Raw genomic sequence first — 461,373 nt, 5'->3', positions numbered from 1 at the left:
TGCATGATTGCTTAAAATCTTTTCTGCTATCGTCTTACCCATCATTCGCCCTCAGAAAATTTTTCAGCGAATGATCCCGAGCTGCCATAAACATAACTCTTATGCAGCGAGGGATCTTTTATAGCTGATTCACCCACTCTTCAATCCTATCCAGACCTGTCTTGATTTTCTCCATACTCGTCGCAAAGCTGATCCGGACATAATCATTACAGCCAAACGGTCCTCCGGGAATCAAAGCCACATATTTTTCCTCAAGTAGACGCTTGGCAAACGCAAACGAATCCATTCCTGTCTTCTTGATATTCACAAAGATATAAAAAGCCCCTTCCGGCTTCTTGTAAGAAAGAACTGTGTTCATCTTATCGAGTCTCGAAACGATATAATCCCTGCGTTCCTGAAATTTCCTGCGGGCATCGTCAAAAAATGCCGGGCCCAGCGAAAAGGCCGCAAGGGCGGCCTTCTGGACGAACGACGTCGGGTTGGACGTCGAATGGTCCTGGATATTGGAGATGGCCTTCGCGATTCCGCTTTCGGCAACGCAATACCCCAGACGCCACCCTGTCATGGAATAAGATTTCGAAAAACCGTTCACCGTCACCGTCAGCTTCTTGATCTTTTCGGACAAAGACGCTATCGAAACATGCTCGATGCCGTCAAAAATGATCTTCTCATAGATCTCGTCGCTGATGCAGTAAATGTTATTTTCTGTACAGAAATCCGCGATGGCGCTGAGTTCCTGCCGACGGTAAACCACGCCGCAGGGATTGGATGGGCTATTCAACACAAGGGCTTTGGTCTTCTTGGAGACACAGGAACGCAGTTTCTCGGGGGTGATCTTGAAATCTTCTTTGAGATTTGTCTGGATGAAGACAGGTTTGCCGCCGGCAAGCTTGACCATTTCAGGATAGCTCACCCAGTATGGAACGGGGATCAAGACCTCATCCCCTGCGTCCACAATGACCTGGAAGATATTATAAAGGGAATGCTTGGCCCCGCAGGAAACGACAACGGCGCCGGCTTCATAGTCCAGCCCATTATCGTTCTTCAACTTTCTAACGATGGCCTCTTTAAGCTCGGGGATCCCGGAGGTGGGGGTGTATTTAGTGAAACCGGACTGGATGGCGGCGACGGCCGCCGATTTAACGACATCCGGCGTATCAAAATCAGGCTCGCCTGCTCCGAAGGCAACAACATCCTTACCCTCTTTGACCATTCTTTTGGCTGTAGCCGTGATCTGGAGAGTTGCCGAAGGACCGACCTGTGTGGCGCGCTTAGATAACATTTAGTGTCAACGTGTCAAGGCATCAATGCGTCAAAGTACAAAAACAAAGAACTTTTGGTCTTATTTCTCTGACACTCTGACACTCCGATACTTTGATACTTATAAAGAATCCCGCTCTGACTTAAAAATTTTGCCCAAGCCGCCCAACGGTTTTTTCAACGGCTTTTTTGCCTCGTGCTTGTGCTTTTCTTTTTCAGGAGGAGCCGGCTCAACATGGGCCTGCGTCTCGAGGGGTTTCTCTGCCTTAGGCTTCTCAGCCGTCGCCGGGACCGTCTTGTGCTTGAGCGTCTTCTGTTTTTCTTTAATCATCGTCAATTCCAGAATGACGATTTCGGCATTGTCTCCCCGGCGCCTTTTATAAGGAATGATGCGCGTATAACCGCCGTTCCTCTCGCGGAACATCGGAGCGATGTCGGAAAACAGCCTCTGCACCAATGCATGATCACAGAGGACGCGAAAAGCCCTCCGTCGCGCGGCAAGCGAATCTGCTTGCTTGCCCCAGGTGACGAGACGATCAACGAGCTTCTTGGCAAGCTTAGCCTTCAGTTTGGTCGTAATGATTCTCTGGTTCTTCACAACAGCCTGGGCCAAAGAGTTCAACGTGGCCTTGTAGTAAGAACTGAAGCGAGAGAGATTCTGTGTCTTGATTCTGTGTCTCATCGATTTTCTCCGATCACACTGATTTGATCCGTGTAATCTTATTTGTCATCCGTGCAATCGTTTTTACTTCTCTTTCTTCAATTTATTTTCGTCGATCTGCATCCCGAGATTCAGACCCATCGCCACAATAAGCTCTTTGACCTCCGTCAAGGACTTCTTTCCGAAATTCCTTAACCCCAGAAGTTCACTCTCCGACTTCCTGACCAAATCAGCGATGATCTTGATGTCGGCCTCGCGCAAGCAGTTGGAACTGCGGACGGACAATTCAAGCTCGGAAATCGGCAGACGCAGCTTTTCATAAAGCTGGGCCTCCTCGGGCGTCATGGCTTCTTCCTCTTCCATCTCTTCGGGGATCTGCCCCAGATTAAGGAAAACATCCAAATGACCGCGCAGGATATTGGCGGCGTATAGCATCGCATCCTTAGGATCGATGCTGCCGTTGGTGAATACCTCGATGACGAGACGATCGTAATCCGTCTTTTGGCCGACGCGGGTATTTTCGACGTGATAAGCCACTTTTTTGACGGGTGAAAAAGCCGAATCCACCGGAATGGCTCCGATCGCCTGTTCTTCTTTCTTGTTGACCTCGGCAGCCACATATCCCCGGCCCCGGCCCACTTCGATCTCAACATTGAATTTAATGTCCTTGGTCAAGGTGGCGATATGAAGGTCCGGATTCAAGACCTCAACGGTCCCGTCTGTAATGATATCACGCCCTGTCACCTCTCCGGCCTTGTCTTTCTTGATATAGACGGATTTGGGAGCCCGGGAATGCGAACTCAAGATCAGATTCTTGATATTGAGGATGATATCCGTCACGTCTTCCTGCACGCCTTCAATAGCGCTGAATTCATGAAGGACATTTTCGATCTTGACGGCCGTCACGGCGCTGCCCTCGATGGAAGACAACAAGACGCGCCTCAAGGAGTTACCCAGCGTCACGCCGAAACCGCGCTCAAAAGGCTCAGCGATAAATCTGGCATAGGTCCCCGTATGCGTCGCCTCATCTATTTCTAAAAACTTGGGTAACTGAAAATCTTTCCACTTAATCCCCATCTTGTCTCCTCCATTCCCACCGTGCTTAGACCCGCCATTATCGGATATGGCGGTCTGCTCTTTTCTGAGCTAGACCCGCCATTATCGGATATGGCGGTCTGCTCTTTTCTGAGCTAGACCCGCCGCAACTACAGACAGGCATCTTTATCTTCGAAGAAATCTTCTACTTGGAATACAACTCGACAATCAACTGTTCCTGAATAGGCATCTGGATATCATCCCGGTCAGGCAGACGCGTAACTGTGCCTTTCAGGACATCGGCATCCAGCTGAAGCCAGGGAGCGACGCCCCTGTCCTTGGAAAGTTCCATATTGGTCCTCACGGTCTTCTTGACGCCTTCTTTTCCTTTGATCTCGACAACGTCTCCGGCGCGTACGGAAAAAGACGGAATATTGACCCTCTTGCCGTTCACATAGACCGAACCATGACGGACAATCTGACGGGCCTGGGTATGAGATGTCGCAAACATCAGACGGAACAACACATTGTCCAAGCGTCTTTCCAAAAGCTGCAAAAGAACCTTGCCCGTAACCCCTTTGGACTTAGAGGCTATCCCGAAATATCTGCGGAATTGCCGCTCCATGACCCCATAGATCCTTTTGACTTTTTGCTTTTCCCTAAGCTGCAAGCCGTAATTGGAAAGCTTGGCACTCCGTCCCTGCCCATGTTGTCCAGGAGGGAATGCCCGGCGCGCTACAGCGCATTTTTCCGTATAACAGCGCGTACCCTTCAGGAATAACTTCATCATTTCCCTACGGCAGAGGCGACAGCTTGGACCCGTATATTTTGCCATTGATTTTCCCTCGTTTCTGTCTTTCTGAAGATCACCCCAAGCCGCCACCCTTATTCCCTTGGCGCGGCGAGAGGTCTTTCATCGTCTTTAAACTCTGCGTCTCTTGGGCGCCCGACAGCCATTATGCGGAACAGGCGTCACATCTTTAATCATCCTGACCATCAGACCCGCGGCCGCAATCGCCCTGATGGCGGATTCTCGCCCGGAGCCGGGTCCGTTGACATATACGTCGACTTCGACAAGACCGGCATCCTTGGCCTTTTTTGCCGCGTCTCCGGCCGCCACCTGCGCGGCAAAAGGCGTTGATTTTTTCGATCCCTTAAAACCGACGACACCCGGCGTTGACCAAGAAATAACGTTGCCCTGACGGTCGGCGATCGTAACGATCGTATTATTAAAGCTCGCCTGAATGTGGACGACACCAGCCGTTGATGTCAAAACCTTCTTGCCTTTTTTCTTTCCTCTCTGTACCATTGATACTCCTTGATTTTGCCTATATTTAGGTGCTTTCCTTGCAAAATCAACTCCGCAGCTTGCGCCGTAAATTTCCGCCGGCCTGCCCTGGCGGAAATTTACAAGCGGTTAAGCAAGGAGTAATATCTATTCTTCATTTCCCTGCCGCAGGCGCCGGCTTCTTCGCAGGAGCCTCGGCCACCCTGATGATACCGACGTTCTTGCGCGGCCCCTTCCTCGTCCTGGCGTTTGTTTTTGTCCTCTGACCGCGGACAGGCAGGGATTTTTTATGCCTCATGCCCCTGTAAGAACCTATGTCCATCAAGCGCTTGATGTTCTGCGATATCTCCCTACGCAGATCGCCTTCCACGCGATAGCTCTTCTGAAGGACCGCCGTGATATGAGAAACCTCTTCCTCGCTCAGGTCCTTGCCTCTTTTGGCGGGATCTATCCCGGCTTCTTTGAGAATATCGCGAGAATTAGATTCTCCAATTCCATAGAGATATCTCAACGACACGTCTATTCTTTTTTCCTTCGGAAGGTCGACACCTAAAATTCTTGGCATTTTTACTCCTTAATTCCGCCACTGGCGGAATTAGACCCTCCGCTTATTCGGTATTACCTGGCTCCATTGGATAAGCCAGTATGCCGCTTTCTGCGGCATGCGAAGGTCTACCCCCTTGTGGGGTTAATACATAAAGAGATTAAAAAAATTCTCTAGTTCTCTACCCCTGCTTCTGCTTATGCTTGGGATTACTGCAAATCACCCGCAGGATCCCCTGGCGCTTGATGATCTTACAGTTATTGCAAATCCTTCTGATTGAAGATTTTACTTTCACTTTCTTCTCCTCATGCCGCCCCTTCCGATCTTTTTCCGGCGGCGGAAAAATTAGGCTTTATATTATTTATTTCTAAAAGTGATTCGGCCGCGCGACAAATCGTAAGGAGACAACTCCACCCTTACTTTGTCTCCTGGAAGAATCCTAATGAAGTTCATGCGGATCTTTCCAGAAACATGGGCCAAGATCTTATGCCCATTCTCCAGCTCGACTCGGAACATCGCATTGGGCAAAGATTCAGTAATGACTCCCTCAACCTCAATCGCTTCTTCTTTAGCCATAGACCGTTGGTTGAACCCCTAAATTTGATGCTTATTGGGTTAAAACCACAGGACCTTTATCCGTCAATGCCACTGTATGCTCAAAATGAGCCGAAGGCTGTTTGTCCTTTGTAACGGCAGTCCATCCGTCATCCAGGACCTTAACTTCCCAGCTTCCGGCATTGATCATCGGCTCAATGGCGAAAACCATCCCGGTTTCAAGCAGGGGGCTCTCCCCCTTGGTCACGTAATTAGGGATCTGCGGCTCTTCATGCAATGCACGTCCGATACCATGTCCCACAAAATCCCGGACTACTGAAAACCCTCGTGTTTCGACATGAACCTGAACAACACGGGAAATATCCACCAAACGATTGCCGTGCTTGAAAACTTTAATGGCCTCTTCCAGCGCCCCTTTGGCCGTTTCGATCAAGCGGCGCCGCATCGTATCGATCCGGCCGACAGGAAACGTCTGGGCCATGTCCAGGAAGAACCCGTCATGTTTGATTCCGATGTCGATGCTGACAATATCGCCTTCCTTCAGGCGCCGCCGACCGGGAATGCCGTGCACGACCTCCTCGTTGACCGATATACAGGCATCCGCCGGATAGCCGTGATACCCCTTAAACGCAGACGCCGCACCAAAAGAACGAATCAGGTCTCCCGCTTTTTCGTCGAGCTCTTTGGTCGTCACGCCGGCTGAAACCATGGCAGCCAATTCCGCCATGATCTTCGCCAATATCTGCCCGCCCCCTTGCATCTTGTCAATTTCCTGACAAGCTTTGATAGGGATCATTTTAAAGAACTGATGATCTTCTTGATGTCCGAAAAAACATCTTTGGAATCCAGGTCTCCGGAAATGTTTTCGAGCTTGCCCTGCTTACGGTAATAGCTCAGAACGCCTTCGGATTCCTGCAGATAAACGTGCAATCTGTTTTTGACGGTCGCTTCGTTGTCGTCCGGACGCTGATACAGCTCTACCAGACACTGATCGCAAAGCATGTCTTTTTTGGGCGGCATGTTTCTCAGATGATAATTCGTGCCGCATTTCGGACAGACGCGCCTTCCCGTCAGGCGCTGTACCACAATATCTTCCGAAGTCTTAAGATAGATCGCCTTATCGACCCCGCCCGGAAGTATCTTGTCCAGGGACTTCGCCTGGGCTTCCGTCCTGGGAAAGCCGTCCAGAATGAACCCCTTGGCGATGTCAGGTGCCGACAGTCTCTTCTTGACCATCTCCGTCACCAAAGAATCCGGAACGAGCTTGCCGGCCTCCATATATGTCTTGGCTTCCCTGCCTAGTTCGGTATTATTTTTCACCTCGCTGCGCAGGATATCCCCCGTCGAGATATGCGGCAGGCGAAAGGCTTCGATCATCATCTTCGCCTGTGTCCCCTTGCCGGCGCCAGGAGGTCCGAACAAAATTAATTTCATAAAATCACCAACGATAAACTATCTGTTTATGAAAACAGAGGATCGAAAATAGACCACAATCGAAATTATTCTTTCTTTTCTATTTTCCATTTTCTATTTTCGATTGCTCCAGTGCGCTTTCAGCGCACTACCGGCGTCCTCTCAACTTGGTCGATTTCAAGAATCCTTCGTAGTTCCTCATTAACAGGTGCGACTCGATCTGCTTGATCGTATCCAGGACGACGCCGACCATAATCAACAAGCCCGTACCGCCGAAGAAGGAAGCCACCAGGTACGGGATCTTCAGCCATGCCATGAGCATATCCGGGAAAATCGCAATAAACGCCATGAAAACAGCGCCCGGCAGCGTGATGCGCGTCATGACAAAATCCAGATATTCCGACGTCGGCCGTCCCGGCCTGATCCCTGGCACAAAGCCGCCGTATTTCTTCATGTTCTCCGCGATGTCCGTCGGATTGAAAACGATCGCGGTGTAGAAATAACAGAAAAAAACGATCAAAAGGGCGTAAACAATCGTGTATAACGCGTGGCCGCGGATCAGGTTATTGGCAAAGGCTTGAAAGGCGGCGTTGGGAATGAACGATGAAATCGTCGCAGGAAACAAAATGATCGACTGCGCAAAGATGATGGCGATGATCCCCGACTGGTCGATCTTGAGGGGGATATACGTGCTCTGTCCGCCATAGACTTTACGGCCCACAACACGCCTGGCGTACTGGACGGGGATCTTTCTCACCGCCTGGATGACCATGGTGACGGCCAGGATCACGGCGATCAAAAGGACCGACATGATCACAAAAACATATGGTTCCAACGTCCTCTTGGAGGGCGAATAAGGAGAAAACAAAACCCACAACTGATAGCCCGCCGATGGGATCCTAGAGATGATGCCTGCGGTGATGATGAGCGATATGCCGTTGCCGATCCCGCGCTCCTGGATTTGTTCGCCCAGCCACATGATAAAGATCGTTCCGGTCGTCAGCGTCAAGATCGTCAAGATACGAAACCCCCAACCGGGGATCATGACGATCTGTAGGCCTTCCGAACGCCCCAGGCCTTCCACCCAGATAGCGATGAAATACGACTGGATGATGGACAAAAGGACCGTGCCGTAACGCGTATACTGCGTGATCTTCTGATAACCCGACTTGCCTTCCTTGGCCAGTTTCTCCAGGGCAGGAACAACAGCCGTCAAGAGCTGCATGATGATCGAGCAGGAAATATACGGCATGATCCCCAGAGCGAAGATCGTCATACGGCTCATGGCGCCGCCGGAAAACATGTTCATAATGCCAAAGAGCGCTCCGCCCTCCGAAGAGGTAATGCGTCTGAACAATTCCGCCAGGGCGGAACCGTTGATGCCCGGAGTCGGAATATAACAACCGACACGGTAAACGGCCAAAAGCACCAGAGCGATGAGGATCCGTTTCTTGAGCTCCGGTATCTTGAAAGAATTTAATAAAGCAGAAATCATTATGACTTCTTCAGGATCTCTACCGTGCCGGACGCGTCCTGAATCTTCTTGACAGCCGATTCGGTGGCACGATGCACTTTAAGATGCAATGCCTTATCAACCTTGCCGTCTCCCAAAAGCTTGACCAATCCTTCCTTGTCCTTAATCAGACCTTCGTCAAAAAGATTGTCCGGGGTCACGGCCGAACCTTTGGCAAACTTATTCAGGGAACCGACATTGACGATCTGGTAAGGATTGGATGAACGACTGTGGAATCCTCTCTTGGGCAGCCGACGGAAAAGCATCATCTGGCCGCCTTCATAGCCGGGACGAAAATCACGGCCGGCCCTGGAGCCCTGCCCTTTGTTCCCGCGGCCACTGGTCTTGCCGCGGCCCGATCCGACACCCCGACCGATAGCCCTGATCTTCTTGTTGGCGCCGCGAGGGGCGCGGATATCAGTTATTCGCATGTTCCTGGCCTTCCGCTGCTTCAAAGCGCTGCTTTCTCAAACTGAAGATATCCAAGTCCCTGTTCAAATCTTTCAAACCCTCGACCGTCGCCAAAATGACGTTCATGGGATTATTGCTGGTTAGACACTTTGTCAGGATATCCTTGATACCGGCGGCCTCGCAGACAGCGCGCACAGGACCCGAAGCGATGATCCCGGTCCCTTCAACGGCGGGCTTTAAAATGACACGGGCCGAACCGAACCTTCCCACCACATCATGCGGAATGGTCGTCCCCTGCAAAGGAACCTGCATCATATTCTTTTTGGCCTGGGCGATACCCTTGCGGATGGCATCCGAGACTTCATTCGCCTTTCCCAGGGAAACGCCGACCTTACCCCTCGTGTTGCCGACGACAACCAGCGCGCTGAAAGACAGCTTTTTGCCGCCCTTGGTCACTTTGGCCACACGGCTGATCCTGACGACCTTCTCTATGGCTTCCTTGCTCTCTGTCACGGAAATAGGTTCAACCATCTTAAAACTCCAATCCACCTTTCCGCGCGGCCTCGGCAAACGCCTTGATACGGCCATGATAATCACAGCCGCCCCGGTCAAACACGACGCGCGTAATGTTCTTATTTTTAGCTTCCCGTGCCACGATCTCTCCCAGAGCCGCAGCCGCCTTGACATTCCCACCGTAAGAAATCTTGCTTTTGAAATCCTTGTCTGCCGTCGAAGCAGCAAACAACGTCGTCTTCTTATCGTCATCAATGATCTGAATGAACAGGTTCTGCAGACTGCGGCGCACATTCAAACGGGGACGCTCCGCCGTACCGGCGACCTTTTCCCTGATCCTTAAATGCCGTCTTTCTCTTGCTGTTCTTTTGATTTTCATGGGTTTTTATCTGTATGACCTAGGCTTAATTTGCGCCATCACTTCGTAACGGCCTTGCCAACTTTCCTGCGGATACGCTCATCCTTGTAACGGATCCCTTTGCCTTTGTAAGGCTCTGGAGGACAAATCCGCCGGATCTCCGCGGCGACCTGGCCCACCTGTGCCTTATCGACGCCCGAGACCACAATCTCCACCTGCTTGGAAGCGTCGATCTTGATGCCTTCGGGAACAGGATAATCTACGGAATGGGTGAACCCGACATTAAGCTTCAGGCTCTTGCCCTGCGTCTGAGCCTTGTAGCCGACACCTTCAATGACAAGGGTCTTTGAAAAACCCGACGTGACACCGATAATCATGTTTTTCGCCAAGGCGCGCGTTGTGCCGAAAAGGGCCCTGACGGGCTTCGTATCCTTCAAGGCACTAAAAAAGAGTTTGTTATCCTTCTGCTCACAGGCGATATCCTCGGAAAGCTTGAATTCCATCTTTCCCTTAACCCCCTCAACCTTCAGACAATTCTCCTGCACGCTGACCTTGACGCCGGGTAAAATATCAACTGGTCTTTTTCCTATTCTAGACATGGCTCCTCACTCACCAAACGTAACAAAGGACTTCGCCGCCCACCCCTGTTTCCCTAGCCTTTGCTTCCGTCATCAGGCCTTTGGATGTCGTCATGATTGCCGTTCCCTTGCCGCGCAGAACCCTGGGCAAGTGTTTGGCATCCGCGTAGACGCGCAATCCCGGTCGGGACACTCTTTTTAAATTGATGATCACAGATTTCTTATGGATGTATCTCAGGTAGATCCTTAAAACACCCTGTTTGGTGTCCTTGATAACCCTGAAATTATCGATAAAACCTTCCTCTTTCAGGATACCGGCAATCCCCTCCAAAAGCTTGGAATACGGCACATCCGTTTTTTCCTGGCGGGCCTTCGCTGCGTTCCTGATCAACGTCAACATATTAGCGACTGGATCCGTAAAACCCATACGATATCTCCTCTTGTCTCGATGCTCAAATCCCGCTTGCTTGCGGCATCGGCGTTCTACCAACTGGCTTTCCGCACGCCTGGAATTTCCCCTTTGGACGCCAGTTCCCTGAAACAGATACGGCAAAGCTGGAATCTCCTGTAATAGCCGCCGCTGCGGCCACAGAGCCGGCAACGGTTTGTTTTACGCGTCGAAAACTTCGGCGTTCTCTTCCAGCGATTGATCTGCGATTTCTTGGCCACAGTTTATCCTTCCGTAAAAAATTTAGGAGCTCTTGTCGGTCTTGCTGAATGGAATGCCCATCAACCTCAAAAATTCGTACGATTCTTTCTGGGAGGAGGAAGCGATGACGAACGTGACGTCCATCCCCTGCACACGGGCAATCTTGTCTACGTCGACCTCAGGGAAAATCGCCTGCTCCGTAATGCCTATCGTAAAATTTCCCTGGGCGTCGAACGACTTGGGATTCACGCCCCTGAAATCCCTGATCCTCGGCAGGGCTACGCTGATCAGACGATCCATAAATTCATACATCCTCTGGCGTCTGAGCGTCACCATGCAGCCGATGGCTTGGGCTTTCTTGATCTTAAAATTGGCGATTGCCTTCTTGGAACGTGTGATGACGGGTTTCTGCCCGGTGATCATCCCAAGTTCCTCAACAGATTTTTCCAGCATCTTGATGTCCTGGATCGCCTCGCCCACGCCCATATTGATGACAATCTTTTTAAGCCGTGGGGCCTGCAAGGCATTCTTGTAGCCTATGATCTTCATCAACTCAGGAACAACTTCTTTCCTGTATTTCTCAAGCAACCGGGGAACCGTTTTATTTTCAGCCATTGCCTTTTCCTGAATGTTTCAATCTGTATAATCGGATTTTAAAAATCTGTGGAATCGCCCTTCTTAAAAGGGCTCGTTGCATTTTTTGCAAATGCGTGCCTTCGTCTGGTCCTTGAGGACGGTAAAACCGACGCGTGCCGGGACCTGACAATTCTTACAGACGACCATCAGGTTGGCGGCAGACATCGGCCTCTCCACTTGGACGATACCGGCCTCCTGCTGGTCCTGGCGCGTCTTCCGCTGGTGTTTTTTAACGAAATTGATGCCTTCCACAAGGACTTTCCCCGTCTCCGGCATCACGTGAAGCACCTTGCCCTTCTTGCCTTTATCCTTACCCTTCATGACGGCGACGGTATCGCCTTTCCTGATCTTATTCATAGCTAAATTACCTCTGGCGCTAACGAAACGATTTTCATGAAATTCTTGTCGCGAAGTTCGCGCGCCACAGGCCCGAAAACACGCGTGCCCCTCGGATTGAGGTCCTTGTCGATCATGACAACGGCATTAGAATCGAATTTCAAATAAGAACCGTCGGCCCGGCGCAACGGCGCCTTCATGCGCACGATCACGGCCTTGGCCACTTCGCCCTTCTTGATCGTCGCATCCGGGGAAGCCGACTTGATGTTGACCGTGATGATATCGCCAATAGTGGCGTCCAGTTTGCCTTTACGCCCCACAACGCCGATGCAGGAGGCGATTTTCGCGCCTGTATTGTCCGCCACCGTTAAAAGCGTCCGCTTGTAAATCATTGAATCTCTCCGGCCCTCTGGACAGCGCCCCTGGCGATGATCTCGGTCACCCTCCAGCGTTTGTCCTTAGATAGAGGGCGGGTCTCGCTGATGCGCACCTTATCGCCGATATGCGCTTCATTCTTTTCGTCATGGGCCTTGAATTTCTCCTTGGCCTTGATCGTCTTGCCGTAACGGGCATGCCGGACGAACGTCTCTACCTCAACGACAACCGTCTTCTGCATCTTGTCGCTCGTGACGATCCCGATAAATTCTTTTCTCGTTTTTGCCGTCGTTCTCTCGCTCATGGGAAATTATTCCTTTTTCGCGTTCGCCTGTGTTTCATTCAGCAAGGTCTGGATCTGCGCGATGGCCCTGCGCAGCTCCTTGAATTTATGAGGCTTGTCCACCTGGCCGATGGTCTTGCCGTAAGCAAGGCGGCCCAGCTCTTCTTTAAGCGACACCAGCTTCACGGATAAATCTTCCCTGCTTAAATTTCTCAACTCGGCTATCTTCATTACTCCCTCTTACTTATATCGCGTGAGTTCGCGTCACGAATTTGGTGCGCACAGGCAACTTGAATGCCGCCAAACGCAAAGCCGTGCGCGCCAGGGCTTCGGGGATGCCCCCGAGTTCGAAAAGGATGGCGCCGCGCCTCACCATAGCCACCCAATGGCTCAAATCCCCCTTGCCCTTTCCCATGCGGGTTTCTGCAGGTTTTTTAGTCACGGACTTGTGAGGGAAAACCCTGATCCAAACCTTTCCACTTCCTCTTAACTGCCTGGCCAAAAGCACCCGGACAGCTTCGATCTGATTGTTTTTGATCGAGCCATTATGCAAAACCTTCAGGCCGAATTCGCCGAAACTCAATTCAGAACCTTTTATGGCGATACCGCGGTTCTTTCCGCGTTGAAATTTCCTGTATTTGACCCGTCTGGGCATTAAAGCCATCTCTTTGCTCCTTGTAACATCACGCGCTCAACCCCTGCGACGGAGTTACGCCTTTGCTTCCGAACTTCCGGCCTTGTCCTCAGCCTTCCCCTGCGCCGTTTCTTCCTGTTTCTTGCGGTCTTCTTTAAGTCTCTCCAGGAGAGCGTCTCCTTTGTAGACCCAAACCTTGACGCCGATCAGGCCGTAACGCGTATGGGCTTCCGTAAATCCGTAATCGATATCCGCGCGGAACGTCTGCAAGGGGATGCTGCCCCATTTATACACCTGCGTCCTGGCGATCTCCGCCCCTCCGAGACGACCAGCCACACAAACCTTGATCCCCTTGGCCCCGGAAGACACCGCCTGGTCCATGGACCTCTTGATGGCGCGGCGGAAAGCCACGCGTTTTTCGAGCTGAAAAGCGATATTTTCCGCAATCAGCTGCGATTCAATGGAAGGGCTCTTGACTTCCTCGATATCCACGACCACTTCTTTATCCTTGACGATATCCCTAAGATCGTTTGTCAGCTTTTCTATATCCGACCCATGACGGCCTATGATCACGCCGGGCCTGGCGGAATGGATGCGGATCTTGACCTTGCCGGCAACACGGTCAATCGTCACTTTGGAAACAGCGGCAGCTTTAAGCTGGTTTTTGATGTGTTTACGTATCTTGTAATCTTCCTCAAGATAGAGCCCGAAATCGGCGTGTCGTGCAAACCACTTCGACGCTGAATCTTTGATAAAACCAAGCCTCACTGACGTCGGATTAACTTTTTGCCCCATAAAATAACCTCTTATTTCTTCGATGTTTTCGCCCGGACGACGCGGCGTTTCAAGATAGACTTTTTCGGTTTTTCCGCCGGCGCTGGCGCCGTTTGATGGGCCAGATCCAGTTCGACCTTGATATGACTGGTCTTCTTCAGGATCTCTCCGGCCCGGCCGAAGGTCGCGGCCCGATAACGTTTCCAGCGCGGACCTTCGTCCGCCGTAATCTTGGAAATCACAAGCGTCTGCGCATCCAGGCCTTTGGACTTGGCATTGGCGACAGCGGAATGCAGCACCTTGGACACATAATATGTCGGCTTCTTATTGATGAATTTAAGGACATTCATCGCCTCGACGGCGTTCATACCACGGATCATATCGATCACCTGCCTGATCTTCCTGGCTGAACCCCTGATATATCTCACTTCGGCTTTTGCGATCATTAATTTTGCCTTTTATGTCAGTTCTACGGCCTTCTTGGCTTTGACGCCGCCGTGTTTTCTGAAAGTTCTTGTGGACGCAAATTCTCCCAGCTTGTGTCCAACCATATTCTCCGTGACGAATACCGGCACATGTTTTCTTCCGTCGTGGATTGCGATCGTCAAACCCACAAAATCAGGCGTTACGGTCGAACTTCTGGACCAAGTCTTGATAGGCTGCCGGGAACCACTCCTGCGGGCAGCCTCCACTCTTTTAAGAAGCTTTTCTTCGACAAACGGTCCTTTTTTAAGCGAGCGCGCCATTAGCCATTCCTTCTCTTGACGATATATTTATTGGAATATCTTTTGCCTTTTCTTGTCTTGAGGCCCTTGGCCTTCTGGCCCCATGGCGAAACCGGATGGGGGTTCCCCTGGCCGGCTTTTCCTTCGCCGCCGCCATGCGGATGGTCGATCGGATTCATGGCCGAACCGCGGACTGTCGGACGGATACCCAGCCAGCGCTTGCGGCCGGCCTTGCCGTGCATCTCAGCCTCATGTTCGACGTTCCCCACCTGCCCGATCGTGGCCAAACAATCCAGATGGATCAACCGTACCTCGCCGGACGGAAGCTTGACGTGTGCGCTATCACCTTCCTTGGCGGTAATCTGGGCGGCATTGCCGGCGCTGCGAACCATCTGTCCGCCCTTGCCGCGCGTCAATTCAAGATTATGGATGAATGCCCCCAGGGGGATGTATCTCAAAGGCATCGTGTTGCCCGTCTTGACTTCAAGATCCGCACCCCGCGAGCTCATGATGGCATCGCCCACCTGCAACCCCAACGGTGCCAGAACATATCTCCTCTCCCCGTCCGGATACTCGACGAGCGCAATGCGGCACGTTCTGTTGGGATCATATTCAATCGACAGGACCTTTCCGGCCACGTCGAACTTATCCCTTTTAAAATCAACGATACGATAAAGCCTCTTGTGTCCGCCGCCGATATGCCGCGTCGTGATACGGCCCGCATTATTGCGGCCGCCGGACTTACGCAACGATTCGACCAGCGACTTTTCCGGACGCTTCTTGGCCACCCCTTCAAAATCAGGCAAATTGGCCCAGCGCATTCCCGGCGTTGTAGGCTTGAATCTCCTTAACCCCATCTTGACTTACCTTTCTTCTTTCCGGCAGATCACTTCAGATCGATCTTCTGGCCCTCTGCGAGGCGCACAAACGCTTTTTTCCAATCCGGCTGCTTTCCCAACTGCATGCGGATGCGCTTCATTTTGCCCCGGACGGTCATCGTATTGACGTCGCGCACCTTGACCTTATAGATCTTTTCCACCGCGTGTTTGATATCGACTTTTGATGCGGAAGAAGCGACGTAAAACTGATAGCACCCGTCGGACTCGAGGCGAGAGCCCTTTTCGGAATGAATTAAAGTTTTAATAGTATCATATGGACTATGCATGTTTCAAGCGTTTTGTTAAATTTTTTAACGAGTCTCTGGATAAAATGATCTTCTGGGTATTCATGACATCGTAGGCATTCAGCGACGAAGAATCCGCAAGCTGCAGCCCCCGGATATTGCGTGCCGAACGTTTGATGTTCTCCGTCACCGATTCCAAGACGCACAGGATGGATGCCGCCGGCAGCTTGAGCGCGTCGAGGAACTTAGCAAACTCCTTGGTCTTGGGGGCAAGAATGTGGATCTTCTCGACCAGGACGACGTCCCCGGAAGCGATCCTGGCGTTCAGGCTCGAGCGCAGGGCTTCGTTCCTGATCTGCTGCGGCATGGTATAACCAAAATCCCTCGGATGAGGCCCGAAGACGACGCCGCCGTGACGCCACAAGGGCGAACGTGTCGAACCATGGCGCGCCCGTCCAGTTCCCTTCTGACGCCAGGGTTTCTTGCCGCCGCCGGAAACTTCGCCGCGCGTTTTTGTCTCGGCCAGTCCCAAGCGACGATTAGCGCGATAACCCACGATCGCCTGATACAGGGTTTTCTTCTTTACGGAACCATCAAAGACATGGGCGTCCAGCTCGATCTCCTCGACTACCTTATTGCCCATATCCACTACCGGCATTACGATACGATTCTTTTTCTCCATGATCCCTTACCCCGTTAGAGATAACGACTGTTTTTCAAATCTTCGCGTAAAGTCCAGCCGATTATCAACGGTTTACCCGGTTAAAGACGATTGCCGCAGATGACCCACCCTGTTAGAAATCTTGATTTCTAACGGAATATCTCTAACGGGGCTTACGCTTTCTTCTGCTTCTTGATGGACTTTCTGATCTCAAGCAAACTGCTCTTGTACCCCGGCACAGCGCCTTCGACAATCAGCATATTATTGGCCAGATCGACCTTGACGACTTTAAGATTCTGGACCGTAACCTTCTGGTGCCCCATATGGCCGGCCATGGTCTTGCCTTTGAAGACACGCGACGGATCGGAACTTGCGCCGATCGAACCGACGCGGCGATGAGACATGGAGCCGTGGGTCATCGGCGTCCCCATCCAGTGCCAGCGCTTCATGCCGCCCTGGAAGCCCTTGCCGATGGAAACGCCCGAAACGTCGACGAAATCGCCTTCCTGAAAAATATCCACCTTGATCTCGTCGCCGACCTTATAGTTCCCCTTGTCGGCCACACGCAACTCGCGCACATAACGCCGGACGCCAAGATTCAGCTTCTTAAACTCCCCGACCTGGGGTTTTTTGACCTTGGATTCCTTGGTATCTCCGAAGCCGACTTTAATGTTCTTCTCATTCAGTCCCATCACGACGCAAGGACCCGCTTCGATGACGGTCACAGGCCTTACCTTGCCGTCATCGCCGAACACCTGCGTCATGCCGACCTTCTTGCCCAATATTTTTATCGTCGTGTTCAATACACCCATGGATTCACCATTTTTCTTTGCAGCCGCCGGCTTTCTTCAAAAACGTCAGCGGATTTCCACGTCCACGCCGGCAGGGAGATTCAACTTCCGCAAAGCATCGATCGTCTTGGCTGTCGGCTCATGAAGTTCCAAGAGCCTCTTATGTGTCGCCAGGAGGAACTGCTCCCTGGACTTTTTGTCAATGACGACCGAACGATTAACGGTGTAGATCTCCTTCTTGGTCGGCAAAGGAATGGGGCCTGCCACTTTCGCCCCGCTCCGCTTGGCCGTTTCAACGATCTCTTTCGTCGACTGATCCAAGAGGCGGTGATCGTACGCTTTAAGTCGTATTCGGATTTTCTGTGACATTTGATTCTGCCTATTTTAGGTTCTTACGCCTCAACATCAACTCCTGCCCGTCCTCGGCCTTCGACCACGAACGGGCAAACCTGCGCAGGTAATTTACAAGCGCTCAGGCGAGGAGTTTTGATTTATTCGATGATCTCAGAAACAACTCCAGCACCAACCGTATGGCCGCCTTCCCGGATAGCGAAGCGCAGCTCTTTCTCCATGGCGATCGGGACGATCAACTCGGCCTCAACCGTGATATTGTCGCCGGGCATGATCATTTCGACGCCCTGAGGAAGCTTGATCGTTCCCGTCACGTCCGTCGTCCTGAAATAGAACTGAGGGCGGTAGCCGGTAAAGAACGGCGTATGGCGCCCGCCTTCTTCTTTGGTCAGGATGTAGACCTGTGCTTTGAATTTCTTGTGGGGCGTAATGGAACCTGTCGCCGCCAAAACCATGCCGCGCTCCAGGGAATCCTTGTCAACACCGCGCAGGAGCAAGCCGACGTTGTCACCCGCCTGGCCGTCGTCGAGGAGCTTGCGGAACATCTCGATACCGGTCACAACTGTCTTGCCGATCTCCGGCCTCATGCCGACGATATCCACGTTATCGTTGAGTTTGATCTTGCCTCTCTCGATACGGCCCGTGCCGACAGTTCCGCGGCCCGAAATCGTGAAAACGTCTTCCACGGCCATCAAGAAGGGTTTCTCGAGTTCGCGCTTCGGCATCGGAATAAACTCGTCGACAGCCTTCATCAATTCAAAGATCGGACCGCACTTGGGGCAATCCGGTTTCGCGCACAGGCAGGATAAGGCCTCTGTCGCGCTGCCTTTGACGATCGGCGTCTTATCGCTGGGAAAGTTGTACTTTGTCAAAAGATCGCGCACTTCCATCTCGACCAAGTCAATAAGCTCTTTGTCCTGGACCATGTCGACCTTGTTCAAAAAGACGACGATGGCAGGAACGTTCACCTGACGCGCCAGAAGAATGTGCTCACGGGTCTGGGGCATCGGACCGTCCGCAGCGGACACGACCAGGATCGCGCCATCCATCTGAGCGGCGCCTGTAATCATGTTCTTGATATAGTCTGCGTGACCCGGGCAATCGATATGCGCGTAGTGACGGGTATCCGTCTGATATTCAACGTGGGCGATATTGATCGTAACGCCTCTCTCCCTCTCTTCGGGCGCGTTATCGATCGACTCATAGCTCCTGGCTTCCGCCCATCCCTTTTTCGATAAAACTGTCGTGATCGCAGCTGTCAGACTTGTCTTTCCGTGATCAACGTGGCCAATAGTTCCGATATTAACGTGGGGCTTTGTTCTGACAAACTTTTCTTTTGACATCTTTCACCTCCGTTAGAACCTTCTCCTATGCGGTGTCGGGAAGGATACCCTTTTGGGTTATTTTATCCCTAACACCTTATTGGCTATATCTTTAGGCACCTCTTGATAACAAAAGGGCTCCATTGTAAAAGACGCTCGACCCTGTGTTAACGACCGCACTATATTAGCATAATCAAAAACTTCTGCAAGCGGAACATGTCCGCGCAGGACCCTGACGTTCCCCCTCTGCCCCATGGACACAAGCTTTCCTCGACGGGAACTAAAGTCGCCGATGACCGACCCCATGAACTCTTCGGGGACAACAATTTCGATATCCATAATCGGCTCAAGCAGATAAGAGCCTCCTGAACGCAGCCCGTCCGTAAACGCAATCGAAGCCGCCATCTGAAAAGCGATCTCGGATGAATCGACTTCATGGAAGGAACCGTCTACCAGCGTCACAGCAATATCCGTTACCGGATAACTCCCAAGGACGCCGCTCTTGGCTGCCATGACGATCCCGTTCTTGACGGCAGGGATATATTCTCTCGGGATCACCCCACCCTTCAGGGTTTCCTCAAACGTGATCCCTGTCCCCGGAACCTCCTGAGGCTGCATGATCAAGACGACGTGACCATACTGGCCGCGGCCGCCGGACTGCTGAATGAACTTGCCGGTGACGGACATTTTCTTGCGGATCGATTCTCGATACGCCACCTGCGGACGCCCGACTTTTGCTTCTACATTAAATTCTCTTAATATCCGATCGACGGCGATCTCCAGATGCAATTGTCCCATCCCGGAAATGATCGTCTGCGCCGTCTCGGTATTGTAAGTGACGCGGAACGAAGGATCCTCATCCTGCAGTTTACGCAGGGCAAACGCCAGTTTCTCCTGGTCGGCCTTGGACTTTGTCTCGATCGCCAGGTCCACGACAGGCTCAGGAAATTTGATGGCTTCCAGAACGATCGGATTTTTCTCGTCGCAAAGGGTATCTCCCGTATTCGTCTCCTTGAGACCTACAAAAGCAACGATATCCCCGCAATGGGCCGACTCGATCATTTCCTGTTTATTGGCATGCATACGCACGATCTTGGAAATCCTCTCATCTTCACGCTTGACGGAATTAAAGACCGTCTCGCCGGCATTGATCTTCCCTGAATAGATGCGTACAAAATTAAGACGGCCGACATAGGGATCGCTCATGACCTTAAAACAGAAGCCGCAGAACGGCGCATCCATAGAAACCTGCCTCTCCTCGTATTCTCCGCTGTCCGGCTCAAATCCTTTGACAGCCGGAACATCCAAAGGCGAAGGCAGATAATCGCAGACCGCATCCAAGACTAGTTGGATCCCTTTGTTCTTCAGAGAAGAACCGCAGAGCACGGGGCAGAACTTATTGGCGACGGTCGCTTCGCGGATCGACCGCTTGATATCTTCCTTGGTAATGGGCTTATTATGGATATAAAGGTCCATCAGGTAATCATTGACCTCGGCGACCCTCTCGATCAGCGTATGGCGATATTCCTGGAGTTTCGCCTTATGCTCTTCCGGCACTGGCTTACGCTCAAACTTCTCACCCTTTTCATCGACAGGCATAACCAGTTCTTCTTCGACCAGGTCGATCATTCCGGAGAAATTCTCTTCCGCGCCGAGAGGCAGCTGGATCGCCGCAGCACACGCGCCAAGCTTCTGGTGTATCTCGGCCAAGACATTCGGGAAATCGGCGCCCACGCGATCCATCTTGTTGACAAAAGCGATCCGGGGAACGTGATACTTGTCCGCCTGGCGCCAGACCGTCTCGGACTGGGGCTGCACGCCGGCCACGGCGCAGAAAACAACCACGGCTCCGTCCAATACTTTCAGCGAACGCTCCACTTCAACCGTAAAATCCACGTGGCCCGGCGTATCGATGATGTTGATATGGATGTCGCGCCAGAAACACGTCGTCGAGGCCGACGTGATCGTGATGCCGCGCTCCTGCTCTTGCACCATCCAGTCCATCGTCGCCGTCCCGTCATGGACTTCGCCGATCTTGTGGATCTTCTTGGTGTAAAAAAGCATGCGCTCCGTCGTCGTCGTCTTGCCGGCGTCGATATGAGCGATAACTCCAATATTACGTATCTTTGTCAGATCTATTTTTTGCGTCATGGTCAGCATTCTTTCTGCAACTGTCACTTAAGCCGTCCTCTTTCTTCGGGGGCTCCCTACCACCGGAAGTGCGCAAAGGCCTTATTGGCCTCCGCCATCTTGTGGGTGTCGTCCCTTTTTTTGATGGCAGCGCCTTCGCCTTTGAACCCGGCCATGATCTCATCAGCCAGGCGTTCCGGCATGGGCTTGCCTTTTTTGGCACGCGAAAAGTCCTTGATCCAGCGCAAGGCAAGCGATATGCCGCGCTCCTGGGATACCTCGATAGGGACCTGATAGGTAGCGCCTCCCACGCGGCGGGGCTTGACCTCCAGCCGCGGACGGATATTCTCCAGCGCTTTGTTGAACACCTTCACAGGGTCCTCTTCTCCGGTCTTGGCTTTGATGACATCAAACGCGCCGTAGACGATCGTCTCGGCGGTGGACTTCTTGCCTTTGATCATCAAGATATTGATCATCTTGGCCACAATCCGGCTGTTATATTTCGGATCGGGTAAAATCTGCCGCTTGACTGCGCGTCTTCTTCTCATGAATCGCCCTCTGTATTTTTTCTCCTGCCTGAATGAAAGTTCTTTCGGCTATTTCTTCTTGGATACCTTTGCCCCATATTTGGAGCGGGATTTCTTTCTGTTGGCCACACCCGCCGTATCCAGCGTCCCGCGGACAATATGATAACGCACGCCGGGGAGGTCTTTAACCCTGCCGCCCCTCACCAGGACGATCGAATGTTCCTGCAGATTATGTCCTTCCCCGGGAATATAAGATGTCACTTCGATGCCCGTCGTCAGGCGGACCCTCGCGATCTTGCGAAGAGCCGAATTCGGCTTCTTCGGCGTCATGGTCTTGACCTGAAGGCATACACCCCGGCGCTGAGGACAGCCCTTGAGGGCCGGCGATTTGGACTTGATCTTCTTGGCAATCCTGCTATTCCGTATGAGCTGCTGAATTGTCGGCATTCACACCTTCCTCTTTTACAGAAATGGCCACATCTTCTTTATTGATCTTGAAATCCTGATGAATCTTGAGGCCCGTTCCGGCCGGGATCAAATGGCCGACGATAACATTCTCTTTCAAGCCGAAAAGCTCGTCCCGTTTCCCGGAAGCCGCCGCATCCGTCAGAACCTTGGTCGTCTCCTGGAAGCTCGCCGCTGAAATAAAGCTTTCCGTCGTCAGCGACGCCTTCGTAATCCCCAACAGGAGCGGGGTCGCCGAAGCCGGCTTGCCGCCTTTTTTGATGACGCGCTGGTTCTCCTTCTGGAACCTCCAGCGATCCACCTGCTGGCCGGAAAGGAATTCCGTATCTCCGGCGTCCTCGATCTTGACCTTTTTGAGCATCTGCCGGATGATAACCTCAATGTGTTTATCGTTGATCTTGACGCCCTGCAAGCGGTAGACTTCCTGCACTTCATTGACAAGATATTCCTGAAGGATTTTGTCGCCGCAGACACGCAGGATATCCTGCAAGACCACGGGGCCGTCCGTCAACTGCTGGCCTGCCGTCACGCGATCGCCGCGGTATACATTTGGATGTTTCCCGTGAGGAATCGCGTATTCGCGCTTCATGCCCGTCGAAGACGTCACGATGATCATCCTCTGACCCTTCTTGTTCTCGCTGAACTCGACGAAGCCGTCGATTTCCGAAATGATCGCCGGATCTTTGGGCCGGCGGGCCTCGAACAACTCCGCCACACGCGGCAGACCGCCCGTGATATCCCTCGTCTTTCCGGACACGCGCGGGATCTTGGCGATCAGTTCGCCGGCCTCGATCTTCTGACCGTCCTTCACGAGAATATGGGCGCCGATCGGGATCGGATAAATGCCGACGACTTGTCCGCCCGCATCGAGGATGATGATCTGCGGATGAAATTCCATCTTGTGTTCAACGATGACACGCTCGGCGATCCCGGTGGTCGGATTCATCTCTTCGCGCATCGTGATGTTTTCCTTGATATCTTCGTAGCGGACGATACCGGCGACCTCCGTCAGGATCGGCAATGTATAAGGGTCCCACCGGACGAAGATGACGCCCTTCTGGATCTCTTCCCCTTCGGCCATGGAAATCACGCTGCCCTGCGGAATGGCGTAACGCTCCAATTCGCGGCCCTGGGGATCGTTGATGGTTAAAGAGCCATTACGGTTCAGGACAATCAGGTCTTTGCCTCTGGCGACCGTCCGTAACGCGTGGAAATTCAAAACACCCTTATTTTTGGCTTTGACAAAAGACTGTTCGACGATACGGGAGGCCGTACCGCCGATATGGAACGTCCTCATTGTCAGCTGGGTACCGGGTTCGCCGATCGACTGCGCCGCGATGATCCCGACGGCCAATCCAATTTCAACCAGGCCGTCGCGTGCCAGGTCTTTACCGTAGCACTTGGCGCAGATGCCGCGGTCGGATTCACAAGTCAAGACGCTGCGGATACGGATTTTTTCGATCCCCATCTTTTCCAAGGCTTCCGCCTTTTCTGCCGTGATCATCTCGCCAGCCGCCACAACGGTTTCATCCGTGATGACATCGACGATGTTATCCAGGGTCACGCGGCCGACGATCCGTTCCTTCAAAGGAACGACAACTTCGTCGCCTTCGATGATCGAAGAAAGGGAGATGCCGTTCAGAGTGCCGCAATCCTCTTCTGTAATGATGACTTCCTGGGAGACGTCCACCAGACGACGCGTCAGATAACCCGCATCGGCGGTTTTAAGCGCCGTATCCGCCAAACCTTTGCGCGCACCGTGCGTAGAAATGAAATATTCCAACACCGTCAGGCCTTCGCGGAAACTGGCCGTGATCGGATTCTCAATGATCTCGCCGGAAGGTTTGGCCATCAAACCGCGCATGCCGGCCAGCTGCCTGACCTGCAGTCTGGAACCGCGCGCGCCGGAATCCGCCATCATGAAGATCGGATTAAAAGCATCCATCTTCTTGAAAACGAGGTCTGAGACCTTGTCCGTCGTATGTGTCCAGATATCGATGACCTTGTTGTAACGTTCGCCGTTGGTGATGATGCCTTTGCGATACTGGTCATCGACTTTCGCCACTTCCTTTTTTGCCTCCGCGATATATTCCTTTTTCTCCTCAGGGATCTCCAGGTCGTCGATAGAGATGGAGATGCCGCCGAGCGTCGCGTATTCAAAACCGAGGGCTTTGAGACGGTCCAAAAGCTTGATGGTGGAGTCGTGCCCAAACCGTTTATAACATGCCGTAACGATCTGACCGACATTTTTCTTGTTAAGCTCAAGGTTGACGAAACCAAACTCTTTCGGAAGTCTCTCATTGAAGATGATGCGGCCGACGGTCGTCTCGACCAGGGCCCTTTCGCCGGAATAAATGCCTTCGTTGAGATGATACTGATGGGGGATCCTCGTCTTGATCTTGGCGTGAAGATCGATCGTGCCGTCGTCATAGGCGGCGATCGCCTCGACCGCATCGGACAAAATCATGCCTTCGCCTTTGGTCTTGGGTTTCATTTTGGTCAGATAGCAAAGCCCCAGAATGATGTCCTGCGTCGGCGTCGTGATGGGGCGGCCGTCTGCGGGTGAAAAAATATTATTGATGGATAACATCAGGAGCCGCGCCTCCATCTGGGCCTCCAGCGACAACGGAACATGGACAGCCATCTGGTCGCCGTCGAAATCGGCGTTAAAGGCCGTACAGACCAAAGGATGGATCCTGATGGCCTTGCCTTCGACCAGGACCGGCTCAAAAGCCTGGACGGAGAGACGATGCAGCGTCGGGGCGCGATTCAACAGAACGGGATGGTCCTTGATCACTTCGTCAAGGATATCCCAGACCTCGATCTTGGCGCGCTCCACCATCCTCTTGGCGCCCTTGATCGTGTGGACAAAACCGCGCTCACGCAATTTCTTGATGATGAACGGCTCAAATAATTCCAGGGCCATGCGTTTGGGCAGGCCGCACTGATGCAGATTGAGCTCCGGCCCAACGACGATAACGGAACGGCCGGAATAATCCACGCGCTTGCCCAGAAGGTTCTGGCGGAAACGTCCCTGCTTGCCTTTGAGCATATCTGAAAGGGATTTCAACGGCCTGTTGTTCGAACCCAGGACGGGACGGCCGTGTCGGCCGTTATCCAGGAGAGCATCCACCGCCTCTTGAAGCATGCGCTTTTCGTTGCGGATGATGATCTCGGGGGCGTTAAGATCCAGGAGCTTCTTCAACCGGTTGTTGCGATTGATGACGCGCCGGTAAAGATCATTTAGATCGGACGTGGCAAAACGCCCGCCGTCGAGAGGAACCAGAGGCCTGAGGTCCGGAGGAATGACAGGCAGGACTTCCAGAACCATCCACTCCGGCTTGTTGCTGGACTTCTTGAAATCTTCGACAATCTTGAGAGTCTTCAATATCTTGCGGGCATTCGTGCCTTCCTTGGACGTCTCCAACTGTTTGTGAAGCTTCTTGGAAAGCGCATCCAGGTCGATTTCCTTGAGCAGCTCCAGCACCGCTTCGGCGCCGATCTTGGCCCTGAATCCGGAACCGTACTTCTCCTGAAGCTCCTGATGACGGTCTTCCGTCAAAAGTTCGCCCTTTTTCAAACCCGTATCGCCCGGATCAACAACGATATATTCCTCATAATAGATGATCTTTTCCAAATCCCGGAGGCCGATATCCAGCAAGGCCGAAATCCTAGACGGTACAGCCTTGAAAAACCAGATATGCGTAACAGGAGCAGCCAATTCAATATGGCCCATGCGGTCGCGGCGGACATTGGAACGCGTGACTTCCACGCCGCAGCGGTCGCAGACGATATTCCTGAATTTGTTGCCTTTGTATTTTCCGCAGTTGCACTCCCAGTCCTTGACAGGGCCGAAGATCTTCTCGCAGAAAAGACCGTCCTTTTCAGGCTTGAGGGTGCGGTAATTGATCGTCTCGGCCTTTTTGACCTCCCCCTTAGACCAGGAACGGATCGTCACAGACGAGGCGATCTTGACGGAGATCGAGTCAAACTGAGAGATTTCTTCGTTCGGATTTTTCTGATTGAGATCTCTTCTCATCCTTCGTGTCCTTTTTCTTCCCTCAGGATGGCACTGAGCGAAGTGGTTCGACTTTGCTCACCACGCTGAGCGTAGTCGAAGCGTCAAGCGTGTCATTTTTGTCTTTCCATTTTTATATCAAGCCCTAGACCCTGCAATTCTTTGACCAGAACATTGAAAGACTCCGGCGTTCCCGGACTCAACCGTTGTTCGCCTTTAACGATCGCCTCATAGATCCTCGTGCGGCCGGCGACGTCATCGCTCTTGACCGTGAGCATCTCCTGCAGGCTGAAGGCCGCGCCGTACGCCTCCAGGGCCCAGACTTCCATCTCGCCGAACCGCTGGCCGCCGAACTGGGCCTTGCCGCCGAGAGGTTGCTGTGTCACGAGAGAATAAGGACCGATGGAACGTGCATGGATCTTTTCATCGACCAGGTGGATCAGTTTCATCATATAGATATAACCCACCGTTACCTTCTGGTCGAACTTCCTTCCGGTAAAACCGTCATAGACATCGACCTTGCCGTCTTCCGGCAGGCCAGCCTTGCGAAGCATCTCTTTGACCTCGTTCTCGGAGGCGCCGTCGAAAACAGGAGTTGCAACATGCAACCCGAGAACCTTTGCCGCCCATCCTAAATGCGTCTCTAAGATCTGTCCGACGTTCATACGCGACGGCACGCCCAGAGGATTAAGCACCAACTCTACCGGTGTGCCGTCCTCCAGAAAAGGCATATCTTCTTCGGGGAGGATCTTGGCGATAACACCCTTGTTGCCATGGCGGCCGGCCATCTTATCGCCGACGGCAAGCCTGCGCTTGGTGGCGACGTAGACGACGACTTTTTTCAGAACGCCCGGCGCCAACTCATCGCCCCTCTTGATCTTCTCGATCTCCTGTTCCTCTTCCTGGGCAAGCTCCTTGATCTGTTCGTCAAAAAATTTGGCGATATGCTTGGCCTCTTCGTTATCCTCAAGGTCGGCGGTCAACGCCTTGGCCTTCGACACCCCCAGGAGAGAAGCAATCTTGTTGATCTTTTCCTCCTGGATATATTCGATCTCTTGCACATAATAGGCCTTGATTTCCTTGATCTGGCCCAATTCTTTCTTTTTGTCTTCCTTGGACTTGCGCCCTCTCTCTTTTCTCTGGAAGATCTGCACGTCGATGACCACGCCTTCGATCCCCGGAGGAACCGTCAGGGAAGTATCGCGCACGTCGCCGGCCTTTTCACCGAAGATCGCGCGCAACAGCCTCTCTTCAGGAGAAAGCTCGGATTCCGTTTTTGGCGTGACCTTGCCGACGAGGATATCTCCGGCATCGACTTCGGCGCCGATGCGCACGATGCCGTTTTCGTCGAGATTGCGCAACGCTTCCTCGGAAACATTCGGGATGTCCCGCGTGATCTCCTCATTGCCCAGACGCGTCTCCCGGGCTTCCAGCTCGAATTCCTCGATGTGGATCGACGTATATGCATCCTCCTTCACGAGTTTCTCGCTGACCAGGATCGCGTCTTCAAAGTTAAAGCCGCGCCACGGCATAAAAGCCGCCAGGAGATTCTTGCCCAGGGCCAGTTCGCCGTCCCTGGTCCCGATACCGTCGGCGATCACCTCGCCCTGACGGACCTTCTGACCCAGCTTGACGATCGGCTTCTGGTTCACGCAGGTATTCGCGTTGGAGCGCTTGAATTTCCTTAGTTCATAGACCTTATTGTTGACGGTGATGGCGTTGGCATCGACGGCCTTAACCACTCCATCTTCTTCAGTGATGACGACGGCGCCGGAATCGATCGCGGCCTTCTGCTCCATATCGGTGCCGACCAACGGGCGTTCGGTGATCATCAAGGGCACCGCCTGACGCTGCATGTTGGAACCCATCAGCGCGCGGTTGGCGTCATCGTGCTCTAAAAACGGGATCAGGGATGCCGCCAAGGACACCAGTTGTTTCGGCGATACATCCATGAAGTCGACTTTTTTGGGAGGCAATTTTGGGAAATCGCCCCTGAGGCGGCAAATAACGTCTTTCTCCTGGAAGGTTCCATCTTCATCCAGGGGGCTGTTGGCCTGCGCCATGGACTTATTGAGCTCGAGGTCCGCCGTAATATACTCGATCCTCTTTGTGACGCGGCCGTCGTCAACCTTGCGATAAGGCGTCTCAAGATATCCCAGATCATTGACTCTGGCATAGGTCGTCAATGATGCAATCAGCCCGATGTTCGGACCTTCAGGCGTCTCAATAGGACAAATACGGCCGTAATGGGACTGGTGGATATCACGGACTTCAAACCCCGCCCTTTCACGGGACAACCCGCCCGGCCCCAGCGCGCTCAAACGGCGCTTATGGGTTAGCTCTGCCAAGGGATTGACTTGGTCCATAAATTGGGACAACTGGCTCCTGGCAAAGAAATCGCGGATCTGGCTGGAGAAAAGTTTGGAATTAATCAGATGATAGATCATGACCGCGTCGGCATCCGTCAAAATCGCCAGACGCTCGCGGATGGACCTTTCCAGTCTTGCCAGGCCTATCCTCGCCTGATTCTGGATGAGTTCACCCACGGTCTTGACGCGGCGATTACCTAAATGGTCGATATCATCGATCTCGCCCTCGCCCTTCTTGAGACCCACGAGATACTGGATCACCTTGATCACCGTCTCGGCATCCAGGATGCGCTTATCGACAGAAACGCCCATGCCGAGCTTTCTGTTCAATATGAAACGGCCGGCGCGGGCGATATCGTAGCGCTTGGGATCAAAAAAAAGACGATAGAATAGCTCCTCGGCCGCTTCCGGAGTCACAGGCTCCGTCGGGCGCATCTTGCGATAAAAGTCGATAAGGGCCTCTTCCTTGTTCTTGGTGAAATCTTTCTTGAGGGTATTGGCAATCTCAGGGACATCGCCGAAAGCTTTTGTGATCTCTTCGTCTCCGGAAAACCCCATGATACGCAAGATCTGCGTCGCCGGAAAACTGCGGCGGCGGTCCACATAGGCCAGGATGACCTCGTTCAAATCATATTTGAATTCAAGCCACGCCCCACGATAGGGGATGATGCGGCCGTAGAATATCTTTTTGCCGGTAGGATGCTGCTCCTCTTCAAAGCAGACGCCCGGGGAACGCTGCAGCTGGCTCACAATAACCCGCTCGTCGCCATTGATGATGAAAGAGGCTGTCGGCGTCATCAAGGGCAGCTCCCCGAAATAGACCTCCTGGATCTTAACGTCGTTGGGTGTGATCAGACGCAGGTTCGCACGTAAAGGCGATGCGAAAGTCATTCCCCTGCGGCGGCATTCTTCAACGGAGTATTTCGGCTTGCCGAGGGTGTAGCTGACAAACTCAAGACGGAACCTTTTGTCGAAACTCTCAATCGGGAAAACTTCCTGGAATGCTTCTTGCAGCCCCAAGGATTTCCGTTCTTCGGAACGGACATCAGCCTGCAGAAACTCCTCATAAGACAGGAGTTGCAGATCCAAAAGGTTCGGCATCGGGTAAATTTCTCTTAATTTGGCAAAGCTTTTTCTTTTGCTCATTCAAGTCTCCGTATTCAACGGATGATTTAAGGCCCAGCCCTGTTTACTTCAACTCCACCGTCGCTCCGGCGGCTTCCAGCTTCTTCTTGAGCTCGTCGGCTTCAGCCTTTGGAACGCTCTCTTTGACGGGTTTCGGCGCTCCATCCACCAGATCCTTGGCTTCTTTCAGACCGAGATTGGTGATCGCGCGGACTTCCTTGATGACGGCGATCTTGTTGGCGCCTGCACTGGTGAGCACAACCGTGAATACGGTTTTCTCTTCCGCCGGAGCCGCAGCCCCTGCGCCTGCCCCCGGAGCCCCCGCTGCAACTGCCATCACGGGCGCCTGAGCCGTCACGCCAAATTTCTCTTCGATGGCCTTCACCAGGTCGCTCAATTCAAGGACGGTCATCGATTCGATTTCTTTGATCATGTCTTCGATTTTTGCCATGTGATTACCTCCCCTTTCCTAGGATATGCAAGTTAAGAGTTGAAATTATTTTTTCTGATCTTTAACGGCATTGAGCGCATACGCCAGCTTCGTCACAATCTGGTTAAGGCTCATCGCCAGCTTGCTTATGGGTGCATTCAAAGCAGATGCGACCTGCTGATAGAGACCTTGTCTGGAAGGAAGCTTGGAGATGAAATCAAGGTCTGTCTTGTTCAAGACCCTCTCGGACATGAATCCGCCGCAAAGCTTCAAGGCCTCGTGCTGCTTGGCAAAATTCACGAGGATCTTGGACGTCGCAACAGGATCATCCTTGACGAAAACCATGGCCATCGGCCCGTCAACAAGGCGGACGGCGTCCGCCGGTTTCTTGGTTTCTTCAAAAGCCTTGCGCATAAAGGAATTCTTGACGACCAGAACGCTGGCCCCCACGGTCTTCAAGTCTTTCCTCAGTTGTGTCATCTCGGCGGAAGACATCTTCTGATAATTTAAAAGGAAAATATCCTGGGCATGATCCAGCCGCCGCCTGATCTCCAAGCCGACAAGATTCCTGTAAATCTCCCCGATCCTCTTCGTCATGACGTTCATGCGTTGACCTTTAATCCAGGCCCCATGCTTGTTGAGAGCGCGATCGACCTCACGAACTCACCCTTGACTGAAGCGGGCCTTGCGTTTTTAACGGTTTCTATTAAGGTAAAGGCGTTCTCGTACAGCTGCCCTTCGCTGAAAGACATTTTACCGACCGCCACGTGGATGCCGCCCTGCTTATCGACCTTGAATTCGACTTTACCGGCCTTGAGGTCCCGGATCGCCTGGCCTACGTTCGGAGTCACGGTCCCCGTCTTGGGACTGGGCATCAATCCCCTCGGCCCCAGGATCTTGCCGAGCTTGCTTAAATCCCTCATCATGTCAGGCGTCGCCACGACACTGTCAAAATCCATCCATCCGCCGGCAACCTTGTTGATCAATTCCTGGGCGCCGACATAATCTGCACCTGCCTCCTGGGCCTGTTTTTCGGCTTCCCCTTTACAAAAGACCGCCACGCGGATCTTTTTGCCTGTCCCGTGAGGAAGAACCACTGTCCCGCGGATCATATGGTCCGATTTCTTTGTATCCACACGCAAATGAAAAGAAACTTCAAGGCTTTCATCGAACTTCGTCTTTGGGACGGATTTCAAGACAGCAATCGCATCCTTGAGCGCATACGTTTTGGTTTTGTCCACAAGGTTGGCGCCGGCTTCAAATCTTTTGCTATGCTTCTTTGACATGGATCACTCCACAATATCGATGCCCATGCTACGGGCAGTGCCTGCAACTGTTTTCTTGGCCACCTCAAGATCCGTCGTGTTCAAATCCGCCAGCTTCTGCCTGGCGATCTCCTCGACCTGCTTCTTGGTCACGCTGCCGATCTTCTCCTTGCCGGCTGTTCCCGAGGCCTTTGCGAGGTTGGCCGCACGCTTGATGAGGACCGAGCACGGCGGGGTCTTGATGATAAAATCGAATTTTTTGTCTTCGTAAACGGAGATGACAACGGGCAGGGTGATGCCGTCCTTGTCCTTTGTCTGCTCATTAAAGGATTTGCAGAACTGCATGATATTGACACCATGCTGGCCGAGGGCCGGGCCGACAGGAGGCGCTGGATTTGCTTGTCCTGCCGGAACGTGCAATTTGATCTGCGCAACGACTTTTTTTGCCATGTTTAATGAACGCCCGAATTATGGAGTCGTCGTGAAGCGACGAACGAACATAAATCGGTGCGCGAATTTAACTCAGCACCAATTTTTGAAAATCGGCCTGAGTCCTTGCTAGGGTTTAACCTCTTTGTTCTGTCCAACTCCACAATTCAACGCGGCACAAAAATTGGCGCTGGGCATGTTGGGACGCATCGCTTGCGCCGCTTCGCTTCCGCGGGCGATATCCTCCTCTATACCTTCTCTACCTGCCAGAATTCCAATTCTACCGGGGTCGAACGGCCAAAAATAGACACGCTCACCTTGATCTTTTGTTTTTCCGGGTTCACTTCTTCGATAGACCCGTTAAAATTCAAAAACGGCCCTTCGATAATACGGACCGATTCGCCTTTTTCAAAATGCACTTTGGGAGAGGGTTTGGCCTGCGTCTCGACCGTCCGCTTCATGATGTTGTCCACCTCTTCGGCAGTCAGCGAAGACGGCTGCTTCCCCATCCCGATAAATCCCGTTGCCCCGGGAGTCGTACGCACCAACAACCATGTATTCTCGTTCAGCTCCATCTCGACCAGGATATAACCGGGGAAAAATTTTCTCTGGCTGATCTTCTTTTTGCCGGAGCGAACTTCGGAAACCTGTTCTGTCGGGATCAGGACGCGGCCCATCTGGTCTTTTAGACCGCTGGAGGCGATCCGGCCTTCCAGGCTTTTTCTGACCTTGTCTTCAGATCCGGTCTGTGTATGAACAACGTACCACTTTTTCATCCCGTTAGACCTCCCACCGATGCGAACCGACAACACCAAAGGTATTCCTCACGGCAGCATGGCCCCGGAATGGAAAAATACGCTTATCGCAAGATCTGACAGGATTCATTTGAGGATGATTGCAACGGCTTTGGACAATACAAAATCCAGCGCGCCGATATATGCCGTCAGGATCGTCGTCACGATAATGACGATCCAGGTGGCGCTGATCAAATCCTGGCGCGAGGGCCAGGCCACTTTGACCATCTCCCCTTTGACTTCTCGGAAGAAAACGGGAATTTTTGCGAATGCGCTGAATACGTTGGCCATGACAAATTGTAATCTTCGGTTTAAAACCGGCGGCGCATTATCGCGTCGATGAAATTCTGGCAGGAGCGGCAGGAATCGAACCTGCAGTTCCGGTTTTGGAGACCGGTGGTTTACCACTAACCGACGCTCCTAACCTTAACCCTGCACCAAGATCCTTTCTTGGAATAAATACTGTTACTTGACTTCTTTATGGGCTTCGTGTTTGCGGCAATAGGGACAGTACTTCCTCAACTCAAGCCTTTCGGTATGCTTCTTCTTGTTCTTCGTCGAGGAATAAAGCCTGTTCTTGCAAACCGGGCATTCCAGAAGTATATGCTCTCTCATAGAGTACCGTCATTTTTCAAGCCCCCGACCGGAATTGAACCGGTGACCCCGTCCTTACCAAGGACGTGCTCTACCTACTGAGCTACAGGGGCATTAGTAAAGCAATAAGTTTATTAAAATAAAGCAATTCTGTCAAGGATTATTTTTAAAAAATCTGCTGGGGTCTGGACTTGCAGGCCGTAAGGACGTCAGTTTTTGGCCGAAATGAATTCGCACAGTGACTTATGTTCGCTGACGCTCCATAAGTCACGTGCTCATAATTCCGGCACATAACTTACGTCGTTCGAACCCCACGTAAGTTATGCCGTCATTAAAAATAAGTCAGGAACTTGATCCAGAAGCTGGGGATGCGGCAAAAGACCTGCAAGGAAGAAACGTTCCTGTCGGGGATATCCGGCCCCACAAACACGGCCTTGTAACCAGCCTCCTCCAGGACGGGCGCCGTCTCTTTGAAACCCTGGTACAACGGCAATGAAAAAAAGAGGCATTCCTCGCCGATGGCCTCTTCGATCTTGCGTTTCGATCCCAACACGCTCGTGCGCACGCCTTCCCCCGCCGAGGCCTTTCGAAAATGGCCCGATGCAAAATCAGATTTATGCTGCCGGTAATATTCCCAGAGACGATCCCTCCAGTTCTTCTTTTTGAAAAACAGAAAGCCGCCGCTGGCTTTAATGAACTCATGCATCACGTTGTCTGTTTTCTTATCCGGCACATAAACATTGGATGCCAAGGGCGCCCAAGCGCGTTCGTAAACGGGAATACCCCATATGGAATCCGGGGACGGCATCCCTCCCTCAAACCACTCGTCGAAATACACGGGCATCTCATAAACGCCGGGATGCTGAAAATCGACGATGCGCGAACCGACGGGAACGATTCGATGGCTCAGACTGTGGGAAAAGACATCGACGAGACCGCTCGAGCGCATCTGCCTTAATTCTTTCCACGTCAGATAAGGCTGTTTGCGATGGCTCAAGTAGAGATTTTCCCAGGAGACCCGGCCTCTCCAATAATCCTCAAGACTTGGATAATCCTCTTCGGAATCGCTGATCCTCGAAGGAATGACAAAGATGGACGCGTGCACCCGGTATTTTTTCAGCAAAGGAAAGATCACGCTCCAGCAATTACGGCGTCCATCGTCAAAGGTCAACACCACCTCCCGCCCTGCCTTCGATCTTTCCTGGATCCGCCCTACGAGGTCGCGCGCGCCGAGAATCCTGTATCTCTTATACATAAGGAGCTCAAGATACTCGCTGAAGACGTCTGGCAGGCAATCATGAAAAGAGAATATCTTCGGGCTGCGATGGTCGAGCCAAAGCTTCAGGAGCACCTTGAGTTTGTCCTGCAACAGCATCATGAGCGGCGGCTCCTCAAGTTTCTTGAAAAATGGCTGATGATCTCGGGTATCAAAGGAACCTCCCTGCCGAACATACGGACGCCCTTCTTGAGGATCGCCTCTTTGATCCTCTCATCTGAGGCCTCCGAAAGACTGAAGTCAAACACCGTCGCGCCGCACCCCATCTCGAAACCTTCGTGCGTATCGCTGCCGCAGACCCAGGCCAAACCCGAACGTTTTACGGCTCGCCACGCCAGATGGTTTTCCAGACGCGGCAACGGGATGTTATTCCTGGCATTAAACATCTCGATCGCATCGAACTGCCTCAAGAAATCGTCCGCACGGGCCAGATGCGGCCACTTGAAAGGATGGGCCAGGACTGCCAACCCTCCCTGAGTGTGTATCCCCTCGAGGATCCGACCGATGTCATCGTGCGCGTCAACCGCATGCCTCAAAAAAAGACCGAGGATATCCCCATACCGCGTCGAGATCTCCTGGCCCGTGATGATATAGAGATCCGGAGCCAGGCGCCGGAATTCTTCCACCCCCGCGATCGTATCATGGTCCGTAATGGCCAACCCATCAATGCGGTGGCGCCGGGCCAAATCGATGATCTTGGCTGGCTCCAAAAAACAATCAAAAGAAAACCTGGAATGGACGTGAAAATCAATGGTCATCATGCGATTTCCAAAAAAAGGAAGATGAGCTGCGGTTTAGATGTGATCTCTGAACCAGGAGACGGTGGCCGACAAACCTTCTTCGAGCCCCACTTTTGGCCCCCACTTCAAAATCTTCCTGGCCCTGGAGATATTAGGCTGTCGCTGCCTGGGATCATCTTGCGGGAACGGCTTGAATATCAACCTGCTTTTGCTGCCCGTCATTTTTTTAACCACAACGGCCATTTCTCTCAAGGTCATTTCCCTCGGATTGCCGATATTCACAGGCTGATGAAAAGCGCTCCTGCTCAACCTGTAGATACCGTCAACAAGGTCTGAGACATAGCAGAACGAACGTGTCTGCGTCCCGTCGCCGTAAATAGTTATGGGCTTCCCCTTCAATGCCTGAGAGATAAAATTAGGTATGGCGCGGCCGTCGTTCGCCCTCATCCGGGGGCCGTATGTATTAAAGATCCTGACAATCTTCGTATCGAGGCCGCGGACCCTGCGGTAGGCCATGGTCATGGCCTCGGCAAAACGCTTGGCTTCGTCATAAACGCTCCTGACGCCTATCGGATTGACATTCCCCCAGTAGTCTTCGATCTGGGGATGGACCAACGGATCGCCGTAAACTTCCGAGGTAGAAGCCAAAAGGAAAGAAGCTTTCTTCATGCACGCCAGCTCCAAGCAATGATGCGTTCCCGCAGAACCGGCCAGCATCGTCTCCAGGGGGTGCTCCTGGTAATCCACCGGGCTTGCCGGTGAAGCAAAATGCAGTACCAGATCCACCGGCCCCGGGACACGCAAACCCTTGACGATATCCTGTTTCATAAACACAAAAGCCTTACGACACAACAAAGGGGCGATATTATCTTTGTCGCCGGTCAGGAGATTGTCGATGCAGACCACGCGATAATTCTTGCGCAGGAACAACTCGCACAGATGTGACCCCAAGAAACCCGCACCACCCGTGATAACAACAGTCTTCATAGTTGGCTTCTCCCGATGCTGACGTAAGAAAACCCCATGGCCTTGAGCATGGACGGCTCAAAAACATTCCGGCCATCGATAATAATAGGTTGTTTCAGGAGTTTCTTGATACGTTTCAAATCCATCTTTTTAATCTCATCCCAGTCCGTCACGATGATCAGGCAATCGCTGCCCCGGGCCGCCTCATAAATATCCCTGCAAAACTTCGCGTCCTTCAGGAGACCGCGGGCCTTCCCGGTTGCCTGAGGATCATAGGCGCGGATCCTGGCGCCAAGTTGCTGCAGCATGGCGATGATATCGACCGAAGGAGCAAAACGCATATCGTCCGTATCCGGCTTAAAGGCCAGACCGGCCACGGCGATCGTCTTGTCCTTGATATTCCAGAGGCTGTTTTCGATCTTCCTGACGAAAAGTTCCTTTTGCGACTCATTGATCCTTTTGGCTTCCTTGAGCAGCCCAAAATCGTACCCGAGCTTCTGGGAGATACGGACAAACGCTTCCAGGTCTTTGGGCAGACAGAATCCCCCGAAGCCGATCCCGGCGTCCAGAAAAGCCCTGCCGATACGGCCGTCCATCCCCATTCCTTCGGCGACCCGTTCCACATCGGCCCCTGCGGCCTCGCAAACGCGGGCCACGGCGTTGATATAAGAAATTTTGAGCGCCAAAAACGAATTCGAGGCGTGCTTGATGAGCTCGGCGGACTTGATGTCTGTGACGATGAGGGGGGCCCGGATGCCCGCATACAGCTGGCGCAGGATCTTCTCGGCCTTGGCAGATTCAACGCCGATGACGATCCTGTCGGGATGAAGAAAATCATGGATGGCCTGTCCTTCGCGCAGGAATTCAGGGTTGGATGCGACGTCAAAGGGAACATGTTTGGCCTTACAGATCTCGATCGTCTGGCGCACGCGGCATCCCGTATCCACGGGAACCGTCGATTTCTCGACGATCAAGCGGTATGAACGCATGGATTTGGCGATCGTCCGAACGACGTTCTCAATCCCCGTCAAATCCGCCTCCCCGTTTTCTTTCGGAGGCGTGCCGATGGCGATGAAGATGACATCGCTCTTCCTGACTCCGTGGGCGATCTGGCCGGAAAAAGACAATCTGCCTTTACGGACATGACGCCGCACCATCTCTTCGAGACCAGGCTCATAAAACGGCACTTGGAGCTTTTTTAAAGCCTGAATTTTGGAGGCATCATTATCAATGCAGATAACATCATGCCCCAATTCGGCAAAACACGCTCCCGTCACCAAACCGACATAACCCGTTCCTATAATAGAGATTTTCATGAAGGACCTCTCGAGGATCACTGGCTGCTGCGAGGCGGAGTGAATGTTGTTTCCGCATTGATACCGATATCCGGGAATTCCTTGATCTTAAAAGCCAACAGGATGCTCACCCCTTCAGTTTCACGCTGATTGATGATGATTTCCATCAGCCAGCAGTGCATATCCCGCGTCAAGTGGTATTCCTGCTCGACAAGATTTCCAGTCTTGAATTCAAAACGTTCATAGATGCTGGCTGTCCAAAACGGATTCAGGGGATAATCCATGCCTACCGTCATCTGGCTGCTCTCGCTGTGGGCATAACGATAGCCGACATGTGTCCGCAATTTTCCGACGGTGTTCCAGAATTCGGTATTGATCGTATTGAAATGCTCCTGGACCGTATCATATTCTGCGTCCGAATCGATCTCAAACCATGACCAGGGCCTGAATTCCAATTCGTATTTGAAAAGCTGGAACCCTTTGCCGAGCGTATCGTTGTCTTCGATATTGTAATCCGATGACAACAAGAGCCGCAGGAGGTCCACACTGACGCCGCCGCGCTTGGTCTGCAGCTTGTTCTCAAGGCCGAGGGTGACCTTGTTCATGCTGTCCAAAGCATCTATAGAATCCATTTGCTGGATCTTGGAGGCGCTGACCGACGGATCGTGCTGATAGCGGTATTGGACCGACGGGGTGATGACATGCCTGAGCTGATGGATATCCATCTTCATGAAATTCGACTCGACGTCATAAAGCTTGAACAGCTTCGTGCTCATGTCCATGCCTGTGAAAAACATGCTGCGCATCAGGCTGTCCCGGCCGCTGACGCCGCGGCTGTAATAGGTCTCCTGCTCTCCGGCAAAAGGACTGAACTCCAGACCCGCCCAGCGGAACAGGTAGCTGACCTGGTTGGTTGTATCCACGCGCGTCGTCTCTACGTTCTGGTTGGAATTGGCCGTGGTGTTCGACAGGAAGGCGGACGTGGTCGTATTCTTAAAATAAAAGCGTGAACCGCCGATCCTCTGGTTGATGGTCTCGAGCTTGAGCTCGGGGATTTTCTGCAGGACGCTTTCGAATGCGTTGACGCGCGGCTGGCCCAAAAAGCTCAACGTGGCGCTTGGAAAAACATGGGAATAGAGGAAAAAGCTGGAAGGGTCGGTGTCGATCTCGTATTCCCGGTAGAAATAATCCTTGCGGAAGTTCACGTCGGAGGCGCGGTAATACGACAGGATCGCCTGATCGACATCCGTCATCTGCCACCTGTGCTGGACCTCGAGACGGGAACGCTCCTGGGTCCGCCGTTCGTTCTCCGGAATGCCCTTATTGGTATCCTTCTCATCGATACGGTAGTACTTAACGTTGCCGATACCGAAAAGCTTCGTATCGTAATTCAGGTCGACACCCTCCGCCCATCCCTTCTGTTGATACCAGTCAAAATGCAACAATCCCCTGGCATTGTCGTTCAGATAATATCTCCAAGATCCGAAAAGCTCCATGCCGTAATTCTTGCGGTGGCCCGGCGTGATCATGAAGCGCGGCCGCTTATCGGTCAGGCGATGCGAATAAGAAGGCACATACATAACGGGGATACCCAAAAGGGAGATCTTCGTGCCCTTGGCGCGCAGGATCTTGCCGGGTTCCGTCGTCACCTCTTTGCAGGTCAGGGCATAGTGCGGGTGCGGCAGATCGCAGGTGCTGATAACGCTGTCTTTGAGATAAATCTTGTCTTCTCCCAGCTTCTCCATGACTGCTGCGCTTCCGTAGTACGGGCTCATCCTCACGTGCGGATTGATGAGCGTCCCGGTCTTGTCGCCGAAATCGAAGATGACCATGTCCCCTTCGGCCTCTTCCGTCCCGCGCTTGAAAACCACATTGCCGTCGGCAATGACGAGTTTCTCGTCAAAAAAGACCCGCACCTTATCGGCGGTAATGTGCATATCCTGACCGATGATCTTCACATGCCCCTCGGCGACGATCTCACGGCCTTCCGAGAAGAACTCGACGACATCGCCGTCAACCGTCAACGGCTGTTTGCCCACGGCCGCAATGCCGCAAGAAACACAGCAAAAAAAGACCGGCAAAAACAGACCGGCGATCAAAAAACGCGGGTGATTCATCTTGCGCCTATCTTTTCCTTTGCCAGCAGGGCCGCCCCCAGGAAACCTGCATCGTTCCCAAGCGCCGCCCTGACAATCCTGACCTTCCCCTTGAGATGCCGCATCGCATGCTGCCTGACACGGCGCCGCAAGGGCCCCAACAAAGCAACGCCGGCCCTGGCCACGCCTCCACCGATAACAACCACCTGGGGCCCCAGAACATTGATGATCCCGGCAATACTCATGGCCAGACAAGCCGCCGCCTCCTGCCAGACTTTTTGGGCCTTGGCATGGCCGCGCCGAGCCAGACGGCTCACCTCTTCGAGAGGGACAGTCTTTCCGAAAATGCGGCGCGCGCGGCTGGCAATAGCCTGGTTGCCGACATACCTCTCCAGACAACCGATGCCTCCGCATTCACAACGAGGACCCGAAACACAAATGGGCATATGCCCAATCTCGCCGCCCAGAAAAAATGGTCCGCGATAAATATCATTGTCCAAGATCAACGCCCCACCCACCCCTGTTCCGAGAGTCAGGCACAGGGCAAAACGGGCGCCCCTGGCGGCACCGAGCCTCGATTCGGCAAGGGCCATACAATTAGCATCGTTATCCACATAAACGGGAAAAGGCAGGTACTTTTTAAGAAAACCGGCGAGATGAAAATGGTTCCAGCCCTTGATATTGGTGAGGCTCAAGATGATGCCCTGCTCCGAATCGACTGGACCCGGCAAACCGACTCCCATGGCAGAGATCTCGTCAAAAGAGACATGTGCCATGGCCGCCAGACGCAAAGATATATCATGCAGCGTCCTGGCAAAATATTGCTTCTGGCTGAAGCCGCGCGAAGATACCTGGATCCTGGAAAAGACCTTCCCTTTCTGGTCTACCAGAGCCGCCTTGGTAAAGGTCCCGCCGACATCAACACCGATAAAATATTCCTTCTTCATGGAGAAACCAACGGACGAGGCCTGCGTCTCCTGCGAGACGACAGAGAAACCGCCACGATTTATCTGACAAGAAGTCCTGAGCGCCGCTCCACATTTTGAGCAGGGCAATAAAGTGTTATTTTAACTTAAGTTATGAAAGGTTGCAAGGAACTTAAAAAAATGATGCACCCCACCCCCAAGGAGGCCGCGAGCTGAACCTGACGACCGGCATTTACAAACCCAAGAAAAACAGAACAAGCACAAACAGGTTGTTGAGCATATGGAAGCTCAAGGAGGCGACCAAAGACTCCGTTTTTTCATAAAGACAGGCCAGAGACACCCCCACAAGAAAAACGTAGAGAAAAAGGAAAAAATAGCCGTGCATGATCGCAAAAACAAAACTGCTGATCAAGACGGCGGAGAGCACATTCATGCGGCGGCGCAAGGCGCGGTAGAGGCATCCCCTGAAAAAAAGTTCCTCAAAAAAAGGACCCAGCAGGAAAATAATGATAAACCCTGACAATCCCACCTGCCCCTTGCGTGCCGCGGCGTTCTCAATCTCAGAGGCACGCAAAAAAGAACTCACCGATTCATAGGCGTGAGACCCAAAAACGGCATCCCATACCCAGGCCGCCAGGGTCACCAAGACGACACCGGACAAAAAAACAAGGATAAACTTCAAGTAACTGCGCAACCCGAAGGAAATATCCCGGCCGATATTCTCCTTTTTTACAAAATAAACAAACGGATTGAGGCGGTATCTGTCAAAAATCTTGACTTTCATCGCCGCCAGGAGACCGCCATAAAAAAGGACCACGGTAACAAAATCAGAGGCATGGCGGACAAAGTGAATGTAGAGACCCGGCGCCTGGCGGGAAAATCCAAGGACAAAGGCAGCTAGAAAATAAGATGCCGTCGCCCAAAAACTAAAAACAAAAAAGAGCACCAGGGCGTAAACGAAGACGACAAAAACATCCTTCACGCTCCAGGGACATTCATTCATGCCGCCGAACCTCCGGCCCGTCCGGTCTCCCTGCAAATCCCCATCACAGCGAGGCCCATCCCCATAAAAACCTAACGGGACTCGTGAAAGGCTGCGAACACATAGACGCGGTCCTTCCCCATTTTTTTGGCCTGATAAAGGGCCCAATCCGCCTTGCCGATAAGGTCTTCCACTTCTGCGGCGTCCTGGGGGAATGCCGCCAGGCCGATTGAAACCGTCACTTTCAGATGCTCGTCATAGGCCTGGATGACGGACTCGGCAATGCTGCGGCGGATACGTTCGGCGATCAAAAGGGCGCTCTCTTTATTCGTCCGAGGCGCAAAAACCATGAACTCCTCTCCGCCGAAACGCGCAAGCATATCGATCTCGCGGACATTGTCCCTGATGTGCCGGCTGATCTCCGTCAAGACCATATCACCCACGATATGGCCGTAACGATCATTGCACTCCTTGAAATTATCGGCATCGATCATGAAAAACGACAGGGGCATCCCCTGCGCCTGGGAACGCCTCAGTTCCTCTCCCAGACGCTCCATGGCGTAGCGCCGCGTGAAGAGACCGGTCAGGCTGTCGGTGATCGCCAATTCTTGCGTCATCCGGTAAAGCTTGGACCGTTTAAGGCCCAGGGCAAAATGTCTGGCAAGGATCCCCAGATAGGGCCTGTCGTGCCCCCGGACCCCCCGGACATAAAGATAACCAAAATGCGTATCGGAAACGGCCAGCGGCTCAAGGAAATCTTCTGCCCGGGCAGAAGACGCAGCAGCCTCCTTCTCTTCTTTCAAGAGCAGGCATTCGTCGTAATCGATCAGCTTCTTGAGGTCCTCCTTGAAACGCTCGAACAATTTCGTCTCATCCAGTGTCGCACAGATGTCGCGCGCCGCTTCGTACATCTTCAAGGTCCGCGAAAAAACCGCATTCAAGGAAACGATTTCTTTTTCTATCTCTTTCTTGGCGGTCAATATCTGCTGAAGAGAAGCCGCCAGGGACGCAAGGTCAGATTCTCTCTCGGAACCCTCTTCGACAAGCAGACGCACAAGACATGTCCATGCGCCGGCAGCTAAAACCAGAAAAATAAAAACAGCTAAGAAGGGCATACCTTGTCCCTCCCCGACCGCTTGGCCTCAAGCAGGGCTTCATCGGCGGCGCCAATGAGCTCTTTTTCTTCCGCGGCATCATCCGGGAATGCAGCGACCCCCAAAGAAACGCGGACCGCGATCTTTTCGCGCCTCAGACTGACATCCTTATCGGACAATGAACGCCGGAAACTTTCGGCCAGACGGACAGCCTCTTTCTTTTGAACACCGGGCAGGATGACGCCGAATTCTTCGCCGCCATAACGGAAGACAAGCTGCCCCGGAAGATCAAAAGAAGTTTTGAGCCACTGAGCCATCTTTTTCAGCACGGCGTCGCCTGCCATATGCCCGTAGGTATCGTTGATGGCCTTGAAATGGTCGATATCGAGCATGAGGAAAGAAATACAGGAATTCTCGCGGCGGGCCCGCAGGAATTCCTCTTTCAACCTGTCGGCGGCATAACGCCTCAGATAGATGCCTGTCAGGCCATCCGTGATGGAGAGCGCCTGCATCTGTCCGAAATAGACGGCATTTTCAATGGCGAGCTTTGCGATGTCCCCGATAACAAAGAGCAGCCGAAGGTCATCGGAAGAATATTGACGTTCCGCCCTGGCATCGATCCTCAGGATCCCCAGCGTCTGCGACTCTGTTTCCAGGGGAACGGCCATCAGGGACTCGACCGGGCGCCTCACCTCCGCCTTGAGGCGTTCCGGGTCGAAACGGAAATCATTGGACGCCGATTCGACCAGAAGAGGCTGGTTATGACGCAAAACCCATGCATCGAAAAGATCGCCTGTCTTTTCACGGATGCGGATCGACTCATCCTCTCTCTTCAAGACCCTCAATCCCAATCGATGGGTCGCCGGATTGACCAGGTATAAAAGAACGTTGCCTCGCGCTTCAAAAAGCTCAAAAAGCTCCCCGGCAACGATCCCGCAGATACGGTCCAAAGACACTTCATTGTTGAGGCTCTGGGTAAACTTCTCCAGCCGCTCGTAGCTTTTGATTTTCTTCTCGAGCGCAACCCGCAGATCGCCCAGGCGCGCAATCTCCTGTTCGGCAATGTTGAATGTCTCAAAAACCTCCTCTTTTTTCAGGGTCAGGCGTGTCAGGACAGAACGGCTGGCTTGAAACCGCAAGAGGAGAAGGAAGAACAAAAAGCAGTAACCGAGGATGATCCATACGAAAAACCTGGAGAAAAAAATCAAAAAAATAAAAAAGGTCAGCCCGAGGCCGGCGAGGAGGGAAAAAAATGCCAGAATGAAAAAAGTTCTCGAGGGTTTATACAATGGTCTTTTCGGTGTCTGCGTTAAAGAAATGGACCTTGCTCATGTCAAAAACAAGGTCCATATCTGCATTGACCGCAGGCCTGTCATGGGCACCGACGCGAGCGATGAAATTATGCTTGCCCGTGTTCAGGTAAAGATAGACTTCGGAGCCCATGGGCTCGACGACCTCGCAGATAACGCTCACGACGTTCTCTGCGGGGGCTTCGGACACGAAAAGCTTGTCATAGATGTCTTCGGCGCGGATGCCGAAAATGACATCGCGTCCGACGTAACCTGCAAGGCTCGGTTCCATTTCTTTGAGGATCCGGACGCGCAGGTTCCCTTCATCAAAATAGAAACGTCCGTCCGACTTGACCACCTTGCCTTTCATAAAATTCATCGGCGGCGACCCGATAAAACTCGCCACAAATTTATTGATGGGTTTATCGTAGATCGTGATGGGGTCGGCGATCTGCTGGACAACGCCGTCCTTCATGACCGCGATCCTGTCGCCCATCGTCATGGCTTCCGTCTGGTCGTGCGTCACATAAATCATGGTCGTCTGCAGGCGGATATGCAGCTTATGGATCTCCGTGCGCATCTGCACGCGCAGCTTGGCGTCGAGATTGCTCAAGGGTTCGTCAAAAAGAAAAACGGTTGGCTTGCGCACGATGGCCCGGCCGACGGCCACGCGCTGGCGCTCGCCGCCGGAAAGCTCCCTGGGCTTGCGCTCCAGATAATGCTTGATCCCCAGGATGTCCGCCGCTTCGTTCACGCGGCGCATGATCTCCGACTTCGGGTATTTTCTCAGCATGAGCCCGAACGCCATATTCTCAAAAACGGTCATGTGGGGATAAAGGGCGTAGTTCTGGAAAACCATCGCGATGTCGCGGTCTTTGGCGGGGATATCGTTGACCAGCCTGTCGGCGATATAGATCTGGCCTTCCGTCACTTCCTCCAACCCTGCAATCATGCGCAGGGTCGTCGACTTTCCGCAACCGGACGGACCCACCAGGACCAAAAATTCCTTGTTTTCGATCCCCAGCGTGACGCTATCAACGGCGCGGGCGCCTCCGGCATAAACCTTGCTGACGTTGCGTAAACTGACTTGGGCCATGATGTCGCTTCGCTCCAATTCCCAATTACCAATTTCCAGACCCCAAACAATCTCGTAATCTATTCCAGCATTTAAAGTTTGGAGTCAGAATTTTAAAATGTTATCACAAAAAACTTAACCGTGTCAACTACAATAATCGATCAGCTGGTGCAACGTCTCCTTCAGGGCCTTCCTGTGGACAATCATGTCCAAAAGGCCGTGCTCCAACATGAATTCGGACCGCTGGAATCCTTCCGGTAATTTTTGCCGCGTTGTCTGCTCGATCACGCGTGGACCGGCAAAACCGATCAGCGCTTTGGGCTCGGCGATGATGATATCTCCCAGGCCGGCAAAAGACGCCATGACGCCGCCCATGGTCGGATTGGTCAGAACCGAAATGAACAAGAGGCCCGCTTCGTGATGCCGCCGCAAGGCCGCGGACGTCTTGGCCATCTGCATCAGGCTGAAAATCCCTTCATACATCCTGGCGCCGCCGCCGGATCCGGAGATGATCGCCAGGGGCAGCCGTTTTTCAATGGAAAACTCGATCGCCCTGGTGATTTTTTCCCCAACGACCGCGCCCATGGATCCCATGATAAACCGGGAATCCGTAATCGCGATAACGGCCTTCTTGCCGAAGATCTCCCCCTGGCCCGTAATCACGGCCTCTGCGAGCGAGGTCGTCTTCTGGTCCTCCGCAAGCTTCTGCGTGTAAGACTTGATCCCCCTGAATTCCAAAGGGTCGGTGCTGGACATTTTTTTATCGAATTCCTTGAAGGAATCCGCGTCCACGATCATCTCCAGCCTTTCGGGCGCCGTGACGTTAAAATGAAAATGACACTTGGGGCATACTTTAAGATTTTCCTCAAGGGTCTTCTTATAGATAGGCTCGCCGCACTCCTGGCATTTCGTCCAGAGACCCTCGGGGATCTCTCTTTTGCGGATCTTGACGACCGTATATTTGGGTTTGCTGAAAAAAGCCATGGGCGCCGAGCGTTATAGTTTGTTGATGACGAGGCCGCTGAGTAGTTTCGGATAGAAATACGTGGATTTTTGCGGCATGACATGGCCGCCCAGGGCGATCGAGCGGATCTGTTCCATCTTGGTCGGGTTGAGGACAAAGACGGCGCTATAGGCGCCGCTGTCGACTTCGGCGACGGCGCGCCCCAAATCGATCTCGTAGGCGATATCCTCCAAGGCGATCTTGCAAAGATGGTCGAAAACAACCTTGTGCAGAATAACGACATCCAGGTTCTTATAATCTTTCGGCCCTTCCTGGATCATCTTGTTGCATGCACGCTTCTCAGAAAGCTTTAACAGGTAAAAATGATGGTCTTTGTAAAGACCGAAGACGCCGACATCTTCCTGCCGCTCTTTCATGGCAGCCGACAATTCCTTGGCGCCCGGCACTTCCTTAACGTCAAAACAGGACGACAAATCTTCAACGGCAAAAACGGCATTCCTGATCAGCCTGTGGGTGGGTAAAATACATAACCCCTCGTCTTCGAGGGGCGTCAGGTACGTCATGATGTAATTATAGGAATCTTTGAGGCCGGCCGGGGATTCCTTGCGCTTGAGCTCGCGAAACATCCTGGCGACCTCATGACGGTGATGGCCGTCGGCGATAAAAAGCTGCTTATCGCCCAGGAACTCCTTGAACTGGCCGATCAGCGTCTCGTCCGTGACCCGCCAGAGCCGGTGTCCGATATCTTCGTCATCGACAATATCAAAGAGGGGTTTTTGAGGAAAGACTTGTTTCTTAAAGATGCCTTCTAACGCGGCTTTGGGGTCGGAAAAAACGGTAAAGATGGGACTCAGGTTTGCCTCGACGCTCTTCAAAAGCTTCAGGCGGTCCTCTTTGGGGGCTGTATGGGTGTGCTCATGCGGATAGACCGAACGGCCCTGCCCCTCATCATCCAGCCGCATCAAAGCGATGACACCGAGGCGAGTCTTTTTTTCTCCTTCGTGCGTAAATACCTGTTCATAGAAATAGATACCGCGCTCGTTATCCTGCGTCAAAACACCCCGGCGCAGCCATTCCTCGAGATAACCGCCGGCCCGCGTATATTTGTTTTCGCGGTCATTGTCGGCGCTGAAATCCTTGCCCAAGATGAGACGGATGATGTTATAGGCGTGTCTCTGGTAAAACTGCTCCTGCCCTCCTGCATCGATGATATCATAAGGAGGACAGACGACCTTGGAAATATCCTCGACGACTTCCAGATTATAGTGCACGCCTGCAAAAGGTTCTATTTTGGCCATGGGTAGAGACCGCCTCCTGCTATTGCACCCAGGACATCCATCGCCCAATCTGCTGCATCCAGGGTGCGACCGGGAACAAAATACTGATGACATTCATCGGTCAAGGCATATAACATTACCACAAACAGCGTGATAAGTAAAGCCCGAATTCTGCGGTGGCCTCCCGCGGCGGCCAGAGCCCACATCAATAAAACCCCTAAAGGAAGATATTCCAAGAAGTGGAGAATTTTATCGGCGCCGCAGAAGAGAGGTGGAACAGCGCTTCCTGGAATAGACGAAAGGTAGAAGATCAAAAGGGCATATCCGCCCACAAAAGCCCAAGGAACGACCGAATGGTTTCTGGGCATTATTTTGCGCTGCCAGGACACGATGAACAACTGGATTTGCTTCCAGCCGAAGGACAGGACGCCGGCGCTCCCTTACGGTAATCGGTAGCATAAAACCCGGACCCCTTAAATATGATGCCGGAGCCGGAGCTGATCAGACGCACGACTTTCCGTTTGTGGCATTTCGGACAGACTTTGATCGCCTCGGCCGTGATAGAGTGGGATTTCTCGAAACGATGACCGCAGGCCTTGCATTCGTATTCATACGTAGGCATTTGCTTCTCCTGGATAATTAGTACATACTTCAGCAATAACCAATAATCAAGGTACAATCGCCAAGCATTCCGTTTGTTGTTTGGTCTTTGGTTATTATTTGGTTCTTGGAAATTGGGGTTTGGTCATTCTAGGCTTATATCTCAACATTCCTCAACCGCGCGAATTCCTCGATGAGCTTTCTCTGGGCCGCGTTCAACCCCTGAGGGATATCGACGACAATACGCACCAATTCATCCCCTTTTACGTGAGTCCTGACATCGGGGACGCCTTTATCGCGGACACGGAAGATCTTGCCGGACTGCGTTCCGGACGGGATTTTCATCTTGACATTCCCGTAGAGCGTGGGGACGTCTACCTCTGCGCCCAGGATCGCCTGGGCCGCATCAATATGGACTTCGCACAAAAGGTTGTCGTCCTGGCGTTCATAAAGATGGTGTTTCTTTACGCTGATAAGCACAAAAAGGTCCCCTTTGCCGCCTTCGCCCTCCTCGCCTTCTCCGCGGACACGCAGGTGGGACCCCGTGTCTACACCGGCGGGGACCTTGACGGATATCTTGCGGGCAACCTTCAGGCGCCCCTGGCCCGAACATTGGAGACATGGCGTTGTGATGACCCGGCCTTCGCCGCCGCACTTGGTACACGTCTGCGTCAAATGAAAGAACCCCTGGGAAACGGTCACCTGGCCGGTACCATGGCAATAGGAACACGTGACCTTTTTACTGCCGGGCTTGGCGCCCGTCCCTTTGCAAACAGGGCAAAATTCGTAACGGCTGATCTGAAATGTCTTTTCCGTTCCAAAAACCGCCTCTTCCAGCGTGATCTCCAGTTCGATCTGAAGGTCGCGGCCCTGTCTGGACCTGCGGCCGCGGCGGGAGCCTCCTCCGAAGATATCGGCGCCGCCAAAGAGCTCATCAAAAATACTCCCCTCTCCGCCGCCAAAATGGACCCCTCCGCCGCCCCGCCCTCCGAACACCTCCTCGAAGATGCTCGAAAAATCGGCGCCGCGGAAGATATCCTCGGTCGAATAACGCTGGTCGATCCCGGCATGGCCGTACTGGTCGTAAAGCCGGCGTTTGTTCTCGTCCGAAAGGACCGCGTAGGCCTCTGAGATCTCCTTGAATTTTTCTTCGGCCTCTTTTTTCTGGGAAGCCTCCACGCGATCCGGATGATACTTCATGGCCAGCATCCGGTACGCCTTCTTGATCTCGTCGATCGTCGCAGATTTGGAAACACCCAGGATCTCGTAATAATCGCGCTGTGTCGTCATAAAAACCAGTTATAGAGTTATAGTGTTATGGCGTTATAGAGCCAGGACATCAAAACCAATGCAATAACCCTATGACACAATAACGCTATAACGCATCTACTTGCCGTCTTCTTCCTTGTATTCCGCGTCGATGATATCGTCATCTTTGCCGCTGCCCGAGGGCTTGGCGCCGTCCGCTTTAGGCTCTTCGGCGGCCCCATCGGACGCAGGCCCCTTGCCTTGGGCCCCTGCCTGCTGTTGTTTCTGGGCAGCTTCCTTATAAATAGCCTCAGCCAGCTTATGCGACGCCTGGGTCAGCTCTTCCATGCCCTTCTTGATCTTGTCGGTATCCTTGCCTTTCATCGCCTCTTTCAGGGCCGCGAGCTTCTCTTCAATGGCCTTCTTCTCGGCATCAGAAACTTTGCTGCCGTATTCCTTCAAGGATTTTTCCGTCGAATAGATCAGGGTATCGGCCTGGTTACGGGCCTCAACCTCTTCTTTCTTCTTCTCGTCCTCTCCGGCGAATTTCTCGGCCTCTTTGACCATCTTGTCGATCTCTTCCTTGGAGAGCTTGTGGGGCGCCGTGATGCGGATCGACTGCTCCTTGCCCGTCCCGAGGTCTTTGGCATTGACATGGACGATGCCGTTGGCATCGATATCGAACGTCACCTCGATCTGCGGAATGCCGCGCGGCGCCGCCGGGATCCCCACCAGGTCGAAACGGCCGAGCTCCGTATTGTCGTTGGCCAGCGGCCTCTCGCCCTGCAGGACGCGGATGGTAACGGCCGTCTGGTTGTCCGCCGCCGTTGAGAACACCTGGCTCTTCTTGGTCGGGATCGTCGTATTTCTTTCGATCAACTTCGTGGAAACGCCCCCCAGGGTCTCGATGCCCAGAGACAAGGGCGTGACGTCCAAAAGAAGGACGTCCTTGATGTCCCCTTTGATGATCGCTGCCTGGACAGCCGCACCCATGGCGACGCACTCCATCGGATCGACGCCGCGCTCGATCTTCTTGCCCACAAAATCCTCGACGAACTTCTGGACGATGGGCATGCGGGTCGGGCCGCCCACCATGATGATCCTGTGGACGTCCGATGCCTTGACCTTGGCGTCTTCCAATGCTTTTTCCATAGGGACGCGGCACTTGTCGATGATCGGCCTGACCAACTCTTCGAGTTTGGCGCGCGTGATCGACATTGTCAAATGCTTGGGCCCCGTATTGTCCGCCGTGATGAACGGCAGGTTGATGTCTGTCGTTAGGGTGCTGGAAAGCTCGATCTTGGCCTTCTCCGCCGCTTCGCGGATCCTCTGGATCGCCATTCTGTCGTTACGCACGTCGATGCCGGAATCCTTCTTAAACTCGGTGGCGATATAATCGATCAGGGTATTGTCCATGTCGGTGCCGCCCAATTGCGTATCGCCGTGCGTGGACTTGACCTCAAAAACACCCTCCGCCATCTCCATGATGGTGACGTCCAGCGTCCCGCCGCCGAGGTCGAACACCATGATCTTCTGTTCCTTACCCGCCTTGTCCAGCCCGTAGGCCAGACATGCCGCCGTCGGCTCATTGACGATACGCAGGACCTTCAGGCCCGCAATCTCGCCGGCGTCCTTGGTCGCCTGCCTCTGGTTATCGTCAAAGTAGGCTGGACACGTGATGACCGCCTCGTTGACCGGCTCGCCCAGATAGGCTTCGGCGTCCTGTTTGATCTTCTGCAGGATAAACGCCGATATCTGTTGAGGCGTATACTCTTTGCCGAAAACCTTGAATTTATGGTCTGTCCCCATCTTGCGCTTGGCCGCCATGATGGTGCCTTCCGGATTGATGGCCGCCTGGCGTCTGGCCGGCTCGCCGACCAGACGCTGACCGTCCTTCGTAAACGCCACGTAAGACGGGAAGGCCTTGCCTCCGCCGACCGTCGTGCCTTCTGCCGAAGGAATGATCACGGGCCTGTTGCCTTCCATAACAGACGCCGCTGAATTCGATGTCCCTAAATCAATACCGATAATTTTTGCCATGATTGCCTCCTCGATCCCGCCTCCGGCGGCATTAAAAATCATCCTTCATTTTATTTCTGTTCTACTCTTTTAGCCACCCTCACCTTGGCGGTGCGGATGACCCTGTCGTTCAATCTGTAACCTTTTTGCATCTCCTCGATCACTTCGCCGTCTTCGTGATCGCATGATTCCGTCTGCACCAGCGCTTCATGCTGGTTGGGATCAAATTTTTGGCCCTGAGCCGAGATCGCAGAAACGCCGCGCTTTTTCAAAAGCTCATAGAGGTGCGCCAGGATCATTTCAATGCCTTTCAAGAAGGCGTCCGAATTCTCCTGCCCCTTTTCCGCAGCCTCTACCGACCTTTCGAGGTCGTCGAGGATCCCCAAAAGATCGACGATGATATCCTCGTGGGCGTATTTCTGGAATTCCTGTTTATCGCGCTCCACGCGTTTGCGCATATTGTCGAAATCCGCCTGCTGACGCAGAAGTCTGTCCCAGGTCTCTTTGGCTTTTGCGGCCTCTTCCTTCAATTTCTCATATTCTTCCCGTTTGAGCGTCACCGTATCGCCGGAACCCGCGGCCGCAGGCGGAACTTCCTTGCCGGGCTTAACAGCATCAGGATCGGAAAAAAGATGGTTCTTTTTATCGTTCGTATGACCGTTCTTATTCATAGCACCTTAAACGCTGTGTTGCCATCTCACCCAAAACAAAGCCTTGTATCGGGGCAAGCCTGCGTGTTCACAGAAGGATCAAAACCTCTCGATATTCCTGGCAAAGGCTTCAGAGACGTATTCGATAAGAGGAATGACCTGATCGTAAGCCATCCTTTTGGGGCCGATCAGGGCCAGGCGGCCCGACCGCTTCTGCTGATCCTCATAACGCGAAACGACGATCGCGCAATGCTCCATCTGCGGACAGGCGATCTCCTTGCCGATATAGACCTGCGTCCGGCCCGAGAAACTGCGGTTGATGAGATCGATCATCTCTTCCTTCTTCTCCAGGATCTCCAGGATCATCTGGACTTTATGGATATCGGAAAATTCCGGATGTTCCAAGAGATAGCGCGCCCCGCAGGCGTATGTCCTTTCCATCTCTTTCCCGCTGAAATAGACGAGACTCGTGTAATGCGTAAAATCCGACATGATCCGGCTTGTCTCCTCAAAAAGGTCGTCAAGCTCCTGCACCTTGAGCTCATAGATCTTATCGATGAAGTCGGTCTCCCGGGAGGAAAGTTTCTTCTTGTCCATCAACACATTGATATACAGCCTGTAGCCTTCATCGGTCGGGATACGGCCGGCAGAGGTATGCGGATGGGTCAAAAAACCAAGCTCTTCGAGCTCGGAAAAGACATTGCGCACACTGGCCGAACTAAGAGACAACCTCTTCTTTTTGCGCAGGGATTCCGAAGAAACAGGCGCAGCTGAATTGAGGTACATCTCAATCGAAGCCAGCAGGATCTCTTTATTTCTTGAATCGTGGTCCGTTAACCTTGGCATGCTTCCGTCTCGGAGGATTGTTTCTCTTCTATCTTATACACCCTAAGTTAGCACTCATTAAAAGAGACTGCTAAAATCAAAATGTTATCATATTTTAGCGGTTTGTCAACCCCATTAGAAACAACTCTCTGCGCTAAATGGTATTACGCTCCAGGACAGGGTTTCTGAAAAAAGGTTTCTTGCGGGGTCAACCGCTGAAATTTTGCTCCCGCCTCTTTAGCGCAACATCAAAAGAAACATGGAGTTAACGTTCTTGACGGCGTTTTTCCCTTGTGAGCTTTGCCTTGTGTTTCTCGACCTGTCTCGCCAAGTCGAGAAAGGCCGCGTTAATGGCCGCGCAATAATCTTTCCCGCGCTCACGGCAATGGATGGCGGCGGAAGGCAGGAACAAACTTAAAGATGCAAAGAATTCGTCTTTCTTGTGGGGGTTTTTGTCCAAGACGCCATGCAAAGAAGTCAGCTCGTCTTTGAACCTCTTCAGGTGCTTGGCGACCTTGGCCGCCCTCTGGTCAAAACACTCCTTGATCGTCGGGTCTTCTTCCACATGGCTCATGGTGAACGTGATATTCATTTCATCTCCCTTTCTCGCTTCGCTCGATCGATGACACAGATTCTTAAAAACGGATTGCACAGATTAAAATCTCTTTTACCGTTGGTCTTTCTTGAATTCCAATCCCCTCTTCCCCATCTTCACCACGATCCTGTCTCCAGGGCCGAAATCCCCTTTGAGAAGCCCCAGGGCGACGGGATCCTGTACCAGCTTCTGGATCAGACGTTTCAAAGGACGCGCGCCGTAGACGGGGTCAAACCCCTCCTTGGCGAGGAATATCTTAGCATCCTTGTCCACAGAAATCAAAATATGCTTCTCGTCAAGCCTTGCCTGCAATTCCCTGAGTCGGATATCGACGATATGCAGGATGTCCGCCTCATCCAACGGCTTAAAGACGACAATCTCGTCGATGCGGTTCAGGAATTCCGGCCGGAAATGGTCTTTGAGGGCCTGCTGGATCTTGTCCTTCACTTTAAGCCGGTCCTTTTCGGCGCCGATGAGCTCGGTGCCGATATTAGACGTCATGATGATCACCGTGTTCTTGAAATTGACGACCCGGCCCTGGCCGTCGGTCAGGCGGCCGTCATCCAGTATCTGCAGGAAAACGTTGAAAACCTCAGGATGCGCCTTTTCGATCTCGTCAAAAAGGACGACGCTGTAAGGCCGCCGGCGCACGCGCTCCGTCAACTGGCCCCCTTCTTCGTAACCGACGTATCCCGGCGGCGCGCCGATGAGACGCGAGACCGTATGTTTCTCGGTATATTCCGACATATCGATGCGCACGAGTGCGTTCTCGTCGTCGAACAAAAACCAGGCCAGCGATTTGGCGAGTTCGGTCTTGCCGACGCCTGTCGGCCCGATAAAAATAAACGAACCCAAAGGCCTGTTTTGATCGCTTAATCCCGTGCGCGAACGGCGTATGCAATCCGCAACCAAACCCAGTGCCTCGTCCTGGCCCACCACCCGCTCTTTGAGCCGCTCTTCCATTTCAAGAAGCTTGTGGCCTTCTGCCTCCATCAACTTGGATAAAGGGATGCCTGTCCATTTGGAAACGACCCCGGCGATATCTTCCTCATCCACTTCTTCCTTGAGCATGGCTTTTTCTTTCTGCAGGGCCGCCAGTTCTTTGTTGGCCGTATCCAGCTTTTTCTGCAAGCCGGCAAGCACGCCGTAACGGATCTGCGCCACGCGATCCAGGTCGCCGGAACGCTCCGCCCTCTTTTCATCGGCTTTCGCCTCTTCGATCTCCGTCTTGATCGCCTGGATGCCGCTGATCGCGTCTTTCTCCTTCTGCCAGTGCGCCGACAACCCTTCTTCCCGGGTTTTGAGGCCCTCCAGTTCTTTCTCGATCTTCCCAAGCCTTTCCAAAGATGGCTTGTCTTTCTCTTTCTTCATGGCCTGGCGCTCGATCTCCAGCTGCATTTTGCGGCGCTTGACCTCGTCGAGTTCCTGCGGCAGGCTGTCGATCTCGATGCGCAGGCGCGACGCCGCCTCATCGATCAGGTCAATGGCCTTGTCAGGCAGGAACCTCTCTGTGATATAGCGGTGGGACATCTCGGCCGCGGCGATCAAAGCCGCATCCTTGATGCGCACGCCGTGATGGACTTCGTATCTTTCTTTCAGGCCGCGCAGGATCGCAATGGTGTCCTCCACCGACGGTTCTCCGATGAACACCGGCTGAAACCGGCGCTCCAAGGCCTTGTCTTTTTCGATATATTTCCTGTATTCGTCCAGGGTCGTGGCGCCGATGCAACGCAACTCGCCCCTCGCCAAGGCAGGTTTAAGCATGTTGGAAGCGTCCACCGAGCCTTCAGCCGCGCCGGCGCCGACGATCGTATGCAGTTCATCGATAAAGATGATGACCTGACCTTCTTTAGACTGGATCTCTTTCAAAACGGCCTTCAGGCGGTCTTCGAATTCCCCCCGAAACTTGGAGCCGGCGACCATGGAGGCGATGTCCAGAACGATGATCCGTTTGTTCTTCAGGCCTTCCGGCACATCGCCCTGGGCAACGCGCTGGGCGAGACCTTCGACGATCGCGGTCTTGCCCACGCCGGGATCGCCGATCAAAACAGGGTTGTTCTTTGTGCGGCGGCTCAAAACCTGGACCACGCGGCGGATCTCCTCGTCTCGGCCGATGACAGGATCGAGTTTGCCGCGGTTGGCCAATTCCGTCAGATCGCGGCCGTATTTCTCAAGCGGCTGGAACTTATCTTCAGGGTTCTGATCGGTGATATGCTGGGCCCCTCTGACTTCTTTGAGGGCCTCCAGGAACCCGTCCTTGTCAACGCCCGCGCCTCTCAGGATGTCGCTCAGTTTTGCATCAACGTCAAGACAGGCCAAAAACAAGTGCTCGACAGAGATATAGCTGTCCTTGAGCATCTCCATATAGGTCTTGGCCTTGTCGAAAGCGCTGTTGGCTTCCCGCGAAAAATAGACTTCGCCCCGGGTCCCGCGCACCTGGTAATAGGTATTCAGGGCATCCTCGATCCTTTTGATCAAGGGATAAACGCCGACCCCCATCTTTTCAACGACAAGAGGCACGACGCCTTCCTTCTGGCGCAAAAGGCCGAGGGCCAGATGCAGGCAATCCACCTGCTGATGGCCGCGCTCTTTGGCTTCGGCCACGGCCTGCTCGACAGCTTCCTGGGTTTTTACGGTCAGATTCTCGGGTTTCATTCTTCCATCTCCAAAATCACTTTGACCCCGCTGATATTGACGCCTTTCTCGTCCATCAGATAATGGATGTACTCCAGTCTCTTGATGTCCTTCATGGAATAAAAGCGGATCTTCTTGAATTTGCGCTTGGGGGCGACGAGACCTTCTTTCTCGAGGGCGCGCAAGGTCCATTCCGGCATCTGCAACAGCTGGCTAACGATGCCGATGGCGTACACAGGGTCTGATTCCGAGATCTTGATTTTCGGCTTCATGGCGATTTCTTAATTAACTTACGATAAAAATTTAGCATATCTAATTAATTTTGTCAAGTAAAATAAGTCTCCCTGCGGCCCGCTATGGGGATCCGGCTAAGAAGAATAAAGTCTCTCGCTAGACCGGACAGAGGGACGACCATGCCTCTATGATGTCTCATATTCCTTCAGCTTCTCGGCAACGATCGCCGGCAACAACGCCGTGACGCGGACACCGTCCTGACCGTAGACGATGTCTTCGACATGCCCCTGCGAATAGATCAGGTCGACCAAGTCCATACGCGCGATCGGCAGTTTCAGTTTGATCTCAAGCGAATATCCTTGCAGGTCATTTTCGATGTGCCTGACAAGCTCATCCAAGTTGCGCTTCTGAAGCGCAGAGATAGCGACGGCCCCCGGATATTGTCCTTGAAAATAAACCGCCCTTTCCTCACCTTCCAGGAGATCGATCTTATTCAGCGCCAGGACGGTCCTTTTGTCCTGGGCGCCGAGTTCATCCAGCACCCGGCAGACAGACGCATAATGCTCTTTGGCATACGGCGAGCTGATGTCCAGGACATGGACCAGAAGGTCCGCCTGGACAACTTCCTCGAGGGTCGCTTTGAAGGCCTCGATCAGATGATGCGGCAGGTCGCGGATGAAACCGACGGTATCCGAAAAAACAACCTTCTGGTGATTGGGAAGCGTCAGGGCACGCGCCAAAGGATCAAGGGTCGTAAACAATCCCGCGCTCACTGTCTGGCCGCTCTGCGTCAAGGCATTGAAGAGAGTCGACTTTCCTGCGCTCGTGTAACCGACAAAGACAATGGTAGGCAGGGAGACCTCGTCCCGGCGGCTCCTGAGCGCCTTGCGCCGCATAGCCAGGGCCTTCAAGTCATCCTTGAGTTTTTTGATACGGTCACGGATACGCCTGCGGTCCTCTTCAAGCTTCTGCTCGCCCGGCCCCCTCGTCCCGATGCCTCCTCCCAGTCGCGATAATTCCGTGCCTTTGCCGCTCAGCCGCGGCAGACGATACTCCAACTGCGCCAGCTCCACCTGGGCCTTTCCTTCAGGACTACGGGCACGCCTGGCAAAAATGTCTAAGATCAACTGCGTGCGGTCAATGACTTTGACCTGCAGGACCCTCTCGAGATTCTTGTGCTGTGTGCCGCTCAGATCGTTGTTAAAAATCACCGCATGGATCTCTTCCGAAGCAACAACATCCGCCAACTGCTTGGCCTTGCCTTCGCCGATATAGAGGTTAGGCGTCGCCTCCGGCCTGCGACACGTCTCTTCCAAAACGACATCGGCGCCCGCGGTCAAGGCCAATTCTTTGAGCTCGCGCTGGGCCTCGACAATATCACGGTGCGTCTTTTGTGAATCGAATCTGACGGTCAGTAATAAAGCTCGTTCCTTCATTTTGCCTATAAGAGGTTTCTTTTTCCGTTCAAAATGAACTCCGAGCTTACGCAGGAAATTTCCCGAAGGTCGGCTTGGCCGGCCGGAGAGGAAATTTACAAGTGTTCAAGCGAGGAGTCAACGTTTATTCCTTCATTTTGCCTATAAGAGGTTTCTTTTCCCGTTCAAAATGAACTCCGCAGCCTGCCTCAAAATTATCACAGGAGAATTTTGAGGCGCTCAGGCAAGGAGCAGGTTTTCGTTCCTTCATCTTGCCTATGGTTGATATTTTCCTTACACCTGGCCCTATCGGAAGGACCACACATTGCCTCATCGGACTGACAAGTGCACCACCTTCTGTGGCGGTGCGCCGCTTCCTGCGGCGCAAAATGGGTCATTCTCTCCAGCCATGAGATGCCCTCTCCGCAATCATTCTGGCGATCTGGGCCAAATCATCGTCTGCGGCAACTTTAATCCATTCGATCCCGGGCTCCCGGCGAAACCACGTCATCTGCCTTTTGGCAAAATGTCTCGTGTTGCGCTTCATCAGCCGCACAGCCTCCTCCAATCCATATTGTCCTTTGAGGAAACCTTCTATCTCCCGTACCCCGATGCACTGTGATGCTGTTCGGCCCAGGCACCGTCTCAAGAGACGCCGGACCTCATCCAGCAGGCCGCCATGGACCATAAAATCCACCCTCTGATCAATACGGGCATACAAATCCGCTCGGTCCCTTTCCAGGCCGAAGATGCGCACGTCATAAGCCACAATCAACCCCTGCCTTTTTTGTTGGAGTTCCGAGATCGGCCGGCGCGTCATCTCAAAAACCTCAAGGGCGCGGATGAGTCTTTTGGTGTCATGGACATGGATGCGGCCGGCGGCCTGAGGATCCACCTGGCCGAGGCGCTGGTGCAGAAAAGAATTCCCTTTTTCGACAGCCAGATGCATCAGCGAAGAACGAATTTCAGCCGAAGATCTCTCTTCAAAGATCCCATGAATAAGAGAGCGGACATAAAGGCCTGTCCCTCCCACAACGACGGGGACCTTCTTTCTTTTGACGCTCTCCCTGACCTTCCGCGCGGCGGCAAGGCAGAATGCGGCAACGCTGTATTCTTTTGACGGCGGGACCACATCAAGAAGATGGTAAGGATATTTCCTGCGCAAAGACACAACCAGCTTATCCGTCACAATATCCATGCCCTTATAGATCTGCATGGAATCTGCGGAGATATATTCACAAGGCAGGTATCGGGACAGGTTCAGCCCCACCTGCGTCTTGCCTGAGCCCGTCGGGCCGACGATAAAAATGACGACCGGTTTTTTCATAAAAAAAGGATTACCGGCCCAAAACCGATAACCCCTGCTCCTTCGTTCTGTCGCTACGAGACTTCCCTTTGCAACATCAGCTCCAAGACGCTCGGTCACTCCAAAGGAAAAACCTTGGCAAGGAATCCGTCCAACTCCAATTTCCTTTTGGCTTCCTCAGCCTCTTTCTGTGTCGCATAGCGGCCGACGCGGATACGACACAGTTTTTTACCGGACAACATGCACAGGACGGAATAAACATTGTATCCCTTCGCCTTAAGCTGATTGATGCACTCCTGCGCATTATCGAAATTGGTGAATGCGCCGACCTGCACCGTATAATAAAACCCGGATCCCTGGAGGCGGCGCGCGTCTTTGGCCTCAAAAGAAAGGGGAAATTCCTTCTGGAGCTTGTCGTAATATTTCCTGAAAGACGCCTGGTCACCCTGTTTAAGGTATATCTCTGCAAGGCGGAAATAAAGGGTCGCGCGCCGCCTAGGCGACGGGTCTGTGCGCAAGAACTGTTCATAAATCTTCAAGGCTTCGGTGTAATTCTCCTGCAAAAACTCGATGTCCCCAAGCCCCATATAGGCATCCTCATAATAAGGAGACCTGCTATACTGGTCGACGATGGCCCGGAAGTTCTTCTTGGCAGTCAGGAAATCAAAGAGGTTGACATAGCTGGCACCCGTCAGATAATTGGCCTGGGAGATAACCTCCGGATTGTCAGGATGCTCTTTGACTGCTTTGGCGCATTCGTCGATCGCCTGCACATACTGCCTCTTCAAAAACAAAAGTTGCGCCTTATCCAAGACGCCCTCTGCCTGCGCCGCGGCGCAAGCCGTCACCCAAACCGACAACAGCGCCCCGAGGACCGGGGCAAAGATAATATTATGCCTTTTTCGCATGTTTCTTTAAGGATTGAGAGATGCTTTTCTGGAGCTCCAGCAGTTCTGCATGCCTGCGTTTCTTGGCGGCCTGCGGGACGTCGTCGGGGAACTCCGCGGCCTTCGTGTGCGGCCGCGTGGAATACTTAAAGATAAAAGCCGAATCAAAACGCACGCTTTTGACCAGATCGTGCGTTGCGCGGAAATCCTCCTCGCTTTCGCCCGGAAATCCCACGATAAAGTCCGAGCTCAATTCCCCATTATATACAATGGAGCGGTAGAGGTCTACAAGTTCGCGATATTTTTCAGCCGTATACCCCCGGTTCATCATGGCCAGGACCCTGTCCGACCCTGATTGGGCCGGCACGTGGAGATATTTCCTGACAACGGGGATATCCCGCATGGCCTCAAACAATTCTTTTTTTGTGTCTTTCGGATGCGAAGTGATAAACGACAAACTCTTGAGCCCTTTGACCTTGGCGACTTTCTCCAACAATTCCGGAAATCCGCAAACTCTGTCCTCCCTGCCTGTCCGGCAGGCAGGTGTACTCTGTTCTCCCTGCCTGTCCGGCAGGCAGGTGTACTCTGTGCCATAGGCGCTGACATTTTGTCCAAGGAGGGTGATGCTGGTTATGCCGGCATCAACAGCCGCCCGGGCTTCCCTGACGATCTCATCTGCCGGCCTGTGGCGCAGACGGCCCCGCACATACGGCACGACGCAATAGGAACAGAAATTGTCGCATCCCTCGGAGACGACGATATACGCATGGTCTTTTTTGTCATAAAAGCCGGTGTGATAAATCTCCTCTGCGCGCGCACGCTCCTTCACCGCTAAGACATTCTTGGTGCGCAGCGCTTCCTCAAGATATAGCGCGATGTTATCGATTTCACTCGGGCCAACGACAAGATCAACAGCCGGGACGCGTTTTTTGATATCAGCCTGATAACTCTGGGCCATGCAGCCAAGAACGCCGATCAAGGGCCGGTTTTTTTTGCGCGACAAAAGTCCGATGCCCGACCAGACCCGCTGCTCCGCATGGTCCCGCACCGAACACGTATTAAACAAGACCACATCCGCCTTCTTCGGATCATCCGTCATCTCGTAGCCTTCCGCCGACAACAGGCCCTTGACGACCTCGGAATCCCGGACGTTCATCTGACATCCGAAGGTGCGCAAAAGCACACGTAGCTTCTTCGGGCTTTTGCCTCCGGAATCGCCTGTATTGTCGTCTTTTCGTTCGTTTTCAACCATTTCATCCCCTCTTCATAGCAAGTCTTCCAAGGCTCATTCAACTCAAACTTCACGATTTCCTGATTCTGGATAGTAATCGACTTAAAGACAATCCGCATGAACGTCTTTATAAGGTAGTCCAATTGGTGATTGTCGCTTTCGGGCGTACTGCGCAACCTTAAAAGGAAATCCTGCGTCGCTTTCACCAAATTGACGGAATTGCGCTTGTCCAGAATCTTAAGATGAATGGCCTTGATATCCTGCTTTAGTTTTTTCTCCTCATTACTTAAAAGCTCGGCTCTGTCCTTATAAAGCCCCATATTTATTTTGTCTTCTGAAAATAATTCGTATATAGCCCTTTGCTTCTCCACGTTCTTTTTAAGAAGCGCTTCCTTCTCCTCCAACTGCTCCATATATACCCGCTCCGGCTCAGAAGCGTTAAGCCGAATCATGTCGCCTAATTCTTCCAGCACGTGAAGATTTTTTCTAATAACTTCAACGATATCCCAGACCTGCTTATTGATAGCATCAGCAGTCACGGATTTATTGTTGCACTTAATATACCGAATCCCTCTAGACGAACATCTATACCACGGACGCCTCATTTTGGTGCGGTGATTAACGATATGCGTCATCCCGCGATAATTACCGCCGCATTCATTGCATTTTAATATACCGGAAAGATGATAAACATTATTCCTGAATCTAACTATGCCATTAGTGCGGTTTCGCTTGAGAAGCGTGGAAGCCTCGTCAAACTCCCTTTGCGAAATAATCGGCTCGTGCGTATTCGGGACCTCGATGATCTTGGAAGGATCATTCTTGATATAGCAATATCCCTTTCCCTCGCCATTTTTAGTCTTGATCTTTGTATCGTAACGCCGCTTATTCCAGACCAGCATTCCCAAATACACTTTATTTTTAAGGATATCCGAGATGAATTTAGTATAAAACTTCCCGCCCTGCCGCGAAGGGATACCAAGCATGTAATAATGCCCGGCAATCTGCGAAGTGCTCTTGCCATTTATATACATCGAGAAAATTTCTTTGACGATTTTCGCTTCTTCAGGGTGGACTTCCAGTTTCTTGGCTTCCTTATTATAACGATAGCCATACGGCGCGTAACGCGCTCCCTGCCAATGCCCCCGCTTAACACCTACAACCATACCCGGAAAAACGCGCTCAACTAAACGATTACGCTCAAATTCCGCGCAACTGCCAAGCATTTGAATCGCCATTTTGCCCGCGCTCGATGTAGTATCAAACGGCTCAGTCGCTGATTTATAGCCAACACCCAAAGAATCAATCTCCTCAAGCAATCCTAACAGATCCTTGAGCCGACGACTTAAGCGATCTTGTTTATACACCAAGACCAAATCAAACTGCTTATTGCGGGCATCGAAGAGAAGCCTCTGTAATGCCGGTCTATCCATATTGCCGCCGGAATAGCCGTCATCCATATAAACATCCCGGCCCGACATACTGCAAAAAACATCCCAGCCGAAGTTCTTCGCATATTGCAAAAGATACGTTCTCTGCACCTCCAGCGAAAATCCTTCGCGAGCTTGATCCTCTGTGCTAACTCTTGTGTATAACGCTACCCTCATTAGTATCCTTTAGTGTCTCCCGCCATTCTTTAATCTTGGCGATACACTCGTCCGTAAACACGGGCCAGTCTTTGTAGTCGCGCTTGGGCTTAACCCAACCCTTGCGGATCCAATTGATCATGGTCTGCCGGTGAACACCCAGCTTTTTTGCCGTCTCTGTCATGGTGTAAGTTTTCATAATTGGCACCCTCTAAGATTAGTGCCCAGTATACCGTATTATACAACCCTATACAAGGGTTTTCTTCTCCGCGTCATACGAGGACAGGAACATTTTTGACAACAACTCAATGCCTTCAAAAAAGGATTTACGCGCCTCCTGAATCTCAATGCTGGATAGGCCGCGGCCTTTTAGCTTTATCTCTAAAGCATCCCAGCCCCTAAGGCTAACCGCCTGATCATTATTTGTGCGTACATCCTTGCTCATTTTCACCGCTACCCATTAGGACATTAGGACATTTTTCGTGTCGTATGATGTCCGGTTTCACTGACATACTGACATAACTCGTGTCAGTGAATGTCAGTCAAAACACCCCTCAAAACCATCGAAATACCCAAAAATTGACACTTTTTCCGCAAAAAATGCCTGTTTTGAGCCTTCCTGACCACATTTTGACGCTCTCCGGATAACCCCATATGACATGACATCACTTTTTCAAAATTTTAGATCACTGACAAACTGCGCCTCGCCCGACCCTCACCCGACACCGGCTGCCAAGGACCCGTAAACAAAATGCGTGCGGAGGAGGGCGGAAGGTGTCGCCCTCTGCCAGACGCATTTATCTGGCAAAACTTTCGCGATGGAAGAAGTTAACAAGAACATCGATCCGGTTCCTCCGCATTAGATTGTTACTCAGCAACCAACTCTACCTGCTCCACTGGCTTTGCGGGCTCAGGCCGATATTTTTTCATAAGGTTATTAATCTCCTGCTCGAGGTCGAAATGCGATACCCAGTGATCCCTGACACGGATATCCTCCTCGATATCTGCCGTTGTCGGCCTGCGAAGCTCGGCGATACCCTTTTCTTTCTCAGCATGAAAAATACTGTGCGGCTCTGTTCCTAAACTGGGGCTAAACGCGGGGTAATCTTCCAAATGCCGTCGGGTAGTCTCTGGATGACCGTAGATAGCAAATGCTAAGGCAAACAACCGGCCCTTCGCCTTCCACAGATCGAGGATCAACGTCTCCTTCTCTCTGTTCATGGCTTTACGGTCTTCGATGAGCCTTTTCATCTCTTCGTCCCGCTTCTCCGTCAACGCTTCCTCCATTTTCGTCTTGAGTTTAGCGAGGCTCTCGGCAACGACATCGAGATTGATATTGCATTCCTCCAACGCCAAATCCGCTAGCTTCACAGCCTCGGGATTAATCCTCTCGCCGCACATAACCCGGCTTCTGATTTCTTTTGCTTTCTCTTTAGCTTCAGTTTTTTCCTGCTCGCAGAGCTTCTGCTTTTCTTCAAGCGCCACAATCTGCTCGGCGATCTCTTCCGGCGTGCTTTTGCCCTTTAACACGTTTAAAAAATTCAGTTTCATTTTTCGTTCCTCCTGTATTTGTTGATTTGAATTACTATTCTTCTGCCTTGGTTTTTACGTTTGCCTACATCTTTCACCTCCCCTTTTTCTACCCTCTGAACGTTGTGAACATTGACTACCCTTATTTTTCTAACTGCCTCTAATGACCCCCTACAAGGGGCTTTCCCTCTTTCTCTTTTCTTTTTTAGAAAAGGAAAGAAACGACATTCACAATATTCATGAATCCCACATCCTCTTGTAGATTATGAGGATAATCCGTGACCAAAGCTGTGAACGTAGCCCGTCCACAGTCACAATGGTCACACCTTTAATACGGCCTTGGATCGTCTTCATCACAAAAATCCTTTCCTTGTTCACCTTCATTCACGCCTTCGTTCACACTGCCTTTAAAAAGCGAATTACCCTTTATCCTGCGTAAGATAACCAGCTTCCTGCCGGTACCGGCTTCACGCTTTTCCGGACGTAAAATATCAATGCCCACACTGCGCATAACCGGAGCGATGCGCATAAGCTCTGAACCAAGTGCCCGGGCGTTGCCGGGTAGCGTCTTATCAAAACCGGTTTCCGGCTTAATGCTCTCAAGCAGTGTGGTCGCAGAACCCGCCCACTCGCCTCCGTTTGACTCCACAAGATAGACCAACTTTTGCGCGAATGTGCTCTCTTCTGCGGTGTCCTCCCATTTATGATCAACCGATTGCTGATACCGCTTAAAAAATTCCTCCCGGGAGAATCCCAAATGCTGTGACAACGCCGCACCCCACTGCGCGAAATCCGACATCCTAAAACGCTCATGCCCGGACACACCGTCAATAACTGCCATTGCGTTTGAAATTGCCGAAAAGAAACCGCCGAGAATACCGGGAAGCGAAGCCCGCCATTCGTAAGCGATGACTTTCTCCGGCCTTGTCTCTTTTAAGATTGGTATATCGAAGATAACTGAACGGTCTAATAGATCCGGACGGCATATAGCACTGCCGATACCGTTTAAAACGAAACATCGGCGATAGGTCCTGATGAATTCCTCATCATTGGTGTAAAGCGATCGCTTCATATCTCCCTCGCCTGTTACTGCCCGGCATAAAAAATCACTGAACCACTCAGACACGCGAGAAAAATTGTCGAAATTATTCAACCAGTGTTTATCCGCGATCATCTGCGCCTGCTCTAAATCCTTAGGCACAGAAATGGACATCACCTTGGAAGGATCGCACAAACTTTTAATGAGCCGGGAGTTGTTGGACTTGCCTGTTCCCTGCTCGCCGATTTGCACCGGTATGACATGGGGAATGTCGGGAATAAAAAATGCCGCTACCACGGTCATAAAAAGGCAAGCGTCATCCTTACTGATATTGCAAAACTCCAATAGCTTTTTAGGATCGCAACCCTTGACCGGCATAACCTGCTCTGCCTGATGCGGATATCTCTTAAATATCGGCGGCAAGAAAACCACCTCCCAGCCGTCTTTGGTAATAACCACCCCGCGCCAATCTTTGGTCGTAAGGTCATAATAAATAGCCCCGTCATGCCAGCCGACACGGTTATAAAGCTCGACTTGCCTTCCACCTTCACACTTCGCCTCTATCTGGACTTTCGCCTGCTTTATGGCTTCGCTTCCCGGAGGATGGCCAAAATCCTCACGGTAACGCATAGCGCAATAATTCCTGAAACGGGAACTGCTTGTTTGACAAATCTCAAGATGTTTATCAAACGGCAGAACAACGTAAGGATTGCCCTGCTGGTCGCGCAGATATTCGCTAACCGTTTCTTCGCAATCTCGGGTGATGATTTCGCCTTGGGTGAGTTTCTTCTGTTTTGGAGATCTTGACGCGTCAAACACGTTTTCGGCATCTTGGACGGCTTTCTCAATAACGCTCTGCCCGTAAGTCCTACCGTCACCAAAATGCCTTTCATCCCACTTAGGTCTCATAAGGCCCGACTGCCGGAATAATAAATCCATACGTCCGGTGTCTTTGCCTGTCCAAAAGGCCAGTTTGTTACACAACGCCAGATCCGCTTCGCTTTGAGACGGGTAATCGTTCTGCCACTGACCTGAATATAAACGCTGAAATTTCCCTGCGTCTTGGCTCTTGGCAATTACGGCGAAAATGTCATCCGAAGGCCCTTTATCTACAAACCGGCTGAATATCGTTTTAAGTGCATCAGTGCAATCGTTAATTTCTGCCGGATAATTTTCAAGGCGATTGCCGGTAACGGTAAAAAATCTGCCCTTGGTATAAATCTCAAGGCCGATCTTTGAAATTTTGCAGGCCCGAGCGATTTCACCTTTACAAAGAATATGAATGCCGGTGCCGCTAGGCGAATACTCGGAATATGAGTTAAGCGCATTTAAAATATCCAACGCATACGGCGCGATCACGCCATCTTTCATACAGTGGTCAATATCCACACCCACATACGGCGGCTGAAACATAAAACCAATACCCGCATAATTGCGCTGAACCGCTAAGTCAACAGCGGTTTCATAATCCGCCCAAGTTGCCGAGTTATTACTTTTGGCAGGCGCGCCCGTCATAACGTTCATCGGGATCTTATCTATTCGGCCGTTGTTCTGTCTGGTGACGTAGCCCACCCACGCCTTTTGAGATCTAATCTCGGCCGGAATGATTAAAGATATCTTGTTAAAATCTAATCTTGCTGTTTGCATCGCCACATCCGTGTTTCGTTAAGTATTTTTCGTAATTTCCGGTTATTGCTGGGAACACTACAGGTAAAAAGCCAAATCTCGATCTCCGAGGCGCGAAACATGACTTCTCCGTTGGGAAGCCGAAAATGCGGAATAAGCCAATTATTCACCAGATAATCAATCTGGCTTCGCTTTAGATTGAGATGGGTCATAAGCCGTTCAACGGTCAACAAACTTTCCATGTGATATCCTCCTCGCGAATTTCTTTTCTACTTGAAGTTTATCACTGAAAAAAACACGCCTTCCCAGCTTTACCCAAAATTACCCAAATTTTTACAATGATTGTGCTTAAAAAAGAAAAAACGCCCTAAGGCGTTTTAGTGAGGATTACTGCTATTTTTTGTACGGGATTGTTACTGAGAGGAATCCTGATCGTCAGCGGTAGGAAGCTCTTCAACGGCGATCTGCCATTTACTGCCGATCTTGCGGGCTAACAACTGATTATTCTCAAGCCAGTTTTGCATGGTCTTACGGCTTATATTAAATACCTTTGCCCAATGCGTTATGGGATACGGACTTGACCAGCCGCTACGCGGGATTAATTTCGGCCTGATTTTGAACTCAGAAGACATTATCCTGTTTCTTGCGCCCATAATGCGGTGCATCATCCCAAGTTGCATATCTTTCGTCTTTTCACACCATTCAGCATAGCCTCCGGGAAGCCACGTTGGAAGCTCAGGAATAACCGGTGTTTCATTCGGTCCGAATAGATATTCTATAATGGGGATAGCCGCTTGATTGGCTTCCTGATAAAGATTTCCCAAGTCAGGCTTTTTTACTTTATGCTTCTTTAGCGTTTTCTCATACTTGTGGAATACATCATCTTTTGTCAGCCAATCATAGGAATCGATTGATGAAAGACCGAGCCTTTCAATAGTCAACACCCACTCACTGGAGGCCTTCTCATACGCTGACCACTTTTTCCAGAACTCCGTAACGCAGTCGAGTTTATTTTTTTTATCCATAACGAGTTATCCTATAGCGATAGCAAATTATAAATCCAAATTCTCCCAGTTATCATTACTGGTCGATAATTCCTTGCCGTCTTTATTAAAAGAAATCCAACGGCCCGTAAACTTACGAGGATCAGTGTTTGTGACGATCCCGCCGAATAGATTTTTGCCTTTCTTATTCTGCTCTTTGATATAGGCGTTAAGTCCATCAATCTTCGTCCCAGCCACCTGCCGAGTTAAACCCGACTTTGTATCGAAAAGGCCCGTTGAACCGTCTTTCATTTGGACAATAAAATCAACGTAGAATGGCTTCCTGTCGCCGTTTTCCTGATAAGGCACAGCGAAGTAAACCGCGTCCCGGTCGCCATTCTTAAACCACCAATGAATGCGCCCTTGCTTTTCAAGAAAACTGATAAACGCCATCTCTATGACAGAAGTCTCATTGCAAAAGAACGGTTGCATTATTGATTTCAACTTGTGATCAATCTCCGTATAGGCCGAGCTGTAACTTATACTTTCCGGAACATCCCAGCTATCGTCATAATCAAGTTCTTTTTCCCGCTTTGAGACATGATCCAGATACCTTGTCTTAGTCTGGTCGATAATATTGACGAAATGCTGAATATTATCCTCATTAAGTACCATCTCGACGATTTCTTCCTGCACGTCCTCATATTTCATGTCCAGCATCTGGTCAAAAAAATAGTAGATAGCTTCTTTCAACCTGCCGATTGATCGGTCTTCCGGATGAAACGGAGAAAGATTTTTCCGCACGAAATAGTCAAAATACTTTTGCAGATCAAATCCGGTCATCTTGATACCTTTGTCACCGGCAATTTTCTGCCCCACGAGAGCGTCAACACTTTCCGCTTTATAATCTGAGATGAAATTTACACTCAAGCCTTTAGATTTCTTTTGTATTTTCTTGGCAAGGCCGTAAGCGCTAGCTTCCTGCAAGAAGACTTTAATAAATAACGTGGATAATCTTGTCTTTTCACGATGCCTCTTTGAATGGCAGGACGGCAGGCCCAAAGGCGTATAATCCCCACGACGCCGGGACGTGTGGACGGTAATATAGTCTCTGGCGATATCCTCTTGGATTTCTATATCGTCCAGATTGGTAAAGATGTATCCGTAATTCAAAATCTCATTCGTGTAATGCCCATAATCCGGATCGGGCATACGCATGATCCTGCCGATAGTCTGGATTGAAAAAACAATGCTTTTCCAGTCACGAAACAATACCAGTATATGGGCCCGGGGACAATCCCAGCCAAGAGCGAGAGCCTGCTTAAAAATTAAGACTTCCGCTTCACTGTCTGCTTTTGAGATATTTTCTAAATTTTCATGGTCTCCTGAGAGATGAATTGCCAACTTGCCGTTTTCGGTCGTTATTTTGTGCTTGTCCTTTAGAATCGCTATAACCTTGTCTTTTACCACGTCTTCAAGACTGGTATGACGATCCGGCAACTGCACAAGCACCAGAGGGTTAATGTCTACCTTTTCCTTTTCGTAGGCTTCCTTGAGGGCTTTTCTTTTTTTTAGGGCAAGCTCGATAACCAATTCTTCGGATTGTTTGCTTAATTGGCTTTGCACCTTGGCGTCTTTTATGACGTTATTAAACTCTGGATTGAGTACGACGGCCTTTTTGATCATGCCTTCGGCCTTGACGTCTTCCAACTGGACAGAAACGATCTCATCCGGACTTTCCAAGACCGGCGTGGCCGAGACCTCAATCGTCAATTTAGGGTTAATGTCCCGGATTAAATTTTGCGATATTTCGCTTGTGGCGTGATGATGGCTTTCATCGATAATGAGAATGATCGTCCGACCTTCTTCCCGGGTGTTGGCAAGAACACTGGTCAGGTTATTGTCCTGCTCATTATCCCGGATATAAATATTGCCTTCTTTATTGATGCTCTCCCAGTTAAAGAAAAGAATTTCGTTTTGATCAATACGCTTGTCGTCCAAATCCTCAAAGAATGAGCACCTCAGGGCCCGGCTTGGCTCATAATAAGAATCCAACTTGTCCCTGCTCTGCCCGTGCAACTGACGTGGAGCTGTCCAGATAAACGAAAGCGGAGCTTTAACCTCCTTATCCTCGCATAACTGCTTTAAAAACTCAGCCACCATTACAGTTTTGCCCGAGCCGGTCGGAGCCTTAAAAATCAGCTTTTTATTATCGGAGTAAGTAAACAGCTTCTTGGATTTACCCAAAAGCTCATTGATGGCGTTAATTTGATAGTTTTTAAGTCGCATTATTTAAAAATTCTCCTGTAAACCCGTAAGATGACTTCGGGAATGGGCGACAGCTTGACCTTCTGCTTAATATCCTTAAATTCATCCTCGAAAGAATCATCCCCGAGCGAAAAGACATATACGCTGAATTTGCCCTTTAACTTGGCAATGGCTTCCTTGAAATCAGGAATCGCTATCTGGTCAAAGATTATGCCGGTGTAGTGGTTGGTATTCTTATAAATCTTAAACGCCTTTTTGCTCGTTATCTTCTCGAAGGTGCTTTCCTTGAGGCAGAGCATCTCCGTGGCCATCTCGGTCAATTTCTTTTTATTCTTATCGGTAGAATCAGCGTTAACGAAGTCCGTGCGGAAATACTTCAGGTTTCCACCAAGGCCCTCAACCTTTTCACCCTTGGAATCCTTGTAACCAGTAATGGCTTTCTTTATACGAGGATAACAAACATCGGAACAAATATTATTTTCATTATTAGTACATATTATAAACCGGCGGGAACCGGCATCATTATTATTTAACTCCAATACCGCATGTCCTGTGGTTCCAGAACCGGCGAAGAAATCCAGAACAACAGAATCTTTTTTTGTAGTTAGTTTAAGAATATCGATCAATAAATAAAGCGACTTAGGATAGTCAAATATATTTTTCCCAAGCATCCTCTTTAACAAATTAGTGCCATGAAATTCGGATTGATACTTTTGATCCAGCCAAACATTCTTCAGCACTTGTTGCTCTCGATATTTATGATAAATTGTAACTTTATCATTATCTTTTTTTGCAGTAAAATAGTCGCCATCGTTGAGCTGATCAAACGTTTCTTTTATATTCTTCCATGCCATTTCTTTGCCATTATTGGTAATAGGGTATATTTCGTGATACCCAGCAATTTTCTCAGATGTTATATGGGTTAAATCTTTACTAACGAATATAGGATACCAATTTAACGGCCTATTTTCTCTTGACCAAACGGTTCTTGCACGCATAAACGGTTCCAGCCTATATTTGCCCTGTTCATCCTCTAAATCAAAAGTGAGCTGGACTTCTTCATTTAGAGCAACCTTGTTAAAACTTACCCGGTCTATATTGCGCGCATAAATCAACATAAACTCGCTATTTTCTGAAAAGAATTTTGATTGATTACGCCCTTTAGGATTATGCAAAACCGTAACCAATCCAAGCCTATTGTTCTCTCCGAAAATTTCGTCCAGCAATAAACCTATTGTATACAATTCATTATTATCAATAGCGCAAATCAAAAAACCGTCACTTGGCAACAACTTATAAGCAAGCCTCAGTCGTTTGCTCATAAACGATAACCACTTACTGTGTCTATAAGCGTCGTCTTTCTCTACGTAATTATTGTTATATCGCCAAGTTTTAGCCCCCGTGTTATAAGGTGGATCGATATAAATAACATCAATTTTACCTGGGTGCGTGTAGTTCAAAACCGACAAGGCATGATAATTGTCACCCTCAATCAGGATATTTGTGGGATCGTGAGGCCCATCGGAAATTTCCTTGTCCTCGACATCCACCAAGACAGGCAATTTCGTCTTGCAAAGTTCTGCGACATCCTCGGGTTTATCCTCCCAAAGTAGCCCGAACTTCTTCCCTTTTTTCAGGCGCTTAATCTCGGCAATTAACTGCTCTTTAGACAAAGTGCTGTATGCGCTCATATTTTTTTCTTGCTCCCGGTCTTGCCCTTCAAAAACTTCTCAATCTGAAATTGTTGAATTTTGCTGGGCTTGGTCTTGTTGTTAAACCATCGATTGACGGTCACAAAAGACACGCCAAGCTGTTCTGCGAGGGCCTGTTGAGTGATCTTATTATCCAAGCGGTAGGAATCGAGTTCTTTGATTAAATCCATATTTAACATTTTATATCATCTTATAAATAAAGCAAGATATTTGTCAGAAATGCCGTAAATTTGTGCCGGGATGGACATTTGCGCGTCCATCCATGTCCATCAAAATGCCCTTTTTCGGCCTTCCCGGGAGTCCCTAAAACACCCCTAAAATCGCCTATTTCCCGTCGCTGGACGCTCATTTTGGCCGGGTTGACCACTTATGCCCAAACCCCAAAAGTGATGGACATGGACATCGATTTTTTTAACCACTATCACTGGCTCCTTGCGCCTCGCCCGACCCTCACCCAAGCCCCCTTCCAAGGACCCAGTGCCACTTAACAACATATTTCGTAAATACAAGAATCCTCCCGCAATAAGGCATTACGGAAGGATTCTTGTAAAAACATTACTTCTTTCTCTTTTTAGCCTTCTTCTTATTTGCGACCTTATCCCCCATCGGTTCTCACCCCCCTTCTATTTTTTAACGCTTATAATATCAAGAGAGATCTTCGCCGTTCGCTTCCGGTTGATAAATGATTTTTTCAACCTGCAGTTTCGCAACACCTGCAGGCACTTTCCATTCAATAATATCCCCAACGCTATATCCGAGTAATGCCGTACCAATCGGCGCTAAGATTGAAACTCTCCCCTGACTAGCATCGGCCTGATCGGGGAAAACCAATTGATACGTTATTTCTTCTTTTGTGTTTAAATCTCGCAAATGAACTTCCGAGCTCATCGTGATAATGTCCTGCGGAATATCTTGAGATTTTATGATTTTGCCCCTGTTCAGCTCAGCTTCTAAATCCTGCAAATACTTCTCTTCTTCTTTTTTAAATTGTCTCGCAACCATTATCAATTCCCGTAATCTTCTCATATCATTATCGGTAATATATATAGTTTTACTTGTCATTTTTACCCCCTCCCTTTTTATCCAACAACACGGTTGACATTCATTACAAAAAGAATACCTTGTCCCGGCTCTTTTAAGTTACCATGTTTTTCCAGTACTTTGATGAGTTTCTCTCTGTTAACATCCAGCGTCAGAAGAATTAAAATCTCTCTACATGAACCAATCTGTAAACCAATTGTGCGTCTACCAGCTTCTGTACACAGCCCCTTACCGGAAAGCACAGTAGCGCCAAAAATCCCAGTGTCTTTAAGGACTGGCATTATTGCCTTTATTTTTCCTTTCGGAAGAATAGCCACAATCAGTTTAAGCATCCCGAACCTCTTTCTCTTCATCATTTCATATCCCCTTTAACTTGTTTTAAATATCCAGCCAATAGATCTCATCGACCAATCTGATATGTTCTAGCATCTTCCGAAAGTTTATAAAAACCAAGGCTCAAACCGTAACATTAAATTTTATGCCAAATTATCATTCGGATTACGGTATAAGCCTGAAAATAATCGAATTCAGCAATAGGCCTCCAGTGTTTTTCTGGGATTGCAGGAGGCCCATTGATCCATGAAGGTTTATCGTCCCTTTCGTTTTTTACCTTTTTTTGATCGCCACATAATCCCCATTGCCATTCACCTCCTTTCAAGGTCAATGTCGGACAGCTTATTAAACGTTTAATACTTCTTTCACCCTTCGTTTAATATATTCCATATTAAAAGGCTGATATACCCACTCTTGCACCCCCAATTCAATTAACTTCTCTTTGCCTCTGATATCTTGTAACGATGACACCACAATAACGCAGGTCCTTAAGCTCATCTTTTTGATTTGCCGCATTATACTTTCGCAATACTCAATCGTCGTTGTAACCCCAACAATAACCATATCCACGCGCTTTTGAGCTAACAACTCAAATATTTCCGAATGGCTGGACAGAGAAACCGTATGATAGCCGGATTTTTCCAGAAGCTCTCTAAAGCCCTGGCCGGGATCATAGTATTTTTGAGCGATCAAAATGGTCAGTTTCGTTCCAATTTTATAGTCCTGCCTCTGTCTAAATAACCGGATTAAGACGCGCCACACCTCTGACATCCTCAATGGTATAAAAAGCACCTTGATCAAATTTCTTTATTATGCCTAAAACGTTATCTAACAACTTGCGCCGGACAATGACAAAAACAATCTTCACCGGCCCCGCTGTCCCCTGTCCGTCAATCGTCGTTGCGCCGTATCCTTTGGAACGAAAATATCTCAATAAACTAGCCGGATTTTTATTCGTTATAAACTGGACAGCTAAATTGCCTATGGCGATTTTTCGTTCGATTGTAATACCTACAAAAGTGCCCATACTAAAGCCGCCCGCAAAAGCGATATAGCTGATCGGGTTATTCAAATTCTGCATAATTTGCGATATGCCGATAAGCCAAACAAGCATCTCAAAAAATCCAATAATAGCAGCTAATGCCCTTATCCCTCGGCTGACAAAAATAATCCTGACAGCAGCCATACTGACGTCTGCCGCCCGCGCGAGAAAAATTAAAATAGGAATCAATATTGGAACAAAATCATTTTGCGGAATAACAAAAGACATGTCTAAAATACCTCCTTTTTAATTCTCGCTACTTAACACTGGCTAAGTTATTTTTCCCTTATGGACTCCTGGAATCCTATAGGCCACCCAGTTTTTAATTGATAAAACACACACCTTATAAAACTACCACGGCAATGTTCTTCCTGTCGTTTCTCACTGGGAGAAAAGGCATTACTCGATACTCCTTCGCAAAAATTATTCCTTTCTTTCGATATAAAATACGGACACATGATTAATTTCCTCTGCCAACATTAAGAATGCGCTCAACTTTCTCTATGAGGATGCTGACACCTTCCGTTTTATCAAAATAATCGTCCGCTTCTTTGATTAAAGACTGCTGATCATCTTTCGGAAAGACGCTGGACACTATGATTTTTGCCGGAGGAGTCCTTCTCTTGATGCTTTCATAAACTTTCATGCCGGTTTTTTTAGAAAGTGCAATATCAAGAATAACTAATCCAATACCCCGCTCTTTATCAAACAATTCCAGCCCCGATTCTCCATCTTCAGCTTCCAAGGTGCGGTATCCAAGACCCTCCAATTGACTACTGAACAACTTTCTTATTTTGAATTCATCTTCGATAATAAGTATCGTGTTTAACGGCATTAAACTGCGCGCAACTTTCTTGATTTTCTCAAGCAAAATATCGACACCTTGAGCTTTGTCATAGTACTCTGCGGCATCTTTCATTATTTCCCGCTGTTCTTCAACAGGATAAACGCTCGTTACAATCACTTTTATACTCTTATGAAATACCTGCATAAGATCAAACAATACGCTTCCATAAACATGAGGAAGGTTGATGTCCAGCAGGATAATATCAAAATGTTTTCTAAGTAAAATTTCGCTGGCTTGCACGGCGTCAGAAACGCTTACCACTGCATACCCTTCGCTTTCAAGCAATTCCGCATGTAACTTTCGCACCTTGTCCTCATCTTCAACTATCAATATCCTCATCATTTAGAATTCCCGTCTTTTATTCGTTTAATAAGCAGCAGTAAGGCTGGGAAAGCGTAAAATTGCGAATAATTCTCAAATCTTGGCAATATTCACAGTGTGCGTAGCAATATCTCTTACGCTCTGAATAATAAATAATAAAACAGTTTCGCCTCTCACCGTCGATTCTGCTGTTTTATTTGTCTCTATTAACTCATCCTGTCTACGGCTGCATATCTTTTTTAGTGTCAGGCTTGTTAAAACAGTTTTCTTCGCTAACGCCGTGTCTTGTTTTAAAAATGAAATGACCGAATCCCAAACTATATTTTGAAAAATTATAGCGAATTGAGAAATATTGATTTTATCCTTGTCAGGGATATTTGTATTCAAGCTTAATAAGCTCTCCGCAATACCGGCGGTTAAGTCCGTAATTTGTTTTAATTCGCTACTAATGTTTATGCTTGAAGAGATGAATTTCAAGACACTGTCCTCGGGGTGATATTGTCTAACGATATTAGTAAAATATTCTTCGTAAGCGACGCAAAGAACCCTTATTTTTTTGTTATTATCTATTATCTCTTGCGTATTCTCGGCATCAAAACGCATCAGAACGCCAGAAATGTTTCTTATTGCCTCCTGCGTCAAACGGCAAATTTGAAGTAAATCATCGTTTAATTTCCGAAGTTCTTTCTCAATGGCTATCATTAAAACATCCTCCGTATTCATCCAATAATTGCGCAATAACCAAACTAAAATATTCATGCCTCATCACTTTTTGATCCCCGCACGGATTTGATAATAATGGACTTCATTTGTAATTGATAGAGTGGGCAATTCATAAATTTACCGACACAATATTGTCTTTTGCGTTTGATGTTGGGGCGAAATAAACCGTCTCCGTAACATCCGCAATGACCAATCGGTCTTGTAGCAACAAAATAAGGACACATGATGCATTTCCTCTTAATAAGCAGCAACCCCTGGCCCCTGTAAAATTGAGGCTGCGAGAAAATGTTAAACAATCTCAAATCGTTGAATATTTTTTAAGCCCCTTAGCTGCTACAAATGTATCAAAAAGGGGATTAACGAAAGGTTAAATAATAATTAAAATTTTTAATGATTATTCGTGAGGATTCGGAGGGATATCGCCGGCAATTCGAGGCAGGTCTACGGTAAAAACAGTGCCTTTTCCGATTTGACTGGACACCGTTATTTCACCTTGATGAAGTTTTGCTATTGATTGTGCGATGCTTAACCCTAATCCACTGCTGGGAGCAGTATCTTTTATTTTCTCACCAATCCGAAAGAACTTATCAAAAAGTCGCGGAAGGTTTTCTTGTTCGATGCCGATACCGGTATCAGCGATGGAAATTCTGATGCGATCAGTTTCAAAATGGGCAACAATATCTATTTTCCCATCCTGCGGCGTGTATTTTATAGCATTATCAATAAGATTTAAAAATAAACGCCGAAGATTTGGTTCATCCGCATTCACCAACGCCGTTGTGTCGGGAACTTGAGCATTGACCGCTATATTCTTTCCCGTGGCTAAAATCTTGGCCTTTTCAAACAACACTATAACAAATTGACTTAAATCCAAAGGCTGTAGCTGCAAATCGTTGGAACGATAATTGACGCGAGTCAACAATAAGAGGTCTTCAATGATCTTAAACATCCGTCGCGTTTCTTCTAAGCTACCGATAATAACTTGCTTATACTCTTCTTTATCCCGTTCCTTTTTTAGGGCAACTTCCGCCTCTCCTCTCATGATTGCGAGAGGCGTTTTTAGCTCATGGGCAATATACGAACTCGATTCGGTGATATAGGCAAAGGCGGCTTCAAGGCGAGAAATCATGTCATTGAAAGCCTTAACTAAAAACTGCGTCTCTTCACCGGCATTCTCGACCTTAACTCTTCTGCTTAAATCCTCATGAGTAATGCCCTCAGCTACCTCGGCAACTTCCTTGATTGGTTTAATAATCTTTCCTATTGAAATCTGGCTCATTAAATAACCCAGCAAAAAAACCGGAGGTAAAGGCATTAAAAGATAACAAATCATTTCAATATTCCGAAAATTGGGACGAAGCAAAAAAAGAACAGTATAATAACCCCCTAAAAATACACTCAATAATATGATGTATAAAAAACTGCGTTTAAAGCTAACGGTTTTGAAACGCATTATTCCTCCCTTATCGTGTAACCTTTACCATGAATGGTATGAATAAGCGGTTTCTTAAAATCTTTATCTATCTTATTACGTAAAAAACTGATAAATACATCAATAACATTGGTGAAACTATCGAAATCCTCATGCCAGACATGCTCAGAAATCGTTGTCCGGGTAACAACATGATTGGCATTAAGCATTAGGTATTCCAGAAGCGCGAATTCCTTACTGCTGAGCTGAATTTCTTTTCCCGCTCTTTTAACGTTATGACGTAATTGGTCTAGTTCTAAATCTCCAATTTTTAAAATGCCAGTCTTATCATCCCTATTCCTTCTTAGTAATGCTCCGATCCTAGCCGAAAGCTCTTCGAAATCAAACGGCTTCGCAAGATAATCATCCGCTCCGGAATTTAATCCTAAAACCTTATCCCTCACCTGATTTTTTGCGGTAAGCATTAAAATGGGCACGTTGATCTTCTTTTTTCTTAACTCTCGGCATATAGTGATCCCGTCTATATGCGGAAGCATGACATCAAGAATAATCAAATCATACGGGTTTATTTCCGCCAGAAACATGGCTTTCTCCCCATCGGTCGCCACATCAACAACATAATTCTCTTCTTTCAGCCCGCGCTCAATAAAATTAGCTATTTTTATTTCATCTTCTACTAATAATATCCGCATTATTTGCTCCTAAGAATTTATTCTTTTAATCGTGCCAAAGCACATTGCAAAACAGAAAAATCTTCCGCATTTGCCAGCACCAATAAAACATCGCCGCCCTCGATCACGGTTGACCCGGACGGAATAACAAATTTGTCGTTGCGCGAAACAAGCATGATCAGGCATTTCACCGGAACATTCAATTCCTTGATCATCTTGCCAATAGCCTCTGAATTATACGGCACGATAACATCCGTCAGTTCCGCGTCAATGCCTTCAACTTTCTCAAATTCTATAGGGTATGCTTTCTTGTCAGGCAAAGGCACATCCAACTTTAGCAGTTTTGAAACCAGAGGAATTGACGTGCCCTGAATAAAAACAGAAGCAATGACAATGAAAAACACGATATTAAAAATTGTCTCGGCCTGAGGAATGCCTGCCGCGAGCGGAAATGTGGCCAAGATGATCGGAACCGAGCCCCTCAATCCTACCCACGAAAGCATGATCTTTTTCGGCACGGCGAATTTAAACGGAAGTAAGCAGAGAAAAACGCTCAAAGGCCGGGCAATAAACATGAGGACAATCGTAACCAGCAACCCTGTTCCAATAAGCGGAACCAAGTGAGAAGGATAAACGAGCAAACCTAAAGTCACGAACATGGCAATTTGGCTGATCCAAGCCAAACCGTCATGAAATTTCATAATGGATTTCTTATTAGGAAATTCCGCCTGCGCTAGACCGAGCCCAGCAAGATAAACCGCAAGGATCCCGTTTCCCTTTAAAAGAACTGCAATAACGTAAGTAAACAAGATCAATGAAATTGTTATAACCGGATAAAGGCCTTCATAATCTAATTTAAGCCGCTTGATAAAGAAAACGATGGCCTTCGCCATTAAATAACCGACAAGCGCCCCCATCCCCATATCCAGAACGAATCTCGGAATCAGCAAAACGAGCCCTGATCCTTTCACGGTCAAAAAACTCAAAAACCCCATTGTCAGAAAAATAGCCATCGGATCATTACTGCCGGACTCGAATTCGAGCAACGGTTTCAATGGCTTCTTCAAACTTATGCGTCTTGATCTTAGAATAGCGAATACGGCGGCGGCGTCTGTAGATGAAACGATAGATCCAAGCAACACACCTTCTAATAGAGAAAATTTGAGGACATAAACAGCAAACAACCCCGTAATAATTGCCGTAACCAATACTCCAAGAGTCGAAAGCACGATCCCCGGGAGAATAATTGGTCTTGTGTCTTTCCAGTTAGTATCAAGCCCGCCTGAAAAGATAATAAATATAAGCGCTAAAATACCGATCTGTTTTGCCAGTTGAGCATTATCAAAATTTATATTGCCGATCCCTTCCGATCCGGCAAGCATCCCAACCGCCAAAAATAACAACAACACGGGAACCGCGAACTTGTCCGATATCTTGCTCGAAACAACGCTCACGAACATTAAAACCGAAGCCCATAATAAAATAGTTTCAAATGCCATAAGTGAATTCTGTTTTTACCTTAACCAATTCAATTTTTTTGCATAACTTCTTAATCAATCTGCACCTATCAACGCCTCCGCCAGATCCGCCATGCTGTGTCTATAAGGTAGACAACGGCCAACCGATGGTTCTAATATACACACTCCCCTTTTTGGCTTTATTTTTTTCGTAACCTCTTGATTCGTCAATGTGTTGCACTCTTTTAACACCTCCTCATACATTTGCTGAAATGGCTGGTACAAGCGGACTGAAACCATCTGACCACCATTGATATGTACGGACTCGAATATCAGCTTCAACAGCTCCTTTTTATCCACAATGCCTATCTCTTCTTTGGTCTCATCAAAATTTTCGATCGCCAGCTTAAGAGTCTTTAGATAGGCTTCCGATCGTTCCTTTTCTACGAGTTTTATCTTGCATTTGGCAATCGCCATATTGATTTTTTTCTCTTCTTCCCGCAATGCGGACACCTTCTCCCTATAAAGTTCAGAACCGACAAAATTATCCATGAAGGCATCATTAAGTTTACGCTGCTTCTCCAGATTCAGCTTAAGCTGCTCACTCAACCCATCCAGGTCTTTTCTCACATCTTCGTTATTAAGATAAAGATTAGCCTTAACCAAATTCTCAAGGCGCCCCTGGACAGCATCTTTGTGCGAGAAAATCTTCTGGACTATTTCGAAAATCCTTGGTTCTATATCTTCGGCTTTCACAGGTCTGTTGGAACATCTCACGTGATAAGTGCCCATGCAAGAACATTTGTACCAGCGCTTCCTCTTCTTAAGCCGATGGTTCGACATATTAGATGTTCCTTGGTATCTATAGCCGCATTTCGCGCAATAAAGTATACCTGTCAGGGGATAATCAAGGACATTTATTCTATGCAGAACACCTCTTCGGTTGGATCTTAATTTCGCCTGGACTTCATCAAAATCATCCTGGCAGATTATGGGCTGATGCCTGCCTTGCGCGATCACGACCTTGGAAGGATCATTTCTCACGTATCGATAGCCTTTCCTCGTCAGGGTCCGCTGGTTCGTATCATAATGATTTTGATTCCAAACCAGTTTCCCAAGGTATATGGGATTCTTGAGTATCTTGCATACAAGCGCCGAATTGAACCTACCGCCGGATCTTGTTTTATATTCTTTGAGATAGAGATATTCGGCAATTTGTCCAGAGGTTCTGTTGGCCAGATACATCGTATAAATCAACTTTACAATATTCGTCTCTTCAGGAACCACTTCCAAAAGTTTCTTTTCTTTATTGTAATAATATCCATAGGGAGCATAGCGCGCGCCTTGCCAATTGCCCTGCTGGACCCCTTTGATCATCCCAGGAAAAACTCTCTCCTTGATCCTGTTCCTCTCAAACTCTGCAAAACTACCGAGCTGCTGGAACATAAGCTTCCCGGCGCTCGTAGAAGTATCAAACGGCTCAGTCGCCGACTTATATGCGACCCCGTAACCAGCCAGATCATCAACTATATTGAGCAAATCTTTCAATTTTCTGCTGAAACGGTCAAGCTTATAGGTGATAATCAGTTCAAATCTCTTTTGTCTAGCATCTTCGAGCATTTCGTTCAAGGCTGGACGGTCAATCACGTAACCGCTGACGTCATCGGTATAGACCTTATAAACCTCCCACCCCATGCGTCTGGCATGATCCAAAAGGTACTCCCGTTGGACCTCAATGGAGTAACCTTCCCGGGCCTGATCTTCTGTGCTTACTCTGGTATATATCGCAACTTTCATCTAAATATTCCCACGGGTTAGCCTGGTTATCTCAGCGTATTCCGCCATTTTTTGATATTCTCGATATCTTTCTCCGTAAATACCGGAAAATTGCGATAATCACGCTTCACCTTAACCCAGCCTTTTTTAAACCAATGATAAATGGTCATCCTATGGACGTCTAGAATTTCGGCCGTCTCTTTTATCGTAAATACTTTTTGTCCCTTTATCTTTCTCATGGTGAATGATTATATATCATTATACAAAGTTATTCAAGTAATATTTTTTAATTTCCTTGACGTTTCGGCTTTTTCATCCTGGCATAATTTTTGCAACCGCTTTAAATCGGCTTCAAGTAGAATCTCAAGGACTCTTTTAAAACGATATGCTGAATCATCCAGCCGGATCTTTTTCTCAAGAACCTCGTCCTTATTATCCATATGAGGATTGTCGGTATTTGTCATGACGTTTTGTTTTGTCCTTTTAGCAACAGCCTTGTCAGTCTAAAGAAATCTTTCATCGTTAGAATAACAAAACGTTCCTTCGACAATCTCTCGCCAAATATGATCAGCGGAATACCATTGCCGATGGTAAACCTTTCTTTAATAAAAACTGAATTTTTGTCGTATGACTTTGTCGACTTTTCCACAGAATCCACAGCCCTTTTTTTACTACTAAAAGATCTTTTTATTTCTTTCTTTTAAGTGAGGATAACCTCGCCCCTCTTTTGAGGGTCAGCCTTGTCCTCATCTGCTCCGTTGGGGGGGACATTTTTGTTCCTCGGATCTGGACTTTTCCATAACCTCCAGGATGCATAATCCTTATTGACGGAAAACAGGTTCGTCCGAAAGGAGCTTTCTTTAAAAATGACCTTGTCTTGAACGAGCAATTTCATTGACCTGCGGATGCTACGCTTGTCAACCCCCAGCTCATCTGCAAGACAGCCGTAGCTGATAAATGCACTCGCCTTATTCCATCCATAGGTCCTGCGGATAACAACAAGAATCAGCCTAAGCTCGGTTCCATTGAACGGACATTTGTAAAGAGCGGCCAAAAGATCGTTGTTGATCTTTGTATAAAATCCATCGTTATGATGATAACTTTTTCCCATGAGATATCCGTAAGGCAAATAAAAAGGGCTGGCTCCTGAGTCTCGTCTCAGAAACCAGCCCCTCGGTTTTTCCAATAGGACTGTTTGCTTGCTGAAAACCAAATTGTTAAAATCTAATATACATTATAATGCCGCCTTGTCAAGCTTTTTCATTGAATGTTTTCTTTTTAATCAAACCTTTCTTCACGCCTTCCCTGATCTCCTCTTTAAACGGTGCCGTGTCTATGGATTTCTCCTCCCTTATGGATACAGGCAATCCATCTTCAAAGCTTATCTTAACCGAACCGTAAAATCCCTCCCTGACCAACGAAATCAGGTAATTATGCAATCTAACCATTTATTTATTTGAATTTACATAACCTTTTTGATTACAAGATGTTAAGCATTAAATTGTTTGATTTTTAGGGTTGCTATTGGTCAAAAAATATGCTAAACTCTTGTTAGAGAATATGTTATGATAAAATATCCGTCAAAGAAAAGCGCTGTCCACAAATACTTTGATGCGATGATATAGAGCATAACTTTATGTATCACTTTAAGATAAAGCAATTTTTTTAATCAAAATCTGGAGAACCTTGATGAAACTTAAATACGGAGTTCTGGTGGTCGATGACGATGAAACTCTCGCCCAAGATACCAAGCATTGTCTTGAGCACTATTCAGAGATTGATCTGGAAATAGACATTTGTCTGGATAGCTCCGAAGTCATCTCTTGTCTTAGCAGAAAAAACAAATGTTATGACTTGATCCTCCTGGATATCAAGATGCCGAAATTATCAGGAACGGAGGTCCTTCAGCTTATAAAAAAAGGATTCCCGGATATTCACGTGATCATTATCTCGGCCTACCTCGATGAATACAGCCGCGATGAACTTATCCGGCTGGGAGCATATGCCGTATTTGAAAAACCCTGCGATTACCATAAGGTGAAGGAATACATCAGGCACGCCATTGATGATATCGAAATAACCAACATAAGAATTAAAGGTCTTGACTTAAGGAAGGCCTTATACCAGGTTGCCAAGGAACTGATTTTCAAAGCCTTAAGGCGCAACGATTGGCATCTTGAAAAAACATCAAAAAATCTTAACATCACGCGGTGGTGCCTGGACCGATGGATGAAAAAACTCTATATCAAAAAAACAGGATCTCAAGAACCAGGGAAAGTATAACACGAGTTTCCATCTGGGTATATTTTGCGAAGAATCGGCTCAACCGTCTATGTGCGATAATGCTACGAAGCATGGTTTTCTGGAGCAAATTCGCACGTTATCCCTTTGTCGGAGACTAAACAATGTGGCAGTTCCGCACATGAGACCTGCCTTTAAAAAAATCGGGATTGCTCTTGACAAACCGATGGAAAACCGAAGAACTAATTAGTCGGGGGAAAGCCGTGAGGTATCGCGGGGCTCATAAAATACTATATATGAGGAATCATGGGTTATCTTTAACGCGCTGCTCGATATCGGTAATTTCAGGCTTCTTGTCTTCTTCGGGCTGCCTGTGTTCGGGCCTCTCCTCTGCCAATGGCGGCTGGAAATTCTCTCTTTCGGACTTATAGTCCTCGGTGAGGTTTGAAATAGTTTTGATTTGTTTAGACCAGATGATGAAGAAAACAACCCCCAAGACGCCCAAGAATGCGACAACGGCAATGATCAGTTTCCACGTCAGTATCGGGTAGATTTGTTTGGCTTCGGTCATCAGGGTCTTGGCGGCTTGGAGATCGGCTTTGACTTGATCCAAGAGCTTAAGATTATCCCGGTAATCCGAGATGTAGCCTCCCGGATTCGGATTCACGACCTCCTGCTTATGCTCGATCTCATCGAGTTTCGTCATAATGCTTTCCCGAAGGTAGTTGGCCCGATCGGCATAATCCGTGTCCTGTAAAAGCTTGACCACCTTGTCCACTTCCGACCTGATAGAAGCAAGCTCGTCCTGCGGGATCTTCCAGACGTCTTCCAACTCTATTTCAACCAAAACGGACTCCCGGGGCGCCAAGTCGTAATCCTTATAAAGATAGTAGACGGATTCCTTAGTGTCATAGGCGATATTCAAATCCCCCATCTCCACAATGTTTTCGGGTTTGATCTCTTTGGGCAAATAGGATTTGAAGGGCACTGTCCGCCGTTCTGTCGGCGAAGGATTGACGACAGTCGCCCGCACGACGATGTTGGCTTCAGCAACGGCAGACAAGAGCCAAAAAATAGAAAACAGAACAAAAAATAAAATCTTTGGAATATTATATGTGCGCATCTTCATCCTTCCTGTCATTGTCAACCAATCGATCACTGTCTTTTTTAGCCCCCCGCCCTCTTGTTTATCATGAATACTCAAGCCATGTCTGCACCACGGGTTCTTCTTTGGCCGTATTCTCAATCATCTTCTGATTCAGGAGCATGAGGGCCTTGAGCTCCTGGGTCTTGTTGCGGATGTAGGTGATATTCTGCGACCCTTCCTCGGAAACTTGATAGAGCTTCTCGATGTTCTTCATGTCGGTGGAATTGCTCATCTGATGGACTTTGGCGCTCATGTCCTTGAGGCTGTTATGCAAGGCTTCCAGTTGTTTCGTCGCGCCCGACATATCTGTATCGCCCTTGACCGCTGCCAAGGCCTCAGAAGCCCTTTGGATATTCTGCTCGATGACGTTGAACGCGGCGGAAAATGCCGCCACCTTGTCTTTGATCTCCTGGATCGGCGAAACACTGCCCATGACCGTTGCAAGATCGCTGGATACCTTTTCGATATCCGCCGTGCCTAAACTAATGGTGATGGCGTCGATCGTGCCGTAGGTCGACTCCGAACAGACAATGGCGTAATCTCCCAGCTTCCAGGACGCCGGGAACGTCACGGTGTAGCCGTAAAGACCGGAGGAATATTCCGTCATGTTTGCCGCGACCTTGAGGGCACCCTGGGGATCATAAACGGCGATCGTCGGCGAAACGCCCGGGTATGTCCTATATTGGATGGCGATGGAATCGTTCTGCTTCACCGTCGTCTCATGGTTGAGGATCGCAGACTTCATGGCCGTTTCGACCTTCGACTGGATCTCCGTGGAGGCCGTCGAGATCTTGCTCGGGATGGTCGTCTGCGCCGCCGTCAGGATGCTGGCGGTCTCACTCTTAACTTCCGCGACCTTCGTCTTTACCGCCGACTCCGACGACGCCACCTGGGTCTTGATGTTGGACTCGGCTGTCTGGACCTGCGTCCCCACCGTCACAATCGATGTGTTGAGCGCCGTCAGCTTGCCGCTCAAGGTCTCGCCTTCGGCCAGACCCAGCTTGCTGATGATCTCCTGGGCCAGCTTTTGCGTGATCGTCACGGTGAAGGTCGTTCCGGCTTCATATGAATTGGAGCTCCCGTCGGCCCCGCCGTAATGGATGGTGCATTTGGCAAAATACGTCTTGCCTGCGACAAGCACCTGGCCGAATTCATTAGTGGCCGCCAAAACATCTGTGACGGTCTTGACATACGTTCCGTTGGTGAAATCCTCCGGATCGGGCGCATCCAAAGAAACCGTATTGAGCCACTTTTGACCCGTTTCGTCATACACCTGGACCGTTGCCGTATTGGCGCCGTAACCCAGCTTGTTCGGCGCGGTATTGTAGATGATCTTGCCCCTGCGCTCCAGCCAGAGGCGGATCGCCAAGTCCTCATTGTCTTCGTCGTAGACGAAGCTGGGCATGACGCGGTAGTCCGCCGTGGACTCGGCGATCGAAGTCATATAGACGGTCATATTGACGACGTTATCGTAGGTGCCGTCCAAGCCGTCAGCCAGGCAATCGATTTCTTTTTCGGCCGTTGTTTCCACATAGAGGTCTTTGCTGAACGTAAAATTATAGGTGCCGTAACCGAGCGACCCTTCGCCGGAGAGCGTGAACGGGCTGTTCGTCGGGGTCTCGGGGATAAGGGTGACGCCCGTGCCGGCGTTCGTAACGCTGTAGGTAAATTCCGAAAGATCGGTCGCGTTGACGGAATCCTTGAGGTTGACGACAATGGTATATTTCTCATCGACCGTGACGGTGTTGCAGGCGGAGGAATTCGACACGCCCGAGGCCGAAGCCACGAGCGTCACATAACCGGGGTAGCCGGCGCACGTCACGTAATAATTCGAGAAGGTCGCCAGGCCGTCGACGGCGGTGACCGTCGATGTCGCGCCCGTACCCGTCGTGCCGCCTGTCGGCGTCACCGAGACATCGACATTGGAAGAAGCGGTGTTGCCGTAAGCGTCGGAAACAGCCACGACAAAATCTTTCCACGGCGCATTGGCTACCGCCTTGGTCTTCGGCTGGGTGCTCCAAGCCAGGGTAGCCGCCGAGCCGCCGGCCACAATCACGGCCAGGCGGTCCTGGCCGGTTGTCGTCAGGGCCGGATCGCTGTCGTCTGTAGCTGTAATATAGGCGGTCTCCGCCTTATAAAGAACCATCGTGATAGTCGAGGTATTGACACCCCCGACGAAACGGACAGGTGTCAGCGTCCCGAATTCCGTCGGGCCGCCGCCCAGATCGGTGGCTGTCGGCACATTGCCCAGAATGGAGGTCTCGGCGCCGCTGAAGACGATATTTTTGACCTGATCGGGATGATAGTCCTTGTCGACGTTGTTATTGGTGTCCGTGGCCGCAATCGTGATCACGGCGCTTTCTCCCGCATTAACGTTGATGGACGTTTCGCCGGCGGACCCCCTGACCCTCAGCTTCGTGGCCACAACCGCCAGGGTGGCGTTGTGCGTCAGCGCGGCCGCCGAGGCAAACAGGGAAGTCGCCGGCACATTCATCGTCACGTCGTCATTGACGTCTGTGCTGAATGCGAAGATTTTACCGTCCGCGCCTTCAGGAAGAGTGGACTTGACGACGATGCTCAAGGTATATGTCTTATTCGAGCCGTTGGGCACCGAGAAGACCGTGCTGTCGCCGGAACCGAAGGTAATCGTATTGGCCGCGACCGTCCCTAGGATATTGACCGTCCCGTCGCTCAAGTAAGCGGCCGAGATATAATCCCTCCAATCGCCTGTTGTATCCGACGCTGTCACGCGATTCACGACGACTTTTTTGATATCGCCGGCGTAGCCGTCGGCGCCGGCATCCGTCGCTTTGAAGCCGAAGACCGCCACCTTTGTCGCCGAAGAGTTCGCAATGGAAGAAACCGTATCCGAGATGCCGCTTGTCACCTGCGTCGCGGTGATCTCTTCTAAGGTCGCAACGGTGATCTTAAAGGAATAGATTGTATCCACCGTGTAGCCGGAAATAGACGCCTGGGCCTCGAGATAAATCTCTTCGGGATAGCTATATTTGACGCCGGCAAACGTAGCCACGCCGTTGGTCGTCGTCAGGGTCAAGCCGGAGGTCGAGGTCAGAGAACCGTTGGCAGGAGCTGTGTAGCTTCCGGTCGTGGTGGATGCGCGCAGGGTGATCTGGCCTGTGACACTCGAACAGGCATTGCCGTACTGGTCGGAGATCGCGATCTGCGGCTGTGCCGCGAACGCCACATTGGTGGTCGCAGTGATCGACGGCTGCTGGGCAAACCTGAGCTTGTTGACCACGGCCGCGTTGACGACGAGCGAGTTGGACGCCGCGTTGGTGCCGGTCAGGGCCGCCATGGAGGCCGTGATCGTCGTCGTCTGGGCGCGGTAGAGCGTCGCCGACAGCGGCGCCGTCGTCGACTGGCCGTTGGTGAAGGAGACCAGGGTCGTGTATTCATCCACGCCCGACTCGGGGCCGTTGGCCGTGCCGCTCAAGGTGTAGGTGATCGTGCGGTTGGAGGCGGTGTAGGCGGTGGCGCCGTTGGCCCCGTCGCAGATATTGTCGTAGACGTCGACGACGTCCAAGGTCGTGTCGAAGTTAAACGAGATGCCGGCCACGACCGGGGTGGGGAGCGCCGCATGGAACTTCATGTGGTCGGCCGCGTTGTGGCGCACGACGAGATTGAGGGCCTGCTCGTCCGACGTCGCGACACTGCCCGAGGTCGCCTTGATCACGGCGGTCTGGGCACCGTAGGCCTTGAAGGTGGTTGTCGCAACACTGTTGGTGAATGCCAAAGATGTCACCGCGCCGAAAGCAATGTCTGTACCGGAGGCATTGGAACAGGTTGCCGCGGCCGTCGAAGGCGACGGTGAAGCTGCCGCACCCGAGAAAATAATATCCAGGGAGCCGGTGTATTGCGTCGGGTTGTCGTAGGCATCATAGGCAGTGATGGTGATGGCGCGGGAACCGCCCGCGGTCATGGCTGAGGTATCCGAGGCCGAGACAACGAAGTGATGCATGGAGGCCGGCACGACCGAGAAGGTCACCGAGCTCGTGCGGTAGCTGGCGTTCAAGATGGTACTCGTGGTCGTGACGGTCGCCTGGATGCCGGAGACCACCACCGTGTGCTTGTAGTAAAAGACCGCTGTTGACGCCCCTTCTGTTACGGTTGCCGTCGTGATCTCATTGCCTGCTGTGCATGCCGCGTCGCTGTAGAATGTCCCTGTGGAGGCCGGTGTTGTCGTCAAATTAAACAGGATGCTTTGGCCTGTCGAAAGCGGACTCAGGTTATCGTTCTGGTCTTTGATCGAGATTGTGAAAGCGCTTGAGGCGGCACCCGCATTGACCGAGGTCGGACCCGTCAAAATGACCTTATAGGGCACAGCCGGTTGCGCCGCTACCGTAAAGTCGGCTGTCAGAAGCGCACCTCCCAGAACCTGGTAGCTGGCGCGCACGACATAGTTGCCGGTCTTGTTGCCCAGGGTCAACGTCACAGAAGCCTGGCCGGAGCTGTTGGTCACGGCCGAAGCGGCCGAGAGCGACTGGCCTGTAGCGCCTGTCGGCGCGGATTGGATCGTGAAGTTGACCGTCTCGTTGGAAATCCCCGCGCCGGATTCATTGACAAGCTTGATGACAAAGGGATCAGCCGTCTCGCCGACATTCTTGGTCTGGCTGTCGCCTGAAACCTTCTGTAGAGCCGTCGGCGCGCTGGCGGTCGCGGTAAACGTGACAGGCGAGCCTGAGAGCGCGGCGTTGGTCGCCTGCACCTGGTAGGTGCCTGCGGCCGCACCCAAAGTCAGGATGGTTGAGGCTTCGCCCGAGCTATTGGTCACGCCCGAGGCCGCCGAGAGCGAACATCCGCCGCCACCCGTCGGATAACTTGAGATGGAAAACGCGATGTTTGCGCCGGACGCCGCATTGGTATAGGCGTCGCGCGCGGTCACGACAAAAGCCGCCAGAGCCTTATTGATGACGCCCGACTGACTATTGCCGCTCGTCAACTCTACCGAAGACGCCGAAGCCGCCGCCACGCTCGCTGTATATGGAAAATAACTCAAGCCTGTTTCAGAAACGTAAAGATCAGCTGTTTCCAACTTATAGGGTGTCACCGTCACAGGTGAAACGCCGCTGGCGAATAAGATGCTCTGCGGCACGCCGAATTCATAGCTTGTGTTGACCTTGGGGGTATTGCCGGCAACCGACGAGAGACCGTAAAAAGCCAGGCTATACACACCCGAGTGATCCTTGTCGATATTCCTGTTGGCGTCCGTTGCCCTGATCCGCAGGTTTTTGGCTGTCCCGGCTGTCGCCGTGCCGGAAGTCGCATCATCGGACTGGTTGACGATTTCCAGATATGTCGCCGTCACCGCAATCGTTCCCGTCACGAGGGACACCGCTGCGTCATTCGAAGCCTTCATTCTGGACGAAGTCCCCAGATCTACGCCGATTTTGTCGTTGTCGGTTATAAATGTATAAGTTTGCCCGTCTGTTGCCGTTAATTTAGAGTTCTTCATATAGACGGCAACGGTGTATTCCACCGAGGAGCCGTCGGGCACGATGTCGATGGTCGCGGACGAGTCCGCATTCGGAGTCGCACCGAAGGTGATGGTCGAATTGGTGATGGCTGCCCCTGTGGCCGTGACCAGAGGATCCGTGACCCCTGCCTTATACAGGCCGGCCCAGGCGATGTCGGAGGCGGCCGCCCCGCCCGTGCCTCCGATTGCAATCTGGACCTGATCAATAAGTGTCGGAGTCAGGTCTGAGCCTTTATCCGTCACCTTGAACTTGAGAACGTTGAATTTTTCGGCCAGGGTGTCATTGACAGGATCGAGGTTGAAGCTGGCGACCGGCGCAGACGAGGCTTCAACCGCAGAAGTCTGTGCCGCAGAAAAAGTAATGCCATTGGAAAAAGTAAACAATGACGAAAAAGAAGCAAAGAGATAGATCGTCCCTGTCGTGTCGTACTTGACGCCGGAGAATGTGGCCGCGCCGTTGACGGCGGCAATCGCGTTACCTGTCTGATCTGAAGAGAGCGTCCCGCTTGCCGGAAGGAAGCTCGTATTACTCGTCGAGGCATACAGGGTGATGGTATATGTATCGGCCGTCTGGTTGCCGTATGTGTCCCGGATGGACACGATAGGCTGTTGCGTCAATGCGGCATTGATAATGGCGGTACTGGAAGGTTGTTGTGAAAAAACCAGTTTGGATGAGCTTGCCGGGTTGATTATTGTAGTGAGTTTGAAATCATCCGTGATGACCGAGCCTTCGGTCGCGGCGATCATGGCCTCCGAGCCGGACAAGGCCTTGCAATAAAGGATCAGGGTGCTTGAGGCCTCGCCGCGCGTGAAGGTCAGGCTTGTGGCCGTGCCGAAGGCGATGTCGCTGCTGGAGGCGTCGCGGGCGGTCGGCGCATTGCCGTCAGGTGAGACATCGGAGCCGGCGAACGTGACGCTCTTGGAACCCGTGTAGGCCGGGGTGCGATAGCCGGAGCTGTCATAGGCCTTGAGAATAATGTCTTTGGTGCCGCCGGCGGTGACAGTCGTCGAACTCGAACCGGCGGAAGTCGTGACGTGGAACTTGGTCGCGGTGACCGTATTGGCCGTATACGTCGTCGTCTGCATGCCGGTCGAAACAGCCGTCACAGAGTTGGGTGTGGCCGCCATATCGGTGATGCCCGAGGAGGTCATGGTCAGATAGCTGTCGGATTTATCGGTCTGGCGGCAGATGCCGGCCGTGTCGGTCAGGGTATTAAAGTCCGTCGTCGAGAAGGTCACGACGATCGAGGTGCCGTTGGAGCTTGCAGTCGCAGAATCGGTCAGCGCATATGTCACAGTTGGAGAACTGGCTGTGTTCTGCAGCGTGAAGGCCGAGGCCGTGAAGCTGGAGGCCTTGACCACTTCGCTGAAGTTGAGCGTCAACTGGTGGGTGTTCAAGTTCAGCACCCAGCTACTCAACGTGGGCGCGGTCGTATCGGCGGTGTAGCTTGTGACCTGGCGGGCCGCTCCATCAGCTATTGGCGTGACGGTGTTGGCGTAAGGGTCTGCAATGGCCGATGAGGTCAGGCGCAGGTAGCTGTTGGCAGCAGACTTGCCTAACCCTGAGATGAACTTGATGGCGTTTAAGTCCGTCGTCGATAAGGTAATGACAATGTCGGCGCCGTTGGGCGACGCGGTCGTCGAGTCGGTCAGAGAATATATCGCGGTCGCGGTCGCCGCGTCCTGGAGCGTGAGCTGTGTCACGTTCAGGCTCGCGGCTGAAACGGTCGTGTCAAAGTGTAAGGTCATCGTGCCTGCGTTCATGTCTAAGTCCCAGGACGACAAGGACGGGCGCAGGACCGTATCGGCCGCCACAGCCGTATCCTGGTCGATGCGGCCGGTGGATGAACCGCTAGCAGACGCTGTCTTGATCTGATAGGTGCCGGTGGAACCTGCGGTCGTGGGCACGCGGATATACGTTAAGGTCAGGGATTCGGCGGCCGCGGCCTGCTGGGTGCCGCCGGAGCGCGTCACCGTCACCACCTGGCCGTTGATGCTGACGGCAAACGAGCCGTCCATGCTGCCGCTTGTGGCGGCGGTCGTGCCGCCGTTACTGATCACGAATCCCGACGGGAAGGTCACTTCGATCTTGCCGTCGGCAGGAATGGGATTGACGGTCGTGAAGCTCACCGTGACGTTGCCGGAGGCGCCTGCATAGAGCGAGGCGGGCTCGACATTGGTCGAGGTCAAGGTACCGCCGTTGGTGATGGTATCTGCTGAAACGGAGTTGTCCGAATCGAAAACAACACCGCTCGCATTCTGGGTTTCAATGGCGTATGTCCCCGTAGAACCCGTGTTATCGGGATTCTTTATATTCGTCAACGTGATGGATTTGGCGCCCGGCACCGATGAGGAACCGCCGCTTCTCGTCACGGTTATCGCTTGTCCGGCGACGCCGACGGAAAAAGAACCGTCGATCCCAGAGGATGAAGAAACAACGGTGGCGCCGCCGGAGCTGAAAGAAAAACCTGCGGGAAAGGTGACCTTGATTTTACCATCCGAAGAAAGAGGGTTTGCGGTGGTAAAGCTTACCGTTACAGTCCCGGTAATGCCGGCCACCAAACCCGCAGGTTCGACATTCGTCCCGGTCAAAGTCCCTCCCGGGATAGCCCAATTGATATTATTGCCGGATGAAACGGAATTATTGGCTGTGATCGTGTTGCCTCCCGAGGCATCCGAGTCCTTGACATCGACGTAATTGACGGCCGTGCTCCCCCCGACGGCCACGCCCCACTGCGTGTCCGTTGTGCCGGAACGAAGACTCAAGAGCTGTCCCGAAGCTCCGCCGAGAGTCAACGTGCCGCCGCTGGCGATCGTCTGGCTAGATGCCGCGGCAAAAGTCAACGTGTCGGCCGAAGATACGGTCTTGGTCAGATTGTAAAATGAGTTATTTCCCGAAATGGTCTGGCCTGTGCCGTCCAGCGTCACCGTGCCCGCCCGGGCCGTGAAGCTTCCTGAATCCGTCCAATTGCCGGCGACGTTCATATTGTAATTATTGGATGTCGCGTCAAGTGTGGCGGATGCGCCGATCGTCAGATTGCCGTTGACGTCGAAGTTATTTGACGGCAGATTGAACGTTGTGGCCGTTCCCGGAGAAAATGTCACATGGTGGTGTGCCTGATTCAGAAGCGTCACAGCCCCTGCAGTCTCATCAGACCTGGGCCCCGTATACACAATCGTAGACACGCTCGGCAGCGTTACCGTCCCTATGCCCGAAAAACTTTTGCCTTCCAACTTCAAGGTGGTGCCTTCACCTACCGTCAACCCTCCTGTATAGAGGGAACCTGCGCCGGTCACGAGCGTCCCGGCCGTAAGAGAAACAGGCCGGGTCGCCTCTATGCTATCCAGATAGACATAGCCGCCTGACGCTGCGATGGCGTTTCCGCTCGACGGAGAGATCCTGAAGCCCGTCCCCGTCGTGCCGGTGTTGCGGTCCGTCGAAGGAACGGTAATCTTCAAATAGTAACTTTCATTGGAAACGTTGGTCAAATCGACATTTTCGGAGAGGCCGGTGGGCCAGTCGTTGTAACACTCGGCTATCGCGGGTTCGCCGCCGAATGTCAGGTCGGTCAGCAAAGCCGCCTGCCAGGTCGTCAGCGTCGTGTAGTCGCCTCCGGCCACCGGACTGGTCCCCAATACGCCCGTCGCATCGCTGCCGAATTGTCCGTAACGGAAAATCTGCTGATTCGTGACCTGGGATATCTGGAAAACGCCGTTAAAAGAAGCCGTACCGCCCGTCCCAAGATCAATGACGATCTTCTGGCCCACCTTAAGGTTATTATTCGGATAAGCAGCGCTTAGAATGACTTCAACGACGTTATTTGTCCGCGAGATCGAGGAGATGGTCGCCCCCGCGCGTATAAAGGCAACGCCTGTTCCCCTTAAAAAGCCCACATTGGCCAAAACAACGGTACTCGACATGGCGCGATAGTCCCAGCCGTCGCCGGAGCCGCCGGCGAAAAGAGTAAATCCCAGCCCGTCGGAACAATTATCGCCGTCCCCGCGGCCGCCCTTATACTGCGCTTGAGCAGGGCTTGCTGCGAAGACGAGCACCGCCAAAAGCGTTATGGTTATAAGGTATGTTTTTCGCATCGTCAGCTCGTTGTTCGTTCCTCGTGTTTCGTGGTTCGTCTCGTGTTCGCTGTCGTTCGTGAACGAACCACGAACCCCGAACCACGCACTCCACCCGCTAACCCGTTCATCTCTCTCATCATTATTCTTTCTTGACTTCCTGAACTGCAATGATAATATTGAAACATGAAACACATCATCTTTTCGGACCACGCGCTAAAGCAGATGCTGGAACGCGGCGCTTCCAGAGAAGAAATTATTCAAACAATCCGTCATGGCGAAAGAATTCCAGCTAAACACGGCCGCATGAGTTATCGCCATAATTTTCAGCATAACGGAGACTGGGGCGGCAAGTTTTACCGCGTCAAACAAGTCATGCCCATAGTCAAAGAAGAAAAATCCGTTATTGTCGTCACAGTTTACGTTTTTTATTTTTAGGAGGCCACGATGAAAATCAGTTATGACTCCAAGGTAGATGCCGCGTATATCAGGCTCAAAAAGGGCAGGTTCCAGGTGACCACGCAGCGAATTACGGAAGACATCGCCATTAACTATGCTCCCGACGGATCTGTCGTTGGCATTGAAATACTCGACGCCAGCAAATACATTCTGGAGCATAAGCGGCCTCAGGTGAAATTGGAAAACCTTCAACCGGCCTAAAATTCTCTCCGATTCCTTCATTTCCCCCATAAAATGATGAGATGTTTTTCGCATCGTCAGCTCGTTGTTCGTTCCTCGTGTTTCGTGGTTCGGTTGCGCAAACTCTTTATTAAATTGCGAATCATGCGTGCAATATGATCAACATCTTCGCTCAAGAGATTCTTTTGGTTCTCTGTGATATACCTCAACCGATAAGAGATCTCTGTCTGCGTATCTAGTTCTCCACAAGATCCCAAGGCTATATACAAAAATTGTATCATCTCGTTCGCATGCTGCCGCAGGAACCCTTCCGCAATGTTCGATGGTATAGACACGGATGAACGCCTCAGTTGATTCGTTAACCCAAAGAGCTCTCCTTTGGGGAATTTTCCGGTTATTTGGTACGCTGTCTCAACCAGCCCCATTCCTTTTTGCCAAACGTCTAAATCCCGGTAGCTTTTTATCATCTTCGTTCCTTCTCCTGCCTCGCGTTTCGTTCCTCGTTGTTCGTAAACGAATCCCGAACAACGAACCACGAACAGCGTATTCCACGTCAGCTCGTTCCTCGTCGTTCTTGCCTCGTGGTTCGTCTCGTGTTCGCTGTTGCTCGTGAACGAACCACGAACAACGAACCACGCACTCCACCTGTTCACCGGCTTACCCGCTCGTTCTTCCCCCAAAAACCCCAAAGTGTAAAAGAACAAAAAATCAAGGGGTCCTGGCGAACCGACCTCCGTAACTGCTGCTCCGAGCCGAATCCGTGTACGCCGCGTAGTAGCGGTCTGAGACGCGGGCGTACGATGTGTCATAATACCAATCGCCGCCGCGGAAACCGCCACCAGTGGCGCCTGTTCCAGGCCAGTTTGTAACATCGGCGTTGCCGCTGGAGTCAAGGGTGCCGTTGCCGTGCAAGCCTGTGAAGGCGCGGCCTGTGGCATTGCCGATGGTGACGCACCTCTCCCAGAGGTTGCCGGACATTTCCATCAGGCCGTAATAAGAAGCGCCTGCCGTGGTGCGGCTCGATGAGCTTGTGGCAAACATGCCGCAGCGGACCGGGCCGTCGGGCGAGGCGCTGGAATAGTTGCAGTTGGCATTGGGCCGGGTCGGGCCTATGGCCTCGCTTGAGGTGCCTGCATTGGAAAGATCGGAGAAGTAATCAATGGTCGTGTTCCCCCAGGCGTATTCGTTGGCTGTCGGCGAGCCTGAACGGGCCGGGCCTCGCGAGGCCTTTTCGAATTCCAGCTCCGTCATGGGGCGCAGGCCCGCCCAGTCGGCATAGGCCATCAGGTCCGCCCAGGAGAGCCAGTTGCAGGCGATCCACTCGCCGTCATCGGATTCGTTGGGAACGGCATTGCCGTTCAGGTCGCAGTAAAAAGTGATCGGGTCCGAGGACGAGATGGTCGCGTCGCAGCGGATGCCGTTGCGATAGGATATGGTCGCCGTGTTGCTCATGACGTAGATGTTGGTGACGGATGTCGTGCCCGCAGCCAGGGAGGTTCCGGTCCTGGTGTTCTGCTGGGCACGGGTCAGGGTATTCAGGAAGTCCCGGTATTGCCCCTGAGAGACCTCGTACTTCATCACGTAGAAGCCGCTGTAGCCCTTGGGGAAGGCGGCGGGAAGAGTCCCAGCGTCACCGATGGTATTGTTGCCGGAGGTAGATGTTCCCCAAAGACTGCCTGCACTCGCGGCTATGGATAGCGCATCTTCTGAAGAAATGGTAAAGGGAATAGTTGCTCCACTCGTCCATGAGCCGTCCGTAAAGCTGCCTGATTCCGTTCCGCCGGAACCCAGGACAAAAGAACCTTGGGGGATGTAGACCATTTCGATGGCCATGACTTTGACTTGGATGCTGGAACTACTGCTGACGTTATCTCCAGTGGTGCCGAAATTCCATCTGATCGTCTGGCTGGGACCGGCCTTGCAAAACGCCCCCTTGCCGTCCGAGGTGATGCCGATGGCGGTGGATGTGGCATAGCTGCTGAGCGAACCTCCTGAGACAAGCGTGGCGTGATACCAGGCCCCTGTGCCGCCGATCTGGTATTTGACGAAGACCCAGGCCCGGTCGAAGGTGGCGTTGCCGTTTGAGTCCGTGCGGGTAAAACTGTTATCCCAGGAGACGTCGAACTTGATGTCCACCGTGCCCGCGGTAGAATCCAGGTTCTGGAGGCTGACGTCGGAGACCTTGATGTTGTTGGCGTGCGCCTGCGGCGCAGCCATCATCACCGCTAGAATCGTTAAGGTTAGAAGGGTTATTTTCTTCATATCTATTCCTTGTTACCTTACCCGGTTTGCCTATGAGCCGGTCAGCCGGTTAACCGGTTTATCGGTTCACCCGTCCGCCTTTCGACCGGTGCCTTTGTCCTTTAGGCCCCTGGTGAATCCTGCATCTTTTCTTGAAAACGCACCGCTCGCAAGATTGCGCAACAGAGACTGTCCTACGCTGGCAACTGACAATCCCCCCCCCCCCCCCCCCCCCGCGCGCGGGTCATCAGCACCCGATCGGGAACGAACCGCCTTGTGCTATTGATGCAAAGAACTGAATTCTCGCGCATCACTTCTCTCCTTCAACCTAGCCGCTTCCCGGCTTCGCTCGTCATCTCTACGACCGCCGACAGGCAGCAAAATATCCTTAAGACCTTCTCCGAAATTTGCGTCTTTTTTCATCAAATCAACGACCATCCTCGACCGCAGACCGTGCGTATTGGCGTAAAGGCTGTGCGCCGTCCAGCACCTGACCGAATCGCGGACTTTTTCCCTGCCTGTTTCGCCTTTTTCAAGCAAATAATGAAACCGCTTGAGCCGCCTTTTGAAACGCTTGACATTTCCCGTCGCCAGCCTTCTGAAATCCTTATAGATCCGGAACCCCAGAAACTTGATCCCCCTCTTGGTTGCGAAAACCTGGGATTTTCCCTCGTGAAGGGCAACGTTCAATTTATTTCTTAAAAACTCCCTGATCCGGTCCTTGATTTCTTCAAGCGCGCCCCTGTCGTTGCCGAAAACGAGAAAATCATCCATATATCTGAGGTAATAACGGCACCTCAGGGAAACCTTTACGTAATAATCCAGCTCATTGAGATAAAGGTTTGCGAAAAACTGGGACGTCAGGTTCCCGATGGGCAGCCCTGCGATCCGGTTCCCCGCAGAAACATTGGCCAAATACGCCGATGAATCAATGATGGTATCCAGGAGCGCAAGGGTTTTGGCGTCGCCGATGCAGCGCGCCAGCACCCCTTTCAATATGTTGTGGTCGATGGATTGAAAATATTTTTTGACGTCGCAATGCAGGCAGAATTTATTCAGCCTCAAGAAAGATTGCGCCCTGTCAACGGCCTTGTGGGTCCCCTTTGTCTTGCGGCAGGCGTAAGAATCGTAAACGAACGTCCTGTCCAGAAGCGGTTCAATGACGTCGTGGACGGCATGGTGGACGACCCTGTCGCGGAAGGGCGCCGCCGAGATCAGCCGTTCCTTGGGGTCGTGAATGACAAAAACACGGTAAGCCCCATGCCTGTACGTCCCGTTTTCCAACTGCTTCTTCAGGCGGTTGATCTCCGCCTCGAGACGGAAGGTAAAGTCGGCCGTCGAATCACGATACCGTCTGCCCTTGGCCGCCATGGCTGCGGCGGCATACAGGTTTTCGACGGAACAGATTTTTGTGTAGATATTCTCAATTTTCTTCATCTTTCCCTCGCCTTAGCTGAAGATCCATAAGGAGAAAGTAAGGGGTCTTGGCGAACCGACCTCCGTTATTGTTGTTCCGATTCGAATTCGTGTTCGCCGCGTTGTTGCGGTCTGATACGCGGGCGTTCGATGTGTCATTATTCCAATTGCCGCCGCGGAAACCGCCGGACAACGCTTTACGACCTCGCACCTTTTTACAACCCTCGCCGCGCCGCAAGCGTTCCGCTTTCCCGCGCGGCAGGCGAACTCTTTTTGCCTCGACCTTGTACAAAAGTCAAGGACAGGTGACGACGTCTGGACCCCTTTCTTTCGGTGACCGCTCCTTGTATCCGTGAACACAAGGACTCTGGTTTTGTTTATCCTCCTCGGATTTTCTCCAACCCCCTATCATCCTGCCTATTTCAAGAAGCGAAACGCAGAAAAAGTCATAACCTTTGATATTCACGTATTCCATGTCCTTGGCGATGCGCATCATAAATCTCATCTGCTCGACTTTCAAATTGGCGTTCTTCAGCATTTCCCTCTTCTCCGCCGAATATGTCGCCTCGATCAAGAGCAGAAGCACATCCAAAAGCAGCGTCTCGATCCTGTCGGCCAACAGGAATCTTTGGTCTTTTGGAAAGTTGGCAATTTTGGGCAATGTCCATAAAATCAGCCTGTAGTGCTTCTCCACAACTGGGGTTACCTTTCCCATACCTTCTTTTCTGGTTTATTCATTTCACCGATTCACCGGCTAACCTGTTCACCGGCTTACCCACTAATTCCCCCAAAAACCCCAAAGTGTAAAAGAACAAAAAATCAAGGGGTCCTGGCGAACCGACCTCCGTAACTGTAGTACCGAAACGAATTCGTGTACGCCGCGTAGCTGCGGTCTGACACGCGGGCGTACGATGTGTCATCATCCCAAGCGCCGCCGCGGAAACCGCCACCAGTGGCGCCTGTTCCAGGCCAGTTTGTAACATCGGCGTTGCCGCTGGAGTCAAGGGTGCCGTTGCCGTGCAAGCCTGTGAAGGCGCGGCCTGTGGCATTGCCGATGGTGACGCACCTCTCCCAGAGGTTGCCGGACATTTCCATCAGGCCGTAATAAGAAGCGCCTGCCGTGGTGCGGCTCGATGAGCTTGTGGCAAACATGCCGCAGCGGACCGGGCCGTCGGGCGAGGCGCTGGAATAGTTGCAGTTGGCATTGGGCCGGGTCGGGCCTATGGCCTCGCTTGAGGTGCCTGCATTGGAAAGATCGGAGAAGTAATCAATGGTCGTGTTCCCCCAGGCGTATTCGTTGGCTGTCGGCGAGCCTGAACGGGCCGGGCCTCGCGAGGCCTTTTCGAATTCCAGCTCCGTCATGGGGCGCAGGCCCGCCCAGTCGGCATAGGCCATCAGGTCCGCCCAGGAGAGCCAGTTGCAGGCGATCCACTCGCCGTCATCGGATTCGTTGGGAACGGCATTGCCGTTCAGGTCGCAGTAAAAAGTGATCGGGTCCGAGGACGAGATGGTCGCGTCGCAGCGGATGCCGTTGCGATAGGATATGGTCGCCGTGTTGCTCATGACGTAGATGTTGGTGACGGATGTCGTGCCCGCAGCCAGGGAGGTTCCGGTCCTGGTGTTCTGCTGGGCACGGGTCAGGGTATTCAGGAAGTCCCGGTATTGCCCCTGAGAGACCTCGTACTTCATCACGTAGAAGCCGCTGTAGCCCTTGGGGAAGGCGGCGGGAAGAGTCCCAGCGTCACCGATGGTATTGTTGCCGGAGGTAGATGTTCCCCAAAGACTGCCTGCACTCGCGGCTATGGATAGCGCATCTTCTGAAGAAATGGTAAAGGGAATAGTTGCTCCACTCGTCCATGAGCCGTCCGTAAAGCTGCCTGATTCCGTTCCGCCGGAACCCAGGACAAAAGAGCCCTGGGGGATGTAGACCATTTCGATGGCAAAAACCCTGATCCTGATGGTATCCATCGACGTTCCATAGGGGAAACTCCACCTTAGTGTTTGATTAAGACCCGGCCGGCAAAACGCCCCCTTGCCGTCCGAGGTGATGCCGATAGCGGTGGATGTGGAGTAGCTGCCCAGGGAACCTCCTGAGACAAGCGTGGCGTGATACCAGGCTCCTGTGCCGCCGATCTGGTATTTGACGAAGACCCAGGCCCGGTCAAAGGTGGCGTTGCCGTTTGCGTCCGTGCGGGTGAAGCTGTTGTCCCAGGAGACGTCGAACTTGATGTCCACCGTGCCCGCGGTAGAATCCAGGTTCTGGAGGCTGACGTCGGAGACCTTGATGTTGTTGGCGTGCGCGGGCGGAGAAAACAAACAACAGAATCCCAAAAGCAAAAAGAAACCCGAAAGACATTTCAAGCCGGGCTTAAAATGCTTGGCCCTCAAGAGCGTTGGGATTGCGTTGTTTGTTTTACACATGTCTTTCGTTCCTTGAGTTGTTTTTCGTATCTCCGGAGCTCCCTGCCGGATCACGCCTTCACCATTTCTTCCAATTTTTGACCAAGTGGAATCCCCTGGGGGTTCCCTCCCGAGGCAATACCGCATTTCTCCTCGGCTTTAAAGCCGAGGATTCCTGCCGAGGGATTGATACAGCATGATCCTTATCTCGTCGTATTTCCTGGACAACTCGCCGTATTTATCCCGCCCCAGATATCTGCACTCGAAGGAAAAATCAAGCCACGTTTTTGTCTCTTCACAAAAACCCAAAGCATCGATCACATGCCTTACAAAAATATCCCTGTAATGCGGCTTTTTTACGAGACCCTCTCTTATGCTGACCGCCACAGACCTGGAAGCCGTTCTGAGCTGATCCGCCAACGAACACAACTCTTCCTTGGGATATTCTTTAGTCAGCCAAAATACTTCCATCGCCGTATCAAATGCCGATTCATAAGCCTTGGAATTCTTCGCATTGTCGACCATTATTCTCCCTTTTTTTACATCCGGTTCATTTCTGCTCAATCGCCGAGGCGTCCACAAGAGGCGCATTGCCGCCCGCGTCATTTACCGCAGATGAAAACGCCTTTGCCGTATCGATCTTATATCGCCTGCGCTGGATGATACGGCCGCCTGCCCCTCTGCGGGTAGACATCAGGTTTTGCGCTTCCCGCGGCGTCAAATACACCTTGACGATCTGAAACTCCTCCCGCTCCCTGGCTCCCCAAGGATATCCCACCGGCTTGACCATCACAATGTCGCCGGCGCGATAGGAATTATTGTCGGCTGTCGGGTCGACGCCGATTTTAAGGGCTATCTCATACAAGTTTGTGCCTGGATTTTTTTTCAAGGAGCCCACTTGTTTTTCATCCGTTGTCGTATTCTGACCGGCGGCGCTTTCGGATGAAAGCTGGGTTGCTGCGACGGCTGTCGCTTGGCTTTCCGATCCTTGAGCCGCGCTTTCCGCAAGCTGCCCTGTGCCCCCTGTCCCCGCCTTTATGGAAAACACCCTGTCGGAAACATCGGAGACCGCGCCGTCGAAAGCATCCGAAATTTTAACCAGGGCCCTATCGGTCGTCGTCTGAGGGACGGTCCAGACATAGGACCCTGTATTGGCGGCTTTATCCGATATCGGCTGATAGGTCCTGCCCGCATCGCGCGAATATTCCAGCTTCATAGGGTAAGACGGCTCATAGTCCCATGCGGTCCATGTGACCGCCTGCGATATGCCGGCCACGAGGGCTTCGCCGCCGTTGGGTGCCAACAGGACGATATTGCCCGGCCTGCAGGAAAATGACGCGTAGGCCACATAAGGCGCTGCGTCGCCCTCCTTCCTGAGATTGATACGGCTGCGCAAAACATCTCCGGCGGAAAAATCTCCCCTGGAGGCGTAATAATAAGCATCACTGATACAGCTCTTTCGATAGCTCTTGCCGCCGTCGGCCGAGACGTCGGCACCGGCTCCTCTTCCTTCCCACGCGGGCACGATGATACGGATGGCATAATCCGACTTAAATGCCGGAAAAATGTAATAACCGGAGGTCGCAGAGGTCTCCAGGACAAGCTCCTTTTTACCGTCAAGAGTGGTATTGAAAAATACAGGTAAGTTTGCGGCTTCTTCGGCAAACCCAAGGCTTGCCGGATCTACGAGAGGTTCGGGTGTCACATACTTGCGGCAGCGGATCCAGCGGAAGATGGTCAGGCTTCTGCCTAAACCGAGACCCGTCGTGTTCAGGGCCAGGAAGCCTTCTTGCGGGCCTTCTTTGTCTTCATAAGAAACGACGGCCTCTTTTTTCAAAAAGGCCTCGTCATAACGTTCAAAAGTCAGATGATTATCCTTATCCGCAATCAGGCGAAAGCCGTAATACGTCCCGGCCGCGATGGGTCGGGGATCGTTGGCCTTGACGATGTTGTCAACGACCAAACAGTGCTGGGCGCCGTCCAAACCGGAGGCATAAGCGACAAGTGTCGCATCGGTCGCCGACGCCGGGTCGGGATCGCGCGCGACCAGCCGCGTCTCATAACCCGTCTGGGCGCTAGCCGCATATTCGATGATCCCGTCCCTGAATTCAAAAGCGCGGGCCGTCACGGTCGCGGCATCGAGCAAGAGCCCTTGCCGGGTCACCCGGGCGCTGCCGCCCGTGCCGAGGGTAACGGACCACTTCTCTGGATCAAGCGTCCCGTTGAGCTCCGTGAAATCCTCGTAGAAATCAAACGTATCCTCAGGGGAAGAAAGCGACTTGGCAATGGGATTGCCATAATACAAATAAATCGGCACCCCTCGCTGCGGGATCTGCGGCACGCGAATGAAAAAGGACGCCGTCCGGTACGGTTTCTTTCCTTCCACGCCGACCAACGTATAAGGCACCAGCGTCTCGCCGTCGGCCAGCGTAAAACGGACATCGTTGAAATCCGCCAGGATGTGGCCGTTGCAGGTCACATCCGCGGCGTTCGAAACGACGGATTCACCCACGCGCACGAGGACTTGATAATTGTAAAGCGCGCCGGCCGAAGACCCCGATATCCTGAACTGTTTCCTGTAAAGGAACCCGGAAAGCGCGGGCTCGCCGAAAGTCCCGGCGATGCCGTTGGTGGTCGTGAAGGCCAGAACAAATTTTGAGAGGACCGTCTTGGCGCCCAGGACCGCTTTCCATTTGAGCGTCTCTCCCCGGACAAACCCCGAGACGAGAGGAACGCCGTTGACGACAAGCGAATAGTGCAGACCCCCATCGGCGCTTACCCAAACGGCCGCAGGGCCTGTTGCGTCCCACGTGGCTGTCACAGACGCAATCGTGCCTTTGACGGAAACGGACGGACTGATATATGCCGTATTTTCAGCAATGTCCGGAAGGAGGAAATCACCTGTGCCATCACTGCACCAGGTATAAGGAGAGCTGAGGGTGAAGTTATCGTTGTCCGCGGCGTTGACGTTTGCAGGAAGAAAACTCAGGAAAACTAAGGCAGGGAAAATAAGAAATAACCAAAAGCCTGTTCGGCTTTTGACTTCACTTAGAGAGAGAGAGAGAGAGAGAGAGAGAGAGAGAGAGAGAGCTTGCAGCTGATTTAATGCGTTAGTCGCTCGATGGATCCTCATCGCCCATCCCCCCCCTTTTGCCGCATATTGCATGCGGCTTTGTTTTCAAAATAACACGTTGAGAAAAAAAATCAAGATTTTTTAAAAATTTTAGAACAGGTTTTTATGCATTTTCAAAACAAACTTTTACTTTTTTATGTCATGGGGCCGATTTTCTCGCCCTGTTGAGCCCTTATTTTTTGCTTTGTGCTTGACAACGCCGAGTGTTTCATTTATCAAACCAAGCCGCTGAACAAACTCACTACTTATTTATTTAGAACTATAACTTATTGTTTTTCAATACATTATAGCAACTTCGATGTTTTTCGCCTTCAACGGCTGCCTGTATCCAGCATAAATATACAACACACGAACGCCAGATAGCAATGGGTATTAATACTCGTTTGCCTTGCACATTCTACTCTATTCAAAAAATCAGAAATTGAGTTCCCCGCGTCTTCATAAAGCATGAATTTCTTTCTAAAAAAAGCAGGCCTCTGCCGATAACTCCCGCAGAGGCCTGCATTTATTCAAAATACCCAGTCTTTGTTTCCCTCAAGAACAAAAATCATTTATTTCGTCCTAAATCTTTCGGTATCTTGTGCTCCTCCCGAGTCCAATGCGCTCAACTTTTTTAAGGCGAATTAGCTTATCCAAGGCCTGGGCTACCGTGGGCTGGGCAACTTTGGCGTTCTTCGAGATATCTTTCGGCGATGCTTCAGCAACCGTCTGTAAAAATTCCCAAACAGCGATTTGTTTAGGCGACAGCAATTTTTCAATGTTTTCCTTAGACAATAGTTCAACTGCCATTTGAGACTGCTTATAAACCAGCGAAAGGAAGAAATCTAGCCAAGGGACGATATTGGGCTTGGTCTTTAAGGTTTTCTGGCTTTTTCTTAACGCCAGATAGTAGTCGGCTTTGTTGTCTTCTATTAACTTTTCGTGCGAGACATAAGGCATATACTGATAACCGGCCTGCAATAAAAGCAGATTCGTAAGGATGCGCGAAATGCGCCCGTTGCCGTCTTGGAACGGATGAATTTTTAAGAACTCAACCAAAAAATTCCCTATAATCAACAAAGGAGGATATTTATTTTCTTTAAAGGCATTTTGCGCCGCCTCGACTAACTCCTGCATTTCTTTGGGCGTAAGGTATGCCGGCGTGGTATCAAAAAGAACGGCGACAGACTTCCCTTGCGTATCAACCATATGGACTCTATTCTCGGTTTTTTTATACTCACCCCGATGAAGTCTGTCTTTTTGGACGTATTTTAAGAGCTCTTTATGGAAATGCTTGGTTGTATTTTCGGAAAAACGGATGTGCTTCCAAGAGTCAAAGACATTCTGGAGCAATTCATAGTATCCTTTTACTTCCTGCTTGTCGCGGTCGGCAAATTTCTGTATTGAGATCCCGCGCATAAGCTTTTCTATGTCTTCATCAGAAAGCCTGGATCCTTCGATACGCGTGGAAGCACCGGTTGAGGTAACCAGAACCGATCTTTTGAGGCGCCCTAGGACCTGAGGGCTTAAGCGCGCGCCTATAATCCATTGGCCTTTTAATTCTTCTATCTTGGTGATTTTTGACCAGATTTCCGGTGGGAGATTCTCCAACCTTTGGTTAAAGGCATTTGGCATAAGGACTCCCGTGATTCTCAAGTTAAACTCGTATTTCAACTATATGAGATTATATCAGATTATATACCAAATATACACCTTTCAATATATTTGTCAATGAGTCCCCACTTAAATGAACCCCCGCTTAAACCCAATGAGATTAAAAGTCTTCTTATTCACGATCGCTCCTTTGAGGCTTAAACAGAGCCGAGCTCTCCAGAGCTCGGCTCTGGAATACTGGAAGAGCTCGGCTCTGGAATACTGGAATACTCGTAGTGGGTTATGTCATACACCATCTTGGCTTTGCCTTTTTTTGCTGATCAGCAAAGCAATCAAAGAAGCTTCCAGGCTGCCGAAATTAAAAGGCTTCACCAGATAATCATCCGCCCCAAGAGACTTCGCCTGCTCAACGAGGTCAGGATTGGCGAGGCCCGTGCTCATGATCACCTTGACGTTCGCATTGACCTCCCTGATCCGCTTGAGGGTCAACAGGCCGTCCATGCCCGCCAATGAAATATCAAGAAGAACAAGATCATATGGTTTTTGTTTGATCATTTCTACGCATTCTTCGCCGCTTAAGGCGGTATCCGCGCCAAAACCCCTCCTGCGCAAGAAACCTGCCACCGTCTCCCTGCCTTCTATTTCATCATCGACAACGAGGATATTCCCGCGGATCGTCATGCCTTCAGGCTTGATATAGATTTGTTGATTGAGGACGGAGATAATTTCTTTAATGATGCGCGGATCCTGGAAATCCTTGGGAAGATAGGTGCTGATATCTGCTTCTCTTGAGACTAAACCCGGATCCCGGCCGGGGCCGGAGGCGGAATTGAATAAAACGATGATCTTTACGTCTTTATCGAATGTGCGGATCTTCTTGACAAGGGAAAAACCGCAGAACTCCCCCTCCTGCTCGGCGAGGATGATCAAGGCGGGGCGCTCGTTCTTCAGCAAATCAAGGATCACGGAGCCGGAGGCGACCGTGTGCACGCTCCAGCCCAGTTCCGAAATCAGCTCATAAAGGAAAGACCGTGTTTTGATGTCCTCATCGAAAATGAAAACTTTCTCCATGATGAGTAACGGATAACATATTTCTCCAAAGAAATCAAGGACTTATTTTTGGCCTGATTTTTTCCCGACGTTCCTAATGATCATTTTTCTCGACGGAAAAGTCCGCTTAAGATCGCCCCCTGCGCCATCATCACAAAAAAATCGACCAATTTCATGATGAGGCGCTTTTCGACACATCATCAATACCCCATGGGGCTATAGAGATATAAAACCACTTTTCCTTGGCTTTGACGGAATCCCAAGGATCAACCAAATCCCCTATCGACCACATTTCGGCTCTTCCCGTGTCTGTCTCTGGAATCCATCAAATCCGGTCCCGAACATTCCGGCTTCTATTTCCTGCATAGCAAGAAAAATCTCGCAACCATGGCAATCAGACCTTACGCATTCTTCGCACTGCATTTGCAACTCGTCATATCGAGCCTGCCGGAATAATTCCTCTTCGGGTTGCTCCGAGATCAATTCTCTCTTTTTCTCGCCGATTTTTGCCAAATCAATTTTCGGCAGATCAATGATGCCGAGCCGCACCTGGACGTAACCGAAAGAACCGCAGGGCAGCTTAAGTTTTTTTGTACAGATGCTTCCATCGGAATTAGAAAGGACTATTGAATACCGATAAAGATTGCGCGCGTGGGCGTCATCCTGGCTTGAATGAAAAGCGCCCATGTCGTGGTGGGAATGGATAATTCCGTCCCCGCCCAATTCTTCCTTGAAAGCGCACTCAACCGCATTGACCTCCTGCTTGGGAATCTTAAAGCCGGTGACGGTGTTATCCTTGACCCAAAATATCGCTCCCCACTCTTTTTTGCCCATCCTTTGGGACATAAACAGCCACTGGCTCCAGATGGACCAGGGAATATTCAAGATCTCTTCGTTGGCCTTATCCAAGCACCAGCCGCAATCCGTATAATTCTTGATACTGACATTCAAGATATTGCTGACGTTGTTTTGGATATTATTCATTTTTAGACCTCCTTTTGGCGGCTTTTAGCCATTGCTTTAAGGCTTCTTTTAACTCTTCGCTGGAGACCTTGCCTGATTTGATCTCCTCGATCGTTTCTTTCAGCCATTCTTCTTTTTCTTCGGCGATCTTTTCGTCAAGATCGGCCTGGGTATATTCCTTATCGCAATCTGAACAATGATCTTCCGGATCCACCCTGTTGCAGTCATCGCAGTGGGTGCAGTCGTCGCAATAGCCGTAACCGCTTGGAAGATAATCATCAATGTGATCCGTGATGTAATCTTCATGCTCCTGCTTGGCTTCATCCAGAATCTTCTCAGGAACAAAGGAAGAATGCTGTATGTGCAGCTTGCCCAAATCTTCCATCAAGGACAGGTGCTTATACAGGACCGAGGCAACGCCGGCCGCTGCTGCCAATACCGCAGGAACAACCCAGGAAGGTGTAAACGTATAACCCTGCCGTTCTTCCGTCTCTTCAAAAGACAAGGGAAAAGCCCTGGAAACGTTCAAAATCGTGCCGTCATAGCCTATTCTCTGGTAGATTAAATCGTTCTTTTTACAGTAAGCGCAGATGAGCTGTTGGCTTTTCAAATTGTCCGTGCAACAGAATATCTTGCCGCGCAGAACCTGACAGTCCGGAGATTTTTCGATGCGCATATCGTGGATTTCGATCCGCGTAGATTTCCTGATATCTGAAAGGACCTCTTTTAAAACCTCGATCTTTTTCTTTCCCACATGCCGCTCTTCCAAAAGCAGCCTGTTCAGATTGGATATCTCGATGATATCGCGGTCGATCAGGACTAATTCTTCAACCCCGCTCATCGCCAGAAACACCGCGGTCCAGAACCCTGTCCCGCCGCATCCTACGACTGTGGCGATTTGCGGTATGTCCAATTGGTCGATCAACTCCTGACGCGAATAAATGGCTCCTTGAGGCATTGATTCTTCTCCTATGTTAATAGAGGTTCAATTAACCCGGCGTCCAGGAGGCTCTTTGTCTTTGTGTCCGTGTCCTTGGACTTATCGGATAAGACATCTCTGAGAGCAGAATGCTCCTCCGGCAATATCACGGTGCCCAAGGACGTCAGGTTAATGAGCCTGAAAGACTTGATGACTTCAAGCGCCATGGCCTTGAGCGCTTCAAGCGAATTCAGGCTCGCATTGTTGATCTGGATATCTCCTGTGCAGATCTTGCGGCCGGCGTCCATATCGCTCATGGCTAGATAGTGGCAGCCGATTTCAGGATCCGAAACAAAATCGCGAAAGTCGCCTGTCTGGTCATACTCGCCGTAGAGCGTAAAAGGCTCATGCTTAATAGGGGTCTTGAGCAGATAGGTATTGTGGCCATCGTAGAGCTTGTCGATCACAAGAAGGCCCACGTAGGCTTCAACGTGGAAAAAGCCATCTTTAACACAACACCTGTAGTTTCCCTTAAAGGGAATCTTGAACGTCTGTTCTTTCAAGTCCTCGACAAATTGGCGCCAGGATTCGTCAATACTTTCTACGATCTTGGACGCCGGCCTTGCGTTGTGGATTAGCTTCTCATCAATCATTTTGACCTCTAAAATAGGGAAAGAGGGGAACCTCTCCCCTCTTTCCCGCGTTTTTCTCCTTTCTTTAGCCTGCCTTGACGTATCTTTGCACTTCGATTTCGTGATCCGCGAAGGTTTCAGGCAGATCACTCGTTGAGGCCACCTCAGCGCCGTCAACCAGGATCGTGAAGGAATCAATGCCCTTCTCTTCAAGGAGCCTTTTTAAGGTGTCCTTGACAGAATCAGAAGCATTGACGCTGACCTCCTCTCCTGCGACCTTGATGGTGGTTTTCCCATTTAGATCGTTTAATTGCATAGCATTCACCTCCTCCCTTTGATTTAGTGTTCGCTCGGCAGTATCAGGACGCCGTTTTCAAACCACAGCTCGATCTTCTTGAGCGGAAAATCCGTCCAGTCGATCTTTTCATCGTAGAGCTTGTGATAGTTGCCGTCTTCGCAGACAAGCTGAGCTGTATGGTCTTCGCGCACGGACAGTTTCCAGACGCCGAACTCCTGCAGCCTCGCCTTTGCCCGGGTTATGAACAGGATTTTGTCCAAAAGCCAGTAGGCGCCGCCTTGTTCAGCCACATATTGCACGCCGTCCGTATAAAGATAGCCGCTCAAGTGCCTGAACCATTGCGTCGTGCCTGTGAATTGCCGTAACCCGCTTTCCGTCAACATCTGACTCCTCCTTCTCTGCCGCCTGCCTTGTATTCCCAGTCTTCAACGTGGATCTCCTGGCCCACATGAAAGGAAATACTCACTTGCGCCATTGTCACTTCTTGCTCTAAATTCATCTCATCCACGCTGGACAAGATGATCTTCCTCAAGCTTTCGGGAAACTCCGATACCTTCATAGGACGTCCTCGGTGAACGCGTCCTCATGCGCCTGGACGAACTCTTCGAGCGTCTGTTCAGGCCTGATCTTGAAACCCATGGCCTTGAGCGTATGGACGCGGTTAAGCAGTCTTCTTTCTTCCCAGTACGCGGACTTACCGAAAGAATGCTCAGGAAAATCCTCTTCCTGCGTACGGAATTCTGCCTGACGCGACTGGTTATGCCTCATCATGCAGCCGTCAGCCCTCAACACCCCTTCGTCGAATTTTTGCTCGTTTTCTTTTTTGTTCATGTTTTTCATGGCTTGGTCTCCTTTCTGTTTTCGCTGAAAAAGTCTTGACCTAAGCTCCTGAAGCCGGTTGAGGCAGACCACAACCGGCGGTTTTGGTCAAAAAAAACAGGTATGCCCGAAGACGAACGAACGACGGATGAAGTGAGAGAGTCTTCCTGGGTCACGAAAAAAATTGAGGACTCCCCGAAGGGGCGAAGCCGCTTTTGAGGCAAACCACAAAAGCGGAGACGAATTATTTTCGTGATTTTATTGACGAAAATCAGGGCTTAAGGTTAGAAAAGCGAAAACAAACAGAAAGGAGACGAAGCCGGCGCTTGAAAAATCAGAAAAAAAACAACAAAAGAGACAGAAAGGAAGGTGTTGAGGCTGATCGGCAAACGGTGATAGCCGCGCCAGGCACAAAAAAAGATCCCCTGGCCGGGGATCGATTTTTTATTTTTGCCCGTCTAGCCGATAGCGCAGCTTTTTTTACTGCCTATTCGTTATAGGCAGCAAGAACTGCGTCCTGCAGCTCTTGATTCGCCTCTTTGGAAAGAGGCTTGACGGTAGGATAGTATTTGCCATCCTCCGCCTTCTGAGACGGCATGGCGACAAACAAGGTGTCATCCTTGGTCGCCATGACTCTCAGGCCTTTGATCAAAACGCAATCCGCGACTTTGATGTCCACAAAGGCCTTCAGAGTATCGTTTCCTTCGATACGATGGATCCTTGAGACTTCGAACATTTTGCTCACCTCCTTCCTTTCCTGATTTTGTTGCTGTTTTTTTGCTTTTGGACGCATGTGGTCCTCCTTTCTTTTACGCCAAAAAGGAGAACTCAAGGCCTTTAAAGGCGTTTGAGGCAGACCACAAGCGCCGGTTTAGTCAATAAAACAAGGATTGGCCGAAGGAGAGAGAACGACGAGGGAGAGAACGAACCTTCTTGGATTCTGAGGAAAAAATTGAGGACTCCCCGAAGGGGCGAAGCCGCTCTTGAGGCAGACCACAAGAACGGAGACGAATTATTTCCGGAATTTTGTTGACGAAATTAAAGCATTGAGTATTTTTGGCGAAGAAAAAGAAAGGAGGACTTACTTATTGCGGCCTCAAGAAAAAAACTACAAGATCAAGAAAGAAATATTCTCTAAGCAAAATCTTTCGATACTTCGAAAACGAAAAATTCTGAGCGAAGGAATCTCTGTTGTTAAAACATTTACCTTAAGCTATTGTTTTTCAACCGCTTCAATATATTCTTTTCAGCAAGCCAATCCGCAAGCCTTATCTTCCGATCACTTCTATTCTCTTTCTCTTGTACAGCCATAAAATATCTATCCTTCAACCGCTTATCGTATGCCCTATTAGCATCAATTTTTTTCTTAGACCAACGAGGTGCCCATATAATTTTATTATGTCTTATCCAGTAGTGTGACTTACAATCAAAACTCCAATTTCCAATCGATGGATCCAGTGAAATTGATTCGCCATCAAAAGTCAACTGCCAATCTGTCCGGCCAAATGGAGTTACAACCTCTTGACCACATCCACAACAGCACTTATGAATCGCCGTCGAAAATGTCATTGAAATGTAAATCACCCCTTCCTCTATATCGCGAGGGATATACTCAAGGAATCGATATGTTAATATTTTGGTTCGTTTCATGATTTGTCTTCATTAACTAGAGTATTACCGTTCACTGAATATGCACAGAAGAACTCTTTTTCAAGATCCTTATAAAATCCACACATCTTCTTCCATTTGACGACAGCGAGAGCCGCATTAAGAGCGTTCAAATCGGCGATTTGTATGTTTTGGGAATACTCATTCCCTTCGTTATCTTCTGAAAAAGAAATCCTATCTTTAATGTGCTTGCGCTGCTCAATTGTACTGGCAGTTACGGTAAGCACACCAGTCAATGATTCGTCAACGAGCTGAAGGCCCATGCCGACGTCAATAAATGGAGTACCCCATTCTTCTAACTTTTCAACGATACACTTTTTTATGCCCCCTTTATCAAGGCAAATGAATACGAACTTCATTGGCTTAAGAAGATCTACGTTTGACGCATCCACATAAACGTCATGCGAAATAATATGCCGATGCATCCTTGAGTAAATGTCCCTCAAATAAAATACCTTTTTGGGCTGCCTTCGCAATTCATCTATAGAAGGAGCACCCGGCGTTCTAAATGCGTTGTGATTCAGGAACTTATCATTGTCGAAAATGTGAATCTCACTTACCGGAGTTTTCGACACCAAATCCAAAATATACGAACCAGTCCCACCGACTCCTACGATTGCAATGCCGCCGATCTCCAACTTGCTCGTAGCCGCCCCGATCTGGGCTCTGCTAGAAGCGCTATCGATATAATTAAAGAATGATTTATCCTCTCCTGTTGTCGGCAAAGCTGGGAAGGTTGCCGCCGTTACGTTTGGATCTACCGCCTGAGCGTGACCGGAAATCATAGCAATGTATTTTTTTACCTTATCACAATTATCCTTATATTTTCCATCTGGCATAGGCTTCGCAGAAAACGTATGATCAACTTCGATAACATTATCCAGCTTATGTTTTTGGCTCGAGTTGATAATTTTTTGTAGAGGAGATCCATTCGCATCACACGGAGACCCCCCAATAAAATAAGCGACATGGGTATCAGGAGGCACAGCCATGTCCCCAGCTACAGTTAATTTTGATACCAAGGTGCCGCGCGCTATCTTCTTATCTGAATCGACGTATGGAACATCCTTGATAAAAAGATATCCTGACTTGACCTCTATATCATAGCCTTCATCGCGAAGTCGCTTAAGGTCTGGACTACGACTTATTATTTGGTGAGACATCAAATATCATCCCCTCCTTTACCTTGACTGTTTGGCCTTGGACAAGAGTCCCTTGCGTCTTATCGCCGTGGCCCCTACGGTACATAACAACAAACGAAACATTATCGCCGGTTGGCGGATTCGGAAAGGCCAAAGCGACAACCTCACTATAAGATATATCGTCTTTCGCCACCGTTTCTGGGCGAGCATTTACTATAATCGTGACTTGCTTATTGTGTCCCTGTCCTTGATTTTCCATGACTCTTTCTCCTTTCAGTTGCCCTGTGTATTAACCTGGGAAGCGCTCTGGGTCTTTGCCATATGTATATTCGGTTTGGATTTTTCCATCTCGCCCTTGAACAACCACCTGTCCTAAGGGTGCATTCTTCGCGACCTCCTTTGCTTTTGATAATGCGTCTGTTTTGTCCTCGTAATTACCGGCGGCCCGCTGGGCACCTTGCGTTTTAACATCCCATCCGCCTTTACCGTCTGGTGAAACCCATACTCGTTTTCGTTCTGCCATTTACTCCTCCTCTTATGTTAACAAGTCTCCTTAGTTTAAGGTTATTGTTCTTTTACGCTAACTGCGTAAAATTTAATCAAAAAAATTTTCCTAATTCCAGGTTCTTTTCCGGGCATCTTGGTAACTATCAATGCCGTCATTTTCCAGATTGAAATCATCTTCGCGCACAGCCACGGATCGAAACGTCTGCAGCCGAATAAGTGCCGATTGCCTAGACACATCAAAACGAGACGCTAAATCTCGCACTAACGATTCGTGATCGTGAGATATGGCGCGGATTCGCTTAACGTTTTCTTTAAAAATTGATCCTGGCATTAACAACGCCGCCGCTCCTCGGTTAGCTTGCCACTCGATGAAATCATTCGATTTTTTCTCTGGTTCAACCATATCTTCCTGAATATGATGTTCGAAACATTTCAAATGACCCTCGCTACGAAAAAGCTTATCATGAAATAAGGCATGGAACACTTCATGAGCGCACGTAAACCTGAAACGGCCTTTTAGCGCTGTTGAATTCCTTTGCCGATAAAGTTTGGCATTAACTTGAATCAATCGAGATCCATCCGGGTTAAACTTTGTAGCCCCCAAAGCATTATGTTGTAACTCAGTCGCCTCCGGTTCAAATTCAATGTTATCTTTTCTCAAATTTTCATCTATAAAGCGCTCGATGTCAAGGGCTGGATGATCAATGTCACATTTACCATTAAAAAATTCCAGATATTTTATTTCCATAGCCTCATCTATATCTATGCCTGTAGCGATGAGCCGGCGGCCATAGACACTTTGATCATCGTCAATCCATCGCATCATTTTTGATCATCCTTATTTTTATCAAGCTGTTCCTGGATTTTTGCAGCGAATCCAGGATCGCGTTCAATATGCTCAGCTATCTTCCGAAAGAGAACGCCAACTTCTGTTTTCTTGCTTACATCCTCAATAATAGGGTGAACCTTCCCCGCCAAATTCAAAAGATCTTGAGGCTCAAGTTTTAGGACTTTGGCTAGTTGAACAATTATTTTACTATCGGGGGGATTCCGATACCCCTGCTCGATATCATTAAGATATGATACAGATATCGGTTTTTTCTTGTCACTAAATACGGCTTCGCAAACTTTACGAAGGCTTAAATCAAGATGAAGCCGTTCCTGCTTTATCTTCTTCCCAAATTCGTTACTCATGTAGTTATAAGCGTACAGCGTAATACAGTATTTGTCAAGCGTTTTTTACAATCACACGGCTTTCATCCGTTAACCTGTTTATGTATGAGCGCGTTACGCACCCGGGCATACGGGAGTTTTTTTGGGGCGGTTTCTTCGCACCGCCCGAAGGCTACCGTATGCCCCCATCAACTCCAACCCCATCAATTCCACCACCACGCCCAACCCAGAGGGCGATAGAAAGGCAGGAGGTATTTTGAATCTACCGAGGTTTCCTTTCGCCTAAGGCAATTCTGCCATTTCAAAAGCTCCAAGTCATCTTTAAATCTTCCCATCAGAAATATCAAAAAATCGCTCAAAGAATCGTGTCAATTTATCCAGAACGCTCTCGCGCTTCTTGGAACGCTCTCCTCCGGGAGAAAAGCGCGATACAGGCGGTAAAACTTTTGCCAGAGCAGTGCCTGTGGTTGCGACACTGCCGTTACGAAATGCATTTCGCACAAATTTATAGGTTTCGTCGTGATCAAGGTTTTCATGTTTAATAATATCTTCCAGCTCCTCAATCTTTTTCTTCTCCACATACTTCTGCCAGTCTTCATCCACGACCGAATGAGCATCAAGCGAAGCGATAAACTGGTTGATGAGATCTTTTTTGTTGCGCAGTTCAACGCTTGAGTCGATTGCCTTGTTAATGTCGATAAGCAGTTCACGGTTCTTGATATGATCTTCATGGTACTTTTTGACAAGCCCCAAAATATAATCAATATTGATCTCAATTTGCTTAATTAACTCCATTTCAAACACGATGTCATCGTTGATATTTTCCTTTTCGCCTTCGTCTGCCTTGCGAAACTCGTTGTAAAGGTCAATGTAGACGCTGTGATAATCCTGAAGGTCCCGCTCAGTTAGAATTTCATTGCCGCTAAATTCGTCAAAAGTAATCAAGATATTTCTCACCCGTAAAATCGCGCTATACAGCCGGATAAAACTCTTTTGATTTTGTTCTCCAACAATGCGCTCGCCAACCGGAAATTTTGTTAAAAGCTCTTCAACCAGACTTTTATATCCACGGACTTCCTTGTCGCCATCTTTGTAGCCGTTGTAGTATTCGTCATACGATTTTAACAGCACAATCCCGCTGGCTTCCTTATCGCCAAAGAGGGCAATGGATTCATTGGTCGCTTTTTCCAAATTGCGAAAGCAAACAATGTTTCCGAACGTCTTGACGGTGTTTAAAATACGATTTGTGCGAGAATATGCCTGCAATAAACCATGCAAGCGCAGATTCTTATCCACCCATAAGGTATTGAGCGTAGTTGCGTCAAAGCCGGTCAAAAACATATTGACCACCAGCAGAATATCCACTTCTCGATTCTTTACGCGTTCGCTGACATCTTTATAGTAATTCTGAAATTTATCAGAAGAAGTGTCGTAGGATGTCCCAAACATGACGTTGTAGTCTTTGATGGCGTTCTCAAGAAAATCTCTTGAGCTTTTGTCCAGCCCGCTGGTGTCTTCGGAGTTTTCATCTATCACGCCGTCAATTTCTTCCTCGTTTACGCCAAAGCTGTAAATAAGCGCTATTTTCAGTTTTTTATCACTCGGCGCGTCTTTTAACTGTCGTTGAAATTCCGCGTAGTATTTCTTGGCCGCGTCGATGGAAGAAACGGCAAAAATGGAGTTGAACCCCGATAGTCTCCGGTCTTTGAGTTTGTAAAAACTGTTTCGCTTGGTTTTCTGGTCAAAATGGTCGCGGATATATTTCACAATATTTGCCAGCCGTTCCGGCGCGGCAAGCACTGCTTCCCGGTCGATGTCACGCACTTTTTTATCTTCAATATCCTCGGCTTCACGCACGGTAGAAACATAATCCACCTTAAACGGCAAAACATTTCTGTCGGCAATAGCGTCCACAATAGTGTAGGTGTGCAATTTATCGCCAAAAGCCTGCGCGGTAGTTTTAAAATCGGGACGCCCACCGGCAGAAGCATTCACGGCAAAGATCGGCGTGCCGGTAAAACCGAAAAGGTGATAGCTTTTAAACGCTTTAGTAATCTCAGCGTGCATCTCGCCAAACTGCGAGCGGTGGCATTCATCAAAAATCAGCACTATGTGGCCGTTAAAAATTGTGTGTCCCTTGTTGTGCCCTATAAACCGGTCAAGTTTTTGAATTGTGGTGATAATAATACGCGCATTTGAGTCTTCAAGCTGACGTTTTAATATCGCCGTACTGGTATTGCTGTTAGCCGCGCCTTTTTCAAACTTGTCGTATTCACGCATGGTTTGATAATCAAGGTCTTTGCGGTCAACGACAAAAAGCACTTTGTCAACATAGGGCAGCTTGCTCACCAGTTGGGCTGTCTTGAAACTGGTCAAGGTTTTACCCGATCCGGTGGTGTGCCAGATATATCCGCCAGCCTCCACAGTGCCGAGTTTTTTATAGTTGGTGCTGACTTCGATTTTGCTCAATATCCTCTCTGTCGCCACGATCTGATAAGGCCGCATCACTAAAAGCTGTTTTTCAGCGGTGAACACACAGTAGCGGGTAAGGATATTGAGAAGCACGTGTTTGGCAAAAAAAGTTTTGGCAAAATCTACGAGATCTGTAATGGGTCTGTTAGTCGCGTCTGCCCACCAGCTGGTAAACTCAAAGCTGTTGCTCGAGCGTTTCCCTTTCTTAACAGATCCTTCGATAGATTCTTTGATATGTTCGGAGCGCGTAGTATTGCTGTAGTATTTGGTATGCGTGCCATTGGAGATGACAAAAACTTGTACATATTCAAAGAGCCCGGAGCCAGCCCAAAAACTCTCACGTTGGTAACGGTTAATCTGATTGAACGCTTCCTGAATTGCCACCCCGCGCCGTTTAAGCTCAATATGCACAAGCGGTAAGCCATTGACCAGCACCGTTACATCATAGCGGTTGGATCTTTGGCCTTCTTCGGTGGTGTATTGATTGATCACCTGTAAATTGTTTTCGTGGATCTTGTCTTTGCGGAACAGATAGATATTCTTAACCGTTCCGTCATCACATTTTAGATTTTTAATGTAGTCTTCCTGAATAGTGGCTGTTTTTTCAGCAATACTTTGATTAGGGTTGGCGATCTCTTCGGCAAAAAACGCCTCCCATTCCGCATCGGAAAAGGTGAAATCATTCAGCTTTTCCAGTTGTTTGCGCAGATTAAGCACGAGATCAGTTTCAGAGGCAATGGACAAATACTCATACGCCTGTGATCCTAACTGCTCAATAAAAGCGCGCTCCAGTTCCGCCTCGCTCTGGTACGCCTTTGCGGTACGATACTGAGGTGTATATTCCGCCACCACGGTGCTTTGCGGGTTTTCCGCTACTAAATTGTATTTTTTATTGCTTGGCATATTCTTCTTCCAATGGACTAAAAGTAAGCAACTTGTCCCGGTAGTATTCGTATTGTTTGCGCCGGGCGTTCACTTCCGCCGGTAAGCCGACAGAAATATCATTTACCAGTGTGTCAAATTTATCGAGAATGGTAACAATGCGCTCTTGTTCGGCGACAGGAGGAATGGGGATACGGTAAGATTCAAACTCTTTTGCTCGAACATGCGGCACTCCACTACCTTTCTTCATGAAGTGGATAGTTTCCTGTTTTTGCTTCAATAAGTAATAAACAAATTTGGTTTTGAGCAAAGTAGACTCCACATGAACGCTGAATGCATCAGTGAGGAAGATCGGTTCATCCCAGAAACTGACTAACCCAGCATAAGCTCCAGATCTAGCAATAACGATTGTTTCTCCACTTCTGTTACTTTTACCATGAAAATAAATGGCTTTAGGCGCATTGGCAACTACCGGAATTTTTCCACCTGTCGCTTCCTTTGCTGTAATGGCAGTCCCCCTAACAATCTTCCCTATTTCTCCTAGTGTTACCCATCTTACTCTGTCTGTCTGTCTGTCTGTCTGTCTGTCTGTCTGTCTGTCTGTCTGTTTCGTTGAACGTCAGCAGTTCAGTACGATAATATTCATACTGCTTCTTCCTTGCTTCTAGTTCTGCTTCTAGTTCTGCTTCTAGTTCTGCTTCTAGTTCTGTAAACTTATCCAGAATGCGGACGATTTCTTCTTGCACCGGCAGAGGTGGGATGGGGATTTTGAATTTTGAATACTTAGAAATCCAATGACGCGCATGGTCTTGAGGTGAGTACTCAATACATTTCATCGCATAGTAAATAAATTTAAAAATAACATCGGCACTCTTTTCGGGTCGGAGCATTTTCATCGCCGAAGATTTAACCTTGAAATCAAAATCAACCCAATGAAATGATGTAGTGAAGTCATCAAAAATAATAGTGGGATTTTCTTTGCTCGCTTTATATATTCCATCATTTTCGTCTGTATAACCAAGAATAAAACTTTGGCCAGCAGTTAATACTGGCGTAACAAAATCATCGTCATATTCAGTGGATTGCACAAGATAGTTAGTGGGCTGCTCATAATCTAACACTTCACCCAACTCCTTAAACTCTATCCCCTTGGGACAAAACTTGTCGATCAATTTTTCTATTTTATTCATGGGTTTAGTCATGGCTACCCTCAATATCAGCTACAATCTCATCAATTGCCGTGCGGAGTTCGTTCTGCCGTGCAACGATGCCTTTGATCTCGGCGTTGAGTTTTTTGATATCAACAACCTCACGGGTATCTTTTTGCAACACATAACTGGAGACCGTGATGTTGTAGTCATCTTCTTCAATGGTTTTGTTGCTTACCAATTTGGCAAAATGCGCTTTGTCTGCACGCTTGGTAAACGCCTCCATTATTTTGGCGCGGTTTTCTTCAGTAAGCTTATTTTTGTTTCCACCGCGCACAAATTCGGCTGAAGCGTCAATAAACAGGGTTTTGTTATCCTTTTTGCTTTTTTTGAGCACGATAATGCAGGTAGCGATAGTCGTGCCAAAAAAAAGATCAGGTGGGAGCTGGATCACGGTATCGATGTAGTTGTTATCAACCAAATATTTGCGGATCTTCTGCTCAGCACCTCCACGATACAACACTCCGGGAAATTCAACGATTGCCGCTGTGCCGCTGGTAGAAAGCCAAGAAAGCATATGCATGGTGAAGGCAAGATCTGCCTTGCTCTTTGGCGCCAATACTCCTGCCGGTGAAAAGCGCGGGTCATTTATAAGAAGCGTATTACTGTCACCTTCCCATTTGATGGAATACGGCGGATTGGAAACGATGGCGTCGAAAGGCTCGTCATCCCAGTGCTTTGGGTCGGTCAGTGTATCGCCGTGGGCAACATCAAAATGATTGTAGTTGATGTCGTGCAAAAACATATTGATACGGCAGAGGTTGTAGGTGGTAAGGTTGATCTCCTGTCCAAAGAATCCCATTCTTACATTTTCTTTGCCGAGAATTTTGGCAAACTTCAAAAGAAGCGAACCGGAACCGCAAGCCGGGTCATAGACCTTGTTGACTTCCTTCTTTCCAACGGTCGCCAAGCAGGCCAACAGTTCACTCACTTCCTGCGGGGTAAAAAATTCTCCCCCGGATTTTCCCGCGTTGGAAGCGTACATGGTCATCAAAAACTCATAGGCGTCGCCAAAGGCGTCAATCGTGTTATCGTAATAATTTCCCAGCCGCAGGTCACCGATCGCTTCCAAAAGCTTCACCAGTTTTTGGTTTCTTTTTTCCACAGTATTGCCGAGCTTGCTGGAATTTACATCAAGATCATCAAACAAACCTTTTAGGTCATCCTCGCTGTCCGAACCCTTGGCCGATTTTTCAATATTGCGGAGTACCTTGGCCAGCGTTTCGTTAAGGTTGGCGTCTTGACGCGCCTTAGAGCAAACATTGACAAAAAGCTCGCTGGGCAAGATATAGAACCCTTTTTCTTTTACCGTATCAACGCGGCCGAACTCCGCTTTTTTATCCGTGAGCTTGGCGTAATCAAACTCTTTACTGCCACTGCGCCGCTCGTCTTCATTGATGTAGCTGGTGAGATTTTCGCTGATGAAGCGATAAAAAAGCATTCCCAAAACATATTGTTTAAAGTCCCAGCCGTCCACGCTACCGCGCAAATCGTTGGCGATCTGCCAAATAGCGCGGTGCAGTTCGGCGCGTTCCTGTTCTTTAGTCGTATTGTTATTATTTGTCATGCTTATTCTCCAAAACTGCCCGATTGCTGGCAGTTACATTTATTTTGTAAAACTATCTGCTTTTCTTAGTCCAAGTGTCTATCTTATCCTTCCGAAATCTCCACTGACCGCCGAATTTAAAAGCCGGGATTTTCTTTTCTCAGCTTAGCGTCTTATAGTATATGGATGTAGTTTTTAGGGCTTTAGCAACTTCTTCAACTGTATATGTTTCGATCAATTTAGCCATATTCTCCTTATAATAATATGTTACAAATTATAACTCATGAGGCAGCTTTGCACAACCCAAAAATGCCCTATATAAAAATGAAAAACCTTCGCACAGCAGATACTTTCTGCCACACGAAGGTTTTACTTTTTTAAAGTCCGGGATTTATTCCTTTAAACTCTGGATTGTAAGGCTTGATTATTTATATACTACAAATAGGAAGGAAACCAATGATTTTTCATGGATTTGATGAGATTTTTATTTGGATAAGAAAAGAGTCTCTGATGTGTATTATTCTTTATTTTTGGATGCGGGTAAGTATATCTCATTTTTATCCTGTTTTTCATTGCTATCGCTAAAATACGAATCCGTTCCATCGTCTTTTATGATGATATTAAGCTTCTCTTTCTCGGCTTCTGATAAAATGCCGAACAAGGTTTCATTATAATTTTTATAGATCTGCCTTTCTTCCTTAAATCTTTCGAGTTCTTCTTTTAAAGCGTTATAATCCCCCTCCAAAACTCCTCGTTGTACATCATCAAGATCCGGCGCGCGCATCGCCTCCAACAGATCATCCATGGCCTGACGGTATTTGGCGATGGTCTTAAAATAGGCTATATCAGAGGCTATTTTTGCGATGGCTATGTATTGCTTGGCCCTTGGCATAAGGACAATCTCTTTAATCTGCTCGTCAACTATGGGGTTATTCGGCAGAGATATCTCTTCTAATATATCCTCTGAAATGCTCTTTGACGTTACATATCCATCCACCAAGGACGCAAGTTTCGTCATAGCACTATTCCTGAAGTCTTCATTTACGCTATAGATCGACTTCTGTCCCTTGCGATTCTCGATCTGTGAAGAAGTGATGGTGGTCTCACCAACAACTGATTTAACGAAATCTTTCCTGTCTTGAGGTATGTTAATCTTCTTTAAGATATCGGAGATAACGTCTATCTTGCCTCCCTGCAGCAAAGGAATTCCGTCTGTGTTCTTCAGATATGCAAACGGATCGCTTTGACCTTTGCAGGCCTTAAGCGCTGAGTCAATATCAGAGCCTTGGGCCACTTTCTCCTTGACGCATGCGTCTTCGCTTGTTTTCCTTAACTTATCGATATACGTGCCTGCTGCCTTTTCAATATCCTCACACTGGGCATATCTTAAGCCCAGCCTCATATTCGTCATGGCATTGAAATGCTTGACGATATCAGCCAAGGTCGGCGACACATACTCCAAAAGCAGCATGGGCGCAGCCGCCATGGCAGCGCTGGATATACCCTTTAAATAGTCTTCTAATATCTGCTGGGAGAAAAGCGAGGTGAAACTCGAAGCAAAATCAAATCCGCTGCACCCTTTTGATCCGCTGACAATGGAATAGCCAACGCCGGGCTCCTCCGGTGCAACAGGAGGATTGTAGTCAACGCCTCCCCTGTAATAGAACCCGGACCTGTCTTCCGAAACCACACTCTCTATGGTGTAAGGTAATGAGTCGTCTTTCGTAAAAATATCGGCATAACTTACACAGGTAGCGATGAAAACAAAGATCAATACCAGGAGAGCCCTTTTCATTTGAATAATTTTAATATTTTCTCTTTGTCCACATAGCCTGAAATAAAATACTTTTCTCTTTTGCTGTTAAACAGAGCGATGGCCGGATAAGAATTGACCTTAAATAATGTGCTCATCCCTCTATCCTGCGTTGCCGGAAACATGAATTCCCTCAAGTCGTCATCACTATAACCGACAGCGAAAGCCTGGACTTTGATTTCAGGATGGGTGAGATAGATGTTTTCTACAACCCGGGCCTCTTTTTGACAAACTGGGCACCCTTTTAGCATAAAGAAAAACAGGTAATCACCCTGAGGGAGAGCATCGCCGGCAATGCTCGTCGACGAACCTGTCTTTTGCGAATCCGTATCGGTCAAATTATCTCTTCCCCTCGGCTGACCAAGTATCCTCGCCTCTTTGGCAAGCATCTCCTGTGCTCTGATGAATTTTCTGATCCTGTTTAAGTTCCATTCCAGATATGCTTTTGCATTTTCAGGATCAGGCTTATCAAGGAAATCCCTGACCTCTTTAGGCGGCAGGTAAATAGTCATCTTGCCTGAAGGGCTGATAACAGGCTCAGCCCATTCATTCTCAACGGCTTCAAAAGAATCTTGCGCTGGTTTTAAGACAGTATTTTTCTGTGCATCCGGTTCCTTAAAAAAATCAATCCTCTCATATTGAAACAGCCCCTGGCCGCAGGCCATAGGCGCATAAACAAATAAAACAATCAATACAAAGAGACATCTCATTTATTAAGTTTGGCAATGGCTTCATTAAGATCGGACAGGTCTGTAGTCTTATAATGCCTGCCTTCGTGGAAAACGACGTAGGTCGGAGTCCTATCAATACCAAACTTTCTTGCCAGGTTGCCGTTAAGATCGATATCAAACTCCATACCACTGTTGAAATAATTTCGGTTGCGAAGCAGCGTCTGCTTGAGGTTTCTGCTGCCGGGTTCGATAACAGTTTTAACCCTCCAACTTGGATTATCCTGCTTGAATCTGGCAAGAACTTCTATGGCGCCGCCTGAAAACCCGTGATCCGAATCAATGAACAAAGTTATCGAGGAACCTTGATTTTTCCCGCTGCCTTCCAGTCTGTTATAAGCCTGCCTCTCTATCGCCTCTATTTTTTCTTTCAAAGCAGGATTCAATAGAACCGCGTCTTTAGAGCATTCGCTGCAATCGCTTTGCTGGCAAAAACCCAAAGGCACAACCAGCGAGAATATAAAGAAACCAACAACTAATACACGCAGCATATTCTTCTTCTCCAGTAGACCCATAGGTACTTGCCGTTTGCGGATAATTTTCCGGATTCCCAGAGTGCCGGATTCTGGCCTATTTTGATGCATCCAGAAACAACCGGATAAATCATTTGCAGCTTGTCATTTCCAAAAGACGGCACAAACCCCGTTGTCTCTAAGACAACGTGTCCTGGGACATTGAGAGCTGAAGCAATACTCACAGCCCGGATAGCCGCGGCCGCGCTTCCTACGACCTGGCTCTGGTGCGTAAAGAAGCCTCGCCTGGGGTAAGTTGCTCCCCAATACCCCATGCACAAGTCCTCCATAAAACCGGATATTGCAGCGCAGGCCGGTCCGCTTGCAGCTGAAGCCATGCTTTTGGGATTCAGGACTTCCGTGACTCCTATGCGCCACTCCAAAGAATCGAGCTCCGAAAGATATTTAATAAAAAAGCCTGTTGGAAGCTTGTCCGGACACGTCATGCCTAAAGACATCATGATTTCATCCCCAAAAGGAAACGCATACACATGCGCCTCGTTGAACTGCAAGTTTGTCTCCTCTATCTTTGATGAGCCTGATCCGCTGGAAGCAAGTATGGATGATCCAGCGATGCTTTTGGCAAAATTCTTGACTGCCTGGGCCGTAAGATTCTGGAATTCGGGTTTGAGCGATCCGATAATCGTATCGCCGGGCTGCTTGACGGTTTCGATGAGAAGCGCCGGCTCCCAGTACATAATGACAATGCCCGGGATGCCGAAAGGCCCGACGCAGGTCCCGATGACTTTTAAATCCAGACAACTCCAATCGATCATCCCTGGGATATCGCTAAGCTCAAGCGCATATGCCCTGCCGCAAACAAAGCACAGAACCAGCAATAAAACCAAGATAATGGCCATCCTGAAGTATTTTAAATTTTGTATGGACAATGTGTGTACTATATGTTATATTTATATTGCCACAAAGAAGGAGGATAAACCAATGGCACTAGCACAAAAAAATGAACGCATTGATCTACGCATTGAAGACTCCCAAAAGGATCTCCTTGTGTACGCAGCTTCCCTTCGTCACCAGAAACTATCAGCCTTTGTTCTGGCTAGCGCTCTAAGAGAAGCGGAAGATCTGGTGGCTGACAAGGCCCACTTCCAGCTGCCTCAGGCCCAGTGGAAAGCCTTCTGCATCGCTTTGGACAGGCCAGCCAAGGAAATTCCAGCACTCAAGAAACTTTTTCAAGGACGAAGCATTTTTCATGAGTGAAGGATCTTCTCTTACTTCACCTGCCCTGCTTCAGGGGGCTCACGCCATCGATCGATTCGATTGCGGAGACGAATCTCTCAACGGCTACCTGAAAAAGTACGCGCTTATCAATAACCAAAACGGCGCTTCCAGGACCTACGTCACGACCAAAAACAATCAGGTAGTCGGCTACTACACCCTTACCCCCGGTTCGGTAAGCAAACTTGAAGCCCCACAACGCATCGGCAAAGGTTTGGCCAATTATCCCGTTCCAGTCGTTATTCTTGCACGTCTGGCGACTGACAAAACCGCACGAGGCACTGGTTTAGGCAAGGCCTTACTTTGGGATGCGCTCGTGCGCATCGTCGCTGCAGCCGACAGCATCGGCGGCCGGGCTATCCTGGTCCATGCGAAAAACGAACGAGCCAAATCTTTCTATGAACACTTCGGCTTCGAACCCTCGCCCATCGATCCGCTTCATATGTATCTATTGATAAAAGACGTAAAAAAGACTCTGGGAATATAAACCGCTGATCATAAAAATCCACTCGAACATCCTGCCTCGAACCTAAAATCAACAACCCCCTGAATCTTAAGACATCTTCATGATAAAACATAGAGCATAATAAGGCGGCAGCACATTGAAGGGCTGCCCACCGCCGACCACGCTTGTCTGGTGGTTGTCATCGTAGGTGCCTTTTGCACCCAGCTCGCTGCTTCCTGAAAAATACCATGCATTCCACCAGCGGTAAGAGTGCGAATGCGGCGGCATTTCGGCAATGGTCATGGTATGTTTGGCCTCTCCGCCTGTCTTGGTCAAAACCCCTGAAACATTAGTCTCTGGCATGTTTCCCACATCCTGGCTTGCCCCAACCACAAACCTGTCCCTTAAATCAGGCGTGCCATTGGTCCCATCACAGAGCTGCCATCCTGAAGGAATACTTGCAACAGTCCCAGACCAAATGACAATGGCACCTGCGGGAAGCGATTCATTTAACATAGCCCCGGGCACCGAAACCATGCTTGTTACAAATCCTCCAGATACCGAGCTCGTAGGCAGATTTCTTGCGACCAGACCGGTCCATTCCTGAGGCACAATAGTCGTTACGCTAAAACCTGTAGCCGTCGATGAAATGTTATAGGCATTTTGCCAGGGATTATTCGCCGTCCAGTCGGGATTGATATAGCCTGCGGCTCCTAAAACCTGGATATTGTCGGGCCATGCGTCGTTTGAAATGAAATAAGCGCAAGCTGCCTGCTGGATATTCGCCATTTCAAGCGCGGTCTTTTCCGCTGCCTTAATCTGAACCCTTTTGATAAAGACCGGCGTGATGGATGAGGCAAGAATGGCCAAAACCCCCATCGCAATGCACAGCTCGATTAAGGAAAATCCCGTTTTATTGATGAAAGATATTCTTCTTGTCATACTGCAATCCCCACGCCGTGCTTTCAACGGATCTTGTGACGCTAACCAGATCATTGGCGCCTTGATTCTGAACCACAATCTCACTGCCAAAATTTTCAGACATTATGAGCCCTTTTGGCAGCGCTGTCGAAATAGTGACGCTTGAGACGCCGCCTGTTATGGTATAGACATTGCCAAAAGGATTAATGCCCGTTGCCTCAGGACTGAGGTGGGCGGGCCGCAGGTCCGCCGCATCCTGCGGCCACGCCCCGTTCCCCAGATAATATTGAACGCTTGCATCCGCCAAGACATCCATCTCCTGGATCGTTTTTTTGGCCAAAACAGCCTGTCTCATTCTGGCAGCAGAATAAAAAGCCACCCCCAGAAGTATGACAGCTATCGCGAAAACAAGGCTCAGCTCAATTAAGCTGAAACCCTCAGTTTCTAGAATGTCGCGGTCCATGTTCCGGAAGAATAGCTTGTTGCTGTCGCGCTGTTGGCAAACAAAGCAGAAAGTCGCACCGCCCCCGACTCGCTGACCTGTGTCAAGGAGATATCCACCTTGTTGGGATCCGCATTAGGCATAACCGTATAATCCCCTCCCCACGGATTTGACCCTGTCGGCGAAAAACTCTCGGGTAAATAGCCTGCAGTTTGTAATCCGGAAATTACGATCCCTTCATACGTCATATTACCTGAAGCGATGTAGCTTTCCGCGGCCGTCCTTAAAGACTTAACGGACTCTGCGGCTGAGTGGATCTTGGCGTTTTCCCTGACGCCAGACGCCAGACCCACGGCCATAATCAAGAGCGCGATGATACTGATGACCAGAACCAGTTCGATCAACGTGAACCCTTTCTTGTTCCTCATTACCCACCTCCTTTTAGAATTTGGTTCCCACCCGCTATATTCGAAAGATTGCTGTAGACCGGTATGACGAACGCCCACACGATGAATAAGAGAAGAAGCCCGCAAAGCATCAAAAATGCCGGCTGGATAAAACCCAAGAGCGCATCGATGCGCCTCGTCACCTTCTTGAAATATGAATCCGCCAGGCTCTCGAGATATTTGTCAAGGTTGCCCATCTCCTCGCCTTTTCTGATGCTTGAGCAGACAGGCTTGGGAAAAAACGCATCGCGCTTTAAGGCTTGCCAAAGGCTTAACCCACTGATAACGGTATCCTTAACTTTGGCAATCTTTTCGGCAAAGAACTTGTCAAAAGATGTATCGCGAACCAGGGAAAGGGCCTCGATGACGCTGATGCCGTTTCTTTGCAGGATCGCAAGGTTAGAGAACAAAAAGCTGAAAGCCACGTCTTTTATCAAGGGGCCTAATACTGGAATCCTGTAATAAAAATCCCTTATACGCTCGACCTGGCTTACTTTAAGCCTCGAATAAAAGAAGGCCAAAACAACAGGCACGGCCAAATACATGAACCAATAATACCTCAGGCCATGGCTCAAAGACAAAAGCAGGCGCGTGGCAAAGCAGGCGTTTTCCTTTATCGGCAGGAGTGCCTCCAAGTGCGGAATCACCTGGAAAGAAACATAGAACATGACAACGACAAGCAGGCAGAAGACGACCGCAGGATAAACCAAGGCGCCTTTTAAGCTGCGTAAAAAGTCCGCTTCCCTGGAAAAATAGCCTGCCAGATCCCTGAATACGCGCTCAAGGCCTCCGGATTTCTCGCCGACCCGGACCATATTGAGAACCTGCCAGGGAAAGACTTCTGTCCGGCTGAAAGCCTCAGTCAAGGAAGCGCCCCTAGAAAGACTGGCATTGATCCGTGAAAGGGCCTCCTTTAAGACAGGCTCGACTGAGGATTCCTCAAGCGTCATAATAGCCTCATTCATGCTCAGGCCGGTTTCTAGGGTATTCGAAAGGTCCTCAAAAAGTTCAGCCAGAGCCTGGGCCTTGATTCGTTTTCTTTTCAGATAAAATTCGATGGACTTGATAAGATCAGGCTCCAGGGACAAAATGTGAAAATTGTTATTCTTTAGCTTGTCTCTGATCGCCTGATAAGAGCCCTGTTCGGTGCCGCTTATCTCATTGCCGGTCTGTGAAAGGACGCTATATTTGTAGTGCATCTATCCGATGATCCTTTCTGCCTCTTCAAAAGAGGTCACGCCGCAAAGAATAAGCCTGGCTGCATCCTGGCCAAGGTCAAGGCGCGACTTTTGCCTCTCTTTATCATGAAGTGACTCGAGTCGTCCTGACGCAACTATGCTTTTAATCTCCGGATCAAACTCCAGAATCTCCGCAATGACAGTGCGGCCTTTGTAACCTGCCTGGCAATGGTCGCAGCCGACGGCTTTGTAGGCGCGGATTTCGCTTTTGTCTTCCTTGAATTGTTCTTTAAAGAATGCCGGCCACTTCTCTTTCTTGACCGTGACTTTCTTCTTGCAGGATGAGCATAGCTTCCTGATCAGCCTTTGCGAGATAACAGCCAAAATGCTGTTTGAGATATAGGGCAGATCAACCCCTAAGTCATGAAGCCTGTAAATAGAATCAACGGCCGTGTTCGTGTGCAATGTCGAAAGCACCCTATGGCCTGTAATGGCTGCACGGATGGCTTCCTGGGCTGTATCCCTGTCCCTAATCTCCCCGATCAAGATGATGTTTGGATCATGCCTCAAAAAAGCTCGGGTGGCGCCTGCGAACGTGATGCCCTGCTTCTCGTTAATCTGGACCTGATTGACAAGCGGCATCTTTATCTCCACCGGGTCCTCGATCGTGATCACCTTCGTTGAGACGGACTTAAGCTCGTTTAAGATGGCATAAAGCGTCGTTGTCTTGCCTGATCCTGTGGGACCGGCCATGATGATAATGCCGTGTGGCTTCTGCGCAATGCGTCGTATGCAATCAAAATGCGTCCTGTCAAATCCCAGCTGTTCCAAAGTGATGAGCGACCTCGTGACGTCCAGGAGACGAAGCACCAGGGCCGGGCCGTGGGACGAAGGAATGCAGGAGACCCTGACATCAACCGCGTGGTTTGAATAGTTGTGCTGGAACCTGGCATCGTGGAACTTCAAAAAATCGCTGACCGTGATATCCGCCTTGCTGAATATGATGTTGACAAGATTATTGTGCACATCGGGTCGGATCGCCAGCCGAAAATAAAGCATCCCGTCGATCCTGAAACGCACCGTACTTATCTTTTCCTCAGGCTCGATGTGGATATCGCTTGCGCCCTGGATGATCGCTTCATCCAGAAGAGCGTCCGCCAATTCCTTAAGCTCATTGCCGATGAGACCCTGCTCTTTAATAAGGCCTATCTTTTTTTCTATCTCGGCCGCCTTTTTGCGGTTGGAAAGACAATCGAGGTGATAACGGACCTGGTTTTCGCTGCCAACGTAGCAGTCTTTATCACTTAAGCCGTATTTCGACAAACAATCCGTGGCAGCGACGGCAAAAGGATGCGCAAAGACAAACGCCAGGCCTTCGTCAGTCCTCACAGGAACAAAAGATTCTTGCTTGAAAAACTCAAGACCGATCCCATCGATTGTCTCAAGGTCAATCACGTATTTCTTGTCAAAATACTTCCACCCTACCTGATAGGCAAGGGCACAGGCGATCTCCTTGTCTGTTGTAAAGTTAAAATACCTGAGGATCTTACCTATCTTCTCATCCGTCTTTAGGCCCTTCTGGATCGCAAAACAATAGTCCAGCTCTTCTTTTGTGACGCTGCGGGCTTTAAGGAGGATATCGCCTATCTTCTCTATAGCCATGTTTTAATCCATGAAGTTCAGCGTAAATTCCGTTTGATCCGGCTGCTTGAGCGTAAGCGTATCCCTTGTGATCTTTGAGACAGTCAGCTTTGAGGCGACACAATCGCCTTCTTTGAACCTGTAGGGCGTGCCTTTCAAAGTAAGAATCCCTTCTTTCAGGCCTCCGGCGATCACGATCATCAAGAGCCTGACATCCGAAGGATCAACCCCGGAAACCTTGAGCCCTCCCGACAGATCACTTTTCTGAAACTCCTCTTTTTTAACCAACGGCAGACTGTTGTCGATGTCGTATATCTGCTTCTGAGCCTGTTTTTCCTTCAAGAGAAGACTCTCTTTCTCAAGATCGAGCCGGATCATCTCTACGGCATGACGCTTGTCGTTCATCGCTTCATGGAAAGCCTTTATTTTTTCCAAATCTTTGGCAAATTCATCCCTCTGCCCCGAAACAACAGACGCACTATTCTTGGGCGTTTCTTGTGTCGAAAAGACCTTGTTTTCCCGCGGAGGAATTTTTTTCTCCTGACGAGAGACATCCACAGCCAGAAGGTTATCGTCGCTGGCCCAAACAAGCCTTAAGCCCATACCGAAGACGAAGATTAGAGATAAAATCAAAAGTTTTCTCATGAGGAGATCCTCCTTTCTTAAATCCCGTAAAGACGCATGGTCAGAGTAACAATATTTTTTTCCATATCAACCCCCAGGATCTCCATCGGCCCGGCTTGGCTTAAGCCATAAAACATGCACAACAAAGAATGCCCTGTCTTTTCACTTAAAGTAAACCGGCTAAGGACGTCGAGATATCTTATCCCTTCATAGCCAGACGGCTTAGAAAACTCTTTTATAGCCACCAGCTCCTTGGCTCCGACGATCTTGACATCACAGATCTCATCGTAGTAGGCGGCTATTTCCTTGATGTCGTTGTAAACTTGCAGATAGCATTGGTCCAAAGGCAGGGCTGGCTCATCTCTATAGACGCTAAGACTGTTTTGTTTCAGAACGATCGCCCTGATCTCTTCCCGGGCTTTTTTTAGCCGGATATTAAGCAGGCTCGAGTCCTGGTCAAGGCCCCATATTTTTATGGATAAAAACAAAATTGCCGCCGCAAAAAGAAATGTGATAGTTTTCATGGCTTTGTTTTCTTAAAAACCTCCAAGCTCATCCGGCCCTAAACGCACCGGATGAGCTCTTCGACTTATCATTACGCCTGATTTTCCTCTGCCCCGGCACCTGCCTCTTCGCCGGCGCCATTTGCCTTCTCGCCCTTTGCCAGGAAATTAATCCTATCGACATCCAAAAAGATGCAGATGTCGTCTTCCTTCTTTTTTCCCCAGGCTGCCCTGACAGGGATCCCGCCTGCCCGACCCACAAAGTATTCTTTTCCCTCCTTGCCAACTTTGCGGCTGAGTTTTCCGTAATAAATCGACATTGATTCCACCTCCTTCCATTTAGAAGATATCCAACATCACACGAACTCCGGGATTGCTTTTGACCAGAATATTCTCTGTCTTGGCCTGCCTGAAATGCTGCGGCAGGACGAAAGCAGAGCAGGACCTATCATCATCTGCCAACACAACCGCCTCAAACCGAAAAACTCCGGATGATATTTTCCTCATGACAATGGACTCTATCTTGTATTCATCAGGTACCGCGTTAATAAAGGACTCGAGGTAATCGTCGAAATTGATCTTCACTCCACGTCTGACCATATCTCTGTATTTTGCCGTATAAGCCTGTTTTAACTTTTCGCTTTCGGACCGCTCTTTGAGCTGCAAATCCTTTAATGCAAGCCTCCTGTCCTTATTAATGCCAAATGAGACAGCAAACACGGCCAGAAATACGCTAAGAATTGCAGCCATAACTCCGAGGCTCAGGAAACGCTTCTTTATCTCTTTTGCCCGCCTTAGGCGGATAAATTGCTCGGGCAGGAGATAGTGCATGCTGAATTTGCCTTGCCTAAGACCTGTCAAAGCCGGATAAGGATCCTTAACCAGAGTGATATTTTCATTGGCCTCAAGGCCGCTTGCAACAATCTTATCCTTAATGTCCTTTGAATTGGTGATAATCAGAAAATCAACACCGTTTGCGTCCTTATTGAGATTCCTGTAGTTCTCCTGGCTGCGCGTGATTTCTATTGGAATGCGGTTGTTTAAGGCAAGGCGCCTGGGTGTGGTAAATGCGTCTTCGTGGAAAATCGTCAAAAGCACCGTAGGGTTCAGGTAATCCAGGAAAATGACCCTTTTTTCGACATCCAAGAGATTGTTGATCTTTAGGAATTCCCTCAAAGCCACAGCGTAAGGAACAATACGCCGGACGTTTTCAAAACCAAGACATTTGTAGATCTCGTTGACCTTGGCCTTCTCAATGGCAATGACCTGAAAGAAGTTATTCCCTATCTGTTCTGACTGCGTGACGTATTCGGAGCCAAAGCTTTCGGCTATCAATTGGTCACGGCTGAAGGTATCCTTCTGGGGTGCGGCCAGGTGTTTTTGAAGGGTCTCTACAACTGCAACCGAGACGGTCTTGTCCTCGCCGGTAAAAACCGTCCCGATATCCTGCCCGGATATCCTTCCGGACTTTTCGCCTGTCTCGTAATAAATGTCTGAATCAAGAATGAGGTAGTTCATCGCGGCAGTATTTTAGGAGTAATAAAGATGACCAGCTCGGTCCTGGTCAGGGATTTATTCTTAAACTCAAAGAGCCTCCCCACGAATGGAAGCTCGCTTAAAACGGGTATGCCTTGCTTGCTTTTGGTGTCATTGGATGTGATCAGGCCGCCGACAGCGATGGTCTGGCCGTCCTTGATCTTGACAAGCGTGTGCATGGACCGGGTGGACGTCTTAGGCGCCTCTATGGTAACACCGCTCCCCATGCTGATACTCCTGATCTGATCCAAGGTCGTCACCACGGGAGTCAGCTGCACGAGGATCTCGTCATGCCGAATACTGGCCATAAGCCTTAAAGTCACGCCTTCCTGGACCTGGTCCGTATTGGCGCTTGTCGCCACCAAGCCTGCCTGTGTGGCTGTGGTCGTCGTGTTGGAAACATAACTCGTCACGGTCCCGACCTGGACCATGGCGGACTGGTTGTTCAAAAGCATGACCTTGGGCTGCGAAATCACCTCAACCTTCCCTTGGCTTTCAAGCGCCTGGATCAAGACGCTTAAACCGTTTGATCCGGTTCCCGAATCATCCTTCGGACTGGCCGCACTCAAGGTAAAAAGACTTCCTGACGCGATGCTCTGACCCGTAAAATTAGAGCTGAGGGTCAGTTTTTTGATACCGGCCAAGTTCTTATAGATGGCATTCCAGTCTATGCCGCCGGCATTCTGTCGGGATAAGCTCACTTCCAGCACCTTGACCTCAATCAATATCTGCTTGCTGCTTTCGGCGTTGACCAGGTCAATGTATCGGCCTATTTCGTCCAGGCAGATCGGATTATCCGAAACCACGACTAAACCCGCAGGCTTGTTAAAAGAGTATTTTCCTCTTGCAGAAATCATCTTCGAAAGGTTGGTCTCCATATCCTTCCAGAAAGAGATGCTGCCCTCCTTGGTTTCCACAAAGACCTTGGCGCCTACTTTGACGCTCATATTGGAGGTGGCGCCGGACAAAGTTCCTGTGTTGTTTGAGGTATTGCCTTCCGGATTCGTCCACGACTCATTGCTCACCGTATCGCTAAAATCCTGGCTCCCCGGAGGCAAACTCAGCTTAAAGACCCGGGTTTCCCTGGCGACGATGATGAGACTTTTGTCTTTGACCTTGAAGCTGCTTGATAAGGGAAAAAGGACGTCGCTCAGCACCTGCCATATGGACGCATCTTGTACATCCAGGGCCACGACCGTATCTGAGTTGAATTCGGGGTCATAAACCACGTTCAATCCTGTCAACTCGCCTATCCTGCCTAAGATCGTCCTTATGCTGACACTGTTTGCCCTCAAGGTGATCTTTTTTGAGAAGACTGGCGGCAATCCAGCCGGTTTCGTATCTTTTTTAACCTCGTCTGCGGCCGCTGAGATTTGCTTATCCCCGGAAACGCCGGCATCTGATTTTGCCGCTTGCCACTCGCTAACGAGAATCTTTGACTTCGTTTCCTGGTTTATCGCCTGCGTAGGATTCGGGAAACACAGTAATATCCCTGCTATCAAAATCAAAATACTTGAGCGCATAATCCTCTCCTTCTGTTTTGTCCGACTTATTCTTCGCACCCCTGATCGAGTAGCCGAATCTCTTTCTCCATTGGCCCGGTTCAATCATGACCAGCTCATTGTGTTCAGGGATGAATATTCCATTTTCAATATGAGCTGGCATGACTACATTCTGGACAATGGGGCTCTGCCAGTAAAAATAAGGGAACTCATTGCCGTAGAAGCTTTGCGCAAAATCATGGATATTTTCTTTGACGCCGACTCTATAGCCTTGTTCATAATCGCTTTCCTTCTTGACTTTTGAAGCAAGACTGCAGCAGCCGGCCAATGACAGAAGAAACAATAAAATAAAAAATCTCCTAGCGTAAGCCATAAGGTTTCTCCTTGGCGCATTCTGAAAGCGCCTCCAAATACCTGCCTTCGAATTTTTTCACCTTCTCCTCCAGGTAGGCGTTGTCCTTGGCATCGCTTGTGGCCAGCCAGTAAAGAAAAGGATCGGGCACAAGACGGATGACGCCGCGGGATGAATCCGAAATCATGAGGGCCTCCGAGAACCTCCCCTTCTGGGTCTCAACGGACTTCAAGAGCTCAATTTCCTTATCGGACAACGATGCAAAGCCTCTCAGGGAGTCAATGACATTAGGCTCCTGCTTTAAAAATACCTTGTTGGCTGCGTTGGCCTGGATGGCAATACCGCATTCCTTTCCTATTAAGTCCGTGATCTCCTGCGTTATGGCGCAACAGGAACACCTGTATTTGCGATAGGTCTTAAACGAATTGGTGATGAAGTCAGCCGTGTTCTGGAGCTTGAGTAAACTCCAGGCCTCATCTATAAGCAGAAATTTGCGCTTGGGCTTCATTTCGGACTGCGAGACAAAATGCGTGATGAAATACATGATGTTCAAAAGAACCACCACCTGCAGGTCCTGATGTGAGCTTAAATTCCCCAGCTCAAAGACAGTAAACTTGGCGCCAAGGCTGAACTGATTTTTCCCGTCGAAGAACTTGCCAAAAGGACCTTCCTTGGTAAAAGACCTGAGCTTCAGGGCAAGCTTTATACCGATGCTTTCGCCAACCCCGAGTTTCCTGTTGCAGCTGTGGCTTTTAAGCTTCTCAACCACATCCGACAGGACCAGTTCCTGATCTTTGGTCTTGCCCTTATAGGCGGCCAAGATCGCCTGCTGAAGCACGCCTTCGTGTTCGCGCAACAACCTTTCCCTTTCATCGCCGCCTGAACACATCTGGGAGAGCATCGTCACCAGGAACGCCAAGTGTTCTGCGTCAGGCACTTTTAAGAAAGGATTGATGGTCACGGGATCATTGAGCTCAAACCTTATGTACTGGCCACCTAGGACCGAACAGAGCTTCTTATAGGAATCCCCCTTGTCCAAAACAAAGAAATGCGAATCCAGGCGCGCGTTCTGAAGAATGAAGTCATTCACGAAAAAACTCTTGCCTGAGCCTGAGGCGCCGATGACAATCGTGTGCGGGTTTGTGTTGGAATCAAAAAAATCCCAGAACACAGGCTCGCCTCTTCTGTTTAAGTACAGCTGGGCCGGCGCCTGGGTCCCGCGGACCGATCCGTACAATGGAAGCATGTCGGCAAGATTGTCTGAAACTATACGCCTGGTGCGCTTGATGAATTTTTCATAATGATGGTCGAAGCATAAAGGCAGGCATGATAAGAAAAGTGATCCGGCGATGATCTCTTCTTTCAAGCCCTCGGCACCCATACGAGACAAAGCGTTCAACATGTTATCGGTCAGGTTATTGCAGGACTCCTGGCTTTCGCCGGACACGATAAAATGAATCCGGGGATAGATGATTTTGTGGCCTGAGCTGAAGGTCTCTTTGACGACAGAATCCAGCTCTTCCTTTTTCTCCTGGGCCTCGATGGACTTATCTCCGAAATACGTCGAGCGTTGCAGGAAGGCAAAGGCCTTCTGCATCTTGATCCTCTTTAAGGCCTCTTCCTGCCTGGGAATATGGAAGTTGATCACCATGGTGAAATCCTTCATCATATCCAGCATGGAAAAACGCATCCCCCGGACGATCTCAGCGCTGAACATGCCCGGCTCTGTGTTTAAAGGCAGCTCTTTCAAGGTCACGACCTGAAATAATCTATCCTCAAACTCGAAGCCTTCCCCTGAAACCCTTGGCGCATTGTACAAAACCTGATCAGCCATATATCCATCTTGCCTTAAATCAGGCACTCTCATACCCTGACTGTGTTTGGGGTTCAGCATTAAATACAAGAACTCATGCAACTCTTTCTCATCCACTTTCAAATAGCTGATCTCAGAGGCCTTAAAGACCCCTTCGACGACTTCGCAGAATCTGGCAATGGTCTGGCAGTAAACCAGGAAATCCTGCTCGATCTTTCTTCCGATCGTATCTTTGCCTGTAAAATAAAAGCGGACCTTATCGCCAAAGGCCGGATATACCCACGTCGGGAAATACCTCAGGGTGAAAAAACAGCGTATCCTCTTGGAGGAGAAGGCGCCGATCGCCTGTTCAAAAAATCCATGCCTACCTTCTTCGAGGTGTTTTATTTTGCTCTCACTTGAGCTTCTGATGATCTCATTGTCGAAAACACCTGACTGGCCCTCATATGCTTTTAGCCTCTTGCCAATTCCGTTGTCGCAGACAAGGATAACCTGGCAACTGACCATATCTTCAGGAAGCCTCAAGAGAATCCCTTCCAAGGACCGGCTCAACTCCTCCAGGTGGCTTGCGGATTTAGTCTCGCTTTCGATAAGCGAAATCTCCCATATCTGGCCCAGGCTTCCGTCTTTAAGCACGAAAAAGCCGTTTTCATGGGTGTGATAAGGCAGAAGCTCTATAAAAGACCTGCCTTCTTCAAAAAAAGACTCAAGGGTCTGGGTTTTGATCATTTCGCGCTGGTTTCCTTATAAGGAACCAATAAAGGGATCTTTGCTTTATCCTGTTTTTGGGAATCGATGAACCAACCCGGTTCCCGCACTATGACGTATATCCAGTGGCCGGCCACCAGGGTATCTTTGTCCTCTTTTGACTTATGAGCAGGGATCCAGACAAGCCTGACATCCGCAGGCTTGATGACAGGCGTATAAGGCGCGACATATCCAAATGCTTTATCAATCTTCAGCTTGTCTCTTATAAAATCAGCAGAGTCGCGCCTGCCTGAACTCACTGCTGAAAGATACGCGTCCATCACCTTATCTTGGGCGCCGCTAACAACCACCTTATGGGAAGCCGCGCAGCCGGAGCTAATCAACATAATCGAAATCGTCAACAGAAGCTTTAAGGCCTTCAATTTCCACTCCTTTCTGGATGACCAAAGTCACTTTTGTGCCTGCCTCGATCTTTATGGCAGGGATCATGGCCTCCAATTGTTTTTGATAGTACGAGGCCATGCCCTGGGCGCTGTTAGCCAACCCTGAGAACATGGCGTAATTACCTGTGTTTCCTGTGACGTTCTGGCTAGTCTGGCCGTAGGCGCCCACCACGCTTGTCGTCTGGGCCTGAGAGAGCGCCTCAGCTCCTCCTGCCAAAAACCCCGAGAGGAAGCTTAAAGATAACTGCTTGCCTGTGTTGTAAATCAGCTCTCCTGGAATACCCAGGCGGCCGGTCTCGTCTGTCAGATACCCTAAGTTACCCTCATGCTCAAAAGTGTTGCCTCCAGGCAACACAATCGAAAAGCCGACAATCTGAATAATGGCCCTCTTGGAAACAACATCACCTATGGCCTTACCAATGGCAAAAGCCCCTTTTAGGGGGACCCTTGTATTATTAGGGCCGTAAAAAGCCTCGTCCACGCTGATTAAGACAGGCAAAGGATTATTGACGTTCACAGGCGCATACACGCCGGTCAAAAGAGTGCCTTTGACAAAACTCCCCAACGGCAGATAAACGTATCTTTTTTTCTCAGCATTGGCTTCTTCATTAATCTCATTGACTTTAGCCATCTCCAGGCGCATCGCGGGCTTTACGGGAGTTATCCCGGACAACGAATTACCCAGAATCCCTTCACCACTGCCCTCCTGATTCTCCTGGGAGCCCGACTTGCCTAAATTCATGCTTTCGGACAGCGCAATCGTCACCCTTTTATCAAGATCCATGACAATCTTGCTTACCTCAGACTGGTTCTTTCGCAGGATAGCTATGTCTTTTTCAAGCTGCCCCAGGTGCGCTTCGCTACTATCCTGGCGAGAGGCTATGTCATAGTATTGTTTTTCAATGCGGGAAACATATGTCTTGGTATCCACAGAGCCTACAAGGACGCCGACATCTTTATCTTCAGGGCTGTTTTTTGCCTTAGAAAGATCAGATGCTATAAGGCTTTTCTTGATGTTTTTGGTCTCTTTGACGCCTGTGAAAGCCAAGAATCCTAGAACGATAGCCAAGCAACAGGCCGCTAAAATAACCAGCCGCGGCTTATGAGCTAGCATCGATGCCATGACATTAAAGCCCGGAATGCCCTTAAACGAGATTTTGATCATGGATATTTCCTTACTGATCCTGCGGCTCAATGATCATGTAGGCCTTTGTCATGGAACTGGAACTGTTTTTAGCCTGGGTGCGGGGCCTTGGCCCTAAAACCTGGGCATCCACGCTGACTGCGACTAACCCCGGTAGCTCTATATTCTCTATAGGCAGCACAATGGGCTTATCCATTAGGTTTTCAAAACGCAACACCAGCGCTTTGGCCCCGCCTCCAAGCTCATAAACCTTATCCGTTGATATGCGGAAGACCCCGTTATTGAAGACCTCCTGGCCGCTGGACCCTGCGATAGCTGCCCCTGGCGGCTCTTCTCCCTTTAAAAGCACCTTCATCAGCTCAACCGTGTTCATAACCCCATAGCCTTGGACTTTCTCTTTGGATTGAGTTCTTTTTTTAATTTCAATACAGGTAGGCGCCTCTACGTTATCCATGATCAAATGCAAGCAATAAGAGATGTTGTCTTCTGTGACGACATGAAGATAAGAATCAAAATTTTTAAGCGGCAGCAAAAACATCCTGTTGCCCAGAGTCTCTACCTCGAGGAAATCCGAAGAAACGCTCTTAGTGACGTCCGCGATCTTTTCAGGAAACTCTGCCTGCGTCACCATGCCGGTTTTCAACCGCAAAGGTATGGCATCTTCGGCGCCGTTAACAGCCGCAGACTCTCCAAACGCATCTGTCAGGACCAATCCAAAAACGATCAACAGAGCGCAAAATATGCTAAAAGGACGAAAGGCTGCGATGGATGTTCTCATTGTTCCCCTATCTGTTCTTGTTTTACCCCTGCAATAACCAGGCCGTAAGGGTTGCTTTGAACCGGAGAAACCTTTTCCAGGGTAATCGTATAGCGAAGGCTACGGTCATCCAGTTTTTCTTTGCCCATGAAGAGCGACTTTTCTCCGGTCAATGTCACCTTGAAATCCTTGCCCGATTCCTCCAGCTGCGGATCCTTGCTTAAAGAAAATAAGGATGAGATATTGTCGCGCAGAACACGCGCGACCTCATCTTCAAGGCCGGCCTTTGTTCTTGAAAGAAGCGCCGGCGCCATGTAACGCATGGCCCTTATATAGGTATCCTTGACCGTCACGGGAGTGAAGTTATTGCGGTCCAGCAGCCAGTTTGAGGCAAAGCTACAAACAGCCTCTTTTCCTATCTGGTTGGGATAAGCGATCCCAGCCTCATGCGAGCTTGGAATATAGTAAATAGCCTGAGGCCTTGTGGATAACTTAAACACCGTGATAAGAAGAACGAGACAGAAGGCTATGCAGGCGTAAAGAGTGATCCCCAGGAAGGCGCTGCTCTGTTCAGCGCAGGCCCATTTTTCAAGGAAACCCGAGCGTTTTCCCATTCCGTTGTTTTCTTGTGAATTGAACATGTTTTTGGGCAAATAAAAAGGGGCTGGCTTCTGAGGTTTTGCCTCAGAAACCAGCCCCTTGGTTGTTCCAATAGGACTGCTTACTTCAAATTTGTTCCAACTTTTAACTTACAAAATTACTATATACTATAATTCAAGATTGTCAAGGTTTTTTACACCACTCAAAAAAGACCTTGACAGAAACCATAGGTTGTGGCATATTGTATGTGCAGGCTGGAAACAGACCTGCCTAAACACGCGGTCCCGATCCTTGTGGTCGGGATTTTCGCTTTCTAGGGCCCTCATACCACTTTCCAAAATTAATATACTTCGCGCAGGAATTCCAAAGTTCTCGCGCGACCTGTCCTCTCACCCCAAAAACATAAATATTTTTTCCTTTAAGCTTTAGCCTCGCCAACGGCTCGTGCAAATCAGAATCTCCGGAAAAAAGCAAAATACCAGACACCTTGTCTATTGCGTCAAGCATATCCAGCGCTATTTCAACATCGAAATTGCACTTTGGCTCCTCAATACTTAGTTGCTTCTCTTGCAAATAATTAATGAACTCATCTAACTTCGAATGAGCATTTTGATCAAGACGATTAAGAGTAAATGACTTCACAAAAAGGCTTTTGCCGATTTCTTTTTTTATCCATTTTACTGGTTTGGTAACGAGGATCGCTCCGCTTTCTCTCATCCGTTGATGGAACCGCTGGGATTTCTCCATCTCGCGTTCATTTAAGCCGTAATAAACCCGCACCTCTTTAATTTGTTTAATCGATAGCAATTGTTTAATAACACGATAAATGGAAAACTGCCATTTTAGCGTATCCTGCCAATGAAACATATTACTCAAATCCAGATAGGCAATGACGCTTGTCTCTTTGTTTGTATCCAGTAAGCTAATAAATTCTGAGTGTTTCATAGTTAACCTCGACCGGATTCATGGACATTTCCTGGTTACATTGGACTTGGCACATTATAACATTTAAGCTTGGATTATCAACGAATCCATTAAAGTCCTTTTGAATCAACTCCTGGCACTTATAGAATTTATTTCATCACCGACCAGACCAAAGAACCTACCCATCCCAAAACAGTCCAGCCCAAAAGAAGATTCAGCACAAAAATAGCCAGAATGTTCTTATGCTGCCTGAAGTACGCAACTAGGGTTGGCAGAAAATAAAAAACAATCATCAAAACGATCAATGCCAGTTCCAAAAGACTAAAACTCTGCATCTGCATTGCGATCACCTCCTCCAAAGACCGAATACCTCTGAACAAGCTTCGGCGGCTCGATTAAACCCTTGATCCTCACTCCGTGTTTATAGAACAGGTGCGTGAGATACCCCTGGGGTTTGCCCTGCTTGACTAACCTAAAAGCCACCCATCCCCCAAAGAAAACCGTACCTGCATAAAACGGATCAAAGAAAATGATCATGAATCCGCTGGCCAAGGCCAGGATCCCCACGTCTTCTGGTTCCAGGTCAAAAAGAAGCAAAGGCCTATCGATAGTACGGACACACTTTTTCATTATGTTTTGAACAACCCCTGGAGGATCTTGGGTATAAACATCAGGATCATGAACCCGAAACCGCAGGCGATAGCCATCCCCTGTTTTCCGTTTAAAAGCGCAACCACCCCTCCAATGAGCAGGGTCGCACTCAAGATCTTTGACACAGGCCCGGTCAGGATGTTAATGATAAAAGTGGCAAAATCACTGACAATCTGCTGTTCCTGGCTCGTATCCACCTGCGCTAAGACAAAAGGCGCAAGCATCAGGAATAAGCCCAAAACCAAACACAGGACAGCACACATCTTTAATGCACTCCTTTTTGCAATAAAATTCGTCTGCATAGCTTTTAAAACCTCCTCTCTGTTTGATAAGCCTCGTTTGGTATGTTCAAAAATTGAACATACTACCTGCTCTCCTTATTTTCGAACGGCAGGGATATGAGTCTATCCCTTTCTGCCTTGTTAAATAAAAACTCGTGGTTCGCTATGCGGGTGAGTTTCCCGCGGGAGAAGATCACGGATTTGGCAAAGGGCAGCCTCAAAAACACGTTCTCTGAAACATATTTCTTCTTGGCTGTATGGATATTGCCCTGCGCAGACCTTAAGCCGTCAAGCCTGGCGCCGTTGTTATCCGTTGCCATTGTGTCCACCTGGAAGACGCTCTTGTCCTGGTAGGTGGTTTGCCCGGTCTTTTCAGACCAGAATCTTGCATCAAGCGGGTCTTCCTGGGCAAAGATGACCTTAGTCGCGGTATTGGTAAAAATCGCGTTCTCAAATGCCCCTGAGACACTTGACAAATTCCCCCGCGACTGGTTGGACAAGACCAGGCAGAGATTGGCGCTCCTGACCTTGGAGATCACATCAACGAAGTGCGAACACGCCAGATTCTGAAATTCATCGATGAAGATAAAATAAGGCTGATCCGTCTCCTTGCGCAAAACAGCCTGGGATTTCAAATCGATAATAAGCATCCTGCCTATGGCCTCGGCAAGCCTGGTATTCACCTGGCTCTTTAAGGCAAAGAACGCCACGCCCCCCTTTTTGATCACCTCGGATAAATCCAGTTGATCGCGGTTAATGACCTCAACTTCCGCGATCCAGGAGATCGCGGCCAATAGCCCCTTGACCTCCTGGCTTCTGACGTCAACCGACATAAGGAAACGCGGATCATCCAGGTCTTCCTTAACATGAAGGAAATTTATCTCCTGTTTTTGCGCGGCCATCTTTTTCAAGAGTTCGACAAAAGTCATGGCCTGGACATTGGAATAAAAACCGGCCGGCCCCTGATAGATCAACTCAAGGGCAGTCATGATTCTGTCGACCTTGGAAAGGACATCCCCTGAAGACAGCGGGTTGTAGCCGATGGATACCTCATTAGGATCGATACTGAAGTAGTAAAACTTCTTCTTATTCTCCCAGGCTTTCTTCTGGACATATTTTTTGAAGACCTCATCTCCCTTGAAGTCTATGAAACAACACCCTCTCAGCTTATCCAGGGCCTGTCTGGCCAGCGGCAAGACGACCAGTGAGGTCTTGCCGCTGCCTGTAGAACCCAAGACATGCAGATGGTGGTTGAGGATATTCTCATCCAGGACAACATCCTCTTTCTCATCAGAGACGCCTAAAAAGTATTTGTCTGTTTTCTTGTATCGAATAAGCTTTCTTTCGATGTCGTAATGCACCTTCTTGAATTCAACGCTCTCAATAGAGAGCTCCTTTCTCTTTTGGATATCCCTATCTATCTTCAGAAAATCCTCCAGCTCCCGTTTCTTGCGCGGCAGAACGTGTTTAACCAGATACAAAAACCCCAGGATCCCAAAAAGAACGGCTGACAACCCTACGGCACAGACCAAAAAGAGTCTGCCTTCTTTTTGGATGAACCCGTGCCAGAAGCTCCAAACGATAACCTGCCAGCCTTCAGGGCTAAAAGCAAAATTCGGATTATGGAAGCCGATCCTGGCGAGCCAATAGGCAGAGACCCAGTAGAGATAATACAGCCACAACCAAATGTTCCTTGCGCTCAAGGCTATCGCCAAGACAAACAACCCCACTAAACCCAGGATGTCATAGGGAATGAGATTCTTAGAAAAGACGTTTCCCATAGTCCTGGACAAAAGCACAGTGTCAGAAAAAACCCAGGGATATTTCTCTTGGAACCTCTCAAGAACGAGGTACGGCCTCAACTTCTCCATGTCCCCGGTTCTTCCTGTGGCCCTTAAAAAATCATACAGCTGGCTGACGGACAAACTCCCTATGGAGTGACCAGGAGTTTTCAGCTCATACGCTTGGGCCCGTCCATAGCTTCCGGTCAAAAGAAAGCTTCTGCCTAGGCCGGATCCAGGGCCTTTCTCATAGCTGGGTGGAAAATCAAACACCCAGCTTTCCGGAACCTCAAAATATCCCTGTATGTTAAAATGCATCGAATCATCACTACCCATGCTGGCTCCTGGTGGCGCCAGGGTCACCAATCCAGCTGCTCCGGATATATCCTCAAGCGAAGATCCAAACAGGCTTGTTTTGACGACAACAGGGATATCCGGATAAGGTCCCAAAACAAGGCCCTTTCTGGCATAATTTAGGCCTATGGCCCAGCCAATACCCATGTAGAGGAACGGCAGCAGCAATAGCAGCCTTATAAACACGCTTTTAAAACTTAAGCCCTTATTCATGGCTTCTTCTCCCCATTTTGCCTTAATATTCCAAAGGCATCTTCCAGATGGATCAATTTGTTCTGGTAAAAACACATCCCCTGCTCAAGCATGCCCAGGTCACTCAGGAAGAACCTGCTCGCGCAAAGCTCAGGAGCTATGTTGTAAAGCCGGGTTTTCAGCCCCTCGTAATTTAACCTGCTTGCGGAAATGACCAGGACGCAGTCATACCTGGAGACCCTGGTGATGTCATAGTGGTATCTTTTAACGAAGTATCTTAAAACATCGAGCTTCTTGTACCTGGTCTCTACCTCCAGGGCTGCCCTTGTTCCATCCGGAAGGACCAGCAGGCCATCGGGTATCTTTTCGCGGGGTTCTTTTCCTACCCGCAGGGCCCATTCACAGATCCATTCCTGGATATTAAGATGGCTTTTCAACATGAAGAAGGCCTCTACTGTGGCATTCTGATGAGCAAAGGTATTGATCCCGGCATAGCTCTTCTCAAAATGGTAGTATTCGATCATGGCCTCCTGGGAGATGAGTTGCTTGCCTTTGGGACCCAGATAGTAGATTTTTGTCCTTAATAAGGGCTCATAGTAAACACTCACAAAGTCCTTTTTGAGCGAATAATCTATCAGCCAACGCGTATGAGATATATTTACGATCAGCTGAATGAATGTCTCCATCTGGGTTCTTGTGGCGTATCTAAAAGTAAATAAAAAGCCGGCCAGAAGTTTAATCCTGCGCGCTTGTTCTTCTTGAGTGATTCTACCTCTCTTCATAATCCTGCCTTTCTATTGGCCCCCTGGGTGGGGGTGGGGTGAATGGATTTTTGGGGGATTGGGCGGAAGAAACATGCGGTAGCCTTCGGCAAAGAGGTTGGGAAAATACAACCCGAAGGCTGACGCGGGAAAATGGCATAATGCGCTCATAGCTCAACAGGATGCGCGATAAAAGCCGTGCCGGAATTGTCCGCGTAAGCCTGTTAAAATAATTTAGATACCCTCCCAATTCTTCACCAATTAAAATGTGCATTAATTTGTCCTCTAAACTCCCAATTTAGAACTAACTTTTCCGGTTCCTTTGTCCGCATGAACAGTCAAGGCTGAAGCTGCCTCACCTATGCCGGTCAACACACCTTTGGTCATAAACCAGGCGATGCCTGGAGACATAACCAAAAGGACTCCTGTCACCGTATTAAAATAAGGCCTCTCGAAAAACCAAGAGCTGGTGGTGCCAGAGGCTAACTTGGCCTGTAGCGCGGCCATGTAAAGAGAGGCGTAATGGATAAGCGCCCAGATAATCACCCAGGACTTAACCCAGAAAAGATAGATGAAATACTCTTTAAGGATCTCTGGGGTCCTAAACAACAGACACAAAAGAAGCGTAAAAGGAAAAAGGCTGTAGATGATCATGACAGCATACCCTTCCAAATAAGGCAGGGCCTTGATCATAAACTCAGCCAAAGAACTTGAGAAAAACTGGCCTACCGTAGAACCTAGAAAGGCAAAGGCACCCGTCGCCTTTCTAGCAAGCAAGCTCAAGGAAATCCCTTGAGGATTTATGCCATAGCCAGCCTCGCCAGAGGCTATTTGAGCAGCTGATTTTCCAATCTCGCTGGAAAGCAACGAAATCTTTAAAGCCTTATAATCTACAAACAGATTGACAAATGTGCCTGCCAATCCCCATGTGTCGATCTGTTTTTTGATGTAGTCGTTCAGCCGAGAGTCCAGATTCTCCCATCTCTTTCGTTGAGCAGAGTCGTAATTCGCCACTACATCCTCATCCCCCGGCCACCATTTCTTGGTTATTTGCGTCTGCGCGTTGCTGTTGTTCAGCATCCTTCCCAATGCCTGCGGGTAGTCGTTCTTAAGAAAATCCTCCATGTCCTTTCGAAGGACCGGATCCTTCGTGATGCCACGAGCGCTAAAATGCCCCAAATACAAAGAGACCTTATTTACGATAAAAGGATTATTGAGATAGTTAAAATCCTGCTGCTGGGTAACCTGGGTGATGGCGCTGACCGTGCCATAAACAACGGAATCATAGACCTGGCTTATAAAAACGAGCCCTAAAGATCCAGCTTGTGTCTTTCCGGTATCGATAAAGGTGTTTTGCAGGATCTGCTGGGTGGTGCTTTCATTCCAGCCAGCCTGTTCCATGGTGGATGTAGCATTCGCAATATTCGCCATGGGCTTGATAAAAATAAACAGCAAGGCGAAGTACATGAAAACATAACCCCACAGGCATGAATAATCGGCTTCTTTGACTGCGGTCCACAGAGAAAACAATAACCCTATCAAAAAAACAGCGGCTCCTGTCTTTGTATTAATGAACAGATAGTCCATGATCGACTTGGCATTGACCAAGCCGACTACCTCGAATGCCGCTTCTGTAGGAGATATTCCCATGGGGATCATTCTCGGTACCTTTCCCTTAAATAAAAAGTCCCCAACCCATTAGGCTTGAGGACATAAAGATTCCTGCTTTCCTGATCTATGTTCTAACCAAAGATCATGCTGACATATAGAAAAACCAGATAACTTTAACCGTTTGCAGAACTTATCAGAGAATAACCTTATCTTCAACTTTGCACCTCCCGAAAATAAAAAATGACAGCCTGATTTCAGCCATCATTTTTTTTCGGGAAGTGTGGTACTAGGACCTTCGGTCTGTTTTTTCTTAGTGCTACGGGACGCCTCATCCTGAAAAAGCTCTTTGAGGAAGCGCAATGTCGTCCTGTAGACTTCCAACCATTCGTCATCCGAAGGTACGTATGTAGAGACGTCTATTATTCATTGACAATAAATAAGTTACTTTGCATTAAGGACATTCTTGATATAATCTTCGGGTAGCCCGCAATCTTTAGCTCCCTGAATAACATCACATTGATAATCCTCATGAGGAACACCCACTTCCTTGCCTGTTCTAAAATACACAATGACGCTATGACTCTTGCCTTCATCGTCCTTAACCATTATCGTTTTTTTGTCATACACCCTGCTGAAATAACCCTCATAACAATCTAAAGCTGAAAGATTATCTTCGTTAATCTCAAAAAGACAGCCCCACACTTTCTCGTTTTCTGATTTAATGATATTAGCTACAGCACCCTTTCTGCTCTGGGAATAGCCGTCATAGACAAATTCATAACCTTCAACATATGCCCGCTTGATGAATTTGCTGCTTGGACATCGTTCTTTCATTTGCTTTTTATTCATATTTGAGCCATAAGCAAAATATAGCATTTCTACCTTCCTGATTTCTCAAAGTACTCCAGGTTATCTATTCACTTGCTCATCAACTCTGCACGCTTCTTTCTTGCGCCTAACCTTTCGAGTTTTTTGCTATAAAAGGAGAAGCCATGTCTCACCTTAATATTTTGCCTCCTTACTCGCCTCCTGAACAACTTTATCTGCCTATCAGTCCATCTGGGATGGATGTAATACTCATCACTCATTTGCCTCTTTCGAGGATTATAATGTTCTGATATCTGATTTAAAGGCCTGTATCTGCAATCAGCGATTTGGACCCCCCACCTCTGGCATTGATTAAGCTTTTTGACCATCTCATGGTAATCCTGTTCAAAATTATAAATCATAAAAATGTAAATTTCTTTTCTTGGGTAGCCGGCAGCTACAAGCATATCTATCTGTTTCTTTATCATCTTTTTTTGGCTATACCCATGGTCCCAAGCTATGCGAGGGTTCAGAAAACGCGCTTGTTTGAGTAATTTAGCTACCTCGGAAGTAAGCAACCGCCCGTCGATCCCACACTGGCTTTCAGAGTAAACAACCCTTCCATTGTGTTTTGCATTTTTTAGCTCTTCAAGTATTTCTTTTATATGCGGATTAGCCAATAGGTTATTATCATAAAAGATTATCCTATTACTACAAATTTCATCTTTTATGCTTTTTTTGGAAATAAATTCCGGCTCAATCTTCCATGTTCCGCAAAACTTGCATTTTCTGAGACATCCTCTGCTCGTATGTGCAATCTGATAGTCAACATCAACTAAATCGTAAGCAGGCTTGAATTTCTCAACCCTTTCATCAACACCAACAAAAACCTCATCGCATCCTGACTGCTTGCAATGCTCAGGCATTAACGAAGCATAAATCCCCCCAACGACTATCTTTGCTTTAGGATAAGCCTCCTTGTAAAACTTAACGCTATCCCATACATAATTAGACCAATAAGTAAAAAGCGATGTTATCTTGATTTGACTGGGGTAAAAATCATCAAAATACTGGTTGCCTCTGATTAATTTTATCTCATCTCCTTTATTCCTATGAAAGCTTGCAAGCTTCAACAATCCCACAGGCAAGAAGTCCCTATGATTTTTACTTTTAGCTGGAATGGGAAAATTCGGTTCGACTAATAAAATTTTACTCATTTTTTATTTAATAAAATATCTGGTAATTTTAGTTTAATTCCATTAAATTTTATGGTATTCATTACATCTTTATATTCAGGTAATTTTCTCGCCAACTGCTCTGGATTTGCCCATTTGACCTTTACTTCAATATAATCTGTGCCAAATTCGAAACCTTCAAAGATGGCAAACTCAGGTGTTTCTTCATTAGAATTATTTCTTTTCCAATCATGAAGACTATCTAGAAAAATCAGAAGCACAGCAAAAGGGAACCTATTGATATTTATCGGGAAAATCTTTTGTTTTCTGAACTCTTTCCAAATTCTATTATCATGTAATGCTATGGAAGCCACTGCAGGGATAACATGAGTAACAATTAATGGCCTTGTTGGGCGATTATTTACAGCCTTTGATTCACGCAAAACTCTCGTAAGAAACTGAAAACAAGACGTTACCCCATGAGATTTATGTTTTATCAGATGTTCCCTTAAAATGTCTTTAATTGTTGAATCAGCATCTTCTAATATTTCAGGAGTCCAATTATTAAGGATACGTTTACAACAACAGTGTCTAAGAAAAGATTGGAGTTGTATTGCAGCCTGAAGATAATCACTTTTATCAGCAATTCTGTCCAATCCCGCCACTTCTATGTCTTCGCTATACCCATAAAGATCACCGATTAAACTACTTGCTTTTTGCGAAGGATAACCAATATCATGAAATATAGAGGTTATTAGCCACACATATTCGATTGAGAAATTTTTTTCTCTAGGAAATATATTCTTATAATATTTTTCAAATTCAACATAATATTCATCGATTATTACACACCCTAATAACATAACCTGAAAAGAATGCAAGTAGTGCTCTCTGGTTCCCTTAAGCAAAGGCTCGTAATATTTCAATCTTAAATACTGCTCAGAAGAATAATGAAATTTCTTATTATCGAATATTTTCTTTATTGTAGAGTCAACCAAATTATACTCTTCTTCCGAGATGTCCTTGCGCTTTGGAAGAGCAGAATATTTCGAAACAAACTCTTTTAAAATATTTCTATAAGAAATATGAGTAAGGCGACTGATATAGGTTAATAGTTTATTCGGGATGTGCCCATATTCTTGAGATATTTTTTTATCGACTAACTGCTTATATTTATTTCTATTTAATGTTTTTGCTTTAGGATCAAGAAGGACAGAAAAAGATAAGTTGTCCAATCGCATTATCCCGAATCCACGACTAAAACAGTGCGAAAAAATTTGGTCGTAACCATAATCATTCGGGACATAATAGTAAAATTGGAAATTCTTTATCTTTTTTGTCGCTTTAAGTATCTCGCCAGCGCCTTTAATGGGGAAATCGTTGCTAAGATTTATGTCTATTGCTATCAGGGCCGAATCGTTTCGATAAAAAAGGTCTGGATACCACTTAATATCTTTCAGCAAACGTTTTCTTTCATCTGCCGAAACTATCTTCCAATGGTATTTCTGTATTAATACCTTATCTATCTTTTCCAGAAAGGCTTCTCTTTTTGACATAGTGTTTGAGTTATCCGTTTTTAATTATCTGGTCTATTGCATCTCTTAATTTTTTTAAAAACAAAACTATACCATCTTTTTTTTTCTTATTAGATTCCTTAGACATATCGAATTCGGAAAGCTGTGAACACAATTTATTAATGTTCTTGATTAACCCGCGGCTTGTTACTTTTCCTGTTAAGGTTTGAATCTGCACTTTTTTTGCTAAATCATTCTTCAAATCCTCTACCGTATATTCAATGTCTTCTATCAGTTTTTTTGCTGAGGATGCGAATATCTCAATTTTATTTAATTTCTTGCAAGTCATAATCGCATCCGGCACCCAAAAAAAGGCACGTGTTGTCCCGAGAAGACCTTTTTCTGCTTTTTCTATTAATTTCTTTCTTATTTCATCTTTTGAATAGTCTCTAAAAAAGTTGCGAGATACATTTTTGTCTAACTGTTCCACAAAATTCTGCTCTATTTGAACCAAATAGCTATCATCGATTTTATTTTCAAGAACTTTTTCTTGAGTATCTTTGTCGAATCTCAATAAGCGAAGGCGATCCTCGACTGTTTTTTTATCCATTTTAGTTATCTCTGATATTTTATTGGTGACTTCCATATCAGCGATTGACTTATTGTCCTTTTTTATCAAATCAACATAAAACTTCAAAGCTTGAGCCTGGGCCATTGGTTCCCATTGCTCCCTTAACATATGGATTTGAAACATCCGCTTCAACCCCTCATTTTTATCTCTTTTAATGTCGAGAATATGGATTGGCACCGAACCTGTTTTCACTTTTTGAGCGGCCCTAAGTCTTCTTTCGCCATCCAGTAAAATGTAGGGTCTACCCTTCTTGTCATTCTCATAAACAATCAAGGGAACCATTACTCCATACTGCCGGATAGATTCCTCCAAAGCAATGGAATCCTTGTCCTCGTAATCTTGTCCTCGAGGATTATTAGGATTAAAATCTATGTCCTCAGGAGAAACAAGTTTAATGTTTTCTTTTTTTGACATTTTATACCTCCGTTAAGTAACCATATATTTAAAATCTTTTCTACTTATTCGTCCTCGCCCTCACAAACTCATCTAAATCCGCAGGCAAGACCCTCCATTACTTAATCTTCGTGGCGCGAATCTGCCCTTCCCGGATAAGCTGCCTCACCCTATACTCAGTCAACCCAAGATGCTCAGCAACTTGTCTTACTGTGAGATATCCCCTGAGAGTCATATTAAAAAACTATTGACTAAAAATGTTAAAAAGAAAAACTCTTACATGTACTAAACGGCCATCGTCTTCCTTAGACATGAATACAAAATCCCACTCACCATCAGAAATGGTTCCGATAGATTTCTTGATCCTTGTATGGGTTTTCAAAACCTCTGGCACTTGTGCAAGCACCTCAGAAAATCCCTTCACATGTTTATTGAAAACAATAAGTGCGGCTTTACAATCACGCCAAGTAAGATATCCCAAAAGTTGGTCAACTGCCTCAAGCAATTCTTTGGGTCCTCCCCATATTTTGCATTCAGCAACAAAAGCAGCTCGGCTCTCAGCTTCAATCTTTATATCTGTCTTCCCACTTCTCCTGAAAGTTTCTCCTGACGCCGTTCCTTTAAAGTGCCCGTTTAAATGAGCCAGTAGAATATTCCTTAGCTCCTCTTCGTCATGAACAGAATATGTCTTAGGCGTAGTCTCAAAAGTACGCCCCTCATGCCTTATTATAGAAAGAATATGTTCATATATCTCCAGAGTTATTCCGGGTTCGGGCTTGTAACCGGATTTCGGAGGAGAAGATAAAGGTTGCACAATCTGCCTAATTTCTAATGGCGTTATAGAGGGGGCTTTGCCATCCGTCTTAAGAGGAATTTCTAGCAAATCGGTCAGCTTATCTTGCTTTTTAATTCGGTCTCTCCGCGCCTCAACTTGCTTTTTCACAAGACCCGGCATGATATCATTGTGCTCTTTTATCTGCCTATCTTGGGCACTTAAATAAAATCGCAGGCTCTCTAATTCGCTTTTCAATGCCGCCTTGATTCTCTCAGGATCTTCGTCATTTGGCTGTTCAATAACTATATCTAATTGCCCAATGCCTTTACTATTGAGGGGCATAACCCGCCCATGAGGAACAACCGACTGCCAATGGTTTGGACGAAAATGCCATAAATCGGTGGTTCCAGAATAAGGGATAGAAATTGTTACTCTCACGCCAGGCACATATATTGGCCCTGGATCTCCAAAAATATTTCTATTAGGATAGCGACTCACATCCACCTGGATTTCTTGATGCTCCATAGTTTTTGATTCTTCATACAATTTTAATGGCGAAACTATCAACTTATCGGAAACATAAGCAACTAAGTCTTCTATGCTATTAGAAAGTAACTGGTCTTTAGGGATTTCACCAACTAACCGGGAGATACCACCTTTTATACTTTCTAGCACTTCAGACAATTCCCCATCAGCAAACAAATAATCATCCCGCCTGCTCATATTATTCCTTAGAATTCAAAACCAATTGAATAAATAAATCCCTCTTCGGCATACAACATTACTTCACATTATAACACACAAAAAAACAAAACATTCAAAAACAACTTTTTATCCTAACTATCAACGGGATAACCGGTTGCAAGTTTTATTATGCCTAAAATCATCTCTTGATATTTGTGCCGACGCCCATCCGAAACTGCGGATGAATACTCTTTTTCCAGCGCGCGTTTCGGCGATCGCCTTCCGCATATACCTACTCATTTCTTCCCATTTGTCGCGACAATGATACGGTTAATCATCTTCTCAAGCAGCGCGTTGAACTCATCCGGCGCTTCCAGCATTATGAAATGCCCGTGACCTTTCATCAATTCCATCTCGTATGACGGCACCAGTTTTTTATTGCCTTCGACATTGGTCGGCCAGAGATCGGCATTAACACTTTTTAGCGGCACGGCAAGGCCTTTTATCAGTTCCGGATCAGACACCTTAAAATATTCCTTCATCGAGCTCAACGCCACTTCCTGCGGCGCAGACGACATATCACGGGCAATAGTATCAACCAATTCCTTGTCGGTGTTGACCGGGAACATAGTGCGGACAAACTTCTGTACTTCCGGCACAAAATCCGCGGCAATAGGCTCATATATCTTGTTTTTTACTTCATCCGGATAAACCATCCCCATATCTTCAAGAGTATCAACAGCGACCAGGCCGATTACTCTTTCAGGTGCGATTTTAGCCGCATACAGGACGACCTCCCCGCCCATGGAATGTCCCACCAGGATCGCTTTTTTCACATTCAGCTTCCGCAATACCGATGCAACATCTTGACCAAACGCTTCCGTGGTATAAACTTTCCTGCCGAAACCGGAATTACCGTGTCCCGCCAGATCTATAGTAATTACTCGGTATTTCTTCGAAAAATATGGGATTTGATTATGCCAGTACCGGCTGTCACAACACCACCCATGCACAAAAACCACGGTTGGTTCGGTCGTCCGACCGTAGACCGCGTAGGCAATAGGCACATTGTCCGATGAAAGAGCATTGGCAAACGGCAGCGTACGCGCAGGAGGATTACAACCGCATGCGCAAAAAATAATGACAAAAACCGGAATGATATAACGTGCTAACCTAACCATATGCACTAACTCCTTTACTAAGAATTTAGATGGCTCTATTTATCTCCACAACCCTTTGAACCGCAATCAGCCAGCATCTTTAAAATTCCCAAAATCATCCTCATAGTTTTCTCGCCAAAACCGCTCGAAATCTAAACATGGCGACTTTGTCTCGCGCCGTTTATACCAACGACCAGACCGGAATACAGTTAAACACTTTCTTTAGCGTAACTTCTTGTTTCATAGAATTTGGTTTATGGAACCCAACGGCTTTACAGCCCTCGGCTTCGCCGAGAGGCGAGCCGTGGTGCCTGTCCGCCTTCCAGCGATCGAACGACATCTCATCCGGCCTTCGGCGGGACCTCGCCCGCCACAGGGTGGCGGGCCGTAGCGCAGGATTTACGCATTTCCGCCGTTGCCGAGACCTCGCCGGCTAAAAGCCAGCGGCTTCTATTTTCTCGGTGCATAGCAAAATCCTGCGCCAAACCTTCATCTCCGGACAGCCTGCCCGCCGGAAAGGCAGGGAGTCCCGGGCTTTCTGGTGCAGGGTAATTATATCACGAAATATTACGGGATTGCGTTTAGGGCGTCTTGCGCTACTTTAGCTGTTGCATCATCGTTTTTCTTCAAACTAATATTTAATGCTTTCTGAAAATTATCCTTTGCATTCAGGAAATCTCCAGCTTTATAGTAAGCGCTGCCTAAAGCAAGAAATGTTTGTTGGTCCTCAGGAAATAATTCCAGCGATTCCTTGAGATAACTTATTGCTTTTTCGTACTCTTTTTGAAACATATATTGCGCTGCGATACTATTCCGAAAAACCGAAGCATATCTCGGTATCACTTTAATAGCCGACTCATATGTTTCTATTGCTTTTTCGTACTCTCCCAGAGAAGAATAACAACCCCCGATTCCTAAATAGGCAACCAGACATTTCGAGTCACAATTCAAAGCTTTTTTAAAGCTATCGATTGCCTCGAGAAAACGGCCCTGTTGCATTAATCGAGAACCTTCCAATCCAAATTCCTTCGCTTGGCCCGAACAAGCATACTCTTCTTGAGAATATGCTAGGTTAAAAGAAACTAAAGAAAAAAGTAACAAACAAACCCAAAAACCTTTAACGTTCATGTCGCCCTTCCTTTTTTCTCGAAACAACGCTTCACAATGAATTTCCCCTGGCTAAAGCCAGGGGTTTCTTTCCTGGAGACCTGTGCCTCGTAAGATATCGGAAAAATCTCTTCGATATTTTTCCGATACTCTGCGGGGTTACCCAGAAAGGGTAGGTCTCCGCATACCGTTATAGAGGAGGACCTAACCCGAAAAGGGTAGACCTTCTCCCTTCCACATACGCGTGCGCTCATCGGCTCCTAAAAATAAACCGCCTCCCTATCCAAGCAACAAACAGAACCGATAGTTTACGCATCATGCCTTTGCAATTAATCTACAGACATAACCGGTGATAATGCCTGTGTATGTTCCAAGCAAATTTCCCAAGACCGCCATTAAGATTCCTACGCAAGCCAATGCCGGCTGATATACCGCTGCCACAACCGGCGCAGAGGCCGGGCCGCCGATATTCGCCTGACTGGCAACAGCTGCCAAAAACATCGGTGCGCGTATTATCTTGGCGGAGGCGGCGATCATCAAGCCGTGCAAAATGATCACGCAAAACCCCGCCCCAATAAGCACCAAAGCAGCGTTGAGATCGCGAATGTAAGCCTTGGCGCCGATAGTCGCAAGCACAAAATATAAAAGCCAGTAGCCGAACAGGGTCGAGTTTGACTGTTCAAGTTTCCTTGCCGGCGTCAGCGACAACAAAACACCCAGGGTTGAGGCAAGGATGATTGTCCAGGTGTATGTCGAGATTGTATTCTCAACGGCCGGCAAGTAATAAGCGCAAACCCTGGAGATAACCACGCCGGCCACGGCGGTAAAAATAATCCAAGAAGTCCCTTTTGGTGAAAAACTTTTTTTAAGCTCCTGGCGGCCGCTCAGATGCCGCTTGAGCTCTTCCATGACTTTGCTATCGGCTTTGACCTTTTGATCGAAAATGTTCTGCATCCCGACGACCGCGATCAAAAATGCCATCCAGACATAAGGCACGACCGTATCTACGACAAGCATGGGGGCGAAGACCTGTTCAGGGACGCCTAATGCCTCCTTGACGGCCACCATATTGGCGCTGCCTCCCACCCATGAGGCGGAAAGCGCGCCAAAACCGCTCCACATGCGGTTACCGACTATGCCTTTAAAAAGATAAAAAACCACGGGGACGGCAACCATGACGGAGAGGCTGCCGCTCAACATCATCATCAAGGCCTTTTTACCGAGCCTCGAGATCGCCTTAAGGTCCGTACTCAGCAGAAGAAGAACAAGGCTGGCCGGAAGCAGGTTGGATGCGATGATATTATAAAATGGATTTTCCGCGGCTATGAGGCCCAGCGAAGAAAGAAGCATAGGGATGGCATAGATCCAGAAAACCGGCGGGATGAAATGGAAATATTTTTTAAATCTTTGCCTGCCGGAAAAATACAGGACACAAAACTCAATGAGAACCAAGATGGCGATGACGGCGTAAGGATCTGTGACCATTTCTTTAAGGTATTATGTCTATTCCACTTTTTGTCTTGCTGAGATCATACTCCCCGCTCTTTGAAAGGAATTTATGTCTGTGCCTGTCCTTCAAAAAGAACGGCGTATCCAAATCGACATAATCAATGAATCCCAATCCGGATGCGATATGCGCCGAACAGGTCATGGCAAGGCTGCTTTCCATCATCCCGCCGACCATAAGGCCCATGCGATTGGCCCTGGCCAAAAACGCAATCTCTTTTGCCTGGACAAGCCCGCATTTCATCAACTTGATATTAATCACATCGCAAGCCTTTTCCTTGACCGCCCAAATGGCATCCGCCATATCCCTTACGCTTTCGTCCGCACAAACCTTTGTTTTGGCAAGGCGCGTCACCTTTTTCAGCCCTTCCCTGTCATTTTTGGGAACCGGTTGTTCGATGAGATCGGGAATAATATTATATGTTTCCAGGTCTTTGAGGAACTTTAAGGTTTGTTCCGCACTATAACCCTGATTAGCGTCTAAATACAATTTTGAATTCTTGGCGATCTTGGCTACCGCAATTACCCGTTCCAGGTCCTGGTCTCTATCACGGCCGATCTTAATCTTAAACGCCCTGAAACCGCGGACGTAGAATTCGCGCGCCTTCTTTCGGGCGTTTTCTACGCTATCGATGACGATCGTAATATCGGTATGCAGCTTTACCGGCCTCTCGCCGTAGAATCGCCACAACGGTATCTTTAAAGAACGCGCCAGCGCATCAAAAACCGCCATTTCGACAGCGGCAAGCGCGGCCTTGTTGTCCGGCACCTGCCGGTGGAGCGCAGACGAGATGCTTAAATAGTCGGCTACATTACGCCCGCACAAACTCTGCCCGCACTTTTTAAGGTTATTTTGCGTTTGCGAGAGCGTTTCGCCGGTGATGTGCGTGGCCACCGCCGCTTCGCCAAAACCCACGACACCATTGTTCAGTTCAATCTTAAAAAGAAGATTATCCAAGGTGTCGTGCTGACCAAACGCGGTACGAAAAGGCTGGCTTAAAGGCGCCCTCAGCGGTAACACCTCATGCTGTTTGATTTGCATTCCCTTTTGCATAGTCATAGCTGCCGTTTATCCTTCGTTCGAACATTGTCTAAAAATTATCTTCTTTCATTTTTCAGCGATGACGAGCATTTCAAAGTCTTCGGTGGTCAGCTTGTCGTTTCTTGAATACCCATCCAATCTGGCCCAGAAAATCTAAATGGTTCGGGAGCCCGGCGCTGGATCGCTTCTGAATTTCCTGTCATGATTTATCTCTATCCAATATATTCAGAATATCTTTCTCTTTTGCTTCTTCCAACCCCTTTATTACTTTCTTCTGCCATTTTGGAATCATGGAATTAAAAATCTGTAGAAGAATATCCACATCCCCCTTCTTAATCAATGCTTTCAAAATTTCGACAGCGGTATTTCTATCCTTTATCGCTTTTCCCTCCCTGAACCTGCATTGAAAGATGATCAATTTGTGAAGTGCAAAATTGACAGGATGGGGCAAAGTAACGGAGAAATTTTCTACTTCAACTTTAATGGTATTGCCGGAGAGAAAGCTTAAAAATCTTAAGGCAACGGCATTAACACCCAGCTTCGGAAGCGGAACCGGCTTGTCTACACCTTTTCCTTTTTCGGGAACCAAAAACTCTAAAATAAGTTCCGGGTGATCTAATTTGATGTATCCTTTGGTACCCTTATAAATGGTAACGAAGCCTAAATCCTTTAAAATCTCAGGGATGCTTACGTTATGTCTTATCTTAGAAGGAGCATCAATCAAAAAATCGATGTCTCTGGTTTTTATGGCAGCTTGATCAATGTACGGCACGCCCGCGAAATAATCCTGGTAAAAATAAACGCACCAGCTGCCTATCAGAATTAAATCATCCAAGATGCCTGCCGCATGGAACCTTCTTAAGATTTCCAGGCATAAATCAGATTGCTTCTTTTCCACGCAAAGAACTCCTTAAGAATTTTATTTGTTTTTTGACTTGAGACAATAATTTTCGGTATTTTGCTCTTAATTCTTTGGTCTCTTGATATTTCTTTTTTTCCTCTTGAGATATTTTTCCTTTGTAGACATACCTTACCTTTTTACCTATCCTGTTTACCAGATAATAATATTCATGGCCACGTATCCTTCTTGGCGCAAGACACCCTTTAGGCAATCTGCTCAAAGCCTCCTCATATTCTTTTTTCATCCGAAGAGAATTTTCAAGCTCTTCCGCCAGTACCCCTTTTATTACGCCTCGCATACCCCCTCCTGTTACCTAACAGACTACACTATAATATAACTTGTTGGGTAACAAATGTCAATAAAATAATTACCCAACAAGTAATAATATTGTGCATCTTGTTGGGTAATTAGATCCCAAACCTTATAACTCCTATATTCCCAAGCGCCCGTCTTTTCCAAGACCTCCAGTGCCATTCCGCGTCACTTGCATCAGCAGTCAACCATGGGTGCGGAGAAAAACTTTTTTTGCAATTCAGCTCCTTTTATATCTTCATTATTTCTCGAACAGGGTTTCCAGCTTATCTACCAACTCAAGCATCGTATCCGCAAGGATCGTTATGCGGGAATGGGACCTCTGGACCTTTAGTTCATTGATAGTCCGATCCATCTCCGCAATGACCTCAAGGCCTTTTTTCTCTTCAACGCGAGGTTTTAGCCTGCCCCATACGCTGCTCAACTGTTCGATCCGCTTATTAAGCAGACCATGACTCTCACCGACCTTCGACAACAACGCGATCTCTCTTCCCAGATAATCCATCCAGCCGATCTCGCCGGGAATTATCTGTTCATAAAGATTTTGAAGGTCCAACAGCAACGCTGTTATTTGATTCGCGGTCAGCGCTGCCTGATCAGCGCTCTTTCTGTCCGATGTCAACACGTTCAACCTGAATAACAAATAACCAAACTCATACAGCGATGACGTCGGCAACGTGCTACTTATAAGCATATCTTCAATATCCTGACTTTTAAGGGTTATATCGTCCACGACCTTTTTTGCACCTTCCCAATCACCTGCTCGATAACGGTCTATTGCGTCTTCCGTGTTCTCCGCGGCGGAAATAATTATTCCCGGCACCGGCCCCTTAATATCCTGCGCCGCGCAATATCCAGTTGTGCAAATAAAAATTATCAGACAAACCAGAAGAAGATGAAACGGATAAAGAGCTACCGGCCTTCTCATTGCGCCTCCTCTAATTTCTTCATGTCCATTGCCCGTGTTTATGTCTTGCCAATCTTCCTTTCTCTAGCATAGACTCTTTGGAAATCGCGAGAAACAGAATTGTCAAAATAACAATCGAAGATCCAATCGTTCCAAGATTCAATCCACCTGAGGCATGGGGTTTAGTAAGAAGATCGCCAAACGCAGCCCCAAAAGGCCTTGTCAAAACAAATGCCAGCCAGAATAACATCACACTGGAAACCTTGGTATACAAGTGCAGCAGAGCTATAACAACAAGCATTGCTGACAGCAAAACTGCGCTGTGCATAAATCCAAGCCCCATGTTGTCGGCAAGAAAATCTCCTGCGGCCGTTCCCAGCGTATTAGCAAACAAAAATGCCACCCAATAGAAAGACTCAGCCCTGAAGGTCGTAATATACTCAACATTTATTGATTTTTCTTTCTTGTACCAGGCGGCGAGAATTATCAATAGAAGTACCACTAAAATCAAGGCCCCTTTTGCATAGCCAAGTTTCAAGGTGCGATCGATGAAATCAGATATGGCTGTACCAGCTATGGCCGATGCGGTAAAAGTCAGCCAATACATCCAGGGATGATAGCCTTTCAAGGCAAGTTTGACCGTCAGAAATATCACAAATAAACCCATAAAGATCAAGATCGTTTCCCAATAGCCCAGCTTAAACGTCATGGAAAACATATCGGCGCCGGTCTCGCCAAGAGTGGTCGAGACTATCTTAATCACCCAATACAAAAAGATAATATGCGGAACTCTGTTTTTTATCACTGCAGCCGATTCATTGCTCATTGTTCAATAGCTCCTTTCGCGCTCATCAGTTAACTTCCTTCGAATGCCTAAAATCATCACGCGCCACCCTTCGACTCGCGTCGCTCGCTCAGGGCAAGCTTGTATCAACGGTCAGCCGAAATTTTTAATGAAAACTTTTTTATCTTCTTTCATTTTTCAGCGATGACGAGCATTTCAAAGTCTTCGGTGGTCAGCTTGTCGTTTCTTGAATATGCCCCGAGCTTAGCTCCAGAAACCTCTATCTTCTTATATCCAAGCGAATGAAGCAGCCAGGTGATCTCGCTGGGGACATAACATCGCTCATTGCATTCCAATGTTTTTTTATTCCCTGCGTCATCTTCAAATTCAACGCGATTATGATCGCGGAACGTCATCAAATCGAAGGATATGCTTTTACAAACCGAACCCCCTTCTTTACCCGCCGATCCATAAAATTCCTTTACCGAATGAAACAGCGGAAACAAGGCGTTCAATGTGGTGAATATGAACTTCCCATTATTCTTCAACGCCCTGGTCGCGCCTTTAAGTATCTCAAAATTCATCTCATCCGTTTCCATCAAAGAAAAACCGCCCTCACAGAGCATGATCGCCAGACCGAATTCGCCCTGAAAAGGAAGATTTCTGGCGTCGTGCTTCTGAAAGTCGATGGTCACCCCTGCCTCTAGGGCCTTTTCCCTTGCCCTTTTGAGCTGCGCCGCCGACAAGTCGATGCCGGTCACGTTATATCCTCTTTTCGCCAATTCAATGGCATGGCGGCCTGTGCCGCAGCCGATATCCAGGATTTTTATTGACTTATCGCGGTTTATCTCCTGTTCAATAGAATCACATTCCCCGGATGTTCCATGGACATAACACTCTTGATCGTATTTATGCGCATAATTCTCAAACAACGCCTCATACCATCTTTTCATGATGATCCGCTCCCCCTTGTCGAATATCCCTGATAAAACATGTGCCGCATCGTTTTTTCTCAAATAAATTTGAATTTAAGCTGGGACTTATAGGGTTCCCCCCGCTTGTCGGCCAGGAACTTCGCCAGGCAGTCCGCCCAGTAATCAATGGTCTCATAGGCATATTTCCATTTATCGAATTTTTCCAGGCCGATCAAAGAAGAATTTTTGCCTGAACCTGTCTTGTCGGCCATCGTCACCAGTTTTTTCCCGCTGGAGAAATCCGTGATCGTGCCTTCAAAACTGAACAATCCCTTTGAAGAAACAGGCATATAAGGGACGGGCACGGCCTGCAGGGCGATGTTAACACCGATATTCGTCGTAGCGATATCCAAAAGGCTCAGACGGATGCGCAGAATCTTTCTCTTTCCGGCTTCCTCTTGCGGCACGACAGGCAGCACCGCGCCCAAAAAGACAGAGAAACGGTCACGCATGCGCTCGGCAAGCCTGTCGATATCCGCATCCGAGACCTTTGTGCCGGGGGTCCCCCGCATATTCATGACCTGGACCTCGCTGACATCCACCTTGTCGATAACAATGGCCTCGTAAACTTTAAAATCCACGAGAGGATCAACCCATACCTCCTTGAAACCTTTGACGCGCCTGGCGTTCTTTTCCGCGACAAGCCTGTAACCTCTCTGTTGCATGCATCGGTCGTATTCCTTTTTTCTGCCGGCGTCATCTTGAAGGTCCGAGGCATCGGCCACAGTCCGGCACTCCGTCTCGTCGAGAGTCATCTCACGGATGGTCTTCTCGGGATTCACGTAAACCTTGTTCGCGGCGCATCCCGCCAAGAATGCCGTGCCCAATAAAACCCAACATAGATTTTTCATCTCATCTCCCAGGTGATCGCTGCACGACTTGTATCAACGGATTGAAGATACCCTGTCTGCGGCTGCATGGCGTCTTATTTTCAGATACATCTCAACATTGGTGACACCCCATCCCATCTGCAATAATCCGAGAAATATCCAGAATTTATTTCCTGCATCGAAAATGATTGCTGCCGGATCAACGTCGTGGCCGTATTCCCCAAGGGCCCAAGAGATCAAAAAGGGATATCCAATATTCAATATCCCGATCATCATCAACATGAGCCCGGTCAATAACAGAGTTTTGGTTTTTTTGATGAAAAATGCCGAGATGCCTAAAGCGAGCATAATCAGGCCGATGACTAAGCCGCCGTATACAAGGAACCACAGCAAAGGCCTGAGAGGCTCGAAATGGACCGTGATGATCCTTCTGTCTTCGGCGCCGGCAAAAAACCATAATGCCGTCCCGATGCACCCCCATATCAACAGCGTATTCCTGCTGATTTTTACGGACTTTTCAATTTCAGCCTGGGAAACGGCCGCATCCTGTTCCTTCGCCGGCGCCGTTTCTTTTTGCGCAGGGATGGACTGCCCCCTCTCCCGGAACAATTGCCTGATCGCCTCGAACGCCTCCTCGGAATATTGTTCCCTGTCATTTTCTACGTAAAGATCGAGCAATTCCCGGGTGTCTTTGGGCCGCATATTGTTGGCGATATTCTCCACCAATTTCCCGTTCATATCTTCCTCCTCGTCCGCGCAGCAAACAGACAAAACCGGACCGTCAGCCCTTCTGTGGCTCTGTTTCGCTGAAATAACACATCACTTTTTGCGTCATGATGTCGGCGGCAAGCCTCACCCCTTTGTCCTTGACGTCGAATATCCTGATGACATGCTCATATTTTTTGTATTGGGGGAAATATTCGGATAACGTCTTTGATTGCGCATCCAGGATGTTATGATTGATATATACGCCCTGGTTATCGGGGTAAAGGGACAGATAGAAAATGCCGGATTCCACCAGATCCTGGAAAAAATGGGTCCCGTAGGAGAGTTCCGGCATGACATTGTTGCCCGAGAAAGCCAGCTCCCCCAGGACAGACATATTGTCGATCTCTGCAAACGAAACCGGGACCCCCAGCGACGGGGTGCTCGTCCCCCATCGGCCCGGCCCCAACAGTATGGCCGCGCATTTCTCCTTGTCGGAAACCTGCCTGTTGATGTCTCCGATGGCGCGCGCGATATCGTATTTTCCGGATTGGGACTCGATGGCGCAATAGGCCTGCGGATCCACATAAATGATCCTGTCGATGGCCAGAGAGATGTTGCCGCCCATAAAGTGGCCGCTGGATGCGAAAACGACGGCCTCTTCGGCTATCTTGTCGGGAATGACGACCCTGCTCCCCAGGCCCTTGGTCAACATAGGTCTGCACTGCAGAAGATTGAGCTGGAATTCCCCTCTTTCCTTGAAATTCACGGTAAATTCGATATCGACAGGGTATCCATAGGCCTTCTCCAGGGCTTTCAAGAGCTTTTGCATCTTCTGCCTGAATCCGTTCTGCGACAGGAGCCTGTCAAAGGTGATGATCCAGCGGGGCTCCTGCCCGCCATCCGCGCCTTGGGCCTCATGATCCTGCGTCCCTATCAGGTCCAGATGCACATCTATCTTTTTGCCAAGAAGATCATCCAAAGAAACCGTCTGAAAGGCGTTTTCTTTTATATGAAGCACGTCCACGTCATGCTGGGAAAATTTCCGCGCGTCTCCGGCGCCGGCATGGGCCTTGAGCAACGGCTCATCCAAAGCCGCAATGCGCGGATAGTCGCCCTCGACGCGGTTGACGGCCCTCGTCCCCAGACCAAGGACCAGACGCAACATCCCGGCCTCCGGATCCATGGATTTATTCCAGACAAAGGTATTATAGGAGATCCCGACACCGGCGACATCCGGGAAAAAATATCCCTTATGGAAGGCGCCGGAGACGCGCTGGACCAACAAGGCCATCTGCTCGTCGACTTTGTCCAACCCCCGTTTAAGACGGTAAGCCAGGGCATCCTCGCTCATGGTCGAGGCGTAGACCCTGTGGACGGCCCCGAGGAACGCGGCCAACCGCTCTTCCGGCGTCCCCTGATTGACCAAAAAAACGCTCTCGTACTTGCCGGCAAAGACGTTGCCGTAGCTGTCTTCCAGCAAGCTGCTGGAACGCACGATGATCGGCGACTGGCCGAAATAATCGATGATGCGCCGGAATTGCTCCTTGATCTCCTCGGGGAAAACGCCGCCCGACAGCTTATCCCGCAGGCCGCGGGCAAGCCTGAAATAACCGTCTTTTGTCCGCTGCGCCATCAGCTCCTTCCACCAGCCGTTCTCGACGATATAGGTATAGAAGACGTCCGAGCCGACATAAAAAGAATCGTGCGGCTCAAAAAACTTCTCCGCCTGGAGCGTTTTCTCCTTCAGGAGAATATTGCGGGCCACCAGCATTCCGACCGACTTGCCGCCGATAAAACCGGTCCCGATCATCCGCGACCTGATCGTCAAAAAATCCTCCAGCGTCAGATAATCCTCAGCCAGCCGCAATATCTTCTCGTCGCGCGAGATGATGAGCCTGGAGATCTGGCCGGCCAGCTGTTCCCTTTTGGCGCGCGAGACGCCCGCACGGCTGCAAAGGTCTTCGGCTTTCATAAAAAGCCTGTCCCAGTAGTCCAGTTTCTGCTTGACGCTCCTCTCGCCGCTTTTAAAGACGCTGGAGAACAACCGGGCCGTATCGCCGCTGCTGGCGATAGGGACGAAGCGGCCGCCTTTTCTGATGTGGGGCAAAAACATCGTCGGGGAGTAGCGGTTCCAGACCTTCAGCGGATGGATATAATAGTTGTTCTTGTGATGGTAGACATCGACAAGGAGCTGGGTGGTGTCGCGGATACGCGCCACCGTCATGAAGGAATGCCGGTGGCGCAAAATCGAAAAATAGGCGATCGTATGCAGCTCGAAAAGAAACGGACAGGTGATTTTAAAGAAATTCCCTATCATCAGGTCGTTGGACCAGGCGAAAAGAAGATCCGAAAGGCAATCAAAAACGTAATAAACCCCCTCGCCTTCCTTGCGGATGATGCGGTTGATCTGGGCCGAAAAAGATTCGAAGCCCTCCGAGGCATCCAGCCGATACGTCACGACGTTTTTGGAGCTTTTCAAAAGGGGCTTGTGATTGGCGAAACGTATGTAGACGACCCTCTTCTTCTCCTCGCAGGATTTTTTCACAAAAGGCAGGACAACCCCCCGGTAATCGTCGATGGAATCCATCTGCCAGACGACATTGTCCCCCAGTTGCAAACCGGTGATGACCTGATCCAACCCTTTGTCTCCCGTGCTGATCATGCCCGCTCCCTCTCTTTTATCTTTGTGGACAAACCTGCGCTTTCGCCGGGGCCAGGCGCATGCCATAAATAGCCAGGAGAAGATCCCTGCCTAAAAAGTACCTGAAATAAGACCGCTTCCCCGAAAATAGGCGCCGGAAACCGTTCTTTTCGAAAAACCCTGCCGCTTTTTCAGACATGGTCGCAAAATGGACCCCCGCGACCCCCTCTTTTTTCAGATAATCCAGGTAGACATGGATCAGTTTTGAACCGATTCCCAACGCACGAAACTCCTTGTCGATATTGATGTGCAGGGCCGCCGGATACTCCTCTGAGAAGACCGGCGTCCGGAATTCGCCTTTCAGCAAACTCAGGAACACGTGAAACAGAAAACGCAGATTCTTCCTGCACAAGAAAGTCCCGCGGCGGAAAGCCTTCGGCAATAAAAACGGGAGGATTTTTGTCCCGAATATTTTATCCATGCGCCGCACATCCGTGGCTCCCAGCACATAGCCGGCGACCTTCCCGCCGCAGACGGCGACAAAACACGATCCCGGCTCATGATCGGTGAAATAAATCGTAAGGGCATCGGCGAGAGTCTCATCGTCGTCAAAAAAAACAGTGCCCGGATCGCCCATCAATGCCGTCTGCACGCTGATCCGCCGCACGGCAGGCCGGTCGTTGGGAATATATTTACGGATGACGCAAGAGGTATTATTTTCCAAGAGAATGCTTCCTCCCCATGCGGCTGGCGACAGCCCATGTGATCACATAAAAAACCACGGCGCATATCAATCCCAAAACGAGGCTTCCTGTGAACAAAGGGTAATAGAACTCGTTGAACCTGGAAATGCTGAAATTTCTGACGTATTCCCAGGAAAGCGGCGGGTAGCGCTTGTGAGCCAAGATCAGGCGGCCGATATCGTAAGACGTCCATGTAATGGTGGCTATGGTCGGAGGCAGCGAGATATTCGTACCCAGCAGTATGGCTAATTTATTGGCGCGGGGGACGAGAACCGCCGCAATCACGCAAAGCAATGTGTGAAAACCGTACAAAGGCAAAACGGCAATAAAAGCGCCGATGGCGACGCCCAGGGCGACCTCATGCGGGGCATGGTGCTCTTTAAGCACCTTTGCCAAAGCGCTCACCATATCCTTGATGCTTCTCTTGGACATTCTTCCTCGGCCCCTCGCTCTAAATCAGTGGAATCCCCCCGGACCTTAAGTCCGGGGCTCCTTTTTTCTTGGGAACAATTCTCCGAATAATCCTATTGGCTGTCCGGGAGGGCTCCCTCCCAAAGGCAACCGCATTTCCGCCACCACAACTTAGGCGGACCCGCCGATCTTTAGCGGCGGGCATCAAAGTCATCCCCGTGGGCCGCAAAAGGAATGACCCCCATGGTATTGACCTGCAGGCCCCGCAGCATCTCGACCGCCTCGCCGGGCCGGCCGATCGCAATATAAAAATACGCCCTATTCTTAAAAACGGTGGCGTAAGGAGGATAAATCTCCCAGGCCTTGCGGTAGAAGATCTCAGCCTCCTGCCGGTCGCCGGCCGCCTGTTTTAAAAAGCCCATTAAAAGATAGCTCTGGAGGCTGATATCTTTTGGAAAATAACCGATGCCATCGAAATAATCCGAGGCCTTTTTGAGCAAAGCGGCGCTGGCAACATCGTCTCCTTTGAAAGCGCGGGCCAATGCCATCCGGACAAGGAACCTCGAACGGGGATCGACATCCTTGATGAAGAAGGACTCGTTCTGCAGGAATGGATCATCAGACCAACCCTGCCGTTCAGAAAACCCTCCCGCCTCCGCGGCTTCTTCAGCTGCAAAGAAACGGCTGGTCATCGCCAGGCCTGCGGCATAATCCTTCAGCGCTTTGTCTTCATCCTTCTGTTCCACGAAATAGTCTCCTCGATTAAGGTAGCCGTCGATAAACAACGGACATTTAGCCAAAACGTCTGTCCAGAAAACACCATTGTCCTTCCATGCCGCCGTCCTTTGCCAGGTCAAAACACCCAGCGCAAAAATCCCGGCCGCAACCGTCACAGAACAGACAAAGAAAAACCTGCGCCCGATCGAAAATAACCACACGCCTCCCAGGGCCGCAAGATAACTCAACCCGATAGACGCGATATAGGTATAGCGGTCTGCGGCGAACATCGTCTGGCCGGCGGCGAACAGATGCAATGCCGGAAGGATCCCTGTCAAAAAAATGCCGAGACCGAAAAAGATATTCCTCCGGCTCGAAGGCGGCAGCCGCCTGACGGCATACGCAAGGCCCAAAAGCAACAAGGAAAGAAAAACGGCGGCCGCCTCCATCTGCCATCCCAGCGGCCATGCGTAAACGGCCGATAGGCGGACAGGACACAGCATTTTACCCGCATACAACAGGATCGCGCTGCAACTGCATGCCACCCTGAAGGCAACGAAAGAGTGGGCCGGCAGGACGATCAACGGGAATGACCGCGCCGCGGAAAATATGATAAAAATAAAAATGGAGGCCAGGAAGAAAAAGGGGATCTTTTCGAGCCAGGCCCCCTTCTCCCTCCATCTTCCTTCGTAGCCGTCTACCATGACTGCCGCCAGCGGCCACGTCACGGCCAGCGCCGCTTTCGACAAAAGGCTCAGAAAGAAAAATATCCCGGCGAACAGATAGTCACGCTTCCGGCCGCAACGGAGATAGGCCAGGTAAGCGTTCATTCCCAAAAGATAAAAGAAACCGAACAGAACGTCCTTTCTGGCGCTGAGCCAGGCCACGGATTCAACGCGTAACGGATGCAAGCCGAACAACAAAGCCGTCAGGATGCCCGTCAACCGGCTCTTCGTCAGCCGGCTTATCCATACATAGACCAAACCTGTGTTGGCGGCATGCAGAAGGATGTTCGTGAAACGGTAGACAAAGGGATCGTTTCCAAGAAGGTGGCGCTCCAAAAGATAGGTCAGATGCACGAGAGGCTGGTACTGTCCGAAATAAAAATTCCCCCAAATACGCCTAACCGCGTGCCAACTGAACGCCCCCAGAAGAGGATTCTGCGTAATATACTGGGGGTCATCGAGACTCAAAAATTGGGCATGAAAGAAAGGCCGAAAGACGATAAAAACAAGAACGAGACCCATGGCTGCGCACAAAGTTCTCTTCAGGGAATCCGGGTCCTTCCTGAAATTCATCGACGGCCCCTCTTTACCGATCGTCCGCCCTTTTTGAGGATTACCCTCGACTTGAGCCCCTTCACCAGGGCCTCTTTTTGCCTACGGGTCAAGGTCTTGATCCTCTTTTCTTCCAAAAAGGCCGGCTTGAAATTCCGGTACCGCTTGTGCCAGACGAGTTTCACCGGCCCTCTGTCCCGCGTATACCTGGCGCCTTTGCCTTTGTTGTGCAGCCCGATCCGTCTCTTCAAACAAGGGGTATAGCCCGTATAATACGTGCCGTCGCTGCATTCAACGATATAGACAAAAAACCTGCCGTTCCTCCTGAATTTTCGTTTTTTCGTCCTGGATCCTTGTCTCCGCCGGGACCTACGCATTGTCTTCTTCCCTCAGGCTTGCCAGTTTTTTTTGCAATGCAGCCAGGTCGTGCTCATTGGCAAGCACAAGCAATACGTCGCCGCCCTCAATGACCGTCTGGCCTGCAGGAATGATGTACCTGTCCCCCCGGGAAATCAGCACGATCAGACACTTGCCCGGCATGTTTAATTCCATAAGCTGCTTGCCGACCGCTTCTGAAACATAAGGAACGATCAGATCGGTCAATTCCGCATCGATGCCTTCTATCTTCTCGAATTCAATGGGATAGCGGCGCTTGTTGGCCATAGGGGCGTCAACATTCAGGATCCGTGAAACAAGAGGAATGGATGTCCCCTGGATCAGAACTGAGGTCAGGACGACAAAGAAAACCACGTTGAAGATCGTATCCGCCTGCGGAATGCCTGCAAGCAAAGGGAAAGTAGCCAGGACAATCGGCGCCGCGCCCCTGAGACCCACCCACGCCACCATGATCTTTTTCCTCAGGACCATCGGGAATGGCAGAAGGCACATCAGGACGCTGACGGGACGAGCCAGGACCATCAGGACGATCGCAATCAAAAGGCCCGCACCCATGACCGGCAAAAGATGGGATGGAAAAACCAAAAGGCCCAACGTCAGGAACATTACGATCTGCATGAGCCAGGCAAGGCCGTCGTGGAACCTCATGATCATTTTTTTGTTGAGGAACTCATGCTTCCCCATGATCAATCCGACCAGAAAAACCGCCAGAAACCCGTTGCATTGCAAAAGCGCGGCCAGCGAATACGTCAGGAGCACCAGCGAAACCGTCAGGACCGGATAAAGCCCGTCGTATTCCAGCTTAAGCCTACCGATGAGCCAGACGCTCATCTTCGCCATGGCATATCCCACAAGAGCGCCGCCGCCCATATCCAGCACGAAACGAGACGTCAAGGCGATGACGCCTATGTTTTTCACCGTCAGCATGCTGATGAAACTCAATGTCAAAAAGACGGCCATGGGGTCGTTGCTGCCGGATTCCAGCTCAAGCATCGGCTTCAGAGGGCTCTTGAGACTGATATGCCTGGACCGCAGGACGCTGAAGACGGCCGCCGCATCCGTGGAAGAAACGATGGCGCCGAGCAATAGCCCCTCCAAGAGCGAAAACTTCAGGATAAAGACGGAGAAGACCCCGACGATGAAGGCCGTCAGGAAAACGCCGGCTGTCGCGAGGAAAAAACCCGGCAAGGCCACGGGACGGATCTCTTTCCAACTGGTGTCCAGGCCGCCTGAAAAGATAATGAAGATGAGCGCGATGATGCCGATCGTCTTCGCCAGATACGGATCGTCGAAATAGATCCCGCCGGGCCCTTCGAATCCCGCCAGCATCCCGATGATCAAAAACAACAATAACGCCGGGACGGCGAACTTGTCCGAAAGCTTGCTTGAAAAAATACTGATCAAAATCAGTACAGAAACCCAGAGCAAAATGAACTCAATGGATACCGGCATCAGGCCCCCTCCCCCTTACCGCGGGACTCTGCGGCCGGCAGAGGTGTGAATGACGATAAATCATAAATACCGAGTTTCTTTTCAAGGGCCTCCACGCGGCTGACGATCTTATCGAAACCGCCACTGCCCAGATGCCTGACCTCCTCCTGCTCGAAGATATCGCCCAGCATATCGTATTCGGAAACATATGTAAGGGCATGGAAAGTCGGGAAGACAACAGTGTCTTCGCGGGCCTTATGGGGACGGTACATCCGGATGAATGCGCGCATCGACGCCATCAATTTCTTTTTTTCATCCGGGCTTCGAAGGTCTTCGCAAGAAACGATGTCTTTAACCAGCAAGCGCCCCGCCTCGTGCTGACGCTGGAGCGCTGTGATCATCTCTTCAAAAGCCTGCGCATAACGAAACTTCACAAAGACATATTTTTCCTCGAGCCGCTCGTGATAATCCTGGATGAAATCCCGGATGATATCCGTTGCGGAACGGAGGGTCTCGGGTGGAAAAGGCTTGTCCGCCTCCAGCCGTCTCAAAAGCTCTTCATAAATGAGAAGGAGCCGGTCAAGGACGCCGTGCTCCCGCATCAGGTCTTCAAGGACGGAAATATTCGTCTCCTCCTCTGCCGCCATGGCCTTACCGGCGGCCCCGGACGAAGCAGGTTTAAGTTCCGCAGCAGAGACAAACGGCACTGCCGCCAGCCACAACAAACCGGCGACGCCGCATCCCAAAGTTTTATAAGACGGCACAGTCCCTCCTTCTTTGCGCCCGAAACCCCACGGGCATGCCCCTGGCTTTCAGTCAGAGACGACCCCGGCGCAGGGATTAATCTTTATGCCGGTACTTGATGACCTTGACCTTCTCTAAGGTGATCAGCCCTTCGGCGACGACTTCATCAAGAAATGGCAGGATCTTATTAAGGTTCTCTTCCGTATCGACGATCTCTATCACCACCGGCAAATCTTCGGATAACCGTAATAATTTTGCCGTATGCATGCGGCTGTCGGCGCCGAATCCCATGATCCCCCGCAAAACCGTCGCGCCCGCCAGGTTCAGTTCGCGCGCCTTCAGGACGATCTGCTCATAAAGGGCTTTCCCCTGGTGCACGTCGCTCTCCCCGACAAAGACCCTCAATAACATCCCTTCCTGCGGTAATTTCATAAAAAAGACCTCCTATTTGAATAAGCCGAGGAACATCCGGGCCAAGGCATAGCCGGCAAAGACCAAAAAGATCCCACAGAGATTGGAGACGAGAATGTTCAAAAGCGCGATAGGGTGTTCCCCGTCCCGGAACAAATTGAAATTTTCCAAAGCAAACGTCGAAAATGTCGTGAATCCTCCCAAGACCCCGATAAAAATAAACATACGCACCTGGGGAGAGATGGCTACGCCCTCAAAAAGCCCCCAGAGAAATCCGATGGCAAAGGAACCCGCCAAGTTGACCACGAGGGTGCTGATGGGAAAAATTCCGTATGAATATTTATAATCCAGCCCGGAAATGATGTAACGCAAGACCGTGCCGATGGCGCCGCCAAGACCGATCAAAAAAAACTTCATGACATATCCTTCGCTGATGGAGCCTAAAAGAGAAAACAACTTGTCCTTATTATACAGGAGAACCGCCGAAATACAAAATACCCCGTAAGACGGTATATCTTCCTGGAAAAACACCGGGTCCGGCTGGTGACTATCGAGGCAGGGAGATGTCTGCGACAAGGATACGGCCCGCGCAAAGAGGGCCGTCGTGACGGGCAAGGCCTGTTTTGGGGTATCCGAACGTCACGGTCGCAGAGGCGCGGATGCAGGCGCCGTGGGCGCGCCCTGTCAAGGCGTCGAGGCCCGAGGGGACATCCAGCGAAACAACGGGACTGCCGGACGCATTGATGACGGCGATCACTTCATCGTAAGGAGTCCTGGGCGCGCCCCGAAAACCGATGCCGAAGATGGCATCAACGACACAGGCGCGGCGTTTTAAGCTTTGACGCAAGAGCCGGACATCCGCCGGTGTCGCGACCCGGCGCACGGGGCATCCCGACTTCTCAAGGATGTCCCTGTTGAGGCGGGCGTCCGGCGTCAATGCTTTCTTCCCATCCATCAGGAACGCTTCTACGCGGACACCCTTGTTCAGCAGGTGTCGGCAGCAGACAAAACCGTCTCCGCCGTTGTTTCCGCGGCCCGCAACACAGACAACCCGCTTTCTTTTGCCTTTGAGCAGCCGTATAACCGCTTCCGCAGCACTGCGGCCCGCGTTCTCCATTAGAATCAAAGGTGGAATGCCGTATCTCTCTTCGGCCAGTCTGTCCAACCGCTGCATAGCCGCAGGGGTGATGTATTTTTGCATAATCCCGGGGTCCCCGGTTTGCATAGAGCCGCTACAATCATCGGCCTTGCAGGACCTTTTCGATCCTGGAAACAAGATCTTTTGTTTCCAAGGGTTTCACGAGAAAATCAACAGCGCCCAATTCTTTCATGGTGTTTCTGTCCTTCTCCGTATCCAACGCCGAGACGACGATCACGGGAATGTCTTTTCCCGAAGGATCTCCGTTCAACATCCTGCATACTTCAACGCCGCCGATCTTCGGCATAAGGATGTCGAGAAGAATGATATCGGGACAAAACAACCTCACCCGGCACACAATATCTGCAGCATCCTGTACTATTGCCACCTCAAAACGGCCTGTCTCCTCCAGATTGATCTTCATTATCTTGAGAAAATCTTCTTCGTCGTCCACGATCATCACCCTTGTCTTTTTCATGTCAACCCCTGTCTTCCTTGAAAAGCCTGAAAAGAATGGTGAATTTCGTCCCCTTGCCCCTGACGCTCTCTACCCTGATCAAGCCGTTGTGCATCTCGATAATGCTCTTGGCGATGGAAAGACCCAGGCCAGTCCCTTCCGTTCTGTCTTTTGTCGTAAAAAACGGATCAAACACCTTGTTGACGATACCCTCGTCTATCCCGACACCGGTGTCTTCTATTTCCGTCACGACAACTTTTTCCCCTGCCTTGAATCCGTCCCCTTTCCTGTTCCCGACCTTATCCCCGGGAGCTTTCATCTCAGACAGAAAAGAACGGACATAAAGCTTCCCTCCCTGGGGCATGGCATCCAGGGCATTATTGAACAGATTGACGAAGACTTGCTCGATCTTGCCTCGGTCTATGAATATTTTCGGAAGGTTTCTTTCCAGATGAAATAAAAGCTCTACAGGTTGAAGTTTAAGCCTGTGCCTCATCAGTTCCAGGCTGCCCTCGATGACGACGTTAATATCCTGGCGTTCTTGCCTCAATCCTTCGGTCCTGGAAAAATCGAGAAGTGCGCGCACAATACCGTCCGCCCTCTTGACGCTGTCCTTCATCATCTGGAGTATCTGGCGATCGCCTTGCTCTTCAGACGGCAGCTTCCCTTCGAGATAATTAATGCCTTGCAGGATGATCCCCAGGGGATTTTTAACCTCGTGCGCGATGCCGGAAGCCATCCGGCCTATGGCCTCCATTTTTTCGGCATGGACAAGCTGGATCTGGGCTTCTTTCAATCTCTCCAGGCTATTCTCCAGCTTTTCACTGATCCGCTTGTTGTCTTCCAGCATGCTTGTGGTCATTTCGCGGAGCTTGATCTCCTCTGCCAAGGCCCGGCTCAACTTTTCCTCGGCCTTCTTGCGCTCGGTGATATCGCGGATGACGGCCAGATAGAACCTTTTCTTGTCGGCATCGAATGTGTTGACGCTGATCTCGACCGGAAACTTTTCCCCGTTCTTGCGCATATGCACCGTCTCAAAGAGGACACGGCCCCCCTCGTGGACCGACGCAATCTGTCGGCTGAATGCCTCCCGAACTTCAGATGCGCGCAAAAAAGTCGCATGCTTCCCGACCAACTCATCACGGGTATAGCCGTAAACATCCTCGGCGCGCTCGTTGACTTCCAGAAGGTTAAAATTTTCGTCAAGGAGGATGATCAGATCATTGGCGTACTTCGTCAAATACCCCAGGCGCTTGGTGTATTCCAGGATCTTTCTTTCCGCCTGCTTGCGCTCGGTGATATCGCGGAATGTCCAGATACGCCCGAAGTATTTTCCGTTCTTATCTATGACGGGCGAAGAATATCTCTCAAAAATCATCCCGTCTTTGAACTCAACTTCGTCCTTGCTTGTTTCACTCCTGTGGGCATAGAGATAATTGACCTGAGCCAAAAATTCCTTGGGATTCTTCACCCTGCTCGCTGCGAATTGCAAAAATGCCGCATCATCCTTATCGGTGGCGACGGCCTGCGGCACCTGCCATAGCTCAAGCAACCGTTTATTCGTCAAAGATCTCCTTCCGTTTTCATCAACGACGAGCAGCCCATCCAAGGACGCTTCTGTCTGGGCTTCCAGGAATTCGGTCTTCCGTTTTAATTCCTCTTCCATCTTTTTGCGCTCAGTGATGTCGATGCCGTAAAGATTCGCATAGCCGGATCCGCTGACAGGCGTCACATGAAAAAAATATACCTGCCGGCCGTAAGCGATATCGGCATGCTGGCCTGAACCGGTCTCTAATGCCTTGAACGCCAGATCTCTCAGGTGAAGCGGAGCCGGCTGCGCTATTTGCAAGTGCCAGTCCGCCAATTGATCCAGACCGGCCCGGTTGATGAAAAGCAATCTGCCGTCGACGGAAATGCGCAAGATCGGACGGGGGCTCTCGTCAAGGAACTTTGCTAGACTTTTAATCTCCTCATCGACCTGTCTGCGTTTGGGGATATTGGAATAGATCGATACCACAAGGCCCGACGGCAACCTTAAAATATAATTCTCAGTCCAATGCTCGATCCGTTGATCTTTGTAGAGGATGCCGGGGAGGTATTCCGATACGCCGCTGCTCCAGACCCGGCGCAAGACCTCCACAAGACCGATATCTGCCGCCGCGGGAAATACTTCAGTTATCTTTTTGCCGATAATGTCTTGCCGCTTCACCTGCGATATCTTCTCTCCTGTCTTATTCAGATTGACAAAGACAAAATTCCGACCCTCCTCGACAGCCCGATAGATGGCCATGCCGTCGGCCATATTCTCAAACAGCTTCTGGAAGTTTTCCGTGCTCTGTTGCAACGCCATCCGCGAGGCCGAAAGCCGCATCTTTTCCAGCTTATCCCTCTGCTGGATGGACAAAAATGTCCCGACGATCATGAAGAGCAACAGGGTAACGACCGCCGGAGGAAGGGAATGGTAGACGATAAGCGCCGTCCAGTGACGCGCCGCAATATCCACGCCGAGCACGGCAATGATCTTGCCTGTTTCTGGATCTGCGATCGGGACCGCCGCGCTGACCCATCGCCCCCACCGGTCCGATGCCGGCCCTGCGACAACTTCTTTTCCGGTCACAAAGACATCCCGCATGGGTCTTGAGATTTCTGTATAGATCTGGCCGGGAGGCGAATAATCCTTTGAATTAGGCGGTTCCGAATCCAGAAAGAAAAAGACTTGACCGTCCGGCCGCCGGCCCATCAGGTAGGTGAAACGGCATTCGGGGTTGGAGAAACGCGCCAGACTCAATTGTTCCTTCAGGCGCTGATAATCAGGAGAAACAAGGTCGGCTTCGGAACCCTTGAGGCGCAGAATGCGCCAGGGGTCGATGGCGCTCCTCAAGATGCGCGCCCCGACCATGAAATCTTCACGCATGCGCTTGTCTTCGATGCGGAAAACCCATCCGGTCAACACCGTCCCCGCCGCCAAAAGCAGAGGAATCGCAACGAAAAAGAGTTTGTTAAGCTTTGTCTTCATGCAATCACGACCTGCACCATGATTCCGATGCCGCTTTTTTGCCTCTCATGACGAACTGTCTTTATTCAAAAGGACCTTTTCGATCTTGGCGACAAGGTCATCGTTCTCAATGGGCTTTACGAGATAATCCACGACTCCTTTGCCGTAAGCGGCGCGCTTGTCTCCGTCTTTGGCCAGGGAAGAAAGAACGATGATAGGCACTCCCTGACCCAGCGGATCCCTGTTCAGCATCTCGCATGCCTCCAAGCCGCCGAGGCCGGGCAGCAAAAGATCGAGCAGGATCACCTCGGGCTTGAACATATGAAGCGTCTCGATAAGGTCTTTGGCATTCGCCAAGGTCTCAACCGTAAACTTGCCGGTCCCCTCCAGGTTCAACTTCAATAATTTACGGAGATTCTCCTCATCATCCACGACCAGAACCCTTCTCTTCTCCATCCAGCCTCCTCCTTGGCTCCTCTCCTCTCGCACGAAATGAGATGATGTATTTTGTCTTTGCGACAGCCGGGATCGGGCAACCCTCATAAGAAACCCATCGAGGCAGGACGGCCGCCGGAAAGAATCAAAGGCCAGACTTCAATGTCCGGTCTGCAAGCTGATCGATCTCTTTCTTCAACAACTCAGGCAATGACAGAATGTTGGTATCTACAAAACCGCGGATGATAAGGGATTGCGCCTTATCTTTGGAAATCCCTCTGGAACATAAGTATTCGATCTCCTCTTTGGAGATCTTGCCGATCGCCGCCTCATGGGACATATCCACATCCCTGTATTCGGTTTCAAGCTCCGGGATGGCATGGATCCTGCCTTTTTCGTTGACGACAAGCCCCCGGCATTCCAGATGCGCCTTGATATCGGGCGAGGAGGCTTTGAGGTGGCCGCGCGCAGTAACCGATCCCCCCAAGCTGACGGCCCGCGAGATGATTTCCGCCGAAGACCCCCTGCCGTTAAAAATGACGCGCGAGCCGATGTCCTGGGCCGAACCTTCATGGGCCACCATCAGCGAGCTGAAATGGGCCGTGCTCATCTCGTCGAGAACGGCTGTCGGATACATCGTGATGTTCTTGACGGGATCCAGGCAGATGTAATTGGAGATAAACACCCCCGCTTTATCGACGATAGCGATGCTTTTGGGCTCGACGCTCGTCTCCCGTGTCCAGCTATGGATCATGGTGAAGTTCACATAAGCCCCTGCGCCGACAAAAAATTCCGAGATGCCCAAATGATACGCTTCCTGCGAATCGATGTGTGCCGTACAGCCGGTGATGATGTAGACTTTTGAGCCGGGTTCGGCGATGATGAGATTATGGACTTTCTGTTTGAAATTCGCCTTCTTGAGGTAGAGGCACGCCTGCACGGGGAAAAGCACGGTCTTGCCGGCCTTGATCCTGATGTAATAGCCGCCGGACGTTTCTTTCGGATATTCCCGGCCAAGCGCCGCAAAGGCCTTGCCGTAGTATGACGCGGCGTCGGGAACCGTCTTCAAGGCCTCTTCGACGCCCATGACGTCGATATCCTCATGAAGCGTCTTGCGCAGGAGCAAATCGCTGTCCTGCTGGATAAAAGAACCGGCGCGCTCCTTCTCGGATGCATCATAACCGATGCGCTCCAGACGGCGGGTCTCCTCTTTTCCAAGATGTGCATCCTTATCAGCCATAAAGTTCATTGTCCTCGGCAGGTGCGGCACTTTTCATAACCGAATTGACGGATATCTTCAAAAACCTTGCGCGGATCGTCATAACAGCGGATATCGCGGTCCATCAACACGCAGGCGTGTTGGGCGTCGACATAATCCAGGACATAACCGGTGTGCGTGATGATGAGCGAAGCCACGGCATGCTCGCGGATAAAGGCGTTGAGTACCCTGCCCATCATGGCGATATTTTCGATGTCGACGCCCGATTCCGGCTCATCCAGAAGCAGGAGCTTCGGCCGCTGAGACAAAACCTGGAGCAATTCAGAACGCTTCATCTCTCCCCCGGAAAAATTCACATTCAGATCCCTGTCCATCAACTCCCCGACGTTGAGCTTATCGACAAAGATATCTTCCTGCGCCGGCCGCCGTGTGACCAGCTCCACCATCTGGCGTAACTTGATCCCCCTGATCTTCGGCGGGTTCTGGAAAAGGACGCCGATGCCTTTTTTGGCGCGTTCATCCGTCGACAAACCGTTGATCACCTCTCCTCCGAAGACGATCTTCCCGTGGGTGATCGCATAATTCTCGAACCCCATGATGGCCTTGATCAACGTGGATTTTCCGGAACCGTTGGGCCCGAACAAAACAAGGGTGCTGCCCGGGGAAATCTCCAGGTTAAGATCTTCCAAGATCACCCGGCCGCCCACTTCCACCGTCAGATTTTCGATCTTCAAGCTGTTGTCCATGCCGACCTCTGGAGTCCGTGGCCCTAGCCGTAGAAAATTAGTGTCCGCGCGGCCGTTTTTTCTCAAGGCTCGACGCCAATGACCTGGCCACCAGGGGATTGAGCGCCGCTGGCGGCAAGCCCATGATCCTGACCACTTGTCCGCACATGGCCATCAGGTCCGCCGTCGGATACTCGTTGATCACCTCAAACACCGCCCGCTGAATGCTTCGAAGAAAAATAAGACTCTCATCCAAGGCCCGGAGCACCTCGGGACCCCGTTTCGGCTCATCCCAGGAAGAAAGCAAGATCTCGACACCTCGCATATATTTCAACTTATTGACAGACCGCACGCATGCTTCATTGTCGTCATAAATAGGCAGTTGTCCCGGCAGGAGGACGGCATCCGCACAGAACAGCACCTTCTGCTTGCGCAAGAACAATGATAGCGAGCCCCTGGAATGCCCCGGCGTATGAAAAACCTCCATGTCAAAACCGCCCCCCAATCCCAGGACATCTCCGTCTTTAAGTACCCGATCGACCTTGACGGGGGCGGCGACAAGTGTCTCAAAACCAGCCACCGGCCTTTCCCTGAACTGCAAATCGATATCTTCTATCCAGTTTTTCTCCGAGAGATGCGCCGCCACCGTGCACGCCGTGGCTTCCCGGATTGCATGCGCGGCGCCCATATGGTCCGGATGGCTATGCGTCAGGACCAAGATGGAAATATCCTCCGGCTTGCGGCCGATAGATGCGAGATAATCAAAAATGATCTCTTGGCTCCCTGCAACGCCGCTGTCGATCAAGCAGACGGTATCGCCGCACACCAGATAACAATAAACAAACCGTTCCAGGAAATTATCCGGTCCGGCGGGAAGCCGGAATGGGATCTTTAAAGCATGGATGCCTTCGGCGACCCTCATGGCTGGCACCCCTCCAAGATGACGGACCTGGTTTCGGTCGACGTCTCCCTCAAAGGTGCAACCGCCAAATATTCCGGAGATGTGAAACACTTCTTTAAATCCTCCGGCGAATCGAACGCGATCACAACCATCCGTTCCGGCGTCCAGCCTCCGAACATGGGCGTGACGCGGCCGCCCCTGACCAGATAACGGCCGCCATGACGGCGCACGATATCATAAACTTCATCGACATACCGGCCGTATTTTTCCTTGTCCTTGATCTTGGTCTCTATCACCATGTAAACTTTCGACCCCTTCATGCTTTTTCTCCCGCAAAATCAAAAGACTGCGCCCGCTCCTTCTTCAAATATTCCAGCACATTATGTCATCTTCTGAGCCATTTTTCAACCGAGGTCATGCCTGCAAAACTTCACGCCCCTGGGCCGAAGACAGACTCCAAAGACCCTCCTGCCAGGATCTTCAAGACTTCGCAAGCGGCAACAAGGCCGAACATGCCTGTCATATAGCCAATAGAGCCGCGCGGCGTGCGCTTGCGGCCTCTCCTTAGTATCTCTTCGTCCCCTTCTTCGCCCAAGGTCCCACGAGGGTTCTGGATCCCGTAAACACACACAATCCCTTCATGAATACCGTTCTTCTTGAGACGCTTACGGATCCTGCGGGCCAAAGGACAAATTCTCGTCTCGGAAATGTCGGCGACACGGATGCAAAAAGGGTCTGTCTTGTCGCAGGCGCCCATGGAAGAAACAACGGGGATCCCATGGATGACGCAGAATTTAAGGAGTTCTGTTTTGGGATTCAAGCTGTCGATGGCGTCGATCACCGCATCCGGGGCCGGATCCAGGAGCTCGCTTAAATTTTCCGGGCCGGCAAAGACATGCTGCGCCACGACTTGGCAATGCGGATTGATATCAAGGACCCGCTCGCAGGCGACCTTTGTCTTGGATTTACCTAAGGTAGACTCCAAGGCAAAGAGCTGACGGTTGAAATTCGTGGGCTTGACCTCGTCGAAATCGACGAGGGAAAAAGACCCCACTCCTGCGCGTGCCAGGGCCTCCAGGGCAAAAGACCCCACGGCACCCAGTCCGACGACAACCACAGAGCTTTGCTTAAAACGGTGGACTGCATCTTTCCCGAGCAATAAAGCGGTCCTGGAAAAACGCCCCGGATCCTCTTTCATGCCTTCTCCTGAAAATCTTTCGGAGAACCGCTGAGCTTGCCGGCTTCAAAGACCGAGCCATCGCGAGACATAATTCCCTCACAACTTCCTGCCGCGGCGCGCCGCGAATTCCTTGAGGATACCCACAACTTCATCGTCGCTTGTCTGCGAAAAATCACCGTAAAACTGGCTGATCCCGGCCAGATACATCGGCACCTGCAGGACAACGAGCTCGTCGGCGGCACCGGCAAGGATTTCGACGGCATCGCCCGATACGACAGGCAGGGCGGCGATGAGACGTTGCGGTTTCTCCTGTCTCAACGACCAGAGCGTTGCCAACATGGTCGCGCCTGTGGCCGCACCATCATCCGTCACGATCACCAAGCGGTCCGTAACAGAGGCCTTCGGCCTGACTTTTCTGTACTGCTGTGCGCGTTCCTTGATGACGCCTGCCTGCCGCGCCTTCTCTTGTTCGATATACTCCTCATCGGCTCCCACCTGGGCCGCCAGAGCGCTGTTCAGATAAATCTGTCCGCTTTCCGAAAGAGCGCCGATGGCCAATTCAGGTTGAAGCGGCGCGCCGATCTTCCGCGTTAGAGCGGCATCCATGTCTGCGCCGATCGCCCTGGCGATCTCTGCAGCCACGACAAGGCCGCCGCGCGGAATACCAAGAACAAGGGCATCCCTCCCCTGGAATTTTTTCAACGCCTCCGACAGAAACCTGCCGGCTTCCCTGCGATCCTGAAAAATACGGTCTTCATAAGAAATAACGCGTATCCTGCCCATAGGCCACTCCCGCAAAACAAGCCGTCAGGTCAATTCCTGTGTATCCGCCATATAGCACGAAAACCCGGGTAGGCCTAAGCCAGAGATCCGAAAAGCGCCGTGGCGTTGGCGCTCGTCATGGCCGCAACGTCATCCATGGAGACTCCAATGATTTCAGACACGGCTTGGGCCACCAAAAGCAGATGCGACGGCTCATTCAAACCCGTTAAGCCGGCAGGCGGAATATCCGGCGAATCTGTTTCGATCAAAAGCCTATCTCTGGGAACGGCCTGCAGGGCGCGGCGGCCCCGTGTATTGCCTGAACGCGTGATCGAACAGGAAAAAGAAAAATAAAGGCCGTAAATTTGCAGAGACGGCACCATCTCCGCACTCCCTGAATAGGAATGAATGACACCGCCGGCATCCAACGGGCCGAAATCCTTCAAGACATCCAGCAAAACATCCCAGGCCCTGCGGCAATGGATCGATACGGGCCGACGGTACGTGCGTGCCAGCGCCAATTGCGCCAGAAAAACCTCCCTTTGGTCCTGCTCGTCGAAATCCTTGAGCCCGTGGTCCAGTCCGATCTCCCCGACGCCTGATGGCATGCGCTTGAGGAACCCTTCCAAATTCTCCAGCCATTTCGCAGAACGGTCTTTGATATACCAGGGATGCAATCCAAAAGAAGGAATGATCTCGCAAGGGTACTGTTCTTTGAGCGCGGCCACGGCTTCCCAGTCGCTTTCCTCCGAACCGCAGCATACCAGGCGATGCACGCCCTTGTCTTTGGCCCGACTCACCAGAGACCGCAGGTCCCCTTTGATCCTTTCATCCTGCATATGGCAATGGGCGTCAATAAGATCAATCATGGGAAATTTACGGCTCCCCCCGGAAAGGACGCCACTCATCCATGACGGCGTGCGCACGTTTTTTATAGGCGAAAAACGACGGCTTGGGCGTAAAATCCCAGCGGACCAGGCCGAAGAAATCGACGCCGCTTTTGAAATGTCCCAGGTTGTCCCGGAAAAACGCCCAAAAGACCTTCTCGACATCGTCTAAGCCCGTCAGCCGCCCATATACATCCGTCACCCATGCGGCCTGTTGTTTTTCCGTCGGGCTTATGCCTTCCCACCAGGCATTCTCCTTATTGGGCCGCTCAACGCCGGGCGCGCCGATCTCCGTAAACCATATCTTCTTGTCCTGGTCGCCGTTTTTGTCCATCTCGCGGCGGACATTGCGGTATATCGCCAGGACGTCCATCATGGCTTTGGCGCGCAAAGGATTGGCGAAAGGATGGATATTGACGACATCAAAATAATCCTTTCCTCCGTTGCGATAGACGTTCTTGATCGCATAATAACCGCTGTTCGTCATGCCGCCCAAGACGATCTTGCAGGATGGGTCGACGGCCTTGGCGGCCTCGTACACTTTCTTGAGGAGCTCCGTATAACGCTTCATGTCGTCCTGAGGGACCCAGTAAGTCCTCGAATCCGGCTCATTCCAGATCTCCCAATACTTGATCTTGTTTTTGTAACGGGAAATGACTTGGCGGACATAACGGACAAAAGTCTCGTCGTCGTAGGGAGGATAATTCCAGGCCTTGCCGGCCCAGCTGACGGAATAGCCCAGGATCCCCAGGACGCGGACCTGGCGTTCCGTCAGAAGATCGACGATATAGTCGTATTTCTCAAAATGGAGTTCGCCGGGCCGCGGCTCGATATCTTGCCACAAAAAATCGAAACGTACCATCCCCACGCCGGCATCCTTCATGAGATCGACGACCTTTTTCAGGGCGTCGCAGTCGTATTTATAGGCATTCCAGTCGTGATACCAGCTCAAGAATGCCAGGACGGCAAACGGATCATAGCCATTCTCGCGCCAGTCCATGGGCGAAGGATCATAGACATCGTCCACACCATCCCCGTCGCTGTCCGTGGCCGTCCGCCACGGAACGGAGTAATCCTGGTCGAGGGCCAGGATCGCCTTGTTTTCTTTTTCATCCGGGACCAGATGGGCATTGCGTCTTTTCCATTCGGACGCTTTGGTGTGCGTAGCGGTAGCACAGGCAGGCTGTACGCAGGAAAAAAGAAAAACAGAAAGGATGCCCCACAGGCAGATACTGCGATTCCTTGCAGACGTATCCATGGCCCCTCGATCGTATCCTTACGCCCTTTTCTTCCTTCTGGCGTAATAATCCCGCCAGAAATCCAGAAGATCTTTCAACGTCTTCTCAAAAGGTATCTCGGGTTCCCAGCCCGTCGCCTGCCTGAACTTTGCGCAGTCGGGGATCTGGAGCGTCACGTCCGACGGCCGCAGGAGCGCCGGATCGACCTTGATGGCGATTTTTTTGTCCGTCATGCTCAAAAGTTTATTGAGCATGTCGCCAACGGTCATGGAAACGCTTCCGCCGATGTTGTAGACCTCGCCGGGCTTGCACTTATGGACGAGAAGCCAGTAGGCGCGCACCGTGTCCCGCACGTCGGCAAATGTGCGGACACTCTCAAGATTGCCGACCTTGAGGACCGGTTCCTGGATACCGGCCTCGATCCGCGCGATCTGGCGGGCGAACGCCGAGGTGACAAAAACTTCCCCCCGGCGCGGGCCGGTATGCGTGAACATGCGCGTCGTGATGATACGCAAGCCATAAGACAGGCCATATTGGAACGCCAGCATATCCTCGCCTACCTTGCTGACCGCATAGGGCGAAGCCGGCCGGAAAAGCTGCGATTCCCTGATCGGGACTTCGTTCTCGCGCACCTGTCCGTAAACCTCCGAAGAACTGCAGATGTGGATGACGGGATCGATCTTGGCGTAACGCACCGCCTCCAGGAGATTGACCGTCCCGCAGATATTGGTCTCCAGGGTGTTGACGGGCGCGCTGAAGCTGGTCATGACATAAGACTGGGCCGCCAAATGAAAGATGATGTCCGGCCTGACCGAAGCGATCAGGTCCTGGACGGACTTGGCATCCAGAAGCTCGCAATAATGAAGCTGGATCTTCTCGATGATGTGTTCAATGTTTTCGACGGGAGAACGCCAGCGCCGCGTCCCGTGGATCTCGATATTGCCGTCATTAAGGGAAAAGATGTAGTCGGCGAGATGGCTGCCGACAAACCCCGTGATCCCGGTAATCAAAACATTTTTTTTCATGGGAAACTCCTTCATTCTGCCTCTATCGAGTTTTTTCAATCGTCACGATCATGGCATGGCCCAGCAAAAATAACAAAGGCCTCGTCAATACTTCTAGGATATTGACCGCCCCGAACAAGACCCGCGGCACAAAAGGCCGGAAACTCAATCCTCCCGAAAGGGTGTATCTCAAAAAATCATGATAAACAATAGACCTGATCTTCAGACGCGGGAATTTTTTCTCGAATATCCGACGGTCCCTCCTGAAGATAATAGCAGGCATGGCCATGTTGGCGCCTTTCAACCTGCCCGTGCCGTCTTCCTCGGTCAGACGCCACGCCTTCACCGTTTTGTCCGTGTGCTCATGATGGAAATGCCTGTTCATAAAATACCCAAAAGCCGTGGATGACGGCTCGTTACAAACGAACACGCCGCCCGGAACCAGGACGCGGTCGATCTCGGCGAGACATCGTTCGGGTTCCGGGATATGATGCAGGACAGCATTGGCATAAACGGCCTTTAAGGACGCATCGGCAAATGACAGCTTCGAGGCGTCCTCGACTTTGTCGATCCCTTCGCCGGCGACAACGTCCGATGTGACGACGGACGGGATGACCTCCTTTAAAAACCCGCCGCCGGAGCCGATCTCCAGGGAAGGTTGCGGCAACCCTCTCACGCCCTCTTCGGCTTTTTTAAAAGAACCATAGATGAAAAGATAGTGTCTTTTTAAAAGCGGATTGCCTTCGATGATACGGCGATGGATCCCGACCGCCTCCCGGGAGTCCAGATCGAGCTGGCCGACCAAGGGATGCGCATAGTGCGTTTGAAGATAATCTTTGAGAGTCATGATAATGCGTCAAGGTTCCTTTGTGATCCACCCGGCCGCCATTACTGCGTCGGCGGGTTTAACTCGCGGACGCTTCGCTGATCCATCCGCCACTAAAACTTTGGCAGATTTAATTCGCGCATACTTCGCTATAACGAATACTCCGATTCGCCTCAAAACGCTTCATGAAATGTTTCACAATTCATTTTGCAGGCGAACGGGGTTTCCTGCTAATCGCAGGATTTTTGCTGCATAAAACATTTTGGTTCTCAAAATTCGGCCGGGCGACTTATGCCAACCCTCGAAACTCAGCCGCCTTCTGCATGATCCGTCTCGCTTAACCTTTAATAAAAAGCAAAGGAAGCGCTTCGACCTCGGCCCGCCTCACCCTCTCGGCGGACGTCGCTAAACGTGTTGCGGCTTATTCGCCGCAACAGCGACCTCATTAAAAATTATTGTCCGGCCTGTAGTAGACAATCTGGCTGCCCAGATCGTCGAACTTGAAAGGCACGCGCAAGAGACCCTTCATTTTTTTCTTGAATGCGGCCTGCCGTTCGGGTCTCACGAAGAAAAGCATAAACCCGCCGCCGCCGGCGCCGAGGACCTTGCCGCCGATCGCGCCTGCGCGCCGCGCCGCCAGATAAATCTCGTCGATGCGGGAATTGGTGATCTTGCTCGAAAGCGTCCTCTTGATCTGCCAAGACTCGTGAAGAAGCCTGCCGAAGGCATCAAACCCGTCGCCCGGCTTATTCAATATGTCCATCGCCCGGCCGACCATGGCATACATCTCTTTGAGCTCTTTCTTCTTTGCAGGGATATTTCTGATCTGTTCTCCGGCGATCTCCGAGGCCAGCCGCGAGAAACCCGTAAAATACAAAAGAAGATGACCCTGGAAAGCCTTGAGCGTCTTATTGTCCAGTGTTACGGGGGTCACTTCGACGTTCTTGGCTCCTTTAAACTCGATCTTATTGAACCCGCCGAACGCCGTGATCACCTGGTCCTGGGAACCGACATTCTCTTTCATCCAGTTCTGCTCGATATCGATGGCCTCCAGCGCCAGCTGTTTTTTCGACACCATCCTGCCGGTGACGGCATAGAGGCCATGGAGGAGCCCGACAGTAAAAGACGAGCTGGAACCGATCCCCGTACGGGCCGGCAAGTCGCCGACATGCTGGACGCTGATGCCTTTTTTGATCCCCATGAAACGCAGCGTCTCGCGCACAGCCGGATGCTCGATCTCGGAGATCTTCTTCACCATTTCACGCTTGGAATAGACGATGCGGTAATTGCAGTCAAAAAACGGCGGCAGGTAACCGACGGTCAGATAACAGTACTTATCAATCGTCGTAGCCAAGGTCGCCCCGGGATGCTGTTTGTACCAATCCGGATAATCCGTGCCCCCCCCGAAGAATGAAATGCGAAATGGTGTTCGGCTGATAACCATGTAAAGTCTCCTTAATTCCGCCTCCGGCGGAATTAACTCCGAGCGTATCTTGGAAATATCTGGATGCCCGTCCGAGTTCTACGAGGACTGGTCGCAGACAGATATTGACAAGATGATTACGCGAGGAGTAACGTTTATTTCCTTTAACCTTCCGCCTCTGGCGGAATTAAACTATCCCCTTCTTCCCAGCTCGTCCCTCTTCGACAAGATAGGGTCCTTCACAGGCCAGGAGATGTTAAAACGCGGATCGTTCCATTTAACGGTAAACTGCTTGCCGGGATCGTAATAGGTGGATTGTTTGTAGTGAAAAATCGCCCTCTCACTTAAGACGAAATGACCGTTGCCGAATTTGGGAGGCACCAGGACCTGGTGCCTGTTCTTATCAGAGAGCGTGAAAGACTGCCACTTGCCGAAATCCGGGGAGCTCTTATCGTAATTCAGGACGACAAGATAGAATTCCCCGTGAAGACATGAGATCAGTTTCCACGTCAGATCATCGCCGTGGATGCCGCGCAGGACGTTCTTATAAGACATCGAGATATCATCCTGGATGAAGGCGACCTCGATGCCGTTCTTGCGGTAAAGTTCCTCATTGTAGATCTCGACATACTCTCCCCGGAAATCACGGAACGCCTCCGGTTTGATCAACAAGACGCCTTCCAGCTGTGTTCTTTCTACGGTCATCATTAAAACCTCATCACGTAAAATAATTTTTTTTCTTTTTGAACTCGTTCTGGTTGTGGATAAACCACTTCCAGGTCTCCTCCAAGCCTTCCCGCAGCGTTGTCGTCGGGTCGTAGCCGATGAGCTCCCGCGCCAGGGTGATATCCATCACCCGTCTGGGAAACCCCGACGGCTTAGAGGCATCAAAGACATAATTAAAATTCAGAAAACCGTGCAGAGTCTCCACCAGTTCGCGGACGGAAACGCCCCGGCCGCTCCCCAGGTTCACAAACCCGCCCATGGTGCCGTGGTGCAAGGCCAGGATGACGCCTTCCGCCACATCCCGGCTATAGGCAAAATCGCGGATGGCCGAGCCGTCGCCCCAGACGACGACAGGGTCTTCCTTATGGTAGATACGGTACAAAAGCGATGGGATCACCATCGCATTATTGGGGTCGAAATTATCGCCCGGCCCATAGACGTTGCACGGCCGCACCACGGCGAAATTCTCCATCCCGAACTGCACGTGATAGGCATGGACCTGCAACTCGGCCATGCGCTTGGCCCACCCCGCAAAATCCATGGGCAGGCTGTCGAGACGGTAATCTTTCTCGCGAAAGACATCCGTATTGGCATAGGCGCCGATGGAACTGGTATAGACGACCTTGGCCACGCGGTTCTGCCGGCAGGCCTCCAGCATATTGACGTTCATCATCATCGTCGGCACAAAGTGGCTGGCCAGCTTTTTCTCCGTCACGGATGCCGACCCCTTGATCCCCGCCAGATGAAAAACGCAGTCCATCCGGCGCGTGATCTTTTTGCAAAAAATAAAATCCGTCAGGTCACCATAAATATAACGGACGCCTGGCACGGGCTTCAAGCAGTCCAGAGAGACGACCGACACGCGCGCCTGCGCCCCGCAGAGGATACCGACGACCTGGCGGCCGATCAGCCCTGTGCCGCCGGTCACCAGGATTTTTTTGCCGCGAAAATTCTTCAGGATATCCTGCTGGATCATATCTTGCCCCGCATCCGTTGATACCACTGCACCGTGTCTTCCAGCCCCTTCTCCAACGTCACCTGCGGCTCGAAACCGAGGATCTTTTTTGCCTTGGACGTATCCACCATGCGGAAAGGAATGGCCGTCGGCTTGGAGGCATTGAACACCACGCGCGCCTTGGGGTAACCGGCAGACTTGAGGATGCTCTCGACGATCTCTTTGATGCGCACCACCTTGCCGTAACCGATATTCACGGGGTCACAGACGGCGTGTTTTTCGGCGAGGACAAGGCACGCTTTGGCCAGATCGCTGACGTGCAGGAAATCGCGCACCTCATCCCCCGTCCCCCACACCTCGTAAGGATCCGTCCTCTCGACGGCCTTGCGCACCAGCGCCGGGATCACATGGGCCGTCTGGAGGTCGAAATTATCCCAACGCCCATAGACGGCTGTCGGCCGCATGAGGGCGATCTTGACCTTGGATTTCGAAGCGACATACTCCGCCAGCCTCTCGAGATAACGCCGCATCCACCCGTAGCCGAAATACGACGGGTGCGTCGGGCCTGTCCACATCTCGTCTTCCTTGATGGGATAATCCGCAGCCGGATAGCCCGTCGAGGAACCAAAAACGAGGAAGCGATCTGTCCCTGCGGTCCACGCCGCCTGCAGCATGCGGGACGTCAGGACAAGATTGGCGATGATGGCCTCCATGGGGTTCCCCGCCGTGACGGCGGCTGCGGCCACAGCGCCTGCGGCATGAAAGCATATCTCGATATCTTTGAGCACCCTCAAGCAATCCTGGGGATTCGTCAAGTCCGCCGGCACCGTCTCGATCCTCTCGTCCTTGACCACCAGCGGCCTGCGATGCACGGGTATCCGCACCCGCGCGCCCTCTTTTAAAAGTTCCTGCACGATGTGCAGCCCCACAAACCCCGTGCCGCCCGTCACCAAGACTTTTTTATCTTTGTAGAACATAAGGCTCAACTCTCCTGAATTTTCCTGAGGACATGCTCCCGGATCGCAAAAGCGTCCAGGCCGATTTTCTTGCGGATGTCCTGCAGGGTGCCGTACCAGCTACAGAACTTGTCCGGCAGGCCGTAATAACTCGCCCGGACATCCGGCACCTCGCAGACGGCCTCAAATAGCCCGAAGGCGTCGTGCACGACAACGATTTTTGTGTGGCGGAAACGGCTGATGGCCGCATGGTCGATCGGCTTGATCGTGTGGAAATAAACGATATTGGCGTCCAGGTCGCGGCACGCCTCCAGCACGTTGGCCAAAAGGGGCCCGGCGGTCATGACCGTCACTTTGGAATGTCCTTCCTTCAACACAACGGCCTGGCCGAATTTGACCGGCATATCGACCTCATGAGGATGGTCGGACAGCCGGAAATACGTCACCTTCCCGTCGGCATACTGGCTGCGCAACAAAACGTCGAGTTCGTGACGCGAACCCGGCTGGATGATTTCTGTCTGCGGCAACAATCTCAAAATCGCCATGTCCGTATACGCATGATGCGTTGCCCCGTCCCAGGCATAATCAAAGGACGCGCCGCAGGACAGGATGTTGGCGCCAAAACCGTTATAGCAGAGGTCGAGCTTGACCTGTTCGTAACTGCGTTCCGTGATGAACGGATTGATGGTATGGATGAATGGGACGAACCCCTGGGAGCTTAAACCGGCGCCCAGGCTGATCAGGGTGTTTTCGCAGATGCCGATATTGTAAAAACGCGACGGATACAGCGCCTGGAAATCCTTGAAGAGATAGACGCTGACGTCGCCGAAGACCATGACGATCCTGACATCCGTCTTGCCGATATCGAGGACTGTGTCCCTGAACTGTTTCCTCATGACGTTATCCTAACTCCTTGCAAAATTCTTCAAGTTCCTGGTCGCTGGGCGCCCGGCGGTGCCAGGCGTAGTGGTCCTTCATCATAGCCGCGCAACCGTAACCCTTTTTGGTATGGGCGATGATCACGCGCACGCGGCGGTCTTTCTTTCTAATCTCTTTTTTGAGGGCGGCGAGGTCATGCCCGTTCACTTCCGAAACACAACATCCAAACGCCTTGAAACGATCTTTGGGGTTGGGGATCTGCAGACCCCTGGCATGAGACATATTGTTATCGTAGATCACGGTGAGGTTGTCGAGCTTCAGATTTGTGGCGACCATGACCGCCTCCCAGACGCTCCCCTCGTTGGATTCGCCGTCCCCGATCACCGTGTAGACGCGGCGCTCGTTTTCCTTTTTGATCTTTAGGGCGAGGGCTGCGCCTACGGCGATGCCGATGCCGTGGCCGAGAGAACCCGTCGAGGCCTCGATACCGGGGATCTTGAAACGGTCCGGATGGCAGCCAAACGAAGATTCGAACTGGCCGAAGGAATAAACCTTCGAGATGTCAAAATAACCGAACCGGGCCAGGACGCAATACAAGGCCAGGCTCGCATGCCCTTTGCTCAGGATAAAGATATCGCGTTCGTCCCATGCAGGGTTCTTCGGGTCGTGACGGATCGTCTCATAGAGCGCACACAAAACCTCCACGACGGAAAAACACGACGGGATATGGCCGTGGCCCGTGGCTCTCGATATCTTGAGGATCTCTTTTCTGATTTTCAGACACTCTAGGTTCATCATATTCATACGCGATGAGGACCAATGCCTAATTCCAAAATCCAAATGACGAATAAAACCTCAATTCCCAATAACCAAAAAATTATTCAAGAATTTCGATAACATACATCAAAAAATCATATTGTTTTTGGGGCGTCAAGAGATTCGACATTGATTCGGCATTAGATATTAGGAATTTGTCATTGATTTTTCATCAATGCATCTTTTTAAATCATTCAAGTAGTTATTTAATCTCAATGTAAGATATGCGCGACGTCATCGGCATGCGCTGGACCTTGACATTGTTCAATCCCAGAACCTCTTTCAAGGCCAGGGTCTCGCCGGGAAAAATGTCGTCGCACAGTTCGTCGAACACAAGAATGCTTCCCTTGGACAGATACGGCTTAATGGCTTTGAGAGCCGCCTTTGTCGGCGCATAGATGTCGAAGTCGAAGATCGCCAGCGCGATCATCGTCTCCGGATGCTTCTTGAAATACGCCGGAGCCGCCTTGACCGCGTCGCCCTTCACCAGCTCGAAACGCCTGATATGCGACATCGGATTCAGCGTTTCCTGGATGCCGAGGACCTCGGCCAGGTATTTCTCATATTCTTTCGGAACGGAAAAAGAGCCGTCGCGGCACTTGATGCGGCCGCCATCTTTGGGACTGACGCCGCGAAAACCCTCGAACGTATCGAAACCGATGATCTTGCGGTGGCGGTTGAACGGCTCAAAGATCCCCCGCAACGCCGACAACAACGACAAGGTCTGGCCCCAGCGCACGCCGAATTCGACGATCACCCCGTGCATGCCCACGACTTTGCGGTAGATCTCATAAAAAAATAAAAGCCGCGACAAAGTCTTTGAGGTCAGATACACGCCCAGGTTGTCCAGGATCTCTTCCGGTGGGAGCGGCGCATGCTTCAATAACTGGCCCAGGCACGCCTGGGCATTCTTTTCCAGGCCGCTCGACAAAACAATGGCGTCATGCTTTTTTGTTTTCATCCCGTTAGACCCTCCTTTGCTTAAAACGTAGAGGTCGTTTCCTGAACCAAACCTTCCTTAAGCCGATTTCTCAGATACCGCTTCCCCATCCCCGATTTCAAATATCTTTCTCGTCGATAAGTGTCACCTTTATTTAGACACGCTTCGAAATAAATAAGTTCAAGAGGGCGCCGAAGAGATGTATAAAAAACCAAACCTTTCTTATGTTCCTCAAATCTCTTCTCTAGATTATTTGTAGCTCCGGTATAAAAAGTATTGGTTTTCTTACATCGCAAAACATAAGTGAAGAAAAAGGGTCTAACGGGATTCATCTCTTCCAGTGCCTCCTGTTTTCCTGCCACCAGGCCGCGGTTTTGGCGATGCCTTCCCGAGGACCCACTTCGGGCTTCCAGCCCAGAAGCTTCATCGCCTTCGTAATATCCAGGACGCGCGAACGGATCGTGACAGGTTTGTCTTCACGATAGACGATCCGGCGGGGCGTATGCCCGGCGCCGGCGAGCGCCCATGCCACGACGTCCCCCACTGTCACGGCCTTGCCGGAACCGACATTAAACACATCGAAACGGATGTCCGCGGCATTCATCATCGCGACGACCGCAGATGCAAAATCATCCGCATAGATCACGTCCCGGGCGACATCGGCAGACCCCCACACTTCAAAAGGATCCATCTTGTCGACGGCCTTGCGCACCAAAGCCGGGATAAAATTGGCGCGCGCAGGGTCGAACCTGGCAAAGGGCCCGTAAATATTGGCGCACCGCGCCAAGACGACCTCCAGCCCTGTTTTCTCGTGCCAGAACCGACAGAGTTTTTCCACAAAACGCGTCACCCAACCTATTCCGAAATAAGACGAATGGGGATCGTGATCCAACTTCAAATCTTCCTCGCGGACCGGCCCCTCCTGCGGCTGATAAAGAGTAGCGGACCCTATACAGACGACGCGCCTGATACCCGTATCATGGCATGCCTGCAGCAGATGGGCGTTCATAACGGCGTTATCCGTCACCTGCCGCCAGGGCTCGCGGACAGCCGCCTGCGCCCCGCCGGTCTGGGCGGCGGCCATAAAGACGCTGTCGCACCCCTTGGCCGCGCGCCGGCAATCCTGAAGCCGGCACAAATCCGCCCGGACATATTCCAGGCGCCCGTCACGCAGGGCATGGCGCGTTTTTTCGTGAAAGACGGCACGGACGCGCGTGCGCGGACAATGCCTCAATAAATACCTCAATATGCTGCGGCCTGCCAACCCCGTCGCGCCTGCCAATAACACCCTTTTGCCGTCAAGATACATCGTCCGCCCTTCTCACTTATGCAACCCAAAAAAAACCCTGACAATAATCATAAGCACCTGCCAGCCGTTACGCAAAGGCTGCATTTTGCGCGTGCCGCCGATGCGTTTAGGCTCATCCCCGGGGATCTCGGAGGCCCTCAATTTCAATTGCGCGCACTTGATGGCGCTGAAGGGCTCGAAGCTGGGAAGCTCGGGATCTTTATCCGCCAGGGCCAAAAGGTCTTTTTTCCAGGCGCGAAAACCAACAAGGGTATCGGTATAATGAGCGCCGAACAAGATATTGATCATCCATGTAAACATCCAGTTCCCGAAGGCGGTCACGGCATCGTCATCATAGCTCTTGGCGCCGTCCAGATACCTGGAGACGATGACCATGTCATAGCCCTCTTTCATCTTCTCGATAAGAGGCGGTATCTTCTCGGGGACGGAGTTTCCGTCCGGCGTAAACGTGATCACGATATCGCCATGGACGTAAGGCATGGCCTCGCGGTAAGCATTCACCAGCCCTTTGAGTTTCTGTTCAACGACGAGGTAGCCGCTATCGCGGGCATACGCTACCGTACCGTCGATCGATCCGCCGTCAACGACGACAATCTCATCGACCCATTCCTTTTTGATCCTGGGCATAACAGCCTTCATGCCGTCAATCTCATTCAAAGTCGGAATCAACAAAGTCGTCTTCATGTCTAGAATAGACTCCTCGGAGGGATGACCTTTTGCGCCTGCAACAGCCAATAGCTGATAGGATCGTAAATATTCCAGCGGACGAATAGGTGCACAAAGTTGATACTGTTGACCAGATAAATCACGCAGACGGAGAGAAACACGAAAAGCGCACGCCTCTCGTCTTTTTTTTCGGCGGCAAAAATTTCTTCAAGCATCAAGACGGCAAAAAGGCAAACGGTGATCTCCATGCTCATCACAAACCGGATGATCTTGGTATATTTCATGGCGCTCATGACCCCATAGAGAAAGACCAAAAACAAGGCCAGGTACGTCACGGGCTTGGCGGCCCGGCGATTGAGCATGATATGAAAGAGATAGCCGACAGCCAAAAGCACAGTCCATGGAGAAAGCATCAGGTCGTCCATGATGAACTTATACCAGGGCCCCATGCCGAACAACGAATAGGCATTGGTGACGGCCCCGGCGGCAGGGAAATGCACACCTATGAGATAACGGACCAGCGCCAAGCCGTTGGCCCAACCGCCCAACAACCAGAGATACAATAATCCCAAAACGGAAACCGGGACGAGAAAAATACCCAAGAGATGGCGGCCGGTAAGGCGCGGATCATTCTTTTCCCTGAAAAGGACAAAGGCGCAGGCAAAAAAGGCCCACAGGATCGCCGACGCCTCCTTGATGGAAAGACTAATGCAGAAAAACAATAGGAACAACGCGTATTGCCGCCGTTTCTTTTCCATCAGAAAATCGAGGAAAAACCATATGGAGAGCGCCCAGAAAAGATTGAGCATGCTGTCCTGAAGGACGCGGCGGCCGGCCGTCATCAACAGCGGATGGATGGACAAGAGCACCGTATAGAAAGAGGCTGTGCGTTCGCCGAAATATTTCCTTGAAAACCAGAAAGAAACGAACAAAAACAGGACAAAACAGAACCAGGAAAGCCGCGCCAGGGAAAGGAACGTATCGGGAAAGATGCTCAACCAGCCTGCTGTCAGAAGGACATAACCAATGCGGCCGGGATGAGGAAAAAGCTGCGCCACCTTATCCGATAAGTGCTGCTGCAGAAGGACCGGGAATTGGGCCATCCCTCCTTCCTTGACGGCCATCGCGTACATAAAATAATATCCTTCATCGGCAGTCTTGGCGAACCCCTCTTCCCGCGGCGTCGTCATAAAAACCGCAAGAATAGAAAAAGAGATCAGGATCCAGCTGACCAGACGTATCAACCGATCGATACCGAAAGTTTTATCGCATAATATCATTCATGCCTCTTGGCCTGACCCAAAAACCCAGGATAAAAACAGAAAGCCGCCCTCATAGCGGAGAAACAGCCCTGCCCTGCGAGTCGATTTCCAAAGACGAAGCCGACAAATATCACTTCGTCGCCTTCGATGCCTCTCTAGCCTGCTGTGTCTCCCGTGCCGTCTTCTTGAAGGCCGCTACCTCATCGAGGAGCTTTTTATGGTCTTCACTCAAGGCCGTCAATTGGACTTTAAGAGTCTCATTCTCGCGGCGGCAGGCCTCCAACGCAAGAGAAACGCCGGGAGACGCCGTCTGTTTCTTTTTTGAATCCTCGCACGTCATGGCATAATATTTCAGTTTTTCGCTCGCCAGCTGCATCATGGTCTTGGAGGCCTTATTTTCCTCTTCAAGCTCGGTGATCTTTTTCTCGGCGTCCTTCAGTTTTCTCTCAGCCTCTGCGAGGGCCGCGGACGTCTCTCGGGCTTCCTTGAGCTTACGCTCAGACGTCCCTGTCAAATCTTTCTTGAGCTTCGCCTCTCTCGCCGAGGCATCTTCGGCCTGCCGCAAGAGTTTATTGCGCAGAGCCTGCACCTCCAGGACGGCCGCCTGGCGTTTATTTTCAACGGCCTTGAGCTTTTCGGAAAGGACAGTTATCTCCTTCTGGAGATTCTCGCGCTGGCCCCTGATCTCAGAAAGCTCCACATCCTGATCGGCAAAATAACCCGTGAGCCGCTTCTTCGTCGCCTCCAGCTCGCTTTCGGCGCTCTCTTTCTCTTTTTTGAGCTTCTGGATCTTCTCCGCAGACCTCTGGAGGGCATTCTCGGCGTCGGCCAAGTCCGTCTTCAGGCGGTTGTTTTCATCCCTGACCTTTATGAAAACAGCGTCCTTGTTATTGAAAATGCCGTTGACTCTGTCAAGATTGAAACGGGCATCTTTTAGCTGATCGGCGAGGTCGGCCTTTTCAGACTTTAACCGCTCTATTTCTGCATGGGCCCCATCCAGCTCGTTATTGAGCACCGTGGCACGGGATTCTACTTCTTCAATACGCAGTTGCTTTTCTTCGGCGAGGGCCATCTTCTCGGTCTTGAGATGGCTGATCTCATCCATCAGCTTATCCCTCTCCTTGCGAAGTTTGCCCAATCCTTCATCAAGGTCTGCGACGGCCTCCTGGCCATATTCCGAATTTTGGGCATAGGCAAAACCCCGGATGCAAACCAGCGACAAAAACGATGCCGCAACCGCCAAGCGCATCGCCCCCAGGTAACCTGCGGATATCGGCTGTTTCTTCAAGGCGTCGTGGTGTTCGAGATGTTCTGCGCGTTCTTGAGCCATGCGTCCTGCTTCTTCTCCCATCGGTCGACTTTCTGAGTGAGATTGCCAACCTGCCCCTCCAGCTTATCGATCCTGGCCTTGGTTTTATTGGCAAGATCGTCAAGCTGTTTCTGGAGCTTGCTGAATTTGAGCTGAATATAGGAATCCATGTCCATCGGCCGGTAGAGACCAGCCACTTTCTCGATAGGACGATCCTCTTCCACCCAGAAGACATGGCCATCGACGACCTTTTGCACGCGGGTCACATTATAGGCTTCAGATTCGTCGGCATTCGACCTGAATTCTTCAACAGAAAAAACAGCCCGGGCAAGGGCAAAAAAAACAAAAAACAGCAATAACGCTCCGGCAACGTTCTTCATTGCGTCCCCGATAAGGGCTTTCATATTAATATGCATGGCGTATAGCAAAAGGCCGGACGCCCCCCGTGATCATATGTGTCCGGCCTGATCTGCCATCCTTATATTCTTGAAATAAAAACAATGACCCCCAGGACAAGGATGATGATCCCGCTGATACGGTAAGACTGATCCGACATGCTGAACCAACGCGACGTCTTGACCTTGGCGACGGGCGTCAAAAACAGATAGACAGCCTTGGCGATACCGGCCAGCCCCAGAAGCCAAATCAGCCAGCTGACGGCGCTGGAAGATGCCGCGAACAAAAGCATGATGCCGATGATCAAGGGCACAAGACCAAGAAGCCGTGCATCTTTAGGCTTATCCAGCATCTGATGAGCCAACTTGACGACCTTTTTCGGCGTCAGGATCAACAAAACCCCTTCAATGATCAACAAAAGACTGACAAGAAACAGAAAAAACCCCATGTGCGACCTCCTTAATTCCGCTATCAGCGGAATTAACCCCCTGCCTGCCTTGGCCTTCGGCTAAGGCAGGCGAGCGTAGCTAAAAATTTTTGGATACCCGTCGCGACTCTGACGCGACTGGATGTATCCTAAAATTTTTAGCTGTTCACGCAAGGGGTCATGTTAATTTTCTTTATCTTGCCCATCCTAGCTCTTCCTTACAAAATGAACTCCGGGCTTACTCGGTCTATTGGAACAGCAGACCAGGAAAATTTAGGCCGACTCGGCGAAACCAGTCCTGGCATAAATTATCAAGATGCAAAACGCGAGGAGTAACGTTAACTCCCCCTTCTCCCTCCCTCACCTCTCATACGTTCCCATCAGTACCGTTTCCCCCAAAACGTGCCCTTTCATGGCTTCCAGGAGCTTTTCTTTTGTGGCCGTCCCCTTGATCTCAAGCGCACGATCAAGGGCATAAAGCTTGAAATAATACCTGTGCGGCTTGCCTGGGGGCGGACACGGCCCGCCGTAACCCGTCTCCCCGGAATCGTTGATTCCCTGACAGATGCCATCCGGCAGAGACGCATCATGAGGAAATCCCTGAGGCAGCTCTCGGGCTTCAGCCGGGATATTGTAGATCACCCAATGAACCCAAATTTTGGACGGCGCATCGGGATCATCGCTGATGAGCGCAAAACTTTTTGTACCATCGGGAACGCTGCTCCATTGGAGATGCGGAGAAACATCTCTGCCTTCACAGGTGTATTGCGGCGGGATCTTCGATCCGTTGGAAAATGCGGGGCTTTTCAATTCAAGGGCCATGGCTCCACCTCCTGAACACGCAACCATCAGGACCGCCAGATAAAATCCGACAAGGGGATGCAGACGCAGGCCGTTCGCGGCCGGCTTCCCGAAGGTCAAAAATTTCGATGAGGCACGATACGCGTGGAATTTCATAAGTGACCATCCGGCATACCGTTATACTATCACAAGTCTTGTATGGGGGCAAGGAAATCAGAACGAAAAGACAGCCGGCTTAGCCGGCTGGCAGGCGCCGGACAATGATAGGATTTATTTCATATCCCATACCTGGGATTTATATTCATGGAGCATGCGGAATGTATTGAAGCGCCCGGCTTCAGCCAGGCAATGAATCATCATATCGATCCATGCGGATTGAACATGGATGCCGTCTTTGTCATTCGTGCCGTAATACAGACGTGCCATATCCTCGAGAGAGGCATATAAATCGCTGGAATCTTCACTCAGCCTCAGGGCGAGGCCGTCGGTATAGCCGCGCCCCGTATCTTCATAACCGAAAAACTTTCCTATGCCGCTGTCCTTGGCCTCGACGATCCATCCGTCGACGGTGCTCAACTGGACCACGGCGTTGGCGATCGCTTTCATCCCGCTGGTCCCAGACGCCTCATAGGGCGGCAGGGGATTATTGAGCCAGATATCGACGCCGGAAACTAGCATCTTGGCGATATATATATCATAATTCTCCAGCATCAGGATTTTAAGCAAGCCATCCTGGTCCTGGGTCTTGTCGATGGTATTCATGATCTCGTTCACATAGGTAAAGGCGATGTTGTCATTGGGGTGGGCCTTGCCCGCAAAAAGGATCTGCAGCGGACCGACCCGCTTGGCAATATCCATCAAGCGGTCGATGTCCTGCAGGATAAGGCTCGGCCTTTTGTATGCGGCAATGCGCCGGGCCCAGGCCACGGTCAAAACATCCTCTTTGAGACGCCATCGCCCCAGCATACCGGCAAGCCCCTTCTTGTTCTCCCGGTGCGCCTCCCAAAGCGCTTTCCTGAACGCATGATTGTCTTTGAGGGAAAGCACATGCGTCAAAAGACGGGGATCATGACGATAGTCGCCGACATCCTTGCCGAACTTATCCAAGAATTTAAGGATCGGCTCAGAAACCCACGTCGAAAAATGCACACCGTTGGTGATCGCCTTGATACGTTCTTTGTAGGCCGGGAACTGCAGCTTCATCACCTCGCCGTGTTTCCATGAGACGGCGTTGACGCTTGACGCCGTATTCATGGCGAGGACCGTCAGATTCACAACGGAAGATTCCGGGCTTTCAAGCCCATACCTCTTGACAAGGGCCATGTCCTGGGGATTGAGGTATGCTTCGCACTCTCCGACGCTGAAACGATCATGGCCGGCGGGGACGGGCGTATGGCAAGTATAGGCAAATTGGGACTTGAGGGCATCAGGATCTGTGCCTGGGTCATCACCGGCCTTGCGCACAAAAGCAAAGGCAGCGTGCCCCTCATTCAAATGGTGGATGCTGACGGGGTATTTCAATTCCTCCAGCGCCCGGATACCCCCCATTCCCAGGATCAGTCTCTGGAGGATACGGCCGGAGACATCGTCGCTGCGATACAGCTTGTCGGTCAGGCGCCGGCCGGCCTCGTCATTCTCTTCGACATTGGAATCCAGAAGGATAAGAGGCACCACATGGTCGCGAGTCCGGCTGTAAACATAATACTTCCAGAGACGCAGATAGATATCCTTATTTTTAAGCTCAAGCTTGACCTTGTCTTCCAGGGGGATAAGCCCTGGAAACGTCCAGGGATCCCATTTCATCTCCTCGGGCAATTGGCCGAACTTAAACCAGAACCGCTGTTTAAAATACCCCTTGCTCCAAAGGATGCCGATGGCGACCATGGGCAATTTCATATCCGCGGCGGTCTTGATGGTATCTCCTGCCAGGACGCCGAGACCCCCCGAATAGATGGGAAGATCCACCAGGGCATCGACCTTTAACGAAAAAAGGTAGTCGGCAATCCTCTCGTTCGAGAAAACTTCGTTTTCAATAACTCTATTGGCATCCGACACCGGGCGGACAGATGTGAATCCATTATAGAAGCTTGTCGCCAGGCCGTACTCCATGGAGAAATAGGCGATCGTCTTCTGCTTCCCCGCCAGAAGAGCGCGCTCGGCCGCCAGGACAGGCGCTACAGGAAAACCAAAATAAACGTCGTCATGGATATCCGCGGCATAACGGCCCTGGGGATCATCCTTGATCCGGACCAATTCCTGCAGGGAATTATGGCTTTTCATCTGTGACCACCTTGATGGAAGAAAGAAGATCTGTTTCGTCAAATTCGAGATAAACTTTCGGGGTATCGAAGAAGGCAACCGGGTCTCGATAAAGAAAGGTCTTGCCTTCGCGTAAAACCGGTTCTCCGTAACGAGCCAAGACACGTTCCTGCCTCAGCCCGGGCAAAAGGCGGCCCCTATGGATGTCGCGCAAGAGGGCTTTGAACCGTGCCTGTTCCTGCCGCACATAGACGGCCTGTTCTTTCTGTTCATCCCCAACAGCGATCAGCGTGCGCAGGGGTTGGCTGCAGCCGCAGCAACATGATATCGCCAGGGACAATACCGCTATTCTTATCGGGCAATGTTTTGTCATGACAAAAGACACCCTGCCTATCTGTTTTTGAGGGCCGCGCGAATGAATTCCCTGAACAAGGGATGGGCGCAATCGGGTTTCGATTTAAACTCCGGATGGAACTGCACGGCGACAAACCATGGATGGTCTTTCAATTCAACGATCTCGACGAGCTCGCCGGAAGGCGAGGCGCCGGCGATCCTCAGGCCCCGCTTCTCCATGATCTTTTTAAAATCCTTATTGAATTCGTAGCGATGCCTGTGCCTCTCGGAAATCATGCTGCGACGGTAAGCGGCATGGGCGCGCGACGCCGGAGAAAGACGGCAGGGATAAGCCCCCAATCGCATGCTGGCCCCCTTGACCCTGACGCTCTTCTGCTCTTCGAGAAGGCTGATGACCGGATAGGGCGTCTTGGGGTCGAACTCCGTCGAATTGGCATTCTTCAAACCGCAGGCGTTCCTGGCAAACTCAATGACCGCCGTCTGCATCCCCAGGCAGATGCCGAAATAGGGAATCCCTTCCTTGCGGGCAAATTCGATCGCGTTGATCTTGCCTTCGATGCCGCGATAACCGAATCCGCCGGGGACAAGGATGCCGTCGACGCCGCAGAAAAGAGCCGACGTCTTGTGCGTCTTGACGTCTTCGGAGTCGACCTTGACGATCTCCACGCGCGCGGCATTGGCAATACCGCCGTGGATGAGAGCTTCATAAATGGACTTATAGGCATCCTGCAGCGTAATGTATTTGCCCACCACCGCAATCCGGCAGGCGGCTGATGGATTCTTGAGGACGCGGACAACGCGGTCGCTCCAGTCTTTCAGATCTCCCTTTCGAGAGTTCAACTGCAGAAAATTCAGGATCAGGTCGTCCAAGCCGTCATTCTTATACATCAGGGGCACTTCATAAATACTCTGGACATCCAAGGCTTCGACCACCGCGTCTTCGCAAACGTTACAGAAGAGGGCGATCTTCTGTTTGACGTCCTGCTCGATGGGCTTTTCCGACCGGCACAAAAGGATCTCCGGCTGGATACCAATCTCGCGGAGTTTGCCGACGCTGTGCTGGGTAGGCTTGGTCTTGATCTCCTGGGCGCTGCGGATATAAGGCACGAGCGTCAGGTGGATGTTGATGGCACAGGCCGGCCCCATCTCCTGCTTGAGCTGACGGATCGCCTCCAGAAACGGCAGGCTCTCGATATCGCCGACCGTGCCTCCGATCTCTACGATCACGATGTCGGGACGGCCCGTCTGGCCCACCTTTTGGATGGACGCCTTGATCTCGTCGGTGATATGAGGCACCACCTGGACGGTCTTACCCAGATAATCCCCGCGCCTCTCCTTGGAGATCACGGAAAAATAAATCTTGCCTGTCGTCACGTTATTGTCGCGCGTCAACTTCGCATGGGTGAACCTCTCGTAGTGGCCCAGGTCAAGGTCCGTCTCGGCGCCGTCGTCGGTCACATACACCTCCCCATGCTGGAAGGGATTCATGGTGCCGGGATCCACATTGATGTACGGATCGCACTTGATCAGGTTGACTTTCAGACCGCGCGCTTCCAAGATCTTTCCGATCGATGCGCACGCAATCCCCTTGCCGAGGCTCGACACAACGCCGCCTGTCACAAAGATATATTTTGCCATTGTCATCCTCCGCTTGACCTGTGGATAATCGTGCTTCTGCAACAGGGAAGCGGCATTGGTTCCCTTAAAAACAGATACGGGTACCGAGCTTTTTTAGCCCGATACCCGCGCCTGTCTTAAGCGTTTGCTGCACATAACACCTGAAAAAAATTATATCCTATTAATATCACGGCGAAACAAGGAAGTCAATCAAAATATCTCCCTTCCCGGCGATCACAAAGGATAATTCCGGAAAAGACGGCCCCACGCCGACCCCCGAAGGATCTTTCTCTGGCGTCTTCGGCCGATCAGCGGCCACCAGACATAATCATGATACAAAAAGGAGGCATAGACGAACAAATAGACCAGCGGCGTACGGAAAAAGAACTTCTGCAGGGACTTGAGAGGGCCGAACCAGACGGTCCTGCCGAAACGGCTGACCATGTTCTGGCCGACATAGAAATGGAAATTGACGTTCCGGATGTCCTCTCCGGCAATCTCGATATCCCCGACATCGCCGACCCCGATGCCGTCCTCATGCGCCATCCGGATATACGGGATGGCCAGCGGATCGAATCCCATCATCCTGGCCGCAACCGCATCAATGGCCACAGAATCGCTGGAGGCCAGCATATAGCCCTTCTCCACAGGCACCATGGTTCGCGGGCCCGGGCCGCAACCGCAGATCGTGCCGTCCATGACGCAGAAGATCCCGCTATGGATGTCCTGCTGGATCTTCAAAAGGTCCACCAGGACTTCATGGATCCAGCTATGTGTATAATGCCTATGCGTTCCCAAGAGGCCGCCGAAGGCGTTTTTCATGGCGCCTGTCGTCGTCGTATAGATGTGCGTCTTGACCGTCGGCAGATGGACGATGTTCTTGCCGAAGAAATATTCGGGAATCATCACATCGTGGCCGTAAACCTTATGCAGCGCCCGTGTCTTGAATTTCGGATGATACGGGACCCAGCGGATCTCATCCTTGTTGAAATTATACTTCTCTTCGACGCCGTATTGGCGGTAAACCCCCAGAAGCCTGTTGAGCCTCAGCCCCTTGTCCGGATCGGTTACCACGGTGTTATTGTGGACGGCAACCAATCTGTCCCAACCCGACGCCTTCAAGGCCCGGATGACGCCTTCCAGCTGCCATGGCGTCGTGTTGGCCGACAAAAACGGCAGGTGCCAGGAAATATTGTCCTTCAGGATCACCGGCTGGTTTTTGGCCAGGGCCGCCGGCATATCCGCCAGGCGGCAGAGCTTTTTAATATCCTCCAGGACGCATTCCGGAGTTGTCTTGATCACAGCAACTTTTGATCTCAGTTTGTGCATAGCACGCGATAAACCTCCATAGTATCCGACGCAGCGATGGTATTGGCGGGGTAGCGCACCTCACATACCTTCTTCAAGCACTTCCTGTCATTGATCCAGGGAAACCAAGTAGGGTAATAGGCCAGGTATTTCACGTGGCGGGCCGCCAGATAACGCCATAACATATGCCGCCGGAATTCCGGCGGCGCGGGCGAACAGATAACCCTCAGCACATTCAACTTGATTATACCACAGATGTCCACGATCGGCCTTTCCGAAACATAAGAAATGACGCCGATGTCGTTGGTCGCAATCGCATCCTGGGGCGCCGTGTGTTCTTTAAGCCACAAGGCCGCGCGGTAATGCTGCCCATAGATGGATGCGCTGTCCGCCGCATAGATCCCGGCCCACCGGCCAACGCTGAACAGACACCATGCAATCGCCAATACCAACAAGACGCGAAAAGGGTTCCCGTGCAGAATCCGGCGCAACCCCAGGAACCCCACCAGAGAATAGAACGGGACAAGCGGCATGATATAGCGGCCATGATGGATGAGAATAGGGGAAACATGAGAGGCGGCCAGAGGAAAGACGACAAGCCAAACACTTATAAGCCCCCAGCGCCTGCGGACACACTCCCAAAGGCCTGAAACAAGAAAAGGCGCCAGGAACGGGTTGTCCCAAAAAACAAAGCCGATATATTCTTTAAGATAAGGCCCTGCCGTCATCCTCCAAGTAAAAAGCATTTTGGAATAGTAACTGCTGCAGAACAACCTGTGCGTCAGGATCCAGGAGAAAAGAAGATAAGGAATGACCATGATCGCGTAAGTCAGGCCGTAAAGAAGGGTGCCCGGAAGGAGTTGTTTCCAGCGGCGGAGATCCCTGATACAGAGCTCGCCGAACGCCAGGACAAAAAGCAGATGGCCTTCCGGCCGCGCCAAGGATGCCAGGCCGAAAACCAACGCCGGCAAAACGCTCATCCTTCCTTCCTGCGAAAATTTCTGATGGAGATAAATACCGAGGGCCGCCAGAAAAGAAAAAAGCGCGACTTCCATGCCTGAAAGAGCGCCCCAAAGGAAACGGCCGGACAAAAGGACCAGGACCGCCGCATAAAATCCAGTCCGCTCCTCCCTTGTCATAAGCCTAACGATCTTCTCGACGCAAAGAGCAGTCAGAAAAACAAAAAAAATGCCCATACTGAGAGCGGAAACCTCAAAAGGCAGACCCAGGATTTTCAAAAAGGCAAGAAGGGCGACCCATAAAGGAGACGTGCTCCCGCTGGACGGCTCAAAAGGATTTAAGCCGAAAGAATCGTATTGGACAAGATTCCTGGCAAAACTGAAATGGATCCAGGTATCGTCAAGGGGGAAGCCGATAAAAGGCCTCTGAGCGTCTGCGCCGAGGCCCAGAAAAAACACGGTCGAGGCAATCCAAATCAAGACAAGAACAAGAAAACGCCGCAGGGTTGTTGACATGAGTTTATCCGGGCAAGAAAAAGACCGTTGAAGACCGGAACCATATCCCGACGCTAATACTTCGACGGATTTCCGCCGGAGGCGGATCAGCCTACGGCTGAAATTCGGCCACATGACTTACGTCACTATCGTTCCGTAAGTCATGGCTTTGATCTATCCGCCACTAAAACGCTGGCGGATTAATTCGGCCATATGACTTACGTCACTATCGTTCCGTAAGTCATGGCTTTGATCTATCCGCCACTAAAACGCTGGCGGATTAATTCGGCCATATGACTTACGTCACTATCGTTCCGTAAGTCATGGCCTCATTAAAAATACACCGCTGCAATGACAGACGCGAGATAAAACAGCAGATTCAAAAGAAGCGGCTTGTCGGAAAACAGGACCCTTTCCGGCGCCCCTCCTTCTCTCTTCTGAAAAACAAGATAAAGATACCGGAAGATGCCGTAAACGACAAAGATGATGGAATACTGGAGATTCCTCGTATGGAATTTGGCCGTCGTCTCCGGAGAAAGCGCATACAGGACATAGCCCAGGATGGTCGAAGCCGTCACGACGGTCATCATCTGGTCGATAAACGGCAGACTGTAATGGGCCAGGACAGGCCTGTGATCGGCGGCACGGTCCTCCAACAGGACCATCTCCCCGCGGCGCTTCGCCAGGGCCAAAAACAAGGAAAGGAAGATCGTGCAGATCAAGAGCCAGCTCGACATCGGCACATCGATGACGACGGCACCCCCTATCACGCGCAGCAAGAACCCCGCGGCAATGCAAAAGATGTCGAGGATCACGACGTTTTTAAGATAGGTCGAATAAGAAAATTCGAGGACAAGGTAAATGGCGAGGATGAGGCCGAAATTCCTATTCAGGACATAGGCGGCGATAAGCGCCCAAACCATCAGCGCATAGCTTAAAACATGGGCTGTGACCGGCCTGATCCGGCCCGAAGCCAGAGGCCTATTTTTCTTCTGCGGGTGTTTCCTGTCCGCTTCGATGTCCAGGATATCGTTGAGCAGGTAAAGACCACTGGAGGCCAGGCAAAAAACGACCGCCGCGGCCAGGACGACGACGCTCTTCCATGGGTCAAAAAAATTCTGCGAAAAGATCAAACCGGCGAACAAAGCGATGTTCTTGACCCACTGTTGAGGCCGTAGAGCTATCAGCAGATCCTTCATCTTTTTCTCCTCCCTATGGCCCCAAAGGCCGCACGGCTAAAATTCCACCTTCAGGCCGTCCGTCGCCGCCGCGACATTCAACCCTGTCTCCCAGCTCAGCTGCCTTGCCAGGACATGGGGATGGTTCTTGAGCATCGTCAGACCGAAATGGGTCAGGATCGTTTTTTGGGGCGTCAGGCGCTCGACGATCTTTTTGACGTCGCCGAAATTCAGGTGCTGGATACCGGGATGGGGCTCGAAAAAAACGACATTGACGATAAGCACGTCGCAGGCAAACATGTCCTCCAGCCCTTCGAAATATTCCGTATCCGACAAAAGACAAACCCTGGTCTCTCCCATCATGAACTTCAGGCCGTAGGTCATGCTCGGATGGCGCAAGGGCGCCGTCGTCTCGAAAGAAAAATCCCCGAGATGATAAGCCGTCTGCGGCGCCAGGACCTCGATCTTGCCTGCGAATTCCCTCGCATATTTATAGATCACCGGGTCGTCGCCGAGGGCGTCTTGAGGGACGTAAACGACGCCGCGCTTTTTAAAACCCCCCTCTGTCATGGCCTCGATCATCACATTAATGTCATTGGCATGATCCAGGTGACGGTGCGTCAGGATGATCGCGTTGAGACCCGTCGGATCAAGCTTGGGCCTGACGGATGAACACCGCACGAGACACCCCGGCCCCGGGTCGATGAGAACCTGTGTCGTGCCGGACTTGAGCCACAGCCCTCCGGAGGCCCGCAGCTGGCGGATCATGACGAACCGCGCGCCCGCCGTCCCCAGGAATTTGAGCCAATAATCACTCTTGGATTGTTTAGACATCTTCAATCAGAATACGAAATGACCAATTCCAAAACCCTAATCCCAAAATGTCAAATGCTAAAGATTCACCCCAGAGGAAACGGAGAAAACTTTTAAGTCCGCCTTGGACATTGTTTTTTCGACTTCGTCATTCTTCTGTTTTCACGACCGACAAATACTCCTCATCGCTGACGACCTCAATGCCGTTCTGCTTCAGCAATGCGGCCGTCACACCGAAACCGGGGATCAATGTCTTGGTGAACGTCCCGTCGTAGATCTTGCCGCATCCGCAAGAAGGACTCTTGGCCTTCATGACGGCGGTCTTCACTCCGTGCTTGCGCGCAAAGGCCAGGGTTTTTCTGGCGCCAAGAAGAAAAAATTCCGTCACGTCGCGTCCGTCCCTCGAGACAACCCGCGCCCTGCCTTCCAGGACGGCAAAACCATCCCCGCCGCGGATCTCGGAGGGCGGATGCGGGATGCGCATGCCCCCCAGGACCTCGGGGCAGAACAAAAAAACCTCCCCATCATGCAGAAGCCCGGCAAAATGGGACTGACGGTTATGGCTGCCGTCATAAACACAGTTGACCCCGGCCAGGCATGCGCTGACCATCATGGTTCTTTGAGCCATAGGCCTTTAAGCTCCTGCGTGATCTTTTCCCTCTGTACGATATTAAGGACATTCTTGAGATCGGCTTCCTGGGCAACGGACCGCCCCCGCCTCTTGGCTGTGCCGGACGACTTCAGGAAATCGGCGCAAACTATGACCCGCGCGCCCTGGCACCGCACCGCGTACCCCAGCTCCCTGTCATCCGTCACGACGACGATGTTGCGGGGATCCCTGTCCGCGCGGACCATCTCTTTGATCTTCTCATCGGCGGATTCACCCGTCGTAAAAATGATCTCGAACGTCCTGCTTTCTTTGAAACCGAACACCTGCGCAGACCCGTCAAAGACGACCGCCAGCCTGTTGCGCACCGAGCCGTGCGGCCGGCTGCTTTCCAAAAACATAAAAAAGCGTTCCCGCGCCTGGCGCAGGGGCAGATCGCAAAAAGGCCCCGAGCGCTTGATGACGTTATACCCGTCGACGATATAGAATAAAGACATAACCGGCGGCTCCCAAGAGACCCAAGAGGAAGGTGTAGCCGAAATTCATCAGCGATATCGCAAAGGCCTTCTCGGCCGCAATGCCGATCTTGGCAAAGACAAAGACGGAGGCCGCATCCCTGACGCCCAGTCCGCCGATGGAGACGGGCAGGGACGAAAAAGCCGTGATCATCGGCACAAAGATCAAAAAATAGATCAGGGAATAATCCAGACCGAAGGCGCGCGCCGTCAGATAATAGGTAAACGCCAGCCCCACATGGGTGAGTGAAGAGATGATCCATGACATCCAGAGGACGCTGCGTTGCCCCTTGTACGCCTTTGTCTCCTTGTGGATCTTCTCGAAATACCCGCGCACGCCGCCAAACGGGATGCATGCGGCCAAGAGACCGAAGAAGCGGCCCGAGAACATCATGCCGCAAAAAACAAGGACTAAAAATAAAAGGATGCCCGTCGCCAGAAAGATGCTGGCGTCGTTAAAGACTTTATAACCGAACGCAAGGGAAAAAATGAGGACGGTCACGAGGCCGAGGAAGCCGCTGACACGGTCCAAAACGACGCTCGCCAGAATACCGCTCGAATGCCTCTGCGTATGGCGGGAGATATCAAGCGTGCGCACCGCATCCCCGCCGATCGTCGAAGGAAATATCAGGTTGAAAAACAGAGAAACAAGATAGGACAAAAACAGCCGCGGGGGGAAAACATGGATGCCGCGGCCGCGCAGCAAAAGAAACCATCTCAGGAAAACAAGGACATTGAGGAAGAAAAACAGCAGAAAAGCTCCCAGGAGCCAGTAAAAATCGGCCTGCAGGACGATGGAGACGATTTTTTTGAGGGGCGTGCGGAAAAACAAAAGGATCAGCAAACCTGCGGTTATGCCGATCCTTAAAAGGTAAGAAGCGGTTTTTTTCATGGGATCCCGCGGACCTGTTATGTTGCCTGCTCCAGGAATCTTGCGGCCGCATAAGCGGCGATGGCGCCTTCAGAGCAGGCCGTGACGACCTGATTCAAGGGTCTCTTGCGGCAATCCCCACAGACGAAAACCCCTTCGACCGATGCCATCATCCGTTCATCCGTCAGGATATATCCTTCCTGGGTGGTCTCAAGCATCCCTTCCAAAAACGCCGTTTCAGGATTGAAACCGATAAAGACGAAAACGCCGTCGCACGCCAACGACTCTTCGTGTTTGTCTGCAACGTTCCGGATCTTCAGGGCCTCCACGCGGGACGCCCCGACGACCTCGAGGGGAACGAATTCCAGCTTCAACCGGATCTTCGGATCTTTGGCGACGCGCTCCTGGATCAGCGCCGTTGCCCTCAATCCCTGTCGACGATGCACGATGGTGACCGTCTTGACAAAACGGCTCAAATACAACGCCTCCTCCAAAGCCGTTTCGCCGCCGCCGACGACCACGACGTTTTTGTCGCGAAACAGAGGGCCGTCGCATGTGGCGCAATAAGAAACGCCGCGGCCCGTCAACTTGTTCTCTCCGGGGACCCCCAACCTCCTGGGCCTGGCGCCCGTCGCCAAAATAATGCTTTTGGCCTCCAGGACCTCCGGTCCGCCTGCGGCATCGCTATGGACATGGAGACGAAATTCTTTTCCGTTTTTTTCCAGTTTGTCGACGCCGGCGCTTTCCTGCAACTCTACCTGGTCTAAATCTGCCAGTTGTTTCTTGACGACCTCGACCCAGTCGAAAGAATTCATCCGATACACACCCGGAAAATTCTCGATCAACTCCGTCAATAGGATCTGGCCGCCGACGGCTTCCTTCTCCAGAATCTTCGTTTTAAGTTTGGAACGGCCCGCATAAAGCGCAGCCGTCAGGCCGGCGGGACCGGCACCGACAATCACCACATCATAAACCATAGCCACCTGCCCTGCCGTTCGGTTCCCTTATTCCTGCTCACGCAGGCATGCCGGCAATTGTTTATCCTTGCGATGATATGCGATACACTCGCAGCACGTCCCTTTTCTGGGGCAATGCTTGTAATCGCAAGGACACTCGGAAGTATTGCGTTCGCTGTTGGGGCAATCCATGTTGAGATACCTCCTTTGATGCGCTTTCCTGTTGTTGTCTCAAAAAACCGGCTCCTTCTTGTCCCTGCGGCAGGCGTCAAGCAGAGATCCGCGATCCCGCCCTCACCTGTCTCAGTTTGGCTTTCAGTCTTAATTTTTCAAACAAATTGGCATAATCAAAGATCAACCTTCCCCGCAAATGATCGATCTCATGCTGGAGGGCACGCGCCAAAAAATCCGCCGCGACGATGACAACCTTCTCGTTCTTTTCATTCAAACCCGCGACCTTGACCTTCTTGGCGCGCTTCACCTTGACGTAAATACCGGGAAGGCTCAAACACCCTTCTTCCATGGCGGCCGAGCCCCATTTTTTTAATATCCTCGGATTGGCCAGGGCCACCGGCCCTTCTCCAACGTCCACGACCACGAGTTGCTTGTTCAAGCCTACCTGAGGCGCCGCCAGCCCTACGCCGCCGGCGCAACGCATCACCTCTTCCATCTGAACAAGAACAGCCTGCTCCTCGGGACCCACCGCAGCCACCGGTCTAGATCTCCGGCGCAAAACCGGATCACCGTAGAAATGTATTCTTAATCTTGTTTGAAGAATCGACATGCACAACCTTCATCTTGAGATTTTTCGCCTCGTTCTCCGGCACCATCGCGTAAGCCAGGACGATGATTTCATCCCCCTCACAGCCGGACCTCGCCGCAGGACCATTCAGGCACATCTCGCCCGACCCTTTCTTGCCGGCAATCACATACGTCTCGATCCGCGAGCCGTTGTTCACATTGAGAACTTCGACCTTTTCACCGGGAAGGATATCCGCGGCCTCCAGAAGGTCCGTATCGATAGCGATGCTGCCTTCGTAATACAGAAGCGCCCCTGTGATCCTGGCCCTGTGAATTTTCGACTTGCACATGATCCTGTACATTTCCGCCTCTCTTCCAGCACCTCTGCCGCAACCGTCATAAGCTAACCACATGAAATGTCTGCTTGGCGATCATCAACTCTTCATTGGTGGGGACCACCAACACCCTGACTTTCTTGTCATCCAGGAAATCAAAAAGTCCTTTGGTGATCCGGTTGCGGACATGCGCTTCGTTCTCACCGATCCCCGCCGTAAATACAATAGCGTCCACCCCGCCCATCGCGGCGATATAGCTGCCGATATACTTTTTGATCCTGTACGTAAAGATATCAAACGCAAGTTTCGCCCTGTGGTGGCCTTCTTTTGCCGCCTCCCAGATCTCCCTCATATCGTTGCTGAGGCCGGAAACCCCCTTAAGGCCGCTTTTATAGTTCAGGACCCGATCGATCTCTTCTAAGCTGATCTTTTCCTTTTCCGCAAGAAAGATGACGGATGCCGGGTCAATATCGCCGCATCGCGTCCCCATGACCAATCCTTCCAGCGGCGTAAAGCCCATGCTCGTATCGATAGACTGGCCATGTTTGACGGCCGCAATGCTGCAGCCATTGCCCAAGTGGCATGTGATGAGCTTCAATTTCCTCAAGGGCCTTTCCAAAATGCGCGCCGCCTCGTGGGCCACGTACTGATGGCTCGTGCCGTGAAACCCAAACTTCCTGAGATTATATTTTTCGTAATATTCGTAAGGCAGGCCGTAAATGTAGGCATGTTCCGGCAGAGACTGATGGAAAGCCGTATCGAAGACGGCGACCTGTTTGACGTTCGGAAGGATCGCCTGGCAGGCTTCGACGCCCGCGTAATTCGCCGGATTATGCAAAGGAGCCAACTCAAAACACTCGCGGATCTTGGCCATGACCTCTGAAGTGATCAACGTCGGTTTTTTAAATGTCACACCGCCGTGAACGATGCGATGACCGATGGCGCAAATCTCGCTCAAATCCTTTATCTTGGCGCCCTGACCTTGAGTGAGGGTATTCAACAGAAGCTGAATGCCCTCCTTATGGTCATGGACATTGGAATCTTTATGACCGATCTTCTCGATCAACCCTTTGGTGACGAGGGCAAAACGCGCACCGCCGCCTCCGTTCTTGGAGGCACGGAACAGACGATATTTGATCGAAGAACTTCCCGAGTTGATGACGAGGATCTTGCAGGATGTCATATGCCCTCGCCTTCAACTTCATACTGGCAGCGGATCGCCGTAACGGCCGTGCAATCCGCAACATCTTCCCAGCTGCAGCCGCGCGACAGATCGCTGCAAGGTTTAACCAATCCCATCAAGAGCGGCCCAAGGGCACGGCCTTTGGACAGGCGCTCGACGAGCTTGTAAGCGATATTGCCCGCCTCCAGGTTCGGGAACAAAAGGATATTGGCGTCCCCCTGGATCGGGCTTCCGGGATTTTTATGTCTGGCAACATCAGGCACGATGGCCGCGTCCACCTGCAGCTCTCCGTCAACCGCAAGGTCGGGCGCCATCTCGTGCAGCATGGCCGTGGCTTCCCGGATCCTCTCGATAAAACGCCCGCTCGCCGACCCTTTGGTGGAATAACTCAGCATCGCCACCTTCGGCGTGATCCCCAGGACCTTGCGTCCCAGGTCTGCCGTCGACAGCGCGATCTGCGCCAACTGCCGCGTCGTCGGATCGGGAATGATGCCGCAATCGGCAAAAAGGAACGTTCCCCCTTCGCCGTAAGGACAATCCGGAACCGTCATGATAAAACAGCTCGAGATCGTCGCGATCCTGCGGTCCACGCCTAGGCAATACAGGCCTGCCTTGGCGACATCTGATGTCGTTGTGTCCGCTCCGGCGACAAAACCGTCCGCCAAGCCTTGACGGACCAGCATCGCTCCGTAAAAAACAGGATTCAAGACCGTCTGCTGGGCCTCTTCCCTGGCGATCCCTTTGTGCTGACGAAGCTGATAATATAATTCCGTGTATTCTTCGATCTTTTTAGGATCGAGCTTCCCCTTCTCCAGCAAAATAACCTTGGCAATACCTTCCTGTTGAATAAACTCCGCCGCTTTCCTGACGCGGGGATCGTGCCCTTCCGGCAAAACAATCGTCTTTGATTGTTTCTTCGCCTTTTCTCTGATCAACGCTATAGCATCCATTAGCCCAACAACTCCTCTATTTTGGCCACAAGTTCCTGCTTGGCGACGGCCCCGACGACCTGCTCGACGACCTTCCCATCCTTGAAAAACATCAATGTCGGGATGGACATGACGCCGTAAGCCGATGCCGTCTTGGACCCTTCGTCCACATTAAGCTTTGCGACCTTAAACCGCCCCTGAAATTCATCCGCTATCTCTTCAACGACCGGCGCGACCCGACGACAAGGCCCGCACCATTCGGCCCAGAAATCGACCAGGCATGGAATCTTGGATTCCAAGACCTCCTTCTTAAAATTCTCATCGCTCAAATGAATTGCTCCCATGGGGCCTCCTTAATTCCGCCTCCGGCGGAATTACCCCTGCCTGCGCAAGTCCATTTCACGAACACCTCTGGTGCTTGTGAGTGAAACGGACAAGCGCTTAGGCAAGGGGTCTTTCTTAATGTCTTCCGCCTCTGACGAGATTAGGCCCTCCGCTTATTTGGTATTGCGGAGGCCTACCCTTTCTGGGTTAACTCCTTCACCCGGCCTTATCGGATGGCCGGTGTGCCGCTTTCTGCGGCAGTGTATCTTGAGAATTTATGACTGCCCGCCTGAGCTCTGCGAAGGCTGGTCGCAGGCATAAATTGTCAAGATGCTTACACGAGGAGTAACGTTAATTCCTTAATTCTTCTTAAATTCCAAACAAATGTTTCACCCCGCAAAGATGAAACCTTACGCCGGGATAAAAAAATATTACATCATATTTGCAACTCATTTGATAAAAACAAGATATATCACTCTCAAGGCGGGTTGACGCGAGGCACGCTCCTCGTCCTTCCGTTCTCAAAAAAATCTTCTATATTATAACAAATATCCCTAAAAAAGAAATAAAAAAAGCGCTTCTTTTGAAGCGCGCCAGAAACCTGGCCTTCCGTCCGCCCGGGCCTTTCTCCGGATAAACACGACTGCCGGTCTTGCGGCCGCTGCCTATTTTTTCTCCAGGCCCGGCGGGACCTTTTTCCAGGGATAGCCGGCGGCCGCCTCTTCAAAACCAAGGTCAAAAAGTTTCCGCATCTCCACGGGGTCAAAAGGCTCTTTAGCCGCCGAAAGATGGTCACCGGGGATATAGGCAAGATTGAAATCGCCTCCGCGTAACCTTGTGAAGGTGTACAATTGATAGATGTCCCCGATGCCCTGGGCGTTGATCAGCGTATCGACGGCACGTTCTGCAATATCGACAAGACTGTCGGGGATTTCCTTCCAGACAGGATCGACATAGCCATTCCTGATGACGTAAATCCTGTATTTCAACCTCGACATATCCAGGCCTTTTTGGCGGACGGCCTGCTCCAGACCGAGGGCGATATCGTGAAGGAAAAAGACCTGCTTGATGACCCCTCCGTCGACATGCATCTCATCGTATGTCTTGTTGCCGGCCTCCACCTGCATGAAAACCGGCGGAAATGCCAGAGGGATCGATGCCGACGCCAGAATGATCTTTCTAAATAAACGCAACGCCCTCTCGTCTCCTACAGAGGCGATCTTCCCCATATCCCAGATAATAAGCCGCTGCGCATCCAGATCGGTCGTCCCGACGTACAGCCTGCGGCCCTGAGCGTAGGCGGCGGCGACTTCCTTCAGGAATCTCTCGTCGAAGTATTTCTCAAGCAAGCGTTCCAGCGGCCGTGAACTCGCAAAAGAATCATGGGACAGACGGACGTGCATGATGTCCTTTGTCGCATAATTCGTGCAAAGCTCCTGGAGCTGGCGGTCGTAGGCGCTGCCTAAAAAGGCAAACGGGGCGATAATGGCCCCGACGCTGATCCCCGTCACGATCTGAAAAACCGGCCTTGACCCTTCTTGCGTCCAGCCGTTCAGGAGGCCGGCGCCGTAAGCGCCGTATGCCGCGCCGCCGGAGATCGCAAGCAACGTATACGTCCGGCCGCCCCTGAAATCAAAAAAAGACGGGCTGTTCTTTTCCGCCTGCTCCAATAGCCCGATAAAATCTTTCGTAAAAGACTCACTCCGGGCGCCGCTGACCGCCCGGATATCCCGCAGACCCGAAACCGTTACGTCCCCTGTCAGGCCCGACGGGACCGCATGCCGCGCCGCGGCGCAACCAGACACGGATAAAATCAAAATGACCAACCAGCAGATTTTTTTCGACATCTTTTGCCTATTTGTTATGGGCTGCAATATGCAACCCCACAAGCCTGGAAATGAAGATTGCGACATACATCTGGCCGGTGATGGCCTCCAGGTTGGAAAGGGACATCGCCATCCTGTTCACCGGGTAAACATCCCCATAACCCACGGTCGTCAACGTCGAAAAGCTGAAATAGAACAAACTGTATTGATGGGCCGGCGAAGGAAAATTAAAAGCGCAGGGGTCGTAAATATACACGGCATAATAAAACACCGTCCACAGGAACCCCAGAAGCAAATAGACGCTGATGCCTCCGGCGATCGTATCGCTGGTCACTTTTGAGACAGCGAACATCTTGGAGATCAGAAGCGCTATGGACATCAATAAGAAAAACGCGTAGATCACGATGGGTATTTCAAGCAGGATCCTGCCTCCTGCCGCGGGAGCATGGAAGAACTCAAACAAAATGCCGATGGCCAATGCCGATACGCCGGTCAAGGCCATAAGGAGAAATTCCGCCCTTTTGACTTCCAGTGCCCTTAAAGAAAAAAGGATGCCGGACAAAAACATCAGCGGAAAGACGAAATGCTGCATCGGGCCACCCGTCCCGAACGGCACGATAAAAAAGAAAACAACAAGCACAGCCAATAAATGGTAGTACTTGTTGCTCACCAATGCCCGCCATAAATAACTTTTCATAAATTTATTTTTTCATCAGCACCATAGCGTCACCTGTAACGCCTTATGGATCAGATTCATTTTACGGACTCCAAAGACACGGCAAGAATGGAAACGCCGTCCTCTATTGTTTTTTTATCTCTTTCTGTTAAGTTCCCGAATATCGCTTTCAGCAAACCCTTCCGGCGCGCTTCCAATCGCACCAAGCAACTCCTTCCTTTATCCGTAAGTACGAGACTTACCTTCCTGCGGTCTGTATCGCTGCGGCGGCGTATGATGAGTTTTTTTCTGATAAGCCGGTCGGCGATGCTTGTGACACATGCCCCGGAAACAAACAAATCCTGTTTTATTTTGTTCATTTTAACCGGCAAGCCGCTACACAACAGAAACAACACCCGGCACTCTGATAAAGGAAGTTTTTGGGACAGTGAATAGCGGTAGGCTTGGACACGGAAATCCCGCATAACCCTCTGCAATAATTCGGAAAGCCTCACATCATAGGGCACCTCAGACATGATACTCTCCCCGCTCAAAAAGCGATACGCTGGCATCGACGACTCCGGCATCGTATAGCGATCCGCGGTTCCGCATGAGTTCTCCGAGGGCATCGTGCATATTTAGGGCCGGCCTATACGCCTGCAAAGAAGTCATCGCATCAATCACATCGGCAACGGCAACAATCCTTGCAACAGGATGGATGTCCCGGGCGCACAGCCCGAAAGGATACCCTGAACCATCCATCCTCTCGTGATGCTGAAGGGCAACCTCCGCAACAATAGACTCCGGCTTCGTGTCTTTCAAAAGACAAAATCCCAGTTCGGGATGTTTCCTGATAATCGCGATCTCATGGTCGCTGAGACAACCAGGTTTATTGACAATTTCTTGCGGGACATTGATCTTCCCGATATCATGAACAACGGCGGCACAATGAATATGCCTGATCCCTTCGTCGCAATACCCCATCTTTTTGGCCATGGCGCAGGCAATCCCGGCAACGCGCCGGCCGTGGGCAAAAACAGACCCGTTCTTATCTATAAACCTTGTCAACAAAAACAGAATATCCAGTTCTTTCATTGTTTGGACGTACGGACGTGGCCTATCGCAAGATCAATGTTTGACAAATCTTTTTTCGAAACGGACCAGATACCAGAAGACAACGGGAACAAGAATAAAAGTGAACACGATCGAAGCAAGCATGCCGCCGGTCATGACGCCGCCCATGGCCCTCTTGGCTTCCATGACCGACCAGAGCTGCGGCAAGACACCCAGGATGATCGCGATGGATGTCATCATGATCGCCCGGAATTTCTCGGTAGCCCCGATCCACAGCGCTTCCTTGACCGGCACGCCCTCCCTCATCTTGATCAGGGTATAATCCAGCATCAATATCGCGTTATTGACCACCATACCCACGAGCATAACGATGCCCATCATCGATGCGATATTGATGGATAGACCCAGGAAAAACAAACCCAGGATGATCCCGATCAACGAGGTCGCGACCGTCGTCATGATGGCCAAAGGATAGGCGATCAACGAATTCATAAGAGCGCAAAGCAGCATGAACGTCAGGATGACCCCGAGCACAAACGCCTTGCCAAGTTCACGGGTCGCTTCGTCCATGTGTTCAGCATTCCCCACATAACGATAACCATAGCCTTCATGGAATTGCATGGCCTTGAACCGCTTGTCGAGGACGCCGCTGACCACGCCCATCGAGCTTTTGCCCAGGAAACCGTCCAGGTGGATAACCCTCACCCTGTCGCGATGACGGATCATAGGAACGGTCTTGTCGATCACGAGCGTGCCGAGCTCATCCAAAGGGATAAGCCCTTTACGCGAAAGCACGGATATGACCTTGATGTCATCGGCCTCCTGCGCGTAGGCGTCGTTCAACTCAATATTGATCTTGTATTCTTCGCCCTTTTCCTTATACGTATTCGTATCTTCTCCATATACCGACGACCGGAAGCTTGTCCCTACGGTTGCGGCCGTGAGCCCATACTCTGCGATTTTTTCCTGCAGGGGCTTGAGACGGACTTCATCGCCGGGGAATTTGTAAGACAAAATAACGCTCTTGAAATAGCCGCTCTGCTCCATCAAGCCCTTCATCTGCTGGGAAAGCCCGATCATCGTATCGTAATCAATACCATAGAGGTCTATGGCCACATCTCCGGTGCCGGATTCGGCAGACATACCCCGGTCATAACTCACCTCGACATCGGGGATCGCAGCGATGAATTTGGTAAGCTCATCCATGATCTCCGTGTCCGCTCTCTTCCTGTCTTTTAAAGACACAAGATCCAGCGTGATCTTGGCGTTCTCGACCCCATTCTCTCCGATGTTGGTCAGATACGATTTCTTCTCCGGGATCTTTTCAATATACCCCTCTACCAGCCTGCAGGCTTCCAGGGTGCGTTCAATCGTAGAGCCTTGCGGCAAAACCATATTGATGACGAACTGGTCCTCATCGGACTTCGGCGAAAAATCGCTCTCGAGATACGGCACCAGCATCAATGACCCAAAAAACAGCAGGACAACGGAAATAATGGTCGCCTTGGGATATCGAAAGATGAGATCAAAGATATGTCTATATTCCTTTTTCAAGAATTCCATGCCGGCATCAATGCCTTGACGTATCCAATGCAATGGAGCGAATAATGCCTCCAAGATAACATTTGGTTTTCCGGTGCCCCTTTTCTCGCCTTTTTTGGGCTGCAGGAGCGCGGCGCACAGCATAGGGGTCAGAGCAAAAGAAGCCAGCAATGAAAATAATGTGGCGTAGACAACCGTTAAGCCGAAAGACTTCATGAACACGCCAACGATCCCGCTCATCAGGGACAACGGCATAAAAACGACGAGATTGGTGCCGGTAGCCGCGATAATAGGGACAAAAACTTCCTGGGTCCCCTCGATAGCGGCCTTCTCAGGGTCATCAGAACGTTCAAGATGCACCAATACGTTCTCAATGATGACGATGGCATTCGAGATCAATGTCCCGAGCACCGAAGCGATGGCCAACAAGGTCAGCATGTTGATCGAAAACTTCGACATCCACATAGGAAACAGGGTCGAGATAATGGAAGTGGGGATAATGATGCAGGCGATAAAAGCAATATCCCACCTGCCTATAAAAAAATAAAGGATGGCGGCTGTCAGCAAAAGACCAATAAAAATATTCCAAATCGTCGCATGGGTCTCATCGACGATAAACGTCGTCGTGTCCGTCGCTACATCAAGGTTGACACCGCGAGGCAGGATCGCCCTGAACGCATCCAGTCTGCGCCGCAGATCCCGGGCGATGGATACCGCGTTGCCGTCGGAAGATTTATTGATGGAAAGGCCTACGACTTCTCTGCCGTTATACCGCGCCATGGAATCAATCTTCTTATAGCTGTCTTCTATCGTCGCGATATCTTTCAGGAGGCAGCTGGATCCGTCGGAAGAAACCAGCTTCATCCGTGCTATCTCATCGATGCTCTCGAATTCCCCGGTAAACCTGGCCCCGAGCGAATTAAAACCCTTCTCCAAGGCGCCGGCAGGGATATTCATATTCTTCAAGAGCATCGCATTGACCACCTCGCCGATACTGATGTAATGCTGTTTCATCAGCATGGGGTCGAGCCAGACGTTGACCTGCCTCTTCTTGCCGCCATAGACATCGACCTTGGCGACCCCCGCAATAGAAGAAATCTTGGTCTTCAGGGTCTTGTCGGCGTATTCATAGAGATCCCGGCCGTCCAGCGTATCACTGGAAAGCACCAATTCCATAACCGGTACGATCAAGGGATCGTATTTCTCGATGATGGGTTTTTCGATTGAATCGGGCAGGTCGTTCAAGATCGCATCCACCTTGTCCTTGACCTCGATGGACTTGACATTGACGTCTGCCTCGATCAAGAACTCAATAGAAATAAAAGCCAGACTTTCATAGGCCTGGCTTTTGATCTTCTTGATCTCGGAGATCTCGGCAACCACGTCTTCGATCTTTTTGACAACCAGAGTTTCGACCTCTAAGGGGGTTGCGCCCGGATACGTCACCGAAACCGTCACAATAGGAAAGTCCATCTTCGGCGTCTTCTCGATAGGCAGGTTGGCATAACTGTATACACCGAGGACCACAAACACCAGAACGAACATGATGGTGGTGATCCGATGTCTGACAAAATAAGCGATCATTGTTTTATAGCCCCATTCCTGTCCTGCGCGCGGGACCGGCCTGCCGGCCCACGATCTTCACCTTATCGTTCTGGCTTAACGAATCCTGACCCCTGAGCACGACCAAATCGCCGGACCCGATGCCTTCGGCGATAAGGGTCCCATAGCCGTTACGGGAACCGATCTTGACATGGATCTTCCTGGCCTTGCCGTCCTCGACCTTCCACAAAAAAGAACCATCTTTAGAAATATCAACGATATCATTGGGCACGACCAATGCGGCTTTCAAAGTTTGTGTTTGCGCAAAAAGCACCAGCCTGGAGCCGGACGCGCCTGAAAAATTGCTAAAACCCACCGTGACCGGGAACATCCCCGTCTCCATATCAAGCTCCTGACCGATCTCTGAGATCGCGCCGCAAGGGATCCCGCTATTGGCGTTCGGGTAGACCGCCTGGCCTTGTGCAAGCTTGTCCTTGATGTCTCCCGTGACAAAACCTCTGGCCGAACCATCCTGGCCGATGATGACGGTGAATTTCGTATACACAGGAACATCAACCGCCATCATTTCTTTGACAAGGACCGGCCTGCCGTATCGCTCCCACTCGGAAACAAAGCTGACGATCTGACGGCCGCGGTCAAGCTGCACAAGGACGATCCTGATAAACACGGCGATGACGCCAAACAAAAGCATGGCCGCGTATACCTTTGCCCTGGGATTAAGATTTTTTAACGACGGACATTTCATTGGCTTTCTCCGCGATCAACTTTTCTATCCTGGCCAGCGTCACATTGATGTTGAACAACGTCATTTCTTTATTCAGCCTCTGGTTGGTCAACAGAAGCTCGGCGTCGTTCAGGTCGGTCAGAGTTACCTGGCCAGACGCGAACATCTCCTGCGTCTGCTTGAACGACTCTTGCGCCAGGTCCACCGCTTCGATATTGGCCTTGAGATTGTCCTTATACTGTTCATATTCCAAAAAGGCTTTCTTGAGTTCCAGCATGTAGTTCCTCCACACCTGCTGTTTTCTCAAGACCGCGATATCCTTGGTGGCCCTCGATTGGCTCAACTGTGCCTGCTTGAGCCCGCCTTCCCAGATCGGGATATCGATCTTAAAGCCCACGAGGGAATAATTATCCAGGTCGCCGCCGGACGGGAATGAATGTTCGTTGCCGCCCCCGGCATAACCCCATGAGGAAAAGGCGGATACGGTCGGGAATAGGGCGGCGAATTTGCTCTTGACCTTTGCATCGGCCGATTCAATGGTCTTATCCAAGCTCTTGAGATACGGTTCTCTTTCAGCCATGACGAAAACGAGCGCCTCGTAATCGTAAGATTCATATTTATCCTTAAAATCCCCAAGCAAGGAAATACTGCATTCATGACTCACATCAATAAGCCTCTTCAAAGTCTCTACGGCCGCGTCGAACTCTGTCCTGGCCTCGTTGACCGCAGGAACGCGCGAAGCCACATCCGTATTCATCCTAAGGATCTCATACCTGGAGCTGCGGCCGCCATAGGAACGCTGGCCCAACAGATCCTTGTTCTCGAGGGCATTCGCGTACGACTTCTCGGTGATGGACAAGGTATTCTTGGCCAAAAGACAGCTGTAATAGCTCAACTTGGCGGTATAGACGATCTCCTCTCTGGTGGCATCCCTGTTGAATCTGGTCGCCTCCACCGCTTTTTTGGCGGCGTTCACCGCATACAGGACCCTGCCGAATGACCAGAGGACCTGCGAAGCGTTGATAGTGTTTTCGGACTCGTAATCGGCTATCTCGGCGGCCGCGCTGTCCGGATAAGACAGGTTACGCGTCCATTGCGACTTGGCGGTAAAATGCGGCAGCATCTCTGCGCGCTCCTCCCGGTAGGCCCCCTCGCTTTTATCAACCTCTTTATCCTTGATCTTCAATTCTTCGCTGGTATCCAGGGCCCTTCCGATGGCCTCGTCAAGACCTATCTCTAAAACAACGGGGCACTCCGCGGCATAACCAACCGCCATGGCCATATTTAAGGTAAGAGCCGCGATAATGACCCGACTGGCTGCAAAGATCAAACGTCTTCTCATCTTCTCCTCGCCGCTCTCTTTATCCCCAAACCCTTCCAGAGAAACCGCAATTGACGCCTGAAATGATAAACAATATCCTTATTGGCGGCGAATTTAGCCGCCAATAACGTACCGCTCAAAATTGTCATTAACGATACCTGCAAATCGTCGATTTTAATGTCTTTGGAGAGCTCGCCATGACGGACGGCCTCTTTGAGGCACTCGCTGAAGAAATCGTCCGGCAGCATCAGTTTTATATCCTCTATACCTTCGCAATCCGGCAGAAAAGTCTGCCTTTCAAGGTTGGATATGGACAGATTCTTGGGCCTCTGCTGCTGGATGATCATCAGGGCTATCAACTGATAAATGATATTGTCATAACGCAATAATTCCTTTCCCAGGTTTTCAAGAACGGCATCGATCAAGGCCACATACGCGCCTTCCGGCACGTCTTTACGGGCCTTCCAGATAACCTGAAGAAACTCCAGGTGCATATAATAGTTGATGATGTCGATCTTTTCCGGAAAATAGTTGAAGAAGGTGCCTTCGGAAACATCGACATCCTCGCAGATCTGGCGGACGGAGATATCGTCGAAACGCGTCTTCTCCAGGCGCTTGATGAAAGCATTCATGATGGCGATCTTCGTTTTGGCATGCTTTCGTTCGCGCAATGAATATTCCTTATGGACCATGCCGGCCTCCTTCAATATTTGAAGCATACATCAAAAATATAGCATACTATAATTATTTCGTCAAGGTTTTTCTGTGAGGGTGATGGACGCACAATGCAGCGTCGTAGCGGAAGATAGTTTGAAATTATCAGGCGTGGGAAATTACTCTAGCGGGGCCTTGCACGAAAAAAACCTAAAAAGAAAAATCGGGGCTGGAAGTTAATGCTGCTGAGGCGTGCCGGCTGTCTCTTGATAGACCAACAGCGCCGACGGAAACGGACTCAGGACGCGCGACAGGACTCCCTGCAGATACGCGATGGCGACGCCGTAATTGGTCAAGGCGACCCCCTGCTCTCTGGCCCTCTCGATCCGGGCCAGCATCTCGCGCCTCGTGAACATGCAGGCCCCGCAATGGATCACAAGACGGAAACCTTTCAGGTTTTCAGGAAAATCCTTGCCGGCGCAGACCTCGACAGGGACATCGAACCCTTTGAATTGAGACAACCACCGCGGGATCTTGACGCGGCCGATATCATCCTGGATCGCATGGTGAGAACAGGCCTCCGCAATCAGGATCTTGTCACCCTCTTGGATCTGATCGAGAACCCCGGCGCCCCTGACCGCCTCGTCCAGATCGCCCTTGCTGCGCGAGAACAGGATGGAAAAAGTCGTGCATGGGATTTCCGGAGGCGTCTCTTCAACCATCCTGGCCACCACCTGGGAATCGCAGACGACCAAAGACGGCGGCGTCCTCAAATTTTTGAGGCATGACGCATATTCGCTTTCCCTGACGACGACAACGCCTCTGCCGCCATCGAGCACATCGCGGATCGCCTGGACTTGGGGAAGGATCAGACGCCCCTTCGGCGCCTCCTTGTCGATAGGGACGATGAACACGCAAAGCTTGTCTTGCGCCAGGAGGTCACCGACCAGCGCCGGCGGATGAAGAAATTCTTCGGGGCATATCTCGATCAGCTGCGCTTTGAAGGAATGGACAAAAGGATCCCGCCCCTGACGGTCGAGACAACTGCAGGACAAAACGCGGGAAGAACGCCGGCGCAACGACTCCATAAAATCAGCCGAAGGAACGCGGGTATCGGCCTTGTTGACGACGATGACGACGGGGATCCGGCGTTTCCGGGCCTCTGCCAAAACCTCATCTTCATATCCTCCCCACGCCTCGGGTTCCGTCAACAGCACCAATACGTCGCACCGGTCGAAAACCTTTTTGGTGCGTTCGATCCTCAAGGCGCCGAGCTCGGAAGCATCGTCGAGCCCGGCCGTATCGAGGAAAACGACAGGGCCGAGCGGCAGCAATTCCATGGGTTTTTCAACCACGTCGGTCGTCGTGCCGGGGATGTGCGACGTGATCGCGACATCCTGGCCGACGACATAATTCAAAAAGCTCGACTTGCCGACATTGGTCCTGCCGAACAACCCGATGTGCAGCCTAAGGGATTTGGGTGTCTTTTGCATAGTCTCAATGCTGAAAATTCCGTGCAGGCACTTATCAGAGGGGGATGGCGACGGTCTTGGTTTTGACGCCGGGGCAGGCCTTGAGCGCCTTCTCCAGGGCCCGGGTTTCGCCCGGAGCCCCGACAACCTCAAGCAGAATCAATCCTTCATCCGAGCACTTGTCCAACACACCGTCATGGATGCCCAAGCGGGTCTTGATGATACAGCCGTAGTCCGTCAAGGCCTTCTGGACCCTGGCCGCAGCGGTACGCCGCCGGTGCATATGGATGACGACGATCGACTTCTTCATCCCGCTAGACCTCTCAAACGCACAGACACATCACGATACACAATACAACCCTGAACCCCGAAGAGACGCTTCAGGCAGGTCTAACGGGATTCATAACATCCTACTTTTTTATATTCTCTTCGACGGCCTTGAGCAACGTATCCGGTTTGATCGGCTTTTCCAGCACCGTCTTGACGGGCAACCAGTCGGAATCCGGCTCAAAACCGAACGGCAGATTCATCTCTTTACGGATGCCTGTGATCATGATGACGGGGATGTCCTTCGTCGCCTCGTCGCCCTTCAGGTTCCGGGCGATATCAAAACCTTCGCTCTTATGCGTCATCATGACATCGAGCAAGATCAGGCTCGGGGCTTCCTTCTTGGCTTTCTTGAACCCCTCTTCGCCGTTCGGCGCCGAAATCACATCATAGTTCTTCGCCGTCAAAAGCGTACTCATGGCGTCAACGTAATCCGCATCGTCATCGATAATCAGGATTTTATTCGACATGTCTCCATCTCCTCTCCTATAGTCAACCCATATTCCCCGGCCTCAGCCTCGGCCTCGGCCAGGGCCGAGGCTTGTTTCTGGTTACTCTAAGCGGCCACAACACTCTTGCGCCCTAAAGGGCGGAGCTTTAGGCCGCGCAGAGTGAACATCCCGCTCAATGTCCCTATTATATCACACCTTTATTTTTAATGAATCCCCCCGGCTGTAATTCACACAACGGCCGATGGCAGAGGCCATTGTTTCCATGCAGGGAACACACGCCCCCGAGGTTTCCGTCAGGCAGCGCTTATGCGGATAGATCTCATAGGCCTGCCTGTAGGGCTGAGGCGTAAAATTCGGCATGAGAACGTTGGCGCCGGACTTCAGGGCCGCGAGGCGATGATCTTCCTCGAGGCTTCCCACCGCCGTCGTGGCCGGCATGTGCGCGTTGTTGACCACGATCCTCGTGACCGCAAGCACCTTGAGCACGGCCTGGATGTCTCCGTCGCCCTCCAATCCCAGAGGCGTGTCTGGATGCGCGATAAATGGACCGATGCCGATCATGTCGAAATCACAACGCTTGAAAAACAGAATATCCTGCGTCAGGTCTTCGGCTGTCTGTCCGGGAAGCCCCACGATACTGCCGGACCCTGTCTGGTAGCCCAGCTCCCGCAGGACGCGCAAACACTCAAGCCGCCTGTCAAAATCCATATCCGGATGGAGACGCCGGTACAACGACGGATTCGTCGTCTCGATCTTCAACAAATAGCGGTCGGCGCCGGCGCCGCGCCACAGGGCATACACCTCCTGCGGCTTTTCTCCGACAGAAAGCGTCACGGCCATCTGTGTGCCGGACTTGATGGCCCGGATGACATCCGCAAGCCAGAAAGGATCGAGCGTATCGTCCTCTCCCGACTGCAAAACCACCGTCTTGATCCCGGAAGACGCAGCCTCCAGGACCGACGCCAGGATTTCCGCCGTGTTCATGCGGTAGCGTTTCAGCTGCCGATGGGCCTTGCGCAACCCGCAATAAGCGCAATCCCTGGAACACCTGCTGGAAAACTCCACGATCGCGCGTAACAAGATCCCGTCGCCCATACGGGCGCGGCGGATATCATCGGCCCGCCTGTACAACGCCTGCGTCTGTGCGCCGGAAGCATTCAGCAACGCCAGGATATCGGCCATATCCGGCGCATCGCTTCCGGCAACCCTGTCGAGCAGGCTTTCAAATTTAGACATACGCGTCGCGGATCCCCCTTTGGATGTCGTCGAAAAAAACGCTCAATTGCCGCCGGGTGTCTTCATCGAGAAGCGTCCTGGCCTCTTCGATCAATCTGTATCCTCTCTCCTTGACGCCCGGAGAAGCAAAATCATCCAGATATTCCTTAAGCGTGATCAAGGCATTCATTTGGCATTTACCTTTGATCGCCCCGGGTTTGGCCAGGCCCATGAATGTCGCGCCCGTGCGTTCCTTGCGATAACAGGCTGCACAGAAACTCGGGCACAATCCTTTCTCAAGCAGAGACCCGATCACCTGGTCCAGATTCCTTGAATCGTTCGGGAAAAACTGGCCGTCGTCTGCGCCGTCATCCTGGGTATAACCTCCCGGCGATGTCCGGGAGCCGGCGCTGACCTGCGAGACACCGACGGCGAAAAGCTCGTCGCGGAATGCCGGCACCTCCCTTGTCGTCAGGATGATCCCCGTATAGGGAACGGCCAGCCTGAGGACGGCGACCGTTTTCTTGAATTCCTCATCCGACAGTTTATAGGCTGTCTGGGACATGAAATCGATGCCGTGCGCCGGCTCGATGCGCGGCACGGAGATCGTATGGGGCCCGACACCGAATGCCTCTTCCAGGTGACGGATGTGCCCCAGAAGACCCAGAGTCTCAAAACGATAATCGTAGAGACCGAAAAGCGGGCCGATGCCCACATCGTCGATGCCGGCGCGGAAGGCACGGTCTATCGCATCCAGACGGTTATCGGGGTCGCTCTTGGGGCCATAGGGATGGAGACGACGATACGTGGCATCGTGATACGTCTCCTGAAAAAGTTGATACGTCCCGATACCCGCTCTTTTAAGCTTGCAGAAATCATCGACGCTCAAGGGGGCGCAGTTGATATTGACCCTGCGGATCTGATGCGCTCCGATACGGACACGATACACCGCCTCGATCGCCTCAACGTAATCCTCCACGACGGGACGACGGGAGCCCCTGGATTCACCGGCGACAAGAAGAATGCGCTTGTGGCCGCAGCCGAGGAGCCAGGAGACTTCCCGCGAGACCTCGCCGGGCGTCAGGGCTTTCCTTTTAACGCTCTTGTTGTCCGCCTTGAAGCCGCAGTAAAGGCAGCCGTTCATGCAAAAATTGCTCGTGTAGAGCGGCGCAAACAGAACGATACGGCTGCCGTAAATCTCGTTTTTCACCCAGGCGGCGGTTTCAAGGATCTTTTTCAAAATCGCGGGGTCTGAAACCGACAGAAGCACAGCGGTCTCTTTCAACGTCAACCCTTTGAGGGTGCGGCTTTTGGCCAGGACCGCCTCGACGTCTGCCGCGGACGCCTTTTGGGCATCGCCCAAGACATCCCATATTTTTTGTTCATCAATATGTTTCACGCTTTTCTGTCCCCTACCCTCTGTTCTCCGCACTCTGTAATCTGTTATCTTTTGCTATTTCTTATAAAAACTCTGGATGATTTCAACGGTCTTTTTCGGCGTCAGGGCTCCATAGACCTTGTCATCGATCATCATGACAGGCGCCAGGCCGCACGTCCCCAGACACCGCGTTTCGGTCAGCGTAAACATCCCGTCCTGCGTCGTCTCGCCGATGTCTATCTTGAGCTCCTTTTTGACTGTTTCCAAAACCTGTGCGGCGCCTTTGACGTAGCACGCCGTCCCCAGGCAAACGGAGATCGAATGCTTCCCCTTCGGCTTGAGGTTGAAATAGTGATAGAAGGTCGCCACACCCCATATGTGGGCCGTCGGGATGTTCATGGTCAAGGCAATATCGTCCATCACCGCCTGGTCAAGGTGGCCGTAGAGTTCCTGCGCGCGATGAAGGATAGCGATCAACTGCGATTCCGGATGGTCGCCGCTCTTGGCCTTCTCCATGAATTCTTTTAATGCCGTCTTCTTGTCTTCTGCTGCGATCATGGGTTTATCTCTCCTCAATGGTCCGTCTTATCTGACTTTTAATTCCTGCGGGATGATGCCTCTGGGCTCCTTGACCTTGTAATGCGTATGCAGAAGCTGATGGGACTTGGCACTCAAGGGCCGTCCCAGGAAATCTTTATACAACCTCTGCACATCGGGGTTCTCATGGCTGCGGCGGATCGTCTTGCGACGGTCGATACCATAGAGCGCTTCCGCCCTCTTTTTGAGACACTCCTCATCCAGGGGCATCGAATTGATGCCGGCATAGGGCTGTCCGCCGCCGCCGATGCAGCCGCCTGGACATCCCATGATCTCGACGAAATGGAAACGATCAGGGTCTTTGCGCACCATATCCAGGACGGTCGCGGCATTGCCCAGGCCGTGGGCCACAGCGACACGGATCTCCTTGCCGTCAATCGTCACCTTGCCTTCCTTGATGCCGGCCAACCCCCTGAGGGATTCAAGCTCGATGTCCATGAGCGTCTCTCCCGTATACAACTCATAGGCCGTGCGGATGGCCGCCTCCATGACGCCGCCGGTGGCGCCGAAGATGGCGCCGGCGCCCGACGACAAACCGAGAGGCTCGTCAAAATCCTCTCCCTTGATATGCAAGAGATCTATTCCTGCGGATTTAAACATCCAGGCGATCTCGCGGGTCGTCACCACCATATCAATGGCCGGCAAACCGTTCACCATCAGCTCCGGCCGCGAGGCCTCATATTTTTTGGCCGTGCAGCACATGACCGCAACACTCAAAATCTCCTTGGGGTCTTTTTTGATCTTGTCGGCAAAATAGGTGCGCACGAGCGCGCCCATCATGGACATCGGCGACTTACAGGTCGAGACGTTTTCCAGAAGATCGGGATGGAACTGCTCCACGCACTTCATCCAGGCGCTGGAACACGACGTGATCATGGGCAGCTTCCCTTTGCCCTGGAACCTCTCTAAAAATTCGCTCGCCTCTTCCATGATCGTCAGGTCGGCGGAGAATTGCGTATCAAAAACATAATCGAACCCCAATCTTCTTAAAGCTGCGGCAATTTCGCGTTCCATGGCGCGCCCCGGCTCCAGCCCGAAGGCCTCGCCGATGGCGGCCCTGACAGACGGAGCGACCTGCGCCACCTTGATAATACTCGGATCGTTCAGCTTGGCAAAAAGATCCTGCGTGTAGACCTTCTCGACAAAAGCCGCCGTCGGACAAACGTTGATGCACTGGCCGCAGGTCGTGCAGACGCTGTCGCGGAACGGCATGTTATATGCCGGCATGACGACCGTCTGGAAACCCCGGTGCGCGTGGCCAAGGGCCGTCACCTTCTGGACTTCCGAGCAGATACGCACGCAACGGCCGCAGAGGATACACTTGTTCGGGTCTCTGATCACGGAGGTCGATGTCAGGTCTTTTTCGTATTTCTTGCGCTCGCCTTCGAAATGCCTCTTGCGGATCCCCATGGAGGCGGCCAGCCGCTGGAGCTCGCAGTTGGAATCGCGTTCACAGGTGTGGCAATCCTGGGGATGATTGTCCAGGATGAGTTCGACGATATCGCGCCGAGCGCGGCGGATCTCCTGGGTGTTGGTGCGGATCTTCATGCCGTCCATCACGGGATAGGCGCAAGACGCCACATATGTCCTGACACCCTCAACCTCCACAATACAGACGCGGCAGGCGCCTTCGATCGAGAGCTTCGGATGATAACAGAGCCGCGGGATATGGAAACCCAGCTGGTCTGCCGCCTGCATGATGGTCAACCCCTCCTGTGTTTGGTATGTCTTACCGTCAATGGTGATCGTTATGGTCTTGCTTTCCATCGCATCTACCCTTTCTTGATCGCGCTGAATTTGCATGTGTCGAAACACAAACCGCACTTGACGCATTTGCCTTGATCGATGAAATGCCGGCTCTTGGGGTTCCCGGTGATTGCGCCGACAGGACAGACCTTCCTGCAGGCCGTGCAACCGACGCATTTATCGGTAATCTCATAGCCGGTCAAGGCCGTGCACGCACCGGCGCGGCATTTTTTCTGCTTGATATGCTCCTCGTATTCGCTGCGGAAATTCTTGATCGTGCTCAAGACCGGATTAGGGGCCGACTGCCCCAACCCGCACAGGGACGCCTTCTTGATCAGGTTCCCCAGACGCTCCAGCCTCTCGATATCGCCCTCCTGGCCCTTGCCTTCCGTGATGCGGGTCAGGATCTCAAGCATACGCTTGGTCCCCTCGCGGCACGGCGTGCATTTGCCGCAAGATTCGTTCTGCGTGAATTCCAGAAAAAACCGCGCGATGTTCACCATGCATGAATCTTCGTCCATAACGATCATACCGCCGGACCCCATGATGGAACCGGCCGCAGCGAGCGATTCATAGTCAATCTTCGTATCCAGGTAATCCTCGGAGAGACAGCCGCCCGAAGGCCCGCCTGTCTGGAGCGCCTTGAATTTCTTGTTGTTCGGAATACCTCCGCCGATATCGTAAATGATGGACCTTAGTGTCACGCCCATGGGCACCTCGATCAAACCCGTGTTCTTGATCTTCCCGGCAAGCGCAAAGACCTTCGTCCCCTTGCTCTTCTCTGTCCCGATCGAGCTGAACCATTCCGCGCCGTCCAGGATGATGACGGGGATGTTCGCCCACGTCTCGACGTTGTTGATCAAGGTCGGCTTGTCAAAAAGCCCCTGGACCGACGGATAAGGCGGACGGGGCCTCGGCATGCCGCGGTGTCCCTCGATCGAATGGATCAGCGCCGTCTCCTCCCCGCAGACAAAGGCTCCGGCGCCAAGGCGTATCTCGATATCAAAAGAAAAATCGGAACCGAGGATGTTCTTGCCCAGAAAACATTCCCTGCGGGCGTCGGCGATGGCCTTTTCCAGCCGTTTGATCGCCAAGGGGTATTCCGCGCGGATATACACAAAACCTTTGCTGGCACCGACGGCATAAGCCCCGATGATCATGCCTTCCAGGACGGTATGCGGGTCTCCTTCGATCGTGCTCCTGTCCATGAAAGCGCCGGGGTCCCCTTCGTCGGCATTGCAGATAAGGAATTTTTCATCCGTCTTCTGCCTGGCCGCCAACTCCCATTTGATCCCCGTAGGGAAACCGGCGCCGCCACGGCCTCTGAGGCCGGACGTCTTCACCTGAGCGATAACATCTGCGGGCTTCATATCGGTCAAAACCTTGGCCAGGGCCTCATAGCCGCGCACGGATAAATAATCATCTATATTCTCCGGGTCGATGATGCCGCAATTACGCAGCACAATGCGCATCTGTTTGCCGAAAAAATTTATGTCGCCGAAAACACGGAAAAACCTGTTATAGAGATGATCCTCGTCGATGGCGAGACGCGCCACGGGTTTTTTCTTCAGGATATGGCTCGAGACGATCTCCGGTATATCGTCCGCCGTCACGTTACCGTAGACGGTATACTGAGGATTGATCGCCATGACAGGCCCCTGGGCACACATCCCCAGGCACCCCGAAAGGTTGACGCTCACCCTGCCGGTAAGCTCGTGCCTGGTCAGCTCCGTCTCGATCGCCGCTTCCAGTTCCTTGGACCTTTTATGGATGCATGTCGGCCCGTCGCATAATGTAATCACGTATCGTCTTGGCATCTCTTCGTCCCTTCCTGCTGATTGTTGTCACCAAGTCACCATGTCACCAATCACCCGTTAAATTTCCAATAACCAATGACCAATCAAAAAACAAATAACCAAGGAACAAATTGGATATTTGAGAATTGGGATTTCATGGGTAATTGGACATTGGTAATTTTCTTGTATCCCAGTGTCTTTTCAATGAATAATCCACTCCTTGATCACTTCGCCTTTTTTCAAATGCTGGTCGATGATCTGGCGCGCCATTTCTCTGGTTACCTTGCCGTATTTGACAGGGATCTTACCTTCCTCCACAACTTCGACGGTCGGCTCCAGGTTACAACGACCGGCGCAGCCCTTCTGACTCAGATACACGTCGGTCAATCCTTCATTCTTGATGGCATTCTCAAAGACCGCCATTACATCTTTGGATCCCGCCGCGATCTCGCATGTCGCCATGCCGACATAGACGCGTTTCGTCGACAAATATCCCTTGCCGAGGATGCGGTTGATCGCCTCGGCCCTTTTCTTTTTGATCATATCCAGTGGCGTTGTCACGCTAAACCCTCCTTAATTCCGCCTCTGGCGGAATTAACTCCACGTGTATCTTGAGAATTTATGGCTGCCCGCCTGAGCTCTGCGAAGGCTGGTCGCAGACATAAATTGTCAAGATGCTTACACGGGGAGTCACGTTACTTTCCTTTAATCTTCCGCCTCTGGCGGAATTAGACCCTCCGTTATGTGGAATGCGGAGGTCTACCCTTTCTGGGTTAACTCCTTGCGTATCTTGGAAATATCTGGATGCACCTGGCCCTATCGGAAAGACCAGTATTCCGCTTCCTGCGGAACCCGCCTGAGCTCTGCGAGGACTGGTCGCAGACAGATATTGACAAGATGTTTACGCGAGGAGTCAATATATGTTTGTCTCTATCAAGGTATTTTTCTGCACCTGGCCCTATCGGCCGAACCTTGGGAAAATTTACAAGCCCCCGCCACCACTGCATCGGCGGGCGTCCCTGCCTACCGGCAGGCAGGCGCCGAAGAACCAGTGGCGGACGTTTGAGCAAGAGATGAATACTTATGCCCTTATTTGATCTCAAACACAAACGCATTCCCTTTCGGCCTGGCCTCTACCCATATCCAACCGCCATGTTTTTCGATAATCTCCTTACTGACAAACAATCCCAGACCTGTCCCCTGGACGTTACGCGTCTCCTCGGATTTCAACCGCGAGAACCTGCGGAAAAGTTTATCTATCTCGTCCTGCGCAAGGGGTTTGCCGTCATTATAGACCTCAACATGCGCTGTGCCATTGCGGATCTCGGCGCTCACGCGCAAGATACCGCCCCGCTGGCCGTACTTGACGGCGTTTCCGATCAGATTGTTGACGACGATCTGCAAAAGATCCACGTCCGCCATCACTTTCAAACCTGCGGCGGTATCGTTGACCACCTGCATCTCTTTGTCCGTCGCCTGCCGGCCGAACGCCTCCAGGGAAGGATCAACGATGTTTTCCTTTAACAAGACTTCGGATTTGCTGACGGCGAGCTCGCCTTTCTCCAAACGGCTTAAATTCAGGAAATTTTTGACGGTCGCCTCCAGATAATCGAGATTGCGCGCAATCGAATCCAGGGCCTTGCGCTGCTTGAAGTTCACCATCCCCAAAAACCCGTCCCGGACCGTGTAGGCATTCATGATCGTCGACGAAAGGATACCCTTGAGCTCATGCGACACAAAGCCGACGAGATCCAGATAGCTCTTGTTCAGTGCCTCCAGTTCTTTATTAAGCGCCTCGAGCCTCTTTTCGCGCTCATCGATCTTTGCCGCCATGTCGTTGAAGGCCTCGGCCAGGACATCGATCTCGCGCACGCGGCTGTTGAACATCCCGATCCTGTGGGAAAGGTCCCCTTTAGAAAACCGGCCTGCGGCCTCCAGGAGCCTGGTGAGAGGCCGCGCCATGCCCTGGGCCAAAACGAGACCCAGAATGACGGCTAATAAAGACGCGAGAACCACGATGCCAAAAAATACCAGAAAAACATTGCGGCGCATGTCCACAAAAGGCTTCTCCAAGATGCCGACATAAAGGATGCCGATCACCTTGCCTTCGATATTACGGATAGGCTCATAAGCCGTGAGATACCAATCGGTAACAACAAAGGCGCGGTCTAAAAATGTTCGGCCTTCCTCGACCACCTTTTTATAGACGGTAGCGGAAACCCTAGTGCCGATAGCTCGCTCGCCGTTCTTATCCAGGACATTTGTCGCGATCCTGACATCATCCAAAAAGATCGTCACCGTCCCCGTCGGCCGGCCTTCATACATCTGGTTTTCGAAAACAAAACTGCGGATCTTATCCACCAGCTCGGCATCCCTGTTGATGATCTTGCCGCCATACATGACGGCCCGCACGTGGCCGGCATTATCAAAGAGCGGCTTGGCATACCCGACAGCCATGGCGCTGTCAAGGATGTGTATTTCCGTCGGCCGCGCCTTGGCGGTAGGCTTGATCTCGATAACGGACTTCTCATACAAAGACCGTCCCATCTCTTTAAGCTCTTCGGGACCGATAATGCGTGTCGCAGCCAGCGCCTTGCCTTCAAACGCCGCCCGGACAACCTCGCTCTTGATGGCCGGCAGGTCGTTCTTGTCGACGACCGAAATATAATCCAGGCCGATCTGGCCTTTGAGTCTTTCGAGGTCGTTAGACGGCCCCACGAGATTGAACGCCAGGCGGATCCTGTCAATCTCCGTATTGTAAGCCCATCGGGCAACCTTCAAGTCGTTTTTGATCTGCCTTTGCGCACGCTGGATGACATTTCTGTTGATAATGTAATAACCCAAAATAGCGACCGACACCACCAAAATAGAAATGACGGCAAAAAAAGACAGGATGATATTGGTTTTAAGATTTCTGCTCTTCATGGATCTCGGCGATGGATTTTTCCAGCCCGTTAATGATGAAATAGATGACAGTCTCCAGTTCCAAAACCAGGTTCACATTGTTGATGACACAGTCGCTGGCCGCCCTCAAGCGTATCGGCGCAAAATTCAGGACCCCCTTGATTCCGGCCGCAAGCATCAGGTCCAAGACCTGTTGGGCCGCGATATCCGGCACGGCGATCACGCCGATCTTGATATGGTTCTGACGCACAAAATCCCTGAGCTGCTCCAAAGGCAAAACAGGGATATCCCCTTCCTTGTGGTTGTATTTCGCGGGGTCGATGTCAAAACAGGCGGCGATCTTGACGCCCTCCTTCTCAAAACCCTTATACTTCATCAGCGCCGCCCCGATATTTCCCCCTCCGACAATCACCACTTTCTGCTGTTCGTTCTTGCCGAGGATATGGTTGAGCTTGCCCAGCAGGGCCTCGATCTGGTATCCGCCGCGCTTATTGCCGCAGATGCCGAAAAGGGAAAAATCCTTGCGCACCTGGGAAGCGGTCACGCCTACCGCATCCGCCAGGTTGTCGGAAAACACCTTCACAAACCCCAGGCTGTTCAGCCTGTGGAGGGCGTTTTTATACCTTAAAAGACGGATAATGCATTTCTTGTTTACCACAAGTATCCTCGATGGTTGCGTTCTTCGGATGCCTGAACAAGAACCTTTGCGCAGGGGGCCTTATGAAAAGAAAATAATATTGTTCAAAAAATCACAATAACTAATATAAATATAACATACCTTTAAGCCATGTCAAGGCCATTTTGTGATTTTTTTCACTATAAAAATCCGGAGGTTTGATGCGGAAAGATGCAGGGATTCCTGGAGGGAGACTGAATCACCTTGGGGCGCGCCTGAGAAACTTCCAAAATACGGCAAAGGCGGCCAACTCCAAGACGACGACGAACAAAAGCACAAAGCGTATGTTTAGTCCATACAGCGCGCCTACGGTAAAGCTGCCCAGAAACCATGCGCCGCCGTAAATGGTATTAAAAAATCCGTAGCCGAACCCCCTCTTCTGAATATGCGTCAGATCGGCGATCGCCGCCCGCATGATGGTCTCGTGCATGCCCATCACAATACCCCAGAGGACGGCAACAACAACGGTAGAAGCGGCAGATGACGGCAAAAAGACAAAGAACGGCACAAGCAGGGTTACGATAGGAACCAATCCGAGGGTCTTGAAGCCCCAGCGGTCGTAGGCTTTGCCGACGGCAAGGGCCGCCACTCCGTCCACGGCCATCGTCAATGCATAGACGAGCGGGATCCAGGCGTCCAAGAGCAAGGCATGGACTTTCCAGTGATAAGAAATGATCTGGAAATTCACGAGACCCGCTACGCACAAACAGCTGAAAGCCGCATAATGCCAATAAGCAGGCGCAAGCTTTGCTTCCTGCGCCGGCTGTGGCTGCGGGTCCCGGGGCGTCTCGAAATCCTCGGGCGCCCGCCCATAGGACTTGGCAAATATCAGAGACAAAATGGTCAAAAGGGTAGGAATAAAAAGGATGCCGAATCCAAGGCGGAAATTATTCTTCCAGAAGAGAACGGCAGCAAAGATCAACGGCCCTGCGACCGCGCCGATCTGGTCCATGGCCTCATGGACCGCAAACCCCCACCCCCTGCCTACCTGCTTTGTCGCATAAGACAGGAGCGCATCTCTCGCCGGAGAACGGACGGCTTTCCCCGCGCGCTCCAGGATAATGAATAACGCCGCTATCTGCCAGCTGCCGGTAAAAGCCAAGCACGGGATCGCCAAAATAAGGCCATACCCCAGAAAAGTAAGCGGCCAATAGGCGCGCGTTTTGTCTGCGGCTACACCCGAAACAAGCCGCAGTCCGTATCCCAAAAACTCTCCGAGTCCCGAGACAAAACCGACTGTGACTGCGGAAGCGCCCAGAAAAGCCAGATACGGCCCCGTCATGGCACGGGCCCCCTCATAGGAGATGTCGCCGAAGAGGCTTACCAACCCCATCATCAGGATAAAACGCATTGCGGCTTTTCTGTCCATGGCTTGACCCCGCCCAAAAGACGGTTCACATCCTACTTCTCATAACCATATTTCGTATAGTCGATGCCGACCGACAAGAGATCGTTCTTCATGAGTCCCTGAAAACCGAAAGGCGTTTCGGCAAAGAAAGCATCCACCATATCTTTCTCGGTGATCTCGGAGCGGTTGTCCTGCAGGACAAGACCCTCTGCCTTCTGGACGATCGTCTTTTCGGCGACAGGACGCATGAAAACCGGCATCTTGCCGATCAAGACCTTGAATTTTTCCTGTGTGGCATTATCCCAACCGATAGCCAAAGAAACCTCCTATTTTTTCCAATTATAGGACAATCATCGGCATTATTCAAGTTGACCCCGTTAGAGAAATTGCATTCTCTAACGGGGTCAAGGTTTCGATAAAAAGCCAGGCGCTATCCCATCAGGGACAACGCCTGGCTCTGAGCACTTATGGGCAGCCTGTCAGCCGATGGCTACGGGACCCCGTTCCTCCGTGCGGATGCGCACACATTCTTCCATGTCCAAGACGAAGATCTTGCCGTCGCCTGTCTGGCCCGTCTTGGCGCCTTTGATAATGGCCTGGATGGTCGGTTCCACGAAGTTCTCGTTGACGGCAATCTCCAGGCGCACCTTGCGCAGGAGGTTCCCCATCTCTTTGGCTCCGCGGTAAACCTCCGTCACGCCCTTCTGGCGGCCGTGACCCAGGACCTCGGAGACCGTGATGAGGTTCACTTCGGCCTTATACAACTCATCCCGCACGGCCTCAAACCGGGCCGGCTGAATGATGGCAATGATTAACCTCATGATACAACCTCTCTTTCCTTTAAACCATCTATGCCTTGATTATTCTATCATCGTATAAGCCCGTTCATGGTGCTGCGACAGATCCAGGCCTATCTCTTCTTCCCTCTCCTCGATCCGTATCCCCAGCAGGGCGTCAACGATCTTATAGAGGATGAAAGTAACCATAACGGCATAGGCGAGAGTCGCGCCCACCGCCAGCAACTGTTTGAGGAACAACCCTGATCCGCCGAAAAATAAACCGTCCGCGCCCGCGGCATTAACGGCCTTGGACGCAAACAATCCCGTCGCCAGGGCGCCCCAGATACCGCCGACGCAGTGGACGCCGAAAGCGTCGAGGGCGTCGTCATATCCCATCTTCGGCTTGATGATGGCTGCGGCCAGATAGCAGAAAACACTGACCATAAGCCCGATGATGACGGCCGGGACAACGCCGACAAAACCGGCCGCAGGCGTGATGGCCACCAGGCCCGCCACGGCGCCCGACGCCACGCCGAACATGGTCGGCTTGCCGACACGGAACCATTCGATCAGGGCCCAGCTCAAACCGGCAGCTGCCGCCGCAGTATTGGTCACGACAAAAGCATTGGCCGCCAGTCCGTTGGCTCCCAACGCGCTGCCTGCGTTAAACCCAAACCAGCCGAACCATAAAAGGGCCGTTCCTAAAACCACAAACGGGAGGTTGTGCGGAGAAGGAACGTTCTTATCCAAACATCTCCTGCGGCCGATGACGAGAGCCGTCACCAGCGCCGCGATGCCGGCGTTGATGTGGACGACCGTCCCGCCGGCAAAATCCAGCGCCCCAAGATTGCGAATCCAGCCGCCGACACCCCAGACCCAGTGGCAAACCGGGTCATACACGAGCGTCGCCCACAAGAGCGTAAATACGACGAAGGCTGAAAACTTCATGCGTTCGGCAAATGCGCCGATGATCAACGCCGGAGTGATGATGGCAAACATCGCCTGAAAAATCATAAACGCCATATGCGGGATAGTGGCTGCATACTCCACAAACGGTTCCTGGCCGACGCCGTTCAAGCCCAGCCACTGCAGACCGCCGATAAACCAGTTGCCTGGAGCAAACGCAAGGCTGTAACCGAACAAAACCCACTGGAGACTCATGACGCACAAGATAATAAAACACTGCATCAGGATACTCAAAATATTCTTCCTGCGGACCATGCCTCCGTAAAAAAAAGCAAGACCCGGCGTCATCAGCATCACAAGCGCCGACGACATCAAGACCCACGCTGTATCACCTGCATTCATATGGACCTTTCCATCCCGCCTTTGACGGGATTAGACTTCCCGCTATCTTGAAGTACCATGCGTAATCAATTGAACAAATACAAAATAAAATAATACCTCCTTCCTGTTTTTGGGACGCCTTTAAGCGCCTCCGGCTATCGCCCTAAACCATCAAAGGCTCAACTTCTCCTGCACCAGTCTGGCATAAATTTTATTGATCCGGCCCGTCCTGAACCAACGCTCGATAGTTGCCACCTGGACATCCAGAATGCGCGACAGATCGTAAAGCGTATACTCCTTTTGGGCTTTTAACAGCCTCATCTTGCGTATCAGCTCCGGATTTTGCATGGCCGCAGGCGTCAATGGTCTTTCGTCGGATTTCAGACGGCGCCATCCCCCATTTCTTTGGTACGGATCCTCATCACGTCGGCCACGGCGGAAACGAAGATCTTGCCGTCGCCTATCTCACCCGTCTTGGCCGCCCTGGCGATGATGTCCACGAATCTGGCCGCATCCGCATCGCGCACGACCGTCTCGACCTTGATCTTCGGCAACAAATCCACCTTAAATTCCCTGCCACGGAATTGCTCCGTGAGACCTTTCTGGCGGCCATGCCCTTCGATACGCGTCACCATCAATCCTGGCGCGCCTGCGCTTTTCAAAGCCTCCATGACATCGTCCAGTTTCTCTGCGCGGATCACTGCTTCTATTTTTTTCATAACGGCACCTCTTTGAAGGATGGCCGGCGGCACGCCGTTCTTGGCGCGCCGCCGCCTTTCATGATTATTGATTGAGGGTGACGAAGTTCGGATACGCAGGCGTTCCGTGTTCCGGAATATCCAATCCTTTAAGCTCTTCCTCCGGAGCCACGCGGATCCCGAACAGCTTATCCATGATCTTGAACGTCAAAAGTCCGAGGCCAAACGCCCAGGTCACGCAAACCGCCGCACCGATCGCCTGCGCAATCAGCTGGCCGAAGCCGCCGCCGTAAAATAATCCCCGCACGAGAGGCGCGCTGGTCGTTGCCAAGCCATAGGTCCCGTCGGCAAATAGGCCGACGCTAAGCAAGCCCCAGACGCCGTTCACGGCATGAACGCTGACTGCGCCCACAGGATCATCAACGCCTTTCGCCTCCCAGAAATAAACGCTGGCGACCACAAGAAAGCCTGCCACAATGCCAATCACAACAGCAGCCCACGCCTCGACCCATGCACAAGGCGCCGTGATGGCGACCAAGCCCGCCAGACAGCCGTTAAGCATCATGCCCACGTCCCATTTCTTCGTCCGCGCAAAAACCACCAGGATGGCCGTTGCCGCACCGGCTGCTGCAGCCAGGTTGGTATTAACGGCCACGACGGCGATGCGCAGCTGGTGAGCGGAGAATGTCGAACCCGGATTAAACCCAAACCATCCAAACCACAAAATAAAAGTCCCTAGGGCGGCCAGGGTGATACTATGGCCCGGGATTGCCCTTGGTTTACCATCCTTGGCGAACTTGCCGAATCTGGGCCCAAGAAGAATAGCGCCGGCTAAACCCACAAAACCGCCGATAGTGTGAACGACTCCCGAACCGGCAAAATCAACATGGCCGGCGCCGAAGGGAAGCTTTGCCAACCATCCCCCGCCCCAAACCCAATGGCCATAAAGAGGATAAATCAGCGCGCTGACAACGAGGCTGTATAAAAAATACGCGCTGAATTTCAGGCGTTCGGCTACGGCTCCCGAGACGATCGTAGCGGCCGTCCCTGCAAAGACAAGCTGCCAAAAAAACAGGAGATATCTTCCGACGTCGTAACTATCGCCGTGCAAGAACCACCCAGTCGTCCCAAAAAGTCCTTTATAATCCTGCCCCATCATCAAGGCAAAACCAAAAGCCATAAAACAGAGGGACGCGACGACAAAATCAATGGTATTCTTGGCCATCAGGTTCGTCGCATTCTTGGCCCGGCAAAACCCCGTCTCTACCATCGCAAAACCGGCTTGCATAAAAAACACAAGAAAACCACACAACAGCACCCAGACATAATCGACCGGAGCCGTCGGCGTCGCGGCAAGCGTCGCAGCCCCGTTCGGATCCGCCGCCCAGACGACAGGCGCAAATCCCAGCAGGATCGCCGCCAACCCGATACCGCCTTGGACTCTTCCCCGTAATGTTTTCATAAGAACCACCTTTCCCCCTGCATCGTATCCTCGAAAGTCTCTCATCAAGAAATAATCCTGTTAGAACGTATACGCCAAACTGAACCCGCCCCAGAAACGTGATTTCTGGCTGCCATCATCAGAGGCCGAGAGGTCGGCAAAAGGGATCGTATAGTTTGCCTTCGGTTTGAATGACAGTGATTTCGTCAAAGGGACCGTGAGCCCTGCGCTCATGGTCGCCTGGCCGCCGTCTCCATTAATAAAGAGATGGTGGTTATACCCTGTGGTTACGCCCAAGTCGAGAGAAATCCCCGGATCCTTCATGACAACCGTACTATATGCCAACGCCAACTCAAGATAGTTCCCTTCTCCGCCGCCGTTTTCCGTTGAGCCGTAATCCCTGTAAAACTTGAGGCTTGTAGAAATCGGTATCTGCGTAAACGGGATCACCGGTGTTCCTACGCCGGCATAGAATTCCCTGCTGTATCCGTTCGTCCCAGGAAAGTCATAATAGGTGTGCCCTACGGACACGCTAAACTTGTCGAAACTCTTTGTGTAATCCACAATGAAATCCATCTCATCGGAATTCAGCCCGTCTTCGTTATCCGCATCCCAGTTCGACCAAAAACTGAAGGTCAAGCCCTTATAACCCACATTAAAGGAAGGCTGGACAACAGGATCGCGGTCGAGCGTAAAACCCCTCCAGATATATTTCGAGTAAAAATCAATAGCGCCCGAGGCCGTGATCCCGAGTTTGGAAAATAACCCCTCTCCTCCCTCTGCAAAAACACTCCCCACGCAACCCAAGGCGAACAAAGAACATAGGACAAACTCAAATGATTTACGCATGCGCCGACTCATGTAAGTATCCTTTTTTGGCATATGGTTTGCATTTTCAATTCTTGGTCAAGAGCACGGCCATGTGCCCAAATGATCTACCCGGCCGCCACCACTGCTTCGGCGGCCGCCCCTGCCTACCGGCAGGCAGGCGCCGAAGCTTCAGTGGAGGACGCCACAAATCGCTGGCGGGTTGTTTTTTCCGGACGAGTCCGGAAAAAACAAAACGTCCAAAAAGACTTCTTTAGTCTCTTTGGACGTCTCTATCCTGTGCGGCTTCAATAGCCGCTTCAATTTTACACTTTATTCCGCGCTGATTTGCGCGGCACCTTGCCCTTATTGAATGATTGGGCAAGTGCGCCACCCTTGGCGCGGTATGCCGCTTTCTGCGGCCACCTGGCTCAAACGGAAAAGCCAGTGCGCCCCTTTCTGGGGCGAAAAAAAGAGGCATTCTCCGACGGAGAATGCCTCTTTGCAACTTGACACACACACTGTGCCTTACGAGATAACTATAGCATACAAAAAAGGAATGTCAAGAGGTCAAACAAAAAATAACCTGAAAATTTTCACTCAAGTTTCTTTTCCAGCTTTGCGATCTCGGCATCGATCGAGCGGCATCGCGATTCAATCTCTTTGAGACGCTGGCCATAGTCTCTGGCCTTGGCCTGGTTGGCATATGTCCTCGAATCGGCCAGGGCGCGTGCTTTGGCATAGCTCTCCAACTCAAGCCCTTCTCTTTCTTTTTTGAGTTTCTGTATCTCGCTGCCTATGGCCGTGTTATGCGCTTTGCGCCTGCGCTCTTCTTCTTTCTTCTGCTTCTCCTCCTGCCGGACCCTGTCGCGCTCCATCTGCAGGCGCGTTTTCTCCCCTCCGGGCCTGGGTTTCTTCGGTTTAAACTCCGTCACACCCTGCTCGCGTTTTTCCAGGTAATAGTCAAAATTACCGAAGAACTTGCGCACACCGCCGTCTTTCACCTCATAAACGACATTGGCCACCGATCTGACAAAATGGATATCGTGGCTGATAAATACCAGCGTTCCCTCATAATGCTCAAGCGCCCGAATGAGCGCATCCACGGCATCCACATCCAGATGCGTCGTCGGCTCATCCAGAAAGAGGCAGTTCGGCGGATGGATAAGGAATTTCGCCAGGTTCAAACGGCTCTTTTCTCCTCCCGACAAAACACTCACCTTTTTATCGACGTCCTCGCCTGAAAAAAGGAATGCCCCAAGGATCGTGCGAAGCGCCTCCTGAGACATGGTGCCGGGCGCAGCGTTATACGCCTCTTCCAACACGGTATTCTCGGGATTAAGAGTATCCAGCCGCGTCTGGGAAAAATAGCCGATATCGACGTTATGGCCGACCTGACGGTTTCCGGAATCGAAAGCAATGACGCCGGCCAGGATCTTCAACAGCGTTGACTTTCCGGCGCCGTTCTCCCCGGCCAAAACGGCCTTCTCCCCGCGCTCGATCTCAAAATCGAGGTCCTGATATACACGGATATCCCCATAAGATTTGGCGATCTTCTCGAGCTTGAGCACGCGGTGGCCGCTCGGCCGGGTGCGTGGAAAATGAAACATGCGGATACTCTCGCGCACATCCGGCGGCAGAACGATCTCCTCCATCCTCTCGATGGCCTTGCGTTTATTGCGCACAGCCGCGGCTTTGTTGGGCTGTGCATGGAAACGCGTAATGAACCGGTCCAACTGCCTGCGCTTCTTCTCCTGCTGCTCAAAACGCCTCGCCATGGTCAGGCGCTGCTCTTCGCGCAATTGTTCGTAGTGCTCATAACTGCCGGTGACTTTTGTGATTTGGCCATGCTCAAGCACAAGCGTATAATTCGTCACTTCCTTCAGAAACGACTTATCGTGGGAGATCATCAAAAACGTCCCGCTATAGCCGGCCAGATAACTCTTCAGCCACAAGGCCGCGTTCAAATCCAGATAGTTGGTCGGTTCATCCAAAAGCAGGATATCGTAAGGCAGGACAAGAAGCTTGGCCAAAAGCACGCGCATCTGCCAGCCGCCGCTCATCTGCGTGATGGGCCGGTTGAAATCCCTTTCTTTAAAACCCAAGCCCATGAGCACTTTTTCAGCCTTGTGCTCCAATTCAAAATATCCGAGGACATCGAGCTCGTGGAGGATCTCGCCGTAGCGATAGGACGCGGCCTGATCGGCGCGCTCCAGATCCTCTTTCTCCTTCAGCAACTTCAGGATCCCCTCGTCGCCGCGCGTCAACTCATCCAGGACCGTATGCTCTGAAGGAAAACTCGACTCCTGCGGCAAATAACCCATACGGACGCCCTTCTGAGTCTGGATCGTCCCTGCCGAGGGCTCCGCATCCGCCAGGAGCAGATGAAAAAAAGTACTCTTGCCGGCGCCGTTGGGACCGACCATACCGATCTTCTCGCCGCGGTTGATATTAAGCGAGATGTCTTCGAAAAGGGTCTTCTTACCGTAAGTTTTGGAAAGATTGTTGATAAAAATCATACAAGCAGCCTATGTGTTCCTATAGCCGGACAATGCCTTGATCCGTTTAAGCATATTGGGATGAGTGCTCATAAACTCCATGAGCTTGTCGCCTGTCGTCAGGCGGACTGTTTTTCTGCGTATAGCGTCCAACTCGTCCGCATCGATCGTGCCCGAATGGTCCATATCGATCTGACGGAGCTCGCTGATTTCCCTGGAGGCGCAGGAAGGATCATTCAGGAAAAAAGCTTTCAAGCCCTCGACATCCCTCAGAGCCTCCTTATCCATGCGGGCGGAACCATACACCAGTTTATAGAGGGCGCTGGCAAGCCTTTCAGGAGGATTCCCGAGAGATACAGATCCTTTGTCTGCAAAATACTCCCGGATACGCGACGCGTAAAGAACCAAGAGGTTCGTCACAAAATAAAACAAGAGGGCCGCCAGGCCGATGAGGGCCGTATTGGCGCCTGAATTATCCCGCCGGCGGCCGCCGCCCCAGAAAAGAAAATACCATGCAATACGATATAGGACCATGGGAATCACGGACAAAACTGTAATGGTCAGGACATCGCGGTTCCTGACATGGCTCAACTCATGGCCGAGAACGGCGCGCAACTCCTCTTTATTCAGCAATTTCAAAATGCCGTCCGTGACACAGACGCGGCTGTCGGACATCCACCGGCCAAAAGCAAAGGCATTCGGCAGCCCCACGTGCGCGATGCCGATCTTGGGCTTAGGGATGCCTGCCCGGCGCGTCAGCTCTTCGACCATCTCATGCAGTTCCGGATAACGGGCGCGGTCCACATACTCGATATGCATGGACCACTCGACCAGCTTCGGCCCCACCATATACTGGATCGCCATCAGCACGAAGGCGACGCCGAGATAGAAATAAAAATTATCCATCCCCATGCTCGTGCCGATGACGGTCACGATCATATAGACGACGCCGAAAAGAACGGCGAGCAAAAGATACATTCTCAATCTAAGCGATATCATCAAAACCTCCTTAATTCCGCCTCTGGCGGAATTACCCCTGCCTGCGCAGGTCCATTTCACGAACGCCTCTGGTGCTTGTGAGTGAAATGGACAAGCGTTTAGGCAAGGGGTCTTTCTTTTTAAAATCTTCCGCCCCTGGCGATAGGCCGACCGGTCGACAGGGCGGCCGGAAGACAAACACAGGGCTTTTATTATATCACCCTTCGCCCCATTGACAATCCCCCGCGACTTGGTTAATATAGGCAGCAGAAGAAGAAAGAGAGGAAATGATGTTGCCTGCAGGCCCCCTGATGATAGAACATAGGCTGATCGAAAAAATGATCGGCATCATGAAATCAGGCCTTGGAGAGATCGAGGCGAAAAAGACATTTAATCCGTCTTTTATCGAAAAGGCCGTTGATTTTTTCAGGACTTACGCGGACAGGACCCATCATGGCAAAGAAGAAAACATCCTTTTCAAGGCCCTGGCCGAAAAAAAGCTGAACGCAGAGCACAAGACGATCTTAGACGAGCTCATCCGGGAGCATATCTTCGCGCGCCAAAAAGTCAAAGACCTCCAGGAAGCGGCCCAAAGATTTTCAAAACAACCGGGCGCTCTCAAAGACGTCACCGATAATATCCGGACGCTGACGGCGTTTTATCCGCCCCACATTCAAAAAGAAGACAAGCGGTTCTTTCTTCCCGTCATGAATTACTTCTCCGATGCGGAAAAAAACAAGATGCTTGAAGACTTCAAGGAATTCGACCGCAACATGATCCACGAAAAATACGCGCAGGTCGTCGAAAACTTCCCGGAAGCCGCCTCATGACCCAGCCTACCCGCGCCGCCCTCGTATCGGCCTTGAACCCCTTGGCATGGATCCGCAAATCCTATGACTGGACCGTGCACTGGGCCCGCACCCCCAGGGCGCCAGCCGCTCTTTTCGGCATCGCTTTTATGGAAAGCTCCTTTTTTCCCGTTCCGCCGGACGTCCTGTTGATCGCCATGGTCGTGGCCAACCGCAAAAAGTGGCTGCGGGACGCCTTGATATGCACCATAGGGTCCGTGTGCGGCGCGCTGCTTGGATATTTTATCGGTTGGGGGCTTTACGAAACCGTGGGCAAATGGATCGTGGCCACCTACCACCTGGAGGCCGCCGTTGATTTCATCGGCGTCCAGTTCAGCAAGAATGCCTTCCTGGCCATCTTTGCCGCCGCATTCACGCCTATTCCCTACAAAGCCTTCACGATCTCCGCAGGCCTCTTTTGCATCCCTCTGTTGACGCTTATCTGCGCCTCCATCGTCGGCCGGGCCGGCAGGTTCTTTTTGGTCGCCGCCGCCTTGCGCATCTTCGGCAAAAAAATAGCCGACTCCATCGAAAGATATTTCAATATCTTCTCTATTATCTTCATCCTCCTCGTCATTGCCGGCATCATGGTCATCAAATACGGATACCATTGATCCTTATCCAACGACAAAAGACCGCCGATAGCACGGCGGTCTTTTGTGTCCAGCCCAAAAATAACCCTACCTAAACGACATTCAAATCCCTGGAATCCTCCCACAAACCGTGGATATTGCAGTAAGACGCAGCCAGGATCTTACCGGGCTTGTCCGTCTTGAACACGACGACCCCTTCCGGATGCGAATAGACGGTGCTCTTGTCCGGCCCTTCGATCGAAGCGCCGTGGGCAGTAAACTCCAAACGCCCCACCTGGTAAGGGAATTTTTCTCCCGACGGATGAAAATACACATCGATCCAACAAATATGATGCTCTGTCTTGTTGGGGTGCGGGATTTCTTTACCGACGCTCACCGTTACGCGAACGTTCTCGCCCTTTTTCGCTTGAGCAGGGGCTTCGATCACGGGAACATGCTTTTCTTTCTTCCAGTCTGCGCTTTGAAACAGGTCTTTGATAGCCATAAAGGTCCTTTCTGGTATCCGTAAAATAGACGGCGGGGAATTTGGGATAAGGAGCAAAATCTACTTCCCGATATCCTCATTCCAGAGATCCGGGTGCTTGCGGATAAAATCCTCCATCAGCTCCCGGCACTCTTTCAGGTCAAGGTCCGTCACGCTGACGCCGTGCTTCTGCATAAAGTCCCTCGCCCCGGCAAAGGTGCGGGATTCGCCGACGACGACCTTCTTGATGCCGAACTGCACGACAGCCCCGGCGCACAAGTAACATGGCATCAAGGTCGAATATAGGACGGTGCCTTCATAGGACCCGACCCTGCCGGCCCGTTGGAGACAATCGATCTCGGCATGAAAAATCGGGCTGCCCTGCTGGACCCTACGGTTATGTCCCCGGCCGATCACCTCGCCCGCCTTCACAAGGACAGAACCTATCGGGATGCCGCCTTCCTTGAGACCTTGCATCGCCTCATCGAAAGCAACCTGCATGAATCCATCCATAAACGGCTATGCGCTGGGCTTGTTGTTGTCTTCAACGAACTTTTTGATATCTTCAATGTGCTCAAGGATCAACTTAGCCTTGCTCAACCCGAAAGAAAACGGATATCTTTCATCTTCGCTCCTTTTCAGGATAAGAACAGGCTTACCTCGGAATTCTCCTCTTTCAACCACACGAACCTCCTTTGTTTTCGTCACGCAAACTTCACTCTCCTGCCTTCGCATCCCCCGTGGGGCAAGCGCTCCCGGCATTCTTTTCAACCTTAAAAGAAGAATACGCCTGTTCGCTCTTTCTGTCCATATAAACTTGCCTGAGACCCCATGTATAGACCTCGCCGTCCTGAAAGATGCCGGCATCGACCGTAAACGAATACTGATCTTTAGGTATCTGCTTGGCGATCAGCTGATTGGCCTCTGTCGTCTGGCGCCCTTTATAAAGCCTGAAATCGTAATACTGTCTTTCCCACATCCGGCCGATGAACGGACTCCACTTGAATTCCAGGGTCTTTTTGTCGGCCAAATTGACCACTTCCCCTGTCGGCGACAGCAATTCCGGTTCCGGCGCCAAGTCCGGCCAATCTGAAGCCGCAACAAAACTGCCAGCAAGGCACACAAACCCCACAACGACCGCCAACCACGTCAATACCTTCGTCCTCATCATGAGCCCTCCTTCCTCCGCCTCCGGCGGAATAAAATACCCGCCCTTCAAAAACTATACCTTACCCGGATGTAAACATTCTTGTCCCTGCGCATCTGGGCAAATGCCGTATGGGTGTCGCCGCCCCAGGGGATATTGACCCCCCAAATCATCTTCCATTGATCTGTCAGATCGTAAGACACGGAACCACGGAAATAACCATCCAGATCCGATGGAGAAAAAAATGTAAAGAGAGACACAGCCACCGTCTGATTTTTAAAAAGCTTGGTGATCCTGTTGGTCAACAGGTGATAATACTGGTCCCAGAAATAATCCAACGGCAGGAGGGCCGCCGCATACTTCGAGTAATCCAGTTTCTCTTCATAATAATACTGGAAACCAATCTTCAAGTCGTGCCCCAGGTCTTTCTCGTATCCTGCCATGGCCTTGAACATGGAATTCTCGATCAGACGGTTGTCGCCGTGATCGTCTTGGGGAGAATGCACATATCCTGCTTCGATATTGCCAATCCCACCGGCAAAAGGCCCCCGCAGGCTGGCGCCAAAAACATCCTGGCGCTCATAAAAAAGCTCTCTGTCGGCCTCATTCAAATAGCTGCGCGGCGACGGATCAAATCCCCGGAAGACATACAAGGCGCCTTCGGCCGATCCGAAATTCCTGAAAACCCTCATCGCATACTCAAAATTCTTGGCCTGCCACCCCGGCTCCACCAGGTAACGGTCGGAGTTGGTGCCGGAGATCCCTCTCTGGAAAGAATCGAAAAACGAAAGGCGTTGGCCGTCGGGAAGGGTATTCGGTTCAAAGCGCGGAATAACGATAAAATCGGTGTTCGCCATGTCCGAATAAAAAGAAAAACGCGCCGCATCCGACGGCTTCTTCAAATACTCGTCATCGCGGCCGATATAAAAAGACTCGTAGTCCTTGGGGAACACATCGTTGATGAAAAGGTAATCCCCCGTCCCCCATGTCAACACCTGCCGCCCGACCCTGACATCCAGGAAATGCGTCGGGCTCATGACCATATTGCATTCGCGCAGATCGAAATCCGTCTTGCCGCCGAAATATTCATCCACCAGGAAGTCGCCCTTAAAAACAAACTGACTCTTCCACCGGCCCAGAAGATCTTCCCCCGTAAAAAAATGATCGGTTTTAAGTTGCAGCCGCTGTTCAAGCATGTTGTAGTTGTCATGCTTGGTCTGGTCCTCCACCCACCGCCCGCCGAAGGCGTATTCAAAAAAACCGTGCCAACGCAAAGGCTCGGCATAAAGATGGGGCGCCAGGACGCCGAAAGAAACCAGGACGGCGCATGCGATAATGGAATAGCCGCGGCGCATCATTCCTGGATCCATTGGAGAGGAGGCTTGCGCAGGTAGCGCTCCGTGAAGATATCTTCTCCCATCTTGATGTCGTATTCAATCTGGCTGAACAAGGCAACGGTCGAACTGCCTGCATTGAGATCTTCGGCTTTCATTTTTGTGATGGTCAAATAACCTCCAACGTCCTTGGTCTCCAAAGCCTCCAGGCGACGGTATAATTTACCTTCCTTGTCATAATATTCGGCCTTAACCGGGACAAAATTGTCCTTATTGATCCATGTCACATAATAAGAGAATTCGACGGCATTGCCGTCTTTGGGCGTGTTTTTGATCTGATATGTCTTGTCATCGCCGCCCATGAGCTCATGCGTGTCCAAAGAGAGGCTCCTGCCTGAAATGTCTTCATACAGGAAGTTGGTGCCAGCAAAACTGGAGCGTTTGTCCGAAGCCGCGATCCTGCGCACAAGATCCAAGGCCGGCAGATACAGCCATCTGTCATCATCTCTGTCCAAATGCTTCCAGACGATATATGCCATTCCCTTAACATCTGTGGGCCTGTGAAAATAGACGTAATATTTCTGTTCGGCGTCGTCTCCGACGTTCATCCGCAGGATAGTCATCACACGCTGGCGGGTGCGCCCCTGGGCGTCCGTCACGGTCATCTCGACCCTGGCGCGGCCATCCTGACCCTCATAGTAAGCGATGTGATTGGCCTTTTTGACGATCTCGTCTGCCGACGGATCACCAGCCTCGGCGCCAACGGCCGTCCCCAGCAGAAGCCCTAAACCAAACACGGCAAAAAACATCCTTTTCATAGTCGTCCTCCGTAAAAACACAAGGTTAACAAACGTTCAAACCATCCTATTGTTGCGAAGGCGGCCGACAATAAAACAAATACCGGCCAATACCACAACAACAAAGACCGCGATCACCGTCGCCACATTCCATCTCGTGAGGGAATAACCCAAAAGAACGTACAGGACAGACGCTGCCAACATGACAGCCAAAAGCATGCATTCGCCGCAAGCGCATCTGCTGACCTTCTTCTCGGGCTCCAGATGGCCGAAAACGACCCGAGGCGCCGCCGAAATGATGGCCGGCAGGATCAAAAGGGTCCCGACGCTCGACACAAGCATGATCATCAGCATAAAAAACCCGACCGTATTGTAAGGCACCAGCCTCGACAAAAACAGGGGCAGGAAAGCGATAGAGATGACAAAGGCGTTGCGCACAAGCGCGCGCGCCGGCGCGCCGAACATCTCCCTGGCCGTATCGGGCCAATTCATCCTTACCTTATAGATCTGGCGCGACCGTTCGATAAAATGAATGGCGTAATCGATGGAGAGGCCCAGGGTCAACGCCGAAAGCACCGCCACGGGCATATCGTATTCCTTGCCGAAAAATCCGAGGGTGCTGTAAATGAACACAATGGTCACCGTCATGGGGATCATGGACAATAATCCTACCAAGGGCGACCGGAACAAAACGACCATCATGAACAGGACGATCAGAAAACTCCCAAGGAAATTCACGAACATCCCGATCACCATCTTGTCCTGCCAGACCATATTGATGTAGGTCAGACCCGACCAGTGATAGATCAGAGGCTGTGGCGCCGGATGTTCCTTGAAATAGGTCTCAACCTGTCTGACCACCAGGGCCATATCCCGGTTGTCCCCCGAAGTCAACTGCATCCATAAGTTAAGCTTGTCGTAGTCCGGCGTCACAAAGTGCCAGAGATCGTCGGGTTTATGCGAATTCTCGAACAAAAGGAGGCATTGCGCCACAGCCTCTTTTGTCGGCGGGATCATCCCGTTTTTCTTGTCGCCGCCCAAAAGCTCGTCGTAGACCTTGGAGACAACATCCGCAAGCGATGTCGACTTCCCCACCGACCCCTGTTCCAGCAGATATTTTTGGAGGCCGCGGATGTATTCAAGCATCGCCGGATCAAGAAAAACCTCTTCTTTTTTGTCTCTCGGTTCCATCACGAGATACGCGCTGTACGTTCCGCCGAAATGCCTGTTGAGCACAATGTCTGCGACGCGGATAGGATGCTTTTTGGAAAACCATTTTGTCGGATTGTCGTTGACCTTGATGCGTGTAAGCCCAATGATGGAAACGGCCACCGTCAAAACGGTCACCGCCAACACAAGCTTCCAGCGATCAACCGCAAGATGACGGGCGAATTCCAGGATGACGTGTTCGGGTCCGGTCGGATTCTCTTCATGTCTGACGCCGAACGTCGCCAGGCGCGAAGCGTCCAGAAGCGCCACATAAGCTGGGATGAAAAGCACTGTCGTCAGCCACGCCACGGCAACGCCGATCGCAACAAAGATGCCAAATACCTGGACCGGTGGGATCGGCGCAAAGGAAAGAGAAAAAAATCCGGCGACGGTCGTCAAGGAAGTAAACAGGTTCGGCATGAAGAGCTTGCGCAGGACATGCCGAATCGCCTCCTCCTTGTTCGGAAAGCGGCGGTATTCCTCATAATAATCGCTCAAAAGGTGGATTGAATCCAGGACGCAAATCGGCAGAAGAAAGATGGGGATCATGGAGCTCATGATATGGATCGGGAACCCAAGGCCGACCATCGCCCCCATCGTCAAGATGACGACGTCCATGGCCATGACCAAGGGCAGGACCACAAGACGCACGTTCCTGAAGAAAACCCACATGAGGAGAAAAATGACAAGCATGGCCGCAGGAGCGGAAAGGGCCATCTGGACGAACATCTCATGACCGAAAGCGTCTTCGGCCAAAGGCAGGCCCGTCAGAAAATACCGCTCTCCCCCTCGATAAGCCTTCGTCAGCTCGCCGATCTTTTTGGCGACCGTATAGCTTATCTTTTTTTCTTTGATGGGCACATAGATCGCCAATGCCTTACCATCGGCGGAAACGAGCGTATTGTAGAACATGGGATTGGCCAGGGCGCGCGAACGGATCCAGAGCGCATCCTGCTCCGTATAAGGCGGAGCATGCATCAGCCATTGGAAACGCACCGTGCCCGCGCCGTCCGACTGGACATCGTCTTTGGTGGAGAGACTCATCATATCGTAGGCGACGACACCGTCGATTTTGCCGATGGCCTGCGTCAGCTGATAGACATCTTCCAGGGTCCGAGGATTGAAAACACCCGCCGGCGAGCTTTCGTCGACAACACCGACAACGATATAATCATAGAGGGTGAATTCCTTTTTGACCTCCTGATGAAAACGCCGGACGAATTCATTGGCCGGCAGCATATTCTCCGGGTCCGTATCGATCTTGATGCGCAAAAACTGCAACAACGCCACGAACGTCAGGAGACCGGCGATCGCAAAAATCGCTTTCGGTCTTTTAAAAGCAAAATCGACGATTCTGTCTATCATGGGAAAGCTCCTTTGCGGCGCTATCAAGCAAGCACGCCCACGATCTTTCGCGCGCGCGCATCCACGACCTCGTAGCAGGTCTTGACGCCCTTCTTCTGGGGCGCGATGACGCCGCACTTGCGCAGGATCGACAGGTGCTGAGAGACGGTGGACTGCGGCAAGCCGAGCGCCGCGACGATCCTGCCGACATTGCAGCCGTGGCGGATAAGCCCTTTGAGGATCCGCAGACGCACTGGATGTCCCATCGCTTTCAACAATTCACTAGCAGACTGTTCGTTCATCATGGATCTCCTTTATCGTTTTATCCAAATATTACGATAAATAGATAGATATGTCAAGAGGTTTTTTCTATTTTTTCAAGACGGCTGTACAGGGTCCTCTCAACAGGAAAATTCATAAAAACCCATCCTAAAAACAAGCGCCGGACCTCATTTGGCTGCGGCCTTCCTGGATCTTTTCACGTCTTCCATCATGTCATCGGCCTCTTCGGAAAGCCCCTGCTTGGCTTTTTCCAGGATCGCCCGGGCTTCTTTGGAATTTCTGTCGACGCCGGCAAGAACGTATTGAGACGTCTTGATCGCCTCCCTGTAGTTGTTGGAATTCAGGAATGCCTTCGCCTGGCCGACGAGATAAACAGCCTTCTGGTCGGTCGTCGACATCGTTTCCGACTTTTTGATCGCCTTGGCGCTTGAGACAACCCTCTTGGCGCATCCCGACGTTACGCATATCATGCCCACGGCAAAAATCAGAACAGCAAGTACGGTTTTGCTCATAACCGCCCCCTCGACCCGTTAGATAAAAAAGGCAACCCTCCTGACTGCGAAGAGTTGCCTTACCTTAAATAAATCGTGCCAAAGACAGTCAAAAGCGTCTCTCTTTTTACCATCCGGCCCCAGTTTACGTCAACCTCTAAAAAAAGTCAAACGGAAAGGACGACGAAATGTCCCCATGCCCACCCCGTAAAACTTCGCAGGATGCCCCATGGGTCCGCAAGACCCAGGAAGATGCCGAAGAGAAAGAGGGTGACAGCGCTCTCCGGCTTCCGACAATAATCCTTGCTTCCTTATCCGGCTTAAATGTAAAATATCATCAGTCCGCCCTGGATGAAAAACGATGCAAAAGAACCTGTTGGAAAAAATAGCCGGAAAGTTGACGCTGCCAGGAATCCGCAGGGCATCTTTTTATTTTTTTCTTATCCTCTACTTCATCTTATGCCCTCTTGTCCTCTTTTATGCCTTTGGTTTCATCATCCGGCCGCATGAACAGAAACTCGTCCAAACGGGGCTCGTCTCCATCAACACCTATCCCTCCGGCGCCTCCATCTATTTAGGACCCAGCCGCTATATCCAGCGTTCCCCAGCCATCCTCTCGGAACTGCTGCCCGGTCGATACAACCTGCGCGTCTTCCTGAACCGATACAGACCATGGTCTCAAAGTTTCTATGTAAGCGCCGGCAAGGCGGTTCTTTTCGATAAGGTCCTTCTTCTGCCGAAGATCCTGATGCCGCGGACGGCCAGCACGCAGGCCTTCGTCAACATCATACCGCTGGAAGGCACGCCAAGCTGCATCCTCGTCAAAGGCCATACGTTCAAAGACGACTACCTCTTCGACGGCAGCGAGATAAACACGGAACCCCTTGCCAGCAAGATCTTTCTCTATGCCGACGCCAGACTCCAGGATCTGATGACGATCCAAGACAACCCGCAGGCCGTCCTGACTCTCATCCTCCAAAAAGAAATAAAATATCTCCTTCTCCTGCCAGCTAAAGATTCCCTTGCGGACATTTCTGCGATCGTCATCCGGCCCCCCGAAAGGTTCTTTTTGGATCCCAACGATACGTCAACGATCTATTCCCTCCACAAAGGCCAAATCGATATGATCAAACCCCAAACAGGAGCGATTTATCCAGAATATGTGGAAAACATACGCGGGTTCGGGGCCAAAGACAGAAAACTCTATATCCTCTCGCAAGAAGGGGTCCTTTTGCGCATGAACCAGGACAAAACCGCCACGGAAATCATCCTTTCAGACGCACCCTTGAGCGCATCCATCTTTGATCCCAAGGGTATCTATGAGATCCGCCCACTCATGCCGGGGACGTTTGTCTTTCTGGGAAACGAAGGGCAGCTTATGACGAACCATTTGCCCCACAGGATATGCGACCGTGGATGCCGAGGCATCTCATTTGACGACCAGAGAGACCGCCTTCTCTTCTGGACGAAGAATAAAATCGGCACCGTAGAATTCCTGAACGACAACCCGGACAACGATCCTTTTTCAAACGGTTCTGTCGTGCAATACATCTTTGAAGCAGGCAGAGATATCAAACAGTGCCTCTGGGTCTATGAAGGCTCCCACATCCTTTTCAGGGATGCCGATAAAATATTCCTTGCCGAGCTCGTGCCGCAAGGCCCCCCGCACATCGAATTCCTCGTCCAGGTCAAAAATAACACGAATATTTTCTATTCTGAAGAAACAGGAACCCTCTATTACCTGGATGCCAAAAAAGAAGGGCTTGAGGCGCTCGACATCGTCTCGGGCAATGCCCCTGCCGCTTTACCGCAGGCGGAATCTACGGAAAACCAAGAGGGAACATGATATTCACCTACAGCCGCTGCAACCTGGACCGCCGCCAACGCACCCTTCAGCGTTTCTTTGAAATCCTTCCCGGAGCCACAAGCTGGGGTATCCTTCTGGGCTTCATCCTGCTATCCCTCTGGGAACCCCTTGTTGCCGCAGCCCTGATCATCGCCTTCGATCTTTATTGGATCCTCAGGCTGTTCTACATGAATATTTTTCTGGCCCTTTCTTATGCGCGTCTCTCGTGGGAACGAAAAACAGATTGGCTTAAACGCATCGACGACACGCGGGATATCGACAGGTCTCTGCGCCGGCCCCAGGCGGCGTCCAGCGGGAACAAGTTGCCTGAGATTATCTCGGAGGTCATCAACCGGCGGGAACTCGCAGAACTGAAAAACAGCGGCCAAACCGTGCCGTCCTACGACGATATTTACCAACTTGTCATCATGCCTGTTGTCCGCGAATCGCGGGACATTGTGGAACCCGGCATCAAAAGCCTCTCTGAAGGGGCATTCCCTTCGCGGCGGATCCTGGTCGTCCTGGCCGTAGAAGAGCGCTCCTCCCCTGAAATCCGGGACGCCGCCCAAAGGCTTGCCGCCGAATATCGCGGACGCTTCCTGGAATTCCTCGTCACCCTCCATCCGGACGGCATTGCAGGCGAGGCGCGCGTCAAAGGGGCCAATGCAACATTTGCCGCAAAGGTCGCGGTGGGATTCTTCACGGAGAAAAACATCCCTTTTGAAAACGTCATCGTCTCCTGTTTTGACGCCGACACGATAGTCAACCCGGACTATTTCAACTGCCTCACCTACAGCTACATCGTCACCCCCAACCGCACTCAAGCCAGCTACCAACCTATCCCCGTCTACCATAACAACATCTGGGAGGCCCCGGCTTTCGCGCGCGTCTTAGACATCGGTTCTTCCTTTTTCCAGCTGATCGAAGCGACGAACCCCGAACAACTCGTCACTTTTTCGAGCCATAGCATGAGTTTCCAAGCCCTCGTCGACGTCGGATACTGGCCTGTGGATATGATCTCGGACGACTCCGCTATCTTCTGGAAATCCTATATCCATTATGACGGCCGCTATCGCGTCATCCCCCTGGCAACAACCCTCTCGATGGACATCACCCAGGCCAAGACGTGGAGAAAAACACTGGTCAATGTCTATAAACAAAAAAGGCGCTGGGCCTGGGGCGTTGAAAACTTCCCGATCCTCATGCGTGCCTTTCTGGGATCGCCGACGATACCCTTGCGGCAAAAACTGCGGCACAGCTTCAAGCTTTTCGAAGGCCACATTTCCTGGGCCACCTGGCCGTTCCTTTTGACCTTTATCGGCTGGCTCCCGACCCTGTTTGCGGGACGGGAATTCAGCCACACAGTGCTTTACTATACCGGTCCGCGCATCACGACAACAATCTTCAGCCTCGCCAGCATCGGACTGCTCAACTGCATCATCCTCAGCTTGCTGCTGCTGCCAAAAAATCCTGCAAAAAACACCTTTTGGACAAAAATGGGACAGGCCCTGGAATGGTTATCCGTCCCTTTTATCATGATCTTCTTGAGCGGCATGCCTGCTTTGGACGCCCAGACGCGCCTCGCCCTAGCCAAAAGACTCGAATTCTGGGTAACAGAGAAGGAAAGAAAAAAGGCAGCCGATAAATGACCAGCTGCCTCTCCGACATCCCCAATCACAGGCCGTACTACTGCTTCCCTGGACCCCCTTCTTTTTTCTTGAAAAAACCGGCATAGCGCCGCAAAAACTTAACGATCTCTCTTTCCTCCCGGCCGATCACCGTCTTGACGTCTTCTATTTCTTCGCCGAGCTTGACATCCAGATGTCTGGATTTCCTCATGCCAAGGATCTGCGAAGGATAAACGCTTCTGTGTCCTGTAATGAAAAAACTGATCACGCAGGCGACCGCGGCAAAAGGTGCAAGCCTGGCATCGAACAACTCCATGGCCATGATGCTGGCGGCGATAGGCGTGTTGGCTGCTCCGGCCAAAACGCTCACCAAACCGATGGCCGCAAACATCGGAACATTCAGATTAAAAACATGGGCGAACCAATCCCCTGCCGTCGCCCCGATGAAAAAGAGAGGCGTGACGATCCCCCCGCTGCCCCCGAAATTGAGCGTGACGCTGGTCGCGACCGCCTTGACAATAAAGGCATACCACGGCACGTGTTCGCCCGACAGGCACCCTTGTATCGTATACAGGCCCAGCCCAAGATAATCCCCGGAAAAAACAAGGGCAAGGACGATCATGGCGGCGCCGCCCAGAAGCCCCTTGAGGGGCGGCCACCAGTCGATCCTCTGCGCCAGACGACGGCCGAAATTAAGGACTTCGACAAGGAAAAAAGAACACAACCCAAAAAAAATACCCGCGGCCACCACCTGAAAAAAAGTGGCCTTGTCAAAAACAGGAATAAAATTCAAGGCCCCATGGAAATATTCGACGCCGAGAGAAGAAGAAACATTAAAACTCACGATCCCGGCGACGAAAGACGGCAGGATAACGTCATAGAGGATGCTCCCCACAAAAAGGACTTCCACGCCAAAGATGGCGCCGGCAATAGGTGTCCCGAAAACAGAGGCGAAACCGGCGCTGATACCGCAGATAACGAGCTTCTTGCGATCGTAATCATCCAACCTGATCAACCGCGCAAAGATTGCAGCCAAACCCGCCCCAATTTGTGCGCACGGCCCCTCCTTGCCCGCCGAACCACCCGACGCGATGGTCATGATCGTCGCGATCAGTTTTACGGGAACGACAGACGCCTTGATTTTACCGGCATGTTTGTGGACGGCCTCGATGACCTTCTCGGTTCCATGTCCTTCGGCGTCAGGAGCCAACATTCTGATCATGAAGGCGCTCAGGAAAAACGCCAGAGGCATGAGAACGAAATAATGCGGCCGTTCGTGCATCCATGCCACTGAAGCCTGGAGCAGATGGAGGAAAACGGCTGTGGACACACCAACGATAATGCCGACAGAAACAGCAAGGACAATCCATTTGATGACGGTATAAACAAGGGCTGTTTCTTCGGAGATGCGGCTTCTCATCCTTCGATCCTTTTGTGGAGCCCCACGGCCTTGCCTGCTCGCTTGTCTCGGCCTGCCCTTCGGGCAAGGCCGGACAAGCAGGCGGGCGATCCGCGGCCCCTTTGTTTTCGAAATTCCGCCGCAGTCGCCTTCCCGACAGGCGGACAGGCAGGGCGTCCCGCCCGAATGCCCACGACGGTGCCTTCGAACACCGCCAATCCCAACCTTTAGAGACGGAACATTCTGGGCGCGGGGTAAAATTCTATACCTTCCCCCGTCCAACGCCGCCCCCTTGGGAACAAAATGGGCCCCATCCCCCCGATGCGCCCCTCATGGTCAACCGGAGAACAAAACCAGAGCCCCTTGTCTCAAGAGAAAACCCCCATGCAAAACCCTGCCCCAAAAGAGGACGGTATGCGTCATGTTTTCAGGATTTTCTCGTAAACACGAAAAGTCTCCTCTACGATCTTGTCCCAGCGATAGCGCTCCATCACCTGCCTGGCCTGTGCATCCCTTGCTTCCTGCGGCATAGGCCTATCAACGAATTCCTTGATCTTTTCGACAAGGGTCCCCACATCCCACGGCTTAAAAAAGCGGTCTTCGGACAGTCCAAACTCTTTATTGGCCGGGATATCCGAAACCAGGCATGAAAGGCCGTAACTCATAGCCTCAAGCAAGGCCAGTGGCAGACCTTCATAATAGGACGGCAAAAGAAAAAGGCCGGCATGGGCATATAATTCCCATAGACGCGCGCCCGAAAGATACCCCGCGAGGACGACGTTCTTGTTCTCCCTGGCCTTCTTTATCAATGTCTGACTGTATGGGGTCTCATGGTCGGCCCAACCGGCGATCACAAGTTTCCACTCCTGATAAAAAGATGAAGCGTTCGCAGACTGGAATCTCGCAAAGGCCTCGATCGCATGATGAAATCCATTCTCCGGAACAAATCGGCCTGCGCAGAGAATATACCTGCGTTTCATCACGGCGAAATGCGCCAGTGTCGTTTCTCCGGGAAAAACCTGCGGGACCGCGACACCATAGGGAATGACCGTTGCCGTCCTGCCGTAATGCTTGAGAATATCAGCTGCGATCGCCCCTGAAACGGCGATGACCTCGTTGGCGAATCTGCACCCCAGGGACTCCCCCATCTTCAAAAACATCCTGGCGAACTTCCCGCATTTCATGCTCTGATAATCCTGACCGTGATGTGTCATAACGGTCTTCATGCCGAAGAGGCGCGCCAAAGGCAGGCATAACGACGGCCCGATGGAATGAAAATGCAAAAGGTCCGGCTTCAGCTTGCGAGCGGCCAGCACGCCCTTCAGCGTATGAACAAAGGCTTCGGCATACTGATCTCTCGGACAGTCCAAAGAAACCAAGGAAACGCCCCTGTATTCCTTCCGGGGTTCTATCACGTAAGGCTGGCGCGTGAAAACAACGGCCTGGCATCCTTTGCCGGCCAAACGCGGATAAAGATTCTCGCAATAAGATTCAATTTTTCCCCGGATATCCGGAAACCCTCGAATACCCAAAACGGCAATTTTCATATTATCTTTCGCGATGCATGGACTAAAAGGGCCGAAACAGGCTGTTTTATTTATCATACCTCAGAGACGGCATTTTCGCAAATGCCACATCTGCTCCAAGCGCCGCGCATGGCTAAAAAAAGCGAAGCAAGAAAAATCCTGAACACCAAAAATAGGGGAGCTGTTTGTATTGTTCCTGCGGCCAAAAACAGGACCGAGAAGCCGCCGTGCCGCTGGACTCTTCCGTCGGCTACCTTGACAAATATGGAATTCTGTGGCAAGCTACTCGCGTGATCCAACGGCAACAACGACGTCTTGCCAGTAAAGGCAAGACATTTTTTTGGATACCCCCTATGAGACAAAAAAAGTTTTTCTGTCTGGCGATTTCCTTCCTGGCATTAATGGCGCTCCTCCAACCCGGCCTCCTCATGCCACAAGGCATCCTTGACGGAACAGAGAAAGAAACCAATCGGTCTGTCTTGAAGACAACCGACGCCGAAGGAAAAGCCCCTCTGCCGGTATTCCTTGACGGGTTGAGTGCAGAGGTGCAAGCCGACCCTGTTTCCGCCATCGTTCCTTTCCCCTGCAAAAACTGCAATAAAGGACCATTCTACTGCGCATTCCTTCCGCAGAGTTTCTGTATTCACGCCCCGCCGATTTTCTCCAGCTGATAGCATTCAAGACAAAACCACTCAACCGCCGCCTTTAAAAATCCGCTTCCTTTCATCTTTTGCGAAAGGTATCAAGCCAAATTCAAAGACGGATTGCGGGCGGAAAACACAGGTCTCCGTATGAAAAATTGGAATTTTTCCCATATTAAAATGGTCTCAGTCTCTCTTTCGGCAGCAACGAAAGAAGCAGCTGTGCGTGAATTGGCGGCTTTCCTGAAAGAATCGCCGCAAATCAATAATTTTGAAAAATTTGTAGCCGACGTCCTTGAGCGTGAAAGGCGCCAACCTACGGGAGTCGGTCATGAGACAGCCTTTCCACACGCCCGAACGGACAGCATCAACAAATTCGTCGTCGTTTTCGGCCGCGCCGGCAATGGCATTGATTTCGGGGCGATAGACAAGAAACCGGCCCGGCTGATCTTCCTCTTGGGGATACCGAAGTTCGAAATCAGGGGCTACCTCCAGGTCCTGGGACTTCTGTCCCGTTCCCTAAAGAATGAAAAGTTCAGACAAAAACTCCTCGAGGCGAAAGACGAAAAAGAAATCAGGCAAATCTTGGTCTCGATGAACGAAAAACAAAAAACAAGCGCCCACAAAACCCATGCGACAGCCTGATGGCGATGGACCTTTCCAGCCCTGCCGTGTTTCGGATAAGGCGTGTCTGAAGTTTTTTCGATTGGATCCGGAAGTCTGGCTCTGCCGAAGAAGGACTACTCGTATCGCAGCGCTTCGATAGGATCAAGTTCCGAGGCTTTTTGCGCAGGCCAGAGGCCGAAGATAATGCCCACGCCGAGGGAAAACGTCGTCGCCAAAACAATGGAGAACACGGAGACCCGCACGGCCCAGCCGGCAAAAACGACCATGAGCATGGCGATCCCGCTGCCCAAAAGAATGCCGACAACGCCGCCGATGATCGCCATCAGGACCGCCTCGATCAGAAACTGCACCATGATATCCCTGTTATTGGCGCCGATGGCCTTGCGCAGGCCGATCTCGCGCGTGCGCTCCGTCACGGACACAAGCATGATGTTCATGATGCCGATGCCGCCGACCAACAGCGAGATGGCGGCGATGGAACCCAAAAGCATGGACATGGTCTTGGTCGTCGCCTCCAGCGTCTGGCGGATATCGCTCATATTGCGGATCTGAAACGTGTCCTCCTCATCCTTGTCCAAATGATGCCTCTTGATGATCTCGCGCTTGATGGCTTCCTCGGCTTCATCGATGACGTCGGAGCTTCTTGCTTCCACATACATGGAATCGATATAATCCTTGCCGAGAAGGCGGTACATGGCGGTCGTGATGGGGATCAACACCGTATCGTCGGGGTCGTGAAACCCTCCTCCCCCCTTGGGCGCCAGGACACCGATCACTTTGAAATTCTGCAGGTTGATCTTGATCGTCCGACCCACCGGGTCGGCATCCCCGAAAAGCTCCCTGGCGACCGTCGAACCCAACAGGACGACCTTGTCGCGGGACGTAACCTCGCCGGAGCTGAAAAAACGGCCGATCTGGGGCTTTGAAGAACGCACCTCTTCGTAAGCCACGTCGACGCCCTCGATCTGGGTATTCCAGTTCTTGTTGCCATATACAAGTTGCCCCCTGCCGGTCACAGAAGGACTGATGCGTCTGACCACATCCGTCAAACGTTTGATCGCCTCCACATCCTGGAATGTAAAACGTGTCACCGTTCCGGATTCAAGCGCCACAGGGCCCAGTTTGGGCGACCCCGGCCGCACCATCAGGAGATTCGACCCCAATGTCGCCAGCTGTTTTTCTATGGACTCTTTGGCGCCTGTCCCGAGAGCGAGCATGGCGATGACGGCGGCCACACCGATCAAGATCCCCAGGATGGACAAAAACGAGCGCATCTTGTGGGAAAACATCGCAGAAGACGCCTGCTGCAGATATTCAAAAAATTTTGTCTTCCGGGATACGGCCAGACCGTGGGCCAAGGCCTCTTCCACGACGCTATCGGCGCTGCTGTCGGGCCGGACAGCTGCAGACGTCTTGCGTTTTTCATCAGAAATAATACGGCCGTCGCGCATCGTGATGATGCGGTCGGCATATTGCGCCACATCGTATTCATGGGTGACGAGCACGATAGTCTTGCCCTGTTTATTCAAATCCTTGAGCAGGCCCATGATCTCAGCCTGGCTTTTCGTGTCCAGGTTCCCCGTCGGCTCATCCGCAAGGATAATAAACGGATCGTTGACCAAAGAGCGCGCAATGGCCACACGCTGCTGTTGGCCTCCTGAAAGCTCATTGGGCCTGTGATGGGCACGCTCTGCCAGACCGACCTGCTTGATCCGTTCCTGCGCCAGCTCTTTCAAGTGTCTTTTGCCGGCGTAGATCAACGGCAGCTCTGTGTTCTCAAGCGCAGAAAGGCGCGGCAGGAGATGGAACTGCTGGAAGACAAACCCCGCAATACGGTTGCGGATGGCCGACAACTCTTCGTCCCTAAGGTCGTTGATGCGCTTTGTGCCGAGATAATATTCGCCGCTGTCCGGACGGTCAAGCAGCCCCAAAACGTGCATGAGCGTGGATTTTCCCGAGCCGGACGCCCCCATGATCGCGATGAACTCGCCCGCCGAGACGGACAAAGAAACTCCCTGCAGGGCTTTGACCTCGATCTCGCCCATACGATATGTCTTGGAGATATTCTTGATGGTGATCATGGCCCGGCCCGATCCCTATTTTTTACGGCGGAACGGCATGAACGGGTTTGTCCCGCCGGTAGAGTTGCCGCTGACGTCATATTTCTTCGACGTGATAACGACTTCTTCGTCCTTGCTTAACCCCGAAAGGATGGCCGTGTTTTCTTCATCCGAGAGGCCCGTTTTGACCGCGCGCTTCTCGGGTGTCTCGCCCTTGCCGCGGTAGACCCATACGAACGTCTCGCCGTTATCCGTAAAGACGGCCTCTTGCGGGACAAGCAACGCGCCGGACTGCCCTTCCTCCACGAATTCAACGTTGGCGTTCATGCCTGAGCGGAAAAACTCAGGCACTTCTTGCGGCTTCAAATCCACCTTATAGATGGTGACGTTATTGACGGTCTCGGATTCATAATAAATATGCTCGACGACACAGGAAATCTTCGTGTCCGGATAGGCGTCCAGCTCCACATAGGCCTTTTGGCCCACCCTGATCTTGCCGATATCCGTCTCGTCCACTTGCGCGCGGACGATCAGGTGGTCCGAGAGCACGACAACCGCGTCGGAAGTCGTCACGGTCTGGCCGGGCTGGGTCGTCGCCACGATCACTTCTCCGTCGATCGGCGCCGACAGCGGGATCGCCTTGTAAGCATCTTCCCAGTATTTCAACGCCTCTTCCCCCTGGCCGCGGGCGTTATCCAGGAGGGCGGCGCGCTCGGTCGAGCTCATCCACGCCAAGATCTGCCCCACCTTGACTTTCTCGCCTTCTTTGACCAGGACGCTCTCGATACGGCCGTTGACCGGCGGCTTGATCTCCAGGCGGTTTTTGGGAAGAACGGTCCCCGTCGTCGAGATCATCGTATGGATCGTCCCGACAGCGGGCTTGACGATGCGCCCCTCCTCGCTCCCCGCCCCGCCGCCCCTGAAGACCGCCATTTTCACGATGACAAGACCCGCCACGACCAATAGCCCGATACCTAACTTGCGCAGATTATTTTTCATTTTCCAGGGTCTCTCCTTTCGCCAGGATCCAATCGGCCTCAGCCAGAAGCGCGGCGGCCTGGGCGTTTAAAAGGTTTTTCTTCGCCGACACCAGATCGTCCTCAATGATCGTCCAGTTGTCATAAGTCATCAGGCCGATCGAATATTGCGCCTGGGCGATCTTGGAACGTTCTTCGGTCGCAATCAAAAATTTCTGTTTGACGCTCACGTTTTCGACGGCATCTTTCAAGAGCGCCCACGTCTGTTCCAGGGTCACCAGGACGGTATCCTTGGTGCTGCGCTCGGTGGCCTGGGCCTCTGTCAAAAGCGACTTGGCCCGGTTGAGCTCGGCGGTTTTAAGGCCTCCTTCGAACAACGGCAAAGACAACCCCAACCCCAGACTCCATGTATTCGACTGAGGCGGCCAGTGGCTGCCCGATTTGCCGATGCTTGTGTCGGCCGACACCACGGGGAAAAAGTTTTCCTTGGCGGATTTGACGCCGTAAACAGCGGCATTCTTTTCGGCTACCGTCTTTTGCAGGGAAGGATGCTTAGCCGCGATGGCCTGAAAATCCGGCTCCTGTCCTTGCGATTCCGTCACCTCAAAATCACCCTTGACCTCAAGGGGCGCGAAACCTTTTCGCCCCATTTCTTTGGTCAACTGCCATTGCGCCACCGTGACGTCCCTTTTGGCCTGTTCCAGCTCAAATTTTGCCTCGGCAAGGTTGGCCTCGGCGGTCAAAAGCGCCCCCTTATGCTCCAGGCCGGACTGGTATCTTAAGGAAATAAGGACGAGATTGGACTTGCGGATGCTGATGATGTCTTCTGTCACATCGACAAGATTCTGGGCATAGAGAAGGTCGACAAAGGCGCTGCGCAGGCGCTGGCGGACATCGGACGACACAAAGCGGTAGTTCTCTCTGGATGCCTGGACGTTCTCTTTGGCGGCGTTGACGTCCGAAACGGTCTTAAAGCCGTCAAAGACGAGCTGTGAGCCAGAGACATCGTAGGCATAGGTGTCCGACGTCCCCCCGCCGGCGGCCTTACCCGTCGTGCCGCTGACGCTTGAGGTGACCTGCGGATAAAGCGTGCTGGCCGTGATCTGCTTGTCCGCCGTCGACTGTTTGACACCTTCGACGGCCACGACGAGGTCGGGATTGTTCTTGGCCGCCTCCCGGACGCAATCCCCCCACGTCAACGTCTCCGCCGCCCAAACGGGACGGCACAGGATGACGGTAAAAACCATGGAAAAAAACAGGCGTAGCTTCATCGCGTTATTTCGTTTTGGCCTCAAAAGCTTCGCGCAACATGGAAATTTCCGTCAGGAACCGGTTGAACTCCTCGACGGGCACCAGCCCGATCATGCCTCTGCCCTTCGACAAAACGACCATCTTGTCATTCGCGTGGAGACTAAGCTTTTTGCGCAGCTCGACGGGGATGACGACCTGGCCTTTGGCGCCCAGGGTGACGGTCCCGTAGACCTTAGGATGCATCGAATGATCCATAACGCTCCTCCTTCATGACTCCGACAGACTCTTTTACATGCGTTCCCTAATAAAACACAAGCGGTCATTTAACTTGCGCCTCTTGACCCGTACACCAAACCCTCAAGTATGACTTGTATGAAATGTTAGAAATGTTAAATTTATTATACCTACACACCGTACAGAATGCAAGTCATTTTTTCCGGGAATTTTGGAGGCAGGAAAAACTACTTCCCTAATATCATCTTGAACGGCATGGACGCGATCTGAAGGACGCTCTTGGCGCCTGTCTTGGCCGTCCCCCAGGCAGCGTCGATCGTATCGGAGACGCCGGACAGGGCGGGCGCAAGGGCCAGGTTGATTAATTTCCCGACATCCGTATTCTGGATCGCCTTGTAAATGATCAGTCTGACGACCTCGTTTTCATCCTGGAGCCGGACGAATGCCTGGTCTTTGAGGCCGATGGTATAGAGATGGGCCTTTTTACCGGTGGGGGTGTATTCCGTATAGTTGACCGTCCCGATGCTCAACACAAGAACGTCGAAAAAGAAAGGCGTCTTATCTTTGCCGACGGCCCCCGAGTCTTTGATCGGCACCAGTTCCTTGATATTGACCTTGCCCTCCAGGTTCTTGATGATGGAGAGCCGTTCGAGGTCGACGGCTAAAAGATAAACGTTCGGTTTCTTTTGAGTGATGACGGCCCCCGGGTCCCAGACGAGATGGATCGCGTTGATATACGCCAGCTCTTTTTCGTCAAAGCCCACGGGATTATAGATGGTGACCCCTTCGGCGCAGACATGGGTCAATAGCGGCGAGTAGGTCAGTTTTTGTATCATGACGTTGATGCCCAACTGCTGTTCGATCTCCTGCTCGACCAAGTCTTTGATCTTCAGGTGCTTGACGACCGCAAATGTCGTGCAAAAAAGAACGATGATGACAAGAAAGATGACGCCCAAAATGATTGAAAAAGTCCTGACGATCTTCACAATACCTCCCTGGAATGTCCTAATTGTCAAACCCCAAATAATCCGATGCTGTCAAGACGACATCTGCAATACAGTTCAATAAAGCGACTCCGAAAAAAGCCCAGAATGCGGCGCCAGACGCAGCGATGACCATGGGGATGTCTTTGGAAAAAAACATGTCGAAGAATGCCCCCGGCGTACCGCCGAATGCCACAAACGCGACAAAAAATAAAACAATGGAAATGAAATTATTGACGCACCATTTGATGAAGGTCCAATAGTGGGCGTGCTTTTTAAAAAGCTTCATCCGGAGCGCAATCGTAGAAAGCCAGACGACATTGGCCGCCAGCAAACAGACAAACCACTCAAAAAATCTATAGGCATTCTCCTCGCTGCCGCCGATAGCCAGGCACATGGAGTAGTAAGCGAAAGAATGAAACAACAAAAGAGGGAAATCGAGGACGAAAACGACCCAGCGCCACTTTCTGTGTTTCTCGACAAGCAAGGCGGCCGTATACAAATTCCTCGTCGGCGCAAAGAAAAACCTGATCAAAACAAAAGTGCTGACGACCAAGAGCGGCAATGCAACCCAGTTCTTGGCCCGGATCACCGCCTCGGCTGAAGACGCGTATCCCCAAGCCATAAAGATCGCATAGATAACTTCGGCCCGGACGATAAAATCATCAAAACGCTTATGCAACTCCGCTCCGCAGGCCGAACACACTTTCCGATGACTCCCGCAGACATGACACTGCTCCATGGTCCCCCTCTAGAATTTCTCTGTTTTTTGGATCTCGTCTTTGAAATACGTCAGGGACACGCCGCCGGTCTGAACCTGGCAGCGGCCGTCCGCCTCTTCCAACAATTTTCCCTCAACGACATGACCGTCTTTAAGATAAACCCTGATCCCCTGGCCGGCAGGAATTTCGGCCTCGCCGTTCTTTCCGCCTCCCCCCGCCGCGGGTCCGTCCCGATCTTCAAACTCGATCATCCTGGGTTCTGCCGTCCTGGGGCTGCTCTCCGCGGATGCATCGGCCTGCGGTGTGCCGCCGAGTTGCTTCAGAAGGGTGTCGCCTTTGGCTGAAAACGCCTCGCCGTCCTCCCCATAGGCCTTTGTAACGGCCTCACCCGCCGCATCTGCAGCCGTAGGGCTCTCCCGCCCAGCCCTTTTTTCAGCGCCGGTGCCCTCTGGTTTTTCTTTTTTGGCTGCTGCGGCCGCAGCCACAGCTTCTGTCAAGGCCGAATATTCCGCCGCTGATTGAGCCTGCGCGGCATCTGTCAAGGCAAAGACAAAAACCAAGCATCCTGCCGCAAACAATAAGAGACCGTGCCGGTACCTGAAAAAAAGAGCCGTCTTATTCCTCATTTTCATGCAAGGGCTGCTGACCCCGGCTCAGGCGATGAATGATGAAATCGGCGATTTCCTTCTTGTCTGCTTCGCTGATGTCCAAAAACTTGATGCCGGCCGCGTTAAAAGCTCCGGTCCCCGCGGCATGCTTATCTTTGCCGGCATCAATTTTACCCAACCATATCACCCTGCCCCGGCCCTGAATGAGGCTGCCGCCGGGCAGCGTAAATTCAAGTTCTAATGTTTCATCGATACCCACGGGTTCCCGCAAAATCAGGCAAATCCCGACGACGGAGATATTTCTCGACTGGGCTTTTTTCTGCGGCCGGCCGGCCGAAGACTCCGCCTGCGTCCTCCACCTGACCATGACGTCTAAGCCCACCCTGACATAACCCCTTCTTTCCTCCATGTCCCTCCTGACGAATGACTTATTTCCCGGTTTCCGGGAATATGATACCTAAAATAACAAGAACCCACAAAAACGAACCGATGACAATACCGAAAATATTCCAGCCGTTGAACCGACCGTCCACCTGGGCCTGCGGCGACAACCGCTGACCAAGATTATTGATGACCCTCTGGACGGTCAAAAGCGGAATGAAAGAAAACGACGAAATCAGATCAAACGGACTCGGCAGCTTATATGTAACGATCATAAGAATGTAGCACGCCGCCAGGGCGCCGGCTTTCATATCGGCCCCAGCCTGGTGTTGATCGCTATAATCCCTGACAATTTTAAAAAGGCTGTAACAAAACAACGGCCCGAAGATACCTCTGGCCAGAGGGCTCACCTTGAAATCGTGTTTTTCTTTCAAAAATTTCCAGTTCCTGTAAAACCAATAGATCTCGTAAAAACCCCACGTAAAGAAGGCCATGAGGGCCAGTTTTTTCTGGGAGACCGCAAAAAACGGCTGCCCCACATCCTTGCGATAATCGCGGCCTTTGAGCATCGACTCTTCAAGATTCTTCTGCGCCGGCGGTTTGATCCCTTTGGCGGCCAACTCTTCCTTGATAACATCGAAAGCGCCGTCCGGCCACTCATGCCGCTTGTTCCCGACCCAAATATCCAAGAGTTCCTGTTTCGTCTTCTGTCGAAGAGCGCTCCTCAACTGCGCCTCTCCCATCTTATCCATGGACTCTCCTCCATGTTGACGACAAGCCACCCATGAAAAAACCAAGAACGCGCTTACAACGCTCTTGGCTTCTTCTTGCGGGATACGGCATCCATGCCCTCAAGTACCGTTACAACCCAAGGAAGCCGCCGAACCGTCTGCCTGCTTGTCTGGCCTTGCCCTGCCGAAGGCGGGACAGGCCGAGACAAGCGAACAGATGTTCCAGCGGAGCTTCGCATTTACTTACGCTTTTTATATCGCCCTTTGACAACGATGTCAAACGATTATTCCTCCCATAACAACAAATCCACCCTTTCAAAAGCTTCTTTTGTTCTCAGAAGAATATCCATATAGCCCTATTTTCTTGCGATCGGACATGGGCTTGAAATGCACGAAAACACGACCGAAATTTTTATCGTCTTTCTCGACCCGGTGGTAGAGCTGTTTTATTGCCGGCTGATCCAGAAAACGCAAAACACGTTTTTTGAGCTCTCCGCTCCCTTTGCCGGTGATGATCTCAACCAACGGGATCCGCTTGCTTACGGCCTCGTTCATGACACGGCAAAGCTCGGCATCGATCGCCTGCCCTTTGTTGAAAATATCGTGCAGATCCAGCCTGATCTTCGCCATTAACGAACCTCCTTGAGCAAGCGGGACGAAAGTTTCCTGCGGCAGGCGAGACATAGACCCGCTTTCTTGGCGTCGGTATCCTCGACGGAATCGGAAAAATGCATGGCGCAGCGCCAATCGGTGCAATGCCCAAGCCGGAAGGTGTGGCCGAGTTCGTGTATCGCTTCTTTGACGATCCTGGAATGAAACAATCTCTTGTCCTCTTTGCGGCCGTAAAACTCAGGTCTCAGACGCGCCAGCGAAACCAGACTGCAGGCGGTCTTGTGGTTGGCGAGTCCAAAAATGAAATTCATAGGGTCTGTATGCATATCGGCATCTAGAATACCCAGCACCCTTTCCTTTTTCTTATCGATGATAAATTCGTCGGCGAGGTCGTCTAAGATGGCATTGGCATAATACTGGCGCCTTTGAAAATCATAGGCCTCCTCCGTGATCGGTCTCCTGGCCGTTATCTCGACATCCGCAGAGAAAACCTGCGTCAGGCCCCGCCTGAGATCGTCAAAGATACCGCCACGGACCATCTCGATGGGAATAATAAAAATCTTCATGCCTTTATTATACCCTGAGGAACGTAGAAAGCAAAGAATCTACCCGGGGGAAACCGCGGTTTTTCCCGGTTAACCCACAAGGGGTAGACCTTCCTCATTCCATATAAAGGAAGGGTCTGATTTCGCCGCAGAATGCGGCGAAATAATTCGGCCATATAACTTACGCACCATGAGCAACGCGACGGTTCCCTGCCTGCCTTTGGCCCTGGCCTTGCCCGAAGGGCAGGCCGAGGGCAAGGCCAGGGCCAAAGGCAGGCGTAAGTTATGGCCTCATTAAAATATCACGTAGTCTTTGGCTTTGGCGAGGACCTTGGTTTCTTTGCCAAGGTCTGCAAGAGAACGGATGTGGAAACCGCTGTTTCTGGCGGCGAGGATACGCTCGATTATCACTTGGCCGAGGCCGGGCACGCGCAAAAGGCGGTCTCTGTCGTCTCTGTTGACGTTGACGGGAAAGAATTCCGGATGCATCCTGGCCCACATCTCTTTGGGATCGAATGTCAAGGACAGGTTGCCGCCGGCTTCCAGGGGGATCTCGTCGGCCCGAAACCCATATTTCCGAATAAGCCAATCGGCCTGATAAAGGCGATGTTCGCGCATCAACAGATCGCCATTGGTCGCCCGCGAACGTTCTCCAGGCAAGTCGGCCGCGCCGGCGCCGCGCTGGTAGGCGCTGAAGTAAATGCGGTCGAGACCCGCCTCCCTGTACAATTTCCATAAACTCTGGATAATGTCTCTATCCGTCTCAAGAGAGGCACCAACGACAAACTGCGTCGTCTGTTTGACCCTATTGAAAACAGAACCCTTGGCTGTCAGACGGCTGATAAGCCCCAAGGGCCGGATGATGTCGCGGACATAATTCTTGGTTGTGCTGAGCTGTTTAAAATATTCCTCGCCAGGGGCCTCGATATTCAAGGAGACGGCGCTCGCCAAGGCGACACTCTGACGGATCGCCGCGTCAGAGGCGCCGGGGATGACCTTTAAATGAATGTAGCCGCGGAAATGCAGCCGGCGCAAGATCAAGGCCGTACGGTTGATGCGTTCCATGGTCGCATCCGGATCGTCGCTCACAGCGCTGCTCAAAAAAAGCCCAGAGACCCGGCGGACCCTGTAATATTCCAAAAACATCCGCGCCAATTCCTCGGGCGAAAGGCTGCAGCGCCGGGCATCTGCGCCGGCTCTCAAAGGGCAATATTTGCAGTTGTTGATGCAGACATTGGAAAGAAGCGTCTTAAACAGATAGGTCGAGCCGCCGTTGGGAAGGACAACAGGATAGATCCATTTATCGTCCCCGGACCTGCGGCGGTGTTCATCGTCGCGCGTTGCGCAGGCACAGGCCAAATCATACCTGGAATCCTGTGAAAGGATCTCGAGTCTTTCCGTCGTATCCAGCGTTTTTCTGATGAGGAGCGTCATCCGATACCCCGCACGTGCATGCCTTCGAGATAACCCCGCATCGTAAGATATCGGAAAAATCTCTTCAATATTTTTCCGATACTCTGGGGGCAGGGCCAGAGCCGGGAATTTCTGGCCGTGGGATTAAAACAAAAAACCTTCACCGGGCACATAGACCCGATGAAGGTTTTTATTTCGGCAGAAAGCCGAACACCGGCGCAATACCATATAAGCGCCGTGTGTTTTTAAAGTGGCGGATTTACCCCTTCAAACTGCACCACTCCCACACCTATCTATTTTCAACATACCCCCTGATACCGTATTTGTCAATATCGCAAGAGACAGACCGCCTTTATTCGACGCAGCGCTACTTTGTGTCCGCCTCGATGTTCGCTTTATTCTGGTGCATGCAGCAAAAACAACCGTGATTATAAACACTAAGCGTGATCCTGCAGCTCGGATGCTTGCACTTGCGGCCCCTGCGTGCGACCTTGATCTTTTTCATGTCTTATGCCTTTTGCCCTGTACGCACATTGATCGCCCGCGGTCCTTTGGGCGTTTTTTCCACGTCGAATTCTACCGCCGCCCCCTCGCTCAAGCCGTCAAAGTTGGCGTCGACAAGACTGCTCTGATGAAAAAAGACCTCACTGCCGTCGGTATCGCTGATAAAACCAAAACCTCTATCTCGGACCAATTTCTTTACCTTTCCGGTATGCATCTTGTGGCCTCCTTGTACCCCGCCGCCAGCAAAACTCTTTTGCGGGGAAACGCTGTAGACAAAAAACAGGGCCCGGCAATCAAAAGATGCCGGACCCTGCTGGATTATCTGAGGTTATAGCTTGACGACGTTAACCGCCTGCTCGCCCTTGGGGCCCTGTTCGATGTCGAACTCGACCTGCTGACCTTCATCCAAAGACTTGTAACCTTCGCCCTTGATCGCGGTGTGATGCACGAAGACATCCTTGCCGTTTTCAGGGGTGATGAATCCGTAACCCTTCTGGTTACTGAACCACTTCACAACTCCTTTTGCCATTGTTTGCTACCTCCTTTTCTTGTTTGATTATAGCAACAACCCATTAGAGATCCGCATCGCTTGTTAGCTGCTAGATACTTCTGCTCCTAACGGGCCTAACAATGACACTACAAAAAAAACCGCAAGGTTAGTTATCCCACCCCCTGCGGTCCTGAGATTTCTAATCTTTGTTCACTACGGGCTTTATTTTAGCAGGATTCCCCGTCGTGTCAATATATATTTCCAATATTCGCAATCCCCTGTTTTGACAGGTCTTATGCCTCAGAGGCGGCTTCGGCCTTACCCCCTAGAGGCCGAGGCGGGACAGGTCGACACCAGACAAGGCCGAAACCTGAAATTTCTGCCGAAGGATTCACGGCTTCTGCGACGAGCCTCCCGGAACAATTTTTTTTCTCAAGGCGAGATCTACCATGAACGCGATGACGGCGGCCGCAACCAAGGCCCACAAGAGAAAAATAATAGGCCTGACACTCTGGAGATAGGCGTACAGCCGGCCGGCATCCATATCAATACAGAGGATCGCGACGGCCTTTCCGCCGGCATCCTTGATCGGCGCATAGCCCGAAAGCGTCACGCCCCAATCATCCATGCTGATCTTCCTGTCGGCGGACGGTCCTCGGAAACCGTTCAACATTCCAGGATAGCTGCGCGCATCGTACTTGTCGCCCGGAAAAGACCTCTGACTCTTGGCAGTAATGATGGCCGGCAGCGGATCGGCGTCCACGACAAACTGGAGGATCCCCGGCTCGTTGGTGTTGGTCAAGATATACACATATTTAACGATAGGATAGGCCTCTTTTATCTGCAACAACGTATCGAATATGGCCTTGTATTCCGGCGACTTATCGCCGTCCATCGTCAAGGGGATCCGGGCAAGAGTGGCGGCGTCAATGGATGACGCAGACTTCGCGGCAATCGCCATCAATTCCCGACGCAATTCCCGCCGTTTTGCATCTTTGGCATGTTCGTAAAACAGGATATGCCCCAGCGCCCCCAAAAAAACAATGCCGCATACAGACCACAACAACACCCGCTTCATCTTACGCCTCCTTCATTTTGCCTATAACAGGGTAGCCTTTCGTTACAAAATGAACTCCGAGCCTGCGAAGAAAATTTATGCCGACGTGTCTTGGCATAAATTTTCAAGTGCTTAGACAAGGAGTAACGTTTATTTCCTTAATCCTTCCGCCTCCGGTAAAATTAGGCCCTTCGCTTATTTGGTATTGCGAAGGCCTACCCTTTCTGGGTTAGGCCCTTCCTTTAATGGTATGAGGAAGGCCTACCCTTTCTGGGTTATCTCCCTGCCTCGTCCTCGCCGATCTCCTCGACCGTCTTCTGCGGATTCACATAGACTTTCGGCGTGACGCATCCGGCAACAATAGACAAAATAAAAAAAGGGAGATATGTTCCATATCTCCGCACTTGAAAATTTTCATAAACGCATTCTCCTTCGGTCAGATTTTTAAACGGCGTAGTCTTAAGGCATTCCCGATCACAGAAACCGAACTGAAACTCATGGCCGCCCCCGCGATCACAGGGCTCAACAAAAGGCCGAAGAACGGATAAAGAGCGCCGGCGGCAATGGGCACACCAAGGATATTATACACAAAAGCGAAAAAAAGATTCTGCCGGACATTCCTCATCACCCCTTTACTCAGATGCAAGGTCTTGACTATGCCGTTGAGATCTCCTTTAACAAGAGTGATAGCCGCGCTTTCGATAGCCACGTCTGTTCCCGTACCCATCGCCATGCCGACATCCGCCTCGGCCAGGGCAGGGGCATCATTGATCCCATCGCCGGCAACCATCACGACTGCACCCTTGGCCTTCCATTCCTTGACGGCCCCCTGTTTGGTCTTCGGTTCAAGCTCCGCCCGGAAACCATCAAGACCCAGCTGGTTGGCGATCTCCTCGGCAGTTTTTCGATTGTCGCCGGTCAGCATGATGACTTTAAGCCCCATCCGGTGCAATTGCCGCACGGCCCCGGGCGTTGTCGCTTTGACCGGATCTGCGATCCCGAGGATCCCGGCAAGTTGTCCATCGACCGCCGCCCAAACGACGGTCTGGGCCCGCCCTTCCGCTTCGAGGGCTTGCTGTGCGACGGCCGGCAGAATACGGACACCGGATGCTTCGATGAATTTTTGTTTGCCGACAAGAACGGTTACGCCGCCGACGCGCCCCCGGATTCCGCCGCCCGTCACTGACTCAAAATGTTCAACGCCTTGCGGCCTGACACCCTGCTCGTCGGCAAAATCAACGATAGAGCGGGCCAGGGGGTGCTCGCTGTTTTTCTCAAGAGAAACAACAAAAGTTAAGAAATAATTCTGATCCACCCCCGGGGCTGCGATTGCCGTCACCACGCGAGGCCTGCCCTCTGTCAGGGTCCCGGTCTTATCCGTCAAAAGATGCGTGATCTTTTCGGCCTTCTCGATGGCCTCCGCGTTTTTGATCAGGATGCCTGCCTGGGCGCCGCGGCCGACACCCACCATGATGGACATCGGCGTCGCCAAACCGAGGGCGCACGGGCAGGCGACAATCAGGACGGCGATGGCATTCACAAGGGCGTGGGCCAATCTCGGTTCCGGCCCGACGAAAAACCATACGATGAACGTCAACAGGGAAACCCCAGCCACAGAAGGAACAAAATATGCGGATATCCTGTCGGCGACCCCCTGGATAGGCGCCCGGCTCCTCTGGGCGTCAGAGACCATGCGGACGATCTGTGCCAGGACGGTTTCGGAGCCGATCTTCTCAGCCCGCATCAAAAACGTCCCTGTCTGATTGACCGTTGCCCCTACGACCCTGTCCCCTGGTTTTTTCTGGACAGCCATGGGTTCGCCGGTGATCATGGATTCATCCACAGCGCTACGGCCTTCAATCACGACGCCGTCGAACGGGACCTTTTCGCCCGGCCGCACCCTTAAAATATCCCCCTTGCCGACCGCCTCCGCCGGAACATCTTCTTCGACACCGTCGTGCACACGATGGGCGCTCTTTGCCGCAAGATCCAAGAGCGCCCTGATCGCCGCTCCTGTCCGGCTGCGCGCCCTAGCCTCCAAAAGCTGCCCCAGGATAACCAAGAGAGTAATGACGACGGCAGCTTCAAAATAAAGATCGATCTGGCCCGCCTTCTTCAATATTTGCGGAAAAACCTGAGGCCGCAGAACAGCCGCGGCGCTGTAGCCGTAAGCTGCCCCGACGCCTAGTGCGACCAGCGTGAACATATTCGGGCTTTTGTGAACAAGGGACTGCCAGGCCCTGGCAAAGAGAAATCCGCCGGCCCAAACAACGACCAGCGTCGAAAAAGAAAGCTGGATCCATGAAGAAACGATGTAAGGCGCAGGAGACCGCGCGGCGACAGCCGGGATCATGTTTCCAAGAGTCAAAACAAGAACAGGAAGGGCACACACCAATCCTGTCCAGAACTTCACGGACAACGACCGAAGATCGCCGTCTTCTTCATGGCCAGACCCTGCAGGCATCACAGGCTCCAGACGCATGCCGCACTTCGGACAATCCCCAGGCCTGTCACGCCTCACATCCGGATGCATCGGGCAGGTGTATCCGCCGGCCCCGAAAGATGGTGCGGATTTTTGTCCTCCCGAAGAAGCCAGAAACTTTTCCTTGCAATACTCGCTGCAAAAATAATAAACAAGGCCATCTCGTCTCAATGAGATGGCCTTATCTTCCTTGACGTCCATTCCGCAAATGGGGTCTCTTGCCATAAGGTTATTTTTTAAACAGGCACCTCGTCCCGACGAATAACACCACAAATAAACCCTCCGTAACCAGGGAGGCGACGCCCAGCGGTTCCAGCCAGGCGTCGGGTTCGGCTGCAATAAAAGGCAACCCCACCGTACGGCTGGCCACATAGCCCACAAAAGAACATGCCGCGATCACAAAACCAAGGTTCCAACCCCAAGGCTTGCGGCGCAAGATACCGACGGCCGCAACGATCGCCCCGGCGCCATTAAGATAAAAAAGCCAGCCTTTATACACCGCATCCCTGAAGCTGTCCGGCGCATCGCACGCATGGATCAAACCGACAGACAGGATCAAAACAATCCCAAGCCACAAAGATATCTTCTGTCCCTGACGCACCAAAAACCTCCTTAGCTGATTTCTTATTATATAGGGGAAATACGGTAATTAACAAGAGAAATGAAACACCCGCAGCAACGCAAGTCCTCAGTGGCCGGCGGGCACCGTCTCGTTATGATTAGGCTGCTTGAGCAGAAAAACCAAAGGCAGGATACAGATCAATAAGACGGTCGAAAAATGGAAAGCATCCGTAAAAGAGAAAAGATTTGATTGCTTCAACAGCTCCCGGTACACCAAACCCTGACCGGCATACGCCGATGCCGCGCCGGCCTTTAAATTCAGGACCCCCATCGCCTTGTGCAATCCCGCCTGATACGTGTAGCCGAAAGGACTAAGATTCTCGATAAAACGGGCCCGGTGGAACTGCGCCCGCCGCGCCAAGAGCGTTGTCACAAAGGCGACGCCGAAGCTGCCGGCGAGATTGCGGGTCAGGTTGAAAATACTCGTCGCATTCCCTAACTCCTCCTTTTTGATCGTCGCGAAGGCCATCGTCGTCAATGGGATAAAAACCAGCCCCATGCCGAACCCCATGACCGCCCGCGACCAGGCGATCGTCCAAAAATCGACATAAAGGTTGAAACGCGTCATGACGAACGTCGAATACCCCAAGATCGACAAGCCGGTAAACAGCACGGCCTTAGGGTTGACTTTGGAGACCAGCTTGCCGGCGATAGGCATGGTGATCAGGGTCGCGACGCCGCCGGGGGCAAGGACGAGTCCCGAAAGGAAAGAATTATATCCCAACAACTGCTGACTAAAAATCGGCAGAAGAACGATCGTGCCGAAAAGCACGAAAAACGCGATAAACATGATGCTGTTGGCCGTTGAAAACGAAATGTCCTTGAAGACCTTCAGGTGCAGGATCGGATCGCGCTGCCTGAGCTCGACGATGACGAACAAGATGAGACAGACGACGGAGATGATCGAGAAACGTGTGATCAGCGCAGACGAAAACCAATCCTCGCGCTGGCCCTTGTCCAGGACGAACTGCAGGCACCCGATACCGACGGCCACCAACCCCATGCCGAGGAAGTCGATCTTCTGCTGGGTCCTCCTAATATAGGAAGGATCACGGATAAAGAGCATGATCATGATGACCGACAGTATCCCCAGCGGGATATTGATGTAGAAGATCCACGGCCACGACCAGTTGTCCGTGATCCATCCGCCCAGGACCGGCCCGACGATCGGCCCGACCATGACGCCGATGCCGAACATGGCCATGGCCATGCCGTATTGGGCGGGCGGGAACGCCTCCAGGAGGATCGCCTGCGACAGCGGCTGCAAAGCCCCGCCCCCCACTCCCTGGAGGATCCGGAAGAAGACAAGGCTCGAGAGCGTCCGGGAACTGCCGCACATAAAAGAACTCACGGTAAACAGGATGACCGAAAAGATCAGATAACGCTTGCGTCCGAAAAAGCGGCTGAACCACCCGGTCAAAGGAATGACGATGGCGTTGGAGACAAGATACGCCGTAATCGTCCAGGTGGCCTCATCGATACCCGCCGACAGGCTGCCGCGGATATGGTCGAGCGACACGTTCACGACCGACGTATCGATGACCTCCAGAAGCGTCGGCAGGACGACCGATATGGCAATGATCCACTTGCTGACTTTATTCATCTTTGGTGATGATGGTCGGCACGCACGACATCCCCACGCGCAAGACATGACCTTCATCCGTCGTCTTGTCGAAAACGATCTTCACAGGTATCCTCTGAACGACTTTCACGTAATTGCCCAGGGCATTTTCCGGCGGGAAAAGCGAAAAAACGGCTCCGGTCCCCGCCATGATGCTGTCTACGCGGCCCCTGAACACTTTGCCGGGATACGTGTCTACTCTGACCATGACACGCTGGCCGGACCTGACGTTTTTGAGCTGGGTCTCTTTATAATTGGCAACCACCCAGATATCATCGAGGGGCACGACCGCCATGAGCGGCTGGCCCGCCTGGATCTGGTTGCCCACCTCCACCGATCGTTGCGTAACATACCCCCGCGCCGGAGAATAAATCTTCGTGTATTTCAGGTTCTGCCGGGCAATTTTAAGTTTTTGAGCGTCCTCCTCGTTTTTGGCTCCAGCTAGCTGATAATCCGTAAGGATATGTTCGTACTTGTCCTTGGGAAGTACTTTGTCCTGGTAAAGCGCTTCGGCGCGCGCCTTGTCGCGCGCGGCCTGCGCCAAAGCCGCCCGGCTGACCTCTAGCGCCGCCTTGGCCTCATTGACCTTCAGGGCGTAGTCGACAGGGTCGATCTCGACCAAAAGGTCCCCCTTATCGACATTCTGGTTATCGTTGACATTAAGCTTCCAGACGGTCCCCGGGACCTTGGATGCGATGCTATGGATGCGCCCCGTGACATAGGCATCGTCCGTCGTCACATGACTCATGCCCACCCCGATCAAATACGCCAGGACGATCAGCCCGACGGCTGCGACACCGCCGGCAAGGTAAATCCATTTCTTATGCCTGTCATTTAACATGTTCATGCGTCTTCTCCATTGTTTCGTAAAGCAAGGTCAGGTCGATCCCCATGGAATACATGAGCTTGGCGTAACTGCGCTTGACCTCATAATCGCTCTCAAAATAATTTGTCTGGGCTTTCGTCTCCAGCGTGATCGCTTCCAGGACCTCTGTGGTGTTGGCGGCCCCGGCCGCGTATTTGGCGCGATAGAAACGGACATTTTCCGCCGCCTGCGAGAGGACGTCTCTGGCCACAACGACCTTCTCGCGCGCATCTTTCAAGGTCAAGTAGCTGTCTTCTATCTCGAACTTGATATCTTCCGTCACCTTGTTCTTTTCTTCCCTCAGCTGCCTCTGGCGGGCGCGCTCCTTGAACATATCGGCCTGGGCATTCCCGCCGTCATAAAGGTTCACCTTGGCCCCCAGGGCGATATAGGCATTATCCTGATGCACCTCGTACTGGTTTTTCGTATAGGCATAACCGCCATCCGCATAGATCGTCGGAAGGTTCTCGGCGGCCTTGGACCTGACGCTTAACGCCGAGGCCCGGATCTGGTCTTCATAGAAAACGACCTCCGGCCTTTCCTTGACCGCGATACTCCATGCCTCTTCCATCTCGGGAATTTCCGGCGGCTTCATTTCCATATCGCGGACAACAACCTTCTGCCTCAAAGGCAAAGCGAGGATATCGTTGAGGCGCGCCGCGGCAATCTCCCTGGCGCTGCGCGCCGCAATGAGCTTCTGCTTGGCGTCCGCCAGGCGCACCTGGGCAGGCAAAAGATCGTTCTTGACCGCCGAGCCGTGTTCATAGAGATGCTCGACATCATTCAGATATGATGCGAGGCTTTCAACTTCCTTTTCGGCGACGACGATCATTTTCTCCGCCTCGAGGAGATCGAAATAAGCAACGATGAACTCGAGGATAGCGAGCCTTTTGATGCTGTCGATGTGCGCATCGCTCGCCTTGACGAGTTCTTTGGAAGCCTGATATTGAGAAAGGCTCTTGCCGAAATCAAACAGGGTTTGATAGACGTCGAAGCCATAGGAGTAATAGTTCTTGTCGGCGGTGCCGGCAGTCGTAGAACCGAATTTGACGGCCGAGGCATATCTGTTGAATGTCTGCGAGGCGGCCGCCTGGAAATGAGGCAACAGCGCCGAACGCGCCATCATGGAATCCTGGAACGCCATGTCCTTGCCGGGAAGGGCCACCCGGATCAGGCGGCTATCGTGAAGCACCATGGCGATCCCCTGGGAGATCGTAAGGACTTGGACTTCCTTCTGGGGCGGCTGCGGCTGGGGCGCCGCATCCGCGGCCAAAGCCATGTCGGCGGCAAAAAAAGCCCCCGCAAAGACCAATGCCGCCAAGATCGCATTTCGCCTATTTTGTTTCATCGGAAGGCCTCGCCCCGCCTAAAAAAATATCGAGGATGAATCTCGACATCTGTCGTAAACTCAGGGTCTGCTGCATATTCTTTTTGAGCCAATCCATGATCACCGCATTAGAGATGGAACGGAAAATGCCGGCACCCTGCGAAGGATCCATATCGGCGCGGACCAATTTTTGTTTTTGCGCAAGTCTCATGATCTCGCTGATGCAGGCCAGGTATTCCTTGGCCAGCGCCGATGTCGCGATACGGGAATCGATGGACGCCTGAGCCGCCCCATTTTCCAGGATAAAGATCCGGAAGAAATCCTGGTTTTTTTCAAAAAAGTCCAGTTTCTCCTCAAGATAGATCTTCAGCTTCTCTTGGGCGTCCCTGACGGCGGCGGTCCTTTCCTTGATAAGGGCCAAAAGGTCCCTCATTTTCTCTTCCACCAGGGAAAAATACAACGTCTCCTTGTCCTTGAAATACAGATAGACCGTGCCCGTGGCGTATTGCGCTTGCCGGGCGATATCCTGCATGGTGGCTTTATAGTATCCCTTGCGGCCAAAAACATGCTCGGCGGCAGACAGGATGTCCATCCGGCGCAACTTCCGGTCGCGCTCCTTACGGTTAATGGCAAACACAGGTATTCCAGCCTCTCTCGCTGAAAATGAATATATATTCATTTTTTAAATATATCATTCATTTTTAAATTTTGCAAGAAAAAAAGACCACGATCATCAATGTGATCGCGGTCTCTGGTATCAGCCGCCCGGCAAGCGCCTGTCTCATATTCGGTGCTTTGTTACGCCGATCTCACAGCATGCCTCCTATCCGACATGGCCGACAGGAACGATATACAAAGGATATTGCCCATCGGGGAGACCAAGTATTTTCCCCACCTGCACATCGTCGAAAGCGCCGATGGGCACAGAACCCAGCCCTAAAGCCACAGCCTGCAAATGGACATTCTGGGCGATATGCCCCGCTTCCATATCGACATAACTTTTGCCGCGTTCTCCATACCTGGAATACGGCCTCTCGTAGGCAGCGCAGATGACGATATCGAGGCCGGCCTCCCTCACCGGCTCTTGGCCAAGACTGGCGATACTCAAATCGTTACGCAGGTCGCGCTCCATCATGAGTTCAAGCGCGTGCTTTTCGGGAAGATAACGATGCAAGCCGCTTTCGGTAACTGTATATATCTCCATAGGATACAAAGCGCCGGCCGAAGGAGCGCTACGGAAATAAAAATTCCCGGGCTTGGCCGTGACACCCTGTGCAGCCCAAAGCAATTGGCCGACTTCCACGGGCGACAATTGCCCCCTGGAAAATGTCCTTACGGAACGTCTTTTGGCGATCGTCTCTTCCAGCGAAAACCTTCCCCTGGCTGCAGGCCGCGGTAAGAGGATCAATTTATTCTGGGTCATAGATTTTATTATAGCTGAATTAGAAGACCTCACAAGAAGATTTGACCGCTGAATAGCTGTCATGCAAGAACCGGCATGTCCGCATACTCAAAGGACCAACAGACAAAACACGTAGCAAACAAAAACCTTCGCCCGTCCCCAACAAGCGAAGGTCTTGCTTCACATAACACCCTCACCCTGCCAAAATCAGGATTCCTTCACAAGGCTCTCTAACAATTTCTCGATCGAGCCGATATCCTCGTCCTTGAGCGGACCGGAGGCGCGATAACGGATCATGCCCTTGCGATCGATCACAATCACATTACTTTCGTCTGTATTAAAATCGTAATCCTCTCCCATCTTTCCGTCCCAATCGCCGTAGACCGTGATCCCCTCTTTGACCGAATGGCCCCGCAGGCCCGATTCCCATGCGCCCCTGAACAAAACTCCCTGGCAGTCGATGACCCCGACCCGCGCAATATCATTCTTGATGTCCTGCGGCTGGCGCTCATAAAACCGGTTCAACACGTTTTTGAGGTTGCGGTTCTGCTCGACAGCCCTCTTGGCTTCATAAAACAACACAACCACCTTGCCCTTGAGTTCATCCAAGGTCAAGGTTTGCTTGTCGCCGGACACAACCTTGAAAGCCGGGGCCGGGGCATCAACGCCAGGCTTGGCCGCAAAACAAGAAACAGCAGAGCAACATATGGCAGCGCAAACGATCAAAAGATGTTTTTTCATCATCACCTTAAGAAAAAAGGGTTAAAGGCCGGTATCATATTCTTACCAAGTCCAATCTGGCAGATGATATCCCTGCCGACAGCCACCTGGCCCATGGCCATCATGCCCACAGCCAATTGCCCCAAGCCACAGGCAATGCCCACGGCAAGCTGAGCGACGGCAAAAACACCAAAAGCAAACTGGCCTACGGCCACTATACCGACGGCAAATTGTCCGATGGCGATGACCCCCTTGGCAATCAAAAGCCGGCCTGTCTTTTGATCTCTCCCGACGGCAATATGCACGAGGGGCAGGCCGCAAATCTCAGCCTTTGTCCTCCACTCATATCCCCCAAAAGCATTATCTTTCAACATAAGATGCCTATTGTTGCAAATACTTCTGGATCTCGCCGGCGATCTCTTTGACAAGCAGGCAGACGTGCCGGCGGAGCGTCACTTTTTTGATCTATCGGGGTCTTTGATGACGATCGCCGGGCGGTCGACTTCCATGACGACAATGCGCCATTGGGTGCCGTAGAGAGAAACCGTGTCCCAGGCCGCGTATTTTTTGACGACGGTCTTGTCTTCCAGGCCCTTGGCATAAAAATCATAGGAACCGGCGCCGTCTGTTGCCCTGGACACTGTCTCAGAAAATGAAATAAGGTCTTCAAAGGGACGGAAGAAGTCGTCAGTAAAAATATCCCTGCCTATCTGGTTCGGATCCGGATCATAGATGATCAAACCGTCCTTCTGCATCACCCATGCTTTGCATGGGACATCCCGGACAAGCGGCGCGATAATGTCGCCGGTGAGCGCCTGCTGCCTGACCAGCATGCTGACGCCGCCAAGGAACTCCCCCTTATCGGAAAACACAGGATAAATAAAGTCGACGACTTCGATCCCTTCGACGGAAAGAAAAACCCCGCTCAAGATAGGCCTTTTGGTTTTCAGGAGTTCGGCGATATGCACCTGCCGGCTGACGTCCTCGCCCTCGTATTTTCTATACTCCTGCGGCTCGACGACAACCATCTTGCCGGCCGTATCGATAATAGCGCAATCAACGACATAATCGCGTCCGCCAGACAGACCGTTTAATATCCTGCGCGCCTCCTCTCCTTCGAAATCGACCCTCGACAGCTTCCTGGCGGCGTCCGAAAGGTCCTTATTGATAGAGGAGAACATGGTCTTTATGCCTCCCTTGGCTTTTTCAAGGACCGGCATCATCACATCTATATTCATGCAAAAAGCATTGACCGTCATAAGCATGACCAGCCCAACCACCAGCATCATCCCGCGTCTCATGACCCTCTCCTTTGTTTTCACTTACGAAAACATACGATCAAAAAAGACATGAAAGTCAACCCATATTCCCCGGCCTCGGCCTGCCATTCGGGCAAGGCCAGGGCCGGGGCTTGTTTCGGGTTACTCTAAGCGGCCACAACACTCTTGCGCCCTAAAGGGCGGAGCTTTAGGCCGCGCAGAGTCATACCTTCATTTAAAAAGGTCAATGTAGTCTTTATAAGAAAACACCCTGTTGCGTTTCTGGCCGGTTATCTCTTTAAGAATGCCGAGCCTTGCCAATTTAGCCACTAAGGCCAAGGCATTTGGATTTTTTAGCCCCGCGACCCTTTCAACCGTCTTAATTTGAATCAACGGCGCCTTGTAGAGGAAATCCAGAAGAATCTTGCCTTTTGCGGAAGATTTGCCGAGACCCATCACGCGATGAAGGTCTCTTTCTCTCAACTGCAATATCTTCCTCGTTGTTTCGACGGCTTTATCGGCCGTGATGGCGACGCCCTCAACAAAAAAATTCAACCAACTTTCTATATCATCTTTTTCATGGACGGCGTCGAGACGGTCGTAATATTCCTGCCGATGAGACTTGAAAAATTCCGAAAGATACAGAAGGGGTTTTTTCAAGACCCCCTGCTGACACAGATAAAATGTAATCAACAAACGGCCTACCCTGCCATTTCCGTCAAGAAAAGGATGGATGTTTTCGAACTGCGCGTGGATCATGCCGATCTTGATCAGAATGGGCAGGGCCGTTACGTCATGAAAAAACTTCTCAAGATTGCCCAATAAGGCCATGACTTCGTGTGCCGGCGCCGGAACGAACCTAGCTGTCCGGATTGTCACACCCCCCAGCCAATTTTGAGATCTCCTGAATTCTCCGGGGCAACGGCTTTCGCCGCGGACCCCCTTCAAAAGGGTGGCATGTATTTCTCTGATCAATCGCAAGGAAAGAGGGATCTCCTCCATTTTCTTCAAACCATAATTTAATGCCTTGATATAATTAAGTATCTCATCGACATCTTTGTGAATTTCTGCATCCTCAATCCTTGCCTCTGCTTTTAAAACGTCGGAAAATGTCGCCTGGGTCCCCTCAACCTGACTGGACAGCGTGGCCTCTTTCCTTGTATACATAAAGATAAAAAAATCGACATCGGGCAACACCTCGCTGATGCCATCAAGCCTCCCTAATGCGAGATCAGCCTTTGACAACAAAGTCTGCAGAACCCCATCCAGCCTAATCTCAAAAGGCAAAGGATTCGGCACGAAGGCTTTGTATTCCGCATCGCCCTGCAATTGAGCTATATACCTGCCCGACCTGTTCATTGACGCTCCCGTAGATTAAGAATTTTTTATCTACGATAAGTAGTATAAAACGTAGATATAGAAACGTCAAGAGTAATGTTCCGTAGATATATGAAAGCAAAATGGCCGCCCATCTTGGGCGGCCATTTGCCGATCCTTATGTCAATGCCGGCTTAAACAACCCCGTGGGCCAGCATGGCGTCTGCCACTTTCACAAACCCGGCGATGTTGGCGCCTTTAACGTAGTCGATATAGGAACCTTCTTTGCCGTATTTCACACAGTTATCATGGATGGCGATCATAATATCATGGAGCCTCTTGTCGACTTCTTCGCGCGTCCATGACAACCTCATGCTATTCTGGCTCATCTCAAGGCCGGATGTAGCCACGCCGCCGGCATTCGAGGCCTTCCCGGGGGCATAGAGGATCTTCGCCTTCTGGAACACGCCGATCCCCTCCGGCGTCGTAGGCATATTGGCGCCTTCTCCGACCGCGATACAGCCGTTCTTGACAAGTGCCTTGGCGTCGTCCCCGGAAATTTCGTTCTGGGTCGCCGATGGGAACGCGATATCGCACTTAACCTGCCAAGGCCTCTGCTTTTCAAAATACTTGCATTTGAATTCCTTGGCGCATTCCTTGATGCGTCCGCGGCGGACATTCTTTAAGTCCAGGACGCACTTTAATTCCTTCTGGTCGATACCGCCCTCGTCGTAAATAAACCCGTCCGAGTCCGAGAGGGTGACGACCTTGGCGCCGAGCTGAATAAGCTTCTCGACCGTGTATTGGGCCACGTTGCCCGAACCCGATACCGCGCAGACTTTTCCTTTCAGCGATTCGCCGCGCGTCTTGAGCATTTCCTGGACAAAATAGACGCAGCCGTAACCGGTCGCTTCAGGACGTATCAGGCTGCCGCCCCAGCTCAATCCCTTGCCTGTCAAAACGCCTGTGAATTCATTTTTGAGCTTCTTGTATTGGCCGAACATGAAGCCGATCTCGCGGCCGCCCGTGCCGATATCGCCGGCGGGGACATCGAGATCGGGGCCGATATGCCTGAAAAGTTCACTCATGAAAGTCTGACAAAACCTCATGACTTCGTTATCCGACTTGCCCTTGGGGTCGAAATCGGAGCCGCCTTTGGCGCCGCCCATCGGAAGAGTGGTGAGGCTGTTTTTCAAGACCTGCTCAAAGGCGAGAAATTTAAGGATGCTAAGATTGACGCTCGGATGCAGACGGATGCCGCCTTTATAAGGGCCTATCGCGCTGTTCATCTGAATACGATATCCGCGGTTGATCTGGATTTCTCCCTTATCATCGACCCACGGCACGCGGAACATAATGACCCGCTCCGGCTCGACCATCCTTTCGATGATCTTGGCTTCCTTATATTTAGGGTTCTTTTCAAGAAAAGGAGTTAATGATTCCACGACCTCCCGGACGGCCTGATGGAATTCCGGCTCTCCCGGGTTCCTGATGATAACGCTTGCCATCATTTCTTCGACCTTGGCCTTCATGTCTCCTCCTTAATCTCGCCTCTGGCGAGATTAACTCCGAAGCGTATCTTGAGAATTTATGGCTGCCCGCCTGAACTCTGTGAAGGCTGGCCGCAGACATAAATTGTCAAGATGGTTACGCAAGGAGTAACGTTTATTTCCTTAATTTTGCCTATAATAGAGTTCCTATTCCTTGCAAAATTAACCCTGCGGCTACGCAGGAAATTTTTGCCGGATGGCCATCCTGGCCGGCTACGCCAGGCCGACGGCCTACCCTGGCGAAAATTTCCAAGTGATTAGACGCAAGGGTAACGCTTATTCCTTGATGTTGCCTATAATAGAGTTCCTATTCCTTACAAATCAATCTTTGGATTTCCTGTCCAGGTAATCAAGGATAGCGCTGGCCGCCTTCTTGGCCATGCCCATGGCCTCGATCACAGTCCCCTCTCCTCCTACGATATCTCCGCCGGCAAAAACACCCTTGATGGACGTCTCCATGGTCTGGGGATCCACGGTGACGTCGCCGTATTTATCGGTTTTCAACTGAGGCGTCACGCTGGTCAGGATCTTGTTGGCGCCCAACCCGACTGCAATGACGGCCAGATCGCAATCCACCTCGAAATGGCTGTCAGGAATAACCACAGGCCTGCGCCTTCCGGAGCTATCCGGCTCTCCGAGCTCGCAGCGGCTGGAGCACATCTTTCCGACGAACCCCTTTTCATCACCTGAAAATTCTTCCGGCTTGACCAGGAAATCGAATTTGACGCCTTCTTCTTTGGCATGTTCAATTTCAAGCCTGCGCGCCGGCATCTCGACTTCCGTGCGCCGGTAGCAAATAGTCGTGTCGGGCGGGACCCCCGCCAAATGCTGCAGTCTGATCGCGACGCGCGCCGCGTCCATCGCCGTATTGCCGCCGCCGATCACAACGATATGTCTGCCGATATTGATCGGGGTGTGGCTGACAGGGAACAAATGCGCATTCATCAAATTGACCCTGGTCAAAAATTCATTGGCGGAATAGACATTGCAGAGGTTTTCCCCGGGGACACCCAAGAACGACGGGATCCCGGCTCCCAGGCCGAGGAATATGGCGGAAAAACCCTCGCCGAAAAGCTCGTCGATCGTCTTGGCCTTGCCGATGATAGTATTCAAGTGGATCTCAACGCCGAGTTCTTTTAAAGAATTGATCTCCGAGTCGAGGATCTTCCTGGGAAGACGGAAAGGCGGAATGCCGTAACGCAGGACGCCGCCCGTCTTGTGCAGCCCCTCAAAAATAACGACCTTGATGCCCTGGCGCGCCAGTTCGCCCGCGCAGCAAAGCCCGGCCGGGCCCGAACCGACCACTGCCACTTTCACCCCTTTATATTTGGAGCCACCGGATGCCTTGAGGTGAAGGCCTTTTTTGGCGCCGTGGTCGCCGATAAACCTTTCTAAAAAATGGATATTGATAGCCTGCTGGGACGCAAAGGGCTCGCCTTTTTTGGTAAAGACACATGCCTTGCGGCACTGGTATTCGGCAGGACACACCCTGCCGCATATGGAGGGAAAATTGCTCTTCTGACGGATCGTCGCATAAGCCCCGTCATAATCTTTTTTCGTCAATTGGCCGATAAAAGCCTTGATGTCTATCCCGACAGGACAGCCGGCAATACATTTGGGGTCTTTGCATTGGAGACAGCGCGACGCCTCCTCCAGGGCCTCTCCTTCGGAAAACCCGAGGACGACCTCTTCAAAATCCCTGGCCCTGGAAAGCTTGTCCCTCTCTTTGATCTTGACCGGTTCTTTTTTCATGGATGGCTTTGTGCCTGACCCGTCAGGCGGCAGATATGTTTTTCTTTTTCAGTATAGATGCTGTTGCGATTCATCAGTTCCTGCCAATCCACCTGGCCGGCGTCGAACTCCGGGCCGTCGACACAGCTGAATTTGACCTTGCCCGCGACCGTCACGCGGCAGCAACCGCACATGCCCGTGCCGTCGACCATGATGGCGTTAAGCGAGACAAGGGTCGGGACGCCGAAGGGCTTTGTCACAGTGGAGACGGCCCGCATCATCGGGATGGGGCCGACGGCATAAACAAGATCGTATGTGGATTTTTCGAGGAGCTCCTTGAGGGCCTGGGTCACGAATCCCTTGCGGCCGTAAGAACCGTCGTCGGACATGATGATACATTCGCTCGACGCCTCTTTCAGTTCGCGCTCAAGGATCAAGAGCTCCTTGGTGCGGGAGCCGATGATCGAGGTCACATGGTTGCCGGCATTCTTCAATGCCGAAGCCACGGGGTAGATTTCGGCAATACCGACACCGCCGCCGACAAGGATGACCTTTCCGTATTTCTTGATCTCAGTGGGATGGCCCAGCGGGCCTACGATGGAATGGAGGGAATCACCGGCTTTTGCGCCGGCTAAAAGCTTGGTCGTCAGGCCCGCCTCCTGCGCAATCAGCACAATCGTGCCCTTGCCGGGATCGGCCTGGACAATCGTCAGAGGGACCCTTTCTCCCTCTTCTCTGACCATGAGGACGACAAATTGTCCTGCCCTGGCTTTGGCGGCGATATCCGGCGCCTGGATGGCCAGCCTGACAATCCGGACCCCTTGATGATCCGCCAAGACATCTTTGTCTAAAATCTTCATTGATTTTATCTGTCTCTATTGCCGCTCATGCGTGTCTTTCGGGGACTAGGTGCAAAAAAAAGACGTCCCCAGAAGATCATATGGACGTCTTTGTCTCATACTACTCCACACGCATGAACCTGTATATATGCACTCAGAAAGATATAATGTTATAACCGTTTTGCCGACCTGTCAATATTTTTTTATCGGCTCAACAGTCTTATATCGCTTCCATGGTCGACGGCGGCTTGGGCGTGATGTTATAGGTCACGCTCACGACGCCAGGGACTTCCGTCACGATACGCCTCGCCAGAAGACTGAGTATCTCATAAGGGAGCCTGGTCGGCTCTGCTTTGCGGGCGTCGATACTGTCCCAGCAACGGATCTCTATCTGCATGCCGAAATCCCTCCTGCCGTCCCGGATGCCCGTGACCCGGTCGTTGTGAAGAATGGCCATGCATTGAAACGCCTTCTGTGAGACAAGGGCCTCTTCCGTAATGGCCGTGGCATGACGCACCATTTCGATTTTCTCGGGTGTCACCTCGCCGATCACGCGAGCGGCCAGGGCCGGCCCGGGAAACGGCATACGGCTGAATACTGAAGGCGGCAATCCCAGCGCCTGGGCGACCTTGCGCACGCCGTCTTTACGCAGCTGGACCAGAGGCTCCAGGATCTTATAACCAAAGGCCTTCTGCGGGTCGATCCCCAATTGCTTGAAAACATTGTGCTGGCGCTTGATGCCGGCGACCGTCTCATCGACGTCCGTCAAAATAGTCCCCTGCAAAAGATACTTGGCCTTGCTGTTCCTCACCAGACTGCCGAAGACATCCTTATAGAATGTCCTGGTGATGGCCTCCCTCTTTTCTTCGGGGTCCGTTACCCCCTTGAGGGCCTTAAAGAATTTTTCTTTGGCGTCGATGATATCCACCGTAACGCCCAGCCGCTTGAATAAAAGGACGATCTGCCGCGGTTCATTGCGGCGCATAATGCCGTTATCGATGAAATAAGTCTTGAGCCTCTTGCCCAGGGCCTTGTGCCCCAGCATGGTGACAGCCGATGAATCCACGCCGCCGGAAAGGGCGTTAATGGCAAAACCGGATTTGACGGCCCGGTCGATGTCCCTGACTTTTTCTGCGATGAAAAGCCTAGAGTTCAGTTTGTCGGCCGGGATCTCCTTCGTCTTCATACTGCCCTCCTTGATTTTGTCTATAGCGAGGTTACCTACCTTGCAAAATCAACTTCGAGCCTACGAAGAAAATTTACGCCGGCTGGCCGCCAAGCCAACCCTGGCAGTAAATTTTCGAGTGTTTAGGCGAGAAGTCAATGCTTATTCCTTAATTTTGCCTATATCGAGGTCTCTTTCCTTACAAAATTAACTCCGAGCTTACGCAGAGAATTTTTGCCGACCCGTCGTGGCTAAAATTCTCAAGTGCTTAAGCGAGGGGTCAACGCTTATTCCTTAATTTTGCCTATAATAGAGTTCCTATTCCTTGCAAAATTAACCCTGCGGCTACGCAGGAAATTTTTGCCGGATGGCCGTCCTGGCCGGCTACGCCAGGCCGACGGCCTACCCTGGCGAAAATTTCCAAGTGATTAGACGCAAGGAGTAATGTTGATTGCTTTAATCCTTCCGCCTCCGGCGGAATTAGACCCTCCGCTATGTGGAATGCAGAGGCCTACCCTTTCTGGGTTAAACCCTCCGCTTGTGCGGCGGCCCTACACGCCCTTATGGTAATCCTGCAGCGCCTTCGGAACGATCTCTTTGTTGCGCATGGCCTCGATCGCATCGACGCTGGCCTTGGCCGCGGCCATCGTCGTGATATACGGGATCTTATGCTGAATGGCCATGATCCGGATGTAGCTGTCGTCGACCTTGCCGGACTTGCCCACCGGCGTGTTGATGATCAACTGGATTTCTTTGTTGATAATGGCATCGGCGATATTGGGCCTGCCCTCATGCAATTTCATGATCACCCTGTTTTCGATGCCTCTTTCTTTCAGATGGCGTCCGGTGTGTTCTGTCGCATAAATGTTGAACCCCAGCTCTTTGAGTTTGCGCGCCAACCCGATGGCCTCCCTCTTATCGCTGTCGGTCACAGTGATCAAAACGGTCCCCTGAAGGGGAAGCCTCGAACCCGCGGCGTCCTCGGCCTTGAAGAAGGCGGCTTCAAACGTATCGGCAGCGCCCATCACCTCGCCCGTCGCTCTCATCTCGGGGCCAAGGACAGGGTCGACTTCGGGAAACATATTAAAAGGAAAGATGGCCTCTTTGACGCCCACCATGGGCGGCTTGAACCTGCGTTTCAGTTGAGGAAAATCAGTAAGCTTTTTGCCGAGCATGAGCTGCGTGGCGATGCGCGCGATCAGGATCCCCGTGACCTTGGAAACAACGGGGACCGTGCGGGAGGCCCGCGGGTTTGCCTCCAAGACATAAACCTCGTCGCCGCAGATGGCATATTGGATATTCATCAGCCCGACCACCTCCAGGCTCTTGGCGATCATGTCCGTATATCTCATGATGGTCTCGATGTGTTTGGGCTTGATGGACCTCGGCGGGATCACGCAGGCGGAGTCCCCGGAGTGAATGCCCGCCTGCTCGATGTGTTCCATGATGGCGGCGACGAACGTCTCTTGCCCGTCAGAAAGCGCATCCACTTCAGTCTCGAGGGCCTCCTCCAAAAACCTGTCGATCAGCATGGGATATTCAGGCGAAACGTTGATGGCCTCCAGGGCGTATTTGGCCAGTGCCGATTCGTCATAAATGATCTCCATGCCCCGGCCGCCCAGGACAAACGAAGGCCTGACCATCAAAGGGTAGCCGATCTTTTGGGCGATCTTCAGGGCCTCGTCGAGCGAACGCGCTGTCTGGCTTTCCGGCTGCAGGATGCCCAGGTCCAGCATCCTCTGGCGGAAAAGTTCCCGGTCCTCGGCCATGGCGATATTCTCCGGAGTCGTCCCCAGTATCCTGACCCCGCAGCGCTTGAGTTCTGCCGCGATATTCAGCGGCGTCTGGCCGCCGAACTGGGCGATCACGCCGATGGGCTTCTCTTTCTCGTAAATGGCCAGGACGTCTTCCACCGTCACGGGCTCGAAATAAAGCTTGTTGGACGTATCGTAATCGGTCGAGACGGTCTCAGGATTACAATTCACCATGATGGATTCATAACCTTCATCCCGCAACGCGAGCGCCGCATGCACGCAGGTATAATCAAACTCGATCCCCTGGCCGATACGGTTGGGGCCGCCGCCCAGGATCATGACTTTTTTGTTCGGTGATACCGGGACTTCGTCTTTCCCTTCGCTATACGTCGAATAATAATAAGCGGCATTGTCAACGCCGCTGACAGGCACCGCTTCATACCGGGCCTTCTTGCCCACGGCCAGGCGTTTTTTGCGCACCTCGGATTCCTTGACGTTAAAAAGCTTGGATAGGTATTTGTCGGAAAAACCCCACTCCTTGGCCTTGATGAGGCCCGCATCGGGAAGATCACCCCAGGAATGTTTCTTCATCTCCTCTTCGAACTCCACCAGGTCTTTTATCTCCCCGATGAACCAGGAGCCGATGTGCGTCAGCTTATTGAGCTCTTTGACGCTGACGCCTTTGCGCAGGGCCTCATACATCAAAAACACCCTCTCGCTCGACGGCATCGAAAGGCGGTCCAGGAGCTCTTCAGCCGAAAGACTGCTGATATCCTTGGCCATGCCCAGCCCGTGGCGGCCTATTTCAAGCGACCGGATGGATTTTTGAAAAGCCTCTTTAAAATTCTTGCCGATGCTCATGACTTCGCCGACGGCCTTCATCTGGGTCCCCAGGACGTCTTTGGCCTGCGCAAATTTCTCAAAGGCCCAGCGCGCAAATTTGATGACGACATAATCCCCGCTCGGTTTATACTTCTCCAGCGTCCCTTCTTTCCAATATGGGATCTCATCAAGGGTGAGCCCCGCCGCCAGCCGCGTGGACACAAGGGCGATAGGAAAACCCGTGGCCTTGGAGGCCAGGGCCGAAGAGCGCGACGTCCTCGGGTTGATCTCGATGACGACAAGGCGGTCATCGGCCTTATTGTGCGCAAACTGGATGTTCGTGCCGCCGACCACGCCGATGGCGTCAACGATTTTATAGGAAAGCTCCTGCATTTTTTCCTGGAGTTTTTTCGGGACGGTCAGCATCGGCGCCACGCAAAAACTGTCGCCCGTATGCACGCCCATCGCATCGATATTTTCGATGAAACAGACGGTGATCTTCTGGTTGTTTTTGTCGCGCACGACTTCAAGCTCAAGCTCTTCCCAGCCGATGACCGCCTCTTCGATCAAAACCTGATGGACGATGCTCATGGTCAGGCCGCGCGTCGCGATGACCTTAAGCTCCTCGCCGTTGTAGGCGATGCCGCCGCCGGTCCCTCCCAGCGTATAGGCCGGACGGACCACGACCGGCAAACCGATCCGCGACGCGATCTCTTGGGCTTGCTCGACGGTATGCGCGATCTCCGAGCGAGGTACCGGAATATCCAACTGCTTCATGGTCTGCTTAAAAACTTCCCGGTCTTCGCCGCGTTCGATCGCGTCCGCCTTGACGCCGATCACTTCGACTTTGTATTTTTTCAGGATACCCGCCTTGTAAAGGCTGGACGCCAGATTAAGGCCGGTCTGGCCGCCTAAATTCGGAAGCAGGGCATCGGGCCTTTCCTGGGCAATGATCTTCTCTAAGCTTTCAACGGTCAGGGGTTCGATATATGTCCTGTCCGCCATGCCCGGGTCGGTCATGATCGTCGCCGGATTAGAGTTAACCAGAACGATCTCATAACCTTCTTTTTTCAACGCCTTGCACGCCTGGGTCCCCGAATAATCGAACTCGCACGCCTGGCCGATAATGATCGGGCCTGAACCGATAATAAGGATCTTATGGATGTCGTTACGTCTGGGCATGAAACCTCCGGAAAATGGCAGAAACAGGATTTAAGACAGGATGAGAGACAAAGAGTGTGTTAAGGAAGATACTGCGGTAAAGGCGATCGCCGTTGATCGTCAGGTCCGTCATAGAGATGGAGGATGTTTCGTATCTGCGGAAATCAATCCCCGCGTCTCAAAACGCGAGGCACGTCAAAGGCCCGCTGACTTCTTTGTCCTGACGGGCTTTTCTGAATCCACAGGTTTCCATTATAGCCGAATTACGCGGGGAAACAAGAAAATTCAGCGGTTCAAAAAGGATGCTTTGGGGGAATTAACGCCTGTGCCGGGTTGTTGTCGGCAGGGTGATCTTCTTGCGTTCCTGCGGCGCGGAAACAAATTCAAGGCGAGGGTTTCAAAAACTATACTTGGCTGTCAGCGAACCGCCTCCCTCATAATAATCTTCCTTGAACGCCGTATCCATATCGACCAGCAGGGTCAGATTCTTTTTATCGAAGAACTCAAGCCGCAAACCGAGATTAAAGCTTGAGGGCGCGGGCTGAAAGCCCGTGGTCTGAAAAGACGTCCCCAGAAGATCATATGGACGTCTTTGTCTCATACTTCTCCACACGCACGAACCTGTATATATGCACTCAGAAAGATATAATGTTATAATCGTTTATCTTTCCTGTCAAAATTTTTTCTACACAAAACATGCAGTCAAATTTTCCTTCTTCGATTTTTTCGGACAGCACTTGACGACTTCCGTCTGGACGGAATAGATGCGGTCTTGCCGGCGCCATTGGGCCCTAAAAAACCAAGGATCTCAGCCCCTTCGCCCCCGCGCGCGGAAGACAGGCTCGGCCGTAGACTACAAAATAAAAGATGTCATCTTCCTAAGACTTTGACCCTCCCAAAAAATATCTTTTTTCCATCAACGACAAAATCTTGCCTTTTAAGATCTTCCAGACCCATGCCGAATTTATTCTTGAAATCAGTGATCCAAACGGACTTCCCTGTTCCCGGGGCCTCGATAAAATCCTCGCCGCCCAAAAACAGCATCACGTGGACTATGGAGCCAAGATCGTCTTTGCGCGATATGAATATCAGATCGGCCGGCCTTAACTGTCCCGCCGTTATTTTTCTTGCCGTCATCCACTGTTCTTGCGCATCCCGGGGGACTTCCATTCCCTGGGCACGATAAACGAGATTGACCAAGCCTGAACAGTCGACGCCCGCCTGAGACCTCCCTCCCCACAGGTAGGGGACCCCCAGAAAGAGCTTTGAGGTTTCGATAAGCTCTTCTCTTGTGTCCGTCCGCGGGATCACCCCTTCTGTCTTTCTCAAGGCATCCTTGGAGACCCAGCCAAAACCGCCTTCCCCCATCTCAACCTTGTAGAAATCTTTTTGATCGCCGACGATCCTGAATCTCGTTCCGATAGAAGCAGAAAGCAAAATCCGCGCATCCGGCAAAGGGGCGTCGAACACATCGGCGATCCTGGCGCTGACAACGGAATTGTACTCCGGAAGCCGACCGACAAACCTCGTATCTTCTTTCCGGATATACCCCCGGTATCCCCTCCACCGGTTATCTTGCCTAAAGTTTTTCTGCTCAACAGCCTCGACGTAATACCAATCGCCCATCGAAGACTTATACAAGAGAACTTCGTTGAACAATACCTGGGTCTCCTGCAGATCGTCATGATCGTAGGCGGAGTCTCTTTCCTGGGGTTCTTTCCTTAAATCGGCGACCGGCGCTGTCACCACCATAAACCTTTGAGCGGCGACAGCACTGCCTGCCTGCGAAAAAAATATCAAGGCAAATAATAAGACCATTATTGTCTTGTTGACCATCTTCCTGCTCAAACTCCTTCAGCTTTTATCAGGCCGCCGCCTGTCTTTGATAAAAAATCGGCGGGATTGCTTGTATCGGGGAGAAATAGATGAGAAAAATCCCATAGGCCCACGCCCTCTTGGATCTCTCTGAATCATCAGTTTTTCATTATAGCCGAATTGCGCGGGGAAACAAGAAAATCCGGCCATTTTCAGAGAGGTTCTTTGAACACCTTGAGGTTTTATCCTTGGCTTTGCGCAAAGACCTTCAAGGCCATCGGATGAGGCGTGCCCTATCCCAGGAAGGCACGGAATCCCGCCTTGTGAAACGAACTGAAGTCCTTGCTCGATGCAGGCCAAGAACTCCATGAAAACTGTCTGTGTTTTAAGACGCTAAACAATATTTTTATACTCCGCCGCATAGAAATAGATTGAAATTTTATGCGGGGAGTATAATATTTAGGTTAAAGTACATTTAGAAAACATCTCAAGCGATCATTATGAACAAAAACATAAAAACACGAAAAGCGGATCAACCCCTCCTGGAATTCAGGAATATCACGGTCATAAAAGGAGATAACAAAAAGGTACTGGATTCCGTCTCGATCACGATAAACGCAGGAGAAAATCTCGCCATCCTCGGCCCGAACGGCGCCGGCAAATCATCTTTCATCAAGACGATCGCCAGGGAATACTATCCCCTGCAGTGCGACAATGACGTCTCATTCAAAGTCCTGGGACAGGACCGATGGAATATTTTCGATCTTCGTTTTCTATTCGGCATCGTGTCGAACGACCTCCAGCATACCTTCACAAGAGACATCACCGGCCTGGAAACGGTCCTGTCCGGTTTCTTCGGTTCCGTGGGCTTATACAAAGAACGCCTGACCCGTAGCATGAAAAGGAAAGCCGCCGAGATCATCGGGTTCCTGGAACTCTCCCATCTCAAGGACAGAAGGATCAATGAGATGTCTTCGGGCGAAGCCAGGCGCTTTTTGATAGGCAGGGCTTTAGTGCACGATCCCCGGGCGCTTATCCTTGATGAGCCGACCAACAGTCTGGACCTGCACGCGCTCTACAAATTCAGCAATATCTTGCGCAAGATCGCAAAGGCAGGAGTGAACATCATCCTTGTGACGCAAAATATCCAGGATATCATTCCGGAAATAGACAGGGTCATCCTCATGAAAAAAGGAAAATTCCTCGAAGACGGCCCCAAGGGCAGGATATTGAACGGCAAGAACATCAAAAAGCTTTTTGGGGTCCCTGTAGAAATAAAGACCAAAGACGGCTATTATTACGCTTTAAGGGCTTAGCCGCGCAAGTCTCTCTTTGCTCCCTGCGCATCTGCACATAAAAACGCGGCCATGATCGACATCCTGATCATGGCCGCCAAACCCTTCCCTTGCGCAAAAAAATACCGCTATTTGAGGTCTCCGCTGACGTCGATAAAGATCTGACGGCGGTCATCGATGGCGATCGACAGCTCTTTCTTGTCCGGAGACAAACCGAAACGCTTTAGATCTACTTTCTTTAAGGCGGAATCTTCATAGGTCTTATAATACAAAACAAGATTGGTCAAATCCTTGATCACCACCCATTGGGCATAACCTTCCAGGGTAACAAAAGGCTCAGGGTTTTCTTTGATGACCCCCTTGGGAATGTCGACGATGTTTAAAAGATGCTGGGCCAGGTTCACGGCTTCCTCGGCATCCGCCGGCGGCAGGGCCGCCTCCACGCTAAGCGCCAGACGGACAAAACGCGACGGCGGCGTCCAATCGCCGGGCAAACCAAGCATGCCGCTGCCCACGCCCGTGGGTTCGATCTTAAGGCCGCCGAGCTCCTTGTCTTTTCTGTCGTGCGCATCGAGATTGATATAGTTGCGCAGGTTGTTGATCTGCCAGGAAAAATCCGGACGGTTCGTCATCACGCCCAGCGGATTATCGTAAACATGGACCTTGCCGTCGATAAACTCGATGACCAGGTTCTTTCCGCCGGCATCATGCAGGGCGATGTGCATATATATCTCACCACCGGCTTCTTTGAGACGCGTGCCGGCGACATTGACATCGGACAGAGCCGCCTTCACCTCATCGACTGTCGCAAAATTCCCCATAACCCAGGAGCCAAAATCGCTGATCGTGACGAATCGGCCGGCAACGGCTTCTTGATACTCGGCGCCCGTAAACATCAGCGCGTCAAAAGCCAGCCCCTTCTCGTTGAAACCCTCGACATAGGTGTTCTTGGCTCCATAGGCATCGATCCCCAGGAAACCGTATTTATTGACCCAACTGGTCCCTTTGACCCCCTTGTCGTTGACGCTAACAAACTGCCTGCCTCGGGGGACGATGACCACGCGCGAATGCAGGTCAACGGGAAACTCCATCGAACGGCCGATCACAATGGTGCCGTCTTTGGCTTTGAGCTGAAAATCACTGCAGGCCGAAGACACGCCCGCCGTCAAGGCCAAAAAGAAAATCACCACCGCCCCAATCCTCATCCCTCGTGTTTTTGTCATTGATGTATCCTTTTAGAAATTCCCAGGATAAAATTCAGGGTGGGTTACAGGGTAAAAGACAGAACTTCTTCCCTTTTATTGACAATACTAGTATATTTTTTAGTTTTCAGCTAGAATAATCCAAAAATTAGGCATTACGACTTCGAAATTCCAATTTACGAACAATCTAACTCCTTAAGTTTTTAATTTACCTTATCTGGCACTAGCAAACCCTTAGAGATAAATAAAATCTCTTCACCTTTTTTGACTTTATATGCAGTATGAAGCAAAAAATATTCTCTCTTTTCACAAGTAGCATACAATTCTCTAATTTCTCTTGTATTGTCATAAGAAACAACCCATTTTGATTTATTAATTCTTTTAATGGCTTCACTTAATTTTTTATGATCATCGTGTTCATAATGACTCATATACAATAATGGTCCTTTTGAATAATACGGTGGATCAAAATAAAAAAATAAATTATTCACTTTCCTTTCATTTTGCATCTTTTCAATAAGACACAAAGCATCCATCATATATAATCGAATATTTTTTTTATGAATTGCTATAAACTGGATTCTTTTAATGAGGTTTTCGTCATTGAAACGACAATCAATTTTATATTTTCCTTCTTGCATCATTCCGCCGATGGGTCCTCCGGTAATAATACCAGAGCGATTTGTACGATTAAGAAAAAAGGTCGCAAATCCTAAATCAAAAAGATTGGCCTCTTCTTTCTTAGAATGGATATTCTTAAACTTATTCCAGTTCGCAAGATTAACTTCGGTATTCTTAATTTTTTCACAAAATCTTTCCGTGTAATTTAATATAGAATACCAAAAAGAATAGATAGCCCTATCGTAATCATTTATAATCACCTCTTCAACATAACCGTTTAGCAAAAGATACAAAGCGACCGATGCACCACCAGCATAAGGTTCAACATAACACTTATTTATTTTATTATTTACACATAATGAAGCAATAAACTCTGCTAGCTTATTTTTTCCACCTGGATATCTTAATGGAGAATAAAAAGGCATGCCTATTTCGACTCAACTTTCTTTTTGCACTCGTTAAAAATAAATTTAACCAGTGGGCATATTAAATCCCAAGCTTCTTCAACCCTATATTCTACTGCAAAAATGTCAGGATTATGGTTAATGCTTTCCAAATACCATTTATTATTCTTTATCTCTGCAATTATTTGAACAATTTGATGTTTTGATAATTTCTGCAAATCACTACTCATCTTGGTAAGCACATCATCAAGATAAATATAACCACCTGTTCTGCGCGGATTTGGTAAAGCATTTAATTGCTCTAAGTATTTTTTCAAAGTTTTTTCCAAAAATGTTCGCAACAAATCTGCTGCGGCATTTGGAAAACTTTTGTATTCAAGATTTTGAAGCTCCCATAAAACTCGACCAATTCCTGGGGCATCTAGAGTACATACAAAAGATTTCTCAACCAAGGATTTCCTTTTCTTTTTATAGCTAATAGCTTTAAACTCTGAAGCTGATTTCTTTGTTCTAGTATCAATTTCTTTGCCCTCAAGAATCTCAGAAATAACAGAATCAATATATTTCTTTCTATCCTCATCATGAGAAAGCCATTTACGAGAAGTGGCCACACCTGAAACAATATCAGAAACTACCTTAGAAAAAACTTTATCGAACGAAGCATTAATAGGAAGGCTAACCTCACCCGTAGTTTTATCAAAATCTATGCCTAGTTTTTGTTGAACATATTTATCAGAATAGAGCCTTTCAAGAGTAGTTATATTAAAAACTCCCTTATTCGCTATTTTCTTTCTGATTTCTTCTGGAATATTCTTTAATGACTTTGCAACATTATGCATTTCGAACATACGTATATAAGCCGGTATATCTACACCTTTATATCTATCCATCAAGACTGTAACTGCTTGCCCCCGCTCTTTCTGTGCATAATAAAAATATGCCCGCCTTAAAGCACTCCATGGCCTCCTTGTAGTCTTTGTATGTTTGGCAGACAAATATTCCATTGCTTCGTCCCTAGAAGTTGCTACACGCACTAAAATATCTGTTATTGGCAAACGCCCTTCCATCATTTTCTTAATTTTTGAAGCGTATTTTTCTGGAGCGATTTCAGGATGAACCATCGCCTTCAAGGAAACTACTCTTCGATTACCTTCAAGAACAACAAGCTTGTTATTTTCCTTAATAACAATAGGCGACTCATCTGGGAAAAAGCCATTTTCATAAATATTTTCGAGTATGTCCATCGCATCTTCGTTAATAAAAAGATCATTTGCTATTTCTTTCTCAGATTCATGTTTTATTTCAAGACGAATATTATTAACATCTAAATTAAGGTCATCTACCTTCACTTTATTTTCTTCCCACTTATCTTGATAATTAACTATTTGTTTTTTCATAAAGCTCACTCCCCTTTGAACAAAAAAAAGGAAACGATAATTCTAATTTTTATGACAAAAATAGAACCATCATCTCCTTTCTTTTTATGTTACCGAACCTCAGTTCTCCTAAAACAATAAAGGGTGGGTAACGGGATTCGAACCCGCGACAACTTGAGCCACAGTCAAGCGCTCTACCAAGCTGAGCTATACCCACCATGATGCAACAAATTCAGGAATTTCAACCTTGCATCATGGTGGCTCTGAGTGAAACGAAGAGCCTTCCCACAATGCAAAGAATAAGTAAAGGGCCTTACCAAAATGCAATAAATCTACAGCCTTTCCGCAATGAGCGCCAATTTCCGTTCTCTTGTCCAGCCTTTGATTTCAGCCTCTCGCTTCAAAGCTGCTTCCCTGGATGGAAAAATCTCATGATATAACAATTTAACGGGAATGCGGAATTTAGTAAACCGACAGCCATGACCACGGTTGTGTTGCCCTATTCTGACCTTAAGATTATTCGTAATCCCTGTATAGAACGACCCTTCTTTGCATTCAATAATATAAACATACCACATTTCAAGCTTGCCGCTTAGATCCTTCGCTTTGCTCAGGATTAAATTCGCAGACGGCCGAATACGGAAGCGCCTGGCCTATGATTTACTTTCGCTGGCGCTTCAGTAAATCATCTGCTCATTTAAACATTTTTTTGAATTCTTTCCCGATCGTCTCGAACTGCTCTCCTATCTTTTTATATTGTTCAATGGTTTCCTGAGGATGGGTCACAGCGGCTTGGATGCGGGATCTTAAAAACGAGCCCTTGATCTTCAAATTCTCAAACTTCGGATGATCGAGTTTCGTGGTGATGGAAAAATCGAAGACGGCCTTTCCTTCAGATGAAAGTATAGAATCAAAAGCCAGATACGTCAAATCTTTAATATCCGCCGGCTGTTGCTGCTCCCCCTCTGCCACGGGAGCCTCTTCCTTAAAGGCAACATCCGTCAATTCCGCATGGGTATCAACCTTAAGTTCGTTATGGACGGCCTTCATGGCGGCCTGCGCCTGCAAATGCCCTGACTCCAGGTCCTTCTGAAGATATTGCCGGTAATAGGGCGCCAGATACGTCAGATCAGCGTCCTTGAGGACCAAAACAGCATCGCAATCTTTCGGGAGCCAGTCTATCCAGCCGCTCCCTTGGAGCATCGCCACTGTCTCTTCTTTCGCCGTCTTAACGATGGCCGAGGTGTGGAACTGGATACGCATCGGCTGCGCCAAAGAAGCCTGCCTGGCGTCGAGATTAAGATCATCGACATAAAAGGTAATAGGGCCATCCTCCAGGCTCTGATCCACAAGCTCAATTCTCCCGTTCTTTAGGACGATCCGGCGCACGATGAAGCTTGACTGGGGTTTCTTGCGGTCGCCAGCTGGCGGCAAGCCGAGATCAAACGTGTCTTTACCTGTGCGCGTGACCTTGACGTAAGGCTCGTGGAAGACGATCCTGTCGAAAACCATGCCTACCGTGAATAAACCTGTGAAACCCGGGACAATGTCTACCCTTTTGACCTTGATCGTCTGGCCTATGGCGAGATCATCCATCTGCGCCGCGAGAGGCCAGGAAAACCTGATGGCCGAAGCGCTCACAGAAACCCCAAGGCTTTTTTCCAGCCTAGGCAGGATGATGCTACGGGCATTGGCCACGACGTAGGCAAGGCCGGCCACCGACACAAGGATGATGACGGCAAAAACAACTAAGATGATCTTGATCGTTTTTTTCATGGTCGAAATATGGTGCGCCCGGGCCGAATCGAACGGCCAACAACCGGCTTAGAAGGCAGGTGCTCTATCCAGTTGAGCTACGGGCGCAAAACAGGATATTTTGCACCGGCGCTATTCCGAATAAGCGCCGGGTGTATAACTTATCAATTTTTTCAACATCAAGGTCCGGGGCCAAATCGGCCTGCTCGCCTTATCCTCTGCGAAGAGGCTTGCGCACTCGGCTCGCGACGGCCTCATCGGCACCCGATAATTTTTTGCTTGTCAGAAAAACACACCGAGGTGTCGGCGCCGATTTTGGCCTGCTCGGCTTATCGCCTCGCAACGGCCTCATCGGCACCCGACAATTTTTTGCTCTGGCGCAAAAAATTGTCGGGGAGGTGGGATTTGAACCCACGACCTTTTGCTCCCAAAGCAAACGCGCTAGCCAAACTGCGCTACTCCCCGAAAACTACTTCTTCAAATACAAATTCCTAATAGCCCTCTTGCCTCTGCCTGTTTTAAAAAACTTCTCTCGTTTTAACGCAACAGAAACCGTGTCATATTCTTCCGCTCCGACTAAAATCCAAGGTCTCTTTCCCTTAGTGGCCAAGCTTTGAGACCGATTATGTTGCAATAATCTTTCTGCCACGTTTTTTGCAGAACCGACATAAAAAGTCCCATCTTTTTTGCTCTGCAAAATATATACAAACATCTATACCTTTGCAAGCTGAGTCCGCCACTAAATCTTTGGCGGACTTCGCTGTATAAGACATAAGGGTACTCAGCTACTCCCCGGATACCGTCATTTCAAGGTGGGGTTCATTGTATCATCCAAAAGGGGGTGTTTTCAAACACTTTCAAAAAGGTATGCTATAATAGCTTTTTAATCCGCCTCTGGCGGATTAACTCCGAAGCCTGCGCCAGTTCATTTTGAGAACGCCTCTGGCCCGTCCTCCGGCGGGACCAGGGCGTTTGTGAGCAAAATGAACAAGCGTTTAGGCGAGGAGCCAACGTTAATTCCTTATGAAAAAACGCTCCATAATACTTATTCTTTGTCTTGTCTTCATTGCCTTTTTGGCAGGGGGATTTTATTACATCAACAAGGTCCTTTTGCCTTCAGTCGTGCGCCAGAAGATCGTCCAGGGGCTTTCGGATTTCACAGCTTCCAAAGTGACCCTTGGGGGCCTGCGCCTCAATCTCCTGAAAGGCCTGGTGCTCAAAGACCTCGTCATTTACGACAAAGACACGCCTCAACAGCGCCTGGCCGAGATCAAAGAGCTCTCTGCCGGATTCCTTATCCTGCCGTCCTTCAAGGAAAAAAAGATCATCATCCCCTCTTTGTCCGTCAGGGAGGCGACGCTGACCATCGGCCGCCGCAAAGACGGCACACTCACCATCGCCTATCTCCTGGAGAAGATAAAACCGAAAAAAACGGACACGACGGCTTCCATGCCAAGCGTCATCGTCAGGCAGGTCAATCTCAAAGACAGTGCGATCCTCTGGACAGATGAGACCATCGAACCTGCGGCAACAGCCCGTCTCCGCCTTAAACAAGCGGAAGCGCGCCTGGGATTTAACAAAGCTATCCTTAGCGCATCAACCGAGATCATACGCGGCGATGCGACAACATACATCTCCATAGACGCAGACTATGCCTACGGCACAAAAAACTTGAGCGGCCGCATCGTCCTGCGCGATCTCGATATGGCGCGTTACCTGGATTACCTCCCAGGCGCGCCCTATGCGCCGACGCAAGGGTTCGTTGATACGCTCGAGGCGAGTTTTACCCTCCAGGAACAAAAAACCTTTTCGTCCCAGATCCAGCTGCGCTCCAAAAAGATCAATGCGGTATACCAGGATATCGCCGTGAGCGACGCCGAGATCAATGCAAACTTTTCCTTCTCCGTCCCGACGGACAACTGGTCGGCATGGCAAGGCAAAGGACAACTGGATGTCGTCCAGGCGGCCCTGCGCTCAACAGCGCCCCTCCAGGCAGAGGCCCGCATGACCGGCGCGCATGCCGACATCACCTGCGGTCAGGCTGTCATCGGCATTATCTCCGACTTTACCGTCGCAGACCTGCGAGGCCAAAGCGGAGACATCAAAGCAGCCGGCATCAATGCCTCTGTCCATGCGCAAATCGATATCCCGCGGCCCGACACGACAGATGTCAAAAATATCCCGCTGAAATACAAAGGCAGTCTGGACGTCACCTCCGGTACACTCAGCGGCCTGCCTTATGTCGGACAAATAAAAATCGCATCCCTTCAGGCATCTTTTGAAGAAAAGAATATCAGCCTGACCCAGATGAGCGCGGAAGTTCTGGGAACGACGATCACCGCCAGCGGCTCGCTCAAGGATAACGCTCTCAATCTCAAGGCCTCGGGAAAAATAGGACTCCAGACACTCCTGCCTGTCATCAAAGAATATTATGGCGGGCCCGTTACGGAACTCTCCGGCGAGGCTGACGCGACCATCCATATCCTCGCCGACCTCGCCCATAAAAAAACATCCTTTGAGGGAGACATCCTTCTGCAGGAACCCGTCATCGTCTTAGACGCCGCCAGTCCGCTCAAAGCTTCGGGCGGACGCGTGAGCTTCAATACGCAGGAAGAAAGAATCGCATGGCACCTGGAAGGCCTCTCTCTTCTGGGGCGGGCCTTTGACCTGGACGGCACATGGAAGGGCTTCCAAACATCTTCCTGTGTCGTGAAGGCGGCAGCGCAAGACATGATGCTGGAGGCCCACATCAACAAAACAAACAATGCTCTCGACATCCCTTCTTTAAAAATCTCCGTCAAGGATTCACAACTGGAAGGCTCCGGACAGTACGACCTGGCTACGGCCGCCTTTCATTTGAATGCCGGCGGCGACATCAATATCACAGACCTCAAAGAGTGGGTGCCGCAGAAGGCCGTCTTTGAAAAACCCGTCGACCTCAACGGCCTCTGCCATATCCAGCTCAATGCCGCAGGCCCGGCCAAAGAGTGGACATCCTGGAAGATCAACTCCAACATCACCAGCAAGGCCGTACACGTCAAAGGATTCACCATCAAAGACATCGCGCTCAACTATACGCAGACAGCCGGGCAGGGCCTTATCAATTTTCTGAACTTTACGGCCTACAACGGCCCGGCCGTCATCAAAGGCCGGCTGATCTTAAACACGCCCAGGCCCCGCTATTCAGTGACGGGCGAGATCAAAGACCTCGACCTGAACCTCCTCAAAAACGACATCCCGGACTTGAAAGGCAAGACTTTTTACGGCAAGCTCAGCCTCCAGGCCGTTGCCGATGGCGCAGGGACGGACCCGAAATCGATCAGCGGCCAGGGGCAGATCGTCGTGACGGACGGCAATATCTGGGAATTCAACCCGCTCAAGGGACTTGGAAGTTTCATCTTCATGCCGCGCTTCGATACTCTCTCATTCAGCCATGCGACGGGAGATTTCTCGATCAAAGACGGCTGGTTGATGACGGAAAATCTGGATCTGATGGGACAAGACGTGGAACTACTGGTCAAAGGAAGGATCGGCTTCGACGGGACGCTGGATCTGATGGCGGTCACTCAGGTCCCAACGACAGGCCCCGGACAATCCCCTATCGGGGATGTCATCAATACCGCAGGCGGCATGACGGCGATCAATATCACGGGCAACATCCAAAAACCGCAATACAAACTGCAACCCATCACCAAAAACATCTTCAATAAAATTCAAGACTTCCTCTCCAACATCGCGCCTTAAAATACACAAATTCCGAATTCCTGATATCTAATGCCGAATAAATACCGAATACCTCAATGACAAATTTTTTAGTCAACCCATATTCCCTGGCCTAAATGTTCCGGGTACCTCTAAGCAGCCACAACACTCTTGCGCCCTAAAGGGCGGAGCTTTAGGCCGCGCAGGGTCATTGGACAAATTTGGATTTATTTCGTCTTCGGATTTCGGAATTAGGCATTCCGTGAAAGGTATTCCAGGATCAACCGACGGGCTTTTTTAAGGGCGCGGAAACGATGGCTCATCGCATGCTTGACCTCCGGCCCAAGCTGGGCGAAGGTCTTGCCGAACTTCCCGATCAAAAACAAAGGGTCATAACCGAACCCGAACGTCCCTTTCGGCTCAAGCGCGATCGTGCCGGAACAGGAGCCGCTGACCACGCCGATCAGCCCCTGACCGTCGGCCAAGGCCACGGCGCAGCGGTAACGCCCACCCCTCTTCTTCAACGGCACACCTTTGAGTTCTAGCAGAAGCCTGCGGTTATTTTTGAGGTCGGTGGCGTCCTCGCCGGCGTAGCGTGCGGAATAGACACCGGGACGGTTATGCAACGCCTTGACTTCAAGACCGGAATCCTCGCCCAGGACCAGCTTGCGGGTGCAAAGGGCGATCGTGGCCGCCTTTTTGATGGCGTTCTGCTCGAAAGTCCTGCCGTCTTCGACGATGCGGGGCGCATCCGGATAATCTTCAAGGGACGTCACGCGCAGCGGCAAATCTTTCAAAAGCTCCCTGATCTCCTGGAGCTTTTTTTTGTTTTTCGTCGCCACCACAAGCTCTATCATCCGGGCGGGAAGTTTCACGTTATTGCACGTCTTTCAGCAGGTCTTTCTGCATCTCGATAAGCCGCGTAATGCCTTTTTGGGCCAGCCCCAGGAGCACATCCATCTGTTCCTTGGAAAACGGCTTGCGTTCCGCCGTGCCCTGGATCTCGATGAAGCTGCCGCTGGAGACCATGACGACGTTCATGTCGACTTCCGCTTTCGAATCCTCTTCGTATGTCAGATCCAACAGGGTGGCCCCGTCGACGATGCCGACGCTGGTCGCGGCGACGAAATCCGTGATCGGGATGCGCCGGATCATCTTGCGCTTTCTCATGACGTCGAGGCAATCGACCAGCGCGATAAAGCTCCCCGTGATGGACGCGGTCCTCGTGCCGCCATCGGCCTGGATGACGTCGCAGTCGAGGGTGATGGTCCTCTCCCCCAGTTCGCGCATGGCCACGGCCGTCCGCAGAGACCTGCCGACCAGCCGCTGGATCTCAAACGTGCGGCCGGATCTCTGCTTCTCGCGGTTGACGCGCGTCTCGCAGGAACGCGGCAGCATTCCGTACTCGGCCGTGACCCACCCTTCATTCTTACCCTTCAAAAAAAGCGGTACTGTCTCTTCGACGCTTGCCGAACAAATGACCTTCGTCTCGCCGACCTCGATCAAGCACGACCCTTCGGCGTGCTTGAGGAATTTACGCGTCACCTTCACCTTTCTCAACATATCCGTCGAACGGCCATCGGAACGATTCATCGTCTTGTCCTTTCGTGAATGGAAAAAATATCCCTGCCTCTTGCATCGATACCGACGATCAGAGGAAAATCCTTGACGGTCATCTCTACGACGGCCTCCGGACCCAGGTCTGCGTAACAGACAAGACGGGCGGACTTGACCTTTTTAGACAAAAGGGCTCCGGCACCGCCGGTCGCCAGAAAATAAACCGCCCCGTACTTGCGAATGGCGCGACGCACCTCCTCTGAACGACGCCCTTTGCCGATCATGCCTTTCAGGCCTGCTTTAAGCAGAGGCACGGTCATCTTGTCCATGCGGCTTGCTGTGGTCGGGCCGCAGGAACCGATCGCCCTGCCGGGCCTCATCTTTGTCGGACCGCAGTAATAAACAACACGGCCCCTGACATCGACGGGAGACCTTGTCCCTTTCTTGAGCGCCTCAACGATCCTCTTATGCGCCTGGTCTCGGGCCGTCAGGAGTTTGCCGGAAAACAAGACCTCATCGCCGGCCTGAAGGGACTTCAGGACAGAAAGATCCAGGGGTGTCGAAAGACGAATCATGTTAGGCCCTCCGCTATGCGGATTACCTGGCTCAATCGGATGAGCCAGTATGCCGTCCAGCGGGACGCACCCGCTTATCCTATTAAAGCGGGGTGCCGCTTTCTGCGGCATGCGGAGACCTACCCTTTCTGGGTTAGGTCCTCCTCTATGTGGCATGCGGAGACCTACCCTTTCTGGGTTAGGTCCTCCTCTATGTGGAATGCGGAGACCTGCCCTTTCTGGGCTAAAGGATTTCACTGGCGCTCCTTAAGACATGACAGCTGATATTGACACATACGGGGAGACCTGCGATATGAGTGGGATACAACAAGATATTGACGCCCAGGACCGTCGTCTTACCACCAAGCCCCATCGGGCCGATGCCCAGACGGTTGAGCCTTTGGATGAGTTCTTTTTCCATGCGCGCCACATGCGGGGCGCGGCTCCTCTTGTCAATGGGCCGCAAAAGCGCTTCCTTGGCCAACTGACAGGCGTAATCCGAGCTACCTCCGATGCCGACGCCGACGATATAAGGCGGGCAAGCGTCCGGTCCGGTATCTTTGACAGCCTCAACGATGAAATCCTCTATGTCTTTTGCATCGGCCGTGGGCGGCATCATCTTGAGCTGCGTCTTGTTCTCGCAACCGAACCCTTTAGGCAAGAGCGTCACCTTTAACCCTTTGCTACGGACAAACGACGTATGCACGATACACGGCCCGAAACCCGGTTTTCCCCGACGCAAAGGGTCTGCGACGATAGAATCCCTGAAGAAACCCTCTCGATACCCTCGGGCCACGCCTTCCTGCACGGCCCCTGTCACGTTAACACCGCTCACATCCACATCGGGGCCGATCTCGACGAAAACGACAGGCAGGCCGGTATCCTGACATAAGGCCAGGTTGTCGTGCCGGGCGACCTTCGCATTTTCAAGGAGCTCCTGCAGGATCCTGCGGCCCCGGGCCGAGGTTTCTCTGGCCGCCGCAGCCGAAATCGCGCGGCGCACATCGCCCCTAAGGCGGACATTGGCCTCCAAGACAAGACGACTGACGCATTCACGGATCGCCTGGGATGAAATCTTTCTCATCGCCCCCGATACTCCCTCGTCACGACGGTCGTGATCCCGCCCCTCGGATTAAAACGCGTGACGATCTTGGCCCAGCGCGGCCGGGCCGCCTTCACAAAATCATCCATCAGCTTATTGGCAAAATGTTCATGGAAGATGCCGACGTTACGGTAGAAGACCAAGTATTCCTTGAGCGATTTCAGCTCGACGCAGACCTCGGCGGGGACATAGTCGATCAGGATCACCGCGAAATCCGGCAGGCCGGTCTTCGGACACATGCACGTGAATTCCGGGATCTCGATATGGACGGCAAAACGCTTGTCCGGGTATTGATTCTTCCAGACCTCGATCTCCGGCGTCTTTAGGCGACGTATGTGATTTTGCAGATTTTCGTAAGACGATTTTTTCATGTTTCCTTCCTATGGACGAAGTCCTATAGCTATTTAACCCCTGCCAGCTTATGGGCCTGGGAAAGGATATGCACGGAATTCACGCCGCGCTCGGCAAGAAGCCGTTTGAAAGCCTCCATCTTCTCTAAAACATTAGGCCCCATGTCCTGCCATACCGGCTGCAGGACAACAGGGATGCGGCCGCTGAAAGAAGCCAAGATAACAGATGAGGCAACGATATCTTGCGCCTGCGTCGATAAACCGACGACGATCTTGACAAAGGCGTCTTTCGCGGCGGCAAGCTCCAGAAATTTCTTGTGCTCATCCCAAAAAGGCTTCTGCCCGCCGCTGGAAGGCAGCTTGATATCCATGGCCACGATGTCCACATTGTCGCGCACCAGAGAAAATTCCCGCCACAGCGTACCGTTCGTCTCCAGGTATATCTTCGGCCGGTCCTGGCGCAACAAAGGTAAAAACGAAACAAGGAACTCCGCCTGGACTAGCGGTTCGCCCCCCGTCAAAGATATGGAATGGCAGCCGTCGTAAGCGGCGATCTGGCGGCGTAGACTTTCCGCCGTATATTCCCTATAATGCGTCAAAGGCGTATCACAAAAAGAACAGGACAAATTACAGCCATAGAATCTGATAAAGACCTGCCGCTCACCCGTATAGAGGCCTTCCCCCTGGATACTCTCGAATATTTCAGCAATCTTTGCCTTCATGACAACGCCGGATCCTTCATCCCGGCCTCTTTGAAACCTTTGGCCCTCAACAAACAGCTGTCACAGCGGCCGCAAGGCCTGGCCGCACCCCGGTAACACGACCACGTCAACTGGTAAGGAACACCAAGCTTTGTCCCCAGCCTGATGATCTGCGATTTTTTCATGTGCAAGAGCGGCGTTTCGATCCTGATGGGCGCGCCCTCCACCCCGCTCTTGGTCGCAAGCCTCGCCAATCCCTGCCAGGCCCGGTAATACCGCGGCCGGCAATCCGGATACCCGGAATAATCCAGGGCATTGGCGCCGATGAAAATACGGCGGGCACCGATGCTCTCGGCGAACGACAAAGCAAAACTCAAAAAGATCGTATTGCGCGCCGGAACGTACGTCAACGGGATGCCGTGCGTCGTCTTGCCGCCCTGCGGCAGCGGCTTTGAACGGTCCAGCAACGCCGACCCTCTCCAGGGCAATCTGATCCCAAGCACCTGCGCAGGACAATCCAGCCGGCGCGCGATCGCCAGCGCCCGCCTCACTTCTTTGCCGTGGCGTTGACCGTAGCGAAAAACAAGGGCATGGACGTCGTAACCTCTCGCTTTGGCCAGATACAGCGCCGTCGCAGAATCAAGCCCGCCCGATAAAAGCACAACGGCTTTCTTCATGGCTCGCGATAAGAAGCAAAGGTCGTCTCCGTCTCCCAGACCTTGACGGCCTCCAGAAGAACAGAAGAACCGTTCATCCGCTCTTTCATCTTGCCGTAAATGATCTTGGCGATATTTTCCGACGTCGGATTCTTCTTTTTGAAATAAGACAGGGTGTTGAGATATTTATGGTCGAAAAGGGCCAGAACCTCTTTGAGCTTGCTTTTGATGAGCGTAAAATCCTCCACCATGCCGATCTTATCCAGGAGCGCCGAACGCAGGATGACCTCGACTTTCCAGTTATGGCCGTGCAGCGCCTCGCACTTGCCTTGGTAGCCCCGCAGGTTGTGTGCTGCGCTGAAATTCATAGAAACGCAAACTTCATACATGGTTTGTTCTCTCAACAAACTCCTGCTTTCTTGACGTCCTTGAGTTTTTCGCCCAGGAATCGGCTGGCGACATTGGCAAAGATCGCCACCTCATCGCTGACGAAATATTCGCGCGTCGATTTCTTTTTGTTCTTGCTCAAAAGCCCCTCCTGGATCAAGACCTGGCGCACCTCCTGCGCCACCTGCTGGGCGGAATCGATCAGGCGGACGCCGCGGCCCATGATCGCATGGATCTTAGGCTTGAGCAGCGGGTAGTGGGTGCACCCCAAAATCAGGGTATCGATATTCTTCCCCCTTAAAGGCGCCAGATACTTATGCGCCACATGCAGGGCGATATCGTCATTCACCCAGTCCTCCTCGACGATCGGCACAAACATGGGGCAGGCCTGGCTGAAGACCTTGATCTTGTTGTCCAGGCGCTTGATCTCCTGCTCATAGGCGCCGCTGTTGATCGTGGCGCGCGTGCCGATGACGCCGACCCTGCCGTTCTTGGTGGCGTAAACCGCCTCTTTGGCGCCGGGGAGGATCACGCCGATGATCGGGATCTTGAAATGCTGGCGGATCACGGGAAGCGCCAGACTCGACGACGTATTGCAGGCGACCACGATCACCTTGACATTCTTCTGCAGGAGAAAGAGCGTGTTCTCCAGGGAAAACTTGATGATCGTCTCGCGGGACTTGACGCCGTAAGGCACGCGGGCGGTATCGCCGAAATAAACGATGTCCTCGTGAGGCAAAAGTTTGAGGAGCTCTTTGACGACGGTCAAGCCGCCGATGCCGGAATCAAATACGCCGATCGCTTTGTCCATTAATTTTGCCCCTTTTTTTAGGTTATTTCATCGCAAAATTAGGCCCTCCGCTATGTGGATGACCTGGCTCAATCGGAAGAGCCAGTATGCCGCTTTCTGCGGCATGCGGAGACCTACCCTTTCTGGGTTAGGTCCTCCTCTATGTGGAATGCGGAGACCTACCCTTTCTGGGTTAACCCCGAGCGTGCGCCGAAAATTTTTCCGGCTCGCCCTGGAAAAATTTTCAAGCGTTAACGCAAGGGGCAAGATTTATTCCTTAACCTTGCCCTTTCCGTTTTCCCCTGCAAATTTCTTATTCCGACCCTTCTGCATAAATCTTGAATCTCATGATCCCCGCTGCGATACTCTCTGCCATGCGCTTGCGGTATTGAGGATCGCACAGCTTCCTTTCGCCTTCCCCGTTGGAAAGATATCCAATCTCCACCAGAACCGACGGGATATAAGCCCCTTTAAGAACGGCAAACCCTGCGCCTTTGACACCAAGCATTTTCAGGTTCATGGAAGCTGAGACGACATCGCCGAGATGCTGGGCCAACTCGATCGACTCCTTGCGATTCTCCGTCTGGATCATGTCCCACAGGATCGCCTTTAAAGATATGGATTCGAAGAAATCCGCGTCTTCCAACTCCAGCGGCGCATTCTCCGCCGCCGCCAATGCCCTGGCATTATCGTCAACGGCAGTGCTCAGATAATAGACCTCAAATCCTTCGATCCAGCGGGACCTGGTGGCATTGGCGTGAATGCTGACAAAGATATCGGCCTTTTTGCTCCCCGCGATCTTCGGCCTTTCGGCAAGGGGGATGAACCGGTCGTCGTCACGCGTCAAGTAAACCACAACACCGCACCGCTGCAGTTCTTTTTGCACTTTTTTGGCGACATCCAAAACGACATCTTTCTCGCGCAGGCCGTTCTTACCGATGGCCCCGGGATCCTTGCCGCCGTGTCCTGGATCCAAAACAACAACCCTGACCGGCCTCAAGAAAATCCCCTTCTCCTTTCCGGCCTTCGCTGCGACAGGACAAGGCACGGGGATCAGATAGGAACGCACTTCAACAGGCGCCCAAACAACGCTATCCTTCAAGACCACAGGCCGGGAGAGCCGGATCGGCGCATTTCCCAAGATAGCCCGGTCGCTGCCAACCAAAAGCTCAAGCGTCTTGTTGTCTTTCTTGAGGATAAGGACCTGGCTCAAAGGGTCGTAATCCCACGTTACGCCGTCTGCCTGGCACATCTCCATTACCGGGAAATAGACGGTACTATGAATGACTTGCGTCGTATAAGGAAATTTTGACGTCGTGGCGCAGCCGCCTGCCAACAAAAGCAACGCGCACACAAAAAAGAATTTATTTTTCAAACCGTTCTCCCTCATTCTGCCCGTCACGTTTTAAATCTTCCGAGAGCCGACGGATCCAACCGAAAGAAAAAATTACGGGCGTTTGAACAAAAAGAAGCCTTCATCTCAAAAGAATATCTCTGGCGATACCAAGACGGTGGCGCAGCGACAGGCTTCTATAGATACACATAGCGTAATGCAATATCCAGCCCGCAAAACCCAAGACGGGAACGCCCAGGACCGTCCCGCAGGCGCGAAAATTCGCCATCGGCACCAGGTATCCCAAATCCACCGGTCTGTACGCTTTAAGCTTCTTACGGCCCGCGCACAACCGCAGAATATTTTCGGCAGCCAGGTGCCCCTCATTGAGCGAAAACTGGACGGCCATGCGCAAGGCCCTGCCTTTTTTCATAAAGGCCGCCGCGTCGCCCGCGGCAAAAGCCCCTTCGGCAAAACTCAGGGTCTTGCCAACCTTCAGGCGCCCCTGCGGGTCCTGCTCAGAAGGCAGGCGGCGCACAAAGCCGGGAGTCTGCACACCCGCGGCCCAGATAAGAAGGCAATCATCGATCCGAAGACCATTGGATAACGTCACGCTGCTCTCTGTCCTCTGACTGATGGAGGCGCCGACATGAAGCTGGATGCGCAAACGGCACAGGTTGAGACGGCAATAATCCCTCATCCACTCCGGCAGGGCCGTAAGAATATCTTCCTGGCGCTCGACCACATGAATGTTGTACTTCCTGATCCTGTGCCGCCTCAAAAACCTGGCGATATTCGTGGCGATCTCGATACCTGTATAGCCGCCGCCGACGATCAAAAACTTCTTCTGCGGATACGTGACCACCGTATTTTGGATCATGGCGGCATCGTCGGCCGAATCCAGCTTCAGGGCGTGCTTTTCTATTTCGACGGCGCCGTAAAAATTAGTCACAGACCCGCAGCACACCAAGAGATATTCGTATCCCAGCGCGTGGCCGTCTTTGAGACGGACCTCGCGGGCCGCCATGTCCACGGACGCCGCTTCGCCATTCTCAAAATTCACCCCCAGTCTTTCAAGGTATTCCGCCACATCAAGGACCGCGTGGTCGCGGACGATGCGGCCGCCGAGCATGTCCGGAAGGATAGGCAGAAAATCAAAAGTCCTCTTGGCGTCAACGAGGATGACGCGGCGACCGCCCAGGGCTCTTCGATGCCTGGAAAAAACCCTGGCCGCTTCCAAGCCGGCAAATCCGGCCCCGATCACAACGATATCTCCCACGGAGAACTCCCAGGTACCCGGGTCATGAAATCCTGCCGGCCCCAAACGTTATGTATTCAGGGCCAACACAGGGTAAACCCTGTTGGAAAGGACTCTATCCTTTCCAACGAAAAAACGGACACAATGCTTTTACTCCGTACAGTTGCCTTGAAATAATCCCACCCAAAGACGCGGCTTTCTATAACGGGGTAAACTATATGATATTATACTTCCAAAAGCTTTGCAAGAGTATTGCGGCCGCCGGCCTTTTGTGCTACATTGAATCCCGTCAGAGAAGCCAAACACAGGACTGCATTCAATCAGAATAGTCCATGATTTGTGGTGAAAATCACGGAACCGCTTCAGCAAGAATTAGTTAAGTCTGTTCAAAATGTTTCTTGTCCAGCTAGATCTAACTGGACCTGTCTCTAAGGGGATAAGGCGTCTATGCTGGTTCGTGCACGCTAGTAAACCCCGTTAGAGAACTTCGTTCTCTAACGGGCTAAATCAATGATAGAAGGATACTTAAACAAAATCAATGCAGGGATCCGGCGGGTACTGGATGAAGCCAACCGGCACTACCGGCTACGCCAGGTCTCGGACCATCTTTTCGCCTTCACGAGGGAATTCGTCCTGCGCAAAGGCAAGCGCATCCGCCCCCTCCTCTTTGTCTTAAGCTACAAAGGATATGCCGCAAGACCCGCACGCGACGATGATTCCCTCTTTACTTCTGCCGCCTCGATTGAGCTCCTGCACGATTATATGCTGATCCATGACGACGTCATCGACAATTCCAGTCTGCGGCGAGGCAAACCGACACTCCACAAAATGTTCGACCATAAACTTCACCTTCCCGACAAAGCCAGGATCGGCAAGGACCTGGCGATCGTGGCCGGAGATATCCTCTTCGCTTTGGCCATCGCCTCGCTGACGTCGGTCAAGGAAGACTGCCGACGCAAAGAAGAAACCTTGAAAAAACTCGCCGAAACAGCGGCCTACACGGGCGCAGGAGAATTCATCGATATCGTCTCCGGCCACCAGGACATCGATGATTTGACGCAGGGCCGCATCCTTTTAAACTACACCCTCAAGACGGCGCGCTACACCTTTGAGTGTCCGTTGCTCATGGGCGCGATCCTCGCAGGTGCGCCGGCGGCACAACAGAAAAAACTCTCTCAACTCGGCCTGGCCGCAGGGCAGGCCTTCCAGATCTACGACGACATCCTTGACCTTTTCGCCACGCAGGACGTCATCGGAAAACCCGTCCTGACAGACCTCAATGAATCCAAAAAAACCCTTCTGGTCTTCAAGGCCTATAACGGCCTCTACGGGAAATCCCGCGCCCAACTGCGCCGTATCCTCGAAAAGGACGACAAGACGCTCGCCGATCTCGACGTCCTGCGCCGCCTGATCGTCTCCAGCGGATCCTATGCTTCGTGCCTGGAAAGGATGAAAAAACTCCAGAAAAAAGCCATGCGCCTCTGCGACGAACTGAAAATGAAAAAGGCACACCGAAAGGCGCTGGGCTCCGTCATTGAAAAGCTCTCGCCTTCCCGCATGCCTCTTGAACTTCCCCGCTCTTGACCTCCAAAAACCGCCTCTAAAACCTACACCTTCTTGATCTTACGGGGCCGACAAAGATACTGAGGCGCCAACGCCAACCGGCCGCACGAATTACAGATGTAGCTCAACCTCTTTAACTTGGCGTCGCACATATGCCGCGCATCCATGATCAGCGAACCGCACCAATTGCATGTCTCGTCTTTGGCCTTCAGCGGTGCGCACAAGTGGCCGTGATCCCTGACGCTCTTGCCGCATGTCTTGCAACTCTTCTTTGCTCCTGCCGCCATAGCCCCTCCCCTCGCCGGCCCTCTTATGAAATACCGCCCCTTATGCCACAACGGGCAAAAACAGCATTTCCTGAGAACCCGTATATTCGATCTTGACGATCTTCCAGCCGGATGTTTCCTTGCGCCAGGAGGCGATAAGCTTCCCGGCATCATAATAGATCTGGCCGCTGCCGCCGCTTTTCTTAAACAGGCAGCGATAGGCGATCTGTGTCGTCGCCTCCGGGCCCTGGACCTCTGTTTTTAATGCTTTGATCTCGACCTTAAAAGGCTTGTAGTCCTTAAAGGCATCTGCCGCGATCTTGAGGACCGAGGCCTTGTCGTTACCATATTCATCTTTATACGACGCCGAAAGGACCCGCCCGTAACGTGCCGGCTCGTTTCTTTCGACGCCCAGCACGGCGGCATAAACGGTGCGCCGGATCTTCGCCTCGTCGTTTTCCTGCAGAAAAGACACCAACGCATAGCCGATCACAGCCAGGAAAGCGACGCCGAAAATAAAACGGCCGGGATGCTTCAACACGGACACGCCTTTCTCTTCACCGGGAAATCTCAATGATCTTGTATTTCAAAATTCCCGCCGGGACCTGTATCTCGACCGTCTCACCCGCCTTGCGGCCCAACAAGGCCTTACCGATAGGCGATTCGATCGACAGCTTGTTCTGTGTATAATCCGCCTCGGCCGGAGAGACTAGCGTGTAGGCGCTTTCTTCTTTGGTATCCTCGTCCCGCAATTTGACGCAGGCGCCGATATAGACCTTGTCCGTCGGGATGTTCTCATTCTCGATGATCCTGGCGCGCGACAGCTTGTCCTCGAGTTCGACGATGCGCTTTTCCAGATGGCCCTGCGCCTCCTTAGCGGCGTCGTATTCGGCATTCTCAGACAAATCTCCCATCGCGCGCGCCTTGGCGATCGCTTGAGAGATCTCGCGGCGCTTCGTGGTCTTCAAAAATTCCAACTCCTCGCGGAGCTGCTCATAGCCTTTCTGCGTCAAAAAAACATCTTCCATCGTTTTACCCTCTATTTCCCTGCCGGCCTCTGCAAAAGAAAGTTTTCACTCGACGAGATGCCCCACTTTTTGCGGCGAGATGATGATTTCGATGCGGCGGTTCAGGCGGCGCCCCTCCTTGGTCTCATTGGACGCCCTGGGCCGGTACTGGCCGAATCCCGACGCCGACAGGCGCAAGGGATCAACGCCTTTTTGTTTAAGATATTCGACAACGGCCAAGGCGCGCGCAAAAGAAAAATCCCAGTCCGATTTCCACTCGAAGACCGCCAGAGACTGGTTATCCGTATGACCTTCCACATAAATATAATTCTCCGGGAAATGCCCGGCCGCGACGCTGAATATTTTGTCCAGGAACGCTTTCCCCTCGTCGCTCAAGCTGGCGCTGCCGGAGATAAACAGTTTTTCGGAGGCGATCGTGATCACCAGTCCGCGGTCGGAGACCCTCAGCCAGATATTCCCGGCGGCGATGTCATCGGCCAGGGCCTTTTCAAAGATATCCGCCCCCTGGACGAATTGTCTGACATCCAGGTGCTTGAGGTTGCGGTACAGCGTCAATTCTTTCTTGAGCTCTGCGTTCTCTTTCTTGGCCAGCTCGAACTTCTGAGCCAGGGCCTCATAAGCCTGCGCCTGGCTCTGTTTCGGCCGGCCATGGGCGCATCCGCCGCATGTCGCAAGAAAAACTGCAAGGGAAAAAAGAAATAGGCGCTTCATCTGCCTCTCATACGGCTCTTTGGAACAAACAGTTCATCTTCGTCCCGAATGGTCCTGCAGGATCCCCTGCATGGCGACCTCTTCCAGGCGCCGCCTGAACTCCTTGAGGTGCCTGCGGCCAAGGCGCTCGACGATAAGCCGCTCGACCGCTTTCAGCTTCAGACGCAAGAAAACATACTCGAACTTCAAAGACCCGGCTTCCGAAAACTTCAGCTTGCGGGCGTCATCGGCCTTTTGCGCGATATATGTTTTCCACTCTTCGACAAAAGGCCCCACGCCGCAACGCAAGTCTTTGTCCAACGACGCCGCGTCCCGTTCCAGAAAAGCCGCAATCCGTTCATCCAACACCAATTGCGTAAATTTCCTGTCAATGCGATCGGCATCTTCCCTGATGGTCTTATATAACCAGAAAAGATATCTTTTGTAAAGAGATTCCCTGTCCTGGACACTCAGTTCCATCGCTTGTTTCTTCATCGGAGCCGGATCACCTCCTCTCGAGTTCATATATTCCGGTCAACACACCGAAGCGATCATTTTTAAATGATGATACCTGCGGGCGATGTCCCGGCCCGTCACCCGGCAGCTGCGCTCCACGCCGAAGCCTTCCACATTGAACGACGCCATGATCGTGCCGTAGGTGATCGCTTTTTTGACGGCGACCGCGTCGATCTTGCGGCGGCTCGCCAGATATCCCATGAACCCCCCCGCAAAGGTATCCCCCGCCCCCGTCGGATCTATGACTTTCTCCACCGGATAAGCCGGAAGGCAATAAAGAAAATCCTTGCAGAAAACGATGACGCCATGCTCCCCCTTTTTGATGACGACGATGGGCGCGCCCATGCGACGCAGCGTCTTGGCCGCCGCAAACAAGTTCGTCTCTCCCGAGAGGCTGCGGGCTTCCGCGTCGTTGGCGACAAAGATGTGAACATCTTTGAGCAGCCGGACAAGAGACCTCTTTTTGTGATCGATCCAATAGTTCATGCTGTCGAGGCCCACCAAGCGAGGAGAATGCATGTGCGATAACAGGTGCCTCTGGATGTCAGGGTCGACATTCGCCAAAAAGATATTATCGATCAACCTCTGGTGCTCGGCGATCCTCGGCTTGAAAAATGAAAGCACGCCCAGCTCGGTGCTCAACGTCAGGGCGGCGTTTAAATCGCCGCGATACTCTCCCTCCCAGCGGAACGTCCGCCCTTTTTCGACGGTCAAAGACGTCAGGACCACGCCCTTGCGGCGCAGGAATTCCATATGTTTCTTGGGAAAATCGGAGCCGACGATGGCGACAAGGTTCACTTGCGTAAAATGGTGCGCCCCCATGGAAAAATGCACGGCAGACCCTCCCAGCATTTCCCGGCGGGCCCCTGAAGGCGTACGAACCGTATCCAAAGCTGTTGTCCCCAAGACAAGTATGCTCATTAATTTTGCTCCTTTTAGAAACTTCCTTGCAAAATTAGGCCCTCCGCTATGTGGAATGCGGAGGTCTACCCTTTCTGGGTTAATCCCGAGTCTGCGCAGACAATTTTTCCGAGTGGCCGGCTAGCGAAGATAGCCAGGCCCTCCTGGAAAAATTGACAAGCGTTGAGACGAGGGATAAACGTTTATTCCTTCATTCTGCTCCTTTTAGAAACTTCTTCAATGATGCGCTTTCCGCTTAAACCTCAACACCCAGCCGACGACCAAGGAAAAAAGGATAAAATTCACGATACTGTAGGTCTTAAAAACGATGTCATCCGACCGCAAAGCTGCAGGCAGCATGGCGATCAGGCATATCCATACACCCAATGCCCAAGAACGGCTGAAATCCTCGGCCGATCGCCTCTTATGGATCTTGATAATCAAAGGAATGTTCCACAGAGGAAGAACGACGGCGGCGATCAAGGCTATCGTCTTCATGGATTCCTTTTATGCCTGCGGCCCGGGGCGTGATGACAAAGCAGATGATAATAAGGCGCCACTCGGCCGTCCTCCAGGGGAAATTCCCGGCAGTAACGGGGCCGGATCGGATAAATCCTGCAGCGCATATTCTTGTCTTGAAAAACGCACCTCTTGTCCCTGACGATCGTCGAAAAGACAAACCCGGATGGAGATCTCTTGTCGGCGCGAAGATAACGGAACCACGGTTTGGCCAGACCCAATGGTCGATTCCGGAGCTGTTTTAGGATCCGCGCCGCCTCGAACAGATCAACCTCAACGCCGTCACGGCAACAACGCCCAAAACCGCAGGCACGACATATTACCCCATGCCGCATCTTGTGTTTCATCTTCGTTATCCGCTTCTTGAAATTATGCTAAAGGGACTTCCGTATACCCCTTATCTCCGATGTTCATCAAGGAGATCCTGGAAGGCACAATGACGATCAGGATGAAGGCCGGATCTTCGGGCCCTGAAAAAAACTGCCTGAGCATCATCTGCTTATTCCACAATTCTTCTTTCAATGCCTGCTCCTGGCTGACAGAGGCCTTGCCTTCTATGCGGCAATGGCTGAGCTTCCTATCGACAAAACAAACCTCGACCTTAGGGTTCTTGGCGATTTGGCCGATCTTCTTTGTAGCTGGAAACGTCGCCGCCAGCAATCTGCCGTCATCCCCCATAACAGGCATCATCGCCCTCACCCGCGGCTGGTCTGCATCGCATGTCGCCAGGTATCCCATCCCGGCCTCAAAGATCATCTGTCGAATAATATCTAAAGACATACATAACCTCCTTGATTTTGTCTATACCAAGGTTCTTACCTTACAAAATCAACCCTGCGGCTACGCAGGAAATTTCCGCCGGATGGCCGTCCTGGCCGGCTGCGCCAGGCCGACGGCCTAACCCTGGCAATAAATTTTCGAGTGTTTAGGCGAGGAGTGACGTTTATTTCTTAATTTCGCTACGCTTGCCTATATTCCTGTATCAACTCTGCCGCAATCGCCACGGCGATCTCTTCCGGCGACTCGGCGCCGATATCAAGGCCTATAGGTGTATGGACCTGCTTCAACCGTGCCGGACTGAATCCCAGGCGGCGCATCTGGCTAAAGATATGCGCGATCTTGGCACGACTGCCGATCATCCCGATATAACCAGCTTTGCTCTTCAAGGCCAAGCGTAACGCGACGGCATCGTGAAGATGGCCGTGCGTCACGATCACGATGGCCGTCGCCTCATCGATAGCAGCCTTCGGCAAAGCAACCTCATAACGGCCGCAAACGACGTGATCAACATGAGGAAACCGGCTCCGGGAAGCATATTCTTTACGGTTATCGACGACCGTCACCTCGTATCCCAGAAGCTTGGCGATCAAAGACAGGCTCAGCCCGATATGGCCGCCGCCGGCGATAACCAAATGCCGGCGCGGAGAGACAACATCATAGTAAATGCTGACCTCGCCGCCGCAAACCTGGAGGCCGTCGCCCTTCTTCAAAGAATAAGTTTTGAGAAACGACATCTTCTTTTTTAGAGCGGCCGAAGCATCGCCGATCGCCAGTTTTTCAAGACTGCCGCCCCCCACCGTGCCAAAGGTGGCCGCGTCGTCACAAACAAGCATCCGCGCGCCGATCTTGCGGGGAGACGACCCCGAAGAAGCGACAACGGTCGCGACCACGCACGACCGGCCGCGGCGCGAAATCTCAAGAATCCTGTTGATTATCTCATGCATTGTTTTAGAATGAACTTATGGTTTCCTGTATTGTGCTTGCTGCAGGGGCCAGCAGCCGTTTCGGCTCTCCAAAGCCGCTCACCCGCCTCCACTCCCGGCCGCTGATCTCGTTCCTATCGGAACAACTGCTCAAAACGCAGCTGGGAGAGATCCTTGTCGTCCTCGGCGCCGATGCCGACGCTATCCGCCCTTGTGTTTGCCGTGATCCCAGGATCAAATGCATCTTCAATGAAAGTTTCACCCGCGGGCAGACGTCATCGTTCAAAAAAGGATTGACGGCCGTCTCGGCTGATACCGAAGGCGTCCTGCTGCTTCCCGCCGATACGCCCTTCGTCCTGCCCGAGACCATCGACACGATCGTCGAGACGTTCCTAAAAAACCCTTTTCCGATCTTGGTACCGACCTATAAAGGCCGAGGGGGCCATCCGCCCGTCTTTTCGAAAACCCTCTTTGCGGAATTCGCAAAACTGAGCGACGAAGCGCCCCTTTCGACCGTCCAACAGATCCACGCCTCCGAGATCCTCAAACTCCCCGTCTGCGACGAGGGAGTCGCCCTGTCTTTTAATACACCCCTCGAATTTGAAAAGATCAGAAACAAAACTTCACTCGGCGGCTGATTTCCGCCGGCGTCTTTCCTTAATGCCTGCCGCTTCTAGCCGCGCGTCCTACTCCTGCTTTTTGTTCTTGATATCTTTCAGGGCCGCCAGGACCTTCTGGGGCGTGATCGGCAGATCCTTGATCTGGACACCGACGGCGTCGTAAATGGCATTGGCGATGGCCGCGGCCGTCGGCAAGAGCGAAGCCTCTCCCATCCCCTTGGCGCCGAACGGCCCCTGGGGATCGTTGGTCTCGATAAAAACAGATTCTATCGGGATCATCTCCGTGGAGCGCGGAATACGGTATTTGGAAAAAGAAGGGTTGACGACGCGGCCTTCCTTGAACTTCAAATCTTCGTAAAGCGTATATCCCAGGCCCATGACGATAGACCCTTCGATCTGCCCGTGGACACTCGCCGGATTGATGGGATAGCCGATGTCGTGGACATCATACATTTTCAACACCTTCACCCGTCCCGTCTTCGTGTCGACCTCGACTTCGGCGATCTGGGCTTCAAAACCATAGCTGCCGGAGATATTCCCCTCTCCCGTGCGGAAATCAATGGGCGTTGTTTTGGGATTATAGCTGCCCCGGCCGATGATGAGACGGCCATAATTGAAGGAATAGCATAAAACCACCGCCTGGTCGAAAGAAAGAAGCATCTTTCCGCTCTTTTTATTGACCACCTGTTCGTCCTCGATATCCAGATCCTGGACGCCGAGCTTTAATTCCTGCGCGACAACCTCCAGGATCTGACGTTTGGCGTCGGTGGCTGCGTTCTTGGTGGCATTGCCTGAGATGAACGTCACGCGGCTGGCAAAACTCCCCGTGTCAAAAGGCGTGATCTCGGTATCGGCCGCCTTGATGCGGATCCTCTCATAGGCCACACCCAGTTCGTGCGCCGCGATCTGCGCCATGGCCGTATCCGATCCCTGGCCCGTATCCGCCGCGCCCGTAAAAAGATATACCGATCCATCCTCCTCCACCTTGATGATGGAACCGGCGGATTCATGCGACTTGTACATCTTGGACCCCATGACGTCCGCCGCGATACCGATACCGATGCCGCGCAAGACACCGGGTGACGTCTCTTTTTTGGCGCCGTACTTCTCTCTCCATCCGGAAATCTCGGCCGCCTTCCTGATACAATCCTTGAGGCCGTTGGAGGAAATGATCATCTTGTTGATCGTCAGCGTATTAGGATCCGTCGTATTCTTGAGGCGAAACTCGACAGGGTCCATGCCGATGCCGCGCGCCAGCATGTCCATGTGCGACTCGATGGCAAAACCCGACTGCACGCCGCCGAAACCACGGATGGCGCCGGAGATCGAATTATTTGTATAAACGCGTGAACCAAAGAGTCGGATATTCTTCAACTGATAAACCATCATGAAACGCATGATCCCCGCTGCGATGACCGTCGGGCCGTAGCTGCAATACGCCCCGCCGTCGGCAATGACCTCGCCGGTGATCGCCATGAGGGTCCCGTCTTTCTTGACCCCTGACTTCAGCTTATAGATCATGGGGTGTTTGCGCCGCGTGCAGGAAAAAACCTCCTGTCTCGTGCACATCATCTTGACCGGCGCGCCGCCGCACTTTTTGGACAAGAGGCAGGCGCAGAAATCCATGGGGAACATCTCAAGCTTACCGCCGAACCCCCCGCCGACGTTCAATTTGATGACGCGGATATCCGCCTCCTGCATCTTGAGCGTTTTGGCCATGGCCTCCCGGATCTTGAAGGGCGCCTGCGTCGACGACCAAAGCGTGATCCTGTCCGTCGACACCTCATACTGCCCGATGCAAACGTGAGGTTCCAGCGCCGCATGCGCCGCGCTCGGCAGGACAAACACATCCTCGTGCACGTAATCCGATTCCCTAAGGGCGCGGTCGGGGTCGCCGAAGCAGACCGGCAGCATGACGCCGATGTTATTCCTCGCCGCATGGATCTGCGGCGCCCCCGGTTTCATCGCCGCCACCGCATCAAAGACCGCCGGCAGGACCTCATATTGAACATCGATCAAGGAAAGGGCCTGCTCAGCTGTCGCCTCGTCTACGGCCGCAACCGCAGCGATCTCATCGCCGATATAACGGACCTTCTCGAATTCCAGGGGATATTGGTCGACGGTATAAGGAAAGAAATATTCATTGGAGCCAAACTTGATCTTCGGCGTGTCCTCAGCCGTCACGACCGCCCGCACGCCTGGGAGCTTTTCGGCTTTTGAAGTGTCGATCTTGACGATCCGGGCGTGCGCATGGGGACTGCGCAGCATCTTGCCGACAAGCATGCCGGGGAACTTGAGGTCAAAGACATACGTCGCCTCTCCCGTCACCTTCTGACGCGCATCGATGCGAGGCACGCTTTTCCCTACGGGGCTCGTCGTCTTCATGAGGTCTTCTTCATCTTTTGGGCCGCAGACAAAACAGCATTGATGATACGCACATAACCCGTGCAACGGCAGAGATTGCCGTCCAGGGCATGGGCGATCTCTTCTTTTGTCGGCAAAGGACAACGATCCAAAAGGGATTTGGATGCCAAGACCATGCCCGGCGTGCAGAAGCCGCATTGGACAGCGCCTTCGTCGATAAATGCCTGCTGGATGGGATGCAGAGACGACCCTTGGGTCAGCCCTTCGATGGTCATGATTTTTCGACCCTCGGCTTCAACGGTCAACATCAGGCAGGACAAGACGTTCTTTCCGTCCGCCAGCACCGTGCAGACGCCGCAATCGCCCTCCAGGCAACTGTATTTCGTACCCAGGAGCCCCAAACGGTCCCGCAACGTCTCGATCAGAAGCTCTCCGTCGGGAACATCCAGACAAAATACCTTGCCGTTAACATCCAGGGTTACAGTTTTCATGTTTGTTTGAATTTGCCGATCAACAATTCCAGATCGGCGCAGAGACAATGCAGGCGGTAGTCATCGAGCTTGCTCTGCTGTAGATCGCCCCGAAGCGCCTCTGCCGCCTCCGCAGCCTTCCACTTTTTGATGTCCGTCGTCTCAAAATAAGACGCCGTCCCCGCCAGGCGCACGGGCCGCGAGAGCGTCGTATTCACGATACAGCGTACGTCTTTGACCGCATCTGCCTGCCGCCGGGCCGCAAAGGCGATAGCGACAATAGGGACATCCACTTCTATAGTCTGTGTATGGCGGAAATAAACTCCGGTCAGGCCGCTCTTGGGCAAAACGATTTCCGTCAAGATGCCTCTGGCCTCCTGGCCCGTCAGGGCGAGAAAGTCTTCGATGGTTAATGTCTTTTTTGTTTTGACGCCGGACCAGGCCGCTTTGGCGCCGAGCGCCATGAGGACGACGGGCAGGTCGACCCAGAAGAAACGGCTCGCCACGTTGCCGCCGATCGTCGCCATATGGCGTAAAGGGGTGGTCGCCGCACGGGCCGCAGCTTCGGCCAAAACCGCAAAATGCTCACGGATGACGGGAGACGATGCAATCTCGGCCAGCGTCGTCATGCTGCCGATCGCCGTCTCCCTTGCCGTATCCCTGATGCCGTGCAACGGTGCAATCTTCCTGAGACCGATGACATCTGTCGGATAAGCGGCGGTTTTTTTAAGGGTATTCAACACAAAGGTTCCGCCGGCCAAAACGACCGGTTTTTCACACTTGCGCAAGAGTGCCAGCGCCTCGTCAACGGAAACAGGTGCGTGATAACGAAAATCCTTTAATATCGGCATATCGCTATGGCCTCATTTTGCCCTCTCAGGGCAGAAGAATTATAACAGAAATCACCTTCAAAGAAAACGGCATTGGAGATTCGCCGCTAGGCATGCCCTTCACCCCTGGCCATCGCCAACGCATGAGGCACGAGTCCGGCAACGGCCTCAAAAGACTCGGCCGCACCTTTAGGGCTGCCGGGAAGATTGATGATGAGCGTGCGGCCCCTTAATCCGCACACCCCCCGCGACAAGACGGCCCGCGAGGTCTTTTCAGCGCCCCGCGCACGGATCCATTCGGCCAGACCCGGCGCCTCCCTATCGAGGACGGACCGTGTAGCCTCCGGCGTCACGTCCCGCGGACCCAGGCCTGTTCCCCCCGTTGTCAAAACGACGTCAACCTTGAATGCATCGGCGTAGCCTTTGAGCAAACCGGCGATCTTCGGCAAATCATCCGCCACGATCTCGCAAGAAATGACGTCCGCTCCGAGCGATTCCAGGAGTCTTTTCAAAAGAGGACCGCTGGCGTCCTTTTTCGAACCGGCTGCGCATGAATCACTGACCGTGGCCACCGCCACCCTGCAACCCGCCCACGACGCATCCCGGACAGCCCGATGTCCCGTACGCCTCATCATTCCACCTTGATCCCTTCCACCATGGAACTGACCTGTTTCTGGAGATAACGCTTGTTGCGCTCCGGCAGAAGATTGGAGAGTTTCTCCTTGAATTCATTTTTGAGCCACAGGATGCGCGGACTCTCGATATAAGAAGAAATCTTGAACGGAAAAGAGACAGACGGCTGGTCATGCTTGATGTAAACCAGCATCTTCCTGAACTGTTTCGATTCATTGAGAAGACGCGTGGAAATGACAACAGAAAGATAGCCATCCATCGTGTCGTAACTGGTGACATCACCCTCCAGAAGGGCTGAAACATCATCCGACGTCAGGGAGACCTTCGAGGAGTAATCTCCGCGGCCGCCGCTAAAAAAAACGGACAAATCCTTAAAGGCGATCTTTTTCAAGGAAGGCACACCCAGAAAATCCGCAACGGCATTCATAAGGGAATTCTGTTCGATCACGCCGTTTGTCACAAAAAACTGCCCCTTGAGCATATCTTTGAGCTCCGTGTCGAATTTCAGGTCGCCGTCCAGGCGGCCAAGGATAAGCGATGTCTGTTCCGGTGTCTGCTCGACAAAAGTCTGAAGGTCCATGCCGCGGACATGCCCTTCCGCATTGGCGCCAAAGGCTCCGGCCGTTGTCGAATAAAAGAAAACCCGGCCTTCCAGCGTCCCGCCGTAACAGGCGGCCTTCAAAGGTTCCAGCGCGAATCCCTCTTTCTGTTTCCTGCCGGTGGCCGAGACGTCCTTCAATATGAAGGTGCGATGGAAGACATCTTTGGTGTTGTTGTCTTTTCCGGATGTGACGTCGAAAGAAAGACGGACATCGTCCGAAGAAAAAGACAGGTCTCGGTCGATCCCCGCCTCCAATCCCTTAACGACAAAGGCGATATGATGGACAAGATCCTGGGACACATAGCGCCAGGAACCGCCCGCCTCCCCCCGCAGGCGGAGGTCCTGCGTCCAATCCGCATCGAGCTTAACGACGAGATCGCTGGAATCCTTACCCTGCGGCACAGAGCTCAAATCCAGAAAAATGTGGGGCCGGGTCCTGCTGGTGTCGACCAAAAAATCTGCCTGAAAAGGGACCTGATTAAGAAAAAAATCTATCCGGGAAGAAGAAATCCTGCCCTTCTCATAAACGACCGTGCCGTTCACCTTGCGCAGGGACAAACCGTCCAAAACCTCCTGTTCGGCATTGTCGATCTTCAGCGTCGCGCGGATGTCCGGCCGTTTCAAGGGCCCGCCAAGATGAAGCGTAAATTCCGCCGTACCGCGCGTCTGCATATCCTTGCTGTTGATGACCGGCAGATCGTCAAGGATAAGACGGCGCGCATTGAGCGCCATGTCTATGGCGGCCTCGTCTGTTCCGACGCCGCTGATCTTGCCTGAACCCGCACAATGCAGGAGTGCATTATTGATCTCGAAACGCTGGATCTCCCCCGTCCCGTCCTTGACCTGTATATCCAGAAGATAATCCAGGGGTTCGGCGATGCCTCCGTTGAGGGCTGCCGGATCCACCTTTTGCAAAAAAGCAACGGACAAAAGGGTCAGCTCTCCCTTGGAGATATAAAGGCCTCCCGGAAGGCGGGAGAGATATCCTTGGATGGCAACAGCTCCGCTCTCTCCAAGACTGAGGCGATCGCATCCGAAATATGTCGTGTCAAAAAAACCGACATTCCTGTCCAGGCGGCCGGTGATACGGCCTAGGTCGTCCGCATGCGCAAAGAGCCTTCGGGGATCGATGCGACTCTCCCCGAAAACAAGATTTTTGATCTCGACCTTGCCGCGCAGGACGGAGGAAACATCGAAGCCGATGCCCAGGCGCTTGATGCGCCACAGAAAACCCTCGCTGTCCTCGCAGTAGAAATTATTAATGACAGCGCCCGAGAAAAGATTGAAAATGGCGCGTCCATGACCAAGGGTCAATCCTTCGGAGCGGAAAAACGGTTTCAAGGCCGAAAGCTGTGCATTGAGGATCGCTGTCAGCACAGCGCTTGCCGATGCCCAGAAAAGAAAAACTCCGGCGACAATAATAAGCAGGCGCCGCCACGTTTTATGGCGAGAGTTCGAGGAAGTTTTTATCATCGCGGAAAACCTTGATCTTGTCGACGTAGTCATAGACAAGATAGGAGTGATCGAAAATGGACTTGTAGGAACGCGGGATCTTCCTGTCGTAAAAGATCAGAAAAAGCGGCTGAGAGAAAAGCTCTTTGCGGATCTCTTTGATCAAGGCCGCCTGTTCTTCGCTCAAACGCTCATCTTTTTTGATCCCGGTGATGATCTTGTAAATGATAAGCTTGGCGAAGACGACCCCCTTGTCCTTCGGATAGCGGCTCACGTAGTCCGAAAGGGTCTTGATGGCATTAAGCGTATCCGCGTTATCGAAATAATACTCCCCGAGGGCAAATGCAGCCGCTGGCGCATAAGGAGAATTCGGGTCGTCTTTGACGATAGCCTTCAGGTGCATGAAAGCAAAATAGGACTGGTCATTCCGGAAGGCCTGGATAGCCGCCCGGTACCTATCGCCTGTCTCCGATACCGTCGCGCATCCCGCCACAAACAGGGCCACGCCGCACAACAATCCCAAAGCTCTTCTTCTCATCATGCCACCTTTTGATTCCTGCCTTTGGCCTTATCCTTGGTTCTGGCTGTAGACTGAAGCCAAGGCAGGTTGCCTGCTAAGGCTTTCTCTTGTCAGAAAATCACCCTAATTCTGCCTCGATCTTGGAAATACGGCCGTCGCGCACTTGGGCCGCAAACGGAGCTCTCACAACACAGCCCCCGGTCTCAAGGACGACTTTTTCGCCCTCATAAAGCCTAATCCGGGCCACACGCACACCGTTTTTGCCGAACGTATCCCTCTTTTTCGGGTTAAGGTATGTGACGATCGTACGGCCAAGGAAGAGGAATGTATACGCCGACACAGGCGTCTGGATATCGCGCCGCCGTCCGTCGATATCACAACAAGTATCCTGCCGCACCTTGGCGGTAAACAAATCCCTGGACAGCATGGGTTCCATCCGCAAAGAAAGCTCTCCGGCGTTATCCACAAAAAAAGGCCTCTGGCCTATGGACACGAGAAGCCACATGTGGATGAATTCGGCTGTTGAGCCACTGAGGCGCGCGACGAATCCCTGGCCGTGCACGGACGGATCGACATGGGCGCTGGATGCCATGAAAGACGAATTCTCCAAGATGCTGCGGCCGTAACGCTGCGGCCTCTGAAAACAAACCAGCACTTCCGATGCGCTCTTATAAAATTCTTCTATCAAACCATTCTTCAAAAGCTCCAGGAGATATTTATATTCCATGTGAAGCCAGATAGACTCGTTCTCAAGCCACCCCGGCGTAAAGGCCCTGGCGCGGCCGATCTCATAGCTCTCTTTCTGAAGAGACGCATTCACCTTGTACATCCTGAGCTTTTTGTCCCAGAGGGGGCTTTTTTTGACGGCCCTGTGGATCTCTGCAGATTTGAAGTGTTCCGTACGCAAGGCATGCACATAACCTTCCAGAAACATGGGCAGACGCCTCTGGCGAAAATCGCGCACAACCACACGATGCCTTCCGGCGGCATCCGTATGGGTCTCATGATGAAGGGCCGTGTAGGAAAAATACGTCCTCACCTGGCCTGTGGCCTTATCGCACCCTTTGGCAATGCCGGCATTGATCTTCCTCAAAGCCAGATCAAAAAAGGCCTTCAATTCGGCCACGGTGACGATCTTGGGGGCATCGCCGGCGACCCCGCGCCTCACCCGGGCGCGATAGCTTTCCTGGGCCGCATGGGACTCGTCCCAATATTCCTCATCGGAGAGCGTGCTCTCCAGGAAATCCCTGATCTGCCCCATGAAACCGCCGACTTCCGCAACGAGCTGAACCGTTTGTCCGTCGGGAATATGCAGCTCCTCAAAGATCCTCTTGAGAAAAAGGATCAGGCGTTTGATCTCGAATGTTTCGGAAAGCGACGACCCGAGGAGAGCTGGAAGACCATTGAGGGCATCATACCAATTCGGCTTGTCCGCCTCCATCTCGACACCGGCGCCATAAGGGTCCAGGGTCGCCAACTTGTTCGTGATGAGGCAAACGAGCTTATCGATCAGCGTGGTTTTCAGGACTTCACCGTCGCCGTTTTGCGTGCGGACCTTGTTTTTGTGGTCGTGACGCTTCTGGATAAGCTGGTTCTTCTCTTCGTCGACATAGACGGCATGGAACTGCCGCACCTCTCCATGCTGGACGCAGTAACGCTCCGAACGGGGTTTGACGCAAGCCGGAGAATCGAAATACGTAAAAGTCCTGTCTTCAAAAAGGAGATGGTTCATCCGCTCCGGGTAGAGCGCGTAAAAACTCTCCAAAAGGTCCGTGTTGTACGTCCAGTGATCCGACCAATACCCTTCGCCGAAAAGGGCCTCCTCGCAGGAAGACGACAAAGAAAGGATGCGGCGGATAAGCTCATCCCGGGAGCAGGTTGAGCGGATCCGGTTCTCGCTCAAATACTGAAAGACTTCTCCGACGGTGAAGGGCTTGCTGAGGATGTGCGCCAGCTTTTTGGCGTCTTTTTCATGGAAGCAATCCGCCAGCCCGCCGGCCACAAAATCGTCGGGATGGATAACATGCCTCCTGCCCTTGTAAATCAGGGGATTGTAGCCGTCGAGCTGAATGAGATTCAAAAAATCGCGGACATTCTGGTCGCCGACCGCTGGATTGAAAAACACGTCGCTGCGCCTGTTCTGGTTGACGTCCCGGTAGTTGCCTTCCCCTTCGCTGAAGTATGTGGCCGTCACCACGAACCTGTTGTAATCGCGTTCAAGATCACCATGTTTGCGCGAAAAAACATAAACCGTTTTTTTCTTGCCATCCAACCCGAGCGTCACCGGAAGGCCGCCCCTCAGGACATTATCGAGATATGTCTGGCGCGCATACTGGTCCAGCACGGGCTTGCCGCTGGCGGTAAAGATCCTGTCGGTGATGTCCTCGACGAGAATGCGGTTCTCCCGGCGCTTGGCGCGGATGAAAGAAGCATCGATCTTTTCCAGGCCGTACTTTTTGACGTCGCCGACGTCGAAAACGTGCCCAAGCAAGGACATATGCGAAGAGAACTGCGCTTTCTTCAGATGCCAGCGCAGAAAAGAAAAAGCGCAGGCCATCTTATTGGTTGCCGCCTGGCGGGCCGGATAGGCAAACGCGGCAGACTCTTCAAATCTCGAGGGACGAATAAGATCCGTCTCTTGACCGAAGATCGCCTGCGGGTCGGCGATGACCTTGTTGGAACGGCAGGTCTTGCCTTCCTCAAACCCCATATAGAAATGCGCGCCCCTCACAAAAGCCACCTGGGCGGTGTCCCGAGGGTCTGTCGATAGTTTATACAGCGGGATGCCGCTGCCGATATTCTCGACCGTCATCCATGCCTCGATGGTACGGCTCATCTCTTTCAAAAAGAAATTATTGACGCCGTAAGGCACGAGGGCGGCCAGACCGTCTAAGACGACAAGGCCTTGGGGCTGCGGCGATATATTTGTCACCGTCAGGCAACGCACCAGGGCCGCATAAGGTTCACCGGGGAGACAAAAATAAAGGACCTCCGTCTTGAGACCAAGGACGGTATTGACCTCCGTCAGCTCCAGTTCATACGGTCTGATAGTGAGCCTGTTAGAAATGCCTTCGGCCGCCCCTGCGGCATGAACGGGGGAAAACGGCTCATAAAAAATCTGTTTTTTACCTCGGCGCACCTTGATGAACGTCCGGAACCCCTGCGTCGGCGTCAACTGATATGCCTTGTTCGCGGGAAGATATTCCATCATGGCCTCGTCCTTGGTGCGGATGCCGGCGGAGGCGATACACTGGCCGCGATTGACGTAAAAGACCCACAAAGGGATGCCGTAAAGGCCGGCGATCCCCGGAAAAAAACTCGACCATGCCCTGGCGCGATTATAGTCTTCAATGACAAAATCGCCCGTCTTCTGAAAACGATAAGCTACAGACACTGTCTCGAACTCCTTTCATGAACGGATGATTTATGGAATTCTTCTGCAAATTCCATAAGTCATAGGCCGGCAGGCCGGCCGCGAATGAAACCCCCGCACCCATTATCACTTTATCGCTATTACAAAATCTTCCCCCGCTAACACCCTTGATAATTAGTGTGGGGGTCAAATTCCGGCAGGTAACTTAGCGGCGCTTCGCTCGCTAACCCAGAAAGGGTAGGCCTTCCTTATACCATATAAAGGAAGTGCCTAAACTATGCCGTCATTTGACTACTCGACTATTTCCAAAAACACCTTCACGACCCGGGCGTCAAACTGGGTATTCAGGCCCTCTTTGAGGATTTTGATCGCCTCGTCCTTGGAAATGGCCTTATGGTAGGGACGGTCGGAAGTCAGCGCTTCATAGACATCGACGACGGCGATGATGCGCGCGCCAAGGGGGATCTCTTCTCCCTTGAGCCCCCTGGGATACCCCTTACCGTCAAAATGCTCGTGGTGGCACAGGATATAGGGAACGATGTCTTTGAGGAAACCGGCGACGGAAATGATGTCGGCGCCGATCACCGGATGCTTCTTGACGATTTCGTATTCTTCGGGCGTCAACTTCCCCGGTTTCAGCAATATGGCGTCCGAAATACCCAACTTGCCGATATCATGCAGCATGGCGGCGCGGCGGACATTGTCCACCTCCTGCTCGTTCATGCCCATCCGCTGGGCGATCTTCTCGGCGTATTCGACCATGCGGTCGCAATGCTCTTTTGTCCGGCGATCCCGCAACTCGATACTCTTGGCCAAAGAATAAATCGCCTCCAGGATGCTGCGTTCGCTGCGGACGGCGTAAAACGAAAGACGCTGCTTGACGGAATCGATGAAGCGTTTGCGGTCCTCCTCCGGCATTTTGTCCAGGTTGTGCTCGGCCACACCGATCTCGTGGCCGTAGAGGGCCACGCCGTCGCCGCCGCGCTCCTTGACACGATAAATGCACTCTTCGCCGGCGTCGATCAATTCTTCAACGGAAAACAAAGGGTCTTCCGGATAGCTGACGATACCCATGCTGCACTTGAGCTTGATGACGTTCGTAACATCCCCAAAGCTGCGCGTCCGAAACAGCTCAAGGATCTTGTTCGTCACCGCCAGACCATCGATACGATTGGTATCCGGCAGAATAATGGCAAACTCTTCGCCGCCCCAGCGCGAGACCACGTCGTTAGTGCGCAATTCCGCCTTCAGGAACCTGGCGACCTGTTTCAAGACGCGGTCGCCGTATTGATGGCCATAGGTATCATTGATGGACTTAAAATAATCCAGGTCCATCATGACGATCGTCAAAGGCTGCAATGTCCTCTTGGCGCGCTCGAACTCCGAGGCGAGACGTTCACGGAAATAGCGGAAATTATAGATCTCCGTCAGGGGGTCCTTCAAGGCCAGGCTCTCAAGCTTGTCTTTAATCTCATTGAGCCTGCTCTCCGTCTCGACGCGGTCGGAAATATCCACATCCATGCAGTAGATCTCGATGACCTTGTCGTTGTGCAAGATCGGGAACATCGACGAGTAGACCGTGATCTCCTTGTTGTTTTTGGTCCGGGCCTTCCATTCCCGCGGCGGCGTCGGCCGTCCCGTCTGCCTCATCGTCTCAAAAAGCTGCTGGAATTCCATCCGGTCCGATTCCCTGAGAATAAAATCCTCGCCCCGTTTGCCCAGGATCTCGTGCTTAAGATAACCATACAGGAGCTCGGAGGCGTGGTTCCATTCCAGGATCTTGCCGTCGAGAGAAAAACCCTGGATCGCAATATTCGGGGTATTCTGGATCACCGCCTCAAAACGCAGGTAGGCCGAGCTCATCTCTTCTTCCATCCACTTGCGTTCGCTGACATCCATGGTGATATATTCGTAATACCGGAGCTCGCCCCTTTCGTTCCTGACCGCCTTCGCCGACACAACGGCCCAGACACCGCTGCCGTTTTTCTTTTTGAGCTGGAGCTCTTTGATCAATGTTCCGCGATGATTCAAAAGCTCGCAGAATTCCCCGTAACTCTCCTTCGACATATGGATGTCGACCGGCTTGAAGACAAACAACTCCTTCTCGCTCAGATCGAGCATCTTCAAAAACCCGTCATTGGCCTCCAAGAACGCCCCTTGGTCTCCGGGCGTCTGGCGGCAGAACCCGACATCCAGATTCGTGATGGCCGCGGCCAAATCTTCTTTTTCCCGGTACAGGGCGCGGCGCATGCGCAAAAGATACAGAAAGAAAAATATGAGGGCAAAACTGAAGATAAACTGGAGGATGGCAACGAAGGGGACGATCTCGGCGTGGATGTTCCACACAAAAGACCAAACGAGCTGACGGTCCGGCCGGTAATACGGCAAAAAGAAAAAGCTCAAAAAGATGACGGCCACGAACAAAACCGCCAAGACCCTCTTGAACACATAGATGGCGTTTCTCTTATTGATCCTTAATGGCATCGTTACCCCGCTAGAGACAGATCAAGACATGGTCTCTAACTCTCTCTTTGTGAGACCAACAGCTCTATGTCAAATCACATCCCGTTATTGAAAAACAAAAAGTGCCTCTAACGGGGTTATAGAAGATATTCTTTTTTGATCCTCTGCAGACTGCGAAAAATATTGGACTTGACCCCCGGCGCCGTTTTCTGCACATCCGCGATGATCTTCTTGACAACCGCGCGCTGCGTCCGGCCGGCCTGGGGACACAGACAGCCGCAGACCGGAAACTCCATCAGACGCGCAAATCGGCTGATCTCGCGTTCTTCGACATAGGCGAGCGGCCGGATGATGTGGAGCTCCCCCTTAAACATCTCTTGCTTGGGCGCCATAGCGCTGATCTCGCCTTCAAACAAAAGATTCATCAGGATCGTCTCGACGATATCATCCTTGTGGTGACCCAGAGCGATCTTGTTGCAACCGTTCTTTTTAGCTTCTTCAAAGAGCACGCGGCGCCGATTCCAAGAACACCAGAAACATGTCAAGGGTTCCCGCCCTCCCTCGCCCGCAACTGCCTGGCGGCGCACCTCAAGAGGATATCCCTCTGTCTCCAGATATCTCCGGAAAGCCTCCTGTTTAGTCCCGGTAAACCCCAGATCCACATGCAATGCCAACACATCATAATGGATCGGGACAAATACCCTCCTGTCCCAAAGGATCTTCAAAAGCGTCAGGCTGTCCTTGCCGCCGGAAACACCCACCAAAATCTTGTCGCCGTCCTCAATCATGCCGTAATCGGCGATCGCCCGGCCGACTTTTTTGGAGATGGCCTTCTGGCGTTCCTTTGCCCGATTAGCATCTGTTTTCTTGAGAGCGGCCACGACGTGAAGCTTCACGGTTTTTCACCATGGCATCTTTATTTTTCTGGCTTCCGTGAAGTTAAACCCCACACCGAGAGCCGTCCATCCATGGCTGGACATCCGCGGCTTTCTGGTGCGCGGGTAAAAACCTACAACAGGTTGTTGGCTTTCAATTCTTTTTCCAGGAGCTCTACGGCTTCCTTGAGATGCCAGAAGAGCTTGACGTTGAGCGAGATCCCCTTGGCCGTCGGCACTTTCTCCTGTCCGCCCTGATTGAGCGCCCAAATACGCAGGTCGATCAGGTCATTGCCCTGGTACTGCGTGATGCCGACACGGATCTCCTGAAACTTGTTTTTCTCAAATGTCTTGACGACCTTCTCCATCTATGCCGCCTTTCTGCAAACGCCGCGACGCCGGGGCCAAGAAGCCTTCACCCTTCCTACTTGACTGTCCACTCTCCGTTAAAACACTGGATCGGTGTCTTTGCCGGGGCTTCTGTCTGGATCTTCCGGGTGAAAAACCTAACCGTTTCATTCACGGAAACCTTGTCCTTTTTTGCGACATACGCATAGATCGCAGAACGGTCCCTGTTTTCCTGCTCCACCAAGGCGACCAGATTATTTTTTTTGGAAGCCCCCCGCTTGACGATCTCAACATGCCCATGCATGTTTTCGCCGATCACGCCCTTCTTTTCCCAGGACAGGAGTTCATTGCGGCGGGCACTGCGGCGTTCAATCGCATCACGGACCTCTTCGGGATAATCCCCGCTCTCGCCTTTTGCATCTTTTGCTTCTGCTTCTTGATTTTTCACTTCTGTCTCTTTGGCGTCTTCTCCCTCAGCCCAAGCCTCTCTGACACCCGAGAAAAAACCAAGACAGACCGCCCCTCCTGACCGAGGTTCCGAAGAAACCGCATCTCCAAGCCGGATAGACTGTTTTGCGCCAACGCCCATGTGCGCGAAACCAAACAAAATGAATAAAATTAAGCCGCTTTGGAACACCCTTCTCTGGGAAATTGGCATCGTGTCCTCCCTGCGCCAGAATAATCTACTGGAATGACGGCCTGCTTCTCCTGCAGAACCGTATCCATCCTTATGTCCTAACCCGAGTTGCGTCAGCGAAACCTCCCTCGCCTAAAGACCAGGGCTTGCTCCTTTCGCAGAAAGCGAAACACCTGCGCCATTCCGATAAGCGCAGGGTGTCGCAGAAGGCGAAACACCTGCGCCATTTTCCCACAAGGGAACACTGGCGCAATTCCTATAAAGCGCCAGGTACCGATAAGCGCGGGGTGCAGAAGAACTTCACAACTGCATTCATTCCACGGGCTTCCGCCCTGACCATCAGCCAGGCCGCATCGCAAAAGGCCTGGGGATTTCTACTTAGGATTAAATCTTCCTTAATATCATAATAGTAATTTTTTAAATTTTCAATCACAATATTTTGACTTTCTTCGGCTCCGAATCTTGGTCCAAAACGGCTGGGTCAAGCGCCACGGCGGCCGGATGAGGCTTGCGCCAAACATCCGCAATCCACCTTTCTGTCACAGCAATGGCTTGGCTCGCCTCAAGAATGAGCCGGTGCATGCGAAAAAAAAGAACACGTGCAATCTTCAAGGATAACAACGCAAGGAAGGCAAGGGAAGGAAAAACAACACAACCGAGAAAAGAAATCCTCTCACTCGAAAAGAGACGACCGCTTATCCATTTTCCCGGAATGCAGAAGGATCTGCAAGATAAAGGATTTCGATATCGGCCGTAATGTCGTCATCTGAAGACAGCGTGCCTTGTTCGTCCGAAGCTTCGTCCATCAGCCAAGCCGCATCGCGAACCAGCGCCTCTTCCCGTGCCGCCGGAGAAAACACCCTCAGATGCGTGGCCACGGCGAACATAATGACCAGGACGGGAAGCGCGATGAGTGCCGGGCGCCATACGGACGCAACCCAAACGAACCGCCGGCCGGTGCGGGGGAAGCGTTCACATTCACGCTCGAAGATCTTCTTCTGCAGCTCGACATCGAACTTCTTCCAGAAATCTTCGGACATCTGCGTTTCTCGATGCAAGCCGGCAGCCTGGAGGCCCCGGCGGATCTCCGCCAAACGGCCGCGGCAGGCCGGACAGCTTTCCAGATGCGCGCGCACCTGCACGGCCTGGCACTCCGGAATATCCCCTTCGGCAAAATCAAGCAGTTTTCGTTTCACAAAAAAACACATACCCATAAAACCCTCTCTGGTTACGAACGCCCGTCCATATACGGCCCCATGATCCTGCCGATATGGCGGACAGCCCGGAAAATATGCACCTTGGCTGTCGGGACCCCGCACCCCAGGATGTGCGCCACTTCTTCGGTCTTCAACCCCTGGAAATAACGCAGCGAGAAAGCCTCTCTCTGCCGGTCCGAAAGCTCGCACAACGCCCCGTTCAGCACACTCTCGCATTCATGCTCTTGCGCCGCCTTATCGGGCCTCCACGTCGCATCAGGAACGCTCTTGGCAGCCCCGTTTTCGTCCTCTTCATCGAGCGAATAGGAAAAAAGCTTACGGGACCTCCCCCGTCGGCGCAGCATGTCCCGCGTCAGGTTGATCAATATCCTGTAGAACCACGTCTTGAATCCCGATTCTCCCCGAAACCGTCCCAACCCTTCATAAGCACGCAGAAACCCTTCCTGGAGGATATCCGCGGCATCCTCGACATTCCCAATAAGACTGTAAACAAATCCATAAGCCTGCCGCTGATGCATCCTCACCAGCTCGTCGAACGCGGCCTTCTCGCCTTCCTGAAAACGGCGCACGCACTCCAGGCTTCTTTGGGCATCAGCGGACGTCGTCATATTCAGCGGCTTTCCGTTGCGGCTCTCTCGGCCCCGGCGCTCCGTGTCCCCGGCGACCCGAAGTCAGCCGCTCCTTGAGACGCGGATGTTTCTCAAGAAACTCACGGAAGGCCTCGGGGTCTTTCTGCCGCAGTTCCTGCAGATGCCCCAGCTTCTCCTTAAAAGCTACAACCTTCTCATATTTCTGGGGGTCGGTCTCTTTAAGCCTGCTCAAACGTTTATCGACAGCTTGACGCCGACGTTCCATGATCCGGCTGAATTTCTCGGGATCTTCAGTCTTGAGGCGCCGCAGCCGCTCAATCTTCATCTGCCGGATCCTGGCGACGACCTGTTCGTATTTCTGGGGGTCTTTTTCTTTAAGGTCCCGAAGTTTTCCACGCAGCGCCTGGGCGCGGTCCCGCACCAGCTGGTGGAATTTCTCAGGATCTTCCCGTCTTAAACGATCGGCCTTTTCGCGCAGGTCTCCGGCGCGGCCGGAGCGGCCAGGCGCCGATGACAACTCCTCTTCATCGCCCGCGGCCAGACCCGCCTGAGAAAAACAAAAACATCCCCCCGCCAAAACCAGGACACCCAACCCGATCAACAATAATTGTTTGGCGAAATTTTTCATAGCATCCTCCCTTTTGTTTCGCTTCCTTCACGTTAGACGAACAACGAAACAAAAGGTTTACGCCGTTAGAGATGACAGGACCCCATCCATCAACTGGGAAATCCAATCTGTTAATCTGTTAAAAAAACAGAACTTTTCTCTGTGAACCCACATATAAAGTCCCGTTAGAAACCTCATTTCTAACGGGACATATCTCTAACAGGGTGACCCCCCTATCATTCTTCATAAAGGACCACCTCTTCGTCCTTTTGCGGCATATAAGGATTCAGGTTGTATTCGCAAAGCCGGTCATAAAGGCTCTTGGTCTGTTCTTCATCCCCGTGCACAAGAAAGACTTTTTTGAAAGGAGAGCACTCCTGGGCATAATGCAGGAGGTCGTTGGAGTCCGCGTGGCCGGAGAGCGCGTTGATCACGACCACCTCGGCGTTCAATTCATACTCCAGGCCGTAAATCCTGACCATGCGCTCGCGGTCCACGATCCGTTTTCCCAGCGTGTTCTTGGCCATATACCCAACAACAAGGACCGTATTGCGGGATTCCGTTATATTGTTCTTCAGATGATGCAGGACGCGGCCGGCTTCGCACATGCCGGAACCGGCCAGGATGATCATCGGACGCTTGTCATTGTTGAGGGACTTGGACTCCTCCTGCCCCTGCACATAATGAAGATGCACGAAATCAAAGGGGCTGTGTTCCTTGCGGATCATGTTTTTGGCTTTGGGATCCATATAGTGGACGTTGTTGCGGAAAACCTCCGTGATCCTGGTCGCCAGGGGCGAATCCACATAGATAGGGATCTCGGGGATCGCCCGTTCCTTCAGGAGCTCGCTGATGTAATAGAGGACTTCCTGGGTGCGCTCAAGGGCGAAGGCCGGGATGATGATCTTGCCTTTGCGCGCCACGGTCTTGGTGATCGTCTCGCGCAGCTTCTCTTTGGCTTCCGAGATGGGGGCGTGCATCCTGCCGCCGTAGGTCGATTCCAACACAAGATAATCCAGGTCGCGCAAGACGGTAGGGTCATTGAGCATCGGCAGGTTTTTTCTGCCCAGGTCAACGGCATACCCGAGGCGGACCGCCTTGCGGCCCATGCGCACCTCGATCAGAATGACGCTGGCGCCGAGGATGTGGCCGGCGTCATAAAAGGTCAACGTCACATCATGGGTCACCTGAAACCTCTGGCCGTAATGCAAAGGCCGGAATTTTCCCAACGCCCGGAGGGCTTCGCGTTCGGTATAGAGGGGGCCGCGGAACGGCGGGGCGTTCCGCGGGCCGCGGCCTCCTGACCCACGGCCTATTTTTCTCAAATACCTGAAATCTTCTTCCTGGACCCTGGCGCTGTCCGCCAGCATCTGCTTGCAAAGATCTCGCGTGGCCGACGTCGTGTAGATCTTCGAACGCAATCCGTGTTTCAATAACGTCGGGATATTGCCGCAATGGTCGATGTGCGCATGGGACAGCGCGACGGCACTCACCTTCGAGAGATGGCAGGAAAACGTCGTATTGACCTTGTAGAACTCATCGCGGTGGCCGTAGAATAATCCGGCATCGATCAAAACCTGCGATTTCGGCGTCGTCAACAAATGGCTGGATCCTGTTACTGTCCTGACGCCGCCGAGAAATTTCAGCCTTACCTGCGGCCAAACACACTTGTTTTTTTTCATCTCTCAAACACCCTTGACTTTCTTTTTCTCATACAATTCCCATTGCCTGGAGTGTCCCTCTTCCAGAAGCATCTGGAGCATCAGCTCAATGTCTTTCCATGGAAGCCCGACGATGAATTGCCCCCGGATGTACCCCTTGCGGTCGATCAGAAACAGGCTTTCCCCGCCAAGATAATCATAGGCCACCCGCATCGTCCCCTCCGAATCCATAACAACGGGAAATCTGATGTCGAGCTCCCGGATCTTGTTTAAAACCATGGCCTCGGACACATTCAGCCCCCATCCCGAATCATGGACGCCGATCACCTCCAGCCCCCGGTCTTTATAGCGGTCGCGCAGGGCATTGATCTTTTGCATCACCTCTGCCGAAACCAAGTCTTGGCTGTCCCAGAAGATCAAAAGAATGACGTTTCCCCTCAGGGATTTAAGGCTGATATGGGGATATTGATCGACATTGAACCAGGTGGATCCCTTGATTTCCGGTGCCCGGCGCAGCGGTTCAGGGGACAAATCGCACATGCCGCGGGAAGAGAAGAACGACAGGGACAAGAGTGAAAAAAGAGTTATCCGCCAGAAGGCCGTCCTGACCGGTGTATGCATGTTCCTCAAGGGCATATGGAAACGGATCAAAGGGCAAACTTGGATTTCAGGCCGCCGGTAGAACTGATCTCAACGATTTCAAAAACCTTCACCTTCAGGATAACGAATTTTTCCGGCAGCGTAAGGTCCACAGGCGAGGCCTTTCCTCCTGTCCTGACATTAAACAAAATGCGCTCGACCGTGAAATTCGTCTTGATCTGCTGGAACTCCTCGGAAAGCCTGTCGAATTCTTCCCCGGAGGCGATCACAATGACGGCGCCGTTCAACTGGTAACCCGTCAACGTCCTCTCGTCGACGAAAGAGAGGGAAACGCGTGGATTGGTCTTGAGATTCGCGTAGGTCGATCCCATGACGTAATCGACAAGATAGACCAGATTATTGTCGACTTTCGCGATCAGCTTGGGCGCCACATTAGGCATGCGCTCCTCATTGCAGGTGGCCACATTGACGAATTTCCCCCTGGAAAGGAACGGCAGATAATCATGCAGCAGGTTTTCCTTCTCTTGCGGCGTGATCGGCTCGTAAACTTTTTTACGGCGTTCCATGCGTCTCCTTCAATAAGGCTGAACTTCCCGGAAAGAATATTTTTTTAGACGGACAGACCGAAGCCAAAATGCATACCGGACACTTCGGCGCCCTCGCCATACATGTCTGGCGGCCATGCAGGATCAGGCGCAGGCTGAAATCCCCCCACTCGCGCCGCGGCACCCGGCGCATCAGGTCCTCTTCAATCCTGACAGGATCATCGTGTTCCGTGAGCCCCAGCCGCCGGCTCGTTCGCATCACATGCGTATCTACGGCGATCCCCTCGTTTTTGCCGAACGCGCTGTAGAGGACGACGTTGGCGGTCTTGCGCGCCACGCCTGGGAGCGTCAAGAGCTCCGGCATCGTCCGCGGCACCTCCCCATGAAAGTCGGCAACGATCTTCTTGGCCGCAGAGATGATATTCTTGGCCTTATGACGGTAAAACCCCGCCGAGCGGACCTCCTGCTCCAATGTCGCCGGTTCGGCCTCTGCGTAATCCTGCGCCGTCCTGTATTTCTCAAAAAGGCCTTCTGTCACAAGATTCACGCGCGCATCCGTGCACTGCGCAGACAGGATGGTCGCCACCAAAAGCTCCAAAGGATTACGGGAATGCAGGGCTATGCGGGCAGAGGGATATTTTTTCTTCAGACGCTTGATGACCTCATCCGCCCTTGCCCCGTGCATACCCGCCATCCCCCGCCTCCTCGTCCCCGCGAATCCCGGCCGCTATGCGGCGATGGGAAGCCAAAACCTCCGAAGCATTCGGTGCCGCGTTTCGTTTTATATCACACGAAGAAAAAGCACTGACTGTCTGCAAAGCAGGCGCGTCGGCGGAGTTTCACGGCTTTTCATCCGCCGGCAAGGATCCCGAAGAAAGCCCGCGATGGGCATTGAGCGTTACCTGCAAGACCTGCATCAACTGTTCAAACGTATAGTTTTTGGCGAAGAACCCGGAAACACCGAGAGATCGGGCCGCAACGATCTTGCCTTCGTCCCCGTAGGCCGATGTCAGAAGAATGACCGGCAGGTCCTGATCGGTCTGACGGATAGCCCTCAAAGTCTCCAGGCCGGTCTGGCCCGGCATATTGATATCCATAAAAACGATATCTGGCCGGCGTGCAGCTATGGCCTCCAGGGCCTGACGGCCGTCCAGCGCCATAGCCACATCATACCCCTTGGAATGCAGCCAGAAAGAAATGGGCTCGATAAAATCTTTCTCGTCATCGACGAGCAAAATATACTTAGGGGGTTGTTGGGCCATGGCTGTCCGCATCCGTGAATATGACGGCCCTGGCGGCGGCGGCGGCATTATGCCGCGTCGACATCAAACGGCCGCAAAACCAGGCCTTGTTTTCCTTGTCCTCCTGAAAATTCATATCGATCAGAGCATCCGCCCCGGCCAGCCGCGCCCGCTTCCTTAATTCCTCATCGATCTCCTGGCGGCCGGTCTTCGGCTGGGCAACGACCTTTACGACACCGATCTCCGTGTAAGGACGATCGATTTGCTGACCGGCCTCGTAGATGGGGATTTCGGCATCGGCGGCCTTTGGCGCAAAAACCTGGCCCGTCATGTCATAATATTCCGAACGCATGAGCATGCACTTGGCACAGCCGCTTGCCATAGAGAACACCAAACAGAGCGCGGAAAACAGAAAAACAAAAAAACCAACCCTCCTGGGTCTCAATAATGAAATGATCTCACTTATCGCTTGCCTCTTTTTCTTCATGCCTCACCCCATCTGTTCTCTGTGCTCTATCGACTCATTTATTATATCCGCAGGACAGAAAAAATTCTAAACCTTTTTGGACATACCCGCTCGCGGCAAAAAAACTAGCACAACTGCGCACACATCTCATCTAAAACCAGCATTCCCTGAAGTGTGGTGCGCACCACGCCTGCGTATTCTTCCAAGAGCCCCTCCTCGATGAACTGCCGGACGAGGGCCTTCTGGCGCTCCTCCAGCATCACGCCGAATTTCTGTTCCAGGCCTTCAAGCCAGACGCCTTCGCACATCCTCAAACCGATAAGGAAAGTCTCACACAAACGCTGTTGAGGCGTCAAGCGTTCCTCTCCCGCGCGCGCAAGGCCCTTCGTTTTCATAAGGGAAACGTATTCTGAGACTGCTGCGGCATTCCAGAAACGGTGGCCCAGGATATGAGAGTGGGCAGACGCCCCCAGCCCGATATAATCCCCGCCGCGCCAATAGTGCATGTTATGCTCGCAGAGATATCCCGCTCTGGCAAAATTGCTCACTTCGTACTGGGCATATCCGCACGCCTTCAAAAATAACACGACCATGCGGTAATCGTCAGCCTGCCGATCAGGCTCAAGCGGCTGGATCTGGCGATGCGACAGATCAGTCCCTTCCTCGATAGACAAGGCATAGAGGGAAATATGTTCGCTGCCCAGGGCCTCGATCGCTTCAAGGTCGGCCTTGACTTGATCCTGTGTCTCATGGGGAAGCGCGTAGATAAAATCAAGGTTGATGTTCTTAAAACCCGCGTCGCGCAACAGCTGATAGCTTTCAAGCGCCTCTGCCGCCGTATGCGGACGCCCCAGCCATCGCAGGGTATCGTCATGTAGGGACTGAACGCCGAGACTCACACGGTTGACCCCCGAATGCAAGAGAAGTTTTGCCTTGGCGCGGTCGAAGGTCGCCGGATTCGCCTCGACGGTGAACTCAGAACCCTCATCCCTCGAAAAATAGTCCCGGACGATCCCCAGTACCCTCTCAAGCTGCATCGCGGATAAATACGTCGGAGTCCCGCCGCCGATGTAGACGGTCGAGCATGGAGGCCTGTCATAGCTTGCCGCCTCCTGCTCCAGCATATCCAGGTAGGCGTCGATCATATCTTCCTGGCCCGGATACGAAGCAAAAGAGCAATAAAAACATTTGGACTTACAGAAAGGGATATGGATATAAAGGGAAAGGTCCATATGCTCTAGAGCAACTCCTGATAATACTGGCCGATGGTCTTTAAGGCGTCCGCAAGGGCGACGACGAGATAATACGTCGCCACGATAACGACGACGCTCCAGACGATCTTGCTCTTCATGGTGAAGCGCGGATTGAACCACAAGAGCGGCAAGGCCAGAGGCCCGACGCAGAGGAAGGCGATCACCAGGGCCGATGTCTTAAAGTACCACGGCGTCTTAGGCGCTGCAGATACCAGCCTGCTGCTGGATTCCAGCATACTGCCGCAGTGCTTGCACTTGATCGCCTCATCCTGGATCTCTTCGGCACAAAAAGGGCATTTTTTCACAGCCGCCTCCATCCTCTCTTTTACGTCTTTCGCTTATTATATCCTAAATCGGGCAATAAAAAAACCAAAGCGTTAAAAGCTTTGGTTTCAGAAAATACATCGAGGTGGTGGAGGCAGAAACAGGCTGCTCCGCTTATCGCTTCGCAACGCCTGTTTCTGCGCCACCAATTTTTTCCGTTAAGGAAAAAATTGGTGGAGCTGCCGGGAATCGAACCCGGGTCCTCAGATAGAGAAGCGAAAGCCGCTACATGCTTAGCCTGCCATTTATTCTCGCCCTGCGGTCTCCGGCAGACAGGATCTCACAGGACCAGCCGGCTTAAATTTCGCCCTTATCCCGCCGGCAGGGTAAGGACTATTCTGCCTGCTTTAAGGCCTTGCGGCCCTAAAGCCCGTCATCACCGAAACACGCAGAATTGCCCCGGTCATGGCTTAGTCCAGCGAGTGGACTAAGGCTTATCTTACGCCTACTAACGGCGCATTGAATATCGGGTTAACGATATTAAGCGCTGCTAGCACTGTTGGATCAGTTTCAGCGTTTGTATTGTGTAAGGTGTTTAAAGAGGCCTCCTTACAACCTCTGCATGCTGCTCATCACCCGACATACCTGAATCGAGCCCAATCAGCCCCAGGTAAATTTTTGCTCTACAAAAATTTACAGAGCAATTGAGCAATCGAAATTAGAAAATAGACAAACAAAGGCTCAATTGCGGTCTATTCTCGATTTTCTATTGTTCAAGCTCTTACTCTATATCAAAGAACAACTATTTCCTTCTGGCCGCCCGCCGCATGTCGCGTTCCATCTCGCGGCGCTTGATATCTTCCCTGCGGTCGTAAAGTTTTTTGCCGCGGACCAGAGACATCGCCACTTTGACGAGGCCCCTGGTGTTGAAATAGAGCTTCAAAGGAGCCAGGGTAAAACCGCGCTGCGATACCTGGCCCGTCAATCTACGGATCTGGTTTTTATGCAACAGGAGCCTGCGCGGCCGGGTCGCCTCTTCCTTGAAATAACTGGCCTTTTCATACGGAGTGATGTGGCAGTTGTAAAGATAGACCTCACCCGTCTCTATCCGGCCGAAGGCATCATCGATGTTGGCCTTGGCTTCACGCAACGACTTAACTTCGCTGCCCTTAAGCTCGATACCGCACTCAAAGGTCTCCAAGACCTCAAAGTCCCGGTAGAGCTTCCTGTTCGTTGCGATAACCCTTTCTTCCATATTATTTTACCATCCAAGATGAAGAATTTCCAGGGCAGGATCGCCTAATTGAAAAAACCTGAAAAAACACCGTAAAGCCCCAAGAACAGCGGGATTGTAAAAATGCTTGCCACATGGCCGTAAAAAATAGCCTGGTTGATCAAACCCTCCTCCAGTTTTTGATTCTTGGCGATGACGGACAAGAGCGCTGCCGGAGGCATGCAGGCCTGCAGCATCAACAGCAAACCGACGAGGGGTTTTGGTTTGACCAGCAGCACAAAAACAAGAAACACCAGGGGCACAAAAAGGAGCTTAACGATCAAGCTCAGGACCAGGGGCCGGACGTGTTTCAAGGAACGGATGCGGATCAAGGCCAGATTGCCGCCCACGACGATGATCGACAAAGGGATCGCGCAGCGCCCCATCATCTCGACGGGTTTGGAGACGAAAGGCGGGATGAAGCGCGTCCACCCAAAAAAGACGGCGGCCAGCGCCAACAGCGTCGCGATCACGGGCGCATTGAACATGTCCTTGTAATCAAAACTGCAGGCCCTGCCTTTGCAGGACAAGACAAAGACGCCGAACGAAAAGATCGTCATGTTAAAACCCAAAAGGAAAAGAAATATGTAAATGAACATGTCCGATACGGCGCCGGGCGCAAGCAGGCTGGCAACCAACGGCAAAGGAAGATATCCCGAGTTCTGGAACATCGCGATACCCAAAAAAGGCCCTTCCTGCTGAATGAGAGAACGGTCCAGACCCACCAAGAGCAGACCCAAAAGGTAGCCGACAGCCGTCATCAGAACGCTCAAAAGCGGGAAGACCCACCAGTCCGAAAACTGCCTGAAGCTAAAACGCGCGGCGATCTCACTGAACATCAAAAGCGGCAAAAACAGGCCGATCACCAGTTCGCTCAAGGTGTTCAGGCCTTCTTCGCTGACGATCTTTCCGCGGATCAGAAAAAAACCGACAGCGCCGAGGATCACCAATTCCAGGATCGCCTGGCACGTCGTGAAAAATGAATGGAAAATCATGACGTTATTATGGAGCTCCCTCCCCCTTTCAGCGGACGAGCTGCGGTTCTTTGAAAACCCGCCGCCGCTTCGCGTCGGCGAGGTCCACCTTCACCGTATATGGCGACATCTCGCCGTAGCGCTGATGGCTCGCATTTCCTGACCTCGCCGACTCCTGCCAGTCGCAATCACGAGTTTATACCTGCGGTTTTTTGCGCGAAGGCGGATAACACAGGCGGGGTCAGGGGCGATCTACAATCTCAATCTGCCATGGGTGGCTCACGATGATCTCCGGAGACCCCCGATATGATTTGATGAGGCCGAAGACACTGACCTTCTTGCCGGCATAATCCTGCGCCGGATGAATGCCCTCCTTCTCAAAAAAGCCGAAGTCTTTGGCAAAAATAATGACGCGGAGACCTTCCATCTCAAGAAAGACCATCTTGTCGGTCCTTCGTGTGTCTGCGACCTTCCCTGTCACAAACTTCCTCTGGCCGAGAAAATCGCAAGCCTGCGCACTCGGGACATGAAACTCATGCGCCCACATGCCCGCCTTGTTGCGGCGGGCCTCCTTCTGCGCCGCCAGAAAAACATCCACATAGCGGACATTCGGCGGCAAAGTATAGAGAAAAGCCAGGCCGCGGCGCAAGAGTTCCGTCTCTACCATGACCTCTTTGTTGTTCTCGCGAACAAAAACATACGCCAGGGTCCGGCCATATTTATCCTTCTTCTGGACGTCATACTCCAGACGGACCTTTTGGCCCATGACGAGCGCTTCGTTCGCCTTCTTGGCCTCTTCTCCGTATAGATCTCCCGTCGGAATCCAGCCGGCGGATGTGCGCCGCCGCGTCTCAGGAGTATCAATGCCGATATAGCGGATGGTGATGCCCGAATCCGCGTCGACCGTATCGCCGTCGACGACCCGCACGACGCGGACCTCGTTGGAGCTGCGCGACAAACATCCGAAAACAAGAGAGAACGCCGCCGCGACAAAAAGCGACGCAATGGCATAATGCGTCCTCGAGGCAAAGATGTGCTTTTTCATAGGAGACTATCCGTTTTATACCTTAGTTTTTGCTCGCCCGAGCATCAGCTTGCCTTAATAATTCATAAGCCCTGACAGCATCTTACGCATTTCATCAAGGTTCTCTTTCGGAGCTTTATGTTTTTCTTCTCCTATCAATTTCTTCCTCTTGCACAACTCTAAGATCGGAATACACTCAAATGCTGATCCACGAGAAATTCTAAAGAAATTCTTCCTATCTGGCTTGCCATACCTGCCATTTCCTTCTGCGATGTTGGTCGAAATCGATAACGCCGCTCGATTCAGCTGGTCCGTAAGATAATAACTGCCTTTTGAGAAGCCTTCCGTTAAACCGCTAATTTCATCAGCAAAAGCGATTGCCTTTTGATAAACTTCGAGACTCTCAAATAAAAATGCCATCGGTTACCTTTTGAACAATAGAGCAATAGAACATTAGACCGCAATTGGGCATAGACTCTCTTGTTCTATTTTCTATTGCTCAATTGCTCTGCCCAAGAGGGCATCACATCAACTGCTGGACGATCTTGACGAAGACATTTTGTGCCATGCCCAGCCGCGGGAAAATGCCGCGCCTGGCCTTGACCTTCAAACGGATGGATTCCGGCGTGATCTGGAAGATTTGCACCCTCACCTTGGCGCGGTCGATCGTGGCTTCGACAGTGCCGGCGGAGGAATCGCGGTTGCCGACAGTGCCGAGGATGCTGCAGACGGACTGGGCGGCCCGCCAGGCGTCGTCGAACTTGACATCATATTCTCCCTGAATGGTATCGCGCGTCACGGTGTAGCCTCCGACGGCGCCGACGCCGCCGACAATCAACCAAACGCATCCGTTTAAAAAAACCGTCAACACGCCCAAGATTAAAAACGACAATAAAGTTTTTTTCTTCATTTGACCTTTCATGACGGCATAACTTGTCCGTCGGAACGAAACCTCAACCAACCCATAACTACTTGACCTCTCTCTTTGAAAAAATCTTATAAAAACAAAATATGGCCAATGAAACGATTCCCAGCCATGACAACGCCAAAAGGATCCAGCCGGAGAGAGTCATCCCGCTTAAACCTCCAAGTTATTCTGCCGGCGGCGCCAGGCAAGCTTGACCAGGATGGACAAAATCACAAAAAACCCCACCAAACCCAGGCGTGTCCAAAAGATAAAAGGCTTGTCTGCTTCCGCCACGCCCCTGAGCAAGATCGTCGGCAAACCCTCCTGGTAAAACCAGAAACCCAGGATAACCAGAAGAAAAACAGGCGTCACGTATCTGATGATGAACTTATAGACACGGGGCACGGCAATGTCCGCGCCGTGATGGATCTCTTCCCACGCCCTGTCCATACCGAAGACCCAGGCGAAAAGAATGGTCTCGACCGTTCCAAAAAGGACGAGACAGAATGTGCCACCCCAGAAATCCAGCTCGTTGACGACGCCGCGGCTCAAAAAAAAGATCGCCGGCTGACAAAGGACAAAGCTGACGACCGCAAAAATCCCGACAGCTTTTTTACGGGAGATGTCGAATTCATCTTCCAGAAAAGCGACCGCTGGCTGCGCCAGAGAAACGCTCGACGTCACCCCGGCCATAAAAAGGAGCGCAAACCATAAAAAACTTAAAACCGCGGCCAAGGGGATCTTACCCAGGATCAACGGCATGGTCACAAACCCCAAATCGAATGCCCCCTGCTTGGCGATCGCCTGGACATCCACGGGCCCGAAAAAGACGAAAGCGGCCGGGATGATGATGCATCCGCCCAGGATGACCTCTGCGAACTCATTCATGCTAACGGCGGTCAAGCCGGAAAGCGCGACGTCGTCTCCACGCGACAGGTAGCTGGCATACGTCAGGATCACGCCGATACCGACGCTGAGCGTAAAAAAGATCTGGCCTGCCGCCGCCAGCCAGACCTTGGCCGACTTGAGTGCGCTGAAGTCCGGATTCCATAAAAACCCAAGACCGTTGACCAGATTCCAGTCCGGCCTTGCCGGATCAGGTGCGCCCAGCGTCAGGACCCGGACAGCCAGGATGATCCCGAAAAGGAACAAAACAGGCAGCGCGATCTTGCACAAGACTTCAATGCCGCCGCGTATGCCGTAATAAATCACAAAAATATTTAAAAAGAACGTCGCGATGAAAAAAAGATACGCCGGGCCGATATTGGAAAAGAAAGAATTCTGCTCCAGCCCCTGGTACCCCTTCAGGAAGGCCTGGATCGATGACTGGTCATGGAGCTGGGCCAGGACGCCTTTGAGGCTGTAAAAACTATACCCCAAGGTCCAGGATTCGATGAATGTGTAATAGATAAAAATGACAAACGGCCCGAAGATACCGATCACGCCGAAATATTTGACGAACCGGTTCTTCTGAAGGAGGCTGTGGAAGATACCCGGGGCCGTCCCGTGTTCAAAACCTCCGCCATAACGGCCCAGCGCCCATTCGATCCAGACCAGAGGGATCCCAAGAACGAGAAGCGCCACGAAATACGGGATCATAAAAGCGCCTCCGCCGTTGCCTGCGGCCTGAACCGGGAACCTCAAAAAATTCCCAAGCCCGACGGCAGAACCGGCCACAGCCATAATGATCCCGAGACGGGATCCCCACGATTCGCGCTTTGGCTTGAGTCGTCTCATGATCGATTTTCATTATAGCCACGGCCTAACTTTTTTGCAACTTTAAGTTTTCCTGGGGAGGCACAGCGGCAAAATCCATGATCCGGCAGGTCAGAAAAATCACCAGCTCCGTCTTGCGCGTCTCCGAGACCGTGTTACGGAAGAAAAAACCAAGGATAGGGACGTTGCCGACCCAGGGGATCTTGTTGGCCGTTTTGACCGTTTCGTCTTTCATCAGGCCGCCGATAACCAGCGTCGCGCCGTCCTTCAGGAGAACCGTCGTTTCCGTCTCCGAGGTCTCGACAATAGGGATCTTATTTCCGGTCGATGTCGTGTAATTCTCCGTCACGGCGCTGACCTCCGGCCTGACCTTGATGGAAATGAAATCGTCCGCCCCGATGGTCGGCGTCACATACAATTTCACGCCGACATCCACGAAATTGACCGCCTCGGCCGTCTCGGTCGTCGATTGACCCTGGACCGCCGTCGTCGTCACGTAAACCTGCTTGGAGCCGACAAGGATCCTGGCGGATTCGTTGTTGACAACGGCCAGCCTTGGCGCCGAAAGGATCTTTGTATCCCCCTGCGTCCGCAGCGCTTCGATGACGGCGCTGTAATCATTGCGCCCGCTGGGGTTCAAACTGCCAATCGTCCATTTGTTGCCGGTCGTGGTGATTACGTTGCCGAACATTCCCTGGACGGAGAATTTTTTATTCAGGACGTATTCCCAATCGATGCCCAGCGAGGTCTTATCGGTCAAGTTGACCTGAACGATCTTGGCATCGATCAGCACTTCCCGCGTCCTCTGATCCAGACCCGCAATCACGGCCTCGGCCCGGTTGAGACGTTCGGGATAATCCGTCACGATCAGGCGGTTGGCCCGGGTGTCGACGACCAAACGGCCGGTGTTCGCGGAAAGGACTTCCCGCACGGACTCCGCCGCTTTCTCGCACTTGGCGTAATTCAGGTCAAAGATGCGCGTTTCCATCGGACGGTCCATCTGCCGAACCAGGATCTCCATCTCATGCAATTTTTGGGGCGTCTCCAAAATGATGAGGGTGCCTGAGGCCTCATCGACGACGATCTGCCCGACACCCGACTTCACCTGCGTCAGAAGGCCGGCCGCCTGCTGGACGGCCAAATAACGCAAAGGCAAGCGCAGCATCCGGCGGGGATCGGCGTATTTCTGGCCGTAGGCCTGTTCGTAATCCTGGGCCGTCATGATCCTCGCCACCTCCCCCTCCTGGTGCAGGACCAGGTTGTTGGAAGCAAGGATCGTCCTCATCGCGTCAGAGGGTGAGACATCCTTCACAAAGACGGTCACGCGGCCGCTGACGTTCTTGTCAACGACCACGTTGATGCGCACCTTGGATGCCAGCATCTTCAAGACCTCCACGACATCCATGCCCTTGATATCGAGCGACACCTTGTCAGCGGCCGTTGCCGCGGCAGGCGGGTTCAGGTCCTGGGCCGAGACGACGCCGGCGAAAAATACAAGATATGCAAATAAAAAAATACTCGTCACGTTAGAAAAAGCCGCTGCCTGAAAGCGATGGTCGTCTCCGATGGAAACTGACGGTGACTTTAGACCGCCACCAGAGTAAACATTTCGAGAACAAATTTCTCTAACGGGATTCACAGCTCGAGGGCATAGCATTGCCCGCCTCCTGAAAAAACCACCTGGTGATCGCCGATCTCGGAAACCACGAGATCTCCGACAGCATCATTGACACAAAGATAGGACGTCCTGGCTGATCTCTTGTCTTCGACGGCGGCACGCCTGCCTTGTCCCACGTCTTCTACGATACCGACAAGCACCAACTGCGCCAGGATGTCCTCTTTCTTTTCCTGCGTCAGGATCGCCCGCTTCGGCTTGGTCTTGGCCGACCCGAATATCTTTCTGCCTGCGGCCGTCACATAGACCTGAGGTTCCGCAAAGGCCCTACCCGAACCAATCGCTTTTTTCAGATAATCCCGGGCTTTCTTTTTGGGTATTCGCAGATCGTCGAATACCTCAAGCGCCATGCGGACACCGACGAGAGACGCACCTTCTGGAGACGCAGAAATCGCCATCGACTCAGGCGAAGAAAAAAATGTGAGTTCCGAAAACCCGTCCAAAAACCGATAGACGCCGTCTTCCGGCGCCTGAAAAGTCATTTCGATCTTCCTGCGCCGCAGACCCTGCCGGTCATTTTTTTCGTCTGCCTGCGCCGGCTTCATAGAACCCAAAAAAATCCTCTCTCTTTTTGCCAACATATGCAGTTCTTTTAAAGACTCATCCAGAGAGATCTCGCCCATTTTTCTTCGGCCATATGTCTCTTTTAACCCCTTGTCTTCGTTCAAAACATTCAAAAACAAAACAACAGCCTCCTCCTCTTGTCTGCCTCTATCCAGCAACACAGAAAGGCTTTTATCCGCCTGACGCAATGCCATCCAGCCGGGTGCGCTCAAAATCATGCATAATCCCATGGCTAAAAACGATCTTTTGGCCCGGGCCCAGGGATATGGTTTAAAGATGTGTTTCGCAAATGAACTTATGTTCATAGAAACACCCAAACAAGTTAAGTTTATTCTCCAATGACGAATTTCTAATGACCAATGCCGAATAAATATCCAAGACCTCAATAATTCATGAATCAGTTTTCCGGCATTTGTTGACGATCGCGCAAAAAATAAGATTCAATTCTTGCGCCTCCCCTGCAAGTCTTTTCGCCTCTTGCTCTAACGGTTTTTGGACTCTGACCACCATGCGCAACCAATGTTTTGTTTCGCGAGCCTCTTTTTTGCAAAATCAATAATGTCTTCTCCAAATTTTGCAGTCCTTTCCTCAAGATCATAATTCGGCATGTTTTTCTTTAGGCATTGAACATTTATTCGTCATTGGGATTTCGATATTAGACATTTCAACATATTATGTGCTGTTTACAAAGACAAGATCCAGCCTCAATAGTCAACCCATATTCCTCGGCCTCGCCCCTGGCCTTGCCCGAAGGGCAGGCCGAGGACAAGGCCAGGGGCAGAGGCCGGGGCTTGTTTCGGGTACCTCTAAGCGGCCACAACACTCTCCGCCCTAAAGGGCGGAGCTTTTAGGCCGCGCAGAGCCAACTATGGGATAGCGACCCTGAACGACACGGGTCCTTCTGTCAGCGCGTCTTTATTCTGGATAAGATACTCCAACCGGGCCTTTTGAAAAACGCGCTCCGATTTCAAGGACTTCACATAATCCAGGACATGCGTCATGTCTTTGCCTGAGCCTTTGAGGGATATCTTGGCTCCGCCCTGGACGCGAAGCTCGTCTATCATGATGTTTTCGTCGCTGTGCCGCCCCAAGACGGATAAAATCTCCTTGTAGGTGCCTGTCGCGACAAAGTGGTTCTCAACCCACACCCCGCGGGCCACGGCATCGCCGATTGTCATGACATCCTTCTGTGCCGCCATCTCATGCCTTAACCTCGTGAACGCGTCGGCGTCCCGGACGACCTTCGCGGCATACAGAAACCACAATATAAAAACAAGGCCGCAAAAAAGAAACGCGCCATGATGCCACCGTCGGCCGACAGCCCGCCCCCTGGCCTCCGCCTTGCATTCGGGCGGCCTCATATCCATACATCCGTTTTCGGGATTCATGGCCAGTCCGAGACTGGACGCAAACGATAAACGCTCCTCGGCCGGCAAAGACCGAAGGAATGGATTTCCCGCCTGGATCACGTCTTCAATAACAACAGCGTCGAAGAAACTATGGCTTTTCAACGCCTGGAGCTCTTCTGGCGAAAAAGATCCCGCGACATAGATCTTTTTGTCGAAGATAAATTCCACGCCGCCCAGCCGGCGGCAAAGCTCCAGGCTCATCTTGATCTCGCGCAACAACAATGAGGCCCGCTCCGGCCCCGTGATGGGAGAAAACGAAAAAGAACGGCTGAAATAAATTCGGCCGTCGCAGAAGACATTGAAATCAAAACCGTCGGGCCCCGCATTCAATAGGCACAAAGACCTCCCTGTCGCCTCGCGGCTGGCCTTTTGCAGCAAAAGCCATCGCCCCATTCCCTCGACATTAAACGTCACCAGAGACGGATTCAAGCCCATTTTTTTCAGGACAATCAAATAATATTCCAACCGGCTTTTAGGAAGACTATAGACATGAACGAGGGCATATCCTTGCGCGTCAAGGCCTGCAAACTGATAGTCATATACCACTTCCTCGCCTGCCGGACCGCTGTTCCTTGAAATGTGAAGCCGGACCATTTCCTCGAGCTCATGTTTATCTTGAGAGGGCAAACGCAATGTCTGGACGCTGGCAAGGTGACGGGGAATAATGACAATGGGATCTATCGGCCTGAAACCGTGCTTGCGGAAATGCCGGGCGAGAACACGCGGATTATTCAGGACGCCCTCCCGATCCCTGATGATAAAACAATGGGTCAGACGCCTTGATCGACGCCGCATCTCGCTGCGACAGCATTGCAAAGAAGAGCCGCTGAATTCCAGGACATAAAGAGGTGAATGGGGATGCATGAGACAAACCTCTTGCGTTCCATAACTGTAACACATAAGGATTATTAAATCAAGCTTTATTTTCCATTTATGGAACGAAATAAGGTAAAAAATAACCCCTGAGAATCTACTTCCCAAAGGGGACGCTTCCAACATAACTACTGATAGGATAGACCCGGACAAACCCCAGACAGAACCTTATCTCTACTTTATCTCAAAATCCCCGAAATTTCTGGGATGACCTTGCTGACGCGCCAGGAAATACCGGGGAGGTTCATAATGGTTTTCAGCGGTAAAAGGCGCCAAAAAAAGGTCGCCCGCGAGGTCTTCGCGGACAAAAAAAGCGTTCCCGCCGCCAAAATCGCAACCGACCAATTTATAACCCTTCCGGGCGCCCAAGAGCTCCAGCGACTTCAGACTGGCGCCAAAATGGGACGTGCCGTCCCATTTATGTTTTAAGTTTTCCTTCATGACCCATGGCATCGATGGCGGAAAAATCGCGTTGTATTCCATAATGACGACACGCGGGGAAAACCCCGTGAGCGCCTGCCAAACCCAATAATCGTTGCCATCGATATCGATAGAAAGCAAGTCGAATTCCCGGGGGACCTGACATTCGGCAAAGACCTCATTGATATTTTCAGAAGTAATGCATGCGCGCCAAACGGATAATTTGCCTTTATCGATCAGGGGCTTGAACTTACTTTTGATCCGCTCGACATAGACCGGCTTATATTCCATCCAGATGCCCTGCCACCCTTTTAACAATAACAAAAGACTGTTATTTTCCGTGCCATGCTTCCCGCAGCCGAACTCGACAAAAAATTGCGACGTCGTCTTGATCCGGCGAAAGATCTCTTCAATTATGCCGTCTTCACCGTGCTGCGAGAACCCTTTATGCTCATATCGCGTCAATCGCTTGGCGTCCTGATATTTGGGATTATTATATAAAAACTGCCGTATGTAGGTCTCTGTCTGAAGGTTGGCCATCAACCCGCTTAATGCGCGGATTTCTTCCAGTTCTCGTGCCGCCTTTTTTAAATTTTTAAACATCCCAGGCCCCCTCCCCTGAAAACATCAAGACGTTGGACGAATTTTACTCAGTGCCAGAAAGCCCCAGACTCCCCGCCTTGCCGGCAGACAGGCTGTCCGGGGATGAAGGTGCAAAGCCCGAAAGGCTTTCGGTGCGGGGTTTCGCGAAGCGCCGATAAAGCGGAGCTTCACTTTTTCAACTCTTCCAGAATCCGGTCAAGCTTCTGCTCGATCCTCTGGAGGATTTCAAGCTTCCTCTCTTCCATCCGGTGTTGCTTGTCCTGCACTTCTTTGGCCGTTTGCGCCAGCTTGGCCATGTCGGGGAGATTAAACATATATTAACTCCTATAATGAATGTTACTCAAGTTACGTCACTTGCCCCGCTCCGTAAGATATCGTAAAATTCTTCCAGAATTTTACGGTACTCGCGGGATTAATTCGGGCTGATGACTTAGCTTCACCGCCTACGGCCATCGGCTCGCTAAGTCATGCCATGGTGCCATCCGCCACCAGTACATTGGCGGATTAATTCGGGCTGATGACTTAGCTTCACCGCCTACGGCCATCGGCTCGCTAAGTCATGCCATGGTGCCATCCGCCACCAGTACATTGGCGGATTAATTCGGGCTGATGACTTAGCTTCACCGCCTACGGCCATCGGCTCGCTAAGTCATGCCCTCATTAAAATTTCTTTCCATGCCGATACGGCCGGCTTTTGTTCTTCTCGGCTTTCTTCTTGAGCGCCTCCTCTAAATCCAGGCCGCGGGCGCCGCAATAATCAAAGATGCGGATACAACAATCCGCCAGCTCCTCGGCGATGGCGTCCTTGCCCAGGTCGTTACGCATCGCCTCCAGTGCCTCGGAAAGCTCGGAATGCATCAAAGCGATGAGCTCGCCGTCGGAGCGCTCGAAATCCCACCACCCCTTTTCCTTGGCTGTCGCGTGACATAACTCGATCCACTGCTTTATTGTCATAAGAACTCCTTGAGTAAATCACCAATGATCAAGAAACAATAATCAAACACCAAATTCAAATAACCAAACGTTTACGTGTTTGTTTCTTGGAATTTGGTTATTCATCACAACCTCATCTCCCCTCAAAACCCTTCACGGCATCTATGAACCTCTTGACGCGTTTATGGTCTTTTTTACCGGGTGCCTTCTCCACGCCGCTGGAGACATCAACGCCGTAAGGTCTGAAAACTTTTAAGAACCCGCCGACATTCTCCGGCGTCAGGCCGCCAGAAACAATGATCTTCGCCTTCTTGTCTGCGAGAGGCGCCAGGACCTTCCAGGCGAACGTCGCACCCGTTCCGCCGAAGCGACACCGGCGGAAAGTATCCAGAAGAAAAAAATCCGCCCGATACCGGTCCAAACCCTCCAAAGAACGGCGATCCCGGACGCGGACCGCCTTGATGACGCCGCATCCTTTAAAAGAATTCACGTAGGCCGGCGTCTCTGTGCCGTGAAACTGCACCATGTCCAGACCGCAGGACGCCGCCACCGCCTTCACGCGCTCTTTGTCTTCGTTGACAAAGACTCCAACCTTGCGGACCGTCCGGGGCAGCCGGCTGATCAGGCGGCGGGCCCTGGAAGGCGGGATGTAACGCGGGCTTTTCTTGTAAAAAACAAACCCGAGGAAATCCGCGCCCGCAGCCACAGCAACCCTGGCATCGCGTAGGTTCGTGACCCCGCAGATCTTAACGTTGACGCTCATGGAACTCTACAGATTTTAAGTCCGTGCTGCCTATAAACCCTCCTTCGCCAAGCAGCTTGCGCGCTTGACTTCGGAGAGGTCATCCGCATACAGTCAACCATGAACACCCTAGTGACATCTACCGATAAAATAAACCTTTAATCTCCTACGACAGCGGATGACTTCAGGAAAGAAACGAATACCGCGGCGAGCGCGCCGGGGTCTTTGGCGCGCATAAGGCTTGTGCCGACCAAAACACCGCTCACGCCGGCCTCTTTGATCAATGCGAGATCCCCTTTGTCCTTGACGCCGCTCTCGCAAATAACCAGTCTGTCTTTGGGAAGTCTACCGGCCAGCCGCGTCAAGACGCCGAAATCCGTGGAAAAATCCTTAAGGTTACGCGTGTTGATGCCGATGAGCGCTTGAGGCGCTTCTGCAACCATTTCGACCTCAGCCTCGTCGTGAATCTCCAAAAGAACGTCGAGCGAACAATCAGAGGCCAGCCGGGCGAAACGGCGCAGGGCCGGCCGGTCCAAAAGGGAGGCGATCAACAAGACCGCGTCCGCTCCGTGCGCTTTGGACTCGTAAATCTGGTATTCGTCGACGATGAAATCCTTGCGCAGGACCGGCAGAGAAACGGCCCTTCTGACCTCATCCAGATACGCAAGCCTGCCGCCGAAATATTTTTCTTCCGTCAAAATGGACAAAGCGCTGACGCCCGCCTGGGCGTAAGCCGAGGCGATCGCAAGAGGGTCGAAGTCGGGGCGGATGACGCCGCAAGACGGGGAGGATTTTTTGATCTCTGCGACGAGGTGTATCCTGCCGGGGACGGCAAGGGCCGCCTTGAACCGCGGGGCCTCTAATGGACCTTCCAGGCGCTTCAAAAGGTCCCGCTGGGATGTTTCTTCTTTGCGGCGCTCAAGATCCTGACGCGTCTGCAGGACAATCTCATCAAGAATATTCATAGATTCGTGTATTCAATGAGCTTGTTGAGCTTCTTGATGGCCGCGCCGGAATCGATAGACTCTTCGGCCAGGCGCATCCCGTCTTTGATCGTATAAGCCTTGCCAGCCACATAGAGACCGCAGCCGGCATTCAAGACGATGATGTCCCTTTCAGGTCCTTCCATGCCCTTGAGGATATTTAAGGCGATCTGCTTGTTGGTCGCCCGTCCCTCGCCGAGCACATCGCGGGGATCGGCCTTCGGCACATCCAGCTTCTGGGGATCGACGACATATTCCTTCATGGGGGATTCTTTGGCGGCGGCGACTTCGCAGACATGGGTCGGCCCCCAGGTGATCAACTCGTCATATCCTCCCTCTCCCCAGACGACAAGCGCATGTTTCAGTCCAAGGTTCCTGAAGACTTCGCCAAGAACGGGCAATAACTTCCTGTCATAAACGCCGACCAGCTGATGCGTGGGAGAAGCCGGATTGATGAGGGGGCCGAGGATGTTGAAAACCGTGCGCGTCTGGAGCTTGCGGCGGATGGGCTGAACGTGGGCCATGGCCGGATGCAGGAGCGGTGCATAGAGAAACGCAATACCCGCCTCATGCAGACACCTCTCGACGGCCTCCAGGGGAGCGTTGATATTGACCCCCAGTTCTTCCATCAGGTCCGCACTGCCGCAGGCGCTCGAGACCGAACGGTTGCCGTGTTTGGCGACGGTGACGCCGGCGCCGGCGACGACAAGGGCTGCGACCGTCGAGACATTAAAAGTCCCCTTGGCGTCCCCGCCCGTGCCGCAAGTATCGAAGACCACCTCGGCCCCGGCGTCCAGAGGCCTGACAAACCGCCTCATGGCACGGACGGCGCCCGTAATCTCCTCTGCCGTCTCGCCTTTTTTAGCCAAAGCGCTCAAAAAAGCAATCGTCTCTGCCTCCGGCGCCTGCCCCTCGGCAACAAGAGAAATAGCAGCTTCCATCTCCTGCGCGTTCAAGGAAACACCGGACGAGACTTTTTTAACGGCATCCTGCATCATAGCTCAAGAAAATTCTTTAAGAGATGTTTGCCGGATTTTGTCATGATCGATTCCGGATGGAACTGAACGCCGAAAATAGGGTCTTTTTTATGCATCAACCCCATGATCTCTTTGTCTCTGGTCCATGCAGTCACCACGAGCTCTTTGGGAAACCCCTTGGCATCGACGAGAAGCGAATGATAACGCGTGGCCTCGAAAGGATTGGCCAGTCCTTTGAATATCCCCTGCCCCTTATGGTAGATCAACGACGTTTTGCCATGCATCAGCCTATCGGCCCTCACGATCCTGCCCCCGAAGCAATAGCCGATGGCCTGATGGCCGAGACAGACGCCCAAGATAGGGACCTTGCCCCCAAAGGCGCGGATGACATCGATGGAAATACCTGCATCTTCGGGACGACCCGGACCCGGCGAAATCACGATAGAGCGGGGTTTGAGTTTTTTAATCCCGGAGATCGTGATCTTGTCGTTGCGGAAAACCTTCAACTCCTGCCCCATCTCCCCCAGATACTGGACGAGATTATAGGTAAAGGAATCGTAATTGTCGATCATCAATATCATACAAGCCCTTCTTCAGTTTAATGACGAATTCCCAAGCCCGAATGCCTAATAAAGTTCGAATGTCTTAATGTCGAGAAATATCAAAAAAGTCCTTGGTTCTTTGAGGCATCGGGATTTGATTCGTCATTAGAATTTCGAAATTAAACATTTAAACGAATCATTCTTTCACGCGTTCTATCTTTGCTCCTAAGACTTTTAACTTTTCCTCCAGACGCTCATAGCCGCGGTCCAAATGGTAAATCCTGGAGACCTCCGTCCGGCCTCGGGCGACAAGCCCGGCCAACACGAGGGCTGCCGACGCCCTGAGATCGGAGGCCATGACAGGCGCACCGCTCAATTGCCTGGTGCCGTGCACGACCGCATACGGACCCTCCCTCTTGACCTGCGCCCCCATGCGGTTCAACTCCGCCACATGCATGAAACGGTCGGGATATATCTTTTCCGTGATCACGCTGATCCCGTCGGTAATGCTCATGAGCGTCATGAACTGCGCCTGCACGTCCGTCGGAAAACCTGGATACGGCAGCGTAACGACGTCCGTCGGCTTGAAACGGCGCGAGGACTTCTTGACAAGCACGCTGTCGCGCGCGATCTTGAAATCCATGCCTGCTTCCTCAAGTTTTTCTAAAACCGCCATCATGTGTTCCGCCCGGGCCTTCCTGACAAGCACCTCGCCCCGTGTGACCCCTGCAGCCATGATAAGAGTCGCCGCTTCGATCCTGTCCGGGATCACCTCATACTCGACGCCGTGCAACTCTTTGACGCCCGCGATCTCAAGGTACGGCGACCCCTCGCCTTTGATCTTGGCCCCCATCTTGATCAGGAACCGCGCCAGATCCACGACTTCGGGTTCGCATGCCGCATTTTCGATCACCGTCGTTCCGGCCGCCAGCGTCGCGGCCATCATGACGTTCCCCGTAGCCAGGACCGACGAGCCAAACGCGCCGCCCAGGTATATATGCGTGCCCTTGAGCCGCCGGCCGTCGGCGATAACATAGCCCTCCTTCACCTGGATCTTGGCACCCAGCTTCGCCAGACCTTTAAGATGAAGATCCACCGGCCGCACGCCGATGACGCATCCGCCTGGCAAAGAGACGCGGGCTTTTCCGTAGCGCGCCAACAGAGGGCCCAAGACACAGAAAGACGCCCGCATCGTCGAAACCAGTTTATACGGCGCCTCGCAACGCTCCAGGCCGTTCGGCCTCAGGCGGATGACATGATCCTTGAACTCATAAGCAACGCCCAGATGCTTGAGGATCTTAAGCATTGAGACGGTGTCGCGCAGATCCGGTGCATTCTTAATGACGCATTTGTCTTTTGTCAAAAGCGTCGCCGCCAGGATCGGCAAAAGCGAATTCTTGGAACCGGAAACTTCCACGCTCCCTTTTAAGGGGATACCGCCTTCAATGACAAGCTTGTCCATATTTGCAACCTCGCATGATGACGTTGAATAAAATCACCAATAACCCTGCCTGCGACAGGCAGGCAAGAAACAAATACTCCCGCCATGCGGGATCCCGCCTTAGGAAACATTTTGGTGCGGGACAAACAAATCCAAATCCTCAATCATCAAACAAAAGATATTGCTTGGTTATTGGTTTTTGGTAATTGGTTATTATTTGGTCCTTGTTTCTTGGAACTTGGTTATTTAAATTGTTTTGTCATGATCGCGACGCGATCCCGACCTGCAAGATCCTTGATAAATTCTACCGCAGACCAGCCCTGACGTCTGCCAAAAATTTTCTCGATCTCCCCCGCCTGTGTATCGCCGATCTCAAGAAAAAGCGACCCGCCTGGTTTTAAAAATCTTGCGGCTGTGCGGGCGAACCTGCGATAAAAATAAAGCCCGTTTCCCGGCGCAACCAAAGCTTCCCGCGGTTCCCGCCGCACATCCTCAGCCAGATGCCTGTATTCACGCAAAGACACGTAGGGCGGATTGGAGACAATCGCGTCAAAACACTCGCCCCCCACCGCCGAGAAAAGATCGGATTTGACAAACCTGATCCTGTCGGCCACGCCGCACCGCCTGGCATTGACGCGCGCCACCGAAAGGCAGGTTTCGGAAATATCGACGGCTGTAATCCATCCACGCTTATTTTGCGGCAAGAAGGCGGCCAGGGCGATCGCGATATTGCCGCTGCCGGTGCCGACATCCAGGATGTTCAAACGTCCGCCCGTCTTCGGCAGGCAGCCACAAAGAAAACGCCTGAGCGCCTCATCGACAAGGATCTCCGTTTCAGGCCTGGGGACGAGCACGCCCGGCCTGACGCAAAGCTTCAGCCCCATGAAATCGACATCGCCCAGAAGATACTGCAAAGGCTCGCCCTGCAGGCGGCGGCGCAGGATCGCTTCCAGGCGCCTGTTTTCAACGACACGGAGCGCCCGGCGGGAATGGTCGAGATACAACGACGACCTGTCACACGCCAAAACCTTGCAAAGAATGGACTCGATCTCGTTCATCCCTTCTCCCCTTGCACCTCGGCGCGAAGCAGCGCCTCGGTCACCTCATCCAGCGCGCCGTCCAAAATCGCCTCGAGGCGATGCGACGTAAAATTGATCCTGTGGTCCGTGACGCGTCTGTCCGGAAAATTATACGTCCGGATCTTCTCGCTGCGGTCTCCTGTGCCCACCTGGGACTTCCTGAGCTCCGAGCGCGCCGATTCCTTCCTGTGGCGCATCTCATCGGACAGGCGCGTACGCAGGACGCGCATGGCCTTGGCGCGGTTCTTGATCTGGGAACGCTCGTCCTGGCACGTCACGACCAGGCCCGTCGGCAGATGTGTGATGCGCACGGCCGAGTCCGTCGTGTTGACGTGCTGGCCGCCGTGGCCTCCGGCGCGGTAAACATCAATCTTTAAATCCTTGGGATCGATCACCAGTTCCGTCTCTTCGGGCTCGAAAAGAACCGCGACGGTCGCCGCCGACGTATGGATGCGACCCGAAGCTTCCGTCTCCGGCACGCGCTGGACGCGATGGACGCCGCTTTCGTATCTGAGGTGCTTGTAGGCGCCGGGGCCGATGACGCTGAAAACCACTTCCTTGATCCCGCCTAGGTCGGTCGGGTTAATGGACATCAATTCCACATCCCAGCCCTTCACCGCCGCATATTTCGTATACATCCTATAGAGATCCGCCGCAAATAAACTCGCCTCTTGCCCGCCGGTGCCGGCGCGTATCTCCACCATACAGTTCTTGTTCATGTCCGGGTCGGGCTCGGCCATCAGGGCCTTGAGTTCCAAGTCGGCATTATGTTTCTTTATCTCAAGGACAGCCAATTCATGATTGGCCAAATCCTTAAACTCCTTGCTTTGATTTGGATCATCCAGGATATTAAGGACGTCCCTGATCTCGCTGTTAATCTCGTCTAAATCGTCCTTCTTTTTAAGGATCGGTGCAATCTCGGCCAATTCCTTGGCGTATTTAACAGTCAAGGTATTATTGGAGACGACATCCGGCGAGACCAAGAACTGTTCAAGCTCGATCTTTCTCTTCTTGAGGTCCTCGATAGAGCGCGGCATGGATCACGCAGACTTTTTGTACTTTTTCATGAACTTCTCGACGCGGCCGGCCGTATCGACGAATTTCTGCTTGCCCGTGAAAAACGGATGGCAGGCCGAGCAGATGTCGACGCGGATATTCTGCTTGGTCGAGCGCGTATGGATCACCTCGCCGCAGGCGCAGATGATCGTGGTCTCTTTGTAGTTCGGATGGATCTTGTCTTTCATTTTAGTCTCCTTGATTTTGCCTATAACCAGGCCCTTTCCTTGCAAAATCAACCCCGAGCCTGCGTAGGAAATTTCCGCCGACTCGTCCTGGCGGAAATTTACAAGCGCCCAGGCGAGGGGTCGATCCCTGTTATTTCTGATTCATGCTGTCAAGAAAATCACCATTATTCTTGGTTTTGGAAAGCTTGTCAATGAGAAGCTCCATCGCTTCCGCCGAGTTAAGCTCGTTCAAGACCTTGCGCAGGATCCATATCTTCTGGAGGTGCTTGGGGTCGATCAGGAGCTCTTCGCGGCGCGTGTTGGAACGCTTGATATCAATGGCCGGATAAATACGGCGCTGGAAGAGATTGCGGTCCAGCTGCAATTCCATATTACCCGTCCCCTTGAATTCCTCGAAGATGACTTCATCCATGCGGCTGCCCGTATCCACGAGCGCCGTCGCGATGATCGTCAGGCTTCCGCCCTCTTCCAGGGCCCGGGCCGCGCCGAAGAAGCGCTTGGGCTTGTGCAGCGCATGAGAATCCATGCCGCCCGTCAGGATTTTACCGGAATGCGGCACGACCGTATTATAGGCGCGCGCCAGACGCGTGATCGAATCCAGGAGAACAACGACATCTTTCTTGTGTTCGACAAGCCTCTTGGCCTTCTCCAGGACGATCTCCGCCACCTGGACGTGACGTTCCGCAGGTTCATCGAAGGTCGAACTGATGACCTCGCCCTTGACCAGTCTCTGCATGTCCGTGACTTCTTCGGGGCGCTCGTCGATCAAAAGGACGATCAGGACCGTCTCCGGGTTGTTCTTGGTGATGGCGTTGGCGATCTTCTGCAAAAGGACCGTCTTGCCGCTGTAAGGCTGGGCGACGATCAAACCGCGCTGCCCTTTGCCGATCGGTGTCAGGAGATCCATGATGCGCGTCGAGGCATCCTCCGCCATATGCTCCAGCACAAAACGCTCGTGCGGATAGACGGGCGTCAAGTTGTCAAAAAGGATCTTATCCTTGATGGTCTCCGGGTTTTCGAAATTCACGGCCTCGACCTTCAGGAGCGCGAAATATTTCTCGCCTTCCTTGGGTGGACGGATCTGGCCGGAGACCGTGTCGCCGGTGCGCAGGTCGAACTTGCGGATCTGCGAAGGAGACACATAAATATCGTCGGGACAGGGCAAATAGTTGTAATTCGACGATCGCAGGAACCCAAACCCTTCGGGAAGGATCTCCAGGACCCCCTCCCCAAACATCAGCCCCTCGCGTTCCGCCTGCGCCTGCAGGATCTTAAAGATCAGATCCTGCTTCTTGGAGCCGCTGATGCCGTTGACATTCAGCGTCTTGGCGAATTTCGCGAGATCTGCGATCTTCATTTCCTTGAGTTTTGCGATTTCTAGCTTTTCCACGTTTCTTCCTCCATGATTTTTTTCACTTGCATGTACGTCTGGGACTTGGTCCCGTTATTATGGATGATCATATCGCAACGCGCGCTTTTCCGTGACAAGGGCATCTGATGGCGCACCCGCCGCGCGATATCCTGCGGAGTGAACCGGTGAGAACGCAAGAGCCGCTTTCTCCGGACGGCGGGAGAAGCGACGACGCATGCCGTCACATCAAATAATTTATAAAAATCCGTCTCGAAAAGAAGCGGGACTTCGGCGACGGCGACGCCGCTCTTTTTGTTCCTGCGCAAGAATGCCGCCAGCTTCTTTTTGACAATGGGATGGATCAGGCGCTCGAGCCGCGCCACTTTCCCCGGGGAAGAAAAAACTTCTGCCGCCAGCTTCTTTTTGTCGAGGCGGCCGTCCCTCAGGCAGACTTCGCCGAAGGCGTTCCGGATCTTCCTCTTGAGCGCCGCATTGGCTCCCAGTTCCCGGCGCACCACCTCATCGGCATTCCAAGTCTTTGCGCCAAGGGAACCAAAGAATTTCAGAACCGTGCTCTTGCCGGTCCCCAGCCCTCCCGTCAAACCGATCGTCGTGGAGCCCCGCAGGCTCGCCCTCGGCCCTGGGCAAGGCCCGTAACGCCTTTCTTCTCCGCCTGTGGGGCGGAATCCTGAGCAAAGGCCTGCGGCTGAAAGCCGCGGCCTGCGTCGAAGGGTCATCCGCGCCCCTCCCGGGAATGACGCTGCGCTTTCTCGTACAACGCGACATATTTCCTGGCAGATTCCTTCCAGGAAAAATTCAGGCGCATCACGCGCTTCATCAGGTCCTGCCATGGCATCTGCCGGCTGAAAAGCTGCCTGGCTGCCACAACAGCCGCCAGAAACTCTTTTTGCCCGAACCGACCGAAGACAAACCCGGAACCTTTCTGGGGATCCGCCTGAACGTCGCTGACCGTATCCGCCAAACCGCCCGTTTTATAAACAATGGGGATCGTTCCGTATTTGAAACCGATCAATTGGCCGATGCCGCAGGGTTCAAAATGCGAAGGCATCAAAAACGCATCCGAACCGGCATAAATCTGGTGGGCGAGCCTGTCGTCGAAACGCGAGCTATAGTATATATTGTGCGGATACTGCCGGGCATACTGGAAGGCGGCCGCTTCGTACTTGGGATCGCCGACACCCAGGATCACCATCTGCATTCCCGCCTTGACACATTCCGGGATGATGTTCAAAATAAGCTCCACGCCTTTCTGTTCCACCAGCCGGCCGACAAAACCCAAAAGAAAAACATTCTCGTCCTGCGGGAAACCGCAGACCCCCTGCAGCTTCAGCTTATTGATCTTCTTGTCGCAGATGGTATTGATCGTATAGCTCTTGAAGATCAGGGCGTCCCCTTGAGGATTCCAAGTTTTATAATCGACGCCGTTGATGATGCCGGAAAATCGGTCCTTCCTTTGCGCCAAAACCCCTTCCAAACCGCAGCCGAAATCTTGCGTCTGGACCTCGCGGCTATAAGTCAGGCTCACCGTGTTGATGTCATCCGCCCCCAAGATGCCGCCCTTCAAGAGATTGATCTTGTCGTAATACTCGAGACCTTCCATCGTGAAATACTCCCAGCCAAGCCCCGTCTCGGGCATCCGCTCTTTGGAAAAAATGCCCTGGTAAGCCATATTGTGGATCGTCAGGACCGTCGCCGGCATCCGGCCGTCCTTCTTGAAAAACTGGCGGCCGCGGTCTTTCAGGTAAAGAGGCACAAGGGACGTCTGCCAATCATGGCAGTGGATCACGTCGGGAACAAAACCGATCTTTTCAAAAAGCTCCAGCGACCTCAGGCAAAAATAGGAAAAACGCCTCATGTTGTCTGGATAATCGCCGAAAGAGTCGCCGTAAAGCCCGGCCCGGAGATACATGTCGTGTTTCACAAAAAAAACACGGATGTTTTCCCCCAAAAACGTCATGTCATAATCGCTGTTGACGGTCTTGAAAAGAAAACGTGTCCCTTTGACCGACTGATACTTCGGAAGAATCAGGACAACTTCGTGCCCGAGAGCATCAAGTTCCTGAGGCAGGGCTCCGCATACATCCGCCAACCCGCCTGTTTTGGCAAACGGCACGGCCTCGCTGGCGCATAAAGCGATTTTCATCTTGAGCCTCCTTCAATGAACGCGTGACTTATGGAACAAAGTGAACATAAGTCACTGCGCGAATTGAACCCAGCACCAATTTTACTAAAAAGCTTGGACTCTTGAGACAGCGGTTTGTGTTTCAGCATAAACCTTTGTATTTTAAGATAAGCGTATCAGTAAACCCCATTAGAAGACTTTGTTCTCTGGCGGTCTCTTGCCGACGGTGACTTTATACCATCGTCGGCTTCAATAGGAGATACCCGCCGAACGGAATCGGCGGCTTTCTCTAACGGGGTAAAATTGGTGCTGGGTCAAATTCCGGCAAATAACTCACGTCACCTAACACCCTACAACGGTTCCGTAAGTTATGCCGTCATTTGATCTTCCATCTCCAGCCAATTCTTCCCCGCCTTGACAGACACATCCAGCGGCACCTTCAGTTCCATGATATTCTCCATGCTGCGGCGCACCTGCGCCACAGCATCCTTCTGTTCTTTATGCGTCACTTCCAAAACAAGCTCATCATGAACCTGCAGAATCAGGCGCGACTGAAACCCGTTCTCGCATAGATGTTTGTGCAAATCGATCATGGCCAGCTTGATCAAGTCGGCCGCCGATCCCTGGATAGGGGCGTTGACCGCCTGACGCTCGGCAAACTGCCTGAGAGCCGCATTCGGATTATGGATCTCCGGGATATAACGCCTGCGGCCCAGGAGCGTCACGACATAACCGTTCTTGCGGACAAAATCAATCTGGCCATCAAGATAAGCCTTCACCCGGGGATAACGTAAAAAATATTCGGAAATAAACGCCTGCGCTGTCGCGGCGTCAATGCCGAGATCCTTGGACAGGCCGTAAGAACTCATGCCGTAGACGATGCCGAAATTCACGCGCTTGGCGTTCTCGCGCATTTCCGGCGTCACGTCCTCTTCCTTGACCCCGAAAATCAAGGATGCGGTGAAACGATGGATATCCCTGCCTTTGCGAAAGGCCTCCAGGAGCACCGGGTCCTCGGAGAGGTGCGCCAGGATACGCAGTTCCACCTGCGAATAATCTGCCGACAGGAGCGCATCAAACCCCTCGGACGGCAAAAAGGCGCGCCGGACCTCGCGTCCCAATTCTGTCTTTACGGGAATGTTTTGCAGGTTCGGTGAGCTCGAGCTCAGCCGCCCTGTCTCCGTGCCTGTCTGGTTGAAGGTCGAATGGATCCGCCCTGTCCGCCCATCGATCAAACCCGGCAGCGCATCAACATACGTCGTCTTGAGCTTGGCGATCTGCCGGTATTCCAAAAGGATACGCGGCAATTCGAACCCGCCGGAAAGCTTATGAAGCACCTCTTCATCCGTCGACAGGCCTGTCTTGGTCTTTTTGACGACAGGCATTTTGAGCTTATGGAAAAGAACTTCCGAGAGCTGCTTGGGCGAATTGATGTTGAAAGAACTTCCGGCCAGCTCGAAAATACGCTCCGCGATCCTGCGCAGGTTTTCCTCCATCCGGGAAGAAAGATTGTCCAGAAACGCCTTGTCGACCTGAACGCCGGTGCATTCCATGTCGAAAAGAACATCCGCCAAGGGCATCTCCACATGATAAAAAAGAGAGTCAAGCCCCTTCTCCTTGAGGGCGCCGGACAAGACATGCTCCAGACGAAAGAGGAAATGCGCTTCCTTGCCCAGGTAATCCTGGCGGCTCAAAGACTTCTCCTGGAGATGATCCCAGACGAGATTCTCCAATTCCGCCACATTCCTCGAAGATTCCAGGAGATGGGCGGCGATCATGGTATCAAAAAACCTGCCTTGGGGATGAAGCCCGAAATCCCTCAAGAGGTGCCGGACGGCCTTGGTGTCGTGGCAGACGATGGTGCTCTCTTTCAATGACAGAAGCGCGCGGATGTCCCGGAGGGTGCTGACGCCATAGACGACCTCTTCGTCGCAGGCAACATTCACGTTCAGGATGCCGCCCTCCTTGTCCGCTTCGTTGACGGCAAGAGCAAAGATGTGGTTCTTTGCGATACGCCGGACAATAACATCAGGATCAACGCCCTCTTTCTTGGGGACCGAGAACTGCCGGGGTTGCGACAGCCGGCCTGCGGACAGCTCCTTGAGCATGCCGCGGAATTCCAGTTTGGAATAAATCTCCCAGAGCTTGTCAAAATCCGGCTCCTGGACTTCCAGGTGTTTCAGGTCCGCCTCCACGGGCGCATCGTATCTCAAAGACGCCAATTCCTTGCTGAGACGGATATCTTCTGCATGCTCGACAATGATCCGGCGGACAGCTTCCCTGGCAATCTTCTCCTGATGCCGAATCAAGTCATCCGCATCCTTGAAAGTTTTTAAAAGCTCCAACGCCGTCTTCTCGCCGATGCCGCGCGCGCCCGGAATGTTATCCGAAGCGTCACCCATGAGCGCGATCAGATCCGCGATCCTGTCGGGCGCAACCCCCATGCGTTCGCGGACGATTTTCGGCGTAAAAATAATCCCCTCATCCTTATAAGGGTTATACACCTCGACGTCGGCGGAAACGAGTTGCAAGATGTCCTTGTCCGAACTCACAATAACTGTCTTTTTGACCTTTCCGGAAAGCTTTCGGGAGAGGGTTGCGATCACATCATCCGCTTCAAAACCAGACGCCTCGCAAACCGTAAAACGGTAAGCCCGGACCACATCTTTGATATAGGGCACCTGCGATACCAAGGAATCCGGCATCGGCGGCCGGTGTCTTTTGTAATCCGAAAATTTTTCCGTCCGGTGAGTCACCTTGCCTACGTCGAAACAAACAGCCAGGTATTGCGGCCCAACTTCCTCCAATATCTTCTTGACCATCCGCACGAAACCAAAGACAGCGTTCGTCGGCTGCCCCTGGGACGTCGACAACTGTGTTTTAATGGCGTAGAACGCCCTGTAAAAGAGCGAATTGCCGTCGATCAGACAAAGCTTAGAAGTCATATGCCGGAAAATATCTAAGAGGTCGAACCAGAGGAGATGTGTGCCGTCATGTGGTTGTTTAAGACAATCTCTTTAAAAAGGGATGTGTTCGTGGACTTGCCCCGGCGCCCCTCCCCGCCGCGGCAAAAGGGTCATCGTTGCCGCATCATTCCCGACCAGGGATTTCAGCGCCGCCTGCTGCGGCTCGACTGGAACCCCCATGGGGTGACGTCCCAATCAGCCACGGCCGAGGGATCAATCGTTAAAGAGGGACTTTTGCTGGACTTCTTCCAGGGTCTTGGAGATCTCTTTGTTCTTGGGATCCAGGACCGCCGCCATTCCCAGTTCCTTGAGGGCCTCGGTGAACCTCCCCATGGAGTAGAGCTGTTTTCCCCGCATCAAATGCAGGCGCGCGTCACGCTTGCGCCTTTTGGGATTCAGGTCGTTGCCTTTCGGCTCGCCCTTGATGTCGTTGCTGGCCTCCATGCGGGCCATCTGTTCGTCTAAAAAGTTCTGCTTCAGTTCAGGATCGTTGACACCGAGCCCCTTCAAGGACTGGCGCGCCTTTACCGTCCATTCGTCGTTCCAGTCGCCGATCAGGACCCGCTGTTTGTAGTAATAAATCGCCTTGTCGAAATTCCCTTCTTTCTCATAAATGCTGCCCAGGTTGTAATAAGGGCTGGGGAGCGAAGGATCGATCTCGATGGCCCGGCCATAAGCCTGCTTCGCCCGGTCATACCACCCCTTGGATTCATAAAGGACGCCGGCATCGTTATAGGCGACGGCGAAGTTCGGATCCAGCTCGATGGCCTTCTGGAAATAGATCAACGCCGTATCCAGATCGCCCGATTTCTGATAACGCAATCCCTTGTCGCGATAATCTACGGCCATCTTTTTAGTCTCGGAAGACACAGACCAATCTTCTTCAGCAAAAGCGCATGAGACAAAAGAAAGGATCGACAGGGAATAAAGGGCAATTAAAAAGAGAGGTGTGATTTTTCTCATCCTGAGGATATTGTTAAAGTTAGAATAATACATTTATTTAAAAAAAGCAAGAGAAATATCTGCATAACCCCGCATCGTAAGATATCGAAAAAATTTCCCGCCCAGGGCTACCGGGCATGAAATTTTTCCGATACTCGCGGGGCGACCCAGAAAGGGTAGACCTTCCTCATTCTACATAAAGGAAGGGTCTGATCTTCGCCGCATGCTGCGGCTCGATCAGAGAAGCGGCGGCATATCCAGCGCAGGATGCGCCTTGGCCTTCAGGAATTCCAAAAGCTCCTCGATCGTCTGCGCATTCGTCTCATCGGCGATCTTTTCGATAAAGTCCGGCAGGTCAAGCTCCCGGCAACGCTCGACGAGACGATTCCTGAGCGCCTCCTTCAGGTCCCGCGGCATCCAGACAAGGCGCGGCAATCCGCCTTCGGCGGAAATAAACTTCCTGCTGGTGAGATAAAGCTTGCCTACGCCGATGAAACCCGGCGTCTGGATCCCGCCGCCCACGGAACCGGCCATCTGGGTAAAGGTCATGCCCAAGGGCGTCATTCCAGCATAATCACGGTTGACGGCCATGACGCCGTTTGCCTCCGGGACCAAGGCGACGATGCATTCGAAGCAGCCGCAACTCGACTGCGGCGAGACCAAAAGGGAATACATGCTGACTTCGGGGATGGTCCTGTTGGATTTTTCGAGAATGAACTCGTTGATGTTGCGCCACTGGCCGAGGTTCGGCTCAAGGCACACCCCCTTGACGATCGGCTGGTTGCCGCCCGTCGGCTGGATCTCATAGGCGGCCTTGGCGTCAAGCCAGGAATAAGCGCCGCACAGTCCCAGGCGCTCGGGAGTAATGATACAGATGTGATTGGGCGCAAACGACTGGCAAAGGGCGCAGCTGTAAAAGGTATCGACGCTCTCGTCGGTCATGCCGCGCAGGCGCTCATCACGAGCCTCATAGACACCGGCGGCCGCCTTGAGGGCCTGGGCGACGTCTTCTTGTCTCGTCATCAGGCGCACTTGGACCTTGTCGACGATGGCGCCGAACTCCTTATGCAGCATCGCATGGATGATCGTGCCGAAATGTTTGAGACGGAATCCCTTCTCAAAGGCCTCGCGGGAAATCCGGACCCAGATCATATCCCTCTGGCCCATGTGCATGACCCCCTGCGCCTCATTGAGATACCTGTGGATCTGTCTTTCCAGGATCGGCTCAAAATCCTTATTGGCCTGCCGCGCGGCGACATCGACCCAAATGCCCAAAGGCATGGCCTTGCCTGTCACAGCGTCGATATCCGGGCCCATAACCTCCACGCGGCCATCCGCCACCTCTTCCATAGATCTATAGGCAAGATACTCAAACGCCGAGGAATACTTTGAACCAAACTCTACTTTTAGGTTTTCCTTACGTACGCGTTCGCCCTCGAACGCCGGGCTGTAGAGCACCGGGATAGGCAGGTGCGTCACCTGGATCTTGATGCCGCGCGTCTCGATGCAACGCGACACAATCCTGTCCATATCCTTTTCGACGACCAAGGCCTCGTATTTCGTCGTCGGGATCTTCCCCACCTCGGCGGCGTCGGCATCCATGATGATCGGAAAACCAAGGCCGAGGACGCCGGCGCCGGTCGTCACGATCACCTCGTCAAGCTTGCCCAAGACGACGACAAAGGCAGGCACGCGGTTCTGCGTATATTCCAACACCTGTTTCCACTGCCCGCCCTTGCAGCCGCCGAACGTCAGGGCCGCGCGCACGGCAAAATTCACGGCATAGGCGCTCGACAACTCATCCGGCCCCAGGGGAACGATATAGTTATCCAATCCCAGCTCGACGCCGGCGTCCGTCAGCTGGTCGCGGATGTTGCGCGCCCCCGCGTTGCCGACGAGAAGCGAGACGATGTTCTTCTCCTGGAAGCCGCGGATGATCTTGACGGCAGAGGCGTCGTCTTTGGCGCACCCAAGGATGACGGCAATGCCGGCGATGCGGCCGTCGACAAGCTGGACGCCCAGAGAACGCAGGACCGTGTCAGGGACAAACCCCAGATATCCTTCTTTGGGCTCATGCGTCAAGGCGCATAAAAGCTCCTCGGCCAGGAGCGCGGCCAGGCCGTGGTTGAGCAATCCGTCAAGACAGGAAAAAAACAAACCGTTCGCCAGAGACCTACCCTCCAGGAGGCGGCGGCAGTTCTCAATGATCTGAGAGGCATCGCCTATGGTCTTAACTTCCAGGCCTGTGAGGGCAAAATTCAAAGGAAGGAAAAAAGCAGTACCTTCAAAGCCCAAAGAGAAAGAGCCGCCTTTGGCAACCAGGGCCTTTTCCAAGGCCTCCTGCGCCATGGCAACGATCTTCTTCGACGTCTCCGACGCGATCGTATTTAAATCCGGCATAGACACTTTCCGCATTTGCGGCCCGACGCATAGGCCGCTTCCCAGCCGCGGCCGGCCTCTTCTTCTTTCTGACGGCAGACGTCCCCGGCGGCCCACACAAAAGGAATATTGGTGCGCATCACCTCATCCACGACGATCCCTCCATCCGCATGGATGTCCGTATCCTTCAGAAAATCCATATTCGGACCCGAGGCGCCGCTAAAGATCACCAGCGTCGCTCCCACCACTTTATGGTTCGTAAGTCTGACGGCGCGGACATCGGCCTCGCCCAGAATCTCGATGATCGGATTGTCCCGCACCTCCTGGACGCCTTCCAAGGATCGGTCCAACATTCCAAAAAACTTTACTTCCGTTTGTTTGGCAGCGATGATACGCGCCAGCTCCTGCGCCACAGGACCTGCGCCGACGATCAGTACTGTATGGGCGATCGGCAGGTTTTCCTGGATAAATTTGATGTCGGCCAGACTATTGACGGCAACAACACCCTCCTTCTGGACCCCCTTGACCGACGGCAGGATCTCTTTACGGCCTGAGGCGACGATAAGCTCGTCGAATTCCAGAGGGTCGCGCCCTTTCAGGGCCAAACGCTTCCTGTGCGTGCTGACACCTTCCACCTTTGTTTCCAAAAACAGCATGATGCCGTGGTTCTTGTAAAAATCAGGGCCGCGCCAAATCAGATCTTTCTCTTTGAGGCGGCCGTCGAGGATCCCCAGCATCTTCGGCCTTTCATAGGCATGAAACGATTCTTCAGAAACCATGGTGATCGCGGCCGACTTATCGTGTTCGCGGATACCCTCAGCCGCGCCCACGGCCGCCGCGGAGTTACCGATAATGACTATTTTTTTAGACATAATTTTATGTTTGTGAAGCTAACAAAAAATCAATCATCAAGAAATAAGATACAAACAAAACTCAATAACCAATGACCAAATAATCAAACGCTGATATTTTTTGCTTGATGATTGAATTTTGGTGTTTGGTCATTGTTTGGTTATTGCCTGCTCTGCGGGCGTAGCCCGCGAAGGCAGGTTCCTTGGAACTTGGTTATTCCGTTCTCCACTTATCACCCAACCGCATCCAAAAGTCTGGGCACCATGCCATACCAGCCGATGGGCATGAAATGGATGCCATCGCACATGGGCTGCAGCGTCTTGAATAAACGGACGGCAATTTCCAGACATTTCTGTTTCTTGTCCGTCGAATTCTCCATCTCGGCAATCACGGCCTCCGGGACGGCAACGCCGGGGATATTCTCGTTCATGTAGCGCGCCATGCGCTCGCTCTTGAGCAGCATGATGCCGGCGATGATCTTTGTCTTGAGATGCCGCGTCTTTGCCAGGAATGCCTCGAAGCTGCCGATATCAAAAATCGCCTGCGTCTGGAAAAATTCCACGCCCGCGGCGATTTTCTTTTCCATCTTGATGAGCTCCGGTTCCAGGGGGTCGGCGCCCGGATTGACCGCCGCGCCCACGCAGAATTTTGGCGGCTGGCCCAAAAGCGGATTCCCGTTCATATCGGCGCCTCGTTCCAGGGTGCGCAGGATCCCGATCAGCGTAACGGCGTCGATATCAAAAACGGGCTTGGCCTGAGGATGGTCGCCCAAGGCCGGATGGTCTCCCGTCAAAGCCAGGATATTCTCGATCCCAAAAGACGCCGCCGACAAGATATCCGATTGCAGCGCCAGCCTATTCCTGTCGCGGCAGGTCATCTGCAGCACAGGCTCAAAACCTGCACCCTTGATCTGGATGGATGCTGCCAGAGAACTCATGCGCATGACGGAGCTCTGCAGGTCCGTCACGTTGATCGCATCCACCCGCCCCCGCAAAGGAGCGATCTCCTTCAATATTTTTTCAAGGGAAATACCTTTGGGCGGACCGACCTCGGAAGTCAGCACAAAACGAGACGAGGAGAGTTTTTCTTTAAATGTCATGCCCGATGGACGCCGCGGCCCTTCCCGGCCGCGCTATGATTGCAACTTCAAGGATTCTTTGAAAAGTTCGCAGATATTCTTCATCAACAACATGACCGTCAGGGGCCCGACGCCGCCGGGAACGGGCGTGATGAACGACGCCTTTTGGCGCGCGGCCTCAAATTCCACATCCCCCACAAGGCTCTCGCCGCACTTGTTGATGCCGACATCGATGACGACGGCGCCCGGCGCAATCCACTCCCCTTTGATCACCCCCGGCTTGCCGACGGCCACGATAAGGACATGGGCGCGCCTGACGTGATCCTCGAGCTTATGGGCCTCAGCCGTCGCGATATGGCAGACCGTCGTCGTGGCAAATTCTTTAAGCAACAAAAGGCTCAAAGGCTTGCCGACGATCGAGGAATGTCCCACCACGACCGCTTCCCGGCCGTAGAGCTTGACCTGATAATGATGCAAGAGTTCTATGCAAGCTTGGGCCGTGCACGGCGCGATGCGCCCTTCCCCCAGGACGAGGCGGCCGAGGTTCGCGGGATGGATGCCTTCGGCATCCCTTGCCGGCAGGATGAAAGAAGCCGCTTTTTCCAGATCGATCCCCGACGGCAACGGACACTGAAGCAGGATGCCGGTCACCGAAGGATCATTATTGAGGGCCGCGATCTCGCCGATCAAATCATCCGGGCGGATATCCTCGGGCAGAGCGACGACGGCATGCCCGATACCGAGTTCCTGCGCAACCTTAGCCTGGGATTTGAGGTATACGCTTGCGGCGGCATTCCGGCCGACCACGATGCATCGCAATTCAGGCCGCCGCTTATGCCGGGCCGACAATGACGCGATCTCGTCTTTTAAAAGACCGCGCAAATGCTCGACCGCGACCCTGCCCTCCATAAGAACTGCCATGTGCGCCTCTTTTGTCTTTTGGCCCCGCCCCACGGCTGTCAAACCGCGCGGCTCCGCCCGTACGCCTCTATGACAAACGCTTAAGCTCGTTCAACAGTTTCGCATATCTTGCGCTGTTTTTCAAATGAAGAACATTAACCCGCACATACGACCGGGCCGCCGTTGCGGACAGCCGCGCCAAAGAGACGGCGAGATCGGCGTCGGATCGCAGGCTCCGGTTGCCCTTGCGGCTGACCTCGCGCGCCAGGCGCATTGTCTCCGCCGACAGGCGGCACACCCGCGCGGGAACAGAGATAGACCGCGCCTCATCCTTGCTTTGATAAGCCGCCACATCCGCGTCGAGCAAGCGCAGAGCTTCCTCTTGAATCGCCAGGCTCCTTGTCAAGATCCGGCGCGCGCGCGGTCCGAACGCCCTGTAGCGCTCTTTGCCTACGGTATAGGCAGAGGCCATCGCCACAAGGCCTGCAGCACAGGCCAGCATGAGCGCCGCGACAGACCCGCCGCCGGGGGCAGGCATTTTTTTCGAAAGATCCGCCGCATATCTCGATAAGGGGGCTTTGGCATAACGCATCATAAGACCTCGCTTCTATGATAATCCTCTGACATGCCCTTCGGCGTCGATATCGACCATCTCGCCGCGCGGCTGGCGCGGCAGGCCCGGCATCGTCTGCATCCAGGAGGCGTGCGCCAGGACAAAACCGGCGCCGGCGGCCAGACGGACGTCTTTGACAGGAAAAACAAAACCTGCCGGCGCGCCTTTAAGCGATTCATCGTGAGAGAGCGAAAACTGCGTCTTGGCGATACACACAGGCAGACGTCCGAACCCCTCGCCGGCGCAAAAATCCAAAGCCTGTCTGGCCGGCGGGGCATAATCCACAGAACCTGCGCCGTAAATATTTTTGGCGATCGTTTCGATCTTCTCCTGCAAAGAAAGGTCGGTCTCGTAAAGAAATTTAAATCCGCTCGACGCCTGCCTTGTCTGGCGCAAGACGCTTCTGGCCAGGTCGATGCCTCCCCGCGACCCTTCCTCCCAGAGGCGGCTCTCCTGAGAATCCTGGGCGCCGAACTCAAGGGATTTGGCGCGCACCCTGTCAAGTTCACGCCGGCTATCCTGAGGAAAAACATTGATGCAGACGATAACAGGAATACCGAACAACTTGAGATTCTGGATATGTTTCCTGAGGTTCTCCAGGCCCTGTTCCAGCGCCTCTGCATCCTCAGCGAAGAGGCCGGACGGCATCTTCTCCCCCGGCGTGATCGTGACCTTGCGGCTTTGGGCCTTGAGGCCCCGCAGCGAACAAACCAAAACGCAGGCATGGGGCTTGAATCCGCTGGCGCGGCACTTGATATCAAAAAATTTTTCCGCCCCGCAATCTACGCCGAAACCGCTCTCCGTCACGACATAATCGCAAAGCCCTAAAGCCATCCTGTCGGCAAGAATGGAACTGGTGCCGATGGAAACGTTGGCAAAAGGCCCTGTATGGATAAAACAAGGCGTGCCCTCGGATGTCTGCACGAGATTCGGCTTGATGGCATCGTTCAAGATCGCCGCCATCATGCCGTCGGCCTTGATGTCGCGGCTGCGCACGGGCGCCCCCCGGCGTGTGCGCGCCAGAACGATCTCGCCAAGCCTGGAGCGCAAGTCCGCCCTGTCGCGGCTCAAGGCCAAAATCGACATGATCTCGGAGGCAGCGGCGACCTCAAAACCAGCCGCCATTTCATAAGTCTCGGCGCCGGACTTCAGCGTATAACGAATATTCCTCAGCGACCGGTCGCTCGTATCCAGACAACGCCTCCAGGTCATGCTGGCAACGTCGATGTCCAGGGGGTTGCCGTGAAATACCGAATTTTCAAGAAAGGCTGCAAGAAAATTATTGGCCTCAGCCACCGCGTGCATGTCGCCCGTAAAATGAAGATTGATCTCATCCTCGGGCACGACGCGTGATGCGCCGCCGCCGGTGGCCATCCCCTTGGAACCGAAAAGCGGCCCCAGAGACGACTGCCTCAGACAACAGGCTGACCTGACCCCCAGACGATTCAAGGCCATGGAGAGGCCGATCGTGGTAACGGTCTTGCCTTCTCCCAGCGGGGTCGGCGTGATCGCGGTCACAAGGATGTAGCGCGCATCTGTCTTGCGCAGCCTCTCTAAGATCGAAAGATCGATCTTGGCCTTATAGCGTCCGTTGGGCTCCAGCTCTTTGTCTCGGATCCCCAGAGAACGTGCGACGCGTGATATGGGTTTAAGCTTAGCCGTCATCTCTATAGACCTCTTGCGCTGTGAAAAGCATCGCGGATCAGCCTCGCCGAAGGCCCTTGCGCATCCTGGCAGACGGCAACCACGTCGAACCTGGCGCGGCAGCCGAATAAATTCCTCTCCTTCAAATACCATAGGGCCAGACGGTCCAGGCGTCCTTGCTTCTTTGCGTCCACGGACTCCATGGCCCGACAGATGCCGTCGGCACCCCGGCGCGTGCGCACCTCGACAAACACCAAGACCCCGCCCTGGCGGGCGACGATATCGATCTCACCGACGGGTGTGCGCACATTAAGCTCCAGGATCCGGTAGCCCGCCTTCCGCAGCAACCGGACCGCTTCCTGCTCGCCCCACTGCCCCAACGTCAGTTTATCGCTCACGACGGAAAAAGAATGCGGTGACAGAATGTACGTCTATGAAGAGGAGAAAGTCCGCACGCGCTCATGCGGTCCAGATGCTCAACAGTCCCATAACCTTTGTGACGGGAAAAACCATACTGCGGATAGATGCGGTCATAAATTCCCATGATCCTGTCGCGGACGACCTTGGCCACAATGGACGCCGCGGCGATGGATAAAGACAACCCGTCGCCCCCCACGATCTCTTTGGCGTCATAAGACAGGTGTGAACGCAACCTCCCGTCCAAGAGTAAAATGACCGACCTTTGGCGAGGCGGGGTCCGGAACCGTTCGATGAGCCTCGCGACGGCTTCGTCCACAGCCAGATGGGCGGCAGCGGCAATATTGACACTGTCGATGACGCCTTCATTCATGATGCCTACGCCGTAGGACGATTTTACAACAATCTCGGCGAATGCCTCATCTCTTTGGCGCGCCGTTAACTTCTTGGAATCGTCAATGCGGGATAAGAAAGCATGCGTCTTGAGGATCACCGCCGCCGCGACGACAGGGCCGGCCAGAGGACCCCGCCCGGCTTCATCCACGCCTACGATAATGGAATAACCATCCTTTTTCGCACGACGCTCGTGATACAACACGCAAAGGCCGCTTGTCACCGTTCCAGGATCCCTTGGATTTTACTTGGGACCCAAGATCACGGATTTAGAATTTAACATCACAACTTTTGGGATCCAGGAATGACCCTGCACCAGAAAATCCCCGGACCTGGCCTGCGGGCGCATCTGGGGGTGAAGGCATAAAACCTGAGGAACTTTCGGTGCAGGCTTCCGCTGTCCACCGAGGAAAAGAACCAACCAGACGTGCCGGCGGAGCTTCACTTCTCGTTTCCAGCTTTCTGTTCTTCGATCTTCGTCGCCTTGCCGATACGGCCGCGCAGATAATAAAGCCTTGCCCTCTTGACCCTCCCTTTTTTAACCAGCTCGATGCCCTCGATGGTGGATGCATAAAGCGGGAATGTCCTCTCCACGCCCTCCCCATAGGACATCTTGCGGACAGTGAAGCTGGCGGCCATTCCTTCTCCGCGCGTCTCGATCACCGTCCCTTCAAAAGGGTGGATCCTGAACTTGTCTCCCTCGGGAATCTTCACCAGGACTTTTACCGTGTCGCCGACCGAGAAGACCGGGATGTTCTCTTTCTTGACGAACAGATTTTCAACGAGTTTGATCTTGTCCATAATGACTCCTTAATTCCGCCTCTGGCGGAATTACCCCGAAGCCTGCGTAAGTCCATTTCACGAACGCCTCTGGTGCTTGTGAGTGAAATGGACAAGCGTTTAGGCAAGGGGTCTTTCTTAACAATCGTCCGCCTCTGGCGGAATTAGGCCCTTCGCTTACTCGGTCTGCTGAAACAGCAGACCAGGAAAATTTATGCCGACGGCGAAGCCGATCCTGGCAGAAATTTTCAAGTGTTCAAGCGAGGGGTGAACATTTCATCCCTCCAACAAATCCGGCCTTCTCTTCTTTGTTATCTTCAGCGATTCTTTTCTTCGCCAGGCCTCGATCGCCTTGTGGTCTCCGGACAAAAGCACCGGAGGGACTTTCTTGTCGAGGAATACGGCCGGCCGCGTATACTGCGGATATTCCAGCAACTGTTCCTGAAAGCTTTCATTGCGCGCCGATGAAGCATTGCCCAAGACGCCGGGCAGAAGGCGTACGACAGCGTCGATCACCACCATCGCAGGCAACTCGCCACCCGTCAGCACATAATCGCCGATGGAAATCTCCTCATCGGCCAGGTAACGGCTCACCCTCTCATCCACGCCTTCGTAGTGGCCGCAGACAAGGACCAAATGCTTCATTTTCGCCAGGCGCGCGGCAGACCGCTGGGTAAAACACCGGCCCCTCGGTGAAAGAAGTATAATGCTTCTTTTGCTTTTCGCAACCTTTATTTTCCTGAGGATCTCGTCGCAGCAGGAAAAGATGGGCTGCGGAGCCATGACCATGCCGGAACCGCCGCCATAGGGCCTGTCATCGACCTTATGGTGCTTGTCCGCGGTGTAATCGCGGATATCATGCACATGGATCCCCACCTTTCCGCCGCTGACGGCCCGCTTGATGATGGATTCCCCCAGAACGGACCCGAACATCGACGGAAAAATGGTCAAGACGTCTATGCGCATAATGAATGGAACCGCCCGGCCGAAGGCTAAGGGCACTAGCCTTCTTTTTGTCTATACCGCGACAGAAATTCCCTCTTGAAAGACGCAAAACGGCCCTCATGGAGAGACGCGCGCACCTTTTTCATCAGGTCCAAAAAGAAATAGACGTTATGATACGACACCAGCCTCAATCCAAGGATCTCGCCGGTATTGAACAGGTGTCTGAGATAACTCCTGGTAAAATTCCTGCAGCAGTAACAATCGCAGCGCGGGTCCAGAGGCGTCCGGTCGCGGCTGTAGGCCCCGTTTCGGACCGTGATCTTGCCACAACTCGTGAACGCCGAACCATTACGGCCGTAACGCGTGGGCACCACGCAATCGAACATATCCGCGCCCAGTGACACGGCTTCCAGGATATCTTCCGGCAGGCCCACCCCCATGACATACCTGGGGGCCTCAGCAGGCAATTCCCGGGCCGCAAAAGAAATCATATTATACATTAAATCCTGGGGTTCGCCAACACTTATTCCGCCTATCGCATATCCTTGGAATCCAATGCTTTTGAGCTCTTCTGCAGACTTTTTGCGCAATTCAGGATAGGTCGACCCCTGGACTATCCCGAACAACACCCCCCGCTGGGTCTTGGCCCACTCTTTTTTTGAACGCCCGGCCCAGAGCGTTGTCCTGTCTACGGCCTTCTGGGCCAGGTCAAAGGAAGCCGGATAATGCACGCACTCATCCAGCGGCATCATAATGTCAGACCCCAGATCATTCTGGATCCCGATCACGGACTCAGGGGTCAAAAAATGACGCGACCCATCGAGATGCGACTGGAATTCCACGCCTTCGTCTTTGATCTTACGCAGGAGCGAAAGACTGAAAACCTGATAACCTCCGCTGTCCGTCAGGATGAGCTTCGGCCAGTTCATGAATTTATGCAGGCCCCCGGCCTCTCGGATGATCTCCGTGCCTGGCCGCAGATACAAATGATAGGCGTTGTTCAGCATAATCTGGGCGCCCGCCTCTTCCAGTTCCCGCGGTGACAGGGATTTCACTGTCGCCTGCGTACCCACAGGCATAAACACGGGCGTCTCGAGTGAGCCCCGCTCCATCTGCAGGATGCCGGCGCGGGCCTGCGTCTCCTTATCGGTATGAATAACGGAAAAATTCATAGGCATGGCGCTATTATCTGGGGCCCTTCTTGGATTTGGCCGGTTTCTCCGGCATCTGCGGCCCTGCCGGCGCGACTGCGGGATCGGCCGGCCAGACGACCTCATACACATAGATCGCGCTGCCTTTATCATCGACGGATTTATCAAACAGCTTCAGGAAATCCAAGCCCTCCCCGCCGAAGAAATACATGCGTACGAGCATACTTTTGGCCAGCGCCGTATCACACAGAAGACTTTTATATTCCCCTTTTTCCTTGAAGACGATCGCGCTGTAAGCAAGATCGGGCTTCTCCTGCCTGACCTCCTTGAAGACGGCGTTATCCATATAAAAAAGACTCTGGGGGACGCCGCGGCCCGCAGGATCCTGGCTCTGCACAAAGGCATGCCAGTTCTCCGTGTTCACGCTCAGGCCGTTATCGAAATACAGTATCGGACCGTCCTGGCGGGCCGAGCCCACCGGCGAATAATAATCCAAAAAATGCGAGAACCATGTCCGCGAAGCCTTCTTGTCGACAAAAAAGATCTCTTCGTAGCGGGACCGCGCCTCTTGCGGCGCCAGATGATGGCGCCTTTGGGCATAGGCCAGGAATTCATCCCTGGACAGACGTTGATGCTTGAACCAGAGGTCCACTTTGGAAAAATCCCAGTTACCGATATAAGAAATCGGCGATATCTTGGCGGGCATATCATAGGAAACGACAAAATAGACCGGTGGCAGATTTTTAGGGAACAGAAGCTCCATGACCCTGCGGACCCGCTCCGGCGGCAAGGCTTCCGCCAGATATGTCCGGGCTTGCGACGGGCTGGCGGCCAGACAACGCCGCACCAAAGAAACAGCGGCAGACAGGTCCATCCGGTCCGCCCCTATCAGCTCATCGACGGCCTTATTGCCGGAAGTATTGATCATACGCAGGATGCCCGTAAATTCCCGCGGGTTATCCGTCAGGAGGGCCGATGCCACCCAGTAGGCATAAGGGGTATTCTGGGTCATGCCGTCGAAAAGGACGCGCCTGTCCGCTGCGCCCGTAAACCAGTGTCCATAATCCCACCAGGAATCGATGACGGCGTCCGGAGGCGTTTGTGTCTTGATCTTCGTCAAGACGCCGTGCCATTGGTCGTCCATCGAGAAAGGAGGCGTCGAAAGCCTGACGCAAAGATCGGCAATGTTGACGACGGGATAAAGCGATATCACGAACGCAAGGAGGCCCCGCCCCAGGATCGCCTGCGGCGCCGTCAGGTATTTTTGAAAAACACCGGCCATGGCCTCATAAAATTTAGCCACGGCCAGACCAAAGGCCAAGCCGACGGGAACGACCAGGAGGAGCGTGAACCGGAAGGCCTCTATCGCCGCATAAAAGGTCGTGACGATCCAGAAGACCAGACAGAGAAGGCCGAATCCGTAGCGGGGATTGCGCAGGGCATGCTCAAAAAGGGCGGCATAGAGAAGAACGATGAGTCCGCTAAAAAAAATGAGCTGTCCGCCGAGGCCGCGGATGACATCCATGGCGCTGGCCCGCCCCAGTTCGGCAACGGTCAAAAAAACATTCGGCCACATGGCATTCTCTGTCACCTTGAGGATGGAGGTCAGACGAAGCGGTTCGATCCAACAGTCCGCCCATGCGGCAAAACCGCTGAAAAAAACGACAAGAATGGATCCGAAGCTGAAAAAAAGCGCCAGGCATGCGCCATAATGCCTCATGATCTGTGGCGGCGTGGCCTCTTCTCTCTGGCTCTGCTTGAGATTGACAAGAAAAAGGACCCCGGAAAGGATCATGATATCGAAAACAAACCACCACCCTTTCCATGTAGAGGCGTAACAGGCGGTGAAAAAACCGGCCAAGGCGCATAAAAAGACGCGGCGCACCACCGTGCGCCTGCCGGCGCCGGCATAAAGAAAAGTGCCGAAGATCAACAGCGGAAAAAGGACATTGTAAATATCGGTATCGAACCACTCGGAGGCGACGCGCACGACCAGAAACGGCGACACGTTGACGGCGACGGATGCGATAAAAGCGCCCAGATCGTTGGCGCCCAGCTTGCGGGCGACAAAAAAACTAAAAACACCGATGATGCAGGAAAGGACAAGCGGCACATAGAAAAGCGTGCGCTCAAGAGGAACGCGGGGATCAAAAAAAGACCAGATTTTATAAAATATGAGCCCCAGCCAGATGTGGACACTCTTCTTTATCGTCGGGTCAATGGGCTGCCTGACCAAATCGTCATACGGCGCCCCGTTGAGCTCACGGTCGCCGATCTGGCCCCGTTTCATGAGATTTTTCAAGAGCCGTTCCCAATAATAGGAGTCGATACCGCGAAGATAGGGATTGCCGTTTTCATCCAGATAGCGTCCTTTCATTTCCTGGGCCCGCTGTGCGGCACGCTGCTGCAGCGACAGACGATCCGCCTTCAATCTCTCCTCAAGGACTCTGCCGGCCATCAACTCCCGAGTCGCGCTATCCGCCTGAGGGTAGAGATCGGCAAGACTGCGGGTCACGGCCTTCGCCTCTTCGCTCTGAACCTCCTGGACCGCCTTCTTGTCAAAAAAAGGCAAAAATGACGGATAGACCCTTAAATAAAGACCGGCGGCGACGGCCGAGAGGATCAACAGCCAGGGCATGATTTTTTTATTCATAGGGCTCCTTGTAAGACGCCGACTGCGGGAAAAAGATGGATGCAATTCCAAAAGTGTCAATGTGTCAAAGCATCAAAGTGTCAAAGAAAAATCTTTTTGTGTTTTTTCCTTACACTCTGACACTCTGATTCTTTGACACTCTGACTCACTAAACAATCAGCATGGCATCGCCATAACTGTAAAACCGGTATGAATGCTCAATCGCGTGACGGTAGGCCTCCAGAATGGATCTTTGTCCGCCAAACGCCGCGACCAGCATCAAAAGTGATGTGCGCGGCAGGTGAAAATTCGTGATCAGCCCATCGACCACCCGAAAGGCGTAAGGCGGATAGATGAACAGGCGGCTCGAACGCCGGATGTCAACAGCCCTGTCCCCCTGAAGGATCTCCGAGGCCGCATCTTCAAGGGCGCGCACCACCGTGGTTCCCACGGCAATGACGCGGCCGCGCCGCCCTTCTTTGAGACGCCGGATCGCCTTCACGGCCGCCGCCGGAATGTAAAAATCCTCTTCGTGGACCTGGTGACGACGGATGTCATCGGAACGCACCGGAGAAAAGGTGCCATAACCGACATGAAGGGTCAAAAACGCCGTCCCGACGCCCTTGGTCCTCAATACCTCCAGAAGCCGCCGGGTAAAATGCAACCCAGCGGTCGGCGCCGCCACCGCGCCCGGATGGCGCGCGAAAATCGTCTGGTAACGCGTCTGGTCTTCTTTTTGCGGCGGCCGGCGCACGTAAGGCGGCAAGGGCAGGACGCCCGCCTTCTTCATCACATCCTCCGCTGGCCTGCCGTCAAAATCCACGATCCTGTTTTTCGGATCCAGCAACCGGCAGACCAGGCCCTTATCTAAAAAAATTTTCTCCCCTTCTTTGAGTCGACCCAGCGGCTTGATCAATGCCTGATACGTAAATCTCGCAGGCCGGTGGCACCGTTTCGACGCCGGCCCCAACAGAAGGATCTCGACACAACCGCCTGTGGCCCGCCGCCCCAGGAGCCTCGCCGGAACCACCCGTGTATCGTTAAAAACCAGAAGGTCTCCGGCCGCCAAGTCCTCGGCCAGCTGGAAAAACCGCTTGTCCCTGAGCCGACCGCCGGCGCGTTCCATCACTAACAGCCGCGATGCGTCCCGTTGGGCCGCCGGCGTCTGGGCGATCCGGTCGACAGGGAGCTCATAGTCATAATCCGAAAGATGATGCATGGTAGCTCAAAAATGCAGGCGTCGCGCCTCTAATATATCTTGGTGACACGGGAACCCGGATAATAGAATGCCAATATCTCTTTATAGTCGTACCCCCGGCGCGACATGCCCAAAGCGCCCCACTGGCACAACCCGACGCCATGCCCCCACCCTTTGCCGTTGAAAACAACTTTTGAACCCTTGACCGTGATAGTGAAATTGGTCGAACGCACGATGTCCGGCCCCATCGCCTGCCGGAAATCTTTAGCGGAAATAACGACCGAATCGCCCGCCTCGTCTTTAAGACGCAGGGAATGGACACGCCCCGACGCATTGCGTTCCTCAACGGAGATGTTTTGCAGCTCCCCTTGGAGCGTGTAAAACGGCCCTAATTTTTTACGGATGGTTTTGAAATCCAGAGAGATATTCCAGTAATAATGGGGAGACGCCGAGCAAAAAGAACAAAGGCGGTCGCCTTTGAGAGGTTCTATATCGAGCTTCCATAGTTCGGCGGCACTTTCCGTCGAACCGCCGCAGGTCGCATGAAAATACGCAGGGAAAATCTTGCCGCCATAAAGCAGCACCTCGCCGAAAGTAAAGTTGACCGCGCGATTCGTCTTGTTTCTTTCCGAAGCGAACCCCCCGTAAACCTGTGAAAAGGTGTCTGCCACAAGGTCGTAAGGCCGGTGGCTGCTGATCTCCTTCTGATATAAGGCATACGTCCTGGCGGCGATAGCCTGCGCCTTGATGGCGTCGATCGGCCACGCAGGAGAAATCTCATGGACGAGGACGCCCTTGACATACGATTCGACATCCAGAACATTGATGGCCGACAACGACCCCTCGGCCGAGCGAATGAGGACGATATCGCCGCGATAAGGCCTGTGATTGACGAAAATGGCGGCTTTCTTGTGTGCGCTGATCCTCAAAGAAGATGCATCGTAGACCGTCTGATGGATCTTGATGCCCTTATCAACCGCCACGGCCTTGCTGGAGGCGAGACGGCTGCCGTGATATATCTTTTTTCCAGCCGGCACGGCGGAGATGTCGAATGCCCCTTCAACGGCAAGGGTCAGCTCTTTGGTGTCGCGAACGATGGCCACACGCACCGTCGGAGGCTGAGACGAACCCCATACCGTCCCGCAAAGGCAAACCCCAACGCCTGCCCCTGCTGCCAGACATAACCACCATTTCATCTTTTCGATAAAAACCATAACACCGCGGACGCCGCCAGACTCAAAAACAAGGATGTCATGAGGGGCGCATAGAAAGTGATATTCTTCTTATGGATCACGATATCGCCGGGCAGGCGGCCGAAAGGAAACGTCTTCAAGACATTTCCCAACAGCCCCGCCAGGATCAAAACAATACCGGCAATGATCAACGCCCGCGACATCGGCACCACTCCTCTGTGACACGTATGATCTTGTTCATCATCGCCACCGCCTCAACCGGATACCTGCCTGCCGCCGTCTCGGCCGAGAGCATAACATAATCAGAGCCGTCCAGGACCGCATTGGCCACATCCGAAACCTCGGCCCTCGTCGGGATACGCTCGACGGTCATGTGCTCAAGCATCTGGGTCGCCGTGATGACGGGTTTTTTTCGGGCATTGCACTTGCGGATGATCTCTTTCTGCACGACGGGGACGTCCTCGATGGGGATCGAGACGCCCATGTCCCCCCTGGCAACCATGACAGCATCGGAGGCATCGATGATACGATCGATGTTGCGGATGCCGTCGGCATTCTCGATCTTGGCGACAAGACGCACCTTTCCTTTGCGGCCGACAGGCAGGACGCGCCTGACGGCCAGCATATCTGAAGCCGTGCGCACAAAAGACTGGGCCAGGAAATCCAAGCTGTGGACGCAGCCAAAGGCGATGTCCTCCTTGTCCTTGGAGGAAAGGCCGCCGAAATGAAGACGCGCCTGCGGGATATTGACGCCCTTGAATTCCCCAAGCACACCGTCAAACACGACGCGCGTCTTGAGGACCCGGCGGGAAACAGAAAGAACGTCAAGGGCGATCAAGCCGTCGTCAACGAAAATCCTGTGTCCCTGATGGATGTCCTTGATCGCCCCTTCATAATCAAAGGCCACCCTGTTGCCTTCCCCCACAAACCCTGCGTCCTGGACGAGCCACAACGTTTGCCCCTTGCGCAACGTCAAGGACTGATGATCTCGCAGCCGGCCGATACGGACCCTGTGACCTTCCAAATCGCCCAAGAGACGCAGAGAACGGCCATAACGTCGGTTCAGCTGCCGCACCATCCGGATGGTCTGCAGGCATTCCGCGTGCGTGGCGTGGGAAAAATTCAACCGCACAACATCCAAACCCGCGCGCATCATCCGTCGCAAGACGGCCGACGAACGACTCGCCGGCCCTATCGTCGCTATGATCTTCGTCTTCACCATGGCGATCCGTCAAAATGAACCCTGCAAGCTAAAACCATATCGTAATGGCGTCCTGATCTTCGTCGCGGAGGACACCGTAACCGCCTTTTTGAAAAACAACGTTGGCAGTTTCAAAAACCTCTTCCCGTTTTTCCTCGGTTACCGGAAGATACACCCTCAATCCCACCGGTTCCTCTCCCGAAAAAACCACGCCCACAAAGATTGCGCCGGCCATATAAAGTTTTTTGATATAGGCAGGCGCATTTTGCGGTCCCGTACATTGACCTGCGAGGCGAAAACACACATCGTCATCGTGCTGACGAAGCCATTGCCGCGCCTCCGGTTCGGGCGGCCGGACGGACGCTTCTTCCTGGCATCCCGCAGGCGATATCACGCACCAAAAAATACAGCAGGCCGCGACGGCCACCCTCCAAGACCTACGCCCGGAGGCGCGCGTCCGGAGGCCTTTTTTTGTTTCTCTGCTCGACACTTTCTTTCTCTGAATAGATACAGCCGCAATAATTCTGATGATACAACTCCCACTCGCGGGAAAGCTTGTGGGACTCCGCAAAGCCCTTCCGGAAATTCCTGACGATGAATTCAAGGCCGTGCCCCTGGGCGATCTCTTGGCCCAAGCGCGCGATCTCGCCGATATCCTGATAAGGACTGCTCAAAAGCGTCGTGGTGAAGGCGCCGATGCCGTGGTCGCCGGCGGCCTTGGCGGTCTCTTCGAGCCGGATACGCCAGCAAAGGCTGTGCCGGCGCGTGCGGTCCTCAACGCAAGAAACAAGCTTGAGAAAACGCTCGAAATCATAACGGTGGTAGATCGTGCTCAGGTTCAGCCGTTCGCTGGCGGCCAGAACAGCTTCATAACGTCTGAGGTACTCGGAATAAGGATGGATATTGGGATTGTAGAAAAAGCCTTCGACTTCAAAGCCTTCCTCACGCAGGAGGCTCGCCGGGTAGATCGCGCAGGGTCCGCAACAGATATGCAACAAGACCTTCATCATTAGAATAGGTTACGGGCAAGATCGGTCGCCTCCCGCCCGCGGGATGTGCGTTTCAGAAAACCGGCCTTCAACAGATACGGCTCGATCGTATCCATGATGGTGTCCGGTTCTTCGTTGAGGGTCGCGGCGAGGGTCTCGATACCGACAGGTCCGCCGCGATAGGTCGACAGGATCGTCCGCAGGACACGCCGGTCGGCTTCATCAAGGCCGTGTTCATCGATGCCCAGGCCCTTGAGGGCCTCATCGGCCAAGGAGCGCACAATACCGGAGGCGCCGTGGACCTGGGCATAGTCCCTGACGCGTCTCAACAGTCTGTTGGCGATGCGGGGCGTGCCGCGCGCGCGGCGCGCGATCTCCGCCGCCCCGCCATCATCCACCGCGATCCCCAACAAAGACGCAGAACGCTTGATGATCCTGGCCAGATCTTCGTCCTTGTAGAAATCGAAGTGGTGCAGGATCCCGAACCGGGACCGCAAGGGCGAACCGATAAGTCCGCTGCGGGTCGTGGCCCCCACAAGGGTGAAACGTTTAAGATTGAACTTGATCGTCCGGGCGTACGGCCCCTTGTCGATGACAAAGTCAATCTGGAAATTCTCCATGGCGGGATACAAAAATTCCTCGACGACCTTCGAGAGCCTGTGGATCTCATCGATAAAAAGCACATCTCCCGCTTCAAGGTTTGTCAGGATACCGATCAGGTCGCCGGCGCGTTCGATCGCCGGTCCCGATGTGGCCGTGATCTTCGTTCCCATCTCATGGGCGATGATCGACGCCAAACACGTCTTGCCCAGGCCGGGCGGGCCGCAGAGAAGCACATGCTCCAGAGGCTCGCTGCGCTGCCGGGCCGCCGTGATGGACAGCTTCAGGTTGTCGACGACCTCTTTTTGGCCGATAAATTCTTCCAGCGTCGCCGGCCGCAGGGAAATATTCAGGACGACGTCTTCGTCTGTCTCGTTGCGCGACGTGACCTCGTCACCTTTCGCCGCGCCCCGGGCTATGATATCGTCGAAAGAAAAGGCTTTTTCGTCCATGGTCTTTAACGGAAGGCTGGATTATGATGCTTCAGGCGCCGCCTGGACCTCAGGTGAAACCTGAGGTTCGATATTGGCTTTATTGCGAAAAACCTCGATCTCCCCGAAGACATTTTTCTGCACGACGATGATCTCCTTGAGGCGGATGAGCTCCAAGACTGCCAGGAACGTCGCGATCGCCTCCAGCTTGCTTTTGGCGCGCTCGAAAAGCCGCGTCAGCTTGATGTGCGGCGTCTGGGCGATCATATGCAGAAGGTCGTGGACCTTGCCTTCGACGGTAAACTCATCCTTGATGACTTCGTAAAAAAGTTCTTTGGGGACGTCTTTGAGGGCCTTGGAGAAAGCGTTGATCAGGTCAAAAAGGCTGGCCTCAAAATAAGACTCGCCGCTCTCCTTGTCCTCGAGGACCGGCTGGCGCTTGAAGATATCCTGGCGCGCGCGTTCCTTGGCCCTCAGCGCGTCGGCCGCCTCCTTGAACTGCTGGTATTCCAAAAGGCGTTTGACAAGCTCCGCCCGCGGGTCACGTTCATCCTCAGGGATGTCCTCTTCCAGATTGACCTCCTGCGGCAGGAGCATCTTGGACTTGATGTGCATGAGGGTCGCGGCCATAACAATGAACTCACCGGCGACATTAAGATCGAGCATGCGCATCAGCTCGAGATACTGCATGTACTGCTCAAGGATGGTCGTGATAGGGATATCGTAGACGTTGATCTCGTCCTTCTTGATGAGATAAAGGAGCAGATCCAGCGGGCCTTCGAAGATCTCAAGTTTTATCTTGTAGGACATGGAACGAATCCGATCGCGTTCCTGACTTCCGTCATGGTTTTCTGGGCCGCCTCCTGCGCGCGAAGGCGTCCCGCTTCCAGGATATCACAAAGTTTCTTTTTATGCTGCAGATATTCCCGCCGCTTCTCCTGCCGGGGCGACAAGAACGCAATGAGCTTTTCGCCCAGCATCTTCTTACACTCCGTACAGCCCACCTGCGCGCTGCGGCAGGCGGCCTCCAGCGCAGGCGCATCCTCCGGGAAAAATATCTCGTAATAACGATGGACGTTGCACGGTTCCGGATGGCCGGGGTCGGTCCGACGAATACGCTTGGGGTCCGTGAACATCCCCTGGACCTTCTTGGCGATGACCTCGGGCTCATCGGAAAGCGCGATGAAATTCCCGTAGCTCTTGCTCATCTTGCGGCCGTCGAGACCCAGGAGTCTGGGCATCTGCGTCAAGAGAGGCTTGGGCTCCACAAAAAGTTCCCCCCAAAGACCGTTGAATTTCCTGACGATCTGCCGCGTCAATTCCACGTGGGGCAATTGGTCTTCGCCGACGGGCACGGCATGGGCGCGGTAGAGCGCAATGTCCGCCGCCTGCAGGACGGGGTAACCGAGGAAAGCGTATGTCGCGATGTGCCTGTCCGTCAACTCCCGCATCTGTTCCTTGTATGTCGGGCAACGCTCCAGAAGCCCCAGCGGCGTCAGAACGGAGAAAACCATGGCAAGTTCGATATGCTCGGGGACCTGAGACTGGATGAAAATCACGGATTTTTCGGGATCGATCCCCGCCGCGAGCCAATCCGCTACATTCTCATAGATGGACGTCTGGATCTGCGCGGAATTCTCGTATTCGCTCATGAGCGCATGCCAGTCCGCCACCATAAAATAACACTGGTACTCCTCCTGCAGACGGACCCAATTGCTGAGAGCGCCCACCAGGTGCCCCAGATGCAGCGAACCGGTAGGTCTCATGCCGCTCAAGATCCTCAATTTTTTATGTGTCATGCGAGCTTCCTGGCGATATGCTCGATCTCAAAAGCGTCGATAAAATCTCCCTCCTTGATATCTTCAAAACCAACCAGGGAAATACCGCACTCGAACCCTTCGGCCACTTCGCGCACATCGTCCTTGAAACGCTTCACGGCGGCGATCTTGCCTTCGTGAATAACCTCACCGTTACGCACCACCGCCGCCTGGGCGCTCCGCGCGATCTTTCCCTTCTTGACGAACGATCCTGCGACGATGCCGTGCTTGGTCAGACGGAAGACCTTGCGAACCTCGGCGCGGCCGATAAAGTTCTTCTTGATCTTCGGCGCCAACATCCCTTCGAGGGCGGCCTTCATGTCGTTGAAGATCTCATAGATCACACGATAGGTGCGGATATCGATGTCCTCTTTCTGGGCCAATTCCTTGGCTTGGTCATCGGCCTCGACATGGAAACCGATGATGATGGCATTCGAGGCGTCCGCCAGGATCACGTCCGACGAATTGATCGGCCCCACGCCCTTATGCATGACGCTGATCTGGACCTCCGAAGATCCGATCTTGTTCAACGAATCCTCAATGGCCTCCAGGGATCCCTGGACATCCGCCTTCAAAATGATGTTGAGCTGTTTGATAACGCCGGCCTTGATCTCCTTGTGCAGATCTTCCAGGCGCAGATGGTTTTTATGCAAAGGCTCCAGGCGCTGACGCCTGAGCTCTTCCTGTTTCTGTTCGACGATCTCGCGCGCTTTTCTCTCGTCGCGCACGACATAAAAATGATCCCCGGCTTCCGGCACGCCCGATAAACCGGTGACTTCCACCGGTTGAGACGGCAAGGCCTCTTCGATCGGCTGGCGCAGATCATTGAACATTGCGCGCACGCGGCCGGATTGGTAACCGGCGATCACGAAATCGCCCTCCTTGAGCACTCCCTGCTGGACAAGGATGGTCGCCACAGGACCGCGCCCTTTGCTCATCTTGGCCTCGATCACGACGCCGCTTGCCTCCATATCATAAGGCGCTTTAAGCTCCAGCATCTCGGCCTCAAGCAGGATCATCTCCAGGAGATGATCGATGCCTTCCCCTGTTTTGGCCGATACGCCGACAGCGATGGTCTTGCCCCCCCAGTCTTCAGGCAACAACCCGATGCTGCCGAGCTGTTTCTTGAGACGGTCCACATTCGCCTGGGGCTTATCAATCTTGTTCATGGCGACAATGATCGGTACGCCGGCGGCCTTGGCATGGTCATAAGCCTCGATCGTCTGCGGCATGATACCGTCATCGGCGGCCACGACAAGGACGACGATATCCGTCGCGTTTGCGCCACGGGCGCGCATGGCCGTAAAGGCTTCGTGGCCCGGCGTATCCAGGAAGGTGATCCGTCCACGGGGAAGCTTAACCTCGTAAGCGCCGATATGCTGCGTGATACCGCCGTGCTCGGATTCGGCGACCTTGGTGCGGCGGATCATATCCAGAAGCGACGTCTTGCCATGGTCAACGTGACCCATGAACGTCACGATAGGAGAACGGCCCTTCCATTGCTCGCCCTTTCCGGCCTTCTTGACCTTGCGGACAATCTCGTCTGGTTTCTCGGGAAGGACCAATTCGTAACCGTAGGCCTTGAGCACCTCGGCGACGATCTCATGGCTCAAACTCTGGTTGATATTGGCCAACAGCTTGAGTTTCAGCATCAGGAATTTGATCAGGTCGCTCGTCCTCATGCTTAATTTTTCCGCCAGATCCTTGACGGTGATGGGGACATCGACCTCTAAGGGCTTGAGACCCGTCTCAAGGGCAGCGGCGGATTCAGGTTCGGCGGCAGCCGCAGGCGCTGCAGGCTTCACCTTCTCCGGCACCGGCCCTTCTTCCTTGCCCCGCCCCGCCGCCGCAGGCTGTGTTATTACCGAAGACACCGCCTCTGCCGGCGCGGCCGCAGGTTTCCTGACCGCCTCGGGCTTTTCTTTCCGGCCCGCAGGCTTTCTCGTCTTAACAGCGGTTGAAGCGCTATCCAGTCTTTTCCCGGCCACAGCCACCGGCTGGCCGGTCCTGGCCTGCCGTTCTTCCAAAAAGAGCTTCACCACGTCTTCATCAAGGCTGGCCATATGCCCCTTGGCCTCGATCTTGCGCTCTTTGAGACGCGCCAGCAAGTCTTTGCTCGTCAATCCCAATTCTTTCGCTAATTCATACACTCTCATTGTCTTGAGACAACCTTTCTTTTGCGGCTTCGATGATCTTCTCGGCCTTCTTGGCGCCGATGCCCTTGATCTGCGTCAACTGGTCAATCGATGCATCCTTGATCTTTTCCAGGGAATCAAAACCCGCCTCGATCAAGGAATCCAGGACCTTTTCGCCGACGCCGTCAAGCGTCATCTGGGCGCGGGCCTTTTTGGCCTCCTCTTTCTCCTGGACGATCTCCTGGCGCGTGCGGATATCCAGCTCCCAACCTGTCAGCTTCGATGCCAGCCGCACATTCTGACCATGCTTGCCGATGGCAAGGGAAAGCTGATCGTCGGGCACAATCACCTGGGCCTTTTCTTCTTTCTTGTCGAGGCGTATTTCGGTAATCTTGGCCGGCGACAGGGACGCGGTGATGTATTCACGCAAGTCGTCGCTCCACCGGATGATGTCGATCTTCTCGCCCTGAAGCTCCGTCACGATATCCTTGACGCGCGAACCGCGCATGCCCACGCAGGCGCCCACACAATCCACCTTCTCGTCCTTCGACCAGACGGCGATCTTGGTCCGCTCTCCCGCCTCGCGCGAGATCGACTTAACCTCGACGATCCCCTCGAAGATCTCCGGGACCTCCAGCTCAAAGAGCTTCTTGACGAAAAAAGGGCTCGTGCGCGACAGAATGATCTGCGGCCCCTTTGTCTCTTTCTTGACTTCCAGGACATAGGCGCGGACCCTCTGGCCCTGGCGGAAATCGTCGCGAGGCGACTGTTCGCGTTTGGGCAAGATCCCCTCGGCCTTGCCCAGAAGGTCCACGACGATATTGCCCTTGTCGAACCGGTAGACGGTGCCGCTGACGATATCGCCGATCTTGGCGCTGAACTCGTTGAAGATGACGTCTTTTTCCGCCTCACGGATCTTCTGAATGATCACCTGCTTGGCGGTCTGCGCCGCGATGCGCCCGAAATCGACGGCCTTGATCTCCTGATCGTCCATGAAGGCCTTGATCTTGCCATCCGTCCTGTCAATGGTGACCCGGATATTTTCCAGATTTTTGGCGCCGATCGCCTTCTTGACGGCACTGACCATGGCGGATTCTACCGCCTGGATCAACACCTCGCGGCTAACACCTCTCTCACGTTCGATATGATCTAAGATTGCCAATAATTCACTGCTCATAAAAGCTCCTATTTTTCTCAAAACCTCGGCTTTGGCTTGGACGCCTGCCTGTCTGGCCTTGCCCTGCCGAAGGCGGGACAGGCTGAGACAGGCGCGCGCCACCGGGCCGCTCACCATCTCGGGACCCCGTTTAACGGTCCCGCTTATTTGCCGAACCAACGGCCTGCCTTGCTTTGTTAATGTTTGCCAAGGAGACCTGGATCACCCTGTCTCCGTTTTTATCCGTTACCCTGATCGTCACGGTGCCATCGGATATGTTTTCCACCGTACCGCAATGCTCAAGCTTTCCTTCAACAAAATCTTTGAGAAAAAACCTCACCTGCCGCCCCATGGCCCTGCGAAAATCTCCGGCGGTCGCCAACGGCCTGTCCAGGCCTGGACTCGAAATATCCAACACATACGCCTGGCTCAAAAACCCTTCCCTCTCCAAGATATCGCCGAGCTCCCTGTTGAGGGTACTGCATTCATCAAGCGAAATACCACCTTCATCCCTGTCGACAAGGACTTCGAGCACCGCCTGGCCGCCCTGCCTCCGGTAGAAGCGCATGTCCACCAAGACATAACCTGCGCCCTCCAAATGCTCCTCAAAAACGGGCTTTATCCTCAGCAATATCTCGCGGCTCATCACGCGGCCTTCAGGTCTTCCTTGACGGTGTCGCCATCCAGGAATCTTTCCAAGAATACCGGAATGTATCCTGTGGGTTTAAGCTCAAAGGTAACCTGGTCATTCTCATGCCGTCTCTGCGCGGCAAAAATATCCTTTAAAACGTAATCCGACGTCTCCCCTTTGGAAATTTCCGAGATCGCCATGATCTTGCGCGAGCCGTCCGACAGTCTGTCGGCAATGATGACCAGGTCAACCGCGGAAATGATCTGGCGCCGGATCATCTGGGCCGAGACGTTGACGCTGCCCATCATGGCCATGGTCTCCAGACGCAGGAGCGCGTCGAGACCGCTGTTCGCATGCATCGTCGTCATAGACCCGACGCGGCCGATATTCATGACCTGCAGCATATCCAGGGCCTCTTCCCCGCGGACCTCTCCGATGATGACGCGGTCCGGACGCATATGCAAGGCATTGCGGACGAGATCGCGGATCGTGATCTCCCCCTTGCCTTCGATATTGGAAGGGCGCGTCTCCATCGCCACGCGATGCTTGCCCTCCATGCGCAGTTCCAGCGTATCCTCGATCGTGATCACACGCTCATGCTCCTGGATATAGACGGACAAGAGGTTCAGGATCGTCGTCTTTCCAGAGCCCGGACCGCCGGCAATGATGATGTTGAGATGGTTCTTGACACATGATTTCAAGAACCGCGCGGCCTTGTCGTCCAGCGTGCGGCGCGTGATCAAATCGCTCAGCCCCAGGATCCTGCGATTGGCCTTGCGGATCGTCAGGATCGGCCCGTAGGGCGCCACCGGCGCCCTCACAACATTGATGCGCGAGCCGTCCGGCAGGCGCGCATCGATGTAGGGCTCAACCTCGGAAACCCGCCGGCCCGACGGAGAAAGGATGCGCTCGATATAGAAAAAAAGCTGGGCCTCGTTCTCGAAAAAAACATCCGCTTTCTGGAGCTTGCCCTCGCGCTCCACATAGACCTCTTTGGGACCGTTGACCATGATCTCCCAGACCGCCGGGTCCGTGATCAGACGGTCGATGGGCCCGAAACCGAAAATTTCATTGATGACCTCTTCGACGATATAACGCCTCAAGGCATCCTCAATCTGGCCGTCCATCTTGCTCTGCACGACCGATTCGAGGACCATCTCGATCTGACGCCGCACAACCGTTTCGTCGACTCGATAATCAAAGGCCGTTTTTTTGGCGCGCTGCATGACTTTTTCCCTGACCTCGGACTTGATCATCAGCAGCTTTTCGTATTTTTCCATATTATCCTCTCACCAGGTCCAGGTATGCGGCCGGATCCCCGCCCGCGGCCTCGGTGACGGTCCCGGTCCGCCTGTTTTTGAACTCGAGCTTTCCCTCTTTGGTCCATCTGCTGCCCACGGTGATCCGCCAGGGAATACCCGTCAAGTCCGCATCTTTGAACTTGACCCCGGCGCGCTCATCCCTGTCGTCCAAGAGCACCTCGAGCCCCTGGCGGCCCAGCTCGTCATGGAGCCTGACCGCCTCATCCCAGATAAGTTTGTCGCTGACGTTGACCGGAACGATAAGAACGTCAAACGGCGCAACCTCTTTGGGCCAAATGATCCCGTTGCCGTCGTGGTTCTGTTCGATAACGGCAGCAATCAACCGGCTGACACCGATGCCGTAACACCCCATCTGGACGATCTGCTGGTGCCCCGCCTCATCGAGGAATTTGACGCCGAGACTCTTGGAATACTTATCACCCAGCTTAAAAATATGACCGACCTCAAGCGCATTGAGCTTCTCCATGTCCTTGTGGCAATGCGGACACTCATTGATTGCGGCTTCATGTGCGCCCATCACCATCCCGCAGATCTTGCAGCGGTAGACGACATCTTCACCGCTTTCCGCAGGCACCAGGAACTCATGGGACAAGTCGCCTCCGATCACGCCGGAATCCGCCTTGATCGAAACAAAACCGAGGCCGCACCTTTTGAAGATCGCCTCATACGCCTGACGCATCTTTTCATAAATCTGATTCAAACCCTCGAAGTCCCTGTCAAAGCTGTAAGCGTCCTTCATGATGAACTCGCAGGAACGCACGACGCCGAACCTCGGCCTCAATTCGTCCCTGAATTTCGTCTGGATCTGGTAGAGCGTAAACGGCAGATCCCTCCACGATTTAACGTAGGCCGCAGCCAATTCCGTGATGACCTCTTCGTGCGTCGGCCCCAGACACAGCTTGCGGCCGCGGCGGTCCTGGAAACGGATCATCGTCTCGCCCATCAACTCGTCGCGCCCTGTCTTCTGCCAGAGCTCGATCGACTGCAGACTCGGCAGGAGCAATTCCTGGGCGCCTGTCTTATTCATCTCCTGGCGCACGATATTCTCGATCCGCGCCAGGACACGATACCCCAGGGGCAGATAGGAATATACGCCGGAGATGAGCATCCTCACCATCCCCGAACGCAGCATGAGCTTGTGGCTGATGCTCTCGGCAGCTTCAGGCGCTTCCTTTAATGTCGTAATAAACGATCGGCTCCAAAACATGAGTATAAGCTTGTTGTTTGACGACCCGATAGATAACCAGTAACCAAATCACAGGATACGAACAATTCTCAATAACCAATCATCGAATGTATTTGTTTGGTTATTTCTCTTTTTTATCCTTCGGCTTGAAAAAGGTCCTGCGGCACATCCAGCCCGCGCAGCTTAAAGCGCGGATAGAACGAAGGCACGGTGCCCCAGACCTTCCATTGCCCCATCACCTGTTTATTTTCTTCGGAAATTCCCGTGATTTCATAGGAAAATAAATCCTTGAGCACGACCTCGTCATTCTGCACACCCTGGACCTCCGTGATATGTGTGACCTTGCGGCGGCCGTCCAAGAGTTGTTCCTGCATAACAATGATATCGATGGCATTCGACAGCTGCTGCCGGATGGCCCACAAGGGGATCGCCGTATTGGACGTAATGATCATCGTCTCGATACGCGAGACCACATCAGAAGGAGAGCTGGCGTGCAAGACCGCCAACGCCCCGTCGTGGCCCGACGAGATTGCCTGGAGCATGTCCAGGGCTTCGCTGCCGCGGATCTCGCCCAGGATGATACGGTCGGGCCGCATGCGCAGGGAGTTCTTAAAGAGATCGCGGATCGTCACCTCCCCCTTGCCTTCGACATTGGCCTGACGGGCCTCCATGGGGACGACATGTTTCTGTTTAAGCCGTAATTCGTTCGTATCCTCGATGGTGATGATCCTCTCGGACTCATCGATATAATGCGAAAGGACGTTGAGCGTCGTCGTCTTGCCGACACCTGTCGCGCCGGCAAAGATGATGTTGAGCTTGGCCCGGATCGCCGCGATGAGAAACCTGGCCATCTTGTCCGTCAGGGTATCGCGCTTGATCAGGTCTTCCATCGTGGCAATATCCCTGGAAAATTTGCGTATGGTGATCACCGGCCCCACCAGAGACAAAGGAGGCAGGACGATATTGACCCTGGAGCCGTCAGGAAGAGAAGCATCCACATAAGGGCTGGACTCATCGACACGACGCTGCGTCGGCGCCATGATCTTTTCGATCGTCTGCAGGAGTTGGCGGTTGTTCTCGAATTTGATGTCCGTCAAAGCCATCATGCCGTTCTTCTCGGCATAGACGTTGTCCGGACCGTTGACCATGATCTCGGAAACAAAAGCGTCATTCAATAAGTTGCTCAAAGGACCGAAGCCGGCGACCTCATCGATCAGCTCGGAGACGATCTTCTCGCGCTCTTCCAGCGCCACGTTCAGGCGCTCGACGGAAATAATATACTCCATGGACCGAAGGATATCTTTCCTGAGCTTTTCCTTGTCCATGGTTCTCATATTAAAAAGATATTCGCCGCTGATCAGATGCTGACGGATCTTCTCCTTGATCTCTCTCAAATCCTTCATCCTATTTCTCCTTCCAGGAGCTCCAAGAGGGCCTCTTCCCCTTTTTTAAGCTCAACAGTCTGGACGATCCGGCCTTTCTTGAACAAGATCCCCTTATGCTTGGAAAAGGCAATCCCGATGTCTGCCTCCCGCGCCTCTCCGGGGCCGTTAACAATACATCCCATCACGGCTATCTTATAGGAACGGCTGCGCCCCTTGCCGTGAAAAGCGCGCTTCGAAAGCCACTCTTCAATACGCTTGGCTTTTGAAGACAAATCGACCTCGCACCGGCCGCATGTAGGACAACACACCAGCTCCGGGCCAAAATGTCGTAACCCTAAGCTATTAAGCAGGGATCTGGCGACTGCGACCTCGTTTCGGGGCCGGTCGAGTAAAGATACCCTTATTGTATCACCAATGCCGCAAAATAACAACTCTCCGATCCCTACGCTGGACTTGACGATACCATCCAGGGGCAGACCTGTTGCCGTCACCCCCAGATGCAAAGGGTAATCGCAGACAACGGCCATTTTTTTGTAAGCCTCTATAGTATCAAGCACATGTGACCCTTTTAAAGAAATCACAAGATCATAAAATCCTTCTTTTTCAAAAATTTTCAAATAGGCCAGGACCCCCTTGACCAGATCCGAGGCCGTATCGCGGCTACGCTGACGCAGAGAGCCTGAATTTGCGCCTATGCGCACAGGAATGCGAGCCCTTTTAGCAGCCATGACCACTTCTCTGACCTCTTGCAGCCTGAAGATGTTTCCTGGATTCAGCCTAATCTTGTCTGCGCCCGCTTCTACGGCTGCCAGGGCAAGCCGGTAATCAAAATGAATATCCGCCACAAGAGGAATGTCCACCCGGCGCCTGATCTTCTCAAGCGCTGCCGCATCCTGCAGGTTTTCGACAGCCAAGCGCACGATCTCGCAACCAGCCTCTTCCAACTCCTGGATCTGCTGCACAGAGGCTTCAATATCACGCGCCCGGGTTTTGACCATGGACTGGATGGCGATCGGATGCCCTGAGCCGATCCTGACGTTTCCGATCTTAACCGTCTTCGTTTTCCTTCTCTTGATCTTCAACATAATAGCCTGTTAGCGGGTGAGCCGGTCAGTCCGTTTGCCGGTCAGCCGGTTCACCCGTCAACCCATTTACCGGCTGACCCGTTTACTGGTCATTTCTGGAACATCGCCACAAATTTATCCCAATAACCGTAACGTATCAGGTCGTTGCAGAAGATGAATATCGCCAGGATGATCAGGAAACTCATCCCCACGTTGCTGACGATCTCTTCGGTCCTGGAAGCCAGGGGACGACCGCGCAAACGCTCCAGACCCGCAAAGAAAATATGGCCTCCATCGAGAATGGGGAGCGGCAAAAGATTAAAGATCGCCAGGCTCATGCTGAGAATACCGATCACGTGCAGGATGGAGGAAAAACCGATCTTGGCGGCATTGGTGGTGATAAAAAAGATCCCCAGGGGGCCTGTCACCGAATCCTTGAACGACATCGTCCCGATAATGATGTAGAACAAAGCCCTGATCGTCATGACGGTCATGTCCCATAAGGTCTGCGTCCCTTTGATCAAGGCTTTCCAGAGACCGTATTTGACCTTGACGATCTCATCCGACGGCTTGATGCCGATCAAGCCGACCTCCACCTTCTTACCCCAGATCGTCTCAACTTCTTTGGCCTGGGGAGTCAGCAAAACGTCGAATTCCCCCCCATCGCGCTTCACCTTCAGCCGCACTTCCTGCCCTTTCTTTGCGTGAATACGCCTGGTCATGTCTTCCCAAAACCGGACCGGTTCTCCGTCAACGGCCGTCACCGTATCGCCTGCTTTCAGGCCGACATTAGCCGCGGGCATGCCCGGCATCAATTCGCCGATCGTAGAGCTGAACTTGGGATAGCCCAGATAGAAAACCATCCAAAGGCAGAAAAATGCCAAAAGATAATTAAAGAAGGGGCCTGCAAAGATCACCTGCGCGCGCCGGCCCGGCGAACGGGAAAGAAATTCATCCGAAGCACCCTTGTATTCTTCCTTATTATCGCCGGCCATCTTGATGAAGCCGCCGAAAGGAATAAGACAAAGCATGTATTCGGTAGTCCCGAACTTTTTAGAAAGGAGCTTGGGGCCGAACCCGAGGGAAAATTTTTCCACGCGGATGCCCTGCCATTTGGCGACAAGAAAATGGCCGAGCTCATGGATCAAGATCAGGACGCTTAAGATCAAAATAAAAATTATCATCTCTTTTCCTTCGTTTGGCCCGCCATGGGCATCATAACCTTATCATATCAATCTGGGCGCCGGCCTCTCATTTGGCATATTTCCGGACCTTTTCCTGCGCGACCCGACGGCCAAAAGCATCGGCCGCAAAAATATCTTCAAGGGATCCTGCCCGGCTGGGACACCCCGAAGACGCCAGCGTCTCCTCGATGACATTCGCGATGCGCCCAAAGGTCAGCCGGCCTGCCAGAAAAGACGCCACAGCCACTTCGTTGGCGGCGTTAAGGACGCAGGGGACGCTTCCGCCGGACCGCGCCGCTTCATATGCAAGGCGCAGACACGGAAATTTGCCCATATCCGGCGCTGAAAAATCCAGACTCCCCATCCGGAGAAGATCAAGGCTCAAAGCGCCGTTGTTGGCCCACCGCTCGGGATAGCTCAGGGCGTACTGGATCGGCAGCTTCATATCCGTGACCCCCAACTGTGCCAAAATGGAACCATCCATATATTCCACCATCGAATGCACGAGGGCCTGACGATGCACAAGAACCCTGATCTTATCCAAAGGCAACCCAAACAGATTTTTGGCCTCAATGACTTCAAGCCCCTTGTTCATCAGGGTGGCCGAATCCACTGTGATCTTTGGCCCCATCTTCCAGCGCGGGTGCGCCAGGACGGCCGCCTGGGACACATTCTTGAGACGGCCTCGTGGATAGTCCACCAACGGACCACCCGACGCCGTCAGATACACGCGCTTGACCATGGACGCATTATATCCTTCCAGGCATTGGAAGATCGCGCTCTGTTCGCTGTCGATGGGAATGATCCTGGCTCCGCGCAGGCGCGCCTCGTCCGCCACAAGAGCCCCCCCCACGACAATGGATTCCTTATTGGCCAAAGCAACGGTCTTTCCGGCGCGGATCGCGCTCCATAAAGGATAAATCGCCTCCGCGCCGACAACGGCGATAAGGACAATATCGGCCTCTTTGAGCGCCGCCAGGGCGCAAACACCCTGGCGTCCCGCCAGGACCTTGACGCCCTTACGGCGGGCGGGACGGAATGTCCGCGCCTTCTCCTCGTCGGCAATGGCGACAGTGCGCGGCGCGCACACGCGCATCTGGGATTCCAGTTTTTCGGTCCTGGTGTTCACCGAAAGCCCGACAACGCGGACCCTGTCCTTAAACCTGAGCGCCACACTCAGGGCGCTCTCGCCGATGGACCCGCTGGACCCCAGGATCACAACATTTTTTTTCATAAATGCTCTTACTGAACAAATTGCCTGGTTATTGCCTGCCTGACCTGCGGGCGTAACCCGCGAAGGCAGGTTTCTTGGGATTTGGTTATTTCTTTCCTCTAAAAAACTGTAGGTCCGGAAAATGCGCGACTCGTGTAATAATGAATGAAAAAATAAAAAGCCGGAGCCGTAAACAGGAGGCTGTCGATCACATCCATGATCCCCCCCATGCCGGGAAGGATGTGGCTGGAATCCTTGGTGGCGCAGTCCCTCTTGATCAACGACTCAGACAAATCTCCCAATAGACCCAGGAGGCTTAAGACAATGCCCAAAAGGACCAGGTTCACAAAAGAAAAGATCGGCCACGGCGGCAAAAAGGATTTGCTTGCCAAGGCGCCGCAGACGCCGAACGCAATGCCTCCGATGACACCCTCCACCGTCTTCTTCGGGCTGATCTTAGGGATCAAAGAGTGTTTACCCCACCTGATGCCGACCAAAAAAGCGCCGATATCCGCCCCCTTGGTCACCAAAAGCAAGCAACCCGCCAATGCCATGCCGTGTTCAAGGATGCGGACCTTGATCATGAAGCTGAAAAGCCAGGAAATATAAAAAATGCCGAACATGGTCGTCGAAATTGCGACAACGGCATTGTCGCTCTGTGTACGCGAAAATTGAAGGATAAAGAGGCTGATCAAAGCCGCCATCACGAACAGAAGTTCCCAGCCCTTTGTCAGCTCAAACTTGAAATAAATGGACAAGGGGATCACAATGCCGATGATGGTGCCGAAATACTTGTAGATGGGGATCCCCTTGCGCTCGACCAGGCTGAAAAATTCATAAAGGCCCAGGGTCACAAGCCCGATGACTGTTGCCACATAAAGAAACTCGAAGAAGATGCTGGCCAGGGCGAGAAGGCCCAAAGATACGGCCGAAATAATCCTTCTTTCAATCATGGACACCTCCAAAGCGACGCTGACGTTTCTGGAACTCTCTTAGGGCACGCTCAAAATCTCTCTTGCGAAAATCCGGCCAGAGAATGTTCGTGACATAGAACTCCGTATAACAGATCTGCCACAGGAGAAAATTACTCAAACGCATCTCGCCCGAGGTGCGGATCAAAAGATCGGGATCGGGAACACCGCGGACATAGAGGGCGTCGGCAATGGCCTTCTCGTCAATGTCTTCGGCCCGGCGGCGAGCCTCGACAATATCAACAACGATATGCCTGACAGCATCGACAATCTCCTGGCGGCCGCCATAATTGAAGGCGAGAATCACCCAGAGTTTCTTGTTGTTTTTCGTGAGATCCTCGGCCCTGACGATCATGTCTCTGAGTGTTTCCGGCAATCCCTCCTTGCGGCCGGCATGCAGGAACCGTATATCATTGTTGATCATGAAAGGAAGTTCCTCGGCCAGGATGGTTTCGCACATCCGCATCAAAAAAACGACCTCTGTCTCCGACCTTTTCCAGTTCTCGCTGGAAAAGGCATAGAGCGTCAAATATCCGATCCCCAGGCTCAAGGCGTCTTTAATGGTCTGACGCACCACCGCCATGCCGCGGCGATGGCCCTCGCTGCGCGCCAGTCCGCGGCGCGCGGCCCAACGGCCGTTGCCATCCATAATGATCGCGACGTGAAGCGAGTGTTGGCCATGTCTCATGTGGATACGACTCCATCCGTCCGGTCTCGCTGATCCATCCGCCGCAGAACGCTGGCGGATCGTATTCGGCCAACAGGCTTACGTCATTATCATTCCGCAAGTCTGGGCCTCATGTGAAAAAAGCCTTACACCCAAATATCTGAGAGCGAGGCTTTTCCAGCATCATAGCTTACTCCTCTTGGAGATAGTTCCTGGCTGCCGAATTTCCACCTGCCGACGGCTAAACGCTATCTCCGAAGGAGTCTATTGATGGACACGATAATCGATTTCCGGAAATATATTGTCCTTATATTCCAGCTCTTTCAGGAATCCCTCGTCAATGGAATCGCCCGCAATATCTTGGACAATCCTGAAAAAACGCAACAGGTGGTTCTTGGTCCGCTGCTGGGCGTAAGTCACGTGCGTTCCTGTCGCCATGATGAAGGCCCAGTCCGAACTTTGTGCCAGAAGCAATTCCCGAAGGGCCTGATTGAGGGCGCGCCTCTTGATGCCGGCGGCGTCCGGGTTCCTGCGCACCATCTCCGTCATGACCCGCGAGGCTTTATGCAAATGACGATAAACCCAATCGTTGGACCCCTGCAGCCAGACTTCCGAATATCCCTTCCATCCCCAGCTCGACATGGAAGGCGTGAGTACCTGGTTCCTCGGATTTTCGGCCAGATACTCCGACGGGGTCACCATGCGGATCGTCTTCTGGTCAAACGCCACCTTGCGGATCAGGAATTCCAGCCACTGCGGTCCTTCAAACCACCAGTGCCCGTAAAGCTCGGCATCGTAGGGAGAGATGATGATGGGTTTGCGGCCCAGGGCCTCATAAAGATATTCAACCTGCTTTTCCCGGTTGAACATGAAATTGCCCGCATGAGCGGCGGCTTTTTCACGCGCGGCATCCGGATCGTACGGCATCTTTTCGTTATCCGGTCCGGTGATACGGTAATATTTGATCCCCGTATTGATGCGGATGCCGTCCGGATGGATGTAGGGCCGGATATAGTCGTAATCGAGGTCAAAACCGATATCCCTGTAAAATTCCCTGTAATAATAATCGCCGGGATAGCCTTCGACGCTGGACCAGACCTGTTTGGAAGATTCCATGTCCCGGGCAAAACACGCCACACCGGATTTGCAGTAAACAGGAGCAAAGACGCCGTATTTCGGCCGCGGCGTGCCGTGGAGAACGCCATGGGAATCCACGAAGAAATATTTGATCCCATTTTCTTTCAAAATATCATCATCGCCGGGTAGATAGCCGCATTCAGGCAGCCAGATCCCCCGTGGCTTGCGGCCGAAGTTCTTTTCATAATTGGCGACCGCCACCCGGACCTGGGCACGCACGGAAGGCTTGGTGACGTCCATCAAAGGGAAAAATCCGTGGGTCGCGCCGCACGTGATGATTTCGAGATTCCCGGAATCCTGGAAACGCTTGAACGCGGAAACAAGATTGCGATGGTAGCGTTCGAAGAGGTCGCGCGCATGCGCAAAAAGGTTCAAATACATGACGGCCAGCTTCTGGAATTCCGGAAGCCATGCCGTCCTCTCCACTTCTTTGTGCGCCAACTCAATCAGGCTGTTGATATGCTTGACATACCGATCTTGCAAAAGGCTGTCGGTCAGCATGGAGGCGAGGGTCGGCGTCACCGACATGGTCAGGCGGAAATTGATCTTGTCCCGCTCCAACCTCTCGAACATGGCGATCAGAGGAATATAGGTCTCGGTAATCGCCTCATAAAACCAGTCTTCTTCAAGGAAATCTTCGTGCTCGGGATGGCGCACATAGGGAAGGTGCCCGTGCAGGACCATGCAAAGATAGCCTTTAAACATGCGTCTGTCCTCGTTTTTCTCATGAGCCCACAATTTACGAAAACCGCCTTATGGCGGTCAGTGACGTAAATTATCCGGGCGAAAGAGATCTTTGACGCTTACCTCACCTTGGCATCGAGATGGATGCCAAGGATCAAATTCGGGCCTATAACTTACGCGCACTGACGCTTGCGTAAGCCATACCCTTGTGCGAGTTAAAAATGTTTATTATTTTATTCATCGACGCCGGGACGTCTCTCGTCGGCGAAAAACACCACAAACAACGGAAAAACTTCCTATGAGGGATTGCGTGTCGTTTTTCTGGTGACGACAGGTGTAATCGTGCGGGTCTCGTCGATCTTGGCGGATTTGGCAACGACGGGAATATCCTGTCTTCCGTCAGGAAGGGCGAAACGCAATGTAAAGGTCCCGTCTTTCCTGAGCTTGATGGGCTTGCCTTGCACCGTCACGTGGGCATCGGGTTCGGTCGCGCCGTAAACGATCAGTTCGCAATCGACAACCAGCCAGAAAGGCAGCTTGACCTGCCCTTTCTTGACCGGAGAAGACACCCCCATGGATGCGATGCCGCGGGAAGAAACATCTCTCTTGAGCCGTTCCTGCCAGAGCTTGCCGACAGGGCTTGACACGTTGGGCCCCAAGCCCACGGACATGCCATAGAGCTTACGGAACTCATCCTCGGGGATCATCCATTCTTCGTCCGTCACCCAAGACGGACTGTCGAGGGGAAGCGATACCGTATTGGACCTCAAGACGGTGACGAAACGGCCGCCCGGCAGAAGAAGGCCTAAATCCACGCACCAGGAAGTCCCTGGAGAGCCGAAATTCAGATACCAGTTGCCGGCGTCCACGTCGATGGACGTATCGAAAAACCTATGGGCATTCGTGCCGTTAAAATTGATGAAACTGACATCGTAAGAACGCAGGTGCCAACGGCCGTCGCCGAAAGAATGCCCGAGTTCCTTGTGAAGCCTCTCAAGCGTGCTTCCTGAAATGTCCCAATAGGCATGTGCCCACCAGGGATCGCGGATCTGCAGCACCAGGATATCTTCGCCATAACGCCAGGCGAGTTCCTTATGCTCCAGTTCTGCCATGACGGACTTTTGATACATCGGCTGTCCGACGACACCCGTGTAGAATTTCGCCTGCTCGACCTTCATGTCTTGCAGGGGGATCCCCTGCTCCTGGGCTACCGGCGGCCGCCCTGCCGCCCGGCCGGGACGCTTGAAGACCTGCTTCTTGGAAATACCGCTTAAAGACAAAGCCTTTTTAAGCTTGTCTTTCAGTTTCGGCTTTGGCGCTGCCGCCTTGGTCTTTTGAATTTTTTTGGCCTTGCTCTTCATAAGGCACCCCCGGTCTTAATCATCATATCCATCATAAAAAAAGGAGGACGATCTCCCCCTCCTTTTTTAAAACCCACTGGCTGTGCAACTTGGACTCACATAGAAACGGAAGAAGAGGATTTCTTCTCTCTCTTTAAAACTTCAAGGGTCGCATTCGCCGAGACAACTTCTTTTTTCTTTGTCTCCAGATCCTCGGATAATCTCTTGATCTCGCTCGATGCCGCGGCGAGACGGCTGCGCAACGATTCTAATTCCGAGACCATTTGCCGGCGTTCCTTCTCCATGCCGTCAAGCGCTTCTTCCAAATCCAGTCTTTGCGCCATCTCATTACGGAAATTACGCCTGGAGCTCCTCAGGTTCAGCGACACCCGGACAAGAAACACAAAGAGCAGAAGAGCCACCACGACCAGAATAATGACAGGTTGCTGCTGCTTGCGTAGATTCATATCTCTCTTCCTGCCGTTCCTGATCTTACCCCGCACCAGCCCTGAACCAGACTGAGCGCTCCATCAACGACATTCCGCAGTTGGTTCAGGACACCGCCCTGAACCAACAACGGTTCCTGGCGACGCAAGGTTTCGCTTGACCATGGGAAAGAAACCGCCGTTTCTTTTCCGGATCAGCTTCATTTTAAATTTTCGGCCGGCTCCATCATCTGCTCTTCGGCTGCGGGGGCCGCTTGCTGCGGCACCTGAGCCACCTTGCGGAGCTGCGGCAGAATAACGATTTCGACACGGCGGTTCTTGCTGCGCCCCTCGGCCGTATCATTGGAAACCACGGGCCTGAATTCACCGTAACCGATGGCAGCCAGACGCGAAGGAGAAACGCCCTTCTCGATCAAATAATGCAAAACGCTCGTCGCGCGCGCCGTCGAAAGTTCCCAGTTGGATTTCCAGCCGGAATACTTGATGGGCACGTTATCCGTATGGCCTTCAATGCCGATATCAAAGTCAGATGCCTCTGAGGTAATGACCGAGGCCACCTTGTCCAAGGGAACAGAAGCTTCCGGCTTGATCTTGGCCTTCCCTGAATCAAAAAGAACCTCATCGAGGAAAGTAATGACGAGGCCCCTCTCTTCCATGCTCAAGCTTACGCCCTTGATCCCTTTCAACTGCTCCTCTAAGTCTGCGCGGATCTGGGACAGGCGGTCCACTTCATCTTGAAGCTCCCTGATCTTTTCCATGTCGGACCGGCGGCCTTTCTGGAAAATAACCGTGCATCCGGCCGCGCCAAAAAAGAACATCGCGCAGACCAACAAAAGAAGTCCATTCTTCAGGCGGAACATACATCCTCCTTCATTTTACCCGTAAATTTAGGTTCTTCCGGTGCAAAAATCAACAAGTGTTCTGGCGAGGAGTCTCTCTTTAAAATATTCGCAAAATATTCTAAGGCAAAAAGTTAACGGTTTAAAAAAATGAGGCAAAACTCAAGATAACACGGCTCCTGATTTTCGTCAAGTCAAAGTTCTTGTTCAAAAATCCATCCGGGAAACTCCAGCCCCTCAAGGATCCCTCCCTGCCGCCCAAGACGTCTTTGCCTACGGCTTAAACAGCGTCGCCTCCCGCCCTGAGCCCACGGAAACAATGGTGACGGATGCCCGGCAAAGGTCTTCGACCGCCCCGATATAATCCCTGGCTTTTTGCGGCAAGCCTTTATAAGACCTGACATGCGCCGTGTTCTTTTGCCAGCCGCTGAAGACCTCATAGACTGGCCTGGCTTTCTGCATGACTTCCAGATCGTTCGGAAAAAAACGGAAAACCTTTCCTTTGTATTTATAAGCCACGCATATCCGGATCGTCTTCATGTGATCGAGGACGTCGAGTTTCATCATGGCCAAAGAATCCGCGCCGTTGATCATCACGGCATGCCGCACCATGACGGCGTCGAACCATCCGCAGCGCCTGGGGCGGCCCGTGGTCGCGCCGAATTCCTGCCCTTTGCAGCGGATCTGTTCATCCAACGCCCGGGGAAACTCCGTAATGAACGGCCCTTCGCCGACGCGGGTCGTATAGGCCTTGACGACACCGACGACTTTGTCGATCTTCGTCGGGGGAACCCCCGTCCCCGTGCACGCCCCCGCCGAAATGGAATTGGAAGACGTGACAAAAGGATAGGTCCCGAAGTCGATATCCAGAAAAGTCCCTTGTGCCCCCTCGAAAAGGATGGATTTCCTTTCGCGCGTTGCCTCGTTCAGGAGCGTCGCCGTATCACAGATGAAACTTTTGAGTTTCCTGCCGTACGACACATATGCGTCGAAAATGTCGTCGAAAGAAAATCCCGGATGCCGAAAGACCTTCTTGAAGATCTCGTTTTTTTCATTAAGGTTATCCAGGAGTTTTTCGCGCAGCGTGCGGCTGTTCACAAGGTCTCCCATGCGGATACCGCACCTGGCAAACTTATCCGAGTAACAGGGCCCGATGCCCCGGCCCGTCGTGCCGATCTTGTTGGCCCGCTTCTTTTCTCTTAACCCGTCCAGGATCCTGTGGTACGGAAAAATCGCATGGGCCTGCTCAGAAATCCTGAGGCGGTCCCGCATATCAATCCCCTTCTTCTTCAAAAGATCCAATTCGGCCAAAAGGACCTCGGGGTCCACGACCACGCCGTTACCGATGACACAGATTTTGCCCGGATGAAGGACGCCGGAGGGCAAAAGATGGAAAATAAAAGAATCACCGTTGACGACAACCGTGTGCCCGGCGTTATTGCCCCCCTGGTATCTGACGACATAAGAGGCATCCCGGGAAAGGATATCGATCACCTTCCCTTTGCCTTCGTCGCCCCATTGCAACCCGATCAGTATAGTGTTCATATCATCCTGGCAGTCAGTAAGAAAAAATAAAAGTTCCCATAAAACTTATTAATTTTAGAAACGGTGTCTTCTTTTTTGTCTTTGTATTTTGTTTTTTACTGACGACTATCTACTGTCTACTATTTACTCTTTTTCTACGGTGTCATCGTGAAAATTTTTCTGGCGACCTCCGGATACTCCGCCACAAAACGCAACTCATCTTCCACGAGGGGCTTTTGGTTATGGACGTTGGCGTACCTCACGAGCTCCAGGACCCTGGCCGCTTCGGCATCGTCATGGAAAACGATCTCCATCTTGTCATAGACATTGCGAAACCCCTTGATGCCGGAGTATTCGCCGGCGGTGATCTGGCGGCCCGTGTCGATGATCTCGGGCTCGCCGCGGCCGAGCTCTTCAAAATCATAAAGCTCATAATTGCGCCGGTCCTTCAAAGCCCCGTCGGCATGGATCCCGGACTCGTGGGCAAAAGCGTTGGCGCCGATGCCCGGCTGGTTGATGGGTATCGAGACGCCGAACGCGTAGGAGGCATACTTGCAGATCTTCCAAGCCTTCTTCAAATCAATCTTCTCATCCAAGGCATACGCGCCCGCCATATCGGCGCCATAACGGATCGCCAGGATACAGCTGACCAGATCGGCATTGCCGGCGCGCTCCCCCATCCCGTTCACGCAGGTATTGATATAGGTATCAACACCGGCGTCCACGGCGGCCTTGGCACCAGCGACAGAATTAGCCACCACCATTCCCAGGTCATTATGGCAATGGATCTCCATGGGGAGCTGCACCGCCTCCGCCAGTTTATGAATACGTTCATAGATCGAAAAAGGCGTATCGCACCCCAGGGTGTCGCAATAACGGATACGGTCGGCGCCGGCGGCTTTTGCCGCCAGGGAAAACTCGATAAGATATTCAATGCGGGTACGGGAGGCATCTTCGGCGTTAACGCCGATCGTCTCCGCTCCCAATTCGCGCGCCAGGCGCGTGGCTTCTGTCATCTCGCGAATGACGGAGACATGGTCCAGCTTCCCCTTAAATTTGTTCATGATCATCTGGTCCGATGTGGAAATCGAAAGATTGAGAGACTTGATCCCCGGCACGTTGCGAAAGGTCGTCGTTACATCTTCCTTCGTCGCGCGCAACCAACCGCTGAGGCGCAAAGGAGAAATAACGCCCATCGCGGCCAGTTCCAAATTCGCATTAAGGTAATTGACCTCGTGGCGCGTGACGGGAAAACCGAACTCCGACTGGGCAACCCCCATCTTGTTCAAGAGGATATTGATCATCGTCTTCTGCAGCTTCGAAAGACAGATGCGCGATGTCTGCACCCCATCCCTGTTGGTCACATCCAAGAGATAGATCTTATTTTGTCTCCCATTCTTTGTCATGACGACCTCACTTCTTTCCTCCGGCCGCCGAACCTCTTCTTGCCGGAACATCCTTTCTCATCACCGTCTCTTCAAGCTCTTTCAATGACGGCACATTGACGATACCAAAAATTTCGACGTTGTCAACAACAAATGTCGGCCCTGACGCTATTTCCAATTCCTCCGTCATGCGGATACGCTCCTTGAGAAGAGCGGCACCCTCGTCAGACAAAGCGCAGGATTTGATCTTGCGGGAATCTATTCCCGCCTCTTTGGCGCACTCATCCCACCAGCCGGCGTCCACCTGTTTGGTCCTGCAAATCAAATAGTCCAAGACACGCTTGGGATAAAATTTCTCGACACAGGCCACGCGCTTGAATTCTTCGATATCCGCCGCAGACCCCAGGTTCATAAAACCCTTATCACGATCGAAGACGGCCAGAAAATGCCAATTGATCTGGAAATCCGGATGCTTATGCGCAAAAGCAGACAAGAGCTCGAAGAGAGAACGCAGCGCAGGATAGCGGTAATCGTAAAAAACGTCGATGGTCCGGGATGTCCTTTGCCGTCCCATGACATAAGACACACCGGCGACAGCCGGCTTAATCCTATAATAGCCGTTCTTCTCTTCAAGATTGGAACGGAATGCCTTAAAGGCATCACTCTGTTCGGCGTCCTTATGAAAGATATAGGCCGGAAGCATCTTCATGTTAAAATCCTTGATAAATGCCTGCGCCTGGGGATCGCTCTCGTCAATGGAGACGACATTCATGTCGCCCCAGATGTCTTTGAGATCTGCAATGACGGCGTCGCCGCGGCACGTCAAGCAGTCCTTCGGGTTGATCACCGTCAAGGTCACGCGCGGCAGCGCCACATAGGAACAACGCGCTTCCTTGGAACTGCCGTTCAGGCAAGAAGCGGAAAATCCCTGCATCCGTCGGCAATCGGCCGTCTTGAAACACTGGGGCAAAAGCAAGGCCACGGCGCCGTCATCGGGAATGCCGGAAACAAGCGGCGGGACTGAAAAATCCACCCGGCTGATCTTCCCGTCCGAGATTTTAAGATTCAAGGCCCCCACTCTTCTGGCCTGCCACCATGTCTGCAGATAAACCGTCCCCTGGACTTCACGAGGAGTCACGGAGCCGTAGTTCTTACTTCCGTTGATCACAATATCGACCCCATGGATGTCTTTGAGCATCTTCTCATCTTCCTGGGGCGTCTGCGCGCTCAGGAGGATAATAATCCCCACACCCTTCTTCTTGAGCTCGGGGATGAGCTGGCGCAAAACCACAGCCGGCTCCCGCCAATCTCTGGCGCCTTTTTTAACGGCGGAGGCCTCGGTGATCCCGATAATACCCACCCGCAAATCGCCGAACTCCTTGATGATAAACGGCGCAAAAGAACCGGCGATATTAGAGGAAACAAAAGGCAGGTTCCTGGTATAAGGTTCAATAAATTTCTCCCCGAAAGAAAAGTCCTGTCTGTCGACGAGGATGGCATCATAGGCCATCAGCTTCACGGCTTCCAGATAGATACCGCTGCGTTTTTTGTCCAGCTCTTCCCCTTGCGTGTTGCCATCATCGGGCCCTGAGGCCAGGCTCGAACCCGCCTCCAGGACAAGGACATTCTTCATCTGTTTGCGAAAGTCCCGGATCAAGGTCGCCCTCCTGGCGACGCCGCCATCCGGCTCCACACGGCAATCGCAAGGATAAAGGGCGGCAAAAGACTGCCCGGTAAAAATAATATTAAGTTCTTCAGCGATCGCCGCGCCGGAGAAAATAAATAATAATCCGATATATGCGGTCGAACAGCCGAGGATCTTCAAGAGACGCGGCATGCGTCCTCCTATATGATACTCACACGGTTAACTCCCAAGAAAACCTTCCTCATTCCATATAGAAGAATAGAGGATGGACCCGGGGATTTCCCTGCCTGCCTACCGGTAGGCAGGCAGGTGCGAAGGATTACAGCTCGACGATTTTGGCCGAGAGGATATGCGGTTGTTTTTTGACCTTTTCCAGCAGCTCGGCGCTCACGCAGCTGTCGACGTTCAACACGGACATCGCGCGCCCCCCCTGCTTTTCCCGGCCGAAAGACATCGCCGCGATATTGATATTATGCTCTCCCATCAGTTTGCCGAGATTCCCGATGATGCCGGGTTTATCCCAATTCTGCATGAGGAGCATGCAGCCCGACGGGATCGCCTCGACATAAAACTCATCCACCTTGACGATGCGCGGGTCGCTCTTGGACAAAAGGGTTCCGGCAACGCGATGAGTCTCCTTGTCGGTCTTGATCTCCAGAGATACCAAGGTCACGAATTCTTCGGACTGCAGGGACTTGAGTTCCGTCGTACGGATGCCGCGGTCTTTGGCCAGGGAAAGGGAATTGATGAAATTCACGGTATCCTGAAGCATCGGAGACAAGAGGCCCTTCATCAACGCCATGGTCAGAGGCGCCGTATCGTGAGCAGCGATATCGCCGCTATATGTCACGTTCACTTCCGTCAACGCCCCTTGCGCGATCTGGCTTGTGAAAGACCCGAGTTTCTCGCAGAGGTTGATATAAGGCTGCAAGGCATGATAGGTTTCCGGGTCGACGGACGGGAAATTGGCGGCGTTGCGGATCCCTTTGCCCAGGAGGGCGTCGGAAATCTGGTGCGCGATCTCGATCGCCACATTCACCTGCGCCTCTTCGGTGGATGCCCCCAGATGCGGCGTCAAAACGACATTGGCGCCGAATTTGGCCAGCGGGCAATCCTTGGGAGGCTCTTCCACATACACATCCAGCGCAGCGCCGGCGACTTTTCCGGATTCAAGGCCGCGGGCCAAGGCCTGCTCGTCGATGATGCCGCCGCGCGCGCAATTAATCAGGCGGACGCCGCCCTTCATCATCCCGATTTCTTTGTCGGAAATCATGCCCTTGGTCTCTTCGGTCAGAGGCACGTGCACGGTGATGTAATCGGCGGCACGGTAAACATCTTCCAGGGTCCCCAGTTCGACCCCTATCTTCTCAGCCACCTCGCGGGACAAAAACGGATCGTAGGCCTTGACGCGCATCCCGAAAGCGAGGCACCGTTTGGCGACTTCCATGCCGATACGGCCCAGGCCGACGATGCCGATGGTCTTGTTATAAAGCTCAACACCCATAAAATCCTTGCGCTTCCATTCCTTTTTTTTCATGGATGCGTCCGCCAGCGGAATATTGCGCGATAAAGACATAATCAGGCTCATCGTATGCTCTGCCGTCGATATGGTGTTGCCGCCCGGCGTGTTCATGACGATGATGCCCTTGGCCGTCGCCGCCGCCAGGTCCACGTTGTCCAACCCCACGCCTGCGCGGCCGACGATCTTGAGCTTCTTGCCGGCCTCGATGACCTCGGCGGTCACTTTCGTGGCGCTCCTGACCACAAGGGCGTCATAGTCCCCGACAATCCCTTTCAATTCATCGGCCTTGAGCCCCGTCTTGACATCGACGACAAAATCCTTGGAGCTCTTCAAAACCCCGAGCCCCTCTTCCGATAACGCATCGCTCACCAATATCTTAAACATAAAACTTCTCCGTTGTTCTACCGCTGACCGTCGTAATCCTCTTGTCTATTTCAGAAGCACTTCCTGCGCCGCCTTCACTCCGGCGCCCAGCTCAAAGGCATGCCCCATCTTCTTCAGCACCTTCTCCAGACAGGCGATCCCGAGAATGATGTCGAACTCACTGATATAACCCATGTGCGCGACCCTGAAGAGCTTGCCTTTCATCTCCCCCTGGCCTCCGGCCATGGTCACGCCGTATTCATCGCGCATGGTCTTGACGAGCTTTTCCCCGTCGATGCCCGCGGGGACCCTGACAGCCGTCACGGCATCCGAAGCGGCATCCGTCGAAAAAAGCGAAAGGCCCAACGCCGGCATCGCCGCGCGCGTGGCATCCGCAAGCTTCTTGTGACGCGCAAAGATGTTCTCAAACCCCTCGGCCTTCATCATCTTGAGCGCTTCGTTGAGGGCGATGACGATGCCGATCGCCGGTGTAAACGGCGTATCGGTCTTGTCGCAGGCCTTCTTGGCGCTCTTCAAATCGAAATAATACTTGGGGCACTTGGATTCTTCGACAAGCTTCCAGGCTTTTTTGCTGACGGAGATGAACGCCAGCCCCGGCGGCAGCATGAACCCTTTTTGAGAGCCGGAGACGACGACGTCCACTCCCCATGCATCCATCTGAAGGTCGATGGCGCCCAGCCCGCTGATCGCGTCCACGACAAGAACGGCGCCGGTCTCTTTGGTAACTTGGGCAAAACCCTTGATATCAAACGCCACGCCCGTCGACGTCTCGCATAACGTCGAAAAGACCGCCTTGATCGCCGGTTCCTTGGCCAGATAATCCTTAAGGATCTGCGGGTCAAGGGCCTTGCCCCACTCGACGTCGATGACGATTGGCTTGACGCCGTAGGCCTGACACAGCTCCGTCCAGCGCTCTCCGAATTTCCCCCCCTGGATCACCAGGGCCTTGTCTCCCCAAGAAAGAAGGTTGACCACGGCAGATTCCATGGCCCCCGTCCCCGAAGACGTCAGGATAAACACATCGTTCTTGGTCTGAAAAGCGGCCTTCAGGCTCTCCTGGACCTCTTTCAAGACGGTCTGGAACTGCGGCGTGCGGTGATGGATGATCGGACGCGAAAGCGCCTCGCAGACTTCCGGCGGAAGAGGCGTCGGACCCGGCGTCAATAAATAATTTTTTTTCATAGGACCCTCCTGTGAATCACCAACAACCAAGAAACAAGTTCCAAACAAATTCCAAATCACAATCACCCATAATCAAACAAACAACGATACTATTTGGTTATTGGATTCCGGTGATTGGTTATTGTTTGATGATTGTATCTTGGAGCTTGGTTATTTAAGAATTGTTTGGGTGTTTATCTCCTACTTCATTGCCGGCACAATCACTTCGTCAATCAAGCCGTAAGCCCGAGCTTCCTCCGACGACATAAAGTAGTCGCGGTCGGAATCTTTCTTGATGCGGTCGAGCGGCTGGCCGGTATGCTTGCAAAGGATATTTTCCAGCATCTCGCGCAGCCTCAATATCTCTTTGGCCTGGATAGAGATATCCGCCGCCGCGCCCTGCACGCCGCCCCACGGCTGATGGATCATGATCCGCGAGTTGGGCAATGCGTAACGTTTCCCCTTGCGTCCGGCGCTCAAAAGCAGCGCGCCCATGCTGGCGGCCTGACCCACGCAGTAGGTCGCCACAGGACATTTGACGAACTGCATCGTATCGTAGATCGCCAAGCCGCTCGTCACGGAACCGCCGGGAGAATTGATATAGACGCTGATATCCTTGGTCACGTCTTCCATCTGCAGGAACAAAAGCTGCGCGATCACGAGATTGGCGACGGTATCGTCGATAGGGGTGCCGATAAAGATGATGCGATCCTTGAGCAGCCTCGAATAAATGTCATAGGCCCGCTCCACATGACCCGTCTGCTCGATGACCATAGGCACCAGCATTTGTGATCTTGTCATAAATCCTCCTATTTAAAAACAACAAAAATGAAGAGTATCACAGTATCAAAGAGTCAAAGTAAAAGCTTCCTGATATAAAAGAATTTTAGAAATAGCAATACTCTCTTTTTTAGTGTGACACTATGATACTTTGACACTCTGACACTGTTTTTATTCCCATTCCGCTTCCGCAAAGAGGAACTCAACGACGCGGTTAAGCACATGATCGTCGACCGGAATCTTCTCGAGCTTTGCGACGGCCTCTAAAACAAGAAAAACCTTGACCTGTTCTTCCGCCTCCGCCTTGAACTTCGGTTCAAACTCCTTGATCCTTTCCTGGATCCGCTCCGGCGGCAGACCGTAACTGGTCATCTGATGCTCCGCCTCATGTTCCAGCTCATGGGCCCGGCGCGTGACGAGCGTCTGCGGAACGACAAAAGAACTCTGTTTCAATACCTGCTGGATGAGTTCCTTTTCCAGGCGCGCGCGCTCCTCGTTCTCTTTTTTCAAAAACAGCTGTTTCTGGATGCAATCGATGAATTCCTCTTTCGTCTTGTATCCCAGGCCCCTGGCCAGCTTCTCTTCGGAGAGACCTTCGGACCTGCCCTTTTTCAGCTGCTTGAGATACTCTTCGACGTCTGAAGACTCAACCTTGATCTCCTGCTTTTTCAGCTTGAGCCCCTTATATTGCTTGATCGCGATCTCGGGCTTGACCTCCACCTCGGCCTTGTACGTCAGGACCTCCCCTTCCAGCTTGACGTCCGATATCTGCGGCAGGTCGATGACGTCGATCGCCTCGTCCTTGACGGTCTGTTCATAGCTTTCCGTGATCAAGCTCTTGAGCACTTCGTCTCTCGCCAGGGCGCCGTGCTGTTGTTCCAGGATCTGACGCGGAGCCTTGCCGGGCCTGTAACCGGGGATTTTTGCCTCCTGGCCGATCTTCTCATAAACCTCATCGTACTTTTTTTTGACTTGCTCCTGGGCCACCTCTATGTCAAGAAGCACCTTGTTCTCTTTTGTCTTTGTTTTTTTCGCCTTCATTCATTTGCCCCCTTGATCGTTTTGTCACTGCCTTACATCCTGAACTTTTCCCCTAAGTACAATTCCCTCGCCCGCGCGTCGTTGATCAGATCGGAAGCAGTCCCGGAGATCAGGATGCGCCCCTGGGCGATCAGGTATGCCCTGTCCGTGATGGAGAGGGTCTCGCGTACGTTGTGGTCCGTCAACAAAACCCCAAGCCCCTTCTCTTTCAATTCCTTGATGATCTGCTGGGCATCGGCCACGACGATCGGATCGATACCGGAAAAGGGTTCATCCAGCAGGATGAACGACGGATTCGTCACCAGCGCCCGGGTGATCTCCAGGCGCCGGCGCTCGCCTCCGGAAAGCGTATAAGCCTTGTGCTTTTTCAAATGTGCGATCTTGAGCTCCGCCAGCAATTGATCCAATCTCTTCTTGCGCTCCCTGAAAGAGATGGGCAGGGTCTCCAGGATCGCCATGATGTTCTCTTCAACGGTAAGCTTGCGAAAAACCGAGCTCTCCTGCGCGAGATAGCCGATACCGAAATGGGCCCTCGCATGGATCGGCACACGCGTGATGTCATTGTTGTCAAAAATGATCTGGCCGTCCTCCGGAGGGATGATGCCGACGATCATGTAGAATGTCGTCGTCTTGCCGGCGCCGTTCGGTCCCAGGAGACCGACGATTTCACCGCGCTTGACGACGAGGTTGACGTTGTCGACGACACGGCGATGATGATAACTCTTGACCAGTCCTTTGGCTTCAAGGAGATACATGGGACAACCCGCTGCCTTCTTCGGTGAAGATTTCCAGGTGCGGCCGCCCTGTCAAGACGACCCTCCTGTCCGCCGCAGTGAAGACGGCCGAATCGCTGTAAGACGTATTCCCGTCACGCGTGATCTTGACGTGGCCTTCGGCCACGATCCTGTCGATCTGCTTGGTCTGGCTGCTGAAATAAATGGTCATCTTGTCCGACACCATCGACCCCTGGTCTTCGTCGCCGGTCACCTGCACATTCTTCTCAAAAGTCGCCACCTGGTGTTCGTAATCCAACTCCATCGGCCCGTCACAGGTGATCGTCATTTTCCCCGGCCCGCTCGATTTGGTCTCTGCCGCCCCCTGGGTCTTGGTCGCCGATGACGCCTGTCCGTTTCCTTGCATCGTCACGACGACGTCTTTCTCAAGCTTTGCCACTTTCATGTCGGATTTGGCTTCCAATCCTTCGCCTATCGCCGTCACATTGTCCCGGGAAATATTGACCTTCTCGTCCGAAGAGATGACTTGGTCTTTCTGCGACCAATCCAAGACGCTCGTCGTCAATTCCGCGCCGGTATCCGTCACGGCGCGCACATTGTCTTCCAGGCGGACTTTGCCCGTCGCCCTGTCGAATTGGCCGCGATCGGCGGTCAGCACCATGTTTTCTTTGTTCCTCTCGTTCCCGTAAAGATGGGCCGTGATGTCGGAAACCTTGACGTCATTACCGGCCATATCCATGGAAGCGCCCTGCACCTCCCACGTCTTTTGTCCTTTCCCGTCGTAGCCGGCGATATTGAAATCTTCCATCTGCTGAGGCTCGCTGGTAGATGGATTTTTGGAATCCGCCGCGAAGCCAAAAGCCGCCGAGGACATGGAGACAACCAGCGCCAAGCATAAAATGGATATTCTGGCCATCACAGGAATTTTTCTACTGCCTCTTGCCACCGACCTTGTGATCTCAGGATGAGTTCCGCGATCTCGCGCACGGCGCCGCGGCCTCCGGGATGCCGCGTGACATAGACAGCGGCCCGTCTGACCTCGGCCACGGCGTTACGCGTCGCTACCGGCAAACCGCATATGTTTAAAACGCAGAGATCGACAAGGTCGTCCCCGACGAAACAGATATTTTCATGCCGCAGGCCGTATTTCTTCAATATCTTCGCGTACGCCTCGGTCTTAGCAATGTGACCTGCGCTATTATTCCTGTCCATCCTATAGACCGCCTCCGCGCGCATGTCTTTGGCGCGATGCGCCAGGCACCCCGACCCCTTGGCTGTCACAAGGATCGTCTTGATCCCCATGCGCGCCAAGAGGGCCACGCCCAGCCCGTCGTGAACATCGAAACATTTGGCGTCGCGCCCTTCGCTGTCGTAAATGATACGGCCATCCGTCAGAACGCCGTCCACATCCAACAACAGCAGCTTGATCTTTTTAAATTTATCCCGGAGTTTTTTCGAAATCATGAGAGGTATTTCGGCACTGATTTCTAACCCAGACATCCGTAACCCGCCTCCCCGTTAACTCTGCGCGGTAAAGCTCCGCCCTTTAGAGCGGAGAGTGTTGTGGCCGCTTAGAGGTACCCGAAACAAGCCCCGGCCTACCCCCCCGGCCTGCCCCTTCGGGCAAGGCCGGGGAATATGGGTTGACTGTTTTTAGACCAGCCCCGCCTTGAGCAAATCCTGCACATCCAGCATCCCGATAGGGCGGTGTTTGGCATCGACGATCGGCACCTCGTCGATCCTCCTGTCCTTGAGGATCCTGAGGGCTTCACTGGCAAGATGGTCCTTGGGGATCGTCACCGGGGCCTTCGTCATGACATCCTTGACCTTCCTGACCACCAAATGCTTGTCCGATTCCACATGACGGCGCAGGTCTCCGTCAGTAAAGATCCCCGTCAGTTGGCCGGATTTGTCGACAACGCTGGCGGCACCTGCACGCGCCTCCGTGATCTTCAGGAGGACGTCGCGCACAAGCGCATCCTCTTTCACGACGGGATTGGCAGCGCCCCGGCGCATGATATCTTCGACCTTCAAAAGGAGCCTCTTTCCCAACGCTCCGCCGGGATGATAAAAGGCGAAATCCTCTTGGCGGAATCCCTTTTTTTTCAGCAGACAAACGGCTATGGCGTCGCCCATGGCCAGCGTCGCCGTCGTGGAAGCCGTCGGCGCCAATCCCAAAGGACAAGCCTCTTTTTTGACGGAAACATCCAGCGTCACATCGCTGTGGCGGCCCAGGGTCGAACGGGGATTCCCCGTCAAGGCAATGAGCCGTACACCGATCTTTTTGATCAAAGGCAGGAGCCGGACCACCTCTTCGGTCTCGCCGCTGTTGGAAATCGCCAGGACAACATCTTCCTTGGTGACACGCCCCAGATCGCCGTGAATCGCCTCGGCGGAATGCAAAAACAGGCTTGGTGTTCCTGTCGAAGAAAGGGTGGCCGATATCTTCTGGCCGACCAGACCGCCTTTGCCCATGCCTGTCACAATGACGCGGCCGCGGCATTCGCTTAAAAGCCCAATCGCCTCATCGAACTTTTTGTCGATCCGGCGTATGAGGGCCCCGACAGCCTCGGCTTCGATCTTTAAAACTTTTCTCGCTTCCTTCCCATGCATCGTTTGGTCCTATTCGTTGGTCTTGCGGGCCCCGTCGGCGAGACGGCCGATCTCACGGACCGTCTCCAGAAGACGCGGCAATTCCGATAAAGACAGCATATTGGGGCCATCACAGAGGGCCTTTTCCGGCCTCTGGTGGACCTCCAAAAACAGACCGTCACAGCCGAACGCCACCGCGGCCCTCGACAGGGCGGCGACATATTTTTTCTCCCCTCCGCTCGATGTGCCGCGGCCGCCCGGGAGCTGAACGCTGTGCGTAGCGTCAAAGATCACCGGATATCCCAGTTGACGCATGATCGCCAGGCTCCGGAAATCCACGACCAGATTGTTATAACCGAAAGAAACGCCCCGCTCCGTCAGAAGGATCTTGCGGTTCCCGCTGGAGACGATCTTCTTGATGACCTCATCCATATTCCACGGCGCAAGGAACTGCCCTTTTTTAATGTTGATGGCCTTCTTCGTCCTGGCTGCCGCAACGAGAATATCGGTCTGCCGGCACAGGAAAGCCGGGATCTGCAGGCAATCCAGGACTTCGCCTGCGGCCTTGGCCTCGTCGGCGCTGTGGACATCGCTTAAAACCGGGATGCCGAATGTCTTCTTGACGCGCTGCAGGACCTTCAAGCCCTGACGGATCCCCGGCCCCCGAAAAGACGACAACGACGTCCGGTTGGCCTTATCGTAGCTGGATTTAAAAACCAAGGGAATGCCCGCCTGGCGACAAACGGCCTTCAGACGCTCGGCCTCTGTCATCACGGCCTTCTCGGATTCGATGACACACGGCCCGGCCAAAAGGACCAGCGGCAGCCCGCCGCCGATCTCGACGGCGCCGATGCTCACTTTACGCGTTTTCATGATTATCCTTCAATGAGCGCGCGGCTTATGGAACAATCGTGACATAAATCACTGCGCGAATTTAATGACGACACAAGTTAGGCGCTTCGCCGCGTAAGCTGTGCCTTCATTCGACCTCGATCTTGCTTCGAAGCAAGAGCCACTGTTTGACCTTCTCCAGATCCTCCCGGGTGTCGACGCCGATCGTCTCGAATTTCGTCTCTACGATTCGGATGGAATATCCATTCTCCAAAATCCGGAGCTGTTCAAGCTTCTCAAGCTTTTCCAATTTCGATACGGGAAGATTTTTATAGGTATAAAGAAAATCCTTGGTATAACCGTAAATGCCGATATGTTTGTAATGAACGCGCATGCCGGGCTCTTCTTCGCGCACGAACGGGATGGGACAACGAGAAAAATACAGCGCCTGATGTTTTTTGTTCATCACGACCTTGACGACGTTCGGGTCGGCGATCTCTTCTTCACGTTCGATGCGCTTGCAGACCGTGGCACAATTCTGTTCGGGGACGTTCAAAAGGGCATAGGCCACGTCGTCGATCATGGAAGGATGAACCAATGGTTCATCTCCCTGGATATTGACAACGACCTTAACGTCCAGGTCGGCGACCACCTCTGCGATGCGCTCGGTGCCGCTGGTGTGGGCCTTGGCCGTCATGACGGCCTTGCCGCCGAAAGCCTCGACAGCCCCCTTGATCCTTTCGTCATCGCACGCCACGACCACCTCGTCAAGTGACCTGGCCCGCCTGGCATTCTCCCATACATGCTGGATCATGGGTCTGCCCAGAATATCCGCCAGGATCTTGCCTTCAAAACGGACGGATGCGTAACGCGCAGGGATCACGCCGATGGCATTCATCCTGTCAAGCCCTCCATGCATATATCGTCGGACAAATCCTCGTTTTTGCAAAAACGCCTGTCACAAAACCCGGCAAAATTCATAACAACTTTCCTCTCAACCGCCTCCACGCCTCGAGAATCTCTTCCTTGGCGACAACGGCTACGCCGACTTTACCGACGACCACGCCGGCGGCGACGTTGGCGATCTTGGCCGCTTCAACCATAGAGACGCCGCGCGACAACGCCAGCGTAAAGACAGAGATGACCGTATCGCCCGCACCGGAGACGTCGAAAACCTCCTGGGCCACGGTCGGGATATGCACGGGGGCGCGGTTGTGCCCGGCGCCGGAAAAAAGCTTCATGCCTTTTTCTCCAAGGGTCACCAAGACCCCCTCGCACCGAAGGGTCCTAAACAGCTTCCTGCCGATGCGATCGATGTCTTCGTCCGTCTTGATGGAGATGCCGGCGCCCGCAGAAGCCTCTTTTTCATTCGGCGTCAACGCCGTCACGCCCTTGTAATAGCGGAAATGTTCTATCTTGGGATCGACGGTAATGATCTTGCCGTGCCTTCTGGCCGAAGAGATGATGCGCTTCAACAGATACGGCCCGATCAGACCCTTACCGTAATCTTCAATGATCAATCCATCGACCTGCGGGATCTTCTCTTCCACCATGGCCACGATGTGCCGCAGCCGATCCAAGGCAAGATGTTCCGTATTCTCCCAGTCCAGGCGCACCATCTGTTGATGGGCGGCGATGATGCGCGTCTTGACCGTCGTGCGCCTTGCGGCGTCGGCGATCACCCCATCGCAAACCACCCCTTTTTGACGCAACAGGTCCAAAAGGGTATCCCCATTCCTGTCCTCTCCCACCACTCCACACAGAAATACCTTGGCGCCCAGCGCCGCCAGGTTATTGGCGACATTGGAGGCGCCGCCGGGCATGAAAGACTGGCGCTGCGCCCAGACAACGGGCACAGGGGCCTCGGGCGAAATGCGCTCCGCCTTGCCCCAGATGTATTCATCCAGGATCAAATCGCCGATAACCATGATCCGCGACGAAGAAAATCCGCCGAGAATCTTTTTAAGCTTTTCGTGAGTCAGCAACGCCATAGAACCATGTCCCTTTCAGATGGTGCCGGCCTCCGTGATCGCCTGGAACAAAAGCGGCATCATGATCTCGTGATGTCCCAGGATATAATAACCGCGGCCGCAGCCGTCCAATGGTCTTGTCACGATGTTCTGATGCGGCCGGTAATGAAAATTCATGTCGAAATTGACTGTCGTGAAATCGCGGACCCTGCCCGTGAGGTTGCGCGCAACGCTCAGGGCCTTCAAAAAAACCTCGGGCAGGATGACGGCAGACCCGAAATTCACAACAACACCGCCTCCGTCGAGCCGCGCCACCTCTTCCGTCAGGCTGCGAAAATCACGCAAAGTGGCCTCTCCGGTCCGGGCGCCGTCGCAAGAAGGATGCTGATGGATGATATCCGTCCCCAGGGCCACGTGAACGCTCAGGAGCCGCCCGAGACGAAAACATGCCGCGGCGATGCTCAACTTCCTGTAACGAAGCTTCTCTGCCTCGATCCATCTTCCGACAGACGCACCCAATCCTAAGCCCTTGTCAGCCCCATCGGCGATGGCACCGTTGAGGAACTCTGCCGTCTGGCGCGCCATGCCGAAGCTGCCGTCTTTAATGGTGCAGGCGACGTCTTCGGATGTGCGGCCGCAATATGCCAATTCGAAATCATGGATGATGCCGGCGCCGTTCGTTGAAACCGACGTGAAAATACCTTTTTTCAGGAACTCGACAACCAGAGGGCTCAGGCCGCACTTGACGACATGCGCCCCCATCATCAAAAGAACAGGCTTTTTCTTCTTGCGCGCGCAGACGATAGCGGCAACAATTTCCCTTAACTCTTTTGCTTTCAAAAGGTTAGGAAGCGAATTTAAAAAAGAGCGGAATCCGGCCTTTGCAGGCAACGGCCTGGCCAAAAAGGATTTATCAACCTTACTCTTTCTTGCGTTTATGGAATAGGTTTTAAGCTTGGATATGTCCATAAAACACAGCATCAACCCATTTATTAGAAGAGTTAATTATACCAATGGGTGCCGGAGCGGTCAACATATGTTTGTCCGGCAAAGGACAACCCCATCCTCTTCCTCATGATAGGCTTACAGACCACCGAATCAGGCGCCTGCCGTACGATTTTTCCAAAAAAACTATTGCGAATAATCGTAGTCCTTCTTTTGAAGAACCCCATTTTTGAAATACAGGATCGTCGGCGGCGAATTCAACTTGTAGATCCAGGCCTCATCATACATCTTGCCCATATAACTGATGTCGTAGCGCCGTATATCGGGATACCCTATCTTCTTTTGGACTTCAGCCTGCATCATGCCCACTTTGGCCTGTTCCATGAGTCCGTAGCAATTAACTCTTTTGGTCTCATCGGACGAACGCCCGAATTCGCAGATATTGGCGCAGCCCGCCGACATAAACATGACTCCAAGCATCATCAGGATCGACCGCATAAGGATTCACCCCCCCCTTTTTTTGTGGATAAGTTCCTGGAGCCCCACGGGCTCGCCCTGGCTTTGCCTAGGGCAGGCCCGTGGGTCCTTTTTGATTCGCCCGCGGGGCGACGTCCCGCTCCGCCATGGTTTTGTCTGCAAGACAAAACCAATCCACGGGCCCAGCCTCGCCTGCCCAAGCGGGCAGGGAATTCTGGCAAACGGGATTAAAATATGTCTAACGACCCTTCGCCGCCCCCGCTTCCTGCGAAACCTTTTCCGCAGGCATGGCCTTGACCACGGTAGCGCTGATATCACGGATCACATTCTTGTATTTCTCAACTTCCGCCTTCAAGATCATCTCCTGGCCCTGCATGCGGGCGATCAAAGACTGGTAACCCGCAGAGGCAAGCCAGTCGCCAACCCCAACTCCCGCGATGAAAACAACAATAATTGTGATAGCCAGCACCAACCCTTTTATCTTCATGCTCCCCTCCTTCTTTTTCGGCACCTGAAACCCGACGGCGACAACCGCACGTCTCGGCCTTCGGCCAAGGCCGGGATAAAACCAGCCCTATCCGGCCGGAAAAACTTTTTTCAAATCCCTATTTTGCTGCCGCCGGCTTAACCTGCTCAAGCTGCATACGGATATTATCCAACACGATCTTATAGCTCTCCAGGGTCTTCTGATATTCAACGTTGAGCTTTTTGAGCCTGGCAAGCTCGGCCTGATAAGACATATTGGCAAAACTGAATGCGAACGCCGTCACAACTGCCAGAACCGTCACCGCCAATGCCACCACTGCGCTGACCTTCATCTGTTTCATACGACCTCCTTGATTTTGCCCATTACAGGCCTTTTCCTCTCAAAATCAACTCCGCAGCTTGCGCAGGAAATTTTTCCGGATCGCCCTGGAAAAATTTACAAGCGCATAAGCAAGGAGTAACGTTTATTCTTCCATTTTGCCCATTACAGGCCTTTTCCTCTCAAAATCAACTCCGCAGCTTCGGCAAAACTCTGTTTTGCCAAGCAGGAAATTTTTCCGGATCGCTGCCAGACCTGACCCTAGCAGGAAATTTCCAAGTGATTAGACGTGAGGGACAAGTTAATTTGCCTTTCCTGCCTTCCCTTCCCTCAAAATCCTTCGCGCATGTCCCATCACTTCTTCGATACCAACCGAATCAAGACAAGCAAAGCCTTTGCGGCAATCGTGGGCCAAACATGGGAAGCATGGCTGGGGATTATGCACCACGACGTCGCGAGGACCGATAGGCCCCCAGCGGCGCGGACTCAGCCCCGCCTGGTTGCGGCCGAAGATGGAAATGACAGGCGTCCCGACGGCAACGGCAATATGCACAGGCCCGGAATCATTGGAAATCAAAAGATCGCAACGTTTGAAAAGACTGGCCAGCCGGGAAAGAGAAAACTGCCCAGATCCGTCCAAGGGATGGGTCCGGACCAGATTGAATATTTGTTCGGAAACAGACCGGTGGGCGGCATCGGCGACCACCATAACCTTGATGCCGAGTTCTTTCTGGATCCTGTCGATCAGGCCGGCAAACTTCTGCACCGGCCAGAGCTTGGAAGGACAGCTGGCCGCCGGATTGACGGCGACCAGACGATCCTTTTGGCCGACGCCCAGACGCATCAAGAAATCGGCAACAAATTCATCCGATTCCTGTTTCAAGGGCATGTAAAGCTCCTGCGAAACATCGCCGATCTCCAGCACCTTGAGGAGATCGAAATTATACTCGACCTCGTGCTTGGTCCCTTCCTGCTTTTTGTGCGGCAAGGCCTGTGTCAGGAAATAGGCCCCTTTGCGGTCATAACCAATGCGCTCGCCGATGCCGGCCAAAAACATCAACAAATGAACGCGCAGCGTCGGATGCAATACGATGGCGGCATCGAAAGACAGACGCGCCAGATAACGGCTGAACGCCAGCGTCGACCAGAAACCCCGCTGGGCCCGGTCCTTGTCAAACACGATCACCTGGTCCAGATAGGGATTGCCCTCCACGATCTCGCGGGTGTAGGGGGCGACCATCATCGCGATGAAGCTCGAAGGAAAATGCTCGCGCAGAACCTTGACCACGGGCGTCGAAAGGACCACATCGCCGATCCTGTCCGTGCGCACAACGAGGATCCGCTTGTAGCGCTCCCGGCAAAACCTCTCCTCCTTACCTTCCATCATCAACCGTACGGCCAGGAGCACATCAAAAGGCGTTATGGTCTGGATGCAGGCGTGGCCCCCTGTGGCGCAGGCGGCCCGAGAACAAGGTCCGCAAAGAACGTTCTTGCGTACGGCAATGCTGCGGGACGACCACGGCCCATAAAGACGTTCGTCCGTCGGGCCATAGATGCCGATGACGGGGCGGTCGAGGTAGCTTGCGATCTGGAGGGCGCCTGAGTCGCTTCCGACGACCATCTCGGCACGCATGATCAGCGCGCAAAGCATTCCCAGGTTCGTGCGGCCGCAGAGATTGACGACGGGCAACGAGGCCCGCGCGCAGATCTCGCCGACAAAGACCTCATCGCCCTTGTCGCCGGCCACGACGACCGTCTTGCCATACTTTTTTTGGAACTCCCCGACCACCTCTGCATACCCGCCGGCGGACCACTGTTTAAGGCTGCTGCGCGCCCCGGGCACAATCAGGACAAATTCATCGCCGACGCCCATCCCTTCCTGTTTCAACAGCTCCAAGAGGGCGTCGCTATCCTTGTGGGCGATAAAAGACGGGTTGCGGGGACCGTCCAGCTCCTTGAATTCATCGGCGCTGACAGCCGGCCCCCGCAGAGCGCTGACGGCCTTAAAGAGATGCTTCTGATAAAAATGCACGACCCAGGAAGGATAACGGTTGTGCAGGGAGTTTTTGTAGCGGGACCTCAGGGCCCAACGGTAGAAAGTATTTTTGAGGTCGACAACGACATCGAATCCCTCTTTTTTCAGCCTCCGGTAGAGCGCGATCTTCTCTTTAAGCGGGGCATGCTTATCAAAAACGATCAGCTCCGCCGCATCGGGATGGTGTTCAAAAAGACCCTTAGTGCGCGGCGCGGCGACAACGGTGATGCGCGCCGCCGGACACTCTCGTCTGAGGAAATCAAAAGCCGGCAACCCCATCACGGCGTCGCCGAGGTTGCTCATGGTCATGTAAAGGATCTTCTTTACTGCCTGGCCTTCAGCCATCCGCGCTTCTCCAATTCGCCGACAACTTGTTCGACGGTGATCGAACTCATGCACACATTATCCTTGCATTCCAGGTTATAACATGGGACCTGGCAGGCAGGGGCCTGGCGTCCGCACAGGATCGGCAGTTCGTCGCGGCTCAAGGGACCCGTTAATTCCGGCGAGGTCGGGCCGTAAAGAGACAAGACGCGCGCCCCGACGGCGGCGGCCACATGCAGAGGGCCGGAATCCGCAGAGATCACGATGCTGCTCTTCTGGAAAAGGACGCCCAGCTGCTTGAGCGTCGTCAATCCGCAGGCGATAAACGGTTTGGAGCGCGTCAGGGAAGCGATCCCTTCCGCCAGACCGTATTCGCTGTAAGCCCCCGAGATGACCACATCCATCTGGTAGTTTTCCTTCAGGACATCGATCAACTGCGCAAAACGCTCCTTCGGCCAACGTTTAAGATCCCAATTGCCGCCCACGTGGAGCGTAACAAGGTTCTTCTCCTGCCCCAGACGGTGCTTCCTCAAGAAATCCTCAATAAAATCCCTGTCATCGGGAGAAACGAAATAATCGCAATAACGCTCGCCGGATGGGATCCTGGAGCCCGTGACGAGATAATAATAAACATCGGCGCGGTGCATCTTGTCTTTCGGAAAAATGACCCTCTCCGTCAAGAGGAAAGCCGTCTTTTTCGTGGCGAAGCCGATGCGCCGGCGCACGCCCGCCAAAAAGAGACACAGCGTCCGTGTCAGGGACGGACGGAAGATATAAGCGATGTTAAAATGCCTGACCTTGAGATCCCGGGCAAGCCGCAATTTGCCGCCGAACCCCTTGTAACGTCCTTCCTCATCCAAGGCGATCACCTCGTCAAGATAATTGTTGCCCAAAAGGAGGACCTTGCAGCGCGGCACCACCAGGGCGGCAATGTAGGCGCCGGGATGCTTCTTGCGGATCGCCCGGATGGCCGGCGTCGAAAAAAGGACATCCCCCAGCCAATTGACCTCGACGATCACGATGCGTTCCTGGGCGGAAAATGGCGATTGTTTCTTTCGGAATATGTTCATCGCGAAAGTCCTTTCAGACGCGGATAATAGCCGCTGGCCTCCAGGAAAAATATAAACATATGGCGCGAAGACTTCGAAGTCCTGATGCGCCTGAGAGCGAAAAGATCCGTATCGCTGCCGCCGTCCTTCTTGCTGGTTGTGACAGCCGCCTCGTAACCCGCCCGGCGCGCCATTTCCTCGGTTGAGCGCCTATAGCCTCCGAGGGGATACGACAAAGAAGCGACGGGCGCTCCGACGACCGCCTCCAAGAATGTCTTGGAACCGCGAAGCTCCTCCCAGAGAAGAGATGCGTCGCGGACATCAGGCAGATAATAATGGCTTGTCGTGTGGGAACCGATATCAATAAGTCCGGAGGCGACCATTTCCTGCATCATCTGCGGCGTCACGATACGGCCCGGGACCCCCTTGGCCACATCATAATCTTTTCCCAGACGGCCGGCAATCACGAATATCGTCGCAGGAAAACCGTATTTTTTCAGGATCGGAAAAGCCTTGGTGTAATTATTATCGTAGCCGTCGTCAAAGGTGATCACGACCGTCCCTGCCCTCACCTTTTCTCCCCGTCTCAAGAGAACGGCCAGATCAGTAAGACGGATCACACGAAACCCGCGGGCGTGCAAAAACGCCATCTGGCGCGCGAAATCTTGCTCTGAAACATCCAGACAGGTCGTCTGACCGTTGGGAGCGCCGACACTATGATACATCAGGATCGCGGCGCTGGGGCCGCCATAAAAGATGTTCGCACAGAAAACGACGAACCCCGTCAGGACAAAAACAAGCAGATAAACAGCGGCCCGCGCCAGAATCTTTTTCATAATACGGATTGATAGACGGCCTGGGTCTTTTGCGTCATGGAATCCAGCGTAAATGCTTCGGCGACCCTCTTTTGGGCCCTGGAGGCGATCGCCTCTACCAGAGAACGGTCCTCCAGTAATTTTTCAACAGCGGCCGCAATAGCCGGAGGATCGCCCGGCGAAACCAAGAGCCCCGTAACGCCGTCTTCGATGACCGTCGGGATCCCCCCGACGCGCGACGCCACAACAGGCACACCCTGGGCATGGGCCTCCAAGATCGAGATCCCCAGCCCTTCCTGCAGGGAAGGCATGACAAAAACATCCATGGCGGCCAGCGCCAGAGATGTATTACCCGCCGACGGACACAAACGCACGATATCTCCGATCTTCTTTTCGGCAATGAGTTTCCGCAGATGCACTTCTTCCTTTCCGTCGCCGACAATCACCCACCGAAACTCCGGATGCCGGCCCCGAAGAATACCGGCCGCCAACAGCATGTATTTCTGTCCCTTGACGGAAGAAAGCCGGCCGATATGGCCGATCACCTTCTTATCCGTCTCGACCCCCCACGCCTGTTTTTGCGCGGCGATCTCGGCGGCGCCATGCGGGACGAACCGCTGCGGATCGATGCCATTATAGACCAGATCGATCCTGTCGGCCGGTACGTCGAAATCATAGGCCAGGTGGTCCCAAACCTGGTCGCTGATAGCGATCACCCGGCGGCCCCAGCACGGCATGAGCACGCGGCCCAAGCGCCTTTTGAAATACCCGTGGCATGTCGTCACCATGGGCCTGCGGGTCAGCAGGGACACCAAGGCCCCCAAGACTTGCGTGACACGGGTATTGGCATGGATCACGTCGATCTTCTCGCGCCGAACCAGCCCCCTGAGCCTGAGCGCCGACACAAAAACCTTGGGGCTCACTTCGCACTTGGTCGTCAACGGCAGGCGGATATGCTTGATGCCGTCGCGCTCAAGCTCTGTTTCCAGGTCCCCCCCGCGCGAGCCGATAAAAACCTTCGCCCCGTATTTGCGGACAAGCAGGGCAGCCAGCTGATGCGCATAGACGCTGACGCCGCCGAAATTGAGATGATTGGTCAAAATCAAGACATTCATACCGGATCCCCTGCAAATTGTCCGATGGCCGCAAGGACGTCTTCCACAAGGATCCCCTTCATGCACGGATGCGTTTTTTTAGCACACATATCCCGATAGCACGGCCGGCACCCCTTTTGGAGCGCGACGCAACGCGCACCCGACGGCAGGTGCCTCCGGGGATCCGTCGGCCCGAAGAGCGCCACAAAAGGAACATGCATGGCCGCGGCGACGTGCATGGGAGCGGAATCGCCCGTCACATAAACCTGACATCGTCCGATGAGGGCCGCCAACTGCATGATCGTTGTCTGTGCGACGGCGCAGGCGGGGCGGCTTTTGGCCGTTTCCAGGATTTTCTTGGCGAAGGCCGCATCGCTTGCGGCGCCCGTCAAGACCACGCGGTTGCCTTTCTCTTCCAGGGCGTCACAAAGCCTGGCAAACCGCGAAGCGATCCAGCGCTTTGATTGCCAGCGGGGACTTGCGCCGATATTGATACCTATGACGGACCTGCCTTCTGCCGCGTGTTCCTTTAAGAAATACTCCGCAAAGGCCTCATCCTGCGGCGACGGCCACAAGTCCAGCGTCTCGCCGTCGTAGGCGACATCCATCATGTCCAGCACGCGAAACTGGTGTTCCACGGGCGCCATCAGGTCCCTGGCGCCTTTGACGCGATGGTTCAAAAGAAAACTGAATTTTCCGTTATCGTAACCGTAACGATGGGGACTCATCGTGGCATAACTCAGCATATGGCTTTTCCTGTTGTTCTGGAGATCGACGACATAATCGAATCTCCTGGCAAGAAGCTTGCGGACCAGGCGTCCGAATCCTCTCCATCCTTTGTCTTTGCCTTTAAAATCAGAGACGAGAAGCTCGTCGATAAAAGGACACCGCTCGAGGACCTCCGCCGCCGGCGCCCCTGTCAGACAAACCAAATGCGAGAGGGGATATTTTTTCTTGAGCGCCTTTAGCGATGGGACCGCCAGGATCGCGTCACCTACGGCGCTGAATTTTATGACAAGGATGCGCTTGATGCTCACGGCCTCCTCATAGACGGCGAGGGTATCTGAGGCCATTTTCTCCAGGGAATACCTCTCCTCAACCTTCCTGCGGCCAGCGTCTGCCAGGCGCCCGGCTAAGGCCGGATCGCCGATCAACCTGAGGACGGCCTGCGCCATCGCCTCGTCGTCTTTGGGAAAAACCAAAAGACCGTCCCGGCCGTCTTCGATGATCTCGACGACACCGCCGACACGGGAGGCGATCACCGGCACGCCGACGGCCTGCGCCTCAACGACGACGCGGCCGAAAGACTCTTCGGCAATGGAAGGCATGATCAGGGCGTCCAGCCCTTTGAGGACTTCCGGGACGTCGCGCCTGTTGCCTAAAAAACTCACCGCCCCTGACAATCCCAGACGACGTGTCCAGACTTCAAGCTCTTCCATATAATTGCCTTTGCCCGGAGAGACGCTGCCGACGATGCATCCCTTGACATAAGGCGCCGAACGCAGGATGCGTGCCATCGCCTTCAGAAAGTAGATCTGCCCCTTGATCGGCGTGATACGTCCGATAACGCCGACGACGAATTCCTTCTCCCGGCGGACCCGCGGGCCGCGGAATGCGAACCTCTCCAAATCCACGCTGCGCGGGATAAGACGGATGTTGGCCAAGGGAACGCCGAAATCTTCCATCATATGCTTGCCTATCACAGAGCTCGGCACGATCGTATACTTCCCCCACCCCATCATATAGCTGAAAATATGCCGGCTGTAATGCCCATGCGCCGTCGTGACGAACGCGGCGCCCGTCTTGCGGCAAGCCATGAAACCAACCCACGCCGGCACGCGCGAACGGGCGTGGACGACATCGATCTTTTCTCCCTCGATGATCCGGCTGAGTTCAGCGGCAGCCTTGAACATCACCCAGAAGGCTTTGTTCTCCACGGGAAGCTCATAATGAGAGATGCCTGCCTCCCGGAGCTCTTCGACCAGGCTGCCTCCTGCGGAAACGACGACACAACGATGGCCGTGCCTGACCAGATATTTGGCCAGGTCGATCGTCCCTGTCTCGACTCCTCCGACGTTCAGCTGCGGCAAGATCTGCAGAATATTCATCAATCACCAATAATCAAGAAACAAGCATCAAACAAATCACAACATCCAACTCCCAATATCCAAACATAATAACAATAAAAAGGTATGCCGGGTTATTGCATCTTGTCATTTGATTATTAAATAAGTTTTTTCAGGGCTTCAATAACGCCAGTCCGCGTATCTAGCTTGGCGGCAACGGGTTTTGTCCCGATAATCCAAGATAGCTTATCATAAATCCCGGGAGTTTTAACCAAATAAATACGGCCGTCCGCCTGCATTTTTTCAAGGAACCTGCGAACCTTATTGCGCTCTGTGAGACGTTGCGGCTCAAAAACGACGACAGGTTTGGCGCTGGCGACGGCCTCTGAAACCATGGAAATGCTCTCACCGGAAACAACAAGAATATCGCTGGCGCAGAGAATGCCGCCTACGGTCCCCGGCGGATTATCCTGGGCCGCATCGACGAATAGTTTGCAGTTATCCTGGGAAGCGAAGGCCTCGCGCAATATCCGCACAACAGGCCCGGCCGTCCTGCGCGAAGTCGTGACAAAAAGATAAGCCCCTGTCTCCTCCAGGATGCGCCGCAGTTGCGCGACAAGAATATCGGCCACGGGTTCTCTGATGACGTAATGCCTGGAGTCGCCGCCAACAAGGAGGCCGATCTTCGGACTTCCGGCACGCCCTGCCGCTGCCATCTGCGACCGCCGACTCAAAAGCATCTCATAATCCTTCTTCATGGATTCCGCCGAGACACTGTTGAGGGAACCTACGATAACCGCCACATTCTTCTTTTTCGGCGGCCGGTCATGCTCGGGCATCACCACAAGATCCAGCTGCCCATAACGCAGCAGGCCCGGTTTCATGATCGCGACCGACGCCGCATCGTTTTCATGCGCCACGGCGATATTGACGGCGGCCAGAGAAGAACCGGCGGACACCACAAGGTCAAAAACTTCCCGGCTGATGTCGTCGTATGTCCGCCCTTCCAGAAAAAAACGCAGACAGGTCCGTGCCGCGCCAGCCCCCAAAATACGGGCGATGACGGCAAGTGCCGTAGACGCGGTCCGCGTCTTGAATCGCACCTCAGTCGTGCGGATCTCGGTCTCAAAACCCAGATCGCGGACCATGCCGGCCAGGGCCTGGGATTGCTTGACGTGGCCGGCTTTGCCGTCGCTCAAAATAAGGACGCGGCGCTGGGAGGAATACTTCCATCTCCGGTAGAACCAAAGATACTCTTCGGGATAGAGACGGATCCATTTCTCGAAGACGGCATTGATAGCGGCCAGGTCGGCGGCGAGGCTCTTCTCGTCGCTGGCGCCGCTGGAAGGATGGAAAGCCTCCAGGAACATCTCGTGCTCGGCGCCGCGGCGGCGATGCATGAAAGCCAGAATGACAGGCGCCCCCAGCTTCTTGGCGAGCTTGACCGTCCCCGTCGGCGTCTTGGCTGTCTTTCCGAAAAACGGGACCAGCACGCCTTCACGCCCGCCGTGGTCCGCCACTGAACCAAGGACCTTGTTTTGTGAAAGGTGCTCGACCATTTTTTTCAGTTCATTGACGCGGATGACGCCGCACCCCTTGGAGGTGCGCAAATCGTTCAGGAACGCATCGATCTTCTTTGTCTTCCCTTGAGGCCGCGCCAGCATGGCATAGCGGCCGCTGCCGATCAAAAAGGCGCAGGCGATATTCGACAATTCCCAGCTGCCTGCATGGCATCCCAGAAACACGACCCCCTTACCTTTGGCCTCGGCTTCCTGAAAAATACCCCAGCCGGAAATCGCGACATGCCGCCGCATAAAGGCCGCGTCCATATAAGGCAGATATAGCGTCTCGACGATATTCTGCGCGAAATTCCGGTACATGGCGACAAGGATCCGCTTGCGTTCCAAAAAGGTCTTGTCCGGGAACGCCATCTTGATATGGATGGCGGCGCGCCGGCGCCTACGGCCGTCCAGCACGCGATAAATATCTGCCGCAAGCCTGGCTGCCGCCAGCCACGCCTCGAGCGGCAAGAGCCGCATGACCCCCACCCACGACCTAAAAAGGATATAGAGAACGAAGTCGAGCATTGAATTCTGCCTCATTCTTTACGATACGTATGCCTATTTTCAATACGAGGATATCCATGCCCAGGTCCGCGGCGCGCGCAAGCTGCTCCAGACGCTGGGCATCTTTCTGGGTGGTCACCATCAAGGACGCTCCTGCCTCCCTGGCCCGGCGGCAGCACAACGACAGTTCGCCCGCGCTGTAGACATGATGGTCCCTGAAGAACGCCCTGGAAACAACCTTACCGCCGAGGCCGGCGACTGTCTTTTCAAAAGAGCCGGGCTGGGCAATGCCGCAGACGAGGCCGACGGACGCATCCCGAAGAACATTCGTTTCGAACCCGGTCTTGATCTTCAGATCGTAAAGGCCGATCGGCTCGTGCACCGTCTCAACGACCAAGGCCGCCGGGTTCAGCCGCAGGAGCGTCCGCTTCAGGGTCTCGACGGCTCTATACCCGGCCTGGTCGCAACGCGTCAAACAAAAAATGGAAGCGCGCCTCAAAGCGCCTTTGGGTTCACGCAGGTGGCCGGCAGGCAACAATAAGCCGTTGCCGAAAGGACGGCCGGCGTCCAGGGCGACGATATCGCAATCCCGCCTGACGCGCCAGTGCTGAAACCCGTCGTCCAGAATGATCGTGCCGCGAAAACCATCGGCCTCAAGCCGCCGCACGAGAAGCGCGCGGTCGCGGCCGGCCAACACTTGCAGCTTGCCGCCGACGTTCTCCAGGATCATGCCCCCCTCGTCTCCCAGCGCTTCATAACCGCCGGACGCGATACCTTTCCCCTTTGACGGCCGGCCGTAGCCGCGCAGAAGCACGGCGCAGGGACAGCCGGCTTTAAGCAACTGGACCGCCGCATATTCGGTCAAAGGGGTCTTGCCGCTCCCCCCAAGGGTGATATTGCCGATGCTGACCACGGGATTCCGCGGCCGCAATGATGCCAGCACTCCTCGACGATAGAGCCATGCAGCTCCGACGACGGCAACGCCGTAAACACAGGAAAGAACCGCGAGAAGAGGAAATAACAGGATATATATCGCCGTGATGCGGCCGCGGCCGTAAAAAGACTCAAGCCCCTTCATAGGTCCATCTCCCTGGCGATCTCAGAGACCGTGCGTTCCGTCGCGCCCCTGTTCTGGCTCAGAAGCTCGCGGGCCTTTTCGCCAAGCGTCTTGCGTTCGGCGGGACTCGCCAGAAGACGACGCAATTCATATTCCAGGTCTTGCACCGTCCCCACCTCCAGCGCAGCCCCCTGACGGACAAAAATATCGCGGACCTCCCTGAAATTATCCATGTGCTTGCCGAAAAGGACCGGCTTGCCGAAAACAGCCGGTTCGATGGGGTTATGTCCGCCTTTGTTGACGAGGCTGCCGCCGACAAAAACAACATCCGCCAGCTCATAAAGCGCCGTGAGATCGCCCATCGTATCCAAAAGGGCCACTTGCCCGCTCTGCAAATTATCCAACCGCGACACGAGCACCGCTTCCAGGCCATTGACGCGTATGAGCCTGCGGATCTTATCGATCCTCTCCAAATGCCGCGGCGCAATCACCAGGCGCAGGCCGGCAAAATCCTTGCGCAAAGACTTGTAAATCCCCAGAAGCATCTCTTCTTCGTTCTCATGGGTCGACCCGGCGACCCACAGCATCTGGTTTGGAGCCAACGCACGCAGCTTCTTCAGGAACGCCGGCCTGGAAAAATCGCTGCTGATATCAAATTTGATATTGCCCATGACGTGCACCCGCCCGGGATCGGCGCCCATCGCGACAATCCTGTCGGCGGATTCACGGCTCTGCATGCAGAAAAGACCGATAAGCTTCAAGACAGGCCCCACCAACCAGGAAAGCCTCTTATAACCGGCGAAGGACCTGTCGGATATGCGGCCGTTGACGATCACGACACGGGCACCCGCGGCAGAACTCAGACGGATCAGGTTGGGCCAAAGCTCGGTCTCCATAATGACGACGAGAGACGGCCGCAGCACCTTTAAGAATTTCCTGACGACCCACGAAAGATCCAGAGGCGCAAAAACGGCAAGCTCATTGTCTTTCAAAACCTTCTTGAGGATCCCGTAACCCGTAGGGGTGACCGTCGAAACGACGATCCGTGTTTGCGGCCACCGGCTGCGGAAAAACCGCACAAGGGACTCCGTGGCCCTAGCTTCTCCGACGCTGACGGCATGGATCCAAATCGTCTTCTTATCCTCGGGGACCTGCCAATCGTCGGCGCAAAAGATGCCGATACGATCCAGGATCCGGCCATGGACCCGCCCCCGCACCGCATAAAACGGCAAATAGACAAGGGCCGCAATGGCTAAAAGAATATCGTAGAGAAAATAAATCATGGCTGTTTTTGCATCCACAATCCCCTGAACCGGCGGATAACCCACGCCCCCGCCCCGCGAGAGAACCTCGTTCTCTGACGGGACAAGCCCTTTTAAGCGCGCGGGTGCGCTTTTTCGTAGACGCTCTTGAGTTTCTCGGTCGTTAAGTGCGTGTATATCTGTGTCGTCGAAAGGTTCGCGTGCCCCAGGAGCTCCTGGACCGAACGCAGATCCGCCCCGCGGTTCAACAGGTGGGTTGCGAACGAATGACGCAGGGTGTGCGGCGATATATGCTCTTTGAGGCTCGCCTGGCGGACATATTTGTCGAGGATCTTGCGGAACCCCCGCGCGCCGAGCGTCTTTTTGTTCTTATTCAAAAAAACGGCCCGTGATACGGCGTTGCGCTTGCGAAGATAATTGCGGATGGCCTTCAGGGCCCGGTCGCCGATAGGCAGCAATCTTTCCTTCTTTCCCTTGCCATAGACCTTGACAGTCCCGCCGATAAAATCGATATCGTCTTCCCGGAGGCCCACCAGCTCCGAAATCCTCATCCCCGTAGAATAAAGGGTTTCCAGCATCGCCCGGTCCCTGAGACCGCGCACCGTCGCTTCGTCCGGCGCCTCGATCAGGCTGACGACGTCCGTCTCGCTCAGGAACTTCGGCAGGGTCTTTTCCTGCTTGGGAGATGCCACGGCATCCGTAGGATTCACCTTCAGGTAACCGTCTTTGACGAGAAACTTAAAAAAACTGCGCAAGGACGAGAGTTTGCGCGCCGTGCTGCGCGACGTCAGATTGCGTTCCTTGAGATGGGCCAGGAAACGGCGGATCGTCAGATAATCCACGCTCTCGACAGGCGCGTCCTTCAAGAAGATGCCGAACTCATGGAGATCGGTCGTGTAGTTCTTGATCGTATGGATCGAGGCATTCCTCTCGATCTCCAGATACCGCAAAAATTTGTCGATATGGCGTTCCATGGCTATTCCTTAGAACATCACAAATATGTCTTGCCCTTCAGATAGCCGGCATAGTCGGCTACGGATTCCTCCAAAGAACGGAAAGACGTCTTGAAGCCGGCTTTTCGCAATCGGTCCATCCTGGCCTGGGTAAAATATTGATAACGGCCCCTGAGTTCTTCGGGCATATCGATATAAAAGATCCTCGGTTTCTGCCCCAGCGCCGCAAAGAGGGCCTTTGCCAAGTCGTTCCAGCTGCGCGCCTCGCCTGTCCCCAGGTTATAGAGGCCTGTTTTGCCGGGGTGGACGATGAAGAAGAACATCGCCTCGACGGCGTCCTTGACATAAATAAAGTCCCTCTTTTGCTCGCCGTCCTTATAATCGGCGCGGTAGGACTTAAAAAGGCGGAAATCCCCTCCGGCCATGATCTCGTCAAAACGCCGGCATAAGACACTCGCCATATCTCCCTTGTGATATTCGTTGGGGCCGAATACATTAAAAAACTTCAGGCCCGTGGCCCGGCGGCTATATCCATGGGCCCGGATCCACAGGTCGAAGAGATGCTTGGAGTAGCCGTAGATGTTCAACGGCCGCAATCTCGTCAACAAAGCGGGATCATCGTCAAAGCCGAGTTCCCCGTCCCCGTATGTCGCCGCCGAAGAGGCGTACAAAAAAGGGACCTTCCTGCGGAACGCCCAGAGGGCCAGTTCCCGGGAATAGGCAAAATTATTGTCCATGACGTAACGCGCGTCCGTGCACGTCGTAGAACTGCACGCCCCCATGTGGACGATCTGACGCACGCGGGGCATGCGGTTTGAACGGATGCGCTCCAAAAGATCGTCCTTGTCGAGGTAATCCTGGATCCGCTTGTTCGCCAGGCCCCTCCACTTATCCGATCCGTCAAGCCTGTCGACCGCCACGATATCGTCGATCCCCTCACGATTAAGCTTTTCTAAAAAACAACTTCCGATAAAACCCGCGGCCCCAGTCACGATGATCACTTAACACCTCCAGCTTGTCCGGGGAAACTCGGCGCATCCCGACGGACCGATAAGGCCTTGATGATACGCGCGCTGACGTCATAGCGGCCAAAAGGAGAAACAAGATATATCCCGTTCACGCGGCCGCGGACAGACTCGATGATCTCCATGGCGATCGCTTCGCCTTCCCGGACCGCCATCTCCCTGTCGTCGATCCGCATGCGCCGGCGGATCTCCTCGGGGATGGAAATCCCCGGCACTTCGTTATGGAGAAACTCCGCGTTCTTGCTGCTGACCAAAGGAAGAACGCCGTAAAAAACAGGAACGCCTGCGGATTTAATCCTATCGTGGATTTCCAAAATCCTCGAGGCCTCAAAAAGGGGCTGTGTCATGACAAAACGGGCCCCGGCGTCCACCTTGCGCCGCAAATAAGATATCTGGGCGTCGATATTTTTTGCATTGGGATTGAAAGCCGCCCCAACGCACATATTCAACCCCATGTGGCGGTTCATGTTCTCGATGAGCGTGATAAGCTGGATGGCGTTCAAATCATAGACATTCGTGGCCTTGCCATGGGAACCGAGCCCTACCGGATCCCCCGTGACCGCCAAAAGCCCTGTCAGGCCCAGGGCATGGGCGCCCAGCAGATCCGACTGGATACCGATGAGATTACGGTCGCGGCACGTAAAATGAGAAACGGCTTCCAGGCCTGTCCGTTCCTTCACGCAAGCCGCGGCCATAAGAGAACTCATGCGGCTCTGCCCCAAAGGATTCTCGGGCACGCTGATCACATCGGCGCCTCCCGCCTTTAAGAGATCAGCTGCAGCCTCCATCTTGCGGATGTCCGCATTTTTCGGCGGCAGAAGCTCTGCAATCACGGTAAAACGGTCACGGCCCACAAGATCCGCGATGCCTGACGATTTCTTCTCGCTGGATAGCGAAATCCTGTCCCGTCCCGCTATGCGGGGCTGGTGCAGGATAAAGGTCTCCGAGGAACGGCTCATAGGAGCCGCTCCCTTGACGGCGCGGGCCGCCAAACGGATATGCGCGGGAGCGATCCCGCAGCAACCCCCGATGATATTCACGCCTATTTCCTTCAAGGTCAACGCGTATTGGGCAAAATAGTCCGGCGTCGTCAAATAATATGTGCGGCCTTCGACGACTTGCGGATAGCCTGCGTTCGGCTGGGCGGAAACATAACCGGACGACAAGGAAACGAGACGGCGGGCTGCTTCCAGGATATGCGCCGGACCCAGGCCGCAATTGGCCCCGATGACGTCTGCGCCGCCCGCCTCCAATTCGCGGACCACCTGATGCATATCTTCCCCAAAAGCCGTCCCCATGTTTTCCTGAAACGACATTTGGCAGACGACCGGAAGCGAAGAAACCGAACGACAGACATCCAAAGCCAGACGGAGTTCCCTCAAGCTCTGAAACGTCTCGAGGACGAAAATATCGACCCCGCCGGCGAGCAGGGCCGATATCTGTTCTTTAAAAATAGCGCGGACATCTTCTTGCGACAGATCCTGTTCCAAGGGAAAACGGCCCAAAGGGCCGATAGATCCGGCGACAAAAATATCGCGGTTCCCCGCCGCCTCCCGCGCAATCCTGGCGCCGGCCAGATTCATCGCTTCCGCTTCGTTCTGAAGGCCGTAGACGGAAAGCCTGACCTTATTGGCGGCGAATGTATTGGTCTGGACGATATCGCAACCGGCATCAACATATTCCCGGTGCAGGGCCAGGACAGCCTCGGGACGAGCGATATTGAGATATTCACAGGGGCGGCCCGACGATAGCCCCCTCTCATAGAACACGGTCCCCAGGGCCCCATCGCAAACCAGGACTTTTGTTTTCAGGATTTCTTTAAAGTCTTTCGTTTTCATACGACGCCACACCGGCTGACGCGGACATGTTCGCAATCATCCGCGATAGAAACGGACGATCCTTCAATCGCCTTGCGGCGGTAAAGTGTTCTTATCTTGTGCATCCGCGGCCGGCGTCTCTTCCGTCGAAGGCAGGTCGCGCGACGTGAAGGTGCACTTCGGATAATTGCTGCAACCGTAGAACGAGCGGCCGCGATAGGACCGCCGCAGGATGAGATCGCCTCCGCAGCCGGGGGCAGGGCATTTGACGCCCGAAGAAATGGACTTAGAGTTTTTGCAGGTAGGATAATCCGAACAGCTCAAAAATTTGCCTTTGCGCCCCCATTTGACGACCATGGGCTTGCCGCACTTGTCGCAGATCTCATCGGTGTAGATGACTTCTTTCTTGATGTCCTGCGCCGCGAAATCCAGCTTCTCCTTGAATGGCGCATAGAATTCGTTCAGGATCTTGACCCAGTCGGCCTTGCCGTCCTCGATCATATCCAGTTCTTCCTCCATGTGCGCCGTAAAGGAGACGTCCATGACCTGAGGAAAATAGCTGACCAATAATTCGCTCACCTTGATGCCCAGGTCCGTCGGCAAGAGATACCCCTTCTCCCGGCGGACATAATCCCGCGACACGACGGTCGCGATCGTCGGCGCGTAGGTGCTGGGGCGGCCCACCCCGTCTTCTTCGAGGGCCTTGATGAGCGAACCTTCCGAGTAGCGGGCCGGCGGCTTGGTGAAGTGCTGGCCCGGCTCAAGCGTGACCAGAGTCAGGGCGTCCGCCGCAGCCAAGGCAGGCAGCTCTTTTTTGGCCTCTTCCTCGGAATCATCCTCCGACTTGTAGAGAACGCTGAAACCGTCAAAAATGAGCCGGGAGCCAGTCGCCTTCAGGGCATAACGGTCCGCCCGGATCACGACCGAGGTCTGCTCCATCTGCGCCGGGTTCATCTGGGACGCCACGAAACGTTTCCAGATCAGCTCGTATAGTTTAAGTTGTTCAGGGGTCAGGTACGCCTGCATGTCTTTCGGCGTACGCTTGACGCCGGTCGGCCGGATGGCCTCATGGGCTTCCTGGGCCAGCTTTTTGGATTTATAAACGCGCGGCGCATCGGGCAGATAGGGCGCGCCGTATGCCGAAGAGATAAAAGACCGGACTTCGCTCAAAGCCACCTGCGCCACTTGCGTCGAATCGGTGCGCATATAGGTGATCAACCCCACAGGGCCTTCCTCGCCCACCTCGATGCCTTCATAGAGCTGCTGGGCGATGAACATCGTCTTGGTCGCCGAATACCGCAGCTTGTTAAAGGCGTCCTGCTGCAGGGTGCTGGTGATGAACGGCGCCAGGGGAGAGCGTGATTTCATCGTCTTGTCAACGCTCTCGACCTTGAAATCCTTGGCGGCAAGGTCTGCAACGATCTTTTGCGCCTCTGCTTCGTTTGCGATCTGTATCTTCTGGTCGTCGATCTTCTCCAAGGACGCCCGGAAAGGCCTCTTGTCTTTGGCCGCCCCCTCCTTTTTCTTGAATTCGGCGTCGATGCTCCAGTATTCCTGGGGCACAAAGGCGCGGATCTCTTTTTCGCGTTCGACGATCAACCGGAGGGCCACCGACTGGACGCGGCCCGCGCTCAAGCCTCGTGTCACCTTGCGCCATAACAAAGGACTCAGGAAATATCCGACGATGCGGTCGAGGATGCGCCGGGCCTGCTGGGCGCGGATGCGGTCCTCGTTAAAGGCGCGCGGCGAACGGAACGCCTCGTCGATCGCCGACTTCGTGATCTCGTGGAATTCGACCCGGTAGACCTCCTGTTTTTTTAACGACATCCATTCCTTCAGATTCCATCCAATCGCCTCGCCCTCCCGGTCAGGGTCGGTCGCGAAATAAACGGCGTCCACATCCTTGGCCGTCTTTTTCAATTCGCCCAGGAGCTTCTTCTTGCCGGGGATGACGACGTATTCCGTCTTGTATGCGTTGTCGATCTCCACGCCCAGCTTCTTTTGCGGCAGGTCCACGATATGCCCCATGGAACTGACGACGGAAAAATCCTTGCCGAGGAATTTGGAGATCGTCCTGGCCTTGGCAGGCGACTCTACGATCACAATGGCTTTTTTAGACATGGCTCCCTTTTTTAGGCGTCAACTCGCATTCCTGGTGAACGACTGACCGGGAAATCTGCGGACAACCCCTTTGAGTTCAAGTTCGACCAAGATCGAAAGGATCTCCGGAATGCTTAATCCTGTTTTTTGCGCGATGTTATCGATATGGGCGGGCTCTCCATCCAAAGACTGCCAGACATCCCGGACGTGCTCCCTGGGATCATCCTCGTCCCATGTGTCCCCGCCTGCGGCAGACGTTTCCTCCTCGAGACGGGATTCTCCCGACGAAAAGCTCAAGAGCGGCTTGAGCGTCTCCAATATCTCTTCGGGCCGCATCACCAGACATGCCCCGTCCTTGATGAGGGCATTGACCCCGTAGGCGTTCTCCCGGCCGACCTCGCCGGGGAGAGCAAAGACCTCCCGCCCCTGTTCCAGCGCGCAGCGCGCCGTGATCAAGGCGCCGCTCTTCGCCGAGGCCTCCACGACAAGAACGCCTTTGGACAGGCCGCTGATGATGCGGTTGCGCATAGGAAAATTCTGCGGCAGGGGCGGCATGCGCAGAGGGAATTGCGATACCACGGCGCCTTCACGGGCGATCTGGCAAAACATTCCTTCATTCTCCGGCGGATAAATGCATTCCAACCCGCTGCCCAAAACGGCGATCGTCCGGCCGCCGGCATCGAGCGCGGCCCGATGGGCGGCTGTATCGATCCCCCGGGCCAGGCCGGAGACGATCGTCAGGCCGTATTCGGAAAGCCGCGAACCAAACATCTTCGCGCTCGAAAGGCCGTAGAGCGACGCCCCGCGCGAACCGACGACAGCCAAGGCATTAGCATCACACGGCAAAAGATCCCCTTTGACATAAAGAATGCATGGCGGATCCGGGATCGCGCGCAGGCTTGCGGGATAATCCTCGTCTGCGATGCTCATGATGCGGATGCCCAGCGCATCGGCCCTGCGGATCTCGGCAATGGGGTCCATCTGTCCGGGCGCCGCAAGAACCAAGCGCGCCAGAAAAGGGGTCAGGCCGGCCGCCTCGACCAATTTCTGGGGCGCTGCCTTAAAAATATCCACAGGAGAACCGAAGGCATCCAGGAGCCTGCGCATACGGATGCTGCCGATTCCCTTCACCATATTCAATAATACAAGGGCTTCAAAGTCGTTCATGCTGAAGAATGTTTAAAACCGCCTGCGCGCTCTCCTCGACGCTCAAGGCGTCGCAGTCGATCGTGTGGTGCGCCTGGGCATAAAAAGGCCGCCGTTTCTCTAAAAGCTCCTCAATCTTCTTTTGGGGATCGGCGACATTCAACAAAGGACGCGAGGCATCCGCGGCCGTGCGCCGCAGGATCGTCTCGGGCTTCGACGTCAAGCATATAACAACGCCGCTCTTCTTCATCGTGCCGATATTCTCGGGGTCGACAAACACGCCTCCGCCGCAGGCAACGGCCTGCCCTTCCCCGCGCGCCAGGCGCTTGATAAATCCCTTTTCGAGATCGCGGAAATAAGGTTCCCCCTTAAGCCGGAAGATTTCGCTGATTGGCATCTTTTCCCGAGCTTCGATCTCGGCATCCATATCCACAAGCTTCAAATTCAGGCGGCCGGCCAGAATTTTAGCCACAGCGGTCTTTCCCGTAGCCATAAATCCTACAAGGTAAATATTTTTCATTTGACCCCCGTGCCCCTCTTTTGACCACAGGACCGAATATTTCGTTACTGCTTCTACGACATAGTGAAAGAATTTTATCATAATAAGGTAAGGATGGTCAATCAATTCCTTACTTCTGTATGGGGTTTTGGGAGCAAAACGATAGCCCGGCGCAAAGAGGGCCGCTGACGATAAAAGGCCCCGGCAACTCGCGTCGCCAGGGCCCTAACTTTCTCATAACACAGAAGATATGCGGACTATAGAGACCTCGTATATCCTTTGTAATTTCTCCTGGTCTCCGTGATGCTGTCCCCGCCGAATTTTTCCAAAAATGCCTGTGCCAGGACAATGGCGACGGCAGACTCCGCGACCACCGCCGCCGCTTCCACGGCGCAGGTGTCATAGCGTTCCACCGCCGCCTTGACCGCCTTCTTGGTCACGATGTCAACGGATTCCAGGGGCTTGCCGATGGTGGCGATCGGCTTCATGGTGCATCTCAAAACCACAGGTTCGCCGTTCGTCATGCCGCCTTCGATGCCTCCGGCATGGTTCGTCCGGCGGAAATAACCCTTGTCTTTCGTGTAATAAATGGCGTCATGCACCCTGGAGCCCAAGGCATGCGCATAGGCGACGCCGAGGCCGACCTCAACGGCCTTGATGGCAGGGATCGACATGACAGCCCCGGCCAAAAGCGCGTTCAGGCGGCGGTCGGCAGCGGCATAACTGCCGATTCCCGGCGGCAACCCTTTGGCCGTGACGGTAAAGCTGCCCCCCACCGTATCGAGGTGCTTGCGCGCGGCGTCGATCTTCTTCTTCATGCGCTCTTTGTCCGTCTCGCCGCCGATCATGACGACATCGCTTGAGACCGAAATGTCGAACTCCTTCAAAAAAAGCTTGCAGACCGATCCGACGGCGACGCGACAGACCGTCTCGCGGGCGCTGGCCCTCTCTAAAACATTACGGATATCCTGATGGCCGTATTTAAGGCAGCCGACCAGGTCCGCATGACCCGGCCTAGGGTTGGTCAACGCGATCAATTCATCGATGCGGAAATCGTTGTTTTTGACGTAAAGCCCTATGGGGCTGCCGAGGGTCAGGCCGTTCCTGACGCCGGAGAGGATCTCGACGTTGTCTCCTTCAATCTTCATGCGGTCGCCGCGGCCATAACCCAGCTGGCGGCGCTTGAGCTCCATGTTCATCTCTTTTAAATCCAGCTTCAAGCCGGCCGGCATCCCTTCCAGGATCGCCACCATGCAACGGCCGTGCGACTCACCCGCAGTCAAAAATCTCAACATATGATCTCCTTGATTTTGCTAATAATGGGTAATTTCCTTGCAAAATCAACTCCGAGCTTACGCAGGAAATTTTTCCGACTCGTCCTGGAAAAATTTACAAGTGTATAAGCGAGGAGTCAATAATAATAGAACCTACAGGCCGAATAAAAATGCCAGGATACGGTCCATCCAGAATAGACATAACAACGCGCCCAGCGCCAGATACGGCCCGAACGCGATCATGCTCTCCTTGGTCTTCAGTTTGATGATGATGCCGACCACGGCGCCAAAAAGAGACGCCAAAGGAAGGGCCAGAAGGGCCGCCTGCCATCCCAAAAATGAGCCGACCATCGCCAAAAGCTTGATGTCCCCGCCGCCCATGGACTCTTTTTTAAAAATGAAATCTCCGATCAAACCGAGGACCCACAGCGTCCCGCCGCCAACGACGATCCCCAAGAGCGATGCCCCTAGTCCCAACAAATGTGTCGCCGCATGGTGGATCTGGGGAAAGATGATGCTGGCGAGGAGGCCGACGGCAATGCCGCCGATACTGATCTCGTCGGGAATAATACGGAAATCGATGTCCACGAACGTCGCGACGATCAGGCCGCAGACGAAGGCCGCAAAAACAAAAAACGGCACACCCAGCCCAAAACGATGATACAGCATCAAAAAAAGGACGCCCGTCAAAAGCTCGATCAGAAAATATCGAAAAGGGATTGGCTGGCGGCAATCGCGGCATCGCCCGCGCAACAGGATATAGCTGACCAAAGGAATATTGTCGTACCAGCGGATGAGATGTTTGCAGGACGGGCAATGCGAGGCCGGTGTGATGATGGACTCTTCGCGGCCCATGCGATAGATGCAGACGTTCAAGAAGCTGCCGATACAGACCGCAAAGAGAAAAACAAATACCATCTGCGTCACGTCAAGCACGCATCGCCTCCTTGAGTGCCCGGCGCATCGCTTCAACTGGCGCCGGCTTCCCTGTCCAGTGCTCAAAAGCCAATGCCCCTTGATACAAAAGCATACCCGACCCATTGGCTGTCTGACATCCGGCAGCCTTCGCTGCCGTTAATAGTTTAGTCTCGGCAGGATTGTAAATCAAGTCATAAACAAACAGACCGGGCCCCAACCATTCCTTTTTAACGAGCAAGGGGTCCCCGGGCTTCATGCCGACGGGCGTGGCGTTGATGATAATGTTTACATCCTCTTGCCATAACTCTTCTATCGTTGCAGCCCCTCTTGCAAAGTCTCTGCCGTAAAGAATGGTTAAATTTTCCTTTTTCATGGAATCGATATCATAAACCAGCGCTTCTCCTGCCCCGGCATCCCTTAATGCAACGGCCAAAGCCCTTGCGCCGCCGCCAGCGCCCAAAAAAGCAACTTTTTTACCTTTCACATCAAACCCGCGCTCTTTTAGATCTCTGATAAAGCCTACACCATCCGTATTAAAACCAGAAAACTGCCCATCAGAATCTAAACGTACCGTGTTAATGGATCCCATGCGCCGTGCGGTATCGTCAAGACGAGCGCCAGCTAGCTTTAAAAAAGAAAAGGCTGCCTCTTTATGGGGCACGGTGACATTGAACCCCCTGATCTTCTTCTCAACAACCGTCTTTTTGAAGAACACATCCAGGTCTTTTGGCGCAACTTCAAAAAGCTCATAGACAGCATCCATGCCGCAATGCTTAAAGGCGGCATTGTGCATGAAAGCCGAATAGCTGTGTTTAACAGGCCAGCCTATTAAACCGTAAAGCTTTCGGGTTTCCGTCATCATGGTTATAGGGGAAGAGTGCCGTCCGGGCCTTTTTTCTTGGAGGCAAGCTTATTGACGGCGTTCAGGAACGCTTTGGCAGAAGCCTCGATCACATCTGTGGAGGAACCGCGGCCCATGGCGATCTTTTTGCCCGACTGGACACGGACGGCGACCTCGCCGAGCGCGTCCTTGCCCGATGTGACGGCTTCGATCCTGTAATCCAGGAGGCGTGTTTTGATCCTGGTGATCTTCTCGATGGCTTTATAGCAGGCGTCCACGGGACCGTCCCCCGTCGAGGTAACGCTGAAACCCCTGCCCTGCTTCTTGAGGCGCACGGTCGCGCTGGGCGTCACATGCGTGCCGCTGGCATAGGAAACGGCGGCCATCTGCCAGATCTCGGCGGGCTTATTGATCTCATCTTCTATGAGGGAGACCATGTCTTCCTCATAGACGTTCTTTTTCTTGTCCGCCAGTTCCTTGAATTTTTCAAAAGCACGGACGAGCTCATCGCCGGAAACCGTGATGCCCATCTCCGCGAGCCGCTTTTCAAACGCATGGCGGCCCGAGTGCTTGCCCAAAACAAGGCTCGTGCCGGTGAAACCGACGTCCTCGGGCGCGATGATCTCATACGTTGAGCGCTTCTTCATGACGCCGTCCTGGTGAATGCCGGACTCGTGGCGGAAGGCATTGTTGCCGACGATCGCCTTGTTGGGCGCGACCACAAAACCGGTCAATTTACTCACCAGCCGCGACGTCTTGTAGATCTCCTGTGTGTTGATGGCGGCCGTGACATGGGGAAAGCTGTCGCGGCGGGTCTTGACCGCCATGACGATCTCTTCCATCGACGCGTTGCCTGCGCGTTCGCCGATGCCGTTGATCGTGCACTCCACCTGGCGGGCGCCGGACTTCACCGCCTCCAGAGAATTGGCCACGGCCAGCCCCAGGTCATTATGACAATGGACGGAGATGACCGCGCGATGGATGTTCGGCACGCGCTCGTGGATCGAGCGGATCAAGGCGCCGTATTCCGCCGGATAGGCGTAACCGACGGTGTCCGGGATGTTGACGGTCGTGGCCCCGGCCTTGATGACGGCCTCCAGCACGCGGAACAAGAATTCCGGTTCCGTGCGGGAGGCGTCCTCCGGGGAAAACTCGACATCTCTGGTGTATTTCTTGGCGTATTTGACGGACTCCGTCGCCAGCCGCAGGATCTCGTCTTCGGCTTTCTTGAGCTTGTACTGCATATGGATCTTCGACGTCGCCAGAAACACGTGGATCCTGGCGCCGCCGCGCGCGGGCTTCGTCGCCTTGTAGGCGGCGTCGATATCTTTCGTCACGGCCCGGGCCAAACCGCAGATCACGACCCCCTTGACCGTTGAAGCGATGCGGTTCACGGCGCGGAAATCCCCCGGCGAAGATATGGGAAATCCCGCTTCGATGACGTCGACGCCGAGCGTGACCAACTGGCGCGCGATCTCGATCTTCTCGCGCTCGTTGAGCGTCGCGCCGGGCGCCTGTTCGCCGTCGCGTAACGTTGTATCGAAGATAATCAGCTTGTCCATAAATGAGCCCACAACTTATGGAGCTTGCTGCAATCGGCAAACGAACATAAGTTGTCTGGGCGAATTTATCCCGTGAGCTGCAGGTGCATAGCTCATCTGGATCAAACCTTTATTTCTTCATCCAGGGCATCATTTCTCTAAGCTGCTTGCCCACTTTTTCGATCAGGTGCTCGTCGCCCTCTTTGAGCAGACGGTCAAAATTCGGACGCCCGGCAACGTTTTCGCCGATCCACTCTTTGGCGAATTTGCCTTTGACGATCTCCTTCAGTATCTTCTTCATCTCTTTACGCGTCTTCTGGGTGATGATACGCGGACCGCGCGACAGATCGCCGTAGCAGGCCGTGTTGGAGACACCCCGCCTCATCCCGGAAATGCCGCGTTCCTGGATCAGGTCGGTGATCAGCTTCAATTCGTGCAACACCTCGAAATACGCGATCTCCGGCTGGTAACCGGCTTCCACCAGCGTATCAAAACCCGCCTTGATCAATTCTGAAACGCCTCCGCAAAGAACGGCCTGTTCGCCGAACAGGTCGGTCTCCGTCTCTTCGGCAAACGTCGTCTCGATGACGCCGGCCGTCGTCCCCTTGATACCTTTGGCGTAAGCGAGGGCGATCTTCAAGGCATTGCCGGAAGCATCCTGATGGACGGCAACGAGGCATGGAACGCCCTTGCCCTCTTCATACATGCGGCGCACGAGAGCCCCGGGGCCCTTGGGCGCGATCATGATGACGTCGATATTCTTCGGCGGCTTGATCTGCTTGAAACGGATGTTAAAGCCGTGCGAGAAAACAAGGACCTTGCCCTTTTTCAGGTTCGGTTTGATGGCCTCGGTATACACCTTGGCCTGCACGTGGTCCTGCGTCAGGATCTGGATGACGTCCGCCTGGGCCGCGGCCTCAGCCGCGCTCACAGGATTGAAGCCGTCCTTCTTGGCCTGCTCAAAATTAGGCGTTCCCGCCATCTCGGAAACCACGACATCCAAACCGCTGTCGCGCAGGCACAGTGCCTGGCCGCGGCCCTGGATCCCATAACCGATGATCGCGATCTTTTTGCCTTTTAAATACGAAAGATCCGCATCGTTGTCGTAATAGATTTTCATAAAGCATTCCCCTTTCTGGTATGTCCCGGCTGCGCTTCTCTCCTCATCGCAGCCGGCTGCTATCTTGTTATTCCCGATTATTTTTCTATATGGCTACAGCCACGCGTCCTGACCTGACAAGCTCCAGGACCTTGAAGGCTTTCAGCTCGCCGATGAGATTCCTGACGTGATCGGCGTCCGCCGCCACCTCCACGACAAGGTAATCGTCTTTCTTGACGAGGACTTCCGCCTTGGCGCGCTTGATGATGCGGCGAAGCTGCGGCAGTGTCTTGGGATCGATCAGGATCTTGATGAACGCCAGCTCCCGCTCGACGTAAGCCTTCTTGGTAAAGTCCGTCACGGTGATGACGTCGATGAGCTTGTTAAGCTGCTTTTTGATCTGCTCCAAGATCCTCTCGTCTTCGGCATTGACGACGATCGTCATGCGCGAAACGCTCGCGTCCTGGGTCTCGGAGACCGTCAGCGAATCGATGTTGTAGCCGCGGGCGGAAAATAACCCCGCCACTCTCGCCAAAACACCGAAGCGATTTTCGACCAAAACAGAGATTGTATGCTTCACGATATGATCCTTGCTTTGAACAATGGAAAACTTTGTCTATTTTCTAATTTCTATTGCTCGATTGCTCTGTAAATTTTTGCAAAGCAAAAATTTACTACGCCATCCCTCCCAGCATCCTGTTCAAGGCCTCGCCTGCCGGCACCATAGGAAAAACGTTCTCTTCGGGCTCGATAACGAAATCCATCACCACGACGTTGGGCGTCGCCAAGGCTTCCTTGATCGCCGCGACCACATCCTCTTTTTTCGTGATCCGCATGCCTTTGGCGCCATAGGCCTCGGCGAGCTTCACGAAATCGGGGTTCTGCATCGGCGTATGGGAATAGCGCTTGTTATAAAAAAGCTCTTGCCACTGGCGCACCATGCCGAGATAGCCGTTGTTCAAGATTGCGATCTTGACGGGCAGCTTGTTCTGCACGGCGGTGGCCAGTTCCTGGATGTTCATCTGGATCGAACCGTCGCCGGCGATGTCGAAAACGACCTTCTCCGGCCGTCCCAACTGCGCCCCGATGGCCGCAGGCAGGCCGAACCCCATCGTGCCCAGGCCGCCGGACGAAATCCACGTGCGAGGATGGGCGTGCTGATAGAAAAGGCATGCCCACATCTGGTTCTGACCCACCTCCGTCGCAATGATGGCATCCCCCTTCGTCAACTCCTGGATCTTTTCAATGACAAACTGGGGCCTCAAGACATCGTCCTGCTTATACGCCAACGGAAATTGCTTGCGCCATTTATCTATCTGCGCCCGCCACGCGGCGGTGTCGGGTTTCTTGCGGATATAGCCGATCAGGTCGCGTAAGATCTCCTTGGCGTCGCCGACGATCGGCACGTCCACGCGGATATTCTTGCTGATGGACGTCGGATCGATATCGATATGAACGATCCTGGCATGCGGCGCGAAGGCGTCGATGCGGCCGGTCACGCGGTCGTCAAAACGCGCCCCGATCGCAATGATCAGGTCGGATTCCATGATCGCATGGTTGGCGTAAGCCGTCCCGTGCATCCCCAGCATCCCCAGGCACAAGGGGTGCGCGCCGGGAAAAGCCCCCAGGCCCATGAACGTCGTCGTCACCGGCAGCAGATTTTTTTCGGCGAGCACCTTGAGCTCCTCGCTGGCGTTCGACGAGATGATGCCTCCGCCGATGTAGAGGATGGGGCGCGAGGCCTTTTCAATCATCCTGGCGGCCTTTTTGATCTGACCCGGATGCCCTTCAAAACGGGGCTGATAGCTTCTCAAGAAAACCGATTCCGGCCACTCGAATTCCATCTTCGCGTTCTGGACATCCGAGGGAAAATCGATCACGACCGGTCCCGGCCGGCCCGTAGATGCGATATAGAACGCCTCGCGCACCGTGCGCGCCAGGTCCTTGATATCCTTGACCAGAAAATTATGTTTGGTGATCGGCCGCGTGATGCCCGTCACGTCTGATTCCTGAAAAGCATCGTTGCCGATCAAATACGTCCGGACCTGGCCCGTGATGGCGACCAACGGGATGGAATCCATAAAAGCGTTCGCAATGCCCGTCACCAGGTTTGTGGCCCCCGGGCCAGAGGTCGATATGCAGACGCCCACTTTACCGGTCGCGCGCGCGTAGCCGTCTGCGGCATGGGCCGCCCCCTGCTCGTGACGCGTCAGGATAAACTTGATATCCTTGACATCGTAGAGGGCATCGAACGTCTGGAGGATCTGACCGCCGGGATAACCGAAGATCACCTCCACCCCCTCACGTCGGAGGCATTCAATCAATATCTGTGCGCCATTCATTGTAGCCATGGATGGAATGTATCTCTTTATGCTAAAAAGGTTTAAGTATAGCTCCTTCATCAGCCGAAGAAACCATCCGCGAATATCTCAACAGGTAACCTCCGGTCACGTTCGGAGCAGGGATCTTGACCTTTTTAAGCCTTGATTTTAACTCTTTTGCGGAGATTTTCAACTCTAATTTTCTTCTGGGCAGATCGATCAGGATCTCATCGCCGTTCTTGATGGCCGCAATAGGCCCCCGCTCGACCGCCTCTGGAGAAACATGGCCGATGCAGCAGCCTTGCGTGCCGCCCGAGAACCGGCCGTCCGTGATCAATGCCACACTGTCGGCCAGGCCCATCCCTACAATGGCAGCGGTCGGCGCCAGCATCTCGCGCATCCCGGGACCCCCTTTGGGCCCTTCGTAGCGGATCACGACGACCATGCCGGACTTGATATCTCCGGAAAGGATCGCCTTCTGGGCGTCCTCTTCACGTTCAAAAACCCTCGCTTTACCCGTAAAGACGCTCATCGCCTCGCTGACGGCGGACTGTTTGACCACCGCACCCCGCGGCGCCAGATTGCCGTGCAGGATGGCGATACCGCCCTCTTCGTGATACGCTTCGTCTATCGAACGGATGACATTCTCATCGCTGACCACGGCCCGGTCGGCGATCTGGTGCGTCGAAAGGCCGCTCGCCGTCGGACAGACCGCGATCTTGCTCTTTAACCTCTTCATGACGGCGGGAATACCTCCTGCGTAATCCAGGTCTTCCATAAAATGTTTGCCGCCCGGTAGGAGATCGGTGATATGGGGCGTCTGCTTGCTCAAACGGTCGAAATCTTTTAGGCCTAAAGACACATTCGCTTCCCTGGCAATGGCCAATAGGTGCAGGACGGTATTTGTGGAGCCGCCCAGCGCCAGATCGATACGGATACCATTCTCAAAAGCCTTGCGCGTCATGATCGAACGCGACGTCACGTTCTTCTTGACCAGTCTAACGATCGCCTCACCGGACTCTTCGGCAATACGGCGTTTCTTGGCGGAAACAGCCAAGGCTGTGGCGCATCCCGGCAGAGACATGCCCATGGCTTCCGTAATACAGGCCATCGTATTGGCTGTATATAATCCCTGGCAGGCGCCCGCGCCCGGGCAGGACTCCATCTCAAAACAGGCCAGGTCCGCCTCGCCGATCTCGCCGCGCTTGAATTTTCCGACCACCTCAAAGGCGTCGCCCACCAGAGAAAGACGCTTGCCCTTGTAGCGGCCGGAAAGCATGGGGCCGGCCGTCACGACGATCGTCGGGATGTCCAGACGCGCCGCCGCCATCAACATCCCCGGTGTGATCTTGTCACAATTCGTCAGGCAGACCAATCCGTCGAGGCTGTGGGCGTTGACAAAAGATTCCACGGAGTCGGCGATCAGTTCGCGCAACGCCAAAGGATAACGCATGCCGGGATGCCCCATGGCGACGCCGTCGCAGATGCCGGGGATCCCAAAGAAGAACGGCACGCCGCCGCCGGCGGCAATACCGCGTTCGATAAAACGCTCCAGGTCCCGCATGCCGATATGCCCGGGGATGATGTCGTTGAAACTTGTCGCCACCGCGATGAACGGTTTGGACATGTCTCTTCGGGAAACACCGGTGGCATGCAGCAACGCTCTGTGCGGCACGCGTTCAACACCTTTTTTGATGGCATCGGATCGCATAAATTGCCCTCGCTTTTTATCTGCAATTTACCCCCGCTGTTTCGTTTTGGTTCGCAACGCTCACCATAAACGAAACAAAACGGCGGGGGTAAGCTCGTCCCGACACAAGGTCGGGTCTCGCTTAATCATCTCCCTCGAACGCTTCGGCCTTCTTGTGATGCTCGGCGCTAAAGGCCATCTCGACCTTGACCTTTTTGATGAACTGCTTAACAGCCCTGGCGGAATCCTTGATCTTCAACTGGTCAAAGAGGAACGCGAACTTGGACTCGACCTCTTTGGCGATCATGCCCCTCTCCTTGATGGACATGATATCCTTCTTAAACGGCCCAAGGGCTTTCTTCCTTGATTTATAGAAAAACTGCTCATCGGTCATGCCCGGCTTGAATTCGTTCTTGGCCTCGACCTTCAGCCAATCGTAGATCTTTTTCTTCAGGTCTGCGGGAAAATGGGGGCTGTCGAACACCATGTTCTGAAACTGTGTCGCCAGGTGCACCTCCGCCGCGTCGAACTCCGGAAACTTGTGAAACTCCGTTTCGGGCAGGGTCGATGCGCCGTGCTGGACAGAACCGGCCATCTTGAATTCTTTTTTGCACACTTCGGAGATGCTCTTCAACACGTTAAAATCGAGCTTCACCTTGGCGATCGTTCCGTCGGGCAGAACGGTGCCGCCATGGCTCGTGCCTGTCTGGACGCTGATCTTGGAGATCCCCTCCATGCCCCGAGGAAGTTTCTCCAGATACAATTTCATGAAAGCGCGCATATCTTCCGGGGTGGAATTCTTGCTTCCCACCTCGCCGATCTCGCCGCCGACGGAAACGGTAACGCCTTTCGGCTGGATGCCGCGGATATAGGCGGTCAGTTCCGCGCAGATCTCGGAATTCAGTTTCTGCTGGGCCAGGAGATCTTCCTTACTCAAGTCCACAACGGTGGAACTGTCGATATCGATGTTATAGAAACCCGCCTCGATCGCTTCTTTGATCAGTTTTTTCAGACTCTCGACTTCCTTCTGAGGGTCTGCCTGATAATTCTTGGCGTTGACCTGGAAATGGTCGCCCTGAATGAAAACCGGGCCCTGATATCCCTCACGCACCGCCGCGGCCAGGATCACGCTCGTATACTCCAGAGGCTTCTGGTCGGTGTAGCCCATCTCGGAACGGGCGATCTCAAAAACGAATGCAGCCGCGTTGATCTTCTTGGCTTCCTTGAAAATGGCGCGCGCCATATCGTAGGTCAACGTGCGCAGGTTCATCGCCGGCACCGTGTAGCCGCCCTGTTTGCCCTCGCCCCTGGCCTTATATAAATCATGGATCGAAGCAGGCCAGACATCTGCGCTGTAGGCTGCCTGCCAGATCGCATTGACCGCATTTTCTTTTGTTTTGGCGTCAGACCCCGTCACAAGGTCCATCACCAGGCTGTCCATCTTCTTGCTGTCCATGCTTACGACTCCTTTCACATCGGATGAGTTTTCGCTTTTAAAAACGCAAAAACTAGGTTAACAGTTTAATCAATCTCAAGTCTTCTTTTGTGTCAAACGTCACGGGTCTCAGCGCTTCCTCAAAATCCACGACGTGGACCTGGTCGTTCAAGACGCCGACAGCTACGCCGCTGACGCCCTTGATAAGGAGTTCCACGCCCGCCGCGCCCAGCCGGTTGCCGAGGATGCGGTCCTCGGCTGTCGGACTTCCGCCGCGCTGGATGTGCCCCAAAACGACGACACGGGTTTCCAGATCCGTGATCTCTGTGATCTGCCGGGCCAGCTCCATTCCTTTGATCGCCCCCTCGGCCACGACGATGATCCAGCTCGCCTTTCCCCTGATATAGCCCTCGGTGATCTCGTGACAGATATCCTGAATATCGAACTTCACCTCCGGGATCAGCACCTGCTCGGCGCCGCCGGCCAAGGCCGACTTCAGGGCGATGTAGCCGCTGTGATGACCCATCACCTCGACGACAAAAATTCTTTCCATGGAATTGACGGTATCCTTGATCTTGTCGATGGCGTCGAGCGCCGTCTCCACCGCCGTATCCGAACCGATGGTCCTGTCTGTTCCGTTCAAATCATTGTCGATAGTCCCCGGCAGGCCCACGCAAGGAATATGCCATTCGCGGGCCAGGATCTGCGCACCGCGATAGCTGCCGTCGCCGCCGATGACAACAAGCGCGTCGATAGAATTACGCTGCAGGATCTCGACTGCCCTCTTCTGGCCTTCTTTAGTCATAAACTCGGGGCACCGTGATGTCTTCAGGATCGTGCCTCCGCGATTGATGATGTTCGACACCGAGCGATGGGTCAAGGGCTTGAGATCGTCGTTGATCAATCCCGTGTAGCCACGGAAGATGCCGTAAACTTCCAGCTTATGGGCAAAGGCCGTGCGCACGACGCCGCGGATGGCTGCGTTCATGCCGGGAGCATCGCCACCGGAAGTCAAAACGCCTATTCGCTTAATCATGGCTCTCCTGCGGCATTTCCGCCGGTCGTCGGATAGATGGCGACCGGCGAGATCTCGCCAGCTTCGCTGGCGGACATCCCAGGTGCGTCACCGCCGCTGGTCAAGACTGCGATGCGTTTCAACGCCATATTTTCCTCTCGTCGCCGGCACGCTTCACGCCTACAACTGCGTTTAAAGCCCTTCCACTCTCAGGCTTCTCGGATAATCGATGATCGTCGTGTAGGAAACCTCTTTTTTGGCGCGCGGGTCCAGCTTGAGCTCCCAGCGCCAGACGCCCTTCTTGTCCTTATAATCCTTTTCCTTCGGTTCCGGCGTGACGCGTTCTACACGCACCTTGATGCGCTCGTCTTCTGAGACGGGGACGGAATCGAACAGCTCAAACGTGATATCCTTG

Annotated in this window: 464 protein-coding genes, 5 tRNA genes, 1 other RNA gene and 2 pseudogenes (2 of these 472 cut by a window edge); 16 read left to right on the top strand and 456 right to left on the bottom strand. The window is 52.3% G+C overall.

The features are described from left to right. The 95 genes from BU251_RS03185 to BU251_RS02715 form a co-directional block, all read right to left on the bottom strand. A protein-coding gene (locus BU251_RS03185; protein WP_128700949.1) for a 3-isopropylmalate dehydratase large subunit crosses the window boundary here: on the bottom strand, positions 1-42 show its beginning. It extends 1,218 nt beyond the left edge of the window; the window shows 42 of its 1,260 coding nt (coding positions 1-42); the start codon lies at positions 40-42; its stop codon lies off the left edge, out of view. A 76-nt stretch (positions 43-118) separates the two neighbouring features. Next, positions 119-1,282, bottom strand: coding sequence for a pyridoxal phosphate-dependent aminotransferase (locus BU251_RS03180; protein ID WP_128699455.1), 1,164 nt, complete (start codon positions 1,280-1,282; stop codon positions 119-121). A 99-nt stretch (positions 1,283-1,381) separates the two neighbouring features. Then, positions 1,382-1,942: a 50S ribosomal protein L17 gene (gene rplQ / locus BU251_RS03175; protein WP_128699454.1), complete on the bottom strand. Its 561-nt coding sequence runs from the start codon at positions 1,940-1,942 to the stop codon at positions 1,382-1,384. Positions 1,943-2,005: 63 nt separating this feature from the next. Beyond that, positions 2,006-2,998, bottom strand: coding sequence for a DNA-directed RNA polymerase subunit alpha (locus BU251_RS03170; protein ID WP_128699453.1), 993 nt, complete (start codon positions 2,996-2,998; stop codon positions 2,006-2,008). Between the two features lie 163 nt (positions 2,999-3,161). Further along, the gene (rpsD, locus tag BU251_RS03165; RefSeq protein ID WP_128699452.1) at positions 3,162-3,791 is read right to left on the bottom strand and encodes a 30S ribosomal protein S4; all 630 of its coding nucleotides are present in this window, start codon (positions 3,789-3,791) and stop codon (positions 3,162-3,164) included. 87 nt (positions 3,792-3,878) lie between these two features. Continuing rightward, positions 3,879-4,265, bottom strand: coding sequence for a 30S ribosomal protein S11 (rpsK, locus tag BU251_RS03160; RefSeq protein WP_128699451.1), 387 nt, complete (start codon positions 4,263-4,265; stop codon positions 3,879-3,881). A gap of 133 nt (positions 4,266-4,398) precedes the next feature. Further along, entirely contained in the window at positions 4,399-4,809 is a 411-nt protein-coding gene (gene rpsM / locus BU251_RS03155) for a 30S ribosomal protein S13 (protein WP_128699450.1), read from the bottom strand. 160 nt (positions 4,810-4,969) lie between these two features. Beyond that, complete coding sequence (gene rpmJ, locus BU251_RS03150) at positions 4,970-5,083, bottom strand: 50S ribosomal protein L36 (protein ID WP_128699449.1); 114 nt, start codon at positions 5,081-5,083, stop codon at positions 4,970-4,972. A 62-nt stretch (positions 5,084-5,145) separates the two neighbouring features. Continuing rightward, positions 5,146-5,364: a translation initiation factor IF-1 gene (infA, locus tag BU251_RS03145; protein WP_128699448.1), complete on the bottom strand. Its 219-nt coding sequence runs from the start codon at positions 5,362-5,364 to the stop codon at positions 5,146-5,148. 31 nt (positions 5,365-5,395) lie between these two features. Next, positions 5,396-6,139: a type I methionyl aminopeptidase gene (map, locus tag BU251_RS03140; protein WP_128699447.1), complete on the bottom strand. Its 744-nt coding sequence runs from the start codon at positions 6,137-6,139 to the stop codon at positions 5,396-5,398. Continuing rightward, positions 6,136-6,777: an adenylate kinase gene (locus BU251_RS03135; RefSeq protein WP_128699446.1), complete on the bottom strand. Its 642-nt coding sequence runs from the start codon at positions 6,775-6,777 to the stop codon at positions 6,136-6,138. The genes map and BU251_RS03135 overlap by 4 nt, the downstream gene beginning before the upstream one ends. Positions 6,778-6,904: 127 nt before the next feature. Then, positions 6,905-8,251 (bottom strand): preprotein translocase subunit SecY, encoded by a 1,347-nt coding sequence (secY, locus tag BU251_RS03130; RefSeq protein ID WP_128699445.1) that lies wholly within the window; start codon positions 8,249-8,251, stop codon positions 6,905-6,907. Further along, on the bottom strand, positions 8,251-8,700 hold the full coding sequence (rplO, locus tag BU251_RS03125) for a 50S ribosomal protein L15 (protein WP_128699444.1): 450 nt from the start codon (positions 8,698-8,700) through the stop codon (positions 8,251-8,253). Before rplO ends, secY begins: the two co-directional genes overlap by 1 nt. Next, positions 8,687-9,211: a 30S ribosomal protein S5 gene (rpsE, locus tag BU251_RS03120; protein WP_128699443.1), complete on the bottom strand. Its 525-nt coding sequence runs from the start codon at positions 9,209-9,211 to the stop codon at positions 8,687-8,689. Before rpsE ends, rplO begins: the two co-directional genes overlap by 14 nt. Position 9,212: 1 nt before the next feature. Continuing rightward, positions 9,213-9,572, bottom strand: coding sequence for a 50S ribosomal protein L18 (gene rplR / locus BU251_RS03115; protein ID WP_128699442.1), 360 nt, complete (start codon positions 9,570-9,572; stop codon positions 9,213-9,215). Between the two features lie 38 nt (positions 9,573-9,610). Continuing rightward, entirely contained in the window at positions 9,611-10,150 is a 540-nt protein-coding gene (gene rplF, locus BU251_RS03110) for a 50S ribosomal protein L6 (RefSeq protein WP_128699441.1), read from the bottom strand. Positions 10,151-10,160: 10 nt separating this feature from the next. Continuing rightward, entirely contained in the window at positions 10,161-10,556 is a 396-nt protein-coding gene (gene rpsH / locus BU251_RS03105; RefSeq protein ID WP_128699440.1) for a 30S ribosomal protein S8, read from the bottom strand. Between the two features lie 56 nt (positions 10,557-10,612). Continuing rightward, positions 10,613-10,798 carry a type Z 30S ribosomal protein S14 gene (locus tag BU251_RS03100; RefSeq protein WP_128699439.1) on the bottom strand — a complete coding sequence of 62 codons (186 nt, stop codon included), beginning with the start codon at positions 10,796-10,798 and terminating at the stop codon, positions 10,613-10,615. A 22-nt stretch (positions 10,799-10,820) separates the two neighbouring features. Beyond that, positions 10,821-11,393: a 50S ribosomal protein L5 gene (gene rplE, locus BU251_RS03095; protein ID WP_128699438.1), complete on the bottom strand. Its 573-nt coding sequence runs from the start codon at positions 11,391-11,393 to the stop codon at positions 10,821-10,823. Between the two features lie 63 nt (positions 11,394-11,456). Continuing rightward, positions 11,457-11,771: a 50S ribosomal protein L24 gene (rplX, locus tag BU251_RS03090; RefSeq protein ID WP_128699437.1), complete on the bottom strand. Its 315-nt coding sequence runs from the start codon at positions 11,769-11,771 to the stop codon at positions 11,457-11,459. A gap of 2 nt (positions 11,772-11,773) precedes the next feature. Next, positions 11,774-12,142, bottom strand: a complete 369-nt coding sequence (gene rplN, locus BU251_RS03085; protein ID WP_128699436.1) for a 50S ribosomal protein L14 — start codon at positions 12,140-12,142, stop codon at positions 11,774-11,776. Beyond that, complete coding sequence (gene rpsQ / locus BU251_RS03080) at positions 12,139-12,429, bottom strand: 30S ribosomal protein S17 (RefSeq protein WP_128699435.1); 291 nt, start codon at positions 12,427-12,429, stop codon at positions 12,139-12,141. Before rpsQ ends, rplN begins: the two co-directional genes overlap by 4 nt. Positions 12,430-12,435: 6 nt before the next feature. After that, positions 12,436-12,639 (bottom strand): 50S ribosomal protein L29, encoded by a 204-nt coding sequence (rpmC, locus tag BU251_RS03075; protein WP_128699434.1) that lies wholly within the window; start codon positions 12,637-12,639, stop codon positions 12,436-12,438. Between the two features lie 13 nt (positions 12,640-12,652). Next, a complete protein-coding gene (gene rplP / locus BU251_RS03070; protein ID WP_128699433.1) occupies positions 12,653-13,072 on the bottom strand; it encodes a 50S ribosomal protein L16 in 420 nt (139 codons plus the stop codon). 45 nt (positions 13,073-13,117) lie between these two features. Next, positions 13,118-13,837 carry a 30S ribosomal protein S3 gene (gene rpsC / locus BU251_RS03065; protein WP_128699432.1) on the bottom strand — a complete coding sequence of 240 codons (720 nt, stop codon included), beginning with the start codon at positions 13,835-13,837 and terminating at the stop codon, positions 13,118-13,120. Between the two features lie 11 nt (positions 13,838-13,848). After that, positions 13,849-14,262 (bottom strand): 50S ribosomal protein L22, encoded by a 414-nt coding sequence (gene rplV / locus BU251_RS03060; protein WP_128699431.1) that lies wholly within the window; start codon positions 14,260-14,262, stop codon positions 13,849-13,851. Between the two features lie 12 nt (positions 14,263-14,274). Further along, positions 14,275-14,562: a 30S ribosomal protein S19 gene (gene rpsS / locus BU251_RS03055; protein WP_128699430.1), complete on the bottom strand. Its 288-nt coding sequence runs from the start codon at positions 14,560-14,562 to the stop codon at positions 14,275-14,277. Next, the gene (gene rplB / locus BU251_RS03050) at positions 14,562-15,398 is read right to left on the bottom strand and encodes a 50S ribosomal protein L2 (RefSeq protein ID WP_128699429.1); all 837 of its coding nucleotides are present in this window, start codon (positions 15,396-15,398) and stop codon (positions 14,562-14,564) included. The genes rpsS and rplB overlap by 1 nt, the downstream gene beginning before the upstream one ends. Before the next feature lie 29 nt (positions 15,399-15,427). Continuing rightward, a complete protein-coding gene (gene rplW, locus BU251_RS03045; RefSeq protein ID WP_128699428.1) occupies positions 15,428-15,706 on the bottom strand; it encodes a 50S ribosomal protein L23 in 279 nt (92 codons plus the stop codon). Next, a complete protein-coding gene (rplD, locus tag BU251_RS03040) occupies positions 15,699-16,346 on the bottom strand; it encodes a 50S ribosomal protein L4 (RefSeq protein ID WP_128699427.1) in 648 nt (215 codons plus the stop codon). The genes rplW and rplD overlap by 8 nt, the downstream gene beginning before the upstream one ends. A 152-nt stretch (positions 16,347-16,498) precedes the next feature. After that, positions 16,499-17,137, bottom strand: coding sequence for a 50S ribosomal protein L3 (rplC, locus tag BU251_RS03035; RefSeq protein ID WP_164908839.1), 639 nt, complete (start codon positions 17,135-17,137; stop codon positions 16,499-16,501). 45 nt (positions 17,138-17,182) lie between these two features. Beyond that, the gene (gene rpsJ, locus BU251_RS03030) at positions 17,183-17,485 is read right to left on the bottom strand and encodes a 30S ribosomal protein S10 (protein WP_128699426.1); all 303 of its coding nucleotides are present in this window, start codon (positions 17,483-17,485) and stop codon (positions 17,183-17,185) included. Positions 17,486-17,607: 122 nt separating this feature from the next. Then, positions 17,608-18,810, bottom strand: a complete 1,203-nt coding sequence (gene tuf / locus BU251_RS03025) for an elongation factor Tu (RefSeq protein WP_128699425.1) — start codon at positions 18,808-18,810, stop codon at positions 17,608-17,610. A 57-nt stretch (positions 18,811-18,867) separates the two neighbouring features. Next, a complete protein-coding gene (gene fusA / locus BU251_RS03020) occupies positions 18,868-20,940 on the bottom strand; it encodes an elongation factor G (RefSeq protein WP_128700947.1) in 2,073 nt (690 codons plus the stop codon). 56 nt (positions 20,941-20,996) lie between these two features. Further along, the gene (gene rpsG, locus BU251_RS03015) at positions 20,997-21,467 is read right to left on the bottom strand and encodes a 30S ribosomal protein S7 (protein WP_128699424.1); all 471 of its coding nucleotides are present in this window, start codon (positions 21,465-21,467) and stop codon (positions 20,997-20,999) included. A 48-nt stretch (positions 21,468-21,515) separates the two neighbouring features. After that, the gene (rpsL, locus tag BU251_RS03010; protein ID WP_128699423.1) at positions 21,516-21,893 is read right to left on the bottom strand and encodes a 30S ribosomal protein S12; all 378 of its coding nucleotides are present in this window, start codon (positions 21,891-21,893) and stop codon (positions 21,516-21,518) included. Continuing rightward, entirely contained in the window at positions 21,862-25,950 is a 4,089-nt protein-coding gene (rpoC, locus tag BU251_RS03005; protein WP_128699422.1) for a DNA-directed RNA polymerase subunit beta', read from the bottom strand. Before rpoC ends, rpsL begins: the two co-directional genes overlap by 32 nt. Positions 25,951-26,042: 92 nt before the next feature. Further along, positions 26,043-29,444 (bottom strand): DNA-directed RNA polymerase subunit beta, encoded by a 3,402-nt coding sequence (gene rpoB / locus BU251_RS03000; protein ID WP_128699421.1) that lies wholly within the window; start codon positions 29,442-29,444, stop codon positions 26,043-26,045. 43 nt (positions 29,445-29,487) lie between these two features. Continuing rightward, positions 29,488-29,874: a 50S ribosomal protein L7/L12 gene (rplL, locus tag BU251_RS02995; protein ID WP_128699420.1), complete on the bottom strand. Its 387-nt coding sequence runs from the start codon at positions 29,872-29,874 to the stop codon at positions 29,488-29,490. Positions 29,875-29,919: 45 nt separating this feature from the next. Further along, the gene (rplJ, locus tag BU251_RS02990) at positions 29,920-30,450 is read right to left on the bottom strand and encodes a 50S ribosomal protein L10 (protein WP_164908838.1); all 531 of its coding nucleotides are present in this window, start codon (positions 30,448-30,450) and stop codon (positions 29,920-29,922) included. A 5-nt stretch (positions 30,451-30,455) separates the two neighbouring features. After that, positions 30,456-31,139, bottom strand: a complete 684-nt coding sequence (gene rplA, locus BU251_RS02985) for a 50S ribosomal protein L1 (protein WP_128699418.1) — start codon at positions 31,137-31,139, stop codon at positions 30,456-30,458. 3 nt (positions 31,140-31,142) lie between these two features. Then, positions 31,143-31,568: a 50S ribosomal protein L11 gene (gene rplK, locus BU251_RS02980; protein WP_128699417.1), complete on the bottom strand. Its 426-nt coding sequence runs from the start codon at positions 31,566-31,568 to the stop codon at positions 31,143-31,145. A 227-nt stretch (positions 31,569-31,795) separates the two neighbouring features. Next, positions 31,796-32,323 carry a transcription termination/antitermination protein NusG gene (gene nusG / locus BU251_RS02975; RefSeq protein ID WP_128699416.1) on the bottom strand — a complete coding sequence of 176 codons (528 nt, stop codon included), beginning with the start codon at positions 32,321-32,323 and terminating at the stop codon, positions 31,796-31,798. Between the two features lie 105 nt (positions 32,324-32,428). Then, a complete protein-coding gene (gene secE, locus BU251_RS02970) occupies positions 32,429-32,632 on the bottom strand; it encodes a preprotein translocase subunit SecE (RefSeq protein ID WP_128699415.1) in 204 nt (67 codons plus the stop codon). 57 nt (positions 32,633-32,689) lie between these two features. Further along, a tRNA-Trp gene (locus BU251_RS02965) sits at positions 32,690-32,763 on the bottom strand. Between the two features lie 43 nt (positions 32,764-32,806). Continuing rightward, the gene (gene rpmG / locus BU251_RS02960) at positions 32,807-32,956 is read right to left on the bottom strand and encodes a 50S ribosomal protein L33 (protein WP_128699414.1); all 150 of its coding nucleotides are present in this window, start codon (positions 32,954-32,956) and stop codon (positions 32,807-32,809) included. Positions 32,957-32,975: 19 nt separating this feature from the next. Continuing rightward, positions 32,976-33,048, bottom strand: a tRNA-Thr gene (locus tag BU251_RS02955). 218 nt (positions 33,049-33,266) lie between these two features. Then, positions 33,267-34,313: a polysaccharide deacetylase family protein gene (locus BU251_RS02950; RefSeq protein WP_128699413.1), complete on the bottom strand. Its 1,047-nt coding sequence runs from the start codon at positions 34,311-34,313 to the stop codon at positions 33,267-33,269. Then, a complete protein-coding gene (locus BU251_RS02945; protein ID WP_128699412.1) occupies positions 34,310-34,972 on the bottom strand; it encodes a PHP domain-containing protein in 663 nt (220 codons plus the stop codon). The genes BU251_RS02950 and BU251_RS02945 overlap by 4 nt, the downstream gene beginning before the upstream one ends. Before the next feature lie 33 nt (positions 34,973-35,005). Further along, positions 35,006-35,938, bottom strand: coding sequence for a UDP-glucuronic acid decarboxylase family protein (locus BU251_RS02940; RefSeq protein ID WP_128699411.1), 933 nt, complete (start codon positions 35,936-35,938; stop codon positions 35,006-35,008). Then, positions 35,935-37,233: a UDP-glucose dehydrogenase family protein gene (locus tag BU251_RS02935; RefSeq protein ID WP_128699410.1), complete on the bottom strand. Its 1,299-nt coding sequence runs from the start codon at positions 37,231-37,233 to the stop codon at positions 35,935-35,937. The genes BU251_RS02940 and BU251_RS02935 overlap by 4 nt, the downstream gene beginning before the upstream one ends. Before the next feature lie 17 nt (positions 37,234-37,250). Further along, entirely contained in the window at positions 37,251-39,329 is a 2,079-nt protein-coding gene (locus tag BU251_RS02930; protein WP_128699409.1) for an LPS-assembly protein LptD, read from the bottom strand. Then, positions 39,326-40,255 carry an ROK family protein gene (locus BU251_RS02925; protein ID WP_128699408.1) on the bottom strand — a complete coding sequence of 310 codons (930 nt, stop codon included), beginning with the start codon at positions 40,253-40,255 and terminating at the stop codon, positions 39,326-39,328. The genes BU251_RS02930 and BU251_RS02925 overlap by 4 nt, the downstream gene beginning before the upstream one ends. A 211-nt stretch (positions 40,256-40,466) precedes the next feature. Continuing rightward, the gene (locus tag BU251_RS02920; protein WP_128699407.1) at positions 40,467-41,237 is read right to left on the bottom strand and encodes a CPBP family intramembrane glutamic endopeptidase; all 771 of its coding nucleotides are present in this window, start codon (positions 41,235-41,237) and stop codon (positions 40,467-40,469) included. Between the two features lie 71 nt (positions 41,238-41,308). Beyond that, positions 41,309-42,331: a GGDEF domain-containing protein gene (locus BU251_RS02915; protein WP_128699406.1), complete on the bottom strand. Its 1,023-nt coding sequence runs from the start codon at positions 42,329-42,331 to the stop codon at positions 41,309-41,311. Continuing rightward, on the bottom strand, positions 42,319-43,467 hold the full coding sequence (locus tag BU251_RS02910) for a sensor domain-containing diguanylate cyclase (protein ID WP_128699405.1): 1,149 nt from the start codon (positions 43,465-43,467) through the stop codon (positions 42,319-42,321). Before BU251_RS02910 ends, BU251_RS02915 begins: the two co-directional genes overlap by 13 nt. Positions 43,468-43,591: 124 nt before the next feature. Then, positions 43,592-44,695 carry an ABC transporter ATP-binding protein gene (locus BU251_RS02905; RefSeq protein WP_128699404.1) on the bottom strand — a complete coding sequence of 368 codons (1,104 nt, stop codon included), beginning with the start codon at positions 44,693-44,695 and terminating at the stop codon, positions 43,592-43,594. 123 nt (positions 44,696-44,818) lie between these two features. After that, on the bottom strand, positions 44,819-45,658 hold the full coding sequence (gene accD, locus BU251_RS02900) for an acetyl-CoA carboxylase, carboxyltransferase subunit beta (RefSeq protein ID WP_128699403.1): 840 nt from the start codon (positions 45,656-45,658) through the stop codon (positions 44,819-44,821). Positions 45,659-45,670: 12 nt separating this feature from the next. Beyond that, positions 45,671-46,936, bottom strand: a complete 1,266-nt coding sequence (locus tag BU251_RS02895) for a DUF1015 domain-containing protein (protein ID WP_164908837.1) — start codon at positions 46,934-46,936, stop codon at positions 45,671-45,673. Further along, positions 46,924-47,304, bottom strand: coding sequence for a VanZ family protein (locus BU251_RS02890; RefSeq protein WP_228767847.1), 381 nt, complete (start codon positions 47,302-47,304; stop codon positions 46,924-46,926). The genes BU251_RS02895 and BU251_RS02890 overlap by 13 nt, the downstream gene beginning before the upstream one ends. After that, the gene (locus tag BU251_RS02885) at positions 47,283-47,537 is read right to left on the bottom strand and encodes an FmdB family zinc ribbon protein (protein WP_128699400.1); all 255 of its coding nucleotides are present in this window, start codon (positions 47,535-47,537) and stop codon (positions 47,283-47,285) included. Before BU251_RS02885 ends, BU251_RS02890 begins: the two co-directional genes overlap by 22 nt. Positions 47,538-47,671: 134 nt before the next feature. Then, entirely contained in the window at positions 47,672-48,805 is a 1,134-nt protein-coding gene (gene dnaJ / locus BU251_RS02880) for a molecular chaperone DnaJ (protein WP_128699399.1), read from the bottom strand. 96 nt (positions 48,806-48,901) lie between these two features. Beyond that, positions 48,902-50,803, bottom strand: coding sequence for a molecular chaperone DnaK (dnaK, locus tag BU251_RS02875; RefSeq protein ID WP_128699398.1), 1,902 nt, complete (start codon positions 50,801-50,803; stop codon positions 48,902-48,904). Between the two features lie 50 nt (positions 50,804-50,853). Next, positions 50,854-51,453 carry a nucleotide exchange factor GrpE gene (grpE, locus tag BU251_RS02870; protein ID WP_128699397.1) on the bottom strand — a complete coding sequence of 200 codons (600 nt, stop codon included), beginning with the start codon at positions 51,451-51,453 and terminating at the stop codon, positions 50,854-50,856. Positions 51,454-51,531: 78 nt separating this feature from the next. Further along, complete coding sequence (locus BU251_RS02865; RefSeq protein WP_128699396.1) at positions 51,532-52,278, bottom strand: HrcA family transcriptional regulator; 747 nt, start codon at positions 52,276-52,278, stop codon at positions 51,532-51,534. A gap of 244 nt (positions 52,279-52,522) precedes the next feature. Then, positions 52,523-52,849 carry a ribosome hibernation-promoting factor, HPF/YfiA family gene (gene hpf / locus BU251_RS02860; RefSeq protein WP_128699395.1) on the bottom strand — a complete coding sequence of 109 codons (327 nt, stop codon included), beginning with the start codon at positions 52,847-52,849 and terminating at the stop codon, positions 52,523-52,525. 75 nt (positions 52,850-52,924) lie between these two features. Continuing rightward, positions 52,925-55,507 (bottom strand): ATP-dependent chaperone ClpB, encoded by a 2,583-nt coding sequence (gene clpB, locus BU251_RS02855; RefSeq protein WP_128699394.1) that lies wholly within the window; start codon positions 55,505-55,507, stop codon positions 52,925-52,927. Continuing rightward, entirely contained in the window at positions 55,504-55,758 is a 255-nt protein-coding gene (locus tag BU251_RS02850) for a MerR family transcriptional regulator (protein WP_128699393.1), read from the bottom strand. The genes clpB and BU251_RS02850 overlap by 4 nt, the downstream gene beginning before the upstream one ends. Positions 55,759-55,905: 147 nt before the next feature. Further along, positions 55,906-57,156: a GTPase HflX gene (gene hflX / locus BU251_RS02845; RefSeq protein ID WP_128699392.1), complete on the bottom strand. Its 1,251-nt coding sequence runs from the start codon at positions 57,154-57,156 to the stop codon at positions 55,906-55,908. Positions 57,157-57,529: 373 nt separating this feature from the next. After that, a complete protein-coding gene (gene miaA / locus BU251_RS02840) occupies positions 57,530-58,462 on the bottom strand; it encodes a tRNA (adenosine(37)-N6)-dimethylallyltransferase MiaA (protein WP_128699391.1) in 933 nt (310 codons plus the stop codon). Between the two features lie 95 nt (positions 58,463-58,557). After that, entirely contained in the window at positions 58,558-59,349 is a 792-nt protein-coding gene (locus BU251_RS02835; RefSeq protein WP_128699390.1) for an SPOR domain-containing protein, read from the bottom strand. Beyond that, positions 59,333-60,580 carry a tRNA (N6-isopentenyl adenosine(37)-C2)-methylthiotransferase MiaB gene (gene miaB, locus BU251_RS02830; protein ID WP_128699389.1) on the bottom strand — a complete coding sequence of 416 codons (1,248 nt, stop codon included), beginning with the start codon at positions 60,578-60,580 and terminating at the stop codon, positions 59,333-59,335. Before miaB ends, BU251_RS02835 begins: the two co-directional genes overlap by 17 nt. Continuing rightward, a complete protein-coding gene (locus BU251_RS02825) occupies positions 60,481-62,166 on the bottom strand; it encodes a recombinase family protein (RefSeq protein WP_128699388.1) in 1,686 nt (561 codons plus the stop codon). Before BU251_RS02825 ends, miaB begins: the two co-directional genes overlap by 100 nt. Beyond that, positions 62,138-62,344, bottom strand: a complete 207-nt coding sequence (locus tag BU251_RS02820) for a MerR family transcriptional regulator (RefSeq protein WP_128699387.1) — start codon at positions 62,342-62,344, stop codon at positions 62,138-62,140. Before BU251_RS02820 ends, BU251_RS02825 begins: the two co-directional genes overlap by 29 nt. A 48-nt stretch (positions 62,345-62,392) precedes the next feature. Then, entirely contained in the window at positions 62,393-62,590 is a 198-nt protein-coding gene (locus BU251_RS02815) for a hypothetical protein (RefSeq protein WP_164908836.1), read from the bottom strand. Positions 62,591-63,012: 422 nt separating this feature from the next. After that, on the bottom strand, positions 63,013-63,696 hold the full coding sequence (locus BU251_RS02810; RefSeq protein WP_128699385.1) for a hypothetical protein: 684 nt from the start codon (positions 63,694-63,696) through the stop codon (positions 63,013-63,015). Positions 63,697-64,003: 307 nt separating this feature from the next. Further along, a complete protein-coding gene (locus BU251_RS02805; RefSeq protein WP_128699384.1) occupies positions 64,004-66,361 on the bottom strand; it encodes a phage NrS-1 polymerase family protein in 2,358 nt (785 codons plus the stop codon). Between the two features lie 392 nt (positions 66,362-66,753). Continuing rightward, a complete protein-coding gene (locus tag BU251_RS02800) occupies positions 66,754-67,365 on the bottom strand; it encodes a helix-turn-helix domain-containing protein (RefSeq protein WP_128699383.1) in 612 nt (203 codons plus the stop codon). Between the two features lie 27 nt (positions 67,366-67,392). Continuing rightward, positions 67,393-69,612, bottom strand: a complete 2,220-nt coding sequence (locus BU251_RS02795) for a DEAD/DEAH box helicase (protein WP_128699382.1) — start codon at positions 69,610-69,612, stop codon at positions 67,393-67,395. After that, entirely contained in the window at positions 69,612-71,282 is a 1,671-nt protein-coding gene (locus tag BU251_RS02790; protein WP_128699381.1) for a site-specific DNA-methyltransferase, read from the bottom strand. Before BU251_RS02790 ends, BU251_RS02795 begins: the two co-directional genes overlap by 1 nt. Next, the gene (locus tag BU251_RS02785; protein ID WP_228767839.1) at positions 71,279-71,473 is read right to left on the bottom strand and encodes a helix-turn-helix transcriptional regulator; all 195 of its coding nucleotides are present in this window, start codon (positions 71,471-71,473) and stop codon (positions 71,279-71,281) included. The genes BU251_RS02790 and BU251_RS02785 overlap by 4 nt, the downstream gene beginning before the upstream one ends. 475 nt (positions 71,474-71,948) lie before the next feature. Beyond that, complete coding sequence (gene rnk / locus BU251_RS02780) at positions 71,949-72,365, bottom strand: nucleoside diphosphate kinase regulator (protein WP_128699379.1); 417 nt, start codon at positions 72,363-72,365, stop codon at positions 71,949-71,951. A gap of 17 nt (positions 72,366-72,382) precedes the next feature. Then, positions 72,383-72,700: a P-II family nitrogen regulator gene (locus tag BU251_RS02775; RefSeq protein WP_128699378.1), complete on the bottom strand. Its 318-nt coding sequence runs from the start codon at positions 72,698-72,700 to the stop codon at positions 72,383-72,385. Positions 72,701-73,022: 322 nt separating this feature from the next. Next, positions 73,023-73,439, bottom strand: a complete 417-nt coding sequence (locus BU251_RS02770) for a response regulator (protein WP_164908835.1) — start codon at positions 73,437-73,439, stop codon at positions 73,023-73,025. Then, positions 73,411-73,947: a DUF2179 domain-containing protein gene (locus tag BU251_RS02765; protein ID WP_128699376.1), complete on the bottom strand. Its 537-nt coding sequence runs from the start codon at positions 73,945-73,947 to the stop codon at positions 73,411-73,413. The genes BU251_RS02770 and BU251_RS02765 overlap by 29 nt, the downstream gene beginning before the upstream one ends. A 232-nt stretch (positions 73,948-74,179) precedes the next feature. Continuing rightward, a complete protein-coding gene (locus BU251_RS02760; protein ID WP_128699375.1) occupies positions 74,180-74,908 on the bottom strand; it encodes a response regulator in 729 nt (242 codons plus the stop codon). Positions 74,909-74,980: 72 nt separating this feature from the next. Further along, the gene (locus BU251_RS02755) at positions 74,981-75,646 is read right to left on the bottom strand and encodes a PhoU domain-containing protein (protein ID WP_128699374.1); all 666 of its coding nucleotides are present in this window, start codon (positions 75,644-75,646) and stop codon (positions 74,981-74,983) included. A 358-nt stretch (positions 75,647-76,004) separates the two neighbouring features. Further along, complete coding sequence (locus tag BU251_RS02750; protein ID WP_128699373.1) at positions 76,005-77,063, bottom strand: sensor histidine kinase; 1,059 nt, start codon at positions 77,061-77,063, stop codon at positions 76,005-76,007. Beyond that, positions 77,063-77,734: a response regulator transcription factor gene (locus BU251_RS02745; RefSeq protein WP_164908834.1), complete on the bottom strand. Its 672-nt coding sequence runs from the start codon at positions 77,732-77,734 to the stop codon at positions 77,063-77,065. Before BU251_RS02745 ends, BU251_RS02750 begins: the two co-directional genes overlap by 1 nt. A 17-nt stretch (positions 77,735-77,751) precedes the next feature. Next, entirely contained in the window at positions 77,752-79,212 is a 1,461-nt protein-coding gene (locus BU251_RS02740; protein WP_128699371.1) for a potassium/proton antiporter, read from the bottom strand. Between the two features lie 54 nt (positions 79,213-79,266). Next, positions 79,267-80,967: a recombinase family protein gene (locus BU251_RS02735; RefSeq protein WP_128699370.1), complete on the bottom strand. Its 1,701-nt coding sequence runs from the start codon at positions 80,965-80,967 to the stop codon at positions 79,267-79,269. A gap of 26 nt (positions 80,968-80,993) precedes the next feature. After that, a complete protein-coding gene (locus tag BU251_RS02730; RefSeq protein WP_128699369.1) occupies positions 80,994-81,185 on the bottom strand; it encodes a MerR family transcriptional regulator in 192 nt (63 codons plus the stop codon). 33 nt (positions 81,186-81,218) lie between these two features. Continuing rightward, the gene (locus BU251_RS02725) at positions 81,219-81,410 is read right to left on the bottom strand and encodes a hypothetical protein (protein ID WP_128699368.1); all 192 of its coding nucleotides are present in this window, start codon (positions 81,408-81,410) and stop codon (positions 81,219-81,221) included. A 236-nt stretch (positions 81,411-81,646) separates the two neighbouring features. Then, complete coding sequence (locus BU251_RS02720; RefSeq protein ID WP_128699367.1) at positions 81,647-82,057, bottom strand: replication protein; 411 nt, start codon at positions 82,055-82,057, stop codon at positions 81,647-81,649. 139 nt (positions 82,058-82,196) lie between these two features. Further along, positions 82,197-82,394, bottom strand: coding sequence for a hypothetical protein (locus BU251_RS02715; RefSeq protein ID WP_128699366.1), 198 nt, complete (start codon positions 82,392-82,394; stop codon positions 82,197-82,199). A gap of 241 nt (positions 82,395-82,635) precedes the next feature. Between BU251_RS02715 and BU251_RS02710 the strand changes: the two genes are divergently transcribed. Next, entirely contained in the window at positions 82,636-83,229 is a 594-nt protein-coding gene (locus BU251_RS02710) for a response regulator (RefSeq protein WP_128699365.1), read from the top strand. 262 nt (positions 83,230-83,491) lie between these two features. On the opposite strand, the gene BU251_RS02705 is transcribed toward BU251_RS02710, so the two are convergent. Both BU251_RS02705 and BU251_RS02700 read right to left on the bottom strand, forming a co-directional pair. After that, complete coding sequence (locus tag BU251_RS02705) at positions 83,492-84,310, bottom strand: hypothetical protein (RefSeq protein WP_128699364.1); 819 nt, start codon at positions 84,308-84,310, stop codon at positions 83,492-83,494. Between the two features lie 67 nt (positions 84,311-84,377). Continuing rightward, entirely contained in the window at positions 84,378-93,920 is a 9,543-nt protein-coding gene (locus BU251_RS02700; protein WP_164908833.1) for a hypothetical protein, read from the bottom strand. A gap of 165 nt (positions 93,921-94,085) precedes the next feature. On the opposite strand from BU251_RS02700, the gene BU251_RS02695 reads away from it, so the two are divergent. Both BU251_RS02695 and BU251_RS02690 read left to right on the top strand, forming a co-directional pair. Then, complete coding sequence (locus BU251_RS02695) at positions 94,086-94,337, top strand: DUF4258 domain-containing protein (protein ID WP_128699362.1); 252 nt, start codon at positions 94,086-94,088, stop codon at positions 94,335-94,337. 9 nt (positions 94,338-94,346) lie between these two features. Then, positions 94,347-94,559 (top strand): DUF2283 domain-containing protein, encoded by a 213-nt coding sequence (locus BU251_RS02690; RefSeq protein WP_128699361.1) that lies wholly within the window; start codon positions 94,347-94,349, stop codon positions 94,557-94,559. Between the two features lie 56 nt (positions 94,560-94,615). Here BU251_RS02690 and BU251_RS02685 read toward each other — a convergent pair whose 3' ends face one another. From BU251_RS02685 to BU251_RS02610, 16 genes are all read right to left on the bottom strand, one after another. Then, positions 94,616-94,963, bottom strand: a complete 348-nt coding sequence (locus tag BU251_RS02685) for a four helix bundle protein (protein ID WP_320416949.1) — start codon at positions 94,961-94,963, stop codon at positions 94,616-94,618. 283 nt (positions 94,964-95,246) lie between these two features. Beyond that, positions 95,247-96,800: a formylglycine-generating enzyme family protein gene (locus BU251_RS02680; protein ID WP_128699359.1), complete on the bottom strand. Its 1,554-nt coding sequence runs from the start codon at positions 96,798-96,800 to the stop codon at positions 95,247-95,249. A gap of 258 nt (positions 96,801-97,058) precedes the next feature. Beyond that, positions 97,059-98,216 carry a reverse transcriptase/maturase family protein gene (locus BU251_RS02675; protein WP_128699358.1) on the bottom strand — a complete coding sequence of 386 codons (1,158 nt, stop codon included), beginning with the start codon at positions 98,214-98,216 and terminating at the stop codon, positions 97,059-97,061. 274 nt (positions 98,217-98,490) lie between these two features. Beyond that, positions 98,491-98,910 carry a diversity-generating retroelement protein Avd gene (avd, locus tag BU251_RS02670; RefSeq protein ID WP_128699357.1) on the bottom strand — a complete coding sequence of 140 codons (420 nt, stop codon included), beginning with the start codon at positions 98,908-98,910 and terminating at the stop codon, positions 98,491-98,493. A 104-nt stretch (positions 98,911-99,014) separates the two neighbouring features. Beyond that, positions 99,015-100,616 (bottom strand): formylglycine-generating enzyme family protein, encoded by a 1,602-nt coding sequence (locus tag BU251_RS02665; RefSeq protein ID WP_164908832.1) that lies wholly within the window; start codon positions 100,614-100,616, stop codon positions 99,015-99,017. Between the two features lie 138 nt (positions 100,617-100,754). Then, positions 100,755-101,120, bottom strand: coding sequence for a four helix bundle protein (locus BU251_RS02660; protein ID WP_164908831.1), 366 nt, complete (start codon positions 101,118-101,120; stop codon positions 100,755-100,757). Positions 101,121-101,145: 25 nt separating this feature from the next. Beyond that, positions 101,146-103,416 (bottom strand): DUF2341 domain-containing protein, encoded by a 2,271-nt coding sequence (locus BU251_RS02655; protein WP_164908830.1) that lies wholly within the window; start codon positions 103,414-103,416, stop codon positions 101,146-101,148. An 873-nt stretch (positions 103,417-104,289) separates the two neighbouring features. Then, a complete protein-coding gene (locus BU251_RS02650) occupies positions 104,290-105,342 on the bottom strand; it encodes a Fic family protein (RefSeq protein ID WP_128699353.1) in 1,053 nt (350 codons plus the stop codon). 264 nt (positions 105,343-105,606) lie between these two features. Next, positions 105,607-106,392, bottom strand: coding sequence for a response regulator (locus BU251_RS02645; RefSeq protein ID WP_128699352.1), 786 nt, complete (start codon positions 106,390-106,392; stop codon positions 105,607-105,609). A 258-nt stretch (positions 106,393-106,650) separates the two neighbouring features. After that, positions 106,651-107,355: a Mov34/MPN/PAD-1 family protein gene (locus BU251_RS02640; RefSeq protein ID WP_128699351.1), complete on the bottom strand. Its 705-nt coding sequence runs from the start codon at positions 107,353-107,355 to the stop codon at positions 106,651-106,653. After that, entirely contained in the window at positions 107,348-108,292 is a 945-nt protein-coding gene (locus BU251_RS02635) for a HesA/MoeB/ThiF family protein (RefSeq protein ID WP_128699350.1), read from the bottom strand. Before BU251_RS02635 ends, BU251_RS02640 begins: the two co-directional genes overlap by 8 nt. Before the next feature lie 11 nt (positions 108,293-108,303). Further along, positions 108,304-108,906 (bottom strand): hypothetical protein, encoded by a 603-nt coding sequence (locus BU251_RS02630; RefSeq protein WP_128699349.1) that lies wholly within the window; start codon positions 108,904-108,906, stop codon positions 108,304-108,306. Positions 108,907-108,970: 64 nt separating this feature from the next. Next, the gene (locus BU251_RS02625; protein WP_128699348.1) at positions 108,971-109,201 is read right to left on the bottom strand and encodes a hypothetical protein; all 231 of its coding nucleotides are present in this window, start codon (positions 109,199-109,201) and stop codon (positions 108,971-108,973) included. Positions 109,202-109,224: 23 nt separating this feature from the next. Beyond that, a complete protein-coding gene (locus BU251_RS02620; RefSeq protein ID WP_128699347.1) occupies positions 109,225-109,566 on the bottom strand; it encodes a DUF6876 family protein in 342 nt (113 codons plus the stop codon). After that, positions 109,560-109,742, bottom strand: coding sequence for a hypothetical protein (locus BU251_RS02615; RefSeq protein ID WP_128699346.1), 183 nt, complete (start codon positions 109,740-109,742; stop codon positions 109,560-109,562). Before BU251_RS02615 ends, BU251_RS02620 begins: the two co-directional genes overlap by 7 nt. After that, on the bottom strand, positions 109,739-110,023 hold the full coding sequence (locus tag BU251_RS02610) for a hypothetical protein (protein ID WP_128699345.1): 285 nt from the start codon (positions 110,021-110,023) through the stop codon (positions 109,739-109,741). The genes BU251_RS02615 and BU251_RS02610 overlap by 4 nt, the downstream gene beginning before the upstream one ends. Positions 110,024-110,328: 305 nt before the next feature. Between BU251_RS02610 and BU251_RS09510 the strand changes: the two genes are divergently transcribed. Continuing rightward, on the top strand, positions 110,329-110,502 hold the full coding sequence (locus BU251_RS09510) for a hypothetical protein (protein ID WP_228767838.1): 174 nt from the start codon (positions 110,329-110,331) through the stop codon (positions 110,500-110,502). Here the strand turns inward: BU251_RS09510 and BU251_RS02600 are convergent. The 14 genes and pseudogenes from BU251_RS02600 to BU251_RS02535 form a co-directional block, all read right to left on the bottom strand. Further along, entirely contained in the window at positions 110,490-110,795 is a 306-nt protein-coding gene (locus BU251_RS02600; protein ID WP_128699343.1) for a SpoVG family protein, read from the bottom strand. The genes BU251_RS09510 and BU251_RS02600 overlap by 13 nt on opposite strands. A gap of 410 nt (positions 110,796-111,205) precedes the next feature. Beyond that, complete coding sequence (locus BU251_RS02595) at positions 111,206-111,652, bottom strand: ubiquitination-like system serine protease family protein (RefSeq protein ID WP_194946681.1); 447 nt, start codon at positions 111,650-111,652, stop codon at positions 111,206-111,208. Continuing rightward, positions 111,649-112,833, bottom strand: a complete 1,185-nt coding sequence (locus BU251_RS02590) for a ThiF family adenylyltransferase (RefSeq protein ID WP_128699342.1) — start codon at positions 112,831-112,833, stop codon at positions 111,649-111,651. Before BU251_RS02590 ends, BU251_RS02595 begins: the two co-directional genes overlap by 4 nt. After that, positions 112,808-113,071 carry a multiubiquitin domain-containing protein gene (locus BU251_RS02585; RefSeq protein WP_128699341.1) on the bottom strand — a complete coding sequence of 88 codons (264 nt, stop codon included), beginning with the start codon at positions 113,069-113,071 and terminating at the stop codon, positions 112,808-112,810. Before BU251_RS02585 ends, BU251_RS02590 begins: the two co-directional genes overlap by 26 nt. Positions 113,072-113,101: 30 nt before the next feature. Continuing rightward, a complete protein-coding gene (locus tag BU251_RS02580; protein WP_128699340.1) occupies positions 113,102-113,335 on the bottom strand; it encodes a DUF2188 domain-containing protein in 234 nt (77 codons plus the stop codon). 90 nt (positions 113,336-113,425) lie between these two features. Beyond that, positions 113,426-114,145 carry an ImmA/IrrE family metallo-endopeptidase gene (locus BU251_RS02575; protein WP_128699339.1) on the bottom strand — a complete coding sequence of 240 codons (720 nt, stop codon included), beginning with the start codon at positions 114,143-114,145 and terminating at the stop codon, positions 113,426-113,428. Beyond that, positions 114,142-114,513 carry a helix-turn-helix domain-containing protein gene (locus BU251_RS02570; protein ID WP_128699338.1) on the bottom strand — a complete coding sequence of 124 codons (372 nt, stop codon included), beginning with the start codon at positions 114,511-114,513 and terminating at the stop codon, positions 114,142-114,144. The genes BU251_RS02575 and BU251_RS02570 overlap by 4 nt, the downstream gene beginning before the upstream one ends. Positions 114,514-114,813: 300 nt before the next feature. After that, positions 114,814-117,867: a type I restriction endonuclease subunit R gene (locus BU251_RS02565; RefSeq protein WP_128699337.1), complete on the bottom strand. Its 3,054-nt coding sequence runs from the start codon at positions 117,865-117,867 to the stop codon at positions 114,814-114,816. Next, positions 117,854-119,036 (bottom strand): annotated as a pseudogene (locus BU251_RS02560) (restriction endonuclease subunit S). Before BU251_RS02560 ends, BU251_RS02565 begins: the two are co-directional and overlap by 14 nt. 4 nt (positions 119,037-119,040) lie before the next feature. Beyond that, a complete protein-coding gene (locus BU251_RS02555) occupies positions 119,041-120,621 on the bottom strand; it encodes a type I restriction-modification system subunit M (RefSeq protein WP_128699336.1) in 1,581 nt (526 codons plus the stop codon). A gap of 496 nt (positions 120,622-121,117) precedes the next feature. After that, complete coding sequence (locus BU251_RS02550) at positions 121,118-122,395, bottom strand: conjugal transfer protein TraH (protein ID WP_128699335.1); 1,278 nt, start codon at positions 122,393-122,395, stop codon at positions 121,118-121,120. Further along, a complete protein-coding gene (locus BU251_RS02545; protein WP_128699334.1) occupies positions 122,392-123,123 on the bottom strand; it encodes a thioredoxin family protein in 732 nt (243 codons plus the stop codon). Before BU251_RS02545 ends, BU251_RS02550 begins: the two co-directional genes overlap by 4 nt. After that, complete coding sequence (locus tag BU251_RS02540; RefSeq protein WP_128699333.1) at positions 123,120-123,632, bottom strand: TlpA family protein disulfide reductase; 513 nt, start codon at positions 123,630-123,632, stop codon at positions 123,120-123,122. The genes BU251_RS02545 and BU251_RS02540 overlap by 4 nt, the downstream gene beginning before the upstream one ends. Next, positions 123,617-124,501, bottom strand: coding sequence for a TraU family protein (locus BU251_RS02535; RefSeq protein ID WP_164908829.1), 885 nt, complete (start codon positions 124,499-124,501; stop codon positions 123,617-123,619). The genes BU251_RS02540 and BU251_RS02535 overlap by 16 nt, the downstream gene beginning before the upstream one ends. Positions 124,502-124,505: 4 nt before the next feature. Here BU251_RS02535 and BU251_RS02530 point away from each other — a divergent pair, with 4 nt between their 5' ends. Continuing rightward, on the top strand, positions 124,506-124,871 hold the full coding sequence (locus BU251_RS02530) for a type II toxin-antitoxin system TacA family antitoxin (protein ID WP_164908828.1): 366 nt from the start codon (positions 124,506-124,508) through the stop codon (positions 124,869-124,871). Further along, a complete protein-coding gene (locus BU251_RS02525; RefSeq protein ID WP_128699330.1) occupies positions 124,864-125,376 on the top strand; it encodes a GNAT family N-acetyltransferase in 513 nt (170 codons plus the stop codon). The genes BU251_RS02530 and BU251_RS02525 overlap by 8 nt, the downstream gene beginning before the upstream one ends. A 66-nt stretch (positions 125,377-125,442) precedes the next feature. On the opposite strand, the gene BU251_RS02520 is transcribed toward BU251_RS02525, so the two are convergent. The 125 genes and pseudogenes from BU251_RS02520 to BU251_RS01910 form a co-directional block, all read right to left on the bottom strand. Next, positions 125,443-126,276, bottom strand: coding sequence for a prepilin-type N-terminal cleavage/methylation domain-containing protein (locus tag BU251_RS02520; RefSeq protein WP_164908827.1), 834 nt, complete (start codon positions 126,274-126,276; stop codon positions 125,443-125,445). Further along, entirely contained in the window at positions 126,248-126,610 is a 363-nt protein-coding gene (locus BU251_RS02515) for a hypothetical protein (protein WP_128699328.1), read from the bottom strand. The genes BU251_RS02520 and BU251_RS02515 overlap by 29 nt, the downstream gene beginning before the upstream one ends. 89 nt (positions 126,611-126,699) lie before the next feature. Then, positions 126,700-127,125, bottom strand: a complete 426-nt coding sequence (locus BU251_RS02510; protein WP_128700946.1) for a type II secretion system protein — start codon at positions 127,123-127,125, stop codon at positions 126,700-126,702. Then, on the bottom strand, positions 127,125-128,342 hold the full coding sequence (locus tag BU251_RS02505; RefSeq protein ID WP_128699327.1) for a type II secretion system F family protein: 1,218 nt from the start codon (positions 128,340-128,342) through the stop codon (positions 127,125-127,127). The genes BU251_RS02510 and BU251_RS02505 overlap by 1 nt, the downstream gene beginning before the upstream one ends. After that, positions 128,343-129,983 (bottom strand): GspE/PulE family protein, encoded by a 1,641-nt coding sequence (locus BU251_RS02500; protein WP_128699326.1) that lies wholly within the window; start codon positions 129,981-129,983, stop codon positions 128,343-128,345. 3 nt (positions 129,984-129,986) lie between these two features. Next, positions 129,987-130,607, bottom strand: a complete 621-nt coding sequence (locus tag BU251_RS02495) for a hypothetical protein (protein WP_128699325.1) — start codon at positions 130,605-130,607, stop codon at positions 129,987-129,989. 17 nt (positions 130,608-130,624) lie between these two features. Continuing rightward, complete coding sequence (locus BU251_RS02490) at positions 130,625-131,110, bottom strand: hypothetical protein (protein WP_128699324.1); 486 nt, start codon at positions 131,108-131,110, stop codon at positions 130,625-130,627. 71 nt (positions 131,111-131,181) lie between these two features. Then, the gene (locus BU251_RS02485) at positions 131,182-131,409 is read right to left on the bottom strand and encodes a hypothetical protein (protein ID WP_128699323.1); all 228 of its coding nucleotides are present in this window, start codon (positions 131,407-131,409) and stop codon (positions 131,182-131,184) included. Between the two features lie 19 nt (positions 131,410-131,428). Continuing rightward, on the bottom strand, positions 131,429-132,607 hold the full coding sequence (locus BU251_RS02480) for a hypothetical protein (protein WP_128699322.1): 1,179 nt from the start codon (positions 132,605-132,607) through the stop codon (positions 131,429-131,431). Next, a complete protein-coding gene (locus tag BU251_RS02475; protein ID WP_164908826.1) occupies positions 132,604-133,920 on the bottom strand; it encodes a type II secretion system protein GspD in 1,317 nt (438 codons plus the stop codon). Before BU251_RS02475 ends, BU251_RS02480 begins: the two co-directional genes overlap by 4 nt. Positions 133,921-134,047: 127 nt before the next feature. Beyond that, positions 134,048-134,500, bottom strand: coding sequence for a hypothetical protein (locus BU251_RS02470; RefSeq protein WP_128699320.1), 453 nt, complete (start codon positions 134,498-134,500; stop codon positions 134,048-134,050). Then, on the bottom strand, positions 134,487-137,021 hold the full coding sequence (locus BU251_RS02465; protein ID WP_128699319.1) for a TraG/VirB4 family ATPase: 2,535 nt from the start codon (positions 137,019-137,021) through the stop codon (positions 134,487-134,489). The genes BU251_RS02470 and BU251_RS02465 overlap by 14 nt, the downstream gene beginning before the upstream one ends. Then, complete coding sequence (locus BU251_RS02460) at positions 137,018-137,386, bottom strand: TraV family lipoprotein (protein ID WP_128699318.1); 369 nt, start codon at positions 137,384-137,386, stop codon at positions 137,018-137,020. Before BU251_RS02460 ends, BU251_RS02465 begins: the two co-directional genes overlap by 4 nt. After that, positions 137,376-138,608, bottom strand: coding sequence for a TraB/VirB10 family protein (locus tag BU251_RS02455; protein ID WP_128699317.1), 1,233 nt, complete (start codon positions 138,606-138,608; stop codon positions 137,376-137,378). The genes BU251_RS02460 and BU251_RS02455 overlap by 11 nt, the downstream gene beginning before the upstream one ends. Positions 138,609-138,618: 10 nt before the next feature. Continuing rightward, positions 138,619-139,365: a hypothetical protein gene (locus BU251_RS02450; protein WP_128699316.1), complete on the bottom strand. Its 747-nt coding sequence runs from the start codon at positions 139,363-139,365 to the stop codon at positions 138,619-138,621. Continuing rightward, entirely contained in the window at positions 139,362-139,958 is a 597-nt protein-coding gene (locus tag BU251_RS02445; RefSeq protein WP_164908825.1) for a TraE/TraK family type IV conjugative transfer system protein, read from the bottom strand. Before BU251_RS02445 ends, BU251_RS02450 begins: the two co-directional genes overlap by 4 nt. Before the next feature lie 256 nt (positions 139,959-140,214). Beyond that, positions 140,215-140,889 carry an NYN domain-containing protein gene (locus BU251_RS02440; protein WP_128699314.1) on the bottom strand — a complete coding sequence of 225 codons (675 nt, stop codon included), beginning with the start codon at positions 140,887-140,889 and terminating at the stop codon, positions 140,215-140,217. A gap of 128 nt (positions 140,890-141,017) precedes the next feature. After that, positions 141,018-141,203 (bottom strand): superinfection immunity protein, encoded by a 186-nt coding sequence (locus tag BU251_RS02435; protein WP_128699313.1) that lies wholly within the window; start codon positions 141,201-141,203, stop codon positions 141,018-141,020. Further along, a complete protein-coding gene (locus tag BU251_RS02430; RefSeq protein WP_128699312.1) occupies positions 141,190-141,498 on the bottom strand; it encodes a hypothetical protein in 309 nt (102 codons plus the stop codon). The genes BU251_RS02435 and BU251_RS02430 overlap by 14 nt, the downstream gene beginning before the upstream one ends. Next, on the bottom strand, positions 141,498-141,821 hold the full coding sequence (locus BU251_RS02425) for a hypothetical protein (RefSeq protein WP_128699311.1): 324 nt from the start codon (positions 141,819-141,821) through the stop codon (positions 141,498-141,500). The genes BU251_RS02430 and BU251_RS02425 overlap by 1 nt, the downstream gene beginning before the upstream one ends. Before the next feature lie 62 nt (positions 141,822-141,883). After that, positions 141,884-144,148, bottom strand: coding sequence for a type IV secretory system conjugative DNA transfer family protein (locus BU251_RS02420; RefSeq protein WP_128699310.1), 2,265 nt, complete (start codon positions 144,146-144,148; stop codon positions 141,884-141,886). Next, a complete protein-coding gene (locus BU251_RS02415; protein ID WP_128699309.1) occupies positions 144,145-144,909 on the bottom strand; it encodes a replication-relaxation family protein in 765 nt (254 codons plus the stop codon). Before BU251_RS02415 ends, BU251_RS02420 begins: the two co-directional genes overlap by 4 nt. Positions 144,910-145,173: 264 nt before the next feature. Next, positions 145,174-146,538 (bottom strand): conjugal transfer protein TraG N-terminal domain-containing protein, encoded by a 1,365-nt coding sequence (locus BU251_RS02410; protein WP_164908824.1) that lies wholly within the window; start codon positions 146,536-146,538, stop codon positions 145,174-145,176. 402 nt (positions 146,539-146,940) lie between these two features. Continuing rightward, positions 146,941-147,375 carry a gamma-glutamylcyclotransferase family protein gene (locus BU251_RS02405; RefSeq protein ID WP_128699307.1) on the bottom strand — a complete coding sequence of 145 codons (435 nt, stop codon included), beginning with the start codon at positions 147,373-147,375 and terminating at the stop codon, positions 146,941-146,943. A gap of 41 nt (positions 147,376-147,416) precedes the next feature. Then, positions 147,417-148,523: a radical SAM protein gene (locus tag BU251_RS02400; protein WP_128699306.1), complete on the bottom strand. Its 1,107-nt coding sequence runs from the start codon at positions 148,521-148,523 to the stop codon at positions 147,417-147,419. Next, entirely contained in the window at positions 148,520-150,037 is a 1,518-nt protein-coding gene (locus BU251_RS02395) for a hypothetical protein (protein ID WP_128699305.1), read from the bottom strand. Before BU251_RS02395 ends, BU251_RS02400 begins: the two co-directional genes overlap by 4 nt. Positions 150,038-150,047: 10 nt before the next feature. Beyond that, positions 150,048-151,040 carry a ParB/RepB/Spo0J family partition protein gene (locus BU251_RS02390; RefSeq protein ID WP_128699304.1) on the bottom strand — a complete coding sequence of 331 codons (993 nt, stop codon included), beginning with the start codon at positions 151,038-151,040 and terminating at the stop codon, positions 150,048-150,050. A 97-nt stretch (positions 151,041-151,137) separates the two neighbouring features. Then, positions 151,138-151,254 carry a helix-turn-helix domain-containing protein gene (locus tag BU251_RS09620; protein ID WP_128699303.1) on the bottom strand — a complete coding sequence of 39 codons (117 nt, stop codon included), beginning with the start codon at positions 151,252-151,254 and terminating at the stop codon, positions 151,138-151,140. A gap of 9 nt (positions 151,255-151,263) precedes the next feature. After that, the gene (locus BU251_RS02380; RefSeq protein ID WP_128699302.1) at positions 151,264-152,517 is read right to left on the bottom strand and encodes a hypothetical protein; all 1,254 of its coding nucleotides are present in this window, start codon (positions 152,515-152,517) and stop codon (positions 151,264-151,266) included. Between the two features lie 257 nt (positions 152,518-152,774). Continuing rightward, a complete protein-coding gene (locus BU251_RS02375; protein ID WP_128699301.1) occupies positions 152,775-153,659 on the bottom strand; it encodes an alpha/beta fold hydrolase in 885 nt (294 codons plus the stop codon). 546 nt (positions 153,660-154,205) lie between these two features. Continuing rightward, a complete protein-coding gene (locus BU251_RS02370) occupies positions 154,206-154,766 on the bottom strand; it encodes a tetratricopeptide repeat protein (protein WP_128699300.1) in 561 nt (186 codons plus the stop codon). Positions 154,767-155,060: 294 nt separating this feature from the next. After that, positions 155,061-156,230: a DUF819 family protein gene (locus BU251_RS02365; protein WP_128699299.1), complete on the bottom strand. Its 1,170-nt coding sequence runs from the start codon at positions 156,228-156,230 to the stop codon at positions 155,061-155,063. Positions 156,231-156,234: 4 nt separating this feature from the next. Then, positions 156,235-157,311, bottom strand: a complete 1,077-nt coding sequence (locus tag BU251_RS02360; protein ID WP_228767837.1) for a dipeptide epimerase — start codon at positions 157,309-157,311, stop codon at positions 156,235-156,237. 48 nt (positions 157,312-157,359) lie between these two features. Continuing rightward, a pseudogene (locus BU251_RS09505) lies at positions 157,360-157,446 on the bottom strand (class I SAM-dependent methyltransferase); the annotation flags it as partial. A 46-nt stretch (positions 157,447-157,492) separates the two neighbouring features. After that, positions 157,493-158,191, bottom strand: a complete 699-nt coding sequence (locus tag BU251_RS02350) for a GSU2403 family nucleotidyltransferase fold protein (RefSeq protein ID WP_128699298.1) — start codon at positions 158,189-158,191, stop codon at positions 157,493-157,495. Then, the gene (locus tag BU251_RS02345; RefSeq protein ID WP_128699297.1) at positions 158,172-158,492 is read right to left on the bottom strand and encodes a hypothetical protein; all 321 of its coding nucleotides are present in this window, start codon (positions 158,490-158,492) and stop codon (positions 158,172-158,174) included. The genes BU251_RS02350 and BU251_RS02345 overlap by 20 nt, the downstream gene beginning before the upstream one ends. Before the next feature lie 255 nt (positions 158,493-158,747). Further along, positions 158,748-159,434 carry a hypothetical protein gene (locus BU251_RS02340; protein WP_128699296.1) on the bottom strand — a complete coding sequence of 229 codons (687 nt, stop codon included), beginning with the start codon at positions 159,432-159,434 and terminating at the stop codon, positions 158,748-158,750. Between the two features lie 19 nt (positions 159,435-159,453). Then, complete coding sequence (locus BU251_RS02335) at positions 159,454-160,239, bottom strand: COG4705 family protein (RefSeq protein ID WP_128699295.1); 786 nt, start codon at positions 160,237-160,239, stop codon at positions 159,454-159,456. 149 nt (positions 160,240-160,388) lie between these two features. Beyond that, the gene (locus BU251_RS02330) at positions 160,389-161,150 is read right to left on the bottom strand and encodes a class I SAM-dependent methyltransferase (RefSeq protein WP_194946680.1); all 762 of its coding nucleotides are present in this window, start codon (positions 161,148-161,150) and stop codon (positions 160,389-160,391) included. A gap of 59 nt (positions 161,151-161,209) precedes the next feature. Next, positions 161,210-162,022 (bottom strand): DUF3313 family protein, encoded by an 813-nt coding sequence (locus BU251_RS02325; RefSeq protein WP_128699294.1) that lies wholly within the window; start codon positions 162,020-162,022, stop codon positions 161,210-161,212. A gap of 33 nt (positions 162,023-162,055) precedes the next feature. Then, on the bottom strand, positions 162,056-162,739 hold the full coding sequence (locus tag BU251_RS02320) for a hypothetical protein (RefSeq protein ID WP_128699293.1): 684 nt from the start codon (positions 162,737-162,739) through the stop codon (positions 162,056-162,058). 43 nt (positions 162,740-162,782) lie between these two features. Further along, positions 162,783-165,371: a PEP/pyruvate-binding domain-containing protein gene (locus BU251_RS02315; protein ID WP_228767836.1), complete on the bottom strand. Its 2,589-nt coding sequence runs from the start codon at positions 165,369-165,371 to the stop codon at positions 162,783-162,785. Positions 165,372-165,387: 16 nt separating this feature from the next. Continuing rightward, entirely contained in the window at positions 165,388-166,074 is a 687-nt protein-coding gene (locus BU251_RS02310; protein ID WP_128699291.1) for a GNAT family N-acetyltransferase, read from the bottom strand. After that, positions 166,064-166,525, bottom strand: a complete 462-nt coding sequence (locus tag BU251_RS02305) for a DUF2062 domain-containing protein (RefSeq protein ID WP_128699290.1) — start codon at positions 166,523-166,525, stop codon at positions 166,064-166,066. Before BU251_RS02305 ends, BU251_RS02310 begins: the two co-directional genes overlap by 11 nt. A gap of 170 nt (positions 166,526-166,695) precedes the next feature. Beyond that, positions 166,696-168,519: a hypothetical protein gene (locus BU251_RS02300; protein WP_128699289.1), complete on the bottom strand. Its 1,824-nt coding sequence runs from the start codon at positions 168,517-168,519 to the stop codon at positions 166,696-166,698. Beyond that, positions 168,516-168,875, bottom strand: a complete 360-nt coding sequence (locus BU251_RS02295; RefSeq protein ID WP_128699288.1) for a GIY-YIG nuclease family protein — start codon at positions 168,873-168,875, stop codon at positions 168,516-168,518. Before BU251_RS02295 ends, BU251_RS02300 begins: the two co-directional genes overlap by 4 nt. Continuing rightward, on the bottom strand, positions 168,868-170,346 hold the full coding sequence (locus BU251_RS02290) for a potassium/proton antiporter (RefSeq protein ID WP_128699287.1): 1,479 nt from the start codon (positions 170,344-170,346) through the stop codon (positions 168,868-168,870). Before BU251_RS02290 ends, BU251_RS02295 begins: the two co-directional genes overlap by 8 nt. Further along, entirely contained in the window at positions 170,346-171,089 is a 744-nt protein-coding gene (locus tag BU251_RS02285; RefSeq protein WP_128699286.1) for a hemerythrin domain-containing protein, read from the bottom strand. Before BU251_RS02285 ends, BU251_RS02290 begins: the two co-directional genes overlap by 1 nt. A gap of 76 nt (positions 171,090-171,165) precedes the next feature. Continuing rightward, positions 171,166-171,501 (bottom strand): DUF190 domain-containing protein, encoded by a 336-nt coding sequence (locus BU251_RS02280; protein ID WP_128699285.1) that lies wholly within the window; start codon positions 171,499-171,501, stop codon positions 171,166-171,168. Positions 171,502-171,513: 12 nt separating this feature from the next. Beyond that, positions 171,514-171,897 (bottom strand): fluoride efflux transporter CrcB, encoded by a 384-nt coding sequence (crcB, locus tag BU251_RS02275; RefSeq protein WP_128699284.1) that lies wholly within the window; start codon positions 171,895-171,897, stop codon positions 171,514-171,516. Positions 171,898-172,027: 130 nt separating this feature from the next. Continuing rightward, positions 172,028-172,681: an NAD(P)H-hydrate epimerase gene (locus BU251_RS02270; protein WP_164908823.1), complete on the bottom strand. Its 654-nt coding sequence runs from the start codon at positions 172,679-172,681 to the stop codon at positions 172,028-172,030. A 37-nt stretch (positions 172,682-172,718) separates the two neighbouring features. Beyond that, on the bottom strand, positions 172,719-173,096 hold the full coding sequence (locus tag BU251_RS02265; RefSeq protein ID WP_128699282.1) for a response regulator: 378 nt from the start codon (positions 173,094-173,096) through the stop codon (positions 172,719-172,721). A gap of 1 nt (position 173,097) precedes the next feature. Beyond that, positions 173,098-176,091 carry a PAS domain S-box protein gene (locus BU251_RS02260; protein WP_128699281.1) on the bottom strand — a complete coding sequence of 998 codons (2,994 nt, stop codon included), beginning with the start codon at positions 176,089-176,091 and terminating at the stop codon, positions 173,098-173,100. A gap of 45 nt (positions 176,092-176,136) precedes the next feature. Continuing rightward, positions 176,137-176,526, bottom strand: coding sequence for a response regulator (locus BU251_RS02255; protein ID WP_164908822.1), 390 nt, complete (start codon positions 176,524-176,526; stop codon positions 176,137-176,139). Positions 176,527-176,650: 124 nt separating this feature from the next. Then, a complete protein-coding gene (locus tag BU251_RS02250; protein ID WP_128699279.1) occupies positions 176,651-177,745 on the bottom strand; it encodes a SufD family Fe-S cluster assembly protein in 1,095 nt (364 codons plus the stop codon). 5 nt (positions 177,746-177,750) lie between these two features. Further along, positions 177,751-178,470 carry an ABC transporter ATP-binding protein gene (locus tag BU251_RS02245; RefSeq protein ID WP_128699278.1) on the bottom strand — a complete coding sequence of 240 codons (720 nt, stop codon included), beginning with the start codon at positions 178,468-178,470 and terminating at the stop codon, positions 177,751-177,753. A gap of 37 nt (positions 178,471-178,507) precedes the next feature. Beyond that, positions 178,508-179,371: an MBL fold metallo-hydrolase gene (locus tag BU251_RS02240; RefSeq protein ID WP_128699277.1), complete on the bottom strand. Its 864-nt coding sequence runs from the start codon at positions 179,369-179,371 to the stop codon at positions 178,508-178,510. Beyond that, a complete protein-coding gene (locus tag BU251_RS02235; protein WP_128699276.1) occupies positions 179,368-179,670 on the bottom strand; it encodes a DUF1330 domain-containing protein in 303 nt (100 codons plus the stop codon). The genes BU251_RS02240 and BU251_RS02235 overlap by 4 nt, the downstream gene beginning before the upstream one ends. 110 nt (positions 179,671-179,780) lie before the next feature. Continuing rightward, positions 179,781-180,548 carry a tRNA threonylcarbamoyladenosine dehydratase gene (locus BU251_RS02230; protein WP_128699275.1) on the bottom strand — a complete coding sequence of 256 codons (768 nt, stop codon included), beginning with the start codon at positions 180,546-180,548 and terminating at the stop codon, positions 179,781-179,783. A 78-nt stretch (positions 180,549-180,626) separates the two neighbouring features. Continuing rightward, positions 180,627-181,313 carry a phosphoribosyltransferase gene (locus tag BU251_RS02225; RefSeq protein WP_128699274.1) on the bottom strand — a complete coding sequence of 229 codons (687 nt, stop codon included), beginning with the start codon at positions 181,311-181,313 and terminating at the stop codon, positions 180,627-180,629. A 74-nt stretch (positions 181,314-181,387) separates the two neighbouring features. Then, a complete protein-coding gene (locus BU251_RS02220; RefSeq protein ID WP_164908821.1) occupies positions 181,388-182,161 on the bottom strand; it encodes a TatD family hydrolase in 774 nt (257 codons plus the stop codon). Positions 182,162-182,168: 7 nt separating this feature from the next. Further along, on the bottom strand, positions 182,169-183,437 hold the full coding sequence (locus BU251_RS02215; protein WP_128699272.1) for a beta-galactosidase: 1,269 nt from the start codon (positions 183,435-183,437) through the stop codon (positions 182,169-182,171). Positions 183,438-183,455: 18 nt separating this feature from the next. Next, positions 183,456-184,442: a GDP-mannose 4,6-dehydratase gene (locus BU251_RS02210; RefSeq protein WP_128699271.1), complete on the bottom strand. Its 987-nt coding sequence runs from the start codon at positions 184,440-184,442 to the stop codon at positions 183,456-183,458. Positions 184,443-184,464: 22 nt separating this feature from the next. Next, positions 184,465-185,268 (bottom strand): class I SAM-dependent methyltransferase, encoded by an 804-nt coding sequence (locus BU251_RS02205; protein WP_128699270.1) that lies wholly within the window; start codon positions 185,266-185,268, stop codon positions 184,465-184,467. A 424-nt stretch (positions 185,269-185,692) separates the two neighbouring features. Then, positions 185,693-186,691: a GHMP family kinase ATP-binding protein gene (locus BU251_RS02200; protein ID WP_128699269.1), complete on the bottom strand. Its 999-nt coding sequence runs from the start codon at positions 186,689-186,691 to the stop codon at positions 185,693-185,695. 171 nt (positions 186,692-186,862) lie between these two features. Next, positions 186,863-187,378 carry a dTDP-4-dehydrorhamnose 3,5-epimerase gene (rfbC, locus tag BU251_RS02195; protein ID WP_228767835.1) on the bottom strand — a complete coding sequence of 172 codons (516 nt, stop codon included), beginning with the start codon at positions 187,376-187,378 and terminating at the stop codon, positions 186,863-186,865. Between the two features lie 10 nt (positions 187,379-187,388). Continuing rightward, positions 187,389-188,372: an NAD-dependent epimerase/dehydratase family protein gene (locus BU251_RS02190; protein WP_128699268.1), complete on the bottom strand. Its 984-nt coding sequence runs from the start codon at positions 188,370-188,372 to the stop codon at positions 187,389-187,391. Beyond that, positions 188,369-189,328: an NAD-dependent epimerase/dehydratase family protein gene (locus BU251_RS02185; protein WP_128699267.1), complete on the bottom strand. Its 960-nt coding sequence runs from the start codon at positions 189,326-189,328 to the stop codon at positions 188,369-188,371. Before BU251_RS02185 ends, BU251_RS02190 begins: the two co-directional genes overlap by 4 nt. Before the next feature lie 5 nt (positions 189,329-189,333). Further along, the gene (locus tag BU251_RS02180; protein WP_128699266.1) at positions 189,334-190,203 is read right to left on the bottom strand and encodes a transketolase family protein; all 870 of its coding nucleotides are present in this window, start codon (positions 190,201-190,203) and stop codon (positions 189,334-189,336) included. A gap of 4 nt (positions 190,204-190,207) precedes the next feature. Further along, a complete protein-coding gene (locus BU251_RS02175; protein ID WP_164908820.1) occupies positions 190,208-190,984 on the bottom strand; it encodes a transketolase in 777 nt (258 codons plus the stop codon). Between the two features lie 220 nt (positions 190,985-191,204). Next, positions 191,205-191,963: a class I SAM-dependent methyltransferase gene (locus BU251_RS02170; RefSeq protein WP_128699264.1), complete on the bottom strand. Its 759-nt coding sequence runs from the start codon at positions 191,961-191,963 to the stop codon at positions 191,205-191,207. Between the two features lie 20 nt (positions 191,964-191,983). Further along, on the bottom strand, positions 191,984-192,274 hold the full coding sequence (locus BU251_RS02165) for a GIY-YIG nuclease family protein (protein ID WP_128699263.1): 291 nt from the start codon (positions 192,272-192,274) through the stop codon (positions 191,984-191,986). Further along, positions 192,271-193,251 (bottom strand): NAD-dependent epimerase/dehydratase family protein, encoded by a 981-nt coding sequence (locus BU251_RS02160; RefSeq protein ID WP_128699262.1) that lies wholly within the window; start codon positions 193,249-193,251, stop codon positions 192,271-192,273. The genes BU251_RS02165 and BU251_RS02160 overlap by 4 nt, the downstream gene beginning before the upstream one ends. A gap of 12 nt (positions 193,252-193,263) precedes the next feature. After that, the gene (locus tag BU251_RS02155) at positions 193,264-193,935 is read right to left on the bottom strand and encodes a glycosyltransferase family 2 protein (RefSeq protein WP_228767834.1); all 672 of its coding nucleotides are present in this window, start codon (positions 193,933-193,935) and stop codon (positions 193,264-193,266) included. 2 nt (positions 193,936-193,937) lie between these two features. After that, positions 193,938-195,197 (bottom strand): ArnT family glycosyltransferase, encoded by a 1,260-nt coding sequence (locus BU251_RS02150; RefSeq protein ID WP_128699261.1) that lies wholly within the window; start codon positions 195,195-195,197, stop codon positions 193,938-193,940. A 112-nt stretch (positions 195,198-195,309) separates the two neighbouring features. Beyond that, entirely contained in the window at positions 195,310-196,509 is a 1,200-nt protein-coding gene (locus BU251_RS02145; protein WP_128699260.1) for a coiled-coil domain-containing protein, read from the bottom strand. Then, positions 196,464-196,868 (bottom strand): hypothetical protein, encoded by a 405-nt coding sequence (locus BU251_RS02140; RefSeq protein ID WP_128699259.1) that lies wholly within the window; start codon positions 196,866-196,868, stop codon positions 196,464-196,466. Before BU251_RS02140 ends, BU251_RS02145 begins: the two co-directional genes overlap by 46 nt. Positions 196,869-196,966: 98 nt before the next feature. After that, complete coding sequence (locus BU251_RS02135) at positions 196,967-197,332, bottom strand: DUF2065 family protein (RefSeq protein ID WP_128699258.1); 366 nt, start codon at positions 197,330-197,332, stop codon at positions 196,967-196,969. Positions 197,333-197,671: 339 nt separating this feature from the next. Further along, positions 197,672-198,268, bottom strand: coding sequence for a YbhB/YbcL family Raf kinase inhibitor-like protein (locus BU251_RS02130; protein WP_228767833.1), 597 nt, complete (start codon positions 198,266-198,268; stop codon positions 197,672-197,674). 114 nt (positions 198,269-198,382) lie between these two features. After that, positions 198,383-200,392, bottom strand: a complete 2,010-nt coding sequence (glgP, locus tag BU251_RS02125; RefSeq protein WP_128699257.1) for an alpha-glucan family phosphorylase — start codon at positions 200,390-200,392, stop codon at positions 198,383-198,385. Continuing rightward, complete coding sequence (locus BU251_RS02120) at positions 200,379-200,744, bottom strand: hypothetical protein (RefSeq protein WP_128699256.1); 366 nt, start codon at positions 200,742-200,744, stop codon at positions 200,379-200,381. The genes glgP and BU251_RS02120 overlap by 14 nt, the downstream gene beginning before the upstream one ends. 17 nt (positions 200,745-200,761) lie before the next feature. After that, a complete protein-coding gene (locus BU251_RS02115; RefSeq protein WP_128699255.1) occupies positions 200,762-202,363 on the bottom strand; it encodes a CTP synthase in 1,602 nt (533 codons plus the stop codon). Positions 202,364-202,576: 213 nt separating this feature from the next. Next, entirely contained in the window at positions 202,577-203,671 is a 1,095-nt protein-coding gene (locus BU251_RS02110; RefSeq protein ID WP_128699254.1) for a DUF362 domain-containing protein, read from the bottom strand. Next, a complete protein-coding gene (locus BU251_RS02105) occupies positions 203,659-205,125 on the bottom strand; it encodes a hypothetical protein (protein ID WP_128699253.1) in 1,467 nt (488 codons plus the stop codon). The genes BU251_RS02110 and BU251_RS02105 overlap by 13 nt, the downstream gene beginning before the upstream one ends. Positions 205,126-205,436: 311 nt before the next feature. Next, entirely contained in the window at positions 205,437-206,303 is an 867-nt protein-coding gene (locus BU251_RS02100; protein ID WP_128699252.1) for a decaprenyl-phosphate phosphoribosyltransferase, read from the bottom strand. 36 nt (positions 206,304-206,339) lie between these two features. Continuing rightward, positions 206,340-207,116: an MBL fold metallo-hydrolase gene (locus BU251_RS02095; RefSeq protein WP_128699251.1), complete on the bottom strand. Its 777-nt coding sequence runs from the start codon at positions 207,114-207,116 to the stop codon at positions 206,340-206,342. Positions 207,117-207,243: 127 nt separating this feature from the next. After that, positions 207,244-207,723 carry a 2-thiouracil desulfurase family protein gene (locus tag BU251_RS02090; protein ID WP_128699250.1) on the bottom strand — a complete coding sequence of 160 codons (480 nt, stop codon included), beginning with the start codon at positions 207,721-207,723 and terminating at the stop codon, positions 207,244-207,246. Beyond that, complete coding sequence (locus tag BU251_RS02085; protein ID WP_128699249.1) at positions 207,705-208,199, bottom strand: NYN domain-containing protein; 495 nt, start codon at positions 208,197-208,199, stop codon at positions 207,705-207,707. The genes BU251_RS02090 and BU251_RS02085 overlap by 19 nt, the downstream gene beginning before the upstream one ends. Next, positions 208,168-209,109: a lysylphosphatidylglycerol synthase transmembrane domain-containing protein gene (locus BU251_RS02080; protein WP_128699248.1), complete on the bottom strand. Its 942-nt coding sequence runs from the start codon at positions 209,107-209,109 to the stop codon at positions 208,168-208,170. The genes BU251_RS02085 and BU251_RS02080 overlap by 32 nt, the downstream gene beginning before the upstream one ends. Before the next feature lie 17 nt (positions 209,110-209,126). Then, positions 209,127-210,065, bottom strand: coding sequence for a thioredoxin-disulfide reductase (gene trxB, locus BU251_RS02075; protein WP_128699247.1), 939 nt, complete (start codon positions 210,063-210,065; stop codon positions 209,127-209,129). A gap of 27 nt (positions 210,066-210,092) precedes the next feature. Beyond that, the gene (locus tag BU251_RS09395) at positions 210,093-210,236 is read right to left on the bottom strand and encodes a hypothetical protein (RefSeq protein ID WP_164908819.1); all 144 of its coding nucleotides are present in this window, start codon (positions 210,234-210,236) and stop codon (positions 210,093-210,095) included. Between the two features lie 76 nt (positions 210,237-210,312). After that, on the bottom strand, positions 210,313-210,756 hold the full coding sequence (def, locus tag BU251_RS02070; RefSeq protein WP_228767832.1) for a peptide deformylase: 444 nt from the start codon (positions 210,754-210,756) through the stop codon (positions 210,313-210,315). A gap of 28 nt (positions 210,757-210,784) precedes the next feature. After that, positions 210,785-211,147, bottom strand: a complete 363-nt coding sequence (panD, locus tag BU251_RS02065) for an aspartate 1-decarboxylase (protein ID WP_128699245.1) — start codon at positions 211,145-211,147, stop codon at positions 210,785-210,787. Positions 211,148-211,181: 34 nt separating this feature from the next. Next, complete coding sequence (locus BU251_RS02060; protein WP_128699244.1) at positions 211,182-212,303, bottom strand: acetate/propionate family kinase; 1,122 nt, start codon at positions 212,301-212,303, stop codon at positions 211,182-211,184. Continuing rightward, on the bottom strand, positions 212,300-213,253 hold the full coding sequence (locus tag BU251_RS02055) for a phosphate acyltransferase (protein WP_128699243.1): 954 nt from the start codon (positions 213,251-213,253) through the stop codon (positions 212,300-212,302). The genes BU251_RS02060 and BU251_RS02055 overlap by 4 nt, the downstream gene beginning before the upstream one ends. Continuing rightward, on the bottom strand, positions 213,253-213,576 hold the full coding sequence (gene trxA, locus BU251_RS02050; protein ID WP_128699242.1) for a thioredoxin: 324 nt from the start codon (positions 213,574-213,576) through the stop codon (positions 213,253-213,255). Before trxA ends, BU251_RS02055 begins: the two co-directional genes overlap by 1 nt. Before the next feature lie 645 nt (positions 213,577-214,221). Then, positions 214,222-215,403, bottom strand: coding sequence for a patatin-like phospholipase family protein (locus BU251_RS02045; RefSeq protein WP_164908818.1), 1,182 nt, complete (start codon positions 215,401-215,403; stop codon positions 214,222-214,224). Positions 215,404-215,410: 7 nt separating this feature from the next. Further along, the gene (locus BU251_RS02040) at positions 215,411-216,079 is read right to left on the bottom strand and encodes a potassium channel family protein (protein WP_128699240.1); all 669 of its coding nucleotides are present in this window, start codon (positions 216,077-216,079) and stop codon (positions 215,411-215,413) included. Between the two features lie 56 nt (positions 216,080-216,135). Then, positions 216,136-216,564: a MarR family winged helix-turn-helix transcriptional regulator gene (locus tag BU251_RS02035; RefSeq protein ID WP_164908817.1), complete on the bottom strand. Its 429-nt coding sequence runs from the start codon at positions 216,562-216,564 to the stop codon at positions 216,136-216,138. Between the two features lies 1 nt (position 216,565). Continuing rightward, entirely contained in the window at positions 216,566-217,132 is a 567-nt protein-coding gene (locus BU251_RS02030; protein WP_128699238.1) for an HD-GYP domain-containing protein, read from the bottom strand. Positions 217,133-217,165: 33 nt separating this feature from the next. Continuing rightward, a complete protein-coding gene (locus BU251_RS02025) occupies positions 217,166-220,237 on the bottom strand; it encodes an efflux RND transporter permease subunit (RefSeq protein ID WP_128699237.1) in 3,072 nt (1,023 codons plus the stop codon). A gap of 4 nt (positions 220,238-220,241) precedes the next feature. Then, complete coding sequence (locus BU251_RS02020; protein ID WP_128699236.1) at positions 220,242-220,961, bottom strand: permuted SH3 domain-containing protein; 720 nt, start codon at positions 220,959-220,961, stop codon at positions 220,242-220,244. Further along, entirely contained in the window at positions 220,933-222,282 is a 1,350-nt protein-coding gene (locus BU251_RS02015) for a TolC family protein (RefSeq protein WP_128699235.1), read from the bottom strand. The genes BU251_RS02020 and BU251_RS02015 overlap by 29 nt, the downstream gene beginning before the upstream one ends. Next, positions 222,279-222,953 carry a TetR/AcrR family transcriptional regulator gene (locus BU251_RS02010; protein WP_128699234.1) on the bottom strand — a complete coding sequence of 225 codons (675 nt, stop codon included), beginning with the start codon at positions 222,951-222,953 and terminating at the stop codon, positions 222,279-222,281. Before BU251_RS02010 ends, BU251_RS02015 begins: the two co-directional genes overlap by 4 nt. A gap of 198 nt (positions 222,954-223,151) precedes the next feature. Next, on the bottom strand, positions 223,152-224,408 hold the full coding sequence (gene hydF, locus BU251_RS02005; protein WP_128699233.1) for a [FeFe] hydrogenase H-cluster maturation GTPase HydF: 1,257 nt from the start codon (positions 224,406-224,408) through the stop codon (positions 223,152-223,154). Positions 224,409-224,442: 34 nt separating this feature from the next. Then, entirely contained in the window at positions 224,443-224,697 is a 255-nt protein-coding gene (locus BU251_RS02000; RefSeq protein WP_128699232.1) for a CPF_0552 family protein, read from the bottom strand. Between the two features lie 100 nt (positions 224,698-224,797). Continuing rightward, complete coding sequence (locus BU251_RS01995; protein WP_128699231.1) at positions 224,798-225,184, bottom strand: response regulator; 387 nt, start codon at positions 225,182-225,184, stop codon at positions 224,798-224,800. Positions 225,185-225,355: 171 nt separating this feature from the next. Continuing rightward, positions 225,356-226,402 (bottom strand): [FeFe] hydrogenase H-cluster radical SAM maturase HydE, encoded by a 1,047-nt coding sequence (gene hydE, locus BU251_RS01990; RefSeq protein WP_128699230.1) that lies wholly within the window; start codon positions 226,400-226,402, stop codon positions 225,356-225,358. Beyond that, a complete protein-coding gene (hydG, locus tag BU251_RS01985; RefSeq protein ID WP_164908816.1) occupies positions 226,395-227,780 on the bottom strand; it encodes a [FeFe] hydrogenase H-cluster radical SAM maturase HydG in 1,386 nt (461 codons plus the stop codon). Before hydG ends, hydE begins: the two co-directional genes overlap by 8 nt. A gap of 54 nt (positions 227,781-227,834) precedes the next feature. Then, positions 227,835-228,317 carry an NADH-quinone oxidoreductase subunit NuoE gene (gene nuoE / locus BU251_RS01980; RefSeq protein WP_128699228.1) on the bottom strand — a complete coding sequence of 161 codons (483 nt, stop codon included), beginning with the start codon at positions 228,315-228,317 and terminating at the stop codon, positions 227,835-227,837. Between the two features lie 27 nt (positions 228,318-228,344). Next, entirely contained in the window at positions 228,345-230,123 is a 1,779-nt protein-coding gene (locus tag BU251_RS01975) for an NADH-dependent [FeFe] hydrogenase, group A6 (protein ID WP_128699227.1), read from the bottom strand. Between the two features lie 5 nt (positions 230,124-230,128). Beyond that, positions 230,129-231,919 (bottom strand): NADH-quinone oxidoreductase subunit NuoF, encoded by a 1,791-nt coding sequence (gene nuoF, locus BU251_RS01970; RefSeq protein WP_128699226.1) that lies wholly within the window; start codon positions 231,917-231,919, stop codon positions 230,129-230,131. Between the two features lie 180 nt (positions 231,920-232,099). After that, positions 232,100-232,459 carry a (2Fe-2S) ferredoxin domain-containing protein gene (locus tag BU251_RS01965; RefSeq protein ID WP_128699225.1) on the bottom strand — a complete coding sequence of 120 codons (360 nt, stop codon included), beginning with the start codon at positions 232,457-232,459 and terminating at the stop codon, positions 232,100-232,102. Positions 232,460-232,987: 528 nt separating this feature from the next. Continuing rightward, positions 232,988-234,823 (bottom strand): cache domain-containing protein, encoded by a 1,836-nt coding sequence (locus BU251_RS01960; protein ID WP_128699224.1) that lies wholly within the window; start codon positions 234,821-234,823, stop codon positions 232,988-232,990. Continuing rightward, complete coding sequence (locus tag BU251_RS01955; protein WP_128699223.1) at positions 234,804-235,460, bottom strand: redox-sensing transcriptional repressor Rex; 657 nt, start codon at positions 235,458-235,460, stop codon at positions 234,804-234,806. The genes BU251_RS01960 and BU251_RS01955 overlap by 20 nt, the downstream gene beginning before the upstream one ends. A 217-nt stretch (positions 235,461-235,677) precedes the next feature. Next, the gene (locus BU251_RS01950) at positions 235,678-236,847 is read right to left on the bottom strand and encodes an MFS transporter (RefSeq protein WP_128699222.1); all 1,170 of its coding nucleotides are present in this window, start codon (positions 236,845-236,847) and stop codon (positions 235,678-235,680) included. Between the two features lie 32 nt (positions 236,848-236,879). Further along, positions 236,880-237,143 carry a DUF2621 family protein gene (locus BU251_RS01945; RefSeq protein WP_128699221.1) on the bottom strand — a complete coding sequence of 88 codons (264 nt, stop codon included), beginning with the start codon at positions 237,141-237,143 and terminating at the stop codon, positions 236,880-236,882. Positions 237,144-237,305: 162 nt separating this feature from the next. Next, positions 237,306-237,647, bottom strand: a complete 342-nt coding sequence (locus BU251_RS01940; protein ID WP_128699220.1) for a P-II family nitrogen regulator — start codon at positions 237,645-237,647, stop codon at positions 237,306-237,308. Between the two features lie 39 nt (positions 237,648-237,686). Then, the gene (locus BU251_RS01935) at positions 237,687-238,913 is read right to left on the bottom strand and encodes an ammonium transporter (RefSeq protein ID WP_128699219.1); all 1,227 of its coding nucleotides are present in this window, start codon (positions 238,911-238,913) and stop codon (positions 237,687-237,689) included. A 150-nt stretch (positions 238,914-239,063) separates the two neighbouring features. Then, positions 239,064-239,213, bottom strand: coding sequence for a hypothetical protein (locus tag BU251_RS09390; protein ID WP_164908815.1), 150 nt, complete (start codon positions 239,211-239,213; stop codon positions 239,064-239,066). Between the two features lie 59 nt (positions 239,214-239,272). Beyond that, on the bottom strand, positions 239,273-239,611 hold the full coding sequence (locus tag BU251_RS01930; protein ID WP_128699218.1) for a P-II family nitrogen regulator: 339 nt from the start codon (positions 239,609-239,611) through the stop codon (positions 239,273-239,275). A 64-nt stretch (positions 239,612-239,675) separates the two neighbouring features. Continuing rightward, positions 239,676-241,052, bottom strand: a complete 1,377-nt coding sequence (locus BU251_RS01925; protein WP_128699217.1) for an ammonium transporter — start codon at positions 241,050-241,052, stop codon at positions 239,676-239,678. A gap of 60 nt (positions 241,053-241,112) precedes the next feature. Beyond that, the gene (locus BU251_RS01920) at positions 241,113-241,880 is read right to left on the bottom strand and encodes a TorF family putative porin (protein ID WP_128699216.1); all 768 of its coding nucleotides are present in this window, start codon (positions 241,878-241,880) and stop codon (positions 241,113-241,115) included. A 554-nt stretch (positions 241,881-242,434) separates the two neighbouring features. Then, positions 242,435-244,357 (bottom strand): ABC-F family ATP-binding cassette domain-containing protein, encoded by a 1,923-nt coding sequence (locus tag BU251_RS01915; RefSeq protein WP_128699215.1) that lies wholly within the window; start codon positions 244,355-244,357, stop codon positions 242,435-242,437. A 9-nt stretch (positions 244,358-244,366) separates the two neighbouring features. Next, complete coding sequence (locus BU251_RS01910; RefSeq protein WP_128699214.1) at positions 244,367-245,335, bottom strand: M48 family metalloprotease; 969 nt, start codon at positions 245,333-245,335, stop codon at positions 244,367-244,369. A gap of 266 nt (positions 245,336-245,601) precedes the next feature. On the opposite strand from BU251_RS01910, the gene BU251_RS01905 reads away from it, so the two are divergent. Both BU251_RS01905 and BU251_RS01900 read left to right on the top strand, forming a co-directional pair. Continuing rightward, complete coding sequence (locus BU251_RS01905; protein ID WP_228767831.1) at positions 245,602-246,144, top strand: hemerythrin domain-containing protein; 543 nt, start codon at positions 245,602-245,604, stop codon at positions 246,142-246,144. After that, positions 246,141-246,776, top strand: coding sequence for a YqaA family protein (locus BU251_RS01900; protein WP_128699213.1), 636 nt, complete (start codon positions 246,141-246,143; stop codon positions 246,774-246,776). Before BU251_RS01905 ends, BU251_RS01900 begins: the two co-directional genes overlap by 4 nt. A gap of 70 nt (positions 246,777-246,846) precedes the next feature. Here the strand turns inward: BU251_RS01900 and BU251_RS01895 are convergent, their stop codons facing one another. From BU251_RS01895 to BU251_RS01860, 9 genes are all read right to left on the bottom strand, one after another. Continuing rightward, positions 246,847-247,239: a class II SORL domain-containing protein gene (locus tag BU251_RS01895; RefSeq protein WP_128699212.1), complete on the bottom strand. Its 393-nt coding sequence runs from the start codon at positions 247,237-247,239 to the stop codon at positions 246,847-246,849. 60 nt (positions 247,240-247,299) lie between these two features. Beyond that, positions 247,300-247,731, bottom strand: a complete 432-nt coding sequence (locus BU251_RS01890; RefSeq protein ID WP_128699211.1) for a nucleoside deaminase — start codon at positions 247,729-247,731, stop codon at positions 247,300-247,302. Between the two features lie 6 nt (positions 247,732-247,737). Continuing rightward, entirely contained in the window at positions 247,738-247,902 is a 165-nt protein-coding gene (locus tag BU251_RS09385; RefSeq protein WP_164908814.1) for a hypothetical protein, read from the bottom strand. Positions 247,903-247,933: 31 nt separating this feature from the next. Then, entirely contained in the window at positions 247,934-248,389 is a 456-nt protein-coding gene (locus BU251_RS01885; protein ID WP_128699210.1) for a hypothetical protein, read from the bottom strand. Between the two features lie 44 nt (positions 248,390-248,433). Continuing rightward, a complete protein-coding gene (locus BU251_RS01880) occupies positions 248,434-249,723 on the bottom strand; it encodes a hypothetical protein (protein ID WP_128699209.1) in 1,290 nt (429 codons plus the stop codon). Then, positions 249,720-250,517: an outer membrane lipoprotein-sorting protein gene (locus tag BU251_RS01875; RefSeq protein ID WP_228767830.1), complete on the bottom strand. Its 798-nt coding sequence runs from the start codon at positions 250,515-250,517 to the stop codon at positions 249,720-249,722. The genes BU251_RS01880 and BU251_RS01875 overlap by 4 nt, the downstream gene beginning before the upstream one ends. 36 nt (positions 250,518-250,553) lie before the next feature. After that, positions 250,554-253,070, bottom strand: coding sequence for an efflux RND transporter permease subunit (locus BU251_RS01870; protein WP_128699208.1), 2,517 nt, complete (start codon positions 253,068-253,070; stop codon positions 250,554-250,556). A 23-nt stretch (positions 253,071-253,093) separates the two neighbouring features. Next, positions 253,094-253,354 carry an ArsR/SmtB family transcription factor gene (locus BU251_RS01865; RefSeq protein WP_128699207.1) on the bottom strand — a complete coding sequence of 87 codons (261 nt, stop codon included), beginning with the start codon at positions 253,352-253,354 and terminating at the stop codon, positions 253,094-253,096. A 144-nt stretch (positions 253,355-253,498) separates the two neighbouring features. Next, positions 253,499-253,843, bottom strand: coding sequence for a hypothetical protein (locus tag BU251_RS01860; RefSeq protein ID WP_128699206.1), 345 nt, complete (start codon positions 253,841-253,843; stop codon positions 253,499-253,501). 340 nt (positions 253,844-254,183) lie between these two features. On the opposite strand from BU251_RS01860, the gene BU251_RS01855 reads away from it, so the two are divergent. Further along, entirely contained in the window at positions 254,184-255,668 is a 1,485-nt protein-coding gene (locus tag BU251_RS01855) for a PEGA domain-containing protein (RefSeq protein WP_128699205.1), read from the top strand. Beyond that, positions 255,665-257,317, top strand: a complete 1,653-nt coding sequence (locus BU251_RS01850; protein ID WP_128699204.1) for a glycosyltransferase family 2 protein — start codon at positions 255,665-255,667, stop codon at positions 257,315-257,317. Before BU251_RS01855 ends, BU251_RS01850 begins: the two co-directional genes overlap by 4 nt. A 37-nt stretch (positions 257,318-257,354) precedes the next feature. Here the strand turns inward: BU251_RS01850 and BU251_RS01845 are convergent, their stop codons facing one another. Both BU251_RS01845 and BU251_RS01840 read right to left on the bottom strand, forming a co-directional pair. After that, positions 257,355-258,716: a chloride channel protein gene (locus BU251_RS01845; protein ID WP_128699203.1), complete on the bottom strand. Its 1,362-nt coding sequence runs from the start codon at positions 258,714-258,716 to the stop codon at positions 257,355-257,357. A gap of 398 nt (positions 258,717-259,114) precedes the next feature. Further along, positions 259,115-260,242, bottom strand: a complete 1,128-nt coding sequence (locus BU251_RS01840; RefSeq protein ID WP_128699202.1) for a glycosyltransferase family 4 protein — start codon at positions 260,240-260,242, stop codon at positions 259,115-259,117. Between the two features lie 164 nt (positions 260,243-260,406). On the opposite strand from BU251_RS01840, the gene BU251_RS01835 reads away from it, so the two are divergent. Continuing rightward, positions 260,407-260,892: a hypothetical protein gene (locus BU251_RS01835; protein ID WP_128699201.1), complete on the top strand. Its 486-nt coding sequence runs from the start codon at positions 260,407-260,409 to the stop codon at positions 260,890-260,892. A gap of 150 nt (positions 260,893-261,042) precedes the next feature. Further along, entirely contained in the window at positions 261,043-261,507 is a 465-nt protein-coding gene (locus BU251_RS01830; RefSeq protein WP_164908813.1) for a PTS sugar transporter subunit IIA, read from the top strand. A 95-nt stretch (positions 261,508-261,602) separates the two neighbouring features. Here BU251_RS01830 and BU251_RS01825 read toward each other — a convergent pair whose 3' ends face one another. The 34 genes from BU251_RS01825 to BU251_RS01665 all read right to left on the bottom strand — a co-directional run bounded on the left by BU251_RS01825 (position 261,603) and on the right by BU251_RS01665 (position 296,511). Next, complete coding sequence (locus tag BU251_RS01825) at positions 261,603-263,570, bottom strand: ABC transporter permease (RefSeq protein ID WP_128699199.1); 1,968 nt, start codon at positions 263,568-263,570, stop codon at positions 261,603-261,605. Positions 263,571-263,585: 15 nt separating this feature from the next. Continuing rightward, a complete protein-coding gene (locus tag BU251_RS01820; RefSeq protein ID WP_128699198.1) occupies positions 263,586-264,548 on the bottom strand; it encodes an efflux RND transporter periplasmic adaptor subunit in 963 nt (320 codons plus the stop codon). Next, positions 264,538-265,797: a TolC family protein gene (locus BU251_RS01815; protein ID WP_128699197.1), complete on the bottom strand. Its 1,260-nt coding sequence runs from the start codon at positions 265,795-265,797 to the stop codon at positions 264,538-264,540. Before BU251_RS01815 ends, BU251_RS01820 begins: the two co-directional genes overlap by 11 nt. Before the next feature lie 4 nt (positions 265,798-265,801). Beyond that, complete coding sequence (locus tag BU251_RS01810) at positions 265,802-266,032, bottom strand: AbrB/MazE/SpoVT family DNA-binding domain-containing protein (protein WP_128699196.1); 231 nt, start codon at positions 266,030-266,032, stop codon at positions 265,802-265,804. A 206-nt stretch (positions 266,033-266,238) separates the two neighbouring features. Next, entirely contained in the window at positions 266,239-266,997 is a 759-nt protein-coding gene (locus BU251_RS01805; protein WP_128699195.1) for an AsmA family protein, read from the bottom strand. A 19-nt stretch (positions 266,998-267,016) separates the two neighbouring features. Continuing rightward, positions 267,017-267,736: a hypothetical protein gene (locus BU251_RS01800; RefSeq protein ID WP_128699194.1), complete on the bottom strand. Its 720-nt coding sequence runs from the start codon at positions 267,734-267,736 to the stop codon at positions 267,017-267,019. A 9-nt stretch (positions 267,737-267,745) separates the two neighbouring features. Beyond that, complete coding sequence (locus tag BU251_RS01795) at positions 267,746-268,348, bottom strand: hypothetical protein (protein WP_128699193.1); 603 nt, start codon at positions 268,346-268,348, stop codon at positions 267,746-267,748. Further along, positions 268,332-268,733 (bottom strand): PilZ domain-containing protein, encoded by a 402-nt coding sequence (locus BU251_RS01790; RefSeq protein WP_128699192.1) that lies wholly within the window; start codon positions 268,731-268,733, stop codon positions 268,332-268,334. The genes BU251_RS01795 and BU251_RS01790 overlap by 17 nt, the downstream gene beginning before the upstream one ends. 19 nt (positions 268,734-268,752) lie before the next feature. Then, positions 268,753-269,457, bottom strand: a complete 705-nt coding sequence (locus BU251_RS01785; protein WP_128699191.1) for a hypothetical protein — start codon at positions 269,455-269,457, stop codon at positions 268,753-268,755. A 294-nt stretch (positions 269,458-269,751) separates the two neighbouring features. Then, a complete protein-coding gene (locus BU251_RS01780) occupies positions 269,752-270,066 on the bottom strand; it encodes a Smr/MutS family protein (RefSeq protein ID WP_128699190.1) in 315 nt (104 codons plus the stop codon). After that, a complete protein-coding gene (locus BU251_RS01775; protein WP_128699189.1) occupies positions 270,066-270,614 on the bottom strand; it encodes an archaemetzincin family Zn-dependent metalloprotease in 549 nt (182 codons plus the stop codon). The genes BU251_RS01780 and BU251_RS01775 overlap by 1 nt, the downstream gene beginning before the upstream one ends. 273 nt (positions 270,615-270,887) lie before the next feature. Continuing rightward, entirely contained in the window at positions 270,888-272,027 is a 1,140-nt protein-coding gene (locus tag BU251_RS01770) for a radical SAM protein (protein ID WP_228767829.1), read from the bottom strand. Positions 272,028-272,373: 346 nt separating this feature from the next. Beyond that, positions 272,374-272,511 carry a hypothetical protein gene (locus BU251_RS09380; protein ID WP_164908812.1) on the bottom strand — a complete coding sequence of 46 codons (138 nt, stop codon included), beginning with the start codon at positions 272,509-272,511 and terminating at the stop codon, positions 272,374-272,376. A 3-nt stretch (positions 272,512-272,514) separates the two neighbouring features. Beyond that, positions 272,515-272,724 carry a cold-shock protein gene (locus BU251_RS01765; protein ID WP_128699188.1) on the bottom strand — a complete coding sequence of 70 codons (210 nt, stop codon included), beginning with the start codon at positions 272,722-272,724 and terminating at the stop codon, positions 272,515-272,517. A gap of 114 nt (positions 272,725-272,838) precedes the next feature. Then, positions 272,839-273,039, bottom strand: coding sequence for a cold-shock protein (locus tag BU251_RS01760; RefSeq protein WP_128699187.1), 201 nt, complete (start codon positions 273,037-273,039; stop codon positions 272,839-272,841). A 352-nt stretch (positions 273,040-273,391) separates the two neighbouring features. After that, complete coding sequence (locus BU251_RS01755; protein ID WP_128699186.1) at positions 273,392-274,078, bottom strand: cache domain-containing protein; 687 nt, start codon at positions 274,076-274,078, stop codon at positions 273,392-273,394. 415 nt (positions 274,079-274,493) lie between these two features. Beyond that, the gene (locus BU251_RS01750; RefSeq protein WP_228767828.1) at positions 274,494-276,740 is read right to left on the bottom strand and encodes a heavy metal translocating P-type ATPase; all 2,247 of its coding nucleotides are present in this window, start codon (positions 276,738-276,740) and stop codon (positions 274,494-274,496) included. Positions 276,741-276,768: 28 nt separating this feature from the next. After that, complete coding sequence (locus BU251_RS01745) at positions 276,769-277,140, bottom strand: hypothetical protein (protein ID WP_128699184.1); 372 nt, start codon at positions 277,138-277,140, stop codon at positions 276,769-276,771. An 87-nt stretch (positions 277,141-277,227) separates the two neighbouring features. Continuing rightward, positions 277,228-278,763, bottom strand: coding sequence for a DHA2 family efflux MFS transporter permease subunit (locus BU251_RS01740; RefSeq protein ID WP_128699183.1), 1,536 nt, complete (start codon positions 278,761-278,763; stop codon positions 277,228-277,230). Then, complete coding sequence (locus BU251_RS01735; protein ID WP_128699182.1) at positions 278,756-279,628, bottom strand: HlyD family secretion protein; 873 nt, start codon at positions 279,626-279,628, stop codon at positions 278,756-278,758. The genes BU251_RS01740 and BU251_RS01735 overlap by 8 nt, the downstream gene beginning before the upstream one ends. Further along, the gene (locus BU251_RS01730) at positions 279,612-280,994 is read right to left on the bottom strand and encodes a TolC family protein (protein ID WP_128699181.1); all 1,383 of its coding nucleotides are present in this window, start codon (positions 280,992-280,994) and stop codon (positions 279,612-279,614) included. Before BU251_RS01730 ends, BU251_RS01735 begins: the two co-directional genes overlap by 17 nt. Then, positions 280,981-281,652 (bottom strand): TetR/AcrR family transcriptional regulator, encoded by a 672-nt coding sequence (locus tag BU251_RS01725; protein WP_128699180.1) that lies wholly within the window; start codon positions 281,650-281,652, stop codon positions 280,981-280,983. Before BU251_RS01725 ends, BU251_RS01730 begins: the two co-directional genes overlap by 14 nt. A gap of 144 nt (positions 281,653-281,796) precedes the next feature. Beyond that, entirely contained in the window at positions 281,797-282,396 is a 600-nt protein-coding gene (locus BU251_RS01720; RefSeq protein WP_164908811.1) for a SagB/ThcOx family dehydrogenase, read from the bottom strand. Between the two features lie 186 nt (positions 282,397-282,582). Then, the gene (locus BU251_RS01715) at positions 282,583-283,119 is read right to left on the bottom strand and encodes a TlpA family protein disulfide reductase (RefSeq protein WP_128699178.1); all 537 of its coding nucleotides are present in this window, start codon (positions 283,117-283,119) and stop codon (positions 282,583-282,585) included. After that, the gene (locus BU251_RS01710; protein WP_128699177.1) at positions 283,119-283,469 is read right to left on the bottom strand and encodes a hypothetical protein; all 351 of its coding nucleotides are present in this window, start codon (positions 283,467-283,469) and stop codon (positions 283,119-283,121) included. Before BU251_RS01710 ends, BU251_RS01715 begins: the two co-directional genes overlap by 1 nt. A 78-nt stretch (positions 283,470-283,547) precedes the next feature. Continuing rightward, a complete protein-coding gene (locus BU251_RS01705; protein ID WP_128699176.1) occupies positions 283,548-284,396 on the bottom strand; it encodes a cache domain-containing protein in 849 nt (282 codons plus the stop codon). Positions 284,397-284,585: 189 nt separating this feature from the next. After that, positions 284,586-285,713: a Fic family protein gene (locus BU251_RS01700; protein ID WP_128699175.1), complete on the bottom strand. Its 1,128-nt coding sequence runs from the start codon at positions 285,711-285,713 to the stop codon at positions 284,586-284,588. A 152-nt stretch (positions 285,714-285,865) separates the two neighbouring features. Then, positions 285,866-287,203: an NADP-specific glutamate dehydrogenase gene (gene gdhA, locus BU251_RS01695; protein ID WP_128699174.1), complete on the bottom strand. Its 1,338-nt coding sequence runs from the start codon at positions 287,201-287,203 to the stop codon at positions 285,866-285,868. Positions 287,204-287,542: 339 nt separating this feature from the next. Continuing rightward, positions 287,543-288,973 (bottom strand): NADPH-dependent glutamate synthase, encoded by a 1,431-nt coding sequence (gene gltA / locus BU251_RS01690; protein ID WP_128699173.1) that lies wholly within the window; start codon positions 288,971-288,973, stop codon positions 287,543-287,545. Next, the gene (locus BU251_RS01685; protein ID WP_128699172.1) at positions 288,970-289,812 is read right to left on the bottom strand and encodes a sulfide/dihydroorotate dehydrogenase-like FAD/NAD-binding protein; all 843 of its coding nucleotides are present in this window, start codon (positions 289,810-289,812) and stop codon (positions 288,970-288,972) included. Before BU251_RS01685 ends, gltA begins: the two co-directional genes overlap by 4 nt. Before the next feature lie 199 nt (positions 289,813-290,011). Further along, positions 290,012-290,977, bottom strand: a complete 966-nt coding sequence (locus tag BU251_RS01680) for a GMP synthase (glutamine-hydrolyzing) (RefSeq protein WP_128699171.1) — start codon at positions 290,975-290,977, stop codon at positions 290,012-290,014. A 530-nt stretch (positions 290,978-291,507) separates the two neighbouring features. After that, complete coding sequence (carB, locus tag BU251_RS01675; RefSeq protein ID WP_128699170.1) at positions 291,508-294,714, bottom strand: carbamoyl-phosphate synthase large subunit; 3,207 nt, start codon at positions 294,712-294,714, stop codon at positions 291,508-291,510. A gap of 376 nt (positions 294,715-295,090) precedes the next feature. After that, positions 295,091-295,294 carry a hypothetical protein gene (locus BU251_RS01670; RefSeq protein WP_128699169.1) on the bottom strand — a complete coding sequence of 68 codons (204 nt, stop codon included), beginning with the start codon at positions 295,292-295,294 and terminating at the stop codon, positions 295,091-295,093. A gap of 269 nt (positions 295,295-295,563) precedes the next feature. Then, positions 295,564-296,511, bottom strand: a complete 948-nt coding sequence (locus BU251_RS01665; protein WP_164908810.1) for a C40 family peptidase — start codon at positions 296,509-296,511, stop codon at positions 295,564-295,566. Between the two features lie 497 nt (positions 296,512-297,008). On the opposite strand from BU251_RS01665, the gene BU251_RS01660 reads away from it, so the two are divergent. Then, a complete protein-coding gene (locus tag BU251_RS01660; RefSeq protein ID WP_128699167.1) occupies positions 297,009-297,824 on the top strand; it encodes an ABC transporter ATP-binding protein in 816 nt (271 codons plus the stop codon). Between the two features lie 107 nt (positions 297,825-297,931). Here the strand turns inward: BU251_RS01660 and BU251_RS01655 are convergent, their stop codons facing one another. The 9 genes from BU251_RS01655 to BU251_RS01615 all read right to left on the bottom strand — a co-directional run bounded on the left by BU251_RS01655 (position 297,932) and on the right by BU251_RS01615 (position 303,873). Then, positions 297,932-299,026, bottom strand: a complete 1,095-nt coding sequence (locus BU251_RS01655; RefSeq protein WP_128699166.1) for a linear amide C-N hydrolase — start codon at positions 299,024-299,026, stop codon at positions 297,932-297,934. A 182-nt stretch (positions 299,027-299,208) separates the two neighbouring features. Next, a complete protein-coding gene (locus tag BU251_RS01650; RefSeq protein ID WP_128699165.1) occupies positions 299,209-300,051 on the bottom strand; it encodes a DNA adenine methylase in 843 nt (280 codons plus the stop codon). Positions 300,052-300,053: 2 nt separating this feature from the next. After that, entirely contained in the window at positions 300,054-301,427 is a 1,374-nt protein-coding gene (locus BU251_RS01645; RefSeq protein WP_128699164.1) for a hypothetical protein, read from the bottom strand. A 122-nt stretch (positions 301,428-301,549) separates the two neighbouring features. Beyond that, positions 301,550-301,623, bottom strand: a tRNA-His gene (locus BU251_RS01640). 115 nt (positions 301,624-301,738) lie between these two features. Next, positions 301,739-301,984 (bottom strand): GIY-YIG nuclease family protein, encoded by a 246-nt coding sequence (locus BU251_RS01635; RefSeq protein WP_128699163.1) that lies wholly within the window; start codon positions 301,982-301,984, stop codon positions 301,739-301,741. A gap of 115 nt (positions 301,985-302,099) precedes the next feature. Next, complete coding sequence (locus tag BU251_RS01630; RefSeq protein WP_128699162.1) at positions 302,100-303,182, bottom strand: DUF748 domain-containing protein; 1,083 nt, start codon at positions 303,180-303,182, stop codon at positions 302,100-302,102. Between the two features lie 10 nt (positions 303,183-303,192). Then, positions 303,193-303,269 (bottom strand) — tRNA-Arg (locus tag BU251_RS01625). Positions 303,270-303,551: 282 nt separating this feature from the next. Then, positions 303,552-303,626: transfer RNA gene (locus BU251_RS01620), tRNA-Pro, on the bottom strand. 4 nt (positions 303,627-303,630) lie between these two features. Further along, on the bottom strand, positions 303,631-303,873 hold the full coding sequence (locus tag BU251_RS01615; protein WP_128699161.1) for a GIY-YIG nuclease family protein: 243 nt from the start codon (positions 303,871-303,873) through the stop codon (positions 303,631-303,633). Positions 303,874-304,184: 311 nt separating this feature from the next. On the opposite strand from BU251_RS01615, the gene BU251_RS01610 reads away from it, so the two are divergent. After that, a complete protein-coding gene (locus BU251_RS01610; RefSeq protein ID WP_128699160.1) occupies positions 304,185-306,905 on the top strand; it encodes a DUF748 domain-containing protein in 2,721 nt (906 codons plus the stop codon). Positions 306,906-307,114: 209 nt separating this feature from the next. On the opposite strand, the gene rdgB is transcribed toward BU251_RS01610, so the two are convergent. The 11 genes from rdgB to BU251_RS01555 all read right to left on the bottom strand — a co-directional run bounded on the left by rdgB (position 307,115) and on the right by BU251_RS01555 (position 315,572). Continuing rightward, complete coding sequence (rdgB, locus tag BU251_RS01605; RefSeq protein WP_128700937.1) at positions 307,115-307,720, bottom strand: RdgB/HAM1 family non-canonical purine NTP pyrophosphatase; 606 nt, start codon at positions 307,718-307,720, stop codon at positions 307,115-307,117. 19 nt (positions 307,721-307,739) lie between these two features. After that, positions 307,740-308,456: a ribonuclease PH gene (gene rph / locus BU251_RS01600; protein WP_128699159.1), complete on the bottom strand. Its 717-nt coding sequence runs from the start codon at positions 308,454-308,456 to the stop codon at positions 307,740-307,742. Further along, positions 308,453-308,995, bottom strand: coding sequence for a FumA C-terminus/TtdB family hydratase beta subunit (locus BU251_RS01595; RefSeq protein ID WP_128699158.1), 543 nt, complete (start codon positions 308,993-308,995; stop codon positions 308,453-308,455). Before BU251_RS01595 ends, rph begins: the two co-directional genes overlap by 4 nt. A gap of 223 nt (positions 308,996-309,218) precedes the next feature. Further along, positions 309,219-310,058, bottom strand: coding sequence for a fumarate hydratase (locus BU251_RS01590; RefSeq protein WP_128699157.1), 840 nt, complete (start codon positions 310,056-310,058; stop codon positions 309,219-309,221). Further along, complete coding sequence (gene queF, locus BU251_RS01585) at positions 310,055-310,447, bottom strand: preQ(1) synthase (RefSeq protein ID WP_128699156.1); 393 nt, start codon at positions 310,445-310,447, stop codon at positions 310,055-310,057. Before queF ends, BU251_RS01590 begins: the two co-directional genes overlap by 4 nt. Before the next feature lie 29 nt (positions 310,448-310,476). Continuing rightward, the gene (locus tag BU251_RS01580; RefSeq protein ID WP_128699155.1) at positions 310,477-311,148 is read right to left on the bottom strand and encodes a 7-carboxy-7-deazaguanine synthase QueE; all 672 of its coding nucleotides are present in this window, start codon (positions 311,146-311,148) and stop codon (positions 310,477-310,479) included. Beyond that, the gene (queC, locus tag BU251_RS01575) at positions 311,145-311,804 is read right to left on the bottom strand and encodes a 7-cyano-7-deazaguanine synthase QueC (RefSeq protein ID WP_128699154.1); all 660 of its coding nucleotides are present in this window, start codon (positions 311,802-311,804) and stop codon (positions 311,145-311,147) included. Before queC ends, BU251_RS01580 begins: the two co-directional genes overlap by 4 nt. Beyond that, positions 311,801-312,172, bottom strand: coding sequence for a 6-carboxytetrahydropterin synthase QueD (gene queD, locus BU251_RS01570; protein WP_128699153.1), 372 nt, complete (start codon positions 312,170-312,172; stop codon positions 311,801-311,803). Before queD ends, queC begins: the two co-directional genes overlap by 4 nt. An 11-nt stretch (positions 312,173-312,183) precedes the next feature. Beyond that, entirely contained in the window at positions 312,184-312,981 is a 798-nt protein-coding gene (gene murI / locus BU251_RS01565; protein ID WP_128699152.1) for a glutamate racemase, read from the bottom strand. 292 nt (positions 312,982-313,273) lie between these two features. Continuing rightward, the gene (locus BU251_RS01560; RefSeq protein ID WP_164908809.1) at positions 313,274-314,335 is read right to left on the bottom strand and encodes an N-acetylmuramoyl-L-alanine amidase; all 1,062 of its coding nucleotides are present in this window, start codon (positions 314,333-314,335) and stop codon (positions 313,274-313,276) included. Between the two features lie 100 nt (positions 314,336-314,435). Beyond that, on the bottom strand, positions 314,436-315,572 hold the full coding sequence (locus BU251_RS01555; protein ID WP_164908808.1) for an NAD(P)/FAD-dependent oxidoreductase: 1,137 nt from the start codon (positions 315,570-315,572) through the stop codon (positions 314,436-314,438). A gap of 489 nt (positions 315,573-316,061) precedes the next feature. Between BU251_RS01555 and BU251_RS01550 the strand changes: the two genes are divergently transcribed. Then, positions 316,062-317,135 (top strand): polyprenyl synthetase family protein, encoded by a 1,074-nt coding sequence (locus BU251_RS01550; protein ID WP_128699149.1) that lies wholly within the window; start codon positions 316,062-316,064, stop codon positions 317,133-317,135. A gap of 23 nt (positions 317,136-317,158) precedes the next feature. Here the strand turns inward: BU251_RS01550 and BU251_RS01545 are convergent, their stop codons facing one another. The 10 genes from BU251_RS01545 to BU251_RS01500 all read right to left on the bottom strand — a co-directional run bounded on the left by BU251_RS01545 (position 317,159) and on the right by BU251_RS01500 (position 322,757). Beyond that, complete coding sequence (locus BU251_RS01545; protein WP_128699148.1) at positions 317,159-317,401, bottom strand: hypothetical protein; 243 nt, start codon at positions 317,399-317,401, stop codon at positions 317,159-317,161. A 40-nt stretch (positions 317,402-317,441) separates the two neighbouring features. After that, positions 317,442-317,921, bottom strand: a complete 480-nt coding sequence (locus tag BU251_RS01540) for a hypothetical protein (protein ID WP_128699147.1) — start codon at positions 317,919-317,921, stop codon at positions 317,442-317,444. Between the two features lie 16 nt (positions 317,922-317,937). Further along, entirely contained in the window at positions 317,938-318,408 is a 471-nt protein-coding gene (gene greA / locus BU251_RS01535) for a transcription elongation factor GreA (protein ID WP_128699146.1), read from the bottom strand. Positions 318,409-318,453: 45 nt separating this feature from the next. Next, on the bottom strand, positions 318,454-319,119 hold the full coding sequence (locus BU251_RS01530; RefSeq protein ID WP_128699145.1) for an OmpA/MotB family protein: 666 nt from the start codon (positions 319,117-319,119) through the stop codon (positions 318,454-318,456). 33 nt (positions 319,120-319,152) lie between these two features. Further along, complete coding sequence (locus BU251_RS01525; RefSeq protein ID WP_128699144.1) at positions 319,153-319,593, bottom strand: hypothetical protein; 441 nt, start codon at positions 319,591-319,593, stop codon at positions 319,153-319,155. A gap of 39 nt (positions 319,594-319,632) precedes the next feature. Further along, positions 319,633-320,535 carry a PfkB family carbohydrate kinase gene (locus tag BU251_RS01520; RefSeq protein ID WP_128699143.1) on the bottom strand — a complete coding sequence of 301 codons (903 nt, stop codon included), beginning with the start codon at positions 320,533-320,535 and terminating at the stop codon, positions 319,633-319,635. Between the two features lie 216 nt (positions 320,536-320,751). Next, positions 320,752-321,012: a hypothetical protein gene (locus BU251_RS01515; RefSeq protein WP_128699142.1), complete on the bottom strand. Its 261-nt coding sequence runs from the start codon at positions 321,010-321,012 to the stop codon at positions 320,752-320,754. Then, positions 321,009-321,380 carry a YkgJ family cysteine cluster protein gene (locus tag BU251_RS01510; RefSeq protein ID WP_128699141.1) on the bottom strand — a complete coding sequence of 124 codons (372 nt, stop codon included), beginning with the start codon at positions 321,378-321,380 and terminating at the stop codon, positions 321,009-321,011. The genes BU251_RS01515 and BU251_RS01510 overlap by 4 nt, the downstream gene beginning before the upstream one ends. Before the next feature lie 22 nt (positions 321,381-321,402). Beyond that, positions 321,403-321,813, bottom strand: coding sequence for a pyridoxamine 5'-phosphate oxidase family protein (locus BU251_RS01505; RefSeq protein WP_128699140.1), 411 nt, complete (start codon positions 321,811-321,813; stop codon positions 321,403-321,405). Between the two features lie 179 nt (positions 321,814-321,992). After that, a complete protein-coding gene (locus BU251_RS01500) occupies positions 321,993-322,757 on the bottom strand; it encodes an XdhC family protein (protein WP_128699139.1) in 765 nt (254 codons plus the stop codon). Positions 322,758-322,774: 17 nt separating this feature from the next. Here BU251_RS01500 and BU251_RS01495 point away from each other — a divergent pair, with 17 nt between their 5' ends. Then, positions 322,775-323,374, top strand: coding sequence for a nucleotidyltransferase family protein (locus tag BU251_RS01495; protein WP_128699138.1), 600 nt, complete (start codon positions 322,775-322,777; stop codon positions 323,372-323,374). Between the two features lie 48 nt (positions 323,375-323,422). Here the strand turns inward: BU251_RS01495 and BU251_RS01490 are convergent, their stop codons facing one another. The 129 genes from BU251_RS01490 to BU251_RS00865 all read right to left on the bottom strand — a co-directional run. Next, entirely contained in the window at positions 323,423-325,741 is a 2,319-nt protein-coding gene (locus BU251_RS01490) for a xanthine dehydrogenase family protein molybdopterin-binding subunit (RefSeq protein WP_128699137.1), read from the bottom strand. Then, complete coding sequence (locus BU251_RS01485) at positions 325,738-326,211, bottom strand: (2Fe-2S)-binding protein (protein ID WP_128699136.1); 474 nt, start codon at positions 326,209-326,211, stop codon at positions 325,738-325,740. Before BU251_RS01485 ends, BU251_RS01490 begins: the two co-directional genes overlap by 4 nt. Further along, positions 326,208-327,041, bottom strand: a complete 834-nt coding sequence (locus BU251_RS01480) for an FAD binding domain-containing protein (RefSeq protein WP_128699135.1) — start codon at positions 327,039-327,041, stop codon at positions 326,208-326,210. The genes BU251_RS01485 and BU251_RS01480 overlap by 4 nt, the downstream gene beginning before the upstream one ends. Positions 327,042-327,127: 86 nt before the next feature. Further along, entirely contained in the window at positions 327,128-327,655 is a 528-nt protein-coding gene (locus BU251_RS01475; RefSeq protein WP_228767826.1) for a MogA/MoaB family molybdenum cofactor biosynthesis protein, read from the bottom strand. Continuing rightward, positions 327,652-329,727, bottom strand: a complete 2,076-nt coding sequence (locus BU251_RS01470) for an AsmA family protein (RefSeq protein WP_128699134.1) — start codon at positions 329,725-329,727, stop codon at positions 327,652-327,654. The genes BU251_RS01475 and BU251_RS01470 overlap by 4 nt, the downstream gene beginning before the upstream one ends. Then, a complete protein-coding gene (locus BU251_RS01465; protein WP_128699133.1) occupies positions 329,696-330,247 on the bottom strand; it encodes a tol-pal system YbgF family protein in 552 nt (183 codons plus the stop codon). Before BU251_RS01465 ends, BU251_RS01470 begins: the two co-directional genes overlap by 32 nt. Positions 330,248-330,344: 97 nt before the next feature. Then, positions 330,345-333,620, bottom strand: a complete 3,276-nt coding sequence (locus tag BU251_RS01460; RefSeq protein ID WP_128699132.1) for a hypothetical protein — start codon at positions 333,618-333,620, stop codon at positions 330,345-330,347. A gap of 270 nt (positions 333,621-333,890) precedes the next feature. Continuing rightward, positions 333,891-336,083 carry a sensor domain-containing diguanylate cyclase/phosphohydrolase gene (locus tag BU251_RS01455; protein ID WP_128699131.1) on the bottom strand — a complete coding sequence of 731 codons (2,193 nt, stop codon included), beginning with the start codon at positions 336,081-336,083 and terminating at the stop codon, positions 333,891-333,893. 116 nt (positions 336,084-336,199) lie between these two features. Continuing rightward, complete coding sequence (locus BU251_RS01450) at positions 336,200-336,958, bottom strand: PP-loop family protein (RefSeq protein ID WP_128699130.1); 759 nt, start codon at positions 336,956-336,958, stop codon at positions 336,200-336,202. A gap of 113 nt (positions 336,959-337,071) precedes the next feature. Then, on the bottom strand, positions 337,072-337,305 hold the full coding sequence (locus tag BU251_RS01445) for a transcriptional coactivator p15/PC4 family protein (RefSeq protein ID WP_128699129.1): 234 nt from the start codon (positions 337,303-337,305) through the stop codon (positions 337,072-337,074). A gap of 56 nt (positions 337,306-337,361) precedes the next feature. Further along, positions 337,362-337,733: a DUF1318 domain-containing protein gene (locus tag BU251_RS09375; protein WP_164908807.1), complete on the bottom strand. Its 372-nt coding sequence runs from the start codon at positions 337,731-337,733 to the stop codon at positions 337,362-337,364. 884 nt (positions 337,734-338,617) lie between these two features. Further along, entirely contained in the window at positions 338,618-339,136 is a 519-nt protein-coding gene (locus BU251_RS01435) for an anti-sigma factor family protein (protein WP_128699127.1), read from the bottom strand. Between the two features lie 14 nt (positions 339,137-339,150). Further along, entirely contained in the window at positions 339,151-339,747 is a 597-nt protein-coding gene (locus BU251_RS01430; RefSeq protein ID WP_128699126.1) for an RNA polymerase sigma factor, read from the bottom strand. After that, on the bottom strand, positions 339,731-340,357 hold the full coding sequence (locus BU251_RS01425; protein WP_128699125.1) for a hypothetical protein: 627 nt from the start codon (positions 340,355-340,357) through the stop codon (positions 339,731-339,733). Before BU251_RS01425 ends, BU251_RS01430 begins: the two co-directional genes overlap by 17 nt. Before the next feature lie 215 nt (positions 340,358-340,572). Beyond that, complete coding sequence (locus BU251_RS01420) at positions 340,573-342,018, bottom strand: MBL fold metallo-hydrolase RNA specificity domain-containing protein (RefSeq protein ID WP_128699124.1); 1,446 nt, start codon at positions 342,016-342,018, stop codon at positions 340,573-340,575. A 3-nt stretch (positions 342,019-342,021) separates the two neighbouring features. After that, positions 342,022-342,618 carry a redoxin domain-containing protein gene (locus BU251_RS01415; protein WP_164908806.1) on the bottom strand — a complete coding sequence of 199 codons (597 nt, stop codon included), beginning with the start codon at positions 342,616-342,618 and terminating at the stop codon, positions 342,022-342,024. Positions 342,619-342,644: 26 nt separating this feature from the next. Continuing rightward, positions 342,645-343,163 carry a pyridoxamine 5'-phosphate oxidase family protein gene (locus BU251_RS01410; RefSeq protein WP_128699122.1) on the bottom strand — a complete coding sequence of 173 codons (519 nt, stop codon included), beginning with the start codon at positions 343,161-343,163 and terminating at the stop codon, positions 342,645-342,647. Beyond that, positions 343,150-343,827 (bottom strand): endonuclease III, encoded by a 678-nt coding sequence (gene nth, locus BU251_RS01405; RefSeq protein ID WP_128700935.1) that lies wholly within the window; start codon positions 343,825-343,827, stop codon positions 343,150-343,152. The genes BU251_RS01410 and nth overlap by 14 nt, the downstream gene beginning before the upstream one ends. Before the next feature lie 154 nt (positions 343,828-343,981). Beyond that, the gene (locus BU251_RS01400; protein WP_164908804.1) at positions 343,982-344,404 is read right to left on the bottom strand and encodes a response regulator; all 423 of its coding nucleotides are present in this window, start codon (positions 344,402-344,404) and stop codon (positions 343,982-343,984) included. Further along, a complete protein-coding gene (locus BU251_RS01395) occupies positions 344,385-344,870 on the bottom strand; it encodes a hypothetical protein (RefSeq protein ID WP_128699120.1) in 486 nt (161 codons plus the stop codon). Before BU251_RS01395 ends, BU251_RS01400 begins: the two co-directional genes overlap by 20 nt. Positions 344,871-344,974: 104 nt before the next feature. Beyond that, on the bottom strand, positions 344,975-346,081 hold the full coding sequence (gene hemW / locus BU251_RS01390; RefSeq protein WP_128699119.1) for a radical SAM family heme chaperone HemW: 1,107 nt from the start codon (positions 346,079-346,081) through the stop codon (positions 344,975-344,977). A gap of 5 nt (positions 346,082-346,086) precedes the next feature. Then, entirely contained in the window at positions 346,087-346,407 is a 321-nt protein-coding gene (locus tag BU251_RS09500; protein ID WP_228767825.1) for a zinc ribbon domain-containing protein, read from the bottom strand. 190 nt (positions 346,408-346,597) lie between these two features. Beyond that, positions 346,598-347,034: a transfer-messenger RNA gene (ssrA, locus tag BU251_RS01380) on the bottom strand. Between the two features lie 134 nt (positions 347,035-347,168). Then, complete coding sequence (smpB, locus tag BU251_RS01375; protein WP_128699118.1) at positions 347,169-347,621, bottom strand: SsrA-binding protein SmpB; 453 nt, start codon at positions 347,619-347,621, stop codon at positions 347,169-347,171. Between the two features lie 44 nt (positions 347,622-347,665). After that, positions 347,666-348,634 (bottom strand): AEC family transporter, encoded by a 969-nt coding sequence (locus BU251_RS01370; RefSeq protein ID WP_128699117.1) that lies wholly within the window; start codon positions 348,632-348,634, stop codon positions 347,666-347,668. Positions 348,635-348,854: 220 nt separating this feature from the next. Then, positions 348,855-349,658, bottom strand: coding sequence for a thermonuclease family protein (locus tag BU251_RS01365; protein WP_128699116.1), 804 nt, complete (start codon positions 349,656-349,658; stop codon positions 348,855-348,857). Between the two features lie 54 nt (positions 349,659-349,712). Continuing rightward, a complete protein-coding gene (locus BU251_RS01360) occupies positions 349,713-350,057 on the bottom strand; it encodes a four helix bundle protein (protein WP_128699115.1) in 345 nt (114 codons plus the stop codon). Positions 350,058-350,160: 103 nt separating this feature from the next. Beyond that, positions 350,161-350,547, bottom strand: coding sequence for a DUF3568 family protein (locus tag BU251_RS01355; protein WP_164908803.1), 387 nt, complete (start codon positions 350,545-350,547; stop codon positions 350,161-350,163). Positions 350,548-350,715: 168 nt separating this feature from the next. After that, positions 350,716-352,281 carry a sodium-dependent transporter gene (locus BU251_RS01350; protein WP_128699113.1) on the bottom strand — a complete coding sequence of 522 codons (1,566 nt, stop codon included), beginning with the start codon at positions 352,279-352,281 and terminating at the stop codon, positions 350,716-350,718. 25 nt (positions 352,282-352,306) lie between these two features. Continuing rightward, positions 352,307-353,785: a secretin N-terminal domain-containing protein gene (locus BU251_RS01345; RefSeq protein WP_164908802.1), complete on the bottom strand. Its 1,479-nt coding sequence runs from the start codon at positions 353,783-353,785 to the stop codon at positions 352,307-352,309. A 110-nt stretch (positions 353,786-353,895) separates the two neighbouring features. Beyond that, a complete protein-coding gene (locus BU251_RS01340) occupies positions 353,896-354,717 on the bottom strand; it encodes a hypothetical protein (protein WP_128699111.1) in 822 nt (273 codons plus the stop codon). Between the two features lie 648 nt (positions 354,718-355,365). Then, the gene (gene pilM / locus BU251_RS01335; protein ID WP_128699110.1) at positions 355,366-356,772 is read right to left on the bottom strand and encodes a type IV pilus biogenesis protein PilM; all 1,407 of its coding nucleotides are present in this window, start codon (positions 356,770-356,772) and stop codon (positions 355,366-355,368) included. A gap of 183 nt (positions 356,773-356,955) precedes the next feature. Further along, the gene (locus BU251_RS01330; RefSeq protein WP_128699109.1) at positions 356,956-357,804 is read right to left on the bottom strand and encodes a hypothetical protein; all 849 of its coding nucleotides are present in this window, start codon (positions 357,802-357,804) and stop codon (positions 356,956-356,958) included. A gap of 167 nt (positions 357,805-357,971) precedes the next feature. Then, positions 357,972-358,118, bottom strand: coding sequence for a hypothetical protein (locus tag BU251_RS09370; protein ID WP_164908801.1), 147 nt, complete (start codon positions 358,116-358,118; stop codon positions 357,972-357,974). A gap of 346 nt (positions 358,119-358,464) precedes the next feature. Continuing rightward, on the bottom strand, positions 358,465-358,758 hold the full coding sequence (locus BU251_RS01325) for a MazG nucleotide pyrophosphohydrolase domain-containing protein (protein ID WP_128699108.1): 294 nt from the start codon (positions 358,756-358,758) through the stop codon (positions 358,465-358,467). Between the two features lie 112 nt (positions 358,759-358,870). Then, complete coding sequence (locus BU251_RS01320) at positions 358,871-359,500, bottom strand: phosphoribosylanthranilate isomerase (protein WP_128699107.1); 630 nt, start codon at positions 359,498-359,500, stop codon at positions 358,871-358,873. A 137-nt stretch (positions 359,501-359,637) separates the two neighbouring features. Continuing rightward, positions 359,638-360,444 carry an indole-3-glycerol phosphate synthase TrpC gene (trpC, locus tag BU251_RS01315; protein ID WP_128699106.1) on the bottom strand — a complete coding sequence of 269 codons (807 nt, stop codon included), beginning with the start codon at positions 360,442-360,444 and terminating at the stop codon, positions 359,638-359,640. After that, a complete protein-coding gene (gene trpD, locus BU251_RS01310; RefSeq protein ID WP_128699105.1) occupies positions 360,441-361,460 on the bottom strand; it encodes an anthranilate phosphoribosyltransferase in 1,020 nt (339 codons plus the stop codon). The genes trpC and trpD overlap by 4 nt, the downstream gene beginning before the upstream one ends. Beyond that, on the bottom strand, positions 361,457-362,020 hold the full coding sequence (locus tag BU251_RS01305) for an anthranilate synthase component II (RefSeq protein WP_128699104.1): 564 nt from the start codon (positions 362,018-362,020) through the stop codon (positions 361,457-361,459). The genes trpD and BU251_RS01305 overlap by 4 nt, the downstream gene beginning before the upstream one ends. Positions 362,021-362,177: 157 nt before the next feature. Then, a complete protein-coding gene (gene murA, locus BU251_RS01300) occupies positions 362,178-363,443 on the bottom strand; it encodes a UDP-N-acetylglucosamine 1-carboxyvinyltransferase (protein ID WP_128699103.1) in 1,266 nt (421 codons plus the stop codon). A 221-nt stretch (positions 363,444-363,664) separates the two neighbouring features. Beyond that, on the bottom strand, positions 363,665-364,480 hold the full coding sequence (prmC, locus tag BU251_RS01295) for a peptide chain release factor N(5)-glutamine methyltransferase (RefSeq protein ID WP_128699102.1): 816 nt from the start codon (positions 364,478-364,480) through the stop codon (positions 363,665-363,667). Further along, positions 364,477-365,538, bottom strand: a complete 1,062-nt coding sequence (prfA, locus tag BU251_RS01290) for a peptide chain release factor 1 (RefSeq protein WP_128699101.1) — start codon at positions 365,536-365,538, stop codon at positions 364,477-364,479. Before prfA ends, prmC begins: the two co-directional genes overlap by 4 nt. Positions 365,539-365,541: 3 nt before the next feature. Continuing rightward, positions 365,542-365,745, bottom strand: coding sequence for a 50S ribosomal protein L31 (rpmE, locus tag BU251_RS01285; protein ID WP_128699100.1), 204 nt, complete (start codon positions 365,743-365,745; stop codon positions 365,542-365,544). 130 nt (positions 365,746-365,875) lie between these two features. Further along, a complete protein-coding gene (gene rho, locus BU251_RS01280; protein WP_128700934.1) occupies positions 365,876-367,102 on the bottom strand; it encodes a transcription termination factor Rho in 1,227 nt (408 codons plus the stop codon). A gap of 20 nt (positions 367,103-367,122) precedes the next feature. Further along, positions 367,123-367,833: a dephospho-CoA kinase gene (gene coaE / locus BU251_RS01275; RefSeq protein ID WP_164908800.1), complete on the bottom strand. Its 711-nt coding sequence runs from the start codon at positions 367,831-367,833 to the stop codon at positions 367,123-367,125. Beyond that, positions 367,830-369,260: a glycogen synthase gene (locus tag BU251_RS01270; protein WP_128699098.1), complete on the bottom strand. Its 1,431-nt coding sequence runs from the start codon at positions 369,258-369,260 to the stop codon at positions 367,830-367,832. The genes coaE and BU251_RS01270 overlap by 4 nt, the downstream gene beginning before the upstream one ends. Positions 369,261-369,607: 347 nt before the next feature. Beyond that, the gene (gene polA, locus BU251_RS01265; protein ID WP_128699097.1) at positions 369,608-372,184 is read right to left on the bottom strand and encodes a DNA polymerase I; all 2,577 of its coding nucleotides are present in this window, start codon (positions 372,182-372,184) and stop codon (positions 369,608-369,610) included. Between the two features lie 72 nt (positions 372,185-372,256). After that, positions 372,257-372,385, bottom strand: a complete 129-nt coding sequence (locus tag BU251_RS09585; RefSeq protein ID WP_275405396.1) for a hypothetical protein — start codon at positions 372,383-372,385, stop codon at positions 372,257-372,259. 33 nt (positions 372,386-372,418) lie between these two features. After that, positions 372,419-373,168, bottom strand: coding sequence for a tetratricopeptide repeat protein (locus tag BU251_RS01260; protein ID WP_164908799.1), 750 nt, complete (start codon positions 373,166-373,168; stop codon positions 372,419-372,421). A gap of 216 nt (positions 373,169-373,384) precedes the next feature. Next, positions 373,385-375,547, bottom strand: coding sequence for an acetyl-CoA decarbonylase/synthase complex subunit alpha/beta (acsB, locus tag BU251_RS01255; RefSeq protein WP_164908798.1), 2,163 nt, complete (start codon positions 375,545-375,547; stop codon positions 373,385-373,387). Then, on the bottom strand, positions 375,535-376,398 hold the full coding sequence (locus BU251_RS01250; RefSeq protein WP_128699094.1) for an NAD(P)/FAD-dependent oxidoreductase: 864 nt from the start codon (positions 376,396-376,398) through the stop codon (positions 375,535-375,537). Before BU251_RS01250 ends, acsB begins: the two co-directional genes overlap by 13 nt. Positions 376,399-376,610: 212 nt before the next feature. Continuing rightward, entirely contained in the window at positions 376,611-377,477 is an 867-nt protein-coding gene (locus tag BU251_RS01245) for a methylenetetrahydrofolate reductase (protein ID WP_128699093.1), read from the bottom strand. Positions 377,478-377,510: 33 nt separating this feature from the next. After that, positions 377,511-378,377, bottom strand: a complete 867-nt coding sequence (locus BU251_RS01240) for a bifunctional 5,10-methylenetetrahydrofolate dehydrogenase/5,10-methenyltetrahydrofolate cyclohydrolase (protein WP_128699092.1) — start codon at positions 378,375-378,377, stop codon at positions 377,511-377,513. 67 nt (positions 378,378-378,444) lie between these two features. Then, complete coding sequence (locus BU251_RS01235; protein WP_128699091.1) at positions 378,445-378,951, bottom strand: cyclodeaminase/cyclohydrolase family protein; 507 nt, start codon at positions 378,949-378,951, stop codon at positions 378,445-378,447. A gap of 12 nt (positions 378,952-378,963) precedes the next feature. Next, a complete protein-coding gene (locus BU251_RS01230; protein WP_128699090.1) occupies positions 378,964-380,634 on the bottom strand; it encodes a formate--tetrahydrofolate ligase in 1,671 nt (556 codons plus the stop codon). Between the two features lie 2 nt (positions 380,635-380,636). Next, positions 380,637-381,011 carry a YraN family protein gene (locus BU251_RS01225; protein ID WP_128699089.1) on the bottom strand — a complete coding sequence of 125 codons (375 nt, stop codon included), beginning with the start codon at positions 381,009-381,011 and terminating at the stop codon, positions 380,637-380,639. Continuing rightward, positions 381,008-381,646: a ribonuclease HII gene (locus BU251_RS01220; RefSeq protein ID WP_228767824.1), complete on the bottom strand. Its 639-nt coding sequence runs from the start codon at positions 381,644-381,646 to the stop codon at positions 381,008-381,010. Before BU251_RS01220 ends, BU251_RS01225 begins: the two co-directional genes overlap by 4 nt. 218 nt (positions 381,647-381,864) lie before the next feature. Beyond that, positions 381,865-382,224: a 50S ribosomal protein L19 gene (gene rplS / locus BU251_RS01215; RefSeq protein WP_128699088.1), complete on the bottom strand. Its 360-nt coding sequence runs from the start codon at positions 382,222-382,224 to the stop codon at positions 381,865-381,867. A gap of 255 nt (positions 382,225-382,479) precedes the next feature. Continuing rightward, on the bottom strand, positions 382,480-383,169 hold the full coding sequence (gene trmD, locus BU251_RS01210) for a tRNA (guanosine(37)-N1)-methyltransferase TrmD (protein WP_128699087.1): 690 nt from the start codon (positions 383,167-383,169) through the stop codon (positions 382,480-382,482). 35 nt (positions 383,170-383,204) lie between these two features. Then, the gene (tgt, locus tag BU251_RS01205) at positions 383,205-384,320 is read right to left on the bottom strand and encodes a tRNA guanosine(34) transglycosylase Tgt (protein ID WP_420885795.1); all 1,116 of its coding nucleotides are present in this window, start codon (positions 384,318-384,320) and stop codon (positions 383,205-383,207) included. Between the two features lie 13 nt (positions 384,321-384,333). Next, positions 384,334-386,952, bottom strand: a complete 2,619-nt coding sequence (locus BU251_RS01200; protein ID WP_128699085.1) for an STT3 domain-containing protein — start codon at positions 386,950-386,952, stop codon at positions 384,334-384,336. Positions 386,953-387,100: 148 nt separating this feature from the next. Then, positions 387,101-388,150: a tRNA preQ1(34) S-adenosylmethionine ribosyltransferase-isomerase QueA gene (gene queA / locus BU251_RS01195; protein ID WP_128699084.1), complete on the bottom strand. Its 1,050-nt coding sequence runs from the start codon at positions 388,148-388,150 to the stop codon at positions 387,101-387,103. A 29-nt stretch (positions 388,151-388,179) separates the two neighbouring features. Beyond that, positions 388,180-389,343 carry a SpoIID/LytB domain-containing protein gene (locus BU251_RS01190; RefSeq protein WP_128699083.1) on the bottom strand — a complete coding sequence of 388 codons (1,164 nt, stop codon included), beginning with the start codon at positions 389,341-389,343 and terminating at the stop codon, positions 388,180-388,182. Then, positions 389,322-389,525 carry a DUF2905 domain-containing protein gene (locus BU251_RS01185; protein ID WP_128699082.1) on the bottom strand — a complete coding sequence of 68 codons (204 nt, stop codon included), beginning with the start codon at positions 389,523-389,525 and terminating at the stop codon, positions 389,322-389,324. The genes BU251_RS01190 and BU251_RS01185 overlap by 22 nt, the downstream gene beginning before the upstream one ends. Continuing rightward, complete coding sequence (gene pyk, locus BU251_RS01180; protein WP_128699081.1) at positions 389,510-390,544, bottom strand: pyruvate kinase; 1,035 nt, start codon at positions 390,542-390,544, stop codon at positions 389,510-389,512. The genes BU251_RS01185 and pyk overlap by 16 nt, the downstream gene beginning before the upstream one ends. Positions 390,545-390,572: 28 nt before the next feature. Continuing rightward, a complete protein-coding gene (locus BU251_RS01175) occupies positions 390,573-390,758 on the bottom strand; it encodes a hypothetical protein (protein ID WP_128699080.1) in 186 nt (61 codons plus the stop codon). Between the two features lie 202 nt (positions 390,759-390,960). Further along, positions 390,961-391,533, bottom strand: coding sequence for an epoxyqueuosine reductase QueH (locus BU251_RS01170; RefSeq protein WP_228767823.1), 573 nt, complete (start codon positions 391,531-391,533; stop codon positions 390,961-390,963). Further along, a complete protein-coding gene (gene ruvB / locus BU251_RS01165; RefSeq protein ID WP_128699079.1) occupies positions 391,533-392,564 on the bottom strand; it encodes a Holliday junction branch migration DNA helicase RuvB in 1,032 nt (343 codons plus the stop codon). The genes BU251_RS01170 and ruvB overlap by 1 nt, the downstream gene beginning before the upstream one ends. Before the next feature lie 21 nt (positions 392,565-392,585). Beyond that, positions 392,586-393,353: a segregation and condensation protein A gene (locus tag BU251_RS01160; RefSeq protein WP_128699078.1), complete on the bottom strand. Its 768-nt coding sequence runs from the start codon at positions 393,351-393,353 to the stop codon at positions 392,586-392,588. Beyond that, a complete protein-coding gene (gene trpS / locus BU251_RS01155) occupies positions 393,338-394,342 on the bottom strand; it encodes a tryptophan--tRNA ligase (RefSeq protein WP_128699077.1) in 1,005 nt (334 codons plus the stop codon). The genes BU251_RS01160 and trpS overlap by 16 nt, the downstream gene beginning before the upstream one ends. After that, positions 394,339-396,516 carry a translation initiation factor IF-2 gene (infB, locus tag BU251_RS01150; protein ID WP_128699076.1) on the bottom strand — a complete coding sequence of 726 codons (2,178 nt, stop codon included), beginning with the start codon at positions 396,514-396,516 and terminating at the stop codon, positions 394,339-394,341. The genes trpS and infB overlap by 4 nt, the downstream gene beginning before the upstream one ends. Then, complete coding sequence (nusA, locus tag BU251_RS01145; RefSeq protein WP_128699075.1) at positions 396,503-397,672, bottom strand: transcription termination factor NusA; 1,170 nt, start codon at positions 397,670-397,672, stop codon at positions 396,503-396,505. The genes infB and nusA overlap by 14 nt, the downstream gene beginning before the upstream one ends. 130 nt (positions 397,673-397,802) lie before the next feature. Then, the gene (locus BU251_RS01140; protein WP_128699074.1) at positions 397,803-398,297 is read right to left on the bottom strand and encodes a ribosome maturation factor RimP; all 495 of its coding nucleotides are present in this window, start codon (positions 398,295-398,297) and stop codon (positions 397,803-397,805) included. Continuing rightward, entirely contained in the window at positions 398,297-399,562 is a 1,266-nt protein-coding gene (locus BU251_RS01135) for a TadA family conjugal transfer-associated ATPase (protein WP_128699073.1), read from the bottom strand. The genes BU251_RS01140 and BU251_RS01135 overlap by 1 nt, the downstream gene beginning before the upstream one ends. Position 399,563: 1 nt before the next feature. After that, positions 399,564-400,811, bottom strand: coding sequence for a proline--tRNA ligase (proS, locus tag BU251_RS01130; RefSeq protein WP_128699072.1), 1,248 nt, complete (start codon positions 400,809-400,811; stop codon positions 399,564-399,566). A gap of 113 nt (positions 400,812-400,924) precedes the next feature. Further along, positions 400,925-402,193, bottom strand: a complete 1,269-nt coding sequence (locus BU251_RS01125; RefSeq protein ID WP_128699071.1) for a TadA family conjugal transfer-associated ATPase — start codon at positions 402,191-402,193, stop codon at positions 400,925-400,927. Beyond that, positions 402,190-403,260, bottom strand: a complete 1,071-nt coding sequence (ispG, locus tag BU251_RS01120) for a flavodoxin-dependent (E)-4-hydroxy-3-methylbut-2-enyl-diphosphate synthase (RefSeq protein ID WP_128699070.1) — start codon at positions 403,258-403,260, stop codon at positions 402,190-402,192. The genes BU251_RS01125 and ispG overlap by 4 nt, the downstream gene beginning before the upstream one ends. Before the next feature lie 89 nt (positions 403,261-403,349). Then, positions 403,350-404,423 carry an RIP metalloprotease RseP gene (gene rseP / locus BU251_RS01115; RefSeq protein WP_128699069.1) on the bottom strand — a complete coding sequence of 358 codons (1,074 nt, stop codon included), beginning with the start codon at positions 404,421-404,423 and terminating at the stop codon, positions 403,350-403,352. A gap of 67 nt (positions 404,424-404,490) precedes the next feature. Further along, the gene (dxr, locus tag BU251_RS01110) at positions 404,491-405,657 is read right to left on the bottom strand and encodes a 1-deoxy-D-xylulose-5-phosphate reductoisomerase (RefSeq protein WP_128699068.1); all 1,167 of its coding nucleotides are present in this window, start codon (positions 405,655-405,657) and stop codon (positions 404,491-404,493) included. Positions 405,658-405,755: 98 nt separating this feature from the next. Continuing rightward, positions 405,756-406,589 (bottom strand): phosphatidate cytidylyltransferase, encoded by an 834-nt coding sequence (locus tag BU251_RS01105; RefSeq protein WP_128699067.1) that lies wholly within the window; start codon positions 406,587-406,589, stop codon positions 405,756-405,758. Continuing rightward, complete coding sequence (locus BU251_RS01100; protein ID WP_128699066.1) at positions 406,582-407,295, bottom strand: isoprenyl transferase; 714 nt, start codon at positions 407,293-407,295, stop codon at positions 406,582-406,584. The genes BU251_RS01105 and BU251_RS01100 overlap by 8 nt, the downstream gene beginning before the upstream one ends. Positions 407,296-407,538: 243 nt before the next feature. Next, entirely contained in the window at positions 407,539-409,116 is a 1,578-nt protein-coding gene (locus BU251_RS01095) for a glycoside hydrolase family 57 protein (RefSeq protein ID WP_128699065.1), read from the bottom strand. Between the two features lie 275 nt (positions 409,117-409,391). Further along, entirely contained in the window at positions 409,392-410,456 is a 1,065-nt protein-coding gene (locus tag BU251_RS01090) for a DUF4912 domain-containing protein (protein ID WP_128699064.1), read from the bottom strand. 95 nt (positions 410,457-410,551) lie between these two features. Further along, positions 410,552-410,902 (bottom strand): hypothetical protein, encoded by a 351-nt coding sequence (locus tag BU251_RS01085; protein WP_128699063.1) that lies wholly within the window; start codon positions 410,900-410,902, stop codon positions 410,552-410,554. A 179-nt stretch (positions 410,903-411,081) separates the two neighbouring features. After that, entirely contained in the window at positions 411,082-411,741 is a 660-nt protein-coding gene (locus tag BU251_RS01080; protein WP_128699062.1) for an OmpA/MotB family protein, read from the bottom strand. Between the two features lie 252 nt (positions 411,742-411,993). Then, entirely contained in the window at positions 411,994-413,265 is a 1,272-nt protein-coding gene (locus BU251_RS01075) for an adenylosuccinate synthase (protein ID WP_128699061.1), read from the bottom strand. Positions 413,266-413,399: 134 nt separating this feature from the next. Then, positions 413,400-414,650: a homocitrate synthase/isopropylmalate synthase family protein gene (locus BU251_RS01070; RefSeq protein ID WP_128699060.1), complete on the bottom strand. Its 1,251-nt coding sequence runs from the start codon at positions 414,648-414,650 to the stop codon at positions 413,400-413,402. 7 nt (positions 414,651-414,657) lie between these two features. Continuing rightward, positions 414,658-416,466, bottom strand: coding sequence for a hypothetical protein (locus BU251_RS01065; protein ID WP_128699059.1), 1,809 nt, complete (start codon positions 416,464-416,466; stop codon positions 414,658-414,660). A gap of 127 nt (positions 416,467-416,593) precedes the next feature. Further along, a complete protein-coding gene (gene serA / locus BU251_RS01060) occupies positions 416,594-418,180 on the bottom strand; it encodes a phosphoglycerate dehydrogenase (protein ID WP_128699058.1) in 1,587 nt (528 codons plus the stop codon). 45 nt (positions 418,181-418,225) lie between these two features. Next, entirely contained in the window at positions 418,226-419,362 is a 1,137-nt protein-coding gene (locus tag BU251_RS01055) for a pyridoxal-phosphate-dependent aminotransferase family protein (protein ID WP_128699057.1), read from the bottom strand. A gap of 180 nt (positions 419,363-419,542) precedes the next feature. Then, positions 419,543-420,127: an ATP-dependent Clp endopeptidase proteolytic subunit ClpP gene (gene clpP / locus BU251_RS01050; protein ID WP_128700931.1), complete on the bottom strand. Its 585-nt coding sequence runs from the start codon at positions 420,125-420,127 to the stop codon at positions 419,543-419,545. A gap of 165 nt (positions 420,128-420,292) precedes the next feature. Next, positions 420,293-421,162: a trigger factor gene (locus tag BU251_RS01045; protein ID WP_128699056.1), complete on the bottom strand. Its 870-nt coding sequence runs from the start codon at positions 421,160-421,162 to the stop codon at positions 420,293-420,295. Positions 421,163-421,194: 32 nt separating this feature from the next. Continuing rightward, entirely contained in the window at positions 421,195-421,917 is a 723-nt protein-coding gene (gene lptB / locus BU251_RS01040; RefSeq protein ID WP_128699055.1) for an LPS export ABC transporter ATP-binding protein, read from the bottom strand. Beyond that, entirely contained in the window at positions 421,904-422,812 is a 909-nt protein-coding gene (gene lptC, locus BU251_RS01035; protein ID WP_128699054.1) for an LPS export ABC transporter periplasmic protein LptC, read from the bottom strand. The genes lptB and lptC overlap by 14 nt, the downstream gene beginning before the upstream one ends. Beyond that, on the bottom strand, positions 422,812-423,396 hold the full coding sequence (locus tag BU251_RS01030) for a KdsC family phosphatase (protein ID WP_228767822.1): 585 nt from the start codon (positions 423,394-423,396) through the stop codon (positions 422,812-422,814). The genes lptC and BU251_RS01030 overlap by 1 nt, the downstream gene beginning before the upstream one ends. Positions 423,397-423,549: 153 nt before the next feature. Then, on the bottom strand, positions 423,550-424,509 hold the full coding sequence (locus BU251_RS01025) for a KpsF/GutQ family sugar-phosphate isomerase (RefSeq protein WP_128699053.1): 960 nt from the start codon (positions 424,507-424,509) through the stop codon (positions 423,550-423,552). A 9-nt stretch (positions 424,510-424,518) separates the two neighbouring features. Next, positions 424,519-425,361 carry a 3-deoxy-8-phosphooctulonate synthase gene (gene kdsA / locus BU251_RS01020; protein ID WP_128699052.1) on the bottom strand — a complete coding sequence of 281 codons (843 nt, stop codon included), beginning with the start codon at positions 425,359-425,361 and terminating at the stop codon, positions 424,519-424,521. Positions 425,362-425,467: 106 nt separating this feature from the next. Next, positions 425,468-426,217 carry a 3-deoxy-manno-octulosonate cytidylyltransferase gene (gene kdsB / locus BU251_RS01015; protein ID WP_128700929.1) on the bottom strand — a complete coding sequence of 250 codons (750 nt, stop codon included), beginning with the start codon at positions 426,215-426,217 and terminating at the stop codon, positions 425,468-425,470. Positions 426,218-426,296: 79 nt separating this feature from the next. After that, positions 426,297-427,310: a D-glycero-beta-D-manno-heptose-7-phosphate kinase gene (gene rfaE1 / locus BU251_RS01010; protein ID WP_128699051.1), complete on the bottom strand. Its 1,014-nt coding sequence runs from the start codon at positions 427,308-427,310 to the stop codon at positions 426,297-426,299. Between the two features lie 15 nt (positions 427,311-427,325). Continuing rightward, positions 427,326-428,258, bottom strand: coding sequence for a GSU2086 family protein (locus BU251_RS01005; RefSeq protein ID WP_228767821.1), 933 nt, complete (start codon positions 428,256-428,258; stop codon positions 427,326-427,328). A gap of 162 nt (positions 428,259-428,420) precedes the next feature. Next, positions 428,421-428,732: a hypothetical protein gene (locus BU251_RS01000; RefSeq protein WP_128699049.1), complete on the bottom strand. Its 312-nt coding sequence runs from the start codon at positions 428,730-428,732 to the stop codon at positions 428,421-428,423. A 217-nt stretch (positions 428,733-428,949) separates the two neighbouring features. Then, positions 428,950-429,198, bottom strand: a complete 249-nt coding sequence (locus BU251_RS00995) for a hypothetical protein (protein WP_128699048.1) — start codon at positions 429,196-429,198, stop codon at positions 428,950-428,952. A gap of 118 nt (positions 429,199-429,316) precedes the next feature. Continuing rightward, a complete protein-coding gene (locus tag BU251_RS00990; RefSeq protein WP_128699047.1) occupies positions 429,317-429,538 on the bottom strand; it encodes a hypothetical protein in 222 nt (73 codons plus the stop codon). 279 nt (positions 429,539-429,817) lie between these two features. Then, on the bottom strand, positions 429,818-431,896 hold the full coding sequence (gene waaF, locus BU251_RS00985) for a lipopolysaccharide heptosyltransferase II (RefSeq protein ID WP_128699046.1): 2,079 nt from the start codon (positions 431,894-431,896) through the stop codon (positions 429,818-429,820). Further along, complete coding sequence (waaF, locus tag BU251_RS00980) at positions 431,875-432,945, bottom strand: lipopolysaccharide heptosyltransferase II (RefSeq protein ID WP_128699045.1); 1,071 nt, start codon at positions 432,943-432,945, stop codon at positions 431,875-431,877. The genes waaF (BU251_RS00985) and waaF (BU251_RS00980) overlap by 22 nt, the downstream gene beginning before the upstream one ends. After that, positions 432,942-433,760: a polysaccharide deacetylase family protein gene (locus BU251_RS00975; RefSeq protein WP_128699044.1), complete on the bottom strand. Its 819-nt coding sequence runs from the start codon at positions 433,758-433,760 to the stop codon at positions 432,942-432,944. The genes waaF (BU251_RS00980) and BU251_RS00975 overlap by 4 nt, the downstream gene beginning before the upstream one ends. After that, on the bottom strand, positions 433,757-434,854 hold the full coding sequence (locus tag BU251_RS00970) for a glycosyltransferase family 4 protein (RefSeq protein ID WP_128699043.1): 1,098 nt from the start codon (positions 434,852-434,854) through the stop codon (positions 433,757-433,759). The genes BU251_RS00975 and BU251_RS00970 overlap by 4 nt, the downstream gene beginning before the upstream one ends. Then, entirely contained in the window at positions 434,851-436,941 is a 2,091-nt protein-coding gene (locus tag BU251_RS00965; RefSeq protein ID WP_128699042.1) for a glycosyltransferase family 9 protein, read from the bottom strand. Before BU251_RS00965 ends, BU251_RS00970 begins: the two co-directional genes overlap by 4 nt. A gap of 116 nt (positions 436,942-437,057) precedes the next feature. Continuing rightward, a complete protein-coding gene (locus tag BU251_RS00960) occupies positions 437,058-438,986 on the bottom strand; it encodes an ELM1/GtrOC1 family putative glycosyltransferase (protein WP_164908797.1) in 1,929 nt (642 codons plus the stop codon). Then, a complete protein-coding gene (gene lpxK / locus BU251_RS00955) occupies positions 438,955-440,043 on the bottom strand; it encodes a tetraacyldisaccharide 4'-kinase (RefSeq protein WP_128699040.1) in 1,089 nt (362 codons plus the stop codon). Before lpxK ends, BU251_RS00960 begins: the two co-directional genes overlap by 32 nt. Beyond that, a complete protein-coding gene (locus BU251_RS00950) occupies positions 440,040-441,350 on the bottom strand; it encodes a 3-deoxy-D-manno-octulosonic acid transferase (protein WP_164908796.1) in 1,311 nt (436 codons plus the stop codon). Before BU251_RS00950 ends, lpxK begins: the two co-directional genes overlap by 4 nt. A gap of 47 nt (positions 441,351-441,397) precedes the next feature. Further along, positions 441,398-442,258, bottom strand: coding sequence for a tyrosine recombinase XerC (xerC, locus tag BU251_RS00945; protein ID WP_128699038.1), 861 nt, complete (start codon positions 442,256-442,258; stop codon positions 441,398-441,400). Positions 442,259-442,275: 17 nt separating this feature from the next. After that, on the bottom strand, positions 442,276-443,238 hold the full coding sequence (gene rfaD, locus BU251_RS00940; RefSeq protein ID WP_128699037.1) for an ADP-glyceromanno-heptose 6-epimerase: 963 nt from the start codon (positions 443,236-443,238) through the stop codon (positions 442,276-442,278). Continuing rightward, entirely contained in the window at positions 443,235-445,100 is a 1,866-nt protein-coding gene (locus tag BU251_RS00935; protein ID WP_128699036.1) for a bifunctional homocysteine S-methyltransferase/methylenetetrahydrofolate reductase, read from the bottom strand. The genes rfaD and BU251_RS00935 overlap by 4 nt, the downstream gene beginning before the upstream one ends. 63 nt (positions 445,101-445,163) lie before the next feature. Next, the gene (gene topA, locus BU251_RS00930; RefSeq protein ID WP_128699035.1) at positions 445,164-447,200 is read right to left on the bottom strand and encodes a type I DNA topoisomerase; all 2,037 of its coding nucleotides are present in this window, start codon (positions 447,198-447,200) and stop codon (positions 445,164-445,166) included. Between the two features lie 18 nt (positions 447,201-447,218). Further along, the gene (gene dprA, locus BU251_RS00925) at positions 447,219-448,346 is read right to left on the bottom strand and encodes a DNA-processing protein DprA (protein WP_128699034.1); all 1,128 of its coding nucleotides are present in this window, start codon (positions 448,344-448,346) and stop codon (positions 447,219-447,221) included. Beyond that, positions 448,333-448,845, bottom strand: a complete 513-nt coding sequence (locus BU251_RS00920; protein ID WP_164908795.1) for a shikimate kinase — start codon at positions 448,843-448,845, stop codon at positions 448,333-448,335. Before BU251_RS00920 ends, dprA begins: the two co-directional genes overlap by 14 nt. Positions 448,846-449,081: 236 nt before the next feature. Continuing rightward, a complete protein-coding gene (locus BU251_RS00915) occupies positions 449,082-450,119 on the bottom strand; it encodes a chorismate synthase (protein ID WP_164908794.1) in 1,038 nt (345 codons plus the stop codon). Positions 450,120-450,251: 132 nt separating this feature from the next. Further along, positions 450,252-451,034, bottom strand: a complete 783-nt coding sequence (locus BU251_RS00910) for a prepilin peptidase (protein ID WP_228767820.1) — start codon at positions 451,032-451,034, stop codon at positions 450,252-450,254. Then, a complete protein-coding gene (aroE, locus tag BU251_RS00905) occupies positions 451,027-451,878 on the bottom strand; it encodes a shikimate dehydrogenase (RefSeq protein ID WP_128699032.1) in 852 nt (283 codons plus the stop codon). Before aroE ends, BU251_RS00910 begins: the two co-directional genes overlap by 8 nt. 2 nt (positions 451,879-451,880) lie before the next feature. After that, positions 451,881-453,419 (bottom strand): 2-isopropylmalate synthase, encoded by a 1,539-nt coding sequence (locus tag BU251_RS00900; RefSeq protein ID WP_128699031.1) that lies wholly within the window; start codon positions 453,417-453,419, stop codon positions 451,881-451,883. Positions 453,420-453,528: 109 nt separating this feature from the next. After that, complete coding sequence (gene ilvC / locus BU251_RS00895; RefSeq protein ID WP_128699030.1) at positions 453,529-454,518, bottom strand: ketol-acid reductoisomerase; 990 nt, start codon at positions 454,516-454,518, stop codon at positions 453,529-453,531. Positions 454,519-454,603: 85 nt separating this feature from the next. Beyond that, positions 454,604-455,077 carry an acetolactate synthase small subunit gene (gene ilvN / locus BU251_RS00890; protein ID WP_228767819.1) on the bottom strand — a complete coding sequence of 158 codons (474 nt, stop codon included), beginning with the start codon at positions 455,075-455,077 and terminating at the stop codon, positions 454,604-454,606. 94 nt (positions 455,078-455,171) lie between these two features. Next, positions 455,172-456,848, bottom strand: a complete 1,677-nt coding sequence (ilvB, locus tag BU251_RS00885; RefSeq protein WP_128699028.1) for a biosynthetic-type acetolactate synthase large subunit — start codon at positions 456,846-456,848, stop codon at positions 455,172-455,174. Between the two features lie 22 nt (positions 456,849-456,870). Next, positions 456,871-458,529, bottom strand: coding sequence for a dihydroxy-acid dehydratase (gene ilvD / locus BU251_RS00880; protein WP_128699027.1), 1,659 nt, complete (start codon positions 458,527-458,529; stop codon positions 456,871-456,873). A gap of 121 nt (positions 458,530-458,650) precedes the next feature. Then, positions 458,651-459,964, bottom strand: a complete 1,314-nt coding sequence (locus BU251_RS00875; protein WP_128699026.1) for a class II fructose-bisphosphate aldolase — start codon at positions 459,962-459,964, stop codon at positions 458,651-458,653. A 52-nt stretch (positions 459,965-460,016) separates the two neighbouring features. Next, on the bottom strand, positions 460,017-460,976 hold the full coding sequence (gene pfkA, locus BU251_RS00870; protein WP_128700926.1) for a 6-phosphofructokinase: 960 nt from the start codon (positions 460,974-460,976) through the stop codon (positions 460,017-460,019). Next, positions 460,976-461,101 carry a hypothetical protein gene (locus BU251_RS09580; RefSeq protein WP_275405395.1) on the bottom strand — a complete coding sequence of 42 codons (126 nt, stop codon included), beginning with the start codon at positions 461,099-461,101 and terminating at the stop codon, positions 460,976-460,978. Before BU251_RS09580 ends, pfkA begins: the two co-directional genes overlap by 1 nt. A gap of 49 nt (positions 461,102-461,150) precedes the next feature. Then, positions 461,151-461,373, bottom strand: partial view of a mucoidy inhibitor MuiA family protein gene (locus BU251_RS00865; protein WP_128699025.1) — the end only. The gene runs 1,466 nt beyond the window's last position; the window shows 223 of its 1,689 coding nt (coding positions 1,467-1,689); the start codon falls outside the window, past its right edge — the gene reads right to left on this strand; the stop codon is at positions 461,151-461,153.

Origin of the sequence: Candidatus Velamenicoccus archaeovorus (assembly GCF_004102945.1) — a bacterium.
GTDB lineage: Bacteria > Omnitrophota > Gorgyraeia > Velamenicoccales > Velamenicoccaceae > Velamenicoccus > Velamenicoccus archaeovorus.
This window is presented reverse-complemented; position numbering and strand designations above follow the sequence as displayed.

Excerpts from the sequence above, each read along its gene's own strand:
- BU251_RS03180 (WP_128699455.1), bottom strand. The coding sequence starts at position 1,282 with ATGTTATCTAAGCGCGCCACACAGGTCGGTCCTTCGGCAACTCTCCAG.
- rplQ (WP_128699454.1), bottom strand. The coding sequence starts at position 1,942 with ATGAGACACAGAATCAAGACACAGAATCTCTCTCGCTTCAGTTCTTAC.
- BU251_RS03170 (WP_128699453.1), bottom strand. The coding sequence starts at position 2,998 with ATGGGGATTAAGTGGAAAGATTTTCAGTTACCCAAGTTTTTAGAAATA.
- rpsD (WP_128699452.1), bottom strand. The coding sequence starts at position 3,791 with ATGGCAAAATATACGGGTCCAAGCTGTCGCCTCTGCCGTAGGGAAATG.
- rpsK (WP_128699451.1), bottom strand. The coding sequence starts at position 4,265 with ATGGTACAGAGAGGAAAGAAAAAAGGCAAGAAGGTTTTGACATCAACG.
- rpsM (WP_128699450.1), bottom strand. The coding sequence starts at position 4,809 with ATGCCAAGAATTTTAGGTGTCGACCTTCCGAAGGAAAAAAGAATAGAC.
- infA (WP_128699448.1), bottom strand. The coding sequence starts at position 5,364 with ATGGCTAAAGAAGAAGCGATTGAGGTTGAGGGAGTCATTACTGAATCT.
- map (WP_128699447.1), bottom strand. The coding sequence starts at position 6,139 with ATGATCCCTATCAAAGCTTGTCAGGAAATTGACAAGATGCAAGGGGGC.
- BU251_RS03135 (WP_128699446.1), bottom strand. The coding sequence starts at position 6,777 with ATGAAATTAATTTTGTTCGGACCTCCTGGCGCCGGCAAGGGGACACAG.
- secY (WP_128699445.1), bottom strand. The coding sequence starts at position 8,251 with ATGATTTCTGCTTTATTAAATTCTTTCAAGATACCGGAGCTCAAGAAA.
- rplO (WP_128699444.1), bottom strand. The coding sequence starts at position 8,700 with ATGCGAATAACTGATATCCGCGCCCCTCGCGGCGCCAACAAGAAGATC.
- rpsE (WP_128699443.1), bottom strand. The coding sequence starts at position 9,211 with ATGGTTGAACCTATTTCCGTGACAGAGAGCAAGGAAGCCATAGAGAAG.
- rplR (WP_128699442.1), bottom strand. The coding sequence starts at position 9,572 with ATGAAAATCAAAAGAACAGCAAGAGAAAGACGGCATTTAAGGATCAGG.
- rplF (WP_128699441.1), bottom strand. The coding sequence starts at position 10,150 with ATGTCTAGAATAGGAAAAAGACCAGTTGATATTTTACCCGGCGTCAAG.
- rpsH (WP_128699440.1), bottom strand. The coding sequence starts at position 10,556 with ATGGGTTTTACGGATCCAGTCGCTAATATGTTGACGTTGATCAGGAAC.
- rplE (WP_128699438.1), bottom strand. The coding sequence starts at position 11,393 with ATGGCTGAAAATAAAACGGTTCCCCGGTTGCTTGAGAAATACAGGAAA.
- rplX (WP_128699437.1), bottom strand. The coding sequence starts at position 11,771 with ATGAATAAGATCAGGAAAGGCGATACCGTCGCCGTCATGAAGGGTAAG.
- rplN (WP_128699436.1), bottom strand. The coding sequence starts at position 12,142 with ATGATTTACAAGCGGACGCTTTTAACGGTGGCGGACAATACAGGCGCG.
- rpsQ (WP_128699435.1), bottom strand. The coding sequence starts at position 12,429 with ATGAGCGAGAGAACGACGGCAAAAACGAGAAAAGAATTTATCGGGATC.
- rpmC (WP_128699434.1), bottom strand. The coding sequence starts at position 12,639 with ATGAAGATAGCCGAGTTGAGAAATTTAAGCAGGGAAGATTTATCCGTG.
- rplP (WP_128699433.1), bottom strand. The coding sequence starts at position 13,072 with ATGGCTTTAATGCCCAGACGGGTCAAATACAGGAAATTTCAACGCGGA.
- rpsC (WP_128699432.1), bottom strand. The coding sequence starts at position 13,837 with ATGGGGCAAAAAGTTAATCCGACGTCAGTGAGGCTTGGTTTTATCAAA.
- rplV (WP_128699431.1), bottom strand. The coding sequence starts at position 14,262 with ATGATCGCAAAAGCCGAAGTGAGATATATCAGGGGTTCAGCCAGGAAG.
- rpsS (WP_128699430.1), bottom strand. The coding sequence starts at position 14,562 with ATGGCGCGCTCGCTTAAAAAAGGACCGTTTGTCGAAGAAAAGCTTCTT.
- rplB (WP_128699429.1), bottom strand. The coding sequence starts at position 15,398 with ATGGGGTTAAGGAGATTCAAGCCTACAACGCCGGGAATGCGCTGGGCC.
- rplW (WP_128699428.1), bottom strand. The coding sequence starts at position 15,706 with ATGCATAGTCCATATGATACTATTAAAACTTTAATTCATTCCGAAAAG.
- rplD (WP_128699427.1), bottom strand. The coding sequence starts at position 16,346 with ATGGAGAAAAAGAATCGTATCGTAATGCCGGTAGTGGATATGGGCAAT.
- rplC (WP_164908839.1), bottom strand. The coding sequence starts at position 17,137 with ATGGGTGTATTGAACACGACGATAAAAATATTGGGCAAGAAGGTCGGC.
- rpsJ (WP_128699426.1), bottom strand. The coding sequence starts at position 17,485 with ATGTCACAGAAAATCCGAATACGACTTAAAGCGTACGATCACCGCCTC.
- tuf (WP_128699425.1), bottom strand. The coding sequence starts at position 18,810 with ATGTCAAAAGAAAAGTTTGTCAGAACAAAGCCCCACGTTAATATCGGA.
- fusA (WP_128700947.1), bottom strand. The coding sequence starts at position 20,940 with ATGACGCAAAAAATAGATCTGACAAAGATACGTAATATTGGAGTTATC.
- rpsG (WP_128699424.1), bottom strand. The coding sequence starts at position 21,467 with ATGAGAAGAAGACGCGCAGTCAAGCGGCAGATTTTACCCGATCCGAAA.
- rpsL (WP_128699423.1), bottom strand. The coding sequence starts at position 21,893 with ATGCCGACAATTCAGCAGCTCATACGGAATAGCAGGATTGCCAAGAAG.
- rpoC (WP_128699422.1), bottom strand. The coding sequence starts at position 25,950 with ATGAGAAGAGATCTCAATCAGAAAAATCCGAACGAAGAAATCTCTCAG.
- rpoB (WP_128699421.1), bottom strand. The coding sequence starts at position 29,444 with ATGAGCAAAAGAAAAAGCTTTGCCAAATTAAGAGAAATTTACCCGATG.
- rplL (WP_128699420.1), bottom strand. The coding sequence starts at position 29,874 with ATGGCAAAAATCGAAGACATGATCAAAGAAATCGAATCGATGACCGTC.
- rplJ (WP_164908838.1), bottom strand. The coding sequence starts at position 30,450 with ATGACGAAGAGGATCGGGGAGATTTACAGGAATCTTGTCGGCTTGGAG.
- rplA (WP_128699418.1), bottom strand. The coding sequence starts at position 31,139 with ATGTCAAAGAAGCATAGCAAAAGATTTGAAGCCGGCGCCAACCTTGTG.
- rplK (WP_128699417.1), bottom strand. The coding sequence starts at position 31,568 with ATGGCAAAAAAAGTCGTTGCGCAGATCAAATTGCACGTTCCGGCAGGA.
- nusG (WP_128699416.1), bottom strand. The coding sequence starts at position 32,323 with ATGAAAAAGTGGTACGTTGTTCATACACAGACCGGATCTGAAGACAAG.
- secE (WP_128699415.1), bottom strand. The coding sequence starts at position 32,632 with ATGGCCAACGTATTCAGCGCATTCGCAAAAATTCCCGTTTTCTTCCGA.
- rpmG (WP_128699414.1), bottom strand. The coding sequence starts at position 32,956 with ATGAGAGAGCATATACTTCTGGAATGCCCGGTTTGCAAGAACAGGCTT.
- BU251_RS02950 (WP_128699413.1), bottom strand. The coding sequence starts at position 34,313 with ATGATGCTGTTGCAGGACAAACTCAAGGTGCTCCTGAAGCTTTGGCTC.
- BU251_RS02945 (WP_128699412.1), bottom strand. The coding sequence starts at position 34,972 with ATGATGACCATTGATTTTCACGTCCATTCCAGGTTTTCTTTTGATTGT.
- BU251_RS02940 (WP_128699411.1), bottom strand. The coding sequence starts at position 35,938 with ATGAAGACTGTTGTTATCACGGGTGGTGCGGGTTTCTTGGGGTCACAT.
- BU251_RS02935 (WP_128699410.1), bottom strand. The coding sequence starts at position 37,233 with ATGAAAATCTCTATTATAGGAACGGGTTATGTCGGTTTGGTGACGGGA.
- BU251_RS02930 (WP_128699409.1), bottom strand. The coding sequence starts at position 39,329 with ATGAATCACCCGCGTTTTTTGATCGCCGGTCTGTTTTTGCCGGTCTTT.
- BU251_RS02925 (WP_128699408.1), bottom strand. The coding sequence starts at position 40,255 with ATGAAGAAGGAATATTTTATCGGTGTTGATGTCGGCGGGACCTTTACC.
- BU251_RS02920 (WP_128699407.1), bottom strand. The coding sequence starts at position 41,237 with ATGAATGAATGTCCCTGGAGCGTGAAGGATGTTTTTGTCGTCTTCGTT.
- BU251_RS02915 (WP_128699406.1), bottom strand. The coding sequence starts at position 42,331 with ATGCCCTTCTTAGCTGTTTTTATTTTTCTGGTTTTAGCTGCCGGCGCA.
- BU251_RS02905 (WP_128699404.1), bottom strand. The coding sequence starts at position 44,695 with ATGGCCCAAGTCAGTTTACGCAACGTCAGCAAGGTTTATGCCGGAGGC.
- accD (WP_128699403.1), bottom strand. The coding sequence starts at position 45,658 with ATGGCTTTTTTCAGCAAACCCAAATATACGGTCGTCAAGATCCGCAAA.
- BU251_RS02895 (WP_164908837.1), bottom strand. The coding sequence starts at position 46,936 with ATGGCCAAAATAGAACCTTTTGCAGGCGTGCACTATAATCTGGAAGTC.
- BU251_RS02885 (WP_128699400.1), bottom strand. The coding sequence starts at position 47,537 with ATGCCTACGTATGAATACGAATGCAAGGCCTGCGGTCATCGTTTCGAG.
- dnaJ (WP_128699399.1), bottom strand. The coding sequence starts at position 48,805 with ATGACGACACAGCGCGATTATTACGAGATCCTGGGTGTTTCCAAATCT.
- dnaK (WP_128699398.1), bottom strand. The coding sequence starts at position 50,803 with ATGGCAAAAATTATCGGTATTGATTTAGGGACATCGAATTCAGCGGCG.
- grpE (WP_128699397.1), bottom strand. The coding sequence starts at position 51,453 with ATGAATAAGAACGGTCATACGAACGATAAAAAGAACCATCTTTTTTCC.
- BU251_RS02865 (WP_128699396.1), bottom strand. The coding sequence starts at position 52,278 with ATGCCAAGGTTAACGGACCACGATTCAAGAAATAAAGAGATCCTGCTG.
- hpf (WP_128699395.1), bottom strand. The coding sequence starts at position 52,849 with ATGAATATCACGTTCACCATGAGCCATGTGGAAGAAGACCCGACGATC.
- clpB (WP_128699394.1), bottom strand. The coding sequence starts at position 55,507 with ATGAAACCCGAGAATCTGACCGTAAAAACCCAGGAAGCTGTCGAGCAG.
- BU251_RS02850 (WP_128699393.1), bottom strand. The coding sequence starts at position 55,758 with ATGAAGCCGAAAATCAAGATCTCGGAATCAGACCCTGTGTACGCCATC.
- hflX (WP_128699392.1), bottom strand. The coding sequence starts at position 57,156 with ATGAAGGAACGAGCTTTATTACTGACCGTCAGATTCGATTCACAAAAG.
- miaA (WP_128699391.1), bottom strand. The coding sequence starts at position 58,462 with ATGAAAAAACCGGTCGTCATTTTTATCGTCGGCCCGACGGGCTCAGGC.
- BU251_RS02835 (WP_128699390.1), bottom strand. The coding sequence starts at position 59,349 with ATGCGAAAAAGGCATAATATTATCTTTGCCCCGGTCCTCGGGGCGCTG.
- miaB (WP_128699389.1), bottom strand. The coding sequence starts at position 60,580 with ATGGTTGAAAACGAACGAAAAGACGACAATACAGGCGATTCCGGAGGC.
- BU251_RS02825 (WP_128699388.1), bottom strand. The coding sequence starts at position 62,166 with ATGAGGGTAGCGTTATACACAAGAGTTAGCACAGAGGATCAAGCTCGC.
- BU251_RS02820 (WP_128699387.1), bottom strand. The coding sequence starts at position 62,344 with ATGAAAACTTACACCATGACAGAGACGGCAAAAAAGCTGGGTGTTCAC.
- BU251_RS02815 (WP_164908836.1), bottom strand. The coding sequence starts at position 62,590 with ATGAGCAAGGATGTACGCACAAATAATGATCAGGCGGTTAGCCTTAGG.
- BU251_RS02810 (WP_128699385.1), bottom strand. The coding sequence starts at position 63,696 with ATGAAACTGAATTTTTTAAACGTGTTAAAGGGCAAAAGCACGCCGGAA.
- BU251_RS02805 (WP_128699384.1), bottom strand. The coding sequence starts at position 66,361 with ATGCAAACAGCAAGATTAGATTTTAACAAGATATCTTTAATCATTCCG.
- BU251_RS02800 (WP_128699383.1), bottom strand. The coding sequence starts at position 67,365 with ATGGATAAAAAAAATAAACTCGACTGCGTTACGGAGTTCTGGAAAAAG.
- BU251_RS02795 (WP_128699382.1), bottom strand. The coding sequence starts at position 69,612 with ATGCGACTTAAAAACTATCAAATTAACGCCATCAATGAGCTTTTGGGT.
- BU251_RS02790 (WP_128699381.1), bottom strand. The coding sequence starts at position 71,282 with ATGAGCGCATACAGCACTTTGTCTAAAGAGCAGTTAATTGCCGAGATT.
- BU251_RS02785 (WP_228767839.1), bottom strand. The coding sequence starts at position 71,473 with ATGGATTTAATCAAAGAACTCGATTCCTACCGCTTGGATAATAAGATC.
- rnk (WP_128699379.1), bottom strand. The coding sequence starts at position 72,365 with ATGACAAGTAAAACTATATATATTACCGATAATGATATGAGAAGATTA.
- BU251_RS02775 (WP_128699378.1), bottom strand. The coding sequence starts at position 72,700 with ATGATGAAGAGAAAGAGGTTCGGGATGCTTAAACTGATTGTGGCTATT.
- BU251_RS02765 (WP_128699376.1), bottom strand. The coding sequence starts at position 73,947 with ATGTCTTTTGTTATTCCGCAAAATGATTTTGTTCCAATATTGATTCCT.
- BU251_RS02760 (WP_128699375.1), bottom strand. The coding sequence starts at position 74,908 with ATGATGAGGATATTGATAGTTGAAGATGAGGACAAGGTGCGAAAGTTA.
- BU251_RS02755 (WP_128699374.1), bottom strand. The coding sequence starts at position 75,646 with ATGAATATTTTAGTTTGGTTATTGCGCAATTATTGGATGAATACGGAG.
- BU251_RS02750 (WP_128699373.1), bottom strand. The coding sequence starts at position 77,063 with ATGCGTTTCAAAACCGTTAGCTTTAAACGCAGTTTTTTATACATCATA.
- BU251_RS02745 (WP_164908834.1), bottom strand. The coding sequence starts at position 77,734 with ATGCGGATATTATTAGTAGAAGATGAAATAAAAATAGCTAATTTTATT.
- BU251_RS02740 (WP_128699371.1), bottom strand. The coding sequence starts at position 79,212 with ATGGCATTTGAAACTATTTTATTATGGGCTTCGGTTTTAATGTTCGTG.
- BU251_RS02735 (WP_128699370.1), bottom strand. The coding sequence starts at position 80,967 with ATGAAAGTTGCGATATATACCAGAGTAAGCACAGAAGATCAGGCCCGG.
- BU251_RS02730 (WP_128699369.1), bottom strand. The coding sequence starts at position 81,185 with ATGAGAAAGATAAAGGGACAAAAAGTATTTACGATAAAAGAGACGGCC.
- BU251_RS02725 (WP_128699368.1), bottom strand. The coding sequence starts at position 81,410 with ATGACAAATACCGACAATCCTCATATGGATAATAAGGACGAGGTTCTT.
- BU251_RS02720 (WP_128699367.1), bottom strand. The coding sequence starts at position 82,057 with ATGGGAAAAAGTTATCATCATAACGATGGATTTTATACAAAGATCAAC.
- BU251_RS02715 (WP_128699366.1), bottom strand. The coding sequence starts at position 82,394 with ATGGTTAGATTGCATAATTACCTGATTTCGTTGGTCAGGGAGGGATTT.
- BU251_RS02710 (WP_128699365.1), top strand. The coding sequence starts at position 82,636 with ATGAAACTTAAATACGGAGTTCTGGTGGTCGATGACGATGAAACTCTC.
- BU251_RS02705 (WP_128699364.1), bottom strand. The coding sequence starts at position 84,310 with ATGCGCACATATAATATTCCAAAGATTTTATTTTTTGTTCTGTTTTCT.
- BU251_RS02700 (WP_164908833.1), bottom strand. The coding sequence starts at position 93,920 with ATGCGAAAAACATACCTTATAACCATAACGCTTTTGGCGGTGCTCGTC.
- BU251_RS02695 (WP_128699362.1), top strand. The coding sequence starts at position 94,086 with ATGAAACACATCATCTTTTCGGACCACGCGCTAAAGCAGATGCTGGAA.
- BU251_RS02690 (WP_128699361.1), top strand. The coding sequence starts at position 94,347 with ATGAAAATCAGTTATGACTCCAAGGTAGATGCCGCGTATATCAGGCTC.
- BU251_RS02685 (WP_320416949.1), bottom strand. The coding sequence starts at position 94,963 with ATGGGGCTGGTTGAGACAGCGTACCAAATAACCGGAAAATTCCCCAAA.
- BU251_RS02680 (WP_128699359.1), bottom strand. The coding sequence starts at position 96,800 with ATGAAGAAAATAACCCTTCTAACCTTAACGATTCTAGCGGTGATGATG.
- BU251_RS02675 (WP_128699358.1), bottom strand. The coding sequence starts at position 98,216 with ATGAAGAAAATTGAGAATATCTACACAAAAATCTGTTCCGTCGAAAAC.
- avd (WP_128699357.1), bottom strand. The coding sequence starts at position 98,910 with ATGGGAAAGGTAACCCCAGTTGTGGAGAAGCACTACAGGCTGATTTTA.
- BU251_RS02665 (WP_164908832.1), bottom strand. The coding sequence starts at position 100,616 with ATGTGTAAAACAAACAACGCAATCCCAACGCTCTTGAGGGCCAAGCAT.
- BU251_RS02660 (WP_164908831.1), bottom strand. The coding sequence starts at position 101,120 with ATGGTCGACAATGCGAAGAATTCCAAGGCTTATGAATCGGCATTTGAT.
- BU251_RS02650 (WP_128699353.1), bottom strand. The coding sequence starts at position 105,342 with ATGCCAAATGCCTTTAACCAAAGGTTGGAGAATCTCCCACCGGAAATC.
- BU251_RS02645 (WP_128699352.1), bottom strand. The coding sequence starts at position 106,392 with ATGGAGAAAGTTTTCATTTTCGATGAGGACATCAAAACACGGTCTTTC.
- BU251_RS02640 (WP_128699351.1), bottom strand. The coding sequence starts at position 107,355 with ATGAATAATATCCAAAACAACGTCAGCAATATCTTGAATGTCAGTATC.
- BU251_RS02635 (WP_128699350.1), bottom strand. The coding sequence starts at position 108,292 with ATGCCTCAAGGAGCCATTTATTCGCGTCAGGAGTTGATCGACCAATTG.
- BU251_RS02630 (WP_128699349.1), bottom strand. The coding sequence starts at position 108,906 with ATGATTGATGAGAAGCTAATCCACAACGCAAGGCCGGCGTCCAAGATC.
- BU251_RS02625 (WP_128699348.1), bottom strand. The coding sequence starts at position 109,201 with ATGCAATTAAACGATCTAAATGGGAAAACCACCATCAAGGTCGCAGGA.
- BU251_RS02620 (WP_128699347.1), bottom strand. The coding sequence starts at position 109,566 with ATGTTGACGGAAAGCGGGTTACGGCAATTCACAGGCACGACGCAATGG.
- BU251_RS02615 (WP_128699346.1), bottom strand. The coding sequence starts at position 109,742 with ATGAAGGTATCGGAGTTTCCCGAAAGCTTGAGGAAGATCATCTTGTCC.
- BU251_RS02610 (WP_128699345.1), bottom strand. The coding sequence starts at position 110,023 with ATGAAAAACATGAACAAAAAAGAAAACGAGCAAAAATTCGACGAAGGG.
- BU251_RS02600 (WP_128699343.1), bottom strand. The coding sequence starts at position 110,795 with ATGCGTCCAAAAGCAAAAAAACAGCAACAAAATCAGGAAAGGAAGGAG.
- BU251_RS02595 (WP_194946681.1), bottom strand. The coding sequence starts at position 111,652 with ATGAAACGAACCAAAATATTAACATATCGATTCCTTGAGTATATCCCT.
- BU251_RS02590 (WP_128699342.1), bottom strand. The coding sequence starts at position 112,833 with ATGTCTCACCAAATAATAAGTCGTAGTCCAGACCTTAAGCGACTTCGC.
- BU251_RS02585 (WP_128699341.1), bottom strand. The coding sequence starts at position 113,071 with ATGGAAAATCAAGGACAGGGACACAATAAGCAAGTCACGATTATAGTA.
- BU251_RS02580 (WP_128699340.1), bottom strand. The coding sequence starts at position 113,335 with ATGGCAGAACGAAAACGAGTATGGGTTTCACCAGACGGTAAAGGCGGA.
- BU251_RS02575 (WP_128699339.1), bottom strand. The coding sequence starts at position 114,145 with ATGATGCGATGGATTGACGATGATCAAAGTGTCTATGGCCGCCGGCTC.
- BU251_RS02570 (WP_128699338.1), bottom strand. The coding sequence starts at position 114,513 with ATGAGTAACGAATTTGGGAAGAAGATAAAGCAGGAACGGCTTCATCTT.
- BU251_RS02565 (WP_128699337.1), bottom strand. The coding sequence starts at position 117,867 with ATGCCAAGCAATAAAAAATACAATTTAGTAGCGGAAAACCCGCAAAGC.
- BU251_RS02555 (WP_128699336.1), bottom strand. The coding sequence starts at position 120,621 with ATGACAAATAATAACAATACGACTAAAGAACAGGAACGCGCCGAACTG.
- BU251_RS02550 (WP_128699335.1), bottom strand. The coding sequence starts at position 122,395 with ATGAAAAGGGCTCTCCTGGTATTGATCTTTGTTTTCATCGCTACCTGT.
- BU251_RS02545 (WP_128699334.1), bottom strand. The coding sequence starts at position 123,123 with ATGAGATGTCTCTTTGTATTGATTGTTTTATTTGTTTATGCGCCTATG.
- BU251_RS02540 (WP_128699333.1), bottom strand. The coding sequence starts at position 123,632 with ATGCTGCGTGTATTAGTTGTTGGTTTCTTTATATTCTCGCTGGTTGTG.
- BU251_RS02530 (WP_164908828.1), top strand. The coding sequence starts at position 124,506 with ATGGCCATCCTGAAGTATTTTAAATTTTGTATGGACAATGTGTGTACT.
- BU251_RS02525 (WP_128699330.1), top strand. The coding sequence starts at position 124,864 with ATGAGTGAAGGATCTTCTCTTACTTCACCTGCCCTGCTTCAGGGGGCT.
- BU251_RS02520 (WP_164908827.1), bottom strand. The coding sequence starts at position 126,276 with ATGACAAGAAGAATATCTTTCATCAATAAAACGGGATTTTCCTTAATC.
- BU251_RS02515 (WP_128699328.1), bottom strand. The coding sequence starts at position 126,610 with ATGAGACAGGCTGTTTTGGCCAAAAAAACGATCCAGGAGATGGATGTC.
- BU251_RS02510 (WP_128700946.1), bottom strand. The coding sequence starts at position 127,125 with ATGAGGAACAAGAAAGGGTTCACGTTGATCGAACTGGTTCTGGTCATC.
- BU251_RS02505 (WP_128699327.1), bottom strand. The coding sequence starts at position 128,342 with ATGCACTACAAATATAGCGTCCTTTCACAGACCGGCAATGAGATAAGC.
- BU251_RS02500 (WP_128699326.1), bottom strand. The coding sequence starts at position 129,983 with ATGGCTATAGAGAAGATAGGCGATATCCTCCTTAAAGCCCGCAGCGTC.
- BU251_RS02495 (WP_128699325.1), bottom strand. The coding sequence starts at position 130,607 with ATGAGAAAACTTTTGATTTTATCTCTAATCTTCGTCTTCGGTATGGGC.
- BU251_RS02490 (WP_128699324.1), bottom strand. The coding sequence starts at position 131,110 with ATGAAAACTATCACATTTCTTTTTGCGGCGGCAATTTTGTTTTTATCC.
- BU251_RS02485 (WP_128699323.1), bottom strand. The coding sequence starts at position 131,409 with ATGTCGATTTATTACGGAAAACTCAGCCGCAAAGTTGGCAAGGAGGGA.
- BU251_RS02480 (WP_128699322.1), bottom strand. The coding sequence starts at position 132,607 with ATGAACTACCTCATTCTTGATTCAGACATTTATTACGAGACAGGCGAA.
- BU251_RS02470 (WP_128699320.1), bottom strand. The coding sequence starts at position 134,500 with ATGGCTTACGCTAGGAGATTTTTTATTTTATTGTTTCTTCTGTCATTG.
- BU251_RS02465 (WP_128699319.1), bottom strand. The coding sequence starts at position 137,021 with ATGATCAAAACCCAGACCCTTGAGTCTTTTTTTGAAGAAGGCAGGTCT.
- BU251_RS02460 (WP_128699318.1), bottom strand. The coding sequence starts at position 137,386 with ATGTTGATTAGCTCCGGCTGCGCGGCTTCCCATAAGGTGGTTGTTAGC.
- BU251_RS02455 (WP_128699317.1), bottom strand. The coding sequence starts at position 138,608 with ATGATCAAAATCTCGTTTAAGGGCATTCCGGGCTTTAATGTCATGGCA.
- BU251_RS02450 (WP_128699316.1), bottom strand. The coding sequence starts at position 139,365 with ATGAGAACATCCATCGCAGCCTTTCGTCCTTTTAGCATATTTTGCGCT.
- BU251_RS02445 (WP_164908825.1), bottom strand. The coding sequence starts at position 139,958 with ATGGGAAAACGCTCGGGTTTCCTTGAAAAATGGGCCTGCGCTGAACAG.
- BU251_RS02440 (WP_128699314.1), bottom strand. The coding sequence starts at position 140,889 with ATGAAACACTCAGAATTTATTAGCTTACTGGATACAAACAAAGAGACA.
- BU251_RS02435 (WP_128699313.1), bottom strand. The coding sequence starts at position 141,203 with ATGCAGAGTTTTAGTCTTTTGGAACTGGCATTGATCGTTTTGATGATT.
- BU251_RS02430 (WP_128699312.1), bottom strand. The coding sequence starts at position 141,498 with ATGAAAAAGTGTGTCCGTACTATCGATAGGCCTTTGCTTCTTTTTGAC.
- BU251_RS02425 (WP_128699311.1), bottom strand. The coding sequence starts at position 141,821 with ATGCAGACGAATTTTATTGCAAAAAGGAGTGCATTAAAGATGTGTGCT.
- BU251_RS02420 (WP_128699310.1), bottom strand. The coding sequence starts at position 144,148 with ATGAATAAGGGCTTAAGTTTTAAAAGCGTGTTTATAAGGCTGCTATTG.
- BU251_RS02415 (WP_128699309.1), bottom strand. The coding sequence starts at position 144,909 with ATGAAGAGAGGTAGAATCACTCAAGAAGAACAAGCGCGCAGGATTAAA.
- BU251_RS02410 (WP_164908824.1), bottom strand. The coding sequence starts at position 146,538 with ATGGGAATATCTCCTACAGAAGCGGCATTCGAGGTAGTCGGCTTGGTC.
- BU251_RS02405 (WP_128699307.1), bottom strand. The coding sequence starts at position 147,375 with ATGCTATATTTTGCTTATGGCTCAAATATGAATAAAAAGCAAATGAAA.
- BU251_RS02400 (WP_128699306.1), bottom strand. The coding sequence starts at position 148,523 with ATGAGTAAAATTTTATTAGTCGAACCGAATTTTCCCATTCCAGCTAAA.
- BU251_RS02395 (WP_128699305.1), bottom strand. The coding sequence starts at position 150,037 with ATGTCAAAAAGAGAAGCCTTTCTGGAAAAGATAGATAAGGTATTAATA.
- BU251_RS02390 (WP_128699304.1), bottom strand. The coding sequence starts at position 151,040 with ATGTCAAAAAAAGAAAACATTAAACTTGTTTCTCCTGAGGACATAGAT.
- BU251_RS09620 (WP_128699303.1), bottom strand. The coding sequence starts at position 151,254 with ATGACTCTCAGGGGATATCTCACAGTAAGACAAGTTGCTGAGCATCTT.
- BU251_RS02380 (WP_128699302.1), bottom strand. The coding sequence starts at position 152,517 with ATGAGCAGGCGGGATGATTATTTGTTTGCTGATGGGGAATTGTCTGAA.
- BU251_RS02375 (WP_128699301.1), bottom strand. The coding sequence starts at position 153,659 with ATGGTTAGGTTAGCACGTTATATCATTCCGGTTTTTGTCATTATTTTT.
- BU251_RS02370 (WP_128699300.1), bottom strand. The coding sequence starts at position 154,766 with ATGAACGTTAAAGGTTTTTGGGTTTGTTTGTTACTTTTTTCTTTAGTT.
- BU251_RS02365 (WP_128699299.1), bottom strand. The coding sequence starts at position 156,230 with ATGGTCACAGATCCTTACGCCGTCATCGCCATCTTGGTTCTCATTGAG.
- BU251_RS02360 (WP_228767837.1), bottom strand. The coding sequence starts at position 157,311 with ATGACTATGCAAAAGGGAATGCAAATCAAACAGCATGAGGTGTTACCG.
- BU251_RS02345 (WP_128699297.1), bottom strand. The coding sequence starts at position 158,492 with ATGCGAGGCGTAATAAAAGGGGTACTGGCGGAAGAGCTTGAAAATTCT.
- BU251_RS02340 (WP_128699296.1), bottom strand. The coding sequence starts at position 159,434 with ATGAGAAGGCCGGTAGCTCTTTATCCGTTTCATCTTCTTCTGGTTTGT.
- BU251_RS02335 (WP_128699295.1), bottom strand. The coding sequence starts at position 160,239 with ATGAGCAATGAATCGGCTGCAGTGATAAAAAACAGAGTTCCGCATATT.
- BU251_RS02330 (WP_194946680.1), bottom strand. The coding sequence starts at position 161,150 with ATGAAAAGATGGTATGAGGCGTTGTTTGAGAATTATGCGCATAAATAC.
- BU251_RS02325 (WP_128699294.1), bottom strand. The coding sequence starts at position 162,022 with ATGAAAAATCTATGTTGGGTTTTATTGGGCACGGCATTCTTGGCGGGA.
- BU251_RS02320 (WP_128699293.1), bottom strand. The coding sequence starts at position 162,739 with ATGAACGGGAAATTGGTGGAGAATATCGCCAACAATATGCGGCCCAAA.
- BU251_RS02315 (WP_228767836.1), bottom strand. The coding sequence starts at position 165,371 with ATGATCAGCACGGGAGACAAAGGGTTGGATCAGGTCATCACCGGTTTG.
- BU251_RS02305 (WP_128699290.1), bottom strand. The coding sequence starts at position 166,525 with ATGTCCAAGAGAAGCATCAAGGATATGGTGAGCGCTTTGGCAAAGGTG.
- BU251_RS02300 (WP_128699289.1), bottom strand. The coding sequence starts at position 168,519 with ATGAATTTCAGGAAGGACCCGGATTCCCTGAAGAGAACTTTGTGCGCA.
- BU251_RS02295 (WP_128699288.1), bottom strand. The coding sequence starts at position 168,875 with ATGCGTAGGTCCCGGCGGAGACAAGGATCCAGGACGAAAAAACGAAAA.
- BU251_RS02290 (WP_128699287.1), bottom strand. The coding sequence starts at position 170,346 with ATGCCGGTATCCATTGAGTTCATTTTGCTCTGGGTTTCTGTACTGATT.
- BU251_RS02280 (WP_128699285.1), bottom strand. The coding sequence starts at position 171,501 with ATGAAATTACCGCAGGAAGGGATGTTATTGAGGGTCTTTGTCGGGGAG.
- crcB (WP_128699284.1), bottom strand. The coding sequence starts at position 171,897 with ATGAAGTTTTTTTTGATCGGTCTTGGCGGCGCCATCGGCACGGTCTTG.
- BU251_RS02270 (WP_164908823.1), bottom strand. The coding sequence starts at position 172,681 with ATGCAAAAATACATCACCCCTGCGGCTATGCAGCGGTTGGACAGACTG.
- BU251_RS02265 (WP_128699282.1), bottom strand. The coding sequence starts at position 173,096 with ATGAAAAAGACAAGGGTGATGATCGTGGACGACGAAGAAGATTTTCTC.
- BU251_RS02260 (WP_128699281.1), bottom strand. The coding sequence starts at position 176,091 with ATGAAGACAAAGCTTAACAAACTCTTTTTCGTTGCGATTCCTCTGCTT.
- BU251_RS02255 (WP_164908822.1), bottom strand. The coding sequence starts at position 176,526 with ATGGAGAAGAGAAGGGTTCTGGTCGTGGATGATGAGGAGAATCTCCGT.
- BU251_RS02250 (WP_128699279.1), bottom strand. The coding sequence starts at position 177,745 with ATGGCTGATAAGGATGCACATCTTGGAAAAGAGGAGACCCGCCGTCTG.
- BU251_RS02245 (WP_128699278.1), bottom strand. The coding sequence starts at position 178,470 with ATGGACAACAGCTTGAAGATCGAAAATCTGACGGTGGAAGTGGGCGGC.
- BU251_RS02240 (WP_128699277.1), bottom strand. The coding sequence starts at position 179,371 with ATGAGGGTCGCCGAAGGCATCCATGCTTTAAAGATCCCATTCCGGCTT.
- BU251_RS02235 (WP_128699276.1), bottom strand. The coding sequence starts at position 179,670 with ATGAAGGGGTCGAAAGTTTACATGGTGATAGAGACCAAGATCAAGGAC.
- BU251_RS02230 (WP_128699275.1), bottom strand. The coding sequence starts at position 180,548 with ATGAAAGAGGATCCGGGGCGTTTTTCCAGGACCGCTTTATTGCTCGGG.
- BU251_RS02225 (WP_128699274.1), bottom strand. The coding sequence starts at position 181,313 with ATGGGCAGGATACGCGTTATTTCTTATGAAGACCGTATTTTTCAGGAT.
- BU251_RS02220 (WP_164908821.1), bottom strand. The coding sequence starts at position 182,161 with ATGATTGATCTTATTGACGCCCATTGCCATATGCAGGATGAAAGGATC.
- BU251_RS02215 (WP_128699272.1), bottom strand. The coding sequence starts at position 183,437 with ATGGATACGTCTGCAAGGAATCGCAGTATCTGCCTGTGGGGCATCCTT.
- BU251_RS02210 (WP_128699271.1), bottom strand. The coding sequence starts at position 184,442 with ATGAAAAAAAATGTTTTGATTACCGGGATCACGGGGTTTGTCGGCAGC.
- BU251_RS02205 (WP_128699270.1), bottom strand. The coding sequence starts at position 185,268 with ATGACTCTCAAAGATTATCTTCAAACGCACTATGCGCATCCCTTGGTC.
- BU251_RS02200 (WP_128699269.1), bottom strand. The coding sequence starts at position 186,691 with ATGGTTATCAGCCGAACACCATTTCGCATTTCATTCTTCGGGGGGGGC.
- rfbC (WP_228767835.1), bottom strand. The coding sequence starts at position 187,378 with ATGATGACCGTAGAAAGAACACAGCTGGAAGGCGTCTTGTTGATCAAA.
- BU251_RS02190 (WP_128699268.1), bottom strand. The coding sequence starts at position 188,372 with ATGATCCAGCAGGATATCCTGAAGAATTTTCGCGGCAAAAAAATCCTG.
- BU251_RS02185 (WP_128699267.1), bottom strand. The coding sequence starts at position 189,328 with ATGTTCTACAAAGATAAAAAAGTCTTGGTGACGGGCGGCACGGGGTTT.
- BU251_RS02180 (WP_128699266.1), bottom strand. The coding sequence starts at position 190,203 with ATGAGGAAACAGTTCAGGGACACAGTCCTCGATATCGGCAAGACGGAT.
- BU251_RS02175 (WP_164908820.1), bottom strand. The coding sequence starts at position 190,984 with ATGATGAACCTAGAGTGTCTGAAAATCAGAAAAGAGATCCTCAAGATA.
- BU251_RS02170 (WP_128699264.1), bottom strand. The coding sequence starts at position 191,963 with ATGAAAACAAAAAAGCATGACGCCATTGTTTTGTCGAGCGGCCTGGAA.
- BU251_RS02165 (WP_128699263.1), bottom strand. The coding sequence starts at position 192,274 with ATGAATCCCGTTAGACCCTTTTTCTTCACTTATGTTTTGCGATGTAAG.
- BU251_RS02160 (WP_128699262.1), bottom strand. The coding sequence starts at position 193,251 with ATGTATCTTGACGGCAAAAGGGTGTTATTGGCAGGCGCGACGGGGTTG.
- BU251_RS02155 (WP_228767834.1), bottom strand. The coding sequence starts at position 193,935 with ATGAAGACGACTTTGTTGATTCCGACTTTGAATGAGATTGACGGCATG.
- BU251_RS02150 (WP_128699261.1), bottom strand. The coding sequence starts at position 195,197 with ATGATATTATGCGATAAAACTTTCGGTATCGATCGGTTGATACGTCTG.
- BU251_RS02145 (WP_128699260.1), bottom strand. The coding sequence starts at position 196,509 with ATGGCTCAAGAACGCGCAGAACATCTCGAACACCACGACGCCTTGAAG.
- BU251_RS02140 (WP_128699259.1), bottom strand. The coding sequence starts at position 196,868 with ATGAAGAACGTTGCCGGAGCGTTATTGCTGTTTTTTGTTTTTTTTGCC.
- BU251_RS02135 (WP_128699258.1), bottom strand. The coding sequence starts at position 197,332 with ATGGGGTTTTTTCTGTTTCTTGTCAGTCTTTTGTTGATCATTGAAGGG.
- BU251_RS02130 (WP_228767833.1), bottom strand. The coding sequence starts at position 198,268 with ATGAAATTCCACGCGTATCGTGCCTCATCGAAATTTTTGACCTTCGGG.
- glgP (WP_128699257.1), bottom strand. The coding sequence starts at position 200,392 with ATGAAAAGCCATAATTCCCTGCAGGAATTGGTCCGGATCAAGGATGAT.
- BU251_RS02120 (WP_128699256.1), bottom strand. The coding sequence starts at position 200,744 with ATGACAAAACATTGCCCGATAAGAATAGCGGTATTGTCCCTGGCGATA.
- BU251_RS02115 (WP_128699255.1), bottom strand. The coding sequence starts at position 202,363 with ATGGCAAAATATATCTTTGTGACAGGCGGCGTTGTGTCGAGCCTCGGC.
- BU251_RS02110 (WP_128699254.1), bottom strand. The coding sequence starts at position 203,671 with ATGCACAAACTGAGATCAAAAGTTGCTGTGATCAAGACAACTCCGGAA.
- BU251_RS02105 (WP_128699253.1), bottom strand. The coding sequence starts at position 205,125 with ATGTCAACAACCCTGCGGCGTTTTCTTGTTCTTGTCTTGATTTGGATT.
- BU251_RS02100 (WP_128699252.1), bottom strand. The coding sequence starts at position 206,303 with ATGAAGGATCTGCTGATAGCTCTACGGCCTCAACAGTGGGTCAAGAAC.
- BU251_RS02095 (WP_128699251.1), bottom strand. The coding sequence starts at position 207,116 with ATGTCTAAACAATCCAAGAGTGATTATTGGCTCAAATTCCTGGGGACG.
- BU251_RS02090 (WP_128699250.1), bottom strand. The coding sequence starts at position 207,723 with ATGGCTCAAAGAACCATGATGGTCAGCGCATGCCTGGCCGGGGTCAAC.
- BU251_RS02085 (WP_128699249.1), bottom strand. The coding sequence starts at position 208,199 with ATGTCTTTATTCTATATCGTCGACGGGTATAACGTCATCAAGCGCTCG.
- BU251_RS02080 (WP_128699248.1), bottom strand. The coding sequence starts at position 209,109 with ATGAAAAAAACCGCTTCTTACCTTTTAAGGATCGGCATAACCGCAGGT.
- trxB (WP_128699247.1), bottom strand. The coding sequence starts at position 210,065 with ATGGTTTATGATGTGGTGATTGTCGGTGCCGGTCCCGCCGGCCTGACG.
- BU251_RS09395 (WP_164908819.1), bottom strand. The coding sequence starts at position 210,236 with ATGGATTGCCCCAACAGCGAACGCAATACTTCCGAGTGTCCTTGCGAT.
- panD (WP_128699245.1), bottom strand. The coding sequence starts at position 211,147 with ATGTACAGGATCATGTGCAAGTCGAAAATTCACAGGGCCAGGATCACA.
- BU251_RS02060 (WP_128699244.1), bottom strand. The coding sequence starts at position 212,303 with ATGACATCCTGCAAGATCCTCGTCATCAACTCGGGAAGTTCTTCGATC.
- BU251_RS02055 (WP_128699243.1), bottom strand. The coding sequence starts at position 213,253 with ATGGATGCTATAGCGTTGATCAGAGAAAAGGCGAAGAAACAATCAAAG.
- trxA (WP_128699242.1), bottom strand. The coding sequence starts at position 213,576 with ATGGGAGCAATTCATTTGAGCGATGAGAATTTTAAGAAGGAGGTCTTG.
- BU251_RS02045 (WP_164908818.1), bottom strand. The coding sequence starts at position 215,403 with ATGTCGAAAAAAATCTGCTGGTTGGTCATTTTGATTTTATCCGTGTCT.
- BU251_RS02040 (WP_128699240.1), bottom strand. The coding sequence starts at position 216,079 with ATGAAAAGTTATTTATGGCGGGCATTGGTGAGCAACAAGTACTACCAT.
- BU251_RS02030 (WP_128699238.1), bottom strand. The coding sequence starts at position 217,132 with ATGAAAGAACTGGATATTCTGTTTTTGTTGACAAGGTTTATAGATAAG.
- BU251_RS02025 (WP_128699237.1), bottom strand. The coding sequence starts at position 220,237 with ATGATCGCTTATTTTGTCAGACATCGGATCACCACCATCATGTTCGTT.
- BU251_RS02020 (WP_128699236.1), bottom strand. The coding sequence starts at position 220,961 with ATGAAATGTCCGTCGTTAAAAAATCTTAATCCCAGGGCAAAGGTATAC.
- BU251_RS02015 (WP_128699235.1), bottom strand. The coding sequence starts at position 222,282 with ATGAGAAGACGTTTGATCTTTGCAGCCAGTCGGGTCATTATCGCGGCT.
- BU251_RS02010 (WP_128699234.1), bottom strand. The coding sequence starts at position 222,953 with ATGGTCCATAAGGAATATTCATTGCGCGAACGAAAGCATGCCAAAACG.
- hydF (WP_128699233.1), bottom strand. The coding sequence starts at position 224,408 with ATGCAAAAGACACCCAAATCCCTTAGGCTGCACATCGGGTTGTTCGGC.
- BU251_RS02000 (WP_128699232.1), bottom strand. The coding sequence starts at position 224,697 with ATGAAGAAGTCGATCGTCGTCATCCATATGCACCGGCGGCGTACCGCT.
- BU251_RS01995 (WP_128699231.1), bottom strand. The coding sequence starts at position 225,184 with ATGTCGAATAAAATCCTGATTATCGATGACGATGCGGATTACGTTGAC.
- hydE (WP_128699230.1), bottom strand. The coding sequence starts at position 226,402 with ATGTCTAAATTTGAAAGCCTGCTCGACAGGGTTGCCGGAAGCGATGCG.
- nuoE (WP_128699228.1), bottom strand. The coding sequence starts at position 228,317 with ATGATCGCAGCAGAAGACAAGAAGACGGCATTAAAAGAATTCATGGAG.
- BU251_RS01975 (WP_128699227.1), bottom strand. The coding sequence starts at position 230,123 with ATGGAAAGCAAGACCATAACGATCACCATTGACGGTAAGACATACCAA.
- nuoF (WP_128699226.1), bottom strand. The coding sequence starts at position 231,919 with ATGCCAAGACGATACGTGATTACATTATGCGACGGGCCGACATGCATC.
- BU251_RS01960 (WP_128699224.1), bottom strand. The coding sequence starts at position 234,823 with ATGAAGAGCAGAAATCTTAAAACCAATATCATCCTGTCTTTTTTTGCC.
- BU251_RS01950 (WP_128699222.1), bottom strand. The coding sequence starts at position 236,847 with ATGGACAGAAAAGCCGCAATGCGTTTTATCCTGATGATGGGGTTGGTA.
- BU251_RS01940 (WP_128699220.1), bottom strand. The coding sequence starts at position 237,647 with ATGAGGTTAATCATTGCCATCATTCAGCCGGCCCGGTTTGAGGCCGTG.
- BU251_RS01935 (WP_128699219.1), bottom strand. The coding sequence starts at position 238,913 with ATGAATGCAGGTGATACAGCGTGGGTCTTGATGTCGTCGGCGCTTGTG.
- BU251_RS09390 (WP_164908815.1), bottom strand. The coding sequence starts at position 239,213 with ATGAGGCTGTTAAAAGCCCAAAAGGAGTATACGCTTTACGATCTGTCG.
- BU251_RS01930 (WP_128699218.1), bottom strand. The coding sequence starts at position 239,611 with ATGAAAAAAATAGAAGCAGTGATCCGCGCAGAGAAACTGGACGATGTC.
- BU251_RS01925 (WP_128699217.1), bottom strand. The coding sequence starts at position 241,052 with ATGAAAACATTACGGGGAAGAGTCCAAGGCGGTATCGGGTTGGCGGCG.
- BU251_RS01920 (WP_128699216.1), bottom strand. The coding sequence starts at position 241,880 with ATGCGTAAATCATTTGAGTTTGTCCTATGTTCTTTGTTCGCCTTGGGT.
- BU251_RS01915 (WP_128699215.1), bottom strand. The coding sequence starts at position 244,357 with ATGATTTTTATCAACAATCTTTCCAAAACTTACGGTAAGAAGACCCTT.
- BU251_RS01910 (WP_128699214.1), bottom strand. The coding sequence starts at position 245,335 with ATGATATCGCTTAGATTGAGAATGTATCTTTTGCTCGCCGTTCTTTTC.
- BU251_RS01905 (WP_228767831.1), top strand. The coding sequence starts at position 245,602 with ATGATGTTGCCTGCAGGCCCCCTGATGATAGAACATAGGCTGATCGAA.
- BU251_RS01900 (WP_128699213.1), top strand. The coding sequence starts at position 246,141 with ATGACCCAGCCTACCCGCGCCGCCCTCGTATCGGCCTTGAACCCCTTG.
- BU251_RS01895 (WP_128699212.1), bottom strand. The coding sequence starts at position 247,239 with ATGGCTATCAAAGACCTGTTTCAAAGCGCAGACTGGAAGAAAGAAAAG.
- BU251_RS01890 (WP_128699211.1), bottom strand. The coding sequence starts at position 247,731 with ATGGATGGATTCATGCAGGTTGCTTTCGATGAGGCGATGCAAGGTCTC.
- BU251_RS01885 (WP_128699210.1), bottom strand. The coding sequence starts at position 248,389 with ATGATGAGGACGAAGGTATTGACGTGGTTGGCGGTCGTTGTGGGGTTT.
- BU251_RS01880 (WP_128699209.1), bottom strand. The coding sequence starts at position 249,723 with ATGATGCGCCGCGGCTATTCCATTATCGCATGCGCCGTCCTGGTTTCT.
- BU251_RS01875 (WP_228767830.1), bottom strand. The coding sequence starts at position 250,517 with ATGAAAAGGATGTTTTTTGCCGTGTTTGGTTTAGGGCTTCTGCTGGGG.
- BU251_RS01870 (WP_128699208.1), bottom strand. The coding sequence starts at position 253,070 with ATGATAGACAGAATCGTCGATTTTGCTTTTAAAAGACCGAAAGCGATT.
- BU251_RS01865 (WP_128699207.1), bottom strand. The coding sequence starts at position 253,354 with ATGATGAACGAACAGTCTGCTAGTGAATTGTTGAAAGCGATGGGACAT.
- BU251_RS01860 (WP_128699206.1), bottom strand. The coding sequence starts at position 253,843 with ATGAGCAAAACCGTACTTGCTGTTCTGATTTTTGCCGTGGGCATGATA.
- BU251_RS01855 (WP_128699205.1), top strand. The coding sequence starts at position 254,184 with ATGCAAAAGAACCTGTTGGAAAAAATAGCCGGAAAGTTGACGCTGCCA.
- BU251_RS01850 (WP_128699204.1), top strand. The coding sequence starts at position 255,665 with ATGATATTCACCTACAGCCGCTGCAACCTGGACCGCCGCCAACGCACC.
- BU251_RS01845 (WP_128699203.1), bottom strand. The coding sequence starts at position 258,716 with ATGAGAAGCCGCATCTCCGAAGAAACAGCCCTTGTTTATACCGTCATC.
- BU251_RS01840 (WP_128699202.1), bottom strand. The coding sequence starts at position 260,242 with ATGAAAATTGCCGTTTTGGGTATTCGAGGGTTTCCGGATATCCGGGGA.
- BU251_RS01830 (WP_164908813.1), top strand. The coding sequence starts at position 261,043 with ATGGTCTCAGTCTCTCTTTCGGCAGCAACGAAAGAAGCAGCTGTGCGT.
- BU251_RS01825 (WP_128699199.1), bottom strand. The coding sequence starts at position 263,570 with ATGATCACCATCAAGAATATCTCCAAGACATATCGTATGGGCGAGATC.
- BU251_RS01820 (WP_128699198.1), bottom strand. The coding sequence starts at position 264,548 with ATGAAAAATAATCTGCGCAAGTTAGGTATCGGGCTATTGGTCGTGGCG.
- BU251_RS01815 (WP_128699197.1), bottom strand. The coding sequence starts at position 265,797 with ATGAAGCTACGCCTGTTTTTTTCCATGGTTTTTACCGTCATCCTGTGC.
- BU251_RS01810 (WP_128699196.1), bottom strand. The coding sequence starts at position 266,032 with ATGGATCATTCGATGCATCCTAAGGTCTACGGGACCGTCACCCTGGGC.
- BU251_RS01800 (WP_128699194.1), bottom strand. The coding sequence starts at position 267,736 with ATGGAGCAGTGTCATGTCTGCGGGAGTCATCGGAAAGTGTGTTCGGCC.
- BU251_RS01795 (WP_128699193.1), bottom strand. The coding sequence starts at position 268,348 with ATGAAAATGAGGAATAAGACGGCTCTTTTTTTCAGGTACCGGCACGGT.
- BU251_RS01790 (WP_128699192.1), bottom strand. The coding sequence starts at position 268,733 with ATGGAGGAAAGAAGGGGTTATGTCAGGGTGGGCTTAGACGTCATGGTC.
- BU251_RS01785 (WP_128699191.1), bottom strand. The coding sequence starts at position 269,457 with ATGGATAAGATGGGAGAGGCGCAGTTGAGGAGCGCTCTTCGACAGAAG.
- BU251_RS01780 (WP_128699190.1), bottom strand. The coding sequence starts at position 270,066 with ATGGCGAAGATCAGGCTGGATCTGCACGATATTTTCAACAAAGGGCAG.
- BU251_RS01775 (WP_128699189.1), bottom strand. The coding sequence starts at position 270,614 with ATGAAGATTTTTATTATTCCCATCGAGATGGTCCGTGGCGGTATCTTT.
- BU251_RS01770 (WP_228767829.1), bottom strand. The coding sequence starts at position 272,027 with ATGACGCTCCTCATCAGAAAAACGCTGGATACGACGGAAAGACTCGAG.
- BU251_RS09380 (WP_164908812.1), bottom strand. The coding sequence starts at position 272,511 with ATGAAAAAGATCAAGGTCGCACGCAGGGGCCGCAAGTGCAAGCATCCG.
- BU251_RS01765 (WP_128699188.1), bottom strand. The coding sequence starts at position 272,724 with ATGCATACCGGAAAGGTAAAGAAATTGGTCCGAGATAGAGGTTTTGGT.
- BU251_RS01760 (WP_128699187.1), bottom strand. The coding sequence starts at position 273,039 with ATGGCAAAAGGAGTTGTGAAGTGGTTCAGTAACCAGAAGGGTTACGGA.
- BU251_RS01755 (WP_128699186.1), bottom strand. The coding sequence starts at position 274,078 with ATGAAGCGGGTGTTGTTGTGGTCTGTATGCGGCATTGTTTTTTTGGGG.
- BU251_RS01750 (WP_228767828.1), bottom strand. The coding sequence starts at position 276,740 with ATGGACGTCAAGGAAGATAAGGCCATCTCATTGAGACGAGATGGCCTT.
- BU251_RS01740 (WP_128699183.1), bottom strand. The coding sequence starts at position 278,763 with ATGAATAAAGTCAGCAAGTGGATCATTGCCATATCGGTCGTCCTGCCG.
- BU251_RS01735 (WP_128699182.1), bottom strand. The coding sequence starts at position 279,628 with ATGAACATGTTAAATGACAGGCATAAGAAATGGATTTACCTTGCCGGC.
- BU251_RS01730 (WP_128699181.1), bottom strand. The coding sequence starts at position 280,994 with ATGAAACAAAATAGGCGAAATGCGATCTTGGCGGCATTGGTCTTTGCG.
- BU251_RS01725 (WP_128699180.1), bottom strand. The coding sequence starts at position 281,652 with ATGAATATATATTCATTTTCAGCGAGAGAGGCTGGAATACCTGTGTTT.
- BU251_RS01720 (WP_164908811.1), bottom strand. The coding sequence starts at position 282,396 with ATGACCCAGAATAAATTGATCCTCTTACCGCGGCCTGCAGCCAGGGGA.
- BU251_RS01715 (WP_128699178.1), bottom strand. The coding sequence starts at position 283,119 with ATGATGAAAAAACATCTTTTGATCGTTTGCGCTGCCATATGTTGCTCT.
- BU251_RS01710 (WP_128699177.1), bottom strand. The coding sequence starts at position 283,469 with ATGTTGAAAGATAATGCTTTTGGGGGATATGAGTGGAGGACAAAGGCT.
- BU251_RS01705 (WP_128699176.1), bottom strand. The coding sequence starts at position 284,396 with ATGAGACGCGGGATGATGCTGGTGGTTGGGCTGGTCATGCTTATGACG.
- BU251_RS01700 (WP_128699175.1), bottom strand. The coding sequence starts at position 285,713 with ATGAACAGGTCGGGCAGGTATATAGCTCAATTGCAGGGCGATGCGGAA.
- gdhA (WP_128699174.1), bottom strand. The coding sequence starts at position 287,203 with ATGAAGGCCAAGGTCGAAGAAATGATGGCAAGCGTTATCATCAGGAAC.
- gltA (WP_128699173.1), bottom strand. The coding sequence starts at position 288,973 with ATGAAAAAAGAACCGGTCAAGATCAAAGAGAGGGACAAGCTTTCCAGG.
- BU251_RS01685 (WP_128699172.1), bottom strand. The coding sequence starts at position 289,812 with ATGAAGATTTTAGACAAAGATGTCTTGGCGGATCATCAAGGGGTCCGG.
- BU251_RS01680 (WP_128699171.1), bottom strand. The coding sequence starts at position 290,977 with ATGAAGACGAAGGAGATCCCGGCCGACAAACTGAACTCTAGGCTTTTC.
- carB (WP_128699170.1), bottom strand. The coding sequence starts at position 294,714 with ATGCCCAGACGTAACGACATCCATAAGATCCTTATTATCGGTTCAGGC.
- BU251_RS01670 (WP_128699169.1), bottom strand. The coding sequence starts at position 295,294 with ATGAGACAAAGACGTCCATATGATCTTCTGGGGACGTCTTTTCAGACC.
- BU251_RS01665 (WP_164908810.1), bottom strand. The coding sequence starts at position 296,511 with ATGGTCTTATTATTTGCCTTGATATTTTTTTCGCAGGCAGGCAGTGCT.
- BU251_RS01660 (WP_128699167.1), top strand. The coding sequence starts at position 297,009 with ATGAACAAAAACATAAAAACACGAAAAGCGGATCAACCCCTCCTGGAA.
- BU251_RS01655 (WP_128699166.1), bottom strand. The coding sequence starts at position 299,026 with ATGACAAAAACACGAGGGATGAGGATTGGGGCGGTGGTGATTTTCTTT.
- BU251_RS01650 (WP_128699165.1), bottom strand. The coding sequence starts at position 300,051 with ATGCCTTTTTATTCTCCATTAAGATATCCAGGTGGAAAAAATAAGCTA.
- BU251_RS01645 (WP_128699164.1), bottom strand. The coding sequence starts at position 301,427 with ATGAAAAAACAAATAGTTAATTATCAAGATAAGTGGGAAGAAAATAAA.
- BU251_RS01635 (WP_128699163.1), bottom strand. The coding sequence starts at position 301,984 with ATGTGGTATGTTTATATTATTGAATGCAAAGAAGGGTCGTTCTATACA.
- BU251_RS01630 (WP_128699162.1), bottom strand. The coding sequence starts at position 303,182 with ATGAAAAAAACGATCAAGATCATCTTAGTTGTTTTTGCCGTCATCATC.
- BU251_RS01615 (WP_128699161.1), bottom strand. The coding sequence starts at position 303,873 with ATGTTTGTATATATTTTGCAGAGCAAAAAAGATGGGACTTTTTATGTC.
- BU251_RS01610 (WP_128699160.1), top strand. The coding sequence starts at position 304,185 with ATGAAAAAACGCTCCATAATACTTATTCTTTGTCTTGTCTTCATTGCC.
- rdgB (WP_128700937.1), bottom strand. The coding sequence starts at position 307,720 with ATGATAGAGCTTGTGGTGGCGACGAAAAACAAAAAAAAGCTCCAGGAG.
- rph (WP_128699159.1), bottom strand. The coding sequence starts at position 308,456 with ATGAATCGTTCCGATGGCCGTTCGACGGATATGTTGAGAAAGGTGAAG.
- BU251_RS01595 (WP_128699158.1), bottom strand. The coding sequence starts at position 308,995 with ATGATTCGTCTTTCGACACCCCTGGATCTTTCTGTCCTGAAGTCCCTT.
- BU251_RS01590 (WP_128699157.1), bottom strand. The coding sequence starts at position 310,058 with ATGAGAAAGATTTCATCCCAGGCGATCCGTGAATGCGTCAGTCGTCTT.
- queF (WP_128699156.1), bottom strand. The coding sequence starts at position 310,447 with ATGAAAAAATCGTCTTACGAAAATCTGCAAAATCACATACGTCGCCTA.
- BU251_RS01580 (WP_128699155.1), bottom strand. The coding sequence starts at position 311,148 with ATGAAGGCAAAGATTGCTGAAATATTCGAGAGTATCCAGGGGGAAGGC.
- queC (WP_128699154.1), bottom strand. The coding sequence starts at position 311,804 with ATGAAGAAAGCCGTTGTGCTTTTATCGGGCGGGCTTGATTCTGCGACG.
- queD (WP_128699153.1), bottom strand. The coding sequence starts at position 312,172 with ATGTATGAAGTTTGCGTTTCTATGAATTTCAGCGCAGCACACAACCTG.
- murI (WP_128699152.1), bottom strand. The coding sequence starts at position 312,981 with ATGGACAAAGCGATCGGCGTATTTGATTCCGGCATCGGCGGCTTGACC.
- BU251_RS01550 (WP_128699149.1), top strand. The coding sequence starts at position 316,062 with ATGATAGAAGGATACTTAAACAAAATCAATGCAGGGATCCGGCGGGTA.
- BU251_RS01545 (WP_128699148.1), bottom strand. The coding sequence starts at position 317,401 with ATGGCGGCAGGAGCAAAGAAGAGTTGCAAGACATGCGGCAAGAGCGTC.
- greA (WP_128699146.1), bottom strand. The coding sequence starts at position 318,408 with ATGGAAGATGTTTTTTTGACGCAGAAAGGCTATGAGCAGCTCCGCGAG.
- BU251_RS01530 (WP_128699145.1), bottom strand. The coding sequence starts at position 319,119 with ATGAAGCGCCTATTTCTTTTTTCCCTTGCAGTTTTTCTTGCGACATGC.
- BU251_RS01525 (WP_128699144.1), bottom strand. The coding sequence starts at position 319,593 with ATGAAGAAACAAGCGATGGAACTGAGTGTCCAGGACAGGGAATCTCTT.
- BU251_RS01520 (WP_128699143.1), bottom strand. The coding sequence starts at position 320,535 with ATGAGCATACTTGTCTTGGGGACAACAGCTTTGGATACGGTTCGTACG.
- BU251_RS01515 (WP_128699142.1), bottom strand. The coding sequence starts at position 321,012 with ATGAAGACGATAGCCTTGATCGCCGCCGTCGTTCTTCCTCTGTGGAAC.
- BU251_RS01510 (WP_128699141.1), bottom strand. The coding sequence starts at position 321,380 with ATGAAACACAAGATGCGGCATGGGGTAATATGTCGTGCCTGCGGTTTT.
- BU251_RS01505 (WP_128699140.1), bottom strand. The coding sequence starts at position 321,813 with ATGTCTTTAGATATTATTCGACAGATGATCTTTGAGGCCGGGATGGGA.
- BU251_RS01500 (WP_128699139.1), bottom strand. The coding sequence starts at position 322,757 with ATGCATGAGATAATCAACAGGATTCTTGAGATTTCGCGCCGCGGCCGG.
- BU251_RS01495 (WP_128699138.1), top strand. The coding sequence starts at position 322,775 with ATGGTTTCCTGTATTGTGCTTGCTGCAGGGGCCAGCAGCCGTTTCGGC.
- BU251_RS01490 (WP_128699137.1), bottom strand. The coding sequence starts at position 325,741 with ATGAAGACGACGAGCCCCGTAGGGAAAAGCGTGCCTCGCATCGATGCG.
- BU251_RS01485 (WP_128699136.1), bottom strand. The coding sequence starts at position 326,211 with ATGAAAACTGTAACCCTGGATGTTAACGGCAAGGTATTTTGTCTGGAT.
- BU251_RS01480 (WP_128699135.1), bottom strand. The coding sequence starts at position 327,041 with ATGCCGATATTAAAGGATTTTCGTTATCACGCACCTGTTTCCGTTGAC.
- BU251_RS01475 (WP_228767826.1), bottom strand. The coding sequence starts at position 327,655 with ATGATGAGGCGTACGGGACATCGGGCTGTCCGGGATGCGTCGTGGGCG.
- BU251_RS01470 (WP_128699134.1), bottom strand. The coding sequence starts at position 329,727 with ATGATAAAAACTTCCTCGAACTCTCGCCATAAAACGTGGCGGCGCCTG.
- BU251_RS01465 (WP_128699133.1), bottom strand. The coding sequence starts at position 330,247 with ATGATGAGAAGAAGAGCTTTGGGATTGTTGTGCGGCGTGGCCCTGTTT.
- BU251_RS01455 (WP_128699131.1), bottom strand. The coding sequence starts at position 336,083 with ATGCCATTAAGGATCAATAAGAGAAACGCCATCTATGTGTTCAAGAGG.
- BU251_RS01445 (WP_128699129.1), bottom strand. The coding sequence starts at position 337,305 with ATGGAGAAGGTCGTCAAGACATTTGAGAAAAACAAGTTTCAGGAGATC.
- BU251_RS01435 (WP_128699127.1), bottom strand. The coding sequence starts at position 339,136 with ATGGGTATGTGTTTTTTTGTGAAACGAAAACTGCTTGATTTTGCCGAA.
- BU251_RS01430 (WP_128699126.1), bottom strand. The coding sequence starts at position 339,747 with ATGACGACGTCCGCTGATGCCCAAAGAAGCCTGGAGTGCGTGCGCCGT.
- BU251_RS01425 (WP_128699125.1), bottom strand. The coding sequence starts at position 340,357 with ATGAAAAATTTCGCCAAACAATTATTGTTGATCGGGTTGGGTGTCCTG.
- BU251_RS01420 (WP_128699124.1), bottom strand. The coding sequence starts at position 342,018 with ATGAAAAAAAACAAGTGTGTTTGGCCGCAGGTAAGGCTGAAATTTCTC.
- BU251_RS01415 (WP_164908806.1), bottom strand. The coding sequence starts at position 342,618 with ATGCATACACCGGTCAGGACGGCCTTCTGGCGGATAACTCTTTTTTCA.
- BU251_RS01410 (WP_128699122.1), bottom strand. The coding sequence starts at position 343,163 with ATGGAACGCCGTAAAAAAGTTTACGAGCCGATCACGCCGCAAGAGAAG.
- nth (WP_128700935.1), bottom strand. The coding sequence starts at position 343,827 with ATGCACGGGGCAAGGGCGGATGAGGTCATCAAGCGTCTGAAGAAAAAA.
- BU251_RS01400 (WP_164908804.1), bottom strand. The coding sequence starts at position 344,404 with ATGGCCCAACAACCCCCTAAGTATATTTTGCTCGTCGATGACGAGAAA.
- BU251_RS01395 (WP_128699120.1), bottom strand. The coding sequence starts at position 344,870 with ATGAAGAAAAAGAGGCAAGCGATAAGTGAGATCATTTCATTATTGAGA.
- hemW (WP_128699119.1), bottom strand. The coding sequence starts at position 346,081 with ATGGACCTTTCCCTTTATATCCATATCCCTTTCTGTAAGTCCAAATGT.
- smpB (WP_128699118.1), bottom strand. The coding sequence starts at position 347,621 with ATGGAAGAAAGGGTTATCGCAACGAACAGGAAGCTCTACCGGGACTTT.
- BU251_RS01370 (WP_128699117.1), bottom strand. The coding sequence starts at position 348,634 with ATGATTTTCCATTCATTTTTCACGACGTGCCAGGCGATCCTGGAATTG.
- BU251_RS01365 (WP_128699116.1), bottom strand. The coding sequence starts at position 349,658 with ATGAAAAAGCACATCTTTGCCTCGAGGACGCATTATGCCATTGCGTCG.
- BU251_RS01360 (WP_128699115.1), bottom strand. The coding sequence starts at position 350,057 with ATGGCATTTTTATTTGAGAGTCTCGAAGTTTATCAAAAGGCAATCGCT.
- BU251_RS01355 (WP_164908803.1), bottom strand. The coding sequence starts at position 350,547 with ATGAAGAAAAAAACTTTATTGTCGTTTTTAATCTTGGGCGTGTTGACG.
- BU251_RS01350 (WP_128699113.1), bottom strand. The coding sequence starts at position 352,281 with ATGAGACGACTCAAGCCAAAGCGCGAATCGTGGGGATCCCGTCTCGGG.
- BU251_RS01340 (WP_128699111.1), bottom strand. The coding sequence starts at position 354,717 with ATGATTTTGAGCGCACCCGGCTGGATGGCATTGCGTCAGGCGGATAAA.
- pilM (WP_128699110.1), bottom strand. The coding sequence starts at position 356,772 with ATGCATCCCCATTCACCTCTTTATGTCCTGGAATTCAGCGGCTCTTCT.
- BU251_RS01330 (WP_128699109.1), bottom strand. The coding sequence starts at position 357,804 with ATGTTTAAAAATTTAAAAAAGGCGGCACGAGAACTGGAAGAAATCCGC.
- BU251_RS09370 (WP_164908801.1), bottom strand. The coding sequence starts at position 358,118 with ATGTTTAATCTCCCCGACATGGCCAAGCTGGCGCAAACGGCCAAAGAA.
- BU251_RS01325 (WP_128699108.1), bottom strand. The coding sequence starts at position 358,758 with ATGACAATAAAGCAGTGGATCGAGTTATGTCACGCGACAGCCAAGGAA.
- BU251_RS01320 (WP_128699107.1), bottom strand. The coding sequence starts at position 359,500 with ATGAGCGTCAACGTTAAGATCTGCGGGGTCACGAACCTACGCGATGCC.
- trpC (WP_128699106.1), bottom strand. The coding sequence starts at position 360,444 with ATGAATATTCTTGATGAGATTGTCCTGCAGACGCGTCAGGATCTTGAG.
- trpD (WP_128699105.1), bottom strand. The coding sequence starts at position 361,460 with ATGATGCAGGATGCCGTTAAAAAAGTCTCGTCCGGTGTTTCCTTGAAC.
- BU251_RS01305 (WP_128699104.1), bottom strand. The coding sequence starts at position 362,020 with ATGATATTGATGATCGACAATTACGATTCCTTTACCTATAATCTCGTC.
- murA (WP_128699103.1), bottom strand. The coding sequence starts at position 363,443 with ATGGACAAGCTTGTCATTGAAGGCGGTATCCCCTTAAAAGGGAGCGTG.
- prmC (WP_128699102.1), bottom strand. The coding sequence starts at position 364,480 with ATGAACGAGATCGAGTCCATTCTTTGCAAGGTTTTGGCGTGTGACAGG.
- prfA (WP_128699101.1), bottom strand. The coding sequence starts at position 365,538 with ATGCCGCGCTCTATCGAGGACCTCAAGAAGAGAAAGATCGAGCTTGAA.
- rpmE (WP_128699100.1), bottom strand. The coding sequence starts at position 365,745 with ATGAAAGACAAGATCCATCCGAACTACAAAGAGACCACGATCATCTGC.
- rho (WP_128700934.1), bottom strand. The coding sequence starts at position 367,102 with ATGAAGATCGCAGATCTCGCGAAATTCGCCAAGACGCTGAATGTCAAC.
- coaE (WP_164908800.1), bottom strand. The coding sequence starts at position 367,833 with ATGACCCTTCGACGCAGGCCGCGGCTTTCAGCCGCAGGCCTTTGCTCA.
- BU251_RS01270 (WP_128699098.1), bottom strand. The coding sequence starts at position 369,260 with ATGAAAATCGCTTTATGCGCCAGCGAGGCCGTGCCGTTTGCCAAAACA.
- polA (WP_128699097.1), bottom strand. The coding sequence starts at position 372,184 with ATGACTTCTAAGCTTTGTCTGATCGACGGCAATTCGCTCTTTTACAGG.
- BU251_RS09585 (WP_275405396.1), bottom strand. The coding sequence starts at position 372,385 with ATGGGGGTTCCAGTCGAGCCGCAGCAGGCGGCGCTGAAATCCCTGGTC.
- BU251_RS01260 (WP_164908799.1), bottom strand. The coding sequence starts at position 373,168 with ATGAGAAAAATCACACCTCTCTTTTTAATTGCCCTTTATTCCCTGTCG.
- acsB (WP_164908798.1), bottom strand. The coding sequence starts at position 375,547 with ATGCCGGATTTAAATACGATCGCGTCGGAGACGTCGAAGAAGATCGTT.
- BU251_RS01250 (WP_128699094.1), bottom strand. The coding sequence starts at position 376,398 with ATGTCTAAAAAAATAGTCATTATCGGTAACTCCGCGGCGGCCGTGGGC.
- BU251_RS01245 (WP_128699093.1), bottom strand. The coding sequence starts at position 377,477 with ATGACATTTAAAGAAAAACTCTCCTCGTCTCGTTTTGTGCTGACTTCC.
- BU251_RS01240 (WP_128699092.1), bottom strand. The coding sequence starts at position 378,377 with ATGGCAGTTCTTATGGAGGGCAGGGTCGCGGTCGAGCATTTGCGCGGT.
- BU251_RS01235 (WP_128699091.1), bottom strand. The coding sequence starts at position 378,951 with ATGATGCGTTATGCCAAAGCCCCCTTATCGAGATATGCGGCGGATCTT.
- BU251_RS01230 (WP_128699090.1), bottom strand. The coding sequence starts at position 380,634 with ATGACGGCTAAGCTTAAACCCATATCACGCGTCGCACGTTCTCTGGGG.
- rplS (WP_128699088.1), bottom strand. The coding sequence starts at position 382,224 with ATGGACAAGATCAAACTCGTTGAAAATCTGTTCGTCAAGAAAGAGAAC.
- trmD (WP_128699087.1), bottom strand. The coding sequence starts at position 383,169 with ATGCGCATAGACGTCTTGACCATTTTTCCGTCGATGTTCGGGTCCGTT.
- tgt (WP_420885795.1), bottom strand. The coding sequence starts at position 384,320 with ATGAATTTTTCCGTTATTCATACCGATAAGGAGACGCAGGCCCGCGCC.
- BU251_RS01200 (WP_128699085.1), bottom strand. The coding sequence starts at position 386,952 with ATGAATAAAAAAATCATGCCCTGGCTGTTGATCCTCTCGGCCGTCGCC.
- queA (WP_128699084.1), bottom strand. The coding sequence starts at position 388,150 with ATGCATCATCTTTCGGATTATGACTATGAGCTCCCTGTCGACCGGATC.
- BU251_RS01190 (WP_128699083.1), bottom strand. The coding sequence starts at position 389,343 with ATGGTTTTTATCGAAAAGATGAAATGGTGGTTATGTCTGGCAGCAGGG.
- BU251_RS01185 (WP_128699082.1), bottom strand. The coding sequence starts at position 389,525 with ATGTCGCGGGCGTTGATCATTGCCGGTATTGTTTTGATCCTGGCGGGG.
- pyk (WP_128699081.1), bottom strand. The coding sequence starts at position 390,544 with ATGGTGAAGACGAAGATCATAGCGACGATAGGGCCGGCGAGTCGTTCG.
- BU251_RS01175 (WP_128699080.1), bottom strand. The coding sequence starts at position 390,758 with ATGGCCGGCGCAATCTTTGTGGGCGTGGTTTTTTCGGGAGAGGAACCG.
- BU251_RS01170 (WP_228767823.1), bottom strand. The coding sequence starts at position 391,533 with ATGATGAAGGTCTTGTTGCATATCTGTTGCGGACCCTGCGCGATCTAC.
- ruvB (WP_128699079.1), bottom strand. The coding sequence starts at position 392,564 with ATGGACGAAAAAGCCTTTTCTTTCGACGATATCATAGCCCGGGGCGCG.
- BU251_RS01160 (WP_128699078.1), bottom strand. The coding sequence starts at position 393,353 with ATGTCCTACAAGATAAAACTTGAGATCTTCGAAGGCCCGCTGGATCTG.
- trpS (WP_128699077.1), bottom strand. The coding sequence starts at position 394,342 with ATGACACATAAAAAATTGAGGATCTTGAGCGGCATGAGACCTACCGGT.
- infB (WP_128699076.1), bottom strand. The coding sequence starts at position 396,516 with ATGAGAGTGTATGAATTAGCGAAAGAATTGGGATTGACGAGCAAAGAC.
- nusA (WP_128699075.1), bottom strand. The coding sequence starts at position 397,672 with ATGAGCAGTGAATTATTGGCAATCTTAGATCATATCGAACGTGAGAGA.
- BU251_RS01140 (WP_128699074.1), bottom strand. The coding sequence starts at position 398,297 with ATGAGCCGCGAGATATTGCTGAGGATAAAGCCCGTTTTTGAGGAGCAT.
- BU251_RS01135 (WP_128699073.1), bottom strand. The coding sequence starts at position 399,562 with ATGGAAAAATACGAAAAGCTGCTGATGATCAAGTCCGAGGTCAGGGAA.
- proS (WP_128699072.1), bottom strand. The coding sequence starts at position 400,811 with ATGTTTTGGAGCCGATCGTTTATTACGACATTAAAGGAAGCGCCTGAA.
- BU251_RS01125 (WP_128699071.1), bottom strand. The coding sequence starts at position 402,193 with ATGAAGGATTTGAGAGAGATCAAGGAGAAGATCCGTCAGCATCTGATC.
- ispG (WP_128699070.1), bottom strand. The coding sequence starts at position 403,260 with ATGTTGAAGATCAAGAGAAGGAAAACGAAGACGGTTAAGATCGGAAAC.
- rseP (WP_128699069.1), bottom strand. The coding sequence starts at position 404,423 with ATGATAATTTTTATTTTGATCTTAAGCGTCCTGATCTTGATCCATGAG.
- dxr (WP_128699068.1), bottom strand. The coding sequence starts at position 405,657 with ATGAAAAAAAATGTTGTGATCCTGGGGTCCAGCGGGTCCATCGGCGAG.
- BU251_RS01105 (WP_128699067.1), bottom strand. The coding sequence starts at position 406,589 with ATGATTGAAAGAAGGATTATTTCGGCCGTATCTTTGGGCCTTCTCGCC.
- BU251_RS01100 (WP_128699066.1), bottom strand. The coding sequence starts at position 407,295 with ATGAGACATGGCCAACACTCGCTTCACGTCGCGATCATTATGGATGGC.
- BU251_RS01095 (WP_128699065.1), bottom strand. The coding sequence starts at position 409,116 with ATGTTTAAAGGCTATCTTTGCATGGTCCTGCACGGGCACCTTCCCTAT.
- BU251_RS01090 (WP_128699064.1), bottom strand. The coding sequence starts at position 410,456 with ATGAAGAGCAAGGCCAAAAAAATTCAAAAGACCAAGGCGGCAGCGCCA.
- BU251_RS01085 (WP_128699063.1), bottom strand. The coding sequence starts at position 410,902 with ATGAATCTACGCAAGCAGCAGCAACCTGTCATTATTCTGGTCGTGGTG.
- BU251_RS01080 (WP_128699062.1), bottom strand. The coding sequence starts at position 411,741 with ATGTTCCGCCTGAAGAATGGACTTCTTTTGTTGGTCTGCGCGATGTTC.
- BU251_RS01075 (WP_128699061.1), bottom strand. The coding sequence starts at position 413,265 with ATGAACACTATACTGATCGGGTTGCAATGGGGCGACGAAGGCAAAGGG.
- BU251_RS01070 (WP_128699060.1), bottom strand. The coding sequence starts at position 414,650 with ATGACAAAGAATGGGAGACAAAATAAGATCTATCTCTTGGATGTGACC.
- BU251_RS01065 (WP_128699059.1), bottom strand. The coding sequence starts at position 416,466 with ATGCCGCGTCTCTTGAAGATCCTCGGCTGTTCGACCGCATATATCGGA.
- serA (WP_128699058.1), bottom strand. The coding sequence starts at position 418,180 with ATGTTTAAGATATTGGTGAGCGATGCGTTATCGGAAGAGGGGCTCGGG.
- BU251_RS01055 (WP_128699057.1), bottom strand. The coding sequence starts at position 419,362 with ATGAAAAAAAATTATTTATTGACGCCGGGTCCGACGCCTCTTCCGCCG.
- clpP (WP_128700931.1), bottom strand. The coding sequence starts at position 420,127 with ATGCTGGTGCCTATGGTCATCGAGCAGACGGGTCATGTGGAGCGGGCC.
- BU251_RS01045 (WP_128699056.1), bottom strand. The coding sequence starts at position 421,162 with ATGAAGGCGAAAAAAACAAAGACAAAAGAGAACAAGGTGCTTCTTGAC.
- lptB (WP_128699055.1), bottom strand. The coding sequence starts at position 421,917 with ATGTATCTCCTTGAAGCCAAAGGACTGGTCAAGAGTTATCATCATCGC.
- lptC (WP_128699054.1), bottom strand. The coding sequence starts at position 422,812 with ATGGCCAGAATATCCATTTTATGCTTGGCGCTGGTTGTCTCCATGTCC.
- BU251_RS01030 (WP_228767822.1), bottom strand. The coding sequence starts at position 423,396 with ATGTCTGGGTTAGAAATCAGTGCCGAAATACCTCTCATGATTTCGAAA.
- BU251_RS01025 (WP_128699053.1), bottom strand. The coding sequence starts at position 424,509 with ATGCATGGGAAGGAAGCGAGAAAAGTTTTAAAGATCGAAGCCGAGGCT.
- kdsA (WP_128699052.1), bottom strand. The coding sequence starts at position 425,361 with ATGAAAACGCGTAAAGTGAGCATCGGCGCCGTCGAGATCGGCGGCGGG.
- kdsB (WP_128700929.1), bottom strand. The coding sequence starts at position 426,217 with ATGAATGCCATCGGCGTGATCCCTGCGCGTTACGCATCCGTCCGTTTT.
- rfaE1 (WP_128699051.1), bottom strand. The coding sequence starts at position 427,310 with ATGGCGTTGCTGACTCACGAAAAGCTTAAAAAGATTCTCGGCGGATTT.
- BU251_RS01005 (WP_228767821.1), bottom strand. The coding sequence starts at position 428,258 with ATGGACATATCCAAGCTTAAAACCTATTCCATAAACGCAAGAAAGAGT.
- BU251_RS01000 (WP_128699049.1), bottom strand. The coding sequence starts at position 428,732 with ATGCGGTCGATCCTGATGATGCTTGGAGTCATGTTTATGTCGGCGGGC.
- BU251_RS00995 (WP_128699048.1), bottom strand. The coding sequence starts at position 429,198 with ATGAAGATAAAAGGGTTGGTGCTGGCTATCACAATTATTGTTGTTTTC.
- BU251_RS00990 (WP_128699047.1), bottom strand. The coding sequence starts at position 429,538 with ATGAAACAGATGAAGGTCAGCGCAGTGGTGGCATTGGCGGTGACGGTT.
- waaF (WP_128699046.1), bottom strand. The coding sequence starts at position 431,896 with ATGGCTGAAGGCCAGGCAGTAAAGAAGATCCTTTACATGACCATGAGC.
- waaF (WP_128699045.1), bottom strand. The coding sequence starts at position 432,945 with ATGAACATATTCCGAAAGAAACAATCGCCATTTTCCGCCCAGGAACGC.
- BU251_RS00975 (WP_128699044.1), bottom strand. The coding sequence starts at position 433,760 with ATGAAAAAGATTCTGGCGCGGGCCGCTGTTTATCTGCTTGTTTTTGTC.
- BU251_RS00970 (WP_128699043.1), bottom strand. The coding sequence starts at position 434,854 with ATGAATGTCTTGATTTTGACCAATCATCTCAATTTCGGCGGCGTCAGC.
- BU251_RS00965 (WP_128699042.1), bottom strand. The coding sequence starts at position 436,941 with ATGAATATTCTGCAGATCTTGCCGCAGCTGAACGTCGGAGGAGTCGAG.
- BU251_RS00960 (WP_164908797.1), bottom strand. The coding sequence starts at position 438,986 with ATGCTCGACTTCGTTCTCTATATCCTTTTTAGGTCGTGGGTGGGGGTC.
- lpxK (WP_128699040.1), bottom strand. The coding sequence starts at position 440,043 with ATGAAGGGGCTTGAGTCTTTTTACGGCCGCGGCCGCATCACGGCGATA.
- xerC (WP_128699038.1), bottom strand. The coding sequence starts at position 442,258 with ATGGAACGCCATATCGACAAATTTTTGCGGTATCTGGAGATCGAGAGG.
- BU251_RS00935 (WP_128699036.1), bottom strand. The coding sequence starts at position 445,100 with ATGAAAACGAAAGACTTTAAAGAAATCCTGAAAACAAAAGTCCTGGTT.
- topA (WP_128699035.1), bottom strand. The coding sequence starts at position 447,200 with ATGTCTAAAAAAGCCATTGTGATCGTAGAGTCGCCTGCCAAGGCCAGG.
- dprA (WP_128699034.1), bottom strand. The coding sequence starts at position 448,346 with ATGAACGACTTTGAAGCCCTTGTATTATTGAATATGGTGAAGGGAATC.
- BU251_RS00920 (WP_164908795.1), bottom strand. The coding sequence starts at position 448,845 with ATGAAAAATATTTACCTTGTAGGATTTATGGCTACGGGAAAGACCGCT.
- BU251_RS00915 (WP_164908794.1), bottom strand. The coding sequence starts at position 450,119 with ATGTTGAGATTTTTGACTGCGGGTGAGTCGCACGGCCGTTGCATGGTG.
- aroE (WP_128699032.1), bottom strand. The coding sequence starts at position 451,878 with ATGATGACGGAAACCCGAAAGCTTTACGGTTTAATAGGCTGGCCTGTT.
- BU251_RS00900 (WP_128699031.1), bottom strand. The coding sequence starts at position 453,419 with ATGGACAAGCTGATTATCTTCGATACAACGTTACGCGACGGCGAACAG.
- ilvC (WP_128699030.1), bottom strand. The coding sequence starts at position 454,518 with ATGAAAATCTATTACGACAACGATGCGGATCTTTCGTATTTAAAAGGC.
- ilvB (WP_128699028.1), bottom strand. The coding sequence starts at position 456,848 with ATGGCTACAATGAATGGCGCACAGATATTGATTGAATGCCTCCGACGT.
- ilvD (WP_128699027.1), bottom strand. The coding sequence starts at position 458,529 with ATGCGATCCGATGCCATCAAAAAAGGTGTTGAACGCGTGCCGCACAGA.
- BU251_RS00875 (WP_128699026.1), bottom strand. The coding sequence starts at position 459,964 with ATGGACAGCAAGAAGATGGACAGCCTGGTGATGGACCTTGTGACGGGG.